Annotated in this window: 460 protein-coding genes, 6 tRNA genes, 2 other RNA genes, 4 pseudogenes, 2 riboswitches and 4 other annotated features (2 of these 478 cut by a window edge); of the genes and pseudogenes, 408 read left to right on the top strand and 64 right to left on the bottom strand. The window is 33.0% G+C overall.

The window, feature by feature from the left end:
• From atpH to TTHE_RS04465, 6 genes are all read left to right on the top strand, one after another.
• Positions 1-361 carry the 3' portion of an ATP synthase F1 subunit delta gene (gene atpH / locus TTHE_RS04440; protein WP_013297399.1) on the top strand. The gene continues 173 nt to the left of window position 1, outside the view, so the window shows 361 of its 534 coding nt (coding positions 174-534); its start codon lies off the left edge, out of view; its stop codon occupies positions 359-361.
• Positions 362-394: 33 nt separating this feature from the next.
• A complete protein-coding gene (atpA, locus tag TTHE_RS04445; protein WP_013297400.1) occupies positions 395-1,915 on the top strand; it encodes a F0F1 ATP synthase subunit alpha in 1,521 nt (506 codons plus the stop codon).
• Positions 1,915-2,772, top strand: a complete 858-nt coding sequence (atpG, locus tag TTHE_RS04450) for an ATP synthase F1 subunit gamma (protein WP_013297401.1) — start codon at positions 1,915-1,917, stop codon at positions 2,770-2,772. The genes atpA and atpG overlap by 1 nt, the downstream gene beginning before the upstream one ends.
• A gap of 54 nt (positions 2,773-2,826) precedes the next feature.
• Complete coding sequence (gene atpD, locus TTHE_RS04455) at positions 2,827-4,212, top strand: F0F1 ATP synthase subunit beta (RefSeq protein WP_013297402.1); 1,386 nt, start codon at positions 2,827-2,829, stop codon at positions 4,210-4,212.
• Positions 4,213-4,222: 10 nt separating this feature from the next.
• Entirely contained in the window at positions 4,223-4,636 is a 414-nt protein-coding gene (locus TTHE_RS04460) for a F0F1 ATP synthase subunit epsilon (RefSeq protein ID WP_013297403.1), read from the top strand.
• Positions 4,637-4,717: 81 nt separating this feature from the next.
• A complete protein-coding gene (locus tag TTHE_RS04465; RefSeq protein ID WP_013297404.1) occupies positions 4,718-6,187 on the top strand; it encodes a YcdB/YcdC domain-containing protein in 1,470 nt (489 codons plus the stop codon).
• A gap of 11 nt (positions 6,188-6,198) precedes the next feature.
• Here the strand turns inward: TTHE_RS04465 and TTHE_RS04470 are convergent, their stop codons facing one another.
• The 5 genes from TTHE_RS04470 to TTHE_RS04490 form a co-directional block, all read right to left on the bottom strand.
• Positions 6,199-7,065, bottom strand: a complete 867-nt coding sequence (locus tag TTHE_RS04470) for a DMT family transporter (protein ID WP_013297405.1) — start codon at positions 7,063-7,065, stop codon at positions 6,199-6,201.
• A 25-nt stretch (positions 7,066-7,090) separates the two neighbouring features.
• Positions 7,091-8,728 carry an NAD+ synthase gene (locus TTHE_RS04475; RefSeq protein WP_013297406.1) on the bottom strand — a complete coding sequence of 546 codons (1,638 nt, stop codon included), beginning with the start codon at positions 8,726-8,728 and terminating at the stop codon, positions 7,091-7,093.
• A 91-nt stretch (positions 8,729-8,819) separates the two neighbouring features.
• Positions 8,820-9,629: an ABC transporter permease gene (locus TTHE_RS04480; RefSeq protein WP_013297407.1), complete on the bottom strand. Its 810-nt coding sequence runs from the start codon at positions 9,627-9,629 to the stop codon at positions 8,820-8,822.
• Positions 9,622-10,368, bottom strand: coding sequence for an ABC transporter ATP-binding protein (locus TTHE_RS04485; RefSeq protein ID WP_013297408.1), 747 nt, complete (start codon positions 10,366-10,368; stop codon positions 9,622-9,624). Before TTHE_RS04485 ends, TTHE_RS04480 begins: the two co-directional genes overlap by 8 nt.
• 67 nt (positions 10,369-10,435) lie before the next feature.
• Positions 10,436-11,455, bottom strand: a complete 1,020-nt coding sequence (locus tag TTHE_RS04490; RefSeq protein WP_013297409.1) for an ABC transporter substrate-binding protein — start codon at positions 11,453-11,455, stop codon at positions 10,436-10,438.
• Between the two features lie 187 nt (positions 11,456-11,642).
• On the opposite strand from TTHE_RS04490, the gene TTHE_RS04495 reads away from it, so the two are divergent.
• The 53 genes and pseudogenes from TTHE_RS04495 to mntA all read left to right on the top strand — a co-directional run bounded on the left by TTHE_RS04495 (position 11,643) and on the right by mntA (position 71,973).
• On the top strand, positions 11,643-14,150 hold the full coding sequence (locus TTHE_RS04495) for an O-antigen ligase family protein (RefSeq protein ID WP_013297410.1): 2,508 nt from the start codon (positions 11,643-11,645) through the stop codon (positions 14,148-14,150).
• A gap of 113 nt (positions 14,151-14,263) precedes the next feature.
• Positions 14,264-15,142 (top strand): pyridoxal 5'-phosphate synthase lyase subunit PdxS, encoded by an 879-nt coding sequence (gene pdxS, locus TTHE_RS04500; RefSeq protein ID WP_013297411.1) that lies wholly within the window; start codon positions 14,264-14,266, stop codon positions 15,140-15,142.
• 1 nt (position 15,143) lies between these two features.
• Positions 15,144-15,710 carry a pyridoxal 5'-phosphate synthase glutaminase subunit PdxT gene (gene pdxT, locus TTHE_RS04505; RefSeq protein WP_013297412.1) on the top strand — a complete coding sequence of 189 codons (567 nt, stop codon included), beginning with the start codon at positions 15,144-15,146 and terminating at the stop codon, positions 15,708-15,710.
• 276 nt (positions 15,711-15,986) lie between these two features.
• Positions 15,987-16,913, top strand: coding sequence for a DUF4351 domain-containing protein (locus TTHE_RS04510; protein WP_013297413.1), 927 nt, complete (start codon positions 15,987-15,989; stop codon positions 16,911-16,913).
• 30 nt (positions 16,914-16,943) lie between these two features.
• The gene (locus TTHE_RS04515; RefSeq protein WP_013297414.1) at positions 16,944-17,846 is read left to right on the top strand and encodes a DUF4351 domain-containing protein; all 903 of its coding nucleotides are present in this window, start codon (positions 16,944-16,946) and stop codon (positions 17,844-17,846) included.
• Positions 17,847-18,219: 373 nt separating this feature from the next.
• The gene (locus TTHE_RS04520; protein WP_013297415.1) at positions 18,220-19,170 is read left to right on the top strand and encodes a DUF4351 domain-containing protein; all 951 of its coding nucleotides are present in this window, start codon (positions 18,220-18,222) and stop codon (positions 19,168-19,170) included.
• A 148-nt stretch (positions 19,171-19,318) separates the two neighbouring features.
• On the top strand, positions 19,319-20,233 hold the full coding sequence (locus TTHE_RS04525; protein ID WP_013297416.1) for a DUF4351 domain-containing protein: 915 nt from the start codon (positions 19,319-19,321) through the stop codon (positions 20,231-20,233).
• A 108-nt stretch (positions 20,234-20,341) separates the two neighbouring features.
• On the top strand, positions 20,342-20,989 hold the full coding sequence (locus TTHE_RS04530) for a class I SAM-dependent methyltransferase (protein WP_013297417.1): 648 nt from the start codon (positions 20,342-20,344) through the stop codon (positions 20,987-20,989).
• Between the two features lie 12 nt (positions 20,990-21,001).
• Positions 21,002-22,126, top strand: coding sequence for a glycosyltransferase family 4 protein (locus TTHE_RS04535; protein WP_013297418.1), 1,125 nt, complete (start codon positions 21,002-21,004; stop codon positions 22,124-22,126).
• Positions 22,127-22,129: 3 nt separating this feature from the next.
• On the top strand, positions 22,130-22,957 hold the full coding sequence (locus TTHE_RS04540; protein ID WP_013297419.1) for a hypothetical protein: 828 nt from the start codon (positions 22,130-22,132) through the stop codon (positions 22,955-22,957).
• A gap of 137 nt (positions 22,958-23,094) precedes the next feature.
• On the top strand, positions 23,095-24,291 hold the full coding sequence (locus TTHE_RS04545) for an IS701 family transposase (protein WP_013297420.1): 1,197 nt from the start codon (positions 23,095-23,097) through the stop codon (positions 24,289-24,291).
• 28 nt (positions 24,292-24,319) lie between these two features.
• Complete coding sequence (locus tag TTHE_RS04550; RefSeq protein WP_013297421.1) at positions 24,320-25,192, top strand: glycosyltransferase family 4 protein; 873 nt, start codon at positions 24,320-24,322, stop codon at positions 25,190-25,192.
• Positions 25,193-25,759: 567 nt separating this feature from the next.
• Positions 25,760-26,986: a glycosyltransferase family protein gene (locus TTHE_RS04555; protein WP_013297422.1), complete on the top strand. Its 1,227-nt coding sequence runs from the start codon at positions 25,760-25,762 to the stop codon at positions 26,984-26,986.
• The gene (locus tag TTHE_RS04560; protein ID WP_013297423.1) at positions 26,986-28,110 is read left to right on the top strand and encodes a glycosyltransferase family 4 protein; all 1,125 of its coding nucleotides are present in this window, start codon (positions 26,986-26,988) and stop codon (positions 28,108-28,110) included. The genes TTHE_RS04555 and TTHE_RS04560 overlap by 1 nt, the downstream gene beginning before the upstream one ends.
• An 11-nt stretch (positions 28,111-28,121) precedes the next feature.
• Positions 28,122-29,984 carry a hypothetical protein gene (locus tag TTHE_RS04565; RefSeq protein WP_013297424.1) on the top strand — a complete coding sequence of 621 codons (1,863 nt, stop codon included), beginning with the start codon at positions 28,122-28,124 and terminating at the stop codon, positions 29,982-29,984.
• 201 nt (positions 29,985-30,185) lie between these two features.
• Entirely contained in the window at positions 30,186-30,389 is a 204-nt protein-coding gene (locus TTHE_RS14545; protein WP_081441841.1) for a sugar transferase, read from the top strand.
• A 217-nt stretch (positions 30,390-30,606) separates the two neighbouring features.
• Positions 30,607-31,518, top strand: coding sequence for a hypothetical protein (locus tag TTHE_RS04570; RefSeq protein WP_013297425.1), 912 nt, complete (start codon positions 30,607-30,609; stop codon positions 31,516-31,518).
• A 355-nt stretch (positions 31,519-31,873) separates the two neighbouring features.
• On the top strand, positions 31,874-33,184 hold the full coding sequence (locus tag TTHE_RS04575) for an HD domain-containing protein (RefSeq protein WP_013297426.1): 1,311 nt from the start codon (positions 31,874-31,876) through the stop codon (positions 33,182-33,184).
• Positions 33,174-33,728 (top strand): type II toxin-antitoxin system antitoxin SocA domain-containing protein, encoded by a 555-nt coding sequence (locus tag TTHE_RS04580; protein WP_013297427.1) that lies wholly within the window; start codon positions 33,174-33,176, stop codon positions 33,726-33,728. Before TTHE_RS04575 ends, TTHE_RS04580 begins: the two co-directional genes overlap by 11 nt.
• Positions 33,729-33,837: 109 nt before the next feature.
• On the top strand, positions 33,838-35,253 hold the full coding sequence (locus TTHE_RS04585) for a sugar transferase (RefSeq protein ID WP_013297428.1): 1,416 nt from the start codon (positions 33,838-33,840) through the stop codon (positions 35,251-35,253).
• Between the two features lie 12 nt (positions 35,254-35,265).
• Complete coding sequence (locus TTHE_RS04590; RefSeq protein ID WP_013297429.1) at positions 35,266-36,225, top strand: SDR family oxidoreductase; 960 nt, start codon at positions 35,266-35,268, stop codon at positions 36,223-36,225.
• A 5-nt stretch (positions 36,226-36,230) separates the two neighbouring features.
• Positions 36,231-37,304, top strand: coding sequence for a mannose-1-phosphate guanylyltransferase (locus tag TTHE_RS04595; RefSeq protein ID WP_013297430.1), 1,074 nt, complete (start codon positions 36,231-36,233; stop codon positions 37,302-37,304).
• 55 nt (positions 37,305-37,359) lie between these two features.
• Entirely contained in the window at positions 37,360-38,499 is a 1,140-nt protein-coding gene (locus tag TTHE_RS04600) for an FxLYD domain-containing protein (RefSeq protein ID WP_013297431.1), read from the top strand.
• 15 nt (positions 38,500-38,514) lie between these two features.
• Positions 38,515-39,687 carry a S1C family serine protease gene (locus TTHE_RS04605; protein WP_013297432.1) on the top strand — a complete coding sequence of 391 codons (1,173 nt, stop codon included), beginning with the start codon at positions 38,515-38,517 and terminating at the stop codon, positions 39,685-39,687.
• 65 nt (positions 39,688-39,752) lie between these two features.
• Positions 39,753-40,475 carry a hypothetical protein gene (locus TTHE_RS04610; protein ID WP_013297433.1) on the top strand — a complete coding sequence of 241 codons (723 nt, stop codon included), beginning with the start codon at positions 39,753-39,755 and terminating at the stop codon, positions 40,473-40,475.
• Positions 40,476-40,564: 89 nt separating this feature from the next.
• Entirely contained in the window at positions 40,565-41,572 is a 1,008-nt protein-coding gene (locus TTHE_RS04615; protein ID WP_013297434.1) for a restriction endonuclease, read from the top strand.
• Between the two features lie 354 nt (positions 41,573-41,926).
• Positions 41,927-45,787 carry a hypothetical protein gene (locus TTHE_RS14345; protein WP_013297436.1) on the top strand — a complete coding sequence of 1,287 codons (3,861 nt, stop codon included), beginning with the start codon at positions 41,927-41,929 and terminating at the stop codon, positions 45,785-45,787.
• Positions 45,784-50,613 carry a DEAD/DEAH box helicase gene (locus tag TTHE_RS04625; RefSeq protein ID WP_013297437.1) on the top strand — a complete coding sequence of 1,610 codons (4,830 nt, stop codon included), beginning with the start codon at positions 45,784-45,786 and terminating at the stop codon, positions 50,611-50,613. The genes TTHE_RS14345 and TTHE_RS04625 overlap by 4 nt, the downstream gene beginning before the upstream one ends.
• A 204-nt stretch (positions 50,614-50,817) precedes the next feature.
• Positions 50,818-51,264 carry a hypothetical protein gene (locus tag TTHE_RS14550; RefSeq protein ID WP_013297438.1) on the top strand — a complete coding sequence of 149 codons (447 nt, stop codon included), beginning with the start codon at positions 50,818-50,820 and terminating at the stop codon, positions 51,262-51,264.
• Positions 51,265-51,290: 26 nt separating this feature from the next.
• Entirely contained in the window at positions 51,291-51,536 is a 246-nt protein-coding gene (locus TTHE_RS14555) for a hypothetical protein (RefSeq protein WP_041587430.1), read from the top strand.
• 117 nt (positions 51,537-51,653) lie between these two features.
• Positions 51,654-51,770, top strand: coding sequence for a hypothetical protein (locus tag TTHE_RS14560; RefSeq protein WP_231292749.1), 117 nt, complete (start codon positions 51,654-51,656; stop codon positions 51,768-51,770).
• Positions 51,771-51,860: 90 nt separating this feature from the next.
• Positions 51,861-53,285 carry a TIGR02710 family CRISPR-associated CARF protein gene (locus TTHE_RS04640; protein ID WP_013297439.1) on the top strand — a complete coding sequence of 475 codons (1,425 nt, stop codon included), beginning with the start codon at positions 51,861-51,863 and terminating at the stop codon, positions 53,283-53,285.
• A gap of 66 nt (positions 53,286-53,351) precedes the next feature.
• The gene (cmr1, locus tag TTHE_RS04645) at positions 53,352-54,203 is read left to right on the top strand and encodes a type III-B CRISPR module RAMP protein Cmr1 (protein ID WP_013297440.1); all 852 of its coding nucleotides are present in this window, start codon (positions 53,352-53,354) and stop codon (positions 54,201-54,203) included.
• Positions 54,203-56,380, top strand: a complete 2,178-nt coding sequence (gene cas10, locus TTHE_RS04650) for a type III-B CRISPR-associated protein Cas10/Cmr2 (protein WP_041587431.1) — start codon at positions 54,203-54,205, stop codon at positions 56,378-56,380. Before cmr1 ends, cas10 begins: the two co-directional genes overlap by 1 nt.
• Entirely contained in the window at positions 56,380-57,465 is a 1,086-nt protein-coding gene (cmr3, locus tag TTHE_RS04655) for a type III-B CRISPR module-associated protein Cmr3 (protein WP_013297442.1), read from the top strand. Before cas10 ends, cmr3 begins: the two co-directional genes overlap by 1 nt.
• A complete protein-coding gene (locus tag TTHE_RS04660) occupies positions 57,465-58,679 on the top strand; it encodes a putative CRISPR-associated protein (protein ID WP_013297443.1) in 1,215 nt (404 codons plus the stop codon). Before cmr3 ends, TTHE_RS04660 begins: the two co-directional genes overlap by 1 nt.
• A 1-nt stretch (position 58,680) precedes the next feature.
• Positions 58,681-59,679: a type III-B CRISPR module RAMP protein Cmr4 gene (gene cmr4 / locus TTHE_RS04665; protein ID WP_013297444.1), complete on the top strand. Its 999-nt coding sequence runs from the start codon at positions 58,681-58,683 to the stop codon at positions 59,677-59,679.
• Entirely contained in the window at positions 59,661-60,263 is a 603-nt protein-coding gene (gene cmr5 / locus TTHE_RS13740; RefSeq protein WP_013297445.1) for a type III-B CRISPR module-associated protein Cmr5, read from the top strand. The genes cmr4 and cmr5 overlap by 19 nt, the downstream gene beginning before the upstream one ends.
• Positions 60,260-61,129, top strand: a complete 870-nt coding sequence (gene cmr6, locus TTHE_RS04675; protein ID WP_013297446.1) for a type III-B CRISPR module RAMP protein Cmr6 — start codon at positions 60,260-60,262, stop codon at positions 61,127-61,129. Before cmr5 ends, cmr6 begins: the two co-directional genes overlap by 4 nt.
• Positions 61,130-61,131: 2 nt before the next feature.
• Entirely contained in the window at positions 61,132-61,218 is an 87-nt protein-coding gene (locus TTHE_RS14985) for a hypothetical protein (protein WP_423250148.1), read from the top strand.
• 98 nt (positions 61,219-61,316) lie between these two features.
• Positions 61,317-61,616, top strand: a complete 300-nt coding sequence (locus tag TTHE_RS04680) for a hypothetical protein (RefSeq protein WP_013297447.1) — start codon at positions 61,317-61,319, stop codon at positions 61,614-61,616.
• Between the two features lie 492 nt (positions 61,617-62,108).
• Positions 62,109-62,771, top strand: coding sequence for a hypothetical protein (locus tag TTHE_RS04690; RefSeq protein WP_013297449.1), 663 nt, complete (start codon positions 62,109-62,111; stop codon positions 62,769-62,771).
• Positions 62,772-62,940: 169 nt separating this feature from the next.
• A pseudogene (locus tag TTHE_RS04695) lies at positions 62,941-63,249 on the top strand (nuclease-related domain-containing protein); the annotation flags it as partial.
• Between the two features lie 263 nt (positions 63,250-63,512).
• Positions 63,513-65,450 (top strand): TerB N-terminal domain-containing protein, encoded by a 1,938-nt coding sequence (locus TTHE_RS04700; protein WP_013297451.1) that lies wholly within the window; start codon positions 63,513-63,515, stop codon positions 65,448-65,450.
• On the top strand, positions 65,447-66,778 hold the full coding sequence (locus TTHE_RS04705) for an ATP-binding protein (protein ID WP_013297452.1): 1,332 nt from the start codon (positions 65,447-65,449) through the stop codon (positions 66,776-66,778). Before TTHE_RS04700 ends, TTHE_RS04705 begins: the two co-directional genes overlap by 4 nt.
• Before the next feature lie 73 nt (positions 66,779-66,851).
• Complete coding sequence (locus tag TTHE_RS04710; protein WP_013297453.1) at positions 66,852-68,987, top strand: DEAD/DEAH box helicase; 2,136 nt, start codon at positions 66,852-66,854, stop codon at positions 68,985-68,987.
• 110 nt (positions 68,988-69,097) lie between these two features.
• Positions 69,098-69,301 (top strand): helix-turn-helix domain-containing protein, encoded by a 204-nt coding sequence (locus TTHE_RS04715; RefSeq protein ID WP_041587432.1) that lies wholly within the window; start codon positions 69,098-69,100, stop codon positions 69,299-69,301.
• Positions 69,302-69,405: 104 nt separating this feature from the next.
• The gene (locus tag TTHE_RS04720; RefSeq protein ID WP_231292723.1) at positions 69,406-69,591 is read left to right on the top strand and encodes a hypothetical protein; all 186 of its coding nucleotides are present in this window, start codon (positions 69,406-69,408) and stop codon (positions 69,589-69,591) included.
• An 80-nt stretch (positions 69,592-69,671) separates the two neighbouring features.
• A complete protein-coding gene (locus TTHE_RS04725; protein WP_013297454.1) occupies positions 69,672-70,148 on the top strand; it encodes a GNAT family N-acetyltransferase in 477 nt (158 codons plus the stop codon).
• A 180-nt stretch (positions 70,149-70,328) separates the two neighbouring features.
• Positions 70,329-70,544 carry a hypothetical protein gene (locus TTHE_RS04730; RefSeq protein ID WP_013297455.1) on the top strand — a complete coding sequence of 72 codons (216 nt, stop codon included), beginning with the start codon at positions 70,329-70,331 and terminating at the stop codon, positions 70,542-70,544.
• Positions 70,531-70,950, top strand: a complete 420-nt coding sequence (locus TTHE_RS04735; RefSeq protein WP_013297456.1) for a putative toxin-antitoxin system toxin component, PIN family — start codon at positions 70,531-70,533, stop codon at positions 70,948-70,950. The genes TTHE_RS04730 and TTHE_RS04735 overlap by 14 nt, the downstream gene beginning before the upstream one ends.
• Before the next feature lie 158 nt (positions 70,951-71,108).
• Complete coding sequence (locus tag TTHE_RS14350) at positions 71,109-71,249, top strand: hypothetical protein (RefSeq protein ID WP_196793662.1); 141 nt, start codon at positions 71,109-71,111, stop codon at positions 71,247-71,249.
• A 409-nt stretch (positions 71,250-71,658) separates the two neighbouring features.
• Positions 71,659-71,973 carry a type VII toxin-antitoxin system MntA family adenylyltransferase antitoxin gene (gene mntA, locus TTHE_RS04740; RefSeq protein WP_231292750.1) on the top strand — a complete coding sequence of 105 codons (315 nt, stop codon included), beginning with the start codon at positions 71,659-71,661 and terminating at the stop codon, positions 71,971-71,973.
• Here the strand turns inward: mntA and tnpA (TTHE_RS04745) are convergent.
• On the bottom strand, positions 71,967-72,383 hold the full coding sequence (tnpA, locus tag TTHE_RS04745; RefSeq protein WP_013297457.1) for an IS200/IS605 family transposase: 417 nt from the start codon (positions 72,381-72,383) through the stop codon (positions 71,967-71,969). The genes mntA and tnpA (TTHE_RS04745) overlap by 7 nt on opposite strands.
• Before the next feature lie 83 nt (positions 72,384-72,466).
• Here tnpA (TTHE_RS04745) and TTHE_RS04750 point away from each other — a divergent pair, with 83 nt between their 5' ends.
• The 7 genes from TTHE_RS04750 to TTHE_RS04775 all read left to right on the top strand — a co-directional run bounded on the left by TTHE_RS04750 (position 72,467) and on the right by TTHE_RS04775 (position 81,232).
• Positions 72,467-73,822 (top strand): RNA-guided endonuclease TnpB family protein, encoded by a 1,356-nt coding sequence (locus TTHE_RS04750; protein WP_013297458.1) that lies wholly within the window; start codon positions 72,467-72,469, stop codon positions 73,820-73,822.
• A gap of 89 nt (positions 73,823-73,911) precedes the next feature.
• Positions 73,912-74,037 carry a hypothetical protein gene (locus tag TTHE_RS14795; RefSeq protein WP_269207940.1) on the top strand — a complete coding sequence of 42 codons (126 nt, stop codon included), beginning with the start codon at positions 73,912-73,914 and terminating at the stop codon, positions 74,035-74,037.
• 104 nt (positions 74,038-74,141) lie between these two features.
• The gene (locus TTHE_RS04755) at positions 74,142-76,223 is read left to right on the top strand and encodes a phospholipase D family protein (RefSeq protein WP_013297459.1); all 2,082 of its coding nucleotides are present in this window, start codon (positions 74,142-74,144) and stop codon (positions 76,221-76,223) included.
• 128 nt (positions 76,224-76,351) lie between these two features.
• Positions 76,352-77,608 (top strand): 2-hydroxyacyl-CoA dehydratase subunit D, encoded by a 1,257-nt coding sequence (locus TTHE_RS04760; protein ID WP_013297460.1) that lies wholly within the window; start codon positions 76,352-76,354, stop codon positions 77,606-77,608.
• Between the two features lie 11 nt (positions 77,609-77,619).
• A complete protein-coding gene (locus TTHE_RS04765) occupies positions 77,620-79,329 on the top strand; it encodes an acyl-CoA dehydratase activase (RefSeq protein ID WP_013297461.1) in 1,710 nt (569 codons plus the stop codon).
• Positions 79,330-79,433: 104 nt separating this feature from the next.
• Positions 79,434-80,009: a YdcF family protein gene (locus TTHE_RS04770; RefSeq protein WP_013297462.1), complete on the top strand. Its 576-nt coding sequence runs from the start codon at positions 79,434-79,436 to the stop codon at positions 80,007-80,009.
• A 56-nt stretch (positions 80,010-80,065) separates the two neighbouring features.
• Complete coding sequence (locus TTHE_RS04775; RefSeq protein WP_013297463.1) at positions 80,066-81,232, top strand: RNA-binding domain-containing protein; 1,167 nt, start codon at positions 80,066-80,068, stop codon at positions 81,230-81,232.
• Between the two features lie 64 nt (positions 81,233-81,296).
• Here the strand turns inward: TTHE_RS04775 and TTHE_RS04780 are convergent, their stop codons facing one another.
• Positions 81,297-81,680 carry a carboxymuconolactone decarboxylase family protein gene (locus TTHE_RS04780; protein WP_013297464.1) on the bottom strand — a complete coding sequence of 128 codons (384 nt, stop codon included), beginning with the start codon at positions 81,678-81,680 and terminating at the stop codon, positions 81,297-81,299.
• Positions 81,681-81,940: 260 nt separating this feature from the next.
• Between TTHE_RS04780 and asrA the strand changes: the two genes are divergently transcribed.
• The 18 genes from asrA (at position 81,941) to TTHE_RS04870 (ending at position 103,166) form a co-directional block, all read left to right on the top strand.
• Positions 81,941-82,987: an anaerobic sulfite reductase subunit AsrA gene (gene asrA, locus TTHE_RS04785; protein WP_013297465.1), complete on the top strand. Its 1,047-nt coding sequence runs from the start codon at positions 81,941-81,943 to the stop codon at positions 82,985-82,987.
• Positions 82,980-83,768, top strand: a complete 789-nt coding sequence (asrB, locus tag TTHE_RS04790) for an anaerobic sulfite reductase subunit AsrB (RefSeq protein ID WP_013297466.1) — start codon at positions 82,980-82,982, stop codon at positions 83,766-83,768. Before asrA ends, asrB begins: the two co-directional genes overlap by 8 nt.
• A gap of 17 nt (positions 83,769-83,785) precedes the next feature.
• Positions 83,786-84,799, top strand: a complete 1,014-nt coding sequence (gene asrC / locus TTHE_RS04795) for a sulfite reductase subunit C (protein ID WP_013297467.1) — start codon at positions 83,786-83,788, stop codon at positions 84,797-84,799.
• A gap of 118 nt (positions 84,800-84,917) precedes the next feature.
• Positions 84,918-85,295, top strand: coding sequence for a nucleotidyltransferase family protein (locus TTHE_RS04800; RefSeq protein WP_013297468.1), 378 nt, complete (start codon positions 84,918-84,920; stop codon positions 85,293-85,295).
• 180 nt (positions 85,296-85,475) lie between these two features.
• Positions 85,476-85,575: riboswitch (TPP riboswitch) on the top strand.
• A 113-nt stretch (positions 85,576-85,688) separates the two neighbouring features.
• Entirely contained in the window at positions 85,689-86,990 is a 1,302-nt protein-coding gene (gene thiC, locus TTHE_RS04805) for a phosphomethylpyrimidine synthase ThiC (RefSeq protein ID WP_013297470.1), read from the top strand.
• Between the two features lie 107 nt (positions 86,991-87,097).
• A complete protein-coding gene (locus TTHE_RS04810; RefSeq protein ID WP_013297471.1) occupies positions 87,098-87,400 on the top strand; it encodes a ferritin family protein in 303 nt (100 codons plus the stop codon).
• A gap of 87 nt (positions 87,401-87,487) precedes the next feature.
• Positions 87,488-88,060: a Uma2 family endonuclease gene (locus tag TTHE_RS04815; RefSeq protein WP_013297472.1), complete on the top strand. Its 573-nt coding sequence runs from the start codon at positions 87,488-87,490 to the stop codon at positions 88,058-88,060.
• 290 nt (positions 88,061-88,350) lie between these two features.
• Positions 88,351-89,097: a GntR family transcriptional regulator gene (locus TTHE_RS04820; protein ID WP_231292724.1), complete on the top strand. Its 747-nt coding sequence runs from the start codon at positions 88,351-88,353 to the stop codon at positions 89,095-89,097.
• A 42-nt stretch (positions 89,098-89,139) separates the two neighbouring features.
• The gene (gene uxuA / locus TTHE_RS04825) at positions 89,140-90,210 is read left to right on the top strand and encodes a mannonate dehydratase (RefSeq protein WP_013297474.1); all 1,071 of its coding nucleotides are present in this window, start codon (positions 89,140-89,142) and stop codon (positions 90,208-90,210) included.
• Positions 90,211-90,358: 148 nt separating this feature from the next.
• Positions 90,359-91,330, top strand: coding sequence for an ABC transporter permease (locus TTHE_RS04830; RefSeq protein WP_013297475.1), 972 nt, complete (start codon positions 90,359-90,361; stop codon positions 91,328-91,330).
• 15 nt (positions 91,331-91,345) lie between these two features.
• Positions 91,346-92,218 (top strand): carbohydrate ABC transporter permease, encoded by an 873-nt coding sequence (locus TTHE_RS04835; protein ID WP_013297476.1) that lies wholly within the window; start codon positions 91,346-91,348, stop codon positions 92,216-92,218.
• 137 nt (positions 92,219-92,355) lie between these two features.
• Complete coding sequence (locus TTHE_RS04840; protein ID WP_013297477.1) at positions 92,356-94,029, top strand: ABC transporter substrate-binding protein; 1,674 nt, start codon at positions 92,356-92,358, stop codon at positions 94,027-94,029.
• A 133-nt stretch (positions 94,030-94,162) separates the two neighbouring features.
• Positions 94,163-96,232, top strand: coding sequence for an alpha-glucuronidase family glycosyl hydrolase (locus TTHE_RS04845; RefSeq protein ID WP_013297478.1), 2,070 nt, complete (start codon positions 94,163-94,165; stop codon positions 96,230-96,232).
• Between the two features lie 89 nt (positions 96,233-96,321).
• The gene (locus TTHE_RS04850; RefSeq protein ID WP_013297479.1) at positions 96,322-97,482 is read left to right on the top strand and encodes a Gfo/Idh/MocA family protein; all 1,161 of its coding nucleotides are present in this window, start codon (positions 96,322-96,324) and stop codon (positions 97,480-97,482) included.
• A gap of 18 nt (positions 97,483-97,500) precedes the next feature.
• Positions 97,501-98,571, top strand: a complete 1,071-nt coding sequence (locus TTHE_RS04855; protein WP_013297480.1) for a Gfo/Idh/MocA family protein — start codon at positions 97,501-97,503, stop codon at positions 98,569-98,571.
• Positions 98,572-98,601: 30 nt separating this feature from the next.
• The gene (locus TTHE_RS04860) at positions 98,602-100,644 is read left to right on the top strand and encodes a glycoside hydrolase family 52 protein (RefSeq protein WP_013297481.1); all 2,043 of its coding nucleotides are present in this window, start codon (positions 98,602-98,604) and stop codon (positions 100,642-100,644) included.
• A gap of 39 nt (positions 100,645-100,683) precedes the next feature.
• Complete coding sequence (locus TTHE_RS04865; RefSeq protein ID WP_013297482.1) at positions 100,684-102,189, top strand: GH39 family glycosyl hydrolase; 1,506 nt, start codon at positions 100,684-100,686, stop codon at positions 102,187-102,189.
• A 20-nt stretch (positions 102,190-102,209) separates the two neighbouring features.
• Positions 102,210-103,166: an acetylxylan esterase gene (locus tag TTHE_RS04870; protein WP_013297483.1), complete on the top strand. Its 957-nt coding sequence runs from the start codon at positions 102,210-102,212 to the stop codon at positions 103,164-103,166.
• Positions 103,167-103,206: 40 nt separating this feature from the next.
• On the opposite strand, the gene TTHE_RS04875 is transcribed toward TTHE_RS04870, so the two are convergent.
• Positions 103,207-104,814: a response regulator gene (locus tag TTHE_RS04875; RefSeq protein WP_013297484.1), complete on the bottom strand. Its 1,608-nt coding sequence runs from the start codon at positions 104,812-104,814 to the stop codon at positions 103,207-103,209.
• Complete coding sequence (locus tag TTHE_RS04880) at positions 104,804-106,564, bottom strand: sensor histidine kinase (RefSeq protein WP_013297485.1); 1,761 nt, start codon at positions 106,562-106,564, stop codon at positions 104,804-104,806. Before TTHE_RS04880 ends, TTHE_RS04875 begins: the two co-directional genes overlap by 11 nt.
• 613 nt (positions 106,565-107,177) lie before the next feature.
• Here TTHE_RS04880 and TTHE_RS04885 point away from each other — a divergent pair.
• The 5 genes from TTHE_RS04885 (at position 107,178) to TTHE_RS04910 (ending at position 116,702) form a co-directional block, all read left to right on the top strand.
• Positions 107,178-108,461 (top strand): IS110 family RNA-guided transposase, encoded by a 1,284-nt coding sequence (locus tag TTHE_RS04885; protein WP_013296871.1) that lies wholly within the window; start codon positions 107,178-107,180, stop codon positions 108,459-108,461.
• Between the two features lie 581 nt (positions 108,462-109,042).
• Positions 109,043-110,719, top strand: a complete 1,677-nt coding sequence (locus tag TTHE_RS04895) for an ABC transporter substrate-binding protein (protein WP_013297486.1) — start codon at positions 109,043-109,045, stop codon at positions 110,717-110,719.
• Between the two features lie 168 nt (positions 110,720-110,887).
• Entirely contained in the window at positions 110,888-111,775 is an 888-nt protein-coding gene (locus TTHE_RS04900; protein WP_013297488.1) for an ABC transporter permease, read from the top strand.
• A 38-nt stretch (positions 111,776-111,813) separates the two neighbouring features.
• Entirely contained in the window at positions 111,814-112,719 is a 906-nt protein-coding gene (locus TTHE_RS04905; protein ID WP_013297489.1) for a carbohydrate ABC transporter permease, read from the top strand.
• 134 nt (positions 112,720-112,853) lie between these two features.
• Positions 112,854-116,702, top strand: a complete 3,849-nt coding sequence (locus TTHE_RS04910; protein ID WP_013297490.1) for an endo-1,4-beta-xylanase — start codon at positions 112,854-112,856, stop codon at positions 116,700-116,702.
• A gap of 44 nt (positions 116,703-116,746) precedes the next feature.
• Here TTHE_RS04910 and TTHE_RS04915 read toward each other — a convergent pair whose 3' ends face one another.
• Positions 116,747-117,988 (bottom strand): endo-1,4-beta-xylanase, encoded by a 1,242-nt coding sequence (locus tag TTHE_RS04915; protein WP_013297491.1) that lies wholly within the window; start codon positions 117,986-117,988, stop codon positions 116,747-116,749.
• Between the two features lie 264 nt (positions 117,989-118,252).
• Here TTHE_RS04915 and TTHE_RS04920 point away from each other — a divergent pair, with 264 nt between their 5' ends.
• From TTHE_RS04920 to TTHE_RS04945, 6 genes are all read left to right on the top strand, one after another.
• A complete protein-coding gene (locus tag TTHE_RS04920) occupies positions 118,253-119,575 on the top strand; it encodes an extracellular solute-binding protein (protein WP_013297492.1) in 1,323 nt (440 codons plus the stop codon).
• Between the two features lie 241 nt (positions 119,576-119,816).
• A complete protein-coding gene (locus TTHE_RS04925) occupies positions 119,817-121,133 on the top strand; it encodes an extracellular solute-binding protein (RefSeq protein WP_013297493.1) in 1,317 nt (438 codons plus the stop codon).
• A gap of 128 nt (positions 121,134-121,261) precedes the next feature.
• Complete coding sequence (locus TTHE_RS04930) at positions 121,262-122,146, top strand: carbohydrate ABC transporter permease (protein WP_013297494.1); 885 nt, start codon at positions 121,262-121,264, stop codon at positions 122,144-122,146.
• Between the two features lie 13 nt (positions 122,147-122,159).
• Positions 122,160-123,020, top strand: a complete 861-nt coding sequence (locus TTHE_RS04935; RefSeq protein WP_013297495.1) for a carbohydrate ABC transporter permease — start codon at positions 122,160-122,162, stop codon at positions 123,018-123,020.
• A gap of 32 nt (positions 123,021-123,052) precedes the next feature.
• On the top strand, positions 123,053-123,871 hold the full coding sequence (locus TTHE_RS04940) for a polysaccharide deacetylase family protein (RefSeq protein WP_340371405.1): 819 nt from the start codon (positions 123,053-123,055) through the stop codon (positions 123,869-123,871).
• Positions 123,872-123,995: 124 nt separating this feature from the next.
• Positions 123,996-124,655 (top strand): copper amine oxidase N-terminal domain-containing protein, encoded by a 660-nt coding sequence (locus TTHE_RS04945; protein WP_223814631.1) that lies wholly within the window; start codon positions 123,996-123,998, stop codon positions 124,653-124,655.
• Positions 124,656-124,745: 90 nt separating this feature from the next.
• On the opposite strand, the gene TTHE_RS04950 is transcribed toward TTHE_RS04945, so the two are convergent.
• Positions 124,746-125,513 (bottom strand): SDR family NAD(P)-dependent oxidoreductase, encoded by a 768-nt coding sequence (locus TTHE_RS04950; protein WP_013297498.1) that lies wholly within the window; start codon positions 125,511-125,513, stop codon positions 124,746-124,748.
• 133 nt (positions 125,514-125,646) lie between these two features.
• On the opposite strand from TTHE_RS04950, the gene TTHE_RS13745 reads away from it, so the two are divergent.
• Positions 125,647-125,844, top strand: a complete 198-nt coding sequence (locus tag TTHE_RS13745; RefSeq protein WP_049774911.1) for a hypothetical protein — start codon at positions 125,647-125,649, stop codon at positions 125,842-125,844.
• A gap of 229 nt (positions 125,845-126,073) precedes the next feature.
• On the top strand, positions 126,074-126,277 hold the full coding sequence (locus TTHE_RS04960; RefSeq protein WP_013297499.1) for a hypothetical protein: 204 nt from the start codon (positions 126,074-126,076) through the stop codon (positions 126,275-126,277).
• A gap of 115 nt (positions 126,278-126,392) precedes the next feature.
• Here TTHE_RS04960 and TTHE_RS15115 read toward each other — a convergent pair whose 3' ends face one another.
• Together TTHE_RS15115 and TTHE_RS04970 are read right to left on the bottom strand one after the other, a co-directional pair.
• Positions 126,393-126,641, bottom strand: a complete 249-nt coding sequence (locus tag TTHE_RS15115; protein WP_333509080.1) for a PIN domain-containing protein — start codon at positions 126,639-126,641, stop codon at positions 126,393-126,395.
• A gap of 168 nt (positions 126,642-126,809) precedes the next feature.
• On the bottom strand, positions 126,810-127,055 hold the full coding sequence (locus TTHE_RS04970; RefSeq protein ID WP_013297500.1) for a hypothetical protein: 246 nt from the start codon (positions 127,053-127,055) through the stop codon (positions 126,810-126,812).
• A gap of 210 nt (positions 127,056-127,265) precedes the next feature.
• Between TTHE_RS04970 and TTHE_RS04975 the strand changes: the two genes are divergently transcribed.
• The 11 genes from TTHE_RS04975 to TTHE_RS05025 all read left to right on the top strand — a co-directional run bounded on the left by TTHE_RS04975 (position 127,266) and on the right by TTHE_RS05025 (position 141,921).
• A complete protein-coding gene (locus TTHE_RS04975; RefSeq protein WP_013297501.1) occupies positions 127,266-127,868 on the top strand; it encodes a TetR/AcrR family transcriptional regulator in 603 nt (200 codons plus the stop codon).
• Between the two features lie 155 nt (positions 127,869-128,023).
• Positions 128,024-128,728, top strand: a complete 705-nt coding sequence (locus TTHE_RS04980; protein ID WP_013297502.1) for an ABC transporter ATP-binding protein — start codon at positions 128,024-128,026, stop codon at positions 128,726-128,728.
• Complete coding sequence (locus tag TTHE_RS13750) at positions 128,729-131,029, top strand: FtsX-like permease family protein (protein WP_049774912.1); 2,301 nt, start codon at positions 128,729-128,731, stop codon at positions 131,027-131,029.
• 89 nt (positions 131,030-131,118) lie between these two features.
• Positions 131,119-131,724, top strand: a complete 606-nt coding sequence (locus TTHE_RS15120; protein WP_041587434.1) for an RNA-guided endonuclease InsQ/TnpB family protein — start codon at positions 131,119-131,121, stop codon at positions 131,722-131,724.
• Entirely contained in the window at positions 131,687-132,217 is a 531-nt protein-coding gene (locus TTHE_RS15125) for an RNA-guided endonuclease InsQ/TnpB family protein (protein ID WP_269207949.1), read from the top strand. The genes TTHE_RS15120 and TTHE_RS15125 overlap by 38 nt, the downstream gene beginning before the upstream one ends.
• A gap of 141 nt (positions 132,218-132,358) precedes the next feature.
• The gene (locus TTHE_RS05000; protein ID WP_049774913.1) at positions 132,359-133,336 is read left to right on the top strand and encodes an ABC transporter permease; all 978 of its coding nucleotides are present in this window, start codon (positions 132,359-132,361) and stop codon (positions 133,334-133,336) included.
• A gap of 139 nt (positions 133,337-133,475) precedes the next feature.
• Positions 133,476-133,826 carry a phenylpyruvate tautomerase MIF-related protein gene (locus TTHE_RS05005; protein ID WP_013297504.1) on the top strand — a complete coding sequence of 117 codons (351 nt, stop codon included), beginning with the start codon at positions 133,476-133,478 and terminating at the stop codon, positions 133,824-133,826.
• A gap of 13 nt (positions 133,827-133,839) precedes the next feature.
• Complete coding sequence (locus TTHE_RS05010; RefSeq protein WP_013297505.1) at positions 133,840-135,324, top strand: TIGR02677 family protein; 1,485 nt, start codon at positions 133,840-133,842, stop codon at positions 135,322-135,324.
• A 17-nt stretch (positions 135,325-135,341) separates the two neighbouring features.
• Entirely contained in the window at positions 135,342-136,478 is a 1,137-nt protein-coding gene (locus TTHE_RS05015) for a TIGR02678 family protein (RefSeq protein ID WP_013297506.1), read from the top strand.
• Entirely contained in the window at positions 136,471-140,643 is a 4,173-nt protein-coding gene (locus TTHE_RS05020) for a TIGR02680 family protein (RefSeq protein WP_013297507.1), read from the top strand. The genes TTHE_RS05015 and TTHE_RS05020 overlap by 8 nt, the downstream gene beginning before the upstream one ends.
• On the top strand, positions 140,644-141,921 hold the full coding sequence (locus TTHE_RS05025) for a TIGR02679 domain-containing protein (protein WP_013297508.1): 1,278 nt from the start codon (positions 140,644-140,646) through the stop codon (positions 141,919-141,921).
• Between the two features lie 55 nt (positions 141,922-141,976).
• Here TTHE_RS05025 and TTHE_RS05030 read toward each other — a convergent pair whose 3' ends face one another.
• A complete protein-coding gene (locus TTHE_RS05030; RefSeq protein ID WP_041587552.1) occupies positions 141,977-142,816 on the bottom strand; it encodes an Rpn family recombination-promoting nuclease/putative transposase in 840 nt (279 codons plus the stop codon).
• A gap of 249 nt (positions 142,817-143,065) precedes the next feature.
• Between TTHE_RS05030 and TTHE_RS05035 the strand changes: the two genes are divergently transcribed.
• The 4 genes from TTHE_RS05035 (at position 143,066) to TTHE_RS05050 (ending at position 147,048) form a co-directional block, all read left to right on the top strand.
• Entirely contained in the window at positions 143,066-144,436 is a 1,371-nt protein-coding gene (locus TTHE_RS05035; RefSeq protein WP_013297510.1) for a phosphomannomutase/phosphoglucomutase, read from the top strand.
• A gap of 159 nt (positions 144,437-144,595) precedes the next feature.
• Positions 144,596-145,159: an antiterminator LoaP gene (loaP, locus tag TTHE_RS05040; protein WP_013297511.1), complete on the top strand. Its 564-nt coding sequence runs from the start codon at positions 144,596-144,598 to the stop codon at positions 145,157-145,159.
• Between the two features lie 19 nt (positions 145,160-145,178).
• Positions 145,179-146,099 (top strand): UTP--glucose-1-phosphate uridylyltransferase GalU, encoded by a 921-nt coding sequence (gene galU / locus TTHE_RS05045; protein WP_013297512.1) that lies wholly within the window; start codon positions 145,179-145,181, stop codon positions 146,097-146,099.
• Positions 146,100-146,109: 10 nt separating this feature from the next.
• Positions 146,110-147,048, top strand: coding sequence for a YveK family protein (locus TTHE_RS05050; RefSeq protein WP_013297513.1), 939 nt, complete (start codon positions 146,110-146,112; stop codon positions 147,046-147,048).
• A gap of 97 nt (positions 147,049-147,145) precedes the next feature.
• Here TTHE_RS05050 and TTHE_RS05055 read toward each other — a convergent pair whose 3' ends face one another.
• Positions 147,146-148,069 carry an LCP family protein gene (locus TTHE_RS05055; RefSeq protein WP_013297514.1) on the bottom strand — a complete coding sequence of 308 codons (924 nt, stop codon included), beginning with the start codon at positions 148,067-148,069 and terminating at the stop codon, positions 147,146-147,148.
• A 179-nt stretch (positions 148,070-148,248) separates the two neighbouring features.
• Between TTHE_RS05055 and TTHE_RS05060 the strand changes: the two genes are divergently transcribed.
• From TTHE_RS05060 to TTHE_RS05070, 3 genes are all read left to right on the top strand, one after another.
• Positions 148,249-149,301, top strand: a complete 1,053-nt coding sequence (locus TTHE_RS05060; RefSeq protein WP_013297515.1) for a YkvI family membrane protein — start codon at positions 148,249-148,251, stop codon at positions 149,299-149,301.
• Positions 149,302-149,401: 100 nt separating this feature from the next.
• The gene (locus TTHE_RS05065) at positions 149,402-150,055 is read left to right on the top strand and encodes a DUF2225 domain-containing protein (RefSeq protein ID WP_013297516.1); all 654 of its coding nucleotides are present in this window, start codon (positions 149,402-149,404) and stop codon (positions 150,053-150,055) included.
• Positions 150,056-150,119: 64 nt separating this feature from the next.
• The gene (locus tag TTHE_RS05070) at positions 150,120-152,816 is read left to right on the top strand and encodes a calcium-translocating P-type ATPase, SERCA-type (protein ID WP_013297517.1); all 2,697 of its coding nucleotides are present in this window, start codon (positions 150,120-150,122) and stop codon (positions 152,814-152,816) included.
• 2 nt (positions 152,817-152,818) lie between these two features.
• Here TTHE_RS05070 and TTHE_RS05075 read toward each other — a convergent pair whose 3' ends face one another.
• The 3 genes from TTHE_RS05075 to TTHE_RS05085 are packed head-to-tail and all read right to left on the bottom strand — an operon-like array spanning position 152,819 to position 155,032.
• A complete protein-coding gene (locus TTHE_RS05075) occupies positions 152,819-153,151 on the bottom strand; it encodes a hypothetical protein (protein WP_013297518.1) in 333 nt (110 codons plus the stop codon).
• 54 nt (positions 153,152-153,205) lie between these two features.
• Entirely contained in the window at positions 153,206-153,622 is a 417-nt protein-coding gene (gene ndk / locus TTHE_RS05080) for a nucleoside-diphosphate kinase (RefSeq protein ID WP_013297519.1), read from the bottom strand.
• Positions 153,623-155,032 carry an MFS transporter gene (locus TTHE_RS05085; protein WP_013297520.1) on the bottom strand — a complete coding sequence of 470 codons (1,410 nt, stop codon included), beginning with the start codon at positions 155,030-155,032 and terminating at the stop codon, positions 153,623-153,625. It lies immediately after the preceding gene.
• A gap of 186 nt (positions 155,033-155,218) precedes the next feature.
• Between TTHE_RS05085 and TTHE_RS05090 the strand changes: the two genes are divergently transcribed.
• From TTHE_RS05090 to TTHE_RS05105, 4 genes are all read left to right on the top strand, one after another.
• Positions 155,219-156,028, top strand: a complete 810-nt coding sequence (locus tag TTHE_RS05090) for a lipid II flippase Amj family protein (RefSeq protein WP_013297521.1) — start codon at positions 155,219-155,221, stop codon at positions 156,026-156,028.
• Between the two features lie 82 nt (positions 156,029-156,110).
• The gene (locus TTHE_RS05095; RefSeq protein ID WP_013297522.1) at positions 156,111-156,587 is read left to right on the top strand and encodes a ribonuclease H-like YkuK family protein; all 477 of its coding nucleotides are present in this window, start codon (positions 156,111-156,113) and stop codon (positions 156,585-156,587) included.
• Between the two features lie 150 nt (positions 156,588-156,737).
• The gene (locus tag TTHE_RS05100) at positions 156,738-157,925 is read left to right on the top strand and encodes an FprA family A-type flavoprotein (protein WP_013297523.1); all 1,188 of its coding nucleotides are present in this window, start codon (positions 156,738-156,740) and stop codon (positions 157,923-157,925) included.
• Positions 157,926-158,003: 78 nt separating this feature from the next.
• Positions 158,004-159,191, top strand: a complete 1,188-nt coding sequence (locus tag TTHE_RS05105; RefSeq protein WP_013297524.1) for an NAD(P)/FAD-dependent oxidoreductase — start codon at positions 158,004-158,006, stop codon at positions 159,189-159,191.
• Positions 159,192-159,209: 18 nt separating this feature from the next.
• Here the strand turns inward: TTHE_RS05105 and TTHE_RS05110 are convergent, their stop codons facing one another.
• Positions 159,210-160,073 (bottom strand): phosphatase PAP2 family protein, encoded by an 864-nt coding sequence (locus TTHE_RS05110; RefSeq protein ID WP_013297525.1) that lies wholly within the window; start codon positions 160,071-160,073, stop codon positions 159,210-159,212.
• Positions 160,074-160,256: 183 nt separating this feature from the next.
• On the opposite strand from TTHE_RS05110, the gene TTHE_RS05115 reads away from it, so the two are divergent.
• From TTHE_RS05115 to larC2, 6 genes are all read left to right on the top strand, one after another.
• Positions 160,257-160,727 carry a hypothetical protein gene (locus tag TTHE_RS05115; protein ID WP_013297526.1) on the top strand — a complete coding sequence of 157 codons (471 nt, stop codon included), beginning with the start codon at positions 160,257-160,259 and terminating at the stop codon, positions 160,725-160,727.
• A gap of 83 nt (positions 160,728-160,810) precedes the next feature.
• Positions 160,811-161,326 carry a CDP-alcohol phosphatidyltransferase family protein gene (locus TTHE_RS05120; protein WP_013297527.1) on the top strand — a complete coding sequence of 172 codons (516 nt, stop codon included), beginning with the start codon at positions 160,811-160,813 and terminating at the stop codon, positions 161,324-161,326.
• Positions 161,327-161,394: 68 nt separating this feature from the next.
• Positions 161,395-162,222, top strand: coding sequence for an ATP-dependent sacrificial sulfur transferase LarE (gene larE, locus TTHE_RS05125; protein ID WP_013297528.1), 828 nt, complete (start codon positions 161,395-161,397; stop codon positions 162,220-162,222).
• The gene (gene larB, locus TTHE_RS05130; protein ID WP_013297529.1) at positions 162,209-162,964 is read left to right on the top strand and encodes a nickel pincer cofactor biosynthesis protein LarB; all 756 of its coding nucleotides are present in this window, start codon (positions 162,209-162,211) and stop codon (positions 162,962-162,964) included. The genes larE and larB overlap by 14 nt, the downstream gene beginning before the upstream one ends.
• 4 nt (positions 162,965-162,968) lie before the next feature.
• Positions 162,969-163,700: a nickel pincer cofactor biosynthesis protein LarC gene (gene larC / locus TTHE_RS14810; RefSeq protein ID WP_013297530.1), complete on the top strand. Its 732-nt coding sequence runs from the start codon at positions 162,969-162,971 to the stop codon at positions 163,698-163,700.
• 35 nt (positions 163,701-163,735) lie between these two features.
• Positions 163,736-164,152 carry a nickel pincer cofactor biosynthesis protein LarC2 gene (larC2, locus tag TTHE_RS14815; RefSeq protein ID WP_013297531.1) on the top strand — a complete coding sequence of 139 codons (417 nt, stop codon included), beginning with the start codon at positions 163,736-163,738 and terminating at the stop codon, positions 164,150-164,152.
• A 34-nt stretch (positions 164,153-164,186) separates the two neighbouring features.
• Here the strand turns inward: larC2 and TTHE_RS05145 are convergent, their stop codons facing one another.
• Complete coding sequence (locus tag TTHE_RS05145; RefSeq protein WP_013297532.1) at positions 164,187-164,750, bottom strand: biotin transporter BioY; 564 nt, start codon at positions 164,748-164,750, stop codon at positions 164,187-164,189.
• Between the two features lie 140 nt (positions 164,751-164,890).
• Positions 164,891-165,091 (top strand) — a binding site (T-box leader).
• A gap of 52 nt (positions 165,092-165,143) precedes the next feature.
• Between TTHE_RS05145 and TTHE_RS05150 the strand changes: the two genes are divergently transcribed.
• From TTHE_RS05150 to TTHE_RS05180, 7 genes are all read left to right on the top strand, one after another.
• Positions 165,144-167,780: a valine--tRNA ligase gene (locus TTHE_RS05150; RefSeq protein WP_013297533.1), complete on the top strand. Its 2,637-nt coding sequence runs from the start codon at positions 165,144-165,146 to the stop codon at positions 167,778-167,780.
• Positions 167,781-167,808: 28 nt separating this feature from the next.
• Entirely contained in the window at positions 167,809-168,345 is a 537-nt protein-coding gene (locus TTHE_RS05155; RefSeq protein ID WP_013297534.1) for a GNAT family N-acetyltransferase, read from the top strand.
• A gap of 57 nt (positions 168,346-168,402) precedes the next feature.
• Positions 168,403-169,680 (top strand): bifunctional folylpolyglutamate synthase/dihydrofolate synthase, encoded by a 1,278-nt coding sequence (locus TTHE_RS05160; protein WP_013297535.1) that lies wholly within the window; start codon positions 168,403-168,405, stop codon positions 169,678-169,680.
• A 50-nt stretch (positions 169,681-169,730) separates the two neighbouring features.
• Entirely contained in the window at positions 169,731-169,964 is a 234-nt protein-coding gene (locus TTHE_RS05165; RefSeq protein ID WP_013297536.1) for a hypothetical protein, read from the top strand.
• Between the two features lie 115 nt (positions 169,965-170,079).
• The gene (eutH, locus tag TTHE_RS05170) at positions 170,080-170,595 is read left to right on the top strand and encodes an ethanolamine utilization protein EutH (RefSeq protein WP_015311339.1); all 516 of its coding nucleotides are present in this window, start codon (positions 170,080-170,082) and stop codon (positions 170,593-170,595) included.
• A 205-nt stretch (positions 170,596-170,800) separates the two neighbouring features.
• Positions 170,801-170,875 (top strand) — tRNA-Pro (locus TTHE_RS05175).
• Between the two features lie 62 nt (positions 170,876-170,937).
• Complete coding sequence (locus TTHE_RS05180) at positions 170,938-171,849, top strand: YncE family protein (RefSeq protein WP_013297537.1); 912 nt, start codon at positions 170,938-170,940, stop codon at positions 171,847-171,849.
• On the opposite strand, the gene TTHE_RS05185 is transcribed toward TTHE_RS05180, so the two are convergent.
• Together TTHE_RS05185 and TTHE_RS05190 are read right to left on the bottom strand one after the other, a co-directional pair.
• Complete coding sequence (locus TTHE_RS05185; protein ID WP_013297538.1) at positions 171,833-172,351, bottom strand: DUF4364 family protein; 519 nt, start codon at positions 172,349-172,351, stop codon at positions 171,833-171,835. The two genes, TTHE_RS05180 and TTHE_RS05185, sit on opposite strands and share 17 nt — an antisense overlap.
• Before the next feature lie 99 nt (positions 172,352-172,450).
• Positions 172,451-172,744, bottom strand: coding sequence for an alpha/beta-type small acid-soluble spore protein (locus TTHE_RS05190; protein ID WP_013297539.1), 294 nt, complete (start codon positions 172,742-172,744; stop codon positions 172,451-172,453).
• A 153-nt stretch (positions 172,745-172,897) separates the two neighbouring features.
• Here TTHE_RS05190 and TTHE_RS05195 point away from each other — a divergent pair, with 153 nt between their 5' ends.
• Positions 172,898-173,545, top strand: coding sequence for a 4Fe-4S double cluster binding domain-containing protein (locus tag TTHE_RS05195; RefSeq protein ID WP_430348827.1), 648 nt, complete (start codon positions 172,898-172,900; stop codon positions 173,543-173,545).
• Positions 173,546-173,642: 97 nt separating this feature from the next.
• A complete protein-coding gene (locus tag TTHE_RS05200) occupies positions 173,643-175,433 on the top strand; it encodes a WD40/YVTN/BNR-like repeat-containing protein (protein WP_231292725.1) in 1,791 nt (596 codons plus the stop codon).
• 235 nt (positions 175,434-175,668) lie between these two features.
• On the opposite strand, the gene TTHE_RS15130 is transcribed toward TTHE_RS05200, so the two are convergent.
• Entirely contained in the window at positions 175,669-176,217 is a 549-nt protein-coding gene (locus TTHE_RS15130; protein WP_196793663.1) for a transposase, read from the bottom strand.
• A gap of 61 nt (positions 176,218-176,278) precedes the next feature.
• Positions 176,279-176,896 (bottom strand): IS110 family transposase, encoded by a 618-nt coding sequence (locus TTHE_RS15135; protein WP_196793664.1) that lies wholly within the window; start codon positions 176,894-176,896, stop codon positions 176,279-176,281.
• Positions 176,897-177,225: 329 nt separating this feature from the next.
• Between TTHE_RS15135 and TTHE_RS05210 the strand changes: the two genes are divergently transcribed.
• The 7 genes from TTHE_RS05210 to TTHE_RS05240 all read left to right on the top strand — a co-directional run bounded on the left by TTHE_RS05210 (position 177,226) and on the right by TTHE_RS05240 (position 184,330).
• Entirely contained in the window at positions 177,226-178,101 is an 876-nt protein-coding gene (locus TTHE_RS05210; protein ID WP_013297542.1) for a carbohydrate ABC transporter permease, read from the top strand.
• Entirely contained in the window at positions 178,101-178,946 is an 846-nt protein-coding gene (locus TTHE_RS05215) for a carbohydrate ABC transporter permease (RefSeq protein ID WP_013297543.1), read from the top strand. The genes TTHE_RS05210 and TTHE_RS05215 overlap by 1 nt, the downstream gene beginning before the upstream one ends.
• A gap of 40 nt (positions 178,947-178,986) precedes the next feature.
• The gene (locus tag TTHE_RS05220; RefSeq protein ID WP_013297544.1) at positions 178,987-181,332 is read left to right on the top strand and encodes a glycoside hydrolase family 65 protein; all 2,346 of its coding nucleotides are present in this window, start codon (positions 178,987-178,989) and stop codon (positions 181,330-181,332) included.
• On the top strand, positions 181,313-181,972 hold the full coding sequence (gene pgmB, locus TTHE_RS05225; protein WP_013297545.1) for a beta-phosphoglucomutase: 660 nt from the start codon (positions 181,313-181,315) through the stop codon (positions 181,970-181,972). Before TTHE_RS05220 ends, pgmB begins: the two co-directional genes overlap by 20 nt.
• Before the next feature lie 65 nt (positions 181,973-182,037).
• Complete coding sequence (locus tag TTHE_RS05230) at positions 182,038-182,814, top strand: polysaccharide deacetylase family protein (RefSeq protein WP_013297546.1); 777 nt, start codon at positions 182,038-182,040, stop codon at positions 182,812-182,814.
• A 299-nt stretch (positions 182,815-183,113) separates the two neighbouring features.
• Positions 183,114-183,773, top strand: coding sequence for a single-stranded DNA-binding protein (locus TTHE_RS05235; protein WP_041587555.1), 660 nt, complete (start codon positions 183,114-183,116; stop codon positions 183,771-183,773).
• Positions 183,774-183,802: 29 nt separating this feature from the next.
• Positions 183,803-184,330: a cob(I)yrinic acid a,c-diamide adenosyltransferase gene (locus TTHE_RS05240; RefSeq protein ID WP_013297548.1), complete on the top strand. Its 528-nt coding sequence runs from the start codon at positions 183,803-183,805 to the stop codon at positions 184,328-184,330.
• Between the two features lie 22 nt (positions 184,331-184,352).
• On the opposite strand, the gene dapD is transcribed toward TTHE_RS05240, so the two are convergent.
• The 5 genes from dapD to TTHE_RS05265 form a co-directional block, all read right to left on the bottom strand.
• Entirely contained in the window at positions 184,353-185,048 is a 696-nt protein-coding gene (gene dapD, locus TTHE_RS05245; RefSeq protein WP_049774948.1) for a 2,3,4,5-tetrahydropyridine-2,6-dicarboxylate N-acetyltransferase, read from the bottom strand.
• Positions 185,049-185,072: 24 nt separating this feature from the next.
• Positions 185,073-185,828 carry a 4-hydroxy-tetrahydrodipicolinate reductase gene (gene dapB / locus TTHE_RS05250; RefSeq protein WP_013297550.1) on the bottom strand — a complete coding sequence of 252 codons (756 nt, stop codon included), beginning with the start codon at positions 185,826-185,828 and terminating at the stop codon, positions 185,073-185,075.
• Positions 185,829-185,840: 12 nt separating this feature from the next.
• Positions 185,841-186,722 (bottom strand): 4-hydroxy-tetrahydrodipicolinate synthase, encoded by an 882-nt coding sequence (gene dapA, locus TTHE_RS05255; RefSeq protein ID WP_013297551.1) that lies wholly within the window; start codon positions 186,720-186,722, stop codon positions 185,841-185,843.
• A gap of 32 nt (positions 186,723-186,754) precedes the next feature.
• A complete protein-coding gene (locus TTHE_RS05260) occupies positions 186,755-187,738 on the bottom strand; it encodes an aspartate-semialdehyde dehydrogenase (protein WP_013297552.1) in 984 nt (327 codons plus the stop codon).
• A gap of 129 nt (positions 187,739-187,867) precedes the next feature.
• Positions 187,868-188,722: a hypothetical protein gene (locus tag TTHE_RS05265; RefSeq protein WP_013297553.1), complete on the bottom strand. Its 855-nt coding sequence runs from the start codon at positions 188,720-188,722 to the stop codon at positions 187,868-187,870.
• A 177-nt stretch (positions 188,723-188,899) separates the two neighbouring features.
• Here TTHE_RS05265 and TTHE_RS05270 point away from each other — a divergent pair, with 177 nt between their 5' ends.
• From TTHE_RS05270 to TTHE_RS14170, 6 genes are all read left to right on the top strand, one after another.
• A complete protein-coding gene (locus TTHE_RS05270) occupies positions 188,900-189,181 on the top strand; it encodes a hypothetical protein (protein WP_013297554.1) in 282 nt (93 codons plus the stop codon).
• 153 nt (positions 189,182-189,334) lie between these two features.
• The gene (gene glnA, locus TTHE_RS05275; protein ID WP_013297555.1) at positions 189,335-190,669 is read left to right on the top strand and encodes a type I glutamate--ammonia ligase; all 1,335 of its coding nucleotides are present in this window, start codon (positions 189,335-189,337) and stop codon (positions 190,667-190,669) included.
• Between the two features lie 14 nt (positions 190,670-190,683).
• A complete protein-coding gene (locus TTHE_RS05280) occupies positions 190,684-191,253 on the top strand; it encodes an ANTAR domain-containing response regulator (protein ID WP_013297556.1) in 570 nt (189 codons plus the stop codon).
• A 494-nt stretch (positions 191,254-191,747) separates the two neighbouring features.
• Positions 191,748-192,959 (top strand): ATP-grasp domain-containing protein, encoded by a 1,212-nt coding sequence (locus TTHE_RS05285; protein ID WP_231292726.1) that lies wholly within the window; start codon positions 191,748-191,750, stop codon positions 192,957-192,959.
• A 127-nt stretch (positions 192,960-193,086) separates the two neighbouring features.
• Complete coding sequence (locus tag TTHE_RS05290) at positions 193,087-194,100, top strand: MFS transporter (protein WP_041587435.1); 1,014 nt, start codon at positions 193,087-193,089, stop codon at positions 194,098-194,100.
• Positions 194,101-194,194: 94 nt separating this feature from the next.
• A complete protein-coding gene (locus TTHE_RS14170) occupies positions 194,195-194,344 on the top strand; it encodes a hypothetical protein (RefSeq protein WP_155812169.1) in 150 nt (49 codons plus the stop codon).
• A 321-nt stretch (positions 194,345-194,665) separates the two neighbouring features.
• Here the strand turns inward: TTHE_RS14170 and TTHE_RS05295 are convergent, their stop codons facing one another.
• A complete protein-coding gene (locus tag TTHE_RS05295) occupies positions 194,666-196,399 on the bottom strand; it encodes an FAD-dependent oxidoreductase (protein WP_013297558.1) in 1,734 nt (577 codons plus the stop codon).
• Positions 196,400-196,526: 127 nt separating this feature from the next.
• On the opposite strand from TTHE_RS05295, the gene TTHE_RS05300 reads away from it, so the two are divergent.
• Complete coding sequence (locus tag TTHE_RS05300) at positions 196,527-197,072, top strand: Gx transporter family protein (protein WP_013297559.1); 546 nt, start codon at positions 196,527-196,529, stop codon at positions 197,070-197,072.
• Positions 197,073-198,041 carry a polyprenyl synthetase family protein gene (locus TTHE_RS05305; RefSeq protein WP_231292727.1) on the top strand — a complete coding sequence of 323 codons (969 nt, stop codon included), beginning with the start codon at positions 197,073-197,075 and terminating at the stop codon, positions 198,039-198,041.
• A 47-nt stretch (positions 198,042-198,088) separates the two neighbouring features.
• Here the strand turns inward: TTHE_RS05305 and iadA are convergent, their stop codons facing one another.
• Positions 198,089-199,258, bottom strand: a complete 1,170-nt coding sequence (gene iadA / locus TTHE_RS05310) for a beta-aspartyl-peptidase (protein WP_013297561.1) — start codon at positions 199,256-199,258, stop codon at positions 198,089-198,091.
• 108 nt (positions 199,259-199,366) lie between these two features.
• On the opposite strand from iadA, the gene pdxR reads away from it, so the two are divergent.
• The 4 genes from pdxR (at position 199,367) to TTHE_RS05330 (ending at position 203,279) form a co-directional block, all read left to right on the top strand.
• Entirely contained in the window at positions 199,367-200,800 is a 1,434-nt protein-coding gene (gene pdxR / locus TTHE_RS05315) for a MocR-like pyridoxine biosynthesis transcription factor PdxR (RefSeq protein WP_013297562.1), read from the top strand.
• 87 nt (positions 200,801-200,887) lie between these two features.
• The gene (locus TTHE_RS05320) at positions 200,888-201,070 is read left to right on the top strand and encodes a spore coat protein (RefSeq protein WP_013297563.1); all 183 of its coding nucleotides are present in this window, start codon (positions 200,888-200,890) and stop codon (positions 201,068-201,070) included.
• 11 nt (positions 201,071-201,081) lie between these two features.
• Entirely contained in the window at positions 201,082-201,624 is a 543-nt protein-coding gene (locus TTHE_RS05325; RefSeq protein WP_013297564.1) for a spore coat protein, read from the top strand.
• Between the two features lie 110 nt (positions 201,625-201,734).
• A complete protein-coding gene (locus TTHE_RS05330; protein WP_013297565.1) occupies positions 201,735-203,279 on the top strand; it encodes an S-layer homology domain-containing protein in 1,545 nt (514 codons plus the stop codon).
• A gap of 16 nt (positions 203,280-203,295) precedes the next feature.
• On the opposite strand, the gene TTHE_RS05335 is transcribed toward TTHE_RS05330, so the two are convergent.
• A complete protein-coding gene (locus tag TTHE_RS05335; protein ID WP_013297566.1) occupies positions 203,296-203,703 on the bottom strand; it encodes a bactofilin family protein in 408 nt (135 codons plus the stop codon).
• 40 nt (positions 203,704-203,743) lie between these two features.
• Positions 203,744-204,679 carry a M23 family metallopeptidase gene (locus tag TTHE_RS05340; RefSeq protein WP_013297567.1) on the bottom strand — a complete coding sequence of 312 codons (936 nt, stop codon included), beginning with the start codon at positions 204,677-204,679 and terminating at the stop codon, positions 203,744-203,746.
• A gap of 218 nt (positions 204,680-204,897) precedes the next feature.
• Here TTHE_RS05340 and TTHE_RS05345 point away from each other — a divergent pair, with 218 nt between their 5' ends.
• The 4 genes from TTHE_RS05345 to TTHE_RS05360 all read left to right on the top strand — a co-directional run bounded on the left by TTHE_RS05345 (position 204,898) and on the right by TTHE_RS05360 (position 206,826).
• Positions 204,898-205,902 carry a glycosyltransferase gene (locus TTHE_RS05345; RefSeq protein WP_013297568.1) on the top strand — a complete coding sequence of 335 codons (1,005 nt, stop codon included), beginning with the start codon at positions 204,898-204,900 and terminating at the stop codon, positions 205,900-205,902.
• 78 nt (positions 205,903-205,980) lie between these two features.
• Positions 205,981-206,301, top strand: coding sequence for a hypothetical protein (locus tag TTHE_RS05350; RefSeq protein ID WP_013297569.1), 321 nt, complete (start codon positions 205,981-205,983; stop codon positions 206,299-206,301).
• A 53-nt stretch (positions 206,302-206,354) separates the two neighbouring features.
• Entirely contained in the window at positions 206,355-206,630 is a 276-nt protein-coding gene (locus TTHE_RS05355) for a YkuS family protein (RefSeq protein ID WP_013297570.1), read from the top strand.
• Positions 206,623-206,826, top strand: coding sequence for a hypothetical protein (locus TTHE_RS05360; protein ID WP_013297571.1), 204 nt, complete (start codon positions 206,623-206,625; stop codon positions 206,824-206,826). The genes TTHE_RS05355 and TTHE_RS05360 overlap by 8 nt, the downstream gene beginning before the upstream one ends.
• A 32-nt stretch (positions 206,827-206,858) precedes the next feature.
• Here the strand turns inward: TTHE_RS05360 and TTHE_RS05365 are convergent, their stop codons facing one another.
• Positions 206,859-207,980, bottom strand: a complete 1,122-nt coding sequence (locus TTHE_RS05365; protein WP_423250149.1) for an amidase domain-containing protein — start codon at positions 207,978-207,980, stop codon at positions 206,859-206,861.
• A 788-nt stretch (positions 207,981-208,768) separates the two neighbouring features.
• Here TTHE_RS05365 and TTHE_RS05370 point away from each other — a divergent pair.
• The 5 genes and pseudogenes from TTHE_RS05370 (at position 208,769) to TTHE_RS05385 (ending at position 213,651) form a co-directional block, all read left to right on the top strand.
• Entirely contained in the window at positions 208,769-209,443 is a 675-nt protein-coding gene (locus TTHE_RS05370) for a hypothetical protein (RefSeq protein WP_013297573.1), read from the top strand.
• Positions 209,440-209,916, top strand: a complete 477-nt coding sequence (locus tag TTHE_RS05375; RefSeq protein WP_013297574.1) for a hypothetical protein — start codon at positions 209,440-209,442, stop codon at positions 209,914-209,916. The genes TTHE_RS05370 and TTHE_RS05375 overlap by 4 nt, the downstream gene beginning before the upstream one ends.
• A gap of 616 nt (positions 209,917-210,532) precedes the next feature.
• Positions 210,533-211,468: pseudogene (locus TTHE_RS14175) on the top strand (group II intron maturase-specific domain-containing protein).
• A gap of 441 nt (positions 211,469-211,909) precedes the next feature.
• Positions 211,910-212,038 carry a hypothetical protein gene (locus TTHE_RS14820; protein WP_013297575.1) on the top strand — a complete coding sequence of 43 codons (129 nt, stop codon included), beginning with the start codon at positions 211,910-211,912 and terminating at the stop codon, positions 212,036-212,038.
• A gap of 38 nt (positions 212,039-212,076) precedes the next feature.
• Positions 212,077-213,651: a recombinase family protein gene (locus TTHE_RS05385; RefSeq protein WP_013297576.1), complete on the top strand. Its 1,575-nt coding sequence runs from the start codon at positions 212,077-212,079 to the stop codon at positions 213,649-213,651.
• 128 nt (positions 213,652-213,779) lie between these two features.
• Here the strand turns inward: TTHE_RS05385 and TTHE_RS05390 are convergent, their stop codons facing one another.
• Positions 213,780-214,376, bottom strand: a complete 597-nt coding sequence (locus TTHE_RS05390) for a superoxide dismutase (protein ID WP_013297577.1) — start codon at positions 214,374-214,376, stop codon at positions 213,780-213,782.
• Between the two features lie 125 nt (positions 214,377-214,501).
• On the opposite strand from TTHE_RS05390, the gene TTHE_RS05395 reads away from it, so the two are divergent.
• The 4 genes from TTHE_RS05395 (at position 214,502) to TTHE_RS05410 (ending at position 218,025) form a co-directional block, all read left to right on the top strand.
• On the top strand, positions 214,502-215,056 hold the full coding sequence (locus TTHE_RS05395; protein ID WP_013297578.1) for a TIGR01440 family protein: 555 nt from the start codon (positions 214,502-214,504) through the stop codon (positions 215,054-215,056).
• A 109-nt stretch (positions 215,057-215,165) separates the two neighbouring features.
• Complete coding sequence (locus tag TTHE_RS05400) at positions 215,166-215,843, top strand: Crp/Fnr family transcriptional regulator (RefSeq protein ID WP_013297579.1); 678 nt, start codon at positions 215,166-215,168, stop codon at positions 215,841-215,843.
• Between the two features lie 74 nt (positions 215,844-215,917).
• A complete protein-coding gene (locus TTHE_RS05405; RefSeq protein ID WP_013297580.1) occupies positions 215,918-216,130 on the top strand; it encodes a heavy-metal-associated domain-containing protein in 213 nt (70 codons plus the stop codon).
• Between the two features lie 56 nt (positions 216,131-216,186).
• Positions 216,187-218,025 (top strand): heavy metal translocating P-type ATPase, encoded by a 1,839-nt coding sequence (locus TTHE_RS05410; protein ID WP_013297581.1) that lies wholly within the window; start codon positions 216,187-216,189, stop codon positions 218,023-218,025.
• A gap of 18 nt (positions 218,026-218,043) precedes the next feature.
• Here TTHE_RS05410 and TTHE_RS05415 read toward each other — a convergent pair whose 3' ends face one another.
• Positions 218,044-220,182, bottom strand: a complete 2,139-nt coding sequence (locus TTHE_RS05415; protein WP_013297582.1) for a YcdB/YcdC domain-containing protein — start codon at positions 220,180-220,182, stop codon at positions 218,044-218,046.
• 98 nt (positions 220,183-220,280) lie between these two features.
• Entirely contained in the window at positions 220,281-221,204 is a 924-nt protein-coding gene (locus TTHE_RS05420; protein ID WP_013297583.1) for a glycosyl hydrolase family 18 protein, read from the bottom strand.
• Positions 221,205-221,464: 260 nt separating this feature from the next.
• On the opposite strand from TTHE_RS05420, the gene TTHE_RS05425 reads away from it, so the two are divergent.
• Positions 221,465-221,878: a PspC domain-containing protein gene (locus TTHE_RS05425; RefSeq protein ID WP_013297584.1), complete on the top strand. Its 414-nt coding sequence runs from the start codon at positions 221,465-221,467 to the stop codon at positions 221,876-221,878.
• A 32-nt stretch (positions 221,879-221,910) separates the two neighbouring features.
• On the opposite strand, the gene TTHE_RS05430 is transcribed toward TTHE_RS05425, so the two are convergent.
• Complete coding sequence (locus tag TTHE_RS05430; RefSeq protein ID WP_013297585.1) at positions 221,911-223,260, bottom strand: amino acid permease; 1,350 nt, start codon at positions 223,258-223,260, stop codon at positions 221,911-221,913.
• A gap of 146 nt (positions 223,261-223,406) precedes the next feature.
• Between TTHE_RS05430 and TTHE_RS05435 the strand changes: the two genes are divergently transcribed.
• The 10 genes from TTHE_RS05435 (at position 223,407) to TTHE_RS05480 (ending at position 232,658) form a co-directional block, all read left to right on the top strand.
• Positions 223,407-223,919 (top strand): hypothetical protein, encoded by a 513-nt coding sequence (locus TTHE_RS05435; RefSeq protein ID WP_013297586.1) that lies wholly within the window; start codon positions 223,407-223,409, stop codon positions 223,917-223,919.
• 82 nt (positions 223,920-224,001) lie between these two features.
• Positions 224,002-225,180 carry a L,D-transpeptidase gene (locus TTHE_RS05440; RefSeq protein WP_231292728.1) on the top strand — a complete coding sequence of 393 codons (1,179 nt, stop codon included), beginning with the start codon at positions 224,002-224,004 and terminating at the stop codon, positions 225,178-225,180.
• A 110-nt stretch (positions 225,181-225,290) separates the two neighbouring features.
• On the top strand, positions 225,291-225,842 hold the full coding sequence (locus TTHE_RS05445) for an RNA polymerase sigma factor (protein WP_013297588.1): 552 nt from the start codon (positions 225,291-225,293) through the stop codon (positions 225,840-225,842).
• Between the two features lie 5 nt (positions 225,843-225,847).
• On the top strand, positions 225,848-227,014 hold the full coding sequence (locus TTHE_RS05450; RefSeq protein WP_013297589.1) for a DUF4349 domain-containing protein: 1,167 nt from the start codon (positions 225,848-225,850) through the stop codon (positions 227,012-227,014).
• 70 nt (positions 227,015-227,084) lie between these two features.
• Complete coding sequence (gene polA, locus TTHE_RS05455) at positions 227,085-229,688, top strand: DNA polymerase I (protein WP_013297590.1); 2,604 nt, start codon at positions 227,085-227,087, stop codon at positions 229,686-229,688.
• A gap of 47 nt (positions 229,689-229,735) precedes the next feature.
• On the top strand, positions 229,736-230,332 hold the full coding sequence (gene coaE / locus TTHE_RS05460; protein ID WP_013297591.1) for a dephospho-CoA kinase: 597 nt from the start codon (positions 229,736-229,738) through the stop codon (positions 230,330-230,332).
• A 19-nt stretch (positions 230,333-230,351) separates the two neighbouring features.
• Entirely contained in the window at positions 230,352-230,906 is a 555-nt protein-coding gene (locus TTHE_RS05465; protein WP_013297592.1) for a lytic transglycosylase domain-containing protein, read from the top strand.
• Positions 230,907-230,934: 28 nt separating this feature from the next.
• The gene (locus TTHE_RS05470) at positions 230,935-231,384 is read left to right on the top strand and encodes a DUF441 domain-containing protein (RefSeq protein ID WP_013297593.1); all 450 of its coding nucleotides are present in this window, start codon (positions 230,935-230,937) and stop codon (positions 231,382-231,384) included.
• A 15-nt stretch (positions 231,385-231,399) separates the two neighbouring features.
• Positions 231,400-232,434 carry a nicotinate phosphoribosyltransferase gene (locus tag TTHE_RS05475; protein WP_013297594.1) on the top strand — a complete coding sequence of 345 codons (1,035 nt, stop codon included), beginning with the start codon at positions 231,400-231,402 and terminating at the stop codon, positions 232,432-232,434.
• A gap of 139 nt (positions 232,435-232,573) precedes the next feature.
• A tRNA-Leu gene (locus TTHE_RS05480) sits at positions 232,574-232,658 on the top strand.
• A gap of 62 nt (positions 232,659-232,720) precedes the next feature.
• Here the strand turns inward: TTHE_RS05480 and TTHE_RS05485 are convergent.
• Together TTHE_RS05485 and TTHE_RS14570 are read right to left on the bottom strand one after the other, a co-directional pair.
• A complete protein-coding gene (locus TTHE_RS05485) occupies positions 232,721-233,344 on the bottom strand; it encodes an AEC family transporter (RefSeq protein ID WP_231292729.1) in 624 nt (207 codons plus the stop codon).
• Positions 233,345-233,354: 10 nt separating this feature from the next.
• Positions 233,355-233,639: an AEC family transporter gene (locus TTHE_RS14570; RefSeq protein ID WP_231292730.1), complete on the bottom strand. Its 285-nt coding sequence runs from the start codon at positions 233,637-233,639 to the stop codon at positions 233,355-233,357.
• Between the two features lie 188 nt (positions 233,640-233,827).
• A riboswitch (cyclic di-AMP (ydaO/yuaA leader) is annotated at positions 233,828-233,959 on the top strand.
• A gap of 5 nt (positions 233,960-233,964) precedes the next feature.
• On the opposite strand from TTHE_RS14570, the gene TTHE_RS05490 reads away from it, so the two are divergent.
• Positions 233,965-234,663, top strand: coding sequence for a C40 family peptidase (locus TTHE_RS05490; RefSeq protein ID WP_013297595.1), 699 nt, complete (start codon positions 233,965-233,967; stop codon positions 234,661-234,663).
• A gap of 163 nt (positions 234,664-234,826) precedes the next feature.
• Complete coding sequence (typA, locus tag TTHE_RS05495; RefSeq protein ID WP_013297596.1) at positions 234,827-236,650, top strand: translational GTPase TypA; 1,824 nt, start codon at positions 234,827-234,829, stop codon at positions 236,648-236,650.
• 39 nt (positions 236,651-236,689) lie between these two features.
• On the opposite strand, the gene TTHE_RS05500 is transcribed toward typA, so the two are convergent.
• Positions 236,690-237,271 (bottom strand): lytic transglycosylase domain-containing protein, encoded by a 582-nt coding sequence (locus TTHE_RS05500; RefSeq protein WP_013297597.1) that lies wholly within the window; start codon positions 237,269-237,271, stop codon positions 236,690-236,692.
• Between the two features lie 149 nt (positions 237,272-237,420).
• Between TTHE_RS05500 and TTHE_RS05505 the strand changes: the two genes are divergently transcribed.
• The 38 genes from TTHE_RS05505 to TTHE_RS05690 all read left to right on the top strand — a co-directional run bounded on the left by TTHE_RS05505 (position 237,421) and on the right by TTHE_RS05690 (position 268,573).
• Positions 237,421-238,215 carry an SPOR domain-containing protein gene (locus tag TTHE_RS05505; protein WP_013297598.1) on the top strand — a complete coding sequence of 265 codons (795 nt, stop codon included), beginning with the start codon at positions 237,421-237,423 and terminating at the stop codon, positions 238,213-238,215.
• Between the two features lie 11 nt (positions 238,216-238,226).
• Positions 238,227-238,580, top strand: a complete 354-nt coding sequence (locus TTHE_RS05510) for a DRTGG domain-containing protein (RefSeq protein WP_013297599.1) — start codon at positions 238,227-238,229, stop codon at positions 238,578-238,580.
• Between the two features lie 17 nt (positions 238,581-238,597).
• A complete protein-coding gene (locus tag TTHE_RS05515) occupies positions 238,598-239,002 on the top strand; it encodes an ATP-binding protein (RefSeq protein ID WP_049774949.1) in 405 nt (134 codons plus the stop codon).
• Positions 239,003-239,016: 14 nt separating this feature from the next.
• Positions 239,017-240,327: a [Fe-Fe] hydrogenase large subunit C-terminal domain-containing protein gene (locus TTHE_RS05520; protein WP_013297601.1), complete on the top strand. Its 1,311-nt coding sequence runs from the start codon at positions 239,017-239,019 to the stop codon at positions 240,325-240,327.
• A complete protein-coding gene (locus TTHE_RS05525) occupies positions 240,324-240,653 on the top strand; it encodes a DRTGG domain-containing protein (RefSeq protein ID WP_013297602.1) in 330 nt (109 codons plus the stop codon). The genes TTHE_RS05520 and TTHE_RS05525 overlap by 4 nt, the downstream gene beginning before the upstream one ends.
• Positions 240,650-241,345, top strand: a complete 696-nt coding sequence (locus TTHE_RS05530; protein WP_013297603.1) for a PHP domain-containing protein — start codon at positions 240,650-240,652, stop codon at positions 241,343-241,345. The genes TTHE_RS05525 and TTHE_RS05530 overlap by 4 nt, the downstream gene beginning before the upstream one ends.
• 146 nt (positions 241,346-241,491) lie before the next feature.
• The gene (locus TTHE_RS05535; RefSeq protein ID WP_013297604.1) at positions 241,492-241,974 is read left to right on the top strand and encodes an NADH-quinone oxidoreductase subunit NuoE family protein; all 483 of its coding nucleotides are present in this window, start codon (positions 241,492-241,494) and stop codon (positions 241,972-241,974) included.
• Between the two features lie 5 nt (positions 241,975-241,979).
• On the top strand, positions 241,980-242,525 hold the full coding sequence (locus tag TTHE_RS05540) for an ATP-binding protein (RefSeq protein ID WP_013297605.1): 546 nt from the start codon (positions 241,980-241,982) through the stop codon (positions 242,523-242,525).
• 2 nt (positions 242,526-242,527) lie between these two features.
• The gene (locus tag TTHE_RS05545; RefSeq protein WP_013297606.1) at positions 242,528-242,893 is read left to right on the top strand and encodes a (2Fe-2S) ferredoxin domain-containing protein; all 366 of its coding nucleotides are present in this window, start codon (positions 242,528-242,530) and stop codon (positions 242,891-242,893) included.
• Between the two features lie 13 nt (positions 242,894-242,906).
• Positions 242,907-244,697 carry an NADH-quinone oxidoreductase subunit NuoF gene (nuoF, locus tag TTHE_RS05550; RefSeq protein WP_013297607.1) on the top strand — a complete coding sequence of 597 codons (1,791 nt, stop codon included), beginning with the start codon at positions 242,907-242,909 and terminating at the stop codon, positions 244,695-244,697.
• A 20-nt stretch (positions 244,698-244,717) separates the two neighbouring features.
• Complete coding sequence (locus TTHE_RS05555) at positions 244,718-246,463, top strand: NADH-dependent [FeFe] hydrogenase, group A6 (RefSeq protein ID WP_013297608.1); 1,746 nt, start codon at positions 244,718-244,720, stop codon at positions 246,461-246,463.
• A 155-nt stretch (positions 246,464-246,618) separates the two neighbouring features.
• Positions 246,619-246,870, top strand: coding sequence for a DUF4321 domain-containing protein (locus TTHE_RS05560; RefSeq protein WP_013297609.1), 252 nt, complete (start codon positions 246,619-246,621; stop codon positions 246,868-246,870).
• A gap of 31 nt (positions 246,871-246,901) precedes the next feature.
• Positions 246,902-247,477 carry a Maf family protein gene (locus TTHE_RS05565; RefSeq protein WP_013297610.1) on the top strand — a complete coding sequence of 192 codons (576 nt, stop codon included), beginning with the start codon at positions 246,902-246,904 and terminating at the stop codon, positions 247,475-247,477.
• An 11-nt stretch (positions 247,478-247,488) separates the two neighbouring features.
• Complete coding sequence (gene radC / locus TTHE_RS05570) at positions 247,489-248,193, top strand: RadC family protein (protein ID WP_013297611.1); 705 nt, start codon at positions 247,489-247,491, stop codon at positions 248,191-248,193.
• Positions 248,194-248,212: 19 nt separating this feature from the next.
• A complete protein-coding gene (locus TTHE_RS05575; RefSeq protein ID WP_041587558.1) occupies positions 248,213-249,235 on the top strand; it encodes a rod shape-determining protein in 1,023 nt (340 codons plus the stop codon).
• A 13-nt stretch (positions 249,236-249,248) separates the two neighbouring features.
• Positions 249,249-250,079: a rod shape-determining protein MreC gene (gene mreC, locus TTHE_RS05580; RefSeq protein WP_013297613.1), complete on the top strand. Its 831-nt coding sequence runs from the start codon at positions 249,249-249,251 to the stop codon at positions 250,077-250,079.
• A 54-nt stretch (positions 250,080-250,133) separates the two neighbouring features.
• The gene (gene mreD / locus TTHE_RS05585; RefSeq protein ID WP_013297614.1) at positions 250,134-250,637 is read left to right on the top strand and encodes a rod shape-determining protein MreD; all 504 of its coding nucleotides are present in this window, start codon (positions 250,134-250,136) and stop codon (positions 250,635-250,637) included.
• A gap of 11 nt (positions 250,638-250,648) precedes the next feature.
• Complete coding sequence (locus TTHE_RS05590; protein WP_013297615.1) at positions 250,649-252,973, top strand: penicillin-binding protein 2; 2,325 nt, start codon at positions 250,649-250,651, stop codon at positions 252,971-252,973.
• 122 nt (positions 252,974-253,095) lie between these two features.
• Positions 253,096-253,740, top strand: a complete 645-nt coding sequence (gene minC / locus TTHE_RS05595; RefSeq protein ID WP_013297616.1) for a septum site-determining protein MinC — start codon at positions 253,096-253,098, stop codon at positions 253,738-253,740.
• A 44-nt stretch (positions 253,741-253,784) separates the two neighbouring features.
• A complete protein-coding gene (gene minD / locus TTHE_RS05600; protein WP_013297617.1) occupies positions 253,785-254,588 on the top strand; it encodes a septum site-determining protein MinD in 804 nt (267 codons plus the stop codon).
• An 18-nt stretch (positions 254,589-254,606) separates the two neighbouring features.
• Positions 254,607-254,882 (top strand): cell division topological specificity factor MinE, encoded by a 276-nt coding sequence (gene minE, locus TTHE_RS05605; RefSeq protein ID WP_013297618.1) that lies wholly within the window; start codon positions 254,607-254,609, stop codon positions 254,880-254,882.
• A 151-nt stretch (positions 254,883-255,033) separates the two neighbouring features.
• A complete protein-coding gene (rodA, locus tag TTHE_RS05610; protein WP_013297619.1) occupies positions 255,034-256,131 on the top strand; it encodes a rod shape-determining protein RodA in 1,098 nt (365 codons plus the stop codon).
• Positions 256,132-256,151: 20 nt separating this feature from the next.
• The gene (mgsA, locus tag TTHE_RS05615; RefSeq protein ID WP_013297620.1) at positions 256,152-256,547 is read left to right on the top strand and encodes a methylglyoxal synthase; all 396 of its coding nucleotides are present in this window, start codon (positions 256,152-256,154) and stop codon (positions 256,545-256,547) included.
• A gap of 58 nt (positions 256,548-256,605) precedes the next feature.
• The gene (locus tag TTHE_RS05620; RefSeq protein WP_013297621.1) at positions 256,606-257,352 is read left to right on the top strand and encodes a M23 family metallopeptidase; all 747 of its coding nucleotides are present in this window, start codon (positions 256,606-256,608) and stop codon (positions 257,350-257,352) included.
• The gene (locus tag TTHE_RS05625; protein ID WP_013297622.1) at positions 257,342-258,205 is read left to right on the top strand and encodes a M50 family metallopeptidase; all 864 of its coding nucleotides are present in this window, start codon (positions 257,342-257,344) and stop codon (positions 258,203-258,205) included. Before TTHE_RS05620 ends, TTHE_RS05625 begins: the two co-directional genes overlap by 11 nt.
• A gap of 9 nt (positions 258,206-258,214) precedes the next feature.
• On the top strand, positions 258,215-260,071 hold the full coding sequence (locus TTHE_RS05630) for a TIGR03960 family B12-binding radical SAM protein (RefSeq protein WP_013297623.1): 1,857 nt from the start codon (positions 258,215-258,217) through the stop codon (positions 260,069-260,071).
• A complete protein-coding gene (locus TTHE_RS05635; protein WP_013297624.1) occupies positions 260,049-260,699 on the top strand; it encodes a TIGR03936 family radical SAM-associated protein in 651 nt (216 codons plus the stop codon). Before TTHE_RS05630 ends, TTHE_RS05635 begins: the two co-directional genes overlap by 23 nt.
• Positions 260,700-260,709: 10 nt before the next feature.
• Positions 260,710-262,137: an Rne/Rng family ribonuclease gene (locus TTHE_RS05640; RefSeq protein WP_013297625.1), complete on the top strand. Its 1,428-nt coding sequence runs from the start codon at positions 260,710-260,712 to the stop codon at positions 262,135-262,137.
• A gap of 130 nt (positions 262,138-262,267) precedes the next feature.
• Positions 262,268-262,579 carry a 50S ribosomal protein L21 gene (gene rplU / locus TTHE_RS05645; protein ID WP_013297626.1) on the top strand — a complete coding sequence of 104 codons (312 nt, stop codon included), beginning with the start codon at positions 262,268-262,270 and terminating at the stop codon, positions 262,577-262,579.
• Positions 262,580-262,584: 5 nt separating this feature from the next.
• Positions 262,585-262,920 (top strand): ribosomal-processing cysteine protease Prp, encoded by a 336-nt coding sequence (locus tag TTHE_RS05650; protein ID WP_013297627.1) that lies wholly within the window; start codon positions 262,585-262,587, stop codon positions 262,918-262,920.
• Positions 262,920-263,207, top strand: coding sequence for a 50S ribosomal protein L27 (gene rpmA / locus TTHE_RS05655; RefSeq protein ID WP_013297628.1), 288 nt, complete (start codon positions 262,920-262,922; stop codon positions 263,205-263,207). Before TTHE_RS05650 ends, rpmA begins: the two co-directional genes overlap by 1 nt.
• A 78-nt stretch (positions 263,208-263,285) precedes the next feature.
• Entirely contained in the window at positions 263,286-263,513 is a 228-nt protein-coding gene (locus TTHE_RS05660) for a Spo0B domain-containing protein (protein ID WP_013297629.1), read from the top strand.
• 18 nt (positions 263,514-263,531) lie between these two features.
• Positions 263,532-264,803, top strand: a complete 1,272-nt coding sequence (obgE, locus tag TTHE_RS05665; protein WP_013297630.1) for a GTPase ObgE — start codon at positions 263,532-263,534, stop codon at positions 264,801-264,803.
• Between the two features lie 108 nt (positions 264,804-264,911).
• Entirely contained in the window at positions 264,912-265,535 is a 624-nt protein-coding gene (gene nadD / locus TTHE_RS05670; RefSeq protein WP_013297631.1) for a nicotinate-nucleotide adenylyltransferase, read from the top strand.
• A 4-nt stretch (positions 265,536-265,539) separates the two neighbouring features.
• Positions 265,540-266,130 (top strand): bis(5'-nucleosyl)-tetraphosphatase (symmetrical) YqeK, encoded by a 591-nt coding sequence (gene yqeK, locus TTHE_RS05675; RefSeq protein ID WP_013297632.1) that lies wholly within the window; start codon positions 265,540-265,542, stop codon positions 266,128-266,130.
• Positions 266,131-266,146: 16 nt separating this feature from the next.
• Positions 266,147-266,509 (top strand): ribosome silencing factor, encoded by a 363-nt coding sequence (gene rsfS / locus TTHE_RS05680; protein ID WP_013297633.1) that lies wholly within the window; start codon positions 266,147-266,149, stop codon positions 266,507-266,509.
• A 135-nt stretch (positions 266,510-266,644) separates the two neighbouring features.
• A complete protein-coding gene (locus tag TTHE_RS05685) occupies positions 266,645-267,301 on the top strand; it encodes a helix-turn-helix transcriptional regulator (protein WP_013297634.1) in 657 nt (218 codons plus the stop codon).
• A 135-nt stretch (positions 267,302-267,436) separates the two neighbouring features.
• Positions 267,437-268,573 (top strand): DUF362 domain-containing protein, encoded by a 1,137-nt coding sequence (locus tag TTHE_RS05690; protein WP_013297635.1) that lies wholly within the window; start codon positions 267,437-267,439, stop codon positions 268,571-268,573.
• A gap of 21 nt (positions 268,574-268,594) precedes the next feature.
• Here TTHE_RS05690 and TTHE_RS05695 read toward each other — a convergent pair whose 3' ends face one another.
• Positions 268,595-269,851: a D-alanyl-D-alanine carboxypeptidase family protein gene (locus TTHE_RS05695; RefSeq protein WP_013297636.1), complete on the bottom strand. Its 1,257-nt coding sequence runs from the start codon at positions 269,849-269,851 to the stop codon at positions 268,595-268,597.
• Positions 269,852-269,971: 120 nt separating this feature from the next.
• Between TTHE_RS05695 and TTHE_RS05700 the strand changes: the two genes are divergently transcribed.
• The 3 genes from TTHE_RS05700 to msrA all read left to right on the top strand — a co-directional run bounded on the left by TTHE_RS05700 (position 269,972) and on the right by msrA (position 272,293).
• Positions 269,972-270,589, top strand: a complete 618-nt coding sequence (locus tag TTHE_RS05700) for a helix-hairpin-helix domain-containing protein (RefSeq protein WP_013297637.1) — start codon at positions 269,972-269,974, stop codon at positions 270,587-270,589.
• 42 nt (positions 270,590-270,631) lie between these two features.
• Positions 270,632-271,690, top strand: coding sequence for a coiled-coil domain-containing protein (locus TTHE_RS05705; RefSeq protein WP_013297638.1), 1,059 nt, complete (start codon positions 270,632-270,634; stop codon positions 271,688-271,690).
• Positions 271,691-271,807: 117 nt separating this feature from the next.
• Entirely contained in the window at positions 271,808-272,293 is a 486-nt protein-coding gene (gene msrA / locus TTHE_RS05710; protein ID WP_013297639.1) for a peptide-methionine (S)-S-oxide reductase MsrA, read from the top strand.
• 44 nt (positions 272,294-272,337) lie between these two features.
• Here msrA and TTHE_RS05715 read toward each other — a convergent pair whose 3' ends face one another.
• A complete protein-coding gene (locus TTHE_RS05715) occupies positions 272,338-272,814 on the bottom strand; it encodes a phosphatidylglycerophosphatase A family protein (protein WP_013297640.1) in 477 nt (158 codons plus the stop codon).
• A gap of 129 nt (positions 272,815-272,943) precedes the next feature.
• Here TTHE_RS05715 and gltX point away from each other — a divergent pair, with 129 nt between their 5' ends.
• Together gltX and TTHE_RS05725 are read left to right on the top strand one after the other, a co-directional pair.
• Positions 272,944-274,386 carry a glutamate--tRNA ligase gene (gltX, locus tag TTHE_RS05720; RefSeq protein WP_013297641.1) on the top strand — a complete coding sequence of 481 codons (1,443 nt, stop codon included), beginning with the start codon at positions 272,944-272,946 and terminating at the stop codon, positions 274,384-274,386.
• 98 nt (positions 274,387-274,484) lie between these two features.
• The gene (locus TTHE_RS05725; RefSeq protein ID WP_013297642.1) at positions 274,485-274,898 is read left to right on the top strand and encodes a gamma-glutamylcyclotransferase family protein; all 414 of its coding nucleotides are present in this window, start codon (positions 274,485-274,487) and stop codon (positions 274,896-274,898) included.
• 161 nt (positions 274,899-275,059) lie between these two features.
• On the opposite strand, the pseudogene TTHE_RS15005 reads toward TTHE_RS05725, so the two are convergent.
• Positions 275,060-275,728: pseudogene (locus TTHE_RS15005) on the bottom strand (IS1634 family transposase); the annotation flags it as partial.
• Positions 275,729-275,950: 222 nt separating this feature from the next.
• Here TTHE_RS15005 and TTHE_RS05735 point away from each other — a divergent pair.
• The 3 genes from TTHE_RS05735 to gltA all read left to right on the top strand — a co-directional run bounded on the left by TTHE_RS05735 (position 275,951) and on the right by gltA (position 279,595).
• Positions 275,951-277,150: an iron-containing alcohol dehydrogenase gene (locus tag TTHE_RS05735; protein ID WP_013297643.1), complete on the top strand. Its 1,200-nt coding sequence runs from the start codon at positions 275,951-275,953 to the stop codon at positions 277,148-277,150.
• Positions 277,151-277,356: 206 nt separating this feature from the next.
• Positions 277,357-278,211, top strand: a complete 855-nt coding sequence (locus tag TTHE_RS05740; RefSeq protein ID WP_013297644.1) for a sulfide/dihydroorotate dehydrogenase-like FAD/NAD-binding protein — start codon at positions 277,357-277,359, stop codon at positions 278,209-278,211.
• Positions 278,204-279,595 carry an NADPH-dependent glutamate synthase gene (gene gltA / locus TTHE_RS05745; RefSeq protein ID WP_013297645.1) on the top strand — a complete coding sequence of 464 codons (1,392 nt, stop codon included), beginning with the start codon at positions 278,204-278,206 and terminating at the stop codon, positions 279,593-279,595. Before TTHE_RS05740 ends, gltA begins: the two co-directional genes overlap by 8 nt.
• Positions 279,596-279,909: 314 nt before the next feature.
• Here the strand turns inward: gltA and TTHE_RS05750 are convergent.
• Positions 279,910-279,985 (bottom strand) — tRNA-Glu (locus tag TTHE_RS05750).
• A gap of 6 nt (positions 279,986-279,991) precedes the next feature.
• Positions 279,992-280,065: transfer RNA gene (locus TTHE_RS05755), tRNA-Gln, on the bottom strand.
• Between the two features lie 839 nt (positions 280,066-280,904).
• Between TTHE_RS05755 and TTHE_RS05760 the strand changes: the two genes are divergently transcribed.
• The 6 genes from TTHE_RS05760 (at position 280,905) to TTHE_RS05785 (ending at position 286,638) form a co-directional block, all read left to right on the top strand.
• Complete coding sequence (locus tag TTHE_RS05760; protein WP_013297646.1) at positions 280,905-281,075, top strand: DUF362 domain-containing protein; 171 nt, start codon at positions 280,905-280,907, stop codon at positions 281,073-281,075.
• Positions 281,076-281,191: 116 nt separating this feature from the next.
• Positions 281,192-282,064, top strand: a complete 873-nt coding sequence (gene ilvE, locus TTHE_RS05765) for a branched-chain-amino-acid transaminase (RefSeq protein ID WP_013297647.1) — start codon at positions 281,192-281,194, stop codon at positions 282,062-282,064.
• A gap of 50 nt (positions 282,065-282,114) precedes the next feature.
• The gene (locus TTHE_RS05770) at positions 282,115-283,299 is read left to right on the top strand and encodes an alanyl-tRNA editing protein (protein ID WP_013297648.1); all 1,185 of its coding nucleotides are present in this window, start codon (positions 282,115-282,117) and stop codon (positions 283,297-283,299) included.
• Positions 283,300-283,385: 86 nt separating this feature from the next.
• The gene (locus tag TTHE_RS05775) at positions 283,386-283,589 is read left to right on the top strand and encodes a hypothetical protein (RefSeq protein ID WP_013297649.1); all 204 of its coding nucleotides are present in this window, start codon (positions 283,386-283,388) and stop codon (positions 283,587-283,589) included.
• Positions 283,590-283,670: 81 nt separating this feature from the next.
• Entirely contained in the window at positions 283,671-283,862 is a 192-nt protein-coding gene (locus TTHE_RS05780) for an aspartyl-phosphate phosphatase Spo0E family protein (protein WP_223814601.1), read from the top strand.
• 166 nt (positions 283,863-284,028) lie between these two features.
• Positions 284,029-286,638 carry a calcium-transporting P-type ATPase, PMR1-type gene (locus TTHE_RS05785; RefSeq protein WP_013297651.1) on the top strand — a complete coding sequence of 870 codons (2,610 nt, stop codon included), beginning with the start codon at positions 284,029-284,031 and terminating at the stop codon, positions 286,636-286,638.
• A 98-nt stretch (positions 286,639-286,736) separates the two neighbouring features.
• On the opposite strand, the gene TTHE_RS05790 is transcribed toward TTHE_RS05785, so the two are convergent.
• Genes TTHE_RS05790 through TTHE_RS05800 form a run of 3 tightly spaced genes read right to left on the bottom strand, consistent with a single transcriptional unit; the run spans position 286,737 to position 288,778 of the window.
• On the bottom strand, positions 286,737-287,567 hold the full coding sequence (locus tag TTHE_RS05790) for an ABC transporter permease (RefSeq protein WP_013297652.1): 831 nt from the start codon (positions 287,565-287,567) through the stop codon (positions 286,737-286,739).
• On the bottom strand, positions 287,524-288,324 hold the full coding sequence (locus TTHE_RS05795) for an ABC transporter ATP-binding protein (RefSeq protein ID WP_013297653.1): 801 nt from the start codon (positions 288,322-288,324) through the stop codon (positions 287,524-287,526). The genes TTHE_RS05790 and TTHE_RS05795 overlap by 44 nt, the downstream gene beginning before the upstream one ends.
• Positions 288,325-288,337: 13 nt before the next feature.
• Positions 288,338-288,778, bottom strand: a complete 441-nt coding sequence (locus tag TTHE_RS05800; RefSeq protein WP_013297654.1) for a MarR family winged helix-turn-helix transcriptional regulator — start codon at positions 288,776-288,778, stop codon at positions 288,338-288,340.
• 175 nt (positions 288,779-288,953) lie between these two features.
• Between TTHE_RS05800 and TTHE_RS05805 the strand changes: the two genes are divergently transcribed.
• From TTHE_RS05805 to holA, 5 genes are all read left to right on the top strand, one after another.
• Positions 288,954-289,469: an ECF transporter S component gene (locus tag TTHE_RS05805; RefSeq protein WP_013297655.1), complete on the top strand. Its 516-nt coding sequence runs from the start codon at positions 288,954-288,956 to the stop codon at positions 289,467-289,469.
• Positions 289,470-289,536: 67 nt separating this feature from the next.
• A complete protein-coding gene (locus TTHE_RS05810) occupies positions 289,537-290,253 on the top strand; it encodes an HAD family hydrolase (RefSeq protein WP_013297656.1) in 717 nt (238 codons plus the stop codon).
• A 3-nt stretch (positions 290,254-290,256) separates the two neighbouring features.
• Positions 290,257-290,988: an MBL fold metallo-hydrolase gene (locus TTHE_RS05815; RefSeq protein WP_231292735.1), complete on the top strand. Its 732-nt coding sequence runs from the start codon at positions 290,257-290,259 to the stop codon at positions 290,986-290,988.
• Positions 290,985-293,267: a DNA internalization-related competence protein ComEC/Rec2 gene (locus TTHE_RS05820; RefSeq protein ID WP_013297658.1), complete on the top strand. Its 2,283-nt coding sequence runs from the start codon at positions 290,985-290,987 to the stop codon at positions 293,265-293,267. The genes TTHE_RS05815 and TTHE_RS05820 overlap by 4 nt, the downstream gene beginning before the upstream one ends.
• Positions 293,267-294,259, top strand: a complete 993-nt coding sequence (holA, locus tag TTHE_RS05825; protein WP_013297659.1) for a DNA polymerase III subunit delta — start codon at positions 293,267-293,269, stop codon at positions 294,257-294,259. The genes TTHE_RS05820 and holA overlap by 1 nt, the downstream gene beginning before the upstream one ends.
• Before the next feature lie 23 nt (positions 294,260-294,282).
• Here the strand turns inward: holA and rpsT are convergent, their stop codons facing one another.
• Entirely contained in the window at positions 294,283-294,549 is a 267-nt protein-coding gene (rpsT, locus tag TTHE_RS05830; RefSeq protein ID WP_013297660.1) for a 30S ribosomal protein S20, read from the bottom strand.
• A 150-nt stretch (positions 294,550-294,699) separates the two neighbouring features.
• Between rpsT and TTHE_RS05835 the strand changes: the two genes are divergently transcribed.
• The 3 genes from TTHE_RS05835 (at position 294,700) to spoIIP (ending at position 297,255) form a co-directional block, all read left to right on the top strand.
• The gene (locus TTHE_RS05835; RefSeq protein ID WP_013297661.1) at positions 294,700-295,026 is read left to right on the top strand and encodes a phage holin family protein; all 327 of its coding nucleotides are present in this window, start codon (positions 294,700-294,702) and stop codon (positions 295,024-295,026) included.
• Positions 295,027-295,030: 4 nt separating this feature from the next.
• Positions 295,031-296,002: a GPR endopeptidase gene (gene gpr / locus TTHE_RS05840; RefSeq protein WP_013297662.1), complete on the top strand. Its 972-nt coding sequence runs from the start codon at positions 295,031-295,033 to the stop codon at positions 296,000-296,002.
• Between the two features lie 65 nt (positions 296,003-296,067).
• Positions 296,068-297,255: a stage II sporulation protein P gene (spoIIP, locus tag TTHE_RS05845; RefSeq protein ID WP_013297663.1), complete on the top strand. Its 1,188-nt coding sequence runs from the start codon at positions 296,068-296,070 to the stop codon at positions 297,253-297,255.
• Positions 297,256-297,272: 17 nt separating this feature from the next.
• Here the strand turns inward: spoIIP and TTHE_RS05850 are convergent, their stop codons facing one another.
• Positions 297,273-297,986 carry an N-acetylmuramoyl-L-alanine amidase family protein gene (locus TTHE_RS05850; protein ID WP_013297664.1) on the bottom strand — a complete coding sequence of 238 codons (714 nt, stop codon included), beginning with the start codon at positions 297,984-297,986 and terminating at the stop codon, positions 297,273-297,275.
• Between the two features lie 102 nt (positions 297,987-298,088).
• Between TTHE_RS05850 and TTHE_RS05855 the strand changes: the two genes are divergently transcribed.
• From TTHE_RS05855 to grpE, 7 genes are all read left to right on the top strand, one after another.
• Positions 298,089-300,287, top strand: a complete 2,199-nt coding sequence (locus TTHE_RS05855; RefSeq protein WP_013297665.1) for a hypothetical protein — start codon at positions 298,089-298,091, stop codon at positions 300,285-300,287.
• A 5-nt stretch (positions 300,288-300,292) separates the two neighbouring features.
• A complete protein-coding gene (locus TTHE_RS05860) occupies positions 300,293-301,417 on the top strand; it encodes a glycosyltransferase family 4 protein (protein ID WP_013297666.1) in 1,125 nt (374 codons plus the stop codon).
• Positions 301,414-301,683, top strand: a complete 270-nt coding sequence (locus TTHE_RS05865) for a hypothetical protein (protein WP_223814600.1) — start codon at positions 301,414-301,416, stop codon at positions 301,681-301,683. Before TTHE_RS05860 ends, TTHE_RS05865 begins: the two co-directional genes overlap by 4 nt.
• 42 nt (positions 301,684-301,725) lie before the next feature.
• Entirely contained in the window at positions 301,726-303,543 is a 1,818-nt protein-coding gene (gene lepA / locus TTHE_RS05870; RefSeq protein WP_013297668.1) for a translation elongation factor 4, read from the top strand.
• Positions 303,536-304,666, top strand: coding sequence for a radical SAM family heme chaperone HemW (gene hemW / locus TTHE_RS05875; protein ID WP_013297669.1), 1,131 nt, complete (start codon positions 303,536-303,538; stop codon positions 304,664-304,666). The genes lepA and hemW overlap by 8 nt, the downstream gene beginning before the upstream one ends.
• A 93-nt stretch (positions 304,667-304,759) precedes the next feature.
• On the top strand, positions 304,760-305,794 hold the full coding sequence (hrcA, locus tag TTHE_RS05880; RefSeq protein ID WP_013297670.1) for a heat-inducible transcriptional repressor HrcA: 1,035 nt from the start codon (positions 304,760-304,762) through the stop codon (positions 305,792-305,794).
• 5 nt (positions 305,795-305,799) lie between these two features.
• Positions 305,800-306,462 carry a nucleotide exchange factor GrpE gene (gene grpE / locus TTHE_RS05885; RefSeq protein ID WP_013297671.1) on the top strand — a complete coding sequence of 221 codons (663 nt, stop codon included), beginning with the start codon at positions 305,800-305,802 and terminating at the stop codon, positions 306,460-306,462.
• Between the two features lie 218 nt (positions 306,463-306,680).
• On the opposite strand, the gene TTHE_RS05890 is transcribed toward grpE, so the two are convergent.
• On the bottom strand, positions 306,681-308,123 hold the full coding sequence (locus TTHE_RS05890) for a transposase (RefSeq protein ID WP_013297672.1): 1,443 nt from the start codon (positions 308,121-308,123) through the stop codon (positions 306,681-306,683).
• A gap of 167 nt (positions 308,124-308,290) precedes the next feature.
• On the opposite strand from TTHE_RS05890, the gene dnaK reads away from it, so the two are divergent.
• The 21 genes from dnaK to ppdK all read left to right on the top strand — a co-directional run bounded on the left by dnaK (position 308,291) and on the right by ppdK (position 329,665).
• The gene (gene dnaK / locus TTHE_RS05895; RefSeq protein WP_013297673.1) at positions 308,291-310,123 is read left to right on the top strand and encodes a molecular chaperone DnaK; all 1,833 of its coding nucleotides are present in this window, start codon (positions 308,291-308,293) and stop codon (positions 310,121-310,123) included.
• A gap of 61 nt (positions 310,124-310,184) precedes the next feature.
• A complete protein-coding gene (gene dnaJ, locus TTHE_RS05900; protein WP_013297674.1) occupies positions 310,185-311,327 on the top strand; it encodes a molecular chaperone DnaJ in 1,143 nt (380 codons plus the stop codon).
• Between the two features lie 15 nt (positions 311,328-311,342).
• Positions 311,343-312,269: a 50S ribosomal protein L11 methyltransferase gene (prmA, locus tag TTHE_RS05905; RefSeq protein ID WP_013297675.1), complete on the top strand. Its 927-nt coding sequence runs from the start codon at positions 311,343-311,345 to the stop codon at positions 312,267-312,269.
• A 6-nt stretch (positions 312,270-312,275) separates the two neighbouring features.
• A complete protein-coding gene (locus TTHE_RS05910) occupies positions 312,276-313,013 on the top strand; it encodes a 16S rRNA (uracil(1498)-N(3))-methyltransferase (protein ID WP_041587436.1) in 738 nt (245 codons plus the stop codon).
• A gap of 129 nt (positions 313,014-313,142) precedes the next feature.
• Positions 313,143-314,501 carry a tRNA (N(6)-L-threonylcarbamoyladenosine(37)-C(2))-methylthiotransferase MtaB gene (mtaB, locus tag TTHE_RS05915; RefSeq protein WP_013297677.1) on the top strand — a complete coding sequence of 453 codons (1,359 nt, stop codon included), beginning with the start codon at positions 313,143-313,145 and terminating at the stop codon, positions 314,499-314,501.
• 14 nt (positions 314,502-314,515) lie between these two features.
• Positions 314,516-314,860, top strand: coding sequence for a histidine triad nucleotide-binding protein (locus tag TTHE_RS05920; protein ID WP_013297678.1), 345 nt, complete (start codon positions 314,516-314,518; stop codon positions 314,858-314,860).
• Between the two features lie 112 nt (positions 314,861-314,972).
• Complete coding sequence (gene rpsU / locus TTHE_RS05925) at positions 314,973-315,158, top strand: 30S ribosomal protein S21 (RefSeq protein ID WP_013297679.1); 186 nt, start codon at positions 314,973-314,975, stop codon at positions 315,156-315,158.
• Positions 315,159-315,170: 12 nt separating this feature from the next.
• Entirely contained in the window at positions 315,171-315,614 is a 444-nt protein-coding gene (locus TTHE_RS05930) for a GatB/YqeY domain-containing protein (protein ID WP_013297680.1), read from the top strand.
• Between the two features lie 161 nt (positions 315,615-315,775).
• On the top strand, positions 315,776-316,048 hold the full coding sequence (gene yqfC, locus TTHE_RS05935; RefSeq protein ID WP_013297681.1) for a sporulation protein YqfC: 273 nt from the start codon (positions 315,776-315,778) through the stop codon (positions 316,046-316,048).
• Between the two features lie 103 nt (positions 316,049-316,151).
• Positions 316,152-317,357 (top strand): sporulation protein YqfD, encoded by a 1,206-nt coding sequence (gene yqfD / locus TTHE_RS05940; RefSeq protein ID WP_013297682.1) that lies wholly within the window; start codon positions 316,152-316,154, stop codon positions 317,355-317,357.
• Positions 317,338-318,339, top strand: a complete 1,002-nt coding sequence (locus tag TTHE_RS05945) for a PhoH family protein (RefSeq protein WP_013297683.1) — start codon at positions 317,338-317,340, stop codon at positions 318,337-318,339. Before yqfD ends, TTHE_RS05945 begins: the two co-directional genes overlap by 20 nt.
• 5 nt (positions 318,340-318,344) lie before the next feature.
• Entirely contained in the window at positions 318,345-320,405 is a 2,061-nt protein-coding gene (locus tag TTHE_RS05950) for an HD family phosphohydrolase (protein ID WP_013297684.1), read from the top strand.
• Positions 320,402-320,890, top strand: a complete 489-nt coding sequence (ybeY, locus tag TTHE_RS05955) for an rRNA maturation RNase YbeY (protein ID WP_013297685.1) — start codon at positions 320,402-320,404, stop codon at positions 320,888-320,890. The genes TTHE_RS05950 and ybeY overlap by 4 nt, the downstream gene beginning before the upstream one ends.
• Before the next feature lie 7 nt (positions 320,891-320,897).
• Positions 320,898-321,596 carry a diacylglycerol kinase gene (locus TTHE_RS05960; protein ID WP_013297686.1) on the top strand — a complete coding sequence of 233 codons (699 nt, stop codon included), beginning with the start codon at positions 320,898-320,900 and terminating at the stop codon, positions 321,594-321,596.
• Between the two features lie 19 nt (positions 321,597-321,615).
• Positions 321,616-322,515 (top strand): GTPase Era, encoded by a 900-nt coding sequence (gene era / locus TTHE_RS05965; RefSeq protein ID WP_013297687.1) that lies wholly within the window; start codon positions 321,616-321,618, stop codon positions 322,513-322,515.
• A gap of 40 nt (positions 322,516-322,555) precedes the next feature.
• Complete coding sequence (deoC, locus tag TTHE_RS05970) at positions 322,556-323,209, top strand: deoxyribose-phosphate aldolase (protein WP_013297688.1); 654 nt, start codon at positions 322,556-322,558, stop codon at positions 323,207-323,209.
• A gap of 126 nt (positions 323,210-323,335) precedes the next feature.
• Positions 323,336-324,082, top strand: a complete 747-nt coding sequence (recO, locus tag TTHE_RS05975) for a DNA repair protein RecO (protein ID WP_013297689.1) — start codon at positions 323,336-323,338, stop codon at positions 324,080-324,082.
• A 12-nt stretch (positions 324,083-324,094) separates the two neighbouring features.
• Positions 324,095-324,496, top strand: coding sequence for a DUF4342 domain-containing protein (locus tag TTHE_RS05980; protein WP_013297690.1), 402 nt, complete (start codon positions 324,095-324,097; stop codon positions 324,494-324,496).
• Between the two features lie 135 nt (positions 324,497-324,631).
• Complete coding sequence (locus TTHE_RS05985; RefSeq protein WP_013297691.1) at positions 324,632-326,020, top strand: glycine--tRNA ligase; 1,389 nt, start codon at positions 324,632-324,634, stop codon at positions 326,018-326,020.
• A gap of 198 nt (positions 326,021-326,218) precedes the next feature.
• Positions 326,219-327,034, top strand: coding sequence for a pyruvate, water dikinase regulatory protein (locus TTHE_RS05990; RefSeq protein ID WP_013297692.1), 816 nt, complete (start codon positions 326,219-326,221; stop codon positions 327,032-327,034).
• The gene (gene ppdK / locus TTHE_RS05995) at positions 327,035-329,665 is read left to right on the top strand and encodes a pyruvate, phosphate dikinase (protein WP_013297693.1); all 2,631 of its coding nucleotides are present in this window, start codon (positions 327,035-327,037) and stop codon (positions 329,663-329,665) included.
• A gap of 56 nt (positions 329,666-329,721) precedes the next feature.
• Here the strand turns inward: ppdK and TTHE_RS06000 are convergent, their stop codons facing one another.
• From TTHE_RS06000 to TTHE_RS06010, 3 genes are all read right to left on the bottom strand, one after another.
• On the bottom strand, positions 329,722-330,195 hold the full coding sequence (locus TTHE_RS06000) for a hypothetical protein (protein ID WP_231292737.1): 474 nt from the start codon (positions 330,193-330,195) through the stop codon (positions 329,722-329,724).
• Positions 330,196-330,229: 34 nt separating this feature from the next.
• Entirely contained in the window at positions 330,230-330,418 is a 189-nt protein-coding gene (locus tag TTHE_RS14365; RefSeq protein WP_041587437.1) for a hypothetical protein, read from the bottom strand.
• 119 nt (positions 330,419-330,537) lie between these two features.
• Entirely contained in the window at positions 330,538-330,909 is a 372-nt protein-coding gene (locus TTHE_RS06010; protein ID WP_013297695.1) for a hypothetical protein, read from the bottom strand.
• Between the two features lie 356 nt (positions 330,910-331,265).
• Here TTHE_RS06010 and rnr point away from each other — a divergent pair, with 356 nt between their 5' ends.
• The 4 genes from rnr to TTHE_RS06025 all read left to right on the top strand — a co-directional run bounded on the left by rnr (position 331,266) and on the right by TTHE_RS06025 (position 334,419).
• Positions 331,266-333,425, top strand: coding sequence for a ribonuclease R (gene rnr, locus TTHE_RS06015; protein ID WP_013297696.1), 2,160 nt, complete (start codon positions 331,266-331,268; stop codon positions 333,423-333,425).
• Positions 333,426-333,500: 75 nt separating this feature from the next.
• Entirely contained in the window at positions 333,501-333,968 is a 468-nt protein-coding gene (gene smpB / locus TTHE_RS06020; protein WP_013297697.1) for an SsrA-binding protein SmpB, read from the top strand.
• 4 nt (positions 333,969-333,972) lie between these two features.
• Positions 333,973-334,326: a transfer-messenger RNA gene (ssrA, locus tag TTHE_RS13950) on the top strand.
• A gap of 20 nt (positions 334,327-334,346) precedes the next feature.
• A tRNA-Ala gene (locus tag TTHE_RS06025) sits at positions 334,347-334,419 on the top strand.
• A gap of 129 nt (positions 334,420-334,548) precedes the next feature.
• Here TTHE_RS06025 and TTHE_RS06030 read toward each other — a convergent pair.
• On the bottom strand, positions 334,549-336,651 hold the full coding sequence (locus tag TTHE_RS06030) for a glutamine synthetase III family protein (RefSeq protein ID WP_013297698.1): 2,103 nt from the start codon (positions 336,649-336,651) through the stop codon (positions 334,549-334,551).
• Between the two features lie 375 nt (positions 336,652-337,026).
• Between TTHE_RS06030 and tnpA (TTHE_RS06035) the strand changes: the two genes are divergently transcribed.
• The 21 genes from tnpA (TTHE_RS06035) (at position 337,027) to bcp (ending at position 354,901) form a co-directional block, all read left to right on the top strand.
• Positions 337,027-337,431: an IS200/IS605 family transposase gene (gene tnpA, locus TTHE_RS06035; RefSeq protein WP_013297699.1), complete on the top strand. Its 405-nt coding sequence runs from the start codon at positions 337,027-337,029 to the stop codon at positions 337,429-337,431.
• The gene (locus TTHE_RS06040; RefSeq protein ID WP_013297700.1) at positions 337,428-338,525 is read left to right on the top strand and encodes an RNA-guided endonuclease InsQ/TnpB family protein; all 1,098 of its coding nucleotides are present in this window, start codon (positions 337,428-337,430) and stop codon (positions 338,523-338,525) included. The genes tnpA (TTHE_RS06035) and TTHE_RS06040 overlap by 4 nt, the downstream gene beginning before the upstream one ends.
• Positions 338,526-338,709: 184 nt before the next feature.
• Positions 338,710-338,994 carry a hypothetical protein gene (locus tag TTHE_RS06045; protein ID WP_190317088.1) on the top strand — a complete coding sequence of 95 codons (285 nt, stop codon included), beginning with the start codon at positions 338,710-338,712 and terminating at the stop codon, positions 338,992-338,994.
• A 162-nt stretch (positions 338,995-339,156) separates the two neighbouring features.
• Positions 339,157-340,344, top strand: coding sequence for a biotin/lipoyl attachment domain-containing protein (locus tag TTHE_RS06050; protein ID WP_013297701.1), 1,188 nt, complete (start codon positions 339,157-339,159; stop codon positions 340,342-340,344).
• Positions 340,345-340,355: 11 nt separating this feature from the next.
• Complete coding sequence (locus TTHE_RS06055) at positions 340,356-341,057, top strand: YggS family pyridoxal phosphate-dependent enzyme (protein ID WP_013297702.1); 702 nt, start codon at positions 340,356-340,358, stop codon at positions 341,055-341,057.
• The gene (locus TTHE_RS06060) at positions 341,058-341,468 is read left to right on the top strand and encodes a cell division protein SepF (RefSeq protein WP_013297703.1); all 411 of its coding nucleotides are present in this window, start codon (positions 341,058-341,060) and stop codon (positions 341,466-341,468) included. It begins immediately after the preceding gene.
• Positions 341,469-341,484: 16 nt separating this feature from the next.
• Entirely contained in the window at positions 341,485-341,775 is a 291-nt protein-coding gene (locus TTHE_RS06065; protein ID WP_013297704.1) for a YggT family protein, read from the top strand.
• A gap of 26 nt (positions 341,776-341,801) precedes the next feature.
• Positions 341,802-342,542, top strand: coding sequence for a YlmH family RNA-binding protein (locus TTHE_RS06070; protein ID WP_013297705.1), 741 nt, complete (start codon positions 341,802-341,804; stop codon positions 342,540-342,542).
• Between the two features lie 25 nt (positions 342,543-342,567).
• Positions 342,568-343,056 carry a DivIVA domain-containing protein gene (locus TTHE_RS06075; protein ID WP_013297706.1) on the top strand — a complete coding sequence of 163 codons (489 nt, stop codon included), beginning with the start codon at positions 342,568-342,570 and terminating at the stop codon, positions 343,054-343,056.
• Positions 343,046-343,291: a TM1266 family iron-only hydrogenase system putative regulator gene (locus TTHE_RS06080; RefSeq protein WP_041587438.1), complete on the top strand. Its 246-nt coding sequence runs from the start codon at positions 343,046-343,048 to the stop codon at positions 343,289-343,291. The genes TTHE_RS06075 and TTHE_RS06080 overlap by 11 nt, the downstream gene beginning before the upstream one ends.
• 44 nt (positions 343,292-343,335) lie before the next feature.
• Positions 343,336-343,544 (top strand) — a binding site (T-box leader).
• A gap of 54 nt (positions 343,545-343,598) precedes the next feature.
• A complete protein-coding gene (gene ileS, locus TTHE_RS06085) occupies positions 343,599-346,382 on the top strand; it encodes an isoleucine--tRNA ligase (RefSeq protein ID WP_013297708.1) in 2,784 nt (927 codons plus the stop codon).
• 50 nt (positions 346,383-346,432) lie between these two features.
• On the top strand, positions 346,433-347,137 hold the full coding sequence (locus TTHE_RS06090; protein WP_013297709.1) for a 5'-methylthioadenosine/adenosylhomocysteine nucleosidase: 705 nt from the start codon (positions 346,433-346,435) through the stop codon (positions 347,135-347,137).
• Between the two features lie 2 nt (positions 347,138-347,139).
• On the top strand, positions 347,140-347,433 hold the full coding sequence (locus TTHE_RS06095) for a thiamine-binding protein (RefSeq protein ID WP_013297710.1): 294 nt from the start codon (positions 347,140-347,142) through the stop codon (positions 347,431-347,433).
• A 102-nt stretch (positions 347,434-347,535) separates the two neighbouring features.
• Positions 347,536-347,844, top strand: a binding site (T-box leader).
• Positions 347,845-347,891: 47 nt separating this feature from the next.
• Entirely contained in the window at positions 347,892-349,322 is a 1,431-nt protein-coding gene (trpE, locus tag TTHE_RS06100) for an anthranilate synthase component I (protein ID WP_013297711.1), read from the top strand.
• Positions 349,322-349,909, top strand: coding sequence for an anthranilate synthase component II (locus tag TTHE_RS06105; protein ID WP_013297712.1), 588 nt, complete (start codon positions 349,322-349,324; stop codon positions 349,907-349,909). The genes trpE and TTHE_RS06105 overlap by 1 nt, the downstream gene beginning before the upstream one ends.
• Positions 349,890-350,909, top strand: a complete 1,020-nt coding sequence (gene trpD, locus TTHE_RS06110) for an anthranilate phosphoribosyltransferase (protein ID WP_013297713.1) — start codon at positions 349,890-349,892, stop codon at positions 350,907-350,909. Before TTHE_RS06105 ends, trpD begins: the two co-directional genes overlap by 20 nt.
• Entirely contained in the window at positions 350,906-351,685 is a 780-nt protein-coding gene (gene trpC / locus TTHE_RS06115; protein WP_013297714.1) for an indole-3-glycerol phosphate synthase TrpC, read from the top strand. The genes trpD and trpC overlap by 4 nt, the downstream gene beginning before the upstream one ends.
• A gap of 2 nt (positions 351,686-351,687) precedes the next feature.
• Complete coding sequence (locus TTHE_RS06120; protein WP_013297715.1) at positions 351,688-352,299, top strand: phosphoribosylanthranilate isomerase; 612 nt, start codon at positions 351,688-351,690, stop codon at positions 352,297-352,299.
• Entirely contained in the window at positions 352,296-353,471 is a 1,176-nt protein-coding gene (gene trpB / locus TTHE_RS06125) for a tryptophan synthase subunit beta (RefSeq protein WP_013297716.1), read from the top strand. The genes TTHE_RS06120 and trpB overlap by 4 nt, the downstream gene beginning before the upstream one ends.
• Before the next feature lie 35 nt (positions 353,472-353,506).
• On the top strand, positions 353,507-354,295 hold the full coding sequence (gene trpA, locus TTHE_RS06130) for a tryptophan synthase subunit alpha (RefSeq protein WP_041587562.1): 789 nt from the start codon (positions 353,507-353,509) through the stop codon (positions 354,293-354,295).
• A gap of 141 nt (positions 354,296-354,436) precedes the next feature.
• Entirely contained in the window at positions 354,437-354,901 is a 465-nt protein-coding gene (bcp, locus tag TTHE_RS06135; protein ID WP_013297718.1) for a thioredoxin-dependent thiol peroxidase, read from the top strand.
• A 19-nt stretch (positions 354,902-354,920) separates the two neighbouring features.
• On the opposite strand, the gene TTHE_RS14370 is transcribed toward bcp, so the two are convergent.
• Positions 354,921-355,058 carry a hypothetical protein gene (locus TTHE_RS14370; protein WP_164906145.1) on the bottom strand — a complete coding sequence of 46 codons (138 nt, stop codon included), beginning with the start codon at positions 355,056-355,058 and terminating at the stop codon, positions 354,921-354,923.
• 211 nt (positions 355,059-355,269) lie between these two features.
• Here TTHE_RS14370 and TTHE_RS06140 point away from each other — a divergent pair, with 211 nt between their 5' ends.
• On the top strand, positions 355,270-355,509 hold the full coding sequence (locus TTHE_RS06140; protein WP_311062396.1) for a DUF5665 domain-containing protein: 240 nt from the start codon (positions 355,270-355,272) through the stop codon (positions 355,507-355,509).
• Positions 355,510-355,528: 19 nt separating this feature from the next.
• Entirely contained in the window at positions 355,529-356,152 is a 624-nt protein-coding gene (locus TTHE_RS06145; protein ID WP_013297720.1) for a TraR/DksA C4-type zinc finger protein, read from the top strand.
• Between the two features lie 996 nt (positions 356,153-357,148).
• Here the strand turns inward: TTHE_RS06145 and TTHE_RS06150 are convergent.
• Both TTHE_RS06150 and TTHE_RS06155 read right to left on the bottom strand, forming a co-directional pair.
• Positions 357,149-358,822: an HD-GYP domain-containing protein gene (locus TTHE_RS06150; protein ID WP_013297721.1), complete on the bottom strand. Its 1,674-nt coding sequence runs from the start codon at positions 358,820-358,822 to the stop codon at positions 357,149-357,151.
• 913 nt (positions 358,823-359,735) lie between these two features.
• On the bottom strand, positions 359,736-361,178 hold the full coding sequence (locus tag TTHE_RS06155) for a transposase (protein ID WP_013297336.1): 1,443 nt from the start codon (positions 361,176-361,178) through the stop codon (positions 359,736-359,738).
• A 166-nt stretch (positions 361,179-361,344) separates the two neighbouring features.
• Between TTHE_RS06155 and TTHE_RS06160 the strand changes: the two genes are divergently transcribed.
• Positions 361,345-361,533, top strand: a complete 189-nt coding sequence (locus tag TTHE_RS06160) for a hypothetical protein (protein WP_013297723.1) — start codon at positions 361,345-361,347, stop codon at positions 361,531-361,533.
• 650 nt (positions 361,534-362,183) lie between these two features.
• Here the strand turns inward: TTHE_RS06160 and TTHE_RS06165 are convergent.
• Together TTHE_RS06165 and TTHE_RS06170 are read right to left on the bottom strand one after the other, a co-directional pair.
• Positions 362,184-362,600 (bottom strand): YmaF family protein, encoded by a 417-nt coding sequence (locus tag TTHE_RS06165; protein ID WP_013297724.1) that lies wholly within the window; start codon positions 362,598-362,600, stop codon positions 362,184-362,186.
• A 474-nt stretch (positions 362,601-363,074) separates the two neighbouring features.
• Positions 363,075-363,150, bottom strand: a tRNA-Trp gene (locus tag TTHE_RS06170).
• A gap of 210 nt (positions 363,151-363,360) precedes the next feature.
• On the opposite strand from TTHE_RS06170, the gene tkt reads away from it, so the two are divergent.
• The 14 genes from tkt (at position 363,361) to nifS (ending at position 377,230) form a co-directional block, all read left to right on the top strand.
• Positions 363,361-365,352 carry a transketolase gene (tkt, locus tag TTHE_RS06175; protein WP_013297725.1) on the top strand — a complete coding sequence of 664 codons (1,992 nt, stop codon included), beginning with the start codon at positions 363,361-363,363 and terminating at the stop codon, positions 365,350-365,352.
• A 117-nt stretch (positions 365,353-365,469) separates the two neighbouring features.
• A complete protein-coding gene (locus tag TTHE_RS06180) occupies positions 365,470-366,372 on the top strand; it encodes a TTE1925 family mutarotase (protein WP_013297726.1) in 903 nt (300 codons plus the stop codon).
• Positions 366,373-366,453: 81 nt separating this feature from the next.
• Positions 366,454-366,888, top strand: a complete 435-nt coding sequence (gene lspA / locus TTHE_RS06185) for a signal peptidase II (protein ID WP_013297727.1) — start codon at positions 366,454-366,456, stop codon at positions 366,886-366,888.
• Positions 366,889-366,928: 40 nt separating this feature from the next.
• Complete coding sequence (locus tag TTHE_RS06190) at positions 366,929-367,849, top strand: RluA family pseudouridine synthase (RefSeq protein ID WP_013297728.1); 921 nt, start codon at positions 366,929-366,931, stop codon at positions 367,847-367,849.
• Between the two features lie 98 nt (positions 367,850-367,947).
• Positions 367,948-368,147, top strand: a binding site (T-box leader).
• Between the two features lie 82 nt (positions 368,148-368,229).
• Positions 368,230-369,483, top strand: coding sequence for a histidine--tRNA ligase (gene hisS / locus TTHE_RS06195; protein ID WP_013297729.1), 1,254 nt, complete (start codon positions 368,230-368,232; stop codon positions 369,481-369,483).
• Positions 369,484-369,499: 16 nt separating this feature from the next.
• Positions 369,500-371,281, top strand: coding sequence for an aspartate--tRNA ligase (gene aspS, locus TTHE_RS06200; protein WP_013297730.1), 1,782 nt, complete (start codon positions 369,500-369,502; stop codon positions 371,279-371,281).
• Positions 371,282-371,327: 46 nt separating this feature from the next.
• Positions 371,328-371,509: non-coding RNA, 6S RNA (gene ssrS, locus TTHE_RS13960), on the top strand.
• A 22-nt stretch (positions 371,510-371,531) separates the two neighbouring features.
• Entirely contained in the window at positions 371,532-372,284 is a 753-nt protein-coding gene (locus TTHE_RS06205) for a tRNA threonylcarbamoyladenosine dehydratase (protein ID WP_434641223.1), read from the top strand.
• 72 nt (positions 372,285-372,356) lie between these two features.
• Positions 372,357-372,629 (top strand): metal-sensitive transcriptional regulator, encoded by a 273-nt coding sequence (locus tag TTHE_RS06210; protein ID WP_013297732.1) that lies wholly within the window; start codon positions 372,357-372,359, stop codon positions 372,627-372,629.
• A 202-nt stretch (positions 372,630-372,831) separates the two neighbouring features.
• Positions 372,832-373,152: a thioredoxin gene (trxA, locus tag TTHE_RS06215; RefSeq protein WP_013297733.1), complete on the top strand. Its 321-nt coding sequence runs from the start codon at positions 372,832-372,834 to the stop codon at positions 373,150-373,152.
• 155 nt (positions 373,153-373,307) lie between these two features.
• Positions 373,308-373,976 carry a polyprenyl diphosphate synthase gene (gene uppS, locus TTHE_RS06220; protein ID WP_231292738.1) on the top strand — a complete coding sequence of 223 codons (669 nt, stop codon included), beginning with the start codon at positions 373,308-373,310 and terminating at the stop codon, positions 373,974-373,976.
• A 149-nt stretch (positions 373,977-374,125) separates the two neighbouring features.
• Positions 374,126-375,460, top strand: coding sequence for a replication-associated recombination protein A (locus tag TTHE_RS06225; RefSeq protein WP_013297735.1), 1,335 nt, complete (start codon positions 374,126-374,128; stop codon positions 375,458-375,460).
• A 129-nt stretch (positions 375,461-375,589) separates the two neighbouring features.
• Positions 375,590-376,039 carry an RrF2 family transcriptional regulator gene (locus TTHE_RS06230; RefSeq protein ID WP_013297736.1) on the top strand — a complete coding sequence of 150 codons (450 nt, stop codon included), beginning with the start codon at positions 375,590-375,592 and terminating at the stop codon, positions 376,037-376,039.
• A gap of 9 nt (positions 376,040-376,048) precedes the next feature.
• Positions 376,049-377,230, top strand: a complete 1,182-nt coding sequence (nifS, locus tag TTHE_RS06235; protein ID WP_013297737.1) for a cysteine desulfurase NifS — start codon at positions 376,049-376,051, stop codon at positions 377,228-377,230.
• Between the two features lie 14 nt (positions 377,231-377,244).
• Here nifS and TTHE_RS06240 read toward each other — a convergent pair whose 3' ends face one another.
• Both TTHE_RS06240 and TTHE_RS14825 read right to left on the bottom strand, forming a co-directional pair.
• Positions 377,245-378,039: a tetratricopeptide repeat protein gene (locus TTHE_RS06240; RefSeq protein ID WP_013297738.1), complete on the bottom strand. Its 795-nt coding sequence runs from the start codon at positions 378,037-378,039 to the stop codon at positions 377,245-377,247.
• 324 nt (positions 378,040-378,363) lie between these two features.
• A pseudogene (locus TTHE_RS14825) lies at positions 378,364-378,432 on the bottom strand (hypothetical protein); the annotation flags it as partial.
• Between the two features lie 64 nt (positions 378,433-378,496).
• Between TTHE_RS14825 and TTHE_RS06245 the strand changes: the two are divergent.
• The 97 genes from TTHE_RS06245 (at position 378,497) to safA (ending at position 458,874) form a co-directional block, all read left to right on the top strand.
• On the top strand, positions 378,497-378,853 hold the full coding sequence (locus tag TTHE_RS06245; RefSeq protein ID WP_041587439.1) for an ABC transporter transmembrane domain-containing protein: 357 nt from the start codon (positions 378,497-378,499) through the stop codon (positions 378,851-378,853).
• A gap of 40 nt (positions 378,854-378,893) precedes the next feature.
• The gene (locus tag TTHE_RS06250; RefSeq protein ID WP_013297739.1) at positions 378,894-380,180 is read left to right on the top strand and encodes an MFS transporter; all 1,287 of its coding nucleotides are present in this window, start codon (positions 378,894-378,896) and stop codon (positions 380,178-380,180) included.
• 303 nt (positions 380,181-380,483) lie between these two features.
• Positions 380,484-380,999, top strand: a complete 516-nt coding sequence (locus tag TTHE_RS06255) for a PRC-barrel domain-containing protein (RefSeq protein WP_013297740.1) — start codon at positions 380,484-380,486, stop codon at positions 380,997-380,999.
• A gap of 16 nt (positions 381,000-381,015) precedes the next feature.
• Entirely contained in the window at positions 381,016-381,162 is a 147-nt protein-coding gene (locus TTHE_RS14375) for a hypothetical protein (RefSeq protein WP_013297741.1), read from the top strand.
• A 36-nt stretch (positions 381,163-381,198) separates the two neighbouring features.
• Positions 381,199-382,230: an AI-2E family transporter gene (locus tag TTHE_RS06260; protein ID WP_013297742.1), complete on the top strand. Its 1,032-nt coding sequence runs from the start codon at positions 381,199-381,201 to the stop codon at positions 382,228-382,230.
• A gap of 107 nt (positions 382,231-382,337) precedes the next feature.
• On the top strand, positions 382,338-384,977 hold the full coding sequence (alaS, locus tag TTHE_RS06265) for an alanine--tRNA ligase (RefSeq protein WP_013297743.1): 2,640 nt from the start codon (positions 382,338-382,340) through the stop codon (positions 384,975-384,977).
• A 107-nt stretch (positions 384,978-385,084) separates the two neighbouring features.
• Positions 385,085-385,312 (top strand): IreB family regulatory phosphoprotein, encoded by a 228-nt coding sequence (locus TTHE_RS06270; protein WP_423250150.1) that lies wholly within the window; start codon positions 385,085-385,087, stop codon positions 385,310-385,312.
• 56 nt (positions 385,313-385,368) lie between these two features.
• Positions 385,369-385,791: a Holliday junction resolvase RuvX gene (gene ruvX / locus TTHE_RS06275; protein WP_013297745.1), complete on the top strand. Its 423-nt coding sequence runs from the start codon at positions 385,369-385,371 to the stop codon at positions 385,789-385,791.
• Positions 385,792-385,855: 64 nt separating this feature from the next.
• Complete coding sequence (locus TTHE_RS06280) at positions 385,856-386,164, top strand: DUF1292 domain-containing protein (RefSeq protein WP_013297746.1); 309 nt, start codon at positions 385,856-385,858, stop codon at positions 386,162-386,164.
• A 378-nt stretch (positions 386,165-386,542) separates the two neighbouring features.
• Positions 386,543-386,983: a Fur family transcriptional regulator gene (locus TTHE_RS06285; RefSeq protein ID WP_013297747.1), complete on the top strand. Its 441-nt coding sequence runs from the start codon at positions 386,543-386,545 to the stop codon at positions 386,981-386,983.
• A gap of 150 nt (positions 386,984-387,133) precedes the next feature.
• Positions 387,134-388,804, top strand: a complete 1,671-nt coding sequence (locus tag TTHE_RS06290) for a ribonuclease J (RefSeq protein WP_013297748.1) — start codon at positions 387,134-387,136, stop codon at positions 388,802-388,804.
• Positions 388,805-388,816: 12 nt separating this feature from the next.
• Positions 388,817-389,146 (top strand): YlbF family regulator, encoded by a 330-nt coding sequence (locus tag TTHE_RS06295; RefSeq protein ID WP_013297749.1) that lies wholly within the window; start codon positions 388,817-388,819, stop codon positions 389,144-389,146.
• Between the two features lie 103 nt (positions 389,147-389,249).
• Positions 389,250-390,275, top strand: a complete 1,026-nt coding sequence (mltG, locus tag TTHE_RS06300) for an endolytic transglycosylase MltG (RefSeq protein ID WP_013297750.1) — start codon at positions 389,250-389,252, stop codon at positions 390,273-390,275.
• Positions 390,276-390,297: 22 nt separating this feature from the next.
• Positions 390,298-390,939: an O-methyltransferase gene (locus TTHE_RS06305; RefSeq protein ID WP_013297751.1), complete on the top strand. Its 642-nt coding sequence runs from the start codon at positions 390,298-390,300 to the stop codon at positions 390,937-390,939.
• A complete protein-coding gene (locus TTHE_RS06310) occupies positions 390,932-392,143 on the top strand; it encodes a peptidase U32 family protein (protein ID WP_013297752.1) in 1,212 nt (403 codons plus the stop codon). Before TTHE_RS06305 ends, TTHE_RS06310 begins: the two co-directional genes overlap by 8 nt.
• A gap of 55 nt (positions 392,144-392,198) precedes the next feature.
• Positions 392,199-393,803 (top strand): peptidoglycan D,D-transpeptidase FtsI family protein, encoded by a 1,605-nt coding sequence (locus tag TTHE_RS06315; protein ID WP_013297753.1) that lies wholly within the window; start codon positions 392,199-392,201, stop codon positions 393,801-393,803.
• Between the two features lie 67 nt (positions 393,804-393,870).
• The gene (gene sigK / locus TTHE_RS06320; RefSeq protein ID WP_013297754.1) at positions 393,871-394,566 is read left to right on the top strand and encodes an RNA polymerase sporulation sigma factor SigK; all 696 of its coding nucleotides are present in this window, start codon (positions 393,871-393,873) and stop codon (positions 394,564-394,566) included.
• Positions 394,567-394,692: 126 nt separating this feature from the next.
• On the top strand, positions 394,693-396,027 hold the full coding sequence (gene gdhA / locus TTHE_RS06325) for an NADP-specific glutamate dehydrogenase (protein ID WP_013297755.1): 1,335 nt from the start codon (positions 394,693-394,695) through the stop codon (positions 396,025-396,027).
• 133 nt (positions 396,028-396,160) lie between these two features.
• Entirely contained in the window at positions 396,161-396,646 is a 486-nt protein-coding gene (locus TTHE_RS06330) for a YqeG family HAD IIIA-type phosphatase (RefSeq protein ID WP_041587440.1), read from the top strand.
• Between the two features lie 6 nt (positions 396,647-396,652).
• Positions 396,653-397,504: a shikimate dehydrogenase gene (aroE, locus tag TTHE_RS06335; protein ID WP_013297757.1), complete on the top strand. Its 852-nt coding sequence runs from the start codon at positions 396,653-396,655 to the stop codon at positions 397,502-397,504.
• Between the two features lie 156 nt (positions 397,505-397,660).
• Positions 397,661-399,355: a GspE/PulE family protein gene (locus TTHE_RS06340; RefSeq protein WP_013297758.1), complete on the top strand. Its 1,695-nt coding sequence runs from the start codon at positions 397,661-397,663 to the stop codon at positions 399,353-399,355.
• Between the two features lie 60 nt (positions 399,356-399,415).
• Positions 399,416-400,468, top strand: coding sequence for a type IV pilus twitching motility protein PilT (locus tag TTHE_RS06345; protein ID WP_013297759.1), 1,053 nt, complete (start codon positions 399,416-399,418; stop codon positions 400,466-400,468).
• A gap of 29 nt (positions 400,469-400,497) precedes the next feature.
• The gene (locus tag TTHE_RS06350; protein ID WP_013297760.1) at positions 400,498-401,712 is read left to right on the top strand and encodes a type II secretion system F family protein; all 1,215 of its coding nucleotides are present in this window, start codon (positions 400,498-400,500) and stop codon (positions 401,710-401,712) included.
• A gap of 28 nt (positions 401,713-401,740) precedes the next feature.
• Positions 401,741-402,133: a type II secretion system protein gene (locus TTHE_RS06355; protein ID WP_013297761.1), complete on the top strand. Its 393-nt coding sequence runs from the start codon at positions 401,741-401,743 to the stop codon at positions 402,131-402,133.
• A gap of 49 nt (positions 402,134-402,182) precedes the next feature.
• Positions 402,183-402,938: a prepilin peptidase gene (locus TTHE_RS06360; protein WP_013297762.1), complete on the top strand. Its 756-nt coding sequence runs from the start codon at positions 402,183-402,185 to the stop codon at positions 402,936-402,938.
• Positions 402,939-402,978: 40 nt separating this feature from the next.
• Entirely contained in the window at positions 402,979-403,446 is a 468-nt protein-coding gene (locus TTHE_RS06365; protein ID WP_013297763.1) for a prepilin-type N-terminal cleavage/methylation domain-containing protein, read from the top strand.
• A gap of 10 nt (positions 403,447-403,456) precedes the next feature.
• On the top strand, positions 403,457-404,098 hold the full coding sequence (locus TTHE_RS06370) for a prepilin-type N-terminal cleavage/methylation domain-containing protein (protein ID WP_013297764.1): 642 nt from the start codon (positions 403,457-403,459) through the stop codon (positions 404,096-404,098).
• The gene (locus TTHE_RS06375; protein WP_013297765.1) at positions 404,089-404,550 is read left to right on the top strand and encodes a type II secretion system protein; all 462 of its coding nucleotides are present in this window, start codon (positions 404,089-404,091) and stop codon (positions 404,548-404,550) included. Before TTHE_RS06370 ends, TTHE_RS06375 begins: the two co-directional genes overlap by 10 nt.
• The gene (locus TTHE_RS06380) at positions 404,540-405,115 is read left to right on the top strand and encodes a pilus assembly PilX N-terminal domain-containing protein (RefSeq protein ID WP_013297766.1); all 576 of its coding nucleotides are present in this window, start codon (positions 404,540-404,542) and stop codon (positions 405,113-405,115) included. The genes TTHE_RS06375 and TTHE_RS06380 overlap by 11 nt, the downstream gene beginning before the upstream one ends.
• A gap of 14 nt (positions 405,116-405,129) precedes the next feature.
• Complete coding sequence (locus TTHE_RS06385; RefSeq protein WP_013297767.1) at positions 405,130-405,405, top strand: late competence development ComFB family protein; 276 nt, start codon at positions 405,130-405,132, stop codon at positions 405,403-405,405.
• Positions 405,402-406,361, top strand: a complete 960-nt coding sequence (pilM, locus tag TTHE_RS06390) for a type IV pilus assembly protein PilM (RefSeq protein ID WP_013297768.1) — start codon at positions 405,402-405,404, stop codon at positions 406,359-406,361. The genes TTHE_RS06385 and pilM overlap by 4 nt, the downstream gene beginning before the upstream one ends.
• Positions 406,354-406,893, top strand: coding sequence for a PilN domain-containing protein (locus TTHE_RS06395; RefSeq protein WP_223814549.1), 540 nt, complete (start codon positions 406,354-406,356; stop codon positions 406,891-406,893). Before pilM ends, TTHE_RS06395 begins: the two co-directional genes overlap by 8 nt.
• A gap of 4 nt (positions 406,894-406,897) precedes the next feature.
• On the top strand, positions 406,898-407,692 hold the full coding sequence (locus TTHE_RS06400; protein ID WP_013297770.1) for a type IV pilus inner membrane component PilO: 795 nt from the start codon (positions 406,898-406,900) through the stop codon (positions 407,690-407,692).
• A gap of 63 nt (positions 407,693-407,755) precedes the next feature.
• Positions 407,756-408,271: a shikimate kinase gene (locus tag TTHE_RS06405; protein WP_013297771.1), complete on the top strand. Its 516-nt coding sequence runs from the start codon at positions 407,756-407,758 to the stop codon at positions 408,269-408,271.
• A 23-nt stretch (positions 408,272-408,294) separates the two neighbouring features.
• Positions 408,295-409,389, top strand: a complete 1,095-nt coding sequence (gene proB / locus TTHE_RS06410; RefSeq protein WP_013297772.1) for a glutamate 5-kinase — start codon at positions 408,295-408,297, stop codon at positions 409,387-409,389.
• Positions 409,390-409,431: 42 nt separating this feature from the next.
• The gene (locus TTHE_RS06415; RefSeq protein ID WP_013297773.1) at positions 409,432-410,676 is read left to right on the top strand and encodes a glutamate-5-semialdehyde dehydrogenase; all 1,245 of its coding nucleotides are present in this window, start codon (positions 409,432-409,434) and stop codon (positions 410,674-410,676) included.
• A 22-nt stretch (positions 410,677-410,698) separates the two neighbouring features.
• On the top strand, positions 410,699-411,145 hold the full coding sequence (gene aroQ / locus TTHE_RS06420) for a type II 3-dehydroquinate dehydratase (protein ID WP_013297774.1): 447 nt from the start codon (positions 410,699-410,701) through the stop codon (positions 411,143-411,145).
• A gap of 4 nt (positions 411,146-411,149) precedes the next feature.
• Positions 411,150-412,214 (top strand): M24 family metallopeptidase, encoded by a 1,065-nt coding sequence (locus TTHE_RS06425; protein ID WP_013297775.1) that lies wholly within the window; start codon positions 411,150-411,152, stop codon positions 412,212-412,214.
• Between the two features lie 21 nt (positions 412,215-412,235).
• Positions 412,236-412,793 carry an elongation factor P gene (gene efp / locus TTHE_RS06430; RefSeq protein WP_013297776.1) on the top strand — a complete coding sequence of 186 codons (558 nt, stop codon included), beginning with the start codon at positions 412,236-412,238 and terminating at the stop codon, positions 412,791-412,793.
• Between the two features lie 45 nt (positions 412,794-412,838).
• Positions 412,839-413,237: a CD1247 N-terminal domain-containing protein gene (locus TTHE_RS06435; protein ID WP_013297777.1), complete on the top strand. Its 399-nt coding sequence runs from the start codon at positions 412,839-412,841 to the stop codon at positions 413,235-413,237.
• Between the two features lie 103 nt (positions 413,238-413,340).
• The gene (spoIIIAA, locus tag TTHE_RS06440; protein WP_013297778.1) at positions 413,341-414,342 is read left to right on the top strand and encodes a stage III sporulation protein AA; all 1,002 of its coding nucleotides are present in this window, start codon (positions 413,341-413,343) and stop codon (positions 414,340-414,342) included.
• Positions 414,339-414,854 (top strand): stage III sporulation protein SpoIIIAB, encoded by a 516-nt coding sequence (gene spoIIIAB / locus TTHE_RS06445; protein WP_013297779.1) that lies wholly within the window; start codon positions 414,339-414,341, stop codon positions 414,852-414,854. The genes spoIIIAA and spoIIIAB overlap by 4 nt, the downstream gene beginning before the upstream one ends.
• Positions 414,855-414,867: 13 nt before the next feature.
• A complete protein-coding gene (spoIIIAC, locus tag TTHE_RS06450; RefSeq protein WP_013297780.1) occupies positions 414,868-415,065 on the top strand; it encodes a stage III sporulation protein AC in 198 nt (65 codons plus the stop codon).
• A gap of 31 nt (positions 415,066-415,096) precedes the next feature.
• Positions 415,097-415,483, top strand: coding sequence for a stage III sporulation protein AD (gene spoIIIAD / locus TTHE_RS06455; RefSeq protein WP_013297781.1), 387 nt, complete (start codon positions 415,097-415,099; stop codon positions 415,481-415,483).
• 10 nt (positions 415,484-415,493) lie between these two features.
• Entirely contained in the window at positions 415,494-416,657 is a 1,164-nt protein-coding gene (gene spoIIIAE / locus TTHE_RS06460; RefSeq protein ID WP_013297782.1) for a stage III sporulation protein AE, read from the top strand.
• Positions 416,658-416,670: 13 nt separating this feature from the next.
• On the top strand, positions 416,671-417,261 hold the full coding sequence (spoIIIAF, locus tag TTHE_RS06465) for a stage III sporulation protein AF (protein ID WP_013297783.1): 591 nt from the start codon (positions 416,671-416,673) through the stop codon (positions 417,259-417,261).
• Positions 417,262-417,282: 21 nt separating this feature from the next.
• Positions 417,283-417,858: a stage III sporulation protein AG gene (gene spoIIIAG / locus TTHE_RS06470; protein WP_013297784.1), complete on the top strand. Its 576-nt coding sequence runs from the start codon at positions 417,283-417,285 to the stop codon at positions 417,856-417,858.
• A gap of 19 nt (positions 417,859-417,877) precedes the next feature.
• A complete protein-coding gene (locus TTHE_RS06475; protein ID WP_041587442.1) occupies positions 417,878-418,438 on the top strand; it encodes a SpoIIIAH-like family protein in 561 nt (186 codons plus the stop codon).
• Positions 418,439-418,496: 58 nt separating this feature from the next.
• Positions 418,497-418,892, top strand: a complete 396-nt coding sequence (locus TTHE_RS06480; protein WP_013297786.1) for an Asp23/Gls24 family envelope stress response protein — start codon at positions 418,497-418,499, stop codon at positions 418,890-418,892.
• 57 nt (positions 418,893-418,949) lie between these two features.
• The gene (gene amaP, locus TTHE_RS06485) at positions 418,950-419,486 is read left to right on the top strand and encodes an alkaline shock response membrane anchor protein AmaP (protein ID WP_013297787.1); all 537 of its coding nucleotides are present in this window, start codon (positions 418,950-418,952) and stop codon (positions 419,484-419,486) included.
• Between the two features lie 2 nt (positions 419,487-419,488).
• Positions 419,489-419,725 (top strand): DUF2273 domain-containing protein, encoded by a 237-nt coding sequence (locus TTHE_RS06490; protein WP_013297788.1) that lies wholly within the window; start codon positions 419,489-419,491, stop codon positions 419,723-419,725.
• A 5-nt stretch (positions 419,726-419,730) separates the two neighbouring features.
• On the top strand, positions 419,731-420,153 hold the full coding sequence (gene nusB, locus TTHE_RS06495; RefSeq protein ID WP_013297789.1) for a transcription antitermination factor NusB: 423 nt from the start codon (positions 419,731-419,733) through the stop codon (positions 420,151-420,153).
• Positions 420,143-420,994 (top strand): bifunctional 5,10-methylenetetrahydrofolate dehydrogenase/5,10-methenyltetrahydrofolate cyclohydrolase, encoded by an 852-nt coding sequence (locus TTHE_RS06500; protein ID WP_013297790.1) that lies wholly within the window; start codon positions 420,143-420,145, stop codon positions 420,992-420,994. Before nusB ends, TTHE_RS06500 begins: the two co-directional genes overlap by 11 nt.
• On the top strand, positions 420,957-422,168 hold the full coding sequence (gene xseA, locus TTHE_RS06505) for an exodeoxyribonuclease VII large subunit (RefSeq protein ID WP_013297791.1): 1,212 nt from the start codon (positions 420,957-420,959) through the stop codon (positions 422,166-422,168). Before TTHE_RS06500 ends, xseA begins: the two co-directional genes overlap by 38 nt.
• Positions 422,158-422,388: an exodeoxyribonuclease VII small subunit gene (xseB, locus tag TTHE_RS06510; RefSeq protein WP_013297792.1), complete on the top strand. Its 231-nt coding sequence runs from the start codon at positions 422,158-422,160 to the stop codon at positions 422,386-422,388. Before xseA ends, xseB begins: the two co-directional genes overlap by 11 nt.
• Positions 422,381-423,262: a polyprenyl synthetase family protein gene (locus TTHE_RS06515; protein ID WP_013297793.1), complete on the top strand. Its 882-nt coding sequence runs from the start codon at positions 422,381-422,383 to the stop codon at positions 423,260-423,262. The genes xseB and TTHE_RS06515 overlap by 8 nt, the downstream gene beginning before the upstream one ends.
• 726 nt (positions 423,263-423,988) lie before the next feature.
• Positions 423,989-424,567 carry a hypothetical protein gene (locus TTHE_RS06520; RefSeq protein ID WP_013297794.1) on the top strand — a complete coding sequence of 193 codons (579 nt, stop codon included), beginning with the start codon at positions 423,989-423,991 and terminating at the stop codon, positions 424,565-424,567.
• 16 nt (positions 424,568-424,583) lie between these two features.
• A complete protein-coding gene (gene dxs / locus TTHE_RS06525) occupies positions 424,584-426,440 on the top strand; it encodes a 1-deoxy-D-xylulose-5-phosphate synthase (protein WP_013297795.1) in 1,857 nt (618 codons plus the stop codon).
• The gene (locus TTHE_RS06530; protein ID WP_013297796.1) at positions 426,437-427,246 is read left to right on the top strand and encodes a TlyA family RNA methyltransferase; all 810 of its coding nucleotides are present in this window, start codon (positions 426,437-426,439) and stop codon (positions 427,244-427,246) included. The genes dxs and TTHE_RS06530 overlap by 4 nt, the downstream gene beginning before the upstream one ends.
• A gap of 64 nt (positions 427,247-427,310) precedes the next feature.
• Complete coding sequence (locus TTHE_RS06535; protein WP_013297797.1) at positions 427,311-428,174, top strand: NAD(+)/NADH kinase; 864 nt, start codon at positions 427,311-427,313, stop codon at positions 428,172-428,174.
• Between the two features lie 14 nt (positions 428,175-428,188).
• The gene (locus TTHE_RS06540) at positions 428,189-428,641 is read left to right on the top strand and encodes an arginine repressor (RefSeq protein WP_013297798.1); all 453 of its coding nucleotides are present in this window, start codon (positions 428,189-428,191) and stop codon (positions 428,639-428,641) included.
• A gap of 22 nt (positions 428,642-428,663) precedes the next feature.
• Complete coding sequence (gene recN / locus TTHE_RS06545; RefSeq protein ID WP_013297799.1) at positions 428,664-430,376, top strand: DNA repair protein RecN; 1,713 nt, start codon at positions 428,664-428,666, stop codon at positions 430,374-430,376.
• A 145-nt stretch (positions 430,377-430,521) separates the two neighbouring features.
• Positions 430,522-431,832, top strand: a complete 1,311-nt coding sequence (gene spoIVB / locus TTHE_RS06550; RefSeq protein ID WP_013297800.1) for a SpoIVB peptidase — start codon at positions 430,522-430,524, stop codon at positions 431,830-431,832.
• Between the two features lie 119 nt (positions 431,833-431,951).
• Positions 431,952-432,734 (top strand): sporulation transcription factor Spo0A, encoded by a 783-nt coding sequence (gene spo0A, locus TTHE_RS06555; protein ID WP_013297801.1) that lies wholly within the window; start codon positions 431,952-431,954, stop codon positions 432,732-432,734.
• A gap of 94 nt (positions 432,735-432,828) precedes the next feature.
• The gene (steA, locus tag TTHE_RS06560) at positions 432,829-433,950 is read left to right on the top strand and encodes a putative cytokinetic ring protein SteA (protein WP_013297802.1); all 1,122 of its coding nucleotides are present in this window, start codon (positions 432,829-432,831) and stop codon (positions 433,948-433,950) included.
• Positions 433,951-433,960: 10 nt separating this feature from the next.
• The gene (locus TTHE_RS06565; RefSeq protein WP_013297803.1) at positions 433,961-434,884 is read left to right on the top strand and encodes a copper transporter; all 924 of its coding nucleotides are present in this window, start codon (positions 433,961-433,963) and stop codon (positions 434,882-434,884) included.
• On the top strand, positions 434,884-435,558 hold the full coding sequence (locus TTHE_RS06570) for a glycosyltransferase family 2 protein (RefSeq protein WP_013297804.1): 675 nt from the start codon (positions 434,884-434,886) through the stop codon (positions 435,556-435,558). Before TTHE_RS06565 ends, TTHE_RS06570 begins: the two co-directional genes overlap by 1 nt.
• A gap of 172 nt (positions 435,559-435,730) precedes the next feature.
• Positions 435,731-436,372: an MraY family glycosyltransferase gene (locus tag TTHE_RS06575; protein WP_225624128.1), complete on the top strand. Its 642-nt coding sequence runs from the start codon at positions 435,731-435,733 to the stop codon at positions 436,370-436,372.
• Positions 436,373-436,376: 4 nt separating this feature from the next.
• On the top strand, positions 436,377-437,456 hold the full coding sequence (locus TTHE_RS06580; protein WP_013297806.1) for a DUF3866 family protein: 1,080 nt from the start codon (positions 436,377-436,379) through the stop codon (positions 437,454-437,456).
• Between the two features lie 172 nt (positions 437,457-437,628).
• Positions 437,629-438,153, top strand: a complete 525-nt coding sequence (locus TTHE_RS06585; protein WP_013297808.1) for an NUDIX hydrolase — start codon at positions 437,629-437,631, stop codon at positions 438,151-438,153.
• A gap of 15 nt (positions 438,154-438,168) precedes the next feature.
• Positions 438,169-439,329 (top strand): endonuclease Q family protein, encoded by a 1,161-nt coding sequence (locus tag TTHE_RS06590; protein WP_013297809.1) that lies wholly within the window; start codon positions 438,169-438,171, stop codon positions 439,327-439,329.
• Between the two features lie 68 nt (positions 439,330-439,397).
• The gene (gene spoIIM, locus TTHE_RS06595) at positions 439,398-440,024 is read left to right on the top strand and encodes a stage II sporulation protein M (protein ID WP_013297810.1); all 627 of its coding nucleotides are present in this window, start codon (positions 439,398-439,400) and stop codon (positions 440,022-440,024) included.
• A gap of 62 nt (positions 440,025-440,086) precedes the next feature.
• On the top strand, positions 440,087-440,956 hold the full coding sequence (locus TTHE_RS06600) for a tyrosine-type recombinase/integrase (protein WP_190317028.1): 870 nt from the start codon (positions 440,087-440,089) through the stop codon (positions 440,954-440,956).
• A gap of 57 nt (positions 440,957-441,013) precedes the next feature.
• Entirely contained in the window at positions 441,014-442,159 is a 1,146-nt protein-coding gene (locus TTHE_RS06605) for a D-alanyl-D-alanine carboxypeptidase family protein (protein ID WP_013297812.1), read from the top strand.
• Positions 442,160-442,264: 105 nt separating this feature from the next.
• Positions 442,265-442,609, top strand: a complete 345-nt coding sequence (locus TTHE_RS06610) for an STAS domain-containing protein (RefSeq protein WP_013297813.1) — start codon at positions 442,265-442,267, stop codon at positions 442,607-442,609.
• A complete protein-coding gene (gene spoIIAB / locus TTHE_RS06615) occupies positions 442,610-443,041 on the top strand; it encodes an anti-sigma F factor (RefSeq protein ID WP_013297814.1) in 432 nt (143 codons plus the stop codon). It abuts the gene before it with no gap.
• 9 nt (positions 443,042-443,050) lie between these two features.
• Positions 443,051-443,794 carry an RNA polymerase sporulation sigma factor SigF gene (sigF, locus tag TTHE_RS06620; protein ID WP_013297815.1) on the top strand — a complete coding sequence of 248 codons (744 nt, stop codon included), beginning with the start codon at positions 443,051-443,053 and terminating at the stop codon, positions 443,792-443,794.
• A gap of 73 nt (positions 443,795-443,867) precedes the next feature.
• Positions 443,868-444,005, top strand: a complete 138-nt coding sequence (locus TTHE_RS14185; protein WP_155812170.1) for a hypothetical protein — start codon at positions 443,868-443,870, stop codon at positions 444,003-444,005.
• On the top strand, positions 443,996-444,199 hold the full coding sequence (locus tag TTHE_RS06625; RefSeq protein WP_013297816.1) for a dodecin family protein: 204 nt from the start codon (positions 443,996-443,998) through the stop codon (positions 444,197-444,199). Before TTHE_RS14185 ends, TTHE_RS06625 begins: the two co-directional genes overlap by 10 nt.
• A 45-nt stretch (positions 444,200-444,244) precedes the next feature.
• Entirely contained in the window at positions 444,245-444,691 is a 447-nt protein-coding gene (spoVAC, locus tag TTHE_RS06630) for a stage V sporulation protein AC (RefSeq protein ID WP_013297817.1), read from the top strand.
• A 13-nt stretch (positions 444,692-444,704) separates the two neighbouring features.
• Positions 444,705-445,718, top strand: a complete 1,014-nt coding sequence (gene spoVAD, locus TTHE_RS06635; RefSeq protein ID WP_013297818.1) for a stage V sporulation protein AD — start codon at positions 444,705-444,707, stop codon at positions 445,716-445,718.
• A 12-nt stretch (positions 445,719-445,730) separates the two neighbouring features.
• Positions 445,731-446,087, top strand: coding sequence for a stage V sporulation protein AE (gene spoVAE, locus TTHE_RS06640; protein WP_013297819.1), 357 nt, complete (start codon positions 445,731-445,733; stop codon positions 446,085-446,087).
• Positions 446,088-446,243: 156 nt separating this feature from the next.
• Positions 446,244-447,383, top strand: a complete 1,140-nt coding sequence (locus TTHE_RS06645) for a CCA tRNA nucleotidyltransferase (protein WP_099253566.1) — start codon at positions 446,244-446,246, stop codon at positions 447,381-447,383.
• Positions 447,380-447,994, top strand: coding sequence for a site-2 protease family protein (locus TTHE_RS06650; RefSeq protein ID WP_013297821.1), 615 nt, complete (start codon positions 447,380-447,382; stop codon positions 447,992-447,994). Before TTHE_RS06645 ends, TTHE_RS06650 begins: the two co-directional genes overlap by 4 nt.
• Positions 447,994-448,704: a segregation and condensation protein A gene (locus tag TTHE_RS06655; RefSeq protein WP_013297822.1), complete on the top strand. Its 711-nt coding sequence runs from the start codon at positions 447,994-447,996 to the stop codon at positions 448,702-448,704. Before TTHE_RS06650 ends, TTHE_RS06655 begins: the two co-directional genes overlap by 1 nt.
• 4 nt (positions 448,705-448,708) lie before the next feature.
• A complete protein-coding gene (gene scpB, locus TTHE_RS06660) occupies positions 448,709-449,215 on the top strand; it encodes an SMC-Scp complex subunit ScpB (protein ID WP_013297823.1) in 507 nt (168 codons plus the stop codon).
• A 48-nt stretch (positions 449,216-449,263) separates the two neighbouring features.
• Positions 449,264-449,971 carry a DUF2953 domain-containing protein gene (locus TTHE_RS06665; RefSeq protein ID WP_013297824.1) on the top strand — a complete coding sequence of 236 codons (708 nt, stop codon included), beginning with the start codon at positions 449,264-449,266 and terminating at the stop codon, positions 449,969-449,971.
• A gap of 5 nt (positions 449,972-449,976) precedes the next feature.
• Positions 449,977-450,426: a GerW family sporulation protein gene (ytfJ, locus tag TTHE_RS06670; RefSeq protein WP_013297825.1), complete on the top strand. Its 450-nt coding sequence runs from the start codon at positions 449,977-449,979 to the stop codon at positions 450,424-450,426.
• Between the two features lie 55 nt (positions 450,427-450,481).
• On the top strand, positions 450,482-451,636 hold the full coding sequence (locus TTHE_RS06675) for a D-alanyl-D-alanine carboxypeptidase family protein (RefSeq protein WP_013297826.1): 1,155 nt from the start codon (positions 450,482-450,484) through the stop codon (positions 451,634-451,636).
• Between the two features lie 84 nt (positions 451,637-451,720).
• Entirely contained in the window at positions 451,721-452,689 is a 969-nt protein-coding gene (locus TTHE_RS06680) for a sulfide/dihydroorotate dehydrogenase-like FAD/NAD-binding protein (protein WP_013297827.1), read from the top strand.
• A complete protein-coding gene (locus TTHE_RS06685; protein WP_013297828.1) occupies positions 452,682-453,965 on the top strand; it encodes an FAD-dependent oxidoreductase in 1,284 nt (427 codons plus the stop codon). Before TTHE_RS06680 ends, TTHE_RS06685 begins: the two co-directional genes overlap by 8 nt.
• 101 nt (positions 453,966-454,066) lie before the next feature.
• Entirely contained in the window at positions 454,067-454,774 is a 708-nt protein-coding gene (locus tag TTHE_RS06690; RefSeq protein ID WP_013297829.1) for a pseudouridine synthase, read from the top strand.
• 17 nt (positions 454,775-454,791) lie between these two features.
• Positions 454,792-455,166 (top strand): GNAT family N-acetyltransferase, encoded by a 375-nt coding sequence (locus TTHE_RS06695; RefSeq protein WP_013297830.1) that lies wholly within the window; start codon positions 454,792-454,794, stop codon positions 455,164-455,166.
• A 24-nt stretch (positions 455,167-455,190) separates the two neighbouring features.
• On the top strand, positions 455,191-456,024 hold the full coding sequence (gene speE / locus TTHE_RS06700) for a polyamine aminopropyltransferase (protein WP_013297831.1): 834 nt from the start codon (positions 455,191-455,193) through the stop codon (positions 456,022-456,024).
• A gap of 3 nt (positions 456,025-456,027) precedes the next feature.
• Entirely contained in the window at positions 456,028-456,894 is an 867-nt protein-coding gene (speB, locus tag TTHE_RS06705; RefSeq protein WP_013297832.1) for an agmatinase, read from the top strand.
• Positions 456,895-456,985: 91 nt separating this feature from the next.
• A complete protein-coding gene (locus TTHE_RS06710; protein ID WP_013297833.1) occupies positions 456,986-458,380 on the top strand; it encodes an oxaloacetate decarboxylase subunit alpha in 1,395 nt (464 codons plus the stop codon).
• 131 nt (positions 458,381-458,511) lie between these two features.
• The gene (safA, locus tag TTHE_RS06715) at positions 458,512-458,874 is read left to right on the top strand and encodes a SafA/ExsA family spore coat assembly protein (protein WP_013297834.1); all 363 of its coding nucleotides are present in this window, start codon (positions 458,512-458,514) and stop codon (positions 458,872-458,874) included.
• 51 nt (positions 458,875-458,925) lie between these two features.
• Here the strand turns inward: safA and TTHE_RS06720 are convergent, their stop codons facing one another.
• Positions 458,926-459,564 carry a hypothetical protein gene (locus TTHE_RS06720; RefSeq protein ID WP_013297835.1) on the bottom strand — a complete coding sequence of 213 codons (639 nt, stop codon included), beginning with the start codon at positions 459,562-459,564 and terminating at the stop codon, positions 458,926-458,928.
• Positions 459,565-459,661: 97 nt separating this feature from the next.
• On the opposite strand from TTHE_RS06720, the gene surE reads away from it, so the two are divergent.
• Both surE and TTHE_RS06730 read left to right on the top strand, forming a co-directional pair.
• The gene (surE, locus tag TTHE_RS06725) at positions 459,662-460,414 is read left to right on the top strand and encodes a 5'/3'-nucleotidase SurE (protein ID WP_013297836.1); all 753 of its coding nucleotides are present in this window, start codon (positions 459,662-459,664) and stop codon (positions 460,412-460,414) included.
• Positions 460,415-460,550: 136 nt separating this feature from the next.
• Positions 460,551-461,373 carry the 5' portion of a MurR/RpiR family transcriptional regulator gene (locus TTHE_RS06730; protein ID WP_013297837.1) on the top strand. It continues 41 nt past the right edge of the window, so the window shows 823 of its 864 coding nt (coding positions 1-823); the start codon lies at positions 460,551-460,553; the stop codon falls past the right edge of the window.

The following is a 461,373-nucleotide window of genomic DNA, read 5'->3' on the forward strand; positions in this document are numbered from 1 at the left end:
CTTTGTCGATGCGATTTTAGAAGGTTATGACAGAGAAGTAATCAACTTTTTAAAATTGATAATATCAAAGCACAGAGAATCAATTTTCGATGAGATATTTAATGAGTACAACAAATTGTACATGGACTACAAAGGAATCATAAATGCAATTCTAATTTCAGCACATCCATTGAACTCTGATACACTTGAAAGAATCAAAAATAGACTGGAATCAAATTTTAATAAGAAAGTTTATATAAACTCAACTGTGGACGAGTCTATACTTGGTGGGCTTAAGATATTAATAGGGAATAAAGTTATTGATGGATCTATAAAAGGAAAACTTGATACACTTCTCAAGAATCTTGTAACTGCAAGTTGATAAAAAGTACTCTATAAAATAGAAGGTGAATATATGGATATAAAACCTGAAGAAATAACATCTATTCTGGAAAATAAAATAAAGAACTTTGATTTTACCATTAAGACAGAGGATGTAGGACATGTAATAACTGCTGGTGATGGAATTGCCAAGATATATGGACTTGATGAAGCTATATATGGCGAAATGGTTGAATTTGAAAATGGCGTCTACGGGATGGTTATGAACCTAGAAGAAGATAGCGTAGGCGTGATAGTTCTTGGCGATCCTGAAGCAATTAAAGAAGGTACTACTGTAAAACGTACCGGAAAAGTAGTTGAAGTACCTGTAGGATATGGTCTTTTAGGCAGAGTTGTAAATCCACTAGGTCAACCTCTAGACGGTAAAGGACCTGTAAAAAGCGATGGAACAAGGCCTGTAGAATATCCAGCTCCACCTATTATAAAAAGAAAGCCTGTTGATACACCACTACAGACTGGAATCTTGGCAATAGATGCTATGATTCCAATTGGTAGAGGGCAGAGAGAGCTAATAATTGGAGATAGGCAGACAGGAAAAACTGCTATTGCAGTTGATACAATAATAAACCAAAAAGATAAAGATGTTTACTGTATATATGTTGCAATCGGGCAAAAAGCCTCTACAATAGCTGGCCTTGTAAATACATTAGAGAAATTTGGGGCTATGTCTTATACGACTGTTGTAGCATCAACTGCCAGTGATTCTGCAGCACTGCAGTATTTAGCACCTTATGCTGGATGTGCAATGGCAGAGTATTTCATGTACAACAAGAAAGATGTCCTTATAGTATATGATGACCTTTCAAAACACGCAGTAGCTTACAGAACGATTTCGCTCCTTTTAAGAAGGCCACCAGGAAGAGAAGCATATCCTGGAGATGTATTCTACCTGCATTCAAGGCTACTAGAGCGCTCTGCAAGGCTTTCTGATGACATGGGTGGGGGATCAATTACTGCACTGCCTATAATAGAAACCCTTGCAGGTGATATATCAGCATATATACCGACAAATGTCATATCAATAACAGATGGACAGATATATCTAGAATCAGAGCTATTCTATGCAGGCATTAGGCCAGCCATAAACGTAGGTCTATCGGTATCACGTGTTGGTGGTGCTGCGCAGAAAAAAGCCATGAAGAAAGTATCTGGCAGAATGAGATTGGAGCTTTCCCAGTACAGGGAACTGGAGGTATTTGCACAGTTTGGCTCAGATCTTGATAAATCGACGCTGGATTTACTAAAGCAAGGCGAGAGGATAGTCGAGATAACGAAACAGCCGAGGTACCAGCCGATTTCGATGGAAGATCAGGTCATAATGATATATACGGTTATGAATAAATACCTTATGGATGTAGAGCTTCAAGATGTAAAGAAATTTGTAAAAGATTTGTTGGAATTTATTGATATAAACTATCCGGATATTAAGAAAACTATAAGAGAGACAGGCAAGTTAGATGATGATACAATTGAAAAATTAAAGGCAGCCATCGAGGAGTATAAGAGCAAATACGCATCGAAAGGTGATGCATAATGGGGAAAAGGGATATTCAGTTAAGGATAAAAAGTGTTAAGGAGACCCGTAAAATAACAAGGGCTATGAATCTAATATCAGCCGCAAAGTTTAGGAAAGCAAAATTAATGTTAGACAATGTGAGACCTTACTATGAAAGAATACAGTCTACTATGGAAGATATACTGATTCACAGCGGTGAGGCAACATCCCATTATTTTGAAAGACAGCATGAGGCCAAAGGTGCTAGAAAAAAAGCCGTTATTGTCGTAACTGGCGATAAAGGCTTGTGTGGTGGATACAATCACAATGTCATAAAACAGGCTGAAGAAGTCATTGATGGCGATACACAAAACCTCATGGTGATAGGAGAAGTAGGACGCAGCTATTTCCTGAATAAGGGTTACAACGTAGACGTAGAATTTTTATACACTGCTCAAAATCCTACTACATCTGCAGCTGGTGAGATATCTGATTTGTTGGTAGATATATATGACAGAGGCATTATAGATGATATTTATGCAGTATATACAGAAATGGCCGGTTTAAAGCAGATAGTAAGGACGATTAAAATATTGCCGTTGGACATAAAGAATTTTAACAGTAATAAGGATGTAAAAATTTTAAGCGATATGATATACGATCCATCGCCTACGAAAGTGTTTAATCTACTGGTACCTGAATATATCAAAGGTATAGTATATAGCTTATTAGTAAATGCTTTTGCCTCTGAGCATTTTTCACGTATGGTTGCAATGGACGGTGCAACTTCAAATGCAGATAAAATGATAGCAAAGTACACTCTAGAATATAATAGATTAAGGCAGGCTTCTATAACGCAGGAGCTTTCAGAGATAATTGGAGGTTCATCAGTTTAGATGTAGTTATGCTACATTTTAAAATAAAATTTTAGATATTGAATGGAGGCTAATATGAAAAAGGGTTATATAACACAGGTAATAGGTCCGGTTGTTGATATACGTTTTGACGAAGATTTGCCACCCATCAACAATGCGATTAAAATACCATTTAATGATGACGAGATTATTGTTGAGGTATCGCAGCATACAGGTGACAATACAGTAAGGTGTGTCGCTATGTCGTCTACTGATGGATTAAAGAGAGGGATGGAATGTTTTGATACTGGCGGGCCAATTTCTGTACCGGTAGGCGAAGGAACGCTTGGCAGAATGTTTAACGTGCTTGGAAAACCTGTCGATGGCCTTGGTGAAGTAAAAGCAGATAAATATGTATCTATACACAGAAATGCACCAAGCTTTGAGGAACAAAGCCCTGTTACAGAAGTATTGGAGACAGGCATAAAAGTCATAGATCTTCTTACGCCATATGCAAAAGGCGGCAAGATCGGGCTTTTTGGTGGTGCTGGTGTTGGTAAGACAGTCTTAATAGAAGAGCTAATCAGAAATATAGCAACAGAACACGGCGGATATTCAATCTTTACAGGTGTAGGAGAGAGAACCCGTGAAGGCAATGATTTGTGGCATGAGATGAAAGAATCTGGTGTTATAGATAAGACAGCATTTGTATTCGGTCAGATGAATGAGCCACCTGGAGCCAGAATGAGAGTTGGACTTACAGGCCTTACAATGGCAGAGTATTTTAGGGATGAAAAGCATCAGGATGTTTTGCTATTTATAGACAACATATTTAGGTTTATACAAGCAGGCTCAGAAGTGTCCGCTCTCTTGGGCAGAATGCCGTCTGCCGTTGGTTACCAGCCGACACTTGCGACAGAGCTTGGAGCATTGCAGGAGAGAATAACCTCTACAAAGAGCGGATCAATTACATCTGTTCAGGCGGTTTATGTGCCTGCTGATGACTTGACAGACCCGGCGCCTGCAACAACATTTACGCACCTTGATGCGACGACAGTTCTATCTAGAAGTATCGTTGAGATGGGCATTTATCCTGCTGTTGATCCACTTGATTCTACATCGAGAATATTAGAGCCCAGCATTGTCGGTGAAGAACATTACAATGTAGCAAGGCGTGTACAGGAGATACTGCAAAAATACAAAGAGCTGCAGGATATCATAGCTATTCTTGGTATGGATGAATTATCAGATGAAGATAAACTTACGGTTTACAGGGCAAGGAAGATACAGAGATTTTTGTCGCAGCCTTTCTTCGTTGCTGAGACATTTACCGGAATACCAGGCAAATATGTCCCACTAAAAGAGACAATAGAAGGCTTCAAGAAAATAGTAGATGGTGAGATGGACGATATACCAGAAGCAGCATTTTTCATGGTAGGAAATATTGATGAAGTGTACAAAAAGGCCGAAGAAATGAAGTGAGGTGTATAATATGGACAACAAATACCACCTCGAAGTTTTGACACCACATCGCAAATTTTACGATGGAGATGTTGAGGAAATCATTGTTACAACAAGTGTTGGAGAAGTCGGAGTACAAAAAGGGCATATACCTATGACGGTGGCTCTTGGTATAGGCACACTCAAGATAAAAAATGACAATGTATGGAAAGAAGCCAGCATATCAAACGGATTTATGGAAGTCAAGCAAGATAATGTAGTAATACTGGCAGATGCTGCCGAATGGCCTGAAGAGATAGATATTATGAGGGCAGAAGCAGCAAAACAGAGAGCAGAAGAAAGGTTAAGACAGAAGAAAAGCCAGCATGAGTATCTGCTTGCAAAAGCTGCTTTAAAGCGTGCCCTCGTCAGAATGAGTGTTGCAAAAAAATACAAAAATATATAAAAAATACCTCCACGATTGTGTATAAAAACATCCTATTTAGACTAAAATCTAAATAGGAGAAAATAGTGGAGGTGTTTTTATATGAAAAAGATAACAGCCATAATATTGATGTTCATAATATTGACAGGGGCATTTAATGTTTATGCTGCCCAAATTGACAATATTATTACCAAAGAAAAAGCTATCTCAATTGTAAAAGACAAGCTGGGAGATATAAAATACGATAATTTAAACGTCCAATACAGAGAATTTACAAATAAAGATTCAGTGTGGATATTGAGTTATACTAAAAATGATATTTTTGAAAATACTTCAATAACTCTAAATGCAAAAACTGGAGATATTATAAGGTATAATTTTATATCTGATTATAATGGAAGCAAAAATTTAAACAGAAATGATGCAAAAAAAATAGCGGATGAATTTTTAAATAAGGTAAAGCCAACAAAACTTAGCAAATACAAGTTTGATAGCGCACATGAAAATGACACTTATAGAGAATACAATTTTAAATGGAGAAGAGAAGAGAATGGTGTGAAGTTTTTATACGACACAATAAATGTATCTGTCGACAAAAAGACAGGATATGTTACACATTATACGTACGATTGGACAGAGGGAGACCTGCCTACGCTTAAAAATGTAATAGATATAAATGAAGCTACAAAACTTTTTAAAGGATATTTAAGGCCTAGATTAGTATACACGATAATATATGACAAAAATAAAGGTGATGTGAAGCTTGTCTATGTTTCACCATCACCTCAGTACATGATAAATGCATATACAGGTGATATAATTGATATAAATGGAACTAAAGTTGAATTAAAAAACACAGGTGAAGGAAATGAAGGAAAAATCACATTGGACAAATTTTACAATAAATCTAGTAAGCCTGTTACAAAAGATGAAGCATATAATATAGCGTCGAAATATGCATCTAAAGACTATGAATTAAAAAACACAGCATACATCGAAAAATACGCAGGCCTTGATTTAAATGTTTGGACATTTGCATGGAATAAAGTTAATGGAATAGGATATCTACACGTGGCAGTTAATGCAAATACAGGTAATGTCGTAGATGTGCTGAAAAGCACAAAAAGTGATTTAAGTTTATCAATTTCCCGGGAAACTGCATTAAAAAAAGCGGAATCATTTATAAAGGATAATTTCAAAGACATAGTACCTTATCTCGATTTCAGAAGTAATACTGAAAACCAAACAGGTGAAGAAGTTTACGGATACCACTTTGTATTTCCGCTTAAACAGTACAATATTCCATTTATCAATAACGGAATTACTGTTGATGTAGATGGAAAAGGAAATGTATCAGCGTATACTTATAAAAATTACGACATACCGATTCCGATGCCGTCAAACATCATGACGCAAGATGAGATAACAGATAAATACTTAAAGAATGGAAACTTCTCTTTAAAATATTACAAACCAGAAGGCAAAGATATAATACCAGTTTACACTGTAGATGATCCTATTTATTCAAACTTGATAGATGCCATTTCAGGTGAAATAATAAAACCATATTAAAAAGGGCTTTTTTAAGCCCTTAATTTATCTTTAGACGGCATTTCAGATAAAATCATGCTTAAAAGCATTAAAAAACCGCCGATTATAGATTTCAATGTCATAACCTCGCCAGCCACTAGAAATGCTGTGATGGCAGAAAAGACAGGTTCCAGTGAAAAAATAATAGCTGCATGTGTAGCCGATGTGTTTGCTTGCATCGTATTCTGAACGGTTAATGCAAAAGCTGTTGCAAAAATGCCAGTCAATATAAGTGCAAACCATACGGTTTTGTTTGTTGGTATGGTTGGTTTTTCATATATGAATGATAAAATCCCGCTTAGAGTCGCAACAACCAGGATTTGTATCGTTGCAAACGAAATAGTATCCACAGATGGTGCATATTTTGCAATTAAGACGATCTGAAATGCAAATGATACTGCACACAAAAAAGTAAGGAAATCCCCAAAGTTTATCTTTAAATCAACGTTTGTTGTTATAAGCAATAACCCTACCATTGCTAATATGACGCTTATCCGCGATGTCTTTGACAATTTTGCTTTTAAAAAGAAAGCTTCCAGAATAGGTACAAGCACCACATTGAATCCACTTATAAAACCAGATTTTGATGCTGTAGTGTATTTTAGACCTAATGTTTGAAATGCATAGCCTAAAAATAACATTGTACCAACAAGGACTGAAACAATAAATGTTTTTCTATCTATATTTACTAACCTTCTGCCGTACAGGATTGCCAGTACTATAAATGCAATTAAAAATCTTAAAAACAGAAAATTGTACACAGGTATTACGCTTGTTGCATTTTTTACTATTATAAAAGTGGACCCCCAGATGACTGTGACTAAGATTAACATGATGTCGCTTTTTAATTTTTTTGTCAATCCTTTAGCCTCCTTTAATAAAAAATTACGGTCTGAATCTCTGCGCAATCGGCATGCGCCTTCCGACACCAAATGCTTTTGTTGTAACTTTAAGACCCGGCGCTGCTTGTTTTCTCTTGTATTCTGCATTGTTGACCTTTCTGATTACATCTCTTACAAGGTCTTTATCATAGCCGTCTGCTATGATCTCACTTATAGATTTATCATCTTCTATATATGACTTCAATATATCATCTAGTATTTCATATGGCGGTAGTGAATCAGTATCTTTCTGGTTTGGCCTTAGCTCTGCAGATGGAGCCTTTTCAATGGTTGACAGCGGTATTATGATTTTGTCTCTATTTATATACTTTGCAAGTTCGTACACCATCGTCTTTGGCACATCGGATATTACAGCAAGTCCACCGCTCATATCTCCATACAGTGTACAGTAGCCAACAGCAATTTCTGACTTATTTCCGGTTGTTAAGACCATGTATCCTTCTCTATTTGATATGAACATCAGATAGTTGCCTCTTATCCTGGCCTGCAGATTTTCTTCTGCTAGATCTCCTAAAACATTGCCATCTTTGTTAAAAATAGAGATATAGCTTTTAAATACATCTTCAATAGGTATTACTCTGTACTGTATGCCTAGATTTTGTGCTAGATCCCTTGCATCATCTTTGCTGCCTTCTGAAGAATAGCGAGATGGCATAGATACGCCCAGTACATTTTCACGCCCTAGAGCTTTTACTGCAAGTGCGCATGTGACAGCAGAATCAATACCGCCGCTTAAGCCTACCACTGCTTTTTTAAAGCCTGTCTTTCTAAAATAATCTCTAAGTCCTAAAATTAGTGCATCATGAACCCATGAAATATCTTCTTTGATTTCTTGAAGCGGTTTTAGTTCATCAAGATTTTCAGTATCTACAAAAGCAATATCCTCAGAAAATGACCTTAAGTTTACGACTCTGTCGCCATTGGAATTTATTGCGAAACTGTTACCATCAAAAATCAGCTCGTCATTTCCACCGACTTGATTTACATATATTAGAGGCAGTTTATATTTCTTTGATATTTGCTTTACCATCTTTGTCCTTAATTCTTGCTTTCCAAGGTTATACGGCGATGCGGAAATATTTATAAAAATGTCTGGATTTAGCTTGTACTGCTCTTCCAAAACATCTATATCGTACCTTGGTCTTTCCCAGAAGTCCTTGTCGTTCCATATGTCTTCGCAAATATTTACTGCAAGGCGCATTCCTTTAAAATCAAAGCAAGTCCTACTTTTTGCTGGCTCAAAATACCTTTGCTCATCAAATACATCGTAATTTGGCAAAAGGGTTTTGTCAGCTTGTCCGATTATTTTACCGTTGTATAGAAGTAGTGCTGAGTTATGAAGCATATAGTCTTTTTCTTTATCTTTTGTGGCTATACCTACTATGACGCCAATATCATTTGTTTCAGGCAATATAAGCTCATTTAAAGCACTATATGATGATTCCAAAAAATCAGGGTTATAAAGTAAATCCTTAGGAGGATATCCAATGATAGAAAGCTCTGGAAAGACGATAAGATCCATATTAGCTTTTTTTGCTTCTTTTATATACATAATTATTTTTTCACAGTTGTTCTTTATGTCGCCCACAGTTGGATTCAGCTGTGCTAATGCTATCTTCATAAATCTCACCTCGAAATATTTTCATAAAGATATTTTAGCACATAATGAAAAAAAATACACCAGCATAATGCGGTGCAGTACATTACATAAACTACTGCCATTTGATTATTTTTTTTTCAATGTATACTAAAAGTACGTACATCAATGCAGCCAGCACAGATAAAATTAGGACACTGGACATGACTATGTCAAGCTTGAATATCTGTCCGCCATACACGATGAGATATCCTAGACCAGCTTTAGATACTAAGAATTCGCCTGTTATTACGCCAACCCAAGATAGCCCCATGTTGATTTTTATGGCAGACATGATAGTTGGGATACTGGCTGGCAAAATGCACTTTGTAAGTATTTGATACTTTGTAGCGCCAAATGTCTTTAAAAGTTTTATCTTATCCTCATCTACTTGCATAAAGCCTGTCTCTAAACTTATTATTGTGACGATTAAAGATATAGCCAGTCCCATCGTTATTATAGGTGCTTCGCCATTTCCCATCCATACGATGAATATAGGACCTAATGCGATCTTTGGCAGGCTGTTTAATACTATTAGATATGGTTCAGCTACTTTTGATGCAAATGAAGACCACCAAAGCATGATTGCAATTGCTATGCCTATAAATGTACCAAGTGCAAATCCTATCAATGTCTCACTTAGTGTAACCCATATGTGTGTAAACAGTGAGCCGTCTTCACTTAAATTTATGATTGTTTTAAGCATTCTAGAAGGCTGGCTAAATAAAAATGGATCTATCAATTTAAGCCTTCCGGCTATTTCCCAAACAGCAAAAAATGCAATCAATATTATAATCTGAGTAGTTCTTATAGCTATCTCTTTTCTTTTGACTTTTTTTAAGAATTCTCTGTGCTCTTTTGACATGTTTGACGTTATTTCATACATGGACATCAAGCTCCTTCCATATCTCGTTGAAATAATCTCTAAATTCCGGGGCTTTTCTGCATCCAATCGGAGAGCGGTTATCGCATGTAAGGTGTATTTCATGCACGCTTTTAACAACTGCCGGCCTATTAGACAAAACCACGATCCTATCGCACATTGCAATTGCCTCGGATATATCGTGAGTAACGATAATAGCTGTCTTTTTTACTCCCTTCAATATGCTCCATACCTCATCAGATATTGCAAGCCTTGTCTGATAATCAAGTGCTGAAAAAGCCTCATCCAATAGCATAATGTCAGGCTTTAAGGCCAGAGTCCTGATTAATGCTGCCCTTTGCCTCATTCCTCCTGATATCTGATTTGGATAATGGTATTTAAACTCTGCAAGACCGTATCTATCTAATAGTCCCTCTACATGCCTTATAGACTCATCATTGACAGCATTTTGTATCTCAAGGCCAAGAAGAACATTCTGCATGATGTTTCGCCACTCAAAAAGGTGATCTCTCTGAAGCATGTATCCAACCTTGCCGTTCACTTTTACGCTTCCGCCTGATGGTTTCAAGAGGCCCGCAATAATAGATAAAAGTGTGGACTTGCCACATCCAGAAGGTCCTATGACTCCTACAAATTCACCTTCATATACATTAAAAGAGACATTTTTTATTGCTTCTGTTTCACCCTTTACCGTATGATAGTTTAAAGAGACATTTTCAAGTTCTACCATGACTTTATCCATAAGATGCACCTCCTGCCATATTTTAAGCATACTTACAGGGGACAATCTTTCTATTGTCCCCACAACATCATTTCTTTATCGTTGCTACAGCCTTATCTGCGAAAGTATTGTCTATAAGAGCATTGGGGTCTACTTTGCTGTCTATTTCACCGGCATTTAACAACACATTCTGAAGGGCGTCAAAATCAGCCGGCTTCATTTGCGGTGTTGTACCCCATGCATCTATGCTTTTGTATCTGTTAATGACCTTTGTTATGATATCAATATCTGTGTCAGGGAAGAATGACTTGATATCTTCAGCAACCTGCTTTGATGAGTGAGATTGAACGTACAGCATTCCTTTGTAAACTGCATTCGTGAAATGCTGTATGATATCAGGATGTTCTTTTATATAACTTTTTCTAGCATTAAATGTCGTATATGGCACATCATGTCCGGCAGCACCGACAGATGCTACGATATATCCGCCTTTTTCGCTTTCCACCTGCGATGCTGTCGGTTCAAACAGTGCGACGTAGTCTGCATCGGATCTCATAAATGCACCGGCGGTTGCTGTAAATTGTAGATTTGTAACTAGATTTACATCTTTCTTAGGATCTAGTCCGTGTTCTTTCAGTATATATTCAAGAGTCATTTCAGGCATGCCACCGGGCCTTCCGCCTATTATCTTTTTTCCTTTTAAGTTTTCCCACTTGAAATTCGGTTCTGGCTTTTTGCCTACTAAGAATGAGCCGTCTTTTTTTGTAAGTTGTGCAAAATTTACAAGGTAATCCTCTTTTCCTTCCTTATATACGTAGACGGTAGTTTCTGGACCTTGCAGTCCTATGTCGGCTTGACCTGATACAACTGCTGTTGCGGCTTTGTCAGAACCTTGTGCGGTTGTTATCTCCAATTGAAGTCCTTCTTCTTTGAAAAATCCTTTATTTACTGCTGCGTAGTACGGTGCATAAAAAATCGAGTGAACTGTCTCAATAAAATTTATCTTTGTAATCTGCTGCTCTTTTGCTTTACATCCTGTAAACAAAACAGATGTAAGTATCAATGTAAGTATAAGCGTAAAAATAAGTAATTTCCTATGCTTTCTCATGAATATACCTCCCATTTATTTATATTTCAGTTTATTATATTCTATCAATTGCAAATGGTGATTGAATGGAAAATAAGATTTTTTCAATTACCGATTCGTTAAATGATTAGATAAGAAGGAAATTAAATATTTTTGTCGAATAAGATTATTTGTGTATTTTTTATAACATGTACAAAGGAGAATTAATATGGCACAGAAAGCAGCAAAAAAGAGAAAAGTCAATGTTAATGTAGAAAAAAGCAGTACAAATACTATTTTTACAATTAATATCGTATTTTACATATCATTGCTTCTATTGGTGGCATTACCACCGTATTTTAGAGGCATGTACTTCGACAATGAATTTCTGCCTACCATCGGAATTACATCTATTGTGGTGCTGATTTGGGCACTTATAAAGATATTTAAAAAGGAACCCATAATTACAGAAAGACTTGACTATGCTGCATTATCCCTTGTTGGAGCATATCTTATATCAACATTTTTCGCGGTAAATATACGGACTGCAATAGGGGAGACGTTAAAATACGTAGACTATGTGTTTATCTATTTTATGGTAAGCAGGCTTGCTAATGACAAGAAAAAGATATGGGTTCTTTTAAATGTACTTGTTTTAAGTTCATTTGGAGTAGCTGTAGTAGGGCTTTTATCTGCTGCAGGATACATAAACTACAATGGATCATGGGTAGGTGGAAGAATCAATTCTACATTTCAATATGCTAATACTGCAGCGTCATTTATGATGGCATTTTTGTTTGTGAACTTTGCCCTTATATCATACACAGAAAATAAATACATAAAAGCACTGTATGGGATAGAAGCATTTGTACAGTTTTATGCTTACATATTTACATTGTCCCGCGGTGCATGGGTAATGTTTCCGTTTTTGTTTCTGTTCCTTATCATAATGATGCCAAAAGGTAAAAAGGTGGAGCCTTTCATCTACTTAATAGGTATAGTCGTAGCATCGTCACTGCCTATAGTGAAATTTAATTCTATTGTAAATGGTCCTAAACCACACAATCTGCTTATGTGGATATTTGTAGGAGCTTTGCTATCAGCTATTTTCACATATCTGATAAGTTTCATAGTTGATGCTGTAAATAAGATAAGCTTAAAAGTAGGTATATCGATAATTGTTATTGTGGGCATTCTTTCATCAATAGGTGGATACATGGTATTGACATCGCAAATGCCGCTTACATTAAGTCATGGTCAAAATGAGGCCGACAGCTTAAAAAGCGTCACAAGATTTGTCAATGTTGATGCTGATAGGATTTATGTTCTTAAATATACGGTAAAATCAGAAAATAGCGAAAACAGGGATTGGGCGTATGGAATCACAATAGACAGCAGAAATGATTTAGATCAGCCTACAAAAATTAAAGATGTGTACGACAAAGAAAGTTTCAGCGGAGAAAAAACTATTGAATTTTCTACGTTAAAGGACACCAAGAGGTTGGCTATAACTTTTATAAACAATTTTAAAGATACGTCTGTAACATTTAAAAAAGCGTATATATATCCAAAAAACAACCCAAAAGATGTACAAAACATTATGCTTAAATACAAGTACCTGCCTGAAAATGTGGCATCAAGGATACAGGATATTAGCCTAAGTAGCCACAGCAGTTCAGAGCGCATGCAGTTTTACAAAGATGGATTTAAGATTTTTAAAGATTATCCGCTGTTTGGAGCAGGTGGAGGGGCATGGGCATCCCTTTACTTCAAGTATCAGTCTTACCTCTATTGGACTACGCAGACACATAATTACTTCATGCAGGTTTTGCTTGATACAGGTGTAGTTGGAGCAGCAGCAATCATATTCTTCTTAATTGCTCTCATATTATCAATATTTAAGCTCTATAAAGCAGAAATGGATAGATATGAGCGCATACTGCTGGCATCTGCTGCAACAGGCATATTAAGCCTTTATGCCCATGCAGCAATGGATTTTGACCTTTCTTTATCTGCTGTAACGATAGCGCTGTACGCCCTTATTGGCATAATAAACAGCATGAGTATAAGCAGGAAAGAGTCAGCAACACCAATTATAAAAGGCAAAAAATTGTACAATGGATATTACAACTATGGAGTTTTAATAGTTGGAATAGTCGTCATGTTTATATCATTCTCTCTTTCGGCTGCGTTGAGATACGCTGAAAAAGGTGACAGTTTGGTGAAGACAAACAATATTGGTCAAGCTATGCAATACTACAAAAGCGCTGTATCATATGATCCGTGGAATGCAAAGTACAGGATGTCTTACGGGCAGACATTGGCTAGCATAGCAGATCAGACAAAGGACGCAGCGACACTTCAGGAGGCAATGAATGAAGAGCAGAAAGCAGTAGATCTAGAACCGTTTAATTCTCAATTATCGGCGCAGCTTGGAGCTTTTTACCTTGCCCATGGACAGATAGATAAAGGAATACAGTATGTCAAAAAAGCTGTTGAAGTCCAGCCTTTAAGGCCAGAAAACTATCAACAGCTGGCAGATGCGTATAACAAAGTTGGCATGTTTTACCTGCAAAACAACAATAAAGTGAAAGCGAAAGAGTATCTTGAAAAAGCTGTCGATGTGGAGAATTTGTTTAATGAAGCCAATTCTAAATCAGAAGAACCGAAACCTATGACAGATACAATGAAGAAAATAGTAGACAATTCTAAACAAATATTAAAAGGGATACAGTGATGTATCCTTTTTTTTGTATCCATATTGTACTGATTGACATGTTCGCATTTAATAGATACAATTGATTTAAAATAATAAAAATTGTTATATAGTAAATAGGGGGAATAAGTACAATGAATGAAAGATATGAATTAAATAAAAACCTTGCTCAAATGCTAAAAGGCGGAGTCATAATGGATGTTACAACACCTGAACAGGCTGTTATCGCAGAAAAGGCTGGTGCAGTTGCAGTAATGGCGCTTGAAAGGGTACCTGCCGATATAAGAGCGCATGGCGGCGTTGCAAGGATGTCAGATCCAAAGATAATAAAAGCGATAAAAGAAGCCGTGTCAATACCTGTCATGGCAAAAGTCAGGATAGGACATTTTGTGGAAGCACAGGTTTTAGAGGCTTTGAAGATAGATTATATTGATGAAAGTGAAGTGCTGACACCTGCAGATGAATCATACCACATAAACAAGTGGCAGTTTAAAGTTCCATTTGTTTGCGGTGCGCGAAACTTAGGGGAAGCATTAAGGAGAATTGGCGAAGGTGCCTCAATGATAAGGACTAAAGGTGAAGCAGGTACAGGAAATGTAGTTGAAGCAGTAAGACATATGAGAACTATAACAGCAGAGATAAAAAGACTTACAACTTTAAGCGATGAAGAACTTATGACAGCAGCAAAGGAATTGCAGGCTCCTTATGAATTAGTAAAATATGTTGCAGAAAACGGGAGACTGCCAGTTGTGAATTTTGCAGCGGGAGGTATTGCAACACCGGCAGATGCTGCACTGATGATGCAGCTTGGAGCAGATGGGGTCTTTGTAGGTTCAGGCATATTTAAATCAGAAAACCCCGAAAAGCGTGCTCAAGCAATTGTAAAAGCTACGACATATTATGACAAACCAGAGATAATAGCAGAAGTATCAGAAGGATTGGGCGAAGCAATGAATAGCATCGATATAAGGGATCTTTCAGAAAAAGATTTATATGCCAATAGGGGCTGGTAAAATGCGTGTTGGTGTTCTTGCGATACAAGGTTCTGTAGAAGAACATATAGATAAACTAAAAAGATTAGATGGTATAACACCTGTAGAAGCAAAAGATAAAGAGACTTTAAAAAGCATAGATGCACTTATATTACCTGGCGGGGAAAGCACTGCCATAGGAAAAATGCTTAATGACTTTGACTTAAAAGATGTAATTATAGATCTTTACAGATCTGGTGCGCCTATATGGGGAACGTGTGCAGGTATGATATTGATGGCTAAACATATCGTGAATGATGATAAAGTTCATTTAGGTATAATGGACATAAAGGTGCGGAGAAATGCGTACGGAAGTCAGCTTGATAGCTTTACAACAAAGCTTAGTATGCCTGACGTATCAAAAGACGAAATAGATGCAGTGTTTATAAGAGCGCCTTATATTGAGGATGTAGGAAAAAATGTAAAGGTGCTATCTAGATACAATGGGAAAATAGTGGCAGCGAGGGAAGGCAACCTTTTTGCGACTTCGTTTCATCCAGAACTGACGGACGACTTAAGTTTTTACAAGTATTTTTTAGGGCTGCAGTAAATGCAGCCTTAGTTTATTTTTTGTATACTTTAAGATTTTATTAAAAATTTTGATAGTAAAAGAAGGATTTTCAAAATTTATGTCGAATAGATTTATACTATAAAGTAGTAATATTATCCAGAAATATTCATGAGGCTGTTTCGGCGCCCGTGAATGTTGATGGTGTTAATATTTTGCTACATAGCGGAGGCGGTGAATTTATTCACTGGTGTCCGTATAGCGAAGCTATACCTATTTTGAGGGAAATGTGATATAATTTAAGGAGAAAGAAATAAAATGAATGATTGGCACAGCGATTTTGTAACAGCCATAAAAGAAGAGCTAAAAGATGAAAAAGTTGAAATAAAACAAGAAGAATATCTATCAAAAGAGCCTTTAAGAATAGATGTCATAATAATAAAAAAAGAAAAAGATGTAAAGATAAATAAAAGGATAGGACAAATATTTAAAAGATACAACATAATAGAGTATAAGTCTCCAGATGATTATGTATCAATAGATGATTATTTCAAGGGATTAGGCTATGTATATCTATATAAATCAATAATGAATGCTTACGAGAAATCACGAAAAGAAGTTGATGATATAAAGATAGAAGAATTAACACTGACATTTGTATGTAGCAATCTTCCCAAAAAACTCATATCATTTTTAGCAGAACATAAAATTAAATTAGACAATTCTGATAATGGCATTTATTATATACATAATGAATGGATACCGGTGCAGATAATAGTATTGTCTGAGTTAGAAAATGTAGAGGAAAATTATCCATTGATGGTTTTATCAAATAACATGTATTTCAAAAATGCAATAGAAAAAATATTCACCAGTATAAATGAAGCAAAAGAATATGACAATAAAATAAGGTTAATTGAGGCGGCATTTAGAATAGATCCAGGTATAGTTTCGGAGGTGATTAAGATGTATGCAGACAGATTAAATGAAGAGCAGATGAAATATGTAATAAACAACTTAAAGGAAGCGAACTTTAAAATTTATACTGAGGAAGAATTAAAAAAGAGTATTGAAAAAGGTATGGAAAATCTCGTTATAAGATTGTTGAAGAAGAAATTCAGTGATATACCTGAAAAATATATAAAGTTAATTGAAGATGCAGATGAGAAAACATTGCTTCAAATAGCAGACAACATATTTGAAATTAATAAGATAGAGGACTTAGAAAAATATATTGTAAATTAACATTGTTAATAAGTAGGTAGGAGAAAAAGAGTGAAGGATATTAATTTAGATATATCTTATCAGAATAACGATATAATATTAAAATCAATGGCACAAGAGTTCAAAGATAAATCGCTTAAGTTTTACGGGATAAATGTACCTAAAATAGTAACAGTTATACCAGCGAACTTGCCGTCAATTGAAGTCAAAGAAGATAGGCTGGATTTTATATTTCTTTTGGAAGATGACTCATTGCTGCATATGGAATTTCAAACGACAAATAAAAAAGCCGATATAAAAAGATTTTTGCAGTATGACACAAGGCTTTATAGTAAATATGAGAGAACAATAAGAACTGTTGTAATATATTCTGGTAAAATAGAAGAAGCGATTAGTAGATTAGACATTGGATCAATAATATATAAAGTAGAACAAGTATTTTTAGTGAAATATGATGGTGACAAAATATATAAAGAATTAAACGAAAAAATTGACAAAAAACTACGATTGACAGATATAGATAAGCTAAATTTAATATTTTTACCACTTATGGGAAGCAAAAAAGGCAGTGATGAGATGGCAATAGATGCAGTAGAACTGGCGAAAAAGATAGAAGATGAAGATGAAAAGACATATATAATCGGTGCATTAATAGGAATAAGTGATAAATTTCTGACCGATGAATATAAAAATAAATTGAAAGGAGCGATAAGAATGACTAAGATAGCCGAAATGTTGATACAAGAAGGAAAAGCCGAAGGAAAGGCTGAAGGAAAGGTCGAAGGAAAGGCTGAATTAATTATTAAACTTTTAAATAAAAAATTTGACAAAATACCAGAATTTTATGTAAAAAAAATGTACGAGTTAAATATAGATAAATTAGAAAAGATAGGGGAGGATATTTTTGATATAAAAAAGATAGAGGACCTAGATAAATACTTTAATGATAATTAGTTTGATAAAAAAAGGTAATTAAGCCTTTTATTTTTTTATGCATAAATACCCATGTCAAGATGATGGGTTTAGAAAAACTTTAACGATACCAAGTGGAATGGATCATGTCTTGCCGCCAATGTTATTATGCATGATATTTAAAAATTTTGATAGTAAAAGAAGGATTTTCAAAATTTATGTCGAATAGATTTATACTATAAAGTAGTAATATTATCCAGAAATATTCATGAGGCTGTTTCGGCGCCCGTGAATGTTGATGGTGTTAATATTTTGCTACATAGCGGAGGCGGTGAATTTATTCACTGGTGTCCGTATAGCGAAGCTATACCTATTTTGAGGGAAATGTGATATAATTTAAGGAGAAAGAAATAAAATGAATGATTGGCACAGCGATTTTGTAACAGCCATAAAAGAAGAGCTAAAAGATGAAAAAGTTGAAATAAAACAAGAAGAATATCTATCAAAAGAGCCTTTAAGAATAGATGTCATAATAATAAAAAAAGAAAAAGATGTAAAGATAAATAAAAGGATAGGACAAATATTTAAAAGATACAACATAATAGAGTATAAGTCTCCAGATGATTATGTATCAATAGATGATTATTTCAAGGGATTAGGCTATGTATATCTATATAAATCAATAATGAATGCTTACGAGAAATCACGAAAAGAAGTTGATGATATAAAGATAGAAGAATTAACACTGACATTTGTATGTAGCAATCTTCCCAAAAAACTCATATCATTTTTAGCAGAACATAAAATTAAATTAGACAATTCTGATAATGGCATTTATTATATACATAATGAATGGATACCGGTGCAGATAATAGTATTGTCTGAGTTAGAAAATGTAGAGGAAAATTATCCATTGATGGTTTTATCAAATAACATGTATTTTAAAAATGCAATAGAGAAACTATTCACCAGTATAAATGAAGCAAAAGAATATGACAATAAAATAAGATTAATTGAGGCGGCATTTAGAATAGATCCGAGTAAAGTTTCGGAGGTGATTAAGATGTATGCAGACAGATTAAATGAAGAGCAGATGAAATATGTAATAAACAACTTAAAGGAAGCGAACTTTAAAATATATACTGAGGAAGAATTAAAAAAGAGTATGGAAAAAGGCATGGAAAAAGGTATTGAAAAAGGTATGGAAAATCTCGTTATAAGATTGTTGAAGAAGAAATTCAGTGATATACCTGAAAAATATATAAAGTTAATTGAAGATGCAGATGAGAAGACATTGCTTCAAATAGCAGACAACATATTTGAAATTAATAAGATTGAAGATATAGAGAAATATATTGTAAGTTAGGATTTGTTTTTGCCTTTTTAATTCAGAAATATAATCTTTACCTATTTGGAATACTACAAGACGTTTTAAATTTGCTTACATCCATTTATGGGGCATATATTTTAAACAAAAGATTAATAAATATGGTATAATTAAGAGGAGAAAAAGCGTGAAGAATAATAACTTAGATATATCTTATCAGAATAACGATATAATATTAAAATCGATGGCTCAAGAATTCAAAGATAAATCGCTTAAGTTTTACGGGATAAATGTACCTAAAATAGTAACAGTTATACCGGCGAATTTACCGTCAATTGAAGTTAAGGAAGATAGGCTGGATTTTATATTTCTTTTGGAAGATGACTCATTGTTGCATATGGAATTTCAAACAACAAATAAAAAAGCCGATATAAAAAGATTTTTGCAGTATGATGCAAGGCTGTATAATAAATATGAGAGAACAATAAGGACTGTTGTAATATACTCAGGTAAAATAGAAGAAGCAATTAATAGATTGGACATTGGATCAATAATATATAAAGTAGATCAAGTATTTTTAGTGAAGTACGATGGCGATGAAATATATAAAGAATTAAACGAAAAAATTGATAGGAAATTACAACTAACAGATATAGACAAATTGAACTTAATATTTTTGCCACTTATGGGAAGTAAAAAAAGCAGTGATGAGATGGCAATAGATGCAGTAGAACTTGCGAAAAAGATAGAAAATGAAGATGAAAAGACGTATCTAATCGGTGCATTAATAGGAATAAGTGATAAATTTCTGACCGATGAATATAAAAATAAATTGAAAGGAGCGATAAGAATGACTAAGATAGCCGAAATGTTGATACAAGAAGGTAAGGCCGAAGGAAAAGCCGAAGGAAAGGCCGAAGGAAAAGCCGAAGGAAAGGCTGAATTAATTATTAAACTTTTAAATAAAAAATTTAACAAAATACCGGAATTGTATGTAAAAAGAATGTACGAATTAAATATAGATAAGTTAGAAAAGATAGGTGAGAATATTTTTGATATAAAAAAGATAGAGGATCTAGATAAATACTTTAATGATAATTAGTTTGATAAAAAGGGTAATTAAGCCTTTTATTTTTTTATAAAAATATTAAAAGAATTATACGAAATCATAATTTCGGATAATTGGATAAAATGTAAAGAAGAGGGGAATATGGTGAATATAAATACGAAATCTTATTGGGATAATCGATTTAGGTCAAATGATTGGATTTTAAGCGGCGGGGAAATCCAGACAAAGAGATTTGCGTGTGAGCAAATAAAGTTTTTTAAAATACCGACAACTTTTGATGGAACAATAGTTGATTTTGGATGCGCTTTGGGCGATGCAATTCCTATATATAAGCGAAGGTTTAAAAATGCAAAATTAATTGGGTTTGATATTTCTGAGGAGGCAATTCGAAAATGCAAGGAGAAATATGGTAATATTGCTGATTTCTATCAAGGAACGTATTTAGATGTACCAAAAGTTGATGTTATAATTGCCTCAAATGTATTGGAACATTTAAATGATGATAAAAAAATAGCTGAAGAATTATTAAAAAAATGCAACGACTTATATATAACTGTTCCTTATAAAGAAGTATTAAGTTCGTGCGGTGAACATGTTAATAGTTACGATGAACATTCATTTGATTATTTGAATCCAATAGATTATCATATTTATAAATCGAAAGGTTTGATGTGTTGTAATAGTATCTTTATTGATGTATATGTTAAAAATATAATAAGACCATTATTAGGTAAAAAAATTGTTAAACCTAAATATGAAATCATTTATCATTTTCAAAATAAAAAATAGGTGGGATCAATCATGTCGAAGAGGGTAGTATTTTTGCGTTCAAATCCTGTAGCACCAGATCCTAGAGTCGAGAAAGAAGCAAAAAGTTTGTTCAAACATGGATATGATGTAAATATTGTCGGATGGGATCGAACAGGTCAATTGAATAACGAGAAGTTACCTTATGCAAATATAACAAGATTAAATATCCCAGCACAATTTGGATCAGGAATTAGGAATTTTCCCTATTTAGTTAAATGGAATATTTACCTATTAATTTGGTTGTTTAAAAATCATAATACATATGATTATATTCATGCATGTGATTTTGATACTATTATTCCAACGATTATAACAAAATATCTTTTCAAGAAAAAAGTTGTTTATGATATATTTGATTTTTATTCAGATATGTTAAGAAAAGTACCTAGTGCGATAAAAAAGTTAATAAAGAAAGTTGATTTTTTTTGTATTAATAGGGTGGATGCTGTCATAATAGCTGATGAATGTAGGAAAAAACAAATTAAAGGTAGTAATCCTAAAAGACTGATAGTTATATATAATACACCTGAAGATATTAATAATTATGATAATTGTTTCGAATATAAAGAGTATGGTGCCCAATTACGTATTGCATATGTAGGTCTTCTTCAAATTGAGAGGGGTCTTATTGAAATGATTAAAGTTGTGCAACGCCATCCGAATTGGATGCTCTATTTAGCAGGTTTTGGGGGTGACGAAAATGAAATATTGTCACATTGCTCTAATTTTTCCAATATAAAGTTTTATGGAAGAGTAAATTATGATATAGCACTAAAAATTAATAATAGTTCTGATGTGATGTTTGCAACTTATGATCCTAGTATACCTAATCACAGATTTTCCAGTGCGAATAAGTTATTTGAAGCTATGATGTTAGGGAAACCTATCATAGTAGCTAAGAATACTGGGATGGATGAGTTGGTCGAAAAATATCGTTTAGGCGAAATCGTAGAATATGGAGATATGTATGATTTAGAAAATGCTTTAAAAAATTTTTCGCAGATGAATCTGTATGATAGAGATTCATTCAGTATAAGAGTAAAAGAAATTTATAATAAATATTTTAGCTGGAGTATGATGGAAGGAAAATTAATAAGTCTGTATGAAGAAATATAAAAAATGGTGATTAGATTGAATATTGAGTTATATAGTATTAAAGATAAATTATTTATATTTTTGCTGAGCCTAATTTTAGGTTTGCCAGAAGCTTCGGATAATTCTTATACACTTGGAGTGATTAAAGTTGCCAATAATGCTGTATATATTTCAGATATATTGACAATATTTTTACTAATTGGATTTATAATATATATTATTAAATGTGGCAAAGTAAATAAAGGCGTAGGTATAATAATAATTTTATATATATTGTTATTGCTAATACCTCTTTTTATTGGTATCAGTAATAACAATAATTTATTTAAAATTGTTGCTGATTTAAGGGGCTCTGTATTTATATTATTAATGTATTTTTATTATGAATATTTAAATAAAACTCAAGATAGATTAACATATAAGGTGAATCTTGCTATTCTAAATTCAGTAATATTTTTTACCTTAATAATACTTTTACTATGGATAATTAAGCCGAGTTTAATTTATTTGAATTCGGGACGAATCTCTTATAAATCATTAAATTTAGTAACATTATCTACGTATGTTTCATATACTAATATATTAAATAAAAGATATAATATTTTTTCAAAAATTGTTTTAGTTTTATCAATAATATTAAATATTTTTGGTGGTTTTAGAATTTTGTTAAGTATTCAATTATTATTAATATTTATTCTTTCTTTTAAGTATTTAAAAATAACATATAAAAAAGTAACGTATTTTTTTATGCAAATTTTTGCAGTGTTAATAATTTTAATTGGTCTTCCGGGATTCTTAAAAAAGATCAATGTTATATATATACGTTTTATATATTTAATTTATAATCTATAGATGAGAAAATTCACTGGCACAAATTTACATAATAAACTTACATGAAAAAATTTAATAAAAAATAGAGACAAATGCTCGCTTCTATGGTATTAATATATTGTTACCCTATAACAATATTAATCATAGGAGTGGAGCAAATGTCTCATAATAAAAGAATAACAGAAAATTCATCAATAATCCAGTACTTAATGAAATTAAATTTTGCATTATATTTCTCTAAGCCTGTTATTCGCCATATTGTAGAATTTATAATTGCTGCCACTCAAAAGGGTTATAGTGGTACTGTCACTGACATAGTTAATTTAAGCTTTGCTAATTGCCATAGAACTACCTTTGGCAAATTTTTAAGCCAAGGTGTTTGGAATATAGAGTATGCATGGAAAGCTATAAGGCGAGAAGTTATTCGTATTATATTTGAATTATCCCAAATTAGCAACAAGCCGATATTTGTGATTTTTGATGATACTATTGCTGAGAAGACAAAGCCTTCGTTACAGGCTAAACATACTATCCAGGCAACAGGATTCCATCAATCACATTTAAAAGGGAAACAAGTTTGGGGACACCAACTTCTTACCATGATGCTATCCTGCGGCAAAGTAGTATTGCCTTGCTGCATTGAGCGCTATGAAAAAGGTGGCAAAAGCAAAATCGAAAGAATATGTGAAATGGTATCTATGCTTCCAATACCTAAAGGACCAGCATATGGACTATGTGATTCATGGTACATAAACAAAAAAGTAATAGAAGCACATTTTGAAAGAGGATACCATCTCATAGGAGCACTAAAAACTAACAGAATTATCTATCCACAAGGCATTAGAATTCAGATAAAAGACTTTGCCCAATATATCGAAAAGAACGAAGTTCACCTCGTTACAGTGAACGGTTCTAATTACTGGGTATATCGCTATGAAGGAGCCTTAAATGGCATAGATAATGCTGTAGTAGTATTGTGCTGGCCTGAGAAAGCTTTTAAAAATGAGAATGCTCTACATGCATTTATTTGTACTAATACTGAATTAGATACCGAGACAATTCTAAATTACTACAGTCAAAGATGGCCTATAGAAATATTCTTTAGACAGACAAAGAATAATCTTGGACTAAATACGTATCAAGTACGCTCAACAAAATCAATAGATAGATTATTATGGCTTATATCATTGACATACATGTATTGTACGACTTCAGACGACAAATATTGCAAATTTGGACAAGGAATAAAAAAGGTTCGCAAAGAAGTACAAAAGCAGCGTGTTCAATGGCTATATGAGCAAGCTAATAATAAAGTACCTATTGATGAAATTTTAGAACAACTACAGTTAGCATAGGTGTAGTGTATCTATTTGATGGTAATATTTGTTATCATTTTTTCTCATCTATAGTAAATTAATAAAGCAAAACAAGTATGATATTGTTCATGTGCATCTTTTTCCAGCACAATATTTTTGTTCATTAGCTTCATTGTTTACGAAAGATACTAAATTTATTTTTACTGAGCATAACTCGTTTAATAGGCGTAGAAATTATGTTATATTTCGTATTTTTGATTATATTTCATATTTACCATATGCCAAAATAGTATGTGTTAGTAATATGACTAAGAACGATTTGATTAATTGGATTCCAACTATATCAAATAAAGCTTTAACAATATATAACGGTATTCCCCTTGAAGATAAGAAAGAAGACAATATTAAATATGATTTAATATTAGTTGGATCAATGAGAAGTAATGTAAAAGGTATTGATATTTTATTAAAATCTATAAAAAGTATTGAAGATCATATAAATAAGGTTGCAATAGTAGGTGATGGTATTTTAAAAGATGAATTAATAAATTTAAGGAATAACTTAGGACTAGAAGATAAAGTTGATTTTCTTGGAAATAGAAAAGACATTAATAATTTATTAGAACAATCTAAAATATTTATTTTGCCATCCAGATGGGAAGGACTACCAGTTTCAATTTTAGAAGCAATGTCAAAAGCTAAACCAATTATAGCAACTAAAGTTGGTGGAATTCCAGAAATATTAGAAGATGGAAAAACCGGCTTATTAGTTGAGCCAGAAAATGAAATTGATTTAGCAAAAGCCATTAAAGAATTATTAAATAATTATGATTATGCGAAAAAATTAGGTGAAACTGGGTATAATGTTGTAAAAAATAAATTTTCAATTGAGATATATAGTGATAATCTATATAAATTATATAATGATTTAATAAACTGAAGGAATGGTGTTAGTATATAATTTACTGTACACGAAACATTTAACACGATAAAACATATTTATGGAAGGTAATGTTAAACAGTGTTTAAAATCAGAAGAATTTAAGCAGCAGGTTATAGAGTTATATTATTCGGGTAAGTCAGTGCGGGATCTAAGCTGTGAATATGCGTAGTAACAGTGGCTATTTATAAATGTTATAAAATATTTCCCCCAGTAAAAGTTTTTGAAAGTGAGGAACTCATACCCAAGAATACAAGGTAATAAAGAAGCTTATTTGTGAATTTAAAACGGAGAGTGAAATATTAAAAGAAGATACTGATATAATTGCAAAAAAACGATAAATAAAATTGGTGCTTTCATCAATAAATATAAAGCTCAATATGCAGTTAAGTTTATGTATAAAGCCTTAAAATTTCTAAGGAGCACTTAAATAGGGACACCCATGCTTTTCGAAAGGGGATTTATAGTTTTGGTGTTGTTCTTAAAGCATTGCAAAAAAATTTAAATTTTTTTGTTTGCTTTATTAGCACAAGTCTATTATTTAAAAATCAATGAGGAGCTGTATTTATGATTAACAATACATATTCGCAATATATAACTAAAGAATCTAAATGGGATATTTCATTATACATACCAGCATTACAATGGTTTTTTATAGCTCTGATTATCCGTTTAATAGCTTTAATTATAATTCATTTTTATTCAATTCAAGCAGGATTTAATGGATTTATTCCAATGTCAAGTGGTGGTGATGATAAATATTACTATGATGTTGCAAAAAGTATGTTAAATGGTAATATTCCTACAACATTACCTAATTATTATCCTTATTTTTTGACATTTCTTTTCTTTATTTTTAGTCCAAGCCTATTTCTTGGACAGTTGGCTAATGTTTTATTTAGTTCGATTACTGTTTATTTTGGTGTTTTAATTACGAGAGAAGTAAGTGAAAGTACGAAAAATCAATATGATCTAAGGAATCCCGTAAATATTGCTGGGTTTTTATTGAGTTTTTATCCATCATCTATTTTTTATTCGACACAACTATTAAAAGATCCAATGTTGATTATGATAGGTATTATATCACTATATTTATTAATTCGGTTATTTAATAATTTCAAAATGAAAAATTTGGTTATGCTCATATTTACTCTTATAATATTATCACTTTTACGTGGCTATACAATGTTAGCAATACTGATTGCTTCATTTATATATATACTATTTTCAAATAGAATATCATTTAAATATATTATTGCATTGTTAGTATTATTTGCAACAATTCCAATGATATTTGGTTATGGAATCTTTGGTTTAAACTTTATCAATAATATTCTAAATCCTAAAAAATTATCAACAATACGAGATACTGTTTATTCAATTGGTGGAAGTGCTGCAGGAATAAAAATAGATTTTTCCTCAATTTATGGTTTTATTTTTACCTATGGTTATAGTTTTATTACAGCAATGTTTGGTCCACTCCCATGGCAAATAGAAAATCTTACAATTGCAATTGGACTTATAGATGCAATTATTGTATGGGTTTTAATACCTAAATTTATTAAAGGAGTAAAAAATATATTTGATAGACGTAATATAACAATTAAGGAATTAGTCTTCTTATTTTCATTTATTTTAATTGCTGCAATTGCATTATTCAGTGATAATATTGGTGCAAATACAAGATTACGTATGTTGGCATGGGATGCATTTTTTATTTACGCTGCTTCACTTTATAATTTAAAAAGTAGTAAAAAGAGTATTAAAAATGAGAATGTGAATGGTGATATTTGATGAAGAAAATTTTATTTATAGCAACAGTTGAATCACATATATTAAATTTTCATATTCCTTTTATACAGTATTTTCAAAATAAAGGATGTGAAGTTCATGTTGCGACGAAATTGGGAAATAGACAAGATGAACTGAAAAAATTAGGAATTGTATGTTATGATATTGATTTTGAAAGATCCCCATATTCATTTTCTAATTTAAAAGCACTTAATCAGTTAATAAAGATAATGAGAGAAGATAAATATTCTTTAATTCATGTTCATACACCTGTTGGTGCTTTTTTAGGACGATTAGCTGCAAAAATAACAGGGACAAAACCTGTGATTTATACAGCTCACGGTTTTCATTTCTATAAAGGAGCATCAATAAAGAACTGGCTTATTTATTATACCATGGAGCGTTTAGCTGCTCATTGGACTGATGGTCTTATAACAATGAATGATGAAGATTATAATGCGGCAAAGAGATTTAAACTAAGAAAAAGTAATGCTGTTTTTTATGTTCATGGTGTTGGACTGGATATTGATAAATATAATATAAGTGATAAAAATGAACGAAAACAAACGAGAAAAGCTTTTGGTTTTGGTGAGAAAGATATTGTGATATTAACTGTTGCAGAATTAAATGCAAATAAAAATCATAAACAGATATTAGATTCATTGATAAAATTAAAGAGTCTTGACAATGTATATTATTTAATTGTAGGGATAGGTGAATATGAGTGTTACTTAAAAAAGTATGTAGAAGAGAATGGGTTAAGCGGTAAAGTTAAATTATTAGGTTTTAGACTTGATATACCAGATTTATTAAATATTTCGGACATATTTGCTTTGACTAGCATGAGAGAGGGCTTACCAAGATGCATAATGGAGGCAATGGCAGCAGGAAAACCGGTTGTAGCAACAGATGTAAGAGGAAATAGAGATTTAGTAAAGGATGGAACAAATGGCTATTTAGTGCCTTTAGACGATGTAAATGCGACTGTTGATGCTTTGCAAAATTTGATTGAAAGTGAAGATTTAAGAAAGAAGATGGGAGATGAGGGGAGGAAAATTATTCAAGATTACTCTATTGACAAAGTCTTAAAGGAGATGGATGAGATTTATAGAAGATTATTTATTTGAAGGTGATACTATTGTTTGAAAAGAGTAATAAAATAGACTCAACTAATTTTGATTATTATGCACGTTATTCATATGAAAGATTTTTATTTAGTCAACCACATATATATGTCAAAGGATTGTATTATGATAAAAAGTCATCATATTATTATGTTTTGTGTCCTGATATAGATGGAAATACAAAAGCTATGGATGGATCAAATATATTTCAATGGTTTGCAAATAATAAAGTTGCTGGTTGCCCAATAAAATTAGTTAATAGTATACCTTCCAATGCTTTAGAGGTAGAAGAAAGAAATATAGAGGAATTAATAAATGGATCAGGAACTCCTGATAATTTGAGGAATACGATTATTAAACTTTATTTAATGCTACCCAAGGATTTTCCTTTTATTTACCTACGATATAATAAAGATCAAGAAATAGAAATAGTAGTAGATAAGCAGTTAACAAAAGAAGAAAATTTATTATTAAAAAATATTATTAAAAAGCTTGGAATACCATTAAACTATAGATTGCTTGTAGATAGCAAAGTAAAGGAAAAAGCAAAATTTCGTGTATTTAATCAAGGTGATATTGAAATTATACCAAGTAAATTTGTATCAGATAAGTATTCTAAAAATTTGAGAACTTTACTTGAGGATGATGAATATTTTTGGGTGGAAAATCGTGAATCTATATTAAAAGGGAAGATAAAAAATCAAACAGGTATATTGCCAAATTCATGGGATAGATTGCAATCACGCTGTTTTCTAGATGCTACTGTTTTTCCGCAGGAAAATATAAGAAATTTTTTACCGATGTATGAGAATATAATTATTGCATTACCAATAAATGGTTATGACGATAATTTTTTATCTTCATTAAAAATTGATTTAAATGATCTTATTGATTTGGCAAATATAGGGAGAGTAAGTTTTGTTTTACCGCAATCAATTGATAGATATTCTTTAAATATGATTGAACCTTTAGTAGAAGCTGTGCCAGATAGTTTTATATTAACCAGAAGGTTAGCAGCTTTATCTATTATAGATAGTAGAATAAGATTTCCTTTTTTATACCTTCCTTTTGGAATTAAAGAAAGAACTTATTTATTGAGGGCTTTATATTCTTCTGTAAGTTACATCAAAAATGACAATATAAGAAAAATTTTGGAAGGTTTTATATGTGAATTAGGCCGTATTTGGTCTATAGAAGAAGAGATGGTTAATTTAAGAGGTTCAATGGCAATAGGTTCTATTGGTATGGGTTCAATTGCATCATCGATATTGAAATCTATACATGGAATTGATAGACTTATTGAATTTTTTTCAGCAGATAGATTAGTAGGATTAGCAGCGCCTTTTTCAGCAAATGTGGTTCCACAAAAATTTGAGGAAAATTATGTGCAGATATTAGCAAATATATACTCGGGATTAAGAACCGGTGAATATCCTTACTTTATTAAAAATTCATCAGTCATATTAAATGGTTTGCTGACAATAAATTCGGATGCGCCTGTTATAGATCTTGCTAAATCTTTCAAAGGTAAAGACATTGAGAGGTTAAGAAAAATCATATGTAAAATTTCAGATGAAACAGTAAATATAGATGAAATAAATGAAATTATATGTAAGTTTAACAAAGAAATAATTAACTATGAAAACCGTAAAACTCGACTTTCAAAAATAAATATTATAGGATTAATTTGTATCATTTCTGAATTATCGGGTAAAATACGTGGTATTTCATTAATCAAATGGTTATTAGAAATTCTATATAATCATAGAAACGACAATGACATAATAGGCGTAATATGTGATTATATAGAATCAATTATAACTTGTACTAAACCAAAGATTGTGTTTGTTTCTAGGCTTAGAGATAAATTATCTTAAATGTGATGTTATTATCACTTAAAGTAATTGCTAAGACGATATATATAGTATAAAAAATGGGAAAGAAAAAAATTAAATAAAAATAGGGTAATTAAATGAATTTAAGCACTAACAAAAGGATTCTAGATATAACCATATCATCACTTCTTTTAATTATATAACTCTACTAATGCTAATAATTGCAGTTATTGTTTATAAAAAATGGGTTTCCCAATTTTGTATCGCCAGACTCGACCAGGATTAAATAGGAAGCCTTTTAAGATTTATAAATTTAGAACTATGAATAATGAAAGAGATAAATATGGTAATCTGTTACCTTATGAAGAGAGATTAACAACGATAGGTAAGGTCCTTAGAAGTACAAGTCTTGATGAACTAGCAGAATTGAATTATTTAATGTGTTAAAAGTTGATATGAGTCTAGTTGGACCAAGGCTATTAGTTAGGAATATTTAAATTATTATACAGATGAGCAGATGTAACGTTATGGTGTTTAGCCTAGAATTACAGGTTGGGCACAAATAAGGGAAGTCCATTGCTAAAAGATATTTAAGCTAAAAATTGCTCTTTATTTTATTTAGTGCTAACAATTGAAATGTTTAATATATTAGGTGCAGAACAATATGCTTAAAATTCTAGCTTTAAAAAATATTTTTAGTAATAGAGAATTAGCTGTTGGATTTTGGCTATTTGTATTATTGTTATATGCTCTTTCTAAAAAAGATGTTCGAAAATCGTTGTTGGATGTTATTAGAATATTTTTTAGCAAAAAATTTATTGGTTGGCATATAAGTATGCTTTTATATGTATCATCAATTATTTTTATATTATTTAAAATTGGATTTTGGGAGTTTAGATTATTAAAAGACACTATAATTTGGTACATATCAGTTGCTATTGTAAATTCTATAAAATCAATAGGAGAAGCCAAAGATATGAAGTATTTTGAGAATATAATAAAAGATAATGTCAAGATTGTTATTATATTGGAATTTATTATAAATTTGTATAATTTTTCATTGATATGTGAAATAATTTTAATTCCTGTTATTTCTTTTTTATATCTTTTTAAAATGTCATTTGAATTAAAAACAAAATACCAAAATGAAAATTATAAGTCAATTATTAAATTGTTAAATATTATAACTGCAGTTATTGGTATTTATATACTGTTTTATTCGACAATAAAGTTTTTGAGTGATATAAAAAATATTGTTTTCTTAGATCTTTTTAAAGACTTAATCTTGCCCTCGATTCTATCGATAATGTTTGTTCCATATGTATATTTATTTGTATTATATTCAACTTATGAAAAAGTCTTTATTATATTGAAATATAAAAAGACTATTGATGATAAATACAGGTTTCTTCTATATTTTAGAATTATATTATTTTGTAAATTTAATATTGTTAAAGTAAATAATTTTATTAATTACAGTAAAATTATGTATAATTATATAAAGAGCAAAGATGATATAAATCTTTTGTTCAAAAATTACAAAACAAACGTAATTACTTACAATGTAGATAAATAAGATTATTAATTTGGAAATAAATTGATAATTCCATAATCAATATCAATATGAAATAAGGTGTTTGAGAATAAATTATGATGCATCGAGTTCATTGATCAGAAAAAATATTCAAAAAAATGTATATGAAACCTTGGATAGAATGTTTATTTCTTTTATATAAGTAAGAAAAAGAATTTAAAAAATATTGTTCATCTTAAAGTATTAGATTAATTAACGATTTTATATATAGAAGGAAAATAACATTTTATGTCGAATTTATATCAATAAATATAGATAATATCGAACTAATAATAATTTTGACGGCATAGAAAGTTTTCTAGAGTAAATAGTCATAATGTCTATATGACATTGCGGGGTGTGGGATTTGAAGGAAAAGCTATGGGAAATTAGGGATCCGATTTATGGATTTATCGAAATAAATGAATGGGAAAGGGATATAATAAATCATCCAGTTTTTCAGAGGTTGAGAAGGATACGCCAATTGGCATTGACAGATTTAGTATATCCAGGTGCTGTACATACAAGATTTGAACATTCGCTGGGGGTTATGCATGTAGCCACTAAGGTCTTTGATAATATCGTTAATGAATGTAAAGACATGCTGAAATCAGAATATGGCTTAAAAGAGGATGGATTAAATAAAATAAGAACAATAATAAGATTGGCAGCACTTTTGCATGATGTAGGACACGCACCTTTTTCCCATGCAGGTGAAAGTATAATGCCACATAAGGATAATGGCAAATTATATAAGCATGAGGATTATAGTAGTGCAATAATAAAAACTGTTTTTAAAGAGCTAATAGAAGATCACAAATTAAACAATAATTATGATATTAAAGCTGAGGAAGTTGCTGCATTTGTAGTTAAAGATTATAAAGTTTTAAAGAAATTTTTCTTCTGGGTAGATATAATAAGCGGACAAGTGGATGCAGATAGAATAGATTATCTTTTAAGAGATTCGTATCATATAGGAGTACAATATGGTATTTTTGATCTTAAAAGATTATTAAAAACAATTGTAATTGTTAAAACAGAAGATAGACCTATTTTAGGATTTAAAGAGGGTGGACTTCATGTTGCGGAATCATTAATACTTGCAAGATATTATATGTTTACGCAAGTATATTTCCATCATACGAGAAGGGCGTATGATCATCATATTGCAAATGCAATTAGAGAAATTTTATTAAAATTAAATTATAATGATGGTAAATTGAAACCACCTAATAATGAAGAAAATATTAAAGATTATTTGGAGTGGGATGATTGGAAAGTTGGCAACTTAATAAAGGAAAATAAAGAATTATATGATTGTGAAAAAATATTAAAGAGAGAACATGATAGATGCGTTTATCATACTAATGAAGTCCCTGATATAGATGATTTAAAAAAATTTGATGATATTTATCATAGCATATCTTGTGAAATTGATGAATGCTTTGTTGATGAAGCAGAGAAATCATTTTATAATATAGGAAATGATGATATAAAAATATTAAAAGAAGATGAAAGCGGTGAAATTGTTGTAAGGTCGTTATCAGAATTATCTAACGTTGTTAATAATATTAAAACTGTAAGACAAAAACGAATATATGTACCACTTATATTTCAAGAAAAGGCGATTAATATTTTAAAGAAGGAGGGATTATACAGTGGAGAATAGGGAATTTATAAGATATGCTTCTATAGTACATATAATTAAAGAAACAGAAAAGTATGAATATAGGTTGGGAAGAACAGCATTAGTTAAATTAATTTATATATTACAAGAGAAATTTAATGTGCCTATTGGATATGATTTTAGTTTATATACATATGGCCCTTTTTCAAAAGAAATATTAGACGATCTTGATTATTTATCATATTTAGATGCTGCAAAAATAAAGATGAATAATGAAAGATATAATATATTGCCAGGTGAAGATTCGGCGATGGAGTATATCTATGAAAAAGCTGGGCAGTTTATCGAAGAAAATAAGGATACTATAAGTGACGTAGTTAAGGAATTTGGACAATTATCGGCAAAATCACTTGAATTAATTACGACAATACATTATGTTATAAATGATTATAAAGAAAGTAATATTAATTTTACAAAGGAGGATATATCAAAACTTATACATGAAATTAAACCATATTTTAGTGAAGATGAAATTATTAAAAAAATAGATGAACTTGAATCAAGTAATTTTGTGAAGCTTATATAAAGGGCTAAAAGGTTCTTTTATATTATTAAAAGTATTCAATTTTGTACTATATAACATCACAGAAAAAGATAGAATTAAACTGGCTGTAAAATTATGGGGAGGTGATTATTTGAGAATACATATAAATAAATTTTTCAAGTTAAGCAAGTTTTTTGTTTTTATAGTTGACCTGTTATTAGTACATATAGGTTTTATAATTGCATATATATTAAGGTTCAGTTTAAATCCGCCAATGATAAATCTTATTCCATACTATGAATTAATACCTGTTATTACGCTATCAACAATTTTATTATTCAATATTTATGGACTCTATACCATTTCGCGAAAAACATATAGCGATATTTTGTTTTCATTGATTATTTCCTTGATTTTATTGCAGATAATAACGACAGCATCAACCTTTTTTACAAGGCAATTTGCTTTTCCGAGAAGTATTTTTTTTATTGCTTTTTTTATACAGTTAATTTCATTGTCAATTTGGAGATATTTTGTTCAGAATATAAGGAAGTATGTTCATGGCGAGAAAAATATAATGATCATTGGCGATGATGTGACAGCAGAGAAATTAGCAAAAAAATTGATAATAAGTTCAAAAGGTTGGTACGATATAAGATACATATTAGAACCTGAAAAATTTCTAAGTAATAAAGAATATGTTAAAGAAATAGATGCGGTATATATTTGCGATAAAATACATGAGGAGATTAAGTCGGATATTATTTCAGAAGCTATTAAATTTAAAAAACATATATTTATTGTGCCGGATTTTAAAGATATTCTTTTAACTAAATCACAATTTATTCAATTTGATGATGTACCAACGATTAGTATTAATTATCCAACACTTACAGCAGAACAAAAAATAATAAAGAGAATTGGCGATGTAATGTTAGCATTAATAGGTTTAATAATTTCGAGTCCATTCATGCTTATAATTTCTTTATTTATTAAATTAACGTCTCCAGGACCGGTAATATATAGTCAAACTAGAATTACTGAAAATGAACGAGAATTTAAAGTATATAAGTTTAGGACAATGGTTAAAGATGCTGAAAAAATGACGGGCCCTGTATTAGCTACAGACAATGATCCGCGTATAACAAAAATAGGCAAAATATTGAGAGCAACAAGGCTCGATGAACTGCCGCAGCTATTGAATGTTTTAAAAGGTGATATGAGCTTTGTTGGTCCTAGACCAGAAAGACCATATTTTGTAAGACAGTTTGAAGAGCAATATCCGTCTTATAGATACAGGCATAATGTTAAAGCAGGTATTACCGGGCTTGCACAAGTTTTAGGAAAGTATACTACAGATGCTGATGATAAACTGAGGTTAGACCTTATTTATATAATGAATTATTCTGTATGGTTAGATATAAAAATATTACTATTAACTTTGAAAATAGCATTAACAAAAGAGGCGTCATCTGGAATAAAAGATGATATGACTTTAGAAGAATTGCTTAAATCTATGGATTATAATGTGTATAACGAATTTGGAGTAACAAAACTAGAAAAGTAGGAGTGAAAAAGTTTGAACATATTAGTTACAGGTGGAGCAGGTTTCATAGGATCAAATATCGTAGATCTTCTTATTGATAATGGATATGATGTTATTGTTGTTGACAATATGTCTACAGGTAAAAAAGAGAACATAAATAAAAAAGCTAGATTTTATAATGTAGATATTACAGATAATGATTTATACAAGGTATTTGAAGATGAGAAAATTGATTATGTAATACATCATGCAGCACAGATAGATATACAGAGGTCTATAAATGATCCGGTCTTTGATGCTAAAGTAAATATTATAGGCACGATTAATTTGCTAGAGTGCTGTAGGAAATTCGATGTTAAAAAGATTGTTTATGCTTCTTCAGCAGCAGTATATGGTGACCCAGAGTATCTAGGAGTTGATGAAAAACACAGAGTTAATCCCATATCGTATTATGGCATCTCAAAACATACACCAGAGCATTACATAAAAGTGTACAATGAACTATATGGTCTAAAATATACAATATTGAGATATGCCAATGTATACGGTATAAGGCAGGATCCTAAAGGCGAAGGTGGAGTAATATCGATATTTATAGATAAGATGCTGAGTGGGAAAAATCCTGTGATATTTGGAGATGGCAATCAGACGAGAGATTTTATCTATGTAAAAGATGTAGCAAAGGCAAACCTTTTAGCACTTGAAAATGGTGACAATGAGATTATAAATATAAGTACAAATAAAGCTACGACTATAAATGAACTTGTCAACATTATGAATAAAATCATGAATGCTTCTTTAAAACCTATTTATGCTGAGCCTCGCAAAGGAGATATAGTACATAGTTATCTTGACAATAAAAAAGCAAAAGATGTGCTTGGATGGAAACCGGACTATGAATTAGAAGATGGACTAAAAGAGACGGTAGAATATTATAGGCTAAAATATGCAAACGACGAAGTAGCCGCTGATAAGGGAAAATTGAGAAGGTGATGCATATGATAACAGGTGTAATCATGGCAGGGGGAAAGGGCGAAAGGTTCTGGCCAAAAAGCAGGATAAAGATGCCAAAGCAGTTTTTAAAGTTATACGGCGATAGGACTATGATTCAGCAGACTGTGGATAGGCTAAAGAGACTTATGCCAATTAAAAATATTTTTGTCGTTACAAATATAGATTATGCAGGCTTGATTAGCGACCAGATACCAGAGCTTCCGACAGAAAATATATTGATAGAGCCTATGGGTAAGAATACTGCAGCTTGTATAGGTCTTGCAGCACTACATACAGAAAGGCTTGATAAAGATTCTATCATGGTGGTAGTGCCATCTGATCATGTGATAAAAGATGAAGAGACATATTTAGGAGTATTGAAAACCGCAATAGAAAAAGCAAAATCAGGTAATAATCTTGTCACAATAGGTATAAAGCCGTTACATCCGGAGACTGGATATGGATATATAAACTTTAGGAAAATAACACATGAAATATTAAACAACAATCCTGTACATAAAGTAGAAAGATTCGTAGAAAAGCCGGATTATGATACAGCAGTGAAATATGTAGAAAGCGGAAACTACCTGTGGAATAGCGGCATGTTCATATGGAAGACATCTACAATATTAAATGCGATAAAAGAATATATGCCACAATTATACAGTGCATTAAATGTTATAAGAGAACACTTTGATTCAGATGAGATAGAAAAAGTATTATATGAGGAATATTCAAAACTTGAGAGTATATCGATAGATTACGGCATAATGGAAAAAGCGAAGAATGTGTATGTAGTGCCGGGAGACTTTGGTTGGGATGATGTAGGAAGCTGGACATCAATAGAAAGGCTCTATGAAAAAGACGAGAACGGCAACGTCATAAAAGGCAATGTCGTAAGCGTAGATACAAAAAAGTGTATCATAACGGGAAGTGATAAACTCATTGCGACTTTAGGCATAGAAGATGTGATAGTAGTAGATACGGAAGACGCACTTTTAATATGCTCAAAAGATAAAGCACAGAATGTGAAAGAAATATTGAAGGAGTTGAAGGAAAAAAATAGCGAGTATTTGTAAAAAAATATATAATTATTTTTAAGAAGGGTTTTTCGACTAGAAGGGGAGGACATTTATGTACTGCAAGAATTGCGGCTATAAAATAGAAGACAATCTTCATATCTGTCCTTACTGTGGCGCATTAGTGGACAATATATCTAAAGAAGCAAAAACTTCAAATAAAAGATATTGGCTCATTCCTTTTAGTTTTGCCATAATGGTTGCCATAGCGGTAACTTTTTATTTTTTCTATGAAATAGGTGTCAATAAGAAAGTGGAAGAAATACGGGCAAAAGCGGAAGATATGGCTTTACAGGGGAATTTTGATACTGCATTAAATTTTGCTAAAAAGGGTTTGGCTTTGCGCCCTAATCATAAAGTATTACAACATGACCTGGCTTTAATAAATTTTGGCAAAACGGTATATGAAAAATTAGAAACAGCTAATAAGTATGCTGATGATAAAAAATTTGATTTAGCATTAAAATCCATTTCTGCAGTTGATAAAGACCTTGAAGGTCGAAGTGGTGAGTATTTTGACATGCTTTCTAATCTCAGCAAAAAGTATAAAACACAGGTAGAAGTAAAACAACTGTATGATGATGCCAAAAACAAAAATACAATTGATGAGTTGGCTGATGCATTGTCTAGATTAAGCTATATAGATAGTCCAGATGCAAAGAATATAGATAAATTAATACGTCAGAAAATTGCCAATATAGCTTACTCAAATGCCAATGAGTTGTTAAAGGATAAACAGTTTAATGAAGCATTAAAAGTGATAGAAAAAGCTATGCAATACGATAGTTCAAATGCTAAACTTATTTCATTTAAAAAAACTATAGTAGATCAGAAAACTGCTTTTGAAAACGCAGAAGCACAGAGAATGCAGCAAGCTATGATTTCTGCAGCCAAAGAAGATGCTATGAACAGGACCAATGCGGTCAGTGTATTAAATGTAAAAAATTACATCAATGGTTATGGAGATTTTGTGATAGAAGGAGAAATTAAAAATGTAGCCACAAAACCTATATATGAAGTAGAAATTTATTATGCAATATATGATGCTAATGGTAATACTATTGGAGACGGCAATACATATGTATATCCAGTTTATTTGTCACCATTGCAAAAAGGAAGTTTTTCCAATATACATTATGGGCTTTCAAATGCTGATCATATAAAAATAACTGGGATAAATTGGTATATTGATTAAAAGGGGCAAACAAGCATGGGAGAGACAAAAAAAGATTCTAAAAATTCTTTAATTATTAATTTACTTATAACAATTCTGATAATAGAAATTGGACTTGTTGCATTTTATTATATTAACAAAGAATTTCATCAACAAGTAATTACAGGTAATTCAAAATTAAGCCAATATAACGCTATAAAAAGTTCACAAACAAAAGATTCAAAACAACCTAATATCAAGGCTATAATATCTGATAATCAGGAAAAAGTTATGTACATCGAGGTCAACGATGGAGGTGATATGGTATCAGGTTCTGGATTTTTGTACGACACTAATGGCGATATCATAACGAATGCCCACGTAGTTAGTGGTGCTTCAACAGCAAAAGTTAAAACATATGATGGAAAGGAATACAACGGTACAGTTATAGGCAAGGGTGAAGATATAGATGTAGCATTAATAAATGTACCTGAACTTGCTGGAAAGACTCCTGTTAAAATATCATCGAGAAAAGGGGAAGTCGGCGATCCTGTCATTGCCATGGGAAGTCCACTGGGGTTACAGAATACAGTTACGACGGGGATAATAAGCGGTGTTGACAGAGATTTTACAATTGCACCATATGTGTACAAAGGGGTATATCAGATATCAGCTCCTATATCGCCTGGCAGTAGTGGAGGCCCACTATTGGATCAAAATACAGGAGAGGTTCTAGGAGTAAATTCAGCCGGGACTATTGAAGGGGTAATAGGTTTTTCCATACCTATAAACCAAGTATTACCACTTGTGGAGAATTGGGCGAAAAATCCATCAAAACCTCAGACAAATGAATATGCAGTTGATTCAACAGAGCAACTTAATAATGGTCAATCTATTAAAGAAGAAGCCGAAGCTTTAGTTCAGTATTTTTATCAATGCATCAATTCACATGATTATGTTACTGCATATTCACTTTTAGGCAGTGATTGGCAAAGCGGAACAACATATCAAGATTTTCGAAATGGCTATCTTAGAACAGAATATGTTAATATTCAAAACATTATATCTAATTACAAAGATAATAATCATGTAGAAGTTACTATAACAATAGAAGCTCAGGAATTCACTGATCAAGATACTGTTGTGACAAGTCTTTATATGTGTACATACGATATAGGTTATGAAAATGACCAATTGAAAATCTTAAGTGGTAAATTTAGAAAAATTTAAAAAGCAGCATGTTCATATGGAAAACTTAACAATACCAAAGGGATGTTAAAAAGGGGCTTTGCCTTATGGACAACATAATAACTAAAATAAACATATTTAGTAATTCTGATAAACTCTTAAAATTCTTAAAAACGAAAGAGATCAATAACTATGCGTTTTATTTTGAACCAATGGCAGAAAAAAAGAAAAATAAAGAACTTTGTATTAATGATGGTGTTTCAGATGATGAAATTGGTGTGTTGATTATTAACTCTGATTTACTAATTGATGTGGAGAAAGGTTTAAAATATTTTGATAATGAAGAGCAAAAATGGTTTGGCAAGGATATAAAAGGCAAATACGATTATGTATTTCTATATGGCAAATATCAACCAATCTACAATGAAGAGCTTGATATTCATTTTAAAGATTTTAATATTTTCAAGGATTTTTTTGAAGTATTTTATTACCTTTTGAATGGGGTTGACTATTGTTCAATTGATATAAGAGATATAATCTATTCATTTGGAAGTAGACCTTATAATTTAAAATGCTTTACTTCTAAAAATATTGATGAAATCATAGATTCATTAAATAAGTTAAATCAAGAAATACACGCACTTATGTATATAGAAAAAGTAACTGAATCCTTTTCAATTTACGAACTTAATGATGAAATTTACAATGGCTATGTTAGAAAAATACTAACCATATTAGACAATAATAATTGCGGAGATGCCATTTTTTATTATACTGCTATTTTTAGTCATGAAAATAATGAATATTGGAAGAAGTTATTTGTAATATAGAAAAGTTTGCTCATATCCTATATAACTTATAAAATCTTTGGCGCTGATCTTATTTTTAAATAAATAAAAATCTGGAGGTGTTAAGTAGTATGGAAAATTCAAACAAAAGATATTTTGTAATACGTGTAGATTATGGTGCTGTAGACTTTATTTGGAAAGAACTACAGGAAGGTCGTTTGCGACAGGGATGGGGAGTAACTGGAATGCAATTAAAGGAGCAAGATGGGAGAATTGTGGATGAGGATACTTGGAAAAAACGGTATAAAGATGCTGCCTTAAAGATTTGGGGTTATTCAGCGACAAATGAAGAAGCGGAAATGAGATATAGGATACTTTATCCAATGATTGAGGCAAAAAAGGGAGATATAGTAATAGTACCAAAAATGCCGGATTGGGAACACTTTGTTATTGCTCCTGTAAGTAAAGAGTATGCTTTTGATTTTCAAAGGCAACCTGGTAGTGAAGATTATCGTCATATACTTTATATTGATCCTAGTAATATTAGGATATTCAATATTCATGCAGGTGACGAAACACGAGTCATATCTGGGAAATTGAGAGGATATCGTTCAGCTGTAAATAACATTTGGAATAAAGGACTGCAGAACGCTATTGAAAAACTTTTTACTGAACAGAAATCTGGTGTTGATAGCCATAAAGAAATTCATGAAATACTAGGAGATTTTGTTTTGAAAGAAATATTGGACAAAGTAAGAAAATATCCTCCTGTCGATCTGGAAAAACTTGTGCGTCAAGTATTTGAAAGTAATGGCTATGAGTTAGTCGATAAAAACTGTTTTGATGGGCAAGGTGGAGATGCTGATCTCGTATTCAAGAAAGAATTGCCAATAATTAGCGAGATGGTTCAGCAGGACTTACTTGTATACATCCAGGTTAAAAATAAAGTTGGAATAGATCAAAATGATTATCAAGCTGTGGCCCAGGTGTTAAAAGCAGCAAAAGAACCAGAAAGTTTAAAAATAGTGGTTTCGACTGCTGACGATTTTACAGATAAATGCAAGAGAGAAGCTCAAGAAGATGGAGTCATTTTGATAAATGGACTCCAACTGGCTACGCTGTTGGCTAGGTCTATATAATCTGAGTGCAAAGCGTAAAAAAGAGGTCGGTATGTTTATACCCAGGGATGTAAAGGAAGTATTGAAGGAGCTTAAAAAGAGAAAAGCGGAGTATTTGTAAAATATCTTTTTGACGAAATATATCGAAATATTTTGTATTTATGGAGGTTTTTTTATAAACACGTTGTATATTAATAAAGGTAACACATGAATATACCTTAACGGAAATAGTTGATCACATATTTGAGATAGATAAAATAGAGGATTTAGATGTATATTTTAAGTAGTGTGTATTCCACTTTAATTTTATGGTGGTTATTTTTTATTTATTAATTGGTTATTGTGTCTTTTACAAACTGCATTGAGGTGGGATATATGGGGGTAAAAAATTGTAGTTGCTTAGCGGATTGTGATAAGTATTTTGAGGATTTGTTAGCTCTGTCAGAAAAGAAAAAACTTTTAGGTTATATTGAGTTGGATTCTGAGGATTTAGAACATATGGCTAGTTTAATTTCAAAGGAAATACAAAAGCCCTATTTTGACCTTTCTGAGTCTTTAACTATTTCACTTTTTCTTGTGTGGATAGGAATATTGTATTATCAAGAAGGAGATTTTTGGAGTAATGTATATAATATGTTAAAACTGCCATCTGAACAACAACAAATGCAAACACGTTTAAGTAAAATTTTTTTGCAAACGGTTAAAAAATATAAATTGCCTAATTTTAAAGGTAAATTGCGCTATATTATGCCAATTTTAGCCCATGGATATATTCCTAATTTTTATCTTAGAGATTATTTTTTGAATGTTGTATTTAGGATATATAAAGAGCGGCAAGAGCTGGGATTATCTGTAAATTTAGAAGAGACAAAACATATAGTGTCCAATTGGAGAAAGGAGTATGCTTTTTACATAGAAAAGGAGAATAAGTTAAAAAAGGTGGAAGAGGAGGAAAAAGAGTTACTACTTGCCTTAGATGTATTAAGAAATGAAGATAAACTAAAAAGGTTAATAGAATTAAAAAGAGGAATTAAAAAATCTTCAGAATTAAAAGAACTTTTATCAAAGCCAGAAGACTGGCTGGAAGAGGTAAAGGCCGAAAGAGAAAAATTTCGCCAGCAGTTGGAGGAATTTCGTGAAATTCTAGAGAGGAAAGAAATTTTTACAAGGGAATACGATGAAGTAGAAAGTAAAATAAAAAAAATGGCATGCTTTGTACTAAGTTATTGGAATAACAGATTCATTCCTTTTGTATTGGAACTCTCAATTGATGAGATAGAAGAGCTTTTCAAGGTTTATACGAATCTTAAAAAGAAATTTAGTGGCTTATTGGGTTTATTGTTGCGCTTAATTATGCCTAGTCAGTACCATCAAATGCTGGAAAGTAAGAGAAAATTAGAAGAGAAATTTATAGAATTGCCATTGAAGAAGAATTTATTAGAAAATCTGACTATAGAAATGGTAACTAGCTTAAAAGAGTTACAAGAGTTACTGAAAAAACGTCAAAACTTAATAGAAGAAGCTGAAAAAGAAGCTGCAGCAACATCTTATGTTACGGATATTTCACAAGATGCTTTAGTTGACTTAGAAAAAAGCTTGAAATATATTGATAGAGAAATTAATTCATATGAAGAGAATTTAAAGATATTGGGAAAAGGAAATTTAGAAGAGGGATCAAAAGAGTTAAAGAAGCAAAGAGGCTTGCGGCAGAAAATAGAAAGAATTAAAAGAGAAATTACCAGTCAATATACTATTGATACTTTATTGGAAAATTTATCGCTGAGATGGAAGTATATGAATGAAGAAGAAATAGATAAGCGACTTAGTAAAATTCAGAGGAAGAAGGATGAGTACCTAGAAAAATTTAAAGAAGTGAGCAATCCCTTATATTCTTTAAATGAATCTACTCGCGTCTTTATATTTCAAGGAGAAGAACTGGCAGAGGAGTTCATTTTTCAATCTTTATTGTTAATTCAAAGATTAGACCAAGGAGAGGGAGATTTTGAAGATATTTACCTGCCTAAAAGAATTAAAGAAGAGATGAGAAAGTGGTGGGAAGAAGAGGGGAAAGAAAAGCTGAGTATTGAAAGAGAAAGAAGCAAGTGGAAGAGAGAGAAAGACAGTTTGTTCTTACGAAAACCATTTGTAAAGTTGGATACTATAGAAAGGGTTATAAAAGTTGAGCTGCCAAGGCAAATTTTAAAGAAACCAGAAAAAGCAGTGTTTGTAATTGGTGGTGATAAAGCTATCGCTAAAGAGATAGAGGTACCAATAAGAAAAATTGGAGATGAGTATCAAACAGAACCTGTTTTTGGTATTTTAGAAATACCAATGGAGGCTTATCATTTTGAGCTTTGGCAAAGTGATGAAGTCTATAATTGGGAAATAAAGGACATTTGGCATAATAAATGCTTGCTTTTTTCAGCGGAAGGAAAATTGATAGAAGATTTATATCTTTTAGAAGATGGAGCGTACATAGTTACAACTTATGGAAGCAAAGTTAATCCTTCTATAGCGGTAAAAGAAAGAGGAAGATTGATTGGGGAATGGTCTAATTATGAATATGTTTATGTCGATCTAAGTGATATTGATATGATTCTTGTAGAAATAGAAGGAGAGAAATTTGTTTTTAAAAAGCCTATTGATTTAAAACCACAGTTAGTAGGAGAAGAGGTAATAGAGGAAGTAAAGGCGAATGGGAAAGCAGTTTATAACAAAAAATTACCTAGCTTGATATTTTCATTAGGTTCGATGGAAGAAATAGATTTCTATGGAGTGAGATTGGACTTTTCAGGAGGTAGTTTTTTTAAACCTCTTAGTGATTTTAAAGAAGCGATAAAAGAAGGAAATGTTGTGTTTATTCCTCTATATTCACTTGTTTCTGATGTTTATGGTTCTTGTAAGATGGCATTGATTTATAAACAAAACATTATATGGGTTGAGGAATTTACTGTAGTGCCGGATTTAAAGATAGAGTTTGACAAGCTGTTGTATTCTCCTTTTGAAAAAAGAAAAAGCGAATTAGGAAAAGTTAAATTGCATTCGCGATACCCTTTTAAAATTATAGGGAATGAAGTTGTAGAAAGTAGTTTATTTAAAAATGTGATAAAGTTTGATCCGACGAATGATCAAGTAAACGTAGAATTGATGTATTTTCTAAAAGAAGGATCACAGCAGGTCAATGTTGATTTGTCAATAGTTGTTCCTAAAGTGTACTGGCGTCTTAATGAGATTGAGGATTGGAAAAGTGAAATAGAAGAAATATGGTTTGAAGATATGGGAGATGTTCAGGTTAAGGTGCCTTCTTTTCTTCAAAACTCAAAAGTTAAACTTACTTTATCTCCTAATGGGCATACGATTGTTCCTAACAATAAAAAAGGGGTTTTGATATTTAATTTGTGCCAATTAAGTGACATTGTTTATAGTATTCGCGAAGAAGGCAATTTACTGGTTCAAGATTTGGTCATTTCTTTTGAAGATAAGAATATTTCTTCTTCTTTTTTGCTAGTACGCATAAGGCTTCATTGGGAAGTTGCAAATGTTGAGGTAAAGCAGAGAAGGGAAAATGGAAAGAGAATATTGTCTATTAAATGGGAGGATTTAGGAAAAGCTTCCGACAGAATTGTGCGATTGTGGCCACTGAGCGATGTAGCAGTGGAGATAATTGAACGTCAAATTCCTGAAGAAGAGTCTATATTGGAATTTATTGAGGATGTAGAAAGATTGCCTTTAGGGAAATACAGGATGCAATTTGATATTGAAGATCCATGGGTGGAAGAGGAAATTTCATTGCCAGGAGAGAATGAAAGAAATTGTGTTGATATTGTGATAGGGGATAAGGAGGAGGTACTGCAGGAGATTAAACAGAAAGGTTTGGATATTGTTGGATTTGAAGTAGAAGGAAAAAGAATTTCAGTCGGAAAAAATTATTGGATACAGGATATAGAAGTGTGTTCGGATTTTCCAGAAGGAGTAGAGTTTGAAGGGAATATATGTACTTTAGATGAGAAAGGTGAAGTTGCTTATCTTGAGTACAATCCCGCACATTTATATTTTGGAGTGCAACCCAAATATTTTAACAAATTGCCTTACCTGATAGATCGGGACAATGATGGTTTTATGTATTGCCAAAGATGTAAAGTTATTTTTTCTGAAACTGAAGGACATAAGGAATGTGGTGATGAAGTGATACTGCCAGAGTATATATTTGTTCAAATAAGGAGAGGAGAGAAATGACGAGGTTAGATCCTATTAAAACCACGGAAGCTGTGGTAAATAGGTATTTAGATTATCTTACCACTACTTTTTCTTTTAATAACGTGGATTTAAAAGAGCAGTTTAAAAGAGAACTTAAAGAATTTGAAGGGTTTGTTAAAGGTCCCATTTTAGAAGCTACACCACCTTTTGAAACCGGAAAATCTATACTGAATTTGATTGAAGAGGGAATTTTGTCTTATGAGTTTCAAAAACTTTCTACTTCTGAATTACCTATAGATCGGAATTTGTATGTTCATCAAGAAATTGCAATTCGAAAACTAATAGAAAATAAAAGAAATTTGATTGTTGCAACAGGTACAGGTAGTGGCAAAACAGAGACTTTTTTAGTTCCAATCCTCAATCATTTATTTAGGCAAAAAGAAAAAGGAGAGTTAGGTCCAGGGGTTAGGGCTTTGTTGTTGTATCCAATGAATGCGCTTGCCAATGATCAGCTCAAAAGGTTGCGCAGGTTATTGAAAAATTACCCTGATGTTACTTTTGGCAGTTACACTGGGGAGACGGAATTTGAAGAAAGAAGAGCAGTAGAGAGATTTAAAAAAATGAATCCTAATGAAGAATTATTGCCTAATGAAATACTTTCAAGAGAAAAAATGCATGAGTCTCCTCCTCATATTTTGCTTACAAATTATGCTATGCTAGAGTATTTGCTATTGCGACCTGAGGATAATGTATTTTTTGATGGGGAATATGCTGCCCAGTGGAAATTTATTGTTATTGATGAAATACACATTTACACTGGAGCAAAAGGAATTGAGTTGGCTATGCTTTTAAAGAGATTGAAAGATAGAGTAGTAAAAAGCCAGAGAGGAGTTTTGCAGTGCATAGGTACCAGTGCAACTTTGGTTGAAAATAGGGAAAAGGATTTTCAAGAAGTTACAGAGTTTGCAGAGAGATTGTTTGATGAAAAATTTGAGTGGATAGAAGATGACTTTACACGCCAAGACGTAGTAACTGGCAAGAAAAAAAGCCTAGTTGTTTCAAAAGAAAGCTGGGGGAAGCCCAAAGGATTATTGTATTTAAAATGGGCCGACATTATTGACGGAGAAGAAAAGGAAAAAATTTCTCTGTTAGTCAAAGAAGGTGGAAAACTAGGTGTGCCAGAAGAAATTATGGAAGAAGCATTAAATAATTGTGATGGAGAATGGAGAAAATTTTTGTATTTAGTTCTTCGGAAAGATGAAAGGCTAATTACTTTACAAAATATGCTGGAGAGGGAGCCTTGTTATTTGGCAAAAGTCTCAAAAGAATTATTTGAGGAGAAAGAAGATAAAGAACAATGTTTAGCAGCTTTAGTATATTTAGCTAATAATGCTAAGATGGGAATTAGTGACCAACCATTGCTTCCTGCTCGGTATCACTTGTTTATAAGAGCTCTTGAAGGAGGATTTATTTCCTTATTACCTCAAAAACGTGTTTTTTTGAAAAGGCGAGAATGGGTTGCAGATGAAAAGGGAGAAGAATATCAAGTTTTTGAAATTGCTACTTGTTCGCGATGCAATGCAATCTATTTAGTAGGTGAAATAAAAGAGAGGAATGGTATAAAATTTTTAAGGCAGCCAGGTAATTGTTTTTATGAAGATGATAATAACTTAGTGTATTTTTTGCTTTCAGAAGATAGGGAAATTGTGCCTGACAATGAAGACGAGCTTGTTTTAGCAGGCAAAGAAATGAGTTCTAAAGTAGAAGAATATGTTCTTTGTGGCAAATGTGGAGCTATTAAAGCTGCCAATGAGATAAGAGAATTTTGTGAATGTGGAGAGAAATATAAAATTCGTGTGATAAAAAGTCCTAGTAAAAATGGGATTTTGCATAAATGTCCTGCCTGTGGAACTATTAATACTACTGGTTCAGTTGCTAGGCGTTTTATTCTAGGGCATGAAGCTGCTACAAGTGTTTTAGCCACTGCTCTCTATCAACAAATACCTGATAGAAAAGAAGAAAAAGAAAATCTTGAAATAGAAGATAGTGAATGGAGCACAAATAGTAGTGATGAAAGTTTTCTTGTTACAAGCAATCGGCGTATGCTCATTTTTTCTGACAGTCGTCAAGATGCGGCTTTCTTTTCTACTTACCTGCAAACTTCTTATAATCAAATTTTACAACGACGTTTGATTATCATGGCCTTAGAAAAATACAAGGAGAAAGTAATAAAAAATGAATGGAGAGTAGAAGATTTAGTTGAGTTTCTTAAAAGAATGATGAAGGAATTAAATATTTTTCCTGATTTAAGTTTTCAGCAGTTAGAAGAGGAAGCTTGGAAGTGGGTACTATACGAATTTTTGGGTCGTGGAGGAGATACAAGTTTAGAAGCTTTAGGACTTTTAGGGTTTGAACCGGTTTTGCCTGAGAATTGGCGCCCTCCTAAGGCATTAGTTAGTAGTTATTGGAATTTTAGCGAAGAAGAAGCGGTTAAAGTTATTATGATTTTATTAGATAGTATGAGAAGGAATGGTGCTATTTGCTTTCCTGACAGTATCAATCCACAGGATGAATTTTTTAAGCCGTTAAATAGAGAGTTTTATTTTAAAAGAGATTCAAAAGAAACTGGAAAAGTGTATAGCTGGGTTCCAGCAAGTGCTGGGAAAAATAATTCGCGGTTGGATTTCTTAATGCGTTTAGCTGTTGCGAAAGGCAAGAAAATGGATCAGGAAGAGGTAAAAGATTTTTTGGTAAATATATGGGATAGATTGCTAATATCGGACAAGTCGCCATGGAGGAAATATTTTTCTGGAAGTCCTCAAGAAGGATATCGTCTGAATTTGGGGTATTGGAGATTGGTTCCATCGGTTATTGATAAATCTGTTAAGTGGTATAGGTGTACTAAATGTAATAAGTTATGGCTTCATAATGTGGAAGGAGTTTGCCCAACTTATCGTTGTGATGGGCAATTGATGGAATGTAATCCAGAAGAAGAATTAAAGGATCATCACTATAAAAAACTTTATTTTGATATTTTACCTTTGACGTTGAAAACAAGTGAACATACTGCTCAACTTACTACTGAATCAGCAGCAGAAGTCCAAAAGAGATTTTATGATGGAGAGATAAATATTTTAAGTTGTTCTACAACTTTTGAATTGGGAGTAGATGTTGGGGATTTGGAAATAGTCTTTATGCGCAATGTGCCTCCAACTCCAGCCAATTATGTACAAAGAGCTGGTCGGGCTGGTAGAAAAACCAGTTCAACAGCTTTTGTGCTTACTTTTGCTCAAAGGCGTTCTCATGATTTTTCGCATTTTATTAATCCTTTAGGAATTGTTAATGGTAAGATTCAAACACCTCATCTTGAGATTACAAATGAAAAAATTATAAAAAGACATGTATATGCGGTGGCTTTGGCGTTATTTTGGAGGCATAATCCAGAGTATTTTGGGGAAGTTAGAAATTTTTTCAGAAAAGGAGAAGAATCAGCTGCCACCCTTATAAAAGATTTTCTTAATAAAAGACCTACTGAGTTGAAAGATAGTCTTATAAGAATAGTGCCAGAAAGTATGCATGAGGAAATTGGCATTGAAGATTGGAGTTGGGTGGAAGGATTATTAGGAGAAGATGGGGTATTGAGAAAAGCGGAAAGGCATTTAATGAATGATATAGAAGAATTGGAAGCGATAGAAGAAGAGTATAGCAAAAGAAAAAAGTATGAACAAGCTTCCAATGTTAGACGGGTAATTAATACCCTAGAAAGACGCTATATAATTGACTTTTTATCACAGAACAATGTTATACCTAAATATGGTTTTCCTGTGGATGTAGTAGAATTAAAGATAAATCATCATGGAGATGAAGCTAAGGGGCTTGAGTTAACAAGAGATTTGAAGGTAGCCCTATCTGAGTATGCTCCTGAGAGCCAAGTAATAGCAGGCGGCAAACTGTGGACTAGCAAGTATATTAAGAAATTGCCTGATAGAGAGCCTATAAAATATAATTATGCAATTTGTGATTATTGTGGGTGTTATTACAGTGATATTGCTAACAAAGAAAAAGAATTTGATGTTTGTATTTTTTGCGGAAATAAGATTGGCCGTAATCGCGGTACTTTTATTACTCCAGAATTTGGTTTTGTAGCTGGGCCTCCGCAGAAGCCTACTTTGATAAAGCCACAAAGAACTTACACTACTCGCAAGTATTTTGCCCAAGAGGAGAAAATTGAGAAAAAACTTGAATTTGACCTAAATGGGATTAACGTAGAGATAGAGGCGGGTAATGGAAGGTTGGTTGTTATAAATAGTGCTGGAAAAAAGGGTTTTATAGTTTGTGAAAGTTGTGGTTATGCAGAGATTTACAATGGCAAACCTTTATCTTCTCATAAAACTGAATTTGGAAAGGAGTGCAAAGGTAAAGGGATTTCTTATCGGTATTCGTTGGGATATGAATTTAAAACAGATATATTTTCTTTAAAATTTATAGGGTATCATGACAGTAGAAAGGGATTTTGGGAATCGTTATTGTACGGTTTAATAGAAGGAGCTTGCAGAGCGTTAGAGATTGAAAGACGGGATATTGATGGCACTTTATATTCTTATAATGGTGATCCAACTAGTCCTGCCATAGTTTTATTTGACGATGTGCCTGGTGGAGCCGGTCAGGTTAAAAGAATCGCCAAAGAAGAAAATTTTAAGAAAGTACTTAAAGAAACGTTAGATTTAGTTTCAAGTTGTGAATGTGGAGGAGAGGAAGGAGATTCAAGCTGCTATAGCTGTTTGCGTAACTATACAAACCAGTATTGTCATGATGTGCTAAAAAGAAGATACGTGATAGAATTCGTTTTTGAACTTTTAAAGTAGTTGTTTTACCATGTCTATAATGATACCCTATAGGACCATACAAAATATCTATAAAGTCTGTGTTTAATCGTTATGTATTCCAAGTTATACTATTATGGCCTTGTCATAAAAACCAATGCTTAACAGTTTAAAAAAGGTAAGTGTGCATTATCATGAACACAGATTATGGTATGATAAGATTGAAGAGAATTGAAGGCGATTATTATGGATGAGATAACCAATGATTGGCATAGTGATTTTTATACAGCTATCAGAGAGATTTTTAAAAATGAAAAAGATAAAATTGATATAATACAAGAACAGTACCTATCAAAAGAACCGCTGCGGATAGATGTGATAATAGTCAAGAAGAATGACGACTATGGTATTGACAAACAAATAGCGAGAATCTTTAAAAAGTATAACATCATAGAATACAAATCACCAGAAGATTATCTATCAATAGACGATTATTTTAAAGGTTTGGGTTACGCATATATTTACAAATCCATGATGAATGATTATGAGAAGACCAATAAAAAGGTTGATGGCATAAAAATAGAAGAAGTGACGTTAAGTTTTGTGAGTAATTCCTATCCACGAAAATTAACTAAATTTCTGAAAGAATGCGACAGAGATATAGAAAAAGCTGTGATGGTATATATTATATAAAAGGCGAATGGATATCAATACAGTTAGTGGTATTAAAAGAGCTGAAGGATTTAAAAGAGAATTATCCTATAATATTATTAAGCGAGAACGTATATTTTGGAGAAACATTCGAAGAATTACTAAAAAGCATAAATGGCGTAAAAGATAAGGATGAGAAGATAAGGTTATTGGAAGCGGCTTTTAGGGTAAATATGAAGAAAGCTGTGGAGGTGTATAAAATGTACAGTGATATAGTGAATGAAGAGACCCAGGAGTATATAATAAAGACATAAAAAGAGGCTAATCTCAAAATATATACGGAAAAGGAATTAAAAGAAAGAGAAGAAAAAGGTATTGAAAAGGTCATAAGCAAAACCTTAATAAGGCTTTTAACGAGAAAGTTTGGAGACATTTCTTCTGACTACAAAAAGAAGATAAAAAATGCCAATGAACATACATTAACCAAAATAGTTGATCACATATTTGAGATTAATAAGATAGAAGATTTGGATGAGTATTTAAAGTAATATGTATTCCACCTTAATTTTGTGGTAGTTATTTTTTATTTATTAATTAGTTATCGTGTTTTTTACAAACTACAGCGAGGAGGGTTTAAGTTGAAAGAAGAATTAAAACTCACTGAGGAAGAAATTGAAAGGTTATTAAAAGAAAAAACAGAGATTTGGGAAACAATGCAGGCAAAAAATGCTGAGGAATATTATTATAATGAGATATTTCCATTGGTAGTGGATAAGTTTCGCTTAAGTATCAGCGATGAAATTCAAGGCAAGTACGAAAATCTAATATTGTCTTTAGGGATGTCTTTTGAACCACTAGTTTTGACTATTACGGCATTAAAACCCAAAAGGGTATTGTTTTTATATACAGAGGATTCTTTGAAAAATTTGGATGAAGTAATAAAATGGACAAACTTGTTGCCATCACAATATACAGCGGAAGAGATAGTTAAAGATGATCCCGTCGATATTTATCGGGTGCTAAAAAAAGTATATGTAGATAGGTGGGGTTGTCCTGACAAAACCGCTATTGATTTTACAGGCGGTACCAAGTCAATGTCTGCTGGCATAGCTATGGCAGGGGCTTATTTTAAAATAGATTTGGTTTATGTTGCTAGTGATTATAACAACAAAATGAGAAAGCCAAAACCAGGGACAGAAAAATTGAAGTTCGTGGAAGATCCTTATCACGTTTTTGGAGATTTGGAAAAAGATAAAGCCATAGCGCTTTTCAATAAAAATGAATTTGTATCGGCATATAATATTTTCTCGGACTTAGAAGATAGGGTTGCCGATAGAGATTATACATTTTATAAATTATTATCTAATATTTATCGATTGTGGGATTGCTTATTTTTTGATGAGTGTATTAGAGAATTCGAAAAATTATTCAATACCATGAAAGCCTGGAAATACGTTGAGAAAGATTTAGCAGCGTATAAATACTATGATACTTTATTTAATCAGTATAAACTTATCAAACCACTAGAATCAGTTAATTTAAATGATAAAAATGAAGAATGGAAATATATCACAAATAAAGATCTATATACGCCCATTATTTTTTCAATATATACCAATGCTTTAAGGAGAAGCGATGAAGGTAAGTACGATGTGGCAATCTTACTCCTATATCGTATTTTAGAACTGATGGCTCAGGTTAGGTTAGCAAAATATGGGTTTAATGTCTCATCCCCTGATTATTCGTTTTTTTCTGTTGGTGAACAGGAGTTATTATCGAGAATGAATGAAAATATCAAGTCCTTTAAGAATTTCAAAACTTATACGGAACTACCTCAAAATAGTATGGCATTGTTTGATGCTTATGTTTTAATAAAAGCTATTGAGGATGAATTGATGGAAGGTATAAATATTGGTTTAATATACTCCAATGTGCAGCTAAGAAACAAATCCATCTTTACTCATGGGTTCGGAATGCTATCAAATAAAGATTTTGATAAGATTCGTAAAACAGTAAAAAGAATTTTTACCAGCTTTTATGAAATAGAGGGTATAGATTTTTAAAATGTGTGTAATGACTATAAATTTATAAAGCTAAATGAATAAGTCTAAAGCAAGGGGATGGGAAAGATGTGTGAGTTGAGAATACTCTGCAAAGTAATAACACCAATGGTCATGACTGGTTCAAACGGAAAGGATGTGGAATTAAGGCCTTCGGAATTCAAAGGAATGATGCGATTTTGGTGGAGAGCAACAAAAGCAGAAAATGATCTTAATGAATTAAAGAAGAAGGAAGTAGAGCTTTTTGGTAAAATCGAGAGAAAAAGCAATTTTGGAATAAGAGTTGTTCCATGTGAAGTTATGAAGATTGAAGAAGCAAATATCTTGCCTCATAAAAAAAATGGTTATAAAAAAAATGCTATTAGTTCTAATTATATTTTTGAAGTAATTTTATCTTGTCCGGACGATAAGCAACTTCAGCTCTGTAAAAATATTTTTATTTTGTCTACAATTTTGGGTGGCTATGGGAGAAGGTCAAGGAGAGGGTTTGGTAGCGTCAGAGCCGTTTCAATAAATGATATACCCTTAGAGCAAACCATTGATCTAAGTTATATTGCTAGTTTGTTAAACAACAGTATAGAATCCAATGTATACACAATCACCAGAAATAAAATTGTTAGTGGTAAAAGAGGAGGAAATTATCCATGGATAAAAGAAATTGTACTTGGTAAAAAAACAAAAGATATTAATAAATTGCTGAAAAAAATCAGCCAAGCTGCTCATGATTTTTATAATTATAGAGATTTATCCCTTGGAAATATAAAGCCAAGGATGTCTTCTCCTATTTATGTTTCTATAATAAAAGAGTATGACAACTATATACCAATAGTGACTACTTTAAATAGCTATTATTCTAAAGATAAAAATTATAAGTGGGACTTTAATAAACAAAATTCTTTTATACAAAGGGTGATTTCATGATGGAGGAGAAAATATACGAGAGTTTCGCTGAGAATAGCAGCAACGTTTCTCTTTTTCTCTTTACTATAGGGCCAGTACAGCAATTTATTTCTCAAGCGAGAAAGACCCAGGATTTATTTATGGGAAGTTTTTTGCTTTCATATTTAACTTTTATTGGTATGGAAGAAGTAATTGATAGGTATGGTCCTAAAAGCATAATTTATCCTAATCTTTCTGCTCAGCCTTTAATGGAATGGCATTTGAAAAGATGTAATATAAACAGGAAATCTTCTATTTCGTCATTTATTGATCAGCCTACGATTCCTAATAGATTTGTGGCTTTGATACCAGAAAGTGAAGAAAGTAAAATAATAAAATTGGCACATAAAATGGAGGATATTGTTAGAAAAAAATGGAAAGAGATGGTTGATATAGTTTTAAATAAGTTTAAATTAATAGATAAAATTAGGTTAGATAAGAAAGATGAGGATTGTAATGCAGTAATAAAAAAACAGACACTAGATTTTCCTGAAATTTACTGGGTAGCTATGCCTTTTAAAAAAGATGGAAGATATATTACTGAAGAGGACTTTAAAGATTTCTTTGAGGAAGTCCAAAAAGAAAACGTTGGTTTAATCTATCACCTTGGCTATTCTGCCCTTGAAAAGTCTATGGGTATAAGAAAAAATTTGAGGAATTTTAGCCAAATCAATGAATATGGGAAGAAATGTAATATATGCGGTACAAAAGAGGGAGTAATAAAGGCAGGAATGGGGAGTTTACAAGTAGGTAAATACATAAGTGAAAAAGAGGCACTTTGTATACCTTGTTTTGTTAAAAGAGCTTTGGATAAATATTTAGGTGATAAGGTTGATGGTAAATTTATAGACTATACTTTTCCATCTACTGCAGAAATGGCTTCATCTAATTTTAAAAAGAGAGCTTTGAAAGATGCAGAAGTACAGTTTAATGCATATATTGATGATATTAAAAAAATAGTTGGAGAAAATGTGCTAAGACAAATACAAGTTAAGCCTTTGAACAAAATTGAAGGTGATTTTAATAATGTTGTAAATATCGAGGGAGAATGGTTTTTTGAGGAAAATTTATGTACAGAAAATATCAAAAAGCAGTTTGGTATTGAAATAGATGATAAAGAAATAGAGGATTTGAGAAAATCACTTAAACAAATTACAGACAAAGTAGGGGAGCCTAATCCTTACTACGCCGTTGTTTTATTTGATGGAGATAATATGGGAGAATGGCTTGCAGGTAAATTGTTACACAACTTTGAGCATATATATGGTTCTGATTTATGGAATAAATTACCTAATAAAGTGAAAGAAGAGTTAAAAACATCTATAAAGAATAAACTTCTTGCTCCTACGATCCACTCTTTAATTTCACTATCTTTGAGAAATTATAGTCTTGAGTTCGTAAAGAAAATAGTTGAAGATGATCATTTAGGTAAACTAATTTATTCAGGTGGAGACGATGTGCTTGCTTTCGTTAATTTAAAAGATCTATTTGAAGTGATGAGAAGATTAAGAGCAGCCTTTTCAGGACATATAAAGATAGAAAATAATGAAATCAAAGTAGATTGGAGTAATAACACAGGTTTTGTTGAAAAAGATGGAAAATTACTTTTAACAATGGGCAAGAACGCAACTGCGTCTTGTGGGGTAGTGATTGCTCATTATAAAACGCCGTTAAAAATGGTTATGGATAAAGTAAGAGAAACAGAAAAAAAAGCCAAAAGCAATACTGAGAAGGATAGTTTTGCTATTTCATTATTGAAGCGTTCAGGAGAAGAAAAAATAATAGTAAGCAAGTGGAAATACGGTGATATGGATGTTCTGGAGATATTGAAAGAATTATCGTACCTCTTTAGAAGGAATCAAAGTGGGGTGCGAATTTCTAGAAGAATAGTTTATACTCTAGCAGAAGAATTTGCGAAACTTAAAGATAAATGCGGAAATTATATTGCCGAAACGGGTATTATTAATACGGAGATAAAAAGAGTTGTTTTAAGAGCCGTCGATACTGTTAGTGGAAATATCGGGAAAGAAGAAAAAAAGAATATTTCTAAAGAAATCTCCGATGTACTTAAAAATTTATATCACAAATATGATGATGATATTGACAATTTCTTAAAACTAATCGAAATATCTGCTTTTATCGGAAAGGAGGGAGAATAGTGCTTATAAAAATAAAACCGTTGGATACTTTATTCTTTAGAACGCCGAAGCCTTTTTTTAAAGGAGAAGATACGTGGTCTGATTCTTTTTTTCCGCCTTATCCGTCTACTGTTTATGGGGCGGTAAGAAGCTATTTGATCTTTAAAAACGGCACTTTGGAAGATTTTTATAATGGTAAATATAGGGATATAATAGGAACTCAAGAAGAAAAAGGTAAGATTGTTATAAAAGGTCCTTTCTTAGCAGAAAATGGGAAATCTATTTTTAAAGTACCTTATGATCTGGTATGCTTAAAAGGAGACAACGAAACTTTACATTATTTACAATTTCGTAAAAAACCTTCTTTAATGATTAGTAACTATAATCTTGATAATGCACTTCTATGGAGAAGAGAAGGAGTTGTAGATAATAGTGAGGGGTGGCTTAACTTTATAGATTTTAAGGAGTATCTAACATTAAAAGCAGAAGAGTTTTCTTATATAGAAAGTAAGAGCTATTTTGAAGAAGAGGACAAAATTGGCATTAATATTGATGAAAACACTAAGAGTTCAAAATATGGGCATTTATACAGAATTTCAATGATAAGACTTAAAGAGAATGCCGAACTTATTGTAGAAATAGAAGGGATAGATAGTTTTGATGAAAAAGGTGTTTTGCAACTTGGTGGAAAGGCCAGAGCAGCTGTTTTTGAGAAAGGCGAAGATGTTTTTAATGATTTAAAAAATTTAAAATTTAATTTAAACGATGGTTTGTTCAAGATTTATCTTGCTACTCCAGCAATTTTTAAAAAAGGCTGGTTGCCTTATTGGATAAATGAAAATACCTTAATAGGAGAATTTAAGGGCATAAAACTAAAACTTCTTGCGTGTGCTATTGGAAAGCCGATTTTTATCGGGGGCTGGGATATAGCACAGGGTAATTCCAAGCCATTAAACAAAGCAGTTCCGGCAGGAAGTGTGTATTATTTTGAACTCCTTAATGACATGGACTTAAATACGTTAAAAGAGGCTTTCCACTTTAAGAATATTTCTGACGAAAAGGCTGAAGAGGGGTTTGGGTTATCATTTATAGGGGAGGTAAGATGATGAAAAGGATAATAACTATGGTGGGCACTTCGATTTTTGAAAATTACAAGGAGCAACATAAAGATGTTGGATTTGCCAAACTTGTAGAAAATTTAAGAAATATAGAGGCTTACAAATATAATGAAGAAATTGATAGAATTAGAGAAATAAAAGAAAAATTGAATAGATGGATAAACAAGAGTAATGATGAAGACAAAGAAGATATTTCAGCTGAGATAAAAAGCATAATAAGATTAAAAGAGCAATTTAAGGATTATGTCGAAATGTATTTTCTATGCTCTGATACTATTCTAAGTAAGGTTGCAGGAGAAATTTTGGAGGAATTTATTTTTAATAATATGAATATGTTTAATGACATAGATATTAAAAATAATAGTATAGTTATAGTTGAAAGTCTTGTGGTCGATGATGGAGAGAAATTTAAAAAGGGAATGAATCATCTCGTTGATAAGGTTTATAGTATAGCAAATGAGTACTGGGACGATGTAGTTATAAATATTACTGGAGGCTTTAAAGCTACCATTCCTTATTTAACTATCCTTGCTCAAGTAAATAAATGCCCTATTTATTATATTTTTGAAACAACTGATGCGCTCATAAAAATTCCATATATTCCTATTAACATAAATTGGGATATTTTTGAGAAAAATGAAAAATTTTTTATGGGCATTGAAAAAGGCGAAATTAAAGAATTTCCGAAAGGCTTAAATAATGTAGATGATTTAATGAGTATAATTAGCAAGGAAGACATTATCCATTTTAATCCACTTGGAGTAACATTGTGGGAAAAATACAAAGAAAGATTTGAGCTATTTTACGTATCAAAGGTGGCAAAAGAATATATTAGTTTAAATCGAGAAAAGAGACAAATGTTAGATAATTATCTTATGAAACTTAAGAAAGATTTGGAAGAAAATCCTTCGCATTCTAAACTTCATCATGAATTAAAGGGGATAGATATAAAAAATTTTGACTGCTTTAAAGACGGGCATATAAGAATGTTGTATCAAATGAAAAAGAGAAAAACACGTTATGGAGTTGAAAAATTAGATGTTTATGTAGGAGATATTGCAATAGATAGTGATGTTCATAATGCCGAAAGCGAATATGTCGGGCGATTTAAAAATAACTTGAGTAAAATAGAAGATTTAAGTAAGTATGAAGTTTACCGTATAGAAAAACAAAGTAAAAGAAATATTGAAGGAGGTATATGACATGTTTCTAAAATTTAAACCATTTTTCTTGATCGCTGAAACCCCGCTTCATCCAGGAAGCGGAGATGAAATTGGTATTGTGGATCTTCCAATTCAGAGGGAGAGGTATACGAATTTTCCTAAAATTGAGGCTTCAAGCATAAAAGGGTGTATGAGAGAAGCTTTTAAAAATTCGCTAAGATTAAAAAATGAAATAGATGATGAAAAAAGGAAAAAATATGTAAAGTTGATTTTCGGGCCTGAAAACGGAAATGAGCATGCTGGTGCTCTAGCCTTTATGGATGCAAAAATTCTCTTTTTTCCTGTTAAGTCTTTAAAAGGTATTTTTGCGTGGATTACTTGCCCTCAGGTGCTAGAAAGATTTAAAAAAGATATGGGGATTGCAAAAGCGGATTTAAAAGATTTTCCAACTAGCATACAGGAATATACATTACCTAAAAAGTCGAACATCATAATATCAAAAGATTTAAATCATCTGGATTCATCGAAAATTGTATTGGAAGAATTTACATTTGATGTTACAGAGCAACAGGACACAGGAGAACTTGCTAAATGGTTTGCGCAAAGAATATTTCCTTCGCAAGAGCCGGATGATTCTTACAAATATTGGAGAGAAAAACTTGAAAAAGACCTTGTGATACTTCCAGACGATGAATTTGCTGAGTTCGTTTCAACATCTACCGAAATCATCGCAAGGACAGTTATTAACGATGATACTGGGACAGCTGATAATTTATGGTTTGAAGAATATTTGCCGCAAGATACGATTTTATATTCAATTGCTATGGCCACAGCTGTTAGAATTAAGGATGAGAATGAAAAAAGGCCATTTAGTGCTAATACTTCGGAAGAAGAAGCTGAAAAAGTAATTGATTGCTTTAAGAAGGGCATTCTTTCTACTAAAGTCATTCAAATTGGAGGAAATCAGACTATTGGTAAAGGATTTACGAGGATAAAGTTTTTAGAGGAGGTGACAACAGAATGTCCGAGCAAACCATGATTAATAAATTAGAAAAAGGAAGAGCAGAATTTGCTTACAATTGTGTCAGTGATGCTAAAAAATTTAGAAGTAATAATGGAAATGTGGAGAAAGTATTAAATGAATTTTTAGAAACTATTAGAAATAATATAGGAAAAAATGCGGATGTCGATGAAAAGCAGAAGCTTTTAGAGCGTTTTGATCAAATATTTAAAGAGCCAGATAAATATATAGTGAAGGAAAACTTTGCTAATCTAGAGGATGATATTAAAAAGGCTTTGGAAAAGTATTCGAAATTTCTTGAAAACTATCGCTCGTATGCTCGAAAAATCCCTACTATGATCCTCACCAATGGACTTGGACAAACTGTTGCTTTTGTTAGTAGTAAATCTGAAAAAGAAACCGCATATAAGTTGCTTTACACACAGATTACAGAATATATAAAAAGCAGTTGTACCTCAAGGATTACGATGCCCCAAGAGAAAAATGACTTAGTAGAATGGGTAATTTCTTGTAATTCTACAGAATATCGTTATATTACTAGTGAAGTACTTGCTTTTTTAAATTGGCTTAGAAGGCTTGCAGAGGGACTGATTGAAAAATGAAACAACGCAAAGATACAAACTATGAGTTTTATAATCCGCTAGACACAGCTACACTTTTGACTGAGGAAATTCAGAAAATTTCTATGTATAAGGGAGATTCAAAAGAAGAAAAAAGTTTTCATTATACTTCATCGGGTTTTACCAAAAATCCAGCACTTATTTTCGGAAAGCTCATTCCGCATTCTTTTGAAATAAAAGATGGAACAAAAAAGCTAAAAGAAGATAATAAACAAGAATATTTGAAATTGGTAATCAATGAAATAGAGAAGACGAGCAATGAAATACTATATATTTCTGCCCGATTTAAAAATTTAATAAAAAGTTTAGAAAATTGTGGATATAAGGTTGATAATTTTCATGCAGCGCCTTCCTGGCGCCTTGTTGTTGGTCTTGGCTCTTCTCATTCACAAGAGACATCGATGACGCTGCATCATATTTATGGGATTCCATATATACCAGGAAGTGCATTAAAAGGTGTTACGAGGCATTGGGTAATCCTGAGTAGATTTAACAATGATGAACAGCAAGCTTTACAAAATCAAAAATTTAGGGAAATTTTCGGTACTCAAGAAAATGAAGGTAAAATTATATTTTTTGACGCATACCCATGTAGCGAAATTAAATTAAAAATTGATATAATGAATCCCCACTACCCTCAGTATTATTCGGGTTCTGAGTTTCCAACTGATTGTCAATTACCCAATCCTATTAAGTTTTTAACAGTGGAAAAAACGGATTTTAATTTTTGTTTGGCAACTAAACATCAAGAGCTGCTTTCAGATGCTTTAAGTTGGGTTAGAGAAGCATTGACTCAACATGGTATTGGAGCTAAAACCTCCGTTGGCTATGGTTTTTTTGAAGTTTAAGTATCACAGGTAGCGAGAAGCTCATCGCTACATTGGGTATAAAAGACGTAATAATTGTGGATACGGAGAGAAAAACGAAGTATTTATGAAGGGACATATTAGTTGGTGAATACTTTTTACACAACAAAAGTTAAAGATGTCCAAAAAGTATATTAGCATAATTTTTTGAACATGAGGTTTTAGTATCATGCAAAGAAAAAGAATGAATATTGAAAGTGAGATCCTTAAAAGGTTTGTGGAGGTAGCACATAAATATGGTTATAATGTATTTAAAGGACAAGGAAAAGACAACCGGATAATTATTGATGGTAACACCTACTTTCAGTTTGGTGACCTAAGGGTTGATACTGAAACTTATCACATTGTGATTGAAGCAGAAAGCGCTGGTGGTGTTACGAACCTAGTTAAATATTGGTATTGTTTAGAAAAAAATCTAGATATCATAAAAAAAGCCTATTGTCCTTTTTCATGTGTTTCATCAAAGTAGCGAAGCGGATTATGGATCCCATTTATCTCTTTGGCGTTTCCGAGAACGGTTTACACGAAATGGCATATTTTAGTCTCTAGCGGCTTATTGAGGGAATCCTGCTTTTGAGCATGACCGCTTAGTAAAGAATTCCACGAATATAATCGTTTTACAGCAATGGCACTTAAGGCAGGAATTGAATGGCATTTGGCGTTGAAAAATTACGATTATGTAACTATTACATTTTTTCTGATGCGAAAGAGCGGAGTACCAGGTCAGAGGTTGGTTTTAAAGATAGTTTTGAGGAATATATACTTTGTAAATTAAATATGGGTTTTTCACGACGAGAATGGACAACATTTTATTCCGAAAGATTTCGCATTGGAGAAAATTTTAAAGGAAAATCAAATTAACTTGTTTTAGTTAAGATTACTTTGCAAACGATGAATTCAAAAACATTTATTTATGATTTGTTTTTGAATATTAAGACTGGTTGGAGGTGAATTAAACAAAATGGAAAGAACAATAAGAGAATTTCTTGATATTGTTCATGAAGAAATTAAAGATATTGTGGCCGTGAGTGTTCAAGATAATCCTAGTTACCATACGATAAGGAAAGTAAGTGTTAAATTACGTTTTTTGCTGGTAGAAGGGAATTTACAAAAAGCATGGAAAATAGTTGGCTTTCAAAAGGAACCTCAAATTTTAGTGCATCCTCTTCTTGCTGGGAAAGGAGATCATTTAAAAGATGGAGTGATATCTATAGGAGGGGGAGCTCGTATTAGTGGAATACAAATTATGGGGATTCATATTCATCATAGAGCTTTAAGTGATGAGGAAATCAAAGCTAATTATGAAAGAGAAAAGACGATTATTAATGCTCTGCCTGTACCTATTGGGCTTCGGGCTTTTTTAGATGGTACGCCATTAAAAATAGGTAACTATAAACCCATGACTAGGAGGCAAATTATCAAATATGTTGCTAATAAACTTGGTGGCGTTCATTTTGATGAAAAAGATAGAGACCAAAATGTAGAGTTACTTAGACAACAAATTAGAGTATTGGAGCAGGAACCAATTTACTTTGAAGTACTAACATATGCTCAGCAGATTGCTGAGTCGCCTGATATAAAACGATTATTAGAAAAAATAGAAGAATTACTACCTGGTTGTTAATTTTTAAGAATAATGAAAATACAAGAATTTTGCTTCTCAAGAAAAGTAAAAGTAGAGATGTAAAAATAGAAGATCGTAATTTAAAGAAATTTAAGAAATAATTTTGCGAATGTTAATTCAATAAAACAAAATTCTACAGAATTATTAAAGTATAAAAATGGAGGAGAAAATGTTAGCCCGTTTTGTAGAACAGGATAAAGAAATAAAAAAGCTTTTTTATAAGAAAATCAAAGAAAAAGAAGAAAGAGAGAAACAAAAACATTTAGACAAGATTAGTGAAGGTTTTTTTGGCTGGTTATTAGAACCTATTGCAGATGTCGCTTATACATGGAGACGCATTTCTGAAAAAGAACAGGGAAGTAGCGGAGAAAATTCAGTTGGTTGGGCACTACATTTATGGCTTCCAGGCGATGCAGTTATTGTAAATGACCTTGTTTTAGAGGTAGAGCCTGATGAGTTTATACAAGTCGATCACCTTTAGATATAAACAAGTATAAGAAAGAAGAATTATTAGAATTTATAAGAAAGAAGAATTATTAGAATTAGAAAACTTAATAGCTTCTGTGTTTTTATTAGAACAAAAAGGTGCTATAGAAAGTAGTGCCTTTATTTATTATGTAATATTTGTTGACAAATACAAATATATCGAATTTTTCTTGATATTTGTTGGATTTTAGGAAATGAAATGGTAAAATAAAATCGATGACTGATACAGTAATCGTTAAAAGGAGGAACAGTTTTGTGAAGCGGGGCAAATCAAAAACAGTTGGTTATATTTTAGCGTTCTTTTTTGGTGGTTTAGGTGCTCACCTTTTTTATTATGGTAAGTATTTAAGGGGCATTCTTTATTTGGCATTTAGTTGGACAGGTATTCCAATATTATTGGGATGGATAGACATGTTTTTTATTCATAAATGGCATCAGCAATATCTCGAAAGCCAAGAGAATTCTTCAAAATTTTTGCAGGAAAAGCCACTTCAATCAATTACTCCACGAGTGGAGAAAACCAGACCTGAGAAAGTCGAATCTGAAAAATCAGTTTTATCATATAGAGAAAACGAAATGATGTTTTACAGGGAAGAGGATATTATTTTACCAGAATATGCATATCTCAAGACACCTTCTTACATCAAAGAAGAAATTCAGCAAATTAAAAAATCATTTAAGCATAAAGATTTAAACAGGCCGGTTATCGAAATATCTTTTCATACTCATGAGACTTATTTCATGGAAGATTCGATTAAATATGCTAATCAAATGGGTGTTGAAACTGAATTTGTTCCTTTGCAGGTTTATTGGACGACATTTCGAGATCTCGATGAAAAACAAAAGAAATGGTATTTTTATTGGAGACATCAGACGTTAAAAGGGAATTATTTGGATACAGATTTAAGCTATGTGATTTTATTTGCTTATGAATTGATCAATTATACTTTTAATCAAAATGCAGCATTTAATGTCAGTATGTTGGTTCGTTTACAACAGGCATATAAAGAAAGAATTCCCAACTTGGATAGATATCTTTCAGAGTGGATTAGAGATATGTTAATTGAGTTAAATGAAATTGAGCTGGCTCGTAAATGGGGATTAGGAGCTGAACCTTATTATCAGACGAATTTTTATCAAATATTTAAAGACCATGAAAAAGATATTAGCCAAATACCTATTAAAGAATGGCAAAAAGTTATTAGAGGATATTCAGAAACCAATTTTTTCGAAATGAACAAACAAAAGGTTTATATTACATTTAAGGAGGCATTAAAATTATTTCAAAAAATAAACATTGAAGAAGGGTTAGATTTAGAAAAGGCTTGGTTTGAACAAAAGAAAAAAACGGCAACGTATTATTTATTTAAAAGTGCAGTGATTGGTCGAAATGTTGGTAGCCGAGTTATTGAATATACGGAATACGTACCGACAGAATATTTTTATAACGAGATCACTGCTTTATTTCGTGTTTCTGAAAATGTTACTCGGTTGTGTAACGGTGTTAAGAGACAAATCAAAGCAAATGAAGAGTTACTTCCACCTAATTTCAAAAAACGTTTATTAGAAGAAATGAAAAGCAATAAAGTATATGAAATTGATGAATATGTAGGAATCAAAAGTCGTTTTTCGCATGTTGTAACAGATAAAATTGAGGAGAAAGGGAGTCAAATTCCTCCAAAGCCCAATGAAACATTAGAAACAAAAACAGCTAATAATGATTCGAACAAATCCTGGATAACAGAATTGGACGGTAAACAAGTTGAAGTATTGAAACAAAGGCATCAGGCTTTTATTTCAGAGTTTTCCAGTGATGAGCAGGATGAGGATAAAAGTACAGAGAGAGAAATTAAAGCAATGTCTAATGTGGAGAAAACAAAGCTTGATATTCCCGAGCGGCCGACAATTACACTGAGTGACGATGATGTGGATGTTGAGGGATTTCTTTCTTCATTGACGGAAGAAGAAATTGAATTTATTAGTACGTTCTCTAGTAAGAGGAGAAGAATCGACGTGGTGAATGACGAGATAAGAGAAAAAGGAATTCCCGCTGCGGTTTTTATTAACGAAATCAATACAAAAGCAGATGAATACTTAGATGATGTGCTTATTGAACAGATAGGCGATGATTATGTGATAAACGAAGAATTAGTATGTGTATTGGAGGAAATAGAGAGGAGTAAAGCAATATGAAAATTAAAAGGCGTGATTCAGCAGATATTTTAAATGCATTAGCTGGTGGGGTAGTTCCCAGTCGAGGCCTTCAATATATAATAGTTGGTCGTGAAGCTGAAATGAGACAAATAAAAGAGGATCTAAAGGATATTAAGGAAAATGGAAGTTCGTTAATTAAATTTTTTATTGGAGCATACGGAACTGGCAAAAGTTTTATGCAAAATTTTGTTCGTCAGATAGGTCTAGATGTAGGGTTTGTCGTTGCAAAAGCTGATTTTACTCCACATAGGAGATTATACGGAAATGATAACCAAGCTGTTGCTTTGTACAGCGAGCTAATGAGGAACTTATCTACTAAATCAGTTCCACATGGTAATGCTTTACCGGCGATTTTGGACCAGTGGATAACAAATATTCAAAATCAGGTGGTACAAAAATTGGGCTATGACGGGCCTATTTTGAATGATCCTACTTTTATTCAAGCAGTTGAAAAAGAAATTATTGATGTTGTTTCACACTTGGATGAGTTAACGGGGGGATATGATTTTGCAAAAGTTTTAGGCATTTATTATCGGGGTTTTGTAGAGCAAGACAGGGAAAAGCAACGCCGTGCTTTGAGATGGATACGAGGGGAGTACCTGGCAAAAACCGATGCTATTCGTGATTTAGGAATTCGCGAAATTATCAATGATAACAATTATTATGGATATTTGAAGGTGCTGTCGAAATTTGTGCGTCAAATAGGATATTCAGGATTAATCATTAATTTAGATGAGGCAGTTAATTTATATAAAATTACGCACCGAGAAGCAAGAGAGAAGAATTATGAGTATATTTTAATGATATATAATGATATTTTACAAGGAGCGGTGGAAGGTTTATATATTACCTTCAGCGGTACACCTGAGTTTTTAGAAGATGAGCGCAGGGGACTTTACAGCTATAAAGCATTGGAACGTAGGTTAAAACCAGGTGTTCAAAGCGATGAATACCGTGATTTGAAGCAACCCGTAATTAAATTAACGCCAATTACTCCTAATGAAACTCTGGTTTTATTATTGAATATCCGCGATATACACGCAGCTCATTACGGTTATGAACCAATGATAACAGACGAAGAGATTCGTGATTTTTTGATTCATTTTTATGAACGACCGGGTGCAGAGAAGCAAATCATCTTGGGGGACGTTATTCGACAGTTTATCAGTAGTTTAAATATTCTTGTTGAAAATCCGACGGCAGATTGGAAAGAATTATTTGATGCTTCTAATGTAACACCACAAGATGATAAGATAGATCGAAAAGTGGTTAATATACATGATCGCTTTCAACGTGGTAATTTTTAGTGATGTAAAGTGTTTTTACATGTGAATGATACGATGAATACGCCGTTTATGATGTGATGACGAGGGGGATAAAATGAGCCAGATATTTTATATGTTATCTGATACTGTGCAAAAGAAAATATGGGATATGGGTTGGACACGATTTACACCTATTCAAGAGAAAGCAATTCCCGTTATTATGAATACGCAAAAGGACGTGATTCTTTCGTCAGCTACAGCTTCTGGGAAAACAGAAGCAGCGTTTCTGCCTATTCTTAGCCAAATTGAAGAAACAACGCCTTATACCCTTAAAGTTCTTTATATATCACCATTGAAGGCGTTGATTAATGATCAATTTGAACGCATTCAAAAATTATGTGATCAAATGTATATTCCGGTTCATCGTTGGCACGGTGATGTTAGTCAATATAGTAAAAAGAAGCTTATTGATAATCCTGCTGGTATATTGCAAATCACACCTGAGTCCATTGAAAGCTTGTTTATAAATCATACTCATGCACTGCGTTTGTTGTTTCAGTATCTTCAATTTATCGTGATTGATGAAATTCATGTTTTTATTGATACAGAACGTGGAGTTCAGCTACGTTCATTATTGTCTCGCATTGAGAGATTTACCAAAGATCGGCCTCGTGTTATTGGGTTATCGGCAACAATTGATAATTTTGAGTTAGTTAAGAACTGGGTTAATTACCGAGATCCAGATAACGTTGAAATTATCGAGGCAAAAGAAAGTGATAAAGATCTTTATTATAATTTGATGCATTTTGACAGTGAGAAAATGAGGAGTTATCCTATCGAACTTTATGAAGATATACGTGAATTGACCCGTAATCATTCTGCCTTAATTTTTTTTAATAGCCGAGGTGCTGTTGAAGAAGCAACAGTTATTTTAAATCGTTTGGCTGAACGAGATGGAATAGGGCAGATGTACTACGCACACCATTCTTCGATTGCTAAGGCGGAACGGGAATTTGTTGAGAAGATGATGGCTAAATCTACTGTGCCTAAAAGTATCGTAGCAACCAGCTCATTGGAGCTAGGAATTGATATTGGAGAAATAGATTTTGTTATTCAAGTGGATAGTACTTTTACTGTTTCATCTTTAAAACAAAGGTTAGGAAGGTCAGGCAGAAAACAGGGTAAAGATCAGTATTTGCAATTATATACAGCAGATAAGTACGGGTTATTACAATCTATTGCAGTGATGGATTTATTATTACAAAAGTGGATAGAGCCGAGCAAAGGTTATCCGCGTCCTTATGATATTTTGTTTCATCAAATTATTTCAATGTGCCACCAAATGAACGGCGTTGCACCAGAAGATTTAATTACATTGTTGAAACATAATCGTGCGTTTTATGATTTACCGGAAATAGATATTCGCCTGTTAATTGAACATATGGTTAAGCAAGATTATTTGGAACAACTTAGTGATACAGGTCAGTTGATTGTCGGATTAGAAGGGGAACGACTGCTTAGAGGAAAAGATTTCTATTCTGTTTTTATGACTGAAGATTCGTATGAAGTATTAGATGGAATTAAAAAAATTGGGGAAATTCAAAAAACGCCATTCGTAAATGAAGGAGATAACATCATACTTGCTGGGCGATTGTGGACGATCAAAGAAGTAGATGCTAAACGCAGCAAGGTATATGTGCAGAAAGCAGTGGATGGGCATCCACCTAATTATTCAGGTGGGGGTGTGCGATTGCACCGAAGAATTCCTGAACATATGCATGAGATATTATGTTCAGATTACATATTTGATTTTATCAATGATAATGGTCGCTATACTTTAGAAGAGTTGCGTGCGCCTTATCGTCATTATAAAGTAAGACCAGATGAGAGAATAATATGGAGGATGAATGGCGAACTATTATTTGAAACATTTACCGGGACCAACATTTTTCAAACGTTAATTTGGATGCTTCGCTATTATGGTGTTAATGTAGATAAGACTGATGGTATTGGGCGTATCTCTATTTTGGACAATATTGATTTAATAGAAATATTAAAGGAGATTCGACAGAAAGATTGGTCTTTGAGTGATTTGTTACCTTATACAATGGACCACGAGTTTTTTGTGTCAAAATATAGCCCGTTTCTTCCTAAGGAATTACAGATTAAAATGCATGAAGCACATTATGTTGATATTAAAGGTGTACTCGACTTTCTAAATTGCTATTGTATTCGAGAAATCAGGCTGTAGAACAAAGTGGAATTTGCTTGTATCAACAACCTGAAGGTTACATATCAAGAAATAAGAGATCTGCTGGACTAGCCTTCTGTAACGCAATTAAAATGAGGAGGGATTTTATTATGGAGATTATAGACAATAAGTTTGAATTAGGAGATGCATGGAAGTTAATTGATGGGTTAGCTGATGAATCAACAAAAGAAATGTTTGAATTAGATGATATATTGTATGATATTTCTATGAAAATATATGAATTTAGACTTAAAAATGATTTTACGCAAAAACAGCTTGCCGAAAAATTGGGAATTAAGCAATCGATGGTATAAAAACTTGAAAGTGGTCAATACAACCCATCCATTGAACAGCTTTGGAAAATTTCAAAAAAGTTAGGATGGAATTTTAAGGTGCATTTGTTTGGAATATTCAAAAGTTGAAACAAGAGGATTTTCTAGGTACGATAGAGTTAAATGGTTTAACGACACTTTCTCAGTTATCACGGACATATATTTTAACTGTTACATCTCTTTCTGGAATAAATCCGCCAGTAAAATTGCCTATGGTAAATATTTTTAAATTAATACAGCAGAAAAAGGATAATGAAACAAATAAAAAATAGGTAGTAGATAAGGAACTTGTTTATAGTTTGATATTTGGGGATATTTTGCCAATACCAAATAAAAGTGGAGAGAAAATCTAATGAATATAAAAATAAGAGAAGCAACGCAAAATGATTATGAATCTATAAGTACTCTTGTTAAAGAAGTACATAGTTTACATGTTAAAAATAGGCCAGATGTGTATGCGGATGTGGACAATCCATTTACAGAAGAAAGATTTAAGGAGATATTAGATGACGATAAAACAAAGATTTTTGTCGCTGAAGATTGTAATAATGAAATAATAGCTTACAGCATTATAGAGATAATGACTACGAGAAATATTCCAATTCTTATACAGAGAAAATTTGCCTATATAGATGATTTATGTGTTAGCTCAAATCATAGAAGAAAAGGTGTAGGAAGAATGCTATTTAGACATATTGTTGATTATGCAAAAAAATCTGGTTATGATGCGCTAGAATTAACTGTATGGGAATTTAATAGCGATGCTATTAAGTTTTATGAGGGATTGGGTATGACGACAAGAAATAGAAGAATGGAATTGAAGATTTAACAAAAATCTTTAAATTCTTTTTTATGCCTTTTCATTAATTACAATAATTATGATGTTTATATTAGAAGAAACATGATTGGTTGATAATATTTAAGTAAAATGTTAAAATTAAGATAAATAAAGGATAGGAGAAAATTATGAAAATCAGAATAATGTCAAGATTTTTAGGAGTGATTAACAATGAAATCAAATTTAAACGAAGTGTGGAATTTAATAGATAGTCTATCATTTGCAGAAAAAAAAATAATTTATAAAAGAATGCAAAATGAAATAAACAATAAATTGCTTGAAATAGTTGATAAAATTAATGAAAGAGCTGATACGGACCCAATATCTTTAGGTGACATAACAAAAGAAGTAGAGGATGTTAGAAGGAAGAGATATGGGAAAAATTAAAATAGTTGTAGATACTAACATTTTTATAAGTGCTTTTTTAGGTAGCAAAAAGGCTAGGTTTTTGTTAAAAGATATCATTAACGACGAATATATACTTATAATGTCATCAGAGCAATTGCTTGAAATAAAAGAAGTGTTAAACAGACCTAAATTTGAAAAATATATTTCTAAAGCGGAAATAGATGAATTAGTTGAATTAATTTCTCTAAAAGCAATTATGCCTGCTATATACGATAAGATAACTGATTGTAGAGACGAAAAGGATAACATGATACTTGAGGAAGCTGTCTATGGAAATGCAAATTATATAATAACTGGTGATGATGATCTGCTGATTTTAAATCCTTATAGATGGATAAAAATTGTTATGTTAAGGGATTTTTTAAATGAAATTTATGATTTATAAAGGGCACAAAGTAGTTGTTTATGCGTGTATTGATAGTTAAATAATACATTTTATTATTGTAAATATGGGTGAAGAAGTGGGCTTGTGTCTACTCTATTGATACAAGTCCAGTTTTTTAGTATATGGGAAATCTTATTCATTAGTTATTACCTTATCTTTTGCAAAATACAGAAAATGATGAGATAGACAGGAATAAATGTATTGAAAGATTTGATAACTTTCTTAAGCTTCATGATGATGAAATAAATAGATTAAAAGAGAATAAAACAAAAAAACTGATAAAAAGCATGGGTATTTAGAAGAGATTTTTGGGGATGTAGACTACATGCCTTAAGCTATCGCTAATATCTCATAAGAGGTATAGATAGTAAAGTCTGTTGAAAGAGGTTAGTGCTTGTATGATGTAGAAGATGCAATATGCAGATTAATCGTACAATGCATCTAGAGAGTACAAGAGAAGCCTTCAAGTAAACAAACGTGTAACATGGTGTATAAGAAGAAAGATAAAAAAAGAGTAGCATTGGATAAAAGTATATGATATTGCAAAGTATTATAATACAAGCGTAAAGCAGGAACTTATATTAAACAAGTATGTCGAGGATATATTTTTAAGAGGTGTTTTCAACTGTTTCAGAAAGATATTGGTGAAGTCGAAAAAATATTTAAGAGTGCATTGGATGAACTTAAAAAAATTATGATATAAAACTGATATATGTATTTGGATCATATGCAAAGGGCAATAATACAAAGAACAGTGATCTAGATATTGCCGTGCTTTTTGGCAATGATTATGATTATATGGATAAGCTTAATTTGATTGGAGATTTAATTTCTATATTTAAAAGAGATGATATAGATTTGGTAGTATTAAATTCTGCGAATCCGGTATTGAGGCATCAGATAATTAAATTTGGTAAACTTATTTTTGAAGAAAGTGAAGATGTAAAAGTTGAACAAAAGACAGTAGCTACAGTCTGCACCTATAACGAAAGTTTAAGTGGAGTAAGGCATCATAACTACTGATCATCAGGTGTATTTTGTTCTTGTATATATTTCTTTATAACTTCGATTGATGCGCCTCCAGATGATAAAATAAGATAGCTTCTGTTCCACAAATACGGTTTCCAATAAAATTTAGATAAATGTTCAGCATATTCTTTTCTTATTAATCTTGCAGTTACTGTTTTAAGATTATTTATCAATTTAGAAAGTTGTACTTGCGGAGGTGCTTCAAATAAAATATGTATATGATCAGCCTCTCCATTAAATTCAATAAGAATACAATCCCACTTAGAAAACAGATTTTCTATTATTTCTTTTAGCCGTTCTAATATTTCTCTTGTTAAACATTTATGTCTATATTTTGTTACAACAACTAAATGATATTTTAAATTATAGCATGCATGTCTATTTGTTCTATATTCAATATTCATTATAAATATCATTCCTTTACAACTAAAATATTCAATGTTATAATTATAATAGTAAAAATTCAATTTGTAAAGATGGTGTTGATATGAAATGCATCAAAACAGTAAAGTTCAAAATCAAAATAGCAGATAAATCTTTCAGTGATACCATATCAATATACAATAAAGCATTATCGTATATAATCAATGCAATTGAGAATGAGTGGGTTATCATATCAACACTATCGACGGAAAAAGAGCAGTTAAACTATATAGAAAAATTAATACATGGCACAAAGAAAAACAAAGCAAAATACGATTTTGACAGTAGATTCTATAAGTTTCCTTCATACTTAAGAAGAGCAGCATCATCTGAAGCTCTTGGTGCTGTTAAAAGTTATCATTCAAATTTAAATAACTATCTTAACAAGAAAGCACAATATGAAGCAAAAGGAAAAACATTAAGAGATAAACCACCTACATTAGGTATAATCAGATATTCTTTTCCTGTATTTTATAAAGGTAATATGTTTGAGCGTACAGGAAATAATACAGCAAAAATTAAAGTATACAAAAACAATGACTGGGTATGGCATAATATAAAATTCAAGACCGATAATCTTAAGAATAGAGATATGACAAATTTCAAAGAAATGAATCCCAGTTTAGTAAAGAGTGGCAAAAAATATTATCTGTATTTTACTTATGAAAAAGAAATAAAATTTAAAAATACGCCGTTAAAAGATAGAACAATAATATCTGTAGATTTAGGCTTAACAAACTCTGCCGTATGCAGTGCTATGAAATATGAAGGAACTGTCATAGGAAGATTATTTATAAACCAACCTATAGAAAAAGACCGTCTATTTCATAAAATCAACAAATTAGCAAAAACACAGAGAATATCAGGTAACGGCAGAAAACCTAACATATGGAGAAAAATAAACAACATTAAAAATCAAATCATCAATGATACAGTTCACCAAATAATAGAATTTGCAAAATCGTATGATGCTGATGTAATAGTATTTGAGCATTTAGGAAAATTACAATCGAAAGGAAATTATGCCCGCAGAACGAGAATAAAGTTGCAGTTTTGGGCAAAACAAACAATACAGAAAAAAGTGTATGATATAGCTCACAGCTATGGAATAAGAGTATCTTGGATTAACCCTAAAAACTCATCAGCATTGGCATTTGATGGAACAGGAAAAGTAGTAAGGAATAACAAAAAAGATATATGTGAGTTTACAACAGGTAAAAAATATCATGCGGACTTAAATGCATCGTACAATATAGGTGCAAGATATTTCATAAGAGAGATATTAAACCCTCTTGTTGAAAAGAAGAGGTTGCAGTATCAGGCAAAAGTTCCTGAAATTGCAGCGAGGAGCCAGCAGACCCTGTCTACATTAATTAGTCTGGTTAAAGCTATGCAGTCACAATGTGGTTGCGTTGCGTGATTAGACTGTATTTACGACAGGCAGTTCTACTGTTAACGCAGTAGGAAGCCTCATCTATAACACCTCGTGTTTAGATGGGGAGGCTTCACGTGAAAACTTTAAGAGAATATATGGATATGGAACCTTTCAGGAGGACTCAGATGGAGTTTGTCAAAGAGTGGATAGAAAATGTTTTGGAAGGGGATTATGACAAAAAGCGTATTGGAAACAATTAATAATAAAAATGCTAAAACTTATAAAAGGAAAGTGTTCTGATTTTTCAAACATTTACAAGTGATAAAGTTATGAAAAATTGTGAAACGAAAAGGAAGGCGCCGCCATGGAGCAGATAAGTTTGCTTGTACAAATCGATGATAATCCAATAAAAAAATATTTATGTATTGTTAAAGATGACAAAATTGTAGATATGACATTTGAAGATATATTTGATACAAATACTTTCAACGAATTCTATGCCGTAACTTATGTTTCTTCACCCGCTTTCTTTTCAAAAGTCGTTAAAGACTTTAAAAAAGTCAAATTTATAATTGGCATTGATGATTCAGAATATTTATCGTCATTTACAAGTGGTATAGAAAAATTTGTTGATATCAAAGGAAGAATAGGCTTTTGGAACGACTTACAGAAAGAAGTTAAAGAAAAAATTTGTGATGAAAGTATTTCTATCAGATTTACCTTAGATGCTCCCATTCACTCGAAAATTTATCTTCTAAATAACAGCGAAACAGGCTTTAAAAGAGTGGTGATTGGTTCTGCAAATCTTACAGAAAAAGCTTTTATTAATAAAAAGCAGTATGAAGATATCATTATATTTGATAATGACGTAGAAAAGTACGATCTATATTATAATCAGAGGTTTAAACCATTGTTTGAAGCGGGAGTTAATTATATTCCTGACATAATAAGAAAAAAATATCTAAAGAATCCTTCTGTAATATTGTTTAGCAAAGAGGTAGCATCAGAAATATTAAATAATGATTTAGAGATAAATCGCAATAAATTTTGTGTATTGACAGATGAACAAATGGCTGAACTAAAATCCCGATCCCAACAATTAGAAGAACAGTATGAAGTTAAAAAAGAAGAGATTCAAAGATCAACCAATATAATAAATCATATTACGAAAAAGAAGGGAAATAATTATATCTTAAAACCTCCCGATGAGCTAAAAAAGCAAACTTTGCGAATTGAAACTATTATAACAAAAGCTTCTAAAAGTATCACAGATGATGTTAGGCAATTATATAGATTTATGGATAAAACAAATACTCTTTCTGTTGTTGATAAAAACAATCATGAATTTTATAAACCATTTTCAGAAAAAATTGATATAGAGAATATAAGAAAAAATCTTGAATTAATCAATCGATTTGTAAATGCCTATGAATTATTTACTTTTAAAACAAACAAGACATATCAGTCCAAAATAATGGAGATAATTTTATTCTCATTTATGTCGCCTTATATCTGGAAGTTGAGAGAAGAAATTGTCCTAAAAACAAGTTCAGAAAGCAATAGATCTACTTTTCCGGTATTTTTAGTTATTGCAGGAAGGGCTGCTTCTGGCAAAACAACAGCATTAGAATTTATAGGGCTATTGCTTGGCAATAACAGCCCATATTATATACCTTATAGTTTAATACAAAGCGGAAGAACAGTCGATAAAAATAAATTAGAAAGCTACTTTGACTCTGAATATCTTGCACCTATTCTTGTAGATGAAATTCCCTCTTCATTTTTTACTGGGAAAACTGGTGAAAATATTATTAAGGAAATTAGCAATAATACAACTGGGAAACACCCTGTAATGATAGGGACAACAAATGTAAGAGAATTTAATACCACAAGTCAAGTTTTGAGAAGAATATATTATATACAGGTTGACAGCGAATTTAATACTAAAGAATTTAATGCAGAATCTAAAAAATATCTAAATGAAATAGAGTCTGAAATTGACAATTCATTATTTAAAGATTTTTCTTATAGGATTGCAGAAAAAATCAAAAATAAGGATGTTCTTTATAAAGAAAATGACTGTCTATTTTTGGCGAGAGAAATCTTTAAAGAATATTATAAAGAATGTGGAATGAATGTACCTGAATGGTTTCCACATCAACCATTTTATGATTATGAGGAAAGAGGCAAAGAAATATGGAAGAACATCTATGAAAATAATAGGGATGCTTTTATAGAAAAAGATGATGGTACAATATATGTAAATACATCGATTATTTTTAATAATCCGCGTGAAAGAGAAAACATTGTAAATTATTTAGGTATCGGGTGTGTTAAAGAAGATAGTCAGATATTGTTATTAAATGGTGATATATTCTATAATTATATAGGAGTTAAACCAAGAAATTCTTTTATTAGCACAATAAAAAAATACATAAAAAGATAAAGGATGTTTGATGTGAATAGAAGAGTTAAAAACATGAAAGAAAGGAATAGAAAAAGGAATAAGTACGTACATTTTATGATAATTAGTTTATTGAGAATTAATTGAAGGTATATAGGGGTGTCGTCATAATGGATTTAGTAGATACCTATGCAAGATGGATAAAGAAAAATGTGGATGACCCAGAGATGGTCAGAAAGCTTATTATATTAGGTTTGAAGGCAGAGCGTGCCTACTTTTCTCTATTTAGAGACAAGCAAGTGCCAAGGTCGTTTAACTACCTAAATAAGATAGGTGTGGAGTTTATATTAAATCCTTTGATATATAGAGATCAGTCAGCATGGGTCAATTTGTTTGCTCCCACCGAAATACTTCATGCTATGGACATATACCCTTTGTGTATAGAGGCCCTTTCTTCTTTCCTTGTTGGTTTTCACTGCGAAGATGTATATGTAGACTATGCCCAACGGTCCGGGATATCCGATACCCTTTGTAGTTATCATAAGGGTTTTATAGGAGCTGCTTTAGCCGGTCTTTTACCTAAACCTAAGTTTATGATTACATCATCAATGCTGTGCGATGCTAATATAAGCACATTCAGATATCTTTCATGGTATCACCATATACCCATGTATTCTATAGATGTGCCGCTTGAATATAGCCAACAAAGTATTAGCTATTTAGAAAAACAGCTCAGGGAAATGGTAAAGATGCTGGAAGAGGCAACTGGTAAAAAGATGGATGAGGATAAATTGAAGGATATAATAAAAAGGGAGAATAAGATTCACGCACATATGAATAGATATATTGATGCTTTGAGGTATAAATGCCATCCTACCACCTTGACGTTAGAGATGTATATGTTGTTTATCAATCATACATTTATGGGTACTCAACCAACATTGAATTTTTATGAGATGTTGGCAAATGAGCTGAATAGCTTTCCCCACAGCAGAGCAAAGAGGGTATTTTGGGTGCACATAGTGCCTTTTTATCCATATGCATTAAAGCAGTACTTTAATTACAGCCATAAGTATGAAATTTTGGGACTCGACCTGAATTTTGATTATTTAGAGAAGATGGATTATGAAAACCCGTACAGGGCATTGGCCAGAAAAATGCTTCTTAATAATAACAATGGGCCTTATCAAAGGAAAGTGGACAGCATAATGAGCATAGTTGACAGGCTGCAACCTGACGGTATAATACATTTTTGTCAGTGGGGATGTAAGCAGTCAGCAGGAGGAATGATGCTGCTTAAAAAGGCACTGGATGAAAGGGGCATACCTTTTCTTGCTTTGGATGGCGATGGAGCGGATCGGCGCAATCATCATGAAGGACAGATAAATACCAGGCTGGAAGCTTTTTTGGAGATGTTAGATAAGTAAGGGAGATGCTTATGATCATAGGATATATATGTAAATATACACCTGTAAAGCTTTTGGAGAGCATGAGTATTGAATGCGTGCGCATTGAGCCATCATATATTGATAATGGTATAACCGAAGCCCATATGCATCCCAATGTGTGTACATACGTAAAGGGAGTGCTGACAGAAGTATTTAAGGGGGGATATGATGGCATAATCCTTGTAAACTGCTGTGACAGCGTAAGGCGGTTGTATGATGTCCTGAAAAACGCAGAAAATGGCAAAATGATATATATGCTGGATTTACCGAGGAAAAGCGGAGACCAGTCAGTGGCCATGTATGCCTCCGAAATAAAAAAACTTATACAGACATTTACAGATTTCTATGGGAAAAAATTCAATGTCCAGGATTTTATAAGATATATATCGACAGAGCAGGAAAATGCCGGGCAATTTAATATGCCCAAGGGAAACGATGGTATAAGGCTGGCTATAATGGGAGCCAGATGCAATTCATCTCTTATTGATTTGCTTAAAAAGGCAGGGGCAGATGAGGTGTTAAATTATACATGTACTGGGGATTTATTAAATTTTATGCCGCTTCCTGATTTCTCAGCAGGTGAGCAGGACATAATAGAGTGGTATGCTGGAAGCCTTATCCGCTCTATACCATGTATGCGCATGGCAGATATTGATAGAAGACGTGATATGTTGAAGGATATAATGGCAAATGTCAATGGCATTGTGTATCATACTATAAAATTTTGTGAATTCTATTCATATGAGTATTCATATATAAAGGATAATTGTCGCTTTCCCATCTTAAAGATAGAGACCGATTTTACCCAGGGCAGTGAAGGACAACTTATAACCAGGATCGGTGCCTTTGTGGAATCATTGAAGGGTAGCAATAATAAGGTGGAGAGACCTTCACATGGGACTAGGAAAACTATAGTAGCCGGCATAGACAGCGGGTCTTTGTCCACCGACGTTGTTATATTGGATGAAGACTATAATATACTGTCATATAGCATTGTACCAACTGGTGCATCTATAGTGGATAGTGCTAACAAGGCCTTTTCACAATCTCTGAAAAGAGCTGGAATTACTCCACAAGATGTTTCGTTCATCGTATCTACTGGATATGGGCGCATTAATATTCCTTTTGCCAATAAACAGGTAACAGAGATAACTTGCCACGGCAAGGGGGCCTATTTCTTAAATAGCAATATAAGGACTATCATTGATATAGGTGGTCAGGATAGTAAGGTAATAAGACTGGATGAAGATGGCAATGTGGTGGATTTTGTAATGAATGATAGGTGTTCGGCAGGTACGGGACGATTTTTGGAAGTTATGGCAAAGGCCCTTGAAATTCCACTGGAAAGGATGGGAGAAGAAGCTCAAAAGGCGACGGAAGATATAAATATTACAAGCATATGCACGGTTTTTGCAGAGTCGGAGGTTATATCCCTTATTGCACAGAATAAGAAAAGGGCAGATATAATAAAGGGATTGCACAATTCAGTGGCCAGCAAAACAATTGGCTTGCTTGACAGGCTTGGCAGGAAGGGTGCATATATGATGACAGGTGGAGTGGCAAAAAATAGAGGTGTGGTAGAGGCAATAGAGCAGCGAATAGGGGACAAGGTGCATATTCCTGCGGAGCCACAGCTGGTAGGAGCTTTGGGAGCAGCCATTTTGGCGCTACAGGAAATTAAGGTGAAACACGTTAAGTAAATTAAAATATATTTTTAATGCAAAAGATTGTTTCAAGAGCCACTTTTTTAGGGATTTTTAAATTCAATATAGAATTCTATTTAAAAGAAATTTTGGGGGTTATGATGAAACTTCTTATAAAAATTACTGCTTTTGTCGTGCTTTTAAATATTATTGCAGAGTTACAGGTGATTACATTTGCATATAATGCAAAACCGGTAAATTCTGATGCTATTATTGTCCTCGGCTGTGCAGTTTACGGGAAAAATCCGAGTCCTTTTTTTAAGGAAAGGTTAAGTGAAGCTATAAAACTTTATAAAGAGGGACTTGGTAAGTACATTATTGTATCTGGCGGTAAAGGACCTGGTGAGGATATATCTGAGGCAGAAGCAGGGAAGGAATATCTTTTGAAAAATGGTATAACTGATAATGTTGTATTAATGGATGACGGATCGTATTCAACATTACAAAACCTTGAAAATTCTAAGAAAATTATGGATGAAAAATCGCTAAAGACAGCAATAATTGTATCAAACAAATTTCACCTGAAAAGGGCAAGCATAATTGCGAAAGAAGCAGGAATAAACGCAAGCTATTCAGGAGTATTTGTAAAAAGGTATTTTTATGAAGAAGTATACGGCTTTTTACGGGAAGCACCTGCATTATTGTATATGTATTTGAGAACTTTAGCTAATATTTGATATAATTATAATATATAGCATAGATTAAAACCATACATATATTTGGTGGTGTTATTATGGAAATTTTTAATGTTGATGAACTTATTAGACTGATTAAAAAAGGAGAAGATTCCTACACTCAATTTAAAAGCATGATAAATAGTCCGGATGCATTGGCATCTGAAATTTGTGCATTTGCAAATACTGATGGTGGAAAAATTGTTGTAGGTGTTTCGGATGATGGAGAAATTATCGGGGTTAGTGATATTAATTATTTAAATCAGATAATATCAAATGTTGCATCACAGAAAATTGAGCCTCCTATAAGTGTTCTGACTCAAAATATAATTTTTGATGATAAATTGGTTGTAATTATAGATGTGCCAAAAGGTGATAATAAACCTTATGCCGCAAATAGGACCGATTATTGGATAAAGGTTGGTGCTGACAAAAGAAGAGCAACAAGGGAAGAATTGAGACGGCTTATGCAATCATCCGGAAATATTTATGCAGATGAGATGGTAGTGCCCAATACTTCAATTGAAGATATCGATATGTATGCATTTAGAGATTTTTATGAAAAAGAATACGGCTCTGCAATTGAAGAAAATGGGATACCCGTTGAGCGGCTTTTAAATAATTTAAAACTCATGAAAGACAGCAGTTTGACATTGGCTGGATTATTATTGTTTGGCAAAAGGCCAGAACGCTTAAAACCGCAATTTATAGTTAAAGCGGTAAGCTTTATAGGGAATGACGTAAGCGGAACTGAGTATCTTGACAATGAAAATATAGAAGGTACTATTTTTGAGCAGTATAAAAATACTATTGCCTTTTTAAAGAGAAATTTAAGAAAAATCCAGAAAGGACAGAATGTAAATCTGCAAGGAATAATAGAGATTCCCGAAATTGCTCTCGAAGAAGCAGTTATTAATGCAATTGTACACAGAGATTATTTTATCGAAAGCAGCATTAGAGTGTTTGTGTTTGATGACAGAGTAGAAATAATAAGTCCGGGTAAATTACCTAATACTGCGGACATAGAGAATATAAAAAGAGGAATACAGATTGCAAGGAATCCTATATTGCTATCATATTTGCCGAAATTGAAAATCCCATACAGAGGAATTGGCTCTGGAATTAGGAGAATGATAGCGGAATGCAAGAAAGCAGGTATCAAAGAACCTGAATTTATTGAAGATAAAGAAGCAGAATTATTTAAGGTTATATTTTACAGACCGTAATATTGTGTAAAAGGCTTTCCTTTTCTCATAGGAGAAGGAAAGCCTTTTTTAGTGAAAGCGCACTTTATTTTTCAGATGGCTTTATCATAAGTCCATTGTTGAAGTGGTTTAAACCACCGACTAGATCGATGATTGATAAAAGCTCAACTATTTCTTCATCAGTTACGCCCGCTTCTTTTAATTTGTTGGTGTATGTAGTTATGCACATTTCACAATTGTTTAAAATTGACACAGTTAAAGCAACAAAAAGTTTTGTTTTTCCGTCTATCTTGCCAGATCCCATTACAACACGTGATTTTTCAAGAAAGAGTTTAAGATATTCTGGCTTATTTGCCATTGCACGCATTGTTGGAGGAATAAATCCCATCTGCTTTTCTATTTGCTCAAATAATTGCTTTACTTCTGGACTTGCCTCTTCATTGCTAACTAATTTAACACCTATAGCCATACTATCACTCCTAAAAATGAAATAATATATACCCCCCTCTATGACGGGGTACAACATAATGATACTACTATTCTATTATGAATGCAAGTACGGTGAAAATTTTAGCTTATGTAAGCTTTGAAACAACTAAAGAGATATCCGACATATAAGTTCCTGTTATGGTTTCTATAAATTTTTATTATTATACTCGTTAAATATTTGATGTTATAATTATATCAAAATATGTTAAATAATTTTCAATTTTCAAAGGAGGAGAGAACTTGGGATATCTAATTGAGAATAAAGATTTTGACAATATTTTAAATCTACTGAAGAAAGATTATAAAATTTATGCACCGAAGCGCTTTGAAAAGCGTGGCCGGTATTCTGACACAGATCTTATAAGATACGATGAGATAAAATCTTTGAAGGACATTGTATACGATGAAAAATCCGATTTTTCACCAAAAGAAGTTATATATCCAATAACACAAGCTTTGTTTTATTTCACAGAGGATGAGTACAGAGAAAGCAAGGTATTTGATAAAAAAATACTATTATTTGTAAGAGCTTGTGATATAAATGGCATAAGAAGACTTGATACGATTTTCCTCCAAAATGGTGATACAGAAGATATTTATTACAAAAGACTCCGTGAAAAAGTAAAATTCGTTTTGATGGAATGTAAAGATGGCTGGGATACCTGCTTCTGCGTTTCCATGAACTCCAATAAAACAGATAACTATAGTCTAGCGATAAGATTTAATAATGATAATGTAATGGTTGAAGTTAAAGATGATGAATTTATTGACATATTTAAAGATAAGAAAGAAATAGATTTTAAGCCTGAATTCGTAAAATCAAATCCGAAGGTTGTCCATGTTCCAGAAATAGATAATACAGATCTACTTAAAAAAGTATATGATCTTGACATGTGGGAAAGCTTTAATTCCCGCTGTATAAGCTGCGGTGCTTGTACTGCTGCTTGCATAACATGTAGCTGTTTTAATACAGTTGATTTAATTTACAGTGAAAATGCAAATGTCGGCGAAAGAAGAAGAGTGCAGGCAAGCTGTATGCACAAGGATTTTACAGAGATGGCGGGTTGCCATGTATTTAGAAAAACTGCCGGTGAAAGGATGAGATTCCGTACACTTCATAAAGTATATGATTATAAAGCTCGCTTTAAAACGGAAAACATGTGTGTCGGTTGCGGCCGCTGTGATGAAAGATGTCCAGAGTTAATATCCTTTTCGACAACGATAAATCGTTTATACGATGCAGTTGAAAAGTTGAAGTCGGGTAAAGGAGGCAGCATAAATGAATAATATTTTCATGCCTAAGCCATATAAGATACTTGAAATAGTTCATGAGACGAATTTGGAATACACATTTAGAGTTGAAGTTGATGTAAAAGCAGAGCATGGGCAGTTCTTCCAAATTTCCATTCCAAAGATAGGTGAAGCACCTATCTCAATAAGCGCTATGGGTGACAATTGGATGGAATTTACTATAAGAAAAGTTGGAAAAGTAACAAATGAGATATTTAACTTATCTCCTGGCGATAAAATATTCATGAGAGGACCTTATGGTAATTCATTCCCCGTTAACAAATATAAAGGAAAAGACTTAGTTGTTATAGCGGGTGGTACAGGTGTATCGCCTGTTAGAAGCTTACTTAAGTATTTTTATGATAATTCGGAAGAAATAAAATCGCTACACTTTATAGCAGGCTTTAAAGATGAAAACAGCGTCTTATTTAAAGACGATTTAAATAATTTTAAGACAAAATTTAACACTATATATACTCTTGATAAGAAAAAAGTCGATGGATTTGAAGTTGGCTTGGTGACAGAGCATATAAGTAAAATACCATTTGATAGCTTTGATGATTACAATGTCATTGTCGTTGGTCCGCCAGTAATGATGCATTTTACAGCATTAGAATTATTGAAAAATGGGGTAACAGAAGATAAAATTTGGGTTTCCTTTGAGAGAAAGATGTCTTGCGGAATTGGAAAATGTGGTCACTGCAAGATAAACGAGACGTATGTTTGCCTCGAAGGTCCTGTGTTTAACTACACAAAAGCGAAGGATTTACTTGATTAAATGTGGAGGTGTATGTAATGAACTATGATATAGATGTAAAAAAAGTCCGCAGAAATTGTTACAGGCAATCGAAAGTCCGCGGTGAATTCATGCTGCAGATGCGCGTTCCAGGCGGTGTAATGGATGCTAAATATCTGTCATATGTAGAACATATTGCAAAAACATGGGGAAATGGACAATTTCATCTTGGCGTAAGACAAACTTTATCAATACCTGGAATAAAGTACGAAAATATCGATGAAGTCAATAAGTATATAAAGACGTTCATTAAAGAGATAGAAGTAGACCTTTGTGGTGTTGACATGGAAGTAGATGACAATGGATATCCAACGATAGGTTCTAGAAACATTATGGCTTGCATAGGAAATAAACATTGCATAAAGGCAAATATAGACACAACATCACTTGCAAGAAAAATTGAAAAAATCATCTTTCCAAGTGATTATCATATAAAAGTAAGCATAGCCGGATGTCCTAATGACTGTGCAAAGGCTCATTTCAACGATTTTGGAATTATAGGCATTACAAAAACAGAATATGATTACGATCGCTGTATAGGATGTAAGAAATGTATCGAGGCTTGTAAACAACATGCTACAGGTGTTTTATACATGGTAAATGGAAAAATCGAGAAAGATTCGTGCTGCTGTGTTGGCTGTGGTGAGTGTGCACTTGTATGTCCCACAGGCGCTTGGTCTAGAAATCCTAAGAAATTCTACAGAGTCCTCATTGGTGGCAGAACCGGAAAACAGACACCTCGCATGGGAAAGATTTTCTTGAATTGGGTAACAGAAGATGTAGTGCTGGGCATACTTAAAAATTGGCAAGATTTCTCAGCGGATGTATTGAATCATAAACCAGTATATCTTCATGGAGGTCACTTGATAGACATGGCTGGATACAATAAATTTAAAGAGCTTATATTAAAGGGTGTAGAATTAAACCCTGAAGCTATGGTTGCAGATAGAATATTTTGGGCAGAAACTGAATACAGGTCAAATATAAACGTTAAGCCTGTTTGTGAATGTTAAATTAAAAGCGAAGGAACCCCCTTCACTTTTTTGATGGTTTATTATATATTTTAAGTGAATTGATTATTTTGATGTAAAATGATAAAATTAAGCCGTATAAATTTTAGGTGGTGATATTGTGCCGCTTTCGGATCAAGAGAGAAAAAATATACGTGAAACATGGCGTATAAAAGTCGAGAAAGATAGAGAAATAGAAACGTATAGAAAAAAAGAGGCTTTTGATAGAGTATATAAAATTGCAAAGATATTAAAAGAAAAGTATTTTGTTGATAAGGTTATATTGTATGGTTCACTTGCAAGAGATGACCGTTTTGATAATCTATCTGATATTGATATTTTTATTGATGGATGGGATGATAGTAAATTTAACTATTGGACAATGTTGATTGATGTTGAAAATGTTGCAAAGCCTTATAAAATAAGCATAGTTACGCAAAAAGAAGCTTATAAATCTCTGCTAAATGAAATATTGAGAGAAGGGAAGATTATAGAGTGACGGATATTAATAAAATTAAAGTCACATTAGCAAGACTACAGTTAGAACTTGAGAATATACAGAAATTATATGATACTTTAAATGAGAGAGGCTTATTATTAAAATACTGTGGATACAATTTTTTGCCTTTACAATTTTAGAGTTTTAAAGTATAATTAGATTAAATTTAATACTTGTGAAATTAGTTTGCGGGGGAACCATTTTGGTTGAGAAGGTAAAACCTGACCCTTAGAACCTGATGTAGTTAATACTACCGTAGGGAAGCAAATGTTTGTTATTATAAAGCTTTACCATGCGGTAAGGCTTTTTTATTATTCTGATATTAAATACTACCTTCTTTCTCCCCTTCATTTTACAAGTATCAAAAAAATAATTTATGAAAGGATGACCATGATGAATTATACTACACAGTTAGACGCAGCAAAAAAAGGAATTATTACGGAAGAGATGAATGTTGTGGCAGCTAAAGAAGATATTGAAGTGGATTTATTGCTGAGTAAGATAGCTTCTGGTGAAGTAGTTATACCTGCGAATAAAAACCATGAAGCACTTAGTCCAGAAGGTGTAGGGGCAGGCCTTAGAACAAAAATAAATGTAAACCTAGGTGTATCAAGGGACTGCAACAATGTAGATGCAGAATTAGAAAAGGCAAAAAAGGCGATAGAAATGAAGGCAGAGTCAATTATGGATTTAAGTTCATATGGTAAAACTTTTGAATTTAGAAACAGATTGATAGGTATTTCTACAGCCATGATAGGTACTGTTCCAGTATATGATGCTCTAGGATATTACGACAAAGATTTAAAAGATATTACTCCTTCAGAATTTATAAAAATCGTTGAAAGGCATGCACAAGACGGCGTTGATTTTATGACCATTCATGCAGGCATCAATAGAGAGACAGCGGAAATTTTTAAAAGGAATGAAAGACTTCTTAATATCGTTTCTCGCGGAGGCTCTTTATTATATACGTGGATGGAATTAAATGATAAGGAAAATCCTTTTTATGAGTATTTTGATGATATTCTTGACATATGTGCTGAGTACGATGTAACAATAAGCCTTGGCGATGCATTGAGGCCAGGATGTATAAGTGATTCCACAGATGCATGCCAAATAAAAGAGCTTATAACGCTGGGCGAACTTGCAAAAAGAGCTTATGAAAAGAATGTTCAAGTGATTATTGAGGGACCGGGTCATATGAGGCTAAATGAAATCGAAGCAAATGTTTTGCTGGAGAAAAAGCTATGTCATGGTGCACCGTTTTATGTATTGGGGCCAATTGTAACAGATATTGCTCCAGGATATGATCACATTACAAGTGCAATTGGCGGTGCGATTGCTGCAGCAAGTGGAGCAGATTTCCTATGTTATGTTACACCAGCGGAACATTTGAGGCTTCCAACTATTGAAGATATGAAAGAAGGCATCATTGCTTCTAAAATAGCTGCCCATGCAGCAGATCTAGCAAAAGGCATACGTAATGCAGAAAAATGGGATAACGCTATGTCTTACGCAAGGAAAAAGCTTGATTGGGATGAAATGTTTAGATTAGCTATAGATCCTGAAAAGGCAAAGAGGTATAGAAGTGAATCTCTACCACATGATAGTGAAACATGTACAATGTGTGGGAATATGTGCGCTGTAAGAAACATGAATAGAGTTATTACAGGAGAAGATGTAAGCTTGTTATAGATTCAACTAGAAAAGGCTTTTGAGTTAAATTGATAAAATTAGGTAAATTGCTATTCTTATGGTATAATGGATGTGTAATCGAATAAAATATAAAAGGGGGCTACAATATGCCTGATTTTGGTACTCCATTTGCTGGGCTTGCAAATAAAAACAAGATCACACATGAGGAGCTTATAAGAGCTATACGATTTATGGTGGCGGCAGAGTATGAGGCTATACAGTTATACATGCAGTTAGCAGAGTCTACAGATAACAAATTAGCAAAAGATGTTTTAGTAGATATAGCTAACGAGGAAAGAGTGCATGCCGGAGAATTTTTAAGGCTTTTGAAGGAATTATCTCCAGACGAAGAAAAATTGTATGAAGAAGGAGCAAAAGAAGTAGAAGAGATGATTGAAAAAAATAAATAGATTAGGTATAGTAAAATTTCACCGAAATGTTGATATGAATACACAAAAATAACGCTTTTAAATTTCGTAAATAAGGAAGGGAAAGATATGGCTTTACCTGATGAAAATAAGACGTATACGTATCGCGATTATAAAAAATGGAAAGATGATAGACGCTGGGAGTTAATAAATGGGAATCCATATCTCATGGCTCCGCCTTCAAGAATACATCAAGAGGTCTTACGAGAGATATTAACTATTTTTTCCTTGTATTTAAAAGATAAATCTTGTAAAGTCTATAGTGCTCCATTTGGAGTAAGACTTCCTAAAGCAAACGAAAATGATGATGACATAGAAACGGTTGTAGAACCTGATATTGTAGTAGTGTGTGATAAGTCGAAATTAGATGATGAAGGGTGTAAAGGTGCACCGGACTTAGTTGTAGAGATTGTTTCACCTTCTACAGCCAGAAATGATAAAATTAAAAAATTTAATCTATATGAGATGGCAGGAGTAAAAGAGTACTGGATAGTAGAACCGGATAACAAGATTGTAACTGTTTTTACGTTAGATGACGATAAAAGGTATGGAAGGCCTGGGATATATTCTGATGAAGATAAAATTAAAGTTTCAATTTTTGAAGATCTCATCATTGATCTAAAATCTGTTTTTACATTTTAGCTTAACCATCAAGACACAAGTGAAGACTCTCTTGTGTCTTGTTTTTTAACTTCAATTCTGTTTTATTTTTCCAGAAAAAAATTTTAAAAACAAGAAGGATTTTTGAAATTTGCGTAGAATATTATATAATATAAACAGAGACATATTAATATACTAGTATACAAGCTTAAAAACTAAAGTGATTTTTACTAACTCATTACGCTTTATGTCCCCTATGAAATATTTTTAAGCAGAAAAAAATCAAGTAAAAAAAGAAGGAATTTTAAAAAGTGTGTCGAATATATAGAAATATGAATATTAATATACTAGTATACAAGAATACAAGTATGCAAAATAGGGGATGTGAAGCGATGGGATTAGAACTTTTGGAAAACAATACGTATGAGTCTAAAAAAGATTATATCTACAGAATGATTAGAAAGAACATAATCGACATCAATCTAAAGCCTGGGGAGGTTATATCAGAGAATGATATAGCTAATGCATTTGAAACCAGCAGGACGCCTATTAGAGAAGCATTTACGAGGCTGGCAAATGAAGAACTGATTGAAATCTACCCACAAAAAGGCACGTTTGTTTCTTTGATAGATATAAAGCGTGCTCAAGAAGCAAAATTCATGAGGGTAAATCTTGAGAAAGAAATCGTAAGACAGGCTTGTAGAGAATTTCCAGATGACATCTTGTTTCAGCTTGAAGCGAATATAAATCAGCAAGAATTTTGTGTCATGAAAGAAAATTATATAACCATATTTGACTTAGACAACGAGATGCACGAGCTTATATACAGAGGATGCAAAATGGATAGGATTTGGTCAGCCATAAGGTTTATAAGTGGTGATTATGACAGAATAAGGACCTTGAGATTATCATCTGATACTGACTGGAATGCAATAATTGATGATCACAAGCAGCTTATTAAAGCCATAAAAGACAAGGATGAGGAAAGAGGACTAAAAATAATCAGCGATCACTTAACGATGATAGATAGAGATGTGATACTGCTTAAAGAAAAGTACCCAGAGTATTTTAAACAATAAAAAATGTTGCACTAAAAAATCTACAATAAGGGAGTAAGATATATGAAAATGACTTTTAGATGGTTTGGCGAAAAAGATGACAGTGTAACACTTGATCAAATTCGCCAAATACCAGGTGTTTCAGGAATTGTAGGGGCTTTATACGATGTGCCAGTAGGAGATGTATGGCCGATTGAAAAAATTCTTGATTTGAAGAAAAAAGTTGAATCATATGGTCTAGAGTTGGAGGTTATAGAAAGTGTAAATGTTCACGAAGATATTAAGCTTGGACTTCCAACGAGAGATAGATACATTGAAAACTACAAGGAGACCATCAAAAATCTGGGCAAAGCCGGTGTTAAAGTTGTTTGCTACAACTTCATGCCTGTATTTGACTGGATAAGAACGAATTTAAATGAAAAATTGCCTGATGGATCATATGTCATGTCTTACGATGAAGACAAGATTAGAGGAATTGATCCATTAAAACTGATAGAAGATATGGACAAAGGCTCTAATGGCTTTATACTTCCTGGGTGGGAACTTGATCGCCTAAAAGAATTAAGAATGCTGTTTGATATGTATAAGGATGTAGATGAGGAAAAATTATTTGATAATCTTAAGTACTTTTTGGAAAATATCATACCTACATGTGAAGAATACGATGTAAAGATGGCGATTCATCCGGATGATCCGCCATGGTCATTATTTGGATTGCCAAGGATAGTAACATGCAAGGAGAACCTTGAAAGGATTGTAAACCTTGTAGATAGCCCGTATAATGGATTGACACTTTGTAGCGGTTCACTAGGCTCAAATCCTGAAAACAATATACCAGAGCTTATAAGGTATTTTGGAAAGATGGGCAGAATTCACTTTGGACATGTAAGGAATATAAAGTTCACAGGTGAAGGCAAATTTTATGAGACATCTCATCTATCTAGCGACGGATCCTTCGATATGTTTGAAATCATGAAGGCTTATTATGATATAGGCTTTGAAGGATATATAAGGCCGGACCATGGAAGGATGATATGGGGTGAAAAAGCAAGACCAGGGTATGGGCTTTACGATAGGGCTTTGGGTGTAGCTTATTTAAATGGTTTGTGGGAGGCTATTCAGAAAATGTCTTGAGATAAACTTGTATTTAGTATTGTGATTGTCATACTATTTAAGTTTGTGACTATATAGAAATCGTTGCCAACTATTACAAATCGCATAATATTTTATTTGTATTTTAAGATGTTTGCTTAGTCAAACGTTAGTGAAAGGGGATAAGCAAATGGATTCAGTTTTAATGAATAAAGGCAGAAGCAATGAAAAGACCAAAACGAAGAAAAACAGTAATTTCAAAAACACGTTAAAAGCTATAAAAAAAGACTGGCAGCTGTATAGCCTTCTTATACTTCCTATAGCGTACTATATCATTTTTAGATATATACCTATGTACGGCAATATCATAGCTTTTAGAAGATTTGTACCTGGTGGTCCTGTGTATGGCACAGAATGGGTTGGACTTAGATATTTTAACATGTTTATACACGATCCAACATTCTGGCACGTTTTTAGAAATACGATAATTTTAAGCGTAGAATATTTGGTAATAAGCTTCCCATTTCCAATAATTTTTGCACTGCTTTTAAATGAGATTAAAAGCACATGGTTTAAGAGATTTACACAGACAGTATCATATTTGCCATACTTTATTTCTACAGTTGTTTTGGCAGATATGGTAATGGAAATACTTTCACCATCATCTGGTGTTGTAAATATGTTGTTAAAGCATTATTTTGGATACACAATAAATTTCTTGGCAGAGCCTCAGTGGTTTAGAACTATATATATTGTTTCAGGTATATGGCAAGGCATGGGGTGGGGCGCTATACTTTACCTTGCAGCACTGACAAATATCAACCCAGAATTATATGAAGCAGCTATTATCGACGGAGCTAGCAGATGGCAGCAAACGATATATATAACTATTCCAGGTATAATGCCAACGATTATGATTCTCTTGATATTAAATATCGGTGGACTTTTGGCAGTAGGTTTTGAAAAGATACTGTTGCTTTATAATCCGCTAACATATTCGACGGCAGATGTTATATCGACATACGTATACAGAATGGGTCTTGTATCAAACAACTTCAGTTATGCGGCTGCAGTAGGTATGTTTGAAGCGATAATAGGTCTTACACTAGTTTATACGGCAAACTACTTGTCGAGAAAATTTACAGAGTCAAGTTTATGGTAAGGGAAGTGATGATAAATGAAAGAATCAAAGCAATATAAGATATTTAAAGTAGTAAACACAATAATAATGATAATTGTAATTTTAGTGACGCTTTATCCATTTTGGTATCTTGTAAGTTTATCATTAAGCAGTGAAAAATACGTATATGCAGGTCTTGTTTCAATATTTCCAAGAGGATTTACTTTAAAGACATATCAAGTTCTTTTGGCAGAGAAAGAATTCTGGACCAGCTATAAAAACACGATTATTTATACTATTGTAGGGACTCTTATATCATTGTTTTTATCGACGCTTTTAGCATATCCTCTCTCAAAAAAGCGTCTTAAAGGAAGAGGAATAATACTTGGATTTGTAGTATTTACCATGTTTTTTAGCGGCGGATTGATACCAACTTACTTATTAGTCAATGCATTAGGGATGAGAAATACAATATGGGGTGTTGTGCTTCCTGGTGCTGTCAGCACATTCAATGTAATAGTCATGAAGACTTTCTTTGAAGGTATACCAACTGAGCTGGAAGAAGCTGCACAAGTTGATGGAATGAGCACTTATGGAATATTGCTTAAGATAATCCTTCCGCTTTCAAAACCTATTATGTACGTTATGGCGCTTTTCTATGCGGTAGGTGTGTGGAACAACTGGTTTGGACCATTTATATATCTGGATGATAATACCAAGTTTCCTGTTGCGCTTTATTTGAGAAATATAATAGTAGGCTCACAACAGACAGCAGTCAGCAGTACTTCAGATGTAAACAACTTGGCGCAAATATCTGCAACTGTAAAATCAGCAAGTGTTATACTTACATCAATACCTATAATGATGGTATATCCATTTATACAGAAGTACTTCGTTCAAGGTGTCATGATTGGCTCACTGAAAGGTTGATTAACAGTATCTAGGTATCAAAGAAATGAAAGAAGGTCAAGCTTTCGTATTCTTTTAAGGAGGTGATGGTTAAACATAAAAAAACTAAATTTTCTGCTATATTTAAATATTTGATTAATAAAGAGGAGGATTTTTGTATGAGTAGAAATGCAAAAAAATTGCTGTCATTTTTATTAGTTGTTGTGTTGGCAGTCAGTGTTTTACTGGCAGGGTGTGGCAATAAAAACACGGAATCTAACAGTAACATAAATACTAGCAAACAGGAGCAGACAGCAACAAATAGTAAAGACCCGCAGAACTTACATTTTAAATCAGATAAGCCATTAGAATTTACAATGCTGTACAGTGATCACCCAAATTATCCATATAAGGAAGATTGGCTTTTATGGAAGGCTATAAAAGATGCTACAAATGTTTCATTAAAGCTTACAATAGTGCCTATGAGTGACTATTCGCAAAAGAGAAGTCTTTTAATTAGCTCAGGTCAGGCGCCAGAGATAATACCTAAGACTTATCCTGGTCAGGAAATACCATTCGTTGCATCTGGTGCTATACTTCCAATAAGCGACTATATAAATGAGATGCCTAACTTTTCAAGAGAAGTTAAAGAATGGGGACTTCAAAAAGATCTAGATACATTAAAGCAAGCTGACGGAAAGTTTTATGTACTGCCAGGACTTCATGAGCTCTACACGATGCAGTATTCTTTAGCAATCAGACAAGACATATTTGAGAAAAACAATATACCGATTCCAAACACATGGGATGAGTTAGAATCGGCATTAAAAAAATTAAAGGAGATATATCCTAATTCTACACCAATGTCAGACAGATGGCAAGGAAAAGCATTACTTCTTAATGCAGCACCAACATTTGGCATTCCAGTATCTAGCAGTGATGGATTGTTTGATTGGACTGGCGCTAATGTGTTATACAATAGTTCGAAAGATGATTGGGAATTTTATCCAACTTCAAGTGAATACAAGGATATGCTGACATACTTCAATAGACTTGTTAAAGAAGGGTTATTAGATCCTGAAACATTTACACAAACAGATGACCAAGCAGTACAGAAATTTGTAACTGGTAAATCATTTGTCATCATGACAAATACTCAGGAAATACAAAATATGATAAACAGAATGAATGAGACACTAGGCCAAGGTAATTTCAAAGTTACACAGATTGTGCCTCTAGCAGGTCCTAAAGGTGCAGTTGTAGCAGGCAGCCGCCTTGAAAACGGTATAATGATATCTGCTAAGGCTAAAGATGATCCTAATTTCCATCAGATGCTTAAATTTATCGACTGGCTGTGGTACAGTGAAGAAGGCGAGACGCTTACGAAGTGGGGCGTTGAAGGTGTGACTTATCAGAAAGTCAATGGTAAGTTCCAGCTTATGCCTGATGTAAACTACATGAACTTAAATCCAAGTGGCACTAAGAACTTGCAGAAAGATTATGGATTCTCTGGTGGTGTATTCTGTCTATTATATGGTGGACCAAAAGATCTTGCTGAATCAATGATGACACCAGAAGTAGCTAAACTTGAAGAAGAAGTAAATAGCACCAGAAAATTACTACTTCCTCCACCGCCTGTTCCACTTAATGAAAGTCAAAGAGAGCAGTATAACATGCTGAATCAACCGTTGGCTGATTATGTACAGCAGATGACATACAAATTTATAACAGGTGTTGCATCACTTGATAAAGATTGGAATAACTTTGTACAGCAATGTAAAGCACAAGGTGCTGACCAGTTAGTGAAGCTTACAAATGATGTATATAAAAGCACAAAAGACAAAATGAAATAAAATAGCAGCTGTTTGATGATTCCCTTTGAGGGCTTCTGCCTTCAAAGGGAAAAATGTTAGTAAGGTAAATTTACTTAAATGTCTAAAAGGTAGTATTATATTAGTAGATAATTGGGTTATGGAGAGTGATAAAATGAATAATAAAAAAGTTGCTGGCAGAATGTACGATTGCTGGCTTAGATATGAGCTTTGTGATGAAAAAGTACTTGATAGTTATGAGGATTATTTTAAATATATTGTAGTTAAAAGCAATGATAGGATTATTAGTAATGCGGTCAATGAGCTAAAAAAAGCTTTATCGAATATTAAAGATGTCGACATAGAAATAATCGAAAATATACCAAAGTCAAATTGCATTTTTATAGGCACACTGGATGATTTTAAGGCAGAAGGATTAAAAGTGGATTTAGAAAGAGAACTTAAAAGTGAAGGCTTTGCATTAAAGGTTGTAAAAAAGGATAATCACAATGTATTGTCCATAATAGGCGGAAGCGAGAAAGGCGTTTTATACGGTGTTTTTCATCTCATAAGATCTATATTTGGCGGCAAAAGTCTGAAAGATGCATTGTGCATTGAAAATCCTCAAAATGATTTTAGGATATTAAATCATTGGGATAACATGGATGGCAGTATTGAAAGAGGTTATGCAGGAAAATCTATCTTCTTTAAAGATAATCGCATAGTCCAAGATCTTTCCAGGATAAAAGATTATGCAAGGTTGCTTGCTTCTATTGCAGTAAATGGCGTCGTAATAAATAATGTCAATGTCCATCAACAAGAGACTAAGCTTATTACAGATGAATTTTTGCCTGATGTAAAAAGGATTGCAGATGTCTTTAGAGGTTACGGCATAAAGACGTACTTAAGCATAAATTTTGCATCTCCTGTTGAGATAGGTGGTCTTTCTACTGCAGACCCGCTTGACGATGAAGTTAAGAATTGGTGGAAAGATGTAGCATCAAAAATATACAGCTACATTCCTGACTTCGGAGGATTTTTAGTAAAAGCAGATTCAGAGTTTAGACCTGGACCATTCACATACGGACGCAATCATGCAGATGGTGCAAATATGCTGGCTGAGGCATTAAAGCCATATGGCGGTATTGTCATCTGGAGGACCTTTGTATATAATTGCATGGTTGACTGGAGAGACCGCTCTACAGACAGAGCAAAAGCAGCTTATGACAATTTCAAGCCGCTAGATGGAAAATTTATGGATAATGTTGTCTTGCAAATAAAAAATGGTCCGATGGATTTTCAGATAAGAGAACCTATTACACCATTATTTGGCGCTATGGAAAAGACAAATGTTTTTATGGAGTTCCAGATAACACAAGAGTACACAGGACAGCAGAAGCATTTATGCTACCTTGTGCCCCTTTGGAAGGAAGCTTTAGACTTTGATACATTTGCAAAAGGCGAAGGCTCGTTTGTGAAAAAAGTGGTAAATGGCAGCCTATTTGGAGCAAAATACGGCGGAATTGTGGCTGTAGCGAATGTAGGCGATAGTGAGTCATGGACAGGACATCCTCTTGCACAATCTAATCTTTACGGTTTCGGAAGGCTTTCATGGAATCCAGACCTTTCGTCAAGAGAGATAGCTGAAGAGTGGGTGAGACTTACATTTGGGTGCGATGAAGATGTTTTGAAGACGGTTGTACCGATGCTGCTGGAATCGAGAGAGATATATGAGGAATACACAAGCCCGCTTGGGATAGGGTGGATGGTAAACCCCGGTCATCATTACGGGCCTAATGTTGATGGGTATGAGTACTCACATTGGGGAACGTATCACTACGCCGATTTTAGAGGTATAGGTGTTGATCGCACTGTAGCAACAGGTACAGGTTATACGGCACAGTACAAAGAGCCTGTTGCGAAAATGTACGAAAACATTGATACATGTCCTGATGAGCTTTTGCTATTTTTCCACCATGTACCTTATGACCATAAATTGAAATCAGGGAAAACAGTCATTCAACACATATACGACACACATTTTGAAGGTGTAGAGCGGGTAGAAAAAATGAGAGAATCTTGGATGAAGTTAAATGGAAAAATAGACGACGAGATATTTAAAGCAGTGTTAGAAAGATTAGACATACAGGTTGTTGATGCTAAAGAGTGGAGAGATGTTGTAAATACCTATTTTTACAGAAAGACAGGCATAAAAGATGAATATGGAAGGAAAATTTATGAATAACCGTCTTAGGCAAAGCTTGAGATAGAAATACGGTAAAAATCTAAAAATTTGGATTATAAAGTTAGTTGATTGATTGGAGGAAGTTTATTATGATTAATATAGCCATAATTGGGGCAGGTAATATTTCACCTGCCCACATACAGGGCTTTTTGGAGTTTAAAGACAGGTGCAAAATCGTAGCCATATGTGATATTTACAAGGATAAGGCAGATGAAAAGAAAAGGCGGTTTGGCTTAGATGATGCCATATTGTACAGCAATTATAAAGAGATATTGAAAAGAGAAGATATCGATTTGGTGGACATATGCACGCCGCCATACACACATGCAGACATTGCAGTGGAAAGTTTAAATGCCGGAAAGAATGTAATCGTAGAAAAACCGATGGCATCATCATTAGAAGAATGTGACAGGATGATTGAAGCATCAAGGAAAAACAAAAAACTCTTGTCGGTAATAGCACAGAATCGCTTTAGGACTCAATTCATGAAACTAAAAAAGATCGTAGAGTCAGGTTTAGCGGGGGATATAGTACATGCACAAGTTGACTCATTTTGGTGGAGAGGTCATTCATACTACGATCTGTGGTGGAGAGGCACATGGGAAAAAGAAGGTGGTGGTTGCACACTAAATCATGCAATACACCATATAGATATGCTTATATGGCTTTTGGGGATGCCTGAAGAAGTACAGGCTGTCATGAACAACGTAGCACATGACAACGCCGAAGTTGAAGACATATCGATAGCGATACTTAAGTATAAAAGTGGTGCGTTAACTCAAATAACCAGTTCAGTTGTGCACCACGGCGAGGAGCAGCAGATAATACTTCAAGGGAAAAAGGCCAGGATATCTGTACCGTGGAAAGTATATGCATCTACAGCATCAAGCAATGGTTTTCCGTCAGGCAGAGATGAAGAACTAGAAAAGAAGATACAAGATTATTATGACAGCTTGGAAGAAACGAAGTACAGCGGTCATACTCCACAAATAGATGATGTATTAAAGGCATTAGAATCAGAACATGAAATCTTGGTAAGTGGTAGCGACGGAAGGAATGCCTTAGAGCTTATAACTGCTATATACAAAGCAGCTACAACAAAAGAAGCTGTCAAATTGCCACTTGAAAAAGATGATCCATTCTACACAGTAGATGGCATAATGGCAAGAGTGCCTCATTTTTATGAGAAAAAAACGTTTGTAGAAAATTTCAACGACGAACGCATAACATTTGGAAGGGAGATAAAGTAAATAAAGGAGGAACACCAAATGAGCAAAGAAAACGGTATGTACTATATGCCAGAAAGCAGGGCTAAAAAAGTCTGCAGTGAAGGAGAATTTAAATTTGCAGCCATTGGACTAGATCATGGGCACATATATGGAATGACAAAAGGACTAATAGAAGCTGGTGCTGAAGTAAAATGGGTATATGACAAGGACCCAAAGAAAGTTGAAAGATTCATAAAAGCATTTCCTACTGCAAAAAAGGCCAGAGACGAAGATGAAATACTGATGGATAACTCAGTTAAATTGGTAGCAAGTGCAGCAATACCATCAGAAAGGTGCGCTATAGGCTTAAAAGCCATGGATGCTGGCAAAGATTACTTTGCAGACAAGCCGCCTATGACAACCAGAGAGCAACTGGAGCAGGCTAAAGACAAAGTGAAAAAGACGAAGAGAAAATATGCTGTCTACTATGGTGAAAGGCTTCACAATGAAGCATCTGTCTATGCAGGACAATTAGTAGAAAAAGGGGCAATAGGACGAGTAATACAAGTCATTGGCATGGGACCACATAGAGAAGGAAAAGGAAGGCCTGACTGGTTCTACGAAAAGGACAAATTTGGAGGAATACTGTGCGATATAGGAAGCCATCAAATAGAACAGTTTTTGTTTTTCACAGGTGCAAAAGATGCTAGGGTCCAATCGGCAAAAGTAGCAAATTACAATCATAAACAGTATCCTACTTTTGAGGACTTTGGCGATGTGACACTAGTTGGCGATAATGGCGCAACAGGCTATTTTAGGCTTGATTGGTTTACTCCAGATGGCCTTGGCACATGGGGAGACGGAAGGCTGTTTATATTAGGCACAGAAGGCTACATAGAGCTAAGAAAGTACATTGATGTTGCCAGAGAAAATGCTCCAGACCATGTGTACTTAGTAAACAAAGACGGTGAATTTTTAATAGATGTAAAGGGGAAAGTCGGATTTCCTTTCTTTGGTGAATTAATACTGGACTCAATAAACAGGACAGAAAATGCCATGACACAAGAGCATATATTTAAAGCTATAGAGCTAGCATTAGAGGCTCAAACAAATGCAATAAAGGTAGAATGAAATTTATAATCTTGAGAAGAGGTGTTTCACATGATAAGTAAATCTTTTTATGCGCATCACAGCGCATTTGGAGCTTTTTCAAGTTTTGTGATTGGAAAATGCGGTAAGGGTGGTGGCGTTGTACTAAATGATGTACGGCCGCCTGAAAACAATGTCTACATCGGATACAAAAGAGACGGCGTTATAAACCTACTGCCATTTATTAAAGATGATACAAAGAATGCTGAAGAAGAGTTTACAGGAGAAGTCTCTACAAGCAAAAAAGAAAAAAATATAAAAATCTTTAGAGAAGATGAGATGGAAAGAGAGTTAGGATGGGCATCAGATACTTGGACAGCAGGAAAATTCAGGTTTTCCATTCTTACTCCTTTCGGATATGTTAAAGACCCATCTGTGATGAATGAAAATGAAAAGAAACTTGCGCTGGCTCCTGTTATATTTGTGCAGTTATCTATGGATAATTCCGACAGCCATAAGGACGCTGAGATGATATTTGGCTTTGAAGGGCCTAAAAGGATACTGTCTGAGCTTACAGATGGAAAATACTTAGGAGGAGTATATGGCAGAAAGTATGGTTTTGCCATCAAAAAAAGTGATGATGTAAGAGAGCTTTCAAGACTTGATATTTTGACGTCATGGGCAAATGATAACTATCAAAATCACGGTCTTGGCAGAGCACCATCTTTGATATTTAAAGTTCCTGCAGGTACAAAAAAGACATATACCGTAGCATTAGCAACATATCAAAGTGGCGTCATCACGACAGGAATCGATGCTGAATTTTACTATACTTCTGTGTTTAAGTCGCTAGAGGATGTCCTTGCGTTTGGTCTTGACAATGTTGATTATTATATAAATTTGGCTAGAGAAAGGGATGAAGAGCTTAGGAAAAGCGGACTCAATAAATACAGGCAGTTTTTGCTAGCTCATGCTGCCCACAGCTATTATGCCAGCACTGAGCTTCTGAAAAGAACCGATGGTACGCCTTTATGGGTTGTAAATGAAGGCGAGTATATAATGATAAATACATTCGATTTGACAGTTGACCATGTTTTTTGGGAAATGAGATTCCATCCTTGGACGATTACAAATACGTTGGATCTGTACTATGAAAAGTATAGCTACAAAGATCAAGCAGGTCTTGCATTTACCCACGATATGGGTGTTGCAGATGGTTTTTCTAAAGAAGGTTATTCATCGTATGAGCTTCCTAACCTTACTGGGTGCTTCAGCTACATGACCCATGAGGAGCTTTTGAATTGGATTTTAACAGGTTCTGTCTATGCAATAAAAATGAACGATAAAGAATGGTTAAAGAAAAACTTGAGTGTACTTGAAGATTGTTTCGATTCCCTTGTGGCAAGAGATAAAAATAATGATGGGATAATGGATGTTGATAGTTCAAGGTGTGAAACAGGATCGGAAATAACGACATATGACAGCCTTGATGAAAGTTTAGGACAGGCGAGAAACAATCTATACCTTGGTGTAAAGACCTGGGCATCGTATGTAGTACTTCATGGACTATTTAAAGAAAATGGATTGGAAGAAAAGGCGAAAAAAGCGTTAGAAAAGGCGAAAGAGGCTGCAAATACAATTGTTGGCAAGTTTGATACAGAAAATCAGTATATACCTGCGGTATTTGAAAATGGAAATACATCTAGGATAATACCGGCTGTTGAGGCGTTGGTTTATCCGTACGTTGTAGGATATACTGACTTTGTAAGCGAGGTAGGGGTTTTTGGTGAGCTTATAAAGGTATTGAAGAAGCATGTTATGACGATTATGAAACCGGGTATATGCATAGATGAAGTATCTGGAGGCTGGAAGCTTTCCTCAACAAGCAAGAATACATGGAACAGCAAAATATTCTTGTGTCAATATGTCATAAAAGATGTGCTTAATATAGACTTTGGGGATAAAGAGATTGAGTGGGATAGGGTACACGCAATGTGGCAACAGGTGTCTTGCAGTGAAGATTGTGCTACAGACCAGGTTAACAGCGACACAGGTTCACCTAGAGGAAGCCGTCTCTATCCGAGGCTTGTAACCAGCATACTGTGGATGAAATAAATTATTAAATTATCTAACATAATTTCGGGGGGGCTTAACATGGTAAAAATAAAGATACCAAAAAATTCTGATGGCAAAAAATTCACCAGTAGATGGAGATATTGTGTAGGTACAGGAAGGTTGGGACTTGCGCTGCAAAAAGAGTACATGGATACTTTAAAATTTGTGAAAGAAAATATAGACTTCAAGTATATAAGAGGACATGGCCTTTTGTGCGACGATGTAGGTATTTACCGTGAGGACGTAGTAGGCAACGATGTAAGGCCATTTTACAATTTCACGTATATAGATAGAATCTTTGATTCATTTTTGGAATTAGGGATAAGGCCATTTGTTGAAGTCGGATTTATGCCTAAAAGATTAGCATCTGGTACACAGACAGTATTTTATTGGGAGGGAAATGTCACCCCTCCCAAAGATTATGAAAAATGGAGCAACCTTATAAAAGCTGTTGTTTCACATTTTATATCAAGGTATGGCATAGATGAAGTCGTAAAATGGCCATTTGAAATATGGAATGAGCCAAACCTAAAAGAGTTTTGGAAAGATGCTGATGAGAAAGAATACTTCAAGCTGTACAAGGTTACTGCAAAGGCGATTAAAGAAGTAAATGAGAATTTGCAGGTAGGAGGACCTGCTATATGTGGTGGTGCTGACTACTGGATAGAAGATTTTTTGAATTTCTGCTATGAAGAAAATGTTCCTGTTGATTTTGTATCGCGACACGCATATACGTCTAAGCAAGGTGAATATACGCCACATCTCATATACCAGGAGATTATGCCATCTGAATACATGCTAAACGAATTCAAAACAGTGAGAGAGATCATAAAAAACTCACATTTTCCGAACCTTCCGTTTCATATAACGGAGTACAATACATCTTACAGTCCATTAAATCCTGTACATGATACGCCTTTTAATGCGGCGTATCTTGCGAGGATTTTAAGTGAAGGCGGAGATTATGTTGATTCATTTTCCTATTGGACGTTTAGCGATGTGTTTGAAGAAAGAGATGTGCCAAGATCGCAGTTTCATGGAGGATTTGGACTAGTTGCATTGAATAAGATACCAAAGCCGACTTTTCACATGTTTAAATTTTTCAATGCTATGGGAGAAGAGGTGCTTTACAGAGATAACCATATGCTTATAACTAGAAGGGATGATGGGTCGATTGCATTGATTGCTTGGAATGAGATAATGGAGAAAACAGAAAATCCAGATAAGGAATATGAACTGGAAATACCTGTAGGATTCAAAGATGTCTTTATAAAGAAACAGATGATAGATGAGGATCACGGCAATCCTTGGGGTACGTGGATACACATGGGAAGGCCGAGATTCCCAAGTAAAGAACAAATTAAGACTTTAAGGGATATTGCAAAGCCTAAAATCAAAACAGGTAGAGCCACATCAAATGATGGCTATGTAAATTTGAAATTTAGATTGGGGAAAAATGCTGTGGTATTGTTTGAATTGACTGAAGTAATGGATGAATCAAACACTTATATAGGACTTGATGATAGCAAGATAAACGGATATTGATTTGATTTAGGAGGGTAAAAATGGGACTTTTTGATATGCCATTACAAAAACTTAAGGAATATACTGGTACAAACCCATGTCCGAAAGATTTTGATGAGTATTGGGACAGGGCTTTAAATGAGATGAGATCAGTTGATCCCAAAATTGAACTTAATCCCAGCAGCTTTCAAGTGCCGTTTGCAGAATGCTATGACTTGTACTTTACCGGCGTGCGAGGCGCAAGGATACATGCAAAGTATATAAAGCCTAAAACAGATGGAAAGCATCCTGCACTAATAAGATTTCATGGATATTCATCAAATTCAGGGGACTGGAATGACAAATTAAATTACGTGGCGGCAGGTTTTACAGTTGTGGCGATGGATGCAAGAGGCCAAGGGGGGCTTTCTGAAGATGTTGGCGGCGTAAAAGGAAATACTCTAAATGGACATATAATCAGAGGATTAGACGACGACGTTGACAACTTGTTATTCAGGCATATTTTTCTAGATACTGCACAATTGGCAGGAATAGTAATGAATATGCCTGAAGTTGATGAAAATAGAGTTGGAGTCATGGGGCCATCACAAGGCGGAGGTTTAGCATTGGCGTGCGCCTCCTTAGAACCCCGTATACGCAAAGTCGTATCTGAATATCCTTTCTTATCTGATTATAAGAGGGTATGGGATTTAGACCTTGCAAAAAACGCATACCAAGAGATTACAGACTATTTTAGGCTTTTTGATCCAAGGCATGAAATGGAGAATGAGGTATTTACAAAGCTGGGCTATATAGACGTTAAAAACCTTGCAAAAAGGATAAAAGGCGATGTGTTGATGTGTGTTGGGCTTATGGATCAAGTATGTCCACCGTCCACTGTCTTTGCAGCTTACAACAATATAAAATCGAAAAAGGATATAAAAGTATATCCCGATTATGGACATGAGCCTATGAGGGGATTTGATGATTTAGCTATGCAATTTTTACTTGAGCTTTAAACGTTAAAAGTATGAGGAGATTTGATATAGTCAGATCTCCTCATACAATATTTTTTATCAATTTTTTGTATTCACTTACATTTAAACCTGTATACTTTTTAAAGCACGATGAAAAGTAATTTGGGTCTTGTATGCCGACTGCATTAGCGATTTCAAATGATTTCATATTTTTTTCTTTTATCAAATTTATTGCTTTTTCCATTCGCTTATTTGTAAGGTATTCTATGAAGTTTATGCCTGTCTCTTTTTTAAATGTCCTGCTTAAATAGCTTGGATTCAGGTAAAAGTGCTTAGCAACGTACGACAGCGAAAGATTGCTATCGCTGATATTTTCCTCTATAAATTTTTTAACATTATCAATCAAATTATTGATATTGCTTATCTGCTCTTTGTTTACTGCCTTAATCGTATTTTTTACAGTTGTTGATATATATTCAATCATGTCAGGCAACGTCTCTATATTTATGATTTTGTTGTAAGACTCTACCTCAGACAAATATATATCATCAAAGTTTTCTTTTAGCTCCAATGATACAGAGAAGCAAATTGATATAATGTTTAATGCTGTAACGCGGATTAACTTAATTACATTTTCGCTTTTAAGATCTATATTAGAAAACACATCTTTTACAATATTTATTGCATCGTTTTCTAAGCCTGATTTCATGTAAAATCTCAATTCGTTAAATAGATGATTAGTGTCAAGCCCAGTTTTGCTTTCTGTAAATTGTACATCTCTATAATGTATGACATTGTTGTTGCCAACTGCTATGCGATAGTTTAATGCATCTATTGCTTCAATGTACGATACTTTTATGTCGCTTAACTCTCCTTTTATATTTCCGATCCCTATATTTACAATGCAGTCAACATCTTTGATGATTTTATTTTTCAACCTTATACAGATTTTATACAGATCTAATTTTTCATCGTTGTTTAAGATGATAATTCTATTCATTGAGTCAGTGAAGACAATGATCCTTTTCAAATCTTTAAAATAATTTTTTAAATAATTAGTCACTTTAAAATTTTGAATCAGACGAGATTCTTCGTTTACATCATTTGAATTGATAATCTCTAAAGCGGCAACTTGATAAATGCTGCCATCCAGAGATATATCGAAAAATTCTAACTTTTCATTTATCAAATTGTCATCTAAATTGCCACTAATAAGCTCATTTAAAAACCGCTCTCTTAAATAAGGCAGATTATCGTAAAGCTGTCTTTTTAATTCTTCAAATTCTTTCTTTTCCTTCCTTTCACTTTCTATGACTGCTTTTAGCTTAGATGCAGTATTTAAGACTTCATCTTCATCTATCGGTTTAAGCAAAAAATCAGATATACCTATTTTTACGGACTTTTGAGCATAATTAAAGTCATTGTAACCAGTTAGGATGACAATCTTTATTGTAGGAAATTTTTGTAGAATAGATTCGCTAAATTTTATGCCGTCAATTCCTGGCATTTTTATATCTGTGAAAATTACATCTGGTTTAAGTTCATCTATTAGTTTAAATCCTTCCTCCGCATTTGATGCTTCGCCTGCTATTTCCATTCCAAGCGCGTTCCAATCAATACAACCTTTTAATAGATTTCTTTCAAGATACTCATCATCAATAATAAGCACTTTTATCTTATCATTTATCATTCTGATCCTCCTTTTTTATCGGGATAGTTATTTCAATCTTTGTTCCTTCATCTATTTTGCTGTAAATTTTTACTACATCTGCAGAGTTGTAATATATTTTTAACCTTTCTATTGTTGATTTAAGACCAACGCCTTTAGACATGCCACTTTCGATTTCTTTTATCTTTTCTTCACTCATGCCTTTTCCATTGTCTTCCGTCATAAGTATAATTTGATTATCACCATATAAAGCTTTTATTGAAATGATTCCTTGACCTTCTTTATTTCTCACGCCGTGGTTCAAGGCATTTTCGACCAATGGCTGCAATATAAGCTTAGGTATTTTATAGTTTAATACTCGCTCATCAATATTCATTACAACGCTAAATTTATCTCCAAACCTTATTTTTTGTATTGTAAGATAATTGTTTATTATGTCAAGCTCTTCTTTTATGGTGATTTCTTCATTGCCATTAATCAAAAAAGATCTATAAAATTTACCCAATGCCTTGACAATCTTGCTGGCATTTTTAGTGTCTCCCATCAATATAAGGGCGCTTATTGCGTCAAAAGAATTAAATAGAAAATGCGGCTTAATCTGCGATTGCATTACATCCAGTTCCAATTTTCTTTTCAACTTTTGCTCGTTAATGATGTCGCCAATTAATTTTTTGATTTCATCGATCATCTTGTTATAAACATCTTTTAGCATCCCTATCTCATCATTGCCGGTTATAATATTTACCTTTTCAAATTTTCCATCCTTTATTCCCTTCATGGAGTTTACCAGCTTTATTATAGGCTGTGTGATAAACAGCGATATAAACAATAGCCCTAAAATAAGCAAAATAATATTTATTATTATTACTAATAGAAGTATTAAATTGTATATCCAAAACTGACTATTAAGCTCGTTAAATGGCGTGATGCTTATTATATTCCAGCCGAATCTGTTTTTTAAATCTGATATTATAAAAACTTTTCCATCTATCTTTTTTATAGTTGAATTATTAGGCTTTATATAATTGAATATCTCGTCATTTAAACTTTTGCTTATATTAGTCGGCTCTACTATACTGTTACCCTTCTCGTCTTTTATTATGATACCAGATGTATAAGTATTTATTGAGCTATTTATATACTTATACAAGTAAGATTCAGAAATATTTATTATCATAAATCCTGCTGGCTTTTGGCTATTTACATCATTTATCACTCTTATGAAAGATACATATCCTTGGTTTCCTTTACTATCATTTATCAAACTACCACTATTAGCTATTAATATATAAGCACCTCTTAAGCTTATCAATTTATCGTACCAATCAGCCGATTTTAGCACAGATAAATTAATATTTTTATAAGAAACATTATCTACAAAGTATTCGTTTCCTCTGTTGTCAAATATATATATAGACGAAATAAAATCATTAAAGTTTAAAAAATCAGCCAAATATTTGCTCATAGGCTGTATATAGGAAGCGTAATTACCTGCATTTCCGTTTGACAAAGCTGATTGCAGTATTTGACTTGATATTAAAATTTTTGACTGATTGTCAACGGTATTTATTAATGATTCTATACTGGAATTAATATTTGAAACAATTTCATTAGAAACTTGCATGACTTTGTTATTAGCTATATTATTATTTATCTCATTATAAGTGATCGAAAGAAAAGAAATTGAAACGATTAAAACAAACAAATAATACAATACTATTTTGGATGATATATTTAGATCTCTGAATTTTTTAATAAATCTTTTTAACATAACATTAACTCCTTTGGAGTAATAATTAGAATTAATAACTTCCCCTTGTAAAATACATGAAACAATGAATTTAACTATATTTTAAGTTTTATTATTGTGATATTTATACAAATTAAAATATCTATCATATATTTTATCACATATTAAAAGAAAATGTAACTAGTTTATTTGTTGGATGAACAAAGTAAAAAAATTAAAGAATTAGGTAAAAAAATTCTATTTTAATAAAAAATTTTTGAGCTATAATTTTCTCATAAAATAAAAACAGATATAGTTATTTTACAATTTTGTTAATTTCTTGTGATTAATTTCTTTTTGATTTTGATTTGATTAATTTCTTTGTATTTCAAGTTGTAGAACATGAATAAATGCTAAAAGTTTACAGTAGTTGACGTTAAAGTGTTTATTTGCTGATTTATGTGAGTAGATTTTTGCATAAAAAATTTAAATACATGTTTAATCAAATCTACTCACAAATCAGATAAACTAATTAAAAAGAGAGCATTCCTGTAATAAAGAAATATAAGATTTGAAATAAAAAGTACCTCCTGATAAAATACAAGATGTCGATTGTTCATGAACACGACTCTCAAATAACAAGGAGGTACCTAATATGAAGTATAACCAAAATACAAAAATAATGCAAATAACAGAAAAGACATTAATTGTAGGTGTAGACATTGCTAAAGAGATACATCACGCTAGAGCTTTCGATTTCAGAGGAATAGAATACGGTAAGCGTATTGAATTTAGCAATGACATTGATGGAATGAAAAGATTTTTAAAATGGGCTGCAGATATTATGAATAAAAGCAACAAAGAGCATCTGATGGTTGGCATGGAACCAACAGGCCATTATTGGCTCTGCTTTGCACAGTTTCTTAGAGATAAGAACCATAAGGTGGTACTGGTAAATCCATTCCATGTAAAGAGAAGTAAGGAATTTGATGATAACTCGCCAACTAAAAATGACAGGAAAGACCCTAAGACAATTGCAATGCTAGTTAAAGATGGAAGATATGTTGAACCTAATATACCTGAGGGTATATACAGCGAACTTAGAATTGCAGTGGACATAAGAGAGATGCTTACAAAGGATTTAAACAAGATAAAGAACCGAGTTGCAAGATGGCTTGATATATACTTTCCTGAGTTTAATAAAGTTTTTGCAGATTGGGAAGGGAAAGCAGCACTGATAACGTTAAAAGAATTTCCAACGCCTGCAAAGATATTAGGTATTGGAGCTGAGGAAATACTTGCAGCTTGGAAAAAGGAAATTAATCGTGCTGTAGGTGCAAAGAGGGCTTTAAAGCTTATAGAAGCTGCCAGTCAAAGTGTTGGTAAAAGAGATGGCATTGAGATGGCAGAGATAGAGATAAAAATTATACTTGAACAGTACGAAATGCTTGTAAAACAGTTAAAAAAAATAGAAAGCAAAATAGAAGAACTTTTCATGCAAGTACCTGGTGCTAATGAAATGCTAAGTATAAAAGGTGTAGGAGTAATAACAGCAGCAATATTTATTGCTGAAGTTGGCGATATAACAAGATATGAGCATCCAAAACAAATACAGAAGCTTGCGGGTTACAATCTGGTAGAGAATAGTTCAGGACAGCATAAAGGGCAAACCACCATAAGCAAAAGAGGAAGAAGGAGGCTAAGAAGTGCTCTATACAAAATGATAATGCCAATACTTGCAAACAATAAAGAATTTCAGGAATTACACAAATACTACACCACAAGAAAAGAAAACCCGCTTAAAAAGAAACAGTCAATGATAGTTTTATGCTGCAAGCTAATCAGAGTATTTTTTGTCATACTGAAAAAAGGAGTAAAATACAACGGAAATAAGATGTTAAGAGATATAAAAAGACCAGAGATTAGGAATGCTGCATAAATTGCACCGCTGTGGTGATGATACACCGCAGTCCCTCGTCAGTCAAGGGCAAGGACCACGTCTCAGCTTTGCTGCGTTTCACTTCACAAAGCTGACCCTTGACAGCCTCGCTCCTGCGATGGTTTGGATAATTAAGCGGTGCTAAAAATAAAGCAAATAAAGATTTAAAACTCAATTTAAAAATTCGAAGATTGACAAAGAGAGCCGGAATTGTCAGGTTGGTAATTTCACCATAAGGGCTTAAGACCCAGCAAGGGAGCATAACTGACATCCACCTCATGTAAGGCAGAACGAAGGAATTAAGGACAAAGATCCTGTGAGACATGGGAGGGTATGCCACATGAGCTTAAGTGGAATTCATAGGCCAAAATATGGAAAAACAACAGAAGCTTATTTGGGATACCTATCATATGTAAAATTAATGAATAAATAGCATTAATATACATGAGGGCTCCTTTGAAGATCATGAAAATTTGAGAATGAGTGAGATATTAAAAGAAAATCAAAGATTATAGAGGGAGGTGAGGGTATTAGTAAAATTTAAGTTAAGTGAAATTTTTATTTTGTTGGGAGGGAAAACAATGAAAGGTAAAAAGTTAAACGTTTTGTTACTGGTGATTTTTATGACTGTAGGAATACTTTTATCTGGATGTAGTAATTCAAGTAGGACATCAAATAATAACACATCTAACAATAATAACAATGATAAACAAATGAAGACATTCACACTTTTCTATGATACATCAACTGCTACGCCAATTGACTATACAAAAACGCCTGTCTGGAAAAAACTTGAGGAATTAACAGGAGTGCATTTGCAGGTAAGCTATCTTGTTGGTACAGATGAACAATCAAAAGCGACACTTATGATTAGTGGTGGAGATTTACCTGATTTGATTCAGACGAGTAATACAACATTTGATCTTTTTAAGAATGCTAATGATCTAGTACCACTAGATGATTTGATAGATAAATACGGAACTAATATAAAGAGATGGTATTCACCGCAAGATCTTAATAAGATGAGAGACCCTAAAGATGGACATATATATTATTTAACACCAGCAAGAAAAACATCATATTTATATCCATATTCTGGTTTTTATTTACCACTAGAAGTACTTAAGGAAGCTGGATGGCCTAAAAAACTAACGTTAGATCAGTATTTTAATATCATAGAGGATTATGTAAAAAAGCATCCAACTTATAATGGACAGCCAGTAATAGGATTTACTGCTCTCACTGATAATTGGAAAATATTCACTTTAACTGGTGCTCCAAGTTATCTGGCTGGTAATGCTAATACAGGCGATGTTTGGGTTGATGACAATAATAAAGCTCATCCATTTGCAATAAGTCAATGGGCACATGATTATTATAAAAAGTTAAACGAGGAATGGAATAAAGGTATACTTGACAAGCAAATGTTTACTAGAAATTATGATTCTTATCTATCTTTGATTGCATCAGGAAGGGTTTTAGGATTTTACGATCAGCGTTGGGACATTCAAAATGCGATTAATTCACTAGAGCAGCAAAAACTTTATGATAGAGTACCTTTTGCTTTGCCGGTAACTTTCGATGGTGTTTCAAAAGAAGACTATAATAGTATGAATATGACAGGCAATAGTGCAGGTATTAGTATAACAAAAAGTTGTAAAGACCCAGTCGCTGCATTTAAATTTTTAGATGCTATGGCCAGTGATGAAGCTCTAAAACTTGAAAATTGGGGAATCGAAGGCAAAGACTATACTGTAAAAGATGGCAAAATGTATATGACACCAGAACAATTGGCTCAATATAAAGATAGCAGCTATACACAAAAAGAAGGAATTGGGTTATATTGGTATTTTCCTCATCCCAATGCAGGAGAAAAGTTTGCTGATGGCAACTTTGTATCGCCTCAAGATAGCCCAGAATATATAGCTAGTTCATACAAACCTTATGAACAAGAAGTATTAAAAGCGTATAATTTAACTAATTTATCACAAATGATGGCACCACCAATTGAGACACCTTACGGCTTTGTATACGATATAAGCATACCTGATAGTGAGCAGCAGATTAAGATTGCAAATCAAAAGGCATCTGACCTTACGAGAAAATATGTGGCTCAAATGATACCTGCGAAACCAGACCAATTTGAAAGCATATGGAAACAATATGTGTCTGAAATGCAAAAAGCTAAATATGATCTTGAAGTACCTTATTTACAACAACAGATAGATTGGAGAATTCAACATTGGGGAGCAAAGTAAAATAACTAATTATTTTTTGTAATGAAGTACGATCATTCGTACTTCATTACACTTAAAATATTTCTTTGGAGGATTGATCATGACTGTTATAAATGAAGGAGCAGAAGTTTTATCAAAAGAAAAAATGATAAATAATAGGAAAGGTAGGAGAAAAAATTTTTTAAAAAATTGAGCCAGCAAAAAGGATTAGTTTTGATTGTTTTGCCATTTCTAATATTGTTGCTGATATTTAGTTATGTTCCATTGTGGGGCTGGATAATAGCATTTAAAAATTTTAATCCTGCTTTGGGAATTAGCAATTCTCCATGGGTTGGATTGGAAAATTTTAAAATGCTTTTTGAAGATCCAACTTTTTATCAGTCAATTAGGAATACATTAGGAATTAGCATTTTAAAATATTTTTTAGGATTTTTTTCCTCTATAACATTGGCAGTTTTAATAAATGAAGTTAGAAATATGAAATTTAAAAAGACAGTACAGACTATTTCATATTTACCACATTTTGTTTCATGGGTTGTTGCAGCTAGTATCGTACTTGATGTCCTTTCGCCGGATGGAGTTATAAATCAACTGCTTTTAAAGCTTCACATTATAAAACAATCAATTAATTTTATAGGTGTCTCGCACCTTTTCTGGCCTTTAATGGCACTTTCTGATATGTGGAAAGAAGTGGGATGGAATTCAATTATTTATCTGGCGGCAATGACTGCCATAGATAATGAGTTGTATGAGGCGGCCAGTATTGATGGAGCAGGTAGAATTAGAAGAATTTTTTCTATAACATTGCCATCTATAGTACCAACCATAAAAATACTTTTAATATTAAATGCAGGGTGGATATTAAATGCTGGTTTTGAACAAGTTTTTCTATTATCAAATCCAATGGTTATAGATTATTCACAGACATTGGAATTGTATGTATATAACTATGGTATACCAATGGGGAGATTTTCGTTTGCTACAGCAGCCGGTATATTTAATTCTGTTGTTTCGTTAGCGATGGTTACACTGGCAAATAGAATATCAAAAGCACTTAGCGGTGAAAGTGCATTCTAATTCTAATTTAAATTTACAAATTCTCAGGGGGTTATAAAGTGGCTAAAAATAAGAGAAGAAGGTTGACCACAGAAGATATAGTATTTGATACGATTAATTATATTATTCTTACAATTGTAATAATTGTAACACTATATCCATTTATACACGTACTAGCGGTGTCATTTAATGATGCTATAGATACAGTAAGAGGTGGAATATATTTATTTCCAAGAAAATTTACAACTTTTAATTATGTTTCAATTTTGAGCGATCCGGAAATTTACAATGCGACAATAATTTCGGCATTGAGAGCAGTTATAGGTTCAGTATTAAATGTTATCGCTAGTATAATAGTTGCTTATGCTATAAGCAGAAGAGATTTTGTTTTAAGAGGTATTGTCTCGAAGATTTTTACTTACTCTATGTATTTTACCAGTGGTTTAATACCCTATTATCTGCTTATAAGAGATTTACACCTTATGAACAATTTTTTAGTTTACATATTGCCTGGGATAGTAAGTGCATGGAATATAATGGTTGTGAGAAGCTATATTGATGGCTTACCAGCCAGTCTTGTTGAATCAGCTAAATTAGATGGGGCAAGTGAACTAAGAATAATATTTTCAATTATATTTCCGCTTAGTGTGCCAGTATTAGCAACAATAACGCTTTTTGTAGCTGTAGGACAGTGGAATTCGTGGTTTGATACTATGCTTTTTTGTTCAACAAATCCAAATTTAAGCACACTACAGTATGAATTGCAGAAGGTTTTGCAGTCAACTCAGCAGTTTACACAACAAGCTTCATTTGATATGGGATTAAGAAATAATACTAATTCAGTTACCCCTGAAAGCATAAGAGCTGCAATGACAATAGTAGCGGTTGTTCCTATTATGCTTGTTTATCCATTTTTGCAGAAGTACTTTGTAAAGGGTTTAACTATAGGTAGTGTTAAAGGTTAGCCCGTTTCTGATTTTTATATAGATGCTGAAAGGGGGGATTAAAAATATTTATTTTTTAGATTAAGTCTTTTTAATTGTGAGGTGATAGTAAATAAATTTTTCAATGAATTAAATTTACTGAGGGAGGAAGTAAGATGAAAAATAATTTAAGTAAGTTTGTATCTATTTTTACAGCTTTTATAATGATTTTTGGAACATCATTGTTTTTTCCACACGTAAGTGCATTTGCAGATGATAATAATGCGAATTTGGTTTCTAATGGGGACTTTGAATCAGGTACAATTGATGGATGGATTAAGCAAGGTAACCCGACATTAGCAGCAACGACTGAGGAAGCAATTGGGCAATACAGTATGAAAGTTGCGGGTAGAACACAAACATATGAAGGACCTGCATATAGCTTTTTAGGGAAAATGCAGAAAGGTCAATCATATAACGTATCGCTTAAAGTTAGACTTGTTTCTGGACAAAATTCATCCAATCCTTTGATTACTGTGACAATGTTTAGAGAAGATGACAATGGCAAACATTATGATACAATAGTTTGGCAAAAACAAGTTTCTGAGGATTCATGGACTACTGTAAACGGGACTTATACATTAGATTACACTGGAACATTAAAAACATTATATATGTACGTAGAATCGCCAGATCCAACGCTGGAATACTATATTGATGATGTTGTAGTGACACCACAAAATCCAATACAAGTAGGTGAAATTTCGAATAATCAAATCACAATACAAAATGACATTCCAGATTTGTACTCTGTATTTAAAGATTATTTTCCAATCGGTGTTGCGGTTGATCCAAGTAGATTAAATGATACTGATCCACATGCTCAATTGACAGCTAAACATTTTAATATGCTTGTTGCAGAAAACGCCATGAAACCGGAAAGCTTGCAACCTACAGAAGGGAACTTTACTTTCGATAATGCTGATAAAATTGTTAATTATGCAATAGCACATAACATGAAAATGAGAGGTCATACATTGCTTTGGCATAATCAAGTTCCTGACTGGTTTTTCCAAGACCCAAATGACCCAACTAAACCAGCTTCAAGGGATCTGCTGCTTCAAAGATTAAAAACTCACATAGCAACTGTGTTAGATCACTTTAAAACGAAGTACGGTGCACAAAATCCAATTATTGGCTGGGATGTTGTAAATGAAGTTCTTGATGATAATGGTAACTTAAGAAATTCTAAGTGGTTACAAATAATAGGTCCTGATTATATTGAAAAAGCTTTTGAATATGCACATGAAGCAGATCCATCTATGAAATTATTTATTAATGATTATAACATTGAAAATAATGGCGTTAAAACTCAAGCTATGTATGACTTAGTGAAAAAATTAAAGAGTGAAGGTGTGCCGATAAACGGAATAGGCATGCAAATGCATATAAATATAAATTCTAATATAGACAATATAAAAGCTTCTATAGAAAAACTTGCTTCATTAGGTGTGGAAATACAGGTAACTGAATTAGATATGAATATGAATGGCAATATATCAAATGAAGCATTGCTTAAACAAGCTAGATTGTATAAACAATTGTTTGATTTATTTAAAGCTGAGAAACCGTATATAACTGCTGTAGTTTTTTGGGGAGTTTCAGATGATGTAACTTGGCTTAGTAAGCCAAATGCTCCGCTGCTTTTTGATTCAAAATTGCAGGCGAAGCCAGCATTCTGGGCAATAGTAGATCCAAGCAAAGCTATACCTGATATTCAATCTGCAAAAGCTTTAGAAGGATCACCGACGATTGGTGAAAATGTTGATAACTCTTGGAAACTTGTAAAACCATTGTATGCAAATACTTATGTAGAAGGAACTGTCGGAGCAACTGCTACTGTCAAATCTATGTGGGATACTAAAAACTTATATTTGTTAGTACAAGTTTCAGACAATACTCCATCTAGTAATGATGGTATTGAGATTTTTGTAGACAAGAATGACAACAAATCTACTTCTTATGAAACTGATGATGAACATTATACAATTAAGAGGGATGGTACAGGGAGTTCAGATATTACCAAATACGTGACATCTAATGCTGACGGATATATAGCACAGCTAGCTATTCCAATTGAAGATATTAATCCTGCACTTAATAATAAAATTGGATTTGACATTAGAATAAATGATGATAAAGGTAATGGTAATATAGATGCAATAACAGTTTGGAATGATTATACAAACAGTCAAGACACAAATACATCATATTTTGGAGATATAGTATTATCAAAACCCGCACAAATTGCAACAGCTATATATGGTACTCCTGTTATTGATGGTAAAATAGATGATATTTGGAATAATGTTGGAGGTATTTCGACAAATACATGGGTTTTGGGTTCAAATGGTGCTACTGCAACAGCAAAAATGATGTGGGACGATAAGTACCTTTATGTTCTTGCGGTTGTCACAGATGAAAATTTGAATAAATCGAGTGTCAATCCGTACGAACAAGACTCTGTAGAAGTCTTTGTAGATCAGAATAATGATAAAACTTCCTATTATGAAAGTGATGACGGCCAATATAGAGTTAACTATGACAATGAGCAAAGTTTCGGAGGAAGCACTAATTCAAACGGATTTATGTCGGCAACAAGCATTACACAGAATGGTTACATTGTAGAAGAAGCTATTCCATTTACAGCTATTATTCCATCAAACAGCACAATAATAGGATTTGACTTGCAAGTTAATGATGCAAATGAAAATGGGCAAAGAACGGGAATAGTTACATGGTGCGATCCCAGCGGCAATTCATGGCAAGATACTTCAGGATTTGGCAATTTGTTGCTTACAGGTAAGCCATCTGGTGACACTAGTTCAAATAATAATATCAATAGCAGTATAAATAACACAATCGGCATAGTAACAAAGAATGGAAATGTCATCACATTGACGCTTGATGCAGGAAAAGCTAAAGACCTTATAAACAATACAAAAGACAAGAATGTAGTATTCGACCTTACAACGCTTGGAACAAGCCAACAAAAAATTGTAGAAATTTCAAAAGATATTTTGACTGCTAGTGCTGCCAGTGACAAAGACATCGTTATAAAATCTGACAATGCATCAATAGTATTGTCAGAAGATACATTAGATCCAAGTCAGATAGCGAGTGGAGTTAATATATCTATAAAAGACAACGGAAAGCCAAATGCATCAAATTACGTACCACTTTCTAATATGATAGACATAAGCATTAAATCAGACAGTGGAAATGTAGTATTAGTAAAACCAGTAGAGGTGACATTAAATATATCAAAAGCTAACGATCCAAGAAAAGTTGCTGTGTACTACTACAATCCAACAACAAGCCAATGGGAATATGTAGGAGGAAAAGTGGACGCATTATCTGGAACAATAACATTCAATGCTACACATTTCTCACAATATGCAGCATTTGAGTATGACAAGACGTTTAATGACATAAAAGATAACTGGGCAAAAGATGTAATAGAAGTATTAGCATCAAGGCATATAGTAGAAGGAATGACAGATACTCAGTATGAACCAAGCAAGACAGTAACAAGAGCAGAATTCACAGCAATGATACTGAGGTTATTAAACATAAAAGAAGAAGCATACAGCGGAGAATTTAGCGATGTAAAGAGTGGAGACTGGTATGCAAATGCAATAGAAGCAGCATACAAAGCTGGAATAATTGAAGGTGACGGAAAGAACATGAGGCCAAATGATAGCATAACACGAGAAGAGATGACAGCCATAGCCATGAGAGCATACGAGATGCTTACATCCTATAAAGAAGAGAATATAGGAGCGACATCATTTAATGATGACAAATCAATAAGTGATTGGGCAAAGAATGTAGTGGCAAATGCAACTAAATTGGGAATAGTAAATGGAGAGCCAAATAACGTGTTTGCACCTAAAGGAATAGCTACAAGAGCAGAAGCAGCAGCTATAGTATACGGCTTATTAGAGAAATCAAATAATCTGTAAGTAAAAAGGCAGAGGGAATTCAATCCTCCTGCCTTTTAAATATTTTACACTGTGATTTCTATTAATGTGCTGTTTTTATCGAGGTTAAAGTGTAATTTTATATTGTCAATAATTAACTCGTATTCGCCTAAGAAGCCTGTAAATTCAAACTCGCCGGTATTGTTTGTAACGAGACGCGTAGGATGAGTCCACCACTCTTTTTTGATAAGTTTTTTTAGTTCATAGTATGAAGGTTTACATGAATTGTCACGGCGTAAAAGACCTGCAGGTGCACCAAGCCACGCATTTTCATCGCAAAAATTCCACCATGTGATTGATTCTACCATTGGATGTGAAAAAAGAGTTTTATAATGCTTTATAATTTCCATTGCTTGTCGTTCTTCACCATCAGGCGTTGAGGGCCAATCGCTAATTTGGTAGTCATTAAGATCTTCTATTTCCGGAGGCATTAAATGTCCTGATAATAAAGTATTCTCTGTGAAATGCAGGGGAATATTAAAACGCGAAAAACGCTCTAATATCTCTAAAGTTTTTTCAACTCCCCAATATCCTTGATGCATGTGTGATTGGATTCCTATGGCATCAATAGGGATTCCAGCTTCAAGGCATCCTTCTATAAGTATTTCGTATGAAATAGATGTATTAAAGTCATTTATAAGTAGAACAGCATCAGGATTAGCCTTTTTTGCTTCATTAAAAACTTCTTTTACGAGGCGAATGCGCCCTAATTCTTTGCATATTCTGGTTATACCATTATCGTATTTATCAAAAATAGGCATAATGACGACTTCATTGATTACATCCCATATATCTACTAATCCTTTAAAATCGCTTACTTCACGCTTTATGCGATAAAGTTGAGCTTTCAAAATTTCTTCATTTCTCATATTTAAAAGCCAAGGTGCAGTTACGGTATGCCAGCAGAGGGGATGTCCTTTTACAAGGCACCCTTTTGATACAAGCCATTCTGAGGCTTTTTTAAGTCTATTTGTATCTGGTTTTCCCTTTTCAGGTTCAAATCTACCCCAATAAAAAGGTATTGTAGCATAATTAAATATGTCAAGAAATTTTTTAAAGCGCTCTTCGATTTTTGCTTTATCGTTTTCTTTTAACTCGTCATTAGCAAGTGGAAGAGAATCAAATGCTCCACATCCAAATAAAAATTTATGCTTTACCTGAGATACAGTGATTTCCGTGTCTTTTATAGGAGAACCGTCTTTTTTAGTCAGTCTGATCTTGACGATTCCTTTGCGATGTTTTAATTTATCTGCAGCGTCTACGTTCATTAATAATCCCTCCAACGATATGTAATTGTTTATAAATAAAATTTACTCTCATACTTTAGATAAGTCAATAAATTATGCATGTAAGACTAGCATAATATTAAGGTACTTTTTTGTCATATTTGATGATTGGCTTTTTTACGATGCATTTAAAAAAGTAAAAATATCTAAGATTGTAGTAAAAAATTTATATTCATTCTAATTATATGGTATTTTATCATATTATTGTAAACAATTTAGTTAAAAAAATAGAAGGGATGTGGAGGCATGAAGCTGTTTAAAAAAATCATGTTGATCTTTTTATCAATAATGTTGATAGTCAGTACATCAGCATGTGGCACTGGCTCAAATAACTCAAGTAATTCTAACGCTTCTAAATCTTCGAAGTCTTCTGGCACAAATGAAAAGATAACGCTTACATTTTGGAATATCTTCACTAGCGACCCGCAAAAGACCATAGTCAAGAATATAGTAGACAAATGGAACCAAGAAAATCCGAATGTGCAGATAGAACAAAGTATTACTGAAAATGATGCATATAAGACAAAGATAAAAACAGCTATTGCAGCAAATGAAGCACCTGATATTATTTATGCGTGGGGCGGTGGTTTTTCTAAACCTTTTGTAGATGCTGGCAAGATACTTTCGCTAGATGATTATTTAAATGATGGAACAAAAGATAAGATGTTGCCTGGCGCGCTTAATAATATTACGTACAATGGAAAGGTTTACGGATTAACTTTTGCTCAACAGGCAAGTGTACTTTACGTGAATAAAGAATTATTTGACAAATACAGTGTTAAAATTCCTACTACATTCAGCGAATTGGTTGATGCAATAAAGACTTTTAAAGCAAATGGAATTACGCCATTTGCCTTAGGTGAAAAAGACGAATGGCCAGGAATGTGGTACTATGACATGATAGCGCTCCGCGAGGCCGGTGCACAGCTTTCTAGAGACGCATTAAACGGAAAAGCTTCATTTGAAGATCAGGCATTTATAAATGCTGCCGAGAAGCTTCAGGAAATGGTAAATGCTGGAGCATTTGATCAAGGTGTTATGGGCCTAACAAGAGATGAGGCTACAGCAGAATTTAATCAAGGTAAAGCTGCTATGTATTTCGGAGGAAATTTCGATGCAGCATCATTTGAAGTAGACTCATCTTTAGTTAAAGGAAAAGTTGAAGCTGTAAGATTCCCAACGATTGAAGGTGGCAAAGGCGATCCTACAGAATACATTGGTGGAGGCAGTGATGTGTTGCTTGTAAATGCTAATACAAAGTATAAGGATGAGGCTGTGAAAGCAGCTAAATATCTTGCAGAAAATATGTCTCTTGAGTTTTACAAAGTTGGTGCTGCTTTGCCTACGTGGAAATACGATAGTGTAGATCAGTCAAAAGTTGATCCTTTAGAGATACAGATAATGAATAACATTGTGGCAAATTCAAAAGACAGTGTTCTTGCGTGGGATCTGTATCTTGAAGGAGATCAGGCACAGACACATAAAGACTTGGTGGCACAATTGTTTGCAAAACAAATTACACCACAAGATTATGCAAAGCAGATGCAGGAAAAAATCAATGGGAAATAATGATGAAATGGGATATATTCTGATGTGTTTTGATGTAAAATCGCAAAGCTACTGAACTGGTGGCTTTGCGATTTGCTGTTATTAATTTTTAGAAGTAATAATATATTAAGAATTTCGTTAATTAGTAAAGATATTAAAGATTGTGGTAAAAAAATTGTATTCATTATGTTTGCATAATGTTTTATTATATAGACGTAAGTTGTAAACATTACAATAAACATTAGAGAAAGGATGCGGAACAATGAAAAGATTTAAAAAGGTTATGCTAGTTGTATTATCTTTATTGCTGATTCTTAGCGCATCAGCGTGTGGCAATAGCTCAAACAACTCAAATGCTTCAAATTCATCGAAGTCTTCAAGTTCATCAGGAAAGATAACGCTTACCTATTGGAATATCTTCACTGGTGAACCTGCAAAGACAAAAGTCAAGGAGATTATTGATCAGTGGAATAAAGAAAATCCAAATGTGCAGATTGTTGAAAGCGTTACTGAAAACGATGCTTACAAGACAAAGATTAAGACTGCAATTGCTGCAAATGAAGCACCTGATATATTTCAGACATGGGCCGGAGGATTTTCACAGCCATTCGTTGAAGCTGGTAAAGTTCTTCAATTAGACAGCTACTTAAATGATGGTACAAAAGACCAGATGCTGCCAGGCGCACTAGATAATGTTACGTATAATGGAAAAATATATGGCATTACTTATGATCAGCAGGCAAGTGTACTATACGTAAATAAAGAACTTTTTGATAAATATAATGTTAAGATACCTACAACATTTAGTGAATTGATTGATGCAATAAAGACTTTCAAATCAAAGGGAATAACTCCATTTGCACTTGGTGAAAAAGATGAATGGCCGGGCATGTGGTACTACGACATGATAGCACTTCGTGAAGGCGGTGTGCAGCTTACTAGAGATGCATTAAATGGCAAAACATCATTTGACAATCAAGCTTTTGTAGACGCTGCAAAGAGACTTCAAGAGATGGTTGATGCAGGTGCATTTGATGCTGGATTTATGGGACTTACAAGAGATGAAGCTACAGCAGAATTTAATCAGGGAAAAGCTGCTATGTATTTCGGAGGAAATTTCGACGCTGCAGCATTTGACTCAGATCCATCATCACTTGTAAAAGGAAAAATAGAAGCTGTCAGATTCCCAAGTATAGAAGGCGGCAAAGGTGATCCAACAGAGTACATTGGCGGTGGTGCAGGTGCATTAATGGTTAGTGCAAATTCAAAGCACAAAGATGAAGCCGTTAAGGCTGCGAAATATCTTGCAAAGCATTTGTCTGATATGGAGTATCTGATTGGTGCTGGATTGCCTATGTTTAAATACGATAATGTAGATCAATCACAAGTTTCACAACTTCAAATACAAATAATGAATAACGTTGTTGCAAATGCAAAAGGAAATGTTCCTGCATGGGATTTGTACCTAATGGGTGATGATGCTCAGACACATAAGGATTTAGTTGCTCAATTGTTTGCAAAACAAATTACACCTCAAGAATTTGCAAAGCAGATGCAACAGAAGATAAACGGCAAGTAATATATTGAGATGTTGTAATTTCCTGCTAATTATTTGATAATTAGCAGGAAATTATTTAACGGCGCACAAAGATAACTACTATTGATAGTGTATATGCGTTTCTACTATTTTTGTTAGGAGGTTTTTCTATGGAAAAAATTTTGAGCGATAAGAAAGCGATATTTCTTTTCGTCTTTCCTGCATTTTTAGTTTTTTTGGTTATTGTATTGCTTCCGATATTTTTTTCTTTTTATTACAGCTTATTAAAGTGGGACGGTTTTAGCAAAGGAGTTTTCATTGGACTGCAGAACTATAAAAATTTATTTATTAATAACACAGATGGGTTTATTATTTCTGTCAAAAATTCGTTTATATTGGCAATTCTTTCTGTGTTTATTCAGCTGCCTATTTCTCTTTTACTTGCTTTGATATTATCCAGAGGAATTAAAGGTGAGAAATTTTACAGAACAGTGTATTTTATACCTGTTATATTGTCGACGGTTGTTATAGGTCAGCTTTGGATGAAGATATACAATCCTAACTATGGACTATTGAATTTCATACTGACTAAAATTGGTTTACAATCTCTTACAAATCAGTGGCTTGGGAATACAAAAACGGCACTTGGCGCGGTATTTGTTCCGATTTTGTGGCAGTACATCGGCTATCACATGCTATTGATGTATGCATCTGCAAAGTCAATACCTACAGATATATACGAGGCTGCTAAAATTGATGGTGCGACAGAATCGCAGATAGCGTTTAGGATAACAATACCTCTTATGAAACCTATATTGAAAGTTTGCGTCATATTTGCTGTTATAGGTTCTTTTAAGGCATTTGATTTAATCTATGTTTTGACTAATGGCGGACCATTACATGCCAGCGAAGTGCCGTCAACATTGATGTACAACATGATATTCTTTAGATATCAATATGGTTATGGTAGTGCAATGGCTATATTTATCATTTTAGAATCTTTAATTGGAACAGTCATTATACAAAAATTATTTGGAAAAGACGAAGCATATTAAAGGTGGTGTTAAAATGGATAATGTAGCAAATAAGAATAATAAAAGAGGCATGAAAAAAATTGGATTTTATTTGTTGGAGGCTATGCTTGTTATTTGGGCAATAATACAGCTATATCCTTTATTTTGGCTATTCTTATTCTCTGTAAAAAATAATACTGAGATTTTCGGGGGTAATATTCTTGGATTTCCTCGTATTTGGCAGTGGTCTAACTATTCTGAGGCACTATCCAGTGGTAATGTAGGCAGGTATTTCATAAATAGTTCCATAGTCACAGTTTTAACTATTGTCATATCCAGCATTTTGGTGGCAACAAGCGCTTATGCGATTGTTAGGATGAAGTGGAAATATAGCAAACTTGTCCTTACGATATTTTTGATGGGCATGATGGTGCCGATACATGCCACACTGCTTCCGTTATTTATAATTTTGAAGAATTTAAACCTGCTTAACACGTATGCATCGCTAGTAATACCATATGTCGCATTCGCTATACCTATGGGAATATTTATTTTGACAGGCTTCCTTTATACTATACCACGAGAATTAGAGGAATCGGCATTTCTAGATGGATGTAGCATATACAAATCATTTTATTACATTATATTGCCGCTTATAAGGCCGGCATTAGCGACAATAGCGATTTTCACCTATTTGTCGACGTGGAATGAGCTAATGTTTGCAAATACTTTTATAAACGATGATGCTATAAAAACATTGACAGTTGGTATCATGTCTCTGTCAGGACAATATCAAACTGAATGGGGACCAATTGGTGCCGGACTTGTAATTGCTACGATTCCTACAATTTTAATATATGTTTTGCTTAGCGAACAAGTGCAAAAGAGCCTTGTAGTAGGAGCGGTAAAGGGGTAAAATTATAATAGTGTTATTTAAAAAATATTTAATTGAAGGAGATAATGGAAGTGAGAGTAAGCTTTAATTATTATCCTCACGGTAAGAGAAAAGCCTTGACAATGAGTTATGATGACGGTCAGGTTTACGACAGAAAATTGGTTGAGATATTCAACGAATACGGCATCAAAGGAACATTCAATTTAAATTCAGGTAAGTTTGATACAGAACCTTATGTATCTAGAGATGAGATAAAAGAATTGTATAAAGGACATGAAGTAGCAGTCCATTCACTAGATCATCCTTATTTGACGTTGATACCTTCGGAAGAACTGGTCTATCAGATAATGGAAGATAGGAGAAACCTTGAATCACTTGTAGGCTATCAGGTACGTGGTATGGCATATCCTTATGGTGACTACAACGATATAGTGCTAAACAGTCTTGCATCATTTGGCATAGAGTATTCCAGAACTGTTAGGTCGACTAAAAGCTTTAGGATACCTAATAATTTTTTAGAATGGCATCCAACTTGCCATCATGATCAAGATGTAATAGAAAAGCTAAAGGAATTTAAAAGCCTAAAAGAATGGGAGCAGATGCCATTGTTTTACGTTTGGGGGCATAGCTTTGAGTTTGAGAGAAATGACAATTGGGAATTGATAGAAGAATTTTGCAAGATGGCATCGTTTGATGAAACCGTGTGGTATGCTACCAACATTGAAATAATGGATTATATAAATGCGCTTAAAAGCTTAAAGTTTAGCGCTGATGGCAGCATGGTATATAATCCATCAGCAATACCTGTGTGGATTGGAGTAGATGGTGAGCCGGTAAAGATAGATCCTGGTGAGAAAATTTATCTAAAATAGCATGTATATATAAAATCATCCACGATTGTCATTAGTAAGGCGATTTAGTGGATGATTTTTTATTGCTTAATAAATAAGTTTTCTGACCGATATATCTAATAGAGGAGGTGATAGCGTGAAAAAGATGGTGGCATTTGCGCTTTCAGTCGCAATTGTTGCGGGTTCCATATCGCTTGCTGCCGCAAAGCCAAGAGAAAATCATAGAAATACTTTAAGACAAGCAAATGCCGTAACTGTAAAAAGCGAAGATAGACAAGAAGTATCTTTTGGTAAAAGTAATGAGGCAAAGTATACAAAATTTGCCGGAAAGGTTAGGGCTAAAGGAAAAGAAATCAAGTTTGATGTTCCTCCAGTCATCAAAAGCGGTACAACGTTGATTCCGGTGCGGGCTGTTGTCAAGAGTCTAGGTGCAAGCGTAAATTGGGACGCTGCATCAAATACTGTTACAATAACAAAAGGAGACAGAACTATTGTATTTGACTTAAATAACTCAAAAGTATATGTAGATGATGCCGAAGTAAGTATAGAAATTCCTCCGATGACAATCAATAATAGAACGTTTGTCCCGATAAGATTTATCGCTGAAATCTTGGGAGAAAAAATAAATTATGATAATAACACGGGTAATATCGACATTGAAGATGATAATACGCAAAACAGCACTGTATCGCAAGATGTCTATGGACAAACAGATGAAACAGTTATACAGGATGTCTATGGATCTAATAATACAGATAATACAGACAACACAGTTGTAAACAGTGTATATGATGAACAGGATTAAAAGAGAATTTATAAAAAGATACTCAAAGGTGAGTATCTTTTTATAGCATCTTTTTAATTGATTTTTTTATTTTGAATTTTTGAGTATTATTTATGCAGTCATTCCGCCTACTACTTCTAAAGCAATTCCTGTGATGAAAGAAGCTTTTTCTGAAGCTAAAAATAGTACTGCTTCAGATACATCTTTAGGCTCACTATAGCGACCTAGAGGAACTGATTTAGTTAAAAATTCTTTAGCAGCTTGCGAATCTTCTGGATTAAATTCTTTTTCTAAAGATCTCATCATGCGTGTATTAACTAATGCAGGGCATACAGCATTGACGCGTATTCCAAGACCTGCATATTCTACTGCAGCTGTTTTTGTGAGAGCTATGACGGCAGCTTTTGATGCATTATAAGCACTTGTATTAGGCATACCCTTTAAACCTGCAATAGAAGACGTATTTATAATTGAACCGAATCCTTGCTCTTTCATGACACGCAATACGTACTTTAATCCGTAAAAGACACCTTTTATGTTTACATCAATGATTAAATCAAGTGAATCCGATGGATAATCTGTTATTGGCGCAACTTTTCCTTCTACACCTGCATTGTTAAAAAACACATCAATCTTTCCAAAATGATCTTTTGCTTTTTTTACATATTGTTGAACTTGCTCTTCTTTGCTTACATCTGCACATATTAGAAGGTAATTTTCTTTTTGTAAATTCAGATCTTGTGCTGTTTTTTCAAGAGCATCCATGTTTAAATCAACTAAAGCTAATTTAGCTCCCTCTGCAGCAAATGATTTAGCAGTTTCTTTGCCTATTCCACCAGCAGCTCCTGTAATCAATACAACTTTATCTTGAAAAGTCATTAGTAGATTCTCTCCTTTTAAAATTAATTTGCAAAATCAATACTATACAATTTTTTCTAACTTGTCAATAGATGTTTAGTGTTATGGTAAAAATAATCAATACATTGCGTCGATATGGTGTGACAGCAACAATGTGTGGATTAGACTATCTGGAAGAGTTGAATTTTCAGATGATGTAAAAATAAAAACAAAAATTCTTGATGATAATCCATTTATAAAATCAATTTATAAGTCACCTTACAATCCAGAGTTTGCGATATTTTATTTAGACGAGGCTATGGCAACCATTTCTGATTTTTCAGGTCAGCCACCTAAGCAATATACACTTTGATTAATGTAATGATAAGTTATGTGGCATTTTAAACGATGCCTTGTAACTTATCATTATTGATGCTTGATAGATTGGATGAATGGTAAGTTGTACTTTACAAAAATTAGATAGACTTTAGGTGATGACTTAATTTGACCATTGCATATGTTATAATATCAATATAAGGATGTATTTCGACTGTGTACATTGATAGTAAATGATTTAGATTGTGGGTTAGGGGGAATTGCCAATGAAGTACGGTATTAGAAAACCAAGCCTTAAAAAGAGCATTGCAGCAAGGACAAGTGTAAAAAGATTTATAAGGCATAATCTTGGAATAAAGGCTCCAAGAGGATATGGATGGTTGACAAATCCTAAAAAAGCAGCATATAATCGGATATATAATAGAACTAGCATAAGTTTGTTTAAGCTCTTGAAAAGTATTTTTAAATAAATTTTTTTACATATCAGTTATTAACTTTTGGGAGACTAGCATGTATATTGACTTATTAAATGGGACAATTTGGTCTTAAAGCCTGCTGCAGGCTATATAGTTGTAAATCTATGTTTTACAAAAATGGATTTACAACTTTTACTTTATCAAAATACTGTCCAGAATTTAAATCTTCGCTCCATATTATGCTGCAATCAAGATTTACAGCACTGCAGACTATAAGAGAATCCCAAAATGAAATCATATAACGCTGACTTATTTGGATCGCATCAAGTATATCCTCGACATTCGGTATATCTAGTTTCCAAAGTCCAAGATCTGAGATAATTTGTGACGCTTGCGAAGGAGATAATGGTCTTTCCACTTTTTTTTAATAGTTACATAAAACTCTGATAGAATTTGAGTGCTCAGACAGCCATTTCTCTTATTCCACAAATCTTTTAATAATTTTTTAGCAATTTCATGTTTTCTGCCGGCAGATATGTCGTGGGCACAGCCCAAAATATTCGTATCAACAAATTGCAAACCAATATTATCTTTCATATAAATTCTCTCTATTCCATGTTGTTTTACCTTCTGTGCCTAAATCAATGTTATTTTCTAATATGTCAATATGGTGCAATCTTGCTTTTTCGTACAAATCCTCTTTTTTAACTATTTCTTCTAATGTCTTAGTTAGAAGACCAGATACAGATGTTTGTTTATTTATAGCTATATGCTTTATCTTCTGCAATAAATCTTTAAGTAATGATAATGTAATGTTTTGTGTCTTGTTCAATGATACCACCTCCACGTAATTTAGTATAGCACATATTTACGTGTATATTAATGCATTCATTTATCAATGGTTATTCAAAAATACTTAGATTTATGTCATTTCGCAATAGTTTTTAGCATTATACAGATACTATTGTATTTTATAAATTATTGAAGACAATTTTGCATTATGGTACTATAATTTTAGATCTAAAAGAAAGAGTGAATATTGATGAATGGCGAACAATTAGAGACAAAAGAAAAGATACTTAATGCAACAATTGATATAGTAGGGATGAAAGGCGAGGCTACTATTAGGGAAATTACTGAAAAGGCAGGTGTGAATGTAGCATCCATAAACTATTACTTTGGAAATAAAAATAATTTGCTAAAAGAAGTGGAAAATTACTATGCCGAGAAACTTCTAAAGACTGGATATGATATTTTAAGGGATGACAATCTAAAATCTAAAGACAAACTTTTTAAATGGGCCTTAAATTTAATAGAGTACATGTATAAATACCCTGCACTAATTGCAATCATAGTAAAACTGACAAATGATGATAAAAACTATAATCCAGTAATGATAAAAAAGATATATTTTAATGATGAAATACAAGAAATAATAGAGGATATAATAAAGGATATAACAAAAATAGAAGATAATAGAATCTTAAATTTTAAATATCTACAACTTTTTTCAGGTATTTTAGGTACCGTTATAAACCATGTCGTTGTAAGCATATATGGCGATAAAAAAAGCATTTTAAATTTAGGAGATCCGGAGGAACTAAGGCAGTACATAAGGCTTTTGATAGACGGCATCTTAAAATAAATAAACATTTTGTGATTTTTCTTATCTTTTAGCATAAGATAATTAAAATGATTATTATGTCGATTATGTTGACTCATTAATTTTAATATGCTAAACTTAAAACAAATATTTTAAACAATTGTTTAATTACACTTTATTAATGGAGATAGATATAGATGGGAAGCTTTGTAGAAGTAAAGAATATTTCTAAAAGATATAAGATGGGTGAAATCACTATTACTGCAGTTTCAGGGGTAAGCTTCAATATAGAAAAAGGTGAGTTTACCGTAATAGTAGGTGAAAGCGGTGCTGGCAAGACGACAATTTTAAATATGCTTGGTGGAATGGATACCTGTGATGAAGGCCAAATAATTGTGGATGGAAATGAGATCAGCAAATTTAACCAGAGACAACTGACAACATATCGCAGAAAAGATATAGGGTTTGTATTTCAGTTTTATAATCTTGTTCCAAACCTTACGGCTTTAGAAAATGTAGAACTAGCAACGGATATCTGTGATAATCCTATGGACCCTGTAGAGGTACTTAAAGATGTGGGGCTTTATGAAAGGCTTAACAATTTTCCTTCGCAATTGTCAGGTGGCGAACAGCAAAGGGTTGCTATAGCCAGAGCACTGGCAAAGAATCCTAAATTGTTATTATGTGATGAACCAACAGGGGCTCTAGATTATAAGACTGGAAGGGCAATTTTAAAGTTGCTGCACGAGACGTGCAGGAGATTAGGAATGACAGTCATAATAATAACGCACAACAAGGCTATAACTCCAATGGCAGATAAGGTTATAAGCCTTAAAAATGGTAGCGTTGAAAATATAGTTGCCAACGATTCTCCAGTCCCTATAGAAAGGATAGAATGGTAAATGGGAAAATCTCTATTAAAAGATATATTTATTGAAATTGTTCATACAAAGAAGAGGTTTTTATCTTTGTTCTTTATTGTTTTAATGGGCGTTGGAGTTTTCGGTGGAATAAAAGCAGCAAGCCGAGATATGAAACTCACCGCTTCAAAATACGCTGATGACTACAATCTTTTTGATGTGCAAGTTATCTCAACAATGGGTCTGACAAAAGGCGATGCAGAAAGCATAAGCAAGGTAAAGGGTGTTGCGGCTGTCAATCCTTTTTATACGATTGATGCGGTTGTAGATAAAAACAATAAGGGTTTTGTCATCAAAGTCATAAGTATAGATCCTTCAAAAATAAAGAATGATAAAATTTATGTAAATAAACCTAAGCTTCTAGAAGGCAGATTTCCTGAAAACAATTCTGAATGTGTCGTAGAGACAAAATTTCTAAAAGATCTTGGCTTTTCTATAGGTGATACTGTAACTATAAATTTGGATTCTCAAAATCAAGACAATATTAAAAGCAAAAAATTTAAAATAGTCGGTGTAGTTGAAACGCCTTATTACATCTCAAGAGACAGAGGTTCCAGCATTGTTGGAAATGGGCAGATACAGGCTTTTATGATGGTACCTCAATCTGACTTTTCTATGGATGCATATACAGAGATAGATGTGCTGGTAAATGGCGCAAAAAATTTTTCTACTTTTTCTGATAAATATTATAATTTTATACGTCCGGTAAAAGATGACTTAGTCACATTGGGAAAAGTTCGGAGTGAGATAAGGTATGAAGAGATAAAAGGTAAAGCACAAAAAGAAATTGACGATGCAAAGAGGGAACTTGAAGATAAGGAGAGTAAGTACAACAAGGAATTGGCTGATGCTAAAGCAAAGCTGGATGAAACAAGTGCTATGCTTTCCAATTCAAAAATAGAACTAGATAAAAAACAAGCCAGTTTTAATGAGCAAATGGCTTTAAATCAGAAAAAAATTGATGATGGAAAAAGGCAGATCGCAGAGACACAGGCGAGTATATCACAGAGTGAAATAGATTTAAATAATGCAGAAGCTGAGATACAGGCAAAAGAAAAAGAATTAAATTATGATGAAAACATAAAAAAATTAAATTCGACATACGATGAACTTAATAGCTCGCTAAATCAATTGAATTCTGAGATAAACAATAATCCATCTTTAAAGGAACAGCTAAAACCAAAGGTAGACGAATTAAATGCGCAAATCGTAAGTGTGTCTAAACAAATAGATACACTTAATGCAAACAAACAGGCATTAGACTTAAACTTGGCGCAGTTAAATGAGAAGAGGTCACAGCTTGAAAGTGCCAAAGCGCAATTAGCTGCGTCAAAAGATAATATAGCGAAACAAGAAGCCGCACTTAATAAAGCGAAGATTGATGGTCAAAGGCAGCTTAATAGTGCGAGGGAACAATTAAATAATGTTTTAAAAGAATTAAGCGATAATGAGAAGAAGTATCAGGATAACAAAGTTGAATTTGACAAGCAGATAAGTGAAGCTAAAGAAAAAATAGCATCTTCTGAAGAGAAACTTAACGGTTTAAAAAAGCCTAGCTGGTATGTTTTAGATAGAAAATCAAACATAGGCTATGTAGAGTATGGAGATGAAGCGGATAGAATAAAGGCGCTGGGAAATGTATTTCCGACCATATTCTTCCTTGTTGCAGCACTGGTAAGCTTAACATCTATGACTAGGATGGTAGAAGAGCGGCGTACACAGATGGGCATATTGAAAGCATTAGGATACGGCAAGTTTGCCATAATGTTGAAATTTGTAATATATTCATCAGTTGCAACAATCTTGGGTGGTCTTGCAGGACTTATCTTAGGCTTTAATATACTGCCAAGGATAATATTCAATGCGTATAGCATGATGTACACACTGCCTCCGGTCATAACAGAATTTAATATATATTATGCAGTTTTAGGAATTGTTGCTGCATTGATATCTACTACAGCCGTAACTGTTTTGGTGTGTCTTAGCGACTTAAGAGAGACTCCTGCTTCATTGATGAGGCTGAAATCACCTATGGCAGGGAAGAGAGTTTTGCTGGAAAAAGTAAATTTTATTTGGTCACGACTTGATTTTATGCAGAAGGTAACTGCCAGAAATATATTCAGGTATAAGAAAAGATTTTTCATGACTGTAATTGGTATAGGTGGTTGTACTGCATTGCTGCTTACTGGATTTGGAATCAGAGATTCCATAAATATCATTGTGGATAAACAATTTAACGAAATTTTTAACGAAGGCTTGAAAGAAGTCTCCCATCCTCTATAGGTGGGAGATGAATTTCTATTGTCTGCCATAGAATAATATGTCATAATAGATGCAGAAAATTTTATCGTAGAAAGCCAAGGTGAGAAAAAATGATGATATGTAAGCATTTTCTCATAGAACCAACAAAAGAGCAAGAAGAAAAACTCTTTTATACATTATATTTGTGCCGCAAATTATATAATTACTCACTAGACCAAAGAATAAAACATTATAAAGAATATGGCAAAGGACTTACATACGAAGAACAGCAAAATATGCTCCCAAAATACAAAAAAGAACATCCAGAATACAAGACAGTACAATCGCAGATATTACAGGATGTGTTGAGAAGATTAGATAGAGCATATAAAAACTTCTTTGACAAAAGAGCAAAATATCCTAAATTCAAAGACAGATACCACTACACATCTATAACACTTCCACAATGCGAAGCAAAAAGAAACTTTGGGAAAGAAGGATATGTATACATAAAAAATATAGGGCATATAAAAATCAAAGCACATAGAAATTTTGATCCGACAAAAGTAAAAACAATAAACATAAAATACCATGCAGGAAAGTGGTATATTAACCTGTCAATTGAAGTAGAAGAAGAAAAAGAAAAAACAGTCATAAGAGAAAAAGCAATAGGAATAGACAAAGGAATAAACTCAATAGCTGCAACATTCAGATGGAGAATTATACTCAAATCCTAGATGGCTACAAAAATCAGAGAAGAAACTAAAAAAAGCACAGAGACAATTATCAAGAAAAAAGAAAGGAAGCAAAAACAGAGAAAAGCAAAAGAAAAGATTAGCGAAGCTTCATGAAAAAGTAGCAAATCAGAGAAGAGACTATCTCCACAAAATAAGCTATAACATAGTAAAACATAATGACATTATATGCGTTGAAGATTTGCAAGTAAAAAATATGATGAAAAATCATAAACTTGCAAAATCAATAGCAAATGCAGGATGGGGAATGTTAGATGCATTTTTAGAATATAAAGCGGAAAGAGAAGGAAAAATATTCATAAAAGTAAATCCAGCATATACATCGCAAAGATGCTCAGGATGTGGAAGAATAGTAGAAAAAGACTTATCAGTAAGAGTACACAAATGTGAGTGTGGATTAGAGATAGACAGAGATGTAAATGCAGCGATAAATGTGTTGTATGAAGGATTAAGACAATTAGGCATAACAGCCTAAGAGTAATATTTTTGTAGGGAAGGTTCCTCCCGAAGTTACGCCTATGGAGATTGTGTAAGACCTGCTGTGAATAACAGCAGGCAATGGTCTATGAAGTAGGAAGCTCCATCCTCTATAGGATGGAGTAGGTTCACATATCAGATGGTTACGACTTTTAAGAGTGATGCTTCTTCAAAGGACATAAAAGAGCTTTCTGCAACTATTAATAATGACAAAGATATAAAGGAAAGCATCATGCTTAATCAATCCAGCGTAGACGTTACAAAAGGTAAAGTTAAAAAAAGCGCATTTCTGGTCGTTACTGATGATAAGGAAAAATTTAAAGATTTTATAGTCCTGAGGAGCAGAACTACTGGTGATAAAATACCATTGACAGACGATGGAGTTGTCATAACTGAAAAGCTTGCAAATATGCTTGGAGTGAGGAGTGGAGATTATATCAATTTAAACACCGGTGATGGCAGGAAAGCAAAAGCGAAAGTAATGGGCATAGCAGAAAATTATTTGCAGCATTATATTTATATGAGTTCTTCTTTGTACGAAAAGCTATTTGATAAGAAAATAGCATCAAATGAGATATTGTCGAAGATTACTAGCAGTTCAAATTCAATAGAAGATAAGCTGTCTCAAAGAATATTGAAATCGCCCGCGGTAATGACCGTTAATTTTATATCATCTGTTAAAAAGACATTTCAAGACGTTGTAAATAACTTGTTGTCAGTCGTATTAGTTCTGATTGTCTCTGCAGGAACGCTTGCTTTTGTGGTCCTTTATAATCTGACTAATATAAATATAACAGAGAGAATAAGAGAACTTGCTACTATGAAAGTGCTGGGATTTTACGATGATGAAGTTTCTATGTACGTAATGAGAGAAAATTTCATACTTACTGTCATCGGAATTTTATTAGGATTTGTGATGGGAATTTTCCTTCACAGGTATCTTATGACGACGGTAGAAGTAGAGATTCTCATGTTTGGGCGCAATATTGAACCGATGAGCTTCTTGTATTCTGCACTTATCACAATTGGATTTTCTATTCTTGTAAGTATTGTAGTGCACTTCCAGCTTAAAAAAGTCGATATGGTGCAATCATTAAAAAGTCCGGAGATTGATTAATGTATGGTATTGTGCTATCATCTAATGAAAATTTCAATGATAGCACAATATTTTCTATTTTTATTGATGAATTCTATACATTAATTTATAATGTTAATAAGGATTTATTAAATCTCTATATGTAAAGGAGTGTATCTATATGCCGATAATCAATTCAATAACAAAGGAAAAATTAAGTGACAATGTAAAAAACGCTATAAAGACAGAATTTGCAAATATGATGATGGATGTGGCTGGCAAAAGCGAAAATTGGCTCATGGTAAGATTTACAGAAGGCGATGATTTGTATTTCCACGGAGAGCCTTTAGATAAAGGTGCAATCGTAGAGATACAGTTAATAGGAAAACTGACTAGAGAACAAAAGGAAAAGATTTCAGCAAGAATCTGCGATATTTTTGAAAATAATTTAAAATATCCTAAGGACAATGTATACATAGTCATTCAAGAATTTGCTGGTGAAAATTGGGGATACAATGGCAGCACATTTTAAAAGGTGAAAAATTATGTCTGATAAAATAAATTTTAATGTTATAAAGCCTATCGATGAGGCAAGATATCTTACTGCTGAAAATGCATCAAGGTATCGCCTCATCATGCGATATTTTTACCAGAACTATGAGCGGCTTAGATACTGGTTGTCTAAGGAAGATGTGTATAACTATGTAAAGAATTTTGATTTGTTTTATGATTATACGCTGGAAAAGTGTGAGCAGGATTTAAAGTCGCTGACTGAGTGGAAAAACTTAATAGCTGAGCAGGACACTGGAAGAGCCCAATCTGCAGAAGAATTTAAAAACAAGAAATTTAGATACATGCTTAGCGAGTATTCTATAGAGATAGAAAGAATGACAATTAATCTAGAAAAAATAAAAGGCTATGGTGGTTCTCTAGAGCCATCTTTATTTCAGAGATTGTATGAAAACTTAAAGAAAATTGATGATATATCTAAAAGCGATAACTTGGAAGCTGTATACCGGTGGTGGAAAGATTTCACTTCTGATTTTGAAAATATTTATCATAGTGCCATAGACTACATTGCTAGTTTGCAAAGTTCAAATGCAGATGAACTCATGAAAACTGATGCTTTCTTAATATATAAAGACAAACTTACTGAGTATTTAAGAGGATATATAAAAGATCTACAGAGGTTTTCTCAGGTTATCGTATCGCTTTTAAATAAGATTGACAAAAAGTCATTAGATGGTATCGTAGAGAAATTGCTGCTTTATGAGGAGAATATACCAAGGCTGGATAGGGATTTTGATATTAATGACGTCAAAGAAAATATATTAAGCAAGTGGGAGAACATAGTATTTTGGTTTAGAGGAAATGGCGATGAAGATAGTGAAGCATATAGGCTTCTTGAAATATCAAATGAGATAATAAGAAAGATTACAATGTATGCAGCTAGAATTTCTGAAAACAGGTTAAGGACTGCCAGCAGAAAAAATGAATATATAAAGCTTTCAAAGATATTTGCAGACATCGATGACATAGGCTATGCTCATAAGCTTTCATCAGTCGTGTTTGGAGTTTTTCACACGAGACATTTATACGGTGATTTTGACAAAAGGACTGAAAGCATAAATGAAAGCGTGTGGGATGATGTGCCGTGTAAATTTATGATAAGGCCAAAGACGAGAAGTTATACACAATCCACAAAGACAAATGCTATAATAGATAGGGTAGAAGAAAAAGAGATGTGCTTAAAACAGTACCTTGAAGAAAGACACAGTGAGATTGAGGAAATATCAAAGTATATAATTGACGGCAAGATCGTGCTGAGAGAGTTGCCAATAATTAAGCCTTTTATAAGGACAACCCTTTTAAGCTGGATAAGCAAATCCTTAAGTCAGCCTAAAAATATAGCTAAATCAGAAGATGGCAGGACATACAAAGTCAGTATTTCAAGAAACAAGGTAATAACTTTAAATTGTACAGACGGTGTCCTTGAAATGCCTGATGTAACGATAGAGTTTTTAGATTGATACGGTGGTGTTTTTAATTGGAGGAACTTAAGATACTTTTAGAGAACTTTTGGGTTACAAAAGATGATACGGAAATGTTTAATAGAATACGTGACAATGAAAAGAAATTAAGATCATTTGTAGAGGATAAGTTAGGATATCGGCTTATTGTGAATCCACTTCTTATAAAGCTGGAGAAGATACCGGGTGATGCTGAAGAGTGGATGGGGATCGAAGAATTTCAAAGTCCTATGGACTACGCATTTTTATGCCTACTTCTTGCATTTTTAGAAGATATGGGGATAGGTGACCAATTTATACTTTCAAATATAACGGAGTATATCGAGATGCAGTATGATGGCATAGAAAGTGTTGACTGGACCCTTTTTAAGCATAGAAAATCTCTTGTCAGGGTACTTAATTTTGCAGAAAAACTGAAAATGATAAAAGTGGATGATGGAGAGCAGGAAAGATTTGCTGAGAATCGTGATATAGAGGTCTTATATGAAAATACAGGGCTTTCTAGGTATTTTATGAGAATTATGAACAGCGAAATAAGCGAAGAAATGACGATGAAAGATTTTATGAAGGACGACAGGTATGAGGACAACAAGGTTCTTGAGAGAAGGCATAGGGTGTACAGAAAACTTCTTTTATCTCCGGCTGTTTACTATGAAGGACCTGACGACCAAGATTTTATCTACATAAAAAATTATAGAAATACGATAGAAAAAGACTTTGACGATTATCTCGATTCGAAACTGCACATTCATAAAACATCTGCATACATAATTTTCGATGAGAATAAATATGCATCATCTTATTTCCCAGACAATAAAAATATATCTGATATAGTTCTTCAAATCGCATATGTTTTAAGAGAGATGATAGATTCCGGTGATTTAAATGTAGGAGTAAATGACCGCATTGAAATTACAGAAGGACAATTTATGAATATCATATCTAATGTAAAGAATAGGTTTAAAAGTGGATGGAGCAAGGTATACGCTGATATGAATGATGATAAATTGTTTAGTGAGATTACAGAGTTTATGGAAAGTTGGAAAATGGTAATATACAATGATGATACCCACTCGTATACTTTGATGCCGATCTTAGGCAAGTTTATTGGTGAATATCGAAGTGATTTTAAAGGAGCAATTCAAAATGGATGATAGATGGATAATTAATAGAGCTGGTCTTCTTAACTTTTGGTATTATGATGATGAAGTATTCGAATTTTCTGGAGGAAGGCTTCTTCTAAGAGGTTCCAATGGTTCAGGAAAATCTGTAACTATGCAGAGCTTCATACCTCTTCTTTTAGATGGCAATAAAAGCCCTGAAAGGTTAGATCCATTTGGCTCAAGGGCTAGAAGACTTGAAGACTATCTCCTAGGTGAAGAAGATGTAAATGGAATTGACGAGAGAACTGGTTACCTTTATATGGAATTTAAGAAAGAAAATAAAGATAATTATATCTCTATAGGCATAGGCCTTAAGGCAAAGAGACATCAAAGCATGGACTTTTGGGGATTTATCATTAAAGATGGAAGACGAATAGGTATTGATATATTGCTTTATAAGATGGAGACAGGTATCGATGGCAAGAGAGTCAAAATACCTTTGTCAAAAAAAGAGCTTAAAAATTGCATTGGAAGCGGCGGAGAAGTAGTTGATTCACAAAGAGAATACATGGAATTAGTAAATAAAAATATATTTGGCTTTTCAAGCATTGATGACTATGATGAACTTATTAAGCTTTTAATACAGCTTAGGAGTCCAAAGCTTTCTAAGGATTTTAGACCAACGGTTATATACGATATATTGAGAGCATCTCTTTCACCTTTGACAGATGACGATTTAAGGCCAATGTCTGAGACAATAGAAAACATGGATCAAATAAAGCTGCACCTGGACTCGCTGAATAAAAACATGAAATCCTTAAAGAAGTTGAAAAATGAATACGACAGGTATAATAAGTTTATGCTTTATTATAAGGCAGAGAAACTTTTAATGCAGAAAAATGAGCTTACTAAAGTACGAAAACAAAGCGAGGAAATCAGACAAAGCATTGAAAAAAACAATCAGGATGTTCTTAATGGAGAAAATAAAATATCGGATCTTTTAAGCGAGCTTCAGGCATTGAAAAATAAAGAAATTCAATTAAGGAAAAACGATGCCTTTAATACACAAAGAGAACTTGTTGAAGAAGAAAATATTTTAAAACAATTCAGTAAGGACAAGGATTTAAAAGAGGTTCAGCTTAAAAAGAAAAAAGATCGATATTTTGAAATAGAAGAAGAATTAAAGGACCTTGAAGGCAGAGAATATTCAATTGATAAAAATATAAAGGACAATCTTGAATGTATGGCTTCCATATCTGAAGAAGTCAATTTCGATGAGCACAACTTCTCAGAAGAAGAATTGAAGAAATCGTATGGTAAAGATTTTGACTTTGATTTTTGGAACAATTCATTAAAGGAATATACAGGGAAAGTGAAGAAGGCATTAGATGCCCTCAATGACGAGGCAGAGGCAAACCAAAAGTACAATGATGCATTGCTTGAAGAAGATAGGTTGAGAAAGGCAAATGAGGACTTGAAGCGAAAAGTCAATGAAATTGAGATTTTGTTTGATGAAGAAAAGAACAGGTTCATTGACAAAATATATGATTGGTCTGATACGAATAAACTTTTGAAGCTTAATAGAGAGGACATCGAAAAACTTGCCAGGATCGTACTGTCATACGGTGAGACGAGCGTGTACGAAGATCTGATATCATCTATAAGGAAGCCATATGATGATATCAGAGGAATACTTCAGATGGATATGCTTAAAGTTAAAAATGAGTTGGACTTAAAAAGTTCTCAGCTTGATGAAAAAGAAGAGGAATTAAGAAAATGGAAAGAGACGGAGGATCCTGAGCCAGAGCGCAATGAACAAGTTTTAGAAAACAGAAAAAGACTGGATAAAGCGGGAATTGCATATGTACCACTTTATAAAGCAATTGATTTTAAAAATGATATAGATGATGATACAAAAGGAAATATTGAATCAGCTCTTATAGATATGGGAATCTTGGATGCACTTATTGTGTCAAGAAGCGATTTAGACAGAGCAATAAAAATGGATAAGGACATGGCAGATAAGTATATCGTTCCGGGGACTTTTAACATGAAGCTTAATGTATTGCAGTATTTTAATGTTGTCGATTCAAATAGCGGTGTCAGCCCGGAGGAAATTTCAGATGCCTTAAGCAATGTATTTATCTACGAGGAAGAGAATGCAACATATATAAATGATGATGGCACGTATGGAATAGGGATTTTAAAGGGGAAAGCAGCAGGAAATGTAAAGTCAAGGTATATAGGTTTTGAATCGAGACGGCGCTTTAGAGATGAAATGATGTCATCCATAGCTAAGGAGATAAGCATCATAAAAGATGAGATAAGAGAACTTAACGATAGACAATTGTCAATAAAGTCCCAATTAAGTGACTTAGACGTAGAATATAAAAATTTTCCAGAAAAAGATGATTTGGAAGAAGCGCTGAAAGAATTGAAAGAAGCACAATCAAATCAAAAATTTACTGAGGATAAATTGAATGATGCAACCCTTGCTGCCAAGAAGTTTTTTGATGTGCTTCAAGAAAAGAGAGCAGTTGTGAGGAAATTGACATCCGAAATCGGCATACATGCAGATGTGAAAGCTTACAGAGATGCTTTAGGTGAATTGGATGAGTACAAAAATCTCCTACAGAAATTACAGATAAATTACAATAGTTATATTACTATTTTAAGAAGCATAGAGACTAGAAAAATGCAGAAACAGGATATCGAGTATGACATTGATAATTACAAGTTTGAGATTGATGCTTTAGATACAAAGATAAAAAACAGCATAGAAAAGATCAATGTGTTAAAAGAAACCATTGAGAAACTTGGTATAGAGGACCTTCAAAATGAACTTTCACAGTGCATGAAGAGGATTGACGATATACCAAAGGAAATAAATGATTTAACTGCTAAAACTGCTGCTCTTAAAGAGAGAATAGTCCTGCAAGAAAAAGAATATGAAAGATTGAGAGAAGAAATAAGAAAAAACGAGGATATTCTAAACATATACGATATAGGATTAAAAGATGAAATAACATTGGGATTTATTGATGAGTTTACAAATCTAGATGATATGTATAAGCTAGCAAAGACTGTTCAATCGCAGTACAAAGAGATGTTTACCAAGTTTGATAAAGATAGTGCGACAGAAAAGATTAGAAATGCATTTTATGTCTGTATAAATGAACTTGTGGAATTTGGGCTTTCATTAGATGTAGTAGAAAATGAACAAAGTGATGTGGGTATGGGCACTTATCAGGAAATATATAAAGATTTAAGGAGATATCAGATAACAGCGAAAGTAAATGACAAAAAGATATCCCTTTATGGGCTGTACAACATGATCGATGAAGATATAAAGATAAACGAAAACCTTATGAAGGAAAAGGATAGACAGCTTTTTGAGGACATAATCATGCACAATGTAGGACGTAAGATCAGAAGCAGAATCTTTAAAGCAGAAGAATGGGTTAAAAAGATGAATGACTTAATGTCTCAACGCGATACGTCAAGCGGCCTTAAGTTTCAATTAGAATGGAAGCCAAAGGCTGCTACAAATGAGCAAGAACTTAATACGAGAGAGCTTGTAGAGCTATTGAAACTTGATGCAGACATGATGAAAGAAGAAGATTTTAATTTAGTAGTAAATCACTTTAGATCAAAGGTTGAAAGTGCAAAGAAAATATATGAAGAAAACAGCAACACTGATACATTCCACCAGATTATGAAGAGCATTCTCGACTATAGAGACTGGTTTGAGTTTAAGCTGTATTTCAAAAAAGAAGGAGAAAATCGCAAAGAGCTTACTAACAATGCCTTTTACAAGTTCAGCGGTGGAGAGAAAGCCATGGCTATGTATATACCTCTTTTTTCAGCCGTGTACTCAATGTATCAATCAGCATCATCACAAGCACCAAAGATTATATCGCTTGATGAGGCTTTTGCAGGAGTGGACGATAACAATATACGGGATATGTTCAAGCTTATAGAAGATTTGGGATTAAATTTCATCATGAACTCTCAAGTTTTGTGGGGAGATTATGATACGGTGCCAGAGCTGTCTATATACGAGCTTATAAGACCTAAAAATGCAAGCTATGTGTCTTTGATAAAGTACAAGTGGGATGGAAAGATCAGGCATTTAGTTACCGGCATTGAAGAAAGTGTTGAAGCAACAGATGATTTCTCATACGATGAGGTTGCATATACAAGAGTAGGTGAGTAGATGAAAGCTGAAGATATAGACTTCTTTAAAAGAAACAAAGGATATGAAAGGATATTTAAAGCCATACGTGATAAGTATAAAAGCATAGGAAGGATAGGCGGTGTAATCAAACTTGATGATTTGACGGATTCGGAGAAAGAAATTTTGTCTAACCATTTTAAAAAAGACTTTAGCAAGCGAAAATCAGCAAATATCGATGTCAATAAATTTGCAGCGACATTTTTAAATACCAGATTTGAAGAATACAGCTTGATCGACATATTAGAATCGTATTTTGATGAAAAGCTGACCAGCAAAAAAGATGATATGTACCAGTATGCAAATGAAAAAGAAAAGTTCTTTAATAGATTTTTATCTGATTATGAAGGGACAAAGTGCTGGCAGTGGTTGAAATCTATTTATGATAATAAAGCTGTAGGCGTAAGAACGATAAACCAGAGATATGATAGTGATCGCACTTTGCTCGAAAGAGATATAAAATACGTTTGTGATGCATTGAATAGACTCCCGGTTTATGAGGGAAAGAAGTTAAGGCTGCCGGTCTTTTCATCCCATATTACTAGAGATCCGCATGGATTTGACGTAAATACTGACTGCGGCAAAATGTTTATAAATGCGTTGTCTACGATTTTTGGAGTATCGGATGTAAAAAATTCTGAAGAGATTGCTGAGCTTTTTTATAGGGCTGGCATCGTGATTGATGAGATATCGAATTTTGTGACGCTTAAAGGGCTTTTGGCTTATAGCGCAGATAAGTGCAACAAGGTATTTAAAGCTGCATATGAGTGCAATGAAGTTTTGCAAGTACCGCTTTACAATCTTAGTGAGATGGACAGGGTTGAGAGTCCATCAAAAAAGGTATTTGTTTTAGAAAATCCAGGTGTTTTTTTGTCTGTATGCGACTTTATAAAGAAACCTGTTCCAATTGTCTGCGCATATGGCCAGCCGAGGTTGTCATTGCTTGTCCTTTTAGATATGCTATATAAAAATGGTACAGACATATATTATTCAGGTGATTTTGACCCCGAAGGAATACAAATAGCGCATAGACTTTTCAAAAAATATCCTGAAAGATTCCATTTTTTGAGGTATGATGTTGAAGATTATATAAAAGCTTTATCAGATAAGACATTGACTGAATCAAGGCTTAAAATGCTAGATAAGATCGATATAGCTCAACTGAAGCCTTTGGCGGACAAGATGAAGATATTGAAAAGGGCCGGATATCAAGAGCTTATTCTTGATGATATTATTAAAGATGTATTGTCGATGAATTAATTAAAAAAATGAGCATAACAAATTACTTTTTGAATTGTTATGCTCATTACTTGTTTTAATTTATTAATTTTTTTATCTCTTCCTTTGCTAATTCTGTAATTTTTGCTATTTTATCAATATCCATACCTTCTTCTAATAATTTTTTAGCAATTTTTATGCTTTTTTCTTTTTCGCCTTTTTCAATACCCTTTTCAATACCTTTCTCAATACCTTTTTCTATTATCATTTTGTATGTTTCTGATTCTTCAATTCTAAACATTTTTACCACCTCCGAAAAAACTTTCTCAATAACTTCTCTTTTATAAACTATACCCGATAATATCTCTGCCTTAAATGCTATGTCTTTCTTTTTGTTTATGTCCAAAGGAATATCTTTTATAGCCTCAACACATCTTTCCAAATATTTTTCTCCTTCTTCTTTCCTTCTGCTTTGATCCATCAACGGAAGAAGCGAATATAAGTCATAATAGTTTGTTCCTACAACATCAGTATATTTTATGTTACCAACATTTATTATCCTGTATTTATAATCTAATGTGTTTTGTTCTCCAAAGTCGTAGCTTAAGCTATTTGCCATTTTTACATTGTCTTTTCCTATATATACGACTATCTGATATGGTAAGAGATTATGCTTTTCCATTATCTCCAGGGAATATCGTAACATCCTGTAAGGCATTTTTCCGTCATTTTCTGATTGAAATTCTATATGCACAGCGACATTTCCTCTATCTGTAGTACATTTGAATATCATGTCGCTGTCTCTCCGCTCGACTCTTGCAAATTCTATATTTAGTTCATCAATCTTTGTATATTGCAATCCAAGAAAATAACTCATTATGTCATCAGCCATATCCGAAAAAATATTTTTCATCGTTATATCGTATTTTTGGCTCATATTTCTTCCTTCCATTTCTCTTAATCCTTATAATTATTATACCACACGGTTTTACAAAAAGATATGGCTAATATAGTATTGTTTATAATATTATTGAAACAGCGCTAATCATAGACTTTTTGATTATAATGAACAAAATTGATAAATAATTCAAGTTGAATTTGACAGAATTTTAATTATGCGGCTTGTGAATGTAATATTTTAGTATATAATATATTATGAAACGCTAATTTTAGAGGAGGGATTTTTATGGCACTAAATCAAAACATGTTTAGGATGTATGATATAAGAGGTGTATGGAATGATGACCTTACTGAAGAGACAGCAGAGCTTATTGGTAAGGCCTTCGGTACATATATTCAAAATGAAAAAGGCATAAAAGACGTAATTGTAGGCAGGGACAACAGGATATCATCAAAGCCTATAAGAAATGCGGTAGTAAATGGACTTACCTCTACTGGCTGCAATGTGCTGGATATCGGTGTTCTGACTACGCCTGCTTTTTACTATTCCCGCATACTATATAATTACGACGCAGGGCTTATGATAACAGCAAGCCACAATCCACCGCAGTTTAACGGATTTAAAGTTGCATTTGGACCGTCAACTATATACGGCGATGAGCTTAAGAAGCTCTATCATATTGCGGAGAAAGGCGATTTCAAGACAGGGACAGGTTTTTTGAAATACGCATATCCGATACAAAGTTATATAAAAATGATACAGGACAAAGTAAAACTTGGCAATAAAAAGCTTAAAGTAGTTGTTGACTGTGGAAACGGTACATGCTCAAACATCTATCCTGATATTATATATGGACTTGGGTGCGAAGTATACCCGCTGTACTGCGAATCAGATCCGACATTTCCAAATCACTTTCCGGATCCAGTCAACGCAGACAATCTGAAAGACCTGATAAAAGAGGTTAAAAGACTTGGTGCAGACGTTGGCATAGCTTTTGACGGCGATGGAGATAGGATTGGCGTCGTTGACGAAAAAGGCAATATAATATGGGGCGATATGCTGATGGTGCTTTACTGGAGAGAAATCATGAAAAAGCACCCTGGAGCGGACGCTATTGTTGAGGTTAAATGTTCAAAGGCATTACCGGAAGAGATAAAAAAGCTTGGAGGCAATCCAATCTTCTATAAGACTGGCCACAGCCTCATAAAAGCCAAAATGAAAGAAATCAACGCTGTTTTTACAGGTGAAATGTCAGGACACATGTTCTTTGCAGACGAGTATTACGGCTATGATGATGCGGCATATGCTGCAGCAAGGCTTTTAAGAATACTTTCCAATACGGATAAGACATTATCGGAGCTTCTTTCTGATGTTCCAAAATATCCGTCAACGCCGGAATTGAGATTGCACTGCGATGATGAAAAGAAATTTGATGTTGTAAAGGGCGTGACAGAGTATTTCAGAGAAAAGGGATATGATTTAATAGATATCGACGGTGCAAGAGTTATGTTTGATGGTGGATGGGGGCTTGTCAGAGCTTCAAATACAGGTCCTGAGTTGATTGTAAGGTGCGAAGCTGATACAGAGGAAAGATTAAAAGAGATTAAAGTTGAACTTGCAGAAGTATTAAAGAAATACGGCGTTGAGCTTAAGTAAATATAAATAAAAGGGACAGTGATCTATAATGAGATATCTGTCCCTTTTACACTGGAAAAATTTCTAAAAAATTTGTTGTAAACGGTCACTAAAGGAGGAATTTCAGCAAGTAATGTCGAATACATTTTAGAAATGCATTAAAAAAAGGAGGCAGCATATGTGGAAGATGGTGAAAAATGGTATGTTATATACACAAGAACGGGGGATGAATTAAAGGTAAAGAGGTTGATCGAATTATTATTTAGCAAGCTCAATAAGAAGCCTATTAGAGTATTGATACCTAAAAGAGCGATAATTGAAAGAAAGGGAAAAAAGCGGGTAGAGAAAATCAAATTTTTATTTCCTGGCTATGTCTTTATTAAAACTAATATGTGTTTTGAAATATACTATGAGATTTCAAAGTTACCTCATTTTTTGAAATTCTTAAAAGATGAAATGGAGCCCGCTGAGGTCAGAGACGACGAAATAAGAATTATACTTTCGCTTGTAGGCGACTCTGACATTGTTGGATTCTCAACAGGGATCAAGATAGGTGGTAAAGTTAAGATAATCGATGGACCGCTTAAGGGGTTTGAAGGTCTTATCGAGAAAATTGACAAGCGGAAAGGAAGGGTAAAGGTAAGGCTAAATGTATCTGGCAATGCTAATTTAGTTGATTTAGGAATACATATTGTAGAAAAAATAGACAACGGTGAATTTAATAAGTTGTCTGAAGTGTCATAGAATGTGTGGAGGAATACAAATGAAAATAAGAAAAGCGATAATTCCAGCAGCAGGACTTGGAACTAGGTTTTTGCCTGCAACAAAAGCACAGCCAAAAGAAATGCTTCCAATAGTTGATAAGCCGACCATACAATATATTGTAGAAGAAGCCGTAAACTCGGGTATAGAAGATATACTCATAATAACAGGAAGAAACAAAAGAGCGATAGAGGACCACTTCGACAAATCTGTAGAATTAGAACTAGAATTAAAGAAAAAAGGCAAAGAAAATCTTTTAAATCTTGTTGAAGATATAACAAATATGGTGGATATACATTATATAAGGCAAAAAGAGCCAAAGGGACTTGGACATGCCATTTATTGTGCACATACATTTGTAGGGAACGAGCCATTTGCAGTTCTATTAGGGGACGATATAGTTGATGCGGAAGTACCCGTATTGAAGCAGATGATAGAGCAGTACGAAAGATACAACTGTTCCATAATCGGCGTACAAGAGGTACCAAAGAGTGAGGTAGACAAATACGGCATAGTAGATGCCAGCATGATTGATGACAGGCTGTATAGAGTAAACAACCTAGTAGAGAAGCCAAAAAAAGAAGAAGCACCATCAAACATGGCCATACTTGGAAGGTATATAATATCGCCAAAGATATTTGATATACTAAAAGACTTAAGGCCCGGAGCAGGTGGAGAAATACAGCTTACTGATGCACTTAAAGCGCTATTGGACTATGAAGCAATATACGCATATAATTTTGAAGGAAAGAGGTATGATGTGGGCGATAGAATGGGGTTTTTAAAAGCAACTATTGAATATGCTTTAAAAAGAGATAATCTAAAAGATGATCTTCTTAAATATCTAAATGAAATTGTAAAAGCTGCCGATAAAAACGATATAGAAGTTGCAGCATACAGTGAAAATAATAAACAGAAATAGGAGGAACAAAATGGAAGAAGAAATATCATTAAGAGAGTTATTGGAAATCATATGGAAAGGACGAAAGCTGATTGTGTCAATTACCATTATATCTGTATTAATAGCCGGTATATTGAGTTTTTTTGTAATTAAACCAACATATGAAGCATCAACAACATTAAGCGTTTCAGACGTTACACCACAGACAGGGTTTTTTGGTTCTAATACAACTGTAGTTTTACCTAATCAAAATACCAATGATGGGTCTATGATAGAAAGCGACACTGCCGATAAAGATCTGTCGTACTTATTGTCATCTATATTGAAGTATCAAGACATGACTGTAAATACATATAAAGAAGAAGTAACGAATCCTCAAGTATTACTGGATACAATAAAACAATTAAAGTTAGATACGAAAAAATACACACTTGACAACTTTAAAAACGAAATTGATGTACAGGCCATAGACAATACCAATTTAATAACAATCAAAGTTAAAGAAAGTGATCCTGAATTGGCTGCTAAAATAGCGGATACCATAGCATCCAATTTTAAATCTTATATCATATCAAAAAACAATAGACAAACAGATAAGCTTATAAGTACAATAGAAAATCTCATAAATTTGCAGAACACAAAGATAGAGTCAGCGACAAATGAATTAAATGGGACAGATCCAGCAGACAAAATAAAATATGAACAAAATCAAACAAAACTAAATTTATTGAAGAATACAAGAGATATAATGATGGAGAAATACAATATGCTTCAACTTATAAAAGCATCTAATTTAGGAGAACAAGGTATACTAGTAACATCAAAGGCTATTGTTCCAGATAAGCCAGTATCACCAAAAAAACTATTAAATATAGCAATTGCCTTTATACTTGGCCTAATGCTAAGCGTATTTATTGTATTTTTTATGGAATACTGGAAAAATACAAGTCATAATGTAAAAAGTGTATGAGATCTAAATATAATGCTAAAGTATCCTGCCTTTTGTAGACTTAGGCGGGATATTATATATAAAAGGCAATTTGGCGGCTGCTGAATATGAAAACAATTTACTTAAATTCTTTAAGTATTTCATTTAGTTTTTCCATATCGGGCTTCCAGTAGCTTATATTGTTTAAATTATAGAAACTTCCTGGCACTGTGTAAGTTTTAATGTCATCAGCGTTTACATCTTTCATCACCGACATCAAGGCCAATATCTGATTGAAGTTAAGGTTTGTATATATATCACCCTTAAAGGCATTGTACAATTTTAAGTATGTGGATATATCATTGTTTGTTTTTAATTGCTTTAAAAAAGCCAATAAAAATTGCTGCTGCCTTTTTACTCTATTTATGTCCCCCATCAGGTCATATCGCCATCTTACATATTCTTCAGCTTTTTTGCCGTCTAAAACCTGATACCCTTTGTTTAAATTGGCACCGTGTGTATGCATGTCTTCTTCAACGTTTATTGGAATGCCACCAACAGCATCGACTATCTGAGGGATATTTTGCATATCTATTGACACGTAGTAATTAACATCGATTCCTAGAAAGTTGCTGATTGTCTTCAAGCTTAATTCATATCCGCTTTTGCCCATACCACCATATGGATATGCAGCATTTATTTTATCGTATCCTTCTCTACCGGGTATTTTAACGTATGTATCTCTTGGAATCGATAAAAGATTTACTTTTTTTGTTTTTAAGTCAATTGAAAATATTCCTATTGTGTCTGTCCTAAAGTTTCCTATTGTTTTTATCCTTTCATCTGTCATATCTAAACCGAGAAATGCCAAATATATTTTGTCAGTGTTAAATTCGGATTTATCTTTTTTTGCTGTATTGATGTCGCTTGAACTTTTTGGCACTTCACTGTTTTTAAATGCGGTTTCAGGGTTGTTTATCACATTATAACTTTTGTAGCTCCAAATAGATAGCGCAATGATAACAGCAATAGAAATTATGAGTACTAATCTTTTTTTCTCCATCGTATTTCTCCTTGTCTATTTAGATACATAAGATTACTAATACTTTTAAATAATTAGCAAAAAACTATTTTTTTTAAATTATACATCAAATAGGAGACAAAGTAAAAAGCAAATATATAAATAAAAACTTTTTTGGAGAATATATATATAATGAAATAGCATTAGGGAGGCGGGATATTTTGAGCAAAAAAGAACTGTCGGTATTTTCCATCGCTGCGACATATATAGGTACTGTCGTTGGGGCAGGGTTTGCATCTGGACAAGAAGTGCTTCAGTTTTTTGGATATCACGGTATAAGAGGCTTTATAGGTCTTTTTGTTGCAGCTTTTATATTTATTGTTTATGGGTATTTTATTTTATTGCTTGGAAATAGGCTTAATGCTGTTTCACATTATGAAGTCATTATGAAAGCTGGAGGACCTGTATTTGGCAAGATAATAGATTATGTGATTATATTTTTTTTATTTGGTGCTTTTACAGCTATGCTTGCAGGTACAGGAGCTATTTTCAAAGAACAGTTTGGACTACCTACACAGATTGGTTCTGTAATGATGGCTGTAATATCTGTTATGACTGTATTGACAGGAATAGCAGGTGTAATCTCTGCTATTTCTTTTGTTGTCCCGATTTTGCTGATTGGCGTGTTTGTAGTAAGCGTACTAGCCATCTTTTATATGCCTGATATTGCGGTAATTGGTCGTATTTCAATGCCGTTTGATGCGGCAGTCAAGAATTTTTTCATGTCTGGAATTATTTATGCTTCTTATAACTTGTTGATGTCTGTTGCAATACTAGCACCTCTTGGAAATGAGACATCAAAAAAATCGAAATTAAAAATGGGTGCTTTATTTGGAGGTATAGGCTTATGGCTTGGCGCTACAATGATTTTGATTGCTATTCTTACAAATATGCCAAAGGCATCCCAGTATCAAATACCTATGCTGTATATAGCAGGCAAGTATTCTAAAACATTGAAGCTTATTTACAGTTTTATTTTGATTGCAGAAATTTACACGACAGCAGTTGGAAATCTCTACGGCTTTGCCGCAAGGCTTACAGATACAAAAAGCATAAAATACAAGATTTATACGATTGTAACTGGCGGAATAGCGCTTATTTTAAGCGGATTTGGTTTTTCGAAGCTTGTACATTATATGTACCCTTTGGCCGGCTATGCAGGAATTGCTATGCTGATTGGATTGACATATGGAGTAATTAAGAAAAAAACTTAGTAAGATTAAATATTCCAGTTAATATTTTCTCTTAAAAATTCGAAATATATAATGTTAAAATAATTGTAGAGCAGACTTTGCTATAGACGGGAGTGAAACTATGAATACATTTTTGTACGATGTTAAGACAAAATGCCCAGTTTGCGGTAGGGAATTTACTTATACTAAAGTAAGGATGTCGCATCTTAAAGTGTTGGAGAGAAGAAAGGACCTATATACTAAATATGATGGTATAGAGCCCTTTTTTTATGACCCTATCGTTTGTCCAAATTGTGGATATGCAGCTTTAAGTGATGTTTTTAATAATATCAGCGATGAAGGCAAAAAAGAAATATTATCAAAAATTACTACAAACTGGACTAAGAGGAAATTTTCTGGTAAAAGAACACCACAAAAGGCGCTTGAATCATATCTCTTATCACTCTACTGTTCACAGCTTAAAAATGATAAAGATATTATTTTTGCAAAGACATGTCTTAGAATTGCATGGATATACAATATTTTGAATGATTCTAGCAATGAAAATAGATATCTAAAAATCTCACTAGATATGTATAAAAAGGCATATGAAGGCTTTGAAGCGTATGATGGAGAGATACAGCTTATATACATGATAGGTGAGTTAAACAAGATATTAGGTTATAGAGATGAAGCGCTAAAATGGTTCAATAAAGTTATAAATCATCCTGATAGAAAAAATCATTCTCTAATTGTGAATTATGCAAAGGATGAATGGCAAAGCTTAAAAATATGAGGTCATGTTTTTACATGTAACCTCATATTTTTATATGAAGAGAAATGTACAAAGGGGGGTACAAATGTTTCAAACAAAAAAACCTGAAAATGGAGCAATTTACTTCTTTAACAATGAAGTAGATAAAAATGGGCTAAGCGAACAAGAAGCACGAAAAAGATTGTTAAAATACGGTCCTAATGTACTTGAGGAAGGAAAAAAATTGACGGCATTGGATATTTTTTTAGATCAATTCAAGGATTTTATAATAATGGTTCTTTTGGCTGCAACGCTTATTTCTGCAATCATGGGAGAAATTGCAGATGCAGTTACTATTACTATAATAATTATCTTGAATGCCGTATTGGGGTTTATACAGGAATACAGGACAGAACAGTCTTTAGAAGCACTAAAAAAGCTATCGGCTCCATCGTCAAAAGTAATTAGAGATGGGGTTATCAAGGAAATTCCGTCAGAAGAAATAACGATTGATGATGTAATCGTACTTGAAGCTGGCGATAGGGTACCTGCAGATGCTGTCGTTTTTGAATCATATAATCTCAAATTAGATGAATCTATTTTAACAGGCGAATCTGTTCCGGTATCGAAAGAGCCCACGGAGATAGGAAATAGAAGGACTGTACAGAAAAAAAGCATTATATACATGGGGACAGTAGTTACAAACGGAAGGTGCAAGGCACTTGTTGTAGATGTCGGCATGAGGACAGAGATGGGCAAGATTGCAGGCATGATTAAAGAGATTGATAACAATATGACACCCCTTCAAAAGCGACTGGACAAATTGGGTAAAATTCTCGTAACAGGATCGTTATTGATTTGTGCGCTTGTGACAGTGATTGGCATTGCTAGAGGTGAATCAATATATTATATGTTTTTATCAGGTGTAAGCCTTGCTGTTGCTGCTATTCCAGAAGGACTCCCTGCGGTTGTGACGGTATCCCTTGCAATAGGCGTGCAGAGGATGTTAAAAAGAAACGCCATTGTAAGGAAACTTCCGGCCGTAGAGACACTTGGATGTACCAATGTTATCTGCACTGATAAGACAGGTACGCTGACAGAAAATAAAATGACAGTGAAAAAGATTTTTGTAAATGACGATGTAGTAGAAATTGAAGGGAAAGATCTTAAGAGCAGATTTGTATCGAGAGGTATAAAAATAGATCCAGCTTATGATGCAACAATAAGAAGACTTTTGGAGATCGGTGCCGTATGCAATAACGCTGATGTAAAAATAGACAGGTTTAAGGTTCGCAATGAATTTGTTGATGATGTTAAATATTACGGTGATCCTACAGAGGCAGCTATTTTGTATGCATCTATTTTAGGTGGTATATCAAAAGAGTCTGTAGAGCGAAAGATAAAGCGCATTGAAGAGATTCCATTTGATTCTGACAGAAAAAGAATGAGCGTCGTGGTTGAGGAAAATGGCTTGATGTATGCATTTACGAAGGGTGCCCCAGATGTTGTAGTCGAACTATGCACTAAGGTTTTAAGGGATGGAAGGGAGGTTCCACTCAGCTCTTTTGAAAAGAAGAAAATACTTGAGGTAAATGAAAGGTTCAGCAGAAGTGCTCTTAGGGTTTTAGCATTTGCATATAGAAGGCTGCCGAAAGGTACTAGATATGATTCAACAAATATTGAAAAAGACTTGGTATTTGTTGGATTGGAAGGAATGATAGATCCTCCCAGAAAGGAAGCTTATGATGCTGTTTTAAAATGCAAATTGGCAGGGATAAAGCCAATTATGATAACGGGTGATCATAAACTGACTGCCGCTGCGATTGCAGATGAATTAAATATACATAGCAAGACAGAAAATATCATGACAGGTGACGAAATAGACAAAATAGATGATAAAACACTCTGTGAGGCGGTGGAAAATACGACAGTATATGCTAGAGTCTCGCCAAAGCATAAGCTGCGTATTGTCAGAGCTCTTAAGAAGAGGGGATATACTGTTGCAATGACCGGCGATGGAGTAAATGATGCACCTGCTATTAAAGAAGCTGATATTGGAATCTCAATGGGGAAAAGCGGTACAGACGTAGCGAAAGAGGCATCATCAATGATTTTGACTGATGACAATTTTGCAACTATTGTCGCGGCTATTGAGGAAGGCAGAATCATATACGACAACATAAGGAAATTTATAAGGTATCTACTTTCTTGCAACATTGGAGAAGTCATTACTATGTTTATAGCGGCTTTGACATCGTTAGAGCTTCCACTCATACCTATTCAGATTTTGATGGTGAATCTTGTAACAGATGGTTTGCCAGCGCTGGCTTTAGGTCTTGATCCTGCAGATAAGGATATAATGAATTTAAAGCCGAGAAAAGCCGACGAAAGTATTTTTTCAAATGGACTTGGGACTAGAATAGGTATTGTAGGTATTTTAATGGCTATTTGTACTTTGTCTTCTTATGTATTTGCATTGACATACGGCACTTTGGATAGAGCAAGAACGATCGCTTTTTCAACGCTTGTCATGGTTGAGCTTATACATTCTTTTGAATGTAGGTCTGAGAGGCATTTGATATTTGAACTTGGTGTATTCAGCAATAAATATCTTATAATCGCCTCTACTGTATCGTTTTTGCTGTTTGTCTCAACTATATACATACCGTTTTTAAGCAAAGTTTTTAAAACTGTTCCACTTACCTGGTTTGACTGGCTGGTAGTAGTATTTTTCTCATCGATAGAGTTTGTCTTTAATAACTTGTATACGGCATTTGTACTGCCAAAAAAAGAGGCGAAGTGAAATTACTTCGCCTCTTTTAAGACTTTTAATGAGTACCGCAGTTCAAGATAATTTACAAGCTTTTTTATTAGTTCCTTCTGATCGCTTTTTAAAAGATTCCAGCTATGCCTGTAATCGGCTATGACTGATTCCATAACAGTATTTTGATTCATTGTGGCGGCCTTAACTTCTTTGTAGACGAAAAGCCTTGAGACTCTTCCGCTGCCTTTTGCTAATGTATTTGGGTTGATGCCATAATCTACAATTTCATCTTGTACTAAAGCATACCAATTGTAGCTGTCTATTTTTCCGTATATTATTCCGTACTTATTTGTTTTACTGTATACCTTTATCATAGAGAGAATTCTCCTCCAATAGAAATTCATTCTATTAGAGTTTATTACCTTGTCCTAAATTTTATTCATATATTCTGGGAACCATAAAAGAATTTCTCTTTTTGCACTTTCCACGCTGTCGGAGCCATGAACTATATTAAATGTCGTATTTGTGCAGAAGTCGCCTCGGATTGTTCCTGGCTGGGCATCTTCAATTTTTGTAGGGCCATTTAAAAGCCTTACCATTTTTACTGCATTATCACCCTCCAGAATCATAGCGAAAACAGGGCCAGATGACATATATCGGATGAGGTCATCGTAAAAAGGCTTATCTTTATGCTCTTCATAATGCTTTTGAAGCAAATCTAAAGATGGTGAAATAACTTTTGCAGCTACGAGATTAAGACCCTTGTTTTCGTATCTTTTTAATATTTCGCCTATAAGGCCCCGCTTTACCCCGTCTGGCTTTACCATAGCAAATGTCTTTTCCATTTACACTCCATCCTTCTCTAAATTATTCTTTTTATTAATTTTATCCCTAACGAGGGAAGTTAATGCACAAATAATGGAAAGTACTCCAGCTACAATGTATGCATCTCTCAATCCGAATAAAAATGCGCTATTACTATTTATCTTCAGAGATTCATAAAACATTTGTCTGTTGGTGAATATAGCACTTCCCATTGCTATGCCGAGAACCATTCCTGCATTTCTCATTGTTGCCAAAAAGGCGGATGCGATGCCAAGCCTGTTTTTGGATACGCTACCCATTACAGAGCTGTTGTTTGGTGTCTGGAATATACCATTGCCTACACCGAAAAGTCCGAGCCTTAACATGATTGATGTCATTGATGAATGCAGATTTAAGGTTGACATCGAAAAAAGTGCTGTAGCGGTTATAAGTGCACCAATTGTTGATAGAATTTGTGCACCATATCTATCTGATAAAACACCGCTTAAAGGCGCTACAACAAGCATTATCAGAGGAAAAGACGTCATGATTATACCAGATACGTCTGTAGAGTATCCTATTTTTTGCAAAAGGAAAGGAGTCAAAAATGTCATAGTGTTTTGAGCCATAAAGTTTATTAAAGTGCTGAGATTTCCAAATGTGAATAACCTGATTTTAAATAGGCTTAAGTCAAGCATTGGAAACTCCAGCTTATTTTCGATTATAATGAAGATTATGAAAAATACTATAAATGTTGCAAGCGAAATCATGCTGGGTATTGAAGTCCATCCCCAAGTGCCCCCTTCAGATATAAACAGGAGCAAACCTGTAAGAAAAATAAATGCAGACATGGCGCCTAATGGGTCAAATTTTTCTGGCACTCCTTTGTTGTCAGGGACTACTATTTGAGCCCAGATAAAACCGATTATTCCTATTGGTATATTTATATAAAATATAGATCTCCAGCCAAGGTATGTAAGCAAAAAGCCGCCTAATGTTGGTCCTATAGAAAGTCCTATTGAAACTGCCATTGCATTAAAGCCCAGTGCCTTGCCTCTTTCGTTTGGAGGAAATGTTGCTGTTATTATTGCTGGAGCCATAGACATAAGCATACCTGCACCAACTGCCTGAAAAGCTCTTACTACTATTAACATATAAATATTGTTTGACATACTCAATATGGCAGATGTAACAGAAAATGTTATTAAGCCGTATTGATAAAGTTTCTTGTATCCAACCATGTCCCCAAGCCTTCCAAATGTAAGCATCAGGCTTGATAGCATTAATAAATATGTCATTGAAATCCAGCTTGTCGTTGTTATGTCTGTGTGAAATATTTTTGCCAGTTGTGGCATTGCTATATTTGTTACACTGCCGTCAATGGGACCCATTACGGTACCTATTAAAACAGCCGATAAGATTATCCATTTATTAGTGCGAAGTTTTTCCATATTAGCAATTTCCTTTCTTGATAAATATAGCTGAAGAAGTTATAGTAACATAAAAAATTATAACATAAATCTCCCTAAAAAACTAAATGGACAGTGAAGTTATGAGGCATCACCCAGTATTGCTTTTTTGGGCATATTTGTCTATAATTTAACTTGTATTATTTTAGCTGAATAGGATGTGGGCAGATGGTAGATATTAAAAGGCTTTTAATTGTTTGCTTTTTTACGATGGTAATAAATTTAATAGATACGTTGTCGTATTCTATAAGGCCATCTGGTGTAAGGACAAAAAAGCTTGCAGTTTCACTCTCGTTGTTTAATATTATGGCTGTAATTTCGAGGCTATCAAACATGATACAGGGACCATTTCTTGGGAGTTTAGTTGACATATCGATAAAATACAAGTTGGTTCCACTTCTTGGTTTAAACATGAGACTTGTTTTGTTATCGGCAACAATGGGTGCAGTCATTGGAGCACCGCTTATGCCAACGTTTGTATCCGTATTCTCAGCAGCAATCAATGGCATGGAAACTGCAGGGTCTGTTCCAAAACTTATATTGATGTCTTTGAAGTGGAAAAATATAAAAAAGATAAGAAGCAAGATAGTTTTGCCTAGGCTCAGCATGCTTAAAGGCATTAAAGAGACCAATATACCAAAAAGTTTTTTGATTTACAATGTTATAATAACGTCTATATATACAACGGGCATCATTTCATCATTGTACGCTGGCGCACTGTTGCCTGAATTTCGTACGACTGCCAGCCTTCTTTCAGGAATAGTAAACGGATTCGCTACTATTCTTTTAACAGTTATCGTTGATCCTGTTGCAGCACTGATTACAGACCAAGCTCTTGCGGGGAAAAGGACTCAGCAAGATGTCAATACTATGGTTGTTTTGCTGGTATTCGGCAAAATAATTGGTACATTGCTTGCGCAAGTTGTTTTTGAACCGGCATCTCATTTGATTCTTTTTGTCACAAAATTAATTGTTTAATGAAAATTTAACACAGAGTTAATAAAATTGGTGTATAATATATAAAAACGATCCTTATGTAAATCAAAGGAGATGGATAGCCTTGAATTTTATAAATCCCACAAAAGGTCTTTTGGATCTTGATAAGATGTTTGATGATATTATAGAGTTTATAAGAGATGATAAAAATTCCAGATATAAGCTTATGATAGGAACCGATTCGCAGCCTGGAAAGGTTATATGCTTTGTTTCGGCTGTGATTATATATCGTGAGGGAAAAGGCGCTAGATATTATTATAGAAAATTTCAACATAAAAAAATTCCATCTCTTAGGCAAAGAATTTTTATGGAGGCCAATTACAGCATAGAACTTGCAAATCTTTTATCATCTAGATTTGAGAAGATGGGCAAAACTGATTTTAATATAGAAATACATCTTGATGTTGGTGAAAATGGAATGACAAAAGATATCATAAAAGAAGTAGTTGGAATGGTTACAGGGTGTGGCTTTGACGCACAGGTAAAACCTGATTCGTATGGAGCAAGTAAAGTCGCTGATAAGTATACAAAATCCATGTAATATACTGTTTTGTATAAAAAACCTCTTTTTGGGGTTTTTATTTTTTAATAATTTTTAAATAACTATTGCAATAATGGAATTTAGTGGTATAATAAAAATAAGGATAAAAGATATTAATTAATAATTATTATAAATTAATGAGGTGAGATTATGGAGAAAGTCGTCAAAATAAAAAATGGTGTTTATTGGGTAGGAGCATTAGACCCTGATCTTGAGTATTTTGACATAGTATGGAGGACGCCATGGGGAACGTCGTATAATTCTTATTTGGTAAAAGGCAGCGAAAAGATTGCTTTGATAGAAACGGTTAAAGAACCATTCTATGACGAATATATTGATAAGATAAAAAGCCTTGTTGATTTAAAGGATATAGATTATATAGTAATGGATCATACGGAGCCAGATCATTCAGGTGCACTGCCGAGACTTCTTAAAGAGGCTACAAATGCAGAGGTCATCGGTAGCAGGACAGCTATCACATTTTTAAAGGGGCAGATAAATCGCGATTTCAATTCAAGAGTTGTAAAAGACGGCGATTTTATTGATTTGGGTGGAAAGACTTTGAGATTTATTATGGCACCTTTTCTGCATTGGCCCGATACCATGTTTACGTATTTGGTAGAAGAAAAAATTTTATTTACATGTGATGCTTTTGGCTGCCATTATACTCCTAAACATTTATTTAATGACCTTGAAGATGATTTTTCTGACGCATATAAGCTGTACTTTGATTCTATCGTAAGTCCTTTTAAACCAAAAGTTTTAGAAGCTATAGAAAAAATTAGAAATTTACCAATCGATATGATAGCGGTAGGTCATGGGCCAATATTGAGAAAAGATATAGAAAAATACGTTGAGACCTACAAGAAATGGAGCTTATATGATACGAATACAAAGAAGAAAGTGCTGATATACTATGTTTCTGCATACGGCAATACTAGAAAAATGGCGGAAGAGATAGGCAATGGCATTAAAGATTCTGGAGTTATAGATGTGGATATATACAATGCAAAGGCAGTTAATTTAGACGATGCAAGGGATAAGATTGAAAAAGCAGACGGGTTGTTGTTTGGCTCTCCGACAATTACTGGTGACGCTGTTGAATCCATCTGGAATGTTATAGATAGGATAAATCCTATAAAAAATAAGAATAAGCCCGCTGCAGTTTTTGGCTCATATGGATGGAGTGGCGAGGCGATACCTTTGATGGAGGAAAGGCTTAAAGGGTTAAAACTTAATTTGGTTGAGCCAGGCCTTAAAATTAATTTCATTCCAAGTGATGATGATTTAGAAAAATGCAGGGATTTTGGAAGAATATTTGCATCATCACTTGTGTAACATAAAAGTGTTATATGCTTCTTGCATATAGCACAAATTAATTTTTTTTACATATATAATTTGAAAGGAATGATCATAATGAATTTTGTCATAATAGGCAATGGAATTGCTGCACTATCAGCCGCTGAAAGCATTAGGAAAAATGATAAAGAATCTAAAATAACGATGATTTCAAATGAGCCATACAATACATATTTTAGGATAAAATTGTCTCATTTATTGGGGCATGAGTACGAATTAGAAAAACTATACGTTAAACCTGAGCCTTGGTACAAAAGCAGCAATATTGATATTATGCTGAAATGCAGTGTAAATTCAGTAGATATAGTTAAGAAAACGGTACACTTAAATAGTGGTGATGACATTAAATATGACAAGCTTATTATTGCGTCAGGAAGCCACAGCTTTGTTCCACCTGTTAGAGGATGTGATAAAAAAGGCGTGTATGCTATAAGAAGTCTGGATGATGTTAATAATTTAAACCAATATATAAAGGGTAAAAAAAGAGGAATTGTAGTTGGTGGAGGACTCTTAGGTCTTGAAGCTGCATGGTCTTTAAGGCAAGCTGGATACGAGATGAATGTCATTGAATTTTTCCCGAGGTTGTTGCCTAAACAATCTGACGAAGAAGGCTCAAAGATTATTGAAAATATTATAGAAAGCAACGGAATTAAACTTATGTTAGGCACAGAAGTAGAAGAGATAACTGGTGATGCTGTAGACGGCGTAATATTAAAGGATGGCAGAGAAGTCCACGCTGATTTTGTGATATTTTCAGCAGGAATCAGACCTAATGTAGATGTGGTAAAAGGTTCAGGTATAAAAATCAATAAAGGGATTTTAGTAGATGAATTTATGAGAACAAATGTGGATGATGTATTTGCGGCAGGAGATGTTGCGGAGTACAACGGAAAGATATATGGACTTTGGACTGTTGCAATGGCACAAGGTAAAAATGCAGGTCTAAATGCAGTAGGCATGAAGAACCAATATAAAGAAGTGCCGCCATCTAGTACGTTGAAAATAACGGGTGTTGATGTATTTTCGTCTGGCGATATATCTGGAGAAAAATCCACTTCATACAGTTATAAAGAAGAGAATGTTTATTATAAGCTGTTTATAAAGGATAATAAATTAGTCGGTGCAATTCTCATTGGCGATATAAGCAGCTCTACTAAAGTTAAGAGAGCAATTGATTTTGAATATGATTTAAGAGAAATTATAGATTCTTCAAAAGACGCTAAAAGTATATTAGAAAAATTATAATACTTAGATTCCTAAGTATTATAAAGTTCTTTTATTGAGTTTAAACTTATTGAATGTCAATGGTGCGCCAATTGAAAACCACAGTCCGCAAATGAAATATCTTAAAGCGTTAAAAACGTTAGTATATGGTAACATATATTTAAGAACACTTAATAGAACTAGGAATATTGATACACCAATAATTATCTTGTATATTTGATTTTTAATCGTATTTGTTACTGTAAATCCGAAGTACTGTCCATCAATGAAATATCCTATCAAAATACCTGATGCCAGTCCCATGTATTCGAAGTTCTCAGTATAAGGAAACAGAATTATTAATGCAGTAGGGACAATAATTGCTAAGATTATTTTATAGGCAAGTGGTATATCAAATTTACTTTCAACTATGATGCTGTCCACAAGATCACCGACAATTATTATTAAAACAGCAATTAATATGCCTCCAATTATGTCTACAGGCCAATGGACACCTAAATACAGCCTTGACAGTGAAACGAGAATTATAGAAGCTATTCCTAAGATATTGATGCATTTTCTATTGTACTTAAACATCAATGTTCCCCAAAAGGTAGTTGTACCCTGCGCATGACCGCTTGGAAAAGAGTATCCGCCGGCTGATTGGGTAAAAATCGACCTTATGCCTGGATAGCCAATTGGTCTTTGGACCATTGTCACATTTTTTACTACAGTATTGACATAAATAGATGACAAAAGAATTATACCAATTTTAAGTCCAAATCTCTTATCAACACACCAGTAGAATATGGGCAATACTAAAAAATAAAAGTAAGAACTACCCATCATAGTAATGCCAATGAATATGTAATCTAAAATTGGATTTGAAAAAAGCTGTATATCTTTTATTATAGCTGCCTGCATATCATCACCTCAATATATATTCTACATTTATAAAAATCTTTCTTCAATATAAAGTCTATAAATTGCATATAAAAATTTTTATGAGTCAAATACTGGCACAGTTAATTTGTCGAAAATTATTTTCTATTAGTAAGAAGGATTTTTTTATTTTATAAAGAATAATAATATATAGGTGGTGTTAAAGTGAAACCTGAAAAGATATTATTGAGAGATATGGAGAAAAGGGACAAAAGGACTTTTTCAATGTGGCTTAAAGATGTAGATGTTGTAAAATTTCTTATTGATATGTTTAAAGTATCTAGAATGAGCGAAAATGTATTAAATATCCCATTTGGGAAGAACAGAAAAATATTTATTTTGCAGACCAACGACGGAGATAATATAGGATTTTGTGGACTGTATAATATTAATTGGCAGTTAAAAAGATGCAGCTTGTATGTATACATTGATGATTGTGAAAATGTAAGCGATGATGTTATAAGTGATGCTATGAATTCAATAGTAAAAAGCATATCACTGCTTAAAAAGTTTAAAATATTAGAAGTTCACGCGAAAGCTGATATTTTGAAAAAATATATGAATAATATGAGTGACGCAAAAAAATGCAACAACGAGTATGTTTTTGAAATAGGATTAAATGGTAAAATCGTATAAAGGCCTTTTAAGGCCTTTATTTACTTTTTATCAAATAAATAATATAATACAATACAAGTGATTCTTATTTAAGAGGTGCTTTTATGAATATACCGAATATCTTAACGATGATTAGATTTGTGTTGATACCCGTATTTGTTTACAGTTTTTTTTACATAAACAATGGCAATATATATGCTGCAGTTATATTTATAATATCTGGATTGACTGATGTTCTTGATGGATATATTGCCCGTCATTACAATCAGATAACAAAAATAGGCATATTGATGGATCCATTGGCAGACAAGCTGATGATAATAACAGTACTAGCAAGTCTGTGGATAAAGGGAATAATACCCTTTTTTATAATATTGATTGTAATTGTAAAAGAGGTTACCATGATCATTGGCGCATTTATTCTATACAGAAAAAAAGACATTGCAATACCTGCCAATAAATTTGGGAAAGGGGCAACACTTCTTTTTTACATCGCAATAATTTTTTCAATTTTTGATTGGCCTTATGGTCTTACGTTAATGATAATAGCACTGCTACTTGCGCTTATAGCTTTCTTTATTTATTCAGTTGAGTTTAAGTTTTACAATTATAAACAATAGATTGTTTTATAATTTTGCAGTTTTGATTTTTGGAATTTTTATGTTATATTTTTTGAGGAGGTATGGTTATGAGACTAGAAGAAAAATATGAGAATTTAAAAAAGTATATAAAGCAACTTGGAAGTGCTGTCATAGCATTTTCAGGTGGAGTTGATAGCACTTTTCTTGCTAAAGTTTGCAAAGATGTGCTAAATGATAGTTGTTTAGCTGTTACGGCCACATCATCTACATATCCGGAAAGAGAATTTAAAGAAGCTCTGGAGCTAGCAAAGGAGATTGGTATAAGACATAAAATAATAAAATCTGAGGAACTTGAAATAGAGGGATTTTCCAAAAATCCTATAGATAGATGTTATTACTGTAAGAGCGAATTGTTTTCTAAGCTTAAAAAAGTTGCTGATGATGAAGGAATAGAGTATGTTTTAGATGGAACAAATGCTGATGATACGGGAGATTTTAGACCGGGTAGGCGCGCCGCAAAAGAATTAGGTGTCAAAAGCCCTCTTTTAGAATGTGGTTTTACAAAAGACGATATAAGGGAGATGTCAAAAAGATTGGGCCTTCCTACATGGAACAAACCTGCTTATGCCTGTCTTTCATCCCGCTTTCCGTACGGCCAAGAGATAACAAGTGAGAAATTGTCAATGGTTGAAAAATCAGAAGAATACCTTCTGAATTTAGGCTTTGTGGGATTTAGAGTGAGGCACCATGGCGATGTTGCTAGAATAGAACTTAATCCAGATCAGATTAATATGATGATGGATGAAAACATCAGGAAAAAAGTTGTATCAAAATTGAAAGAAATAGGCTTTAAATATGTTTCACTTGATCTTGAAGGTTATAGAACAGGCAGTATGAATGAAGCTATATCGGAGTTGATAAATGATGTACGATAACGTAATAAGGGACGTTCTTAAGAAATATGAAAATGGCTATATAGGATTAGATGAGGCAGTTGATATACTAAAAAAGCTTCCATACGAAGATTTAGGATTTGCAAAGATTGACTACAATAGAGAAGTTAGACGAGGCTTCCCTGAAGTCATTTACTGTGAAGGTAAGACGCCTAAACAGGTTAAGGAAATAGCGCTTAGGATGTATGAAAAGGGAAGCAACGTTTTAGGTACTAGGGCGTCTATTGAACACTTTGAAGCATTGAAGGAAGTATGCGATAAAGCAGTTTATTACGATGTGGCGAGGATTATATCGATTAAATCAGAAGAGATTATGCCTACAAAAGGTGTTATCGGTGTTGTGGCAGCAGGTACATCTGACTTGCCTGTTGCTGAAGAAGCTGCTGTAACGGCAGAACTAATGGGGAATTCTGTAAAGCGTATATATGATGTAGGTGTAGCTGGAATACACAGATTGATGAGCAAAGTTGAAGAATTGAGAAAATTTAGAGTCATAATATGTATAGCAGGAATGGAAGGTGCACTACCTACTGTAGTCGGAGGGCTTGTGGCTTGTCCAATCATTGCGGTTCCAACAAGTGTGGGATATGGAGCTAATTTTCATGGACTTTCTGCACTGCTTGCTATGCTTAATTCATGCTCAAGCGGTGTCAGCGTAGTGAACATCGATAATGGGTTTGGTGCAGCTTATTCAGCAAGTTTAATAAATAAGATAGGAGAGTAATGATATGAGATTTCTATACTTCGATTGCTTTGCTGGAATTTCTGGCGATATGACTATTTCATCTCTTCTTAGCCATGGAGTTGATGTCGATAAATTTAAAGGCGAATTGAGTAAATTGCCGCTTAGTGGATATGATTTAGTATTTGGAAGCGCAACGAAAAATGGCATAACTGCAAATACTTTCAAAGTTAATTATGATGACTATCACCATCATCATAGAACTATGAAAGATATAGAAAATATCATAAATCAAAGTTCGTTGAATGAAGATGTAAAGGAAATGAGTCTTAAAATATTTCGCAATTTAGCGGATGCTGAAGGCAAAGTGCATGGGCTGTTGCCTGAGGAAGTCCACTTTCATGAAGTCGGTGCGGTTGACTCTATAATCGATATAGTTGGGACATCTGTGCTTATAAATATGATTGCTCCAGATAAGATAATTTTTTCAAAACTACCTGTAGGGTCTGGATTTGTAAATAGCCAACATGGGATGATACCTGTACCTGCACCGGCAACAGCAGAGTTATTAAAAGGCATACCGGTGTATGACAATGGAATAAGTGGAGAACTTGTAACGCCTACAGGTGCAGCTATAGCGAAAACAATAGCTGATGAATTTGGAACGATTCCAGAAGCTAAGATCGATTCTATAGGATATGGCGCTGGATTTAAGGATTTTGAGGTTCCAAATGTTTTAAGGACGATGGTAGGCACTATAGATGTAAAAAAAAAGTAGAAAATCTTACTGTTCTTGAAACAAACATAGATGACATGAGTCCGGAATATTATCAGTACATATTTGATAGACTTCTTAAAAATGGAGCTTTGGATGTTTACCTTACGCCAATAATGATGAAGAAGCAAAGACCTGCAAATATGTTGTCGGTGCTTTGTAAAGAAGAGAGGGCAGATTTGCTGCGAAAGATAATATTCGAAGAAACATCTACATTTGGCATAAGAGAGTATAAAGTAAATAGATATGCTCTTCAAAGGAATTTTAAAACTGTAAAGACGCCTATTGGCGATGTGAGAGTTAAAATGGGTTATATGGATGGCAAACTTATAAAATCTCATCCTGAATCAGATGATGTAAAAGCCATTGCAGAAAAAACTGGGCTTTCTATATTATCAGTTTTGAAAATTTTAAAAGATTATGAAGATGAAAATGACACAGAAAATGACACATAAAAATACTGAAAGTACTAGCTTTCAGTATTTTTACTTAGTCTTTATACATTTTTAGCACAGGTCTTAATTTTAGGGATAGATATGAAGATATTAACACTTTTATAAGATCACCTAATATGTATGGTACTGCTCCTAATAGGACTGCTTTTTTAATTTCCAACCCAGCCACAACACTTAGCTGCAAAGCACCTAGCGCATATACGATCAATATACCGCCAATGATATTTGCTAATATTAACTTAAAGAAGCTGGTATCTGCTATTCTTGTTAATAATGATATGACAAAAGAAGCTATTGGCATAGCAAGTAAGTAACCGCCTGTTGGACCAAGTAGTATACTGATACCGCCATGAAATCCGGCAAAAACAGGAATACCCACTGCTCCAAGCGCAAGATAGATAATCATGCTGAAAAATGATGTGATAGGGTCTAATAGACTTCCAGACAGCATTAGTGCAAATGTTTGGCCTGTTATAGGCACAGGAGAAAAAGGCAGCGGTATACTTATAAAGCTCATGACGATTGTAATAGAAGCAAACATAGACGCAAGTGTCATCTTTTTTAATGAAAAAACAGACTTGTCATTATGTACTATCAAATTATTCACCTCGTCGTAATAAATTTATTTGTATTATACATGATATAATCTGTATTTGTCAACCTAATTTTTAGAGTTGGTTAACAAATAGTGATATTGACAATTTGCTGGTTAATGTATATATTATATATTAATAACATATTTTTGCCATGATAGTGAGGAGTAAATGTATCAGATAGAAGAGAGGGATTCCCTGAGGCTGAAAGGTTTCCTTATCGTTAGGTACATTGAAGGTAGCACTGGAGCATGTAAGCTGAAATGTAAGTAGGCTTAAACGGGTTTGCCCGATATAGCTTAAGCTATAAAATAAGGTGGTACCGCGGAAAACCTTCGCCCTTTTGGGAAAGGTTTTTTTATTTTACTTAAAAATACAAAACCTGAAAGGAGATAAAAATGGATATTGCAAAGACGTACAATCCAAAGGAATTTGAAGATAGAATATACAATGAATGGATGGAGAAAGGGTACTTTACCCCAAAAATTGACTATAGCAAAAAACCATTTACAATAGTCATACCACCGCCTAACATTACAGGGCAACTGCATATGGGACATGCACTGGACAACACGATGCAGGACATAATCATAAGATGGAAAAGGATGCAGGGATATGTTGCTCTTTGGATACCAGGTTCAGATCATGCCAGTATTGCAACAGAAGTAAAAGTTCTTGATAAAATAAAAGAAGAGACAGGACTTACTAAAAGAGATATAGGCAGGGAGAAGTTTTTAGAAAAAGCATGGCAATGGAAGGAAAAATATGAAAACCGAATTTTGGATCAGCTAAAAAAATTAGGTTCTTCTTGCGACTGGACGAGAAAAAGATTTACGATGGATGAGGCTTTATCAAAAGCGGTCAGAGAAGTTTTTGTTGCGCTATATAAAAAAGGGCTTATATATCGAGGAGACAGGATAATAAACTGGTGTCCTAGCTGTAAAACTGCATTGTCAGATGCTGAAGTAGAGCATGAAGATGAGTCTGGACATCTTTGGTACATTAAATATCCTATAAAAGATGTAAATGGATATGTTACGATTGCCACTACACGGCCTGAAACAATGCTGGGAGATGTGGCAGTAGCCGTTAATCCTAATGATGATAGGTATAAAGGACTAATAGGGAAAAAACTTGTACTCCCGATAGTAGGAAGGGAGATTCCTATAATTGAAGATGATTACGTAGATCCTTCATTTGGAACAGGTGCTGTCAAGGTGACGCCAGCCCATGATCCAAATGACTTTGAAATGGGAATAAGACATGATCTAGAATTCATAAATATAATGAATGAGGATGCTACGATAAATGAAAACGGCGGTGAATATTCAGGTCTTGATAGGTATGAAGCCCGTAAAAAGATTGTTGATGAACTTAAGAAAATAGGCCTTCTAGAAAAAGTAGAAGACCTAAATCATAGCGTAGGACACTGCTATAGATGCCACACGACTGTTGAGCCGTTTTTATCAAAGCAGTGGTTTGTAAAGATGGAACCGCTGGCGAAACCTGCACTTGAAGCAGTAAGGACAGGCAAAATTGAATTCATACCTGAAAGATTCGAAAAAATATATTTCAATTGGCTTAACAACATAAAAGATTGGTGCATATCAAGGCAGCTGTGGTGGGGCCATAGGATACCTGCATGGTATTGTGATGATTGTGGTTATGTCACTGTTTCAAAAGATGACCCAACTTGTTGTGAACAATGTGGCAGCAAAAACATACATCAAGACGAGGATGTGCTAGATACGTGGTTTAGCTCAGCATTGTGGCCTTTTTCGACAATGGGGTGGCCTGATGATACGGAAGACTTAAAATATTTCTTCCCCACTGATGTGCTTGTTACGGGATATGACATAATATTCTTCTGGGTAGCTAGAATGATTTTCATGAGCCTGGAATTCATGAAAGAGGTGCCTTTCAAGCGCGTTTTAATACACGGACTTGTTAGAGATTCTCAGGGCAGGAAAATGAGTAAATCGCTGGGAAATGGCATTGATCCATTAGAAATTATAGAAAAGTATGGTGCTGATACACTCAGGTTTACTCTTATTACAGGTAATGCACCAGGAAATGACATGAGATTTAGCGATGATAAGCTGGAAGCCAGCAGAAACTTTGCAAATAAGCTTTGGAATGCATCTAGATACGTAATGCTTAATCTAACAAGTGATGATACAACGCTTTATCTAGAAAATCTAAATATTGCTGATAAGTGGATTTTAACTAGATTAAACAATGTTGTGAAAGAAGTGACGGAAAACCTAGAAAAATATGAATTAGGAATAGCTGCAGGAAAATTGTATGATTTTCTCTGGAGCGAGTTCTGCGATTGGTATATAGAGCTTAGCAAGCCTGTGCTTTATGGTGATGATTTAGAGGCTAAGAAAAAAACAAAATCTGTATTGAGGTATGTACTAGACAATACGTTAAGGCTTTTACATCCATTCATGCCTTTTATAACAGAGGAAATATTTAAAAACATACCACATGATGGCGAAACGATTATGCTGAGCAAATGGCCAGAATATAGAGAAGATTTGAATTTTGAAAAAGAGGCAAAGGATACAATACTTATAATGGATGCTATAAAAACCATAAGGAATCTAAGAGCAGAAGCATCAGTATCACCATCAAAAAAGGCAAGAGTGATAATAAACTCAGATAGGGAAGATGTTATAAAAATTTTTAAAGATGGAGAGAATTATATTACTAAACTTGCTGGAGCTAGTGAAGTCATATATGAAAGGGATAAAGATAAGCTTCCACAAAAGGCTATGTCCGGCTCAGTTGAAGGCACGTTGATTGTCATGCCGTTGGAGGATTTAATAGATATAAAAGTTGAAATAGAAAGATTAAGAAGCGAGAGAGAGCGTGTAATTAGCGAGATAAAACGCGCAGAAGGCATGCTTAAGAATGAAAAGTTTATAAGTAAGGCACCAAAGCATGTAGTAGATGCAGAAAAGGGAAAGTATGAAAAGTATACTGAAATGCTTAAAAATTTAGACGAGCGGATTGATTATTTAATGAAGTGATTTTGATGCCTCAACAGGAGGTTATATGATGTTTACACTATTCAGGAAGGTGGAAAAAAATCCAACTTTAATAATAAGAGAAGCAAATGTGAAAGATGCCAAAGGAATAGTGAAGCTAATTGAAAGTGTTGGAAAAGAGAAAATATACATGGTTTCAGAAGATTTAGGGTGGACAGAAGAAGAGGAAAAACAATTGATAAAGCGACTTGACCGAGGGAAAGATCTGATTTTGGTAGCTGATTATGGAGGAAAAATTGTAGGTTGCCTTACTCTTTTTAGGTATTATGGCGGCAGATCGCCTAAAGTTCAACATGTAGGCGAAATTGGCATAAGCATAGATGCTAAATACAGGAATATTGGCATTGGCTCAAAGCTTTTTGAGTATACAATTGATTGGGCCAGAAAAAGAAACTATAAAAAATTGTGTTTGAGTGTTTTTAGTTCTAATATAAATGCTATACATCTGTATGAAAAATATGGTTTTAAAGAAGAAGGGAGGAGAAAAAAACAATTTAAAATTGACAATGACTATGTGGATGAAATACTGATGGGATTATTTTTATAAAACATCCCCAGACAATTATTGTCTTGTCTGGGGTTTTGAATTTCGGAGGATGAGAATATGAATTATCAAGATGCAATAGATTACATTCACAATACTCATAAGTTTGGAATGAAACTGGGTCTTGACAATATAAAACGCTTGCTTATGCATATGGGAAATCCACAGAGCAATCTAAAATTTATTCACGTAGCTGGGACAAATGGAAAAGGATCAATATGTGCTTTTATAAATAGTATTTTATTTGAAGCAGGTTTTAAAGTTGGTCTTTATACATCTCCATATTTAGAAGAATTTGAAGAAAGGATGAGGATAAATAATCAAAATATTCCAAAGGATAAATTAATATATTACGTTGAATACATAAAGCCTATTATAGAAAAGTTGGTTGTTGAAGGATATAACCATCCTACAGAGTTTGAGATAATTACGGCAATTGCATTTAAATATTTTTGTGATGAAAATGTTGATTTTGTTGTGCTTGAAGTAGGGCTAGGAGGGCGTTTTGATGCTACAAATGTCATCGATAGTTCGCTAGTATCTGTAATAACAACAATTGACTATGACCACATGGATAAGCTTGGAGATACTTTAGAAAAGATAGCGTTTGAAAAAGCCGGTATCATAAAAGAAAATGGGACAGTCGTTAGTTTTTATCAAAAAGATGAGGCACTTAAGGTTATAGAGGAAGTTTCTAGGTTTAAGAATGCATCACTATCTGTTATGGATATAAATGATGTTAAAATTAAAGAATCTAACAGTAATCATCAGGTATTTGACTACAAAAATTACAAAAATCTTAAGATAAGCATAATTGGAAAGCATCAGATTTACAATGCTTCACTGGCTGTTATGGCTGTAGAGAAGCTAATACAATACGGTATAAATATTAGCGAAGATGTGATAAAAAGGGGACTTATTAACGCAAAGTGGCCAGGAAGAATCGAGGTTATCAGTAAGTTACCATTAATCGTAATAGATGGCGCCCATAATCCTCAAGGCATGGCTGCATTAAAGGAAGCTTTGAATTTATTTACATATAATAGATTGATACTTGTCATTGGCATGCTGAAGGACAAAGATACAGATAGTATGCTAAAATTGATAGTTCCTGAAGCAGACCTTATAATAACAACAAAACCCATAAGCGATAGGGCTTACACTGCAGAAGAATTATCACAAAAAATTGCATATGATGATGTACTGCATTTTGAAAACATAGATGATGCAATAAATGAAGCTTTGAAAAGTGCAGGAAAAAATGATTTAATATTATTTTGCGGTTCGCTTTACATGATAGGGCATGTCAGGATGTATTTAAAAAATGTAATAAAATAAATATTTAAATAATATAATATAGAAAACTATAGTCTCCAGAAGGTGGTTGTATGGAATATAACAGTGCAGAACTTCTACAAGAGATAGATAATGCACTAAAGCGGCTTAAGGAAAGCGAATTGTATCTTGAAAGAGTTGAAAAAGACAACTACCTTAAAACAAAACTTGCACAGTTAAAATATGACTTTGCAAGGGAGGAATACTTAAGACTTTTGAAAATTGCGCGAGATGAGCATATAAAGTACGATATGCAAGATTTGTATGAAAAGATTATAGACATGTGATGAAAGCGGCCGAAAGGCCGCTCGCTGTATTTGGTATAATCTTTTTGAGAAATATACATGTGCTAATGATACAATAAGGCTAAAATATGAAAGGATAAAGTTCATAAGAAGTGTAGTGCTGTATTTGATAGGTGTGTGTTTTGCAATAGGTGGATTTGATTACGCCATAGGCTCTCCTTTGGGATTTGGTAAAAAGTTTGAAGAAGGAATCAGGGCAATGGGAGCGGTGGGGCTTGGCTTTGAAATTATTCCACTGCAACAAGTAATGTTTGTGGTAGGGAAAATTGCCTTTATACTGGCTGGCGCATACCCAATGCTGGCTATGCTTGAGAGATTTTTTAGCAATTTTTTTAAAAAGATAGGGGACAGGTGCGGCATAGACGATATCTCTGTTGTGAGCTTGCTGGGCAATCTTGCTACTAATTTGCTTGTATTTGGCAATTTTAAAAACATGAATAACAAAGGGAAAGTAGTCTGTTCGGCTTTTGCTATAAGTGGTGCTTTTGTATTTGGAGGTCAGATGGGGTTTGTGTCAGGAGTGGCACCAAGTATGCTGGTACCATTTTGGTGTCCAAATTTGTTGCAGGGATATTTGGGCTTATTCTGGCACTTTGGTTTATGGGACAGATAGCATTTCACATACGTCAGCAAGGCTTTGAAAGTCCTTCATACATAATTAATAAAAATATATTGTTCTGCTGATACAGCTATCATGATGAACAAAAGCAATACATAAAACCTTGTCAATTTTGCATTTGTCAAGTCAGAAATTACTCCAAAGATTAAAAAATCTTACTTGATATAATAAAATATTTATGATAAAATTGTAAATGCGTCGGGGCATGGCGCAGAGGTAGCGCGCGCGGTTCGGGACCGTGAGGTCGCAGGTTCAAATCCTGTTGCCCCGACCATTTTGTGGCATTAATTACTTCCATGCATATTATAAAGTAGCATATGCGTGGAGGGATGCACTTTGAAAATATTTGTAGCCAACAAAGGTGATGACACAATAAGCTTTATAAATGATAACCAGACGAAGGCATTTCTTGAATTGGTGAAAGATAAATTTACTTTTAAGAGTGATAAAAGTCATGTGCCGCAAATAGGGCCTCATAGATTGCTTATGGATAAATACAAAAAAGAATTGTATACGCTAAATATGTTTGATGATTCAATAAGTATCATTGACATTGAGAATTTCCAATTAATTGATACTGTGTATGTAGGGCCTTCCCCAAATGATGGAATAATATTAAATAACCTTATTTATGTATTAAATGGCGATGCAGATTGTTTAAGTGTTTTTGATATAGGGTCTGGTAAAATATTAGAACAGATTAAGGTTGGTTTTCAACCGCAATCTATACTTTACAGTAAAAAACATAAAAAAATTTTTGTATCCAATATGAATTCTGATTCGATATCTTTAATAAATCCACTTAATTTGCGCATTGAAAAAACATTATCAGTTTATTCAAAACCATATGGGATGTGTTTGTCAGATGACGAAAAATTTTTATTTATAGCAAACACATACCTTGAAACAGGGCTTGATGGTTCTATAACAATCTATGATATAATAAACGATGAAATTATTGACAATATACGATGTGGAAGATTGCCAATTTCCATTGCATTCCATAATGGCTTTATATTTGTAGTAAACTCATGTTCTAACACATTGATGAAAATCAATTTACAATCCCGGCAATGCGAAGAACTTTATTGTGGTTATATGCCAGTTTATATTAAAATATTTAAAGACTTCGCATATGTATCAGTTTCAGGTGAAAATAAGTTGATTATTGTGAATATAAATGATTTTAAAATTGAAAAAAAAGTAGAAGTTGGTAAAGAGCCCGATGGTCTCATTTTTGAGGCGTAAGGGCTTTTATAATATAGCTGTATATATCATTTGATTTTTGTTTCCAGTTATCGCACACTATTTTAGCTTGCTGTGCATTGACTAAATTTAGATTTATTTCGATAAGGACGATATCATTTTCTATGACTTGTAAATTAGCTATGAATTCATTATCCGATTTTTTATAATATGTTGCTACATATTGAGATTCTTGTTTGAATTTTTCTTTGTTTATTACTATATATTCATCGATTTTTTTTCTTATATTTTCTTGTATGTGATTAAAGAATAATTTTAACGCATTCAATCCAAATTCCGATAAAACATATTTATTCTCTTTAAGTTTGATAAAATTACTTTCTTCTAATTCATTTAAATATTGCTGTAAATAGAAATAATTCATCAAATTATTATCAGAGATTATTCTATTTATTTGTTCACCTGTTATAGGCATATCTATTCTATTTAATATATATAATATTATTAGTTTATTCTCGGCCAATTCTTGAATTTCATAACTCAACTTTTCACACCCCTCACAATATATTGTATGCTATTTATATTCTACCACAAAATATATATTAAAAAAAGAGAGTACTTTGAATACTCTCTTTTGCATTATTTATTTCATATATTCTGCTTCGCTTCCTGCTGCGCCGTTGCCTCTTTGTGCTGTTTTTTCGCCACCTATACTTATGCCATTTGACATTGCAGATTCGGCGTAATTTACCATTCTTCTAAGCATGTGACCTCCAACAGCGCCGCAATCACGACTTGATAAATTTCCCCAATAATCTTCAGAACCTTGTTTTACTGGCAGTCCTAGTTCTTTAGCTATTTCATATTTTAAATTATCCAGTGCTTTATGTGCTTCGGGCACTACTTTCGGTTTATCGTTCCAACTTCCTCTTGCCATATTTATTCCTCCTAAAAATTATTCCAATCTTTAATTTGTGTAGAAATATGCAATTTATTCTTTTTACAAATTGCGATTTTATGTTAAAATCATTTTGAAATTAAAAAGTAAAAGGTGATTTATGTGAATAGACAATTAATTGTTGAAGAAAAAATGAAAGAGTGGGGTGCATCAATCGTTGGATTTTCAGATCTTATAGATGTACTTCCTGATGATTTAAAAGATTTAAGGTATGGAATAACGGTGGCAGTTAAATTATCAGATAGAATAATAAATGAAATCAATGATAAGCCTACTTATACTTATTTTCATCATTATCGCTCAGTAAATACGTTGATAGATCAGATAACATTGAAAACTGTATTGATGATGGAAGAATGGGGGTATAATGCTCTGGCAGTACCTGCATCCCAATCAATAAAGGAACTTGGAGAATACAGGGGATTATTTCAACATAAGACGGCTGCAACAAAAGCAGGATTGGGGTGGATTGGCAAAAATGGTCTTTTGGTTACAGAAAAATATGGCCCGAGAGTACGACTTGGTACGGTATTGACAGACTTTGAATTAGATACTGGGAAACCGATAGAGACTAGCAAGTGCGGAAATTGTACCTTATGTGTTAAAAGTTGTCCTGCAATGGCACTTCACGGGAAATTATGGGAAGCCGGAATAGAAAGAAAAGAAATTGTTGATGCACAGGCATGCAGTGAATATATGAATAAAAATTTTAAACATATAGGAAGAGGCTCTGTTTGCGGTATTTGCATTAAAGTTTGCCCATATGGTATTAAAAATTAATAATTTTTTAATAAACTTTATCTAAATATTTGCTAAAATTTATTTATAGAAACAAAAAAGGGGAGTCACTGCAATGTGGCGAATAACTTATAAAATAATGGCGCTATTTATAACATTATTATTTTTTTTATCTGGATGCGGCATAAATAAAACGCAAGAAAGTGGTATAAATAACAAAATAGCTAAGATTAACAAAAATGTCGAATATAGTTATAGTTTAAATAGCATTCCAAAATTTGGTCTACAGGCCATTTATTTTATAAATGGGAAAGATGGCTGGGCAGGTGGACAAGGGATTATTCTCTCAACAAATGACGGAGGCAAGAATTGGAGTGTAGAACATACTGGTTCTTTTAATATATTGGCATTTGATTTTGTTAATTCGATTTATGGTTGGGCAATATCTGATAAATCAATATTAAGAACTACCAATGGTGGTAAGACTTGGACTGAATTGCCGAAATTGAGTGCAAATATAACAAATATAAAATTTGTAACTGTTGATAAAGGTTATGGGCTTTCAGGCGATAAGCTTTACGTTACAAATGATGGCGGGCAAACTTGGGAAAGTATAAACACTAAAATAAAAATAGATTCATACGATTTTGTCGATCAATACCATGGTTTTGCGTCATACAATAACAGTATATATTATACGAAAGATGGTGGAATATCGTGGAATTTTTTGTTTAATCCGTATTTGCAAGGGGAATGGAATGTTGAAATTTCCGCAATTGATTTAAACGATATATGGGCCATTTATAGAGGTAAATCATCATCAATGAATAAACAACCTTATCTTATTTTAAAGACAAATGACGGTGGCAAAACATGGAGTACATTAGCAGAAGAAAGTTATTTTGGCGATTTATATGGAAGTCATAAATCGAGCAATTTTTTAGGCTCGTATTTAAGTACAATCAACATCGTTGATAAAGACACTGCTTTTGCTATTGGTTTAAATCCAGCTAATGAAAGCGACAAAATGATAATTTCCAGGACGACAGATGGTGGAAATACTTGGAGCAGTTACCCGATACCTCAATTTGATTTGGAAAGTTTGATTGAAGGACCTATTCCAATATCATTTGTAGATACTTATAATGGTTGGATTGCTTCCACAAAAAACGGGAATGGCATAATATTAAACACATTAGATGGTGGCCAAACATGGCAGCAACAATATCCTGTAAGAAAGGATAATAACCAAAAGAACAGTGAATTTATAAATCCTGTCATTATTGATGCATTAAAAGATATTGCAGGAAATGCAATCATAAAAATTTACGCGCCTTCTGTTGTGCCTTTGCCGGAAGATAAGAAAAATCTATATATAACTGCGGCTCCTAAAATGGGTAAATTTAATGATAATTACAATGTGGACCTTATAATAACTGATAAGCCCCTTGATGTAAAAAGTTCTAAAATAGAATCTAACAAAAATGATGCTAATAATATTCTTGGAGATTTTGGTGGTCTTCTTTTTAGTTCTGATATCGACGCCGAAAATTATATAAGCGCGATTGAACAGAATAATGGATTTATTGTTGACGATGAGAGCAAGAAACTTAATTATAAGGATTTCATATGGGGACATGTCTATTATAAGAAAGGTAAATACAGCGTGCAATGGAAAGAAGGCAGATGGATTGTTGAGGTTAATTCTGAAGAAAAGCCGCAATTAGACCTTGCTAAGCAGATGGTAAAATATCTTCAAAATTATAATTTGCCTGTTCCACTGTATAAAGGGCTGATCGTAGTTAATATATCTAAGAACAAGACGACAACTAATATTTACTGGGCAAAAGAATCCAGTGTTTACTATATAAATTATAACTTTAAGCCGATAGATGCTTTGCAAATGGCAGTATCAATGAAAGAGAACTGATTAGGATTTAGCTTAACTTTATTATAATTTGCATTTCAAAAAAGTACTCAAACAATGAGTACTTTTTTGAATATATTGTAATTTAAGAGAATAATATTAAATCTATGATTCATATCTTGACAGGAGTGAAAGGTTGAAATTAAAAGTACAAATTGCAATAAGAATAAAATGGCATAGCAAACAGGCCATCTTTTGATGACTTTTTAAAAATTAAATATCGAAGTAAGTGTTAAGGCTAAATAGCTGGCTTTATTTTATAGCCTTGAAGTTGAGCTAATAGTATAGCTTGCTCAACCGTAATCTCGCGTTTTGCGGGAAAAGCATCAGATTTTTTATATAATTCAGCATTATATGGTTCTTTCTTCTTCAACATGTTGTATAATGCTGTAAGAAGCATTCTTGCAATAGCAATGATTGCTTTCTTGTGGCCGCGACGCTTTTTGATGCGCAAATAGCGGTTACGAATTTCAGGATGTTTCTCGCTTTTAACTACAGAGTTAGCACACTGCACAAGAAGCGGCTTAATGTAACATCCTGCTTTGGAAACCCGGACAGATTTTTTCTTGCCTGCACTCTCATTGTTAGTTGGAGTGAGTCCAGCCCATGAGCATAAGTGTTTCGCTGAAGGAAAAGCCTCCATATTTACGCCGATTTCAGATATTACAGTAATAGCCGAGAAAATATTTTTAAACGATGGAGCGGTTAGAATTATGTCTAGTTCTTGTTGATAAGGCGCAGCGAGCGCAAGAATTAGTTTTTCTAACTCTGCTTTCCGGGATTCCAAATCTTCAAAATGACCTTTGATGATCTTTAATTTTCCAGCTTGTTCAGGCGTAATATAACCATCAACAGCGATAAAGCTCAGGAAGTTTTTTTAGCATAGAACCATGAATTAAAGATCCAATATCAAAGGAAGTATCAAGAGGATTTTCTAGAAGCTTATCAATTATCTTTTGAGAACTTTTGCCGAAAGTGTCTGAAACAATGTTTCCTAACTGTATGTTAGAAACCGTGAGACAATTTTGGAGTCTGTTCTTTTCGCTAGACATAAAGCAAATAAGCTTAAAGCGATAGCGCATTAAGTCACGAAGTTGTCTAATATCAGCAGGAGGCATAAAGCTAGCGGCAACAAGATCATGCTTAAACAGGTCAGCAATCCATTTTGCATCTTTCTTGTCAGTTTTTTTACCACGAATAGCCTTAACATATTTAGGATGTGCAAGTATGATGTTGCAGGAGCTTTCTAATATATTAAACACAGGAATCCAGTATTTCCCGGTAGATTCCATGCAAACATCCTTGCAGTTATTGTCCAAAAGCCATTGTAACAGCTCTCTTAAACCCTTCGTGTAGGTAGAAAAGCGATGGCTTTTATAGGTGGTAATTCCATTAGAATTAGTGGAAGCAATACATGCAACCACAAAGGTTTTGTGTACATCAATTCCACAACAGATTTTATACACGATTTTTAAAGCCATAGGGAACTCCTTTCTAAACCGATAGGTTCTAAAAATTAAAGGGATAGACAGCATTGACTGATTGTCTAGCATTAAACGAGAATGTTTAAACAAAGATAAGGTTACGTGCTCAGTGGCACACTTATTTGTGCTTGGAAAGACAATCTACACATATAAAAATGCGGTCACTACGTAGATGTAGCAAACCACTCACCTCCCCGTGATTTGTAGTTTACTGATATCCCTATGACATAATTATAGAACAAAATTAGCTCAAAGTGGCACATTTCATTACGTTTTGTGCCTTGAGCGAAGCGAAAGGAATGATTATAAATATGAAAAAAAATAGCAATACTTTAACTTTTTGGCTATTTTTAATACCTTCTTTATTTATTTTTATAAATGTTGTTATAATACCGTTTATTCTTGGGATTGCTTATTCATTTACAGATTGGAATGGTTTCACATTTGCAGGCTCAAAATTTGTAGCTTTCAGTAACTATTTGAAAGTATTTAAGGATGATAATTTTTTAAATGCATTTTTATTGACGTTTAAATATGCTGTTATTATGGTTATTGTTTCAAATATTATAGGATTTTCATTAGCTCTTCTTGTAACTCGAAAAATGAAGACGAGAAATATTTTGAGGTCTATTTTCTTCATGCCAAATCTTATAGGAGGGTTAATATTAGGATTTATATGGCAATTTATATTTACTAAGTTATTTGTGCAATTGGGTAACGTGTTGCGCGCTTCAAATATATTTTTTAATTGGATAAATGATCCTAATATGGCCTTTTGGAGTATTGTCATTGTATCCGCATGGCAGATGTCTGGATATGTGATGATTATTTACATCGCCGGTCTTGAAAGTATTAATCAAGATATTATAGAGGCATCTTTGATTGATGGAGCTGGACCTATTCGAAGATTATTTAATATTATTCTGCCACTTACTGTTCCTTCTTTTACAATTAGCCTTTTTATAACATTGTCAAACTCATTTAAACAATATGATACAAATTTATCTCTTACAAATGGAGGACCATATGGTACGACTGAATTATTGACTATGAATATAGTTCAAACAGCGTATAAGCACAATCAATATGCAATAGCCCAATCTAAAGCTGTTGTGTTTTTTGTAGTAATTATGGTTATTACACTTGTACAGGTATATTTAACAAAGAAAAGAGAGGTTGAAATGTGATGGAAAAAGCCAAGAGAGGTATATCTATTCTTGAAATATTTGGTTGGATATTAACACTATTTGTTATATTTCCAGTTTATATTATGGTTATTAATTCTTTTAAAGACAGAAAAGAAATATTTACAAGTGAATTAAGTTTGCCTTCATCACTCAACTTTACTTATTATATTCAGGCTATTCAGAAGATGAATTTTTTGACTGCATTGGGAAATTCATTGTTTATAACTGTGACAAGCGTTGTGTTTATAATTATATTGTCATCGATGGCAGCATGGGTTCTTGAAAGAAATAAAACTACTGTTTCAAATGTCATATTTTATACTTTAGTTGCTACCATGCTCATACCTTTTCAGTCAGTAATGATACCTCTTGTACAGTATTTAAGCAAATGGCAGATACCTGGTATTAACTTTTCATTAATTGATACACGATATGGTCTAATTTTTATGAATATAGGATTTGGAATAGGTATGTCCACATTTTTGTTTCACGGGTTTATTAAAAATGTACCGCTGGAGATGGAAGAAGCAGCGACAATAGACGGATGTAGTAAATTTCAACTTTTTTGGAGAATAGTTTTTCCTAATCTTAAACCTATTATTGTAACTGTCGCCATATTAAATGTTATTTCACTTTGGAATGACTATTTGCTTCCATCATTGGTTTTGCGCAGCCCTAATTTAAGGACGATTCCATTGTCGACATTTTTCTTCTTTGGTGAGTTTACAATAGAGTGGAATTTGGCTTTGGCTGGTTTAGTGCTGACTATAATACCTGTTATTATTTTCTATCTATTCTCTCAAAAGTACATCATTAAAGGTGTAATGGCTGGTGCTATTAAGTAGAAAAGTTAACTGATTATATATAGAAAGTGTGGAGGTTCATATGAAAAAATCAATATATCCGTACGAAGAATGGAAAATAAGAGAGAATGCCTTTGATATTAATATGAATTATCGAAATGAAACTATTTTTTCTTTAGGAAATGGATACTTTGGAATGAGAGGAACATTTGAAGAAGGGTATACGGGACCTGATGATACAACATTTAATGCGACATATATAAATGGTTTCTACGAGGTTTATGACATTAAATATACAGAAGGTGGATATGGCTTTCCAAGCTATGGAGAAGCAATGGTAAATGTTGCTGATAGTAAAATAATTAAATTATTTATAGATAATGAACCATTTGATATATTAAAGGGAAATTTAATCTTATATGAGAGAGTACTTGACATGAAAGAAGGATTTACTGAAAGGAAGCTGTTATGGGAAACAGAAACGGGAAAGAGGATAGAGATTATAGTTAGAAGATTGATTTCATTTAAAAGGCAACACCTTGGGGTCATAGTGTTTTTGTTTAAGCCAATTAATTTTAGTGGTAATGTAAAATTGATTTCAGAGATAGATGGCAACATCAATTATAGAAATGAATCAGAAGACGTTCGTGTTGGGAGCAATATGCAGGGCAAAGTGATGGAAACTCTGGAAAGTCAAGTAGATAGTTATTTAGGCTGGATAATGCAGAGCACGAAAAGAAGCAAACTAAAATATGTATGTTCATTTAACCATGAGATAAAAACCAAAAATCAATTTAAATTTGTAAATTATAGATATGAAGATAAGGTGGGCATTGAATTTAACATAGACGCTAGAAAAGGTGAGACATTTGAGCTGACTAAGTATATTTCATACTATACATCAAGGGAGTGTGCAGAAGATTGTATAATAGATGAGGCATTAAAAGAAGTTGAAAATGCTAAAAGGATTGGTGTAGATATCATTTTTAAAGAACAATCTGATTACCTAAATGAATTTTGGGCTGATGCAGATGTAGTTATAGATGGCGATATTTCATTACAGCAGGGTATAAGGTATAATGAATTTCAGCTTCTTCAATCGGTGTCTAAAAATGATATTACTAATATATGTGCTAAAGGATTGACAGGTGAAGGATATGAGGGTCACTACTTCTGGGACTCGGACATTTATATTATGCCATTTTTTCTTTATACAAAACCTGAAATAGCCAAGAACTTTGTTATGTTTCGGTATAATTTGCTTGATGCGGCGAGAAAAAGGGCAAAAGAATTAGGTTATAAAGGTGCTCTCTATCCTTGGAGGACAATCGATGGACCTGAATGTTCCTCTTATTTTCCGGCTGGTACAGCCCAATACCATATTAATTCTGATATAGTACTGTCCATTAAAAAATATGTTGAAGCAACTTTAGATTACGATTTTTTATTTAAGTATGGTGCTGAAGTTGTTTTTGAAACAGCAAGGCTATGGATAAGCATTGGCTCTTACATCCCTCTTAAAAACAATAAGTTCTGCATAAATTGTGTTACTGGTCCTGATGAGTATACAGCTTTGGTAGATAATAATGCATATACAAATTACATGGCACAGATGAATTTAGAATATGCGTATTTTGTCGCAAAGGAAATGATTAAAAAAGCTCCAGACGACTATAAAAGAATTTCTGAGAAGATAAGCCTTAGCGATGATGAACTAGAAGAATGGAATATTGCGGCACAGAACATGTATCTGCCTTATTCAGCTGAATTAAATATTATTCCACAAGATGATAGCTTTTTATATAAGGAAAAATTGAATGTAAAAGATTTAGAAAGTGAGAAGCCTCTTTTGCTTCACAGGCATTATCTTAACATATATAGATATCAGATATGTAAACAGCCTGATGTATTGCTATTGATGTATCTTAGAAGAGAACTTTTTAGCATTGACGAAATAAAGCGAAATTACGATTATTATGAACCTATAACAACCCATGATTCGTCTTTATCGCCAGCAATATTTAGCATATTGGCAAATGAAGTCGGCTATTATGAAAAGGCATACGATTATTTTATGATGACGGCGAGGATGGATTTGGATGATTACAATGGAAATGTTAAAGATGGGATACACACTGCTTGCATGGCAGGTGCCTGGAGTGCAATTATAAATGGTTTTGGCGGAATGATGACATATCCTGATGGGCTTCATTTTATGCCTAATATTCCTGTTGGGTGGAGATTGCTATCATACAATGTTAAGTATAAGAATTGTAAATTGCACGTTGATATAACTCAAGATAAGATATCATTTTTATTGATAGACGGCGCAGAAATGAGGATCTACTTGTACGATGAAGAAATATTGCTATCGAATGGCCTAAAAGTTGAAAAAGAGGTGAAAAAACTTGAAGAACAAAGGTATTAAATACAAAGGTATAATATTTGACTTAGATGGCGTTATAACAGATACTGCTGAGTACCATTATCTTGCATGGAAAAAGTTAGCAGATGAACTTAATATTTATTTTGATAGAAAAATAAATGAGAATTTAAAAGGGGTTAGCCGACTTGAATCATTAGAAATAATATTAAAAAATAGCGATAAAGTTTTTAGCGATGAAGAAAAGCATTATTTAGCAGATAAGAAAAATGATTATTATAAGGAAATGATAAAAAAAATAACGCCCCAAGACATACTACCTGGTGTATGCGACTTAATAAATAATTTAAAGGAAAGAGAAATTAAAATTGCCGTAGCATCTGTAAGCAAAAATGCAAAAACTGTTCTTGACAATCTTGGACTTTTAGATTCTTTTGATTATATCGTGGATGCAGAGAAGATAAAGAATGGAAAACCGGATCCTGAAATTTTTTTAAATGCAGCAGACGGCATTAAAGTAGAACCTTGCTGTTGTATTGGCATAGAGGATTCCAAAGCTGGAATAGAAGCTATAAATAGAGCAGGAATGCTATCAGTAGGGGTCGGCAATCCAGAGACAGTGGAGGAAGCAGATATTATACTTAAGGATTTAAGCAATCCTTCAGACTTATTAAATCTCATATAAAGTTGTAATAATAACCGCCCACAGGAATAAATTAATTATAGATTATAGTTGGGAGGTTATTTTTTGTGAAAATATATTTTGTAAAGAAAAGCGTTATTGTCAATTTATTTGCTGTTTTTGTACTAGCATTTATCTCCGTTTTATATTTCAATTATGGGATACCACCTGTAGTGAGGACTTTTTTGAATATTAATAGGCAACTTCCGATTTATAGTGTTGATATACCTGATAGAAGAGTTGCGATTTCATTTGACGCATCGTGGGGCAGTGATAAAACAGAAAGAATATTGCAAATACTTAGGAACAAAAACGTTAGGGTTACATTTTTTTTGACGGGGTTGTGGGTTGACAAGTATCCCGATTTGGTTAAAAAGATATCTGAAGAAGGCCATGACGTCGAAAATCACAGCAATACACATCCTCACATGACTCAATTAAGTGATAGCCAAATAGTCAATGAATTAAAAGTTAATGAAGAAAAGATTGTCAAGCTAACGGGTAAAAAGCCATATTTATTTAGACCACCTTTTGGTGATTACAACGATAAAGTCATTATAACAGCAAAAAGCCTAGGATATTATACGATACAGTGGGATGTTGATTCTCTTGACTGGAAAGATCTCAATACTGAGGCTATAATAAATAGAGTATTACCAAACGTAAAAAAAGGGTCTATAATATTGTTTCACAATAATGGCGATTTTACAGCGGATGCACTTCCTTATATTATAGATAAGTTAAAAGAAAATGGGTATCAAATAGTTCCAATAAGCCAGCTTATTTATAAAGAAAATTATTATATCGATCATGAGGGAAGACAGCATTTAAATCAAAATCAATAAAATTTTATAAAGTTCTATAATAGTAATTGCAAAAAAACAAGATTAATGATATTATTTTATATAATATTGAGGAAAATAATAATGCAAAAGTATTTTGATGCCGACAATAATTAATTTTACATAAGAACTATTTCGTAATATTTCATATTGAGGTTGGGTGATTTGATGAAGTTTGTTTTTTTATTATTTAATATCGCCGTAAAACGATTAAATATTTTAACTAACCTGTCATAAATGCTCTTCATTGATAATATTAATATCATAAGAAGGTACACATGATGGAAGGGGAGAGTAAACAGATGGCAGGAAATATTTTAGGAAATAATATGGTAAATGTAACTGGTAAAATTGTCAATGACTTAGAATTTAGTCATGAGCTTTATGGTGAGCAATTTTACAATTTTATACTTGAAGTACCTAGATTAAGTGATGTAAAAGACATGCTTCCGATTACTATATCAAACAGGCTATTCGAAGGAATAAATTTAGGCCCTGGTACTAGAGTAAAAATTGATGGACAGTTAAGATCGTATAATAGACAATCACCAAATGGGGGGAAAAATAGGTTAATACTGACTATTTTTGCAAGGGATATTATGGTTGTAAGTGATGATGAATACATAAAGAATCCTAATGAGATATTTTTAGATGGATTTATATGTAAAGATCCAGTCTATCGAACAACTCCATTTGGAAGGGAAATATCTGATTTACTTATAGCTGTCAATAGACCATATAGTAAGTCTGATTATATTCCTGTTATAGCATGGGGGAGAAATGCAAGATTTTGCGAAAAATTAAAAGTCGGTGATCGAATAAAATTATGGGGAAGAGTACAAAGCAGGGAATATCAAAAAAGAGGAGAAAATAATGAAATTATAACTAGAACTGCGTATGAGGTATCAATAACTAAAATGGAAAAGGCTAATAAAGATGAATTGATTTCAACAGAGCAATAAACATTTATAAACAAAAGGAGAGATAAGTATTGAAAAACGGTCTCATTCAAATATATACAGGAGATGGAAAAGGCAAGACTACTGCAGCTATTGGACTTGGTGTTAGAGCATTGGGGAGAAATTACAAAATATATATGGTGCAATTTTTAAAAGGACGTGATACTGGAGAACTTCATATATTAAACAATTATGAGAATTTTAAGGTATTTCGCTTTCAATCTAGTGAAAAGTTTTTCTTTCAAATGACTGAAGAGGAAAAAAATATACTTAAGGATGAAATGCATAAAGCATATGAATTTATAGAAGATATTTTAAAAAATAGTGAATGTGATATGCTCATATTAGATGAAATAATGGGGGTAATACATAATAACATATATTCTGTAGATGATGTACTTAAACTTATGAGGGAAAAACCTGATACGATGGAAATGGTTCTGACAGGAAGAAATGCTCCAAAAGAGTTAATCGAGAATGCTGATCTTGTTACAGAGATGAAACTTATAAAACATCCATATGAAAAAGGTATTCCAGCAAGATACGGCATAGAATTTTAAAACCCGGCAAAAACCGGGTTTTTTATCCTCTTAAATCATCTAGAAGTTTAGTTTTCTCTTTTGTTTTTTCATCTTTTATTTTAACAATCTTTGCAGGGACACCAGCAACTACAGTGTTTGGAGGAACATCTTCTGTAACTACAGAACCTGCTGCAACTACAGCGTCATGGCCTACTCTCACACCTTCAAGCAATACAGCATTTGCTCCGATTAACACATTGTCTTCAACAATTACAGGTATGCTGCTGGGAGGTTCAAGTACACCTGCGATAACGGCACCAGCGCCAACATGCACATTTTTGCCGATTATTCCTCTTGCGCCAACAACTGCATTCATGTCTATCATAGAGTTTTCTCCGATTTCAGCACCTATATTTATAATTGCCCCCATCATTATTACAGCGTTTTTGCCTATTTTAACTCTGTCACGAATAATTGCACCAGGCTCAATGCGGGCATTTAAGTCTTTTATATCCAGCAATGGTATTGCAGAATTGCGTCTATCGTATTCCAAATGATAATTTTTAATTTTATCTTTATTTTCATCCAGAAGCTTTTTTAAGTCGTCTAGTTCACCGAAGATTATCTTAAAATCACCACTGCCAAATACTTTAAATGTTTTTTCATCAACGTCGATGTTTCCGCTTATATAAGCTTTTACAGGAGTCGATTTTTTTGACTCCTTTATGAATTTTGCTATCTCATATGGATTTGTCATTTCATCTTTTGAGCTCAAATATTATCATCCTTTCTTGACAAGTGATTCCATATCGTATAATCCGGGCTTTTGATTTACTAGAAATTTTGCTGCAAAAAGAGCGCCATTGCCGAATATTTCTCTGGATCTGGCAGAATGACTGATTTTTATAATTTCATCATGGCCCGCAAAAATTACTTCATGCTCGCCAACAACAGTACCACCTCTTAGAGCATGAATTCCTATCTCATTTTTATCCCGCAAATCCGTCTTGGAGTGTCTGCCATATACGTATTCTTTTTTATCGTTAAGTACTTTATTGATGGTATCAGCTATTAAAAGGGCAGTTCCACTTGGTGAATCTTTTTTCATATTGTGGTGCATTTCCAATATTTCTATATCGAAATCATTGCTTAAAACTTTTGCAGCCTCTTTAACTAAACTGAGAAGCACATTTATGCCTAATGACATGTTGACAGATCTAAATACAGGTATATATTTTGATGCTTCAATAACAGAATTAATTTCTTCATCATCAAGACCTGTTGTAGCAACTACGACAGGTAAATTTTTGCTTACTGCGGCTTTTAGCAATTGTGGCACAGCAGTATGATATGAAAAATCTATGACTACATCTGCATCTTCATTTACTTCATCAAGGCTTTTGTATACAGGAAATCCACATTGACATTGATTTTGGTCAATTCCAGCAACAACTTCAAAGTCTGGGCTTGAAGAAGCCATGCTTGCAACCACTTTGCCCATTTTTCCACAGCATCCGTTTATAATGACTCTTATCATATTATGGCCTCCTTATAATAATCCGTATTCTTTTAATGTAGATTTCAGTATATTTAAATTCTTCTCGCTCATGTCGACTAAAGGAAGCCTCAATGGACCAACCTCAAAACCCATTAAGTTCATAGCTGTCTTAACTGGAATTGGATTTGTTTCTATGAACATGACACTATTTAAAGGATTTAATTCTAATTGCAATTTTCTTGAAGCTTCTATATTTCCATTTAAGAATAGCATTACCATTTCATGTATCTTTTTAGGAATGATGTTTGCTGTGACAGAAATAACGCCGATTCCTCCTAAAGACAAAATTGGCACCACTTGGTCATCATTCCCTGAATATATTTCAAATCTATCGCCCATTATTCGTGCTATTTCAGCTATTTGAACTATGTCGCTGCTGGCTTCTTTTACACCTACAACATTGTCAGCATTTTTGCATATTTCTAGATATGTTTCTGGTTTTACGTTCATACCTGTTCTGCTTGGTACGTTGTATATTATTATTGGCTTATCAACGTTTTTTGCAATTTCCGTAAAATGCTTAACAAGACCCGCTTGAGTAGTTTTGTTGTAGTATGGCGTTATTACTAAAAGCGCATCAGCGCCAACCGATGAAGCATATTGGCTCAATTCAATGCTATGCCGTGTATCATTACTGCCGGTGCCGGCTATGACTGGGATTCTTCCTGCTACTTTATCAACTGCAAATTTTATTGCATCCATTCTTTCTTTTTCTGTCATTGTTGAAGATTCACCAGTAGTACCGCATATTATTACAGCATCTGTACCTTCTTTTATATGCCATTCTAAAAGTTCCTCTAACTTGTTAAAATTAACTCCATCTTCGGTGAAAGGAGTAACGAGTGCGACACCCGAGCCCTTAAATACTGGCATAATTTAACCATCCTTTCTTATTATGAGTGGCTTTATTTTATAAGCAACTCAGCAATTTGAACAGCATTGGAAGCAGCACCTTTTCTAATATTATCTGCTACAATCCATATATTTAATCCGCTGTATACTGTTTCATCACGTCTAATTCTACCCACAAAGACTTCATCATGGCCTGTTGCAATTGTTGCAACTGGATAAATATTGTTTTCAGGATCGTCCATCAGAACCACTCCAGGTGCATTTCTCAAAACTTCTTTTAAATCTTCCATCTGATACGGTTTCTCAAACTCTATATTGACACTTTCACTGTGTGAATTTTTTACAGGTACCCTCACTGTAGTTGGTGATACTTTTATGGAATTATCCCCCATGATTTTTTTTGTTTCATTTATCATTTTTAGTTCCTCTTTTGTATAACCGTCAGGTAAAAATACATCGATGTGAGGAATACAGTTATTTGCAATTGGATATGGGAAACACTGATTTTTTTCACCATTTAATGTTCTTTCAAGGTCATCAACACCTTTTTTACCTGCACCTGATACAGCTTGATATGTTGAAACTACAATTCTCTTTATTTTGTATCTATCATGAAGAGGTTTCAAGGGAACTACCATTTGAATTGTTGAACAGTTTGGATTGGCTATTATTCCTTTATTCCATTTTATGTCCTGTGGATTTACTTCCGGAACTACAAGTGGTACATTATCATCCATTCTCCAAGCGCTGGAGTTGTCAATGACTGTAACACCTTTTTCGGCTGCTATAGGTGCGTATTTTTTGCTTACAGTTGCACCTGCCGAAAACAATGCGATTTTAATATCTCTGTCAAAGCTATTTTCTGTTAGTTCCTCAACTGTGTATTCATTTTCTTTAAATAATAATTTTTGACCAGCAGACCTTTTCGATGCGAATAGATATAATTTATCTATTGGAAAATTTCTTTCTTCTAAAACTTTTATAAAAGTTCTGCCCACAAGGCCTGTTGCACCTACAATTGCTACATTGACTCCCATTATTATCCTCCTTAAATATATGAATTCAATAATATAATGTAATAAAGCACTTTTGTTATATAAAATATATCATTATTATTATATGAAGTCAATAAAATAAGGTTATATAAAAATAACCCCAAAATGAGGTTATTTTTTTGACCCTGAAGCTTTTTCAAGTGACTTAATATCTGACTCTAGAACATTCGATTTAATCTTTGTGATCGTGCTGTCTTTTGCCTGTACTGCCTTTTCCAATTCACTGAGGCCCGAGTCAAATTTATCTGATGCAGTTTTTGCATCTTTCGGAAGTTTTACTTTTAAAGTTTTCCAGATTACTTTTAGATCGTTTATATCTTTCGTTGCTACGTCCCATTTTCCTATGGATGAATTAAAATCAATATCTCTGTTGTAAAACCTAAGCTTTTTAATGTCTGGAGGTGATGTTGTCTTGAAATAATTTTCAATTTCAGATATATATTTGTAAACATTATTGGCAGCAATCATCGTGTCATTTAATAATTTATTTGTAGATTTTGTTGTCAAAGTATTTATGGCGGTGCTTACATTGTTTAATAAATCTGTACTTGCACCTGCTTTTGCTGCTATAGGACTTAGAACATTCCAATTAGTATGTATGTCCTTGACTGTTTTATCAATTGTAATCCATGATTTTTTCTCAGGTGGTTCTTTTTGCTGCTTTTGCTTATTTCCGCCCTTGCTAGTTGATTTGCCTCCTTGCTGCTGATTTTGAGGTGCTAATGCTGATACAGATGATTTACTACTTTGTTTGCTTTGCTGTGATTCTTGTAATTTTTGACCTTCCTTTATAATTGTCTCTATGTCATTTTCTATTTTTGTAAGCTCTTTTGGAGTAGGCATTTTTTGCGTTATATTAGGCTTTTTTTGCGGTGTCGGCTTTTTCTGCTTATTTTTACATGCAGACAATTGAAGTGCTATCATAATAACTAACAAGAAATACATCACTTTTTGATAATTTTTCATACAATCACCTCAAGAAATAGTATTACCAATATGACTTATTAGATTCAATTTCATGATTAGATATTTTTTTAAAATTTATAAGTTTATTAATTTTTGTACGTGCATAAGAAAAATATGGTATAATATAATTATAGCGTAGCTGCATTATTGAAAAACTACATAGAAAGGGGTGGATATATGTGGAATTATAAAATCAAAAAAATCTCTGTTTTGTCAGTCTTCAAATTTACATTTCTATACGGTATCATAATAGGAGCTATATTTGGCTTAATAGGTGGTTTATTAGGGAGTATAGGGGATGCTAGGCTTTTTGGTATGGGGATTTTTGGAGGACTCCTTTTTGGTATAATTTACGGGATTATATTGTCACTTTTCAGTGCACTTGGTGCATGGCTTTTCAACTTAATCTCTGGAGTTATAGATGGCATAGACGTGGAACTCGTTAAAAAGGACGAATGAAACCGTGTCATAAAAATATCATCTTGTTATGCGGTGATTTATGTGCTATAATTTTGTAAAGTCTTATATTTAGATGGGCAATGGTGTCCTCAATAGAAGGGTGAGATGCAACCTTTAGTTGAGTACACCTATTTTTATTTAAGGAGGATGGCTATGGGAAATAAATACAGTGCTGAAGATGTATTGAGAATTTCCAAAGAACGTGGTGTTGAATTTATTCATTTGCAATTTAGTGACATCTTTGGTGTAATGAAAAATGTGTCAATTCCAATAGAAGAATTAGATAAGGCTCTGAATAATGAAATCATGTTTGACGGATCTTCTATTGATGGTTTTGTCAGAATTGAAGAATCTGATATGTATCTGCGACCTGATACTGATACTTTTGTAATATTTCCATGGAGAACTACCAGTGGTGTAGAGGCAAGGCTTATTTGCGATATATACAATCCCGATGGTACGCCTTTTGAAGGCGATCCAAGATATGTCTTAAAGAAAAATTTAGAAGAGGCCAAAAAACTAGGTTACACAATGAATGTGGGCCCAGAGTGTGAATTTTACCTATTTTTAACTGATGAAAAAGGCAACCCAACTACAATTACTCAAGATGCGGCAGGGTATTTTGATATGGCACCAGTTGACTTAGGAGAAAGTGCCCGCAAGGAAATGGTTTCTACGTTAAAAGAAATGGGATTTGCAATAGAGGCGTCGCACCATGAAGTAGGACCTGGGCAACATGAAATAGACTTTAAATACGATGATGCACTTGCAACGGCAGATAATGTCATGACGTTTAAGATGGTTGTAAGAATAATCGCACAAAAACACGGATTGCATGCTACATTTATGCCTAAACCTGTGTACGGCATTGCTGGCTCAGGAATGCATTTGAATCAGTCCCTTATGAAAGACGGTGAAAATGCATTTTACGATCCAAATGACCAAATGGGCCTTAGCAAAGATTGCTATTATTACATTGGCGGACTTTTATCACATGCTAAGGCACTTACATGTATAACAAATCCCACAGTTAACTCCTATAAAAGGCTTGTGTCAGGTTTTGAAGCTCCTGTTTATATTGCATGGTCTGGAAGAAACAGAAGCCCACTGATAAGAATACCTGATAAAAGAGGAAATTCAACGAGGATAGAGCTTAGGTCGCCTGATCCTTCTAATAATCCGTACTTAGCGTTGGCATGTTCATTAGCTGCAGGTCTTGACGGCATAAAAAACAAAATAACGCCACCGCCATCTGTTGACAAAAATATTTATGAGATGGACGAAAATGAAATTAAAGAGTTAAACATAGAAAAATTGCCTGACTCTTTAGAAGAGGCTTTAGTTATTTTAGAAAAAGACGAAGTAATAAAAAATGCGTTAGGTGAACACATATACAACAAATATGTTGAGGCAAAATGGTCTGAGTGGGATTCCTACAGGACTTATGTCACGAGGTGGGAGATAGACCAATACCTTACTAAGTTTTAAGGTGAGGTGTTTTCATGAGTCAGTGGCGCATCATAATAGCTGATAGCAATGATTACAGCAGAAATGCACTAAAAGGAATGTTGTTGTCTAGTGGTCATCTAGTCTATGAAGCGAGAGATGGTGGAAGCGCAGTCAGGCTGTCTCGCTCCTTGATGCCTGATCTTGTTTTGGTAGATATGGGTATTGTGGGGATGAATGCATATGAGGTAGCACATATCATAGATAGCGATAATGTAGCACCGGTTATATTGATGACGCAGACTATTCAAAGAGGTTTTATTGAAGAAGTAAAAAACTATTCAGTATTTGCGTATTTGCTAAAACCAATCGATAAAGCTGTTTTATTAAGTCTAACGGAATTTGTAATTGAAAATCATAAAAAATATTTATCCTTAAAACATGAAATAGAAAGTTTAAAGAAACAAATAGAAGCCCGCAAGAAAATAGAGAGAGCTAAAGGGTTGTTGATGAAAGTAAAAAAATTAGATGAAGATGAAGCTTATACTTTAATGAGGAAGATGAGCATGGACTCAACTCTTCCTATGGAAGTCATAGCAGAAAGGATATTAACTAAATACTCGTAAAAAAACTTAAGCACAAATACAATTTTATATGTGCTTAAGTTTTTTTTTCTAAGAATTAAGAGAACATTAAGATGAGATTAATTTCATAAATTAAGAAGGAATTTTAACAATTTTGTAGAAATAATAAATTGTTTAAAAACTATGTTGAATAATAGTGGGGTGAATTTTGATGAATAAGAAAAATTGTACAGTGAAATACTTCTCTCAAATAGAAGATGTATAAGTATTGGTCTTAAACATTCAATAAACTATCCACTTTATAAAGGTAAAAGGGTGTGTATTTTTAACGTTTCAAGATCATTACTGCGACATATTAAACTTTCAGTGGAGAGAATTACCAAGCTTGTAGAACTTGAACCTGTATTTGTGCCAATGTCAGAATTCGAAAAATCAGGGGCTTGTCTTTCTTGTCTAGTTATGCATCTCAACTGGAGATGATACTATTTTCATTATGAAAAGAGGTTTTATTTATGACTAAACAATATCGTATTCTTATGTTGGGTTATCGCAAAGGTTTAGTAGATGCCTGCAATAAACTTGGTGTACATAGTACAATTCTTATTGATCCGTGGGAAGACATAAGTGAACTTCCAGCTTGTGGTGATAATGAAAAAAGAATATTTGTAGAGAATCTTTCTAAAGATGAAACGACACTTTTTTCATTAATGCGATCAAACGAAACCAATTTCGATGCTGTTATAACAACTGAGGAATATTTTGTTGTAAATGCTTCAATTTTAAGCTGTATTGTTTCTAAGCCATATATTGAACCCTATGTTGCAGTGGCATTTAGAGACAAATTTTATCAAAAGAAGTTATTACGTGGAGTTGTACCAGTGACCGATTCTTGGATGATTGATGATATCGAAAATTTTGTTATTGTGGAGAAATATCCATATCCTGTAGTACTTAAACCAGTTGCAGGTGCTGCTACTTCTTATACTTATATAGCTTATAGCCAAGAAGAGTTAGAAAAATGCATAGAACTTCACAAACAAAAATTGGCCGAAAATCCTGCTGAAATTCCGAGGAGTATGGTCATAGAACGCTTTGTATATGGTGATGAATGGCATATAGATGGATGGGTTTTAGAAGGTAAACTTCAAAGCTTTACAGCATCAAAATACAACTTTCCTTTAATTGGCATAAGAAATGGAGGAATAGTAGGCAGTGTGACTTTACATCCTGAAACCAATAAAAAACTTTATGATAAATTTCATCAATTTGTTGAGAAGGCTTTACAAAAGCTTAGATTAAAAAATAGTGTATTTCATATGGAATTATTCAAGAATGATGAAAATGACGAACTTATATTTAGCGAATGTGCAGCTCGTGTGGGAGGAGGATTTATTTATAAGGCATTTCAATATTTATATGATATTAACTTATATGAAGTTCTTGTTCGATTATCCCTTGGCGAAAAAGTTTTATCTACAACAACTAAAACTCCGCAATGCGTAGGTTGGACTTTTCTTCCCTCTGCCTCCTCTACTATAAAGTCGTTACCAGATAGTTCATTATTAATGAACATGCCAGGAGTTATAGAGGTAGAGTACAGTTGGAATCCTGATCAGGAAATGCCTGATACTAAGCTGGATACTACTCAACGAACAGGGCAGGTTCTAATAACCGGCAAGGATGAGGATGAAGTGTTACGAAGGACTAAAGATGTATTAAATTATTTTACTGATCTTACGAAAAATTAATAAGAATACAAATGTGTTTCTATTATTTTTGACTTCATCTATATTTTATGTTAAAAATTAACTCATTAAGCAATAATTCTCTAGCTTAATGAGTTAATTTAATATAGTTTATTAAGGTGGTGATATATTGAATAATGATGAAATAAAAGAAAATTTGTTAGATATACGATCGCATGAGACAAAACTATTATGGAGACAAAAAAATTTTTTAATTCTATTGTTAGGAGATTTATTAATCAGTTTTGGCAGTAAAGTTTATGAATTAGTATTACCATTATTGATTTATGAATTAACTAAATCATCGATTGTTATGGGAACTATGAAGGCAGTTGAATTTCTACCTAATCTTTTATTAGCAGTATTTATAGGTGTGTTGGTTGATAGAATAGATAGAAAAAGATTTTTAATATATGTGCTATTCATACAAATAATATTATTAAATATACTATATATTTCAATAAAAAGTGGACATAAATATATTTTGCTCTTTTATATAATAGGTTTTTTCTTTATGGCATTATTTTACTGTTATGATAATGCTATGACAAGTATAGTTAAAGATGTTATTCCTTATAATCTGCTTACTTCAGCTAATTCAAAGTTTTCTTTTATCTCAACATTTATAGGAATCATCGGACCTGCGATTTCAGGCTTTATTTTAGCTCTGTCTAACCTTGAAGATGGATTGCTAATTACTATGTTTGCTTTGTTGGGAGGATTTATTGTATTCTTTTTTTTAAATAATAAAAAACAGCAAGTAGAAGCAAAAAAAGAAAATCAGTCAATTTTGGAAGATATTAAGGAAGGGTGGATTGAGCTTAGGAGAAATCATTCGCTTTGGTTGATAACATTAATAGTTGTTTTCACTAATGCTACTAGTGGTTTGTTTGATTCAATGGTAATCTTTTTTGCAGAAGACTCATTTCATCTTAATAGTTTTCAACTTGGATTGGTATTTTCAATTGCTGGACTAGGTGGCTTAATAGGAAGTCTATCTACAGATTATATTTCTAAAAAGCTAATGTTTGGCAAATTAATAGGGATAACCATATTTTTAATTAGCTTTGCTTACTTAATTATGTTTTTTGCAAGTAATATTTTTTTTCATAGCACTTTCTTTGTTTTTAGAAGGCATATTTAATTCGATTTTTAGCATATGCATATATACTTATCGCCAAGAAACAACTCCATCACATCTTATTGGACGTATTAGTGGAATTACAGGGGCAATGTTTATGATCGGAGTACCATTATCTATGTTTGGATCTGGCTGGATTGCAAGTATTATAAACACAAAGTATTTATTTCTTGGTGCAGCAATACTAAATCTATTAATATTTATTGTTTATCGCAAACTTTCTTTGTGGAATTTAACGAAGGCTTGAAAGAAGTCTCCCATCCTCTATAGGTGGGAGATGAATTTCTATTGTTTTCCATAACATTATATGCTATAATATTATCAGGAGTAAAAAGTAAAGACAATTAGGCATAACAGCCTAAGAGTAATATTTTTGTAGGGAAGGTTCCTCCCGAAATTACGCCTATGGAGATTGTGTAAGACCTGCTGTGAATAACAGTAGGCAACGGTCTATGAAGTAGGAAGCTTCATCCTCTATAGGATGGAGTAGGTTCACCATAAAGATACTATAAATTTTTTATAGCAAAAAGGCTATAGGAGAATTCCAATAGCCTTTATCTATTAAGTGTTAAAATACATTAAGTTTTAATTTTTTTCTTCTAACCCAGTGTTTTAAGACTTTTGAAAGCCAAGGCATTACATAGTAGTCAAGGCCAAATGCTCTACCAGCACCACCCATTATTGCTATCGCAGTTATGACGTACCACCAATTGTTGAATGTTGCCATACCTGATAAGTAGAAATTAATATGGAGGAATATGGTTCCAAGTGCAGCAATAAACGTAAATAGGCCAGCAACAAGCAAAAGACCAATGCCTATTTCAGACAAAGTTATTACTGATTGGAAGAATATAGCGTGGGGGAATATGAATTTTTCCATAAACCAACCATACCATGCCGGTACATTTTGCATTGGAGCTGCTGATGCACCAGCGGATAATTTAACTGATGACAACCATCCTTCTTGTATGTGCTGTATCCCACTGATTATCCACATTAAGCCTAAGAAAACTCTCATAAGGGATAGCCAGAACATGTTTGTAGTAACAGCTACATGGTTTTCAATTATGCTTAATTTGCCTTTATCAGGTACATCTATAAATTGATCTCTTATATATTGAGCACACATGCCAAGACCGCTTAAGCCGAAAAGGTAATGCATATTTACGATGTGTTTCATAAATGTAGCTGGATATCCTGACAATCCACCAATACCGGATAGTTCAGCAATAGCGAATTTCCTTCCTACAGATACCATATTTCCATGTAAATTCAGCTTTAGTTCTTTTTTTGGCAAGCCCTTAATTGAAGCGCAAATGTTATATGCAGCAGCATCAGCCGATTGAAGTGCTGATTCCACCAGTGCTGGCATAGGTTTTCCGTCTTCTCCTACATAAGAAGCGCTATCACCAATAGCGTATATATATGGATTAGATGATTCCATGTATTTATTTACGACAATTCTTCCTTTTTTGTCAGTAGTAAGGCCGATATTTGCAACGAAGCTGTTTCCTTGAATGCCGCCTGTCCAAATCAGCGTCTTTGTAGGAATTTCTTCTCCGGATTTTAGTGTTATACCATCGGGTGTAACGCTTGTAATCATAGAATTTGTCTTAACTTCTACACCGTTTTTATTAAAGAAATTTACTACTTTTTGAACTAAGTGTTCTCTGCTTACTGTTGGCAGGATCTTAGGCAATGCTTCTACCAGAGTTAATTTAACTTCGTCTCTTGAAATTTTATATTCTTTGCATAGTCTATTAACCCATTCCATAAGTTCGCCCATCATTTCCACTCCGGTAAATCCACCGCCGCCAACTATGAATGTAAGCATTTTTGCTCTTTTTTCTCTATTGTTTTCGTACTGCGCTTTTTTAAACATGTCGCGAATATGTTTGTTTATAATTTCAGCATCTTTTAAAGACCAGAGAGTGAAAGCATGCTCTTTCATACCAGGAATGCCGAAATAAGCTGGTTCGCTGCCGCAAGCTATTACGAGATAGTCATAATCATATTCTGCTGTTTTAGAATAGATTTTTTTATTTTCTATGTCAACTTTGTTTATCTCATCTTGTACAATCTTTACACGTGTAAATTCTAACGCTTCTTTTAATGAAACCTTGACGCCTTCAGGCTTTATTCTATTTCCTGCTACTTCGTGCAGCTCTGTAAGATATGTTTGACTATCATTTTTTTCTATGAGAGTTATATCGATATCATCGTTAAGTAAATATTTATCAAGCTTTTGTGCGGCAGTAGCTCCGCCGAATCCTCCGCCTAACACTATGATCTTAGCGCCCATATGAGAACCTCCTATGATAAAATTTATATATACCATCTATGATTATAACATAATTGTTTAACAAATAAAAATTTTTCATAATAATTGGTATCTGTTGATTAAAAATAAAAAAACAAATATAATAATTATGATGTGTTTTATTGGATTGGAGGGCGTCAAACTGTCTGCTAAAAAAATTGTTTATATTTCAATGTTAGTATCACAAGCACTAGTATTAAACATTATCGAGAGTTTTATTCCTGTTCCAATCCCTGTTCCAGGGATAAAGATTGGACTTGCTAATATAGTTACTTTAGTAACAATATTGATGTTTGGTTTCAAAGAATCTCTCATTGTGGTTGTTTTGAGAACGTTACTGGCGCAATTGCTTGTTGGAAATATAACAGCATTTTTGTTTAGCGTATCTGGAGGCATTTTAAGTGCATGCATAATGTATATCGTTTATAAAAGGTACAGCAGGTATTTCAGTCTGGTTGGTGTGAGCGTTTTTGGCTCGGTTGCCCATAATGTAGGGCAATTATTTGTCGCATCTATTGTTATTAATAATTTTTTGATATTCTCATATTTACCTGTTTTGGTGATGGCAGGAATAATAATGGGTATTTTTACGGGACTTGTGGCTAATTTTTTTAGAAAATATATAAAAAACATAGAATATAATTCTAGGTGGTAGGTGTTAATTTTGTTTGATAAATATGCCTTTGTAAAAGATGATATGAAGAAAATAGATGATTTTCTTTTATCAAATATTAAGACAAACTCGCCGACAATAAAAAAAGCTGTAGAAGATTTAGTATTGTCCGGTGGAAAGAGAGTAAGACCACTTCTGGTTATTGCGATTGCAAGGCTCGGTGAATACAACGAAGATAAAATTATTCCAATTGCTGCATCTATTGAAATAATGCACATGGCCACATTAGTCCACGATGATATAATTGATGATTCAAAGATGAGGCGAGGCCGTGAGTCAGTTCAAAGCAAATATGGGAAAGAAACAGCAGTATTTACAGGTGATTTTTTATTCAGCCAAGCTTTTAATGTCATAGCAGATATCATTTCTAAGGAAAATTTAAAATTGATTGCAAGAGGAGTAAAGGCTATATGCGAAGGCGAGATAGAACAATTTGACAATAGATATAACTTAGATATAAGCGTATTAAGATATTTAAAGAGAATTTACAGAAAGACCGCTTTGCTTTTTGCGATAAGCTGTGAATCAGGTGCTACTCAAGCAGGATTGTCAAAAGAATTGACAAGGGCCATGAGGCGCTTTGGTCTTAATGTTGGTATGGCATTTCAGATAGCTGATGATATACTCGATTATGAAGGAGTAGAAAAAATTGTAGGAAAGCCACTAGGAAGCGATGTATTAAATGGTATTTATACTTTGCCGATGATTTATGCTCTTAGTACTAGTCATAAAAAAGCTATTGAGGACATTTTGTTGAAGGATAAGTTAAGCAAAAAAGATGTAAACCGTGTAGTCAAAGAGGTGAAATTGAGCGGTGGTATAGACTTTGCTAAAGATCTTGCATTAAAATATGTCAAAAAGGCAATTAAGTTTCTAGATATTATGCCAGATTGTGAACAAAAAGATTTGATGATAGATATAGCTAATGATGCTTTAAAAAGGAATTATTAATTTTATACATATATAAGGTAAAAGGACATTTCTTGCAAGATGTCCTTTTATTCAAACATTCCTCTTTTTACGATCTCATTAAATTTAATCATAAACTGACCTTTTGCTATCACTGAAGAAATATTTAAATTCTTGTCCAAGATGACAAAATCGGCATCAGAATTTTCTTTTATGCACCCTTTTTTTGGATATAACAAAAGCACTTTTGCTACATTTTCAGTTATTATCTTGATTGCAGATTCAAGGGGAAGTATTCCTTGTGTTATGATTTCTTTTAGATCTCTATACAATGTCAACGTACTGCCAACCATGACTTTGACTAGTTTTTTATTTTCATCAAATACAGGTATACTTCCATTGCCGTCAGAGCTCATGGTTACATTGTCAATGGATATGTTATTTTCAATAATTTTTTTTATGGCATTTGCAGGCGTCAAGGCAGTTTTAGAATTTTCGTCAGGCTTTATATCAGATGTCAAGTCAATTCGACCACCCATTTTCAAAAATTCAAGTGCTTGTGAAAAAAGGTGGCTGTTTCTATTTACATGAGTCGGGATAAATTGAGTAATTGGTATTTCAGTATTTTTGACTATATCTATGACAGGAGTCAAACCTCTTATGCCATCGCCTACGTGTAGATGTACGATTCCGGGCTTATTTCCAAGCAAACCTCCAATTCTGGCTTCTGCAGCAAGTTTTGTGAGATCTTCTACCGTCGGTTGAGCAGATCTATGGTCAGATATAGCAATTTCACCGGTGCCTAGTACTTTATCTATTATCGCTATGTCAGACCGTACGCTATTTGTAAGAGTTCGTGTTGGAAGTTCATATGCACCTGTATAGATATACGTAGTAAGGCCTTCTTCTTCAAGGGCTCTCGATTTAGCTAATAGTTCCGACATGCTTCTTGTTATGCCATCAGCGCCTAAAAGTCCCACAACTGTGGTAATGCCTGCTTTTGTGAGATCAGTCAAATTGATTTCCGGAGTCCTTGTGGCAGGACCTCCTTCACCGCCGCCGCCTGCAATATGAACATGTTGATCAATAAAACCGGGTACAATGATATATCCGCTGACGTCTATTGATGAAATATCAGGCAAATCTTTAAGATTGATATTTTTTTCGATTTTAATAATTTTTTCATTGCACGTCAATATATCCATTTTCCCAATGTATTTGGGTGAATAGACTTCACCGCCTTTTAAAAGCAAAAACATTTTATCACCTTCTAAAAAATTAATTTCTTTTACGTATTAGTTTGTTCAAAATTTTCATACCTTATGTTATTATTAGATTGTATCGAAACAAATCAAGAGGTGTTTAAAATGGTGAATTTTACGATAGACAAAAATAAAAATACGCCACTTTATATACAGATTTTTAATCAATTTAAAAAATATATAGAAAATGGCAGCATACCACAAGGCTATAAACTGCCGACTATACGTTCATTGGCAAAAGAGCTTGGTGTCAATAACATAACTGTTATTAATGCATATAAGTTGCTTGAATTAAACGGTTATGTAAACAAAAAGGTTGGGAGTGGAACATATGTTTCTCAAGACATAAAACAAAATGACTTAACTAGAGAAGATATTAAAGCGTTAGAACATGGGCAGATACTTTTAAACAAAAATATGATAAATTTTTCATCTTCTTCTCCAAACCCTGAATTGTTTCCAGTTGATGATTTTAAAATAATTATAAACAAGGTTTTAGAAAGAGATGGAGGATATGCATTTGAATATCAAGATACAAAAGGGTATATGCCGTTTAGAAAATCTATTTGTGAATTTATAAAGAAAGACGAGATAGATATTGACTATGAAGACGTTCAAGTTATATCAGGTGGACAGCAGGGAATTGACGTGGTTTCAAAAGCTTTAATAAATTTTGGTGACTGTGTATTTGTTGAATCGCCAACATATTCATGGGCAATAGCATCATTTAAATCAAGAGGTGCGGAAATTGTCGATATAGCGCTTAATAAAGACGGAATTGACATTGATGAATTAGAAGAAAAGCTTAAAATTTTTAAACCAAAATTAATCTATACAATGCCGGTATTTCAAAATCCTACAGGAATTTCATATAGTGAAGATAAATTGAAAAAGTTGATTGATCTTGCATATAAATACGACACTTATATAGTAGAGGACGATTTTTCAAATGAATTGAATTTCAGCAGTAACAAACATTTGCCGTTAAAGTCGTATGATAAATACGATAGGGTAATATACATCAAGAGTTTTTCAAAGATATATATGCCGGGGCTTAGATTAGGTTTCATAGTATCACCTAAAAATCTTGTAAATTCTTTTGCAGAGGCAAAATATGTTTCAGATTTGTCAACATCTGGCTTGATGCAAAGGGCGTTTGAGATTTATTTGAGAGAAGGCATATGGAAAAAACATATCGAGAGATTTAAAAAGATCATGAGAGAGCGGTTTGACGAAATGAAATATCTTTTATCAGGCAATAAGTATTTTGAAGTTAATATTCCAGATGGAGGATTTTATTTCTGGCTTAAGTTGAATGACGATATTTCTGCGAAGAAGTTGTATTTAAAGTGCATAGAAAGAAATGTTTCAATCGTTCCTGGAAATATGTTTTTTTCAAATAAAGTTGATGATTCACATATCAGGTTAAGTTATGCATCATGTGAAGCTGACAAGATGAAAAGCGGTATTTCAACACTTAATGATATTTTGAAGGATATCCATAATGAAGAAAACAGCGAATATATACCAATTGTTTAAAGGTGCTTTGTGCGCTTTTTTTTTGAATTAAAATGATTCTATTACAAATAATAAAGCTGTAAATATATAAAAAGAGGAGGTAAAAAAATGGCATTAACTCAAAAAGAGCTTGGATATATTTCAGATGAACTTGCTTCAGAGCAATTAATAATAAAAAAATATCAAACTGCTGTAAATCAAGTAACAGATCCGCAGCTTAAAAATTTATTTCAAAAAAATATAGGTATACACCAAAATCATTATAACTCTTTATTAAATTTATTGAGATAGGAGAGATAAGAATGGGTAGAAAAAATACGAATATTAATACTGCTGCTATGAATTCTGCGGCTATGCCGGACATGTCTGGTGGCAGCATAAGCAAACAGATAGATTCGTATACAAATTCGAATTTAAGAAATGCATCATCAAATGCTGCAGCAACAAGCAGCATAAATGTAACAGGAATGCCTAATGATTATGCACCTACAGGTAGCATAAGTCAGACAATTGATAATACAACAAGGCAGAATTTAAGCAGCGCAAACAGTAAAGGCACTGCATATGCTGCAAATAATCCAACAGCAGGACCTGCTCAAACATTAACTGAAAAAGATATAGCAGCAGATTGCTTAAGATCAGAAATATTTCTTTTACAGTCGTATAACAGTGCGTGTATAGAAAGTGCAAATCAAAATGTTTTTTCCAGCATAAAAAATATATTGAACGAAGAACAGGATATACACTATGAAATATTCAATATAATGAAACAAAAAGGTTGGTATCCCGTAAGCAATGCAAACCCACAAGACATCAATAATACAAGAAGCATGTTTCAAGGTTAAAGAGAGGCCCGCTGGGCCTTTCTTCCTTATAAGGAAAATTTATATTATTGAAGCGATATGTTTGCCAATGTTATCATATAGATTGAAAATGGTACAAGGGGGATATTGGCATGCATATAAAAAAGGCTATTTTTATGTTGGTGGCAGCTTTTTTAATACTTTCTTTATTTATATTCAATTTCACTAAAACGGATGCATCAGCAAGAGTAGTATATGCTTATGCAACACATGATTATTCAGGCGATAATAGCTCTTATAATTCGTTTGTCAACAATGAATCACATATCAACTATGTAATAACGTTTACCTACGGAATAGATGAAAATGGAAATCTAAATGGTGAAGAAGATGATGCAGTAAAAGATGAAGCTATAAAAAATAATGTAGTTCCTCTTTTGCTAATTCATAATATAAGAGGAGGTACTTTTGACAATAGTTTGATACACGCAGTTTTAAGTAATGAAACTGCAAGAAATAATTTAATTGATAATATTGAGAATGCTGCGATTAAGGACGGTTATAAAGGAGTAAACATCGATTTTGAGAATGTTGGGTATGTTGATAGACAAAATTATAATCAATTTTTATCAGACCTAAAATCAAAATTAACCAGCGATAATTTGTTGCTGACCGTTGCGATACCGGCGATGACTGCTGATAGTCCTAATAGTCTTTGGGCAGGTGGTTTTGATTATAAGGCTATATCTTCAATTGTGGACAAGGTTATAATTATGGCGTACGATCAGCACTGGTCTGGTGGAAATAGCGGCCCTATTTGTTCGTTTCAATGGCTGCAGAATGTTGCACAGTATGCCACTTCTACAATAGATAAAGATAAAATTGTAATGGGACTTCCGGCTTATGGTTACGACTGGTCTTTGAGTGGTACTACATCTGTAACGGAGGATGAAGTTAAAAGCCTTATAAATACTTACGGTGGAAATGCTATGTGGGACAATACATCTAAAGAACCGTATTATATATACTATAAAAACGGTATAAAACATACCGTATGGTTTGAAAACTCCTACAGTTTTAAATTGAAGCTTGATTATCTTTCATCGATTGGAATTGACGATATATCTTTTTGGAAATTAGGCTATGAGAATCAAGACTTTTGGGAAGTTATAGAGGGCAATACGGTGGACTATTTCGGAGATATATTTGCAAGCTGGGCAAGAAATGACATAAACGATATGGCAAGGCTTAAATATGTCTCAGGATATAGTGATGGTACATATAGGCCAAATAATTATATAACTAGAGCAGAGTTTATAACATTACTATTAAGGGTCAAAGGTATAAAAGAAGAGCCTGGCGAGGGATTTTGGGATACGCAGCAGAGCTTTGCAAAAGATGCAATAGCTACGGCTAAGAAGCTTGGCATAGTCAATGGATATAGTGACGGTAGTTTTAGACCTAATAATAAAATATCAAGAGAAGAAATTGCTGCTATAATAGCAAAAGCATATGGATATGAACCATATGCAGACAGCAAATTTGTAGATATAGAAAATAGCTTTGCTAAAAATGATATTATAGCATTATCTAACCGCGGAATAATATCTGGTTACGATACATATCACTTTATGCCCAAGAATTACGCAACTCGTGCTGAAGCAACAGCTATACTATATAGACTTATAAATAAATAAGGAGCATATTTACTCCTTATTTATTATCTTTTTTCTTTAATTGATTGTCAGCACTATTATTGACCTTTTTATTCATTTTGCACTTTCCTTCAAAAATTGCGCCTTCATCTATAATAAGGTTTTGCACCTCAATATCGCCGTATACTTTTCCATTTGATGTAATCTGAACCTGATTTTTTACTGTGAGATTTCCTGTTATTTCTCCAGAAATGGATATATTATCTGCTTTTATATCGGCTTCAATCTTTGAGTTATCACCAATGATCATACTGCCTTGTACTTCAATTTTACCGGTTACATTGCCGTCAATTCTCATTGTCCCTTGTGACTTTATATTGCCTTCTATTGTAGTATTCTTTCCTATTATTGTATCAATTTTATCAGGATTTATATCTAATATATTTACATCTTTTTTCTGAAACACTTCAACACCTCCTTATGAGTGAATCGGACTGGTGTATACTTTACTTGCCTAAATATTTCAACGGATCCACCGCATTACCGTTTAGCCGTATTTCAAAATGTACATGTGGTCCTGTGCTGCGACCAGTGCTACCCGATTTTGCTATGATATCGCCTCTGTTTACAGTTTGTCCGACTTTTACAAGCAATTGTGAATTATGTCCGTAAACAGAAGTGATTCCATAACCGTGATTGATCATGACCACATTCCCGTATCCTGAAAGCCATCCTGCGTACGTTACAACTCCCTTTCCTGCTGCTTTGACTGGCGTACCATAACCAACAGCTATGTCTATACCGGGGTGAAATTCAGAACTTTCGCCATACGGCGAAGTACGGCTTCCAAATGGTGATGTTATGGGTCCTGTGACGGGATAAGCAGATGGCAGAGAATCAAGATAATCAAGCCTTTTGTTGATATCATCTATTAGCGTTTTATATTCATACGTCTTATTATCTATTTCATTTGAAAGTTCATTTGTTGTTTTTTCATCAAGCGTTAAACTTCTTGAATCACGGCTTATACCACCACGGCTAGTCTCATGACTGCTGAGCCCAACCATCCTTCTGACTTTTTGTTCCAAATCATCAAGGCTTTTCATCTTATCGTTTATTTTTTTTGCGTTATCATTCAACATAGCTATTTTTTTATCTTGAGCCTCATTTAAATCTTTCATTTCAGCGATTTTTTGGTCTTTTAAAGAAATCGTCTTATTTTTCTCAGATATTATGTTATCTTTCTCTTTTATGGTTGCATAAAGATATGTATATTTACCGGCAAAATAAAAAGCGGAAGAAAATATCCCCAATAAAAATATCATTGCTGCGATAATAGCAGCTTTAAAAGTAGATTTTTTTATTTTAATACTTCTTATGTCGCTTTTTGAGTTTGGTACAACCATGATATTTATGTATTCATCTTTCTTTTTTATGTGCATTTACTCCATTAACACCTCCTTCATAAAATAGCCAATTATTAATATTCTACATTTAATTTGAAAATCCTCCTTTGTAAATAAATTAACAATCATCAGAACTGCAATTTTTGCTACATAAAATGAAGCAAAAGGTATAGTTTTGACAAAATGAGCGAAATAATTTTTTTTGAATACAATGATATATAAAGAAGAAATTAAGTTGCATAGGGGGATTTAAGATGGCGACAATTGTATATCCGCCTACGATTAATTTTAGCTGGCTTTTTCAAAGACCGCAGCAGATATTGAGCCGTATGGCTACTAAAAATTATACGGTATACTACTTAAATAAAACGTATGATGCTAATTATAAGAGAGGGATAACGGAATTAAAAGAAAATTTATATTTAGTGAACGGTGTTGGCATTGGTAGCATAAAATTGAGAGAAATTCCTATATTATGGATTTCATATCCTCCCAATTACAGCTATGTAAAGATGTTTAAGAAAAAATATGTAATATTTGACTCTATAGATTATCCCTCAGACGAATTTTCAGAATGGAGGTTTAATTTTGAAGAGGTGCAGAAAGCTGCTAACATAATATTTGCTTCATCTAGAAAACTTTATAATATAAATAAAAGAGTTAACAACAAGACATTTTTACTGCCAAATGGTGCAGATTTTAAACATTTTAATAAAGCGGAGAGAATTTTTTCAAAGAGACCGCCTGATTTACCGGAAGGAAAACCGATTGTAGGCTATATTGGTGCATTGGCAACATGGATCGATTGGGATATTGTGGATTATGCTAGCTTAGCATGTCCTGAATACAATTTTGTTTATATCGGTCCAAATTTAAATATGAAGAAGCTGCCCAAAAGAGATAATATTTTTTATTTGGGGGAGAAAAAATACAGTATGCTTCCAGAATACTTGCAGTTTTTTGATATATGCATAATTCCTTTTAAAGTCACATCTATGACGGAAGGTGCCGATCCTATAAAAATGTATGAATACTTAAGTGCTGGTAAACCAGTTGTTTCTTCAAATTTACCGTCTATACTAAGATGTGAAGGCATATATACTGCAAATGGAAAAGCTGAATTTGCTAATATGATAAAAGAAGCTTTGGAAAATTATGATGACCAAAAGAGAAAAAGACTTGTCGATATTGCAAGGGAAAATTCATGGGAGAAAAGAGCTGAATATGCTGATAGGATTATAAGGTATTATTTGATATGACCTGGTAAACAGGTCATACATAGATATTTTAAGATGTTTTTGCTAAAATATATACATAAGATAATAAGGAGTGTTATTTTGAAAGGGTTTATACTTGGCGTAATTTTATCTATAATAACTCTTATTATTAATATCATTGTAAATGGAATACATACGTCGTATGTTAATTACAGCAATTATTTTTTCATAGTTGGATGTATTGTTGGGCTTGTTGGCGGCTTTTTATATATTTCGTATTGGTTTAACGATAGGCGTACTATTAAAAAGATACTTCGAAATCAAGAACTGCCTGAAAGAAGAAATGATTTTATATATATGACTGAGTGGGGAAGCGTATTGCTTACGGCATCAGCCTTTCTAATATTAATTTCGCTATTGATAGTTATCCTATGCGAATAAAAAGGTTTATTAAACTAATACTAATTATGTATTCGCTATAGGAGGTGTTTTTTATGGGGAAGAAGATAGCAGTTGAGAGTCAGCTTTCTAATGTTAAAAGATATTTGTCTAATAAAGGGTATGATGTAATCAATCTTGAGCAAAATAGTAACTTAAGTGGTATTAGGGTAGACGATTATGATGCGGTAGTAATTACAGGACAGCATAAAGATATGTTGGGATATGAGAATACTCATACAAAATCACCAATAATCGATGCTACGGGAATGACGCCGGAAGACATTGAAAGTGAAATAAGAAGAAGCACAGGTGGTGATTTAAATGGCTAATAGGGAACAATTAAAAGCTGTAGGTGAAATGTGTCCTGATTTTACATTTGATGATTCTTTAAACAAGAAAGCTACAATGTCTACTGAAGAATCTTTATCAAGAAGCTGTGAGATATGCAGCCATTGGGATGTAAGAAATCAAAAGTGCAGAATAGATGTTTTTGATGATGTACTTACAAGTCTTGATCAGACATAGTCTAAAAACATAAGAGAGGATTATTCCTCTCTTTAGTCATTTATATGGATGAATCTATATATTACTTTTTTGTCCCAACCTAAATCAAATGGAACATGATACCTATCTGATGTATGAGTGTTTACAACAGGAATTCCATAAGAATCAAAGCCTGTTACGACTCCAAAATGGACAATTTCTCCTTTTTCCTCATAACAGATGAGATCGCCTTTTTGCAGTTCTCGTATCGCACCGGCTGGGTGTGTATCAGATGGCTTTACCATATTAGTGTATGTGCCTTGTGCGATAAGCCTTCCTTTCCCATTGTATATAAGATAGTTGAATAATGCGGGAGCTTGGGCCCATGCAGTGCTTGAATCACGACCGTTGAAATTCCACACGTAATCCATTTTAAGTCCGCCGCCCTCATGCAGCACTTGTGAAGCAAAATTTGTGCAGTCACCGCCGACACCATTGTAATCTCTGTACTTTTTATTGTATTCATAATTGTTTCCACTGCCCCAAGCAGCACCGGCATATGTATCAGCGTATCTTACAGCACCTTCGCGATCGTAATTTCCTTTTTTCTTATTTTGGCTGTCACCTGCCGGAGTTGAATTTGCAGGCGATATCTCCGGGGCGATACCGTCGGCTGGGCTGATATCTATGAATGCGGAATCTTCATCTAGAGGATCGTAATACCAATCGCGGCGAATGACCCATTTGCCATCAACTTTTACCAGTTGTATTGAATGGCGGATACCTAGTCCCATGTAGTTAATTATGTTAGGCTTTACATTATATTCATATCCCATTTTCATCGTTTCTACCAAATACAGCCATATAGATTGTTCACCTACTTTTATGCTTTTAATTCTGTATATTGATTGAGCTTCAGTAAACTTTAGATTTCTTTTTTCTGACCAACCTTTTACATAATTAATTCGCCTCATCTCATGTTCTAATGCCCATTTTCCGTATGTATTTGCTGTATCGTAGTATTTCTCTATATCTTTAATGTTTCCACTTAGAAGTACATTGCCGCGGGATTCAAAGAACACATCTAAAAAAGGCTTTATTTCCTCCTTGTTATCTGCTACTGTAGATAATGTTTTATTGAAAAATAATATTCCCCAGATGCTTATTAATACTAATATTAGCAAGGGAATTGCTATCTTGTAATATTTGCTTAGTGGCAATAAATATCCCTCCCTGTCTAAACATTCATAATAAATAATATGTCTTAATAAAATAAATAATACTATGCAATTATTAATCTTGAATTATATATAATTGGAGAGTCAAAAATACATGATATGATAGATAAAATAAGTTTTAAAAATTTTCATAATACATTACCACCTGAGTGCATACTGTGATTTGTTTTTTTCAGATTATTCTTATAGAGGGCAGGATATACATTTCAAGCCAATCTTTAAAGAGAAAATATTTTATTACTTATGTCACGAAAAATTTTAAATGCCCCCTTAAAAGATTAATTGGACTTAAAGCACCCATTCCTTCCCATGTAAGCAAACAACCTTGCATGTGACACGAGGAACCAGCTAAAAAGCTGGTAAATAGACTGAGATATGAAGCCAAAATGTGTTTGATGTTTAGAAAAGAATTAGATTTTATCTGATATGGTTAATTGTAAAATATGCAAGTTAAATAGTGATTTCTTTCACTGTTTAATACAATACCAATTATACAAAGGGGGCTTGGTTTTCAATTGTTATTGTGGTTGTAATTGAATAGATTTTGAATATGACAATTGAGGTGATGTAGAGTCGCTTTGGCTGTTTTTGTTTGAAAAACAATAATCTGTCAATTTATGTTAGCAAATATTCACAATAAAATTATTTACAAGTTTGGAATGTGGAGGTATAATAATTACTGTAAACAAGCTTGTTTATATATTTGATAAAATTACCTAAGGAAAAGTTTAAGGGGTGAGTGAATTATGAAAAAATTGACAAGAAAAATTATTAGTTTTATACTTATGATACTGATGGTATCTAATATAGGCATTTCAGCATTTGCAAGTGAAAATGAATCAAGTTCTAAAAATATAAATATTAATAAATGTGATATTGTTATTACAGATGATGGTGTATATATTAATGATGTTTATTATACACAAGAACAGTTTGTTAAACTTCTTGATACTGCAGTAGTAGTTGATAAAACTGAATTAAAAGACGATACTATAAAGAATAATAGTGCAATGAGAAGTGTAGGTGTACAAAGTGCTACAGGAGCTCTTATTGCAGGAACATGGTGGATTCCAGGAGTTGGAGAAGTAGTGATTACTACTGCTGGAGTAGTGATTATAGGTGGTACAGTAATAGCAGCAGGTACTTGGTTGTATAACAAAGTTGTTGATTGGTTTGAAACAAGGACAGAGATTAAAGAGGCGAAATCAAAAATACCATCTAGATTAAAAGATAAAAATGGAGAAGTAGATTTAGGGAAGTTTAATGAGAAAGTTAAAGGAAGAACTGCATATAGAGAAAAAGGTGGATGGGAGATAGATAGAGATTATGCTGGCCATAGAGGGAGCAAATGGAAATTAAAAGACAAGTCTGGCAAAAGAGTTGCATCTTTAGATGAAAATGGAAGGGTTGTGGGAAAGTGAAAAAAGAGATATTGAACTTAATTGAAGAACTTCAATCAAAAGATCAATATTATATTATAACTCCGTTTTCTAAGACATATGGTAAATATTTTGATGAACTAGAAGAATATTTACTAAAATTTTATTTAGATGATTATAGTAATAAAATTTGTCGAATTATAATGAAAGTAATCTGTTATTATGATGCAGAAATATACTTGACAGAGTTTCCTATTGAAAAGGAAGGATTAAATTTTGTAGGACTAGAGTATCAAAATTTGCGAACACAATCTTTAGAAAAATTGCATGAAATTATTTCCTATGTTATAAAAAGAGATGTTTCTTCTGTTGAAATAGTTTTTCCTAAAGAAAAAAGCCTTATTAGTGTTAGTGGTCATTTCCAAGTTGTTGTCTATGGAGATAAATCTGAATTTTTAAAGTTAGTAAAGGATTTATCAAATGCAGAGGGTTTATTCTTTAAAAAGTACACTTAATATTACTTCAAGTTAAGGGTATAGTTATATAAAAATAGAACAAACTGATAAGAAGAAATGGCTTATAATTATAGATAAGATAGAAAATCATATACAAAAATGAAATAAAATTGAACCATAAATCAAAACTAAATAAAGAAACTCAAAGAGGCGAAGCCTTTGGTCAGCTTATGATTGATAGGCTTCGCCCTTTTTGTACACCAGGCATGGGCGATAACTAGGCGGTGAAAGTCTGCTTGTGGGCGAGGTCACGGGAACCACTAGCTGAACCGCAAGGGTGTCCATTGTGAGGTGGAATCTGAAGGAAGCGGTAGGTAAAATCTCGGTCTGAGGAACACGAACCAGATAAGAGGCTGAATTGGAGCGGACAAGTTTGCATGACAAAACGAAGTCCAACACTACCCGAACTCCATACAGTAAACTTAAAGATAGACGAGATGAAGGTTATCGTTCTTACCCGGGGAGGTCTCAAGGACAAGTCATTAAAGTGAACTCTGAAATGACAACCCATACAGTGATGTATGGCTGAACCTTGAGAAGTCAGCAGAGGTCATAGTACTTATCTAGTCATGAATAGATAAGGAAGGACCGAATATTAGGAGGTTTTGGAAATCTTATGAACTCGAAAGATATGCAGTTCTTAAGACAACTCAACAAAGAGACTATCCGCTCCATCAAGAAATGGAATTTCAAGAGGGAGCGGAAGTGCATAGTATATCATCGGCGTCAAAAGAAAGAAGAAACAATGTACAAAGATACACCAGTAATATGCTTGAAATGATACTTGACCGAGAAAACATGAAAGAAGCATACAAGCGTGTAGTTGCAAATAAAGGAAGCCATGGAGTCGATGGGATGGAAGTAGATGAACTTCTACCGTATCTCAAAGAAAAATGGCCGACCATAAAGCAACAATTACTGGAAGGAAAATATAAACCACAACCAGTGTTGAGAGTAGAAATACCAAAACCAGATGGAGGAACAAGACTACTAGGAATACCTACAGTACTAGACAGACTAATATAGAAACCAAATTAAAACTAAAAGTCAATGAAGCAAAAAGTGCTGTAGATAGACCATGGAAAAGAAAGTTCTTAGGATTTTCATTTTATACAAAAGAAAACGAAGTAAGAATAAGAATTCATTAAAAATCCATCAAAAGGTTTAAGGAAAAAGTAAAAGGAATAACCAATCGAAACAAGGGAATAAGCATGTAATACAGAATATATAGACTGAATCAGATAACGACAGGATGGGTTAACTACTTTGGGTTAGCAGACGCAAAAAGCAAAATGAAAACCCTTGACGAATGGATAAGGCGGAGACTAAGGGCATGTATATGGAAGAAATGGAAGAAGATAAAAACAAAGTATGACAATCTATAAAATTAGGATTAGAAAAACAAAAAGCCTGGGCATACGCCAATAAGAGGAAAGGCTACTGGAGAATATCCAATAGCCAAATACTCAGTATCACTCCTACAAATAAATACTTCGAAGACATAAGTTACAAGAGTTTATCAAAAAGGTACCTAATGTACATTAAATCTTAATGAACCGCCGTATACCGAACGGTACGTACGGTGGTGTGAGAGGACGCTGAATAAAATAATTATTCAGCTCCTACTCGATTTGAAAAATAATATTCCCCAGATGCTTATTAATACTAATATTAGCAAGGGAATTGCTATCTTGTAATATTTGCTTAGTGGCAATAAATATCCCTCCCTGTCTAAACATTCATAATAAATAATATGTCTTAATAAAATAAATAATACTATGCAATTATTATTCTTGAATTATATATAATTGGAGAGTTAAAAATACGTGATATAATAGACAAAATGTGTTTAAAGAAGAACTCTCTAATAGTCAACTAATAATAAAAAATTGATTAACTAAGGTGTATGAGAAGTACGCTTTTTTTATTTTGCAATTGGACAAACTATTTGCTCATATATTATAGCAAATAAATTTCAAAGGGGGTTACATAATTGGCTAAAAGCAAGAAAAATGTGGAGAAATCAAATGATAATATACTTGTAGAACATGAATTTAATGATAAAGGCAAAAAACTTAGTGATTTACTAAAACAAATTATTAAGCAGGCTGTAAATTCCTAATAATATATGGTGGTGGTTATCCATGAAGGAGGTTACAGATGTTAAAGAAAAATGTGCTAAATAGAACATGGAATTGTGCTATTTACTGCAGACTTTCAAAAGAAGATTTAAGCAAAGGCTACAGTGAAAGTATTAAAACACAGGAGAAGGAATTAACCAGATATGTTCTTGAAAATAATTGGAATTTAGTCGGTGTTTATATTGATGACGGTGTGAGCGGAACTACATTTGAACGAGATGATTTTAAAAGAATGATTGACGATGTTGAATGTGGACTGATAAACTGTATTATCACAAAGGATCTTTCCCGTCTTGGAAGAGATTATATCGAGACAGGAAGATATCTTGAGAAGGTATTTCCTGAGTATGGTGTAAGGTATATTGCATTGAATGATGGTGTTGATACTTTAAAAGGAGAAGATGACAGCATACCGTTTAGAAATGTTGTTAATGATATGTATGCTAAAGACATATCGAAAAAAATCAGATTTAATCTCCATAGTAAAATGAAGGAAGGACTGTATATTGGTGCGTTTGCGCCTTATGGATATACAAAAGATCCAGACAACAAAAACAGATTAGTGCCGGCCAACGATATTACGACTCAAGCTGTAAAAAGGATATTCTCATTGTACACAGAAGGATTTGGTAAACAAAAAATAGCTAAAATATTGACTGATGAAGGCTATCCTACACCTGCAGAATCAAAAAGAAATTATGCGAATCCAAGTCAAAAGATCAAAATGTGGAACAGTAACGCTGTTCACAGAATATTGACAAATGAAGTGTATATTGGGACAGTTGTGCAACACAAGAGAAAAAAAGTATCGTATAAAGTAAAAAAAGTTAAAGATGTACCTGAGGAAGAGTGGATCAAAAAAACACATATGCATGAGCCTATAATAGATGAAAATATTTTTTGGCAGGTACAGGATATAATACAAGAAAGAGCAAAGCTTAAGTTCAGGCCGGGGCATGTTACTCATCTTTTTTCTGGCAAGGCAAAGTGTGGCGATTGTGGATCGTATATGGGATATTTTTATGACAAAGATAGAAAGGCACCATGTTGGAAACTTATATGCGGAGCTTTTAGAAAATACGGCTCAAAAGCCTGTACAATGCATTCTATACCTGAAGAAAAGCTAAAGCAGATTGTTCTTGATGATCTTAAAAGCATAGCTAATGAGATTGTGGACTTTAATGAATTGACGAAAATTGCTGAGGATTCGATTGAAGAAAAATATATTGAGCAGAAAAAAGAATATGAGGAATATAAAAAGAAATATTTAGAGTTTCAAAACACTTTTAAACAGATGTACTACGATAAAATCAAAGGTCTTATTAACGAAGAACAGTTTAAAATGCTTTCTGATGAGCTTCAAAGTGAGATGAAGATTTATCATGAAAAATTAAATAAAATTGAAGGACAATTAAATTCAAATGATGTAAAGGCAATACTTATACAACAGGCATATGATAAGATAAAAAATATAATTGACATGCAGGATTTAACTAGGCAAATGATTGAAAATCTTATCGATTTTGTAGAAATATTTAAAGATAATAGAATTAAGATACACTACAAATTTTCAAATTTAAAAAATTTCTCATAGTACATCACCACCTGAGTGCGTACCATTAGAAAAAACGAAAAAATGGATAACCACAAATTGTGGCAGTAATTTTAGAATGATATTGCCTTAAAATTCGTGAAAACAGGTTCCAAAAGCTATGAATCATGTTAAAATTTTTTCATGTCTATCCATTGAATTACTCTTCTATTGACTTCACTCCACTTCACATTATTCATGAATGCATCAATATAACCTTTTTTATCTGTTCCGTAATCTATGAAATATGCGTGCTCATAAGTGTCAATAATGAGAAGAGGAATTGTTCTGGTTACAAGGCCGTGGTTGTGGAGGTCTTGCAGGTAGTTGTGGAGCCTTAAATCAATCGGATCAAAACATAGTGCTGTCCAACCTCTGGAAGATATAGCACATGCTTTAAAGTCATTAATCCAGTTATCATAAGAACCAAAATCACAAGTTATCATGGAGGCGATTATCCCAGTTGCAGGACCACCTGCTCCGCCGAGGTTTTCAAAGTAAAGTTCATGAAGTTTAACCCCATCTAGTGCATATGTTTCTTCAAGCTTTAATTCTCTGTATTCGCTGTACGTGGCGTTTGCCTTAACTCGATCAGATGTGATTAGTTTGTTCCATATTTCGTTTGTCTTACTTACATATCCTTCGTAAAGTTTATAATGTTCTCTTAGAGTCCTTTCAGATATACCATTTAAGGTCAAATTATATTTTTTTGGTATGAGCCTTTTCAACTATTCTACCTCCTCTCAATAATCTACTTAAATATAATATGAATTGAGATTTGACTGTGATACAATAAATAAAATACAATTTATAAATAAGTAGTATAATAATAGGTGAATGTGAGGTGTTAAAATTGGATTTAAATGAGATTTCTAAGCAAACTAAAGAAGTTATTGAAGAGTTATTAGATATTGCAAATGTAAAAAGCGGTGGACTTTTTGTATTAGGAGGAAGTACTAGCGAAGTTATAGGCAAGAAAGTGGGCACATCAGGAAGCCTTGATGTTGCGAAGGCAATTGTTGATCCGATTATGGAATCTGTAAAGAAAAGAAACTTATATCTCGCAGTGCAGGGGTGCGAACATTTAAACAGGGCACTTCTTGTAGAAGAAGATGCAATGATAAAGTATAATCTCGATGAAGTTTCTGTTATACCGCAGGTACACGCCGGAGGATCACTACAAACATATGCTTACGGCATATTTGAAAAGCCAGTAATGGTAGAGAATTTGAAAGGCTTAGCACATGCTGGGCTTGACATTGGCCTTGTATTAATAGGTATGCATTTAAGGCCTGTTGCAGTTCCTGTAAGGTTAAAGCGAAATAAGATTGGTGACGCAACAATAGTTGCAGCAAGGACACGACCAAAATTGATTGGCGGTGAAAGAGCCATATATAAAAAAGAATAAGCTGAAGAAGTCGCTCTCAAACATAAAGAGCGATTTTTTTAAAATAAAAATTGATTTTAATCACAGAATTTAATATGTATTTTACTATACTTAAGATGGAGGTGTTTGAATGGAATGTAAATATTGTGCTCAAGTAGTTCATATTTTTAAAGATCTGAATGAAGAAGAGTTAAGGGCAATATCCGGCATGACTAAAGAAGGATTTTATGCTAAAGGCAATATAATTATCAATGAAGGCGATAGAATTGATAATATATATATAATTCATAAAGGGAAAATTAAAGTTTATAAAATAAATTTAGACGGCAAAGAGCAGATTTTGTATATTTTAAAAGACGGTGATACGTTTGGAGAAAATAGCATATTTAAAGAGCAGAAAGCCACATTTTACGCTGAAGCGATGGATGATGTAAAATTGTGTCTTTTATCAAAAGAAGATTTTATGGGAATTATATCAAGAAATCCTGAGATTGCTTTAAAGATTATGAATTATTTGCTAGAAAGGCTTCAAAACATTGAATCACTGGTAAAAGACATAACTACAGAAGATGTCAAAACTCGCCTTTTATCTATGATACTGAAGCTTGCAGATAAAGAAGGAATTAAAAGCAGTGATGGCATCAAATTAAAACTTTATTTAAGCAGAGAAGATATTGCAAATTTATTGGGAACGACGCGGGAAACCATAAGCAGAAAGCTTCATGAACTTGAAGATGATGGAATAATAAAATTTCTTTCAAATAAGGAAATACTATTAAAAGATATAGAAAAATTTAAGGAAAATTGATCCATATCACATAAGCAAAAACTGAAATGTTTTATCATATTCATGAAAATAAAATTGTTTAGGAGATGGGAAATATGATTAAAGATGTAAAACTTAATATAGAAGGCCTTAGCTGCCCTGACTGCAGCAAGAAAATTGAGCAGGCTTTAGCATCACAAGAAGGTGTAAAAGAGGCTAAAGTGCTCTTTACTACAGGTGTAGCAAAAGTAAAGTTTGACGATGGTGTAATAGACCTTGATAAAATCATAAGTGTCATTAATAGTTTTGGCTTTAACGTGTCAGATTAAAATACCAGTCGAGCATTTGCTCGACATTTTTTCAAATAACCTTTTGGAGGTACGAAATGATAGGTTTCAAAGATGATAAATTAATGTCATTAGCAACTGCGGCGGTTTTGATTCTTTTAAGCTGGTTATTTAAGTATCTTGATTACAGAATATTTTCAGATATTTTAATGATATTATCAGCAGCAGTTTCAGGATATAAAATCATAAAAAGTGCCATCATGTCATTAAAATTCAAAGTAGTAAGCATAAATTTGCTTGTTTCAATTGCAGCTATAGGAGCGATAATAATAGGAGAATATTGGGAAGCTGCTGCAGTAACATTTTTGTTTTCCTTTGGCGGATTTTTAGAATCGTATACTTTGAGAAAGACAAGGGATGCACTGAAATATTTAGTTGATATGTCGCCAAAGATAGCTCATGTCATAAAAGAAGGGAAAATTGTAGATGTACCAGCGGAAAATGTTATGGTAGGGGATGTAGTTGCTGTGAAAACAGGTGAAAAAGTACCTGTTGATGGCAAGGTGATCAAAGGCGATGCTTCAATAAACCAAGCGACTATAACGGGAGAGTCGATGCCGGTAGATGTAGGAATTGGCAGCTTAGTGTATAGCGGCACAATAAATGAAAATGGATATATAGAAGTTGAGACTGAAAAAGCTGGTGAAGATACGACATTTTCAAAGATATTGTATCTGGTAGAAGAAGCGCAAGGAGAAAAAGCGCCGACGCAAAAATTTATTGAAAGATTTTCAAAGTATTATACACCCGCTATAATAATTGCATCAATCATAACATTTGTTATAAAGAGAGATCTGATGATGGCGCTGACATTTCTCGTGATTGCGTGTCCCGGTGCATTAGTTATATCTACCCCTGTATCAATAGTTTCAGCTATAGGAAATGCCGCAAGGCACGGCGTAATAATAAAAGGAGGGGAATACCTTGAAAGCCTTGGAAAGGTAGATATTGTGGCTTTTGACAAGACTGGGACATTGACAGAAGGAAAGCCTATTGTTGTAGATATAAAATCATTTGAAATTGAAAGCGAAGAACTACTTAAAATAGCAAAAAGCTTAGAATTAAAATCAGAACATCCAATAGCAAAAGCAATTGTTTCATATGCATGTGATGAAGAGACGTATGAAGTCGATAAATTTGAGGTTATTGCAGGTCAGGGAATAAAAGGCACAATAAATGGCAAGGTTTATTATGCAGGCAATCGAAAATTAATGGAGAAGAGCAGTGTAAAAGTTGATGATGTTTTAAATTTTATCGAAGATGAGCAATCAAAGGGAAGGACACCAATTATAGTTGCAGAAAATGATAATGTAATTGGAATACTGTCAATTTCTGATAAAATTAAGAGTACGTCGGTTGAGGCTGTAAAAAGACTTAAAAAGACCGGAATTAAAAAAAATGTGATACTTACAGGTGACAATGAAAATGCTGCAAGATTTGTGAAAGAAGAACTCGGAGCAGATGAATATTATGCAGAACTTCTGCCAGATGAAAAGTTAAAAAAGCTAAAAATGCTTAAAACAGAAGGCTCTGTAGCTATGGTAGGTGATGGAATAAATGATGCGCCATCGTTAGCTTATGCAGACATAGGCATATCAATGGGATTAAGCGGCACAGATGTGGCAAATGACGTATCAAATATAATATTGGCTGATGATAATCTTAATAAGCTTGCATTTGCTGTAGATTTAAGCAAGGCTGCAATCAAAAATATGAAGCAAAATATTTATTTTTCGGTATTTGTCGTCTTTGCATTGTTGTTAGGCGTGATTTATGGAGAAGTATTTTTAGCGTCGGGAATGTTTATACATGAAGCAAGCGTTTTTGTAGTGACGCTAAATGCAATGAGACTGTTAAATTATAAAGGGCGCGTATAAACAACGCACCCATATTTTTTATTTTTCTACTCTTAGGTATCTTACTAAAATCGATGCTACTTGCGCTCTTGTGAGGTTTTCGTCTGGGTTGAAATATCCATTGATGCCTGTCATTATATTTAAACCGTATAATATTGCAACATATCCTTTTGAAGAATCCTCTATTTTATCAGCGTCTTTATAATAGTCTAATGTATAAATACTGTTTAAGTCAGCGATGTATTTTAGATTAAGGCTTCTTACGATAAACTTTGCTGCATCTTGGCGAGTTACTTTAGAATCAGGTTTTTTCTCATTTTCTGTAATGATTTTGCTGTTAATTGCTACGTTGTAATAATTGTCGTAATTTTCATCTTCATTCGATGTAAGTGGTATTATCACGTTATTTGGCTGTAGTGATTTAACCAGCATCTTTATAAAATCCTTTTGCAAAATATAATCGTTTGGCATGTATTTGCCATTCTTACCATCCGCTATACCATATTTAGACAGCAATAAAATATCTTTTTCTGCCCAATTTCCTGCAATATCAGTAAACTGTGTATTTTCGTTTTTAAGTATAGGCTTACCTGAATAATCTATATAAGCACCGGAGTTTGCGTCTATTAGGCCATTGAAGTTTGTTAATTGGTATACAAGTCTTATGTCTTTTGATGGGGGTTGATAAACCTTATCGGGAGCATAGTAAATTATATAGCTAAGTTGAAAATCGCCGTTATTGAATAACGTTTTGTAAGCATCATCCAGGCCAATTATATTTTTATTGTCAGGCAGCTTTACATCAGTCCAGCTTAAATTATATGTTATTATATCGCCAGTGTACTTGTTGATGCCGATATTTATTGAGTCAAATGGGCATGGTATTCCGTTTACTTTATAGATGTAATTAAATGATGTATATGGCGAATTATCATATACAGATATAGGGACATCTTGATATTCCATTTGCTTAAATTTTTCCGGTTGTATTTTATTGAGATAATCTTCTGCTATACTTTTGAGCTGGTCTTTTGTGTACTTTGGAGTCTTACCTTGTGCATTATTTTCATTACTATCGTTTCGGTAAAATGATTTTAATTCACCGGTTGTTGCATCTACGGCTGCAGATATATAATTGTAGTTGTTGCCCTCATTGTAAGTCCAACTGAAATTCCAAGTTGCACTGTTGGAATTTGAATTATCTTTGTAAAGATTAGAGCTTGTAAGGCTGTATTCGGAACCGATTGTAAACGGAAGCTTCTCCTTTGCTAATTCAATTGCCTTGTCTTTTGAAATGTACATAGATACATCATCTACGGCTTTTTGTTCTTGAGGTGATAATACTTGAGAATTATCTGATTTAGAACCCATTCTGCCGATATACGGACCGTAATAACCCTGGTATAAAATTTTGCCTGTAATAGCATCCACAGGCTGATTGTTGACAAGGCTGTAGACTAAAATAGCTTGTGGTGTAGACTCATTATTGCCATATACATCTGTGTAAACAAGGTTGTACTGCAGATTTAAACTATTGTTGTCTTTATATATTTGAATCGCTCTGTCCTTTGAAATAGCTAATTTTGGATCAGGAAAATTGTAGTCACTGCCCCAAGTTAAATAATATGACTGAACATCTAGAGTGTTTTTATTTACTTCCACAGTTATTTGATTTCCTTGAAATGGGATTCCATTGACTATTCGGATGAAATTGAATGAATAGGCTGTACTGTATGCAATCTTTGGATTGAGCCCAGCATAATCATCAGTTTCTTGCTCTTTTGTTTCTTTAAATTTTTCTGGTACAATTTTGTTTAAAAAGTTTACTGCGACTTCTTTTGCTTCTTCCCTTGTGTGTTTTGGTATAATGCTTACTGGCGTATTATCGGGTTTGTAGAAATTGTAGCTTATTATTTCACCAGTATCAGCATCTACGCTGACATTTATGTTTCCATTTGTGCTGGATGACCATGTTAAGTACCATGTTTTATTGCTGTCGTTTTCGTAGTAGTTGGAATTAAAGTTGTATCCGCTGCTTGGAATATTTAGCTTTTCTTTAGCAATTTCTATTGCCTGTTTAAGCTCAATTTTGCTGTTGGTTTGTGCAAAACCAATTGAGGGAATAGCTACTGTAAATATCAATAAACTGACCAGCAGAAAGGATAAAAACTTTCTCATTGTTAAACCTCCTTTTCTTCTTTAATTTTATACTATTCTCATCTCATATTAATTAGACGGAAAATATATGTAAAAGTTCCCAAAAAAATAAGGAAGCATTAACTTCCTCTGATTATATTCCAGATATTAGGATCTTCTTGACCAAGTCTCCAGACGGCTATGCCGGATAAGTTGTATTGTACAAGTAACGGCAATTTTGCTTGAAAGCTTCTAGCATCTTCAAACCATACGGTGTGCTTCGTTGAGTCAATTGTATATGTGTATGTGGATTCTTGGGCGGTTTCGTCATATATTATTGTTGCACCCAGGTTTTTAGCAGTTTCTATTGCTTGTGAGTAAGATAATGTTCTGGGATAATTAGAACCTTCTGCCCAGTCATAGCCGTATACAGCCATGCCAAGCCAAATTTTTCTTGACGGTATAGCGGTAACAGCGTAATTTAGAACGCTGCGTACAAAGCCTATAGATGCAATTGGCCCTGGATTGGAAAAATGTTCATCGTATGCTAAAATATATGCCTGATCCGTAAACTGACCCAATATGGAGTACTGAAAAGCTCCTGAGAAAGGATGGCGCGGATTGTCTTCTATTTCTGCTGGCAATGAAATTGTCACGATTTTTCTAACATTTTTAAGAGAGCTATACAGGTTTTCCATAAATGCATTTAGATTGTTTCTGTCTTCGGGAGGTACAAACTCAAAATCGATATTTATGCCGGGATAATTGTTGTATACAGCCATAGTCGTTATATTCATTATTAATGTATTTCTTAAGGACGCATTTGATAGAAGGTCATGTATAAGCTGAGATTTCTTGGGATCTGAGTAGTTGTGAACAATAGCAAAGATCGGCAGATTATTTTGTGATGCAATATTCTTAACTTCTTGTGATGACATGTCTGCTAATGTTCCGTCTGATTTAACTCCATACCAGAAGGGAATGAGAGTTGTTATGTCGTGGGCATGTTCATTCAAATCATCAATAGCACCTGGTGCTATATCAAAATACCATTTGTTGTCCATAGATACACCTCCTAAAACATTATATTCTATAATACGTTATGAAATTTTCTTTGTGATTTAATCTGATTCGTTAAATTTCGCTTCCCAAAAACATTTATGTTGAGTATAATTTATAGTAAGTATTTAATACAAAGTAGAAAATTGTTTTGCAAAAGGGGGGTGTATTTTTTATTATACATTGTTTTTAAGCAATAATATTTTGTGTTTTTGTTAATCTGCTAAAAATTATAAAATTGATTTGTGAAAAAGGAGGTCTCAATGTGGATAAAAGATTGTACCGCTCTAGAAATCAGGTTATTATCGGTGGTGTCTGCGGAGGGATAGCTGAGTACTTTGACATTGATGTGACGATTGTAAGACTTATATGGGCTTTAATTGCTTTAGTAGGTGGTACTGGTGTTTTGCTTTATATAATAGCGTGGATTGTTGTGCCTGAAAATCCACATCAGCTTAAAAATAGCGATTTTAATTCTAGCGATGTTAATGAAGTAAAAGATACAGAAAACGCAAAGGTAGTTACAGGTGGAAAGAGAAGTGGTGAAATCTTTGGATGGATTTTAATCGCAATTGGCGTATACCTTCTTGCTAGGACTTTTATCCCATGGTTTTATTTAAAGCTTTTTTGGCCTGTTATTCTCATTGCATTTGGACTTTTGTTTGTGTTTAAAAAATAGTGAACTAAAAATATCGGGTATTCCCGATATTTTTACCATTTATCAAATAAATCTAGCTTTTTGGCAATGAAGTACAACAAAAGTATAATAATCAGCAGTATTAGTCCACCAAAAAAGCCTATTGCTTGTTTTGGCACAACCAGTGTAGATAGAAGAACTGCAATTATTAATATAATAGTAAACCACGGTCTTAAAGGAAAACTATGCTTTTGGCATTCAAAATATTCATGGTTTTTGTCTCTGAGTATTGGTCTGTATTTTATAAATGTGTACAAAATAATTATCCAGTTAAAAAATTGTATAAAACCGGTGGCACTTGTTATATATTCATATACATCTTTTGGAAGAATGTATGAAAGTATGACTGCTATTAATAAACCTACACTGCTAAATAAAAGTGCGTAAATTGGCACGTCTCTTTTTGTCACTTTACTTAAAAAAGTTGGAGCAAATCTTCCCTTTCCTAAGGAATACATGACTTGTGTCACACCATACATGGCACCATTCATAGTAGTCAATGCAGCTGTCAGTATTACAAAATTCATTATGGAGTCGATATACGGTATATGGGTGAACGAAAGAAGCTTAATAAATGGGCTTTCTTTTGTAGAAACTTCATACCACGGGATTACGCCTAGCAGGACGGCAATTGACGAAAGGTATAAAGTCGATAGAAATAAAACGATATATTTTCTGGCTATTGGCACATATTTTTTTGGCTTTTTTGTTTTAGATGCTGTCATTGCAGTGACTTCGACGCCACCGAATGGTATTAAAGACATTAATAGTGCTCCTAAGAAACCTTTTATGCCGTTTGGTGCTAAACCACCATGGATAAAATAGTTTTTAACACCTATTTCACTTTTACTGCCGAAAAATCCCAAAAGCGTCAAGATTCCAACTATGGTTATTATAAATAGTGCAGATATCTTGATGGTGGAAAACCACGATTCAATGGTGCCGAAATTTTTTGTACCTAAAGCGTTTACACACAGAACCATAACAGAGTATATTAAAGCGAAAATCCACAATGGTACATTAGGAAACCAGAACTTGGCGAATATTGCTGATGCTGTTACTTCGCTGGACATTATGAATACTCCTGCAGTCCAGTAAACCCATCCGCTTAAAAAGCCTCCTATGTCACCTAGTGCTTCTTCAGCATAAACTCTAAACGATCCGTCGACAGGATTTGCAACGATCATTTCCGATAATGCGCAAAAAACTTCAGACATTATAAAAGCAGATATTCCATAATCTAACAAAACTATGGGCCCTGCAGTATGTATTGCAATGCCACTTGCTAGAAAAAAACCGGCACCAAGTATTCCACCTACACCTACTAAGACAAGTTCATTTACAGATAAATTACCTCTTTCCAAATTAAATGCACCTCCAATTATATATGAAATTAGACCTTTACATATTACCTTTTTATTATTTGTAAGATTAAGTATTTTATTAACTTGAAATTAATTTATATATGATGTAAAATTTCATTTATCAAATTTATTTCTGGAGGAAGGTTATGAAGTATTATATTTTGGACAAATTCAGCAGATTTGTATTGTATTTTTTGACATTGCTTATTTTAATAAGCGTAGCACTATTGTTTATATACGTATTTGTAGATGTTAATATTAAAGGGTTTAATATTGAATTATCGATTCTCTGGTGGGTGCTGTACATAATTTTATTGATGGTATTGTCTATTATATTATTTTCAATAGCGATTTCTCAAACCATTTTATTGGAGGATTATCTTGTCATATCATTAGGTATTATGGGCTTTGTCAGAATAAGATATGATAATATTGCATACGTAGGTGAAGCAGAAAATAGAAATACGTACAGAAGAGGCATTCATGTTTTTGATAGTACATGTAGCATGATAGTATCTAAAAAGGATTTGCTGGAGATCGAATTAAAATCGCCTGTAAAAATTTATTACTTCTTATTTTTCGAAAGATATGCAACTAAAATTGTATTTTCCACACCAAATTCAAAAAAATTAAAAGAAGAGATTAAAAACAAAATATGAATCATATTTTCACAAATTTTATCATAGATAAAGTAATAGGCGTGTGACGGTAAGTTTTACGCTTTTATTATCGATAAAATTTGTGAAAAGAGGTGTAAAGTTGCAGACAAAAAGAAGATGTTTTATAACTTTAATATTGATTTTTATTTTTGCATTTGCAAACACATGTTATGGTTTTGCAAGCACTATAACAGTAAATATCCCTTCTAGAACGATATATTTTGTTTCACAAAATATATCAAAACTTTATCCCATTGCAGTAGGCAAAATTGTGTCTACATCTCCATTAGGTACATATAGAATTATAAATAAACAGATAAATCCTACATGGATATCGCCATGGAATGGTCAAGTAGTTCCATCTGGTCCTAATAACCCACTTGGGTATAGATGGATAGGATTTTACAGCGATTATGGCATACATGGAAATAACATGCCATCATCTATAGGTACTTTAGCATCGTCAGGATGCATAAGGATGTACGAAGCAGATGTAGAAGAACTTTACGAAATGGTCAATTACGGTGACATTGTCAATGTCGTATATCAAACGATGTTTACAAAGACATCTCCAACGGGAGGTAAAGCGCTGTTTGTGTATCCGGATTTTTACAAGAAAGGTTTAAATACGAAGCAGTCAATTAAGAAAGAATTAAGCGATGAAGGTATAAAGGTAAGCAATGATATTTTTGATGAATTATATAAATACATAAACATCAGCGATCCTTTAGTATTTTCAGATGGGTACAAGGTCATTCACAATAATGAACTTGTAAGCGATGATGTGTATAAATCGGATAAAGGTCAGCTTTACATAAATGTTGACGATATCAAAGATTTTTTCAACATTGATGATGAGAAAATTAAAAGTTTAAATTCAATTTTAATTGATAATAAGAATTATGCAAATATTTATGATATAGGAAATATGACAGGCGTAAATTTCAGCATCGACGACAATACAAAGACGATTAAGATGATGGGTAACATTATTTATTATGAAGGTAAGTTTTTATCCACAACTGATTATGCAGACTATCAAAATAGAGACATTTACATTCCAATTAAAGAATTTTGCAATATAACAGGGCAAAAGGTTGAATGGGCTAAAGACAAAGGTGTAACCATCGATGGCAATCCAGTTAAATATAAAATATATAACAGCAAATCTTATATCAATCAAAAGGACTTGAAAAGTATATATGGACTAAATATAATAGTTGATTCATCATCAAACAAAATATATATTAAGCGTCAGTAGCGCTTATTTTTTTTTGTGCTTTTTGACTTTTCTGATAGAATAAAAATAACTAAAATTTTGGAACTTATCTTTTGTATTTTCGTCATACTTATTGAGGGGAGGTTTTATGATTGGATGAAAAACAGCTCCTTTTAAAGGCACAAGAAGGAGATATTGAATCATTTGAAAACGTATTAAGCACTTATCAAAATTATATATACAATGTCATATACAGGATTGTAGATGTCAAAGAAGATGCGTTGGATTTGACACAGGAGACGTTTATAAAGGCTTATATAAATTTAAAAAAATTCAGAGGCAACAGTGAATTTAAGACATGGCTTTATCGAATTGCCGTCAATGTTTCACTTGATTTTATTAGAAAGAAAAAAGGTGTTGAGGAGCAGTTGGAAGAAATAAGTGATTTTAGAACCCCTGAGGATATCTTTGATGATAAAGTTACTAGAAAGATAATAATAGATGAATTGAATAAGTTGAAGAGTGAGTATAAGATTGTCTTAATACTTAGAGATATTGAAGGACTTACATATAATGAAATAGCTAAAATAACAAACACAAACATTGGAACGGTAAAATCTAGAATATCAAGAGCAAGGAATATTCTTAAAGAAAATTTAAAAAAGATACCTGGTTTTATAAATGCTGTTGAAGAAAGGGGGTAAATATAATGCAGTGCAGTAAGGTCAAGAAATTGATTAACCTTTATATTGATGAAGAGCTAAGCAAAGGACAAATGGAAGAGATAAGTGATCATATAGATTTATGCACAGGGTGCAAAAATGATTATTACGAGTTAATGTCTGTGAAGAAGTTTTTACAGAATATGCCTCCTATAGAATTACCAAACAACTTTAATGATATGCTGCACGCTAAATTGCTAGAAGAAAAGAAAAACTTAGAATCAGGGCAAAGCTACAAAAAATTAGGGAAGAGGAAATTTATAATTGCTTTTGCTGTATTTGCATCGATATTTATATTATCACTTGGATTTAAACTCTTCGAGAATAAAATAAATGACGTCGGCGTTACAGAAACTGCTCTTAATACAAAAAGCGCTGTAAATTATTCTTCACAGACTTCCATAAGCAGTGGTAAAGTTACGTCTGATTTAAAAAAAGATGTATCACAGGCTAATGCATTTGATTTAAATAGAGGATTGGATGCGAACTATGAAAGAAAAATAACTAAGGATGCGACAATTTCCATTGAAACAGACAGTGCAGATGAATGCTACAATAAGATATTAAACATAAGCAAGCAATATAATGGGTATATTGAAAGTTCAAGTGAAAGCAGCACAAGCGATAATAAAAAAACGATAAACGTCGTATTAAAAATACCTTCAAATGATTTTGAAGATGTCATTGCAAGTATTAAATCTTTAGGCGACGTCAAAACAATAAGAACTATCAGCAATGATATAACAGAACAATACTATGATGTGGAGTCTAGAATAAAAAATCTCGAAATACAAGAAGAGAAATTGCAGGAGTTGTTGAAAAAAGCAAGTAATATTTCCGATATACTGCAAGTTGAAGATAAATTAAATGAAGTGATGACACAGATTGATTCATATAAGAATCAAATAAAAATATGGGACAATATGACCAGCATGAGCACAATCAATTTGACATTTGTACAGGTTGTGCCACAGACGAAATTTGGCAATATATTTGGTAGAAGTATTTTAAATGATATTTTGAATTCCGTCTTAAAAAGTCTTAAGATATTTTTTGAATTTTTAAAATATGTATTTATAATATCAATATATTTATTGCCGTTTTCAATATTGGTATATTTAATTTATATAGGATATAAATTGTTTAAAAAATAATTATGGACAATTTACATCCTCTTTTTTTTGCGGTATATTAGATTACAAGAAGTTAAATAGGAGTGAGCGTATGTCAAAATTTTTAATCATAGATGGAAATAGCTTAATGTACAGAGCGTATTTTGCGCTTCCAGATTTAATGAACAGTGAGGGACTGCATACAAATGCCATATACGGTTTTTCAATGATGCTTTTAAAACTGCTTGATGAAGAAAAACCTGATTATATAGCTGTTGCATTTGATAAAAAAGCTCCAACTTTTAGACATAAAGAGTACAGTGCTTATAAAGGTACCAGGCAGTCTATGCCTGAGGAACTTATTGAGCAGGTTGATATTTTAAAAGATGTAATCAATGCATTTAATATAAAGACAATTGAGATTGAAGGATTTGAAGCAGATGACATAATAGGCACTGTATCTAAAATTGCATCTGAAAATGGCTTAAAAGTATTGATTGTCACCGGTGATAGAGATGCACTTCAACTTGTATCAGATGGTGTAAAAGTGAAGATATGCAAAAAAGGCATAACTCAGATGGAAGAATACGATGAAAGGGCAGTCGTTGAGAGGTATGAGGTTACTCCACGCCAGTTTATTGATTTGAAGGGCCTTATGGGAGATAAATCTGACAATATCCCTGGCGTGCCTAATATAGGAGAAAAGACAGCGATAAAACTTATTAAAGAATTTGGCTCTATTGAGAATGTCCTTATGAATACTGATAAATTAAAAGGGAAAATAAGAGAAAATATTGAAAATAATACAGAAATGGCTATGTTAAGCAAAAAACTTGCTACTATAGAGAGAAATGTTCCAATTGAAATAGATTTAAGCGAATACCAGTTGAGGGATTATGATAGAGAAAAATTAATAGATTTATTTGAGAAGTTGGAGTTTACCAGTTTAATTAATGACCTAAAAAAAGATGCTGATGATATTAGAGAAGTCAAAGAGTGGCCTGTAAGAGACTTTAAATATATAAGAGAGCTGCTAAAGAGAGAAGATACACTATCATTTTATCCATTAATACTTGAAGGCGAAGTAAAAGCTGTATCATTTGCCACTGATGATGAATCATTTTTTGTTGAAGTAGATGACTATGAAGTGTTTAAATTATTGGATAATGAGAAGCTTACGCTTATAGGTCATGATATAAAAGACTTTTTTGTTAATCTTTCATACCATGGCATAGAGCTGAATTGTAAATTTTACGATACCGCAATAATGACTTATCTGCTAAATCCTTCAGAATCCAATTACGATATAGGGCGTGTCTTAAAGAAGTATTTAAAAGAGGACATACCTAATATTGAGGATATGCTGGGAAAAGGTAAAAGCAAAAAGAGTTATGATGACATAGATAAGAAGCTTTTAATTGATTATCTGTGTGCTACTGCATCAAAATTATCTAAATTAAAAGATAAGCTAATGTCCTTTATAAAAGAAATGGAAATGGAAGAGCTTCTTGATAATGTTGAGCTTCCACTGGTAGAAGTGTTAAAATCTATGGAGGTATATGGATTTACATTAGATAAAGATGTATTAAAAGATTTATCCAAAGAAATAGGCGAAAAGACAGATAAAATAATAAAAGACATATATGACGCTGCGGGATATGAATTTAATATTAATTCTACCAAACAGTTATCAGAGTTTTTGTTTGATAAATTGAATTTGCCTCCAATAAAAAAGACTAAAACAGGATATTCCACTGATATGGAAGTTCTTGTGGAGCTTATACCGTACAATGAGATAGTTGGCGAGATAATCGAATATAGACAGCTTATGAAGCTGAAATCAACATATATAGATGGCTTCATGCCAATAATGGACAAGGATGACAAAGTTCATTCCACGTTTAAGCAGACAGTTGCGGCAACGGGTAGAATCAGCTCTACAGAGCCTAATTTGCAAAATATACCAGTAAGAGATGAATTTGGCAGAAGAATAAGGAAAGCTTTTATATCCAGCTTTCAGGGAGGATATATTGTATCTGCTGATTATTCACAGATAGAGTTGAGAGTTCTTGCACATCTTTCAGAGGATATAAAGCTTATTGAGTCATTTTTAAACAATGAAGACATACATTTAAGGACAGCGTCAGAAGTGTTTAAAATTGCTCCTGAAGAAGTTACAGGTGAAATGAGAAGGCGTGCGAAAGCTGTAAATTTCGGAATCGTGTATGGTATAAGCGATTATGGTCTCTCTAGAGATTTAAAGATCTCTCGTAAAGAGGCAAAAGAATATATAGACAATTATTTTGATAGGTACAAAGGAGTTAAAAATTACATTGATTCGGTAGTCAAATTTGCCAGAGAAAATGGATATGTGACGACAATTTTGAATAGAAGAAGGTATATACCGGAGATTAATTCAAAGAATTATAATCAAAGGTCATTTGGCGAGAGAATGGCGATGAATACGCCTATTCAGGGAAGCGCGGCAGACATAATAAAAATGTCAATGGTGAAAGTATACAATGAATTAAAGTCAAGATCATTAAAATCGAAGCTAATACTGCAGATCCATGACGAGCTTATTGTTGATACTTTTCCCGATGAAGTTGAAATCGTCAAAAACTTATTAAAGACCATAATGGAAAATGTCATAAAGCTAAGAGTCCCTTTGGTTGTAGATATTGGCTATGGTAAAAATTGGTACGATGCAAAATAAAAGTGTCTGATAGACACTTTTAAATTATATAGACAGGAGGTGCTATGATGGAGGTTATAGGATTGACGGGTGGAATTGCGTCTGGGAAAAGCACCGTATCATCGATACTTAGAAGTCTTGGGGCATTTATAATTGACGCAGATGTTGTTTCAAGAGAGATTATGATTAAAGGTACTAAAACATATAATATATTAGTTAATGAGTTTGGAAAAGAAATTTTAAGAAAAGATGGAGAAATAGACAGAAAAAAGCTTGGTAACCTTGTGTTTGCTGATAAGCAGAAATTAAATAGACTAAATGAAATAACACATCCGGAAATAATAAGGAGGATAAAAGAAATAATAGAAGAAGAAAGAAAAAATGGTAAAGAGAAAGCTATTATTTTAGATGCGGCTCTTCTCATTGAAATGCGGCTTTTTAATATGGTAGATGAAGTATGGCTTGTAGTAGTAGACAAAAAAACTCAGATAAGAAGGCTTATGAAAAGAGATAATTTGAATTACAATGATGCTTTGAACCGTATTAAAAGCCAGATGTCTATAGAAGACAAAATGAAGTATGCTGACTTTATAATTAATAATTGCAAGGACTTTAATGCTATAAAAAAGCAGGTTGAATTATTGTGGGGACGATTTTCAAAATAGAACATCTGGAGGTATTATATTGAAATTTAAAAAAGTCACAGTAATTATTGTAATAATATTTACCATTTTGACAGTTTATGGCGTTAAAACCAACTGGTTTCTGAAACAGCTATATCCTAAAAAATTCAGCCAGCAGGTATACTTTTATTCAAATCAATATGGCGTTGATCCTTATTTGGTTTTTGCTATGATAAAGGCAGAGAGCAATTTTAATCCTGACATTGTTTCCAGTAAAGGTGCTATAGGCCTTATGCAGGTCATTCCTGAGACAGGAATTTGGGTAGCGAATTACATAGGTATAAAAAATTTTAATGTAAATATGCTGTATAATCCCGATTATAACATAAATATAGGGACGTGGTATCTTAAATATCTTTTAAAACAATTTAATAACAATATCACTTTAGCAGTTGCAGCATATAATGGTGGAAGCGGTAATGTTTCAAATTGGTTGAAGGATAAAAGGTATTCAGAAAATGGTAGCAATTTAAAAAAGGTACCTTTTACAGAGACGGATAAATACATCAAAAAGGTGACTAAATACTACAAGATTTACAAGAGCTTGTATAAATAATTTGAAATGGAATTGTGAGGGGGGTTATATGGATTTTGGTGTTGCGCTTCTTTCTATCATGTTATTTTTCAGCATTGTAGGGAAAAATAACAATGTTGCAGCTGCTATTTCAATGCTTTTGCTTATTAAGCTTATGAATCTAGAAATAATTAATCAATATATATCGAAAAATGGGATAAATCTTGGTATAATAATATTGACAATGGGAGCTCTATCTCCGCTTGCGTTGAATAAGGTATCATTAAGCGATTTTATAAATGCCTCGAAAAGCATTGAAGGCCTTATTACAATTATCGCTGGAATAATTGTAGCTGTATTGGCATCTATAGGTCTTGATACGATGAAGGTAGACACAAATGGTGTCGTTGGTGTTTTGCTAGGCACAGTAATTGGAGTAAGCTTTTTTAAAGGTGCACCGATAGGTCCAATGATAGCTCTCGGCATAACAACTATAATACTTAAGATATTTCGATTATAGAGAGGGAGAATACATATGAAAATGATAAAGTATCTTGAAGATCTTAGGGAAGTTAAGGTGAGTGAAAATAGGGAATTTTTTTCTGCAACACATGAAGAAATAAAGAATGGCGCCACGACAGATGTATATTTTTTAAGAACTCAGGATATTTTAAAACACTTAGGAATCGATGGGAAAGTCGTTACAGCAGAGATATTTGCACGAAAAAATGGAATTTTTGCAGGCTTGCCAGAAGTAAAAAGTGTTTTGAAAGATAAAAATATTGAAGTATGGTCTATAGATGAAGGAGAAACATTTGAACCTAAGGAAACAATCATGAGAATCATTGGACCTTACAATGAATTTGGGACATATGAGACCGTCATATTAGGGATACTTGCAAGCTCTTGTGGGTGGGCAACTGCAGCAAGAGAGTTAAAAGAAGCTATTCCAGATAAACCGCTCCTTTGCTTTGGCGCAAGACACGTACATCCAGCGGTAGCACCTGTTATGGAAAGAGCTGCACTTATAGGTGGGGCAGATGATGCAAGCTGCATACTAGGAGCAAAACTTGCTGGAAAAGAACCGAAAGGGACCGTCCCACATGCAGCATTTCTGATTGCCGGTGATACACTGCCTATAGCAAAAGCATACAGTGAAATAACGCCTGATGATGAGAAAATAACTATCTTAGTTGATACATTTAAGGATGAGATAGAGGAATCATTAAGAGTTGCTGAATATCTTGGTGATAGGTTATACGGAATAAGGTTAGACACACCGTCAGAAAGGGGAGGCGTTACAGCCAGCCTCGTTTATGAACTAAGACAGAGGCTTAATCAAAAAGGATACAATAACGTCAAAATTATTGTGTCTGGCGGGCTTACACCTGAAAGAATAAAAGAACTTGCATTAAGTGGTGCAGATGCATTTGGCGTTGGAAGCTATATATCAGACGCTTCACCAATAGATATGACTATGGATATTAAAGAGGTAGAAGGAGAACCTATTGCTAAAAGAGGCAGAATTCCTGGAAGAATAGAAAATAAAAAATTAAAGAGAATAATATAATCAAGCAAGAAACTTCTTCTTGCTTGATTTAATATAATTTATTTTTTGCCGTAATATAAGTTTATGTAGTCGTATAAAAAAGTATTGACACAAATTAAAAAACATTATATAATGACTATTGTGTTAGCGATGAAGACGCGCGGGGGTGGCGGAATAGGCAGACGCGTACGTTTGAGGGGCGTATGGAGTTATCCGTGCGGGTTCAAGTCCCGCCCTCCGCACCAAAATATGAAAAAGAAATATTTTACATAAAAAATAAGCCATTAAGGCTTTTTTTTTATGTTTATTACCACTTTAGCATTATAAGTGACATAAATATAATAGTTATAATAGTTGTAGATGTTATAAATATGGACGCAAGTTTTACGTTTAAATTTCTCTCATCTGAATATATTACTGCTACTAGTGCTGTTGGCATTATTGAGCCTAGCATTATGGCTTTAATTGTCATTGAAGTTGTGCTGAAGAAAAGTGGCAGTGTAATAAACAATATTATACCAGGTATGTACTTTATAATAAGGCCTTTTACAAGTGATACTATTTCGTCTTTATCTAGATTAAAATCAAGGAAGTATCCGATTACGAAAAGGGCTAAGGTAGTATTTGGCAGTGAAATTTGTTCTACAAGATTAACGATCAAGCCGGGAAATTTGAATCCAGCTATATTCAAAATAAACGAAATAATGTATGTATCAAATGGAATGAAGTACAAGATTTTTTTGAAAACTTTTTTTATATCCAATTTATCATTTTCTGAAAATGCATATGCTATAATATAAGCAATCCCAAAGACGTTAAATGAGTTACCCATGTCAAACATAGCAATGTGTAAAAGTCCATTATTTCCATATATCTGTTGAATAAAAGGAAATGCAAAAAGGCCGATGTTATACCCACATAGTGAAATCATAAGCGTGCCTTTAGTTTCTCTTTTTAAGTTTGTTTTTTTTAAAAATTAAAAATCCCATTAGAAAAGTAATAATGCCTAGGATAAATCCAAAAAATGTTAAAACAAATAAATTGGTGTTTACTTTTGTAGTAAAAAAGACTTTTGCAATGCTGGCAGGTAGAGTTATATATATGATAAAGTTATTTAATACCTTTCCAGTCTCACTCGGTAAAAATTTCATCTTCTTTACTGCATAGCCTAAAAAAATTACTATAATGCTTATTGATATTTTTTGAAGTATGATTATCTGACTCATCTGGATCCCCTTTCTGTGTTGTTAAATAAAATTATACTATATTATAACGATTATTTACATAGATTGTAACAAATTTATTAAATTATTATAAAATATATTAAGGAAATATTAAAAAAATCTTAAAAAATTATTATGAAAACATTGACTTTAGTAATAATGTTTGATAAAATAAAAGAAACTTGTACATATTAGCAATCTTGCCGAATCCTATTTAGGTACGGAGGATTTTTCATGTTTTGGGGTTAATCTGCTATAAGCAGTAGGGATACCTTCTTATTCCGCACCCGTCAACTAACTCCGGAGGCAAAAAGGAAGGAGATTAGCTATGAATAGTCGATTAAGTAAATTAGTTTTTGGTGTATCCGTTTTCGGAATGACACTTGTAGGTTCTTCAATGTTGACGCATGTTTACGCAGACAATCTTGGAACTGGCATTGTGATTGGAAATAGTGTAAATATCAGAAGTGGTGGCAGTTTATCATCAAAAGTAATAACTCAATTAAATTGGAATGACGTTGTCACTGTACTTGGACAGGAAAATGGCTGGTACAATATAAAATTATCTAATGGAACTGTTGGATGGATATATGGGCAATACCTTTCTTTAAGATCATCATCTAGCACAGTGTCTAGAGGGGATGTTGATAGAAGCGTTGTTTTAAGGCTGATAGACTTTGGTAAGAAGTTTTTAGGGACTAAATATGTCTATGGTGGTGAATCACCTTCTGGATTCGATTGTTCTGGATTTACGCAATATGTTTTTAAAAGTGTTGGCGTAAATTTGCCAAGAATGGCCGATGATCAAGCGACGGTTGGCACATATGTAGACAGAGGAAATTTACAGCCTGGTGATTTGGTGTTTTTTAAGACATTAGGTAGCAGCATAATAAATCATGCTGGGATATACATAGGAAATGGAGAATTTATGCATGCCTCATCAGGTGCAGGAAAGGTCATGATCAGTTCACTTAAAGATGACTATTACAGCACTCACTATGCGACAGCCAGAAGAGTCATACAATAAACTAAAGTTTTGTTTAAAGATTGAGAAAAGACACGTTGATGTGTCTTTTTTTAGTGGAATATTTGCGAATTTCTACGCAATCATTTTATTGACTATTGAAGTTTATTAATATATTATTATATATTGTATAAAATTTGCATTTATGTGGAAGGAGATAACCTAAATGGGGTTTGTAAGAGATGATATAAGGAACGTAGCTATAATAGCACATGTAGATCATGGCAAAACTACATTAGTAGACGGCATGCTAAAGCAGAGCGGCATCTTTAGGCAAAATGAAAAAGTTGAAGAGAGAGTAATGGACTCAAATGAGCTTGAAAGAGAAAGAGGAATTACTATTCTTTCAAAAAATACTGCCATTAGGTACAATGGTGTAAAGATAAATATAGTTGATACGCCTGGGCATGCAGATTTTGGCGGTGAGGTAGAACGGGTACTAAAAATGGTTGACGGTGTATTATTACTTGTAGATGCTTTTGAAGGACCAATGCCTCAGACCAGATTTGTATTGAGCAAAGCTTTAGAGCTTAATTTAAAGCCTATTGTAGTTGTAAATAAAATCGATAGGCCAGATGCTAGACCTGAAGAGGTAATTGACGAAGTGCTTGATTTATTTATAGAGCTTGGTGCCGATGATGATCAAATTGATTTTCCTGTTGTATACGCATCTGCTAGGGAAGGGGTTGCTAAGTTAAATTTGAAAGATGAGTCAGTGGATTTGCGCCCACTTTTTGATACAATTTTAAAGGAAATTCCGGCACCAGAAGGCAATATAGATGACCCACTGCAACTTATTGTTACGACACTTGATTATGACGATTATATTGGAAGAATCGCTATTGGAAAAGTTGTAAGAGGCAAAATCGTATCAGGTGAAAATGTCGCCATATGTAAAAGAGATGGATCTGTACAAAATGTAAAACTGAGTAATTTATACCAATATGAAGGCTTAAAAAGGGTTCAAGTTGAGGATGCCTTGCTGGGTGATATAGTGGCTGTATCAGGTATAAGCGATATAGAAATAGGTGAAACTATAGCGGATCCTGAAAAACCTGAGCCGGTTGATTTTGTCGAAATAGAAGAACCTACAATTTCAATGACTTTTGGAGTAAATACTAGTCCCTTTGCAGGAAGAGAAGGCAAGTATGTTACATCTAGACACCTTAGAGAAAGGCTATTTAGAGAGCTTGAAACAAATGTTGCATTAAGGGTTGAAGAAACTGAAACGACAGAAGCATTTAAGGTATCTGGACGTGGTGAGCTACATCTATCCATTTTGATAGAAACCATGAGAAGAGAAGGTTATGAGCTGCAAGTATCTAAACCTACTGTTATTATAAAAGAGATAAATGGCGTCAAGCATGAGCCTATAGAGCTTGTGACGATTGATATACCTGAGGACTTTATGGGAGTAGTTATGGAGAAGATGGGCTCTAGAAAAGGGGAGCTTATGGACATGCATACATTAAAACCAGGCACATTAAGGCTTAAATTTAAAATACCAACAAGAGGCCTCATAGGGTATCGCTCTGAATTTCTTACAGATACAAAAGGAAATGGGATAATGACGTCTGTCATATATGATTATGAACCATATAAAGGTGATATACCCACAAGGTCTAGAGGTTCTCTAGTGGCTTTTGAAGCTGGTACAACAACGACGTATGGACTTTACAATGCGCAGGAAAGAGGAACTCTTTTTGTAGGACCTGGTGTTGAAGTGTATGAAGGTATGATAGTTGGTGAAAATTCTAGAAGTGAGGATATAGATGTCAATGTATGCAAGAAAAAGCATGTTACTAATTTACGTTCCGCAACTGCAGATGAGGCATTAAGACTTTCACCGATTAGAGAAATGTCTCTTGAAGAGGCTTTGGAGTTTATCGCCAACGATGAACTTGTAGAGGTTACGCCTAAAAGCATAAGGCTTAGAAAGAAAATATTGAGCGCACAACAAAGGTATAAAAATGCCAAATATAAGCAGTAAATAATAAAAGGGTTGTCACATAACGTGCATGACCCTTTTTTATTTTGATAAATCATCTATGATTTTATTTATATAGTTTACTGTTTCATCATATGGTGGTACGCCACTGTATTTTTCTACTGCTGCTTCCCCAGCATTGTAAGCTGCCAAAGCCAGAGTTGTATTGTTGTATTTATTAAGAAGTTGACTTAACAACTTTGTTCCTCCATCAATATTTTCTCCAGGATCAAAGGGATTGTCTATTCCTAAATATTGAGCAGTCGATGGCATTAACTGCATAAGACCCATTGCACCAGCATTTGATACAGCATACGGATTGTAATTTGATTCGGTTTTTATGACAGCATTTATCAATTCTGGACTAACTCCATATTTCTTTGAAGCTTCATTAATGTAATCAGCTATATTAGCAATTGATGTTTTGTTTACATTAACTGGTTTTACATCTGCTGACTTATTTGCTTCAGTTATATAATTATTTGTATTTACAGAGCCTTCACTTATTAAGTCGTTTAAAATATCCTGAAATGAATTATTCTGGTTTGTGAGGTTTATATTTACAGGTAACCGTGATTGGATTTCATTAAATTTACTTTCAATCAATGAATTAATATAATCCAATTCAAAAACCTCCTTTTTTATATATATTTCGACATGAATTAAAAAAATCCTTTAACTATTAAAAAATGAGAAAATAGTCCTAAGAAATATTTTAAAGTAGTTTAAAAAGGAATTTATGCATTTATGTAGAATATATTTTATAGGTGATTATGGTGTATGCAAAAGAAGAAAACAAGAAAAATGTTAAAATTAGCTTAAAAAAAGCTGTTCTTTTATTATTTTTATCAATATTTGTTTCTGTGTTAATAGGTTTTTTAATAACACAGTTTTTGATAAGACCTTACTTATCTAAAATAAGCAGCAGCACTAAGTACAGTTATTCTCTAAAAATGCCTCAATTAAATTATTATCTTGTTAAAATAGGAGAATACGACAATGAAAGGGATGCAGACTACAATTTAAATTTGCTTATCATGAAAGGAATTTATGGGGAATCAATAAAAAGCAATGATAAATATATTTTAAGCGTAGGATATTTTATTGATAAAGATGAAGCCAATAATTTAAGTTTAAAACTTAATAAAAGTGGTATCATATCGTCTGTTGTTATAAACAATGGTCCTATTTATGAAATATCTTACGAGGAAAATTCAAAAGATGATGTAAAGACTGCATTAGATAATATAAACAGCTTTTATAATAATCTATCGCATTTATCCGAGCTGTCATATAAAATAGCTTTTGGAATTGCCAGTGAAAAAGATATAGATGAGACAGAGTTGTACTTTAAAAAATACAGTGAAGTGCCTTATAATATAAGAAGTGATAATAATTTAAAAAAAATTGTAGAGAGTACAATGGCTATTAATGGTCATATTTTAAACAATTTTAAAGATATTAAAACTTCATTTGAGCTTAATGATGGAAATGCTTATGGCTTAACACAGAAGCTGTTTATTGATTCTATAATGGAATATTATAGTAAGATGAGTTCTTTGAAATAGGGGAGTGTAGCATGAAGCTTGCGGAAGTAAGAGAAATATTAAAAGCAGAAGTTCTTTGCGGACATGAGAGATTGTCAGAAGAAGTTAATACTGCTTGCGGTGCAGACCTTATGAGTGATGTCTTAGCTTCTAAAGATGAGAAATCATTGCTGCTAACGGGACTTACAAATGTACAAGTTGTAAGGACAGCAGAAGTATTAGGTGATATCATATGTATTGTGTTTGTAAGGGGCAAAGAACCTGGACGTGAGATTTTGGAAATGGCTGATTCTGCTTCAATTGTCATTATGAAAACTGATTATCCTCTTTTTATTGCATGTGGCCTTTTATACAAAAATGGACTTAATTGTGGGAGTGATTCTTAATCGTGAAGCCATATATAATGGATTTTGATGTTAAAGCAAGAGATTTTTCATCTGCAGGGGAATCGTCAAGTACATTTAGAAAGACTTTACTGATGCTTTCTGTACCATCAGATATTGTAAGAAGGGCTTCGATAGCAGCTTATGAAGCGGAGATGAATATCGTTATTCATTCATATGGTGGTAAAATGCATTTTGAAATATATTCAGATAAAATAGTTATTATAGCGGAAGATACTGGGCCAGGCATAAAAGATTTAGAACTTGCGATGACAGAAGGATATTCTACGGCTCCAAAGGAGGTAATAGAGATGGGATTTGGAGCAGGAATGGGTTTACCTAATATGAAAAGAAATGCTGATGTAATGGATATTGTCAATCATGATGAGAATGGTACCAAAATCGTCATGACAATTAATATTTAAGGTGGTTGTTTGTAATGTATTTTCATTCCGTAACTCTTGATAAAGATAGATGTAAAGGATGTACAAACTGTATAAAAAGATGCCCAACAGAGGCAATACGTGTAAGAGATGGTAAAGCGAAAATAATTAAGGAAAAGTGTATTGACTGCGGTGAATGTGTTAGAGTTTGTCCATATCATGCTAAAATCGTTGTGACTGATGATACTGAGATGATGAAAAATTACAAATATAAGATAGCACTTCCTGCACCATCACTGTACGGCCAATTTAAAGACATGACAATTGGAGATATACTTGCATCTTTAAAATCATGTGGATTTGACGAAGTTTTTGAAGTCGCATACGCGGCTGATATTGTTTCATATATAACCAGAACTATAGTAAAGATAAAAAACTTTAAAAGGCCTATTATATCATCTGCATGTCCTGCAATTGTACGTCTTATACAACAGAGATTTCCATCATTGATTGACAATATTTTAGATATTATGCCACCTGTAGAAGTTGCTGGGAAAATTGCTAAAGATGAGGCAAAAAAGAAAACAGGTCTTAATGATGAGGAAATAGGAGTATTTTTCATATCACCATGTGCTGCAAAAGTGACTAGCGTAAAGAACCCCATAGGCATTAAAAAATCATATATAGACGGTGTTTTTTCAATGCATGATATATACAGCATGATTTTGGACAATAGAAGATCTCGGGATAAAAGTGTAGAGCATGCTTCATCAATGATTGGTGTTGGCTGGGCAAATGCAGGTGGTGAGTCCTATGGCACATCACTGGAAAACTGCCTTTTTGTGGATGGAATCCAAAATGTGATAAATGTGCTTGAAGAGATAGAATTAGGAAAGTTAAATGATATAGATTTTTTTGAAGGACTGGCGTGTATTGGAGGATGCGTTGGAGGTCCATTAACTGTTGAAAATAACTTCGTAGCGAGAAATAGAATAATGAAGATAAAAGAAAAACTTAATAAAGAAGCTAATATAAAAAAGCATTTAGTAGCAGATTATAGGGAGTTTATGCTAAATGTAGAACTTAAAAAAAGCGATGTTTTAAATCTTGACGATGATATAGACAAAGCTATAGATAAGATGAAATCAATTGATGAAATATACAAAAATCTTCCTGGTCTTGACTGTGGTTCATGTGGATCACCAGGTTGCAGAGCCCTTGCGGAAGACATAGTTAAAGGTTATGCTAGTGAGTACGACTGTATCTTTAAATTGAAGGACAGGATTAAAATATTGGCTGAAGAGATTAATAAGTTGTCAATTAAAATTCCGCCTGTTATAGGCAGTGATAAGGAGGTAAAATCTTGAAAGTAAAAGATATTTTGAATTCGGAATTTACACTTGTGGCAGGAAGCGGTGGAATTGAAAAAGAAATAAGCAACGTCTACGTATGTGATTTATTGAGTTTTGTAATGTCCCATGTTAAAAGCGGCAGTGCATGGATAACGATACAGACTCATGTAAATGTAGTTGCTGTTGCGCTAATGACAGAAATAAGCTGTATAATTATTTGTGAAGGGGAAAAACTTGATGAAAATGCTAAAGTAAAAGCTGATGAGGAAAATATACCCGTTATTTCATTTAGTGGTACATCATATGATGCAGCAATTAAATTGAGCGAGATGATCAAATGAAGTTTTACTACGACTTGCACATCCATTCTGCTTTATCGCCTTGTGCTGATAATGAAATGACTCCGAATAACATAGTGAATATGGCTGTGTTAAAAGGACTTGATGTGATATCAATAACTGATCACAATTCGGCAAAAAATGTGGAAGTTATTTACGAATTAAGCAAGTCTAAAGGGATAAAATTAATTCCCGGAATAGAAGTTCAGACAAAGGAAGAGGTTCATATATTATGTTATTTTTTTGATATTTTTGACTGTATAAGCTTTGGAAAAATAATTTATGACAGCTTAGAATGCATAAAAAATAACAAATCTATTTTCGGAGAACAGCTTATTATGGATGAAGATGATAACATTATTGCGGAAGAAGAAAAGCTGCTTTTAACTTCATGCGGCTTTTCTATTGACGATATTTTTAAAATGATAGATGGGAAAGGTGCTGCTGTGCCTGCCCATGTAGATCGTACTTCCTACAGCATCATATCAAATTTAGGGTTTATACCGAATATTTCCAATCTAAAGACGGTTGAAGTATCTTATGATTTTAGTATAGTAGGAAATACAAGTGAATATCAAAAAAAGTACAAGATAATTTCGTCTTCTGATGCGCACCGACTAGGCGATATAAATGAAAGAATCCATTATATAGAGTGCAATGATTTTGAAAGTATCGTAGAATGGCTTTGCAGTTAATAAAAACATATCAAATTAGTCGGGATTATCAGAAAATAAAAAATTTTATTTTAAACCTGTTAAAAAATTAATTAACATATGATATAATAATCATGTCTTATGATTACATTTAAAAGTTCTAAAATTATTCAAAAGGAGGGTATTAGATGCAAGCAATTTATGAAAAATTTGACGAAGAAAAGGTAAATAAGTTTAAAAAAGTAATTGACGAATTAAAAAATGTCGATGGTTCGCTGATTGCTGTTATGAATGAAGCACAAGAAATTTTTGGATATTTACCTATTGAAGTACAGCAATTTATCTCAGAAGAAATGAATGTACCGCTGACAGAGATTTTTGGTATTGCGACGTTTTATTCTAGGTTTACTTTGAAGCCATCTGGAAAGTACAAAATAGGTTTATGCCTTGGTACCGCCTGTTATGTAAAAGGTTCTGCGATGGTATTGGATAAATTGAAAGAGAAACTTGGAATAAGCGTAGGAGATGTAACAAGCGACGGCAAGTTTTCACTTGAAGCGACCCGCTGCTTGGGTGCTTGTGGACTTGCACCGGTTATGATGATAAATGGCGAAGTTTTTGGAAGATTGACACCTGATGATGTTGATGATATTTTGAAAAAATTTGATTAAATAATATGAAAGAGTTTTCACTTTACATTTTAGATATTGCGCAGAACAGCCTAAAGGCCGGTGCAAAAAATGTTAAAATCGAACTTGACATTGATCATAGTAAGGATTTGCTAACTGTTATTGTAGATGATGATGGATGTGGTATGGAAGAGGAGTTCCTATCGAAGGTTTTTGATCCTTTTACAACAACTAGAAAAGAGCGAAAAGTAGGATTAGGTTTATCGTTTTTTAAAGAGTTAGCTCAACAGTGTGGCGGAGACGCAAAAATCAAATCTAAAAAAGGCATTGGTACTCATGTTGAAGGAACTTTTAAAATTTCTAGTGTTGATTTAATACCAATCGGTGATATACCTTCTACTATAATTTCACTGATTATTTCAGATAGTGAAGTTAATATATTGTTTGTCATTAAAGTAGATGAGAAGATTTTTAAATTTGATACAGTTGAGATAAAGAAAGTATTGGACGGTGTGAAAATTACTGAACCATCTGTACTGAAATGGTTGCTGGAGTATTTGACCGAAAATCTAAAGTGTGTCATGGAGGTGTAAATATGAAATCTATTGAAGAGTTAGAAAAGATTAGAAAAGAAACTTTAGAAAAAGTAAATCTTCGAAAAGATAGAAATGGCATAAGGATAACCGTAGGAATGGCTACATGTGGCATAGCTGCTGGTGCAAGACCAGTGATGATGGCAATATTAGACGAGCTTGGTAAAAGAAATATTACGGATGTCGTCGTAGCTGAGACAGGTTGTATTGGCATGTGCAAGTATGAACCTATGGTGGATGTCTACATTCCAGGTCAGGAAAAAGTGACGTATATAAAAGTTGATGAAAACAAAGCTAGACAGATTATAGCAGAGCATGTTGTCAACGGACATCCAATTAAAGAATGGACTATTAGTAGTGTTGAATAAAGGAGGGCTGTAGATGTTATATAGATCACATGTTATGGTATGCGGTGGTACTGGATGTACATCGTCAAATTCAGATAGGATTGCAAAGTGCTTTGAAGAAGAAATTGCAAATAAAGGTCTTGACAAAGAAATTCAAGTAGTGAGGACTGGATGTTTTGGACTGTGTGAACTAGGTCCTGTTGTGGTTGTATATCCCGAAGGTGTTTTTTACAGCCGTGTTAAAGAAGAATATGTTCCTGAAATTGTTGAAGAACATTTACTAAAAGGAAGAATTGTAAAAAAATATCTTTATGGTGAAAGCGTAACAGAAGAAGGAATAAAGCCTCTAGAAGAAACGGGATTCTTTAAAAAACAGCAAAGAGTGGCTTTGAGAAACTGCGGACTTATAAATCCGGAAGACATAAAAGAAGCAATTGCATTTGATGGATATAAAGCTTTGGCAAAAGTTTTGACAGAAATGACTCCGGAAGAAGTTATATCGGAAATTAAGAAATCAGGCTTAAGAGGTAGAGGCGGTGGTGGGTTTCCTACTGGTGTGAAATGGGAATTTGCTTATAACCAGAAGGAAACACCTAAATATGTTGTTTGTAATGCTGATGAAGGGGACCCTGGTGCATTTATGGATAGAAGCGTCTTAGAAGGAGATCCTCACAGCGTCTTAGAAGCTATGGCAATAGCAGGGTATGCAATAGGAGCTAACCATGGTTATATTTATGTTAGGGCTGAATATCCTTTGGCGGTAAAAAGACTTCAGATTGCTATTGATCAGGCTAGAGAATATGGACTTTTAGGTAAAAATATTTTTAATACAGGATTTGATTTTGACATTGAAATAAGGCTTGGAGCAGGAGCTTTTGTATGTGGTGAAGAGACAGCACTTCTAAATTCTGTTATGGGCAAACGCGGAGAGCCAAGACCAAGACCACCATTTCCTGCTGTAAAAGGTGTGTGGGAGAAACCGACGATTATCAACAACGTTGAAACTTACGCAAATATCCCAGCAATTATATTAAACGGTGCTGAGTGGTTCTCAAGTATAGGCACTGAAAAATCAAAGGGGACTAAAGTTTTTGCTCTTGGCGGAAAGATAAACAACACAGGATTAGTAGAAATTCCTATGGGTACAACGCTTCGTGAAATCATATTTGAAATAGGTGGGGGAATACCTAACGGTAAAAAGTTTAAGGCAGCTCAGACTGGTGGTCCTTCCGGTGGATGTATTCCAGCAGAACATCTAGACACACCTATTGATTACGACTCGCTTTTAAGCATAGGATCAATGATGGGTTCCGGCGGCCTTATTGTAATGGATGAAGATAATTGCATGGTTGATATAGCAAAATTCTTCCTAGAATTTACAGTTGACGAATCATGTGGTAAATGTTCACCTTGCCGTATAGGTACGAGAAGGATGCTTGAATTGCTAAATAAGATTACATCTGGAAAAGGTGAAGAGGGAGACATCGAAAAACTTGAAACTCTTGCTAATTCTATAAAAGCATCTTCGCTATGCGGACTGGGTCAGACTGCACCGAATCCTGTTCTTTCAACGCTTAGGTATTTTAGAGATGAATATGAAGCTCATATAAAAGAGAAGAGATGTCCTGCTGGTGTATGTCAGGCACTTTTGAGATTCAGAATTGATCCTGAAAAGTGTAAAGGATGCGGAATATGCGCTAAAAACTGTCCTACAAATGCTATTTCAGGAAAAGTAAAACAGCCGCATGTTATTGATCAAGATAAGTGCATTAAATGCGGAACATGTATGGATAAGTGTCCATTTGATGCTATATACAAGAAGTAGTAATGAAAGGAGTGCGAAATATGGATAAAGTTCGAATAACGATAGATGGAATTCCTGCAGAAGTGCCTGCTAATTATACAGTATTACAGGCTGCAAAATATGCGAATATTGAGATTCCCACATTATGTTATCTGGAAGAAATTAACGAAATAGGTGCATGTAGACTATGTGTAGTTGAGATAAAAGGAGTTAGAAATTTACAAGCATCATGCGTTTATCCCGTTAGCGATGGAATGGAAATTTTCACAAATTCACCTCGCGTACGGGAAGCAAGGCGTTCCAACTTAGAGTTGATATTATCTGCGCATGATAGAAGCTGTCTGACATGTGTTAGAAGTGGAAACTGTGAATTGCAAGAATTAAGCAGAAAGTTTGGAATTGATGAAATTAGCTTTATGGGAGAAAATATAAAATACCCAAAAGATGATTCATCTCCTTCAATTGTTAGAGATCCAAATAAATGTGTTTTGTGCAGAAGATGTGTCGCTACATGCAATAATGTACAAAATGTTTTTGCAATTGGTATGGTCAATAGAGGATTTAAAACAATTGTTGCTCCTTCGTTTGGTAGAAGCTTGAATGATTCACCATGTATTAGCTGTGGACAATGCATTGAAGCTTGCCCTGTTGGAGCTATTTACGAAAAGGATCACACAAAAATGGTTTACGATGCACTTTTAGATGAGAAAAAGTATGTTGTGGTTCAAACTGCTCCAGCTGTAAGAGTTGCACTTGGCGAAGAATTTGGAATGCCTTATGGTTCGATAGTGACAGGGAAAATGGTGTCAGCTTTGAAAAGATTAGGATTTGATAAAGTGTTTGATACGGACTTTGCTGCTGATTTAACAATTATAGAAGAAGGCAATGAGCTTTTAAAGAGGATTAATGAAGGCGGCAAGCTTCCTATGATAACATCCTGCAGCCCTGGATGGATAAACTATTGTGAGAGGTATTATCCTGAATTTATAGATAATCTATCTACATGCAAATCACCTCATATGATGATGGGTGCTATAATCAAGAGCTATTTTGCTGAAAAAGAAGGAATAGATCCGAAAGATATATTTGTTGTATCAATTATGCCGTGTACAGCAAAGAAGTATGAAATAGACAGACCGCAAATGATGACAGATGGTATGAAGGACGTTGACGCTGTTTTAACTACAAGAGAATTAGCGCGTATGATAAAACAATCTGGAATAGACTTTGTCAATTTGCCTGATAGTGAATACGACAATCCGCTTGGCGAATCCTCTGGTGCTGGTGTAATATTTGGAGCAACAGGCGGCGTTATGGAAGCAGCATTAAGAACTGTTGCTGATATTGTTGAAGGTAAAGACATTGAGAATTTTGAGTACAAAGAAGTAAGAGGATTAGAAGGAATAAGAGAAGCAAATATAAATATTGGCGGAAAGGAAATAAAAGTGGCCATAGCAAATGGAACAGGAAATGCAAAAAAATTGTTAGATAAGATAAAAAATGGTGAAGCTGAATATCACTTTATAGAAGTTATGGGCTGCCCTGGTGGTTGTATAATGGGCGGTGGTCAGCCAATACACAATCCAAATGAAAAAGATTTGGTAAGAAACAAGAGATTGAATGCAATATATGAAGCAGATAAAGATTTGCCAATCAGAAAATCTCATAAAAATCCTATGATAACGAAACTGTATGAGGAATTTTTAATAAGCCCACTTGGTGAGAAATCTCATCACTTACTCCATACTAGTTACAGCAAGAAGGAATTATATCCCATGAATGATTAGACGATTGCGCCCCCAGCTGGGGGCTTTTTTTACCATAAATAACATATTAAAAAAAGATTAGATTGTGTCGAAATACATTATATTTATGATATAATTAAAAGGAAAAGTTTTAAAACGACGTGAAATCAGAGAAAACAAATAAAAGGAGTGGGAAAATGAAGAGAAGCAAGGGACTTGGGACGCTGTTTTTTTTGCTGATTGTAGGTCTTCTTTTAGGCGGATTTGTTGGAGACTTCATTGCTAAATATGTCCAAGTTTTTTCATACCAACAAAAAATAGGAATGAGTAGTCCAATAAATATCGACCTTAATTTTGTCAAAATATCCTTTATGTTGGCATTTAAGTTTAATCTAGGTACAGTGTTAGGTCTTATAATTGCTATATTTTCATATTACAAAGTGAAATAATTGTCATTATGAGAAAGGAAAGTAATTATATATGAAGATTGTTCTTGCATCAAATTCTCCTAGGCGACGCGAGATACTTTCAAACATTGGTCTTGACTTTGATGTGATACCTAGCAATATAGCAGAAGAAACTAAAGAGAAAGAACCAAAAAATATTGTTATGGATTTGTCGAGAAAAAAAGCATTATGCGTTGCTGAGAAATTGGATGATGATTCAATCGTTATAGGAGCAGATACAGTTGTTGTCATAGATGGCGAAATACTAGGCAAACCTAAGGATAAGGGTGAAGCATTTTCCATGCTTAGGAGGCTATCTGGAAGATGGCATAAGGTATATACTGGAGTCTCAGTGGTTTCACTAAGAAATCGCAAATTTATTAATGATTATGAATCGACCGATGTTTATATTAAAAATCTCAGCGATGACATGATCTTAAATTATATAGAAAAAGGTGAATGTTTAGATAAAGCAGGTTCATATGCAATACAAGGCTATGGGTCACTGATTGTAGAGAGAATTAATGGTGATTATTTCAATGTTGTTGGACTGCCTATATCGAAATTGTACGATATATTTTTAAATGAATTTAACATAAACCTGCTATAAGGGGGATAAGTGTGGGAGAGGAATCACGTATTACAATAAAAGATTTACCTGAGGATGATAGACCAAGAGAAAGATTAATTAAATATGGTCCTTCGGTATTGTCAAATGCTGAACTAATGGCTATAATTATAGGGACAGGAAATAGAGATGAGAGTGCGATAATGCTTTCACAAAGATTGCTTAGTGAAGGTAATGGTCTTAAATATCTTCTTGATACTGGGGTAGAAAGGCTTTCAGAAATCAAGGGAATTGGATTGGCGAAGGCTGCAAAAATAAAGGCAGCTATTGAGCTTGGTAGAAGATTGGCTCTTGCGGGGTACAGTGATGGCTACATTATAAAAAAGCCTGATGATGTCATAAGTTTACTGATGGATGAAATGCGATATCTAAATAAAGAATATTTTAAAGTGGTTATGCTGAACGTAAAAAACAAGGTGATTGCGGTTGACACTGTTTCAATAGGAAGTTTAAATACTTCTATAGTGCATCCAAGAGAAGTATTTAAAGCTGCTATCGAAAGATCCGCATCTTCTATAATCATGGTTCACAATCATCCAAGTGGTGATCCAACTCCCAGCAGAGAAGATATTGAAGTGTCAGATAGGATTTTTAAAAGTGGCAATTTGTTAGGAATCAAAGTTTTGGATCATATTATTATTGGTGATGGAATAGGTATAAGTTTGAAAGAAAAAGGTTATTATGATTTTGATAAATAAGGAAGGAGTTATAAATAGGATGAAAGGATTTTCTAGGGATATAGGTATTGATCTTGGAACTGCAACAACACTTGTTTATGTTCAAGGAAAGGGAATAGTTTTAAGGGAACCTTCTGTTGTAGCAATAAAAAATGATACACATACTGTATTGGCTGTAGGCGAAGAAGCTAAAAAGATGGTGGGAAGAACACCAGGGAATATAGTTGCTATAAGACCTATGAGAGACGGAGTTATAGCCGATTTTGATATAACGAAGATGATGCTGGATCATTTTATAGGTAAGGTGAATCCAAGAAAGGGACTATTTAGGCCTAGAGTAATAGTTGGAATTCCTTCTGGAGTTACAGAAGTCGAAAAAAGAGCAGTAATTGAAGCATCGCTTCAAGCAGGAGCAAAAGAAGCTCATACCGTAGAAGAACCAATGGCAGCAGCTATAGGTGCTGGTTTGCCTGTGGAAGAGCCAACTGGAAGCATGGTAGTTGATATAGGTGGCGGTACAACAGATGTAGCAATTATTTCTCTTGGTGGTATTGTAACAAGCAAATCATTAAGAGTCGGCGGAGATGAAATGGACGAAGCTATTATAAATTATATAAAGAGGGAATACAATTTGATGATAGGAGAAAGGACTGCTGAGGAAGTAAAGATTCAAATTGGATCGGCTTTTCCGAAGGCTAAAGAGGAAACTATGGATATAAGAGGAAGAGATTTAGTATCTGGACTTCCTAAAACATTAAAAATTACTTCCACCGAGATACTGGAAGCTTTGAAAGATCCAGTTTCAAGTATATTGGATGCTATTAAGTTGACACTTGAAAAAACACCGCCTGAGTTGGCAGCAGATATAATGGACAGAGGGATAATGCTTACTGGTGGTGGAGCACTATTAAGTGGTATTGATAGGCTCATAAGGCAAGAAACAGGTATGCCTATACAGATAGCAGATCAACCTTTAGATTGTGTTGCGTTAGGTACAGGTAAAATTTTAGAGGAAAGTTCTTTGTTTAAAAGGGTGCTGACCCCAACGAATAAGTTAAATTGAGAGGAGTGGGAAAGTGCCACGATTTCTCAAAAATAAGCAATTTATATTTGTGATTTTAATAGCCGTGGCACTTATATCCGCCATGGCATATACTTATGGTGGGGGACGCAATATAACACCTATGGAATCAGCTATAGGCAGCATTTTATCGCCTGTAGAAAAAGTTTTTTATTCACTAGGAAATAATGTATCTAACTTTTTTTCTTCCATAAAAGAGATTGGAACATTGAGAGCTAAAAATGCAGCTTTGGAAAAAGAGATTATTAAATTAAATAAAAACGACATAATGCTGCAAGAATACATTAATGAAAATAACAGACTAAGAGATATTTTGAATTTTAAAGATAATAATAAAAATATAACTACTCAACCTGCTAATATTGTAAGCAAAAATCCCGGTAATTGGTTTAATACATTTAATATAGATGTTGGATCAGATAAGGGGATAAAGCCAAAGATGGCTGTTTTAGATGAAAAAGGAAATATGGTTGGAATAGTAACAGACGTTGGGAAAAATTGGTCAAAAGTTCTGTCAATTATTGACGTAGATAGCTCTGTAAGTGCCATTGATGTTAGAACAAGGGACAATGGTATTATCCGAGGAGATTCCAATGGAAACCTAAATATGATATATATTCCAATCGATTCCAAGATAAGTAAAGGCGATATAATTACAACATCAGATATGAGCATGTTTCCAAGAGGGCTAATTATTGGTAGAGTAGAGAAAGTAGAAAAAGATGAGGGCTCGCTTTTAAAACAAGCAATCATAAAGCCTGAGGCAGACTTCGAGAGGCTTGAATTTGTACAAGTTGTGACAAACATGAAAACTACGGGAGATTAATTATATTAGTCTATGTACTTTGCGATGATTGACACAGAAACGATGGAGGTTAAAATGAGGAGCATATATAAATACCTGTTAATTATATTTGTTATAATACTTCAAGCTACATTATTTAGATATATTGCTATTTTAGGCGTTAAACCTGACGCCTTATTAATTTTGATTATTGCTTTTTCACTTTTAAACGGGCCAAACGAAGGTATTCTTTTGAGCTTGTTTGGAGGAATTCTTGTAGATGTGCTTTTTAATAATGCCATTGGCTTTGTAACTATTTCCCTTCTTTCCGTGGCTTATTTAACAGGGTTGCTGAGTAAAAATGTATTTAAAGAAAGTACATTTGTAGCATTTGTCTTTGTGTTTTTAGGAACAATTCTTTACAATCTAATAATGGTATTTTCTATGCTCCTTATGAAATATGACATCAATCCACCTTATTTATTTAATGTCATTATTGTGCAATCTGTCTACAATTCTTTTATAACTATTTTTGCTTATAGGTATATTGTGATGTTTAACAGCTATATAAATACAAAAAAATTTTTTTTTAAGATTTAAAGGTGGTCAAATTGAGTGAAGGTTTAAAAAAGAGATTCAACATATTTGGATGGGTAATAGCCATAATGCTTGTTACTCTTGTGGGCAGACTGGTATATTTGCAGCTTATAAAAGGTGATTATTATAAACAGCAGTCTTTAGGCAATGCTATAAGATCTATCACAATTACAGCTCCAAGAGGTGATATAGTTGATAGAAACGGTATTAAACTTGCGACAAACAGGCCTAGCTATTCCATCGAGCTACTGCGAAGCGATGCCAAAAATGTCAATTTAAATGATGTCATTTTAAGATTATTAAATATCCTTAATAAAAACGGAATTAAGTATAAAGATGATTTGCCTATATTTCTAGACAATAAAAACATGCCATATTTCAATTTTCAAAATCCAGATGAAAGCAATGTATCTCAAACAGTTTTAAAACAGCGTGAAGTACAATGGAAGAAGAACAATAATATACCTAAAAATGCTACAGCATATGAAACGTGGGAAATATTGATAAACAAATTTAAAATATCAAAAGAACTACCTCCACAAGATATAAGAGGTATAATGGCGATTCAGCAGTTGATGCTTGAACAAGGATATACCCAGTACAAGCCTGTAGAAATAGCGACAGATGCGAATCAACAGACAGTAGCCCAAATAGAAGAAAATCATCTAGATTTGCCAGGTGTAATTATAGATGTTAAACCTATAAGGCTTTATCCTTTCAAGACATTACTTTCCCAGACATTAGGATATATTGGACGTATGACAGCGGAAGAGTGGAAAAAGTACAGCAAAGAAGGTTATCAAATAACAGATTTAGTTGGGCATTACGGTTTGGAAAGTTATCTAGAAAAATATTTAAGAGGTACAGATGGAAAGCAGCAAGTGGAAGTAGATAACTATGGTAGATTAATAAAAAAATTGGATGAGGTTAGCCCGAAGCCAGGAAATACTGTGTATTTGACTATAGATGAAAAACTACAGCAAGTAGCGGAAGAATCACTAGAGAGAACTATGGAAAATATAAGAAAAACAAAAAGAGGTCCTCATGGTGAGTATTTACCAGCAAATATAGGAGCTGTCGTTGTTACAGACATAAATACTGGTGAAATTTTGGCACTTGCCAGTGTCCCGGGTTATGATCCTAATATTTTTGCATCAGGTAATCCTCCCAGCAGCATTGTAAATGAATTATTTAAAACTAGGAATGCAACTGTTGATCCGAGTCCAATTTTCAATTATGCTACACAAGGTGCCGCGCCGCCTGGTTCTACATTTAAGATGGTAACTGCACTGGCTGCTCTAGAGTCTGGAGTCACGACAGTAAATGAGAGATACGTCGATACCGGCATATATGCTCCTACAGGACAAGAAAACTGGCTGTATGGCGAATATGGAAGGACGCAAGGTGCTGTAAATGTGTCAGATGCCATAAAATACTCAACAGATACCTATTTCTATGAGATGGGGAGAAGGATGGGGATCGATAAGATCGATGAATATGCCCATATGTTAGGCCTTGACCAAAAGACAGGGATAGAGTTATATGAAACAACAGGAACAATATCCAGCAAGAAGTTTAAAAGGGATTATAATTTATCAATATTAAAATCAATGGTTAAGTCTGAATCAAATCCAGAAGGCAAAATAACTCAAGAACAGTATGATAAAATAGTAAGTTTGATTGATAAAGGTAATTTTAGCGATTATTCTACGTTTTTAGAGCTAAAAAAAATGGGCATAACTGATTCAAAGTTGCAGATGACTATATGGCAGTTGATGGATGCGACTAAGTGGACATTAGTTGATACGACAAATGCGTCTATAGGACAGGGTAGCAATCAATTTACGCCTATAGAAATTGCAAGTTATTTATCGACGCTTTTAAATGGTGGAACAAGATATAGATTGCATTTGGTTGATAAAATAATTTCTCCAGATGGAAAAATAGTAAAAGATGAAAAGCCCGATGTATTGGATAAAATAAATATACCTCAGAAATACCTAGATGCTATAAAATTAGGAATGAAAGGTGCAACAGAAGAAGGTGGTACTGCCAGTGCAGCATTTCAAGGCTTTCCAATACCTGTTGGTGGTAAGACAGGCACTGCGGAAGTAGGATCTCATGGCACGAAAGTCATGCAGAATTATGCGTGGTTTGTGGGATTTGCTCCGTATGACAAACCACAAATATTGGTTACAGCACTGATATATCAAGGCGGTTCTGGTGCTTATACTGCCCAAGTAGGAAGAGATATTATGGACGCTTATTTTGGATTTACCAATTCAAACAATAAGACTCAGACAAATAATCAACAAAGCAAAACTACTAATAATCATTAATTATTATTAAGATTTGTATCATTGTTGTATGAGAGGATTTTTTGTCCTCTTTTGTTTTTTTAGAAGGAAAAATCTAAGTTATGGAGAATATTATAAGTAAGACTATATTGGGAGGGCAAAAAATGTTAAATGACTATGTAAAAATCCATGGCTCAAAAGATGGATTGGTAATTATCGCCAGCGATGTTTCTGATATAGATGTTTTAAGGGAAAAAATAATTAATAGAATAGAACGTTCACTAACATTTTTTAAAGGTGCACAACTTACAGTAAAAGTTCGCAATTTAAATGTAGATGAGAAAAGTTTGGATCAGTTGAAAGAGCTTATTTTGGAGAATTATGGAGTGAATGTTAGATTTAAAAAGATACAGGATAGGCACCTAAAAAATGTGACAGGTGAAAATGCAATTTTTGATGGACTTGATGAGGGAATGACCAAATTTTACAATGGAACTGTAAGATCAGGTCAAGTTGTAAAATATTACGGGAATCTTGTCGTTCTAGGTGACGTAAATCCTGGCGGTATTGTACAAGCATCTGGAAATATTGTTATAATGGGGACTTTAAGGGGAATTGCTCATGCAGGTATATCTGGGAATATCGATTCTATAATTGCGGCATCTAAGATTAATGCCATGCAGCTTAGAATCTCTAACATAATTTCACGTTCACCCGATAATGATATTGAGGCTGTATATCCCGAAATTGCTTTAGTCAAAAAAAATAAGATAATAGTTAAACCACTTTACTTATATGGAAAAATATAGTAAAATAAACAATTAGAAGAAATTCGAGAATGGAGTGAAAATGTATGAGTGAAGTTATAGTCATAACATCTGGTAAAGGCGGAGTTGGAAAAACCACAACTACAGCAAATATAGGTACATATTTGTCAATGAAAGGATTTAAAACGGCATTGGTAGATACTGATATAGGTTTGAGAAATCTTGACGTAGTTATGGGGTTGGAAAATAGAATAGTTTACGACCTAGTTGATGTGGTAGAGGGACAGTGCCGTCTGAAGCAAGCTTTAATAAAAGATAAGAGATTTGATGGACTTTACCTTTTACCGGCTGCTCAAACAAGAGATAAAACTGCCGTAAATCCGGAACAGATGCGGGCAATTACTGATGAATTAAGACAGGATTTTGATTATATATTGATAGATTGCCCTGCAGGAATCGAACAAGGCTTTAAAAATGCCATAGCAGGTGCTGATAAGGCTTTGGTGGTTACGACGCCAGAAGTATCTGCAGTGAGAGATGCCGATAGAATAATAGGGCTTTTGGAAGCATCGGATGTACGGGATCACATGCTTATTATAAACAGGATAAAGATGGATATGGTAAAAAGAGGAGACATGATGAATATTGACGATATAATGGATATACTGGCTATAGATTTGCTTGGTGTTATTCCAGATGATGAAAATATAGTCATTTCTACAAATAAAGGTGAACCGATTGTTGCAGATGATAAATCATTAGCTGGACAGGCATATAGAAACTTGACACAGAGATTGATAGGCGAGGATGTCCCGCTTATAAATCTTGATATTAATTACGGTATTTTGGACAGGTTGAAAAATTTGTTTAAAATTTCTTCGAGTCGGTAGTGCCGGGAGGTGTAATAAATGGACTTGTTTAAATCTTTTGGTGGGAAAAGCAATAGTAAAAATGTTGCAAAAGAGAGATTGCAATTATTGCTTGTTCATGACAGAGCAGACGTATCTCCAAAATTTTTAGAGTTGATGAAAGGCGAAATAATGAATGTGATCTCTAATTACGTTGAAATCGACGAAGATGGTTTGAATGTAGAAATAACCAAAGAAAAAAAGACAGATGATACATTTGTACCAGCATTACACGCCAATATTCCTATAAAGAAAATGAAGAAAAATATCAGATAACCGGTTAAAGCCGGTTATTTTATCTTTTAAAATTTCATATATTGTAAAAATTTAAGCTTCTATAAGATATAGTGAAATGCTGTGTTGTATGATATAATACTAAATGTAATGATGATATATAATATTGTTTTAGAAGGGAACTAGTAGATTAATGTTTAACAAAAAGTTATGGAAGAATTTTGATTTTGGTTTGTTTATTACGGTTTTATTCATATGTGCATTTAGCGTTGTCGTCATATCAAGTGCATCACATGCAGTAGAAACGGGATCGTACAAAAATGTAATAGTTCAACTTATAGCAGTTTTGTTTGGAATAGTTTTTCTGTTTTTTATAACATTGTTTGACTATAATCAGATTGCTAGGCTTTCAAAGATAATTTACGTTTTAAATATTTTAATTCTTATTTCTGTTCTTTTCATAGGGAAGGTAAGCAATGGCGCTCAAAGCTGGATTCACATAGGACCAATTGATGTGCAGCCATCTGAGTTTTCAAAAATTGCCCTTATATTAACACTTGCTAATCTTTTTAATGAAATGGGGGAAATAAAGAGTTTTAAAGATTTGGTCGGTCCCTTGATTCATGTTGGTATACCATTTGTAATTGTAATGCTGCAGCCGGATCTGGGAACAGCTTTAGTTTTTTTAGCAATCTTTATTGGAATGCTTTTTATATCAGGTGTAAGGCCAAAAATTTTTGCAGGATTAATTGCAATGGGTCTGGCGATGCTTCCTATGGCATATAAGATATTGAAACCATATCAAAGAAATAGGCTTTTATCGTTTATAAACCCGAACCTTGATCCAATGGGTTCTGGCTACCACGTAATACAGTCTAAAATTGCAATTGGCTCTGGAATGTTTTGGGGAAAAGGGCTTTACAACGGCAGCCAGACACAACTTTATTATTTGCCTGAAGCATGGACAGATTTTATTTTCTCTGTTGTTGGTGAAGAATTGGGATTTATCGGTGCAACGGCATTAATAATTCTTTATGCGTATATGTTGTATAGATGCTGGAAGATAGCTGTTATGGCTAAGGATAAATATGGATATTTAATAGCCGTTGGAATAATATCGATGTTTACATTCCACATATTTGAAAACATTGGAATGACTGTTGGAATAATGCCTATTACAGGTATACCATTGCCTTTTATGAGCTACGGAGGCAGTTCAATGGTAGCTAACATGATTGCACTTGGATTGTTATTAAATGTAGGTATGCGAAGGCAAAAGATTAATTTTTAAACTTAGAGAGGATGGTTAATTTGAATATTGCATTAATTGCACATGATATGAAGAAATCTTTGATGATAGATTTTGCAATAGCGTATAAAGACATTTTAAAAAAGTGCAATATATACGCTACAGGGGCTACAGGCCAATTGGTTGAGGAAGCTACAGGGATTAAAGTTAACAAGTTTTTGCCTGGGCCAATGGGTGGTGACCAACAAATTGGCGCTATGATTGCAGAAGATAAGATGGATTTAGTCATATTCTTAAGAGATCCATTAACTGCACAGCCCCATGAACCTGATATATTGGCTTTGTTAAGGGTATGCGATGTTCATTCAATACCGCTTGCTACAAATTTAGCTACTGCTGAGGTGCTGATTAAAGGACTTGATGCTGGACTTTTAGAATGGAGAAATGCCGTTAAATAAAAATATCATAAACTTCCTTCAGATGTAATATAAATATAGAAAGAAGGAGGTTTATCAAATGAAACCCAACAAATGGCAATCCGTTAATTATTCTAAAAATCGTTTAAATAATTTAAAGAAGTATTTTGGCATGTTTGAAAACCAGTTGATAGTGTGTTTTTTGCTTTTAGGTGTTGCGATGCTTTTTAAGGCTATTAATGTTCCGATGACGAATAAAGCAGTGGCAGAAGTAAAATCTGTACTAAATTACAATTCAAATTATGAAAATACTAAAAAGGGACTTAAACTAGTTATGAGCAAGATACCATCATTGAAAAATGATGTTGTAAAAGTATTTTCGAATAAAACCGAAGATGTGAAGGATACAGTCACGCAAAATGCTAATACGAAAATGATAAAGCCAATTAGTGGTGATATTGTATCTGTATTCGGGACAAAAGTTGATCCAAATTCAGGAAAAGAGATAAAAAATGATGGCATTGATATAAGTGTTACCAACAATGAGCCAGTAGAAGCTGTATTAGATGGAGAAGTTATGATAGCTGATAATTCTAATCCCGATTGGGGTAAGGTAGTTGTAATAAGGCATAATGGCGATGTTCGTTCTGTTTATGCGTATCTATCTGAAATAGACGTAAAAGTTGGTGATAAAGTATTACAGGGCCAGATAATAGGAAGGATAGGAAGCGACAAGAATAAAAGCACCGCTCTGCATTTTGAAATATGGGAAAACGGGAAACCTGTAGATCCAGAGTCAAAGATAAATTTTAATGTTGTAAAAAGTGATGTGCAAAATGAAAATTGATGATCTTAAATTAAAGATAAACCCATTTACGTGGGTTTTTATATTGCTACTCATTATTACAGGTTTTTATATTGAGCTGATAAACATTATTTTGACTGTTGCAATTCATGAGATAAGCCACTACTACGTTGCCAAAAAGCTAAATGTGAACATGATACAAGTTGAAATATTCCCTTTTGGTGGAGCTGCAATTTTTGAAAGCGAAATTTTTATACGGCCTGATTTGGAGATTGTTATTGCATTGGCAGGTCCTTTGTCTAATCTTGTCTTTATTATGATATTGGTAATTTTAAGTGAAGTAACAAGCATTTCTTTTGACTACCTCATTAAAATAAATGTTTTAATGTGTGCATTTAATCTTTTACCAGGTGTTCCTCTCGATGGTGGCAGAGCTTTAAAGGCTGTTTTATCCAGTTTTATAGGTATCACGAGAGCCAATAATGTAGCAGTTAAATTTTCTTATGTGATATCATTTTTGCTTATTTACAGTGGTATACTTATGATTATTAATGGCAATAAAAATTATGTACTTATAATTACCGCTGTATTTCTTATTATTTCTGCAAAAAAAGAAAGAAAGTTGTCTGCATATTTTAATCTAAGGGATTTGGCTTATAAAAAAGAAGAATTTTACAAGAGAGGTTGTATGAATGTAAAACAAATAGCAGTTCTTGAAAACCAGAAGTTAATAAAGATAATCAATTGTTTTTTGCCATTAAAATATCATATAATAGTTGTGTTGGATAAAAATTTAAGAGAGAAAAAAAGACTTACTGAGACTGAACTTTTCGATTTTGCAGTCAGTAATGGACTATATTTATCGATAGGTGATATCTTAAATAAGCTGAAATAGGAGGTAACAATGTTAGATATTAAAAGCAAGTTAGATAATTTATTGATGAGAGTGAATAAACCTGCCCGTTATACAGGCGGTGAAATAAATTCTGTAATTAAAGATGCAAATAGTGTTGACATCCGGTTTGCCTTTGCATTTCCTGACGTTTACGAAGTCGGAATGTCGCATTTGGGATTGAAAATACTTTATCATCTAATGAACGATAGAGATGATACATATTGCGAAAGGGTATTTGCTCCATGGGTAGATATGGAAAACCTAATGCGAGAAAATGACATACCGCTTTTTTCACTTGAAACTAAAACACCTCTTAATATGTTTGACATTATAGGATTTACGCTGCAATACGAATTAAGCTACACAAACATATTAAACATGTTAGATTTATCTAAAATTCCAGTGAGAAGCAAGGATAGACATGGCTATCCATTAATCATAGCTGGAGGTCCTTGTGCATACAATCCTGCTCCCCTTTCTGATGTTGTGGATTTATTTGTCATAGGGGATGGAGAAGAAATTATCAATGAACTTTTAGATTTAGTCAAGGTTTGTAAAAAAGATGGAACACCAAAAGAAGTGCTTTTAAGGCGTGCATCTAAAATTCAAGGTGTATATGTTCCATCGTTTTACAGGGAAGTATACAATTGTGATAATACTATTCGCACTATAGAGCCATTAAATGAAGATGTGCCTGCTAAAGTAAAAAAGCGCGTAGTAAAAGATTTGGATAAAACGTATCATCCAGATAGACAGATTGTGCCGTTTATAAATACAGTGCACGACAGAATCATATTGGAAGTTTTTAGAGGTTGCACAAGAGGATGTAGATTTTGTCAGGCTGGAATGATTTACAGGCCTGTAAGGGAAAGGTCAAAAAAAACTTTACTGGAGTTGGCTGACAAATTAATAAAATCAACCGGATACGAGGAGATTTCTTTGACTTCCTTAAGCACTTGTGACTATTCAGAAATAGAAAGTTTGATTTTTGATTTAATTGAAAAGTATAAAGATAGAGGTGTCGGAGTAGCATTGCCGTCTACGAGGATTGATGCCTTCTCTGTAAATTTACTTAATGAGATACAGAAAGTAAGGAAGACAGGACTTACACTTGCACCAGAGGCTGGCACGCAAAGACTGAGAGATGTGATAAATAAAGGTGTTACTGAAAAGGACTTAATAAATTCTACGAGAGAAGCCTTTAAAGCAGGATGGAGGAGTGTAAAGCTGTATTTTATGCTAGGGCTTCCTACGGAGACGATGGAAGACGTAAAGGGGATATCAGATCTTGCCCATTTAGTAGCTGATGTATATAAAGAGGTGAATGGCAACACAAAGGGACTTAAAATAACAGTAAGTACTTCAACTTTTGTTCCAAAGCCATTTACTCCTTTTCAATGGTGTCATCAAGATGATATGGATACAATAATTAAAAAGCAGAATTATCTAAAAGAGCTACTAAAAGGAAAGATTTTCCACTACAATTGGCATGAGCCGAAGATGAGCTTTTTAGAAGCTGTAATTTCTAAAGGCGATAGAAAAGTAGGACAAGCATTGATTAAGGCATGGGAAAGTGGATGTAAGTTTGATGGATGGGATGAATATTTTAAATTTGATAATTGGCTTAAAGCTTTTGAAAGTGTAGGAATCGATCCAAGATTCTACGCTTATAAAGAAAGAGATTTCAAGGAGATATTCCCATGGGATGTGATTGATGCTGGTGTGAAAAAAGATTATCTTGTAAGAGAACACAAAAACGCGTTGGAAGGAAGACTTACAAATGACTGCAGGTTATATTGTACAGGCTGCGGAATAAAAGATCTTGATGAAGGAGTTGTATGCTTTGAAACTGAGAAGCAAATTTGAAAAAGATGGTGATTTAAAGTTTATCTCTCATTTAGATCTCATGAGGGCGATTGAAAGAGCTATGAGAAGAGCTCAAATAAAGTTTTCGCTTTCAAAAGGCTTTAATCCACATCCGCTGTTGTCTTTTGGACCGGCATTGATGATGGGTGCAACGACTCACGGCGATTATTTTGATGTAGTTTTAGAAGATGAAATAGATCCCCAGAAATTTAAAGATGATATGAATAGAGCGCTTCCAAATGGATTAAAAATAATAGATTGCTATAGAGTTGATGATAAGGACTTGCTGTCAGATAGAGTTGTAGAGGGTGAATATACAATAAATATTGATTTGCTAGACTATGAAAAAGACATAGGAGATATTATTGAAAGATTTTTAAATAGAGATGAAATATTAGCAGAAAAGGATACAAAAAGTGGTAAAAAGATGATTGATTTAAAAAAATACATTGAGGACTTTAAAATATTAGGTATCCACGATAGTAAAATGAATTTATATCTACGGTTAAAGATTTCTGAAGGTTCACCAGGTCCGATTCATGTTTTAAAAGCTGTTGACGACTTTGGAGGACATATGTTGGACTTAGAAAAAATGAAAATAGATAGAAAAAACCTTATATTAAATTGAGGTGAAATATTTGAAACGGATTTTATTTGATATAAGTGATAAATTTGATCAAGTAGCGTATTTAGAAGATGGTACATTGGTTGAGTATCACGTAGAATATTCTGATAATAGAAGTATAGTGGGAAATATTTACAAAGGGAAAGTCAAAAACACCATAAAAGGGATGCAAAGTGCCTTTATAGATATAGGTATAGGTAAGAATGCATATTTATTTATAAGTGATGTAAATAAAAAGGGTAAAGCTGATGAAAATTGCTCAATTACAAAGCTCATAAAACCTGGTCAAGATATAATTGTTCAGGTATCAAAAGATTCTATAGGGCTTAAAAACCCAAAAGTCACAACAAATATATCTCTTCCTGGGAAATATGTTGTTTTGTTGCCTGAAACAGATTATATTGGGATTTCACACCGAATTGAGGATGAAAAAAAGCGTTTAGAATTATTAAATATAGCGAAAAGGGTTAAACCAGATAATTTGGGTATTATCATTAGGACAGCAGCACAAAATGTAAATGAGGTTGAGTTCGAAAAAGACATTTTGGATTTATGCTATTTGTACGATGAAATAATTAAAAAATATAAATATGTCAACTCCCCTGAATTAATATACGAAGAAGAGAATTTTATTGTAAAATATATAAGAGATTTGTCATCATTTATGGTTGATGAAATTGTGATTAATGATGTGGAGCAGTATGAGAAAACTTTGGATTATATAAAAAAGCAGGGACAAAATATATCTATAAAATATGAAGAAGGAGACTTAATAAGCTTATATGGTATTGAAAAGCAAGTTGAAAGGCTTTTAGGCAAGAAAGTATGGCTCAAAAGTGGTGGTTTTATAATAATTGATAAAACTGAAGCATTGACTGTTATAGACGTAAATACAGGAAAATATGTAGGGAAATCTTCACTTCAGGAGACAATACTAAAGACAAATATAGAGGCGGCTAAAGAAATAGCACTTCAATTAAGATTAAGGGATATTGGCGGTATTATAGTTATAGATTTTATTGATATGGACAATGAAAGTGACAGACAGAAACTTTTAAGCGTTTTTGAGGAATCTTTAAAAAGCGATAGATCGAAATGTAGTGTCCTGGGATTTACCCATTTAGGATTGGTTGAAATGACGCGGAAAAGAGTAAGATCAAATGTAAGTGAGTATTTGCAGGATAAGTGTGAGTGCTGCAAAGGTACAGGGTATGTTATGTCAAACAATATGCTTGTGCTTAAAATTAAGCGGACGATTGAAAGAATTTTGAGAAATACTAACGCAAAAAAAATTAAAATAACTTCAAATAGAAGAATATTAAATTTAATTAGTCAAAATGATTTAAAGAAAAGCTACAAGGAAAAATTTGGAGCAGAAATAAATACAGTTTTAAATGATAAGCTTGACATAGATGAATTTCAGGTGGACTATGAATTATGATTGACAATTATTTATTATTATGCTAGAATACACTTTGTAGCCGCTCGGAACGGGTTTTTTAATGCTTCCATTGGAAATACCTTTGGAAGTACCTTGATTTCGGCGAGACTGGTAAAGAGGAGGTGCCCTAATGTACGCAATTATAGAAACAGGTGGCAAACAGTACAGAGTTCAAGAAGGCGATATTCTCGAAGTTGAGAAACTTGGCTGCGAAGCTGGCAGTGTGTATTCCTTTGATAAGGTGTTGGCTGTAGCAAAGGACGATGGAACTGTAGATTTTGGCAAACCATATCTTAAAGATGTAAAGGTTGATGCAAAAGTTCTTGAACATGGAAAAGGCAAAAAAATCATAGTTTTTAAGTATAAGCCAAAGAAGAATGAAAGAAAGAAGCGTGGACATCGTCAGCCATTTACGAGAGTTCAGATTGAAAAGATTATGTAAATAAAATGATTAGGGTTAATATATTTAGAGATGTTGATGACAAAGTACAAAAATTCGAAATTAAAGGACATGCTGGTTATGATGTTTATGACAGAGATATAGTATGCGCCGGCGTTACTGCAGTGGCGCAGACGGCTGTCCTTGGCTTAGAATCACTTAAGACAGCGTCCATTAAAAAGAAGATAAATGATGGATATATGTATGTTGAAATAGAAAGTTATGGTGCGAATGATGACAGCATTAGGTTGTGTGCTATTATTGATACAATGATTTTAGGACTTAAAGATATTGAGAAAGATTATCCTGCGTATGTAAAAGTATTTGATAGGAGGTGTAATTGATGAGGCTACAGTTATTTGCTCATAAAAAAGGTATGGGAAGCACCCGCAATGGTCGTGACAGCGAGTCAAAGCGGCTCGGAGTAAAAAGAGCAGATGGCCAGTTTGTATTAGCGGGAAATATACTTGTAAGGCAAAGAGGCACAAAGATACATCCTGGAGTTAACGTGGGTAGAGGTAAAGATGATACATTGTTTGCACTAATTGATGGATATGTTGCTTTTGAGAGAAAAGGAAAAGACAAAAAACAGGTAAGTGTATATGAAAAAAGAAAGGAAGTCCTGGCGTAAGCCGGGATTTTTCTTTTTTATACAAAGTTATGTGGTATAATATATATAAATTATTTATTTGTCTTGGGAGTGATACAAATGACAAAAAATGATGAAAAATATTTAATAGAATACATAAATCTAAAGAGGCATGAATATTTAAATGATCTTCAAGTTTTGCTGGGGTATGCTCAGCTTGGAAAAATGGATAAGATTTTTGAGTATATTCAGAAAGTTATTGATAAATGCAATGATGAGCGTACTGTATTCAATAGCGATATGGATAGTATTATGAAATACATTAAAAATAAGATTGAAGATAAATAATTTAAAGTAGGTGATGGTGTGTTTATAGATAGTGCAAAAATTTACATAAAGTCAGGAAATGGTGGCAATGGTGTTATTTCATTTAGAAGGGAAAAATATGTGGCGTACGGTGGACCAGATGGGGGTGACGGCGGTAAAGGCGGCGACGTGGTATTTATTACTGACCCCAATATGTCGACATTGATGGACTTTAAATATAAAAGAAAATATGTAGCGCCTAGTGGTGAAAATGGAAGCGGCAATAATAAGTACGGTAAAGATGCAGATGATCTATACATAAAAGTGCCTGTTGGCACACAAATAATTAGAGATGATACAAACGAGTTAATTGCTGATCTTACGAAACCTGGTCAGAAAGCTATTGTTTTGAGGGGTGGCAAAGGCGGAAGAGGTAATGCAAAATTTGCTTCAGCCACATTAAAGACTCCTAGATTTGCAGAAAGTGGTGAAGAGGGAAAGGAACTTTATATTCGCTTAGAATTAAAGCTATTGGCTGATGTTGGACTTGTTGGTTTTCCAAATGCAGGTAAATCAACTTTGCTGGCAGCTTGTACTAATGCTAGACCAAAGATAGCAAACTATCCTTTTACTACTTTATATCCAAATCTAGGTGTAGTTTATCATAAAGGGAAATCTTTTGTCATGGCTGATATACCAGGTCTTATTGAAGGTGCTCATAGAGGAGAAGGACTTGGATATGACTTTTTGAAGCACATAGAAAGGACGAAATTGATACTGCATATTATTGACGTGTCGAATCCATTGTCAGATCCTATAGATGATTTTAAAAAAATCAATGAAGAGATGTACTTGTATAATGATAAGCTAAAAGAAATACCTCAGATAGTTGCATTGAATAAAATAGATGCATTAGATGCATCATTAATTGATTTAGACGATATAAGCGCAAAAATTCAAAGTTTTGGGTACGATGTTTTTAAAATATCTGCAATAACTGGTATAGGCATTGAAAATTTGCTTGATAAGACTATTGAAATCCTTGATAAGTTTAAACTAGATGTTGAAGAAAATACAGAAGATGTTATTATTTATAATATGCCAAAAGAAAAGGAAACCGTAGATATAGATATTAAAAATAGTGTATATTATTTAAGCGGTTCTAAAATTGATAGATTATTGAAAAGAGTTAATCTACAAGATGAAAATTCTTTAAGGTATTTTGAAATGATATTAAAAAAATCTGGAGTAATAGATATGCTGAAGGAAAGAGGTTTTAAAGATGGTGACACTATAAATGTACGAGATTTTGAGTTTGAGTATTACGAATAATCAAAATATCCATAAAACTTGTTGAATGTTGTCAGTAAGTGCTTATTATTGTATAATTACGTATATAATAAGCTGGTTAATTGAATTTTAAGTGGAGGATTTATTTAGATGGAAAATAGTTTTCTTAGGCTTGGCATTATGGGTGGTACGTTTGATCCAATACATTTTGGACATCTTGTAACAGCAGAGGCTGTTAGGGATCAATTTAATCTTGATAGAGTAATATTTGTTCCATCAGGTAATCCACCTCATAAAGTCAAAAGAAATATTACAGATAAGCATATAAGATACTTGATGACGATTCTTGCTACTGTTACAAATCCATATTTTGAAGTATCTGCTATTGAAATAGAGAGGGAAGGATATACTTATACAATTGATACTTTAAAAGAGTTTAAAAAGATATATGGGGAAAATACGCAGATATTTTTTATAACTGGCGCAGATGCAATACTTGAAATTTTGACTTGGAAAAATGCTGAAGAACTTTTGCAAATGTGCAATTTTGTTGCAGCAACAAGGCCTGGATATGCTGGTGATAGTATCAGTGAAAAGATAGATTACATTAAGAAAGTTTATAATAAAGACATATTTCAAGTAACTGTTCCATCATTGGCCATATCATCGACAGATATACGCAATCGCGTATATGAAGGTAGACCTATAAAATACTTGTTGCCTGAATCTGTAGAAAGGTACATTGAAAAAGCCGGGCTTTATAAAAGAAGGTGATACCATGAATCTTGAATTTTATATTGATGAATTGAAAAAAGTATTAAATGAAGAAAGATTTAAACATTCCCTAGGCGTGATGGAGACAGCGGAGAAATTAGCTATAAAATATAATGCGGATATTGAAAAAGCGAAAGTAGCAGGTCTTCTTCATGATTGCGCAAAAAATCTCAGCGATGAAGAACTTATTTCATTAGCTAACAAATACAACATTCAATTAGATGATGTTTTGTTAAGGTCACCATCTTTGTTGCATGGACCTGTTGGAGGATACCTTATCGGAGAATATTTTGGAATACATGATGAAGAAATAAAACGAGCTATTATGCTGCATACAACGGGAGATAAAGACATGACAGTATTAGATAAAATAATATTTTTAGCAGACTACATTGAACCCAATAGAAATTTTGAAGGAGTAGAGAATTTGAGAAAAGCATCATCGAGCGATCTTGATGGAGCTGTCATAATGGCACTAGACCAGACTATAAACTATGTCATTAAGAAGCATCAACTATTGTATATAAAAACAGTGATTGCTCGTAATGATATGATTATTAAAACAAATTCAATATTGCAAAATATAGATTTTTGAGTTCGGAGGTATTGCATTGGATAAAGATAGTGCTGAATTAACATTAAAGATTTTAAAAATACTGGATGATAAAAAAGCATTGGAACTAAAAGCTCTTTTTGTGGGAGAATTAACCACAGTAGCTGATTACTTTGTGATAGCTAGTGGTACATCAACTACTCATGTTAAATCATTGTGCGATGAGGTGTTAGAAAGGCTGGCGGAAGAAGGTGTTACGGTAAACCATATTGAAGGGTATAATTCAGCTACATGGATTTTGATGGATTACGGCAGCATTGTTGTGCATATTTTTACAAAGGATGAGAGAAACTTCTACTCTTTGGAAAGACTTTGGGGTGATGCTAAGGAAATTGCTCTTGACAACGTAATATTTGATTAGTATAATATCTTTAATATAAACCTCCAAGGCCTGCACAGGAAGGCAGGGAGGTTTTTTTCGTAATTTTATATTCAATAAAATATTTAATGTTTAAATTAGTTTAATTTATATTTTGAAGTTTTAGGGGGGATAAAAGTGCCTACAAAAGTGCATCCGATTTTAAAAAACATGTTACCTATTGTAGATAGTATTGCAAAAACATTTGGGAAAAATTGTGAAGTTGTTCTCTATGATTTTTCAAATTTACAAAGTTCTGTAATTGCAGTTGGTAATGGACATATAACAGGTAGAGAGGTTGGAAATCCTATACCAGAGGCAATTTTGAAATCACTAAAGGCCAATAAAACTGAAAATGAAGTTAATTTTAAAACAAAGGGTAAAGATGGTAAAATACTCAAGTCTACTATTGTGTACATCAAAGACGATACTGGTAAACCTATAGGCTGTTTATGCATAAATATTGATATTTCTGAATATATAATGGTTAAGAATACGTTGGACGACCTTTGTGAAATTAATGATGGTGGGGAAACACCTGTAGAGCCGTACGGAGGAAGCGTAAATGACGTTTTAGAGAATATTGTAAATACTACCATAGAGAACTATGGAAAACCAGTTAATTTTATGTCAAAAGAAGAAAAGGTTAATATGGTAAAAATGTTAGACGCTAAAGGTACATTTTTAATTAGAGGTGCAATAGACTACGTCGCAAAAATATTGTGCGTATCCAGATATACTATATACAATTATCTTGATGAAATAAGAGTAGGCGATGATCTAAGTAAATACTGATGTTAATGTAATATTGAAAAAATTTTACGTAGGAATGTGCTGTGTTGCATTCCTATAATATTTTATTGCTATTTTCATGCATATATAATATATTCTATATTAAGAAGTATATTGTAATTAAAGGTGGCGTATATTTTGAATATTGTATCTATAGAAAAGTGTGATTCCTACTCCGCGGATGAAGTAAGAAAAGCTATAGAAAGATCTTATAAAAATCTTGGTGGTTTAGAAAAGTACATAAAAAAAGGCGATAAGGTCTTTTTAAAGGCAAATTTGTTGAAGAAAAACAAACCTGATGATGCCGTGACAACACATCCAGCAATAGTTGAAGCTGTTGCCAGTACTATAAAAGATATGGGGGCTATTCCTATTATTGGTGATAGTCCTGCAGGACCATTCAGTGAGAGGGCTTTAAGATCAATCTACGAAACAACAGGTATGATAGATGTTGCAAAAAGGACTGGTGCTGAACTGAATTACAATACTGAAGAGATAGTGGTTAAAATATCTGATGGGAAACTTATTAAACAAGCGACTTTTATGAAAGCACTTATGGAATGCGATTCAATTATATCACTACCAAAATTGAAAACACACGGTATGACAGTATATACAGGAGCAGTTAAAAATCAATTCGGTGCCATACCAGGACTTGTGAAGGCTGGGTATCATCTGTCAATGCCTGATGTAAAAGACTTTTCAGACATGCTGATTGACATCAATGTCTTTTTAAAGCCGGTTTTATCGATTATGGATGCTGTCATTGCTATGGAAGGGAACGGACCATCGGCGGGTAAACCAAAAAAAGTAGGACTAATTATATCATCTAACGATGTTTTTTCACTTGACACAGTGGCAACGTTGATAATCGGACTAAATCACGAAGACGCACCGACGGTTTTTATGGCACAAAGAAGAGGGCTTGGACGTTTTGAAGATATAAAAATAATTGGAATGAATATTGATGATGCTAAAGTCAGTAACTTTGATATACCTACTTTGAGAGGGTTTAGTGTCACTGAAAAAATACCACCATTTTTAATGAAGTATTTAGATAAGCATGTAAAGCCGTATCCAATTTTTGATTATGATGTATGCAAAAGTTGTGGAATATGCGTATCTAATTGCCCTCCTAAAGCATTAAAAATGATAGATAAAAAACCTACTGTTGACCTTAAAACGTGCATAAGATGTTTTTGCTGCCAGGAATTATGTCCACATAAAGCAGTAAGCATAAAAAAACCACATATTGCAAAATTATTTTACAGATAAAAAAAGGGGTATGCCACCCTTTTATTTTATAAATATGAATCTGTTTTTTGCTCTTTTTCTTCGCCAAAGTACAACTGAAACTAAAATTGCAAATAATCCCAATATCAATTCAATATATGATCTTATCGTGCCGTAATCTTTTATTATTGTAGTTCTGTTGCTATTGTAATAGGTTCCTAAGTAATTTTTGTAGACTGATTCATCTGCAACAAGCTGCACACTGCCAATACTTTTGCCATCAAAAGTGAAATCGATTTTGCCCAATACAGTACCTTTCTTAATAGGTGCTTTAATATTATTATCTAATGTTATGCTTGATTTAATGTTGTTTTCTTCACCTTTGGGTACAGCGTAATAGAAAGAATCTTTTGCTATTAGAGGCAATTTAAATTTCACTTCTCCAACATCTGCATATGTTACAATAGAATCTTTCTCAAGAGGATTGACCAGTGTATAATTGTTAAATCCGTAATCAAGCAAATTTATTGTATCTGACCATATGTTAGTTCCCTCATCTCCCATTATGACAGATATTAGCCTATGACCATTTCTTGTGGCAGAACCGACAAAAACTTGATTTGCAGCTATAGTGTAACCTGTCTTTACGCCATCTGCTCCATCATAGTGGAAACTTGAAGGTTTTATAAGTCTATTGCTAATCCATAAATCTCTTGGTTTGTCAAACTTATTGGTAGGTAGTATCTGATAATGTATTGTGCTTACAATTTTTCTAAATGTCGCATTTCCCATTGCGTATCGCGCAATTAATGCCATATCGTATGGTGTCGAATAGTGATTATTATCTGGCAATCCATTAGGGTTGACAAAATGACTGTCATTTGCTCCTATCTCTTTTGCTTTTTTATTCATCATATCAGCAAATGCCTGTACACTGCCACCAATATGATCGGCAACTGCAATTGCAGCGTCATTGGCAGATTCAAGAAGCATTGCATAAAGCAGTTGTTCCAACGTAAGCTTTTCTCCTGGAACTAAGTAAATAGAATTACCATCGATATTTTTAACATCGTCGTTTACAGTTACTACATCGTTTAGTTTTCCTTTTTCTATAGCTATGATTGCAGTTAAGATTTTTGTTGTGCTTGCAGGATACATCTTTTGATGCATATTCTTATCGTAAAGCACCTGTCCTGTAGTGAAATCCATTAATACTGCGGTCGGACCTACTATCTGAGGTGGACTTTCAATTGCATACACATGAGGAATAAAACTTATTAAAATTATAAATGCCATAATAAAAGTAAAAGTTTTTTTCATGCTTTTGCCTCCACTTTGCGCTTATAATTTTAGTATAACAAAAAAATATAAAATTTAAAAAGGAATTTATATAAAAATGTAGAAATATTTATATAAATAATTATCGGTGAGAGGTGAAACATGTTTAAATTAACTAAAAACCAACAGTACGGAATAATTATATTGCTTGCTGTAGTACTTTTTACAACAGGATATTTTATTTTTGAAAAATATAAAAACAATGACAGTAACATTGATATGAGTTTAAAAAGCACTGATTCGGTCTTAAATGCAGGTAATACAAATGAAATAGTAAGCAATGAAAAGCCCAAAGAAATAAAAGTCTATGTGACAGGACTTGTTAAATCACCTGGTGTATATACAATGAAAGATGGTGACAGGGTTGATGATGCTATAAAGCTTGCAGGTGGTGCTTTGGAAGGTGCAGATCTTTCCAACATAAATTTGGCCGAGAAAGTGAAAGATGAGCAAATGATAAAGATACCAAAAATTGGAGAAAATAATAGTTCCACAGGAGGAATCGGTGATGTTGAAAAAGCTGATGGCAAGATAAACATAAATAAGGCTACAAAAGAAGAGCTTGATACATTACCGGGGATCGGTGAAGTCACTGCACAGCGTATAATCGACTTTAGAGAACAACATGGGAATTTTCAAAAAATAGAAGATATTATGAACGTTTCAAGGATTGGTCCAAAATTATTTGAGCAAATAAAAGACAAGATAACAGTAGATTAAAAGTGTAAATTTGTTCCATATAGAACATTATGGGGAGAAATTATGAGGAAATATATATCGATAATACTAGTTTTTTGTTTAATAGTTTCCGAAATTACAATAGTTTATTCTGACCCTGCATCTGACTTAAAAAATGCCCAATTGGAAGAGCAAAAAATTGTTCTCGAATTGTTTAATTTAGACATGGAAAAAGCCAGATCATTAAGGCTTCTTGACCAAATTAATATGGAAATCATCAATACTAATGAGAAAATCGATTCTATGGAGAAAGAAATATCCAGCTTAAATCAAGATATTGTAAAAGAAAGAAATAACGTAAAAAGTTGGTTCAGATTCTTATATATGAATGGAACAAATACCATCTTATCGCTCCTATTAATGTCAAATAATGCATCAGAGCTTTTGCATAGGTTAATATACATAGACATAATTACTAATTATTTTTACAGTAAATTAGATCACATAAACTATCTTTTGAAGAATAAAAAATCTGAAGAAGAAGCATTAAACAATCAGCGCAATGATTTAAAAAAGAAACTGGATGAACAAAAAAATTTGGTATTTAAGATTGAACAGTTAGAATCTAGCAAAAGAGCAATGCTAGTCAATATTAAAAGGCAAATTGGTGATTATCAGAAAATATTAAGCTTAAGTGAGTCGTTGGAAACTAGTATACCATCTCTTGACTTTTTGCTAAATAATATTTCTAAACTGCCTTGGGATAGTTTACAGCCTGACAACATAAACATCCAGTTTGATGCTGTGTCAGCTTCTTTCAGCGACGTATCGATAAGCAATATGATTGATAATTATGATGTCATGCTGAAAAATGTTAAAATTGCATTCGATGATAGTGGCTTTACATTAATTGATGGAGACAATTATACTTTAAAAGGTATCTTTAAAGTAGATGGAGGCAAAATAAATTTTAATATTGAATCAATTACTATTAAAAGTGTGGAAATAACTGGAGAATATTTAAATAATCTCATTAAAAATTATAAAACTGTTTTGAATTTTGAAAGCCCATTGAAGTCATATAAATTAGATGGTGTTGAAACGACAAATGGAGAAGTGAAATTTACATTGATAAGGCAGTAATTATTTAGTGATAGCACAAAAAAATATTAAGATAAAAATTCATGTGATGGTGAATTTTTCTTTTGCGCTGATTAATATGGTAAAATAGTAATAGATTTTAAGTTAGGAGGATTAATAATGAAGGAAATAGTTTTAGCTGGAGGGTGTTTTTGGGGTGTTCAAGCTTATTTTGACACTATAGATGGTGTTGCTGAAACCAAAGTTGGCTATGCAAATGGAAACAAAGAAAATCCAACATATGAAGAAGTCTGCACAAATACAACAGGCTTTGCAGAAGCTTGTTATGTAAGGTACGATGAAAACATAATATCCCTGGAAGATTTATTAAGAAATTATTGGAAGATTATAAATCCAACACTTAAAAACAGACAAGGTAACGATATAGGAACACAGTACCGGACAGTCATTTACTATATTGATAGTGATGATGCTGACATCATAATCAAATCGAGAGATGAAGAACAGAAAAAATATGATAAACCAATAGTGACTGAAATTGAGCCATTAAAGAACTTTTATGATGCTGAGGAATACCATCAGAAATACCTTGAGAAAAATCCTAATGGCTATTGCCACATTCCAAGAGAGTTTTTTAAAAAATAATTAAATATTGGGGCTCTATATTTAAAATAAGCCCCTTTTAATGTTTAGTTAGATTTTCCACTTTTAATTGAGTGAGCTATTCTAGAGCAGGCGGCTGCTACTATTGCGGCAACCAAATCATCTATGAATGTATTGCATCTTTCATCTTTATGTTCATTCAAGATTCCTATTATGCCAAGTTTGACCTTGTCTAAATAACCAAAATTTGTAAGTCCTATTGAACCGTATATATTAGTAATACTTAATGCTAATATTTCATCAATACCATAAAGTGGCTCATCTCTTTTAAGGATTGAAAGCAAAGGTTCTTCAAGCATATTTTTTTCTGCCAGTTTATCAAGGGTTATACCTGTTAAAACAGCATTTTGAACTTCTCTTTTATCTAGCACAGAATTTAAGCTTTCGATACATTCTTCTCTTGTTAAATCATAATATTTCTTTTGAAGCTCTAAGACAAGATCTGCCATATCTTCAATAGTAACTCCTCGTTCTTTAAGCAAATTTACTATTATATCCTTCATGACGCACCTCCTAACATTAAAAATTCGGTATGTAACCATATAATATGACGAATTGTTGAAAAATATTATATATTACAGTATAATCTAAATTAGTTTAAAATCCAATAGACAGTTGAAAGGGATGTTTATATGAGGGATGTTAGAGTAAGGTTTGCACCAAGCCCTACAGGCAATTTACATATTGGCGGTGCAAGGACTGCGCTATTTAATTGGCTTTTTGCAAGGCATAATAATGGCAAAATGATTTTAAGAGTTGATGATACAGATTTAGAGCGTTCAACAGGAGATTCAATGAAGGCCATAATAGATGGGCTGAAATGGCTGGGAATTGATTGGGATGAAGGACCTATATACCAATCCAAAAGGTTAGATTTATATAAGAATTATGCGGATAAGTTAGTAAAAGAAGGTAAAGCCTATTATTGTTTTTGTACAAAAGAGGAACTTGACGAAATGAGAAAAGAAGCGCAAAAAGCAGGTAAACCTCCTATGTACTCCGGAAAATGTCGAAATTTACCGGCAGATGAAGTGAAAAAATATATGGATGAAGGCAAGAAATATGTTGTAAGGCTTAAGGTGCCGAAAGAAGGGAAAACGACCGTACATGACATAATAAGAGGCGATGTTGAATTTGACAATTCAACGTTTGATGATTTTATTATAATGAAATCGGATAATATGCCAACTTATAACTTTGCAACTGTAATTGATGACTATGATCTTAAGATAAGCCACATAATAAGAGGAGAAGAGCATCTATCGAATACGCCTAAACAGATTCTTATATATGATGCACTAGGATTTGAGAAACCAAGTTTTGCGCATGTTTCTATGATATTAGCACCTGATAGAAGCAAACTCAGCAAAAGGCATGGTGCTACATCTGTACAGGAGTTTAGAGATTTAGGTTATCTTCCGGAGGCAATCATAAATTATATCACGTTACTTGGATGGATTCCCTCTGACGGTGAAGAAGTATTTAGTACAGAGAAGAGCATAAGTGAATTTACATTAGATAGAGTATCTAAAAATCCCGCAATATATGATACGAAGAAACTTACCTGGTTAAATGGTATTTATATAAGGGACTGCGATATTGATAGATTGACAAAAGAAGTCATACCGTTTTTGATTAATAAAGGATTAATAGGCGATAACTATGATTACGATTATATTAAAAAGGTTGTAAGTGCTGTAAGAGAGAGAGAGAAAACTTTAAATGAAATCGCTGAGGCAATGTCTTACTATTTTAATGATGAATTTGATTATGATGAAAAGGGTGTAAAAAAATATTTTGAAAAAGATGGTGTTGATAATATACTTAAAGAAGCCATTGAAGTATTAGACAAAGTAGATGATTTTAATTTAGTTGAGACTGAGAAAGCATACCGAGATTTAATAGAAAAATTGGATATAAAAAGCGGAGATTTGTTTCATCCAACTAGGCTTGCTATATCGGGAAAAACATTTGGCCCGGGCTTATTTGATATAATGGAGCTATTAGGCAAGAAAAAGACGATTGAAAGGATAAAAAAAGCTATAAAGTACATTGAAAATATTAAAGGTAAATAAGAGGACATTTCGTTCTCTTATTTTTTTAAAGTTTAAATATAATTTTTATGGTAAACTTTTTACGATATTAATTCAGCAATTTAAAAGGAGGCCATCTTATGGGAAAACTATATTTGGCATATGGAAGCAATATGAACTTTATGCAAATGTTGAGAAGGTGCCCTAAAGCAAAATTAATTGGTCCTGCAATCCTTAAAAACTGGAAACTTATATTTAGGGGTAAAGATAAAAATGCCTTTGCTACTATTGAGCCATCAGATAATAGTGAAGTTCCGGCTATTTTATGGGAAATAGAAAAGACAGACGAAGATGCTTTAGACAAATATGAAGATTATCCGATTCTTTATCATAAAGAAATTGTAGAAGCTATATGTGAAAATAAGCCAATAAAAGCAATGGTTTATATAATGAACCCTGGAAATGATATAGGAAGACCTAGTAAGAGATATTACAATATTATAAAACAAGGTTATATAGACGCAGGGTTTGATATTGAGCTGCTTAGATCTTAAAAAATTAACATAAACGTAACATGTACTTAATATCAACATAACATTTCTCTTGTAATATCCTGACTTTTGCAGCAAAGAAGGATAAAAAAAGTCCTTAACACCTTTAAAATAAAGGGTTTTGTACTTTTTGATTTTGCCCAAAAGTTGTAGTGAAAATTAACTTTTTTCGTTTCTCCCAAAATTTTTTTAATCTCTCCAAGTGTCATAAACTTTTTACTAAAATCTATCTTTAACTCTTTGCCTATGCCTTTAAGTACATCATTGTAAAAATCAAAAACATAATAGTTTTCTTTAATTTGACTGCATGATGCCTTGTTTAGGCATTCAAGTATTTCTGTTACCAAATATTTGCCTTTCAATCTATATTCTAATATCCTTACAATTACAAGAGCTATAAAGCATATCAAAAAGTGAGCGCCTATATGCTCCTTCAATGACAAATAAACAGATTTACTTTCAAAATCACTTTTCGTTACTTTCAAAGACTTCTATATCTTCCAAAGCCCACAATACATGCCAATTATTTTTTCAGGTGTATCTTTGTGCTCACTGGTAACTATGGCATAATAACCATCAAATTTCTCTTCTTCACGTAATTTTTCTTCATCAAAAATCAAATGCTGACGCACACTCTCAGATATTTTCCATGTATCAGCATTAAAAACAAGATTCTTTACATATTTAGCCGCACCATGTGATATAGATTTATTGTACTTCCCAGGATTTTTAATCATATCCATTGCTTTAGCTATTGAAGCAGTACGATCCATCCTGGCCTTTGATGCATATTCAGGGCTATAGAAAATAATTTGTCTCTCATCTACCAGCTTTGCTTAGAGTTGCATAGCAAAAATTCTTACGAGCATTGTAATTTAAATCCATAGATTCATCTAAAGCAAATTGGAGATTAACAGAAAGTTTTTCTCATTTTTTTTCATTCAACATTTATGTTAGAGACACTTTTATTATAATGTCTAATTTGACTATTCGATAGGATAGTATTATAATTATATAATGAATGTCATAAATTTAACAAATAGGAGGTTATAAAGATGTGGGAAACAAAAATAAACCCTAGTAAAGTTTTTGAGCTACGCTGTAAAAATACGACTTATTTTGGAATAGGTAGCATACAAAAAATAAAAGATATTTTAGAGGTTCTCAAAAATAAAGGTATTGATAATGTTATTTTTATAACAGGAAAGGGTTCTTATAAAGCCAGCGGTGCTTGGGATGTTGTGAAACCTATACTGGATGAGCTTGATTTAAAATATTCACTTTATGATAGGGTTGGTCCTAATCCTACTGTTGACATGATTGATGAGGCAACAAAAATTGGACGCGAATCTGGAGCAAAAGCAGTTGTAGGAATTGGTGGTGGCAGCCCTATAGATACTGCTAAAAGTGTAGCTGTACTTTTAAAGTATACTGATAAAAATGCAAGAGAACTTTATGAGCAGAAATTTATACCTGAAGAGGCTGTTCCTATCATAGCTATAAATCTTACTCACGGCACTGGCACGGAAGTAGACAGATTTGCAGTAGCCACAATACCAGAAAAAAATTATAAACCGGCTATTGCTTATGATTGTCTGTATCCTATGTATGCAATAGATGATCCTGCACTTATGACTAAACTTGATAAAAGGCAGACAATAGCAGTAACTGTAGATGCATTAAACCATATTACTGAAGCTGCTACAACACTTGCTGCATCCCCGTATAGCATTCTTACTGCAAAAGAGACAGTAAGATTGATAGTTCGCTATCTTCCTGCTGCTGTAAATGATCCTTTAAATCTTGTAGCAAGGTATTATTTGCTGTATGCCTCTGCTTTGGCTGGTATTTCTTTTGACAATGGTCTTTTGCACCTTACTCATGCTTTGGAGCATCCTTTGAGTGCTGTAAAACCTGAGATAGCTCATGGTCTTGGACTTGGAGCAATATTACCTGCAGTGATAAAAGCAATTTATCCTGCTACAGCAGAAATTTTGGCTGATGTATATAGCCCTGTGGTGCCTGGCTTGAAGGGTTTGCCTTCTGAAGCAGAATATGTATCTCAAAAAGTTGAAGAATGGCTCTTTAACGTTGGATGTACTCAAAAGCTAACAGATTTTGGATTTACAAAAGAAGATATTCCGACTTTAGTTAATCTTGCAAAAACAACACCTTCTCTAGATGGACTGCTATCTATAGCACCGATAGAGGCTACAGAGTCAGTTATTGAAAAGATTTATGTGGAATCTCTTTAAAAATTAAAAAGTGAGTTTGAATATTACTGATATTTAATTTAGAGAATAGACTAACTATTGCTTTTGTCGATAAAGTTTAAAAAATATACAAAGTATTTGACAATAAATATATAAATATATAATATATCATTAAATAAAAGAATTATGTCTGGTGTACAACCAGACATAATTTTGTTACACTATATTATGGAGGTGTTAAAAACACAATGAATGAGATTTTAGAGAAGAAACAATTAAATCCGACTGTAAAACTGATGGTTATAAATTCTCCTTTAATGGCAAAAAAGGCCAAACCAGGTCAATTTGTCATAGTGAGAGTCGATGAAAAAGGTGAACGTATCCCTTTGACTATTGCTGATTACGATAATGAAAAGGGTACTGTCACAATTATATTTCAGGAAGTTGGTATGAGTACAAAGAAGTTAGGTAGATTAGATGTTGGAGATAAATTGCATGATTTTGTAGGGCCATTGGGAACACCTGTAGAATTTTCAAAAGATACAAAAAGAGTATTAGCCATTGGCGGTGGAGTAGGAGTTGCACCACTTTACCCTAAAGTAAAAATGCTTAATAAAAATGGCGTATCAATAGATAGCATAATCGGAGGAAGAAGTGCGGAGTACGTCATACTTGAAGATGAAATGAGAGCTGTAAGTGATAATCTCTATATAACAACAGATGACGGAAGCAAAGGACGCAAAGGCTTTGTTACTGATGTGCTAAAAGAATTAATAGAAAAGGGCAACAAATACGACGAAGTAATAGCGATAGGACCATTGATAATGATGAAGATGGTATGTAGAATTACGAAAGAATACAACATACCTACAATGGTCAGTATGAATCCTATCATGATAGATGGAACAGGAATGTGTGGAGGATGTAGAGTCACAGTTGATGGCGAAACAAAATTTGCCTGCGTAGATGGACCTGCTTTTGACGGGTTTAAAGTAGACTTTGATGAGGCGATGAGGCGTCAGAACATGTACAAAGACATGGAGAAAAAAGCGTTAGAAAAATATGAGCATGAATGCAAGTTAGGGGGCATCTTAAATGGCTAATATGTCACTAAAAAAAGTACAAATGCCTGAACAGGATCCAAATGTACGAAACAAAAATTTCAAAGAAGTTGCACTGGGGTATGAAGAAAATATGGCTGTTGAAGAAGCAGAAAGGTGCATTCAATGCAAAAATCAGCCATGTGTCAGCGGCTGTCCTGTGCATGTTCAGATACCAGATTTCATAAAGCAGATAGCAAACAGAAACTTTGAAGGAGCATATCAAAAGATAAAAGAGACAAACAATTTACCTGCCATATGTGGAAGAGTATGTCCGCAGGAAAGCCAGTGCGAATCAGTATGTACAAGAGGCAAAAAAGGAGAACCTGTAGCCATAGGAAGGCTTGAAAGATTTGCAGCAGATTGGCATATGAGGAACAAAGAAGACAAAGTAGAAGCACTTAAAAAAAATGGCAGGAAAGTTGCAGTAATAGGCTCAGGACCTGCAGGACTATCATGTGCTGGCGATCTAGCTAAGATGGGATATGACACAACAATCTTTGAGGCATTTCATACACCCGGTGGAGTTTTAATGTACGGCATCCCTGAATTTAGACTTCCTAAGGAGATAGTTCAGAAAGAAATAGACTCATTAAAAAAATTAGGAGTAAAAATAGAGACAAACATGGTTATAGGCAAAATACTGACAATTGATGATCTATTTGAGATGGGATATGAAGCAGTGTTCATAGGAACAGGTGCAGGACTACCTAAATTCATGGGTATACCGGGAGAAAATCTAAATGGCGTATACTCAGCAAATGAATTTTTGACGAGGATAAATCTCATGAAAGCTTATGACTTTCCTAATCACCCTACACCTGTCAAAGTAGGCAAGAAGGTTGCCGTAGTTGGCGGTGGAAATGTAGCAATGGATGCTGCAAGATCTGCAAAGCGTATGGGAGCAGACGAAGTGTATATTGTATATAGAAGATCGGAAGAAGAAATGCCGGCAAGGCTTGAGGAAATACACCATGCAAAAGAAGAAGGAATCATATTTAAGCTATTAACAAATCCTGTGAGAGTAATTGGAGACGAAAGTGGCAATGTAAAAGGAATCGAATGTGTGAACATGGTTTTAGGTGAGCCTGACCAATCAGGAAGGAGAAGACCTATAGAAGAAAAAGGTTCAGAGCACGTAATAGAAGTAGACACGGTAATCATAGCTATAGGTCAAAGTCCAAATCCGCTTATAACATCCACGACTGAGGGACTCGAGAAACAAAAATGGGGTGGAATAATAGTCAATGAAGATACGCTTGAAACAAGCCGCAAAGGTGTATTTGCAGGTGGTGACGCTGTGACAGGAGCAGCAACGGTTATACTTGCAATGGGTGCTGGTAAAAAAGCAGCAGCATCGATACACAAGTTTTTAAGTGAAAAATGATTGACTGAACAGCTTTGTAAAAAATGTTGTTTTGAAATTTACATCATATTAAAAAAGCAGGATAAAATATTCCTGCTTTTTTAATATATACGATTTACGATACAATGATTAAACTTCCGTGCAGTAGGAAAAATATTTTAGCTATTAGATAATTCCATTTTAGTCTAAATTCAAATAACTGAACTTGAAATACATATTAATAGTTAAATATGAGATCTGACTTGAGTATAACAACTAAAATAAAATAATCGTCCTTCCTGACAGAGTTGAAGTTCACTTCAACCTCTCGGTAGACGATAAAGTTTGCATATAGATGGTAGCCTTAAGGGGAGTCGAACCCCTGTCTTCGCCGTGAGAGGGCGATGTCCTAGGCCACTAGACGATAAGGCCACATATTGGCTGCCGAACTAGGATTCGAACCTAGACTAGATGATCCAGAGTCACCGGTGCTACCGTTACACCATTCGGCATCAACTGACAGAAGTTATTATAGCACGGCTTTTTATTTTTGACAAGAGGTTTTTTTAATTTTTTTGTTCGTCTGCTTATGTCTATTTGACAAAAAAAGCTTATTTTCATTTGAGAGATTAATAAGATCTCAACCAGAGACAAAATTTGAAATGGTTTTGTTGTAGATAGATTTCTCAAATGTTGTTCGTTCATTATCAAGCCCTGTGGATAGATTATATTCAAACTTTGTATTTGGATATAACTGTGGCTTTAACGTATATTGGGTTTAGTACCATCCACATCAACCTTTAGCAGATTTTTAAACCAAATATCTAGGGAAGACTTCACCCAATCTGCTATATGGGATATGAACTTGTATATTGGGGTAAAATGATGATTATTTAAAATTCAGTTGTCCGTATTTGGATTTCTTCTTGCGTATAGGGTAGGATGGGATATAAGTTTAGGTGCAATAGTTTCAGACGTATCTGTTACACTATTATTAATTCCTATAGGTGTCATATTTTTTAAGAAAATATTCCAATAGCAAATTTGATCGGTATATTGTTTTGCATTATTGGATTAATATTAATTAACCTGAATTATTAAATGAAAAATTTGAGAGAAATTATTTTTCAAAATTTATCGAAAAGTACTTGCTATTTACATTATGAAATTGAGGTAATGTTTCCGCAAAACACTTTGAAATATTACATCTATTATTGCTGTTCCTGCAAGTCCACTTCCACCTAGTATCAAAATATTGTGCATAATAATTATAGTGTTTACATATAGTCATAAATGCTATATAATATGCATTGAAGTATATACTGTATACATAAAAAGGGGGGAAACAATAATGGCACATATTATAACAGATGAATGCATTAGCTGTGGTGCCTGTGCTGCAGAATGCCCTGTAGAAGCTATTCACGAAGGTACTGGCAAATATGAGGTAGATGCTGATACATGCATTGATTGTGGCGCATGTGAGGCTGTATGCCCAACAGGAGCTGTAAAAGCTGAATAAAATAAACAAAAAGTCCCTAAAGGGACTTTTTGTTTAAATTGACTTTAAATTGACTTTAAAATTTTAAAGTGGTATAATCTACAATAACATATTTAGAGAAATTAGGAGGAGTCAATATGCCTGTAGTATATCTTAATGGCGAGTTTGTAGATAGGGAAAAAGCAGCCATTTCTGTTTTTGACCATGGCTTCCTTTATGGTGATGGTGTTTTTGAAGGAATCAGAACATATGATGGTGTTATTTTTAAACTTGATGATCACTTAAAGAGGCTTTACAATATGGCAAAAGCGCTTCTTCTGGATATCCCTTTAAGCAAAGAGGAAATGGCTGAGAAAATTTGTGAGACAGTAAGGCGCAACAATTTAAAGGATGCATACATAAGGCTTGTTGTATCAAGAGGAAAAGGCGATTTAGGTCTGGATCCTTATAAATGTTCTAAGCCGACAGTCGTAATAATTGCGGATGAAATTTCTTTATATCCAGAAGAGATGTATCAAAATGGACTAAAAATAATTACATCCACATATAGACGAAATTCAATTCAGACTTTAGATCCGCAAATAAAGTCTTTGAATTATTTAAATAATATTCTAGCAAAAATCGAAGCAGTTAAAGCAGGTTACCCTGAGGCGCTTTTATTGAATTTAGAGGGTTATGTTGTGGAATGTACAGGAGACAATGTATTTATAGTATCGGATGGCGTTTTGTATACGCCGCCATCTGCTGCGGGAGCGCTTGGAGGCATAACAAGGGCCACTGTAATTGACATAGCAAAAAAATTAGGAATACCATTTGAAGAAAAGTATTTTACGCTCTTTAATGTATATACAGCGGATGAATGCTTCTTAACTGGTACTGCTGCAGAAGCTATTCCTGTAACTGAAGTTGACAATAGAGTAATTGGAAATGGGAAGCCTGGAGAAATTACGAAAAAAATCATTGAAGAATTCAAGAAAGTAAGAACTTTGTACGGAACAAAAGTATATTAAAGAAAACGCATGGTTTGACCATGCGTTTTAAGTTGTTAGGAGGTTAAACGATGGAGAGAATGTACTATTATGACAGCTATAAAAGGTCTTTTACTGCTAATGTTATTGATGCAAGTTTTGTAAATGGATATTATGAAATAATTCTTGATGAAACATACTTTTATCCTGAAAGCGGTGGACAACCTGCAGATACTGGAACTATAGATGGAATAAAAGTTGATAATGTCGTTTTAAAAAATAATAAAGTCATTCATATGTTAAAAGAAATTCCTAAAAATAAAAGTGTATTTTGTGAAATAGATTGGGAAAAAAGATTTGACAATATGCAGCAACATAGCGGCCAACATCTTTTATCAGCAGTATTTTATAAATTATATAATGCAGAAACGGAAAGTTTTAGCATAGGAGATGATTGTTCGCATATAACATTGACGAACAACAATCTTAGTGAAAGTGAACTTGCAGTAGCTGAAGAGGAAGCAAATAAGATAATATATTCAAATTTGCCAATTTCGACATATTTTGTAGACAATGAAGAGTTAATTAAATTGCCTTTAAGAAAGAAACCAAAGGTTAATGAAAACATTAGGATTGTAGAGATTAAAGATATAGACTATTCACCTTGTGGAGGTACACATGTAAAAAGTTTAGGTGAAATAGGATTAATAAAAATTAGAAATTATGAGAAATCAAAAAAAGGTATCAGAATAGAATTTTTATGCGGTCTCAGAGCCATTAAAGATTATAATGTCAAGAATAATTGTATTAATATGTTAATATCATTATTATCTGTAAAAGAAGATGAAATTTTAGATAAAGTGAATAAATTATTTTTGGAAAATAAGGAATTAAAAAAGGAATTAAACAAGATGAAAGAAAATATACTTTTATATGAGGCAGAAAAATTAATTAGTGAATCAATTGATTTAAAAAAATACAAATTGGTGACAAAGACTTTTAATGACAGAGATTTAAAAGAATTAAGGACTTTATCTCAAATTGTCACAAAAGAAAAAGGGATTGTTTGTATTGTATGTAGTATTTCAAAAAACGCTAATATAGTTATATCGAGATCTGAAGATGTTAATATAAATATAAATTCGTTTTTTAATTCAGTATTAGATATAATAGATGGAAATGGTGGCGGAAATCAAAAAATGTGTCAAGGATGTGGAAAAGTAGAAAATATAGATAGAGCATTAGAGAAAGCTATTGATATCATATCAAATTACTGAAAAAATTTTAACTATTATGCAGGAAAATAATAACATTTATAGAATATATAACAATAATTAGAATATTCTATAGGAGTTGAATTAAAATGGAAAAAAGAGAAATATCATCAGTGGAATTTTTGATAGAAAAAATAAAGCAAAAAATTTCAAATGACGACATATTGGGAAACATCTTAAATGGAGAAATATTGACAATTAGAGAAGGATGTGAAGATTGGGAGATTGAATACGGGAGAAATATAGTAGATATATATAAAAAATTGTCAAAATTAGTGGAAAAAATTAGATAAAATTTCTGCTTTATCCTATTGAATTTTTTGGTTCCTAATGATAAAATTGTATATGCGATTTTTAGAAAAGGGGAACTAATGATGTACAATAAAATATCTATATTAGAAGAACAGATAAGCAATTTACGAGATGAACTTGATGACTTAATAAAGCAGGAAGAAGTAAAATATGATATAGTGCTTGATTTGAGTCGAAAACTGGATGATTTAATCGTATTATATGTGACGACTAAAGCAAAAAAATATTTATCAAATGGTGATATTGTGCAATAAATATGTTATAATTATATCTAAAGGGGAGTAACTCTTCGTTAATCAGTCGTCAATACGGTGAAAACACCCGGCTGGTTAAGCAAATTTGCGAGTGAGACCTTTATTTTGTGGAATAATACAAAATAAAGGTCTTTATTTATATTATACAAAAATTAGGAGGAATACGATGAAGGAAAATTGGATTCTTGATATTGATGAAATTTCAAGCAATTTAAAGACAGATGTAAATAACGGACTTTCGACAGAAGAAGCTAAAAAGAGACTAGAAAAATACGGCCCAAACAATTTAAGTGAAAAAAAGAAAAGAACCGTCCTTTCAATGTTATTGGATCAATTTAAAGATTATATGGTAATTATTTTAATAATTGCTTCTATAGTTTCGCTTTTTCTAGGTGAGATTACGGATGCAGTAATAATTTTGTTTATCATTTTGTTGAATGCCTTCTTAGGAATGATACAAGAAAATAATGCCGAAAAATCTCTTGAATCTCTCAAAAAATTGTCTGCACCGGTATCTCGAGTATTAAGAGATGGGAAAGTTATAGAGATAGAATCACAGTATCTCGTTCCTGGTGATGTGGTGTTTTTAGAAGCTGGAAATTTTGTACCGGCAGATGGCAGAATTATAGAATCTGCAAATTTGAAAATTGATGAATCTGCTCTCACTGGTGAATCAATTGCATCAGAAAAAATAGCAGGTAAATTATCGGATAAAAATTTGAATATCGGTGATAGAATTAATATGGTTTATATGGGGACAATTGTAACCTATGGTAGAGGATTATTTGTAGTGACAGAGACTGGTATGGATACTGAGATGGGTAAAATTGCAAAAATGTTGGACAATGAAGATAAAGTAAGGACACCACTTCAGATTAAATTAGAGCAGTTAGGAAAATATCTTGGTACAGGAGCTCTTATTATATGTGCGATTATATTTATAATCGGAGTAATGGAAAAAAGGCCTGTATTTGATATGTTTATGACATCAGTAAGTCTTGCTGTTGCTGCTATTCCTGAAGGATTACCTGCCATAGTGACAATTACTTTAGCTTTAGGCGTTCAAAAGATGATTAAGAGAAACGCTATAATAAGAAAACTTCCTGCAGTAGAGACATTAGGAAGTGCCAATGTCATATGCTCTGATAAAACAGGTACTTTGACACAAAATAAAATGACTGTTGTTAAGGTTTATACTGATTTTAAAGAGTTAGATTTAAATGATCAATATGACAATAAAGCTGATTTTTTATTAGAATGTTCAACTCTTTGTACTGATGCATTTATAGATGATAAAGGTAAAAGTTTTGGAGATCCAACTGAAGTTGCAATAGTATCTGTATTTGAAAAGAATCTTTCGAAAAAATCGGATTTGGAAAATAAATATCCTAGAGTAGCAGAAATCCCTTTTGATTCTGACAGAAAGATGATGACGACGATTCATAAAGCCCATGACAATAATTACAAAGTCATAACAAAAGGCGCCTTTGACAATGTTATAGAAAGGTGTAAATACATATTAAAAGACGGCAAAATAGAGAATTTGACTGATGATGATAAATCAAAGATTAAACTAGAAAATGAGAAGATGGGAAATAACGCATTAAGGGTTTTGGCAATATCTTATAAAAATACTGATGATATTCCCGAAAGGCTAAGCAGTGATGATGTGGAGAAAGATTTGATATTTATTGGGTTACTAGGGATGATAGATCCGCCTAGAGAAGAAGTCAAAGACTCTGTTAAGATCTGCAAAATGGCAGGCATTAAGCCTGTTATGATAACAGGTGACCATAAGATTACTGCTATGGCTATTGCAAAAGAATTGGGGATTTTAAATAAAGGTGATATGGCTGTAACTGGTAGAGAATTAGAAGCGATGACTGATGATGAATTGTATAAAAAAGTAAAAGATATATCTGTGTATGCCAGAGTTTCCCCTGAACATAAGATGAGGATTGTTAAAGCATGGCAGAGGAATAATGCAGTTGTAGCCATGACCGGTGATGGTGTAAATGATGCACCAGCATTAAAACAGGCAGACATAGGTGCTGCAATGGGAATAACAGGCACTGATGTAGCAAAAGATTCTGCAGATATGGTATTGACTGACGATAATTTTGCGACAATAGTTGCTGCGATAGAGGAAGGAAGGACTATATATGAAAATATAAAAAAGTCTATTCACTACCTTTTATCATGCAATATAGGCGAAATACTTGTTCTTTTAATTGCTACATTAGCAGGTATGCCAATGCCTCTTAAACCAATCCATATTTTATGGGTAAATCTTGTGACAGATAGTCTACCAGCACTAGCGTTAGGTGTTGAGCCGGCTGATAAAGACATCATGACCAAAAAACCAAGGCCTAAAAATGAAAACATCTTTGCTGATGGACTCATGTTTAGAATACCCATTGAAGGTATAATGATAGGATTAGTGTCTTTTATAGCATTTTTATTTGGGTTAAGAGAAAATCTTACTAATGCAAGAACTATGGCATTTGCTGTATTAACTTTTTCACAGCTTTCTCAAGCGATGAATGCAAGATCCAACAAATCCATATTTAAAGTTGGCTTACTTAAAAATAAATACATGGTATTGGCTTTAGCTGTTTCTATATTCCTTCAACTTGTGGTTATATTGACTCCTCTTAATGCTATATTTGACATAAAAAATATAAACATATACGATTGGGATATTATAGTTTTATTATCGCTTTCGCCTATTATAATTATGGAGATAGTAAAGGCTTTATTCTTCAAGACAAAATAAAATATTAAAACCAACCTTATCTGATATGCCACATATCAGTAAACAGCTTGTTATTTTTACTGTCTACTATACGGGCATATCAGTTAATAAGGTGGTTTTTACGTTACAATATGTGGATATAAAACAGCAGAGATAACTTGTATTACTACTGTTGCTAATATCAGTATTAACCAATCAAAACTAGCTCCTGAAATGCTGCCGTTTATAAGGTATCCTCGCAAAAGTTCAACAACATAACTCAGTGGATTTATTTTAGCTATGATTTGTAGCCAATGAGGCATTATTTGTATTGGATAGATGGCGTTGCTTGCAAAAAATAATGGCATTGTAATAACCTGGCCAATTCCCATAAACCTTTCTCTGCTTTTGACTATAGCAGCCAAAGCCATAGATAGAGAGGAAAAGAATGCAGCACCAAGTATTATGGTAAATATACTCATGATTATGTTTAGCAAACTCCACTTGATATTTAGGCAAAGCAAATATGATAAAAATAATATTATGATTACTTGACTTATAGCCCTTACTCCTGCACCAAATGCTTTACCTGTAACAAAAGCTGCTCTTGGGACTGGCATTGCTATAAGCTTTTGAAGTATGCCTTGATCTTTATCCCATATTATGCTTAAACCGTAAAATATCGATATAAACATCATAGATTGGGCCAAGATGCCAGGTGCCATAAACGTTTGATAATTTACATTTCCTGTAGGTATTGCACGTATTCTGGAAAATGCCTGACCAAATATTAGAAGCCAAAGAACTGGTTGAACTGCTCTTGTAAGCAATTCTGTAGGATCATGCCTTAGCTTCCTAACTTCCATCTCTGCTATAGTGAATGAATTGAATATATAGTCAAGAATAATTTTCAGCGGCGATTTTGTCTTAGCTGAATCTTTGGATTCTTTTGCGTAATTGACTTGTTTCACGATAACTACCTCCAGATTCTAGTTGATTTTTAGTGAAAAATGTAAATACATCTTCTAGGGTGGCATCGGGGTTTCCGGTTTTTAATTTTAATTCTTCTGGCGTACCCATTGCTGCGATTTTACCACTATTCATTATAGCTATTCTTCCACATATAGCTTCCGCTTCTTCCATATAGTGAGTAGTTATTAAAATAGTTAAACCAGTTTCTTTTCTCAGAGTTTCAAGCACTTTCCAGACATTTAGCCTTGCAACTGGGTCTAATCCTACTGTTGGTTCATCAAGTATTAAAACTTCAGGTCTGTGTATTATAGCCTGGCCGATTTCCAACCTTCGTATCATTCCACCAGAATATTCTTTTATAAGGCGGTTTTCTGCATCTTTAAGATTCAATATATTGAGTATATAGTCAATTCTTTCTTCTCTTTCTTTTTTGCTAAGTCTTAGGAGTTTAGCTACAAAGAGGAGGTTCTCATAACCAGTTAGAGTAGAATCAGCAGAAAGGGCCTGTGGTACATATCCAATGTATTTTCTTATTGTTGCACCGTATTTTTTTGCATCGTACCCTGCAACAAATATTTCTCCTGATGTAGGTGGCATCAAAGTAGTAATCATGCGAATAGTTGTGGTTTTCCCGGCTCCATTTGGACCCAGTAAGCCAAATACTTCTCCTTTTTCAACGTTAAATGTAATTCCGCCGACAGCTTCAAAGTCTCTAAATTTCTTTTTTAAATTTTTTATTTCGATTGAAAAATTCATCAAAATCACCTTCTTAAATTGTATCAATATTGTTTGACGTTTTTAACAATGTTTCGAGATTTTTATTTAACATATTTAAGTCTATATCTTTTGTACATTTAGTGACTATTTTATTAAGAACCAATGTACGGTATTCTAAAATTTCATTTAGCAGATTAGAGCCTTTATCAGTTAATTTCAAAAAGACAAGACGCCTATCTTTAGTGTCTCTCCACCGAGATACTAAATCATCAGCAACAAGATTATCGATTAGCCCTGTAAGGGTGCTTGGAGATAGTAGAAGTTGCGATTGTAGCTGTTTCATAGTAATCGCCTCATCAGAATGCAATTTGTTTAGAACCCAGAATCTGGACATTGTGATATTTTTGCTGTTTAAATAGTTTTTAGTTACGAGATTCATCTTATGGTTGATTTCACGCAACAAATATTCTAATGATTTTATTTCTGTATCCATTTAATCAGCCTCCCAAATAATTCGGAAACCGTACTTTATGATTATAGTATAAAATATCCTAAATGTCAAAAGTTTCATTTTCAGAGTAAAAATATTAATTGTTTGTATATTGTATTTATTGAATTATAACAATTGTATGGTATAATAATTTTAATTAAAAATGGGAGGTATGCATGTGAGAGAAAAAGACTTTAAAAGACTCGTCTATATAGCGTTAATGACTGCACTTATTACTGTAGGAACTATGGTTATACAGATTCCTACACCTTATACAAAAGGATACGTAAATATTGGAGATTCATTTATATTTTTATCAGCTTCAATATTAGGGCCTTTTGCTGGATTCATCTCCGGTGGCGTTGGTTCAGCCCTGGCTGATCTTTTGTCAGGATATGTTGTGTGGGCGCCCTGGACTTTTGTCATAAAGGGTTTAGAAGGACTTATAGTTGCACTTTTGCTTAAAAAACGGAGTGCAAAAAAATCTTTAGTGCGAATTGCGGTTTTTATTTTAGCAGCGATATGGATGGTATTCGGCTATTACATCGGTGGCGCCGCTATGTATGGTTTTAAAGCAGCTTTAGCTGATGTACCAGGAAACATTATTCAAGGTATAGGCAGCGTAATTATCGGCTCCATTCTTGTTGAATCATTATCGAGAATAAAATATTTTAAAGACTTAAAGCAAGGTTAATGATAACTTGCTTTTTTCTTTACAAAAATGTATTATTTTATATAAGAATGGCTCAGGGGTGGTATAAATGATAGATACAGTGATGTTTGATTTAGATGGTACTCTATTGCCTGTAGATACTGATAAAATGATCATGGATTATTTTAAAGCTATATCGAAGAAAATATCTGCTCATTTTGAGCCGTCATTTTTTCAAAATGCTCTTTTTACTGCCAGCATGGATATGATAAACAATTTAGATCCTGACAAGACAAATGAAGAAGCTTTTTTTGATTCGTTTTTAAAAATAGTGAAATATCCAAAGGAAAAATTGATGACAATTTTTAATGATTTTTATGAAAATGACTATAAAAATTTAGGATTAGGTGTTTGCAAAAATGAGTACGTAAAGATGTCGGTAGAATTACTAAAGGAAAAAGGTTATGATATTGTACTTGCTACAAATCCTATTTTTCCAGATATAGCAATAAAAGAAAGATTGAGATGGGCCGGTCTTGATCATACATATTTTAGTTTTATAACATCTTATGAGAGAATGCACTATTGCAAGCCTTATATTGAATACTACAAAGAAATTATTTATAAACTTAATAAAGATCCACAGAATTGTATCATGATAGGAAATGATGTTGATGAAGATATAGTGTCTTCCAGCATCGGATTTAAGACATTTCTAGTAGATGAATTTATGATAAATAGGTCATCAAAAGATATTTCAACTATAGATCGCGGAAATTACAAGGATATGTACGAGTATATTAAGAGATTACCTGTTGTTAGATAGGAGATGATTGGTGTGAAACTTACAATTCTTGGTTCTCATGGACCGTATCCTGGAGTCGATGGTGCATGTTCAGGTTATTTACTGGAGGATAATGATTTAAATGTACTTGTTGATTGTGGTAGCGGTGTTATAAGCAGATATCAGCGATTTCATGATTTGCGGGATTTAAAGTACATAATACTTACACACCTACATTCGGACCATATGTCAGACATGCTTGTATTAAGGTATGCTGTAGATATTATGATGAGAAAAGGTTATATAAAAGAGCCGATAAATGTATTCTGTCCTAGTGAGCCTTATAAAGTGCTGGAAGAGTTAAATTTTAATGGGGTTTTTAAAATTAAAAATATAGATGAGGATTTAAAGCTAAATATAGGAAATTTGAATATAACATTTAAAAAAGTTGAGCATCCTGTTAGTACTTTTGCTGTTAAATTTGACGATGGTCAAAGGACGTTTGTATTTAGTAGCGATACGGTATACTGCGATAACCTAGTTTCTTTTGCTGAAAATTCTGATTTATTTTTATGCGATGGTAATTTATTAAATGGTGAGAAGGGACCGCATCTTACGGCAAGGCAGGCAGCGGAAATTTCGAAAGCGGCTTTCTGTAAAAAACTTGTTATTACACATCTTTGGCCACAACATGCTGTAGCAGAGTATGTTAAAGAAGCATCCGAAGTGATACATGATGTAAATATAGCAAAACCTTTTGATGTATATTACATATGATGATTATGGATAAGCCGTTTTTACTTGTAGCTATTTTTTTATCTCTTGGCATTATTATAAGCAAATATCTAGAGATAAATACTGTTTTATTATTTATCATACTTTGTGTGATTTTAATTTTAAGTATTTACACATATCTAAAAAGAAAAGATTCTACAATTTTGTTGCTTTTGTCAGTCGCGATTTTTGGTATGATTATTGGTGCAAACGCATTGCATTCCAAAGGTATGTACGACAATCTTAACAACAAATTAGTTTCTTTTGATGGAATTGTATCAGATGTTGTGGTCAAAGATGGTATTTCAAAGTATGTATTAAAGCCCAAAAATAAAGAAAAAATCTTAATAACACAGTACGGAGGAGTATTTCCGAAAGATGGAGATTTGGTTGAATTACGTGGTATAATACAATTACCACAAGGTAAAAGAAATCCAGGTGGGTTTGACTATAAATTGTATTTAAAGAAAAATGGTATAACTGCATTGATGAGTGTAAATGGATATTCAGTAAAGATTATTAAAAAAAATGCAGACAGTATCATCCAAAGAGTTTTTAGGAATACAAAGGAACGGATAGTTGAAAATTATAGCGTATCGATGCCGAAGAATGATGCTGATTTTGTGTCGTCTGTTATATTAGGTGAATACAATGTTGAAGATGATATACTCAATTCTTTTAGAATTACAGGTATTTCACATATAATTGCAGTATCAGGTTTCAACTTTGGATTATTGACTGTTTTTATGATGTTTGTTTTAAATATATTTCATATAAGGAGATACTCTGCTCCGATTATAATTCCTTTGTTGATTTTTTATACGTTGATTACTGGTTTACCACCATCTGCAGTAAGATCTGTTATAATGGCTTCCATGGCTTTAATTGCATCATCAATAGGCAGGAATAATAATCCAATCAATGCAGTATCTTTTGCTGCAGTGATTATACTTTCTTTTAATCCATTGATGCTTTTTGATATAGGGTTTCAGCTATCATTTGTAGCAACATTGTCTATATTGCTTTTGTATAATCCTGTTAAAGATATGCTGAAAATAAAAAATGAAAAGTTAAAAGAGGTTGTGTCTGTTACTGTTGCTGCACAATTAGGAACAATACCGATTACAATATATTCTTTTCACAACCTTTCAATTATTTCTCTTCTGCCTAATATTATAATTGTTCCAATTGTGAGTATAGCGGTTATTTTAGGATTTTTATCAGCTTTAATTGGACTTATATTTTCGCCTTTGGCTATTATTTTAAACATGATAAATACGCCTATTGTCGAATTAATATTATTTCTCACAAAAATTTTTGCAGAAATTCCGCATGCTTCGATAAATGTATCTGTGCCGCCATTTTATATGATAATATTTTATTATACAGCTTTGTTAATAATGATAAGCAGTCTAAGCAAAATAAATAAGTTAAAAGTCATATTGCTAATTTTGGTCACATCAATGACAATATTATTTGTTAACACATTAATACCCAGAAATCTTGAAATAACTTTTCTTGATGTAGGACAAGGCGATAGTACATTTTTAAGGACTCCAGATGGTGAAAATATATTGATAGATGGTGGTGGAAGGCCTGAATACAATAGATCTTCTTTTGATGTAGGACAAGATATACTTTTACCTTATTTACTGTATGAGAATGCAGCATCATTAGATGCAATATTCATATCACACACTGATTCGGACCATATTGGAGGAATACTTTCAATTTTAGATGATGTAGATGTAAAGAGGATTTTTATCGGTCGTCAAGTGCAGGAAGATGAAAATTATAAAAGGCTTATGGATATAGCAAATAAGAAAAAGATACCAGTTTTTCAGTTGTCAAAAGGTGATACTATAACTATTGACGGAATAAGATATTATGTTTTGAGTCCTAGTTCCAGTATTATTAATGAGAATCCGATAAACAATAATGCCCTAGTCTTTAAAATGGTATATCAGAATGTCAGTATCTTATTTACTGGCGATATAGAGAAAGAAGCTGAAAATGCATTGATAGATGATAACATATCATCAGATATTTTGAAAGTTGCACATCATGGCTCAAATACCTCTTCACAAAAAAATTTTATTGATAAGGTGAATCCTAAAATTAGTGTTATCATGGTTGGAAAAAATAATTATGGACAACCAGATAGTGAAGTAGTAAAATATTTAGAAAGCAAATCACAACTTTTTAGGACGGACAAGGATGGAGCTGTAATTGTAGATACAAATGGTACATATATTCATATCAAAAAAATGGTCGGGGACTGATGAACTTGAACTACGCTGAATTTTTAGAAATTGTAAATAAAAGTTTTTTACCTGCTTATGTTTTTTACGGTGAAGAAAGGTTTCTAATAGATGAAGCAGTTAAAAAGTTAAAGAACAAATTGCTAACTGATGGTACGGACATCATGAATTTGTCCATTATAGAGAATGTAGATGACAAAAATGTTATAGACAGCCTTGAAACGCTTCCGTTTATGTCGGATCATAGGCTTATTTTGATAAAAGATGATGAGTTTTTTAAAAAGTTAAATGATAGTACCATAAATAACATTATTAAACATATAGAAGATGGTGACACAAATAATTGTATTGCATTTATATTTGGCGATAAAATTGATATGAGGAAAAAATTATTTAAAACAATAAGCAAAGTGGGTGCAATAGTAAATTTTGAACATTTGAAATATGAAGAGGCTGTCAATTATGTAGGATTTTTTGTAAGAAAGTACGGCAAAGTCATTAAGAAACCTGTGGCTGAATACATTGTCAAAAATATAGGTGTAGATTTGTATAGGTTGTTAAATGAAGTAAAAAAGTTTGTGTCATACAGCAATGATAAAGAGATACTTATAGATGATGTGAAATTCTTGATATCTTCGAATATAAGTGAAAGTGTGTTTAGATTAGTGAATGCTATTGGTTTAAAACAAGAAAGCACAGCTATATATGTTTTAAATAAGATGATTGCCAATGCTGAAAATCCTATAGGTATTTTAGCAATGATTGGAAGGCAGTTTCGAATCCTACTTAAAGCTAAATATTTTTTGAAGCAAAATCTTGACAGAAAGGAATTACAGTCAAGACTTGGGATTCCATACTTTTCAATCAATGATATTATTGAGCAATCAAAAAGATTTGAAGAAGATGATTTGATAGATGCTTATGAATTATGTGTAAAATGTGATAGAGAGTTAAAATTAAGCTATGATGGTAATGTCGTCCTAGAATCGCTTATAAGAAAATTATGCAATTAAAAAAGCGTACGTTGTACGCTTTTTTAAGCATTTAATGCGTTAAACTTTGCATATAATCTTGACTTTTTCCTTGCAACTGTATTTCTATGCAATGTACCTTTTGAGTAAGCTTTGTCAAGCTCTCTAATTGCATTAATTAATGCAGCTCTAGTATTATCTATATTACCTTCTGCTAAATTCTTTTCGAATTTAGAAATAGCCGTTCTTACTCTTGACTTTATTATTTTATTTTCTAACGTTCTCCTTTTCGTTACAAGTATTCTTTTCTTAGCGGACTTTATGTTTGCCAAACCATTCACCTCCTCAAATCAATCAAATGTAATTTTACCACGAAAAAACATTTTTTGCAATATAATTATCAGGTAAGACGTGAATTAGCAGTTTTTTTGTGGCGAATAATATTTTTCAAATTGTCAATTATATTTATAGGAGGTGATTTTATGTTGAAAGCGATAATAAGGTTTGTCGTATCAGCAATTGTTTTAATGATAGTAGGTTACCTAGTTCCTGGTTTTAGTGTTGCGGGATTTTGGGGTGCTTTGATATCGGCAATAGTAATAGCGTTACTAGGCTATATAGTGGAGGCGTTGCTAGGTAAAAATATTTCTCCCAGAAGTAGGGGTATAGTTGGATTTGTAGTAGCGGCAATTGTAATATATGTATCTCAGTTTATAGTTCCAACAATACATGCTACTATACTAGGTTCTATAATAGCCGCATTTGTCATCGGGCTTGTTGATGCTTTTATCCCTACAGAATTGAGGTGAGATTATGTTCAGCATAAGGACAGATCTTGCTGTAGAAGCCCGTGAGCTATATAAAGATGGACATGCTGGAGAAATACCTGGAGTTTCAATCGATGAAAAAGAAGAAGATGGCATTAAGGTAGTAAAAGTAAGTATATTAAATGACGAAGGCGCTAAAGCAATGGGGAAACCAATAGGTGATTATATAACTATAGAGGCGCCTGATTTGAGATATAGGGATATTGAGCTTGAGGACAAAGTGGCACAAAAACTTGCGGATGTTATAAAGGAAATTTCAAATGTTAATGTAAATATTAAAACACTTGTCATTGGCCTTGGAAATTGGAATGTAACGCCAGATGCATTGGGACCTAAAGTTATAGAAAATATTGTTGTGACTCGTCATTTGAAGGAACTAGCTCCTCTGCAATTTGGTGATAATATATGTTCTGTAAGTGCAATGGCTCCAGGTGTATTGGGTATTACCGGTATAGAAACTGCAGAAATTGTAAAAAGCATAGTTGATAAGATAAAACCTGATTTAGTTATTACTATTGATGCTCTTGCATCTAGGCGTATTGAAAGATTAGCTACAACAATACAAATATCAAATACAGGTATTAGCCCCGGTTCTGGAATCGGAAACAAAAGATCGGCTATTAACATGGAGAGTTTAGGGGTACCTGTCGTGGCTGTAGGCGTACCTACTGTAGTGGATGCTGCCACTATTGCCAATGATGCTATAGATCATCTGGAAAGTACATTAATAAAAAATACAACCAGCAATAGTCCACTTTATAATGTATTAAAAAATATGGATAAGGAAGATAAATACGCTCTTATTAAAGAGGTATTGAGTCCTGATGAAAACCTCATAGTTACTCCTAAAGAAATTGACCTTCTTATAAAAAATATTTCATCTATACTGTCACGGGGAATTAATTTAGCTTTACAGCCTAATTTGACAGTAGATGAGATGAATCAACTTGTACATTAAAATTGTAATAAAGCACTTCTCTTATGAATATTTTATAGTATAAAAACAAAAGAGAGGTGCTTTCGTTGTACAGAAGTTCATTAAAGTATTATCGCATTAAAAAGATTTCTTTTCTTATTTTACTGCTTTTTAATATCTTGTTTTATAGATGGCTAATGACTGACAATATAAAAGCATCAAGTATAAATTTTGTTACAGAAGCATTTGCAGAGGAGTACAACAACATAGATGGTGCATTCATAACTGCTTTAAATTATACAATGCCTGCAGTTGATGTAAGTTACAAAACGCAAGGTTTTTATAATAGAGATTTAACTATTGCTTCAATGTTTAATCTTAGCCAAAACGATCCACTTAAAATATTAAAATATCAAATTCCCATCATATCTCAAATAGATATTAATACAAATAAAAAGGCTTCTATAACACAACTTACAAGTAATCAAAAAGACACTGCTAACAAAAACGCAGATAATAAAGTTACAGATGTAGTTTCAAAAAATAATGCTACTGCACCTGACAAACCAATTGCTAATGGTACTACACCTGATAAACCTTTAATACTGCTTTATCATACACATACAATGGAATCGTACGTTGCAACTGAAAAAAACAAGTATGTAGCCACATATGGCTATGATAGGACGAATGACCTTAATTATAACATGGTTAGGGTTGGAGATAGTTTAGCCAATTACTTGATGAATGATTACGGGATAGGCGTACTGCACGATCGTGCCATACACGATTACAATTATGATCAGTCATATTATAATTCTTCTCTTTCTGTTAAAAAATACCTTGATGAATATCCATCGATAAAAGTTACGATAGATTTACATCGAGATGGATATGGAAGTGTTATGCAGCCTGGTGTTGATAGTATACCGGTTTTAAGCAATTTATCAAATCAAGCGTATAGAAAAAAATATATCATGGATATCAATGGACAAACCGCAGCAAAAGTCCTCCTTATCATTGGATCTAGAAGGACTGCTGAAATGAAGGAAGATTGGAAGAAAAATTATGAATTTGCAAAACAAATTAGCGACAAGTTGAACGAATTATATCCAGGTATGTCCTTAGGGATAGAGGTTCATCAGTATGCTGAATATAACCAGCATTTTTCAGAAAAAGGCATATTAATTGAGTTGGGTAGCAATTACAATACTCTTGAAGAAGCTTTAAATACAACGCCATATCTTGCTAAGGCCATATATGAGGTATTAAAGGATGATGGGCTTGCTAAATAATGAGGTTTTTAACCTCATTATTCGTTTTTAAAGTATTTTTCTAGACCGTCGATTATGCCATCTGATAATTTTGATAAATATTCTCTGCTTTGTAATAGATTTTTGTCGCTATTATTTGTAATAAAGCCAAGTTCTACTAAAACACCTGTCTTTTTTGCATTTGTTAATAGAAAATAGTCAGCAATGTTTGGATTTCTATTTATTCCAGTTGCGGCATTTAGAGATTTTTGTATATATAGAGCTAATGTTTTGTTGCTTTCATTAGCATTTGAGTAAAAGACCATAGGCCCATTAACGTAAGGAGCATTTGCAACTGCGTTAACATGGATGCTTAGATAAATATCTATTTTATTGTTATTAATCATGTTTACTCTTGACTTTAAGTCTCGTCTATGCCTGTAGTCGTTATCGTTACAAAGGTTTTCTAACGATATATCTTTATCTCTAGTCATAATTACTTTAGCGCCATGACTTATTAGTTTTGATTTCAAAATCATGGATGCTTCTAAATTGATGTTTTTTTCTAATAGATTGCCTGAACTGGTACCTCCATCAATACCACCATGTCCAGGGTCTATAAGTATGGTTTTTCCTTTTAATTCATTTGGAGTTGAAAATGCAATCAAAGTATTGCTAATAAATAGCAGTATTGTGGATAAAAGTACCACAAATATGGTACAATATATATAAATAAACTTTTTAAAGCTGTCAGAACTAAATATTTTTTTCAATTTAAATGCCTCCAATCTAGTTTTATGTTAAGACAAAATGAGGCTTATTATACTGTATATAATTAAAATAATTGGGTGAATTTACTATACAAGGAGGTTGCAATGAGAAAAAAGTCAGTACTGTTTTTGATTTTGATACTTTTGTTTTTAAATATCTATTCTATTGGATATGCTAAAACAGATGTTAGAAGTAAAAAAGCAGTAGTATTTATATTGAATAGAGTTACGATAAAAGATTATTTAGAAAATGATTTAAAAAACATAAAAAAGATGATAGACAATGGTACATACGGGCTTATGACGGTAAACTCGGATGGAGGTAGATCTGAGGAAAATGTGTTTATGACAATCGGCACAGGCACACGAGCTGTAGGATCAAGTTTTGCTTCTTTAAATTTCAATTCATGGGAATCAATTGAAGGCAATAAGGCATCAACTATTTTTCAAAGGAATACTGGTGTATCTCCTAAAGAAGGTCAGATTTTAAATTTAGATATAGCACAAATTATTAGAAACAATTCTAAAAGAAATCATATTATAAGGCCGGGACTTCTAGGAGATGAACTTACGAAGACGGGATATAGCATTGCTGTATTTGGCAACGAGGATACAGATACTGATTATAAAAGATATGCTCCTTTAATAGGCATGAATTACAGCGGTATCGTGCCTTATGGAGATGTCAGCGAAAGAGTGTTAAGAAAGGATCCTTTAAGACCATACGGTATTTCTACTGATTATGACAGGATGTATAAAGAATATATTGGTGTCAAAGATAACATAGATTTAACTATTTTTGATTTAGGTGATACTGCGAGAGCGAATGATTATCAAAATAGTGGACTTGATAAAATAAACGTACAAAATAGAAAGAAAGCATTGCAAGATGCGGATAATTTCATCGGAAGGATACTAACTAGCAATGACAAAAATACTTTATACATGATTGTGACACCACTACCTCCGTCGGCAGAAATGGGACAGAACGATTTTTTGGCACCTGTTGTAATGTACGGAAATGGTATTGAGTCTAATAAGTATATAACTTCTGAGACGACAAAGAGGATTGGAATCGTCACGAACATGGATGTATTGCCGACAATATTAAATTATTTTGATTTAGATGTACCGGCTTTTGTAACTGGGCATAAATTGTATTCATCAGGTGTTGATGGTAGCCTATTACAACTTAGCAATTTAGAAAAGCAGCTTACGTACAACTATACATATAGATCTCCTTTTTTAAAAACGTACGTCGTACTGCAGATTGTTATATTGATATTATCTATAGTCGTCTTAATATTTTTCAAAAAATACTCTGTTTACATGAAACCTTTGCTGCTTTTAATACCTATCATGCCTCTGAGTTTTTTGCTGCTGCCTATTTTTGATTATACAAGTGTACCTATTAGCATTTTAGGGATTGCTTCAATGACGCTGTTTTTTGCTTTAATTTTCTATAATATAAGCAGCAAAAGCAGTTTTCGATATTTTTCTATTGCTTTTTTAACTGCCGCTATTTTAATCGTTGATATGTTTACTGGTTATAATCTTTTAAAAAATTCTTTTTTAAGTTATGATGTCATTGCAGGAGCGAGGTTTTATGGAATCGGAAACGAGTATATGGGAATCTTGATTGGGGCAACATTGTGCTTTAATCTTTTATCTTTTGAGGTGTTTAATAAAGCAAATAAAAAATATTTAATATCTGCTAATATATTGTTTTATATAGCTGTACTTTACTTTATAGCATCGCCTTCTGTCGGGACAAATGTCGGTGGCAGTATAGCTGCGTTTGCCGCTTTTTCTGTATCTACTATGTATTTATTTGGGAAAAGATTAAATTTAAAAAATATTTCATTGGTTGTTATAAGCATCGTGGTTCTGCTATTTTTGCTGTTTTATGCCGACTCTTTAAGACCAGTTTCACAGCAGACGCACATAGGACAAACATTTAATCTGGTTAAAAACAATGGACTTTACCCGCTTTTTCAAATATTTATAAGGAAAATAAGTATGAATTTGAAGCTCTTTAGATATTCGATTTGGAGTAAGGTATTGATTACTCTGATATTTGTGCTTTTTGTGCTTTTTTATAAACCGATGGGAGCCATGAAGAAAATTTTAAATGAACACAGATTTATTTATATATGCTTTTTTTCAACGATAGTTGGAAGCATTTTTGCCCTTATTTTTAATGATTCAGGCGTTGTTGCCGCTGCAACTATGATGGTTTATACAGGACCAATGCTTATTGACTTTATTATCGATGAGAATAGAGAAATTGAATCTAGGAGCTGATATAAATGGAAAAAATAAAAGTCATGCATATAATAAGGGCAGCTGAAGGAGGAATGAAAAAGCATTTATTGTCTATACTGCTTGGTCTTGATAAAGAAAAGTACCAATTGGCAGTAGGATGCTCCTTTGACAAAAATACAAGTGATTATTTGCATGAAAATGGAGTCTTAGTTTATCATGTTGATATTTGCGATGGATTAAATGTTTCAAAAGATGCAAGTGCAATTATTAAAATCCGCAATATGATAAGGGATTTTAAACCAGAAATAATTCACTTTCATGGAGCAAAAGCGTCTTTAATAGGAAGATTTGCATGTTTTGGGTACAACTTAAAGATTGTTATGACAGTACACAATTTTCCAGAATATAAAAGAATGAATAAGATAAAGAAGAGACTTTATCTTAGTATGAATAAATACTTAAACAAGAAGACGAATGCAATAATAACTGTATCAGAAGCTTTAAAGAGAGCAATTGTAGATGAAGAAAATATTGCTCCTGAAAAAGTAAAAGTAATTTACAATTGTGTTGACTTATCAACATATGTAGATAATCCATCTCTTGATTTTAGAAAAGAATACAATTTAGAGCCAGACACATTATTAATCGGTTGTATTTCGAGATTAATACCATCTAAAGGTGTGCAAGATTTGATTAAAGCATTGGAAATACTTAAAGGTAGAGTAAAAGTCTTTGCTTTTGTGGCAGGCGATGGGCCGTATCTTAATTATTTACAGGATATGGTACAGAAGGCGAAACTTGAAAATATTCGGTTTTTAGGTTATAGAAATGATATAAATGATTTTTTAAGAAATATAGATATTTTTGTTTTGCCTTCACATAGTGAGGGTTTTGGCATTTCAGTGGCTGAGGCGATGACATTGGGTGTACCGGTCATTGCAACAAATGTAGGTGGAATACCAGAGATAATAGAAAATAATGAAGATGGAATAATTGTGAATCCTGAAAGTCCAAATGATTTAGCGAATGCCATTGAAATTCTTGCAACAAATACTGATTTGAGAAATAAATTTTCAAAAAAAGGCAGAGAATATATCGTAAGTAATTTTTCAAAAGAAAAGATGTTAAATGATATAGATATTTTGTATGAAAATCTTAGGAGGAAATGAAAAGTTTGAGCAGAGTTAAAGAAAGAAAGGAAAGATTAAGAAAAATAAGGCGTATATACTTTCTTTTATCAATTTATATAATCTTTATTGTGCTTTGCCTATTTCGAGTTGATTATACATTTAATACTTTTACAACAGGGGAAGCTAAACAAAACTTATTTAAGATTAATATTGAAAGAAATTTCATTGATATAACACTTTTTGGGGAAAATAAGCAATTTTCACTAAAAGGTGTACTTGATATTTTCAAATCTCTTTATAACTAATTTTTTATGCTATAATATTAATATGTGTGAAGGAGGTTTGAAATGTCAAAGGTTAACAAGGAAAACATAAGAAATTTTTGCATTATTGCGCATATAGACCATGGGAAATCGACGCTGGCAGATAGATTGATTGAAAGAACGGGTGTATTGACAGAAAGAGAGATGGAAGAGCAGGTTTTAGACAGCATGGATCTTGAAAGAGAAAGGGGTATAACGATAAAACTACAGCCTGTCCGCCTTATATACAAAGCAAAAGACGGGGAGGAATACGAGTTAAATCTTATAGATACTCCTGGTCATGTTGATTTTACATATGAGGTATCCAGAAGTATTGCGGCTTGTGAAGGTGCTTTGCTTGTTGTAGATGCTACACAAGGAATTGAAGCACAAACACTGGCAAACTTGTATTTAGCATTAGAACATGATCTTGAGATTGTACCTGTTATAAATAAGATAGATCTTCCATCGGCAGATCCTGATTTTGTAAAGAAAGAGATAGAGGACGTGATAGGAATAGACGCACAAGATTCACTTCTTATTTCGGCAAAAGAAGGGATAGGCATTGAAGAAGTGCTGGAAGCCATTGTAAAACGAATCCCAGCTCCATCTGGAGATCCAGATAAGCCTTTGAAGGCCTTAATATTTGATTCATTTTACGATAATTATAAAGGAGCTATTAGTTTTATAAGGATCTTTGATGGCACGTTAAAACAAGGCGATAAGATAAAGATGATGTCGACGGGGAAAGAATTTGAGGTGACAGAAGTAGGAATTTTCAGACCTAATTTAAGTCCTGTTGATTTCCTGTCTGCCGGTGATGTGGGGTATGTTGCAGCAAGTATAAAAAATGTAAGCGACACTCGAGTTGGCGATACGATAACAAATGCCGAATTTCCAGCATCAGAGCCATTGCCAGGATACAAAAAAGTCACACCGATGGTTTACTGCGGAATATATCCGGCAGAAGGGGAAGATTATGAGAATTTAAAAGATGCACTCTTAAAACTGCAACTAAATGATGCATCTCTAACATTTGAACCTGATACATCGGCGGCTCTTGGATTTGGTTTTAGGTGTGGATTTTTAGGACTTTTGCATATGGACATAATACAAGAAAGACTGGAGAGAGAATATAATCTAAATTTAGTAACGACAGCTCCAGGCGTAATTTATAAGGTATACAAGACAAATGGTGAAGTTATAGAGCTTGACAATCCAACAAATTTACCTGAGCCAACGGAAATAGACCATATAGAAGAGCCTATTATCACTGCGACGATAATGTCGCCGACAGATTATGTGGGGCCTATCATGGAGCTGTGTCAAGATAGAAGAGGCGTATATCAAGGTATGGATTACCTTGAGCCGACTAGAGTGCTTATAAAATATGATATTCCTTTAAATGAAATAATTTACGATTTCTTTGATGCACTAAAATCAAGGACAAAAGGTTATGCTTCTTTAGACTATGAGTTAAAAGGTTATAAGACGTCAGATCTTGTAAAGTTGGATATACTTATTAACGGTGAAATTGTAGATGCTTTGTCTATGATAGTTCACAAAGATAAGGCTTACGAAAGAGCCAGGAAAATGACTGAAAGGCTGAAAGAGAATATACCAAGGCATCTTTTTGAAATACCTATACAGGCAGCTATAGGATCAAAGATAATAGCTAGGGAAACTGTAAAAGCGCTAAGAAAAAATGTGCTGGCAAAATGCTATGGCGGGGATATAACGAGGAAGAAAAAGTTACTAGAGAAACAAAAAGAAGGCAAAAAGAGGATGAGGCAAATTGGAAAAGTAGAAATTCCTCAAGAGGCATTTATGTCAATTCTAAAGCTTGATGATGACAATGATTAGATCGGGTATTTATATTCATATTCCTTTTTGCAAAAGAAAATGCTATTATTGTGACTTTAACTCGTATGCCAACATGGAAAAGAGTCTTGAGCCTTTTAAAGATGCTATAATGAGAGAGATTAGAAACAGAAAAGATGAACTAAAAGATATATTTACATCTATATATATAGGGGGAGGTACGCCTAATGTTTTGCCTCCTTTTTATATAGAAAATATATTAGATGAAATTTATAAATATTATGATATTAGCAATGATGCAGAAATATCTATAGAATTAAATCCTGGATTGATTGACGATGAGAAACTTAAGACGTATAAAAGAATAGGCATAAATAGAATAAGCATAGGTTTGCAGGCTTGGCAGGATAAGCTGTTAAAGAAAATAGGCAGAATTCATACGATACATGACTTCATAGAAAATTATGATATGGCAACTAAATATTTTGATAATATAAATATTGATATTATGTACGCACTGCCAGATCAGATATTTGATGACTTTAAAGAAACATTGTCAAATGTAGTATCATTAAAGCCCACTCATATTTCATGCTATGGACTGATTTTGGAAGAAGGAACAGTATTTTATAAATTGTATGAAGAAAATAAGATCAAACCGGCAGATGATGAATTTGAAATGATGATGTATCATTATGGAATTGAATTTTTACAGAAAAATGGTTATAAACATTATGAAATATCCAATTATGCGATACCGGGTTATGAATGTCGTCACAATACACTCTATTGGAAGGATTTACAATATATAGGTTTTGGCCCTGGGGCCTATTCTTTTGTAGACAATAGACGATGTGGAAATGTAAAAGATATAAAAAAGTACATAGAAATGATAAATCGTACAGGATATGCGATTGAAGATATTGATGTGCTGGATGAGAAAGATAAAATGTCTGAATACATGTTTTTAGGGCTTAGGATGATGGATGGCGTTTATGATAGAGATTTTAAGACTAGATTTGGAAAAAGCATGTTTTCGATATTTAAAAATGCTATTGATAAAAATATTGGATTAAATCTTTTAATTAGAGAAGGCGACAATATTAAGTTAACACAGAAAGGTATAGATGTATCAAATAATGTGTTTGAGGATTTTTTGTTTTAGAGTATTGACAAATATCCACAATAGTGGTATTTTTAAATCGTGATTAGCACTCTCAAGCTAAGAGTGCTAATAATAGAATTTGGGGTGGTGAATATGCCGTTAGATGATAGGAAGAAGAGGATATTAGAAGCAGTAATTAATGACTATATTTTGACGGCAGAGCCAATTGGATCTCGTACAATAGCAAAACGTTATGACCTTGGTGTAAGTTCTGCAACAATTAGAAATGAGATGGCTGACTTGGAAGAAATGGGTTATCTCGAACAGCCACATACATCGGCAGGTAGAATACCATCAGATAAAGGATATAGATTTTATGTTAATAATATATTAGAGCACTATTTAAATGAAACATATGATTATGAATTTGAATCTTTTAATGAAGTGTTTGCAGAAATTGACGAGATTGTAAAAAAGTACGCAAAATTGTTATCAAGCATTACTAATCACACTATTGTAGTAAAAATGCCACGAATTGATGAAAACACGATTAAGAGAATACAGATATTACCTGTTGATTCTAATAAATTAATACTTCTTGTAATGACAGAATCAGGCATTATGAAAAATTATTTAATAAGCCTGAAAGACAATATTGATAGCAATTTATTTGAGTTTTTAAATAACCTCATTAATAATAAAATGATTGGAAAAAGAAAAAGAGAAGTTGATAAAACGTTAAGGGATGAAATTAAAAAAGAGTCTGGCAATGCTATAGGTTTTATAGATAAAATTACAGATACAATTTTAAACGGCTTAAAGCAGATGGATGAAACAGATTTGTATTCGGAAGGTATTTCTAATATTCTTAATTTTCCTGAATACAAAGATCTTTTTAAAGCCAAGACGTTTTTTGATTTGATTGATAACAGGGATATCATGAATTCGGTATTGGAACCTGAGGATGACTCAATAGAAGTCACTATAGGTAGCGAAAGCAAATTTGAAGAAATGTGGGATTTAAGTATTATAAAATCCACCTACAAAATAAATGGTGAAATTGTTGGCACTTTTGGCATAATAGGGCCTACAAGAATGAATTACAAAAGGCTTATAAATGAGATAAATATGATGTCTAACGAACTATCAAAAGTTTTATCGTATATATATCAAGAAAATAAGAGGTGAAACAATTGGATAAAGAAAAAGATACGATAGAATATCAAACCAATGAAGAAGAGAATAATAGTGCAAAAGATGTTTCTCATGATAATGAAAATTTAAGCAGCGAAAATAGTGCTGACATTGATTCTTCTCATAATACCAGTGAAGATGAGAAAAATGTGGAAAGTGATAATTCAAATGAAGAAAAGAACAATGACGAAGGAGAAATTGAAGAATTGAAAAATAGGTTAAAACAGAAAGAGGAAGAAGCTAACGAGTATCTAGAAATGGCTCAAAGATTAAAAGCTGAATTTGAGAACTATAGAAGGCGAACAGAAAAAGAAAAAGCAGATCTCATTGAATATGGCAAAGAACAGGTGATACTAGATATATTGCCTGTTATAGACAATTTTGAAAGAGCTCTTGAGACGCAATATGATGATAATGGCGAAAATGCGTCCTTCAAAGAAGGTATTAACTTAATTTATAGACAATTTAAAGGTATTTTAGAAAAAATGGGTGTGAAAGAAATAGAGTCTTTAGGCCAGATGTTTGATCCATACAAACATCATGCTGTAATGCAGGAAGAGGCAGAGGGCAAAAAAGAAAATGAAATAATTGAGGTATTTCAAAAGGGATATATGTTTAATAATAAAGTAATAAGACCAAGTATGGTCAAAGTAGCAAAATAAAGTTTTTAGGTAATTGTGAAACTATGAGATAAAAATTTACAGATAGCAATCAATAGAGGAAGATATAGGAAAGATACAGTATACCAGAGAGTACATTTAATCAAGAAAGGTCTGAATTTTATTGATGAACATTGAAAACAGAAAAAAACAGGCATGACAAATAGACCCCAATGATTTATGCAAATGAGGTAGATGCTTAAGTTTAGCTGGCTGTTGAATTAAGCAGCTATAGACTTAACAGAACGAATTTTATCTATAGCTCCCATACGGTATGCTAGTAAAACAGTAATAAGATGCGCAGCACCAGCCATGAAGAAATCTGCCTTGATGGTTTTGCGGTCTCTAGCCTGGAGATTACCAAGCTGCAGGGGAAGTTTGAGCCTAGAGATAACCTGCTCAATGATATGTCGAAAATCAGCTATTTGATTCCATTGCTCTGTATCTCTAGGAATAGGGGTATGAACTCTATAATTATCTTTGGGATATGTATAAAACATTCTGCCACAATCGGAAGTTGTACATTTATCCTCGCAGGAACAAACATATTTGCCACCAGGTAACTTTTCAGTTTTAGGGCAAATAAACTTGTTCCTAAAGGAACGGTTTTTACCTTTACAAGAGCCATCCCATTTCATTGGAAGAGATGGGTCCTTTGGGCATGTAGGAATACCATCTTCATTAATTCCTGGCTTGCCGAAATTTTTTCTGGTATTTCTAGGATTAAGAGCAATGACAGGCAGAATGCCATGATTCTCAAAGAGATATTTATAGTTTGGGACATCATCGAAGCCAGAATCAGCAGTCATAGCATAAATATTAAAGTTACGATGACGCTCAAAAAAATTCTCCATAGCAGGTATAAGCAGTTTTCCATCCCATGTAAGTTTAACTTCTTCAGGGGATGCGGGCTCAGAGCTATCAGTATAATCATTAAAATCCGGCTGGTAATCGCAAAAGTCCATATGTCTTAAAATGCCGAGGGCATTAGACACAACTATAGTTTTGTGGGCATAACAGAAAGTACCATTGATATATTGCAATTTAATATTAGGGTCAACAGAAGCAGTTTTAGGCATTTGATTATAGGCCATTTTATAGATGTCTTCTTTTGACTTGTCCTTGTTAAAGTATTGAAGCTTTTTAACAAGAGCATTAAAGAATTTGGGGTTGTTTTCCTTAACATAGCATTCAATACCAGTAGTATCCATAATATAAACTTCAGCAGGATTGATGCCTAATTCTTTTTCAAGGGCTTGGCCAATTTCCTGACAAATAGGTTCAGTAATATCGACTAACTTATGAAAGAAGGCTTCAATGTCATCACAGTAATCCTGTTTGAACCTTGAGTAAAAAGAAGCATCAGGAACAGTATTAAGCCCACAAAAATCACGGAGTTCTTTTGAAAATGACAAAAAAGTAATAAGTAAATCAATAGTTGGTATAGAAAGTAACTTTTGCAGCAATAAGGTTGAAACAATTGAATCGAGAGAATTATCATGAGGGCGACCAGTAGCTTTATTATAGTGAAAATACCAATTTACAGGGATTAAGTCAGAAATATTAATATACTGGTCAAGAAGCTCAAGCAACTGAGGTTTTTGAACAACAATAAATTTATGAAAATCATCAATAAAATCAGAAAAATTAAGTTGCTTTATCATGCAGGATCTCCTTTCACTTTGGTTGGATTTAGAATATTTGGTATAATATATAATTCGGCAAAAGTGGAGGAAAATCCTGCTGATATATAAAGTAAAACCCTTTAAAATCAATAATTTTAGGGTTTTACAAAAAGCTAAAATAAAGTTTTAAATAGGAGGAAAAGACGATGGGAAAAATTATAGGAATTGATCTTGGTACAACTTTTTCGTGTGTAGCTGTTATGGAAGGAGGACAACCAGTAGTTATACCAAATTCTGAAGGTGCTAGGACTACACCATCAGTTGTTGCTTTTACAAAAGAAGGTGAAAGATTAGTAGGCCAAGTAGCAAAAAGGCAGGCTATAACAAATCCAGAGAGGACAGTAATGTCCATAAAAAGACACATGGGTTCAGATTATCGTGTTACGATTGATGGAAAAAGCTATACACCACAAGAAATATCAGCTATGATTTTACAGAAGTTAAAAGCAGATGCTGAAGCATATCTTGGCGAGAAAGTAACCGAAGCAGTAATAACTGTACCAGCATATTTTAATGATAGCCAAAGGCAGGCTACTAAAGATGCTGGTAGAATAGCAGGATTGGATGTAAAGAGAATTATCAACGAGCCAACGGCTGCATCATTGGCATATGGATTAGATAAACAAGGAAATCAGAAAATTATGGTGTATGACTTAGGTGGCGGTACATTTGATGTTTCCATTCTCGAGATAGGAGATGGAGTATTTGAGGTTCTAGCAACTAGTGGTAACAACCACTTAGGTGGTGATGATTTTGACCAGAGAATTATGGATTGGCTTGCAGATAACTTTAAGAAAGAATATGGAATTGATTTAAGAAATGATAAGATGGCAATGCAGAGATTAAAAGATGCTGCTGAAAAAGCAAAGATAGAGCTTTCTTCTGCTATGACAGCTAATATAAATTTACCGTTTATAACAGCTGATGCTACAGGACCAAAACATATAGACGTTAACTTGACAAGAGCGAAATTTGAGGAACTTATAAATGATTTAGTACAATCTACAGTTGAACCAGTAAATCGTGCTTTGAGCGATGCGAAGCTTAGCCCATCTGATATAGATAAAGTTATTTTAGTTGGTGGCTCAACAAGAATACCATTTGTTCAAGAGACAGTAAAAAGAATAATGGGGAAAGAGCCTCATAAAGGCATAAATCCAGATGAATGTGTTGCAATTGGAGCTGCAATTCAAGGTGGTGTATTAGGCGGCGAAGTAAAGGACGTCCTTTTGCTTGATGTTACGCCACTTTCACTTGGCATTGAAACGCTGGGTGGTGTATTCACAAAATTAATAGAAAGGAACACCACGATTCCTACAAAGAAGAGCCAGATATTCTCTACTGCGGCAGATGGGCAGACATCTGTTGAGATACATGTTTTGCAAGGTGAAAGACCGATGGCTCGGGACAACAAAACTCTTGGAAGATTTACATTGACGGGAATTCCACCTGCTCCAAGAGGAGTGCCTCAGATAGAAGTTACATTTGATATTGATGCTAATGGTATTGTCCATGTTTCTGCAAAAGATTTAGGTACAGGAAAATCTCAGAACATAACAATCACTTCTTCCTCTAATTTAAGCGAAGAAGAGATAAACAGGATGATGAATGAGGCAAAACAGCACGAAGAAGAAGACAGAAGGAGAAAAGAAGAGATAGAAGTAAGAAACAATGCAGATTCATTAATATATCAAGCCGAAAAGACCATGAAAGATTTGGCAGACAAGATGACACAGCAAGAAAAAGATGATATAAATAAAGAGATAGAAAATGTAAGAAAAGCTCTTGAAGGCAGCGACATTAACGCTATAAAAAGCGCTTCAGAAAAATTGTCACAAGCATTTTACAATGTGTCTTCACGCATATATCAACAGACAGGCAGTGCAGGTCAGACAAATAGCTATAGCAGCGGTGATGGAACATCTAATAAAGAAAATGTATATGAAGCAGACTATAAGATGGAAGATGACAACAAATAAAATAAATAAGAACCAGGGCAATCCTGGTTCTCATTCATGTTGAGAAAGGCAGGTGATGTGTATGGCTAAAGATTATTATGCAATATTAGGTCTTGATAAAAATGCCAGCGATGAAGACATAAAAAAGGCTTACAGAACTCTTGCAAAAAAGTACCATCCTGACTTAAATCCAGGCAATAAAGAAGCAGAACAAAAGTTTAAAGAGATAAATGAAGCATATCAGATTTTGTCTGACCCTCAGAAAAAAGCTCAGTATGATCAATTTGGTGATGCAGCATTTAACCAAGGTGGTTTTAATCAAGGAGATTTTGGTGGCTTTGGTGGTTTTGGCCAGGGTGGATTTGATTTTGGCGGTTTTGGCGACATTTTTGGCGATATATTTGGTGATATGTTCGGTGGTAGTGCTAGAAGAAAAACCGGTCCTCAAAAAGGGAATGACATAAGAGTTAATTTAACTTTGTCTTTTGAAGAAGCTGCATTTGGTGTAGAGAAAGAAATTGAAATTGAAAGATATGAAAAATGCGATAGATGCAATGGTACAGGTGCTAATCCGGGAACGAAAATAGAGGTATGCCCCGAATGTCATGGTACAGGTGAGGTCAGAATAACACAAAATACGCCGTTTGGCAGGATAGTCAATGTAAGAACATGTCCTAGGTGCCATGGAGAAGGCAGGATAGTCAAAGATCCATGCTCAAAGTGCCATGGAAGTGGGAAAATAAGAAGACTAAGGAAACTTAAAGTCAATATACCTGCTGGAATTGATGAAGGACAAATGGTATCATTAAGAGGTGAAGGTGAACCAGGGGAAAGAGGAGGAGCTAATGGAGATCTTTTTATTGTAATAAGCATAAAACCACATAAGATATTCAAGCGGGATGGATTTAATGTTTTGCTTAAAATGCCCATAAGCTTTGTAGATGCTGCGCTTGGTGCAGAGATAGAAGTTCCAACTCTTGACGGCAAAGCTATATACAATATTCCACCTGGAACTCAAACTGGAACAGTGTTTAGGCTTAGAAATAAAGGAATACCTCATATTAATGGAAGAGGACGTGGTGATGAATTCGTAGAAGTGTATATTGATGTTCCTAAAAAATTGACAGAAAAGCAAAAAGAGCTATTGAGGGAGTTTGATAAACTCAGCAATGATAGCGGTGGAAAATCTTTTTTTCAAAAAGTAAAAGATGCTTTTGGAGCATAAAAAAGGGTGATATGATTGAAATGGCTTGAGGTAAAAGTCACAACTTCAGTTGAAGCGGAAGAGGCTATAACGAATATTATGCATGAAATTGGTGCTGGTGGTGTTGTTATTGAAGATCCTAATGATTTAAAAATGCTTAATGATGACAGTGAGTGGGATTATGTTGATCCCGATATGATTGTAAACACTGATAAAGTCGTTATTTCAGCTTATTTTCCATTGATGCCAAATACAATAGACAAAGTTAGCATTATAAAGGACAGGATAATGGGGCTAAAGGAGTATAATTTAGACATAGGTGATTTTACATTTGAAACATCGGAAGTCGATGACGATGATTGGGCTAACAGTTGGAAAAAGTATTATAAACCTTTTAAAATAGGGAAACGCGTTGTTATTAAACCATCATGGGAAGATTATAAGCCAGAAGAAAATGAAATAGTTGTTGAACTAGACCCAGGCATGGCATTTGGTACAGGTAGCCACGAAACGACAAAGATGTGTATAGAATTTCTCGAAGATTATGTAAAGCCTAACAATGTAGTATTTGATGTTGGATGTGGTACAGGTATTTTGTCGATTGTAAGTTCGAAATTGGGTGCAAAAAAAGTTTATGCAGTAGATCTGGATGATGTAGCTATAAAAGTGGCATCTTTAAATGTCAAATTGAACAATTTAGATAATATTGAGGTTCTTAAAAGTGATCTTTTACATGAGCTAACTGGAAAAGCTGATTTAATAGTGGCAAATATAATAGCTGATATAATTATCAAAGCTACTTACGATATTTATGAAAAACTTAATGAAAATGGAATATTCATATCTAGCGGTATAATAAAAGATAGGAAAAACGATGTTTTAGATGCTATTTCGAAATATTTTGATATAATTGATATAAAAGAAGATGGTGAATGGATTGCTATATTATCTAAGAAAAAGTGATTTGCTGTGAGAAAATTTTTTGTGAAAAATGAAGATATAAAAGATGGGATTGTAAGAATAAATGGTGACGATGCACATCATATAATAGATGTTTTAAGATTTAAGATTGGAACGAAATTGATAATTTCCAATGGAAAGAATCAATACATTGTTTCCATTCTTGATATTGAGAATTCCTCTGTTATATTAAAAATAATTGAAGAGTATAATCAAGTTGTAGAAAGCCCAATTAACATTACATTGTATCAAGGCCTTCCAAAATCTGATAAGATGGATTTGATTATTCAGAAATGTACTGAGATTGGCATCAAAAAGATTGTACCTGTTGAGACTGAATTTTCTACAATAAAAATAAAAGAAAAAAATATATACAACAAAATCAACAGGTGGAAGAAAATTTCTCTGGAAGCATCAAAGCAATCGGGCAGATCTATAGTGCCCGATGTTTTAGTGCCTGTAGGTTTTAAAGATGCATTAGAAAGTTTGAATGAATTTGACTTATGCTTAATACCTTACGAAAAAGAGACTAATATGAGATTGAAAGATGTTTTAAAGAAAAATTTTAACGCAAAAAATATTTGTGTATTTATAGGACCTGAAGGAGGATTTTCTGAAAATGAAATAATGGCAGCCATAGAATATGGTGCAATACCTGTCACATTAGGCCCGAGAATTTTGAGGACAGAAACTGCAGGTATTGTTACTAGCTCTATTATCTTATATGAACTTGGAGATTTAGGATAGATATACACATTCTTTTTATATGCCTCTTAATTTAAAGTAAAAAAGCGAAAATAAGAGGCTTATTTTTTTATATCTTATTAAATGTTATAATAAATATTGTATTATTTTTAGTAGGAGGAATATTTAAAAGTGGCAAAAGCAAATTTAGCTCTCAGCAATGAAGAGTTTTATAATATATATGGCCGCAAAAAAATCGTATCCTTTTTTACTTTAGGGTGCAAGGTCAATCAGTATGAGACAGAAGCTATGGTTGAGATTTTTAAAAACTCAGGTTATGATGTAGTAGACTTTGATGAATATGCAGATGTTTATATAATAAATACTTGTACTGTAACTGGCAGAGGAGACATGAAATCAAGACAGGAGATAAGAAAGGCAAAAAAAATAAATCCGGATTCTATAATTGCTGTAGTAGGATGTTATTCACAAGTAGCATCAAATGAAGTTCTTAATTTGCCAGAAGTTAATATCGTTTTGGGTACAAAAAATAAAGGCGAAGTCGTTAAATTAGTGGAAAAAGTTAGCGGTGATAAAGAAAAGATAAACGCTGTAGAAAATATATTTGACAATAAAAAGTTTGAAGAGCTAAAAATATCAGCACAAGAAGGACATACAAGAGCATATTTAAAAATCCAAGATGGCTGCAATCAATTCTGTACCTATTGCATTATACCCTATGCAAGAGGACCTGTAAGAAGCAGAAGGCCTGATAATATTTTGGATGAAGTAAAAAGATTACGTGACAATGGATATAAAGAAGTAATATTAACGGGAATACATGTAGCATCTTACGGAAAAGACTTGGAAAATATAAATTTGCTTGATATAATAAAAATGATTCATGAAGTTGATGGAATCGAAAGAATACGAATGAGCTCTATAGAACCGACGTTTTTAACGGAAGATTTTATTAAAGAAGTGGCATCTTTACCAAAATTTTGTAGACATTATCATGTATCGCTGCAAAGCGGTTCAGATAGTACGCTGAAAAGAATGGGGCGAAAATATACAACAAGTGAATACATGGAAATAATAGATAGGATAAGAAAGTACATTAAAGATGTTGCAATAACTACTGATGTTATGGTTGGATTTCCTGGTGAGACTGATGAAGAGTTTAATGAGACGTATGAGTTTTTAAAGTCAATAGAGTTCAGCAAAATGCATGTTTTTAAATATTCGAGACGGGCAGGGACAAAAGCGGCAAACTATCCGGACCAAGTTAAAAATTCGGTTAAAGAAGAAAGAAGCAAAAAACTAATTAAACTTTCTGAGGAGAATGAAGCAAAATTTTATAAGAAATTTGTCGGTAGCACTTTAAATGTATTATTTGAACAAAGCGTTAAAGATGTTGAAGGTTATGTTGAGGGTCTTACCGACAATTATATAAGAGTTGCAGTGGAATCAGATTTAAAAATCAAAAACAAAATATTACCGGTTAAATTAATTGGAGTAAAAGAAGATTTTGCAATTGGAAAATTAGTTTAAGGAGGTGAAATGAATTGAGTGATTGCATATTTTGCAAAATTATAAACAAAGAGATAAATTCAAAAATAGTTTACGAAGATGAATATGTAGTTGCCTTTCCTGACATTAATCCACAAGCGCCAGTTCACTTGCTTATAGTGCCGAAAGAGCACATAGAATCGCCGCTAGATATTAGTGAAGATAACAAAGATTTGGTAGGGCATGTTTATTTAGTTGCTAAAAAGCTTGCCAGTCAATATGGAATTGATAAAAAAGGATACAGGATAGTGTCAAATTGTGGCGATGATGGTGGACAAACAGTTCATCATATACATTTTCATCTTCTAGGTGGAAGATTTATGACATGGCCTCCAGGGTAAACATTGACACAAATTGGTTTTAGGATTATAATATATTAAGATATCCCAATAGTAATCGTAGCAATATACGCAGTTTACATTCGGCAGTTTATCCGGAGGGAGGGAGATTATAGTGTCAGAAGTTCGAGTTGGAGAAAATGAGTCCCTTGATAATGCATTGAGAAGATTTAAACGTCAGTGCTCGAGAAGTGGCGTGCTTTCTGAATTAAGAAAAAGGGAACATTATGAAAGCCCAAGTGTAAAACGCAAAAAGAAATCAGAAGCAGCTAGAAAAAGAAAGTACAAATTTGGCAAGTAAGGAAGTGTGTTTATGGCCCTTAAAGAGCAGATATACAAAGATATGGTTGATGCAATGAAAGCAAAAGACACATTCAGAAAAAATATATTAAGTATGGTTAGATCTTCAATATTGCAAGTTGAAAAGGATACTGGAAAAGTACTTGATGATGATGGGGTCATTGATGTAATTTCAAGGGAAATAAAGCAAAGAAAAGAAGTCCTGCCCGAATATGAAAAAGGTGGAAGGCAGGATTTGGTTGATAAAGCTAACCGTGAAATTGAAATAATGCTTGAATATATGCCTCAGCAGTTGTCTGACGATGAGATTGATGAAATTGTTAGAGGTGTTATAGATGAGATTGGTGCTTCAAATAAAAACGACATAGGAAAAGTAATGAGCAAAGTAATGCCTCTTGTAAAGGGCAAAGCTGATGGCAATAAAGTTAAAACTATAGTTTCACAGCATTTACAGTGAGAAAAAAACTTGGTACGTTAAAGTATCAAGTTTTTTTGTTTTTAATGTAATGTAGAGCATAGGATACAAAAATCCATGCTTTTTTTATTTTTTATATTAAAATCCTGAGGAGAATGTTTTTACTTGATAATTCATAAAATTTAACGGGAGGGGGCTTTATCATGAAGTCAAACACCATAAAAGAAGGAATTTTAAATTTAGTTGACTTTCCAAAAGAGGTATTACTGAACCTTCCTAAGATAACCGTAATAGGTAATACACAAATAACAGTTGAAAATCATAGAGGCATAATAGAGTATATACCAGAAAGAATAAGAATTAATTCAACAATAGGAATGATTAGAATATCTGGCAAGAACATGATTATAAATTCAGTTATGACAGAAATTTTAGTAATTACTGGGAAAATACTAAGCATAGAAATAATTGTATAAAGATGCAAAGTTTTATGCAAAAATGTTAAAAAATTATGCAGTGTTTTTTGCCATTCTAGTGAATATTACGAATTATCTCAATTTCCCCAAAGGAGGTATTTATTTGCTAGCAATAAAATTGTGGAATTTTTTATACGGGTATGCTATTATAAGAATTGAAGGTTTATCAATTGAAAGATTTTTAAATCTTGTTATATCGAAAAACATATATGTGTGGGATGTAAAAAGGACAGACCATACTACTATAGTTGCAAAGATTAGTTTAAAAGGTTTTAAGCTGCTTTTGCCATATACAAAAGTAACTAATTGCAGGGTATTTATTGTCGAAAAAAAAGGTCTTCCGTTTATTATTTTTTATTTGCGAAGACGAAAAATGCTTGTAATTGGTGCATTATCATGTATTATACTGGCATATATTTTTTCAATGTTTATTTGGTCTGTAGAGATTGTAAATCCGAAAAATGTAGATGAAAGTTCTATAATATCAGAACTCGATAAATTAGGTCTTAAGGCTGGTGTTTCTAAGTCAGCTATTGATATACCGAAGATACAGCAAGAATTTTTAATCGATGTAAAAGATATAGCTTGGATAGGGATCGATATAAAGGGAACAAAAGCTATTGTTAAAGTTGTAAAAAAAACTATTCCACCAGCGATTTTACAGGAGAATGTACCATGTAATATAATAGCTAAAAAAGATGGTATAATATATAAGATGACAGTATTAGAAGGAGACGCTGTTAAAAAAGTTGGAGATACTGTAAAAGTAGGAGATGTATTAGTATCCGGCATAGTTGAAAGACCAAATACTGAAACACGGTTTGTGCATTCAATGGGTACAATATTGGCAAGGACTTGGTATGAAGGTTATGCAGATGTAAGTTTAACACAGCAAAAATATGAAAGAACCGGAAAGAAAATTACCGTAACGAAAATATCAATGGGGAATAGCAATTTAACTTTATCTCCCAGAAAGATTGATTTTAAAAATTATGATAAAGAAGTAAAATTCATAACATCAAGCTATTCACCAGTAAAGATAATAAGTGAAACGTATTATGAGACTGTTCCGGTTGATAAGATACTTGCGAAAGATGAGGCGAAGAAGCTAGCAATTGACAAAGCGCTGAGGAATATAAAACCGGCTTTTGGGAAAGATGCTAAAATAGTAAGTAGACAAGAAAAGATAACCATGGTTAATACTAATGTATTACGAGCTGACGTTATAGTAGAAGTAATAGAGGATATAGGGACTCAAGAAAATATCAATTATAATACGGAGGTAAAAATTGAAAGAAGTAACAATTGATATTAATAATATAGAACAAGCGGCAAATCTTTTTGGAAAATTTGACGAAAATATAAAATTGATAGAAGAGGGAATGGATGTAAAAATTGTAGTTCGCGATGATATGATTAAAATTAGCGGTGAAGATAGTAATGTTGATGGTGCAGAAAAAGTGTTTAGTGAACTCATTGATATTATTAATAGCGGTGAGATAATAACGGCTCAAAATGTATTATACGCTATGAGATTAGTTAACATGGGAGAGGAAGAAAAACTAAAATCAATATTATCTGACATTGTTTGCATAACATCTAGAGGGAAACAGATTAGATGTAAGACGTATGGTCAAAAGAGATATGTGAATGCAATAAGAAACAACGAGATAGTTTTTGGAATCGGGCCGGCAGGTACAGGTAAAACATATTTGGCTATGGCTATGGCTGTCACATCTTTAAAGAACAAAGAAATAGGGCGTATAATCTTAACTAGACCCGCTGTAGAAGCAGGAGAACGGCTTGGATTTTTGCCTGGTGATTTGCAAGAAAAAGTTGATCCATACTTAAGACCGCTGTACGATGCCCTGTATGATATATTGGGAGCCGAAACATTTCAAAAGTACATGGAGAAGGGCTTAATAGAGGTAGCGCCACTTGCCTACATGAGGGGACGGACTCTTGACGATTCATTTATTATACTTGATGAAGCACAAAATACTACTCCGGAGCAAATGAAAATGTTTCTTACGAGAATTGGCTTTGGTTCTAAGGCTGTTATAACAGGAGACATAACCCAGGTGGATTTGCCTAAAGGGAAAAGATCGGGGTTAAAAGATGTTATAGAGATATTGAATGGAATAGAAGGTATAGAATTCGTTTTATTAAAAGAACAAGATGTTATAAGACATCCTCTTGTTGCAAAAATAGTAAAGGCATATGAAACTTATGAAAATTCTAAAGAAAGCGACGGCAGTACAGATGAAAAAAGCTCTTCTTGGGAGGATTAATTTAGATGTTAATTAAGGACATGCCAATAAAAAAAATATTGTTAAGTCAAAAGGCATATTTAATATATTTTACAGTAATATACATAGTTGCATCAATATTTTTATTCTATACAGCTATAACTCCGCCAAAATTTGATATTAAAGCAGGCGATGTTGCCCAGATAGATATTAAAGCACCTAAAGACATTGTAGATAATTTGGCAACACAGAAAAAGATTCAAGAAGCAGTCAATAGTGTAAATCCAAAATATGATTATGATGAAAATGTTGCCCAAGAGTCGTACGTGAAACTAACCGACTTTTTTAACAAATTAAGGAATATAAGAAAATCTAATGCACAACCAGATGAAAAACTAAATACATTAAAAGAAATACTTCCAATAAAACTGGATGATCAGTCGCTTAAAACTTTACTTTCTGCTGAAGACAATACTATAATCGCTGTTGAGTCATTGGCAATCTCTACTGAAAAGGCTACAATGTCGAGGCAGATAACTGATGATGCTTTATCTGGGGCACTAAGTAGTGTAAAGAGCGTTATTGATAATTCGGATTTAAGTCAGGATTTAAAACCGATAGTTTACACTATAATATCATCGGTGATTTCTCCTAACATGATATATAATACTAGCGAGACGGAACTTGCTAGGAAAGAAGCTGCTGAAAAAGTAGAGCCAGTTGTTTATAAAAAAGGCCAAAACATCATTGTAAGTGGGGAAGTCGTTACAAGCGACCAAATTCAGGTTTTAAAGGCTTTGGGTTTATTAAAGAATAACAGCAGAATAGATATAGCGATGCTTTCTGGGATTATTATGCTATTATTGTTGTCTCTGTTTATCACTGTATACTATATAAATAGGCTCAATAAAAAAGTGAAAGAAAAGAACGCATATATTCAAATACTTTACCTATTGGGAATTATATATTATTTTATTGTTATTGCATTAAAAAATATAAATCCATTATTGATACCATCTGAAATGTTAGCATTATCTGTATCTGTAATATTAGACCCATTTATTGCTATAATGCTAAATACTTTCTTTTCAATCATTGGTGGAATGATGTTGAATTTTAATCAAGCCTTTTTTATCATGTCCATATTTGGGGGTACCATTGGAGCCATAAAAATGGTAAATTCTAAACAAAGAATTGATTTCGTCAAAGCAGGTATCTATGTAAGTGCTGTTAATACATTATCTATATTAGGTGTGGGTTTGATAAATAGTAATAATATTGTATCTGTTCTAGAAAACAGTTTGTGGGGAATTATTAGTGGTGCCTTCAGCGTAATTCTTGCTATTGGATTGCTTCCGTTTTGGGAAGCAGGATTTGATATAATAACACCTCTAAAATTACTTGAGCTTTCAAATCCCAACAATCCTTTATTGAAAAGATTGATGATGGACGCTCCTGGTACGTATCATCATAGCATAATTGTCGCTAATTTAGCAGAAGCTGCTTCTGATGCGATTGGTGCTAACAGTCTTTTAACAAGAGTAGGGGCATATTATCATGATATAGGAAAAGTAAAAAGACCTTATTTTTTTAAAGAAAATCAATTTACTGATGAAAATCTTCATGATAAAATATCTCCAGATTTAAGTACATTGGTGATTACGTCACATGTGAAAGATGGTGTAGAACTGGCTAAAAAGTATAAATTACCTGAGGATATTATTAACTTAATACGAGAACATCATGGGACATCCCTTGTAAAGTATTTTTACAGCAAAGCATTAAAAGCTGATGACTTGTGTGAAGAAGACTCTTTTAGGTATACTGGCCCTAAACCGCAAACGAAAGAATCTGCAATTTTAATGCTGGCAGATTCTATTGAAGCTTCAGTAAGATCCCTTAGTGAACCGACAGATGATGAAATTGAAGCTATGGTTAACAAGATAATTGATGACAGGTTGAAAGATGGGCAGCTAGACGAAAGCAATTTGACATTAAAAGATATTAAAGTTTTATCTAAGTCTTTTTTGACATCTTTGAACGGAATATTTCATCATAGGATAGAGTATCCTGAAATAGAAAATAATAAAGCAGAGGTGTTACAATGAATATTTTGATAGATAATAGACAGGATAAAGTAGATGTTGACGGATTAGATAAAATTGTAGAAGATGTTGTTAAAACAGCTTTAGAAGTTGAAGGCGTTGTAGATGATGTGGAGGTAAGCGTATCATTTGTCGACAACGAAGAGATTCACAAATTAAATAAATATTATAGAAATGTAGATAGAGAAACAGATGTATTGTCGTTTCCTCTGGTTGAATTTGAGGAAATATACTCCGATATTGACGAAGAAAATTATGATGAAGATGATGCAGCAGGTCCGGAGCCAATTGGAGACATAGTGATTTCACTGGAGAAAGCAAAACAACAAGCGGAAGAATATGGACATTCTTTCATAAGGGAGGTAGCGTATCTTACAGCTCACAGTATGTTCCATTTAATGGGGTATGATCATGAGACAGATGATGAAAGAAAGATTATGAGAGAAAAAGAAGATGAAGTTATGAGACGTTTAAAAATAGAAAGGTGATATATTTTTGAAGATTAAAAAGTTAATAGATAGCTTTAATTATGCCATAGAAGGAATTATATATACATTTAAAACTGAAAAAAACATGAAAATACATTTTGCTGCAGCAATACTAGTTTTAATTTTGAGCCTCTTTTATAATTTTAGCAAACTTGAAATGATTGCCATAATTGTTACAATATCACTTGTTCTAATGGCTGAAATGATTAATACAGCAGTCGAAACTATTGTAGATTTAATAACTGATGAATACCATGTTCTGGCCAAAATTGCTAAAGATATTGCTGCAGGTGCTGTATTGATAACTGCTTTAAATGCAATATTTGTTGCGTATTTGCTTTTTTTTAATAGATTAAATCCTTGGACGAATATTTTACTTACAAAGCTTAAGAATTCTCCTGCTCATGTGACATTTATAACACTTATAGTTGTAATGATAGTAACGATAATTTTAAAAGCCTATTTTGGAAAGGGAACTCCATTACGGGGTGGTTTGCCTAGCGGACATAGTGCAATTGCATTTTGTCTTGCTACTGCATCAACGTTTATATCTAAAAATATACTCTTATCGACTATAAGTTTTATAATGGCATTTATGGTAGCACAGAGTAGAGTAGAGGGAAATATACATTCTACATTTCAAGTAATTGTAGGAGCAATTATTGGTATACTTATAACAGTATTATTTTTTCAGATAGTCAAATAAAAATATTTGAGGTGATGATATGACATTTAAATCAGGGTTTGCTGCATTAATAGGTAGAACGAATGTTGGTAAATCCACTTTATTAAACGCTTTATTAGAGGAGAAAGTAGCCATAACTTCTGATAAACCACAAACTACTAGGAATACAATTCAAGGTATATTGACAGGTGAGGATTATCAAGTAGTCTTCATTGACACACCAGGTATACATAAGCCGAAACATAAATTAAGCGAAATCATGATTGAATCTGTGAAAAAGACGTTAACAGAAGTTGATTTAATAATTTATATGGTAGAACCGGATGCTGAGGTTGGACCTGGTGATGAATATATAATTGAGCACTTAATATCAATTGATACACCAGTTATTCTTGTAATCAATAAAATTGATACGGTTCCGCATGAAACTGTTGATAAAACTATCGAAAATTTTAAGGCACAGTATAATTTTAAAGATATCTTGCCAATATCTGCTTTAAAAAATAAAAATATAGATTTATTGAAACATACAATAGTATTATATATGCCTGAGGGGCCTCAATATTTTCCTAGTGACTATATAACAGATAGGCCAGAAAAGTTTTTAGTATCCGAAATAATAAGGGAGAAAATACTGAATTATTTGGAAGATGAAGTGCCACATGGAGTATATGTAGAAGTTAATTCGATGAAAGTTCGCGAAAATAAAGATATTCTGGATATTGAAGCTTTTATATTTTGCGAAAAAGAGTCTCATAAGGCTATTATTATAGGTAAAAACGGGCAGATGTTAAGGAAGATTGGAAGCAATGCCAGAACTGAGCTGGAAAGTCTATTTGGACAAAAAATATATTTAGATTTGTGGGTAAAAGTTAAAAAAGGCTGGAGAGATAATATCAGTATATTAAGAAATTTCGGCTATGTGATTGACAAAAGCTGATGATTGATGTTAAAGTATAGGTATGAAAGGTGGAATTATGATGGAAATTGCAAAAATAATTGATCATACACTCTTGAAAGCGGATGCAACAGATGCACAAATTAAAAAATTAGCAGAAGAAGCTATTGAACACGGTTTTGCGTCTGTTTGTATAAATCCGTGTCATGTAAAATATGTTGCAGATATATTGAAAAACAGCGGTGTAAAGGTATGTACGGTAATTGGTTTTCCTTTAGGGGCTAATACTGTCGAAGCAAAAGTTTTTGAAACAAAAGAAGCTATTTCCAATGGGGCACAAGAGATAGACATGGTTTTGAATATCGGCAAACTTAAAGTTGGAGACTATGATTATGTAAAGAATGAAATAAAAGCTGTAACGCGTGCTGCTAAATCATTTGGAGATATAATCGTAAAAGTCATATTAGAAACATGTTATCTTTCCGATGAAGAAAAAATAAAGGCTTGTAAAATTACAGTGGATGCAGGGGCTGATTTTGTAAAGACATCAACTGGGTTTGGCAGCGGCGGTGCTACCGTACATGATGTAGAACTTATGAGAAAAACCGTAGGTGAAAATTTTGGTGTCAAGGCATCAGGAGGTATAAGGACTGCAGAATTTGCAAGAGAAATTGTCAAGGCAGGTGCTAATAGGATAGGTACAAGTTCAGGTATACAAATTGTAAAGGGATGGTAAGAGTATGATCTTACATCTGATTTGGAATCTTTTTAAAAGAACAGGTAATATTGAATATTTTATGATTTATAAAGATTATGAACGTATCTCCATAGAGAATAATAAGTTTAAAAAGGACAAATTAGTATGAAGTTTATAAAGACTGAATCTATTGTTTTGAAAAGCAGACTTATTGGCGAGTCAGATAAAGTTATTACACTTTTTACAAAAACAAACGGAAAGATACAGGCGATAGCCAAAGGTGCAAGGAATTCTAAAAGTAGATTTTTAGGGTCTTCTCACCCGTTTTCTATTGGATATTATGTTTTATTCCATGGTCAAAATTATTATTATGTGGATCAATGGGAATTAATTCATTCTTTTTTAAAGATTGATGACGACATTTTGAAGCTTTCTTATGCATCGTATTTTGCCGATGTTGTATACAAATTGCTTCAAGATGATGATAGAAATATAAATATCTATAATCTTTTGAAATATTCTTTGCTGTTGCTTGAAAAAGGTTCCGTCAATAATGATTTACTTGCAGTTTTATTTAACTTGAAATTTGTGACGTTTATGGGTTATATGCCTGAAGTTGATCATTGCGTATCTTGTGGTAAAAAAGATAAGCTTGTGTATTTTTCGCCAGCTAAAGGCGGTGTTTTATGCAATAATTGCAAAAGCGCGGTAGATGACATATTCTATTTGAAAAGAGATACACTAAATATATTAAGATTTTTACTTAAATATGGCTTCAATAATATAGGAAAAATAGTAGTGCAAAAAGCGACTGTAGACGAACTAGACAGACTAATGACTGAATATATGAATGTTCATTTTGACAAGATATTTCAGTCAAAGAATTTTTTAGACAAGATAAAGAACATGTAGGAGGTGATAAAGGTGGAAAATGATCTTGAGAAGATTGACCAGATTGTTGCAAGGGCAGGAGTTAGTTATAAAGAAGCGAAGGAAGCGTTGGAGAAAAGCAATGGCGATGTTGTTGATGCCCTTATCTATCTGGAGGAAAACAAGAAAAAATGGACAGAAAATTTATCTGTTGCTGGCTCTGAAGTCGTTGATAAAATAAAAGAAATAGTAAAAAAAGGAAATGTGACGAAAATTAGGATCAAAAAAGATGACAATGTAATACTAGAAATACCGGTTACAGCAGGTGCTATTTCGGCTATTATAGTTCCTCAGCTTACTATAGTGGGTGCTGCGTTAGCGTTTTTTACTAATTGCACTATTGAGATAGAGAGACCAAATAAAGAGATCACAGTTTTAAAAGAAGAAAAGGAATGAAGTATGATTAAATTTGTTGTTATTTCATATTGACATAATTTAAACTATCTGATATTCTAAAATAAATTGAGCATTGACCCTTTTTGCCGTGTAGGAAAAAGGGTTTTGTTTATACATAAGAAGGAGTGTTTGTATATGGCTTTTGAAGTGACTATGGATAAAATAGTATCTCTTGCAAAAAATCGAGGCTTTATATTTCCAGGATCCGAAATTTATGGAGGGCTAGCGAATACATGGGATTATGGGCCACTTGGAGTAGAATTTAAAAACAATGTGAAAAAAGCTTGGTGGTCAAAATTTATACAGGAGAATCAATATAACGTTGGAATTGATTGTGCAATATTGATGAATCCTGAAACATGGGTAGCATCAGGGCACGTAGGTGGGTTTAGTGATCCATTGATGGACTGCAAAGAGTGCAAGTCAAGATTTCGTGCTGATAAACTTGTTGAAGATTATTTGAAAGAACAAGGACAAGAAGCTATTGTTGATGGTTGGTCCAATGACAAATTAAAGCAATTCATAGAGGTAAATAATGTACCTTGTCCTGTTTGTGGTGCACACAACTTTACCGATATAAGAAAATTTAATTTGATGTTTAAAACATTTCAGGGAGTTACAGAAGATTCTAAATCAGAGATATATTTAAGACCAGAAACGGCACAAGGAATATTTGTAAATTTTAAAAATGTATTAAGAACAACAAGGAGAAAAATACCTTTTGGAATAGGACAAATTGGGAAATCTTTTAGAAATGAAATCACTCCTGGAAATTTTACATTTAGGACGAGAGAATTTGAACAGATGGAGTTGGAGTTCTTCTGTAAACCTGGTGAAGACATAGAGTGGTTTAATTACTGGAAAGAGTTTTGTATGAATTGGCTCTTGAATTTAGGTCTAAAAAAGGAAAATTTAAGATTTAGAGATCATAGCAAAGAAGAGCTTTCTCATTACAGCAATGCGACTACAGACATAGAATACAGATTTCCTTTCGGGTGGGGAGAGCTATGGGGCATAGCTGACAGAACAGATTTTGACTTGAAGAGACATATGGAGCACTCTGGAGTTGATTTAACTTATTTTGATCCAATTACAAATGAGAAGTACATACCATATTGTATAGAACCGTCTGTTGGTGCAGATAGAGTGGCTTTGGCTTTTTTGATAGATGCATATAATGAAGAAGAGGTAGAAGAAAATGATACAAGGGTTGTATTGAAATTACATCCTATGATTGCGCCGATTAAGGCGGCTGTTCTCCCGCTGTCAAAAAAACTTGGTGATAATGCTTATAAATTGTATGACGATTTAAGAAAAGAGTTTGTCGTGGATTACGATGAAACAGGGAGCATAGGGAAGAGATACAGGCGTCAAGATGAAATTGGAACACCTTACTGTATTACATATGATTTTGATTCGTTAAATGATGAGTCTGTAACGATAAGAGACAGGGATACTATGCAACAAGTAAGATTAAAAATTAACGAAGTGAAACCATATTTAGAATCAAAATTAAAAATATAAAAAAAATCGGGCTATTGCCTGGTTTTTTTATATTTTATGTTATAATATTATTGGACATTATTGTAATTAATTTTGTTTGAAAATGGTAGTTATAAATCATTAGAAAACGTTAATCTAAGAACTATTATTCACATGGGAATGAAATTGTCCCACATGACTGATATGGTATCAGCTAATATTTAGGAGGCCAAAACTATTGTGGATGAGAATGTTGTTATTTATCTCGTTTCGGATTCTAGTATAGATACAGCAGAACATGTTGCGGCAATAGCTGCTTCTAGATTTGGTGCTAATATAAGTCAGATAAAAAAATTTCCTTATGTTGGAGATAAAAATCAAATTGATGAAATAGCTATTGATGCATCAAATAACAAAAATAGTCTTATAATACATACAATGGTAGTTGACGAGCTTAAAAAGCATCTACTTAAGAAAGCCCAGCAGTTTAATTTGCGCATAGTAGATGTGATGGGACCGATTATGGATGCTATAGAAGGTACTACTGGTATACCACCTTCTGATTTGTTCTTTCCTAAGAGGAAATTGGATGAGGACTATTTTAAAAAGATGGATGCAATTGAATTCGCTGTAAAGCACGATGATGGAAAAGATGCTAACGGTATATTGTTGGCTGACGTAGTGATATTAGGTGTATCTAGGACTTCAAAGACTCCTTTATGTATGTACCTTGCACATAAATACATTAAAGCTGCAAATTTTCCGCTTGTTCCTGAAGTAGATCCACCGAGGGAGTTATTTGAGATAGATCATAATAGAATATTTGGACTCATGATAAATATTGATAATTTGGTGGAAATACGAAAAGAAAGGCTAAAATCGCTTGGATTAGATTCTAAGGCAGTGTATGCTGCTAAAGATAGAATAATTAAAGAACTTAATTATGCTAAGGAGGTGATGCAGAGATTAGACTGTACAGTTATTGATGTAACAAATAAAGCTGTTGAAGAAACAGCAAGCATAATATTAAATAAAATAAATAAAGGAGGACTATAAATGGCAAAGAAGTATGTTTATTTATTCAGCGAAGGTAATGCATCAATGAGAAACTTACTTGGTGGAAAAGGAGCAAACCTTGCTGAAATGACAAATTTAGGTTTGCCTGTGCCCCAAGGCTTTACTGTAACAACAGAAGCTTGTACTAAATATTATGAGGATGGCAAAAAAATATCAGATGATATAGTTGAAGAAATTTATAAGAATATGGCTATTCTAGAACAAATAAATAATAAAAAATTTGGCGACAAGAAAAATCCCTTGTTGGTTTCAGTACGTTCAGGTGCAAGGGTTTCTATGCCTGGAATGATGGATACGATCTTAAATCTTGGATTAAATGATGATACAGTTGTTGGACTTGCTGAAGCTACAAATAACGAGAGATTTGCTTATGACAGTTATAGAAGATTTATTCAAATGTTCTCAGATGTTGTAATGGGAATTGATAAGAATAAATTTGAGGCAATCCTTGATGCTGTAAAAGAAGAAAACGGTGCTAAATACGATACAGATCTAACTGCAGAAAACCTAAAAGAAGTTGTAAAGAGATATAAAGAATTGTACAAGCAAGAGATGGGTGTTGAATTCCCGCAAGATCCAAAGGTTCAGCTACTCGAAGCTGTCAAAGCCGTATTTAGATCATGGGATAACCCAAGGGCTATTGTATATAGAAGGTTAAATGATATACCTAGCGATTGGGGTACTGCTGTAAATGTCCAGACAATGGTATTTGGCAATATGGGAAATGATTCTGGTACAGGCGTTGCATTTACTAGAAATCCTGCTACAGGCGAAAAAGCTTTATTCGGAGAATTCTTAATGAATGCTCAAGGTGAAGATGTCGTTGCAGGTATAAGGACGCCACAGCCAATATCAACATTAAAAGATATTATGCCAGAAGTATACAATCAGTTTACAGAGATTGCAAACAAGCTGGAAAACCACTACAGAGATATGCAAGACATTGAATTTACGATTGAAAGATCAAAGTTGTACATGCTTCAAACTAGAAATGGAAAGAGAACTGCTCAGGCAGCATTAAAAGTTGCAATCGATTTAGTGAATGAAGGATTGATTGATGAAAAAGAAGCAGTATTAAGAGTTGATCCGAAACAGCTTGACCAGTTATTGCATCCAATGTTTGACGCGGAAGCACTAAAAGCAGCAAAACCAATTGCAAAAGGCTTACCAGCATCACCAGGTGCAGCTGCAGGAAAGGTATATTTTACAGCAGATGATGCGGTTGAAGCTGCAAAAGGTAGAGGCGAAAAAGTAGTACTCGTAAGAATGGAAACATCTCCTGAGGATATTGAAGGCATGGTTGTTGCACAAGGTATTTTAACTGGTCGTGGTGGTATGACATCACATGCTGCTGTTGTCGCTAGAGGAATGGGAACATGCTGTGTAGCTGGTTGCAGTGCTGCTTTGATAGATGAGAATGAAAAAGTTATGAAAATAGGAGATGTTATTGTAAAAGAAGGAGACTACATATCAATAGATGGTAGCACAGGTAACGTATATCTCGGCGAAATTAAAACTGTACCACCTTCATTAACAGGTAATTTTGCTACGTTGATGGGATGGGCAGACAGATATAGAAAATTAAAAGTTAAAGCAAATGCCGACATTCCAAGAGATGCAAAAGTTGCAGTAAACTTTGGCGCTGAAGGAATAGGTCTTTGCAGAACAGAGCACATGTTCTTTGCTGAAGACAGAATACCTGCAATGAGAGAAATGATTGTATCAAAGACTGAGGAACAAAGAAGAAATGCATTGAACAAGCTTCTTCCAATGCAAAGGTCTGACTTTGAAGGATTGTTTGAGGCTATGGGAGAACATCCTGTAACAATACGTCTTCTTGATCCACCACTACATGAATTCTTGCCTCATGAGGATGAAGATATAAAAGCTTTGGCAAACGAAATGGGAATGGCATTTGAAGATTTGAAGGCTACTGTAGAAAGTCTTAAGGAGTTTAATCCAATGCTTGGATTTAGAGGATGCAGACTTGCTGTTAAGTATCCAGAAATAGCTGAGATGCAGACAAGAGCTATAATTGAGGCAGCAATAAATGTATCCAATAAACTAGGTATTAATATTGAACCACAAATAATGATACCTCTAATTGGCGATATAAAAGAAATGAAATATGTAAAAGAGATTATAGTAAAAGCTGCCGATGAAGTATTGAAAGAGAAGAATGCTAATCTTAAGTACCAAGTTGGAACAATGATTGAAGTACCTAGAGCTGCTCTTACAGCAGATGAAATTGCAAAAGAAGCAGAGTTCTTCTCGTTTGGTACAAATGACTTGACACAGCTTACATTTGCATTCTCAAGAGATGATGCAGGTAAATTCCTAGAATCATACTATGACAAGAAGATATACGACTTTGATCCATTTGCAAAGCTTGATCAAAATGGTGTAGGCAAGCTTGTTGAGATGGGCACAAAATTAGGTAGACAAACGAGACCTGATTTGAGTGTAGGTATATGCGGAGAACATGGCGGAGATCCATCGTCAATTGAATTCTGCCATAAAGCAGGACTTGACTATGTATCATGCTCACCATACAGAGTGCCAATTGCAAGACTTGCTGCTGCACAAGCCGCAATAAAGGATGAAAAATAAATAACATAGAAAAGTGTAACTTTTTAGGCTGCTGGCATATTTTGTCCAACAGCCTTTTACATATTGCTTTTTATTATTTTGCCATTTTTATCTATAACTTTATATTTGCCTGTGTAAAAATCAATAAAAATCATTGGATATGAGCTGTATTTATTTGTTAATATCTCCCAATAAACTAATTCTTTTCTGGGATTTTCTGTTGTCTCGTGTTTCAACTCTATTTTCCAAATCTCATCGCATAACTTATTATTATTTACAATTGATATTGCATCTTCTCTTGAAATACCATCTTTTGAGTTAACAACATATTCCAAATGTGGATTAAAAAAATGAATTTGATTTATAAAATAAATATTTTTATTGCCTTTACTGTCAATAGCATTTACTACAGTTAATGGTCTACCAATATTATTAAAATGTAAAGAAGTAATTTTAACCGTATGTCCTTCATAAATAACTATAGAAATTGCTTGTATTTGCCTTAAAAAAAGCAATATAAAAAAACAGATTATTAGAATAAATAATAACAATATTTTGTATTTCTTTTTTATAATAATACCCTCCTTAGAATTTTAATAGGGTATAGAACTGACCATAGTAAACTCTATTTGTATATTGATTTAATCCATTTTTATACCATAAAAAAGGTGTTGCACCGACTGTTGTTCCCATATCTTTTGCAAGTTGTGCTATATCATTATCTGCATTACCTGTTATTAATTTAGGATAACCATTATGCGCCCAGAAGTACAATAAATTATAAGCTGCTACTGGTCCACAAGATCTATTACCAACAACTTGTTCTGTTCCAACATTATAAAGTATTTTACCAGATGATAATGCGGTTACATTAGTTGTAATGTTTTTTGTTTTTAATAAATTTTTGCATCCTTACTTGTATCTACACTTAATTTTACACTACTATCATATGTGAAATCAAATATTTCTTTGGATTTTGATTTTTCATCTCCTGCGGCTACACCATAGTTTGATGGTCCATCATACAATAATGTTATTTTCTTATTATTAAATTTGTCTGATTTGGCTTTTATATATTCAGAAAGATAGTCTGAATATGGTGATTGGCCAAGAGCATATTCAACAACTTTATCAGTTTTAGGGTCTACAATGACATATCCAATTATTTTGTTACCATGCAATATATTATAAAGGTAAGCTGATAATTGATCGTCCGAATTATATAAATTTATTCTTTCACTTATTTTTTCTCCATTCCAAATCATAAATTCACCGTAATTTGAAATGTTCTTTATTTGTACTTAAACATCTTTATCTACAGTGTTATCCATAGCAAAAACAAAACTAAAGGTAGAAACTGTAAGAAGAGTAACAATATGAAGACAGAAATGGAGCAAAAACAATTGCAAGAGAATTCACAATACATTAAACATTATGCGGATAAAATTTGAAGAAAAAATTTGCTAACGACTACTTGACACAAACAGTTTTTCTTTAATATTTCTCATAGTAGATGTTATAATTATAATAGATATTGGAAAATTAATTATGTAAGAAATTTGGTGTGTATTTATACTAATATTATGTAAATTTTTATTTTAATGGATTGCGAGGAATATGTATGAATTTTAAAGATAAATTATTAGAGCTTTTTAGCGACGAAAATTACAAGCCTTCAAAGATTGATAATATTTTGAAAATGCTTGATGTGGATTATAGTCAAAAAGGCATTGTTGAGGATTTATTAAAGGATTTAGAAAAAGATGGGACAATATATAAAACAAAAAATGAAAAGTACGCTTTATCAGAAAGACTGGATATAATAAAAGGCAAAATAGATGCTACTTCGAGAGGATTCGCTTTTTTGATACCAGAAAATGAAAACATTAAGGACATATTTATTTCTAAAGACAATTTAAACAATGCAATGCAAAATGATATTGTATTAGTGCGGGTAATAAAAAAAGTTGAAGGTAAAAAGTGGGAAGGAGAAGTTGTGAAAATACTCAAAAGGGCTAATTCTACTATAGTTGGCACTTTTGAGAAAAGCCGCAATTTTGGCTTTGTAGTTCCCGATGATAGAAACATTACGCAAGATGTTTTTATTTCAAAAGCTGACACTATGAATGCTCAAGATGGCATGAAAGTTGTCGTGAAAATAACTAAGTGGCCAGAAAAAAGGAGAAGTCCTGAAGGGAAAATAGTTGAGATTTTAGGCAGGAAAAATGATCCTGGAGTAGATGTACTGTCAGTGATTCGCTCATACAACATACCTGAAGAATTTCCAAAGAAAGTCATAAGAGAAGCAGAAAATATAGAAGATAAAATATCTAGTGAAGAAATATCAGGAAGGACAGATTTGCGCCACCTGAATATTGTGACAATAGATGGTGAAGATGCAAAGGATCTTGATGATGCTGTAGCAGTGGAAAAGCTTGATAGTGGTGATTATATACTTTATGTTAGTATTGCCGATGTCAGTCATTACGTAAAAGAAGGTTCGGAGCTTGATAAGGAGGCTTTAAACAGGGGCTGCAGTGTGTACTTTATAGATAGAGTCATACCAATGCTGCCACATAGATTGTCAAATGGAATTTGCAGCCTCAATCCATCAGAGGACAGATTGACACTTACAGTCAAGATGAAGATAGACAAGAATGGTAATGTTGTAGATCACGATATATTTGAAAGTGTAATACGAAGCAAAGAAAGAATGACATATACTAATGTATACAAAATTTTAGAAGGAAACGATGATGAATTAAAAGAGCGTTATAAAGATTTAGTAGGGGATTTTAATAATATGAGAGATTTGGCAAAGATATTGTTGGAAAGAAGAAAAAGACGGGGTAGTGTAGACTTTGATTTTGAAGAAGCAAAAGTAATTGTTGATGAAAATGGAAAACCAACCGATATTGTAAAAGTCGAGAGAAATATAGCACATAGGATTATTGAGGAATTTATGCTTGTTGCAAATGAGACAGTTGCCGAACACATGCATTGGATTAACGTGCCATTTGTGTATAGAGTTCATGAACATCCTGACATGGAAAAGTTGATGGCATTTAATAAATTTATACACAATCTTGGTTATCACATAAAAGGCATTGGAGGAGATGAAATACATCCAAAGGCTTTACAAGAACTTATAAAACAGGTGAGAGGAAAAAATGAACAAAGGATTGTAGAGACGCTTTTATTAAGATCCCTTAAAAGAGCTAGGTACAGTCCAGAGGATTTAGGCCACTATGCACTTGCAACGCAGTATTATACACACTTTACATCACCTATAAGAAGGTATCCTGATCTTATAATCCATAGGATTATTAAAGAGAATATTCATGGAAAATTGAATGAGAAGCGGCAGGAACATTATAACAAAATATTAAATGACATTTCATTAAAATCTTCAGAAAGGGAAAGAGCGGCGGATTCTGCAGAGAAAGAAATAGAAGATTTGAAGAAAGTAGAGTACATGAAAGAAAGAATTGGAAATGTATATAAGGCTATAATCGCTAATGTTACCAATTATGGGTTTTTTGTAGAGCTAGACAATACTGTAGAAGGATTGGTAGATATAGATACACTTGATGATGACTACTATCATTATGATGATGAAACATATACGTTGATAGGAGAAAGAACGAAGAGAAAGTTTTCTATAGGCGATGAAGTTTATGTAAAAGTTGTAGGTGCAAATGTAGACAGGAGAGAGATAGATTTTGTATTGGCGTCTCCTGATGAAGCAACAAAGATAAAGATGCTTGACATGAGTTTTTAATATGCTATAATAGAAAAGCAAAGGCCCTATTTGTTTGACACAAGTAGGGTGATTTTGTGAAAAAGGTGTTATCTTATGACAAGCGAAAATATTAAAGTATTAGCACAAAATAAAAAAGCAAGCCACGATTATTTTATTGACGAAGTATATGAAGCGGGCATTGTACTCTTTGGTACTGAAGTTAAATCTGTTCGCATGGGTAAAGTCAATTTGAAGGACAGCTTTGCGCGTATTGAAAACAATGAAGTTTTCTTATACAATATGCATATAAGTCCTTATGAGAAAGGTAATATATTTAACAAGGATCCATTGAGAACAAGGAAATTGCTTTTAAACAGACGAGAAATAAATAAATTGACGGGATATGTTACTCAAAAAGGTTATACATTAGTACCACTAAGAGTTTATTTAAAACATGGACTCGTAAAAATTGAGTTGGCTGTAGCTAGAGGTAAGAAATTATATGATAAGAGAGAAGATATAGCAAAAAGAGATGCCAAGAGAGAAATTGAAAGGCATTTTAAAGAAAAACAGCATATATAAATATGGGGGTGTACTGGTTTCGACGGGGGTAGTCGAGGTAAAAGTAGCGAGTCGAGGTTCCATCTGCTCGTTAAACGGTGGACTTAAAAATAAACGCAAACAACGATAATTTAGCTTACGCTGCTTAATTAATAAGCAGCCGTTCAACCTTTGATTCCCACATCAAAGGATTGGGCGTCGATTTAGTGGGGAACTGATTTATCAAAGCTTTGAGATAAATCGGATTTTATGAAGCTACTGAAGCAGTTATCCTGTCACTGGGAGAACTGCAGAGGGAATGTAAAAACAGTGACTGCACTCGGAGAAGCTTTTACTGTGACACCTTCGGACCGGGGTTCGACTCCCCGCACCTCCACCATACATATAAACTTTTCATCTGGGGACGTAGCTCAGTTGGGAGAGCACCACAATGGCATTGTGGGGGTCGAGAGTTCGAGTCTCTTCGTCTCCACTGAGAAATTTCAAGGATTTCCTTCAAATATAGAAGTATCGAAGTCCTTTTTAATTTTTTATAAAACCAATTAGAATAATAAAAAACTATTGGGATTACCCCAATAGTTTTTTAAGTATATAGAATATTTTACACATAGAATAACATATCTGCATATGTCGGTAGTGGCCAAATATCAGCATCTACTAAGGTTTCTAATTTATCGCCTATTTCTCTCAGTTCACTCATCTTAACGAATACTTCATCTCTATAATATTTTGCAATAGCAAAAGAATCACCTTCTATGTTGCTTGCATTGTTTACTGCATTTTCGAGGATATCAATTCTTTTCTTGAATTCTGCTGCTAATGAGGAAACTTCATTTAACAAGTCTGATTGCGCATCAACCGTAACGTCTAATCCTGTACCTTTTGCTGCGTTTATTGAATCAGCGACTTCTTTTATAAATTTAATGACTGATGGCAATAATTGTCTTTTAGCAATATCAAGCATTGTCAGTGCTTCAATATTTATCGTCTTTGTATAATTTTCAAGCATTATTTCATAGCGAGACTCTAATTCGACTTTGCTTAATACACCGTGTTTCTCCATGACTTTTACATTTTTGTCTTTCAAAAGAGCAGGTATAGCATCAACTGTTGAAGAGATATTTGGAAGACCTCTCTTTTCAGCCTCTTTAACCCATTCTTCTGAGTATCCATTTCCATTAAATATAACGCGTTTATGGTTTGTGACAATCTCTTTCAGTATTTTTTGTACTTCTTCATCAAAGTTAGTAGCATTTTCAAGCCTATCGGCAACTTCTGATAGAACTTCTGCGACAATAGTGTTTAAGATGTAATTTGCAGTTGCTATAGATGATGATGAACCTACCATTCTAAATTCAAACTTATTTCCTGTAAATGCAAATGGAGATGTTCTGTTTCTATCTGTTGAATCTTTATGAAGTGTAGGCAGTGTTGTTACACCTATTTTTAATTCTCCACCTTGTTTAGAGTTTGTAGCACCACCGTTTTCACCTATTTGCTCTAAAATATCTGTTAGCTGATCGCCTAAAAATATTGAAATTATTGCTGGTGGAGCTTCATTTGCACCTAGTCTGTGATCATTTCCAGGTGTTGCACATGATACTCTAAGTAGATCTGCATATTCATCTATTGCTTTAATTACCGAACACAAAAATACTAAAAATTGTGCATTTTCATGTGGTGTTTTGCCAGGATCTAAAAGATTTATACCATCGTCTGTACTCATTGACCAGTTATTATGTTTGCCAGAACCATTTACACCTGCAAATGGTTTTTCGTGCAACAAACATACCAGATCATTTCTCAGAGCGACCTTTTTCATTATATCCATTGTCAATTGATTGTGGTCTGTTGCTATGTTTGTTGTATTAAAAATTGGTGCTAATTCGTGCTGTGCCGGAGCAACTTCGTTATGTTCCGTCTTAGCAGATATTCCGAGCTTCCAAAGCTCTTCATCAAGCTCTTTCATGAATGTGGAAACTCTTTCTCTTATTGTACCAAAATAATGATCTTCCATTTCTTGTCCCTTAGGTGGTTTTGCACCAAATAGCGTTCTCCCAGTTAGGATGAGGTCTTTACGTTTTTCGTATAATTTTTTATCTATCAAGAAATACTCTTGCTCTGGACCAACTGTAGTAATTACTCTTTTTGAAGTTGTATTGCCAAATAATCTTAATACGCGCAAAGCTTCTTTTGACAATGCTTCCATTGAACGCAATAATGGCGTCTTTAAATCCAATGCTTCACCAGTATATGAACAAAATGCTGTTGGTATATAAAGAACGTTATCTCTAACAAATGCAGGAGATGTGCAGTCCCACGCAGTATAACCTCTTGCTTCGAATGTAGCTCTTAATCCGCCTGAAGGGAACGATGATGCGTCAGGCTCACCTTTTATAAGTTCTTTACCTGAAAATTCTGTTATGACTTTGCCATCAGGAGTAGGTGAAATAAACGATTCATGCTTTTCTGCAGTAATTCCTGTTAACGGTTGAAACCAGTGTGTAAAATGCGTTGCTCCTTTTTCAATAGCCCAGTCTTTCATAGCATTAGCGACTACGTCAGCGACTTTGGGATCAAGAGGAAGCCCTTCATCAATTGTTTTTCTTAAAGCATTGTAAGTCTGTTTTGGCAGGCGTTCTCTCATAACAGCGTCATTAAATACATTTTCTCTAAAGATATTTTTTAAAGTTTTTTCTTGCATAAAAATCCCCTTTCACTTAAAATATATAAAATATGGTAAATTTAAGTAAAACAAAACAAGGGTGACATTAATAAACATATTGAAATTAATGAAACACCCTTGTCTCATTTATTAACTATTAAATTTTGTACAAAATAATTAATTAAATATTAACACAAAATTTTTACAAATGCAAGTGTCTTTAAAAACTCATTATACAAATTTTTATTGGATATATTATGAAGATATAATATAATATGCAATAGGGAAACTGATATTTAACGAAGGCTTGAAAGAAGTCTCCCATCCTCTATAGGTGGGAGATGAATTTCTATTGTTTTCCATAACATTATATGCTATAATATTATCAGGAGTAAAAAGTAAAGTGGTGATATAATGCTAATATTAGATAATAATAATCATTCAGTATTCTTATTGTATTATCATCTTATAATGGTTGTAAAATACAGAAGAAAGGTAATAAATGATAACATATCGAATAGATTAAAGGAGATATTTGAGAATATATCACCTAATTATAATATATCACTGCAAGAATGGAATCACGATAAAGACCATGTACACGTACTTTTCAAAGCAGAGCCAAACTCTGAAATATCTAAATTCATTAATGCTTATAAAAGTGCATCTTCCAGACTGATTAAAAAAGAATATCCTCAGATAAAACAAAAACTTTGGAAAGAATATTTTTGGTCAAGAAGTTACTGTCTTCTTACATCAGGTGGTGCACCTATAGAAGTTATAAAACAGTATATAGAAAGCCAAGGTGAGAAAAAATGATGATATGTAAGCATTTTCTCATAGAACCAACAAAAGAGCAAGAAGAAAAACTCTTTTATACATTGTATCTTTGCCGCAAATTATATAATTACTCACTAGACCAAAGAATAAAACATTATAAAGAATATGGCAAAGGACTTACATACGAAGAACAGCAAAATATGCTCCCAAAATACAAAAAAGAGCATCCAGAATACAAGACAGTACAATCGCAGATATTACAGGATGTGTTGAGAAGATTAGATAGAGCATATAAAAACTTCTTTGACAAAAGAGCAAAATATCCTAAATTCAAAGACAGATACCACTACACATCTATAACACTTCCACAATGCGAAGCAAAAAGAAACTTTGGGAAAGAAGGATATGTATACATAAAAAATATAGGGCATATAAAAATCAAAGCACATAGAAATTTTGATCCGACAAAAGTCAAAACAATAAACATAAAATACCATGCAGGAAAGTGGTATATTAACCTGTCAATTGAAGTAGAAGAAGAAAAAGAAAAAACAGTCATAAGAAAAAAAGCAATAGGAATAGACAAAGGAATAAACTCAATAGCTGCAACATCAGATGGAGAATTATACTCAAATCCTAGATGGCTACAAAAATCAGAGAAGAAACTAAAAAAAGCACAGAGACAATTATCAAGAAAAAAGAAAGGAAGCAAAAACAGAGAAAAGCAAAAGAAAAGATTAGCGAAGCTTCATGAAAAAGTAGCAAATCAGAGAAGAGACTATCTCCACAAAATAAGCTATAACATAGTAAAACATAATGACATTATATGCGTTGAAGATTTGCAAGTAAAAAATATGATGAAAAATCATAAACTTGCAAAATCAATAGCAAATGCAGGATGGGGAATGTTAGATGCATTTTTAGAATATAAAGCGGAAAGAGAAGGAAAAATATTCATAAAAGTAAATCCAGCATATACATCGCAAAGATGCTCAGGATGTGGAAGAATAGTAGAAAAAGACTTATCAGTAAGAGTACACAAATGTGAGTGTGGATTAGAGATAGACAGAGATGTAAATGCAGCGATAAATGTGTTGTATGAAGGATTAAGACAATTAGGCATAACAGCCTAAGAGTAATATTTTTGTAGGGAAGGTTCCTCCCGAAATTACGCCTATGGAGATTGTGTAAGACCTGCTGTGAATAACAGTAGGCAACGGTCTATGAAGTAGGAAGCTTCATCCTCTATAGGATGGAGTAGGTTCACAGAATATAACAGTTACGATTAGCTCAGATAATGCGATAGCTATTGGATTAATGCATAGAAATAGTGGAAAAGATTATGAAAGGTTAGAGATACATGGGAATGGGCGAAGCATCGTCGTCGATGATATGGACAATATAAAGATTATGGAGAATAATGGGGTATATATTCGTAGTTTTAAGAGCTGGGACAGCATATCATATAGAAGAGGATTTGTCGGTACAGTAAAGAATTTTTTAAAATCTTTAGATGAGAAAAAAAGCAACAATGATGAACTGATTTGTTCTTTAAAAACGCATCAACTGGTCGATGATATCTTAAGAAGAATAGATTCATAAAAAATAAGATATTAGTGATTAATTAAAATTTATACATGGACCGAAAAGGTCTCTTTTTAAATTTTACTATCGCAGCTTTTAAATATGATAAATTAAGTACAAAAGGTAAAATTAAAAGAAGGAAAAATTGATTTTTTATAGAATATTATCATAGGTGGTTATATGAAAAAAATACTAAATATTTTCATAGTATTGGTTGTTCTACTATACATAGGAAAAGTTTCTATAAATACAATAAGTGGTAAAGATGAGACAGTCCCACTAAAATATGGCAGTTTATCAGAATCCATAATGACATATGGTTACATAGTAATGGATGAGATGACAATAGATTCACCGATTGATGGTAAGTTAAATATGATTGTTAAGGATGGGACAAGAGTCCCAAAAGGGAAAGAAATAGCAGAAGTTGTGTCGCCGTCTTTTGATAAAGAGAAATTAGTTGAACTTAACTCAATCAATGATAAAATACAGTATGTAAAGAATGATAAAAGTTTAAACCCATATGTGAAAGATATAGAAAGTATAAATAGTCAAATAGACGAATTAAATAGGGAATACAAAGAGTCAAAAGATAGTAAAGTTACAAACAATATAAAGAAAAAAATTGAAGATTTGATGAGTAAAAAAGAACAGATTTTGAAAAACGGTCCATCATCAATTCGAAATCTAGACGAGCTTTATATCCAAAAAAAAGAATTGGAAGATAGCATCTCTCAAAATTTATACAAAATTTATTCGCCTGAAGCGGGTGTTGTAAGCAATTTTTTTGATAGTTATGAAGATATATTGAATGTTAACAAATTATTTAACATAAACAACAATGATATCAATTTGGTAAAAAAAGAACCAATAGAACGGACAGGTGCTGTAAAACAAGGTGAACCAATAGTTAAGTTGATAAATAATTATAATTGGTATATATTGGTTGTTTTAGATAATGGGGAAAGTAAAAAGTTAAAAGAAGGAAGAGATGTAAAAATAGACATTATTAATGATAATGTGCAATTATTGGATGGAAATATTTTAAAAATGTATTCAATATCTAATAATTCTCATATAGCTGTTATAAGCATGAAAGATGCTTACAGCGATTTTTATAAAAAACGAAAAGTTAATATTAATTTGATAATAAATGATTATGATGGTTTTATTGTGCCAAATTCATCTATCGTCAATGAAAATGGCAAATATGGGATTTACAAATTAGGTGATAATGATTTACCTGTTTTTAAAGAAATAAGCATTAAAGCACGAAACAATGAAAATGCGATAATAGAAAGCAAAGATGACAGCTTAAAAATGTATGATCAGATTCTAGTAAATGGAAAAGATTATTTAAAGAAATAAGAGGGATATTTATGGATATACGTTTGAATCTTGAAGAAATAAAAAATAACATTGAAGTACATGCACGAAAAGTAAATAGAAACCCAGACGATATTTTAATTATGGCTGTTACAAAAACGGTAGATGTAGAGAGAATACAGGAAGCAATAGACAATGGAATAACAGATATTGGCGAGAATAAGGTCCAAGAGCTAATCGATAAGTATCCTGCTTTAAAGGATAAAGTTCAGTTTCACTTTATAGGTCATCTCCAAACAAATAAAGTAAAGTACATTATTGATAAGGTAAAGATGATACATTCACTTGATAGTATACACCTTGCACAGGAAATTAATAAAAGAGCACATAGTAATAATATTGTAATGGATTGCCTTGTTGAAGTAAACATAGGATCAGAGGAATCTAAATATGGTATTGATCCTTTGAACGTAATGGATTTTATTAAAAGTCTCGAATCTTTCGATAATATTAGAATAAGGGGATTGATGACGGTAGCTCCATTTATGGAGCCAGAGCAGGTAAGACCATATTTTAAAAAGATGAAGGAATTATTTGACTGCGCCAAAAGCATCAATCAAAAAAATGTCGACTTTAAGTATTTATCTATGGGTATGACAAATGATTATACAGTTGCTGTTGAGGAGGGTTCCAATATAGTACGTATAGGTACAGGAATTTTTGGGAAAAGATTATATAATATGGAGGTAAAATAAATGGCTGTTAAAGTAATTGAAAAACTTATGAACTTTTTCGGGTTTGATGAACCGGAAGACGAAGGTGTAGAAGAAAGAGTGGAAAACGAGATACCGTTTGATAAAAAACCTAAGATAGTAAATATACATACTCAGTCTCAGATAAAAGTTATTATTTTAAAGCCAGAGAATTTTGAACAAGCACAAACTATACTAGATAATATAAAAAACAAAAAGCCAATAATTATAGATCTTCAAAACATGGAAAGAAATGATGCTCAAAGACTTATTGATTTTTTGAGTGGTGCAATTTTCGCTTTAAATGGTGAAATCAAGAAAATCGCTAATAGTATATTTTTAATCGTGCCAGATAATTTCGATATAGCAGGTGATATACAAGATGAAGTAGATTCTATGTTTAATCTAAAATAAATAAGGAGGGTATGATTTGACAACAAATTATGCATTGGTGTTAACACTAAATTACTTTTTTGAAATTGTAAATTGGCTCATCTTAATAAGGGTGATACTATCTTTGTTAAGAATGGAAAATATGAGTAATCCTATATCACGATTTGTGATTACAGTCACAGAGCCTATATTGGATCCGTTTAGAAGATTACAATTTAAATCATCGATTGGACGAAGCATGATGATAGATTTTTCACCAATATTAGCGATGTTGGTTATACAGTATATTATAAGGCCAATTATAATTAATATAGTTTCATTAATATGAATTAATAAGTTTTAAAAGGTGAAGATATGGATTACAGTATAGCAAGGCTAGAAGATATAGCAAAATGGGTTCAGAAAAATAAACGAGATAGGTATACCGATTTTTTAAGCTTGAGGGATCAAAAAATACTGCTAAAGTTGATGACACAATTTGACGATATAAATTGTGGGTTTATTGGCGGATTTGATGCAGCCGAAAGAAAGATAGCACATATATATCCCAAATTTAGAAACGCAGTAGATGCATACAAAGCACCGATAAGTGCCATTAGAATAAACGGTGATTTATCGAAATTATCCCATAGAGATGTGTTAGGCTCCATCCTTGGGTTAGGTATAAAAAGAGATAAAGTTGGCGATATAATAAAAAGACAAGAGAGTTGTGATATTGTTGTTCATAATGATATAGCCAGTTATATCTTGATAAATTTACATAAGATAGGCAAAGAGAGGGTTAATGTATACTCAATAAATTTGGATGAAATCATGGAGCCGGAAGTAAAATACGATGATATAAATACAACTGTTGCATCTATAAGATTAGACAGCATTATTGCTTCAGGATTTAAATTATCCAGGACGAAAGCATCTGAATTGATAAAAGCTGGTTTGGCCGAAGTTAATTGGGAAACGAAGTTAGAGCCTTCTTTTGAAATAAAAGAGGGTGATATTGTATCTTTAAGGGGTCGTGGAAGGATTAAATTTGAAGAAATTATTGGTACAACTAAAAAAGGAAGAATTTATATTCATATTTTAAAATACAAATAACAAAAGAATATAAGGAGTGAATTATATGTTAACACCTATGGATATACATAACAAGGAATTTAAGCGGTCATTCAGGGGATATAATGAAAATGAAGTCGATGAATTTTTAGATAAAGTGATGGAAGATTATGAGCTACTGTATAAGGAGAATTCGGATCTGAAAGATAGGGTTAACATCTTAAACGATAAGTTGCAAAATTATACAGATATAGAAAAGACGCTAAATAATACTTTAGTCGTTGCACAAAAATCTGCAGAAGATTTAAAACAAAATGCAAAAAAAGAAGCTGACTTAATTATACAGCAGGCACATCAGGAAGCAGAAAAGATTATGCAAAAAGCAAATCAAGAAGTTGTGAGAATAAGGACGGAACTTGAAAATCAGAAAAGAAAGCTTAATATTTTTAAGGCTAAATTTAAGGCTCTTCTTGAAGGAGAACTAGAGGCTGTATTATCGATTGATGATAGAGAATTTTTTGACGAGGAGCAGGATGAGAAAAACGATGAGGAATAGGCTTGCTGTAATCGGTATATTAGTTCTAAATAGAGAATTAACATCTGAGAAAGTAAATCGTATTTTAAGCGAGTATGCTCATATAATTGTTGGAAGAATGGGTATTCCGTATAAAGAAAGAAATGTGTCAATAATATCTATTATTGTTGACGGAACGACAGATGATATTGGAGCTTTAACTGGGAAGCTTGGAAGCATTGAAGGTGTCAAAGTGAAATCAGCTATTACTATTTAATATGTTGACGTACTTTTCTAATTATTGTATAATTATTTAAAATGTGAAAAGCGATGATGAGGACAATTTATGCAAATTAAACTTTTAAGAGAGTTGGCGGTTGGTGTAAGCCAATAAGTTTATTTGACATATATCACCTCGAAGCTGCTGGCTGAAATTTTAGTAAGCTAAGCCGGGATATACCCGTTATTCGATGAGTGATTAAGGCTTGACCTTAATAATTAGGGTGGTACCGCGACTTCTCGTCCCTGTGGGTGAGAGGTTTTTGTTTTTTAATGTTTTTTATTTAATTATAGGAGGTATACTGATGGATTATAACAAAACATTAAATTTGCCTAAGACAGATTTTCCAATGAAGGCAAATCTGCCTACAAGAGAGCCGGAGATATTAAAAAAATGGGATGATATGGATATATATCATAAATCATTAAATAAAAATAAGGGGAAGGAAAAATTTATTCTTCATGATGGACCGCCATATGCCAATGGGGATATACATCTTGGTACAGCCATGAATAAAGTTTTAAAAGATATGATTGTAAAATATAAAACAATGAGAGGCTTTGATGCACCATATGTGCCAGGTTGGGATACCCACGGTTTGCCAATTGAACAGCAGGCAATAAAAACACTGGGCATAAAAAGAAATGAAGTAGGTCCTGTTGAGTTTAGAAAGGTCTGTCGCGATTTTGCCTTTTCACAAATTGAAAAGCAAAAGTCGCAGTTTATAAGGTTAGGAGTCAGAGGTGACTGGCAAAACCCTTATTTGACATTAAAACCAGAATATGAAGCAAAGCAGATAGAAGTATTTGGTGAAATGGCTAAAAAAGGGTACATCTACAAGGGATTAAAACCTGTGTATTGGTGTACTGACTGCGAAACAGCTTTAGCAGAAGCTGAAATAGAATACTCAGATGAGACCTCAGATTCAATCTATGTTAAATTTAGAGTAATTGATGATATTGGAAAGTTCAAAGGAATTGTTGATGACCTAAATAATTTGTATTTTGTAATCTGGACTACGACAACTTGGACTATACCTGCCAACCTTGCTATATGTTTAAATCCGGAATTTGATTATGCGCTAGCTAAATATGGAAAAGAAATCTACATTATGGCGAAAGACATGCTTGATGATATAGAAAGGGAAACAGGCCTTGAGAATCGTGAGATAATTGCGACATTTAAAGGCAAAGATTTAGAAGGGATGAGAGCTAAACATCCTTTATTTGACAGAAGTTCGCTTATTATATTAGGTGATCATGTGACATTAGAAGCTGGTACAGGATGTGTTCATACTGCACCAGGCCATGGTGAAGAAGACTTTATAGTCGGACAGAAATATGGACTTGAAGTTTTGAATCCTGTTGATGATAAAGGGTGTTTTACGGAAAAAGCCGGGAAATACAAAGGATTATTCTATGCTGATGCCAATAAAGTCATAAAAGAGGATTTGGAAAAAGTCAATGCTTTATTAGCGTCAAAAACACTAACTCACTCGTATCCACATTGCTGGAGATGCAAAAATCCTGTTATATTCCGTGCTACAGAGCAATGGTTTGCTTCTGTTGATGGGTTTAGAGATGAAGCTTTAAATGCAATAAGAAAAGTAAACTGGATTCCTGAATGGGGCGAAGACAGGATTACAAATATGGTTAGAGATAGACATGACTGGTGCATCTCGAGGCAGAGGATATGGGGTGTTCCGATTCCAATTTTCTATTGTAAACATTGTGGAAAAGAATTGATTAATGATGATACAATAAATGCAGTTAAAAAATTGTTTAGTGAAAAAGGCTCTGATGCTTGGTATGAGTATACAGCAGAAGAAATATTGCCGAAGGGTACAAAATGTGAATGTGGCTCTACAGAGTTTAGAAAAGAAACAGATATAATGGATGTTTGGTTTGATTCTGGTTCAAGCCATGTGGCAGTTTTAGAAACTACTGAAGGTCTTAGGTGGCCTGCAGATTTATACCTTGAGGGTTCTGACCAGCATAGAGGATGGTTCCAGTCATCGCTTCTGACATCTGTTGCCACAAGAGGAATGGCACCATATAAAAACGTGTTGACACATGGATTTGTCGTAGACGGTGAAGGACGCAAGATGTCAAAATCTCTTGGAAACGGTATAGATCCTGCTGATGTAGTAAAAGAGTACGGAGCAGATATATTAAGACTGTGGACCGTTTCTGCTGATTTTACTTCTGACATGAGAATATCAAAAGAAATTTTAAAGCAGATGACGGAATCATACAGGAAGATAAGGAATACGGCTAAGTTCCTTTTAAGCAATTTGTACGATTTTGATGCTGATAAAGACGCTTTGCCGTACGAAGAGCTTCTTGATATAGACAAATGGGCCCTTTACAAGTTCAATGAGCTTATTAAGGATGTAACGTCGTCTTTTGATAGATATGAATTTTACGATTTTTTGCATCTTGTTCACACGTTCTGCATTGTAGATATGAGCAACTTGTATCTTGACATACTAAAGGACAGGCTCTACACTTTCCCTGCTGCATCTAAAGAAAGGCGAGCAGCTCAGACGACGTTATATACAATATTAGACGGTTTTGTACGAATCATAGCACCAGTATTGACATTTACAGCAGACGAGATATGGAGCTATATGAAGCATGAAGCAAATAATAATTACGAAAGCGTTCAATTAGCTGATTGGCCGCAGCCTAATGATGCATATGATAATAAAGAAATAGTCGAAAAGTGGAACAAATTATTTGACATAAGAAAAGATGTTTCAAAAGCTTTAGAGATATCACGTGCCAATAAAGAAATAGGTCACTCATTAGAAGCACAGGTTGATATATACGCATCAAACGATTTGTACGAATTTTTGAAGCAGTTTGAAGAAGATCTTAATACGGTATTTATCGTATCGAATACGGTTCTTCATAATGAGGATGACAATATACCTGATAATTCATATAGAAGTGAAGATTATAATCTAACAATTAAAATTAGCCATGCGCCAGGTGAAAAATGTGAAAGATGCTGGATGTACAGTGAAACAGTAGGAACAGATAAAGAACATCCAACGATTTGTGCAAGGTGTGCTTCACATATTTAAAAGGGAGATATCTCCCTTTTTTAATTAAAATACGAAAGGAGAATTTGTAAGTGAATAAGATAGGGCTTATCGGTGCTATGGAAGAAGAGATTGATATACTTAAACATTTTATCAGCAATGTAGAGATTATAAATCGCGCAGACATGGTCTTTTATAAAGGAATTCTGAATGGATTAGATACAGTATTAGTCAGATCAGGTATAGGAAAGGTAAATGCAGCTATAGCAGCGCAAATATTGATATCTGAATTTAATGTTGACTATATAATAAATACTGGTGTTGCTGGGGGAATAAAAAGCGGCATAAACGTAGGGGACATAGTCATATCATCTGATGCGATAGAGCATGATTTTGACACGACAGCATTTGGTGATGAATTAGGAGTTATACCGCGGATGAAGACTAGTGTATTTAAAGCAGACAAATATCTGATTGATATAGCGCTTAAAGCAGCTAATGACAATATAGATGGAAAAGCTTATGTTGGAAGAATTGTATCCGGCGATAGATTTGTGTCATCGAAAGAGGAAGCGAGAAGGCTAGGACAGCAATTTAATGCATATGCGGTTGAGATGGAAGGTGCTGCAATTGCCCATACTGCGTATCTTAACAATATACCATTTGTTATAATAAGAAGCATTTCAGATAATGCGGATGGGAATGCTACAAGCGATTTTAATCTATTTGTTAAAAAGGCTTCTATAGTATCCAGCAATTTAGTAAAAGAAATGATAAACATGATTAAGGAGATATGAAGATGAATGTAGTAAACATAAGTTTACAAGTATTACCGGTTGTTGAAGAAGAAATGATTTATCCTGTTGTAGATAAAGTAATTGAATACATAAAATCGACAGGTGTTAAGTATTTTGTAAGCCCTATGGAGACTACTATGGAAGGTGACATTGACATTCTTTTAGATATTGTAAAGAAAGCGCAAGACATATGTGTAAAGGAAGGCGCAAAAAGAGTTATCTCTATTGTAAAAATAGATTATAAGCCAGATGGAGTAACAATAGATGAGAAGATGAATAAATATATATCACAGTAATATGTATTATGTTGAGTAATTTATATTTAAATTTTTTTGAGACAAGATAAAACTTATTGACATACAATTCATCACGTTATATAATTAAATTAATTTAAGTTGATAAAGTCGATGAACAGGAATAGTAAATATCGCTTTAAGTCAAAGCGAGCCTGGGATGGTGAGAGCCAGGTACTGATGGCGTTATTGAATGGGCCTGTGAGATGGTGTGTGAACTTGAAAGTAGCATTACCCGGTAGTCTACCGTTAAAATGACAGGGTATCGAGAAATCTGTACCTGAAAGAGATATTTTGTACTTAGGTGGCATAACGAAATTTAAGCATTTCGTCCTTAGTGGATGAGATGCTTTTTTTAAACCACATAAGTATGAAATAAGTTGGGTGGCACCGCGGAGTCACTTCGTCCCATTGGATGGAGTGACTTTTTTATTACCAAATTTTATTGAGGAGGTGGGTATATGTTGAATTTAAGCAGAGAAAAATTTGCTGAGCTAAAGGATAAAAAAGTCGTTTTCCCAATTTATGTTGAGATAAATGGCGATGAATTGACACCTGTCAGTATTTTTTACAATTTAAAAGGAAAAAACAAATTTTTGCTTGAAAGTGCAGAGAGTGGAAAAGAATGGGGAAGATACTCATTTATTGGTTCAGATCCATATTTAAAGATAAAAAGTTATGGCAACTTAATCGAAATTGAAAAAGAGCAGCGTACAATTAAACAACATGGGAAGGTCCTTGACTATATAAAAGAAAATATCGAACAAGATTATGACAGAAACAGCCTTAAGCTGCCGTTTACAGGCGGTGCACTTGGTTATGCAGGGTATGATATTATAAGACAATATGAGAGTTTGCCTAGTAAAAATATTGACGAAATAGGAATACCAGATGCGTATTTTATGTTTTATAAAGAATTCATTTGCTATGATCACTTTAAACATACGGTATCTGTGATATACAATGTATTTTCAGATGACGATGAAACTTATGATTCAATAGAAAAAAAGCTTAATGTTATGATTGAAAATATAAAAAACAATGTAAAAATTCATGAACTTCCTCCTAAATCTGATGCAGTTAGTGTGGAATCTAATTTTACCTTGGAGGAATTCTGCGATATTGTTGAGAAGGCGAAGGAATATATAAGGAATGGTGATATATTTCAGGTTGTTCCATCTCAAAGATTGAAGATTAAAACCAAATCGAATCCTTTTGATATATATAGACGATTAAGATCTACAAATCCGTCACCATATATGTTCTATATAGACTTTGAAGATTTTCAATTAATTGGTTCTTCACCGGAGAGCCTTGTGTCAGTGTTTGGCGATAAAGTCACTACAAATCCAATTGCTGGTACAAGAAGAAGAGGGAAATGTGAGGAAGAGGATTTAAAGTTAAAGGAAGAACTTTTAAATGATGAGAAGGAAAGAGCAGAACACGTTATGCTGGTGGATCTTGGGAGAAATGACATAGGTAAAGTGAGTGAATTTGGCAGTGTAAAACTGGATAGATTTATGGAGGTAGACTTTTATTCCCACGTAATGCATATTGTATCAAAAGTTTCAGGTATTTTAAAAAAAGGCCTTACGGCATTTGATGCACTTATTGCATGTTTGCCGGCAGGTACAGTTTCTGGAGCGCCTAAAATAAGGGCGATGGAAATAATCGATGAGCTTGAGAATGTAAGCAGATCGTTTTATGCTGGATCAGTTGGATATTTTTCATTTAATGGTAATATGGACATGTGCATAGCTATAAGGACACTGCTTTTAAAGAATGGTATGGCTTTTATTCAAGCAGGATGCGGCATTGTATATGATTCAAACCCTGAATCAGAATATTATGAAACTTTAAATAAAGCTATGGCACTGAAGGAGGTGCTATAATGCTACTGTTAATTGATAACTACGATTCATTTACCTACAACCTTTACCAATTTATAGGAGAAATTTATCCCGATATTAAAGTTTTGCGAAATGATCAAATAGAAGTATCTGACATAATTTTAATGAAACCTGATGGTATTGTTTTGTCGCCTGGGCCTGGAAGGCCAGAAAATGCTGGAATTTGCATTGATGTGATTGAAAAATTTGGCATTAAGATACCGATATTGGGAATTTGCCTTGGACATCAAGCGATAGGTTATGCTTATGGAGCTAAAATAATCAAATCAAATATCATCAAGCATGGAAAAACATCTATTGTAACTCACAATAGGCAAGGATTATTTAATGGCATAAAAAACCCTATTAAAGCCATGAGGTATCACTCGCTTATAATTGATAAGGATTCATTAACGGATGAGCTTGAAATAACTGCTGAGGCTGAAGACGGGACGATAATGGGAATTAAGCACAAGAAATTTCCAGTTTATGGACTGCAATTTCACCCTGAATCGATATTAACAGAAGAAGGCAAATCAATATTAAAAAATTATGTGGAGGGGATTTGCAATGTTAAAGGAAGCTATTGAAAAAATCATAATGAGGGAAAATCTAACAGAACTAGAAGCAAAAAGTGCTATGGATTCAATTATGAAAGGTGAATCTAGCTCAGCTCTCATAGGAGGTTATCTAATTGGTCTTAGAATGAAAGGTGAAACAATTGATGAAATAACAGGATCTGCTAAATCCATGATAGGAAATGCGGTAAGGTTAAAGCTTGATTCTCCTTACGTTATTGATACTTGTGGCACTGGTGGTGATGGTGGAAGGACATTTAATATATCTACAGCGGTTGCAATAATTACTTCATCTGCAGGTGTAAAAATAGCAAAACATGGCAATAGAGCAGTATCCAGCAAAAGCGGAAGTGCTGATGTATTAAGTGAACTTGGAGTGAAAATTGATTTGGAACCGGATATTACAAAGAAGTTTATTGATGATGTAGGTTTTGGATTCCTTTATGCTCCTAAATACCATTCAGCAATGAAGAATGTTGCACAAATAAGGAGAGAGCTTGGTTTAAGAACGGTATTTAATATATTAGGGCCGTTGACAAATCCTGCTTCTGTTAAAGGGCAAGTCCTTGGAGTTTATGACAAGAAGTTGACACATGTACTTGCAGAAGTTTTATTAAAATTAGGATGTGAAAGAGCATTAGTTGTTTATGGAAATGACGGGCTTGATGAAATAACTACGACGACTACTACAACTGTTTCTGAGGTAAAAAACGGTACAGTTATAGACTATACGATAGATCCGCATGACTATGGTATCAACTTGTCTAGAGATACTGATATAAACGGTGGCGATTCTAAAGAAAATGCAAAAATCATTTTAGATATTTTAGAAGGGCAAAAAGGACCTAAGAGAGATATTGTAGTATTAAATAGTGCAGCAGCGCTTTATGTCGGCAAAGCTGTTGACAATATAAAAGAAGGAGTAATGTTGGCAGAGCATTTGATTGACTCAGGTGCTGCATTAGGTAAATTAAATGAAATATTAAGCTATCAGAAGGTGTATTTACAATGATACTAGACGACATTGTTTCAAAGAAAAAATCTCAATTGGAGTTAGAAAAGCTACAGAAGCCATTAGAAGAGATATTAGACAAAATTGACGATGTGAATTTAAGGAATTTTAAGGAAGCTTTATGTAAAGATCGCATATCTATTATAGGGGAAATAAAAAATGCTTCCCCCTCCAAGGGAATAATCATAAAAAAATTTGATCATAAGAAAATTGCAGAATTATACGAGGAAGCCGGTGTCGATGCAATTTCAGTTCTTACAGAAAAAAACTATTTCAAGGGTGATAATAGATTTATAAATGACGTAAAAAATATTACATCAAAACCGATACTCAGAAAAGATTTTATATTTGATGAGTATCAGATATACGAAAGTAAGCTTATAGGCGCAGATGCTGTTTTGTTGATAGTAGCTATCCTAGGTAGTAACCTCAGTAGATTTTACAATATAGCTAAAGAACTTGGGCTAGATGCTATTGTCGAAGTCCATGATGAATATGAGCTTGATATCGCATTAAAGGCAGATGTTGAAATTTTAGGCATAAACAATAGAGATTTAAAGGATTTTCATGTTGATTTAAGCACAACTGAAAGGCTAATTAAATATATCCCGAATGATATTGTGTTGGTATCGGAAAGTGGTATTAAATCTTCAGAAGATGTGAAGTATCTGAAATCATTAGGAGTAAATGCTGTTTTAATTGGTGAGACTTTTATGAACATGATTGACAAAAATAAAGAAATTAAAGATTTTATAATGAGTTCAAAGGGTGTTTAATAATGGCATTGATAAAGATATGCGGAATAAGGCGCACGGAAGATGTAGAATACCTGAATATACTAAAACCTGATTATGCGGGATTTGTCTTTGCCGACAGTAAACGTAAAGTAGATATAAATACGGCACATGATTTGATAGAAAATCTTGACAGAGACATAAAAAAGGTTGGAGTATTTGTCAATGAAGAAATTTCTGAAGTAAGATATATAGCAAATTTTCTCAAACTTGATGTTTTACAATTTCACGGCGATGAAACTCAAGAATATATAGATAATTTTAAGGACTATCTTGTATGGAAGGCTATTCGAATTAGTGAAAAGAAGGATATTTCGAAAATAGAAAGTTATCATGTTGATGGCATACTTTTAGACAGCAAAATAGAAGGTTTTTATGGAGGCTCAGGAAAGAGCTTTGACTGGAATTTAATAAAAGATGCAAATATGAATTGTACGTTTATATTAGCTGGTGGTATAGATACAAATAATGTTTTAATGGCTATAAATATGTTAAAACCGGATATTGTGGATGTATCCAGCGGTGTTGAAATAGATGGTTTTAAAAATTATGATTTGATAAAAGAGATTATTTATAAAGTGAGGAGTGTAATATGATAGGAAGATTTGGTAAATTTGGGGGACAGTATGTGCCAGAAACAATCATGAGTGCTTTAATTGAACTTGAAGACGAATTTTACAAAGCAATGAAAGATGAAAATTTTATTAACGAGTATAAATATTATTTAAAGGAATATTCCGGAAGGCCGACACCTCTATACTATGCAGAAAATTTGTCAAAAAGACTAGGCGGCGCAAAAATTTATTTAAAAAGAGAAGATTTAAATCACACAGGGGCTCACAAGATAAACAATGTACTGGGGCAGATTCTATTAGCTAAAAGAATGGGTAAAAAGAAAGTTATAGCTGAGACTGGAGCAGGACAGCACGGTGTGGCAACTGCAACAGGTGCTGCAATGTTTGATATGGAATGTGAAATCTTTATGGGTGAAGAAGATATAAAGAGGCAATCATTAAATGTTTTTAGAATGAAATTGCTTGGTGCAAAAGTCACGCCGGTCAAAACCGGAACTGGGACTTTGAAAGATGCCGTAAACGAGGCAATACGCAATTGGGTTACAAACATTGATGATACATTTTACGTAATGGGATCTGTCGTAGGACCGCATCCATATCCAACGATGGTTAGAGATTTTCAGAGAGTTATAGGCGATGAGGCAAGAGAACAAATCATTAGCAAAGAAAATAGGTTGCCTGATTATATTGTTGCATGTGTTGGTGGTGGCAGCAATTCTATGGGAATATTTTACCCTTTTATAAATGACTCATTAGTAAAACTTATAGGTGTCGAGGCAGCAGGTCTTGGGATAGATACTGATAAACATGCTGCCACTATGGCAAAAGGAAGCATTGGTGTACTTCACGGAATGATGACGTATCTGCTACAGGATGATGAGGGGCAGATAATGCCGGTTTATTCGATATCCGCAGGACTTGATTATCCTGGAGTTGGACCGGAGCACTCGTATTTAAAAGATAGCGGTAGAGCCCAATATGTTTATGCAACTGATGAAGAAGCATTATCAGCTTTTATGGATCTTTCACAAATAGAGGGAATTATACCGGCCCTTGAGAGTGCTCATGCTGTTGCTTATGCCATGAAACTAGCATCAAAATTAAGTAAAGATAATATTATTATTGTAAACTTGTCAGGAAGAGGCGACAAGGATGTAAATACAGTTGCCAATGTTTTGGGGGTGGAATTATGAGCGCATTAAATAATGAAATGAATACAGTTGCAAGTATGAATAGAATAGACAAGAAATTTTACGAGTTAAAGCAAAAAGGCCTTAAGGCTATGATTCCTTTTATTACTGCAGGTGATCCTAGTTTAGATGTAACCGTCGAATTAGTGTTTAAAATGGAAGAAGGAGGAGCTGATATCATTGAAATAGGGATTCCGTACTCTGATCCGCTGGCAGATGGACCAATAATACAAGCTTCATCTACAAGAGCATTAAAAAATGGTACAAAAATTAACAATATAATGAATGCTGTCAAAAAAATAAGACAAAAAAGTGAAATACCGCTTGTCTACCTTGTGTATTATAATTCAATCTTCAAATATGGCATTGAAAGATTTGTAAATGAAGCCAAAGAATCCGGAATAGACGGACTTATAATACCTGATTTGCCATTAGAAGAAAGAAAAGATATTAAAGAAATATCTGAAAAATATGGTATTTATCTAATACCATTAGTTGCACCAACTTCAAAAGAGAGGATTAAAAGTATTTGTGAAAGTGGAAAGGGTTTTGTGTATTGTGTCTCTACAAAAGGCGTTACAGGAATAAGAAATTCTATTGAAACAGATATTAAAGAATATATGAGAACTGTATCGGAATATACAAATATGCCTAAAGCCATAGGTTTTGGTATCTCTGGTCCTGATATGGCAAAAAGATTTGCACCGTACTGTGATGGAATAATAGTTGGTAGTGCAATTGTGAAAATGATAAACGATTCAAGAAGTAAAGAAGAAATATATGATAATGTGAAAAAATTTGTATTTTCCATTAAAGAAGCTATATGAAATGAGGCATTATGCCTCTTTCTTTTTTGACATGTTAAAAACTTTTTTGAGATGTTAAAAAAGCATTGATTAATATAATAAATGAGTTATAATAAAGATAAGAAATATTAAAAGAAAATAATTATCGAAGGAGGAAATTAAATGATAGAATTGGAAAAAGAGGCTCCTGACTTTACACTCAAATCAAGTGACGGCAATGATGTATCATTAAGTGATTTTAAAGGCAAAAAAGTAGTTTTATATTTTTATCCGAAAGACAACACACCTGGTTGTACAAAAGAAGCTTGTCAATTTAGAGATAATATAAATACAGTTAAAAATAAAGACGCAGTTATTTTAGGTGTAAGCTTGGATGATATAGAATCTCATAAAAAATTTATTGAGAAATTTAACTTGCCATTTATACTTTTAAGCGATTCTGATGCTAAAGTTTCAACAGAATATGGTGTTTATAAAGAGAAGAATATGTATGGAAAGAAAAAAATGGGAATAGAAAGATCCACGTTTATAATAGACCAAAAAGGAATTGTAAAAAAGATATTTCGAAAAGTAAAAGTAGATGGTCATGTAGATGAAATATTAGAAGTACTTGACAATATTGATTAAAGTGCGTTTAAAACGCACTTTAAAAATTTAACATTGGTAAGCTAAATGCTGCTATCAATGCCACTATCATAACGATAACGATTGTGAGTGCAATATATCTATGCCAAGTTCTATTATAAAAAGGATTAAAAAAGTCTTTATTTCTTTTCTTTTTCATATAATTCGCCTCATTTTTATAAATATTAAACTTCATAACTTATATAATTATATTGATTAATACATCTTTCTATTACTTAATTTAATCATATTCCATCAGAAAAAACAATAAATTATTAATAAACTTTGTATAAAAAAGACAAAATAGATTATAGGAGGAATTGGGCTTGGATAATAAATTATTGGTTGAGATAAAAAAACAAATTGACAAAATGTCAGAGATGATGGAAAAAATGAAGATAGCTGACTATGTTGAATTGATGCAGAGCCCTTATAGACTCCTATGGCTTAATTTTGTAGGCGGACTTGCGCGGGGCTTTGGTATGGCGATTGGCTTTACACTTCTCGGAGCTATAGTGATTTATATATTGCAGAGAGCTGTTTTATTAAATTTGCCTGTCATTGGGAACATTATTGCCCATATAATAAAAATTGTTCAGCAAAATTTGTGATAGAAGGGTATGTGATACAATGGATGATGAAAAATTAGAGCATTTCAGGAAAAAGCTTATTGAAGAAAAAAACAATATATTGCATACGTTAAATGAAATGGATGATAACGATGGTACGGGCAGGATGGCAGAAAGAGAATATTATCAAGAATTATCATTGGCAGACAATCATCCAGCAGACATTGGATCGGAAGTTTATGAAATAGAGAAGAACTATGCATTAAAAGACAATGAACAGCATGTGTTAAGGCAAATTGATGATGCACTTTTAAGAATGGTAAAAGGACAATACGGTATATGCAATCATTGCCATAAAGAAATAGAATTAGATAGACTGGAAGCATTACCATATACATCTTTATGTGCAAATTGTGCAAAAAACAATGATTTAAAATTAAGTGATCTTAGATTTTCAAGACCAAACGAAGAAAGAACAATAAAGTATCCTTTTGGATGGGGCTACATGGATTCAAAAGATGAAAATCAATTCGATGCGGAGGATTCATATCAAGCCGTGGCGAGATATAATAAAACTAAAGCAGGTCTTGATAATTATGATGACGACTATGATGATTATAATTCTGGATATGTTGAAGAAATAGAAAAAATAAGCAATGAAGATTATAAAAAGACTCTAGAATGAAATATATTATTGCAAAAACAAATAAACTTTTCATAGGTGATTGAGGAATCCCTAAAAAAGAAATTGGTAATTAAAGAATAAAAACATTAAACATTCAAAGATGAGTGTTTAATGTTTTTAATATATTATAAAGCCTGAAATCCTTGATTTTAAATATAAAAATTGCAGGGGAGACAAGAATCGAACTCGCAATCTACAGTTTCGGAGACCACTGGTTCAAATCCAGTCATTCAGAACTATTAAAGTCTAGTATCCATATGCATTTGTATATTCTTTATTTTATGATTCAGATTTGGAACATAATCAAATGTGCTATACTAAGATATTATCTTAAATCAACTATAAATAATTGCATCATAAGAAAGTTTTTATTATGGTTTTTAGTAAAAATAGTATAATAATATTTTGAAAATTAGATTTTATCTTTTTAGAAGTTTCATATTTTTCAAAGGAGATCCTAATTGTAGAGGAAAGTAAACTTAACGTGCAAATAACACCACAAACGGGCACATTAGCGATGCTAATAAATCTGCCTGTCACTTTTACGGATATTTCAAAGAGACGATGCAGCAGATGAATATAGAATCTGTTGTTGGTATCTTTTCCTGTAGATTGCCAAAGGGAAACATTGATGCATTTAATTATCTTTGATATTTACCGAACAATGGAAAGCAAAGAGACGATATATATGTTGTTGAGTCGTTCTCTTAAATTCGTTTTATCTATTAATTAACCAACAATTGCTAATCCAGAATGAGTAACTATCATTTCTTCTGACTGAGTTAAAATAAATTTCACTGGTTGTACCTCTAAGGTGAATTATATTTTTTGGTATTATATGATTCGCTTATATCTTTATATACTATATTTTGGCCATGTTTGATACATTAAAATTATTTTTCTTTTCACGGATTCAGCTTATGTCCTTTATAATAATAAAGTCGATTCTAAATACAGTATCTTGTGTTGGTTACCACAAGAGCCATAAGTGTTTTATCAGTGCAAGAATTTCAGCTGTTTGCGCAAATTGATCTGTTTTCTGAAAATCTGCCTGAATAATTTATCCCGCGTCATTTCTCCGATATTTATAAAAGTATATTTATAATATGTGGAAGCAGCAGACGCAGAGTAACTGTAGGTAATTCTGCCGTTTAGGGTTAATACTTCGCCATCTTCAAACAACAATTTCATCTCAACAAGACTCCCTGTATTGAAAGAGTAAGTATTGTCACATACAAATAGCAGATAATCAGCTGACAATCTTGCAACTCTGACTTCTATATCCTTTCCATCCAATGTGAGTACTTTTGCTTTTAGATCCCATAATATGGATACTGAATTCCTCCCCTCATGAGACCTTATTTTTGAAAGTAAATATGTATTTTCATCTATTGGAGTAGCTTCAACTTCATACTCATATACTGAATTTAGTTTTTCTACAATCAGGGAAGCTGAAAGTATGTCGCATAAGTCTTGCACATCTTCAATAGCATTTGTGCATTTAAAATAACTTTGCCCTTCTTTAGAGTAAAAATATCCGTCATAATTGAATATACCTTTATAAGTATTTAAAGAAAGATTAGCTGGTAATACTTCTTCATTATTTAAATTTAGTATATCAGCATAGAAAATAATTTTTTCGTTAATTACTTCGATGGCTGCATCCACAACTTGTGGATCAAAATCTTTTCCGCAACATCTTTTAAGTTCGTCAATTATTTTGTCAACAGAAATAGATTTTTTGTAGCTTCTTGGAGAATACAAAACATCTATTACATCTGCAACTTTAATAATTCTGCTTGAAAGAGGGATATCAGTGCCCTTCAACCCATTGGGGTACCCGCTTCCATCGTATTTTTCATGATGATCTCTTACCCATAAAGGGATATCAGGATATATATCACCAATCAATTCCTTTGTAATTAGGTAACCATAGTCTGCATGGCGCTTAACCTCTTCATATTCTTCTTCTGTTAAAGGACCTTCTTTGTTAATTATACTATTTTTTACCTTTATTTTACCGATATCGTGATATAAAGCTGCATAATAAAGTTTTTCTAGGTCATTTTCGGAAAAATTCAACTTTTTAGCTATTTCGATAGACCAGAATGCTACATTGACAGTATGCATCTTCATAGAAGGCTGGTTTGATTTTATATTATCTTCAAATACCATAAGAAATTTTAGAATTTTTTCGGTATCGGCTAACTGGTCATATTTTACCAATGCATAATAGTATATATCAAAGAGATTAAACTTGTTAAAAAATGAAGATAATAATTCTGTGATGTTTTTAGCTTTATAATTGAATCCGAAATATATACAGACAGTGATATCTTTGTGCTTTTCTATTTTTACAGGGATGCATACTTCCTCGACGATATCTTTTTCCATTGAAACGATAGTATCGTCGTCTTCAGCAATATGGTAAAGGGGCTTTAAGCTGTTGCATGCAAAATAAATAATATTATTATTATGATTATCACGCGAAACAGGTGAAGGATAACAACAAGAGGTATCATTAACAGCATCAATTTTTTTGATACAGTATATTTTGCTTTGATCAACGAGGAAAATACTTAAACAATTTATATCAAATTCTGTTTTAAAATTTGAAAGCATTTCAGTTAAATCCAGCGCTCCGTTGATATTATCAAAATATGTAAGCATTTTCTACCTCCTGCAGTATAGATTATAAAACTATAGTAGATAAAAGTTCATACTCTCATCAATAAAAAGTCATGTAACAATATATGAATTTTGTTACATCATAATTTAAATTATTCTTTTTAACATGTTTTTATGGATGATTTATTCGAATCTGTATTCTTCAGGCCTGACATTGTACGCAAATTGAATGAAGAAGGATATACCACCCAAAATTAGTGTATCGGGCTTTATGTGATATTTATAGGGTAAAAGTGCTCTCAAGGTATGTGATAAGCATACAAATCTAAGTAGAAGTTTGAAAATAGACATTTTTGGATAGATGAATATTATATAAACACTGCTGGAATCAGTAATGCAACAATAAAAAATAATAGAGTATTTTTTTATGCGCTGGACGGTAATACAGGTTTATGCATCTGATCAAACTACACTCATTATGGATGGTAATGATTTAAAGGGAATATTTAATGTCTAATATTATCACAAGATTTATTGACTTTACATATTATGTATAGGATCTTAAAGATCTGACTTTATATCTAACTCGAAAGGGGGAGCCAGAATGCCTAAGGATACAGGTAGATCACGCTTTGGCGGAAGCTGGATATGGATAATATTTATAATAATCATAATATTTTTATTCATGCCAGGATTTATAGTTGAAGAGCCCGAAGCCTGAAAACTAGATTGATTTAATATTTTAGGTGATTGTGAAACTATGAGACGAAAATTTACAGCTAGCAATCAATAGAGGAAGATATAGGAAAGATACAGTATACCAGAGAGTACATTTAATCAAGAAAGGTCTGAATTTTATTGATGAACATTGAAAACAGAAAAAAACAGGCATGACAAATAGACCCCAATGATTTATGCAAATGAGGTAGATGCTTAAGTTTAGCTGGCTGTTGAATTAAGCAGCTATAGACTTAACAGAACGAATTTTATCTATAGCTCCCATACGGTATGCTAGTAAAACAGTAATAAGATGCGCAGCACCAGCCATGAAGAAATCTGCCTTGATGGTTTTGCGGTCTCTAGCCTGGAGATTACCAAGCTGCAGGGGAAGTTTGAGCCTAGAGATAACCTGCTCAATGATATGTCGAAAATCAGCTATTTGATTCCATTGCTCTGTATCTCTAGGAATAGGGGTATGAACTCTATAATTATCTTTGGGATATGTATAAAACATTCTGCCACAATCGGAAGTTGTACATTTATCCTCGCAGGAACAAACATATTTGCCACCAGGTAACTTTTCAGTTTTAGGGCAAATAAACTTGTTCCTAAAGGAACGGTTTTTACCTTTACAAGAGCCATCCCATTTCATTGGAAGAGATGGGTCCTTTGGGCATGTAGGAATACCATCTTCATTAATTCCTGGCTTGCCGAAATTTTTTCTGGTATTTCTAGGATTAAGAGCAATGACAGGCAGAATGCCATGATTCTCAAAGAGATATTTATAGTTTGGGACATCATCGAAGCCAGAATCAGCAGTCATAGCATAAATATTAAAGTTACGATGACGCTCAAAAAAATTCTCCATAGCAGGTATAAGCAGTTTTCCATCCCATGTAAGTTTAACTTCTTCAGGGGATGCGGGCTCAGAGCTATCAGTATAATCATTAAAATCCGGCTGGTAATCGCAAAAGTCCATATGTCTTAAAATGCCGAGGGCATTAGACACAACTATAGTTTTGTGGGCATAACAGAAAGTACCATTGATATATTGCAATTTAATATTAGGGTCAACAGAAGCAGTTTTAGGCATTTGATTATAGGCCATTTTATAGATGTCTTCTTTTGACTTGTCCTTGTTAAAGTATTGAAGCTTTTTAACAAGAGCATTAAAGAATTTGGGGTTGTTTTCCTTAACATAGCATTCAATACCAGTAGTATCCATAATATAAACTTCAGCAGGATTGATGCCTAATTCTTTTTCAAGGGCTTGGCCAATTTCCTGACAAATAGGTTCAGTAATATCGACTAACTTATGAAAGAAGGCTTCAATGTCATCACAGTAATCCTGTTTGAACCTTGAGTAAAAAGAAGCATCAGGAACAGTATTAAGCCCACAAAAATCACGGAGTTCTTTTGAAAATGACAAAAAAGTAATAAGTAAATCAATAGTTGGTATAGAAAGTAACTTTTGCAACAGTAAGGTTGAAACAATTGAATCGAGAGAATTATCATGAGGGCGACCAGTAGCTTTATTATAGTGAAAATACCAATTTACAGGGATTAACTCACAAATATTAATATACTGGTCAAGAAGCTCAAGCAACTGAGGTTTTTGAACAACAACAAATTTATGAAAATCATCAATAAAATCAGAAAAATGAAGTTGCTTTATCATGCAGGATCTCCTTTCACTTTGGTTTGATTTTGAATATTTGGTATAATATATAATTCGGCAAAAGTGGAGGAAAATCCTGCTGATATATAAAATAAAACCCTTTAAAATCAATAATTTTGGGGTTTTACAAAAAGCTATGATTTAATATTTTAAAAGGAGGGTTATTATGGCTGGTACAAGTTCGGTATTTGGCCAAAGCAATTTGCTGTTCTTTTTCTTAATACTCGTTGTTTTGATGGGCGGCGGATGGTTTGGTGGAGGATCATGGTCAATGGAAACATTGCTGTTTTTCTTCGTATTACTCGTAATTGTTATGGACGGTGGAATGGGATTATTCTTAAATCAAGTCAAATAACAAAAATGGTCCTATCTTATGGTAGGACCATTTATTATTTACATACAAAAAGTTAAATCAATATCAATAATGCGGCAATGAGAATATAATGAACTAAAATTAAATAATTGGAGCTGATTTTATGACTATATCAGGGAACACGCTATTTTTTTTGTCATTTTAACGGTAAATGATTGTCAAATTTGACTTTTGAGGATTTACTATTCTTTTTCGTTCTTCTAGTTGTTTTACAGCAAGATAAACCGCGTAAAAAAGCAAGACGTTTTTTGTGGTCATTAGCGACGATGAAATTTGAGTAACACAATTAAGCATATTACGTATAATGTATTAGGCCAATAAGGCCAAGAGTAAAAGGAGGATTTTTGAATGGGTACTGATTTAAAAGCTGAAGGTTTTGGAGGTTTTGGCGGATGGTGGATTTGGATCATCATCATAATAATAATTTTATTTTTCTTTTGCCGTAGACCTTGCGATCCTTAATGATTAACAGCAAAGTAGATGTGGTAGTCTATGATATTAAAGACTACCACTTTTTTTGATAGACATATATAATTATAATACATATTAGAATAATCGATAGTTTGAAATATAATTTTAGCCCGGCAATAGAACCGGGCTTTCAGTATGCTAATTTGGATTTGACATTGAAATTAATAATGTTTCTTTTGCTCAGAAATAGGATCCTCGATTAAGGTAGCAAAAATAAATTTATGGTAGTGTTCATCATCAACAGTAGTTTTCCCTTCCACAAAGTGTACGTGTCTTTTATCATCGACTTCAATAGCGGGGCCAGTTATAACGCCTATCTCATGATGATGATCCTCAAAGAAGTCAGTGCTGACTAATATTGCATGAACATGACTATCACCATATGGTATAACTTGGCTTGTAACACCTGCAAAGCGGTGATTGTGTTCTTCTTTTTTTTCTTTGTCTCTATATTTTTCTTTTTTGTCTTCTTCAGCTAATTTTGTGCTACCTAAAAATTCATGATTGTGAGTTTGACATTCCTCTTTTTTATTATTGTAGTCAAAATAACTTTTAATTTCCTCGATTGATAATTCCATATAAATAAACCTCCAATAAATAAATTTTTTGATCAATAATATTATATGTTTAAGTAGAGAATAAGTGCAAAAAATTAAATGATGGTATGATGAGTATAGTTACAAACTAATGCCCAGAAGGCTTTTTTATGTGGCAATAATGCGGTGATGTAATGTGCCGAGAAAATTATAATTTGTAATACATCTTTTACTTTAGGATCCATTTTCGCAGGTTCTTAAAAAGGCTCTTAAAGAGAAATTAGGAATTAGAGAATATAAACCATAAGAGCTTTAAAATGAGTGCATATTGTTTTATCATGGGAAAATTTTCACGGCGTAAATAAAAATCAAGTATTCTTTTGTAAGTACTTGATTTTTTAATTATTATAATCGATTTTTTGCTCAATTTTGTCCCTGAAGTGTTCCAAAATTTGTTCTAAAATATATTTTATTGAATTAATCCAGTTATAAAATTATTGATTTTAGGCATAAAAATGGCAGGGGAGACAAGAATCGAACTCGCAACCTACGGTTTTGGAGACCGCCGCTCTACCAATTGAGCTACTCCCCTGCGACGAAATTTATTATATCACAGTATTTTTTCTGAGTCAATAACCTATTTTGACTCATGTAGTTATTATGTCATAAAAGTTAATTCAAAAAGTGTGCAAAATATAAAAATAATTCACAACTTGCACGAATTTTAAGTTAAATTCTTTTATTACGATTTGTCCAATGATATAATATTAATGGTAATTAAAATGCAAAGGAGAGTTAAAGTATGAACACAATTGATGAATTAACAATTAATACTATACGTATACTTTCAATTGAACAAGTACAAAAAGCAAACTCCGGCCATCCAGGTATGCCTATGGGATCTGCACCAATGGCGTATACGTTGTGGGCAAAGTATCTAAAGCATAGCCCTAAAAATCCAAAATGGGCGGGAAGAGATAGATTTATATTGTCTGCTGGACATGGATCTGCACTTTTATATTCTCTATTGCATCTATTTGGGTATGGACTTACTATAGAAGACCTTAAAAATTTTAGGCAATGGCAAAGCATGACACCTGGGCACCCGGAATATGGACATACTCCAGGTGTTGAAATAACTACAGGGCCTTTGGGACAAGGTATTTCTAATGCTGTAGGTATGGCAATAGCTGAAACGTATATGGCAAACAAATTCAATCGTCCAGGCTATAGCATTGTAGATAATTATACATATGCCATTGTAGGTGATGGATGTCTTATGGAGGGCATCTCATCTGAAGCTTGCTCATTAGCCGGGACATTAAAGCTTGGCAAGTTAATTGCCTTATATGATTCTAATAATATATCTATTGAAGGTGGCACAGACATTGCATTTACAGAAAATGTTGGCAAAAGATTTGAAGCTTATGGCTGGCAGGTACTAAGAGTTGAAAACGGCAATAATGTGGATGAAATAGGAAAAGCTATAGAAGAAGCTAAGGCAGACAAAGAAAGACCATCTTTAATTATAGTAAAGACTACGATTGGCTATGGCTGTCCAGAAAAACAAGGGAAAGCTTCAGCACATGGAGAACCTCTTGGAGAGAAAAATATTGAAGAAACAAAGAAGTTTTTAGGATGGAACTATGATAAAGAGTTTTATGTTCCTGATGAAATTAGAAAATATATGGACGAGGTTATAAGTAAATTAAATGAAGAAGAAGACAAATGGAACGTGATGTTTGAAAATTACAGAAAAGAGTATCCAGAATTGGCTGATGAGTGGGATAGGTGGCATAGTGAGAAATTGCCTGTTGATTTGATAAATGACGAGGGACTCTGGAATTTCAAATTAAAGACTGCAACAAGGTCATCATCAGGAGAAATTTTAAACTATTTAGTAAAACTGGTTCCCAATCTAATAGGTGGTTCGGCAGATCTTGCGCCATCTACTAAAACATATACAAAAGATAGAGGTGACTATAGCAGCGAAAACAGAGGTGGTTCAAACTTCCATTTTGGAGTTAGGGAACATGCTATGGGAGCAATTGCAAATGGCATAGCTGCTTATGGTGGGTTAATACCTTATGTATCAACGTTCCTTGTTTTCAGCGATTATATGAAAGGTGCTGTAAGGCTATCAGCATTGATGAAGCTTCCTGTAATTTACGTATATACACACGACAGCATAGGAGTTGGGGAAGATGGTCCTACACATGAACCGATTGAGCATTTGCCAATGTTAAGAAGCATTCCGAATCTAACTGTAATAAGGCCTGCAGATTCCAAAGAAGTGTCTGCCGCATGGTGTTACGCTTTAAACAAAAAAGATGGTCCGACTGCATTAATACTTACAAGACAAAATTTACCCGTTTATGAAGAAACATCAAAAGAAGCATTAAAAGGTGGATATATTTTATGTGATGCTGAGGGAGGCAATCCAGACATAATTTTAATGGCTAGCGGTTCAGAGGTTAATTTGGTTTATGAAGCTTGCAAACAATTAAAAGAAAAAGGTATAAAAGCAAGAGTAGTTAGCATGCCCTCAATGGAAATATTTGATCAACAATCGGAAGAATACAAAAAGATGGTGCTTCCAGATAACGTAAGAGCCAGAATTGCAGTAGAAGCCGCAAGCACGATGAGCTGGTATAAATATGTAGGGCTTGATGGATGCGTAATCGGGCTGGATCACTTTGGAGCATCAGCACCTGGCGATGTACTTTTCAAAGAATTTGGGTTTACTGTTGAAAATGTTGTTAATAAGGCATTAGAATTATTGAAGAAAAAGTAGAATAAGAGTGCCGATAAGGCACTCTTATTTAGAAGGAATCTCTAAAATAATGTCGAATATGTATTAACTAAATGGATTTATAATAACGTTTTTAATATTAGGGAAGGGATGATATTAATGAGTGTGAGTTTAAAAAAGGTTTCATACTCAGGTTGGAATGACTGTATTGAAGTTTCTAATGGTTTAGTAGATTTTATTGCTACAACAGAGATAGGACCTAGAATAATAAGATTTGGCTTTGATGGGCAAGTCAATGAGTTCAGCATCAACGACGAAGATGCAGGCAAAAAAGGTGAAAATATTTGGAGAAATTATGGAGGACATAGGTTGTGGCACAGCCCTGAAGCTATGCCAAGGACTTATACACTTGATAATTTCCCAATTAGTTATGTGGAAGTAGAAAATGGTGTTAAACTTATTCAAGAACCTAAAGATTTTGCATATATACAAAAAGAGATAGAAATTACTTTAGATCCTAATAAACCTGTTGCAAAAGTGAAACACACATTGACAAATAAGGGCGCATGGGCAGTTGAGCTTTCACCTTGGGCTATATCAGTAATGGCAACAGGCGGTTTGCAGGTTGTAGAGCAGGCAAATAAAGATACAGGTCTTTTGCCGAATAGAGCTTTGGTATTGTGGCCATATTCAAAAATGAATGATCACAGAATACACTTTGGCGACAAATACATAATTTTTCAGCAGGATCCGAATAGAAAAGAGCCGTTTAAGTTTGGTATACAAAATGAGAAAGGATGGGCAGCATATTTCAATCATGACCATCTTTTTATAAAGAAATTCAAACATGATGAAAACGCAGTATATCCGGATTACAATGCTTCTTACGAAACATATACTACAGACTGGATGATGGAAATGGAGTCATTAGGTCCTATGGTTAAATTAAACCCAGGTGATTCTACAGTCCATACAGAAGAATGGTTATTATACGATAATGTAAAAAGACCTTCAATGGATGAAAACGAAATAGAAGAATTGATATCTAAGTATGTAAAATAATTTATTGATAAGATTATATATAAATTAGGGCTTAATTTTCAAAGCCCTAATTTAAAGCTTTATTATCTAGGAGGATAAAATTTGGAAATTATTATTGTCTTTATTGCGATTATAATTGATCAAATGTCAAAATATTTTGTTGTAAAGTATTTAAAACCTATTGGCAGTTTCCCTATAATAAATAATATATTTCATTTTACGTATGTTGAAAATAGAGGTGCTGCTTTTGGAATTTTACAAAATAGGACTTTGTTTTTTATTATAATAACTGTTATTGTAGGAACAATATTAATATATTCAATTGTAAAAATACCTGGAAGTACTTTTTACAAATTTACGCTTTCGATGATACTTGGCGGAGCTATAGGAAATCTGATTGATCGTGTTAGGCTTGGATATGTTGTTGATTTTATTGATTTTAAATTTTTCCCTGCGGTATTTAATTTAGCTGATTCTATGATAGTAGTTGGAGCATTTTTATTATGTTATATATTGATATTTAAAAAAGGAAATTAATAATTTTTTTAAATGGATGTGACTGAAAGGAACTTTGTGTATGAATATCGCTGATAGAATAAATATAATTGCAGAAAAAGATGATGTAGATAAGAGAATAGATTCTTTCTTGGCTTCTGAATTGGATTATACGAGATCATATTTAAAGAAGTTAATACTGGATGGGCTTGTAAAAGTCAATGGTTTGTTGATAAAACCAAATTATAAACTAAAAGAAGGAGATTCAGTTGATGTAAATATACCTGAAGCAGAAGAAATAGATTTGAGTCCTGAAAATATTCCTCTTGACATTATTTACGAGGATGATGATATTATTGTGATAAATAAGCCTCAGGGAATGGTTGTACATCCTGCTCCCGGCAATTACAGCGGCACACTTGTTAATGCGCTTCTTTACCATTGCAAAAACTTATCAGGCATCAATGGTGAGCTAAGACCGGGAATTGTCCACAGACTTGATAAAGATACTTCTGGTGTGATGGTTGTTGCTAAAAATGACAAGGCTCATTTAGATCTCTCAAATCAAATAAAAGAAAGGACTATTTTAAAGAAATACATTGCAATCGTTGAAGGTGTCATAAAGGATGATGAAGGAAGCATAGAGGCACCGATTGGGAGAGATCACGTTGAAAGAAAGAAAATGGCTGTGACAGAAGATGGCAGGTATGCACTTACGTTATATAAAGTTCTTGAGAGGTATAAAAATAATTCGCTTATTGAAGCGACAATAAAAACAGGCAGGACACATCAGATTAGAGTTCATATGTCTTATATTGGACACCCAATTGTAGGCGATGAAGTGTATGGCTACAAAAAACAAAGATTTAATCTTTTAGGACAAGCGCTTCATTCAAAGCTTTTAGGCTTAGTGCATCCGTCTAAAAAAATTTACATGGAATTTGAAGCTCCAATACCAGAGTATTTTGAGAGATTGATAAATATTTTAAAAAGTAAGCAATAGTTTATTTTGATAATGGAATCTCAACCAATTTATAATGTTGACATTATCTTGACACGTCAATATATTAAAGTTATAATATCAGATAAACAGCTTGATATGATGATGCGATGAGTAGGAGAGTAGTAAAAGCACATATATAAGGGAGAAGATACCGCGACTGAGAGTATCTTTATATCACTGCTTTTATGAAAGACACCTATTAGCATATTGGTCGATATGTAGGCCATATACGTAAACCTGCGTTAAGGGAAAGAGTTGTAATCAGGGTGGCACCACGGGAAGGTCTCTCGTCCCTGCAATTTATTTGCGGGATTGAGAGATTTTATTTTTCTATATTTAATTAGTCTATTCACGAAGGAATTTAATAAGGAGTTGATTTAATGCTTACAAAAGCACCAAGAGGAACAAAGGATGTATTGCCTTCAGAAGTCTATAAATGGCATTATGTAGAGAATATCATTAGAGAAATATGTGACAATTTTGGATTTAAAGAAATTAGAACGCCTGGATTTGAGCATACAGAATTGTTTTTAAGAGGCGTTGGTGAGTCGACTGACATTGTCAGAAAAGAGATGTACACTTTTAATGATAAGGGCGGAAGAAGTATAACTTTGAAGCCCGAAGGGACATCTCCTGCTGTTAGGGCATTTGTAGAGCACAATCTCTATGCAGAAGCGATGCCAGTAAAACTTTACTACATAACACCAGTCTATAGATATGAAAGACCTCAGTCAGGTAGGCTTAGAGAACACCATCAATTTGGGATTGAGATGTTTGGCGCACATGATGCATCTGCTGATGCTGAAGTAATCAGTGTTGCTATGACGCTTTTTAAAAGACTAGGGCTTAATAATTTAGAACTCAACATCAACAGCATTGGATGCCCTAATTGCAGAAGAGAATATAACAAAGCATTGAAAGAATTTTTAGGAGAGAATATCGAAAAGTTATGCGATGATTGCAAAGAAAGATATAAGATAAATCCGATGAGAGTTCTTGATTGTAAAGTTGAAAGTTGCAAAAGAATATTGAAAGATGCGCCTTTAATGCTTAACTATCTTTGTGATGATTGCAAAGAGCACTTTGAAAATCTTCAATCTTATTTAAAAGAGGCCGGGTTTAACTTTGTTATTAATCCTAAGATAGTTAGAGGTCTTGATTATTATACAAAGACAGCCTTTGAGATAATTTCAAATGATATAGGTGCACAAGGTACCGTTTGTGGTGGAGGAAGATATGATGGCCTAGTGGAAGAATGCGGTGGCCCATCTATACCAGGTGTAGGATTTGGCATGGGCATCGAAAGGTTATTGCTGACATTGGAAAATAGCGGTATTGAAATACCTTTGCCTAAGAGAACTGATCTTTTTATCTGTACAGTTGGCGATGATGCAAAGAAGTATGCTTTCTCTATGGCGCTTAGGCTTAGAAATTCAGGACTTTCAGTTGAAGTTGATAACATGGGTAGAAGTCTTAAAGCACAGATGAAATACGCTAACAAATTAAATGTTAGATACACAATAATTTTAGGTGAAGATGAACTTAAAAATAAGGTGGTAAGACTAAAAAATATGGACAATGGAGAAGAAATTGAAATTGACATAGACAATGTTTGTGATAAAATAATAGGATAAAATGGAGGTATATTTGATGGGAGAGCAATTATCTGGCATGAAAAGAACACACATGTGTGGTGAATTGACTTTAGAGGATGTAGGCAAGAGTGTTATAGTTATGGGATGGGTTCAAAGAAGAAGAGATTTAGGCGGATTGATATTTTTAGAATTGCGTGACAGAACAGGCCTAATACAAATAGTCTGCAGTGAACAGCTTTCAAAAGAAGCTTTTGATAAAGCTCAACATGTAAGAAATGAGTATGTCTTGGCTGCTGCTGGTGAAGTAGTAAGAAGATCTGATGAAAACATAAATCCAAATTTAGAGACTGGAAACATAGAAATTTACGTAAGCGAATTTAAAATTTTAAGTAAAGCTGAAACACCGCCATTTATGGTTGAAGATAGAAATAATGTGTCTGAGGCAATTAGATTGAAATACAGGTATCTGGATTTAAGAAGACCTTCAATGCAGAAAATTTTGATGACTAGATATAGGATTACGAGAATTGTGAGAGATTTCTTAGATAAAAATGGTTTTATCGATATAGAAACACCTCTGCTTATTAAAAGCACACCGGAAGGGGCAAGAGATTATCTAGTTCCCAGCAGAGTTCAACCTGGCAAGTTTTTTGCATTGCCACAGTCACCGCAAATATTTAAACAGCTTTTGATGATATCAGGTTTTGATAGATATTATCAAATTGCAAAATGCTTGAGAGATGAAGATTTAAGGGCAGACAGGCAACCAGAGTTTACTCAAATTGATATGGAGATGTCGTTTGTTGAAGAAGATGATGTTATTGCTCTTAATGAAAAGATGATAGCACGTATATTTAAAGAGATATTGGATATAGATTTGGAAGTGCCATTTAAGAGAATTTCATGGCAAGAAGCTATGAATAGATTTGGGTCTGATAAACCTGATATGAGGTTTGGCATGGAATTAAAAGATCTGTCTTCTATATTTGCTGATTCTGATTTTAAAGTGTTTAAAGATGCCGTACAAAATGGCGGGTCAGTAAGAGGGATAAATGTAAAAGGTGCAGCATCTATGCCTAGAAGGCAATTAGATGAACTGGTAGAATATGTAAAAACATACAAAGCAAAAGGGCTTGTATGGATACAAATGCTAGATGACGGTCCTAGGTCACAGATATCTAAATTTTTAAAAGACGATGAAATGACACAAGTTGTAAATGTTATGGAAGCCGAAAAAGGCGATTTAATACTAATAGTTGCTGACAAAAACAATATGGTAGTTTATGATGCTTTAGGGCATTTAAGGCTGGAAATGGGAAAAAGATATAACCTCATTGACGAAAGCAAATATGAGTTTTTATGGGTTGTAGATTTCCCATTGTTGGAATACAGCGAAGAAGAAAAAAGATTTGTTGCTATGCATCATCCTTTTACTGCTCCAAAAGACGAGGATATAGAAATGCTTGACAAGGACCCGGGACGCGTAAGAGCAAAGGCATACGACATAGTTTTGAATGGATTAGAAATCGGTGGTGGTAGTATAAGAATACATGATACAGAATTACAAAAGAAGATGTTTAAGGTACTTGGTTTTACTGATGAGGATGCCGAAGCGAGATTTGGATTTTTATTAAATGCTTTTAAATATGGTGCTCCTCCACACGGTGGCATCGCATATGGCCTTGATAGATTGACTATGATTCTTACTGGAACAGACAATATTAGAGATGTAATCGCATTTCCGAAAACTCAGAATGCATGCGATCTGATGTCTGATTCACCATCAGAAGTATCTAAAGAGCAGTTAGATGAATTGCATATAAAGGTTAACCTATAAACGTTTAACCTTGAAAAATCCAATAGAATGTGCTAATATATTTATAGAAACCCTATGGTGTGCGTGAAATGCGGTTAATGTTTTGAGCCAACACACATAGAAAAGGGAGCCTGGGCTCTGGTAATGGAATATAAGCCATCTTTGAATGGACATATGAAGTTATCAGGAGGGCACCCACCTGCGAGAGCAGGTTCAAAACCACCGACTAAACGGCACTATGGGGATTTTTTTATTGGAGGAATTTACATTGCTGCACGCTTTTTCAAGAACGGAATTAATAATAGGCAAAGAAAATTTGGAAAAATTAAAAACAAGTACTGTTGCAGTCTTTGGTATGGGCGGTGTAGGTTCATATACAGCGGAAGCTTTAGCAAGAAGTGGTGTGGGCAAATTAATAATTGTAGACGATGATACAGTTTGCTTAACTAACATAAATAGACAAATACATGCAACAAGAAAAACGGTTGGCAAGCCAAAAGTTGAAGTGATGAAAGAAAGACTTTTAGAGATAAATCCTAATCTTAAAGTTACTGCTTATCAAACATTTTATAGCAGCGAAAATAGCAATATGTTATTATCTCCTGATTACGATTATGTTGTTGATGCGATTGACACAGTTTCGTCAAAAATAGACCTTGTTGTTAAATGCAATGAGATGGGCATACCGATTATAAGCTGCATGGGTGCAGCAAATAAACTAGATCCTACAAAATTCGAGGTTGCTGATTTATACGAGACTAGTATTTGTCCCCTTGCAAAAGTTATGAGATACGAACTTAGAAAACGCGGTATAAAATCATTAAAAGTCGTTTATTCTAAGGAAAAGCCCATTAAACCTCTTTTAGATGTTGTAACATGCAAACAACAATGTATATGTACAAACAAGGAGAGGACGTGTGTTAAGAGACGGCAAATACCGGGAAGTGTGTCTTTTGTGCCGCCTGTTGCTGGTTTTATATTAGCTGGGGAAGTTATAAAGGACTTAATAGGATATAAAAATTAAAAACTATGTTGACAAATTTTATTAGTAGACTTATACTAAATTTGTACCTGATAGGGGTATAGGAGGTAAATTATGAATTCTTACCATGATGACAAAGAGGATTTACTTAGAAGGCTTAAAAAAATTGAAGGCCAGATAAAGGGTATTCAAAAGATGATAGAAAAGGACACATATTGTGTTGATGTTCTTATACAAGTTGCTGCTGTAAGATCAGCAATAAATAGTGTAGGAAAGATATTGTTGAAAAGTCATACTTTGGGATGTGTGAAGGATGCTATTAATACAGAGAAGCAAGATGATATGATTGATGAGCTCGTGGACACATTTATGAAATTTATGAAATAATAAGGCGGAATTACTTTTTCTATACGTTCTATGGCTTATCTAAATTTTATTAAGATAGTAGTATTTTTCAAATAGTAGATTACAGTATATCATTACTATTGACATCTATTTCATTTAAAGGTATAAAATATTATAGCAATAGGATAATATATACGAATAAAAACCTGCTGTTAAAAAAATATAAATATTAGGAGGTAGGAAAATGGCAGAGGTAACAATAACAAAAAATAATTTTCAAGAAGAAGTTGTCAATTCTAATATACCAGTTTTAGTAGATTTTTGGGCAGAGTGGTGTGGTCCATGCAGAATGGTATCGCCTATAATTGAGGAACTTGCCAATGATTATGAAGGAAAAGTTAAAGTCGGGAAAATCAATGTAGATGATGAAAATGAACTTGCAGTGCAATTTAAGATAATGAGCATTCCGACTATTGCACTTTTTAAAGATGGGAAAATGGTTGATAAAATTGTAGGTGCGAGACCAAAGTCTGATTTTGAAGATTTTATAAACAGAAACATATAATTTAATAAAAAATAGAATTATAAATGTATGTAGAGATTGAAGACTGTTATTGCAAATATGCATAACAGTTTTTTTATTTTAAGTTTTAATATTTTCTGATAATAATAACTTTGTATAATTAATCATTAAATGGAAAAAATGTATTTATAATAACAATGAAAGGGAGGACAAAATTGTATCGCATTCCAAATCACATCGGAATTATTCCTGACGGAAATAGACGATGGGCACAAAATAAAAATATGCCGAAAGAAGCAGGCTATTCATATGGATTGGAACCTGGAATTGCACTTTACAGGTTATGCCGTGAGCTTGGTGTTAAAGAATTAACATTTTATGGCTTTACACAAGATAACACAAAACGCCCTTCTGTTCAGACAGAGGCATTTAAAAAAGCCTGTATTGACGCTGTTAAAATGCTAGAAAAAGAAGATGCAGATCTTTTAGTCATAGGGAACTATAATTCTCCTATGTTTCCAAAAGAATTGCTGCCATATTTAAGCCGTAAGACAATCGGTGAGGGGAAAATGAAAGTCAATTTTCTTGTTAATTATGGATGGCAGTGGGACTTGAATAGTGCATTAAAAGCTTTAAGCAATGGAGAAAAAAGAGATATACTAGATTTAATTTCATCAAAAGATATTTCACGAATAGATTTGATTATAAGATGGGGCGGTAGGAGAAGGTTAAGCGGCTTTTTGCCTGTCCAATCAATATATTCTGACTTTTATGTTATTGATGATTACTGGCCGGATTTTAAGCCTCAGCATCTTTATGAAGCGCTTGAATGGTATTCTAAGCAAGATATAACATTGGGAGGGTAAATGTCATCATTTTTGATGGCATTTTTTAATACTTAATAACAAGAAATAAAATTGTTTTTGTGAATCTTCACTTATATAGTATAATAGTGCTGAAATGTATAAACGATAGCTTAAAATCTTCTATAAGATGTATGAAAAAGGTGAAAATTATGGATATGTTTCAGTTTGCTCATAATAATTTTAAACATAGTAATGCACCGTTGGCAGATCGGATGAGGCCAACTACTCTTGATGAGTTTGTTGGTCAAAAGCATATATTAGGGCATGACAAGCTTCTATATAGAGCTATAAAAGCGGATAGAGTCAGATCGTTAATATTTTATGGACCTCCTGGTACAGGTAAGACAACGCTTGCAAATATAATAGCTAATACGACGAAATCTAGTTTTGAAAAATTAAATGCTGTAACATCAGGAGTTACAGATATAAAGAAAATAGTAAATGAGTCAAAAGATAGATTGTCTATGTATGGAAAGAGAACTATATTATTCATTGATGAGATACACCGCTTTAATAAGTCACAGCAGGATGCACTGCTTCCGTATGTTGAAGATGGAACAATAATTTTGATTGGTGCCACAACTGAAAATCCATATTTTGAGGTTATCCGTCCTTTAGTATCTAGATCAATGATATTCGAACTTTATCCTCTTAGCAATGAAGATATAAAAGAAATAGTTTTACGAGCTTTAAATGATGAAAAGCGTGGACTTGGAAATGAAAAGATTAAGATTACGGATGATGCGTTAAATCATATAATTACATATTCTGATGGTGATGCAAGGGCTGCACTTAACGCAATAGAGCTAGCATTTTTAACTACAGAGAGAGATGAAAATGGAGTAATTAACATAGACATTGAAATTGCTCAGGAATGCATTCAAAAAAAGGTTTTAAAGTATGACAAAGATGGTGACAATCATTACGATTCTATTTCCGCTTTTATCAAAAGTATGAGGGGGTCTGATCCTGATGCTGCATTGTACTGGCTTGCTAAGATGATATACGCCGGAGAAGATCCGTTGTTTATCGCAAGGAGAATAGTTATTTGTGCAGCAGAGGATGTGGGAAATGCTGATCCAAATGCACTTAATATAGCGGTATCTGCCATGCAAGCAGTAAATCAGATCGGGATGCCTGAGGGCAGAATAATACTGGCACAAGCTGCAATTTATGTTGCCTGTGCACCTAAAAGCAATTCATCTATAATTGGCATAGATAGTGCGCTTGATGACATTAAAAATCTAAAAACTGGCGCTGTTCCAAAGCACCTTCAGGATGCTCATTATAAAGGTGCAAAAAATTTAAAACGTGGTGTTGGGTATAAGTATGCACATGATTTTAAAAATCATTATGTGAAACAACAATACCTACCGGAAGAATTAATAGGGAAAAAATATTACAATCCATCTACAATGGGTTATGAAAAGAAAATATCTGAATGGCTTAGATTCCTAAGAGAGAGCAGTGATGCGGAAGGATAATTATTATTTTTAGGGATATAATAAAATTTGACTTTTATATGTTATATAAATTGTTGACAAAACTATATTATAATGTTATCTTATTTTATAGAAATCCGAGCAAAATAGTCGGTATTAAGGAGGGTCTATATGAAACTGTCAACAAAAGGGAGATATGGAGTTCAAGCTATGTTTGAGCTTGCTTTGTATTATGGTGAGGGTCCGATATCATTAAAGGTTATAGCAGAAAATGAAGGCTTATCAGAACATTATTTAGAACAGCTTATTGCTGTTTTGAGAAAAGCTGATTTGGTAAAAAGTATACGTGGAGCACAAGGCGGGTATATGTTATCAGCTCCGCCTGATAAGATTACTGTAGGTGACGTTATTAGAACTTTGGAAGGATCACTTGCTCCTTCAGATTGTGTTGTAGAAGATATGCCATTTGAGTGTAGCAGATCAGGTGGGTGCCCTACAAAATTAGTTATGGAAAAAATTAGAGATGCTATAAATAAAGTAATTGATTCAATAACGCTACAAGATATGGTTGATGACTACAAAAAAATGATACAGAAAAATTCTTATATGTATTATATATAGGAGGTTTTTATGAATAGGATTTATCTCGACAATGCAGCTACTACACCAATAAGATCGGAAGTTTTAAATTCGATGATGCCATTTTTTGATAATCGTTTTGGCAATCCGTCAGCACTTTACTCTTATGGACAAGAAGCTAAAAAGGCCATTGAAGAAGCTAGAGATAAAGTGGCAGCTGCGATTGGGGCTAGCGAAGATGAAATTTTTTTCACTAGCGGAGGTACAGAGTCAGATAACTGGGCTTTAAAAGGCGCTGCGTATGCCTTAAAAGACAAAGGCAATCATATAATAACATCCAGCGTAGAACACCATGCAATACTGCATACTTGCCAATACCTTGAAAATCAAGGATTTGAAATAACTTATTTGCCTGTAGATGAGTATGGATTAGTAGATCCAAATGAATTAAAAAGAGCAATAAAAGATAATACAATACTTGTATCGATAATGTATGCAAACAATGAAATAGGTACAATAGAACCAATAGAAGAACTTGTCAAAGTGGCACATGAGAAAGGCGTATTATTTCACACAGATGCAGTACAAGCAGTTGGCAATGTGCCTGTCGATGTAAAAAAATTGAATGTGGATATGTTGTCAATGTCAGCCCATAAAATATACGGGCCTAAAGGAGTTGGAGCACTTTACATTAGAAAAGGCTTAAGAATTGATACACTTTTACAAGGTGGTGCACAGGAGAGAAACAGAAGAGCAGGGACAGAAAATGTGGCTGGAGTTGTAGGATTTGGCACGGCGATAGAACTTATCACTCAAAACATCGATGAGCACATAAAGAAACTGACAATGCTTAGAGACAAGCTTATTGACGGGATACTCAAAATACCATATACTCGCTTAAATGGACATCCAATAAAGAGACTTCCTGGGAACGTCAATGTTTCTTTTGAATTTGTTGATGGCGAATCGCTTATACTAAGCCTTGACATGGAAGGAATCTGCGTATCCAGCGGTTCTGCATGTACCGCAGGAAGCATTGATCCATCCCACGTGCTATTAGCGATTGGCCTGCCAGAAGAAATAGCCCATGGTTCATTGAGACTTACCATAGGAGAAGAAAATACGGAAGAAGAAATCGACACGGTAATAAACAAACTGCCTAAAATAGTAGATAGATTGAGGCAGATGTCTCCACTTTTTGAAAGGATTAAAAAGGAGAAAAAGCTTGTATAGCTGTGTGTGATGGTTCAACAATGAATCATCACAATGTTTTTTCTCCCATTCTTATTCATGATTTCATTTTGCTTTGCTTTATAAGAAATGTCTTTTGTCATGTTATATAAATCATCATAAAGCAGCAATAAATCGCGATAATAGTATTGTGTTAAAAAATACTTCTCACATTTTTTAAATAAACCATAAGCACCATTAAAGTCATTATGCAAATATTTTATATGGCCTATCATAAATTCATAATTGTGTTCGCTCATTTCAGAGAGTTGATGGGCTTCTATCTCATTTGAAATCTCCATTACTTTGTTGTAATTGCCGATGTTAAAATATAATATCATTTCCTGAATGAAAAAGCTTAAGTATAGCTTATTATATTTTTTGTATTTATTTTTACATCTATTGACTATTTCTAAGGCCTTGTCTAAATTACCACTGTACCGTAAGGAATTTATATAATTCAGATGACATCTTCCAGCATAATATTCGTCTTCAAAATAGTTAAACAACAATATGGCTTTTTTTATATATTTAATAGATTTCTCATAATCACCTATATTATAACAAGCTATGTTTAAAGACATATAAATGTGCGGCATTGCTCTTACATATATAAAATTATCATGGGTATTAATAAAACCTTCCAGCAAGTTTATAACCTTTTGAAATTGATTAGTATTAAGATATAGATAAGCAAGATTATTATGTATAATAAAGCAGATAGAATGGTTTAAAGAATCAAGTTCGTATAAATATTTTTTAGCGAGTTCTAAATAGTATATTCCTTTTTCATAATTATGATTTTTAAGCATTATTTTAAATAGTATATTTAAAGCCTGACAAAAATTATCTATATTTAGCTTTTGAATATCTTCCTTTGATTTAAGAAATAAATTAACATATTTTTTTAGATATTTTAACGCATCATTATATAGCCCTATATTAAAAAAAGACGCGCCAGCATAACAATATTTGTTTAAATCTTGTGCTTTTAAAAATTCATCATAATTGTACTCAATTAATTTTACTATTTCATAATAATTCTGGCTATTAAATAAATCGCCGATGATAGAAGATGAATTATCAGCATATTCTATTAATTTGTCGTATTTAACGTCGCTAATAAAATAACTTAGAGGTACTTCAAGCCTTTCAGATATGCGAATAAGTTGTTCTAAAGAAGGTAAAGCTTTATTATTCTCAATCCTGCTTAAAACAACTTTTTAAAAGTTTATTTGTTATATTGTAAGAAAGGAAAGACATGTTATTATGAAGAAAGACGATTTTAAGTACATATATAATATCATAAAGCCATTTATAGCTAAAGAGATTATTGGATTTTTAGTGATCATAATATCGACTGTTTTATCTCTGGCTAAACCATTTGTAATAGAATTAATCATTGATAATTCTATAGCACAAAAGAATGTGCAGAATTTTATTATATTTAATCTGGTATTTTTTACAATATTTATTTTAGTAACATTATTAGGAATAATCCAAAATTATATTTTTACATTTATTGGGCAGAAGTTGTTGTATAATTTGAGGATGAAATTGTATGAAAAGAACACTGTTACAACTAATAAGAAAAATGTAGGCTTTAAAGGTATCTTTGACTTTTAAGATGCGTCAATTGATATAAATACTTACTGGAGGTAAATAGATGAATCTCTCTATCTTTAGAAAAAAGAATTTTTTATTTCTTATTACCGGAAAATTTGTATCTCTTATTGGAAGTGAAATGCAAAATTTTGCATTGTCGTTGTACGTTTTAAAAATTACGGGCTCTGCAACAAAATTTGCATCAGTATTGGCTATTACTTTAGTACCTCAAATAGTATTTGGCAATATTGCAGGTGTCATTGCCGACTGGTTTGATAAAAAGAGATTACTTATGATGTTAGATTTACTAAGCGCAGCAATTGTTGCAATTTATGCTGTCATTTTCAAAATAAATGGCGTTTTAACATTAACTCAAATTTATATTTTATCAGTTTTACTTTCTACTATTTCCTCAATGTTTAATCCCACAATAACAGCAGTTATACCTTCCATTGCAGAAGATTATGAATTAGCGGATGCTAATGGTATTAACACGATGTTTATGAATATAGCAAATTTGATTTCACCTGTTATAGCTGGTATTTTATTAGAAGTTTTTAATATATTCATAATATTGACAATTAATGCTATAAGTTTTCTTCTTTCATTTATGTGTGAGTCTATGTTAGAAATACAGAAAACAAATGATAAACCAGAAAAAATAAACCTAAATTCGTTTTTAAATGACTTCTTAACGGGTATTGATTTTATTAAAAGTAAAAGGCTAATTTTGAATATATTAATTATAGGTATAATTATTAACTTCACATCAAATCCTATATTATCTGTAGGGTTGACATATATATCGAAACAAATATTAAAAATTACAGATTATCAATATGGAATTTTGCAATCTACATTTGCCATTTCTATGATCGCATCACCATTCATATCTAGTATAATTACAAAAAAATATAAATTAGGTAAAATATTATTCTTAGATATATTTTCGGTTTCTATATTATATTTTTTATTGTCATTTACAATTTCTCCTATCTATTTGCAGGGCTTTTCTTACATTCTTAAACCATACATAAGTTTAATGATAATAATATTTTTTGTCGGATTAATTACATCCATCGGGAATATAGCTTTGACTACTATGTTGCAAATAGAAATACCTTTAAAGTTAATGGGGAGAGTAATAGCGACGATAAGTACTTGCTTAATGGTAGTGACTCCATTAGGACAAATGATATTTGGAATTTTATTTGACAAAATTCCCAGTTGGATAAATATCATTATATGTGCCTCTATAAATTTTGTTGTAATATTGTTTTTTAAAAATTATTTATTATATGGTGAGCAAGAACACTTTGTAACTACAAATGATGGAATAGAACAATAAATTTTGTTTTTTGATTTACATAAATCATAAAAACGATAAAAGTGAAATTAAAATCTTTCCGAATATGACAAACCAATAAGGAGGTATTAGTATAGCCTTTTATGAGGGAGCTGTAAGACTGTTATTTGAATTAATTTTGTTTTTTGCAATAAATAAGATACGCAAATACGAATATTCTGGTTAAATTGGTGGCGGATGTATTGTTTATCAAATAGTACCCAAAAATACACTTTATAAAGTGTATTTTTTTATCTTTATAGGGCAAAATTAATACAAGAAAGAAATTTGAAGGGGGGTATTATTGTGATTTTTGTAAAAGATATTATAGGTATGCCAATAATATCCTCAAAAGATAATAAGATAATAGGTTCTACCAAAAATGTGCTATATGGCGACTTAAAAGACAAAATAATAGGTGTACTCATAGAAGAAGGTGGAATACTAAAATCGCCAAAGATGGTCGAAAATAAAAATATAATAAGTATAAATAAACAGGTATATATAGATAATAAAGACGCTATAAAAGATTTAGATGTGAAATCTATAAATGATGTAGAAAATGGCAACAACGACATAATAAATAAGGATGTTTACGATAATAAGGGCAACTATTGGGGAAAGATATATGACTTGATATTAGATGAAAAAAAGCGAATAATACTTTATGCTGAGATTAGCAAGGGATTTTCATCTGACCTATTTAAAGGGCTAAAAATTGTCAGCATAGAATGTATTGAAAAATTTGGTGGAAAAATAATCATCAAAGATGGAGCAACTTTTTTTACGAGAGGTGGACTTAATAATCTGATTAAAGTTTAGAAATAGGAGGGTTAAAATGGAAGACAAGGGCAAATATATAAAGGGCTTTTTAGCTGGTGCCGCGTTGACAGCTTTTATTATACCGAAAATCAATTCGAAAAAGGCAATGCAAATGATTCAGACGGGTTTATCCATGATTGCTCATAAAGCAAATAAAATGTAAAGGGCTTTTAGCCCTTTTATTTAAAGGTGTTTTATTATGAGAATAAACAAAAAATATATTACATATATCATAGCAATGATTATTGTAATTCTTTTTTTGTATTTTGTATTTAGAAATATAGATAAAATCAAAGAAATATTGTTCCCAATTTTTATTTCTATTTTGATTGCATACCTTGTGAATCCATTTGTATCATTTTTTGAAGATAAAGGCATAAAAAGGGTTCAATCGATAATAATTGTATATTTTTTGTTGTTATGCATTATGGCATTAACTGTGTTATTTATATTTCCAATAATAACAAATGAAATGTCAAGTCTTTTTAAAATGCTTCCCGGATATATTGATGATCTAACATATAAAATTAATGATATCAAAAATAATTATTTAGCATATCTGCCAAAAGAATTTAGCACTGTATTGGTAAAACGTACTAGTATGCTCAATAAAGAAATTGCATCTATGATAGACGCATCAATACAAAGTATTATTTCACTGACGGGTCATATATTAAATTTGATATTAACACCTATCATTACATTTTATCTATTAAAAGATAAGGATATATTAAAAAGTGAGATAAAAGAGATAATTCCTGAGAATATGAGAGGAAGATTTTCAAAGATATTAAAAGATTTAGACAGTGTTATGAGTAAATACATAAGAGGGCAAATATACATTTCCATTATTGTAACTGTTCTTACATCAATAGGACTTATGATAATAAAAGTAAAATATTCAGTGTTGATAGGTATTTTAGCTGGAATTTTAAATATAATACCATATTTTGGACCAATACTGGGATCTATTCCTGCTATTGTTATGGGACTTATAGACTCTTTATACAAAGGCATTTGGGCTTTTGTGATATTTTTTCTAGTACAGCAAATAGAAAGTGCATTTTTTGCACCCAAAATCATGAGTGATAGCGTAGATCTGCATCCTATAACGGTAATAATTGCGCTTTTAGTTGGAGAACAATTTTTTGGGATATGGGGGATGCTTTTGTCTGTTCCTGTTGTAGCTATGGTTAAAGTTATGTTAAAAGATGTTTTTATTGAGGTATAATAGCAATTGTTGACTTTAATTAGGCTTTCTTGTAAAATATACATAAAAAGAGAAGGTATTTGCCGTCCCTTGCAGGACGTTTTTTTGTAAACTTAAGGAGGATATATATGGAAAAGCTCGGAATGAATGAGATAAGGGAGAAGTATCTAAGTTTTTTTGAAAGTAAAGGGCATTTAAGATTGCCAAGTTTTTCACTTGTGCCAAAAAATGACAAAAGTTTATTACTGATTAACGCGGGAATGGCACCTTTAAAACCATATTTTACAGGGAAGGAAATTCCACCAAGAAAAAGAGTTACTACATGCCAAAAATGCATTAGAACTCCTGATATAGAAAGAGTTGGAAAGACGGCGAGGCATGGGACTTTTTTTGAAATGTTGGGCAATTTTTCTTTTGGCGATTATTTTAAGAAAGAAGCAATACCATGGGCATGGGAGTTTGTAACGAAGGTCTTAGAATTGCCGGAAGATAGACTATGGGTAACCATATATGAAAACGATGATGAGGCTTACGATATATGGAATAAAGTTGTAGGGCTTCCACCTGAGAGAATCGTAAGAATGGGTAAAGAAGATAATTTTTGGGAAATTGGCACAGGCCCGTGTGGACCGTGCTCTGAAATATATTTTGACAGAGGTGAAGAAAAAGGTTGCGGGAAGCCAACTTGCGGCGTTGGCTGTGATTGCGACAGATTTATAGAATTTTGGAACCTTGTATTTACTCAGTTTGACAAAGATTCAGAAGGCAATTACAACTCATTGCCAAAACCCAATATAGATACAGGCATGGGGCTTGAGAGAATGGCTACAATTATGCAAGGCGTTGATAGCATTTTTGATGTTGACGTTATACGTGGAATTACTGATTATGTTGGCGAGATGGCCGGTGTTAAGTACGGAGATGACAAGAAAAACGATGTATCTTTGAGGGTTATAACTGACCATATCAGAGGGGTTACTTTCATGATTTCTGATGGAATTTTGCCGTCAAATGAAGGCAGAGGGTATGTTTTAAGAAGGATATTGAGAAGAGCTGCAAGATATGGAAAATTATTGGGACTTGATAAGCCATTCTTACATAATGTTGTAGATGTTGTTGTAGAGCATTATTCTGGAGCATATCCTGAACTTATAGAAAGGAAAGATTATATAAAGAAAGTAATAAAAAAAGAAGAAGAAAGGTTTAAAGAAACAATTGATCAAGGGTTAGGTATACTTGATGAGTATATAAACGATCTAAGGTCCGAAGGGAAAACTGTCCTTGAAGGAAATAAGGCATTTAAATTATATGATACTTACGGTTTTCCTATAGAACTTACAAAAGAAATACTTAATGAGTCAGGTATGACGGTAGATGAAGTTGAATACCAAAAAGAGTTGGAAAAACAGAGATTAAGGGCTAGAAGTAGCAGGAAAGAAGACAATGCTCTTTGGGAAAAAGATATTTATTCAACACTGAAAGATATAGAAACAAAATTTGTAGGCTATGACTCAGTAAAGTCAGATGCTAAAGTTTTGGCTATTATAAAGGATAATGAACTTGTTGATTCTGCTGAAGCTGGAGAAGAAGTAAATGTGATTTTGGATATGACGCCATTTTATGCTGAAAGCGGTGGGCAAGTTGGTGATAAAGGTGTTATAAAAAATGAAGATGTTTTTGTCAATATAAAAGATTGTAAAAAGGCTGGTGGGAACAAGTTTGTTCATATAGGTACTGTTGAAAGAGGTATTTTAAGCGTAGGTGACACGGTTGAAGCTTTGATAGACGAGAAGAATAGACTTAGTACAGCTAGAAATCACACTGCAACACATTTGCTTCATAGCGCACTAAGAAAGTTTATAGGCGATCATGTACATCAGGCGGGGTCATTGGTTACACCAGAAAGGCTTAGATTTGATTTTACACATTATCAAGCGCTTACAGATGAAGAAATTAAGACAATAGAAAACGAGGTTAATGAGAAAATATACGAAAACATTGATGTTTCTGTCGATATTATGTCTCACGATGAGGCATTGAAAAAAGGCGCTATGGCATTATTTCAGGAAAAATACGGTGATGTTGTCAGAGTCGTAAATGTATCTGATTATAGCAAAGAGCTATGCGGAGGAACTCATGTAGATAATACGGGAAATATAGGAGTGTTCAAAATTATTTCAGAAAGTGGTGTTGCTGCAGGTATCAGGAGGATAGAAGCTGTAACTGGAATAAATGCTGTAAAGTATATGAATGAAAAAGAGGAAATAATAGCTAATATTGGCCAAATCCTTAAAGTTAATGAGAAAGACATAGTAAATAGGGTAACTGGAATGAGTCAGACTATAAAAGATTATGAGAAACAGATAGAGCAGTTAAAGTCGAAAATTGTTTCATCTACGTCTGAGAGATTAATCAATTTAGCAGTGGACTTTAATGGGGTGAAATTTATTAGCGCTGTACTAAATGATTTTGATGTAGATGAACTGAAAATGATGGGCGATATACTTAAAGACAAATTAAAGAGTGCTGTTTTAGTATTTGCCACAATAAGAAATGGAAAAATTAACTTTGTAGGAATGGCTACAAAAGATGTAGTTAAATTTGGTATAAATGTGGGAACTATTATAAAGGAAGTATGCCAAATTGCCGGTGGAAAGGGCGGCGGAAGACCTGATATGGCACAAGGTGTCGGAAATAACCTAGATAAAGTAAATGATGCTTTAAATGCATCAAAAATGTTGGTTATGGAGAAGCTTCAAATAAAATAAAACTTGAGCTTGACTCATATTCATCATTTAATATATTATAGACGTATAATATATTAAGTGAAAATCCCATAGAGGTGATAAAAATGGCGAACCAAAATGATGAAACCATGAGATTTCATTTTGAAAATGAAGACAACAAAGCTAGAGATATATTAAAGTCGGTTTATGATGCTCTATCAGAAAAGGGATATAATCCTATAAATCAGATAGTAGGTTATATTCTATCAGGAGACCCTACATATATTACAAGCCATAAAAATGCCAGAAATCTCATAAGAAAGATTGAAAGAGACGAATTGGTGGAAGAACTAGTTAAAAACTATCTTGAAAAATAAAATTTAGCCTCACACTTTGGTGTGGGGCATATTGCATTTGATTGGGGAGAATAACATTGCGTACTATAGGTTTAGATGTTGGCGATAAGACGATTGGAGTTGCTATAAGCGATCCATCAGGTTTAATAGCACAGGGAATAAAAACAATAAAAAGGTCAAATCTAGATGATGATATACTAGAAATAAAAAGAATTGCCAATAGTTTTAAAGCTGAAGAAATTGTTGTAGGCTTTCCTAAAAATATGAATGGAACTATAGGTTCTCAAGGGCAGAAGGTTATTAATTTTGTAGAAGTTCTAAAAAAAGAGATAAATTTACCTATAATGCTATGGGATGAGAGATTAACGACAGTTGAGGCAAGTAGAATGCTTATTGAAGGTGCAGATATGAGAAGAGATAAAAGGAAGAAAGTTATAGACAAGTTGGCTGCAACAATTATTTTACAGGGATATCTTGATCACAAAAGGAAATCAATTTAACTTGACAGGAAATTTTTTGTATAATACAATGAGATTATCCGGATAGAAGAAATGAGGTGATTTTTTGGATAATGAACTTAATAACGACATTATTGAGCTTATTGACGAGGAAGGAAATGAAGTAGACTTTGAACTTATTTCATCTTTTGAACTTGATGATGCGAGATATGCTGTTGTAGCTCCGGTTGATAGCGACAGTGAGGATGCATATATTTTGAGAGTTGAACAAGATGAAAATGGTGAAGACATATTCGTTGGAATAGAAGACGAAGATGAGTTTAATGATGTAGTAGAAGCATATAATGAATTGATGGAAGAGTATGATTGTGATTGTTGCGATGATGACGGTGATCATGACCACGACAACGAATAGATATACCTATTTAGGTATATCTTTTTTAATATTATCGAAAAATTAAAATCTCTAATTATTACAAATATTACCTGGGAAATAACACCATTTCAAATCGCTAATTTCTCGTATATAACCATTTTATCATCATAAGTTAGTTTTTTTGTAAATATGTTAATTTTCAAAAAGAATAGTATTAAGCCAATAAATGCCTGCATTTTTCAAATAATTAAGTACTTATGAAATTTTGTTTAGTTTCAATTGAAAATATATCTTTTTTTGTGCTAATATGGGATTATATTCAACTAGAAGTTGATTTTATTTTTATAAAAATAGTTGACAATTGAGAATGTTAAGCATAAACTTTTATAAATAGATAAAATGTAAGGTGGTGAAAAAGTGAACGAAATTGATGATATAAAAGAAAGTTTAAAGCAAAAAGGATTTAAGTTAACGACCCAAAGACGTGCGATACTTGATGTTATTATAGAAAATCGTGAAAAACATTTGTCATCTGAGGAAATATATGAGCTAGTTAAAGAAAAATATCCCGAAATAGGTCTTGCTACAGTTTACAGGACATTGCAACTATTTGATGAACTCGGAGTAATTTATAAGTTAAATTTTGACGATGGAAGAAGTAGATATGAGCTTTATCATAATGAAGACCATCAACACCACCATTTAATTTGTTTAAAATGTGGAAGTGTGATAGAAATGGAAGGAGATTTATTAGAAAATTTAGAAGAAGCTATAGAGAATACAAAAAATTTTCAAATTGTCGATCATAATGTAAAATTTTTTGGATATTGCAGTAAATGTAAGCAAAATAAAAATTAGGCCTGTCGGATTGACAGGCTCAATTTTTTTATATCTACTTGAAGATGATCACCAAATAAAGTATAATACAATTAATTAGTGTGTTGTACGGGTAATGTTTGAATATCATTGGATAAAATATTATTAGCTACACTTTAGAAGAAGGGAGATATGTATTTGACAAATAAAACAAAATTAAAAATTATACCTTTGGGCGGATTGAACGAAATAGGGAAAAACATGACTGTGATTGAATACGGAAATGACATTATAGTCATTGACTGTGGTCTTGCTTTTCCTGATGATGAGATGCTGGGGATAGACCTTGTTATTCCGGATATTTCATATTTGTTAAAAAACAAAGAAAAAGTTAGAGCTATTGTTTTAACACACGGACATGAAGACCATATTGGTGCATTACCATACGTTTTAAGGCAGCTTAATGTGCCTGTATACGGAACACGTTTAACGCTGGGTCTGGTTGAATATAAATTAAAAGAAAATGGGCTTTTAAGAGATAGTAAGTTGGTAACGGTGAAGCCTCGTGAAACCGTAACATTTGGACAGCTTAAAGTAGAGTTTATAAGAACATCTCATAGCATAGCTGATTCGGCGGCACTTGCTATTCATACGCCTATTGGTACGGTATTCCATTCTGGTGATTTTAAAATAGATTTTACGCCGATAGGAGGAGAAGTAGCAGATTTTCACAGATTTGCTGAACTTGGAGAACAAGGCGTGCTTGTAATGATGTGCGATAGTACGAATATTGAAAGACCTGGTTATACAATGTCTGAGAAAACTGTCGGTGATACTTTTGACAATATCTTTAGAAGAGCGGAGCAGCGCATAATCGTTGCAACATTTGCATCAAATATTCATCGTGTTCAGCAAATAATTGATTCAGCCTATAAATATGGAAGGAAAGTTTCGATATCAGGACGAAGTATGATTAATGTCATCAATGTTGCTAATGAATTAGGGTACTTAAGCATACCGGAAGGCACTTTTATAGATATTGATGAAGCCAATAAACTTCCGTATAGCGAAGTAGTTATTATTACTACAGGCAGCCAAGGTGAACCTATGTCGGCACTAACAAGGATGGCATCGTCTGAACATAAAAAAGTTGAGATAGTACCAGGTGATACTGTGGTAATATCGGCATCTGCGATACCGGGTAATGAAAAGTTAATATCAAGGGTGATTAATCAGCTTTTTAAGAAAGGAGCTGAAGTAATATATGATGCATTAGCGGATGTACATGTTTCTGGCCATGCATGTCAAGAAGAGATTAAATTGCTCCACACACTAATAAAGCCACAATTTTTTATTCCCGTACACGGAGAATATAGACATTTAAAACAGCATGCTAGATTGGCAGAAGATCTTGGTATGGATCCTAAAAATATATTTATAGCCGATAACGGTACGGTTATAGAGTTTACGAAAAATTCTGGAAGAATTGCCGGTTCTGTTACAGCTGGTAAAGTGTTAGTAGATGGACTAGGTGTTGGTGATGTAGGTAATATCGTATTGAGGGATAGAAAACACCTTTCTCAAGACGGATTGCTGGTGGTTGTTGTAACAATCTCTAAGGAAAAAGGTTCCGTAATTGCTGGACCTGATATAATATCAAGGGGATTTGTATATGTCAGGGAGTCGGAAGATTTGATGGAAGAGGCTAAAAATTTAGTTAAAGGGACTCTTTCTCAATGTGAAAAAGATGATATAACAGAATGGTCATCTATAAAGACGATGATAAAAGAATGCTTAAGCAGCTTTTTATATGAAAAAACTAAGAGAAATCCAATGATATTGCCAATAATAATGGAAATATAGGAGGATTGAAATATGAATGTATATGATAAAGCATATGAATTAAAAAAAGCTATTGAAGAGCTGCCTGAATATAAAGCATTTAAAGAAGCATTTGAAAAAGTAGATTCTAATGAACAAAATAAAAAAATGCTGGAGGATTTTAGAAAGAAACAATTAGAAATTCAAACTAAAGAATTAACTGGAGAAGAAGTTACAAAAGAAGATGAAGAAAAGTTAAAGAAGCTTTATGAGATATTAAGTCTCAATCCTGAATTAAATGCTTACCTTTCCGCTGAGTATAGTTTTTCTCGTATAATGGATGATATTACAAAGATTATAATGGATGTTGTTAATTTGAAATAATAAGTAAAAACAAGTAAGAATAAAACCTTACTTGTTTTTATTTGTATATAATTATATAATCTTTGTATAAAGTGTCGATTTTTGTTTTTAAGGGGAGCAAAACATGATTAAAGTAGAAGGCAAAAGAAAAAAAGGACGAATAGCAATTATAATAATTTTCGTTTTCTTCGTGTTATCATCTGTACTCTATTATAAAAGTCTTTTTAAGCCTGTTGATAATAATTCAACACAGAAAGAGATTGTTATTCCATCAGGTTCTTCAACTGTTGAAATAGCAAAAATATTGCGCAGCAATAATCTCATAAGAAGTGAATGGTTCTTTATAATACGGGCACGTCTTTATGACAATGGTGTTCAAATGAAGGCTGGAAAATATCTTTTAAGTTCAAATATGACTACTGATGAAATAATAGAAAAGTTAAAAAACGGTAAATCAATAGTAGATACGATAAAATTCACCATACCTGAAGGGTTTACAGTAAGTGAAATCGCGGATCGCTTACAGCAAATGGGTATAGTTAATAAAAATGATTTTATAAATGAGGCTCAAAATGGAGTATTCAACTATGATTTTTTAAAAAATATTCCAAAAAATAGACCTGACCGCTTAGAAGGATATCTATTTCCAGATACTTATATAGTAAAAAAAGGGGTAAATGCACATGACATAATCAATCTCATGCTATCTAGATTTGACGAAATATATAAAACCTATATAAAAGGAAATGAAACAAATGTTGGTATGTCAACTGATAAGATAATTATAATAGCGTCGATGATTGAAAAAGAAGCCAAAATTGACAAAGATAGACCTTTAATTGCAGGAGTAATATACAATAGATTGAACAAAAATATGAAATTGCAGATTGATGCAACTGTTGAATATGCTTTAGGAAAGCATAAGGATAAACTATCACTTGATGATTTAAAAATTAATTCTCCATATAATACTTATATGAATTATGGACTTCCAATAGGTCCTATTAGCAATCCGGGATTAAAATCTATAGAAGCAGCATTAAATCCTGCAAAACACGACTATTACTACTATGTAGCTCAAAGTGATGGTTCTCACATATTTAGTAAGACATATATAGGTCAATTGGAAGCCGAAAAGAAAGTTAATTGAAGGTAAAGGGTGTTAATTATAGATGATAGATTCTGATATTAAATTTGTAAGGCAATTATTTGATGTAAAAAAAGGGTTACTTAAAGACATTGAAAATTACGCAAATGAGAAATTCATTCCTATCATAAAACCTGAAGTTGCTAGATTTTTAGAAACAATTGTAAAAATTAAACAACCCCAAAATATACTTGAGATAGGTACAGCGATTGGTTATTCATCTATCATTATGCTCAAAGCATATAAAAATGCTAAAGTCCTTACAATAGAAAAAGATATTGATATGGCTGAGATGGCCAAAATAAATTTCATCAAGGCATCTTTAATTGATAGAGTTGAGCTGGTAAAAGGTGACGCTTTAGAGGTTTTACCTTGTCTTAGCAATAAATATGATTTGATATTTATAGATGCATCGAAAGGGCATTATAAAGAATTTTTTGATGAATCTTTAAGAGTTTTGAATGATGATGGTATTTTGATATGCGATAATATCTTATATAAAGGATATGTTACTAATGAAGTACATGTAAAACACAAACGTAGAACGATTGTTTATAGGATGAGAGATTTTATTTCGTATGTTTTAGATAGAAAAGATATTACCACAACAATTATTCCTATAGGTGATGGATTGTCAATAAGTGTAAAGGAGGAAAAAAATGATTGAGCTTTTATCACCTGCAGGTGATATAGAAAGGGTTAAGATTGCAGTAAATTACGGTGCAGATGCTGTGTACTTTGGGGGAAATAATTATGGGCTTAGGGCTTCTGTCGGATTTAGCTTAGATGAAATCAAATACGCGGTGGAATATATAAAAAAATATGATAAGAAAGCATATTTAACTGTGAATATTTTCCCTCATAATGAAGATCTTGTGGAGTTGCCTGAATACATCTATGAAGTAAGCAAAACTGGTATAGATGCTGTAATAGTTTCGGATCTTGGGGTTTTTTCAGTAATAAAGGATGTTGCGCCAAAACTCGAGATTCATATAAGTACACAAGCAAATAATGTTAATTATAGAAGTGCAATTTTTTGGCATGACCTTGGTGCAAAGCGTATAGTTTTGGCAAGAGAGTTGTCATTAGAAGAGATAAAAGAAATCAGAGAAAAAACTCCTGATGATTTAGAATTGGAAGTTTTTATTCATGGAGCAATGTGTATTTCTTATTCGGGCAGATGTTTGCTTAGCAATTATTTAACTGGTCGAGATGCAAATAAAGGTGAATGTACACATCCTTGTAGGTGGAAATATTATCTTGTTGAAGAGAAAAGACCTGGTCAATATATGAGCATTGAAGAAGACGATAGAGGAACATATATAATGAATTCGAAAGATCTATGTATGATTAAATACATTCCAGATATTATAAAGGCGGGTGCAACTAGTCTTAAGATTGAAGGTAGAAACAAAAGCTCATATTACGTTGCTGTTGTTACAAAAGCATATAGAAAGGCTATAGATGATTACCTAGAATTTGGCGATAAATATGTTTTTGATGAAAGTCTTTTGGAAGAGTTAGGCAAGGTTAGCAATAGAGATTTTACGACTGGATTTTATTTTGGGAAGCCGGGAGCTGAGTCCCATAATTATGGCACATCGTCGTATATAAGAAATTACAATATTGTAGGAATGGTCCTCGATTATGACGAAGAAAATGGATTTGCAATAGTTGAGCAGAGAAATAGATTCTTTTTAGGTGATGAAGTTGAAATTATTGGCCCGCATGATATGTTTACTGAGGTTATCAATAGGATGTATGATGCAGATGGAAATGAAATAGATGTTGCACCACATCCACAAATGATAGTTAAAATACCATTTAAAAGGAAAGTTGAGAAATACTATATGATAAGGAAAAAAGCTTAATTTATGTATGTGAAACTCCTTTAAGGGAATAATAATCCTAGAAAGGAGTTTTTTTATGTATAAAAAAAATATTAGAATAATTACATTAAGTGCAATTATTACATTATTGATATCTATTTTACTGATAAGATTATTTTATATTCAATATATAAAAGGAGAAACATATGCTAAAATTGCTGTTGAACAGAAGATAGAGAGTTTAAATTTAGAAAAGAGAAGAGGGGAAATCTATGATAGAAATTTAATACCTTTTGTTGATAGAACTTCTTCAGAATATATTTATGCTATACCAGGTATGATTGTAAACAAAAAAACGGCTTCAATAATTTTAAATAAAATAACAGGAATTTCAGACTTAGAAATATATAAAGATTTAAATTCCGAAAAGGATATTATTAAATATAAATGTAAATATACGTACAAAGGAAATTTACCAATTGGACTCTTTAAGATGGATATACCTCAAAGATATGATTCTAATTCTTTAGCAAGGCATGTAATAGGTTATTATGGAATTATAAGTTATGGTTTGGAAAACACATTTAATAAAACATTAAGTTCTAATGGAATTGAATCTGTTGCCGTTTTTAAAGATAATTACAACGATTATTTAAAAGGCTTAGGTGTTAAGATTATAAACTCTCAAAATAAAGTATTTTCCATTGAGACTACACTGGATTATCATATTCAAAAAGCAGTAGAGGATATTTTAGATAAAAATGCAATAAATGGCGCTGCAGTCGTACTGGATGTGAAAAATGGCGATATTTTAGCTATGGCTTCAAGACCAAATTATGATCAAAATAAGGTAAGCAGTTACCTTGAAAGCAAAAATGAAGAATTGATGAATAAAGCATTGATGGAATATCCGCCAGGTTCCATATTTAAAATTATAGTAGCCTCTGCGGCTTTGGAAAATAAAAAAGTAAATATATACGATAATTTTATAGATGAGCCATATATAAATATAGATGGTGTGATTTATCATAATTTCATGGATGAATCAAATGGTTTAATAAATATTGACAAGGCATTTGAAGTTTCATCAAATACTACTTTTATAAAGATTGGGCAGAAAACAGGAGGCAGCAATATAATTGATATGGCAAAAAAGTTCGGAATTACGAAAGATGATAATTTACCTGTAGAAGAACAAGTAGGTACATTGCCTTCTTTGAAAAATACATATGGCGCAGGAATTGGAAATCTTTCAATTGGTCAAGGAGATGTTACTATGACTCCTCTGCAAGCTGCTGATATTGCAGCTACAATTGCAAATGATGGTATAAGAAATATACCAAATCTTTTGAAAGCTATTGTGGATGAAAATGGTACGGTGGTTGAAAACATTCATAAGACGAATTCATACAGAGTAATTAGTGAAAGTACAGCATTAAGTGTAAAGCAAATGATGAGGGATGTTGTCATCAATGGAACAGGCAAAAATGCGGAGACAGAATATAAATCTGCTGGGAAAACTGGTTCGGCAGAAGTAAACAGAGAAAAAAACATATATCACGCATGGTTTACAGGCTTTGTTCCGTATGACAAACCTGTCTATGCCATATCTGTGTTTGTGAAAAATGGCGATATAGGAGGAATTAATGCGGCGCCAATATTTAAAGAAATCGCTAATGAAATAATGAAATATTATAAATAAGACTTGCACCCAAACATTTTAGGTTGCATATATTTTATATGTGACTTAAAATATGGAGGTGTCAATAATGTGGGCAGCACTTATTGCACTAATTACGTCTATTGTAAAAGATATAATTAATTTTGGCTATTTAACAAATGCTAGTTCATTTCCCCAGCCTTTGACAGCGGAAGAAGAAAAAAAGTATTTTGAAGCCTATAAAAATGGTGACGAAGAAGCGAAAAACATTTTAATTGAAAGAAACTTAAGACTTGTTGCACATATTGTTAAGAAATATAGCAATACAGGGAAAGATGTCGATGACCTGATATCGATAGGGACAATTGGACTTATAAAAGCTATTTCAACTTATGATGCTTCAAAAGGAACACACTTGGCAACATATGCAGCCCGATGCATTGAAAACGAAATATTGATGTCATTGAGATCTGAAAAAAAGATAAAATCGGAGATTTCATTGCAAGATCCTATAGGTATTGACAAAGAAGGCAATGCAATTTCGTTAATTGACATATTGGGTACAGAAACAGATGAAGTCAGCGATCAAGTAGAGTTAGAGATGCAGATAAAAAAATTATATAGCAAGATAAATAGTGTCCTTAAAAATAGGGAAAGGTTGATAATAGAATTGAGATATGGGCTTGTAAATGGTGGTGCTAAGACGCAAAGGGAAATAGCAAAGATGCTTGGTATTTCAAGGTCATATGTATCAAGAATAGAGAAGAAAGCATTAAGCAAATTGTTTAAAGAAATGATTATGTAAAAAGTATATCTACTCAGATATACTTTTTTTAATTTAACTAAATAAAAGTTTTAAGTTTGTACTTATTATTTTTCATATGTTATAATTTATAAATAAAAACAAATAATTTATAAGGGAGGCAAATATATGTCATATGTTCAGGAAGTTATTCAACAGGTTATTAAAAAAAATCCGGGTGAATTTGAATTTCATCAGGCAGTAAAAGAAGTTTTAGAGTCATTAGAGCCTGTTATAAACGTACATAAGGAGTATAAAGAAGCTGGAATATTAGAAAGGCTTGTTGAGCCGGAAAGACAAATAATATTCCGCGTGCCTTGGGTAGATGACCAAGGTAAAGTGCAAGTAAATAGAGGATATAGAGTAGAATTTAATAGTGCAATAGGACCTTATAAAGGTGGTTTGCGCTTTCATCCTTCTGTTTACATAGGAATAATAAAGTTTTTGGGATTTGAGCAAATTTTCAAGAATTCATTAACAGGAACTCCTATCGGCGGTGCCAAAGGGGGCAGTGATTTTGACCCAAAAGGAAAATCAGACGGAGAAGTAATGCGTTTTTGCCAGAGTTTTATGACGGAGCTGTTTAGACATATAGGACCAAATACTGATGTTCCTGCAGGTGATATTGGTGTAGGAGCTAGAGAAATTGGCTATTTATATGGGCAGTATAAAAGAATAAAAAATGCATTTGAAGGATCGTTAACAGGGAAAGGTTTGTCATTTGGAGGAAGCCTTGTTCGAAAGGAAGCTACTGGATATGGTTTAATATATTTAGTAGAAGAAATGTTAAAAGATCACGGAAGAAGTTTAGAAGGTACTAAAGTAGTTATTTCAGGTTCAGGAAATGTTGCTATATACGCAGCCGAGAAGGTTCAAAAGCTAGGTGGAAAAGTTATTGCTATGAGCGATTCAAACGGATATATTTATGATGCAGAAGGTGTAAACTTGGATTCGATTAAACAAATAAAAGAAGTTGAGAGGAAAAGAATAAGGGAATATATTGAGAGCCATCCAAAAGCAGAATATCATGAGGGATGTTCAGGAATATGGGATATTCCATGCGATATTGCTCTTCCTTGCGCTACGCAAAATGAACTTAATGGAGAGGCTGCTAAAAAATTAATAAAGAATGGGTGTTTTGCAGTTGGAGAAGGTGCAAACATGCCTTCTACGCCAGATGCAATAGAAGCATTTTTAAACAATGGTATTCTTTTTGCTCCAGCTAAAGCAGCTAATGCCGGCGGCGTGGCAATATCGGCTTTAGAAATGTCACAAAATAGTATGAGATATTCATGGACATTTGATGAAGTTGATGAAAAGTTAAAAAATATAATGGTTAATATTTACAAAAATATAAATGATGCAGCAAAAGAATACGGATGCGAAGGGAATTTAGTTGCGGGTGCAAATATTGCCGGATTTATAAAAGTGGCAGATGCAATGCTAGCTCAGGGAATTGTATAGTAATGCAATATGTTTAGATATTATGGTGCACATTAAAATCTTAAGATTTATTCAAAATTATCTAAGAACTGTCTATATTGACAGTTTATTTTTTTATAAAGTATAATTAAAAAGTAAGTTTGGGGTGAATTTATTGTATAAAAAATTGATTCCTGATATGTATGTAAATTCAATATACGATATAAATTTTGAAGAATTAAAAGAAAGAGGTATAACTTCATTAGTTTTTGATATTGATAATACTCTTGTACCTCAAAAAGTTTTAAGTGCAGATAGAAAAGTTATTAATTTATTTAGGTTTTTAAAATCAAAAGGATTTAAAGTTTGTTTGATATCTAATAATACGACAAAAAGGGTTAATAATTTTACAAAAAATACAGGTGTTCAAGGAGTTTCTTGGGCAATCAAGCCAAGAAAAGCCGCTTTTTATAAGGCTTTAAAAATACTTAATTCTAAGCCTGAAGAAACTGCTATCATTGGCGACCAAATTTTTACAGACATACTTGGTGGTCACAGAGTTGGCCTTTTTACTATATTAGTGCCGCCTTTATCAAGTGATGAATTTGGATGGACTAAATTGATGAGGAAGCTTGAAAGAAGAGTATTGAAAAAGGTGTGAAAAATTATGCACGTTAATGCAAAAACTGATATTTACGGGATAATCGGACATCCTATTGGACATAGCCTGTCGCCATTTATACATAATGCTGCATTTGAAAGTGTTAATTTAAACTCAGTGTACGTATCCTTTGATGTACATGAAGAAAATTTGAAAGATGCGATTTTAGGTATAAAAGCGTTAGGAATAAAGGGTATAAATGTTACGGTGCCTCATAAAGAAAATGTTATGAAATATCTAGATTATATATCTGATGAAGCAAAGCTAATAGGTGCAGTCAACACAATTAAAAATAATAATGGAATATTAGAAGGCTACAACACTGATGTTACAGGGTTTACTGAATCGCTTAAAGAGCATGATATAGTAGTTGAAGGGAAAAATGCGGTAATACTTGGTGCTGGTGGTGCAGCGCGAGCTGTTGCAGTAGGTCTTTCGCTTACAGGTGTCAAATCAATAATGATTGCAAATAGATCAAAAGAAAAGGCAAGAAATCTTAGTAACTACATAAAAAATAATCTAGGAATAAATTGTATTGATGTTACGTATGATGATTTAAATCAGCTAGAAGAAATAGACATTCTTGTAAATGTAACCAGCGTCGGAATGTTTCCAGATATAAATTTGTCGCCTGTAGATGAAAGCATCGCAGTAAAAGCTAAATTTGTTTATGATATTATTTATAACCCTGAAAAAACGCAATTGCTAAGTTATGCTGAAAAACACAGCATTAGAAATCTTAATGGATTTGATATGCTTATTAACCAAGCAAATCATTCTTTTAAAATATGGACGGGTATGAATTTCAATAAAAATATTATTTTAAATACTCTAAAAAAGAAGGATTTTGTTAAATAATGTAGAATATAATCTATATGTAATTTCATTTTTTGCATAAATTTAGAATTGATAGACGTAGATGATGTGAGTCTATATTTGGGCGCTTTACGACTCATTGATATAGTGGCGCAACCGGCATCATTGTCGGCTTTATTTATTTTGGAGGGGTCCTTAATGATAAAAAAGAAATTAGGAGACCTTCTCGTAGAAGTCGGTCTAATAGATGAAAATCAGCTTAATAATGCTATAAAAATTCAAAAGATGACAGGTGAAAAACTTGGCAAAATACTTGTTAAAGAGGGTTATTTGACTGAAGAGCAAATCATTGAGGCCTTAGAATTTCAGCTAGGGATACCTCATATCGATATAAAAAAAGTTTTTATTGACCCCAATGTTGCTAAACTGATTCCGGAGTCATTAGCTAAAAGGCATGTTGCAATACCTATAAAAAAGGAAAATGATGGTCTATTAGTTGCAATGGCAGACCCTCTTAACATTTTTGCTATAGATGATATTAAGCTTATAACGAAACAAGAAGTGAAACCATTGATTGCTTCTGAAGATGGCATATTAAAAGCGATTGATAGGGTGTTTGGCAAGGAAGAAGCGGAAAAGGCAGTACAGGACTTTAAGAAAGAGCTAAGCCAAAATGGTGTGGAAATTGATAGCAATTTATTAAAAAATATTACTGAGGATGAGATAAACAATGCACCTGCAGTTAGGCTTGTCAATTCGATCATTGAGCAGGCAGTTAAAAACCGTGCATCTGATGTACATATAGAGCCTACAGAGAATGATTTGAGGATAAGATTTAGAGTTGATGGTGAACTACATGAAGCAATGAGAGTTTTTAAAAGCACTCAAGGACCTGTCATAACAAGAATAAAAATAATGGCGAATATGAATATTGCAGAAAGAAGATTGCCGCAAGATGGAAAGATTGAAACAAATGTGGATGGCAAAAATATCGATATAAGAGTGTCCTCATTGCCTACGATTTATGGAGAAAAACTTGTACTTAGGATATTGGATAAAAGCGGTTATATTATCACGAAGGATAAATTGGGTTTAAATAATGACGACATGAAGTTATTTGATGATTTACTGCGCCATCCCAATGGCATAATTCTTCTTACAGGTCCTACCGGAAGCGGAAAGACTACAACACTTTATGCCATGTTAAATGAACTTAATAAGCCTGATATAAATATAATAACCGTTGAAGACCCTGTTGAATATACGCTTGAAGGTTTGAATCAAGTACAAGTCAATGAAAAAGCAGGCCTTACGTTTGCAGCGGCTTTAAGATCCATTTTAAGGCAGGATCCCGATATAATAATGATTGGTGAAATAAGAGATAGAGAAACTGCAGAAATAGCGATAAGATCGTCTATTACTGGGCATTTGGTTTTATCTACATTGCATACAAATGACTCTGCAGGTGCGATAACAAGGCTAATAGATATGGGAATAGAACCATATCTTGTTTCTTCATCGATTGTTGGCGTTATTGCGCAAAGGTTGGCAAGGAAAATATGCAATAACTGTAAGATAGAGTATGAGGCATCTCACAGAGAAAAGCTTATTCTCGGACTGGATACGGAAAAATCTCTTAAATTGTATAAAGGTAAAGGCTGTGCCGTCTGTAATAAAACAGGCTATAGAGGCAGAATTCCAATATATGAAATAATGATGATGACGCCTAAAATAAAAGAACTTACAAATGAAAAAGCTCCGGCAGATGCGATTACAAATGAAGCTGTATCAAATGGCATGAATACACTTAGAGAAAGTGCCAGAAAGCTTGTTTTAGATGGTATTACCACAATTGATGAAATGCTAAGGTTGACATATGATGACAAGTACTAGTCAGCAAATTTAAATAAATTGTCAGTTTATGCTTTTAAATTACTTGCTAAAGGTGATAAGATGAAAACAATTGAACTATTGACGCTAGTTGTAAAAAACGGTGCATCTGATTTACATATAACGGTAGGTGTTCCTCCTGTATTAAGAATAAATGGGCAACTTGTAAAACTCGATTTGCCACAGTTGACGCCGCAAGATACGGAAGAAATCACAAGAGATTTACTTTCGAGCGATGAACTAAAAAAACTTGAAGAGACAGGAGACATAGATCTTTCGTATTCTGTACAGGGGCTTGGAAGATTTAGAATAAATGCCTACAAACAGAGAGGTACATATAGTCTTGCAATAAGGTCTGTTGCATTGCGAATACCGACTATTGATGAATTGGGACTTCCAGAGGTTATAAAAGAGCTTTCATTGAAAACTCGTGGCCTTATACTTGTAACAGGTCCAACAGGCAGCGGGAAATCCACAACACTTGCATCTATGATTGATCTGATAAATGATGTGCGAAATTGCCATATATTGACTCTTGAAGATCCGATAGAGTATCTACATAAACACAAAAAAAGCATAGTAAATCAAAGAGAGATAGGTCACGATGCATTGTCTTATGCTAGTGCACTAAGGGCAGCTTTAAGGGAAGATCCTGATGTCATACTTGTAGGTGAGATGAGAGATTTAGAAACAATACAGATAGCTATAACTGCTGCTGAAACAGGACATCTCGTATTATCTACATTGCATACTATAGGCTCTGCTAAGACTATTGACAGAATTATAGATGTATTTCCTCCGTATCAACAACAGCAGATAAAAGTACAGCTTTCGAATGTGTTAGAAGGCATAATTTCACAGCAGTTGCTGCCTAAACTTGATAATTCAGGACGTGTTGTGGCTGTTGAGGTAATGATAGCGACTCCTGCCATAAGGAATTTGATTAGAGAAGGTAAATCATTCCAAATCCAATCTATGGTTCAAACAGGAAGTAAATTTGGAATGATGACAATGGATATGTCAATATCACAGCTTTTAAAAAAGAATTTGATTTCGATGGATGATGCATTGACATATTGTGTAGACAGGGAAAACTTTTCAAAATTGGCATTGTAAATATACAAATGCTTGAAAGGATGGCTAATATGCCAACTTATATATATAAAGCAAAGGATATTGATGGAAATCTCATAACAGGAACACTTGAGTTTGATACATTGTCATCTTGTATAGATAATCTAAGACAGAAAAATTATTACATTTTGGATATAAAAGAAAAAGAAGATAAAAAAGATGTCTTTGAAAGCATCAGTTCTGCACGTAAAGTAAAGGTAAAGGATATAGCGGTTTTTTGCAGACAGTTTGCAGTTCTTATTAATGCAGGGATTCCAATAGTGACGTCACTGGCAACTATGGCGGAACAAGTTGAAAATAAAAAGCTAAAAAAGGCATTGTCAGATGTATATGAAGATGTACAAAAAGGGAAAAGCCTTTCTGAATCAATGAGAAGACATTCAGATGTATTTCCAATGCTTTTATTTAACATGATAGAAGCAGGTGAAGTAAGCGGTACGCTGGACAATGTCTTAAATGAGATGGCTGACCATTTTGAGAAAGAAAATAATCTAAATCAAAAAATAAAATCAGCGTTGGCATACCCTATGATTGTTTCTATCGTTGCAATATTGTTAGTGATATTTCTTGTTACAAATGTTCTTCCTACATTTGTAAGCATGTTTAAAAATGCAGGTGCACAATTGCCGCTGCCTACTTTGATACTCTTAGGGTTAAGTGATTCTATATCGCATTTTTGGTATGTGTATTTAGGTGACATTTTATTATTGGTGTTCATGATTACAAGAGTTTTAAAGACTGAGAAGGGAAGAGAATTTTACGATGCACTTATACTAAAAATACCTATATTCGGGCCTTTAAATATAAAAATAATTACATCTAGATTTACACGGACACTGGCTACACTTATAAGTTCAGGAATACCGCTTATTGAAGCGTTGTCTGTCGTAGAAAGAGTTGTGGGGAATTCAATTGTGGCAAACGGGCTTAAAAGAGCTGAAGAAGATATAAAAAGGGGAAATAGCCTTGCGGAGCCTTTGAAAAAGATGAAGATATTTCCTCCCATGGTGATTCAAATGGTAAACGTAGGGGAAGATTCAGGTTCTTTAGATAGCATATTGAAAAAGACGGCAGATTTTTATGACAGTGAAGTTGACACAGCTGTGTCGCAGATGACCACTTTGATAGAGCCTTTGATAATAGTCGTATTAGCATTGGTAGTCGGGTTTATAGTAGTATCAATTGTGATGCCGATGTTCCAGATGTACAACTTTGTAGGTCAATAGATAATTTATTGGGAAGGGGGTGAATAGCATGGGATGGTTTGTAAAGGCATTAAATAAAGATGAAAAAGGTTTTACACTGATAGAATTGATTGTAGTAATAGCAATACTAGGAATACTTGCAGCAATTGCGGTGCCGAGATATACAGGTACTTTAAACCAGGCGAAAGTTAATGCTGATAAAGCAACGGCACAAACTATTGCAGAAGCGGCAGCACGGTGGATAACTGATCACGCTGATGAAGACACACAATTAACAACTGCTAAATTAGCAACTGATGGATATCTAGATTCTGACGTTAAACCACAATCTGATAAAGAACATGATTTTGTAATTAATGTAGATAAAACCAATAAAGTCGTGAATGTGTCTATTGATAAGGGAAGCACTTTAGCTTCAGTTAAATATGAAATAATTCAGTAATTTTTGGGCACTTTAAAGTGCCCCCCTATTCTCATATTAGGAGGCAAAAATGTTTATTTTATACCTGCTTGTTTTTATATTTGGCACTATAATAGGAAGTTTTCTAAATGTCGTTATATACAGACTTCCAAGGAATGAATCGTTAGTGTATCCTCCATCCCACTGTACAAAATGCAAAAACGAATTAAAGCCGTATGATCTAGTACCTATATTGAGTTATATGATATTAAAAGGTAGATGCAGATACTGTGGTGATAAGATATCGATAAGATATCCTATTGTAGAGCTTATAACAGGACTCATATATCTTATATTATTTATATATTTTGGTATATCCATTAAGTCATTGTCTTACGCATTTTTAGCATCATTATTGATTGTCATAACATTTATAGACATAGAGCATAAAATTATACCAAACAAAATAATTTTGACAGGCTTGATAGCTGGGGCAATATTTAGAGTATTGATGTTTAATTATGGAGTATGGGATTATATTGTAGGCTTTTTTTTAGGCGGAGGAGTGCTTCTCCTTATATCTTTATTGTCAGGTGGCGGTATGGGTGGAGGAGACATAAAACTTATGGCATTGATTGGCCTTTTTATAGGGTGGAAGCTTACAATATCCACATTATTTATAGCTGTTTTACTAGGTGCCGTTGGAGGTATAATATTGATTGTCTTAAAAATCAAGACGAGAAAGGATTATATCCCATTTGGACCTTACATAAGCGCTGCGTGTATTATCTCTATATTATACGGATATGATTTGCTGAATCTATACATAAAACTTATAAGAGGATAAAGCTACAAAATCAATTTTTGATATTTACAGCGGAGGATATATGAAAACAAAAGATAGTGGTTTAACCCTAATTGAGTTGATTACGGTAATTTCAATATTGTCTATTATTGTATTGATAACAGTTCCAAAGACAGATTTTTTCAGTTCAAAGACCTCCGAGATGCGTTTAAGAATGGTGGCAAATGAACTTATAAACGATATAAGATATGTTCAGTATAAAAATATATACGAAAATGAAAGTTTGTATTTAACGATACAATCGGATCACAAGGGATACTTTATACATAAGCCAGGTGTTATGGTCAAAAGAATAAAAACAAAAATATTACCTGATGGTATTACTGTGTACTGGAATATTCCTAAAAGCCCTCTAGAAATATCTTTTTCAGATCAGGGTGCACCGACATTAGGTGGATGCACAATTTATTTATATAATGATTCGAATAAAAAGGTAGAGATAACCATTTTGCCAGCGACAGGGAGAACGATGATAAAAGGGAATTATTGAGGTGAAATCAATGAAATATTTAAAAAATTCATTGGGCATGACACTTATTGAAGTGCTTGCTGCAATAGCGCTATTTTCGATTGCAGCTATACCTCTTTTAGGAGTATTTCATGAGTCAGTAATTACAACTGCAGATTCAAAAATAAGAACACAAGAAGCTACTATTGCACAAAGTATTGCGGAAGACATAAAGGCAGGAAACACAAATGTGTCTAATTGGAACATACCAAGCGATTATTATTTGATAGAAGACCCTAATCAGTCTAAAGTAGATATGGGAAATGGAGTCACAGAGTATAAAATTAGCATAGGCAAATTACAATCCGGCACAGACCCATTTGTATTGTATGCCATTGCGCCGTCGGCAGAAATAACTGGTTATACACCGCCTAATTTTTACTCTGATAATGGCGATTATGATGACATAATAAATAGATTAAACGATATAGTTACTCTAGTCATTGTTATAACGTGGACAGCATTGTTTTCTCTTTTCGTTGTGCTGCCTAAATTAGGACTAGGAGGTATAATAACAATTGTTAATAATATAATTGATTCATGGAATAAAAATATTAGGACACTAAAAGATATAGCAACAAATGCAGCAAAAAGCGTGAATTTAAAAATTCCCTGGTGGTTAAAATGGTGGTAAAAAGCAACAAGGGTTTTACATTGGTAGAATTATTGGTGACTTTAGCATTATTAGGAATTGTAATTTCAATTTATTCTTCTTTATATTATTCAGGATACAAATCGTATAAAAATACGCAATATAATATTGACATTGAACAAAATGTCAGATATGCCATGAATTATATTGTAAATCAGTTAGACAAAGGACCATCATCAATAAATATAATTGATAATGGTCATGGCCTTGTTATAGATGGCAATTATATACAGCTAGACACCAAAGATAATAAGATATATTTAGATCAAAATCGTGGACATGAAATTGCAACAAACATTGTTGAATTTAATGTAATATTAAAGAATAATAAGGTATTAAATATTGAGATTGTAGGTCAAAATAGTGACGGCACTGGTAGATTTTCATTGACTACTGATATTTTCCCAAGAAAGAGTGTTATAAATGTCAAATAGCAAAGGTTCTGCGCTAATATTTACTTTGATGGTTATTTTAATACTAACCGTTTTAGGCGTTTCTATTTTAGAACTTTCATTAACCGAATTTAAAATTTCGGCTTCATATGGCAATAATGTTTTATCAAGATATGCTGCTGAGGCAGGGCTTGATATTTTAAAATCAGAGTTTAATACAAATCTACTTACTGCGCTAAAAAACAATGCACAAAGAATTATTGATAATAATTACGATATGGAAAAAGGAACTTATAAGGTTAGTATGGATCAATTGTATTCTTTGATATTTAACGATACGAAAAATTATTTATACAGTTACGTTTTTAATAAATATTTAAATGAAGGTAACGTTGCTTTAGGAAATTCAAAGCAAATTTACAACATAAGTAATATTACTTTTACTCAAGATGAAGGAATGCAATATATTATTCATATTGAGACTGTTGGTATTTACAGGAATATAAAAAGCTATGGGCATGCAGACCTTATTTTAAATCTTCAAGCTACTGGCAATCCAATTACTATTAGCAATTGGACAATTGACAATATACCACCATCAAATTAAAGGAGAGAAGATATATGGAATTAAAAAATTATATGGAAGAAGCGGTAAAGGATACTCTTGACAATGTATTAAAGGATCTGGATGTGTGTAAATGTGAAAAGTGCAAGCTTGATATAATGGCGTTGACACTTAACAGTTTGCCATCCAAATATTATGTAACAGAAAAAGGCGAATTATATAATAAAGTTAATGAGCTAAAGCGACAATTTGAGGTGGATATTATAAGCAAGATTACACAAGCAGCATATTTCGTAAACGAGCATAAGCACCATGGAGATGATCATGTATGATCGGTTTTGACATAGGCAGTTTTTACACCAAGATAGGTAGTTTTGATAAAAAAAATACAAAATTAAATAATATGATTATCGAAAGGACGCCTCATAATTGTATCGAAAATGGATATATAAAAGATATTAATCTTCTTTTTCAATTTTTAAATGAAATTTTGAAAAAGAATTTTCTTAAAGAAAAGAAGTTATTTTTTTGTGTTTCAAGTACGGATATCATAATAAGAGAAATTATAATGCCGATGATGAAAGATGATGAATTAAAAAGCGCTTTAAAATACGAAATTGACCAGTACATACCCAATTCAGATGAATACATTATCGATTATAAACAAATTGATAATGATGAAGATAGTAAAAAAACAAAAGTTATGATTGTTGCAGCACCCAAAAATATGATATCTGAATATGTGAAGTTGACAGATATGTTGAAAATGCGTATAGAAGTAATAGATGTATACAGCAACTGCATTTATAAGTCAGTAAATAAATTATGTAAACTTAAAGGCAGTGTTTCGATTGTGAATATAGGTGCTGCGTACACAGATATTACGTTACTAAATGAAGGAAAGTATGCTTTCAGCAGGATAGTACAATTTGGTGGCAATGATATAACTGAGATAATTGCAAATATGTACAATATAGATTTTAATTCTGCAGAAGAGTATAAAAGGACAAAACCTTTTTTAATAGATGATGAACAGTATAGCGATTTAAAAGAACATATTAAAGAGCATTTAAATAGCAAGTTAAATGAGATATCAAGGATTTTTGATTTTTTTGAATCATCATATCATAAAAGCTTAAATGGGATACAATTAATAGGCGGAACTTCAAAACTTATTGGACTTGGCAAATATATTGAAGAATATTTTAAAATACCGGTTTCAGCCAGTGATGATGATTTATATACATACTTTATACCTGTATTAGGATCGATGATTAGGGGTGAATAACTTGAAAGATATAAACCTCATACCTGAGGAAATAAAATTGTATGAATTGAATAGAAAGAGAAGGACAAAAAATCTGATTGGCTGTATTGCGATGTTATGTATTATCATAGCTATTTTACTTCTACCCCAAATGTACATACATAATCTCAAATCAGAAAGAGCAGTTCTTAATAGCCAATTAAACAATATAAAGGACAAAAAAGATGCCTATTCAGAGCTTCAAAATAAAATGAAGTATTATTTGTCAAAACAAAGCATTATAAAGAAATTATCGAAAAAGAAAATTGATATTACAAAAATACTTAACGATATTTCATATAATATTCCAGACAATGTTTCAATGACAGATATAAAATTTAGCGGTAATATGATTGAAATAACAGGTGATGCATACATGAATAAATATTTATCGGATTTTATGTTAAATATAAGGAAGCTGAGTTATGTGGATGATATAGATTTGCTTGATACAAAAAAGTCTGATAATGGTTTAATTCAATATACTTTGCAAATTAAGCTTAAGGTGGTATAATAATATGAAACTGACAGCAAGAGAAAGAATACTTATAGTTATTTTGCTGATAGTTGCATTGTTTAGTCTGTATTATCAATTTATTTTAACCAGACAACTCGCAGTTATCGATGAATTAAGGCAAGACGTAGTAAATTTAAAAGCGGAAGTAACTAGTTACAATACAATAAATTTAGATAATATAAAAAGCAGCTTAACCAGTATTAATCAAAAGATAGAGATTAGCAATCAAGAACTGCCTGATTATGAGAATATAGAGGAATTTATTGTTTCTCTTGATGACATAATTTCATCTACTGGCGTAAATTTTGAAGAGATAAATTTTAATTCAAATCAGAGTCAAGAGCAGAATGCAAATAATCAACAAGCTAAAAGCAGTAACAATAAAAATAATTATACTGAAATACCTGTTAATATTAAGGTCACTGGTGATTATGCAAGTATTACTGCTTTCATAAGAGATATTCAGACATTAAAGAGAATTAACGACATAAAATCCTTAGAGATAACCAGTGATAATGGATCTAATGGGTTATTGCTTGATATGGATATTGTAATATATTCAATGAATAAAAAAGGCGGAAGTTACTTAGAAGCGCCTTCTATGAAGGGGAAGTCAGATCCTTTCAAACCATTAATTGAGGAAAATCAAAATCCTCAAAGTTCGAATACTAATCCTAGTGGTCAAAATTCAGTTCAAGGAATTGATATAAATAAAATTATAACGGACAGTATAAACAATGCTTTAAATAGTGCTTCAAAAATAGCACCTACAGTTACATCGCCTAAACAACAATAAACGAATGTTTATAAGAAGCTTAAATATACTTATAACATTGAAAAGTGGAGGATAAAAGTTTCAATGAAAAATATTGCATTAACAGGATTTATGGCAACAGGAAAGTCAGTTGTAGGTAAAAAGGTTGCAGATATTTTAAGCTTTGGATATATTGATACTGATTGTCTGATTGAAAAAATTTGTGGGATGAAAATACCAGAAATATTCGACAAATACGGAGAGAAATATTTTAGAGGGATTGAAAAAGTTGCAGTTAAAAGAGCATCGAGATTAAAGAATCATGTCATATCTACAGGTGGTGGAGTTGTATTAAATCCGTCAAATATAGTACAATTGAGAAAACACGGTGTTGTAATCTGCTTAAAGGCGAGGCCGGAGATAATCTTAAGAAATGTAGGTGATGCGGGTAGCAGGCCAATCCTCATGTCAGACGATGTATACGAAAGGATAAAAACTCTTTTAGATGAAAGACAGCATTTTTATGAATTTGCTGATTATACAATCGATATCTCAGAAATGGGAATAGATGACGCTGCTGCAGCAGTTATTAAAGCATATTCTATCCTAAAAACAAGATAAAGATAAGTTGAGGGCAGATGTTTATGAAGATAGTTGTAAAAGTAGGAACAAGTACATTGACATACGAAAATGGGCAGCTTAATTTAGAAATGATGGAAAAAATCTCGAGGCAGATTTCTAATTTGCAAAATAGAGGCGATAAAGTAATACTCGTTACATCAGGCGCAATCGGCGCTGGAATGGGTAAACTTAATATATCGAAAAGACCAAAAACGTTGCCAGAAAAGCAATCATTAGCAGCAATTGGTCAGGGATTGCTTATAGAGCTATATGAGAAATTTTTTAATGAATACGGTAAAACGACAGCACAGCTTTTGCTGACGAAAGATGATTTTTCTATAAGAGATAGATATTTGAACATTAGTTATACATTGTCAAATTTATTAAAGTATAATGTAGTTCCTATTATAAATGAAAATGACACAGTTACTGTTGATGAGATAAAAATAGGCGATAATGATACATTATCAGCGCTAGTTGCAAGTATTATTGAGGCAGATCTTCTTATTATATTGACGGACATCGATGGGCTATATGACAAGGACCCTAGAGAACCTGATGCAAAGTTAATAGATGTTGTAGAAGAATTTACAGATAAATTGTTTGAAATAGCGGGAGGGACTGGTACAAATTTGGGCACTGGTGGTATGTATACAAAAATTCAGGCGGCAAAAATCTGCTATAATTCAGGTGTTAAAATGGTTATAGCTAATGGTAAGCTTGATAATGTGTTAAATAGAATTGCTAACGGAGAAAAGATAGGCACACTATTTATGCCGGCTCAAAATCCAATTAGCAATCGAAAGGTATGGATAGCATTTAATGCACATTTGGCTGGTAAGCTGGTTATTGATGACGGAGCAAAACAAGCTATATTAAATAAGGGAAAAAGTCTATTACCTAGCGGCATAATATCTACAACTGGTGAATATTCTGTAGGTGATTGTGTATCGATAGTTGATACTGATGGTAGAGAGATTGCAAGAGGTTTGATTAATTACACATCATTTGAAGTTAATAAAATAAAAGGATTAAAATCTACTGAGATTGATAAGATTCTAGGGTATAAAAGTTATGATGAAGTTATTCATAGAGACAATCTAGTTGTTATAAGTTAGATTATACTGTATAATAAGATATTGTTTAAGGAGGCTTAATATATGGAGGTTGAAGTAAAGGCTGATATTGCTAAGAGTGCGTCCAGAAGGTTAGCTATGCTTGATGAAAATGTTAAAAATGAAGCTCTTAAAAATATGGCTGATGAGCTTATAAAAAGTAAAGACAGAATATTAAAAGCAAATGAGAAGGATATTTTAGCAGCAGAAAATAAAGGCGTTAAAGAATCTTTGATAGACAGACTTAGATTAAACGAAAAGCGTATAGAAGGCATGGCTAATGGACTTTTAGAAATATCTGCATTGCCGGATCCTGTAGGAGCTATAGAAGAAATGTGGAAAAGGCCAAATGGACTTCAGATTGGTAAAATGCGCTGCCCTATTGGTGTAATAGGAATAATTTATGAGTCCAGGCCAAATGTCACAGCCGATGCTGCAGGGCTTTGTTTAAAGTCTGGGAATGCAGTTATATTGAAAGGCGGTAGTGACGCATTAAATTCTAATATAGCAATTGTTGAAGCGATTGCTAAAGCCGCAGAAGTATCTGGAGTTCCTAAAGGTGCAATACAAATTATTGAGAATACGGACAGAGAAGAAGTTAACCGCATGATGAAATTAAATGGCAAGATTGATTTGCTCATTCCAAGAGGTGGTGCGAATTTAATTCAGAATGTTATAAAAAATTCTACAGTTCCAGTCATTGAAACCGGCGTTGGTAATTGCCATGTTTTTGTTGATTCATACGCTGATTTAGAAATGGCTCTCAAAATTATTGTGAATGCCAAAACTCAAAGACCGGGGGTATGCAATGCCATTGAGAAAGTCCTCATTCACAGAGATATTAGAGAAAAGTTTTTGCCAATCATGGTAGAAAAACTTACATCTTTAGGTGTTGAAATACGTGGCTGTGAATTAACTAGATCGATATGTCCTGATGTAAAAGAAGCAAATGAAGATGATTGGAGAACAGAATATCTCGACTTGATACTTGCCGTTAAGATTGTAGAAGATGTTGACAGTGCTATTGAACATATAAATAAATATTCCTCTGGACATTCTGAAAGCATAGTGACAGAAAATTATACAAATGCAATGAAATTTATAAAATCTATTGATTCTGCAGCAGTGTACGTCAATGCATCAACTAGATTTACAGATGGGGGAGAATTTGGCTTTGGAGCTGAAATAGGCATTAGCACACAAAAAATGCATGCAAGAGGGCCTATGGGGCTTAAAGAATTGACGACATATAAGTATGTAATTCTAGGAAATGGTCAGATAAGAGAATAAACTTTAAAGTGAGGTTTTTACGATGAAAAGAGTTCTTATTATACATGGTCCAAATTTAAATTTGACTGGCAGCAGGGAAACGGATATTTACGGAGAAGTTAGTTTTGAAGAAATAAATAATATCATAAAAAGAGAAGCTTCAAAACTTGATCTGGCAGTAAAAATACAGCAATCGAATAGTGAAGGAGAGATAATAGATTTTATTCATTCTGCAAAGAATAATTTTGATGCAATAATAATAAATCCTGGTGCTTATTCACATTATAGCTATGCGATAATGGATGCTATAGGCGCAATAGATATTCCTGTAATAGAAGTGCATCTTTCGAATATACAAAAACGTGAGGATTTCAGACACGTTTCGGTAACTGCAACAAGGTGTCTTGGGCAAATATCGGGCTTTGGACCGTACAGCTATGTCCTTGCTTTGAATGCGGTAAAATTATTAGAAGACAGTCTAAAGGAGTGATAATTTGAATATTAGGTTAGATGCAGCAAAAAGACTATTGATTGAAAAAGGGTTGGATGGTTTTATTGTGTTTAAACCTGTAAATGTAACATACTTGACTGGATTTACAGGCGATGATAGTATAGCGATAATAAGCTTGAACGAGTCTTATTTTATAACTGATTCTAGGTATACAGAACAAGCCTATCAGGAAATTAAAGATTTTAAAATTGTTGAACATAAATCGGATATATTTGAAGCAATAAAAGACTGCGTAAATATGATGGGCATTAATAAACTTGGATTTGAAGAAAACTATATTACTTTTGAACAGTACAATAAATTGAAGAATATGCTGAATGTAGTTATGAAGCCAGAGAATAGCTTTGTAGAAAGTCTAAGAGAAATTAAGGATGATACTGAAATAGAAAACATAAAAAAAGCTCAATTTATTACAGATGAAACTTTTAAATATTTTATAAATTTTGTAAAACCTGGAATGAAAGAAAAAGATGTTGCTTTAGAGATGGAATATTATATGAAAAAACTTGGAGCAGATGATAAATCGTTTGATTTTATAGTTGCTTCAGGAAAAAGGTCTTCAATGCCTCATGGAAAGGCTTCAGATAAGGTTATTGAAAATGGCGATTTTGTTACTTTTGATTACGGCTGCAGAGTAAATGGATATTGTTCTGACATGACTAGGACAATTGTCGTTGGCAAGGCCAATGAAAAACAGAGAGAAATTTATAATACAGTTTTAGAAGCTCAAATCAACGCAATTAATAATCTAAAATCGGGTATGATAGAAAAAGAGGGAGACTATCTTGCAAGAAAGATAATTATTGAAAGAGGCTATGGTGATTACTTCGGCCATTCTTTAGGACATGGTGTTGGTCTTGAAATACATGAAAAGCCGTTTATGGGCCCGCGAGGAACTAATTTATTAAAATCCGGTATGGTTGTTACAGTGGAACCGGGGATATATATTCCTGATTTCTCTGGCGTTAGAATAGAAGATATGGTATTATTAAAAGAAGATGGCGTTATTGATTTGACAAATTCGCCAAAAGAATTAATTGAAGTATAACAAATGATGGAGGGATTTTAATTGGTATCAGCAGGAGAATTTAGAAAAGGAATGACTATTGACATCGACGGTCAAGTATTTACGGTTGTGGATTTTCAACACGTAAAACCGGGTAAAGGAGCTGCTTTTGTTAGAACAAGGTTAAAAAACGTAATAACAGGAGCTGTCGTTGAAAGAACTTTTAATCCAACTGAGAAAGTTGACGAAGCAGTAATAGAAAGAAAGGATATGCAGTATCTTTACAATGATGGAAACCTTTATTATTTCATGGATACTGAGACATATGAGCAAATTCCTTTAAATTACGATAAAGTTGAAGATGCAATGAAATTTTTAAAAGAAAACATGATAGCAACTATAAAATTCTATAAAGGAGAGGCATTTTCAGTAGAACCCCCTACTTTTGTAGAGTTGGAAGTAGTTGAAACTGAACCGGGATTTAAAGGTGATACCGCAACAGGTGGTTCAAAACCAGCAAAAGTTGAAACAGGAGCTGTAATACAAGTGCCTTTATTTGTTAATCAAGGAGACATAATAAAGATAGACACAAGAACATCAGAATATCTGGAAAGAGTATAGTTTTAGCCATTTTAAAAAATAATAGTAAAGGAGGAGGTATGTAAGATGGAGTATTTATATGAGCGCATATCGTATTTAAGAGGTCTTGTGGATGGCTTGGAGATTGACGAAAAGACAAAAGAGGGCAGAGTGCTGATTGCTATAATCGATGCACTGGAAGACTTTGCGGATGCTATAAATGACTTAGAAGCCTCACAATCAGAACTTGATGATTATGTAGGTGCTATCGACGAAGATTTGTCAGAAGTGGAAGATGAAATTTACGATGATGAATCTGACGACGAATATGATTATGTTGAAGTTGAATGTCCCCGTTGCCATATGCTTATGAGCGTAGAAGATGAACTTCTTGACGATGAAGATGCAGAAATAGTATGTCCTCATTGTAATGAAACGATCAATGTAAAAGATGTAGTTATTTATGAAGATGATGATAAAGAATAGGCTAATGTAAAAAAATACTCACTAAATTATTTTAGTGAGTATTTTTTTTATTCATAAATATATACAGTCGTAAATATAATTTTTGTAGAGAGGAGGACATGTAATGATAAACAAAAGCAAAAATTATGATGAATTATTGTATTCACTACCATTGACTGTTAGAAGTATAATCATCAAACTTGATGATAATTTGAAAGAAAGTCTAGAGGAAATTAGACTCAGAATAGATAAGCCATTGATGATTCATGTAAATAATCAAGAAAAATTTCTATCGATTGATGGAAAGATTGTTAACTCTCCAAAATTAGCGTACATAGTAACAAGTGAAGACTGTGAAAAAGCATTGCAACTTATATCAAAATCTTCGATATATGCTTTCGAAAATGAGATTAAAAATGGATATATAACATTAAAAGGTGGGTATAGAGTTGGAATTTGCGGAAAATGTGTTATTGAAAATGGATCGATAAAAACGATTGTAAATGTTTCAGGCTTTAATTATAGAATAATGCGCCAATGTATAGGGGCATCAGATGAAATAATGAAGTATATTATAAAATATCCCAATATCGTGTACAATACTTTGATAATTTCGCCTCCACAATGTGGAAAAACAACATTGCTTAGGGATATAGCTCGCAATATTAGTAATGGAATGGCGGATTTGGATTTTAATGGAGAAAATGTGTCAATAATTGATGAAAGATCGGAAATTGCTGCATGTTTTAAAGGTAATCCACAAAATGATGTAGGCTACCGTACTGATGTATTAGATTCATGTCCAAAACATATTGGAATTTTAATGATGATAAGGTCTATGTCTCCAAAAGTTATAATAACTGATGAGATAGGGAAAATAGAAGATATTTTAGCTATACACGAAGCGTTAAATGCAGGAGTAAGTATAATTACTACAGTGCATGGAAAAGACATAGAAGATATAATGAGAAAAAAACACATAGATGATATGCTAAACAACAGAGAGTTTGACAGGTACGTAATTCTTAGCAGAAAATTAGGAGCCGGTACAATTGATGCCATTCTTGATAAAGAATTTAAGGCTATTTTTAAAGGACCATATAGAAAGGAATGCAGTTTATTATGATAAAAATTATTGGAATGATCATGGTTCTACTTTCATCTACACTGATAGGGTATTTAAAATCGCTTAAATATACGTTAAGAAGGCGGACAATAAGAGCTATTTTATCTAGCCTTAACATTTTGATAACTGAAATTACATATAACCAAATAACCTTATCAGAAGCATTTGCTAAATTATCAGAAACATCTGAATCAGGTATTGGGAAGCTTTATTTAATAGCGTCTCAAATTTTAAATTCTAACGAGGGATATACGGCTAGTGAAGCATGGGAAATTGCACTTGATAAGGTGGGAGACCTCAACTTAAATCAAGATGATATAAGAATATTAAAATCGTTTGGGAAAGGGCTTGGAAATTCTGATATATATAATCAGGAAAAAAATTTTAAGTTTACATCGGAATTGCTTAAAAAGCAACTTAGTGATGCGGAAGAATTAAGTAAAAAAAATGAAAAACTTTATAAAAATCTCGGTGTATTGGTAGGTATAGCAGTAATTATCATATTTTTATAAGGAGGTAGTAATTTTGAGCATAGATGTAATATTTAAGATAGCTGCAATCGGAATTTTGGTAACTGTACTAAATCAAATTTTGATTAGATCAGGGAGAGAAGAGCAAGCTATGATGGTTACATTGGCAGGTGTAGTAGTGGTATTAATGATGGTAATAACTATGATAAATAATCTATTTACAGCGGTTAAGACTATATTTCAATTGTATTAAATGAGATAAGACATGCGAAAGGAACTTTTTTATGGAAATTGTTCAAATTGTAGCGATTGGTATTATATGTATTATTATTCTCTCAATACTGAGAGAAACTAACAAAGACCTTGCAGTGATAATAAGTTTAATTGCCAGCATACTTATATTTTTTATTGTAATTCCTAAAATTAGCAATATAATAACAGTTTTAAATACTATCGCTGATAAAAGTGGCATTAACAGTATATATGTTAAAACAATTCTTAAAATAATTGGTATTGCCTATATTGCGGAATTTGGAGTTCAACTTTCAAATGATGCTAATGAAAAAAATATAGCAACTAAGATAGAATTAGCAGGAAAGATAATAATTGTCTTTTTATCACTTCCTATAATAATAGCACTTGTTGATACGATAGTTTCTATAATGCCGTGAGGTGAAAAACGTGAGAAAAATTTCATTTTTAATATTAGTTTCAATAATAATATTGATATTTCCAATTAAAACATATGCTGATACGAATGATGATTTGTATAGCCAAATACAAAATGCTGATACTAGTCAAATTGATTCATTGATCAAAGAGATAAACGAGAAAAATGGAAATATATTTCCAATAACAGATGTTAAAACATATATTATAAATGTTTTAAATGGAAAAGAAACATTTAGTATAAAAGATATTATCAGTAATATATTAAAAATTCTTTTTAATGAAGTTAAATCATCATTAGATATTTTTATCCAGCTTTTATTATTAGCAATAATTAGCGCGGTATTGACAAATTTAGAAAATTCTTTTGGAAATGATGGCATAAGTCAAATTGCACATATAGCTGTATATGCTGTTTTGGTTATAGTAGCAATAAAAAGTTTCACAAGCATTTTAAACATCGGAAGAGATGCAATAGATAGTATGGTAAATTTCATGCAGGCGATTTTACCAATTTTGATTACAATGTTGGCTTCTGTTGGAGCTTTTGCATCGGCATCTTTCTTTCAACCTGCATTAATAATGGTAGTGGAATTTACAGCTAAAGAAATCAAGGATTTTATTCTTCCAGCAATACTCTTTATGACAGTAGTGAAAGTGATAAGTCGTATTTCCGATAAGTTTACTTTAGATAAACTTGCAGATTTTTTTAAAACTATTTGTACCGCAGCTATTTCAATTTTACTTAGTATTTTTATAGGTGTTATAACGATTCAAGGTATCACATCATCTATAGCAGATGGTGCAATATCGAGGACGACAAAGTACGCAGTAGGTGCATTTTTGCCTGTTGTTGGCAGCATATTATCAGATAGCATAGATACTATTATGAGTGCGTCTCTTTTAATAAAGGGAGCGATAAGCACTTTTGGACTTATTTCTATAATTTTTATAGCTATTATCCCGATTATTAAAATATTTTCAGTGATGTTAATATATAAATTTTCTGCAGCTGTAATAGAGCCAATAGCTGACAAAAAAATAGTTGATTTTATATGTGATCTTACCACATCCATCGCATATGTATTTGCTGCATTGGTATCAGTAACTGTAATGATGTTTTTATCAATAACTGCTGTGATAAATGCATCTAGTATTAGCGTAATGATGAAATAAAGGCTAAAAGGGGATGCATGATGTGGAAATGGTAAAAAATTGGATACTTCAAATTGCATATATTTCAATCTTAGCTATTGTATTTGAACTTTTGATTCCGTCTTCGAATATGAAAAAATACGTGAAAGTTGTAATAGGATTGACAATTATGATTGCCATTATCAATCCAATTTTAGGTTTTTTGAAAAATGGTGTGGATGTAAATAGTACATTGGAAAGGGAGTATAATTACAACAGCATAGATATTAATTCCATGACTAAACAAGCTGAAATAGAGAGAAATAAGCTTATAGTTGATGAATACAAAAAAAGATTGAATGAGCAGATAAAAGAAAGAATATTAGATATAATTGATGCCTCTGATGTGGAAGTGGAATCAACAATAATTGAAGATTTAAACGATAAAAATTTTGGTGTGATAAAAAATGTACATGTAGTACTTTCAAATGTTAAATACAAAATGGTTAATGATATAAATGATGGAAAAATTATAATAGATACAAGTAAAACTGATGAAAAAGGACAAATATTAGATGACATTAAAAATGATATAAGTAAATTCTATAATGTACCATTAAAGAATATAACTATAGAGGAAAGATAAAAAATGAAAGGGGGATAAATTGTGGATTTGAATAAACTAAAGCAAAAAATTTTGAAGGCGGATAATAAGACCATCCAGGATTTAACGGTAATTTTCATTATTGGTTTGATTATTTTAATAGGGGCCAGCATCTTTTTGAAGCCCAAACCTACAAATAAAGATTCAGATAAACAAATGGTTGTAAAACAAGTTACAAATGATGATTATGCAAGTCAACTAGAATTAGAATTAAAGAATATTTTGTCAAAAATTCATGGAGCAGGCAATGTAGATGTTTTAGTGACGTTAGATTCTGACGAAGAAGTAGTAGCGGCTATGGATACAGTTCAGTCAGAAACTACTACAAACGAAAAAGACAGTAATGGTGGAACAAGAACAACCATTCAAAGTGAAACAAATAACAAAATTGTAACATCACAAACTACAAGTGGAGAAAATCAGCCGATGATTTTAAAAAAAGTGATGCCTGAGATAAGAGGTGTTGTTGTTGTAGCAGATGGCGCGAAAGATTCCAATGTTCAATATGAACTTATGACATCAGTAGAGACGGCATTGGGCATTCCGGCATATAAGGTTAAAGTTGTATCTTCAAAATAAAATTTTAGGAGGTTATACTATGATGTATTTAAAGAAAAAATCTATAGCGATTGCATCTTTGGTTTTGCTTATAGCGATAGCTTTTGTCATTAATTATAGCTATCAAAATGGAATAAACAAAAATGCCTCAAGTAAAAGTAATAATTTAAATACTCAATCAGTAGATAAAAGCCAGGCTTCAAGTTCCACATCCTCAAATAAACAGTCAGAAGCTAAGACAGCATTATCAAGTGGATTGTTTTCATCTTATAGGCAAGACAGAGATGTCAATAGGAGCCGCAGTTTGGAAGCATTGCAAGAAATAGTAAATAATAAAAATACTAGCCAAGAGACTAGAGATGAAGCACAGAAACAGATTATCAAGTTAACTGAAACAAATCAAAAAGAATTGATTTTAGAAAATTTAATTAAAGCAAAGGGATTTCAAGACGCTATAGTATTAATAGACAATAATACAGCGAATGTTATAGTACAAGCAGATAAATTGTCTGAGGATGAAGTTGCAAAAATTCAAGATGTAGTTTCACAGCAAACTGGCTTTCCTCTTGATAACATAAAAATCATGAACAGAATGAATTAGTTATAATTGTAAAATACATGGTTGTCTGCTATAATATTTATTGAAAGGAAGTGTTATTATGGAGGAAAATATAAGCCAAGAGCTTGAATTTGGTACAATTAAAATATCAGATGATGTGGTTGCGGTAATAGCTGGATTAGCTGCAACAGAAGTTCCTGGTGTTGCAGGAATGAGTGGTGGTGTTGTGAACGGCATTACTGAAATGCTTGGGCGTAAAAATTTATCAAAAGGCGTCAAGGTTCAAGTCGGAGAAAAGGAAGCTGCAGTTGATTTGTATATTGTAGTTGACTATGGGGTAAGAATACCTGAAATTGCATGGAATGTCCAAGAGAATGTAAAAAAGGCGATAGAAACAATGACTGGCCTTAAAGCAGTCGAAGTAAATATACATGTTCAAGGTGTTAACATGGAAAAAGAACAAAAATCTAAAGAACCACCTAAAGAAAATAAATAGTATTTAAACCCTCTTATCGCAGAGGGTTAATTTTAGTATGGAGGAACAATATATAAAATGAAATTAGTTGATAAAACGTTGTTAATGATATTTATAATTATCATAATGGCACTATCCATTTTATTCATTGGCTTTGGGTTTAATTTAGTCGATCCGTATAAGTTTATAAAAATATTTCAACTTAAAGGTCAAAACTATATCTACAGTGTAGCGGGTATACTTCTTATAATTTCTTGTATAATTTTTATTATGTCTGAACTAAACAAGAAATCTGATTCTGTAGCTTCGATTATTTTAACTAGCAATTATGGCAATATTTCTGTTTCATTTAATACTATTGCTAATCTTGTAGAGAAAAAAGCAAGAACACATGATGGAATAAATACACAAAAGATCTATGTTTCAAAAGTTAAAGAGAAAATATCAATTTCTATTGATGTAACTGTTTCACCAGACGTGAATATACCAGAGGTTGCTGAAAAACTTCAAAAAGATGTAAAAAGTTATATAGAGAATACGACAGCTGTTTATATCGATAGTATAAAAGTAAATGTAGTAAATTTGAGTTCAACTTTGAAAATGAGGGTAGAATAATTATGAGCAGAGAAGAATTGCTGGTATTAATTCGTAGCCATTTTGGAAAAATAGTAGGGATCTTACTTGGACTTATTATATCTTTATTTATTATCTTTTTAGGTTTTATTAAAACTTTGTTTATTTGCTTATGTACTTTTTTAGGTTATTATATTGGATATAAATTTGATTCTGGAACTTTAAATGATTTTAGTGATTTTATATATAGATTGATTGGAAAATTAAATAAGAGGAGTTGAAAGATGTGAATAGAACTCAAGCAAGAGAGTGGTTAGTAAAGCTATTGTATCAATTTGATGTATCAAAGTCTGAACCTCCTGACATTTTAAATAGATTTTTTGAGAGTAATGATCCTGAAGAAGAAAAAGATTATATAGAAAAAACATTTTATGGGATAGTTGAAAATGTGAATAATATTGACGATAGGATAAAGAAGTATCTTAAAAATTGGGATATTAATAGAATTGCAAAAATTGATTTGGCAATAATAAGGTGCAGCTTCTATGAAATATTATATTGTGATGACATACCTAATAGCGTTTCCATTAATGAAGCAGTTGAGATAGCAAAAAAGTACAGCACTGAGAAATCGCCGTCTTTTATAAATGGAATTCTGGGAAGTTTAGTAAAAGATTTTAATAATAATGGTGATAATTATGATAATTGATGGTAAAGTGATTGCAAAAAGAATAAGAGAAAATATAAAGGCAGAAATTCAAGAAAACAATTATAAGCCAAAGCTTGCAATTCTCATTGCTGGAAATGATAGCGCATCCAAAATATATGCAAATGCTAAAGTTAAAGCTTGTGCAGGTGTAGGGATTGATGCTGAAGTATTTTGCTTTAGCGATAGTGAAGAAGGGAAATTTTTAAAGAAGTTAGAGGAGTTAAATGTCGATGAGAATATACATGGCATAATTGTAGAAATGCCTCTTCCAAAATCATTTAATTCACAAAGAACTTATGATATTATTAATCCTCTTAAAGATGTTGATTGCATATCTACTTATAACATGGGACGGTTATTTGCTGGTAATCCTCTCTACTTGCCTTGTACACCACATGCAATATTGACGATTTTAAAACAATTAGATATAAACTTTACTGGAAAACATGCTGTTATCGTAGGAAGAAGTAATATATTAGGGAAACCAGTTGCCAAGCTTATGCTGGATCTCGATATGACAGTAACTCAGTGCCATTCTAAAACTGTAGATTTGCAAAAATACACTAAGATGGCAGATGTGCTTATATTGGCAGCAGGAAAGAAAAATCTTATTAATGGGGATATGATAAAAGAAGGGGTTATTTTAATCGATGCTGGAATAAATGAGTATGACGGTAAGATATATGGAGATTGTGATTTTCAAAGTGCAGAAAATCGTTGCTTATACATAACACCTGTTCCAGGCGGCGTTGGCCCGGTTACAACGTCTATGGTTTTACTAAATACGTTGGAGGCATATAAGAATGCTATTAAAAACACTTACAGTAAAACAAGTCAATGACTATTTAAAAAGCATAGTTGGCAGTGACATAATATTAAAACATATAATGATAAAGGGTGAAATATCGAATTTGCATTTTAGGGGACAAGCATTGTATTTTACATTAGTGGATGAATATTCATCTTTAAAATGTGTTATGTTTGAGGAATATGTTAATGATTTAAACATCGACGTAAAAAATGGCATGTCTGTTATTGCAACAGGTAGAATATCTGTTTATGAAAAAAGTGGTGCGTTCGAATTGCTTGTTTCTAAAATTGATGTTGAGGGAGCAGGCGCGCTTTTTTTATCTTTTGAAAAATTAAAACAGAAGCTTAGAAATGAGGGATTATTCGATTCTGGTAAAAAGAAACCAATTCCTAAGAATCCTAATAAAATTGGCGTAATAACGTCGCCAACAGGCGCAGCAATCCATGACATAATAAATATTTTAAGACGAAGGAAACCATCCATAGATATATTGGTGGTTCCAATTTTGGTCCAGGGCAGCTCAGCTTCATTGGAGATTGAAGAAGCAATAAAGAAGGTAAATAGAAGAAATGATGTGGACTTAATTATATTAGGAAGAGGTGGAGGCTCATTTGAAGATTTTTACCCATTTAATGAAGAAAGAGTAGCAAGAGCTATTTATAATTCTAGAATACCTATAATATCTGCTGTCGGACATGAGACCGATTTTACGATTGCTGATTTTGTTGCTGATTTAAGAGCACCGACACCATCTGCTGCAGCCGAATTAGCTGTAACTGATGTTAATATTTATAATGAAAAAATAGAAAATTATAAAAGGAGTTTATATCATTATGCAATGTCTATAATTATAAATAAAAGGCATCATTTAAATAGTTTAAAAAAATCAATTATGAGTAAAAATCCAATTGTCAAAAATCAGCAGTTAAAAATACGGTTAAATAGTTTAAATAGGATTATGGAAGACAGTATTTACAGCGTTATAAACAATAAAAAGTTTAAATATATAAGTTTGATTGACAAATTAAATACTTTAAGTCCTTTAAATGTTTTAAAGCGTGGTTATACTTTGACAATGGATAAAGATAATGTAAGGCCAATTACAAAAGTCGAGAATCTTTCTGCCAATGATAAAATATACGTGTTATTTGAAGATGGTGAAGCTAAATGTACTGTTAATGAGGTGAGAATATATGAACGATAATATAGATTTTGAGAAAAATATGGACAAGTTGGAGGAGATAGTTAAAAAGCTAGAAAAGGGAAATTTGCCATTAGAAGAATCTTTTAAACTATTTAAAGAAGGTCTTTTATTATCCCAAAAATTAAATAATGTACTAAATGATATTGAAGGCAAGATTACTATGCTCATCAATAACGATGAAGAAGTACCTTTTAACTTAGAGGAGGACAAAGATGTTTGATGACATTCTTATGGAAAAGATTGAATATATTAATAATGGATTAAATAAGCTATTAGATATAGATGATAAACCGGAAATTTTGTATGATGCAATGAGGTACAGTGTTTTTGCTGGTGGGAAAAGGCTTCGACCAGTATTATGCATATCATCATGCGAACTTGTTGGCGGAGATAGAGATGATGCACTGCCGGTTGCTTGCGCCATAGAATTTATACATACATACTCATTAATACATGATGATTTGCCGGCTATGGATAATGATGACTTAAGGCGTGGAAAACCTACCAATCACAAGGTTTATGGTGAAGCACTTGCAATTCTTGCCGGAGATGCTTTATTAAATTACGGATTCGAGGTATTAATACATCATGCGTTAGATTCAGCAAATTGTCAAAATATATTGAGAGCAACAGAGGAGATTGCACATGCTGCAGGATGTCATGGCATGATAGGTGGCCAAGTTGTTGATTTATTGTCGGAGAATAAAAACATAACTGAAGAAGAATTAAAATTTATGCATGACCATAAAACAGGTGCGTTGATAAAGGCTTCTGTTGTTGCTGGCGCAATAATGGGTGGAGCTGATGATGAGACAATTAAAAAATTAAGTGATTATGCTGAATATATAGGTTTGGCATTTCAGATAAAAGATGATATTTTAGATGTTTTAGGTGATGAATCAAAGCTTGGGAAAAATGTAAAAAGTGATTTAGAAAACGGTAAGTCAACGTTTGTAAGTGTATTTGGACTTCAGCGATCTATAAGCTTAGTTAAAGAATTAACTGCAAGTGCAATTAGAATATTAGATGATTTTGGAGAGAAGAGCGAATTTTTAAAAAGCCTTACTAAATATATGGCAGATAGAGATAGCTAAAGTATAACATAGCATATGTTAAATTAATATATGTAGTATATTTTTAGACATTATCAACACTCATTAGAAGCAAAAGCTGAACAATTATGATATTTGATAGTGTTAAATAAAAATGTTATAATCAATATCGACATGAAGTGGTGCAGTATCCTAGTCGGTATTGTTAATTCTGAAGACGGGCCTAAAAATCCGTTAAAGGCATATCGATGAAGTTCCTGGTGCTGGCTTTTGATGCCCAATCGAGGGCTCGTGCTGGGAGTTAAGAAAAGAGGGGCAACCTGCAATGGCATGTGGGCATTGACCCCCTTTTCGTGGAGACCTATTCACGTGGCATGATGCTACGGTATAGGGTGAACCTACCATGCGGTAATAAAGCTGTGGGTAGTGTAGCCTGCCTTGAGTGATTAAGGTGGTTATCAGACTGAACTTTAACTTAATGAGCTCTTAAGTTAAAGCTATTGCTGATGAAACCTTAATTGCAAAAGAGGATAGGAATTAACAAACCGTCGAGGAAAGCTCCTAGGCTGCTCGAACGAGGCATATTGAGGATTACAGTGTGGACTAAGTGGTAATCCAGTCATACCATTGGCGACAAGGTAGATTCAGGCTTAAAGGGAAACCGCCAAATGGCGACAGTTGGTGCCTGAATGGGAAATCCTGCTGGACCTAAGCCACAAAATTTACTCAATATGCTACCACTTCAATACATAGGGAGGATTTTTTTTAATGCGCTCAAAAAAACTTAATATAAATTATAAGTGGACTATAAATGCTTTTATTTTTAGCTTTGTGTTGGCAGTTATTATGAATTTTTCTTCAGATATCTTATTGAAAAAAAGCAATATAATAATTGCTTTTTTTGTATTATTAGTTATTGTGTTTACAGGAATTTTATTTGATATTATAGGTATTGCTGTTGCAACTGGTACTGAAGAGCCTTTTCATTCGATGGCGTCAAATAAAGTTTTTGGTGCGAAACAATCTATTAAATTGATACGAAATGCAGATATTGTTACAAATTTTTGTAATGATATAATCGGTGATATATGCGGAATTGTGTCTGGTGCTGCTTTAACCAGTATTATTACAAAATTATCTTTGTCTGGTGCAAGAAGTACTGTATACGCAACTATTTTTGGAGGAATATTATCTGCCGTAACAATTGGTGGCAAAGCTTTAGGGAAAAATTTTGGTATGCATAAGAGTCAGTCTATCATATTTGCTGTTGGCATATTTCTAGCCTGGATCGAAAAATATACAGGTGTAGATTTTTTTCCTTCTAATTCTAAAAGGAATAAAAAATAGAAAGTGAGTGGGCGTGATGCTCGAAAGAATTAATACACCAAACGATATAAAAAAATACAGTGTAGCTGAACTAGAAGCTTTATCAAAAGAGATACGTAGTTTTTTAATAGAACAAATATCAAAGACAGGTGGACATCTTGCATCCAATCTTGGGGTTGTTGAGTTAACAATTGCACTTCATTATGTATTTGATTCACCTACAGATAAAATTATTTGGGATGTTGGTCACCAAAGCTATGTACATAAGATTTTAACTGGAAGGCGTGATTTATTTGATGGTTTAAGAAAATTTGGAGGATTATCAGGATTTCCAAAAAGAAACGAAAGCGTACATGATATATTTGAGACAGGCCATAGCAGTACATCAATATCTGCCGCTTTAGGGATAGCAAAAGCAAGGGATCTAAATAACGAAAAATATTCTGTTATATCTGTTATTGGAGATGGTGCACTTACTGGTGGCATGGCTTTTGAGGCTTTAAATGATGCTGGCAGATCAAAAACTAACCTAATTGTGATATTGAATCACAATGAAATGTCAATATCAAAAAATGTTGGAAGTCTTTCGCTGTATTTAAGTAAATTGAGAACGGATCCCAATTATTTTAAGTTAAAACGGGATTTGGAGAATATATTAAATTTGATACCTCCAATAGGCAAAAGCATTCACAAATCTATAGAAAAGATTAAAGATTCCATAAAACAATTATTTGTTCCCGGCATGTTTTTTGAAGAGATGGGATTTACATATTTAGGACCTATTGATGGCCATGACCTTGATTCTCTAATTGACGTATTAAAAAGGGCAAAAAAAATGGAAGGGCCGATATTTATACATGTAATAACAAAAAAAGGCAAAGGTTATGTGTTTGCTGAAGAGAATCCTGATAAATTTCATTCAGCAGTTCCATTTAATATAAATACAGGCGAGTTTAAGAAAAAAAATTATGATACATATTCTGATGTATTTGGTAAAACTTTAACAGATTTGGCTACGAAAAATGATAAAATTGTAGCGATAACTGCTGCAATGCCTGATGGTACGGGATTAAACTATTTTGCTGAAAAGTTTCCCAACAGATTTTATGATGTAGGAATAGCCGAGCAACATGCAGCCACATTCGCAGCGGGTATGGCCATCAATGGCTATAAGCCATATTTTGCTGTATATTCAACGTTTTTGCAAAGAGCATTTGACCAAGTAATACATGATATATGTATACAAAATTTGCCTGTAGTTTTGGCGATAGATAGAGCTGGTCTTGTAGGAGAAGATGGTGAAACACATCAAGGTGTGTTTGATGTTTCATTTTTAAGGATGATACCGAACATGACTATTATGGCTCCTAAAGATGCCAATGAATTTGTTGAAATGATTAAATTATCAAGTATGATGCAGGGACCTTGCGCAATAAGGTATCCAAAAGGAAATGCAGGTGATTATGATAGCAAAAGAAAAGTGAGCTTTAAATTAGGCAAAGCTGAAGTTATACGCGAAGGTAGTAATGTGGCTATTTTTGCACTTGGTAGGATGGTTAATATTGCAATAGATGCTATAGATAAACTTCAAAAAAATTCTGTAAATCCATATTTAGTGAATCTAAGATTCGTAAAGCCCCTTGATATTGAGACGATCTTGGGGATTTCAAAAAAAGTTGATTATATATTTACTGTTGAAGATAATGTAATAGTAGGCGGTGTAGGCAGTGCTATATTAGAGCTTCTTAGCGATAACAAGATTTATAAAAAGTTCTATAGATTTGGTTTTCCAGATAAATTTATTGAGCATGGCGATGTGGATAGCTTATTTAAAAAGTATAGATTAGATAGTGATTCTCTGGCAGAAAAAATTATTGAATTGGTGATATCATGAAGGAAAAAGAAAGAGCAGATATATTATTAGTGAAGAAAGGTTTTTTTACATCTCGCGAAAAGGCTAAAGCTTCAATTATGGCAGGAGAAATATTTGCAGATGGCAAAAGGGTAAATAAGGCTGGAGATATAATCAGCGTTAATTCAATACTGGAAGTAAAAGGTAAATCCAACCCTTATGTTAGTCGTGGAGGTTTAAAGCTTGAGAAAGCGATAAAATATTTTAAAATTGATGTAAAAGATAAAATCGCAATGGATGTTGGAGCATCTACTGGTGGATTTACAGATTGTTTATTAAAAAATGGTGCTAGAAAGGTATATGCTATTGATGTTGGATATGGCCAGCTAGATTGGAGCTTAAGAAATGATAAACGTGTTGTAAACATGGAAAGAACTAATATACGTTATCTTAATGATTTACCTGATGTTGTCGATATAGTGACTATAGATGTGTCTTTTATATCACTTGCTATTGTAATACCGGCAATTAAGAAATTCTTGAAAAATGATGGTGAATTAGTATCTCTCATAAAGCCGCAATTTGAAGCTGGGAGAGAAAAAGTTGGGAAAAATGGTGTTGTAAAGGACCGAAGCGTCCATATAGAAGTTATAAATAAAGTTATTGATGTATTAAGAGGACTATCATTTGGTATTCAGGGAATTACTTTTTCTCCTATAAAAGGCCCAGAGGGAAATATTGAGTATTTAATTTATGCAAAAAATAATGATACCAATTTCATTGAAATTGATGTTGAAAAATTAGTAGAAATGTCGCATGATATACTTAATAAAAATAAAAAGTTATAAAAAGAAGGATATTTAAAAATTTTGTAGAATTATGAATTTAAGTTTTTAAATATGTGGTGATTGAATGAAAAATATTTGCGTTATACCTAATGTACACAAAGATAAAAATTTAAGGATGACCCAAAGTCTTGTCAGCTGGATTATTGAACATGGTAATAATCCTGTTTTAAATGAAGTTATTGCATCGAAAATTGGTTATGCTGAATATGGCAAAAGTACTTCAGAAATTTTTGAAGTCAGCGATTTCATTGTAGTTTTAGGTGGTGATGGTACGATTTTAAACGTTGCCAGACAATGTGCATCATATTCGACTCCAATTCTCGGCGTTAATTTAGGACATCTGGGATTTTTAGCAGAGGTTGACAATGAAAATGTATATGAAGCGGTAGAAAAGATAATCAAAGGGGAATTTTCAATTGATAAAAGGATGATGTTGGAAGCAAGTGTTGTTAAAGATAATATGGAAGTAGTTAATTTTATTGCTTTAAATGATATTGTTGTAACTAGGGGTTCTTTTTCCAGGATGGTAAAATTAAAAGCATTTGTAAATGAACAATATGTGAATACTTATTTAGCAGACGGAATTATTATATCCAGTCCAACAGGTTCAACTGCATATTCTTTATCTGCAGGAGGGCCTATCGTGTATCCGAACCTAGAATTGTTTGTCATAACACCAATATGTCCTCATACATTGCATTCGCGCTCAATAATTGTATCAGAAAAAGATAGAGTAAAGCTTGTAATAGTGGGAGAGAATCAAGATGTAATGATAACAACCGATGGACAGCAGGGTTATAAACTAGACAGTGGTGATACTATTTATATAAGGAAGAGTAATAAATATACTAATTTAATACGACTTAAAAATACAAATTTCTTCGATTTATTGCGTAGCAAGTTATCAGAGAGAAATATTAACATATAACAAGGAGTGTAAGAATGATGAAGTTAGCTAGACACGCAAAAATTCTTGAGATAATAAGCAAAAATGAAATTGAAACTCAGGAAGAATTAGCTGATGCCCTTCAAAAAGAAGGGATAAAAGTAACTCAAGCGACAGTATCCCGTGATATAAAAGAATTAAGGCTAATAAAAGTATTGAGCGCTGATGGTAAAAAATATAAGTATGCATCTATGAAAAATCCAGATAATAAAGTTACTGACAAATTAGTTGCACTTTTGTCTGGAATTGTAAGCATAGATTATGCCGGGAACACAATAGTCATTAAAACACTTTCAGGTACGGCACCTGCGGCTGCGGAAGCATTGGATACATTAAACTGGAATGAAGTTGTAGGAACGCTTGCTGGTGACAATACGATATTTATGTTAGTAAGATCGGAAGATTCCATAAAAGAAATTATTGATAGAATTAATGAGTTAATTAAATGAATAGTTTTTAAGGGGGATTATTATGATCCTTGCACTGAGTATAAAAAATATAGCGTTAATTGAAGAAGCCGAGATAAAATTTGAAGATGGTTTAAACATACTTACCGGCGAAACAGGTGCCGGTAAATCTATTGTTATTGATTCAATGATGCTTTTGCTGGGTGGAAGGGCAAACAAAGATATAATACGGAATGGCACTCAAAAGGCAACGGTAGAAGGTATTTTTTTAATAAATTCCCACAGGGACTTAATACATAACATTCTTGATGAAGCTGGTATCGAATATGAGGAAGATGATACTCTAATAATAAGTAGAGATATAACTGAAAATGGAAGAAACTATTGCAGAGTCAATGGTAGAATCGTATCATTATCTTTTTTGAATAAGCTTGGTACGTATTTAGTAGACATTTTGGGGCAGCATGAGCATCAGTTTCTTCTTGATAACAGTAAACATATGTCGATATTAGATAATTTTCAGGATAAAGATTTTTTTAGAATAAAAAATATGATCAAGGATTTGCTGGAAAAATATAATTCTTTAAATAATAAATTAAAAGAATTTAATTTGGATGATAAAGAAAAAATATCAAGGATAGATCTTCTAAAATATCAAATAAACGAAATTGAATCAGCTAACATAAAGCCAGGAGAAGAGGATGATTTAATTGAAAAGCGCAATATATTGATGAACTCTGAAAAACTATTTAATTATATGAATGAGTCGTATAATTTGCTTTACAAAGGTATAGAAGATAATACTTCTATCGTTGATAGACTTAGCACTGTTTTGAAAAATTTAGATACTTCATTTCGAATAGATAAAAAACTTGAAAAATTGAAAGATATGGTTGAAAGTGTCTTATATACATTGGAAGATTGCTCCTTACAAATAAGAGATTATGTAGAAAATATTGACTTTAATGCAGATAATTTAAATGAAATTGAAAAAAGATTGGATTTGTTAAATAATCTTAAAAGAAAATATGGACGAACGATAGAAGAAATAATTAAATATAAAGAGGAAAAAAATGACGAATTGTTAAAATTGTTAAATGCGGAAAAAGAAATTAATAAAATAAATGAAGAAAAAGAAAAAATAATGGCTAAGATAAAAAAATTATCTGATGAATTACATTTAAAAAGAAGAAATGTGGCAGATTTCCTTGAAAAGAAAATCAGTACTGTATTAAGTGAGTTGAATATGCCCAATACAATATTCAAAGTTGATATCAGAAAAAAAGATGTACCAAACGAAAATGGAATGGATGATGTAGAATTTTTGATTTCAACTAACATTGGAGAACCATTAAAACCACTTGAAAAGATAGCATCTGGTGGTGAGCTATCTAGGATAATGTTAGCTCTTAAAACAATTTTAGCAGATTTTGATGGTATTTCAACGTTGATATTTGACGAAGTTGATACGGGAATTAGTGGTAAAGCGGCACAGGCAGTTGCAGAGAAAATAGCTTTAATATCAAGAAATCATCAAGTTATATGCGTTACACATTTGCCACAAATTACTTCTATGGCTGATGCACATTATAAAATTACAAAAGAAGTTAATAAAGATAAAACATATATAAAAATTGAAAAGCTTAATTACGAAGGAAAAATAAAAGAATTATCACGAATAATAAGTGGTTCAATTATGACAGATACTACTTATAATCATTCAAAAGAATTAATTGATTTGGCACAAAAATATAAAAATTCTATAAGACAAAGGTAAATATACGGGTTTAAAACCGTATTTTTTTTATTTTTTGAAAAAAAGTTATTAATTAACTTAGAAATCTAGCTTTTTATTGACAGTATATAAATCATATTAAAAGGTTAATTTAATCTTAGCAAAATTAAATGAGGGAGTGATTAAATTGAATCGGAATAAATTTAAATATTTAATTTTTATTTTTTTATCAGCTTTAATTATATATGTTAATTATATACCAGCAATTAAAGGTATTTACCAAACTCCCACTTATTTTAAATTTTTTGAAGGAGAGAAAGTAAATTTTAATTTTAATCTACCTCTGAAAGTTGGCTTTTATACAGATAAAAAAGGTATTGTTAAGATTATTAATAACGATAATAAAAATATATTAAATCTGGGAAAACCATTTTCTGTTGAAACATTAAATCGTGGAAAGGTAAATATAAATTTTAAACTTTTTGGAATTTTGCCAATAAAAAATGTTTCTGTTGATGTTATACCAACAATAAATGTTATTCCTGGTGGACAATCAATTGGAGTTAGACTCAATACAAAAGGAGCACTTGTCGTTGGATACTCAGATATAATAGGCACAGATGACAGAATATATAGCCCATATAGAGAGGGTAAAATACAAATAGGTGATATTATTCTTGAGGTTAATAATATAAAGATTAGCTGTGCCGACGATATCACGAATATTATAAATAATCAAAAAGGTTTGCCTGTTACTTTAAAAATAAATAGAAAAGGTAATATTGTATATGCTAAAATACACCCTGTGTTGGCTAAGGAAGATGAAAAATACAAGTTAGGATTGTGGGTGAGAGATCACACTGCTGGAATTGGAACATTAACATTTTATTCTACAGATAAAAGATTTTATGCAGCTTTAGGGCATGCAATAACGGATGTTGATACAGGAGATATATTATCAGTAAATAATGGTCAAATAATGAAATCAAGAATAATATCTATTAATAAAGGGAAAAGAAGCAGTCCTGGAGAGTTGAGTGGAATTTTTTTAGAAGAAGTTGATAATATAGGAAATATTGAAAAGAATACTGAATATGGAATATACGGCAAAGTATATAAAAATATAAATGACATGGTTGGAAAACAGATTCCGATAGGTTATCAATCCCAAGTTAAAGAAGGATCTGCAAAAATTTTAACAACAATTGATAATACAGGAGTTAAAGAATTTGATATACAAATTGTAAAAAAAGTAGAGCAGAAAAATCCAAATCAAAAAGGAATGATAATTAAAGTTGTAGATAAAGATTTGCTAAATAAAACAGGAGGAATAGTGCAGGGGATGAGTGGAAGCCCAATAATACAAAATGGAAAGCTTATTGGAGCGGTAACGCATGTATTTGTAAATGATCCTTCGAAAGGTTATGCTGTTTATGCAGAATGGATGATAAATGAAATGAAAAATTTACAAAGTGACAAGAATGTATTTTATAATTAGGGAAGAAAATTTTCCCTAATATTTTTATTGTTAAAAGAAGGAAATTAAATTTTTTTGTAGAATATTATAAAGTAGATTTGTTTTTTTATAAAGAAAAAAGGCATAAGGAGGGGCGTTTCTTGTTAAAAAAAATTAAGCTAGGAATTTGTGATGATAATAAGGAATTTGTCAATATCATGGTGGACTATTTATCGTCGAAAGAAAATATTGAGATAATAGGCACTGCAAATGACGGCAACCAAGCAATAAATTTAATACAGAATAATGAATTGGATTTATTAATCTTAGATATCATAATGCCGTATTTAGATGGTATTGGGGTATTAGAGAAACTAAACGAATTAAAAGTAAAAAAGCCCAAAATAATAATACTTTCGGCAGTGGGACAAGAAAAAATTACACAGAGGGCGATAGGCCTTGGAGCAGATTACTATATTCTAAAACCGTTTGATTTGGAATTGCTTTCAAAGAGAATAACAGAAATAATGGAATATCAAACAGATGTAGTTTCAAAAGCTATTATGCCAGTCATAGGAGAGAAAAAATCAGCTGATTTGGAGACTTTGATTACACAGGTTATACACGATGTAGGTATACCAGCACATATTAAAGGCTATTTATACTTAAGAGATGCGATTACATTGGTTATCAGTAATATTGAATATCTAAATTCGGTAACAAAATTATTGTACCCTAAGATAGCAGAAAAATATGAGACGACTCCCAGCAGGGTAGAACGAGCAATTAGACATGCAATTGAAGTTGCATGGAGCAGAGGTAAAGTTGATGTTTTAAATGACTTATTTGGTTATACAATAAATGATGAAAAAGGTAAGCCAACAAATTCTGAGTTTATAGCACTTATCGCTGATAAATTAAGATTAAGTTTAAAGGTGAGTTAATAAAGTACGGTGAGACCTTCACCGTATTTTATTGTTTTACCTTGTTTAAAATTGTGCTATAATAAACAAAGAATAGATGTATGGAGGTTAAACCATGCAAATTACAGGCACAGTTAAAATAGATAAAAAAACGAAAAATCTTGCGAAGCGTATAGGACCTGGCGAAATTGCTGTCATAGATCATGTAGATATTGATGAAATTGGTGCAGAATCTCTAATTGAAAAGAAAATATTAGCAGTAATAAATGCAAATAAGTCAATAAGCGGTAGATATCCAAATTTAGGTCCATCGATTATAGATAAGGCTGGTATACCGATAATCGATGAAGTTGGTGAAGATATATTTGACTTATTAAAAGAAAATGATAGAATCACTATTATAGATAATGAGATATATAAGGATGGAAAATTAATAAAAAAAGGTAAATTATTGACACATGATGTTATTAATTATAAAATGGAGGAGTGCAAAGAAAATCTTGAAGTAGAGCTTGACAAATTTATTGAAAATACGCTTGAGTACGCCAAAAAAGAAAAATCTTTTATTTTAGGTAACATTGAAATACCCGATGTAAAAACAAAATTTAAAGATAGGCAAGCATTAGTTGTTGTTAGGGGCAAGGATTATAAAGAAGACTTATATACTATTAGACAGTATATAACTGATGTAAAACCGATTCTAATAGGTGTTGATGGTGGTGCTGATGCAATACTTGAATTTGGATTGACTCCTGATATTATCGTAGGGGATATGGACAGTGTTAGTGATAAAGCGTTAAAACAAGCAAAAGAAATAGTAGTTCATGCGTATCCTAATGGTAAATCTCCAGGATTAGAGAGAGTAAAGTCTTTAGGTCTTGATGCGCATATCTTTAAAGCTCCTGGAACTAGTGAAGATATTGCAATGCTTTTAGCATATGAAAAAGGAGCGGATCTGATAGTTGCAGTTGGTACACACTCAAGCATGATAGACTTTCTGGAAAAAGGACGAAAGGGAATGTCCAGCACATTTCTTGTTAGGCTTAAAATAGGTTCTAAGCTAATTGATGCCAAAGGCGTAAATAAGTTATACAGAGAGAATTTTAGATTGTCTTATGTTTTCAGCATAATTTTCGCAGCAATGGTTCCACTAAGTGTAATAGCTTATTTTTCACCGCCCATGCAGCAGCTTCTAAAGTTGTTGCAATTGAGGATAAGGCTTTTAATTGGATTTTAGGAGGAGATTTATGAACGTTAATATTAGATACTATGTTTTAACGATAGCAGCAATTTTTATGGCATTAGGTATTGGTATATTTATAGGATTTATGCTTGACGGGCAAAAAGTTTTTTCAGAACAGCAGGATACAATTATAAATCAGTTGGAGCAAAAATTTAAAGACATTCAGACAGAAAATTCTAATTTAAAAGATAATGTTCAGAGCTTAAATAAACAGCTTGACTATATGAATCAGTACAATAAAATAGTATTTCCAGAACTTGTAAAAGGACGTTTAAATGGCGTAAAAGTAGCAATAATAGAAACGAATAATGATTTTATATATCCAGGTTTGCGAAATGCATTGATGAAAGCAGGTGCGACAATTAGTTCAATTACGATATTTAAAGATAATTTAAATAATTTAGATGAGTCTGATAAAACAGATCTGCTTAACAACCTATCTAAATATGGAAATGTTGACAGCAATCATCTTGTAGAAACTCTATCACAGAAATTAACAGATGTTATAATTTCGGGACAAGATGCCGAGCTAATAACATATCTGAAAGATAAAGGATATATTGATTTTACTGGAACACCTGGAAGTACGGATTTTATAGTTTTAGCAGGAGGTAGCAATCTTAAAAATAACAACTTAAATATAGTAGATATACCAATTATAAGGCAGGCTAAGATTTTAAATGTGCCAATTGTTGGAGTAGAGCAAAGTGATGTAAAATACTCTTATATGGACGCATATAGAAAACAGCATTTATCAACAGTTGACAATATAGATACAATCATAGGGCAAACTTCTTTAATAATGGTTATGCAAGGTAAGGATGGAAATTATGGCATAAAACCAGGCGATACATCTATTATGCCAGATTCATTTATAGAGCCAACACAGCAGAATCAAAATAGTACAAATTCAAATGAGGTGAAATGATGTCAGTTAGTGTTTTGATACCTGCCTTTAATGAAAGCAATAGAATTGTTGATACAATAAGAGGAATGGAAAATATAAAGGAAATTGATGAGATCATAGTAGTGAATGATGGTTCAACTGACGATACTGCTGATAAGGCTAAAAAAGCTGGAGCAAAACTAGTCAATATTAAAAATAATTCCGGAAAAGGAAAAGCATTAAAAGAAGGGTTAAAATACGTTAAAAATGATGTGGTAGCATTTATTGATGCAGATGTGGGCTTAACATCTAGGGAGGTAATAAAGCTTATTGAGCCTGTCATAAATGGCGAGGCGGATGTGACTGTTGCAAGGTTTCCAAAAGTCAATGTTAAATCAGGCTTCGGTTTTGTTAAAAGACTTGCAAAATATGGGGTAAAATTGTTAACAGGCTGTGATTTTGACTCAACACTATCTGGACAGAGGGTGTTTAAAAAGGAAGTACTTGATAAAATAAAGAGATTTTACAGCGGTTATGGAATAGAAGTTGGTATGACAATTGATATTCTAAATATGGGATATAAAATTAAAGAAATTGACGTTGATATGACTCATTCTGTTACCTTAAGAGACCTTAAGGGTTTTATTCATAGGGGCAGGCAGTTCATTGATATTTTAAAAGTGCTTTTCATAAAGGCTTTTTTTAAGGACAGGTGATAATGTGGCTTCCTTATTCTTTTTTACTATTTCTTTATTATTAATGACAATAATACAAAAATTTATTTTTCAAATTTTAGACAAAGATGTTTGTTTAAAACCAAATTATAAAAAAATTTTAATTCCCGTTTGTGGTGGTATTGCATTTGTACCAACAATTTTTTTTAGCAGTATGATTTTAACATTAATTGGTTTCTATGACAGTAAAATGCCTATTTATTTGCTTTCGATAATTTTGATGTCTTATGTTGGATTGATTGATGATTTATTAGGAGATCGAAGTGTAACCGGATTAAAAGGACACATAAAATCATTGCTTCATCTAAAATTAACTACCGGTGGTCTAAAAGCGATAACTGGGCTTATTGTATCGTTATACATAAGTATAAATTTAAGCAACAGAATAATTGATATATTGGTAAATACAATAGTAATATCATTATTTACTAATTTTTTAAATTTACTAGATTTAAGACCAGGAAGAGCATGTAAAGTATTTTTATTTTTCTCAATATTATTTTTAATAGCGGGTTCAGGAGGTCCACAGCTTTTGATGATAGTTTTAGGTTCAGTGATGGCTTTTTTGCCGCTGGATTTAAAAGGAAAGATTATGCTTGGCGATACTGGTTCTAATATTCTAGGGCTTACATTAGGAATATCAAGTGTTTTGTTATTTAATTTCAATGTGAGATTAATTATAATGATATTCTTGATTTTAGTTCACTTTGTTACTGAAAAATATTCTTTAACAAAAATAATTGAAGGGAATAGATTTTTAAATTTTTTAGATATGATTGGCAGAGGACGTGACTAATAAAATGATTTTTATCAATAAAGGGATTGTGAAAAATATTATATCAAGAAGAGATGATATCAGTTTTGTGGAAATAGATGTAGATGGAGTTACAACGAAAGCAATTAATTATAATGAGATTACTGGTGAAATAAATGTTGATGATGTAGTATACATAAATCAAACAGCGAGAAATTTAAATTTAGGCACAGGGGGCTATGATTTTGTAATTTTAAATACAAAATATGATAATATTAATTCTCAAAAGATTGGACATATAATGAAATTACGATATACGCCCATGCAAATTAATGTATTATCGGTGGAAGAACAAGATAGCCCATATCATGATATGTTTAACAATTTTAAAGACTTAGATGGTATGCCGGTAATCGTTGGTGAACTTCATAGCATGTTAGCTCCAACAGCGATAGTTTTAAAAAAATTAAAGCCATCTGCAAAAATAGCTTATATAATGTCTGATTCAGCCTGCTTACCAATTTCTTTCAGCAATACGGTTAGTTATTTAAAAGAAAAGAATATCATAGACAGTACAATTACTATGGGACATGCATTTGGTGGTGACTTTGAATCTGTCAATATTTATTCATCATTGATATGCGCTAAAGAAATTGTAAAGAGTGATGTAGCCATTGTGGCCATGGGACCCGGTATAGTTGGAACGGGAACAAAGTATGGTTTTTCTGGAATAGACCAAGCCAGTATAATAGATGCAATAAATAAGCTAAAAGGAAACCCAATTTTGATACCACGAATTAGTTTTAATGATAAAAGGAAAAGACATATTGGTATAAGTCATCATACAGTTACTGTAATTGAGCTATTGAATAGCTCTTGTAATATGATTATACCTACATTAAAAAATGAAAAACAATTGATTTTGGAAAAACAATTAAAAGAAAACCATGCATTTGATAAAGTTAATAAATATTTTATCGATCCTAAAATTGCTAGTGATATTTTATTGGGAGTAAAAGATTTAAAATTTACAACAATGGGAAGAACAATCAATGAGGAAAAGGAATTTTTTGATGCATGTGGTGCGGCGGCAATTTATTGTTCTAAATTACTTGGAATTGATTAATTCGTTAAATGTTTTGTATTTTAAAGAAAGTTCATTGAGCAATTTGATAAGCTCATAAAACTTTCCTTTAAAATAAATTTTATTTTCATATATAATCATTAAATTCATCTCCTTTGTTTTTATATTATGTAATTAATGTAAAAAATATTCTTTATAGAGAGGGTTGTATAAAATGGATTTAAATGAGCCAACTAAAAATTCGAATACAATATTTTCTGGTAGAATAATAAATCTAAGGATTGATGATGTTGTATTACCAAATGGAAAAGTTGCAAAAAGAGAGATAGTGGAACATGGAGGTGGCGTTTCTATATTAGCTATTAATAAAGATGGTAAAATAATAATGGTGAAGCAATATAGGAAGCCTGCCGAAAAAGTGTTGTTAGAGATACCAGCAGGGAAATTAAATATTGGAGAAAAACCTGATGAATGTGCAAAAAGAGAACTGATGGAAGAAACAGGCTATATAGCGAAGGAACTAAAACATCTTTTTTCGTTTTATCCATCTCCAGGTTTTTCTACTGAGGTTTTGCATTTATATTTGGCAAATGATTTGGAAAAAGGTACGCCTCATACAGATCCTGATGAATTTTTAAATGTTTATGAGTACAGCGTTGATGAAATAAAAGAAATGATTGAAAATGGTTTAATAGAAGATGCTAAAACACTTATAGCGCTGTTGTATTATATCAAATGAAAAGAGGTATATAAATTGTACTACAATGCTGATTTACATGTTCATTTGGGAAGAACGAAGAATGGAAAACCTGTAAAAATTACTGCCTCACCTAGTTTGACAGTAGAAAATATATTTGAAAAATGCATAGAAAAGGGTATAGATATTGTAGGTATCGCGGATTGTGCAGTACCCGAGATTTTAGAAGAGTTAGATGATTTGGCTAAAAATGATGTACTAAAACAGTTAGACGGGGGAGGGCTGATATACAAAGAAAAGATTGTTTTACAATTGGTATGTGAGATAGAGGTCGGTGGTGAGTTAAATGGTTCACCACATTTATTATGTTTCTTAAAAGACATTGAATCCATGAGAGCTTTTTCTAACATATTATCTAAGTATATCAGCAATATAAACTTAAGTACACAGAAATGCAGGCTGAATAGCGTAGAAATATTAAAGATAGCAAAAGATTTCGATGGATTTGTTGTGCCTGCTCATGTATTTACGCCGTATAAAAGTTATTATGGAAGTACGACTGATAGATTAAGTTATATCTTTGAAGAATATTATGATGAAGTCTTTGCTGTAGAACTTGGTTTAAGTTCTGATACATATTTAGCTGATATGCTTAGTGAATTAAGCTACAAAGTTTTTTTAAGCAATTCAGATGCTCATTCGCTGCAAAAAATAGGAAGAGAATTCAATGTTTTTGACTTATCATGTCCTAACTTTGAAAGCATAAAAATGATGCTTAAATCTAGAAGCGGTATCATAAGAAATTATGGTTTAAATCCTGCATTGGGTAAATATCACAGGACATTTTGCCTTGACTGCTGTAAGATTTCGAACACAAATCCTCCTATTCATAAGTGTGCGTATTGCAACAGTGAAAATGTAGTATTTGGTGTTTTAGATAGAATATATGAAATAAAAGATCAAAAAATGTCGCATCCTACTTTTAGACCGGAATATATCTATCAAATTCCATTAGAATTTATACCTGGTATTGGTTCTATAACAATGAAAAAGCTTTTTAACGAAGTTGGAAGTGAGATATATATTTTACATGAAGCACCTTTTGAGCAATTAAAAGAATGTATAGGTGAAAAATTGGCAAAGAATATTATAGATGCAAGATATGGAAATATAAAAGTAAAAGCAGGTGGTGGCGGCATTTATGGTAAAATAATTTGAGCTAGTCATATTGTCCTTCTTCCAAGCATAAATTTAAATATAATTTAAGGCAGGAGGAGGACATTGCCTTGCAGGTTTTAAAAGAAAAAATTTCTAAACATATAAAAGATAATTCTATACTATATATAATTATTTTAATGTCTTTTATGATTGGAATAGCGTCTGGCTCTTTTACAATAAATACATTAAATGATATACAGAAAGAAAATATGATGAAATATATAGATAATTTTTATGTAATAATCAGTCAAATGAAAATAATTCCTATTGAAGTATTTAAACAATCTGTATTAAATAATTTTGAAACAACTTTTGTGCTTTGGTTACTTGGTGCTACGATTATTGGAATTCCTTTTATATTTCTCGTTGTTGGAATCAGAGGATTTTTATTAGGGTTTTCTATTGGTTTTTTAATTAACCAGTTTAAATACAAAGGTATTATATTTACCTTAATTGCCATATTACCACAAAATATTTTAGTTTTAATTTCATTATTTTTTATTTCAGCAACCTGTATAAATTTTTCTATGTATATATTAAAAAACCGAAGGTTTAATGTTAATGACTTATTCTCTCAATTTGTCACGTATACACTCATAATATATTCTGCTTTTTCATTGATGATAGTAGGTGGTGTATTTGAAGCTTATATAACACCAAATATTTTATATTTATTAAAAAATATTATTCAATAAAGATGAAGGAAAATTAAAAGTTTTGTTGAATATTTATTATATCAAATATAATAGGGGTAATGTTGATGGTAAGTGTTGTACAAGCTTTTATTGATTATCTTAAAAACGATAAAAAGTTAAGCGATAATACTGTAGATTCATACAAAAGAGATATTATACAATTCTTAGAGTATTTAGAAAAAATTAATATTGGATGTTTTGAAGTTAAAAAGGCTACGATTATTAATTATATGAATTTGTTAAAACATAAGAACAGATCACAAGCGACTATCTCAAGACATCTTTCATCTATAAAATCATTTTATCAATATTTATTCATGAATAGATTAATTGATGAAGAACCTGCATATACTTTAGATGCACCGAAAATAGAAAGAAAAGTTCCTGTAACATTGTCTATTGATCAAGTTGATAAATTATTATCATATGAATTTGAGAAAAGCGAAAAAGGTTTAAGAGATAAAGCAATAATAGAAGTTCTATATGCAACAGGTCTAAAAGTATCAGAATTAATATCACTGCGCATAGATGATGTTAATCTTAATTATGGTTACATATATTGCAAAAGTGCAAAAGAAAGATTTATACCAATTGGCGAATCTGCAGTAGATGCACTTCAAAATTATATGTCTGTAAGGAAAAATATTAAAAATAATGACCATCTCTTCTTAAATATGAGAGGTGAGGCACTAACTCGCCAGGGGTGTTGGAAAATTATAAAAGAGTACACAGATATAGTAAATCCGGGGTTTGATATAACTCCTAGCATACTGAGAAGATCTTTTGCCAAGCATTTGTTGGAAAATGGGGCGGATATAAGAAGTGTACAAGAAATGCTTGGATATAAATCTGTCAATTCAAATGAATTAATATCATTAATTTCAAAATCAAAGATTAAAGAAGTATACAAAAAGTCACATCCGCGTGCATAAAAATTTCAGAATAATTATCCCTCCTTAAGATAAAATAATTTTAAGAGGAGGGATACAATGCTGAAAAAGATAATTTCATTTATCTTGATATTTACATTGATTTATACAATAATAACAGAAGATATTGCATATGCTGATAATTTTGATCTTAAATCTAAGTCAGCCATTCTTATGGATGCAAGTACGGGAAAAGTATTGTATGAGAAAAATAGCCATGAAGAATTACCTCCTGCAAGTGTTACTAAAGTAATGACAATGCTTTTAGTGATGGAGGCATTAGATTCTGGCAAAATTAAGACTACTGACAAAGTTGTAACAAGCGAGCATGCTTTTGACATGGGAGGAACACAAATATACTTAGAAGTCGGTGAAGAAATGACAGTAGACGATTTATTAAAGTCTGTCGCTATGAATTCGGCTAATGATGCTTCAGTAGCATTGGCAGAGTATATCTCTGGCAGTGAAGAAAAGTTTGTAGAAGAGATGAATAAACGTGCAAAAGAACTTGGAGCAAAAAATACTAATTTCAAAAACGCTTCAGGGCTACCTGAAAAGGATCATTATACTTCTGTTTATGATATTGCATTAATTTCAAGAGAACTTGTTAAACATAAAGGAATATTTAAATATTTGACAGATAAAATAGATTCAGTTAGAAATGGAAAATTTAGTTTAGCAAATACTAACAAGCTATTGTGGAGATATCAGGGAGCTGATGGAATAAAAACTGGTTCTACTTCAGAAGCTTTGTATTGTTTATCTGCAACAGCAAAAAGAGGAGATACTCGATTTATAGCAGTAATATTCGGCGCACCAGATTCTAATACAAGATTCAAAGAAGCTTCAAAGCTTTTAGATTATGGATTTGCGAACTTTGAAACGAAAAAAGTAGTTGAAGCAGGAAAAATTTATGGTACAGTAAAAGTATTAAAAGGAGAACAAGATTATATAAATGCAGTTGCTAATACTGATGAATATGTCTTGTTGAAGAAAGGGGAAGCTAAAAATATAAAACAGGAAATTATCATAAATAAATATGTAGAAGCTCCAATTAAAGTCGGTGCTAAAATCGGAACAATTAAAATCTACGATGGAAATAATCTGATTAAAACTGTGTCTTTGACTTCTAATCAAAATGTTAAAAAATCGAATATATTTGATAATTTGAGAAAAGTTTATAAATCATGGATTGAAAAAAACTAAAAGCTTATTCGCTTTTAGTTTTTTTTGTATGTTATATAGAAAAATATAACAAAAAAGGAGGATATTGAGCTGTTATGTAGAATATATATAAATGGAGGGATAAAAATGGATATAAATTTTATGAAAAAAAATGATATCTTAATAGCTAAAGTAAAAGGAGAATTAGATCATCACACCTCAGATATTTTTAAAGAATCTATAAACAACGAATATCAAAAAGGCTATAAAAATATTATACTAGATTTAAAAGATTTAAATTTCATGGACAGCTCAGGCATAGGTATGATTCTTGGAAGGTATAAGATGGTAAAAGATAAGCATGGTACATTAGCAATTGTAGGAGCTAATTCACAACTTTTCAAAGTTATAGAGTTGTCTGGAATTTTAAGAGTTATAAACTGTTACAAATCAATAGAAGAGGCTATTAATAGCATGCAAAGGGGGATATAAATGAGCTATTCAAATAAAATGGAATTGAAATTTTTAAGCAAGTCACAAAATGAATCTTTTGCACGAACAGTTGTCGCTGCTTTCGCTGCTCAGTTGGATCCTACAATTGAAGAAATTGCAGATATTAAAACGGCTGTTTCTGAAGCTGTGACAAATTGCATAATTCATGGATATGAAAATAAGATAGATTATATAATTTTAAAAGCGGAGATAGAAGGCAACAAATTAATAGTAGAAGTTATTGACAATGGAGTTGGAATAGAAGATATTGAAAAAGCCATGGAGCCTTTATATACAACGAAACCTGACGAAGATAGATCGGGAATGGGTTTTACAGTTATGCAGACATTTATGGATGAATTAGAAGTTGAGTCGGAAAAAGGCAAAGGTACCAGAGTTAAAATGGTTAAATACATCAATACAAATAAATGAGGTGCTGCTATGATAGAAAAAGATAGTGAAAGGAATGAAGATGTAAATGAACTTATAAGAAAATCTAAAAATAATGATAAATTGTCGCTGGAAAAGTTGCTAAAGGAAAATAGTGGTCTTATTTGGAGTATTGTAAAAAAGTTTTCTAATAGGGGATATGAAGCAGAAGACCTCTATCAAATTGGGTGTATAGGATTTGTTAAAGCTATAAATAAATTTGATGAGTCATATAATGTAAAACTGTCTACGTATGCAGTTCCCATTATACTAGGCGAAATTAAAAGATTTTTAAGAGATGATGGTCTTATAAAAGTGAGTCGGTCATTGAAAGAGCTGTCGAATAAAGCTTATTATATAAAAGATGAATTAGAAAAAGAATTAAATAGAGAACCAACTATTCAAGAAATTGCATCAAAACTTAATGTATCAGCCGAAGAAATTGCGATGGCATTTGAATCAACAGCAACTGCTGAATACCTGTATGACAATTCACAGCACAGCGAAGATGATAACATGCTTTTAATAGAGAAAATAGGCAGCGAAGATAATGAGTATGATATTGAAGACAAACTTGCACTGAGAATGGTTCTTAAAAAATTAGATTCAAGAGAAAGACAGATTATAGTTCTGAGATATTTTAAAGATATGACGCAAACTGAGGTGTCAAAGATTCTTGGAATATCGCAGGTGCAAGTATCAAGAATTGAAAAAAAAGTGTTAAAAAAATTAAAAGAACAACTTCAAGAAGTGTAAAATGTGTTACACTTCTTTTTTGTATTAAAAAATATATATTTTCACATAATATTATTGTGTTGAGGTGTTACAAATGAAGAAGTTCATAATAATAATTTCTATTGTTTTTTTAACACTATCTGCAATTTACTTTTTAAAATATAATACAACAAAAAAAGTACCTGATAGTGCAATATTAGTTTATTTAAAGGAGGAATTAAAATGGCTGTAGTAAAAATCTTAAATGTAGTTGGAGATTCAACAAAAAGTTGGGATGATGCTATACAAAATGCAGTTGCAGAGGCGGCAAAGACGGTTGACAATATTTCAGGAATAGAAGTGTTAAACCAAACTGCCAATGTAAAGAATGGCAAAATTGTTGAATATAAAGCTAATATACAAATAGCATTTAGAGTGGATAGATAAATAGTGGGCAACCATAGAAGGTGCCCACTAAATGGAGGTGTAGCAATGGAGAAGGATGTTAAAAAACAACAGGAATACAAAGATATTGCCCAGAAATATGAACCTAAGCCAACATTGATAAAAAATATTATATGGGCTTTTGTTGTAGGGGGATTAATATGTGACATTGGGCAATTTTTTCTCAATTTGTTTGTCTCACGTGGCATGAGCCCTGAACAAGCAGGTACTCCTGTTGCAATCATAATGGTTTTTTTAGGTTCATTTTTAACTGGAATAGGCATTTACGACGATATTGGGCGCTTTGCAGGTGCAGGTTCAGTTGTGCCTATAACAGGCTTTGCAAATTCAATTGTTGCGCCAGCGATGGAGTTTAAAAGAGAAGGCTACGTGTTTGGCGTTGCTTCTAGGATGTTTAATATAGCTGGACCAGTAATTGTTTATGGTGTTGGAACATCAATTGTTGTAGGACTGGTGTATAATTTTCTGAAATAAAGGGTGATAAACTATGGCGCAGAAGAAAATGGGTTTACAAACTGTTAAATTTGTAAATCCGCCATCTATAATATCTTCAGGTACTATAGTAGGTCCTAAAGAAGGACAGGGACCTTTAAAAGACTATTTTGATATGATTTTAACCGATGACACTTATGGTGAAAAGAGTTGGGAAAAAGCAGAGTGTAAAATGTTTCAGGATTCAGTTAATTTAGCTTTAAAAAAAGCAAGTTTAAATATTAACGATATAGATTATTTAATAGGAGGAGATCTGCTAAATCAAATAATCACTTCTAGTTTTGCTGCAAGGCAATTTAATGTACCAACATTCGGTTTATATGGAGCTTGTTCTACAATGGCAGAAGGACTGTCAATAGGTTCTATGCTAATAGACGGCGGTTTTGCAGATTATGTAATTGTAACAACATCAAGTCATTTTTCTACTGCAGAAAGGCAATATAGATTTCCTTTGGAGCAAGGTGTACAAAGGCCATTTACGGCACAGTGGACAGTGACAGGTTCAGGCTCATCACTGTTATCTTCTACTGGCAGTGGTCCATATATAACACATGTTACTACTGGAAAAGTTGTGGATTTAGGGATGAAAGATGCTAATAATATGGGCGCTGCGATGGCACCTGCTGCAGCCGATACCATAATAACACATTTTAACGATACTGGTTTTACTATAAACGACTATGATTTAATAATAACAGGCGATATGGCAAGAGTGGGAAAAAGCATTTTAATGGAGCTACTCAATAAAGACGGTTTAAATATAGAAGATAAATATAAGGACTGTGGAATAGAAATATACGATGAATCGCAGGATGTGCATTCTGGTGGTAGTGGAGCTGGATGTTCGGCAGTTGTTTTAAATGGATGGCTGTTGAGTCAGATTAAAAATGGAACTTTTAACAGAGTTTTGTTTATAGCAACAGGTGCGCTATTGTCCCCCACAAGTACACAGCAAGGAGAGTCAATACCTGGTATAGCACATGCTGTTACTATTTCAAGATACACATAGGAGGCTGGTATAATGGATTATATACGTGCTTTCGTTGTTGGGGGATTAATATGCGTTATTGCTCAAATACTGATGGACAAGACAAAGTTAACGCCTGCTAGGATTTTAGTTCTTTATGTAACAATTGGTGCTATACTAGGTGGTTTCGGAATATATAAAAAATTAATAGATTTCGGTGGCGCAGGTGCAACTGTACCACTTTTAGGCTTTGGAAATTCGCTAGCACAGGGTGCGATTAAAGCAGTAAAAAAAGACGGGATTATAGGTGCTTTTACAGGAGGATTGACAGCGACGGCTGGAGGTATTTCGGCAGCAGTTTTTTTTGGCTATTTATTTTCAATAATATTTAATCCAAAAACAAAGAAATAAGTTAAGAATGTATAATTTATTCCTTAGCATAATTCTAATGATTATGCTTATTTTTTTATCTAAATATGATATAATAATTTAAGTATAATTGCTAGAAAGAAGGGTTTTTATATAGAGAAGGATATACTTTTAATTCTTAGAAAAGTATCAGAAGAAATGGGTGTCAAATCTTATATAGTTGGAGGATATATTAGAGATAAGATTCTGAATTTAGAAAGCAATGATATAGACATTACAGTTGAAGGTGATGGAATAAGATATGCATTAATGTTAAACAAAATTTTAAATGGGAAAATTGAAATACATGAAAAATTTAAAACGGCAAAAATACAAGCTGATAAATACACATTTGATGTCGTTTCAGCAAGGAAAGAGTATTATACTCATTCTGGAATTTTGCCTGATGTAGAATTAGCAGATATAGTTGAGGATATCAAAAGAAGAGATTTTACTATTAATATGCTGGCATTTGATATAAAAGAAGGCATGATAATTGATTTATGCAATGGTCTAGATGATATTAAAAATAAACTAATTAGAGTTGTACATGATAAAAGTTTCAATGACGACCCAACGAGGATATTTAGAGCATTAAGATACAGCGTTAGATTAGATTTTAAATTAGAACCACATACTGAACTTTTGCTAAAACAATCAATTGCTAATGGTGATTTTGACAATCTTTCAACAGATAGGATTATGAATGAGATTTATTTGATTTTAAGCGAGAAAAATCCCGAAACCATTGTGAAATTAATGAAGCATTATAGAATTGATGAAAAAATATTTGATGGGATAAAAATTAATATTCGAAATTTGAATACATGCGTAAGATGTGGCGATCTCTTATTGTACAGATTTCTTTTATTTTTTTATAATGTTAAAAAGGATGATTTAGATTATTTGAATGAAAAATTCAACTTTAAACGTCAATATACTAAGGGATTATCAGATCTTATTGAGATTAAAATGAATTTATACACATTAAAAGATGATATAGTAGCGTACAATTTATTTAAAGACAAAAAAATCGAGGCAATAAATGCGATATATACAATGGAAGGTGAAAATATTAAAAAAATTGTTGATAGGTATTTTGAAGTGATTAGATCTTTAAAGTTAGAAATAAACGGTGATGATATAAAGGAGTTAGGACTGAGGCCGTCGCCTATATACAAAAAAATATTGGACAATATTTATTATGACAAAATATGTGGCAAAATAAGAAGCAAAGAAGATGAGTTTGAACGACTAAAACAGTATGTGGAAAAAGTTAAACGAGGTGAAAAAATATGAATACAATATTAAGCTATTTAATAAGAATACCGGCCTTGATAATTGCTATGAGCTTCCATGAGTTTAGTCATGGATATGTAGCTGATAAACTTGGTGACCCGACCCCTAGGCAAAATGGCAGATTGACATTGAATCCACTTGTACACATAGATCCTTTGGGATTACTAATGTTATTTGTCATATATTTTGGATGGGCAAAGCCTGTACCGATAAATCCGTATTATTTTAAAGATAGGAAAAAAGGAGTTTTATATGTTTCTTTGGCAGGACCTCTCTCAAATGTCTTTCTGGCATTTATAACGCGAATTTTAATGGTTTATTTTGAAAATGTACCGATAGTTGGACTTTTTTTAAATGTATTATATCAGTACAATTTAGTTTTTGCAGTATTTAATATAATTCCTGTTCCACCATTGGACGGGTCAAAAGTTTTATGGAGTCTTCTTCCACAAAAAGAAGCATATATTTTTTCACAGTATGAGCAATATGGACAGATCGCATTACTTCTACTACTATTTACTGGAATAATAAATGTTGTAATGACACCGTTGATGATGGGTTTGGACAGGGTAATTTCTACAATAATTTTATTTCCGTTTGGAGTGGGATAATGTACAAAGTAAAAATTAAAACTTTTGAAGGTCCATTTGACCTTTTATTTCATCTAATAGAAAAGAACGAAATAGACATTAAAGACATTCCTATAGCCAGTGTTTTTGAACAATACATGGAGTACTTGAATGCAATGCAAGAAATGGATTTAGATATAGCTACTGAATTTATTTTGATGGCAGCGACGTTACTTGAGATAAAATCAAGTATGCTTCTGCCAAAAGCGCAGCTTGAAGGTAAGCAATTGGAGTTAGATGAGGCAGACCCTAGAGAAATACTTGTAGAAAGGTTAATTGAATATAAAAAATATAAGGTTGTCGCAAATAAATTAAAAAGTTCAAATGTGTATGGGTTTAAATTTTTTAGAGAAGAACCTGAAATAAAATACATTGATAAATCATTATTACTTAAATACTCTGCTGATGACTTAAAAAAAGCTTATATTAAGATTTTGAAAAGGTCAAATAGCGATGTAATTCCAATTAAATATACAAAAGACCAATTTACAGTTGAAGATAAAATTAAGGAATTCCTTAAAAATTTAATCGTTACACCAATTATGAAGTTTAGCGAGTTTGTATTTAATCGACACAAGGTGGAAAAAGTAGTTTCGTTTATGGCACTTTTGGAGCTTGTCAAATTAAATAAAGTTGTAGCAGAACAAAAGAAAATATTTGGAGATATTATTATAAAAAAACTAAAGAGGTGAAAAAATGGATATAGATTGTATAATTGAGTCAATCTTATTTGCTGCTGGACGACCAATAAAGATAAAGACATTGAGTGATGTCTTGAATGTTTCTGTAGATGATGTTAAGGAATCTTTTTATAGATTGAAAAACAGTTATGTCTCCAATAATAGAGGAATAGATGTTGTTATGATTAATGATTCTATCGCTATGTGCTCAAATGAAAAGTATGCGGAATATATAAAAAAAGCTTTAGGGCTTGACATAAAACAGGGCCTTTCCCAAGCTGCATTAGAAGTTCTTTCAATAATTGCGTACAATCAGCCTATTACAAGAATAGATATCGAGAAAATAAGAGGTGTAAAGTGCGAGAAGGCAATTAATACTCTTTTGGAATTTAATTTAATCAAAGAAAACGGAAGAGTAAATGCTCCCGGTAGAGCTATACTTTATTCTACTACAGATGACTTTTTGAAGTACTTTAATTTACCTTCTTTAAAAGATTTACCACCATTAGATGATGTCATATAGTATTTTTATTTTAATTATTGAAAACAATAAAACTGAGAAGGTGAATTGATGTTTTCTTTTTATATATTGCTAATTATAGTTTTGATTATAGTGATATATACTTTACCTATGACAATTAAAATATGTTTTAACAATTATGGCAGCAATTTTATTTTAAATATATACTTATATATACTGCGATTTATTAGGATAGGCTTTTTCGATATTAATTATAAAAGAATTGATGAAAATGATAGGATAGAAATGTCGTTAAGATTATTTGGAATAAAATTACTTAGCACGGTGGTTGATGCAGCTAATTTGACAATTAAAGATAAAAAGCCAGTTATAAAATATGAAATACATAAAGCATTTTTTTTAAAATTCCCCAAAAAAACTGGAGAGAGAAAAATGTTTAGTTTTCACGATATATCTAGAATGTCAAATCTGTTTTACTCAAATAAGAAAGTTATCTATGAAACGAGTTTAAATATAAAAAAATCCATAGTGATTCGAAAATTTAATTTAAATATAAAAGAAGGTTTTAACGATGCAGCTTTAACGTCTATTTTATATGGGATAATTAATAGTGTGGTTTATACCATAGTTGTTCCTATTTATTGCAATATTAGATTTTTGAACAAGCCATCTATATCAATAAGTCCATATTTTGGAAGAAATATTCTTGAAAGCAACTTTAATTGCATATTAGATTTTAGATATGGTAATATTATAGTTAATAGTATAAAATTTATTAAGAATTTTAAATGGAGGTGATCAGGATGAGTGATCATCCAATTGAAGGGTTAATGAAAACAACGATGGAAAGTCTGAAAGACATGATAGATGTTAACACTATAGTAGGCGATGCAGTTGAAGCACCAGATGGAACTGTTATTATTCCTATTTCAAGAGTGACTTTCGGCTTTGCGGCTGGTGGTGGAGAATTTCAAATGACACAAAATAAAGATAAAGAACAAAATCAGCAGGATAATCAGGAGTCAAAAATGCCATTTGGTGGTGGTAGTGGTGCAGGCGTTTCATTGCAACCCGTCGCTTTTATGGTTGTCGGACAAGGTCAGATAAGGCTTTTACCTGTCAATCAAAATGCGATGGTTGAAAGAATTATTGATTTAGCACCTAAATTAATGGAAGAGCTACAAAATGTTTTTAATAAAAACAAAACGTATAAAAAATCAACACCGATAACAGTAACAAATAATGTAGATTAATATTAATTAAAATGTGGGTCATAATGTGAGGTATTAACTTTCAAGGAGGACAGTGATGAAAAAGACACTTTTATTTTTACTAATTTTTACTTTCCTTATGACCCCGATAAACGTAAACGCTGAAAATATAGAACCGCCACAAATTGCAGCGAAGGCTGCGATTGTTATGGATCAGAAATCTGGTAGAATTTTGTACGAAAAAAACATAAACGAAAAACTGCCCATGGCTAGTACAACTAAAATTATGACTTTACTATTAGCGTTAGAATATGGAAATTTAAATGATATTGTAACTGTAAGTAAAAGAGCAGCTAGTGTAGGAGGTTCTTCAATTTGGCTTGCTCCAGGTGAAAAACTTTCGCTTATAGATTTATTGTATGGTTTAATGCTCAATTCTGGAAATGATGCTGCAACAGCTATTGCTGAACATATTGGCGGTAGTGTGGAGAAATTTGCGGAGATGATGAATAAAAAGGCAAAAGATATTGGTGCATATAGTACAAATTTTGTTACGCCATCCGGTCTTGATATCGGAATCAACAACCATTATACAACCGCTTATGATTTAGCATTAATTACAAGGTACGCTTTTAACAATTACAGCAAATTTGCGGAGATTGTTTCGACTAAAGAAAAGACGATACCTTGGAGTGGACGGGATTACGATAGATATTTGAGAAATAAAAATAAAATGCTTTGGCAATATGAAGGCGGGGATGGTGTAAAAACAGGATTTACTAATAAGGCCGGCAGATGTCTCGTCGCCTCAGCAACCAGAGATGGTCACAGGCTTATATCTGTAGTTCTAAATAGTGGTCCTATGTGGGAAGATTCACAAAAAATTTTAGATTATTCTTTTGAAAAGTACAAGCCATTAAAAATTGTTTCAAAATGTCAGGTATTAAAAACAATAAGTGTTATCAATGGCAAAGAGAAATATTTGCCGCTTCAGTACAATGATGATTTTACGTTGCCCGTATCAAAAGAAGAAATTTTAAACATAAAAGTTGAATACAATATCCCTAAATCAATAAAGGCACCTATAGGTATAGGTGAAAAAGTTGGAATAGCCAAAGTATTATTAAATGATAAACAAATCGTTACGATAGATGTAGTTGCAGGAAAAACGATTGACGAAAGGGATTATAACTACAATCTAAAAACAATAATTAAAAACTGGGTAAATATCTTTCAAGCTGAAAACTCTTAGCATTTTGCTAGGAGTTTTTTTGTAACCATTTTTTTATTTGAGAATACCATAAATATGTGAAATTTTTCTTTAGGAGATGGTGTAATGGCAAGTCCAAGGCTTGAATGTATTGACATTGGCAGTGATTATTGTCCTTGCTACTTGGCAGAATTAAATGAATGCATAGTGTGTTCTCAATTGCAAGGCAAAAAATTTTGTGACTGCAATTGGAAGGGTGTATGCGTATTTCAAGAGTTTGTTTGGGCAAAAAGAAAGGCTAAAGCAAAGAGAGATACAATGGTTTCAAATATAATAGACAAGCAAAAGATAAATGAAAATTTATTTATATTAACGTTATCTGTGCCTAATAAAATGGCCAGGGATTTGAACGAGCCAGGCTCATATGTTTTTTTAAGGAATGAGTTTAGTCCATCATTTTTTGATACTCCGATGTCTATAATGTATGCGGATGAAATTAATGGTTTTGTGAAAGTAGCAATCCAAATTAATGGTCCCAAAACAAGTTTTATTGATTTAAGTGAAAAAAGGATATGTATTAGGGGACCTTATTGGAATGGATTATTTGGACATAAGTATATAAAAGGTCTTAAAAATTCAAAGTGCTTAGTAGTATTGAGAGGAATTGCACAGGCACCAGGAGTTATTGTTATTAATAAATTGTACAGAAATAACAATAAAATCACAGTAATAATCGATAAGGGTAAAACAGGACAATTTTTTATTAGCCAATACCTGGATCAGCTTAATTTAAATATAATAACAACAGATATTTTAAGTGCTGAAGGACAGGAAATTTTGAAGAATGCTATTGCAGATAATGATCTAAAGTTGATATACAGTGGAGGCTCTGATGAGCAGCACCTTAATATATTTAATTATATGGATTTATACAACAATGAGGCTTATCTTGCAGCATCAAATAACAATACAATATGCTGTGGAGAAGGAATCTGTGGCAGTTGCGAAGTTCAAATAGATGGACAAAAAGTAAGATCTTGCAAAGTACAACTTGATGTAGAAAAGGCAATTGAAAGGAGAATTTTGTATGGTTAAAGTTGTTGTTATTGGGGGAGGCTGGGCAGGATGCGCAGCGGCTCTCACAGCAAAAAAAGCTGGAGCAGATGTTGTACTTCTTGAAAAAACTGATATGCTGTTAGGATGTGGACTTGTTGGAGGAATTATGAGAAATAACGGAAGATATACAGCAGCAGAAGAAATAAAATATCTTGGTGGACATGAGTTAATAGAAATAACTGACATGTGCGCAAGACATACAAATGTTGATTTTCCAGGACATAAGCACGCAAACTTATATGATATTACAAAAGTAGAGCCTGCAATAAGAAACATGCTTTTTAGTAAAGGAATTAAGATTAAATTTATATCAAGAGCAGCTGACGTATTAATGGAAAGCAATACAAAAATCAAAGGAATAGTTTTGGCTGATGATTCTGTTGAATGTGGAGATGTTTTTATTGAAACCACAGGATCGACAGGTCCTATGGGGAATTGTTTAAGATATGGCAATGGTTGTTCTATGTGCATATTAAGATGTCCATCATTTGGACCGAGAATTAGCATAAGCTATAGAGCAGGTATTGACGATATTTTGGGAATGAGATCGGATGAGGTATATGGTGCATTTAGTGGTTCTTGTAAGCTAAACAAAGATTCATTAAGTGATGAAATTAGAGAAAAACTTGATAAAGACGGTGTTGTAGTATTGCCTGTTCCAGAAGAAGATGTTAATATGGAAAAATTAAAATTAAAAGTGTGTCAGCAATATGCACTTCCTGAATATGCAAAAAATGTTGTGTTGTTAGATACAGGTCATGCTAAATTGATGACCCCGTTTTATCCCCTAGACAAATTGAGAAAAATACCAGGGCTTGAAAGGGCTAGATTTGAAGATCCATATTCAGGAGGAAAGGCTAATTCTATCAGATATTTATCTATTGCTCCAAGAAATAACAGTATGAAAGTTAAAGGATTGGATAATCTGCTTTGCGCAGGAGAAAAATCAGGATTGTTTACCGGTCATACTGAAGCTATGGTGACTGGTTGTTTGGCCGGACATAATAGCGTTAGATTATCGCTCGGTATGCCTCTACTTGAGTTGCCCAGGAATTTGGCATCTGGTGACCTTATCGCATATGAAAATGAATGTATTGAAACTAAAGAAGGTTTAAAAAATCGGTACACTTTTGCAGGAGGTAAGTATTTTGAACGAATGAAATCATTAGGATTATATACAACTGATACTAATATAATTAAAGAAAAAATAGAAAGAGACAACCTAATAGGAATATATGATGAAAAATTAGTGTAAGCGAGCTTAAAGCTCGCTAATATATTGTCTTTTAATTTAAAAAATGTTATATTATAAACGTTAAGTTGGGATATCTATGATTTGCAGGTGTAATAATTATTATGGAAAGATTGCAAAAGTATTTGGCCGAATGTAGTATTGCATCGCGAAGAAAATGTGAGCAATTAATTCTTGATGGAAAAATTAAAGTTAATGGTACTGTTATAAAAAATCTAGGTATTAAAATTGATCCAGATAAAGATATTGTTGAATATGATGGCAGAGTAGTTGCTAAAGTTCAACACAATATTTACATTATGTTAAATAAACCAACTGGATTTATAACAACAGTTAAAGATCAATTTGGAAGGCCATCGGTTCTTGATATAATTAAAATTAAAGATAGAATATATCCAGTAGGACGTTTAGATTGTGATACTTCAGGACTACTTTTGTTAACAAACGATGGAGATATAGCAAATAAACTTATGCATCCTAAACATGAAATTGATAAAGTTTATATTGCTAAAATAAGAGGTATACCTGATGATAAAGATCTGGATAGATTTAGAAATGGGCTGTTATTAGATAATCGCTTAACAGCAAAAGCCAAAATTGAAATATTAAAAAAAATAAATAATGATGCTCTTGTAAAAATAGTTATACATGAAGGACGTAACAGGCAGATTAGAAGAATGTGTGAATTGATAGGTCATCCTGTTATGACATTAAAAAGGATTAAGATAGGAGATTTAGAGTTAGGAAATTTAAAAGTAGGGCAGTGGCGCTATTTAAGCGGTGAAGAAGTTCAATATTTGAAAAACTTATAAAGAGAGAAAGATGTGATATGTTTAGAATAAAGTTTGCATCAACAGATGATATGAAATTTATGGAGAAAATTGCTAAGTCTTTTAAAATACCATTTTCATGTGATGTAAATAGATGTATTTGCATGGTGGCAGTTGATGAGAAGCCATTTGGTTATATTTGTATTGAAGTAAATAATAATATTGCAAGAATAGTTGGACATGCAGTTTTGCCAAATTATCAACTGAGAGGCTATGGAACTATGCTTTTAAAGGTAGCTTTAAACAACTTATATGACTTTGGAATCAAAAAGGCATATATTGATTATTCTGACTATGATGAATTTTATATAAAAAATGGCTTTAAAAAGTCTAATAATGGATTGACAATTGATATTGATGAATTATTTAAATAAATAACAATTTAGGAGGAATGTTTAATGGAATTATGGTTTACTGAACATCACAATGATTGCATTGGTTATTCACTTAAAGTAAAAAGAACGTTAAATTCTGAGGAAACTAAATATCAAAAGTTGGACGTTATAGAGTCTGAATTCTATGGAAGAGTTTTAGTATTAGACGGCATCCTACAAACAACTGAAAAAGATGAATTTGTGTATCATGAAATGATTGTACATGTTCCGCTTTTTACACACAAAAATCCTAAAAATGTGCTGATTGTAGGTGGAGGTGATGGTGGAGCTGTAAAAGAAATTTTAAAACATGATACAGTAGAGAGAATTGTTCTTGCTGAAATAGATGAGAGAGTAGTAGAAAATTCGAAAAAATATTTGCCTTCAATAAGCTATGGATTAAATGATAAAAAAGTTGAACTTATGATTGGCGATGGAATAAAGTATGTAAATGAACATAAAAATGAATTTGATGTTGTAATTGTAGATTCAACAGATCCAATAGGACCTGCAGTTGGCTTATTTACTGAAGATTTTTATAGATCTGTATATGACTGCCTTAGAGATGATGGGATAATAGTAGCACAGACAGAATCACCGTTTATTTATGGCAATTTAATAAATAAATTAAGCAAGATGTTTAAAAAGATCTATCCAATAGTAAAGCCATATATCTGTACTATACCTACGTATCCAGGACACTTATGGACTTTTACAATGGGATCAAAAAAATACGATCCTGAAGCAGTTGATGTGAATAATATACCTGAGATTGAGACAAAATACTATACACCAGAATTGCATAAATCTAGTTTTGTATTGCCTAAATTTTTAAAAGATATTTTTGAGGAGGCATAGTTTTTGGTAATAAAAGACAATTTTTCGAATAGCGGCAAATTTTTAAGTAGCATTAATGATTACAAAGAGTCAGATATTGTAATTGTAGGCGTACCTATGGATTATACAGTTAGTTTTAAACCTGGTACACGTTTTGGCCCACAGGCGATAAGAACAGCATCATTAGGCTTAGAAGAATACAGCGTTTATCTAGATAGAAATTTAAAAGAAAAGAAATATTATGATTTTGGTGATTTAATTTTACCTTATGGAAACGTCGAGAAAAGCCTCGATATAATTGGAAATGCAGCCAAAGAAATACTTGAAGATGGAAAAAAGCCGTTATTTTTGGGAGGAGAGCATTTAATAAGTGCTCCAGTTATAAAAGAAGTTTACAAAAAGTATGGTGATGAATTGGTAGTACTTCATTTTGATGCACATACTGATCTAAGAACTGAATTTTTTGGTGAAGAAAATTCTCATGCGACTGTTTTAAGAAAGGCTTCTGAATTCATCAATAATAAAAATATGTATCATTTTGGTATACGCTCTGGAATAAAAGAAGAATTCGAGTTCTCTTATAAAAATACTAACATGTTTTTGTTTAACGTTGTTGAGCCTTTAAAAAGTGTACTTGAGTATATTAAGTCAAAACCTATTTATATTACATGGGATATAGATGTTTTAGATCCTGCATATGCTCCTGGAACTGGTACACCCGAACCAGGTGGTATAACATCAAAAGAGGCATTTAATGCAATACACATTTTAAAAGATTTAAATGTTGTCGGTATGGATTTAGTTGAGGTATCACCTGATTACGACCATTCAGGTATTACTTCAATTTTAGCAGCAAAACTTATTCGTGAATCAATTTTATCCTTCTTATAAAAAATAAGACCAGTTTTTAATACTTGGTCTTATTTTTTTATAGAAATATAAGTTAGATGATAGTATAATATAACATAAAGGAGGAGTTTTCATGTCTAAGATAAAGATCACAGAAACAGTTTTAAGGGATGCTCATCAATCGCTACTAGCAACTAGAATGACTACTGATGAAATGCTTCCTATTGCCGAAAAACTTGATGAAGTTGGATATTTTTCACTTGAGGCATGGGGTGGGGCTACTTTTGATGCTTGTATGAGATATCTTGATGAAGATCCTTGGGAGAGATTGAGACTACTGAAAAAAGCAATAAAGAAAACACCACTTCAAATGCTTTTAAGAGGGCAGAATTTATTAGGTTATAAACATTATCCTGACGATGTTGTCAATGAGTTTATAATAAAATCTGTTGAAAATGGCATTGATATTATTAGAATTTTTGATGCATTAAATGATGTTAGAAATTTAGAGGTACCTATTAAAGCGGCTAAAAGTGCAGGTGCACATGTACAGGCAGCTATTGTATATACAATAAGTCCCGTTCATAATACAGAACATTATTTAAAAGTTGCGAAATCTCTTCAAGACATGGGAGCAGATTCAATATGCATTAAAGACATGTCTGGAATATTGTCACCTTATGTTGCATATGATTTGATTAAATCTTTTAAAAAGGCAATTCGTGTACCTGTTCACCTACATAGCCATTATACTGCTGGGTTGGCGTCAATGACATATTTAAAAGCAATAGAAGCTGGTGTTGATGTTGTTGATACTGCAATATCTCCTCTTGCTTTAGGAACATCTCAACCAGCTACAGAAGCGATTGTAGCAGCTTTAAAAGATACAAAATATGACACCGGATTAAATTTGAAATTGCTGTCTGAAATTGCAGACTATTTTAAAAAGGTAAAAGAACATCACACAAATGGAAGTGACCTATCATTACTTATGAGTGTTGACGCTACTGCACTTGAGAGTCAAATTCCTGGCGGTATGTTATCAAATTTGGTTTTACAATTAAAACAGCAGAATGCTCTTGATAAATACAATGAAGTATTAAAAGAAGTTCCGCATGTAAGGCGAGATTTGGGTTATCCACCACTTGTTACACCTATGAGCCAAATGGTAGGAACACAAGCTGTTTTAAATGTAGTTACAGGTGAAAGATATAAAATTGTGCCCAAAGAAATAAAAGATTATGTTAAAGGTTTATATGGAAGACCACCAATACCAATTTCTGATGAGATACGTAAGAAAATAATTGGAGATGAAGAAATTATAACAAAAAGACCGGCTGATTTACTTAGTCCTCAATTAGATAAAATTAGAAATGAAATAAAGGAATATTTAGAGCAGGAAGAAGATGTTTTATCATATGCATTATTTCCGCAAGTCGCTAAGAATTTTTTCGAATATAGGCGAGCTAAAAAGTATAAAATTGATTCAACATTAGTAAATATGGAGGAAAAAACATATCCAATATAAACATTTATAAGCTATAGGTTAAAGGCCTATAGTTTTTTTATGTAATTTTCAACATTCAAAAATTGGATGGTGTAACATAATTTTAAATTAAACATAACATGTATTAGAAAAATGAAAGGGGGTTTTTGAAAATGTCTGATCCACAATATTACCCTGTACACTGCAGAACAACGTATATAGTAAGACCAGGAGATTCAATGTGGACAATAGCTAATATGTATGGCATTCCATTAGACTGCTTGATTAGAGCAAACCCACAGATTCCAAACCCAAACTTAATATATCCAGGTCAGCAAATTTGTATACCAGCATTTTGCCCGCCAGAGAGACATTGCAGAGAAATGTATATAGTAAGGCCAGGAGATTCAATGTGGACAATAGCTAATATGTATGGTATTCCATTAGACTGCTTGATTAGAGCAAACCCACAGATTCCAAATCCAAACTTAATATATCCAGGTCAACAAATTTGCATACCTTATCATTGCTGGTAAAAATATATAATATGAGAATCATGTTAAGATACTATGCAATTGCGTAGTATCTTAACAATTTGCATGTAGATAGATGACATTTAAATAATTGCTTTTAAATTTAATTATTTTAACAGGTCCAATATCTATTTTATTACCGCATTTAAGACAATAAAGATTTTTATTTTTTTTAAGCTCTGAATAGGATTCATCAATTTCAAGTGAGCCATACTTTATAAAGCTTTTCCAACCTGTTTTGCATAATTTATATCTATTATTATAATCTGCATATACCCATTTTAATAACCTATGAAAATGAAACGGATATTTAGTGTAGCTCAGAAATCTTTTGGAAAGCCCTAATGATAAAGCGTAATCTTCAAAAGTTTTTTCAATTTTGTCTTGTAGAGGATTCAATATTTTTGTGCTTTTATAATTGTATCCATTAGTTTTGAAATAATCCCTTAAGCAGTCAAACATGTAGCCTCTGCAAACATATATTTCTTCTTTTTTACCTACGTTCATCATGTTTAAATATTTTATTGCAATTTCAGCTGCTTTTTTTAAATACAGTTTATTGCTAAAATTATCTTTTGTGTAATATTCTATGGGAATTATATCATAATGATATTCATTTGTTTCAACTCTCATAACACCTATACATGTTCCACCAACTAAACTTCCGCTTCCGGCATCGTCGATTTGTATCACAATATCACTCCTTGCTTATATTTTAATTTTATATTAAAATCAAATTAATTATTCAATTCAATGTGGACCGTGAGAATATATTAATAGGAGGATATTTATGAATGTTTTATTAACAAATGATGATGGCATTCTATCTCCAGGTATAAATAAATTAGCTGATATTTTAAAAGGAAGCTACAATGTAGTTGTTGTTGCACCTGATAGGGAAAGAAGTGCTGTAGGACATGCTATAACAATGCATAAACCATTAAGGATAAAAAAAATTAAAGATGAAGAAAATTTAAAAATATTTCATGCAAATGGAACACCATCAGATTGTGTGAAACTAGGAATAGATGTTGTTATGAAAGATAAACCGGATATTATAGTGTCTGGCATAAATGATGGCTTTAACTTAGGTACAGATATATTATATTCTGGAACAGTATCAGCTGCGATGGAAGGTTCAATAAACGGCTTTTCTTCTATTGCAATATCTTTAGAAGCAGGTTCAGATATAACAGATAAAGCTTTATTATTTATTAAAAAACTTATTAAAAGTGTTGCTAAAAATGGATTACCGAAAAATGCACTATTAAATGTCAATATACCAAATATAAGTGATAATTATAGTGGTGTCAAAATTACAAAATTGGGGTATAGAAATTATGTTGAGAATTTTACAAGAAGAATAGATCCTCATGGCAGAGAGTATTACTGGCTTGCTGGAAAAGTTTTAGAAAATATTAACGAAGAAGATAGTGATATAGTAGCTGTGAAAAATGGTTTCATTTCTATTACTCCAATACAGTTTGACTTAACAATGTATAATTTAATTGATACTTTAAAAAAATGGGATATACAAATTTAATATTTTTGATGCAAGAAATTTATCAAAAATATCATTGGCATTTTTTATTCATCGATTGCAGGATTTTTTAATTGCATATAGAATATTTTATATAAATAGAAAAATGATTAAACCAATAATAGAAAGGACATAAACGATGGATAAAAATGAAGATATAATAAAAAGAATACAAAATAACTATACTCAATTAAGCAAAAGCCAAAAAATTATAGCAGAATACATAATAAATCATTATGATAAAGCTGCTTTTATGACAGCAGCAAAGTTGGGTAATAGTATTAATATCAGTGAATCTACTGTTGTAAGATTCGCAAATACTTTGGGGTATGACGGCTATCCTGAGTTACAAAGTGCTTTACAAGAATTAATAAAAAATAAATTGACTACTGTTCAAAGGCTTGAGATGACAGATGAAACTGACGAAGTTTCTATTTTAAATAATGTGCTAAAATCCGATATTGAAAATATCAAAGAGACAAAAGAAGAAATAGATAAAAACTCATTTAAAGAAGTTGTTGATAATATTTTTAAAGCAAAAAAGATATATATTATTGGATTTAGAAGTTCTACTGCAATAGCTGAATATTTAGGGTTTTATTTAAATTTAATACTTGAAAATGTGATATTAGTAAAACCCGGAATATCTGATGTTTTTGAGCAAATGCTTCGCGTAGATTCTAATGATTTGGTAATTGGAATTGGCTTTCCGAGGTATTCAAAGAGAACACTGGAAGTGTTGAAATATGCTAAATCGCAAAATGCTAAAATAGTTGCGATAACTGACAGCCTTATATCTCCGCTTACAGAAATTGCAGATGAAATATTATTAGCAAAAAGCAATATGGCATCTTTTGTTGATTCGTTAGTAGCTCCATTAAGCTTAATAAATGCACTTATTGTTTCTGTCGGCATAAGAGAAAAAGATAAAATAACAGATACATTTGAAAAGTTAGAAAATA

The sequence above is a fragment of the Thermoanaerobacterium thermosaccharolyticum DSM 571 genome, assembly GCF_000145615.1.
In the GTDB taxonomy this organism is placed as follows: domain Bacteria; phylum Bacillota; class Thermoanaerobacteria; order Thermoanaerobacterales; family Thermoanaerobacteraceae; genus Thermoanaerobacterium; species Thermoanaerobacterium thermosaccharolyticum.

Coding starts and splice junctions, on each gene's coding strand:
- minD (WP_013297617.1), top strand. CDS start 253,785: ATGAGTGAAGTTATAGTCATAACATCTGGTAAAGGCGGAGTTGGAAAA.
- TTHE_RS05865 (WP_223814600.1), top strand. CDS start 301,414: ATGAAAAGTTTGAGCAGAGTTAAAGAAAGAAAGGAAAGATTAAGAAAA.
- TTHE_RS06375 (WP_013297765.1), top strand. CDS start 404,089: ATGGTGGTAAAAAGCAACAAGGGTTTTACATTGGTAGAATTATTGGTG.
- TTHE_RS06475 (WP_041587442.1), top strand. CDS start 417,878: ATGATGTATTTAAAGAAAAAATCTATAGCGATTGCATCTTTGGTTTTG.
- spoIIIAF (WP_013297783.1), top strand. CDS start 416,671: ATGCATGATGTGGAAATGGTAAAAAATTGGATACTTCAAATTGCATAT.
- TTHE_RS14570 (WP_231292730.1), bottom strand. CDS start 233,639: ATGAGTCAGATAATCATACTTCAAAAAATATCAATAAGCATTATAGTA.
- spoVAD (WP_013297818.1), top strand. CDS start 444,705: ATGGCGCAGAAGAAAATGGGTTTACAAACTGTTAAATTTGTAAATCCG.
- yqfC (WP_013297681.1), top strand. CDS start 315,776: ATGAAGTCAAACACCATAAAAGAAGGAATTTTAAATTTAGTTGACTTT.
- TTHE_RS05295 (WP_013297558.1), bottom strand. CDS start 196,399: ATGGGCGCTAAGATCATAGTGTTAGGCGGAGGATTCGGCGGAGCTACT.
- TTHE_RS05470 (WP_013297593.1), top strand. CDS start 230,935: ATGGATTTTGGTGTTGCGCTTCTTTCTATCATGTTATTTTTCAGCATT.
- TTHE_RS05950 (WP_013297684.1), top strand. CDS start 318,345: ATGTTAATTAAGGACATGCCAATAAAAAAAATATTGTTAAGTCAAAAG.
- spoIIIAB (WP_013297779.1), top strand. CDS start 414,339: ATGATAAAAATTATTGGAATGATCATGGTTCTACTTTCATCTACACTG.
- spoVAC (WP_013297817.1), top strand. CDS start 444,245: ATGGAGAAGGATGTTAAAAAACAACAGGAATACAAAGATATTGCCCAG.
- TTHE_RS06050 (WP_013297701.1), top strand. CDS start 339,157: ATGAAAAAAATACTAAATATTTTCATAGTATTGGTTGTTCTACTATAC.
- scpB (WP_013297823.1), top strand. CDS start 448,709: ATGGATATAGATTGTATAATTGAGTCAATCTTATTTGCTGCTGGACGA.
- TTHE_RS06010 (WP_013297695.1), bottom strand. CDS start 330,909: ATGATTTGGAATGGAGAAAAAATAAGTGAAAGAATAAATTTATATAAT.
- TTHE_RS04555 (WP_013297422.1), top strand. CDS start 25,760: ATGATTAACAATACATATTCGCAATATATAACTAAAGAATCTAAATGG.
- ppdK (WP_013297693.1), top strand. CDS start 327,035: ATGGCAAAGAAGTATGTTTATTTATTCAGCGAAGGTAATGCATCAATG.
- TTHE_RS04840 (WP_013297477.1), top strand. CDS start 92,356: ATGAGTAGAAATGCAAAAAAATTGCTGTCATTTTTATTAGTTGTTGTG.
- TTHE_RS04570 (WP_013297425.1), top strand. CDS start 30,607: ATGCTTAAAATTCTAGCTTTAAAAAATATTTTTAGTAATAGAGAATTA.
- TTHE_RS06380 (WP_013297766.1), top strand. CDS start 404,540: ATGTCAAATAGCAAAGGTTCTGCGCTAATATTTACTTTGATGGTTATT.
- TTHE_RS05025 (WP_013297508.1), top strand. CDS start 140,644: ATGAAAGCTGAAGATATAGACTTCTTTAAAAGAAACAAAGGATATGAA.
- TTHE_RS05030 (WP_041587552.1), bottom strand. CDS start 142,816: ATGAGCCAAAAATACGATATAACGATGAAAAATATTTTTTCGGATATG.
- speE (WP_013297831.1), top strand. CDS start 455,191: ATGGAATTATGGTTTACTGAACATCACAATGATTGCATTGGTTATTCA.
- TTHE_RS05740 (WP_013297644.1), top strand. CDS start 277,357: ATGAATGAGATTTTAGAGAAGAAACAATTAAATCCGACTGTAAAACTG.
- glnA (WP_013297555.1), top strand. CDS start 189,335: ATGGGAAATAAATACAGTGCTGAAGATGTATTGAGAATTTCCAAAGAA.
- uppS (WP_231292738.1), top strand. CDS start 373,308: ATGAAAGGGAGGACAAAATTGTATCGCATTCCAAATCACATCGGAATT.
- dapD (WP_049774948.1), bottom strand. CDS start 185,048: ATGACAAATCCATATGAGATAGCAAAATTCATAAAGGAGTCAAAAAAA.
- rodA (WP_013297619.1), top strand. CDS start 255,034: ATGTTTAACAAAAAGTTATGGAAGAATTTTGATTTTGGTTTGTTTATT.
- TTHE_RS06160 (WP_013297723.1), top strand. CDS start 361,345: ATGGCTGGTACAAGTTCGGTATTTGGCCAAAGCAATTTGCTGTTCTTT.
- thiC (WP_013297470.1), top strand. CDS start 85,689: ATGAATTATACTACACAGTTAGACGCAGCAAAAAAAGGAATTATTACG.
- TTHE_RS05795 (WP_013297653.1), bottom strand. CDS start 288,324: ATGAATTTTTCAATCGAAATAAAAAATTTAAAAAAGAAATTTAGAGAC.
- TTHE_RS05800 (WP_013297654.1), bottom strand. CDS start 288,778: ATGGATACAGAAATAAAATCATTAGAATATTTGTTGCGTGAAATCAAC.
- gltX (WP_013297641.1), top strand. CDS start 272,944: ATGAGGGATGTTAGAGTAAGGTTTGCACCAAGCCCTACAGGCAATTTA.
- smpB (WP_013297697.1), top strand. CDS start 333,501: ATGACAAGCGAAAATATTAAAGTATTAGCACAAAATAAAAAAGCAAGC.
- TTHE_RS05005 (WP_013297504.1), top strand. CDS start 133,476: ATGCCGATAATCAATTCAATAACAAAGGAAAAATTAAGTGACAATGTA.
- TTHE_RS04600 (WP_013297431.1), top strand. CDS start 37,360: ATGTACTGCAAGAATTGCGGCTATAAAATAGAAGACAATCTTCATATC.
- TTHE_RS14345 (WP_013297436.1), top strand. CDS start 41,927: ATGGGGGTAAAAAATTGTAGTTGCTTAGCGGATTGTGATAAGTATTTT.
- steA (WP_013297802.1), top strand. CDS start 432,829: ATGCAAATTACAGGCACAGTTAAAATAGATAAAAAAACGAAAAATCTT.
- TTHE_RS04710 (WP_013297453.1), top strand. CDS start 66,852: ATGAGCCAGATATTTTATATGTTATCTGATACTGTGCAAAAGAAAATA.
- TTHE_RS05725 (WP_013297642.1), top strand. CDS start 274,485: ATGGGAAAACTATATTTGGCATATGGAAGCAATATGAACTTTATGCAA.
- ybeY (WP_013297685.1), top strand. CDS start 320,402: ATGAATATTTTGATAGATAATAGACAGGATAAAGTAGATGTTGACGGA.
- TTHE_RS05100 (WP_013297523.1), top strand. CDS start 156,738: ATGGAGAAAGTCGTCAAAATAAAAAATGGTGTTTATTGGGTAGGAGCA.
- pilM (WP_013297768.1), top strand. CDS start 405,402: ATGATCGGTTTTGACATAGGCAGTTTTTACACCAAGATAGGTAGTTTT.
- hemW (WP_013297669.1), top strand. CDS start 303,536: ATGATTAGATCGGGTATTTATATTCATATTCCTTTTTGCAAAAGAAAA.
- TTHE_RS14375 (WP_013297741.1), top strand. CDS start 381,016: ATGGAAGACAAGGGCAAATATATAAAGGGCTTTTTAGCTGGTGCCGCG.
- TTHE_RS05265 (WP_013297553.1), bottom strand. CDS start 188,722: ATGAAAAATTATCAAAAAGTGATGTATTTCTTGTTAGTTATTATGATA.
- TTHE_RS06565 (WP_013297803.1), top strand. CDS start 433,961: ATGAACGTTAATATTAGATACTATGTTTTAACGATAGCAGCAATTTTT.
- larB (WP_013297529.1), top strand. CDS start 162,209: ATGATGTACGATAACGTAATAAGGGACGTTCTTAAGAAATATGAAAAT.
- tnpA (WP_013297457.1), bottom strand. CDS start 72,383: ATGAATATTGAATATAGAACAAATAGACATGCATGCTATAATTTAAAA.
- hrcA (WP_013297670.1), top strand. CDS start 304,760: ATGCCGTTAGATGATAGGAAGAAGAGGATATTAGAAGCAGTAATTAAT.
- asrB (WP_013297466.1), top strand. CDS start 82,980: ATGAATAATATTTTCATGCCTAAGCCATATAAGATACTTGAAATAGTT.
- TTHE_RS04950 (WP_013297498.1), bottom strand. CDS start 125,513: ATGACTTTTCAAGATAAAGTTGTATTGATTACAGGAGCTGCTGGTGGA.
- TTHE_RS04735 (WP_013297456.1), top strand. CDS start 70,531: ATGGGAAAAATTAAAATAGTTGTAGATACTAACATTTTTATAAGTGCT.
- rnr (WP_013297696.1), top strand. CDS start 331,266: ATGAATTTTAAAGATAAATTATTAGAGCTTTTTAGCGACGAAAATTAC.
- TTHE_RS06355 (WP_013297761.1), top strand. CDS start 401,741: ATGGGATGGTTTGTAAAGGCATTAAATAAAGATGAAAAAGGTTTTACA.
- TTHE_RS05540 (WP_013297605.1), top strand. CDS start 241,980: ATGAAAGAGTTTTCACTTTACATTTTAGATATTGCGCAGAACAGCCTA.
- TTHE_RS04930 (WP_013297494.1), top strand. CDS start 121,262: ATGGAAAAAATTTTGAGCGATAAGAAAGCGATATTTCTTTTCGTCTTT.
- TTHE_RS05065 (WP_013297516.1), top strand. CDS start 149,402: ATGAATACATTTTTGTACGATGTTAAGACAAAATGCCCAGTTTGCGGT.
- TTHE_RS05235 (WP_041587555.1), top strand. CDS start 183,114: ATGGCAGGAAATATTTTAGGAAATAATATGGTAAATGTAACTGGTAAA.
- TTHE_RS04920 (WP_013297492.1), top strand. CDS start 118,253: ATGAAGCTGTTTAAAAAAATCATGTTGATCTTTTTATCAATAATGTTG.
- TTHE_RS05410 (WP_013297581.1), top strand. CDS start 216,187: ATGATAGGTTTCAAAGATGATAAATTAATGTCATTAGCAACTGCGGCG.
- TTHE_RS04820 (WP_231292724.1), top strand. CDS start 88,351: ATGAATATTAATATACTAGTATACAAGAATACAAGTATGCAAAATAGG.
- ndk (WP_013297519.1), bottom strand. CDS start 153,622: ATGGAAAAGACATTTGCTATGGTAAAGCCAGACGGGGTAAAGCGGGGC.
- TTHE_RS05770 (WP_013297648.1), top strand. CDS start 282,115: ATGGAGAGAATGTACTATTATGACAGCTATAAAAGGTCTTTTACTGCT.
- TTHE_RS06070 (WP_013297705.1), top strand. CDS start 341,802: ATGGATTACAGTATAGCAAGGCTAGAAGATATAGCAAAATGGGTTCAG.
- TTHE_RS05105 (WP_013297524.1), top strand. CDS start 158,004: ATGAATTTTGTCATAATAGGCAATGGAATTGCTGCACTATCAGCCGCT.
- asrC (WP_013297467.1), top strand. CDS start 83,786: ATGAACTATGATATAGATGTAAAAAAAGTCCGCAGAAATTGTTACAGG.
- TTHE_RS05330 (WP_013297565.1), top strand. CDS start 201,735: ATGCATATAAAAAAGGCTATTTTTATGTTGGTGGCAGCTTTTTTAATA.
- atpG (WP_013297401.1), top strand. CDS start 1,915: ATGGGGAAAAGGGATATTCAGTTAAGGATAAAAAGTGTTAAGGAGACC.
- TTHE_RS05000 (WP_049774913.1), top strand. CDS start 132,359: ATGGTTACGACTTTTAAGAGTGATGCTTCTTCAAAGGACATAAAAGAG.
- TTHE_RS04660 (WP_013297443.1), top strand. CDS start 57,465: ATGAAAAGGATAATAACTATGGTGGGCACTTCGATTTTTGAAAATTAC.
- TTHE_RS06030 (WP_013297698.1), bottom strand. CDS start 336,651: ATGCAAGAAAAAACTTTAAAAAATATCTTTAGAGAAAATGTATTTAAT.
- TTHE_RS05515 (WP_049774949.1), top strand. CDS start 238,598: ATGGATTTTGATGTTAAAGCAAGAGATTTTTCATCTGCAGGGGAATCG.
- TTHE_RS06240 (WP_013297738.1), bottom strand. CDS start 378,039: ATGCTTAAAAATCATAATTATGAAAAAGGAATATACTATTTAGAACTC.
- TTHE_RS05285 (WP_231292726.1), top strand. CDS start 191,748: ATGTTGGGTTATCGCAAAGGTTTAGTAGATGCCTGCAATAAACTTGGT.
- TTHE_RS05220 (WP_013297544.1), top strand. CDS start 178,987: ATGAAAAAATCAATATATCCGTACGAAGAATGGAAAATAAGAGAGAAT.
- TTHE_RS06095 (WP_013297710.1), top strand. CDS start 347,140: ATGAATGTAGTAAACATAAGTTTACAAGTATTACCGGTTGTTGAAGAA.
- safA (WP_013297834.1), top strand. CDS start 458,512: ATGTCTGATCCACAATATTACCCTGTACACTGCAGAACAACGTATATA.
- TTHE_RS05835 (WP_013297661.1), top strand. CDS start 294,700: ATGTTGAAAGCGATAATAAGGTTTGTCGTATCAGCAATTGTTTTAATG.
- TTHE_RS04855 (WP_013297480.1), top strand. CDS start 97,501: ATGAGCAAAGAAAACGGTATGTACTATATGCCAGAAAGCAGGGCTAAA.
- rpmA (WP_013297628.1), top strand. CDS start 262,920: ATGAGGCTACAGTTATTTGCTCATAAAAAAGGTATGGGAAGCACCCGC.
- TTHE_RS06580 (WP_013297806.1), top strand. CDS start 436,377: ATGATTTTTATCAATAAAGGGATTGTGAAAAATATTATATCAAGAAGA.
- TTHE_RS04560 (WP_013297423.1), top strand. CDS start 26,986: ATGAAGAAAATTTTATTTATAGCAACAGTTGAATCACATATATTAAAT.
- TTHE_RS06225 (WP_013297735.1), top strand. CDS start 374,126: ATGGATATGTTTCAGTTTGCTCATAATAATTTTAAACATAGTAATGCA.
- TTHE_RS13750 (WP_049774912.1), top strand. CDS start 128,729: ATGGGAAAATCTCTATTAAAAGATATATTTATTGAAATTGTTCATACA.
- trpC (WP_013297714.1), top strand. CDS start 350,906: ATGATACTAGACGACATTGTTTCAAAGAAAAAATCTCAATTGGAGTTA.
- TTHE_RS06585 (WP_013297808.1), top strand. CDS start 437,629: ATGGATTTAAATGAGCCAACTAAAAATTCGAATACAATATTTTCTGGT.
- nadD (WP_013297631.1), top strand. CDS start 264,912: ATGGAAAATAGTTTTCTTAGGCTTGGCATTATGGGTGGTACGTTTGAT.
- spoIIIAA (WP_013297778.1), top strand. CDS start 413,341: ATGATAAACAAAAGCAAAAATTATGATGAATTATTGTATTCACTACCA.
- TTHE_RS05010 (WP_013297505.1), top strand. CDS start 133,840: ATGTCTGATAAAATAAATTTTAATGTTATAAAGCCTATCGATGAGGCA.
- TTHE_RS05340 (WP_013297567.1), bottom strand. CDS start 204,679: ATGCACATAAAAAAGAAAGATGAATACATAAATATCATGGTTGTACCA.
- TTHE_RS04810 (WP_013297471.1), top strand. CDS start 87,098: ATGCCTGATTTTGGTACTCCATTTGCTGGGCTTGCAAATAAAAACAAG.
- TTHE_RS04780 (WP_013297464.1), bottom strand. CDS start 81,680: ATGGCTATAGGTGTTAAATTAGTTAGCAATGAAGAGGCAAGTCCAGAA.
- TTHE_RS05545 (WP_013297606.1), top strand. CDS start 242,528: ATGAAATCTATTGAAGAGTTAGAAAAGATTAGAAAAGAAACTTTAGAA.
- TTHE_RS06480 (WP_013297786.1), top strand. CDS start 418,497: ATGGAGGAAAATATAAGCCAAGAGCTTGAATTTGGTACAATTAAAATA.
- TTHE_RS04760 (WP_013297460.1), top strand. CDS start 76,352: ATGGATTTAGTAGATACCTATGCAAGATGGATAAAGAAAAATGTGGAT.
- TTHE_RS06680 (WP_013297827.1), top strand. CDS start 451,721: ATGGCAAGTCCAAGGCTTGAATGTATTGACATTGGCAGTGATTATTGT.
- msrA (WP_013297639.1), top strand. CDS start 271,808: ATGAAGGAAATAGTTTTAGCTGGAGGGTGTTTTTGGGGTGTTCAAGCT.
- cmr6 (WP_013297446.1), top strand. CDS start 60,260: ATGAAACAACGCAAAGATACAAACTATGAGTTTTATAATCCGCTAGAC.
- TTHE_RS05695 (WP_013297636.1), bottom strand. CDS start 269,851: ATGAAAAAAACTTTTACTTTTATTATGGCATTTATAATTTTAATAAGT.
- TTHE_RS06665 (WP_013297824.1), top strand. CDS start 449,264: ATGTTTTCTTTTTATATATTGCTAATTATAGTTTTGATTATAGTGATA.
- TTHE_RS06370 (WP_013297764.1), top strand. CDS start 403,457: ATGAAATATTTAAAAAATTCATTGGGCATGACACTTATTGAAGTGCTT.
- TTHE_RS05560 (WP_013297609.1), top strand. CDS start 246,619: ATGAAGAGAAGCAAGGGACTTGGGACGCTGTTTTTTTTGCTGATTGTA.
- minE (WP_013297618.1), top strand. CDS start 254,607: ATGGACTTGTTTAAATCTTTTGGTGGGAAAAGCAATAGTAAAAATGTT.
- tkt (WP_013297725.1), top strand. CDS start 363,361: ATGAACACAATTGATGAATTAACAATTAATACTATACGTATACTTTCA.
- TTHE_RS05435 (WP_013297586.1), top strand. CDS start 223,407: ATGAAGTATTATATTTTGGACAAATTCAGCAGATTTGTATTGTATTTT.
- TTHE_RS05475 (WP_013297594.1), top strand. CDS start 231,400: ATGAAAATGATAAAGTATCTTGAAGATCTTAGGGAAGTTAAGGTGAGT.
- TTHE_RS04475 (WP_013297406.1), bottom strand. CDS start 8,728: ATGAAGATAGCATTAGCACAGCTGAATCCAACTGTGGGCGACATAAAG.
- ilvE (WP_013297647.1), top strand. CDS start 281,192: ATGCCTGTAGTATATCTTAATGGCGAGTTTGTAGATAGGGAAAAAGCA.
- pdxS (WP_013297411.1), top strand. CDS start 14,264: ATGAATGAAAGATATGAATTAAATAAAAACCTTGCTCAAATGCTAAAA.
- TTHE_RS05780 (WP_223814601.1), top strand. CDS start 283,671: ATGTACAATAAAATATCTATATTAGAAGAACAGATAAGCAATTTACGA.
- dnaJ (WP_013297674.1), top strand. CDS start 310,185: ATGGCTAAAGATTATTATGCAATATTAGGTCTTGATAAAAATGCCAGC.
- TTHE_RS04860 (WP_013297481.1), top strand. CDS start 98,602: ATGATAAGTAAATCTTTTTATGCGCATCACAGCGCATTTGGAGCTTTT.
- TTHE_RS04510 (WP_013297413.1), top strand. CDS start 15,987: ATGAATGATTGGCACAGCGATTTTGTAACAGCCATAAAAGAAGAGCTA.
- TTHE_RS05150 (WP_013297533.1), top strand. CDS start 165,144: ATGGATATTGCAAAGACGTACAATCCAAAGGAATTTGAAGATAGAATA.
- TTHE_RS05110 (WP_013297525.1), bottom strand. CDS start 160,073: ATGCAGGCAGCTATAATAAAAGATATACAGCTTTTTTCAAATCCAATT.
- TTHE_RS05050 (WP_013297513.1), top strand. CDS start 146,110: ATGGAAGAAGAAATATCATTAAGAGAGTTATTGGAAATCATATGGAAA.
- TTHE_RS05325 (WP_013297564.1), top strand. CDS start 201,082: ATGGGTAGAAAAAATACGAATATTAATACTGCTGCTATGAATTCTGCG.
- TTHE_RS05085 (WP_013297520.1), bottom strand. CDS start 155,032: ATGGAAAAACTTCGCACTAATAAATGGATAATCTTATCGGCTGTTTTA.
- TTHE_RS06535 (WP_013297797.1), top strand. CDS start 427,311: ATGAAAAATATTTGCGTTATACCTAATGTACACAAAGATAAAAATTTA.
- TTHE_RS06695 (WP_013297830.1), top strand. CDS start 454,792: ATGTTTAGAATAAAGTTTGCATCAACAGATGATATGAAATTTATGGAG.
- TTHE_RS04460 (WP_013297403.1), top strand. CDS start 4,223: ATGGACAACAAATACCACCTCGAAGTTTTGACACCACATCGCAAATTT.
- TTHE_RS06405 (WP_013297771.1), top strand. CDS start 407,756: ATGAAAAATATTGCATTAACAGGATTTATGGCAACAGGAAAGTCAGTT.
- TTHE_RS05280 (WP_013297556.1), top strand. CDS start 190,684: ATGAGTCAGTGGCGCATCATAATAGCTGATAGCAATGATTACAGCAGA.
- aroQ (WP_013297774.1), top strand. CDS start 410,699: ATGAAAAGAGTTCTTATTATACATGGTCCAAATTTAAATTTGACTGGC.
- nuoF (WP_013297607.1), top strand. CDS start 242,907: ATGTTATATAGATCACATGTTATGGTATGCGGTGGTACTGGATGTACA.
- TTHE_RS04850 (WP_013297479.1), top strand. CDS start 96,322: ATGATTAATATAGCCATAATTGGGGCAGGTAATATTTCACCTGCCCAC.
- TTHE_RS05035 (WP_013297510.1), top strand. CDS start 143,066: ATGGCACTAAATCAAAACATGTTTAGGATGTATGATATAAGAGGTGTA.
- TTHE_RS04865 (WP_013297482.1), top strand. CDS start 100,684: ATGGTAAAAATAAAGATACCAAAAAATTCTGATGGCAAAAAATTCACC.
- TTHE_RS04495 (WP_013297410.1), top strand. CDS start 11,643: ATGGCACAGAAAGCAGCAAAAAAGAGAAAAGTCAATGTTAATGTAGAA.
- TTHE_RS06515 (WP_013297793.1), top strand. CDS start 422,381: ATGTTTGATGACATTCTTATGGAAAAGATTGAATATATTAATAATGGA.
- TTHE_RS06310 (WP_013297752.1), top strand. CDS start 390,932: ATGATTGAGCTTTTATCACCTGCAGGTGATATAGAAAGGGTTAAGATT.
- TTHE_RS05400 (WP_013297579.1), top strand. CDS start 215,166: ATGGAATGTAAATATTGTGCTCAAGTAGTTCATATTTTTAAAGATCTG.
- TTHE_RS04875 (WP_013297484.1), bottom strand. CDS start 104,814: ATGATAAATGATAAGATAAAAGTGCTTATTATTGATGATGAGTATCTT.
- gltA (WP_013297645.1), top strand. CDS start 278,204: ATGGCTAATATGTCACTAAAAAAAGTACAAATGCCTGAACAGGATCCA.
- TTHE_RS05810 (WP_013297656.1), top strand. CDS start 289,537: ATGATAGATACAGTGATGTTTGATTTAGATGGTACTCTATTGCCTGTA.
- TTHE_RS06190 (WP_013297728.1), top strand. CDS start 366,929: ATGAATATCGCTGATAGAATAAATATAATTGCAGAAAAAGATGATGTA.
- alaS (WP_013297743.1), top strand. CDS start 382,338: ATGGAAAAGCTCGGAATGAATGAGATAAGGGAGAAGTATCTAAGTTTT.
- TTHE_RS04485 (WP_013297408.1), bottom strand. CDS start 10,368: ATGGATAAAGTCATGGTAGAACTTGAAAATGTCTCTTTAAACTATCAT.
- TTHE_RS04610 (WP_013297433.1), top strand. CDS start 39,753: ATGGACAACATAATAACTAAAATAAACATATTTAGTAATTCTGATAAA.
- TTHE_RS04705 (WP_013297452.1), top strand. CDS start 65,447: ATGAAAATTAAAAGGCGTGATTCAGCAGATATTTTAAATGCATTAGCT.
- recO (WP_013297689.1), top strand. CDS start 323,336: ATGAAGTTTATAAAGACTGAATCTATTGTTTTGAAAAGCAGACTTATT.
- TTHE_RS06540 (WP_013297798.1), top strand. CDS start 428,189: ATGATGAAGTTAGCTAGACACGCAAAAATTCTTGAGATAATAAGCAAA.
- typA (WP_013297596.1), top strand. CDS start 234,827: ATGGGGTTTGTAAGAGATGATATAAGGAACGTAGCTATAATAGCACAT.
- TTHE_RS04480 (WP_013297407.1), bottom strand. CDS start 9,629: ATGTATGAAATAACGTCAAACATGTCAAAAGAGCACAGAGAATTCTTA.
- TTHE_RS04815 (WP_013297472.1), top strand. CDS start 87,488: ATGGCTTTACCTGATGAAAATAAGACGTATACGTATCGCGATTATAAA.
- TTHE_RS15120 (WP_041587434.1), top strand. CDS start 131,119: ATGATGATATGTAAGCATTTTCTCATAGAACCAACAAAAGAGCAAGAA.
- TTHE_RS05735 (WP_013297643.1), top strand. CDS start 275,951: ATGTGGGAAACAAAAATAAACCCTAGTAAAGTTTTTGAGCTACGCTGT.
- TTHE_RS04520 (WP_013297415.1), top strand. CDS start 18,220: ATGAATGATTGGCACAGCGATTTTGTAACAGCCATAAAAGAAGAGCTA.
- TTHE_RS06675 (WP_013297826.1), top strand. CDS start 450,482: ATGAAAAAGACACTTTTATTTTTACTAATTTTTACTTTCCTTATGACC.
- holA (WP_013297659.1), top strand. CDS start 293,267: ATGAACTTGAACTACGCTGAATTTTTAGAAATTGTAAATAAAAGTTTT.
- TTHE_RS05760 (WP_013297646.1), top strand. CDS start 280,905: ATGGCACATATTATAACAGATGAATGCATTAGCTGTGGTGCCTGTGCT.
- TTHE_RS05775 (WP_013297649.1), top strand. CDS start 283,386: ATGGAAAAAAGAGAAATATCATCAGTGGAATTTTTGATAGAAAAAATA.
- TTHE_RS05820 (WP_013297658.1), top strand. CDS start 290,985: ATGATGATTATGGATAAGCCGTTTTTACTTGTAGCTATTTTTTTATCT.
- atpD (WP_013297402.1), top strand. CDS start 2,827: ATGAAAAAGGGTTATATAACACAGGTAATAGGTCCGGTTGTTGATATA.
- TTHE_RS04915 (WP_013297491.1), bottom strand. CDS start 117,988: ATGAACGTAGACGCTGCAGATAAATTAAAACATCGCAAAGGAATCGTC.
- TTHE_RS04540 (WP_013297419.1), top strand. CDS start 22,130: ATGGTGATTAGATTGAATATTGAGTTATATAGTATTAAAGATAAATTA.
- TTHE_RS05320 (WP_013297563.1), top strand. CDS start 200,888: ATGGCATTAACTCAAAAAGAGCTTGGATATATTTCAGATGAACTTGCT.
- TTHE_RS04935 (WP_013297495.1), top strand. CDS start 122,160: ATGGATAATGTAGCAAATAAGAATAATAAAAGAGGCATGAAAAAAATT.
- TTHE_RS05575 (WP_041587558.1), top strand. CDS start 248,213: ATGAAAGGATTTTCTAGGGATATAGGTATTGATCTTGGAACTGCAACA.
- spoVAE (WP_013297819.1), top strand. CDS start 445,731: ATGGATTATATACGTGCTTTCGTTGTTGGGGGATTAATATGCGTTATT.
- TTHE_RS06180 (WP_013297726.1), top strand. CDS start 365,470: ATGAGTGTGAGTTTAAAAAAGGTTTCATACTCAGGTTGGAATGACTGT.
- TTHE_RS04690 (WP_013297449.1), top strand. CDS start 62,109: ATGGAAAGAACAATAAGAGAATTTCTTGATATTGTTCATGAAGAAATT.
- hisS (WP_013297729.1), top strand. CDS start 368,230: ATGCTTACAAAAGCACCAAGAGGAACAAAGGATGTATTGCCTTCAGAA.
- TTHE_RS05855 (WP_013297665.1), top strand. CDS start 298,089: ATGAGAAAAAAGTCAGTACTGTTTTTGATTTTGATACTTTTGTTTTTA.
- TTHE_RS05260 (WP_013297552.1), bottom strand. CDS start 187,738: ATGGGAGTCAATGTAGCAATTGTAGGTGCAACAGGCCTTGTGGGCAGA.
- TTHE_RS06075 (WP_013297706.1), top strand. CDS start 342,568: ATGTTAACACCTATGGATATACATAACAAGGAATTTAAGCGGTCATTC.
- TTHE_RS04835 (WP_013297476.1), top strand. CDS start 91,346: ATGAAAGAATCAAAGCAATATAAGATATTTAAAGTAGTAAACACAATA.
- TTHE_RS05405 (WP_013297580.1), top strand. CDS start 215,918: ATGATTAAAGATGTAAAACTTAATATAGAAGGCCTTAGCTGCCCTGAC.
- TTHE_RS04980 (WP_013297502.1), top strand. CDS start 128,024: ATGGGAAGCTTTGTAGAAGTAAAGAATATTTCTAAAAGATATAAGATG.
- spoIIAB (WP_013297814.1), top strand. CDS start 442,610: ATGAGCTATTCAAATAAAATGGAATTGAAATTTTTAAGCAAGTCACAA.
- TTHE_RS05660 (WP_013297629.1), top strand. CDS start 263,286: ATGACAAAAAATGATGAAAAATATTTAATAGAATACATAAATCTAAAG.
- aroE (WP_013297757.1), top strand. CDS start 396,653: ATGCACGTTAATGCAAAAACTGATATTTACGGGATAATCGGACATCCT.
- spoIIIAD (WP_013297781.1), top strand. CDS start 415,097: ATGGAAATTGTTCAAATTGTAGCGATTGGTATTATATGTATTATTATT.
- gdhA (WP_013297755.1), top strand. CDS start 394,693: ATGTCATATGTTCAGGAAGTTATTCAACAGGTTATTAAAAAAAATCCG.
- TTHE_RS04770 (WP_013297462.1), top strand. CDS start 79,434: ATGAAACTTCTTATAAAAATTACTGCTTTTGTCGTGCTTTTAAATATT.
- TTHE_RS06435 (WP_013297777.1), top strand. CDS start 412,839: ATGGAGTATTTATATGAGCGCATATCGTATTTAAGAGGTCTTGTGGAT.
- TTHE_RS06710 (WP_013297833.1), top strand. CDS start 456,986: ATGTCTAAGATAAAGATCACAGAAACAGTTTTAAGGGATGCTCATCAA.
- dnaK (WP_013297673.1), top strand. CDS start 308,291: ATGGGAAAAATTATAGGAATTGATCTTGGTACAACTTTTTCGTGTGTA.
- dapB (WP_013297550.1), bottom strand. CDS start 185,828: ATGATAAGAGTCATTATAAACGGATGCTGTGGAAAAATGGGCAAAGTG.
- TTHE_RS04830 (WP_013297475.1), top strand. CDS start 90,359: ATGGATTCAGTTTTAATGAATAAAGGCAGAAGCAATGAAAAGACCAAA.
- TTHE_RS05200 (WP_231292725.1), top strand. CDS start 173,643: ATGGCGCTATTTATAACATTATTATTTTTTTTATCTGGATGCGGCATA.
- TTHE_RS05890 (WP_013297672.1), bottom strand. CDS start 308,123: ATGATAAAGCAACTTAATTTTTCTGATTTTATTGATGATTTTCATAAA.
- TTHE_RS05700 (WP_013297637.1), top strand. CDS start 269,972: ATGTTTAAATTAACTAAAAACCAACAGTACGGAATAATTATATTGCTT.
- TTHE_RS04605 (WP_013297432.1), top strand. CDS start 38,515: ATGGGAGAGACAAAAAAAGATTCTAAAAATTCTTTAATTATTAATTTA.
- TTHE_RS06165 (WP_013297724.1), bottom strand. CDS start 362,600: ATGGAATTATCAATCGAGGAAATTAAAAGTTATTTTGACTACAATAAT.
- TTHE_RS05370 (WP_013297573.1), top strand. CDS start 208,769: ATGAAAAAATTGACAAGAAAAATTATTAGTTTTATACTTATGATACTG.
- TTHE_RS06295 (WP_013297749.1), top strand. CDS start 388,817: ATGAATGTATATGATAAAGCATATGAATTAAAAAAAGCTATTGAAGAG.
- TTHE_RS04945 (WP_223814631.1), top strand. CDS start 123,996: ATGGTGGCATTTGCGCTTTCAGTCGCAATTGTTGCGGGTTCCATATCG.
- TTHE_RS05270 (WP_013297554.1), top strand. CDS start 188,900: ATGTGGAATTATAAAATCAAAAAAATCTCTGTTTTGTCAGTCTTCAAA.
- TTHE_RS06400 (WP_013297770.1), top strand. CDS start 406,898: ATGAAACTGACAGCAAGAGAAAGAATACTTATAGTTATTTTGCTGATA.
- TTHE_RS04755 (WP_013297459.1), top strand. CDS start 74,142: ATGGAGCAGATAAGTTTGCTTGTACAAATCGATGATAATCCAATAAAA.
- TTHE_RS06520 (WP_013297794.1), top strand. CDS start 423,989: ATGCGCTCAAAAAAACTTAATATAAATTATAAGTGGACTATAAATGCT.
- TTHE_RS05360 (WP_013297571.1), top strand. CDS start 206,623: ATGGCTAATAGGGAACAATTAAAAGCTGTAGGTGAAATGTGTCCTGAT.
- TTHE_RS05985 (WP_013297691.1), top strand. CDS start 324,632: ATGGCTTTTGAAGTGACTATGGATAAAATAGTATCTCTTGCAAAAAAT.
- TTHE_RS05520 (WP_013297601.1), top strand. CDS start 239,017: ATGTATTTTCATTCCGTAACTCTTGATAAAGATAGATGTAAAGGATGT.
- era (WP_013297687.1), top strand. CDS start 321,616: ATGACATTTAAATCAGGGTTTGCTGCATTAATAGGTAGAACGAATGTT.
- minC (WP_013297616.1), top strand. CDS start 253,096: ATGTTAAATGACTATGTAAAAATCCATGGCTCAAAAGATGGATTGGTA.
- TTHE_RS04725 (WP_013297454.1), top strand. CDS start 69,672: ATGAATATAAAAATAAGAGAAGCAACGCAAAATGATTATGAATCTATA.
- TTHE_RS06080 (WP_041587438.1), top strand. CDS start 343,046: ATGAGGAATAGGCTTGCTGTAATCGGTATATTAGTTCTAAATAGAGAA.
- TTHE_RS05715 (WP_013297640.1), bottom strand. CDS start 272,814: ATGAAGGATATAATAGTAAATTTGCTTAAAGAACGAGGAGTTACTATT.
- TTHE_RS06060 (WP_013297703.1), top strand. CDS start 341,058: ATGGCTGTTAAAGTAATTGAAAAACTTATGAACTTTTTCGGGTTTGAT.
- pdxT (WP_013297412.1), top strand. CDS start 15,144: ATGCGTGTTGGTGTTCTTGCGATACAAGGTTCTGTAGAAGAACATATA.
- recN (WP_013297799.1), top strand. CDS start 428,664: ATGATCCTTGCACTGAGTATAAAAAATATAGCGTTAATTGAAGAAGCC.
- TTHE_RS06120 (WP_013297715.1), top strand. CDS start 351,688: ATGGCATTGATAAAGATATGCGGAATAAGGCGCACGGAAGATGTAGAA.
- TTHE_RS04545 (WP_013297420.1), top strand. CDS start 23,095: ATGTCTCATAATAAAAGAATAACAGAAAATTCATCAATAATCCAGTAC.
- TTHE_RS06045 (WP_190317088.1), top strand. CDS start 338,710: ATGCATAGAAATAGTGGAAAAGATTATGAAAGGTTAGAGATACATGGG.
- TTHE_RS05300 (WP_013297559.1), top strand. CDS start 196,527: ATGATGTGTTTTATTGGATTGGAGGGCGTCAAACTGTCTGCTAAAAAA.
- TTHE_RS06105 (WP_013297712.1), top strand. CDS start 349,322: ATGCTACTGTTAATTGATAACTACGATTCATTTACCTACAACCTTTAC.
- TTHE_RS05120 (WP_013297527.1), top strand. CDS start 160,811: ATGAATATACCGAATATCTTAACGATGATTAGATTTGTGTTGATACCC.
- TTHE_RS06685 (WP_013297828.1), top strand. CDS start 452,682: ATGGTTAAAGTTGTTGTTATTGGGGGAGGCTGGGCAGGATGCGCAGCG.
- TTHE_RS06360 (WP_013297762.1), top strand. CDS start 402,183: ATGTTTATTTTATACCTGCTTGTTTTTATATTTGGCACTATAATAGGA.
- TTHE_RS04880 (WP_013297485.1), bottom strand. CDS start 106,564: ATGTTAAAAAGATTTATTAAAAAATTCAGAGATCTAAATATATCATCC.
- dxs (WP_013297795.1), top strand. CDS start 424,584: ATGCTCGAAAGAATTAATACACCAAACGATATAAAAAAATACAGTGTA.
- TTHE_RS05215 (WP_013297543.1), top strand. CDS start 178,101: ATGGAAAAAGCCAAGAGAGGTATATCTATTCTTGAAATATTTGGTTGG.
- TTHE_RS06055 (WP_013297702.1), top strand. CDS start 340,356: ATGGATATACGTTTGAATCTTGAAGAAATAAAAAATAACATTGAAGTA.
- TTHE_RS05415 (WP_013297582.1), bottom strand. CDS start 220,182: ATGAGAAAGTTTTTATCCTTTCTGCTGGTCAGTTTATTGATATTTACA.
- xseB (WP_013297792.1), top strand. CDS start 422,158: ATGAACGATAATATAGATTTTGAGAAAAATATGGACAAGTTGGAGGAG.
- TTHE_RS04490 (WP_013297409.1), bottom strand. CDS start 11,455: ATGAGAAAGCATAGGAAATTACTTATTTTTACGCTTATACTTACATTG.
- TTHE_RS06570 (WP_013297804.1), top strand. CDS start 434,884: ATGTCAGTTAGTGTTTTGATACCTGCCTTTAATGAAAGCAATAGAATT.
- trxA (WP_013297733.1), top strand. CDS start 372,832: ATGGCAGAGGTAACAATAACAAAAAATAATTTTCAAGAAGAAGTTGTC.
- TTHE_RS06350 (WP_013297760.1), top strand. CDS start 400,498: ATGCCAACTTATATATATAAAGCAAAGGATATTGATGGAAATCTCATA.
- TTHE_RS06140 (WP_311062396.1), top strand. CDS start 355,270: ATGTCAGAGATGATGGAAAAAATGAAGATAGCTGACTATGTTGAATTG.
- TTHE_RS05385 (WP_013297576.1), top strand. CDS start 212,077: ATGTTAAAGAAAAATGTGCTAAATAGAACATGGAATTGTGCTATTTAC.
- TTHE_RS04535 (WP_013297418.1), top strand. CDS start 21,002: ATGTCGAAGAGGGTAGTATTTTTGCGTTCAAATCCTGTAGCACCAGAT.
- TTHE_RS05620 (WP_013297621.1), top strand. CDS start 256,606: ATGAAACCCAACAAATGGCAATCCGTTAATTATTCTAAAAATCGTTTA.
- TTHE_RS05650 (WP_013297627.1), top strand. CDS start 262,585: ATGATTAGGGTTAATATATTTAGAGATGTTGATGACAAAGTACAAAAA.
- TTHE_RS06575 (WP_225624128.1), top strand. CDS start 435,731: ATGATTTTAACATTAATTGGTTTCTATGACAGTAAAATGCCTATTTAT.
- cmr1 (WP_013297440.1), top strand. CDS start 53,352: ATGTGTGAGTTGAGAATACTCTGCAAAGTAATAACACCAATGGTCATG.
- TTHE_RS04765 (WP_013297461.1), top strand. CDS start 77,620: ATGATCATAGGATATATATGTAAATATACACCTGTAAAGCTTTTGGAG.
- TTHE_RS04715 (WP_041587432.1), top strand. CDS start 69,098: ATGGAGATTATAGACAATAAGTTTGAATTAGGAGATGCATGGAAGTTA.
- cas10 (WP_041587431.1), top strand. CDS start 54,203: ATGGAGGAGAAAATATACGAGAGTTTCGCTGAGAATAGCAGCAACGTT.
- xseA (WP_013297791.1), top strand. CDS start 420,957: ATGCTATTAAAAACACTTACAGTAAAACAAGTCAATGACTATTTAAAA.
- TTHE_RS05705 (WP_013297638.1), top strand. CDS start 270,632: ATGAGGAAATATATATCGATAATACTAGTTTTTTGTTTAATAGTTTCC.
- TTHE_RS06340 (WP_013297758.1), top strand. CDS start 397,661: ATGATAAAAAAGAAATTAGGAGACCTTCTCGTAGAAGTCGGTCTAATA.
- sigF (WP_013297815.1), top strand. CDS start 443,051: ATGATAGAAAAAGATAGTGAAAGGAATGAAGATGTAAATGAACTTATA.
- yqeK (WP_013297632.1), top strand. CDS start 265,540: ATGAATCTTGAATTTTATATTGATGAATTGAAAAAAGTATTAAATGAA.
- polA (WP_013297590.1), top strand. CDS start 227,085: ATGTCAAAATTTTTAATCATAGATGGAAATAGCTTAATGTACAGAGCG.
- TTHE_RS05450 (WP_013297589.1), top strand. CDS start 225,848: ATGCAGTGCAGTAAGGTCAAGAAATTGATTAACCTTTATATTGATGAA.
- TTHE_RS04625 (WP_013297437.1), top strand. CDS start 45,784: ATGACGAGGTTAGATCCTATTAAAACCACGGAAGCTGTGGTAAATAGG.
- dapA (WP_013297551.1), bottom strand. CDS start 186,722: ATGCCAGTATTTAAGGGCTCGGGTGTCGCACTCGTTACTCCTTTCACC.
- TTHE_RS05815 (WP_231292735.1), top strand. CDS start 290,257: ATGATTGGTGTGAAACTTACAATTCTTGGTTCTCATGGACCGTATCCT.
- TTHE_RS06345 (WP_013297759.1), top strand. CDS start 399,416: ATGAAAACAATTGAACTATTGACGCTAGTTGTAAAAAACGGTGCATCT.
- TTHE_RS06530 (WP_013297796.1), top strand. CDS start 426,437: ATGAAGGAAAAAGAAAGAGCAGATATATTATTAGTGAAGAAAGGTTTT.
- TTHE_RS06690 (WP_013297829.1), top strand. CDS start 454,067: ATGGAAAGATTGCAAAAGTATTTGGCCGAATGTAGTATTGCATCGCGA.
- TTHE_RS05490 (WP_013297595.1), top strand. CDS start 233,965: ATGAATAGTCGATTAAGTAAATTAGTTTTTGGTGTATCCGTTTTCGGA.
- TTHE_RS05565 (WP_013297610.1), top strand. CDS start 246,902: ATGAAGATTGTTCTTGCATCAAATTCTCCTAGGCGACGCGAGATACTT.
- TTHE_RS05630 (WP_013297623.1), top strand. CDS start 258,215: ATGTTAGATATTAAAAGCAAGTTAGATAATTTATTGATGAGAGTGAAT.
- TTHE_RS04595 (WP_013297430.1), top strand. CDS start 36,231: ATGATAACAGGTGTAATCATGGCAGGGGGAAAGGGCGAAAGGTTCTGG.
- nifS (WP_013297737.1), top strand. CDS start 376,049: ATGAATAGGATTTATCTCGACAATGCAGCTACTACACCAATAAGATCG.
- aspS (WP_013297730.1), top strand. CDS start 369,500: ATGGGAGAGCAATTATCTGGCATGAAAAGAACACACATGTGTGGTGAA.
- TTHE_RS05355 (WP_013297570.1), top strand. CDS start 206,355: ATGGGGAAGAAGATAGCAGTTGAGAGTCAGCTTTCTAATGTTAAAAGA.
- TTHE_RS05510 (WP_013297599.1), top strand. CDS start 238,227: ATGAAGCTTGCGGAAGTAAGAGAAATATTAAAAGCAGAAGTTCTTTGC.
- trpE (WP_013297711.1), top strand. CDS start 347,892: ATGTTGAATTTAAGCAGAGAAAAATTTGCTGAGCTAAAGGATAAAAAA.
- TTHE_RS06290 (WP_013297748.1), top strand. CDS start 387,134: ATGTATTTGACAAATAAAACAAAATTAAAAATTATACCTTTGGGCGGA.
- TTHE_RS05345 (WP_013297568.1), top strand. CDS start 204,898: ATGGCGACAATTGTATATCCGCCTACGATTAATTTTAGCTGGCTTTTT.
- bcp (WP_013297718.1), top strand. CDS start 354,437: ATGATAGAATTGGAAAAAGAGGCTCCTGACTTTACACTCAAATCAAGT.
- TTHE_RS14185 (WP_155812170.1), top strand. CDS start 443,868: ATGAAGAAGTTCATAATAATAATTTCTATTGTTTTTTTAACACTATCT.
- TTHE_RS05625 (WP_013297622.1), top strand. CDS start 257,342: ATGAAAATTGATGATCTTAAATTAAAGATAAACCCATTTACGTGGGTT.
- TTHE_RS06040 (WP_013297700.1), top strand. CDS start 337,428: ATGATGATATGTAAGCATTTTCTCATAGAACCAACAAAAGAGCAAGAA.
- rplU (WP_013297626.1), top strand. CDS start 262,268: ATGTACGCAATTATAGAAACAGGTGGCAAACAGTACAGAGTTCAAGAA.
- TTHE_RS04925 (WP_013297493.1), top strand. CDS start 119,817: ATGAAAAGATTTAAAAAGGTTATGCTAGTTGTATTATCTTTATTGCTG.
- ytfJ (WP_013297825.1), top strand. CDS start 449,977: ATGAGTGATCATCCAATTGAAGGGTTAATGAAAACAACGATGGAAAGT.
- surE (WP_013297836.1), top strand. CDS start 459,662: ATGAATGTTTTATTAACAAATGATGATGGCATTCTATCTCCAGGTATA.
- TTHE_RS05195 (WP_430348827.1), top strand. CDS start 172,898: ATGAAAGAGTGGGGTGCATCAATCGTTGGATTTTCAGATCTTATAGAT.
- ileS (WP_013297708.1), top strand. CDS start 343,599: ATGGATTATAACAAAACATTAAATTTGCCTAAGACAGATTTTCCAATG.
- pdxR (WP_013297562.1), top strand. CDS start 199,367: ATGGTGAATTTTACGATAGACAAAAATAAAAATACGCCACTTTATATA.
- TTHE_RS05210 (WP_013297542.1), top strand. CDS start 177,226: ATGAAAAAAAATAGCAATACTTTAACTTTTTGGCTATTTTTAATACCT.
- uxuA (WP_013297474.1), top strand. CDS start 89,140: ATGAAAATGACTTTTAGATGGTTTGGCGAAAAAGATGACAGTGTAACA.
- TTHE_RS05155 (WP_013297534.1), top strand. CDS start 167,809: ATGTTTACACTATTCAGGAAGGTGGAAAAAAATCCAACTTTAATAATA.
- TTHE_RS14550 (WP_013297438.1), top strand. CDS start 50,818: ATGGATGAGATAACCAATGATTGGCATAGTGATTTTTATACAGCTATC.
- TTHE_RS04885 (WP_013296871.1), top strand. CDS start 107,178: ATGAAGTATAACCAAAATACAAAAATAATGCAAATAACAGAAAAGACA.
- atpA (WP_013297400.1), top strand. CDS start 395: ATGGATATAAAACCTGAAGAAATAACATCTATTCTGGAAAATAAAATA.
- TTHE_RS05785 (WP_013297651.1), top strand. CDS start 284,029: ATGAAGGAAAATTGGATTCTTGATATTGATGAAATTTCAAGCAATTTA.
- TTHE_RS05555 (WP_013297608.1), top strand. CDS start 244,718: ATGGATAAAGTTCGAATAACGATAGATGGAATTCCTGCAGAAGTGCCT.
- TTHE_RS06230 (WP_013297736.1), top strand. CDS start 375,590: ATGAAACTGTCAACAAAAGGGAGATATGGAGTTCAAGCTATGTTTGAG.
- TTHE_RS06625 (WP_013297816.1), top strand. CDS start 443,996: ATGGCTGTAGTAAAAATCTTAAATGTAGTTGGAGATTCAACAAAAAGT.
- larC2 (WP_013297531.1), top strand. CDS start 163,736: ATGAGTCCGGAATATTATCAGTACATATTTGATAGACTTCTTAAAAAT.
- TTHE_RS06655 (WP_013297822.1), top strand. CDS start 447,994: ATGTACAAAGTAAAAATTAAAACTTTTGAAGGTCCATTTGACCTTTTA.
- TTHE_RS04615 (WP_013297434.1), top strand. CDS start 40,565: ATGGAAAATTCAAACAAAAGATATTTTGTAATACGTGTAGATTATGGT.
- TTHE_RS06260 (WP_013297742.1), top strand. CDS start 381,199: ATGAGAATAAACAAAAAATATATTACATATATCATAGCAATGATTATT.
- TTHE_RS05930 (WP_013297680.1), top strand. CDS start 315,171: ATGGCCCTTAAAGAGCAGATATACAAAGATATGGTTGATGCAATGAAA.
- TTHE_RS05190 (WP_013297539.1), bottom strand. CDS start 172,744: ATGGCAAGAGGAAGTTGGAACGATAAACCGAAAGTAGTGCCCGAAGCA.
- TTHE_RS05485 (WP_231292729.1), bottom strand. CDS start 233,344: ATGATTTCACTATGTGGGTATAACATCGGCCTTTTTGCATTTCCTTTT.
- TTHE_RS06415 (WP_013297773.1), top strand. CDS start 409,432: ATGGAGGTTGAAGTAAAGGCTGATATTGCTAAGAGTGCGTCCAGAAGG.
- TTHE_RS04775 (WP_013297463.1), top strand. CDS start 80,066: ATGGAAATTTTTAATGTTGATGAACTTATTAGACTGATTAAAAAAGGA.
- coaE (WP_013297591.1), top strand. CDS start 229,736: ATGGAGGTTATAGGATTGACGGGTGGAATTGCGTCTGGGAAAAGCACC.
- TTHE_RS06610 (WP_013297813.1), top strand. CDS start 442,265: ATGGATATAAATTTTATGAAAAAAAATGATATCTTAATAGCTAAAGTA.
- TTHE_RS04910 (WP_013297490.1), top strand. CDS start 112,854: ATGAAAAATAATTTAAGTAAGTTTGTATCTATTTTTACAGCTTTTATA.
- mltG (WP_013297750.1), top strand. CDS start 389,250: ATGATTAAAGTAGAAGGCAAAAGAAAAAAAGGACGAATAGCAATTATA.
- TTHE_RS05535 (WP_013297604.1), top strand. CDS start 241,492: ATGCAAGCAATTTATGAAAAATTTGACGAAGAAAAGGTAAATAAGTTT.
- TTHE_RS14545 (WP_081441841.1), top strand. CDS start 30,186: ATGGGTTTCCCAATTTTGTATCGCCAGACTCGACCAGGATTAAATAGG.
- TTHE_RS06365 (WP_013297763.1), top strand. CDS start 402,979: ATGAAAACAAAAGATAGTGGTTTAACCCTAATTGAGTTGATTACGGTA.
- TTHE_RS04530 (WP_013297417.1), top strand. CDS start 20,342: ATGGTGAATATAAATACGAAATCTTATTGGGATAATCGATTTAGGTCA.
- TTHE_RS05070 (WP_013297517.1), top strand. CDS start 150,120: ATGTTTCAAACAAAAAAACCTGAAAATGGAGCAATTTACTTCTTTAAC.
- TTHE_RS05505 (WP_013297598.1), top strand. CDS start 237,421: ATGGTGTATGCAAAAGAAGAAAACAAGAAAAATGTTAAAATTAGCTTA.
- TTHE_RS06645 (WP_099253566.1), top strand. CDS start 446,244: ATGGGTGTCAAATCTTATATAGTTGGAGGATATATTAGAGATAAGATT.
- trpD (WP_013297713.1), top strand. CDS start 349,890: ATGTTAAAGGAAGCTATTGAAAAAATCATAATGAGGGAAAATCTAACA.
- TTHE_RS04895 (WP_013297486.1), top strand. CDS start 109,043: ATGAAAGGTAAAAAGTTAAACGTTTTGTTACTGGTGATTTTTATGACT.
- TTHE_RS04845 (WP_013297478.1), top strand. CDS start 94,163: ATGAATAATAAAAAAGTTGCTGGCAGAATGTACGATTGCTGGCTTAGA.
- gpr (WP_013297662.1), top strand. CDS start 295,031: ATGTTCAGCATAAGGACAGATCTTGCTGTAGAAGCCCGTGAGCTATAT.
- TTHE_RS05055 (WP_013297514.1), bottom strand. CDS start 148,069: ATGGAGAAAAAAAGATTAGTACTCATAATTTCTATTGCTGTTATCATT.
- TTHE_RS05075 (WP_013297518.1), bottom strand. CDS start 153,151: ATGATAAAGGTATACAGTAAAACAAATAAGTACGGAATAATATACGGA.
- TTHE_RS06315 (WP_013297753.1), top strand. CDS start 392,199: ATGTATAAAAAAAATATTAGAATAATTACATTAAGTGCAATTATTACA.
- TTHE_RS04870 (WP_013297483.1), top strand. CDS start 102,210: ATGGGACTTTTTGATATGCCATTACAAAAACTTAAGGAATATACTGGT.
- TTHE_RS06155 (WP_013297336.1), bottom strand. CDS start 361,178: ATGATAAAGCAACTTCATTTTTCTGATTTTATTGATGATTTTCATAAA.
- TTHE_RS06385 (WP_013297767.1), top strand. CDS start 405,130: ATGGAATTAAAAAATTATATGGAAGAAGCGGTAAAGGATACTCTTGAC.
- TTHE_RS05165 (WP_013297536.1), top strand. CDS start 169,731: ATGGAATATAACAGTGCAGAACTTCTACAAGAGATAGATAATGCACTA.
- TTHE_RS06650 (WP_013297821.1), top strand. CDS start 447,380: ATGAATACAATATTAAGCTATTTAATAAGAATACCGGCCTTGATAATT.
- iadA (WP_013297561.1), bottom strand. CDS start 199,258: ATGTTTTTGCTTTTAAAAGGCGGTGAAGTCTATTCACCCAAATACATT.
- galU (WP_013297512.1), top strand. CDS start 145,179: ATGAAAATAAGAAAAGCGATAATTCCAGCAGCAGGACTTGGAACTAGG.
- trpB (WP_013297716.1), top strand. CDS start 352,296: ATGATAGGAAGATTTGGTAAATTTGGGGGACAGTATGTGCCAGAAACA.
- TTHE_RS04730 (WP_013297455.1), top strand. CDS start 70,329: ATGAAATCAAATTTAAACGAAGTGTGGAATTTAATAGATAGTCTATCA.
- cmr5 (WP_013297445.1), top strand. CDS start 59,661: ATGTCCGAGCAAACCATGATTAATAAATTAGAAAAAGGAAGAGCAGAA.
- TTHE_RS05090 (WP_013297521.1), top strand. CDS start 155,219: ATGGTAGATATTAAAAGGCTTTTAATTGTTTGCTTTTTTACGATGGTA.
- TTHE_RS06145 (WP_013297720.1), top strand. CDS start 355,529: ATGGATGATGAAAAATTAGAGCATTTCAGGAAAAAGCTTATTGAAGAA.
- deoC (WP_013297688.1), top strand. CDS start 322,556: ATGGAAATTGCAAAAATAATTGATCATACACTCTTGAAAGCGGATGCA.
- TTHE_RS05160 (WP_013297535.1), top strand. CDS start 168,403: ATGAATTATCAAGATGCAATAGATTACATTCACAATACTCATAAGTTT.
- lepA (WP_013297668.1), top strand. CDS start 301,726: ATGTCAAAGGTTAACAAGGAAAACATAAGAAATTTTTGCATTATTGCG.
- amaP (WP_013297787.1), top strand. CDS start 418,950: ATGAAATTAGTTGATAAAACGTTGTTAATGATATTTATAATTATCATA.
- TTHE_RS06500 (WP_013297790.1), top strand. CDS start 420,143: ATGATAATTGATGGTAAAGTGATTGCAAAAAGAATAAGAGAAAATATA.
- TTHE_RS06150 (WP_013297721.1), bottom strand. CDS start 358,822: ATGCTTACATATTTTGATAATATCAACGGAGCGCTGGATTTAACTGAA.
- TTHE_RS06210 (WP_013297732.1), top strand. CDS start 372,357: ATGAATTCTTACCATGATGACAAAGAGGATTTACTTAGAAGGCTTAAA.
- larE (WP_013297528.1), top strand. CDS start 161,395: ATGAGACTAGAAGAAAAATATGAGAATTTAAAAAAGTATATAAAGCAA.
- TTHE_RS14370 (WP_164906145.1), bottom strand. CDS start 355,058: ATGAAAAAGAAAAGAAATAAAGACTTTTTTAATCCTTTTTATAATAGA.
- TTHE_RS05860 (WP_013297666.1), top strand. CDS start 300,293: ATGGAAAAAATAAAAGTCATGCATATAATAAGGGCAGCTGAAGGAGGA.
- TTHE_RS06270 (WP_423250150.1), top strand. CDS start 385,085: ATGAGATTTCATTTTGAAAATGAAGACAACAAAGCTAGAGATATATTA.
- sigK (WP_013297754.1), top strand. CDS start 393,871: ATGTGGGCAGCACTTATTGCACTAATTACGTCTATTGTAAAAGATATA.
- tnpA (WP_013297699.1), top strand. CDS start 337,027: ATGCTAATATTAGATAATAATAATCATTCAGTATTCTTATTGTATTAT.
- TTHE_RS04465 (WP_013297404.1), top strand. CDS start 4,718: ATGAAAAAGATAACAGCCATAATATTGATGTTCATAATATTGACAGGG.
- TTHE_RS04750 (WP_013297458.1), top strand. CDS start 72,467: ATGAAATGCATCAAAACAGTAAAGTTCAAAATCAAAATAGCAGATAAA.
- TTHE_RS04680 (WP_013297447.1), top strand. CDS start 61,317: ATGCAAAGAAAAAGAATGAATATTGAAAGTGAGATCCTTAAAAGGTTT.
- larC (WP_013297530.1), top strand. CDS start 162,969: ATGAGATTTCTATACTTCGATTGCTTTGCTGGAATTTCTGGCGATATG.
- TTHE_RS04975 (WP_013297501.1), top strand. CDS start 127,266: ATGAATGGCGAACAATTAGAGACAAAAGAAAAGATACTTAATGCAACA.
- cmr4 (WP_013297444.1), top strand. CDS start 58,681: ATGTTTCTAAAATTTAAACCATTTTTCTTGATCGCTGAAACCCCGCTT.
- mreD (WP_013297614.1), top strand. CDS start 250,134: ATGAGGAGCATATATAAATACCTGTTAATTATATTTGTTATAATACTT.
- TTHE_RS14170 (WP_155812169.1), top strand. CDS start 194,195: ATGATCGGAGTACCATTATCTATGTTTGGATCTGGCTGGATTGCAAGT.
- TTHE_RS06490 (WP_013297788.1), top strand. CDS start 419,489: ATGAGCAGAGAAGAATTGCTGGTATTAATTCGTAGCCATTTTGGAAAA.
- TTHE_RS04960 (WP_013297499.1), top strand. CDS start 126,074: ATGAAGTACGGTATTAGAAAACCAAGCCTTAAAAAGAGCATTGCAGCA.
- trpA (WP_041587562.1), top strand. CDS start 353,507: ATGAATAGAATAGACAAGAAATTTTACGAGTTAAAGCAAAAAGGCCTT.
- TTHE_RS05020 (WP_013297507.1), top strand. CDS start 136,471: ATGGATGATAGATGGATAATTAATAGAGCTGGTCTTCTTAACTTTTGG.
- TTHE_RS05420 (WP_013297583.1), bottom strand. CDS start 221,204: ATGGACAACAAATGGTATTTTGATATAGCACCAGGTGCTATTGATGAT.
- TTHE_RS06245 (WP_041587439.1), top strand. CDS start 378,497: ATGAAGAAAGACGATTTTAAGTACATATATAATATCATAAAGCCATTT.
- TTHE_RS06305 (WP_013297751.1), top strand. CDS start 390,298: ATGATAGATTCTGATATTAAATTTGTAAGGCAATTATTTGATGTAAAA.
- TTHE_RS06250 (WP_013297739.1), top strand. CDS start 378,894: ATGAATCTCTCTATCTTTAGAAAAAAGAATTTTTTATTTCTTATTACC.
- TTHE_RS05530 (WP_013297603.1), top strand. CDS start 240,650: ATGAAGTTTTACTACGACTTGCACATCCATTCTGCTTTATCGCCTTGT.
- proB (WP_013297772.1), top strand. CDS start 408,295: ATGAAGATAGTTGTAAAAGTAGGAACAAGTACATTGACATACGAAAAT.
- TTHE_RS06605 (WP_013297812.1), top strand. CDS start 441,014: ATGCTGAAAAAGATAATTTCATTTATCTTGATATTTACATTGATTTAT.